Source organism: Candidatus Sulfotelmatobacter sp. (assembly GCA_036500765.1).
Taxonomy (GTDB): domain Bacteria; phylum Acidobacteriota; class Terriglobia; order Terriglobales; family Acidobacteriaceae; genus Sulfotelmatobacter.
The window spans coordinates 1,034,816-1,496,188 of record DASYBM010000004.1 but is presented as its reverse complement, the minus strand read 5'-3'; the positions used below and the strand labels follow the sequence as shown (position 1 = coordinate 1,496,188).

Sequence of the window (461,373 nt, the reverse complement as noted above, 5' to 3'; positions counted from 1 at the left end):
TCAATGGCGTCGTCACCGACAATCAGGTGCAGCATATGCCGTCGTTTGGTCGCGACGTCTTCCAGTTGATTCAGCTCGCACCCGGAGTTTTTGGAGACGGAGCGCAGGGCGCAGGAGGCGGCGCGGAACCCATTCCGGGGATGCAAGGCCCGGGACCTACCGGCGGCTCGCAAGGTATTTTCCAGACTGAGAACGGACCCGCGGCGGTCGCGGCCGGGCAGCAGTACGAAAACAACGGCATCAGCATTGACGGAATCAGCACGGCCAGCGCGGTGTGGGGCGGAACTACCATCATTACGCCTACCGAAGATTCCGTCGATAACATTAAAGTCGTCTCCAACGGCTATGACGCCGAGAATGGGCGTTTCAGCGGCGCCCAGATTCAGGTCACGTCCAAAAGCGGCACCAACCACTTCCACGGCAGCGCCTTCTTTACCGTGCACCGCCCCGGCCTGGATGCTTATCAGCCATATGCCGGCAACGATGTAAAGGCCTTGCGGGATAACAGCTTCTTCGATCAGTTCGGTGGCAGTATCAGCGGCCCCATTCTTAAGAACAAGGTCTTCGCTTTTTTCGCGTGGGAGACGGTTCGTAGTCCGCAAGCCCAAACGAACATCGGTAATCAATGGGGTGAGACCGCCGCGTTTGCCGCTTTAGCGCCGAGCGGCAGCATCGCTTCCACGTATTTGAACTTCCCCGGAAACGGCATTCTCAACCGAGGAATCAATACCGCCGCCACTTGCGCCGATTTCGGTCTGACTGAGGGAGTCAATTGCCGCACAGTCACGGGAGGCCTGAATCTCGGAACTCCCTTAACAACCGGCCTGGGCACAATGGACCCCGGCTGGACCAGCGCAACTAATCCCGGCACCGGCGGCGATGGCAGCGGCGGACCCGAAAATCTCGGCACCACTCCCGATATCGCGAATTACATTACGGCAAGCACCAGCACCTTTTCGAAGAACCAGTACAACGGCCGGCTCGATTGGAATGTTACCGGCAAAGATCGTATCGGTTTTGCCATCTACTGGGTTCCGCAAAATACCACTTTCAATAATGGCGCTCGCGGTTATGACATTTTCCATCACAACCAGATCAACGAGGCCTACTCCGCAATCTGGAACCATACTTTCTCGCCGACTCTGCTCAACGAGTTCCGTATGAACGCCGCCGGATGGCATTGGAACGAAATTTCCTCGAATCCGCAATCTCCAGTCGGTCTGCCCGTGGACAACATCGACACCATCGGGGGCGCCGGCGTCGCTCTCGAACAGTTTGGACCAAGCGTTGGCAGCATCCTTGACCAGTGGACCTACACCATGAAGGATATTGCGACGAAGATCGTGGGTCCCCACGCCATCAAGGTTGGCGGAGAGTGGACTCGGCTCTTTTACCTGCAAGATTGCACGTATTGCGGCGGCGTGCCCAGCTACAATTTCTTTAATCTTTGGGATTTCCTGAACGATGCGCCGCAGAAAGAAACTGGCAGCTTCAATCCAACCACAGGGAGTCTTACCACACAGCGCCAGGACGATCGCGAGGGTATTTGGGGAATTTTTGTGCAGGACGATTACAAGCTGCGCAAAAACTTGACCATCAATGCCGGACTTCGCTGGTCCTACTTCGGCCCGCTTCGCTCCAAGGAAAACAATCTCTTCGTGGCCCATCCGGGCGCAGGGGCGGCCTACCTGACCGGGCTCAACGTCACAAGACAGAGCAATGCGTGGAATGCCCAAAAAGATAACTTCGGGCCGCAAATTGGCTTTGCCTGGAGCCCAGGGATTCTGCATGACAGATTCGTTCTCCGCGGCGGCTACGGCTTGAACTACAACCAGGAGGAAATTTCGATTTCTTCGGGAGTCGTTAACAATCCGGGCCTGGTGATTTTTCCGACATTCACCATCCCAACGCCTGGGTCCCCGAATCCCGGGATCATTTATGCGGTGGGAACAGACGTCCACTCGCTCACCAGCTATCCGCCTAACAAAAATACCATCTCGCCGCTCGGTCCGAACGGACTACCCGTGCCCGGAACGCCAGGATGTCCGGTTTCATGCCCCGTGGGAGTGACGGTCTTCCCCGGCACTCTTCCGACCACGCGGGTCCACCACTACTCGACGGATGTGCAGTATGACCTCGGCCACAACTTTGTTGCCTCTGTGGGATATCAAGGCAGCATCTCGCACAACATTTTTTTCCACGAGAATACCAACGCGGCACCAGCGGCCGAGGGACTGACGCTCAATCCGCAGATCGGCGGCGGAGATTACTGGAGTCTTCTCGGGCACGCCAACTACAATGCCCTGCTGGCCGAATTGAAACACAACTTCTCGCGCCAGTTCATGGCAGATGCGCAGTTCACCTGGGCTAAGAGCCTCGACACGGCCTCTTCGCCCTTCGACGCCGGAGTGGCGCCGGGCAACTTGCCATTCTTTCCCTATAACCCCGACCTGAACTATGGGCGATCCGATTACAACGTCGGCAAGGCGTTCAAGCTCTTTGGCATGTGGCAGCCGGTCTTCTTCCACGGTGAACATGACTGGATCGAAAAGATCGCCGGCGGCTGGTCGCTCAGCGGCATTTTCAACATTCACTCAGGATTCCCCTGGACGCCCTACGTCAGTGTCAACGGCGGCAGCCTTTATTGCGGCACGTGCGGTTACGGCGCACTGCCCGCGGTCTATCTCGGCGGTGCAGGAAGCAACACCAGCAATGATGCTTTCAAGACGGTGGCTCATTCGAACTTTCCCAACGGCGCGGCCGCCTACTTTACCTCGCCAAGCTATACCGCCTATAGCGGCTCGGCTTTTGGAAATGCGCTTCCCCAAATCGGGCTGCGCCGCAATTCATTCAATGGTCCGGGATACAGGGATCTCGATTTAACCCTCACGAAAGGATTCGGTCTGCCCAACAATCGAATTCTGGGAGAAGGCGCGAGGTTTGAGATTCGTATGGACGCTTTCAATGTCTTCAACAACCTGAACTTCAACCCACTCGGCATCGTGAATAACATCAGCGCCGCAAACTTCGGCACGATTACGACCGCCAACAACCAGCAGAGCGGAGGTCTTGCCGGCCGGGTCGTCACCCTAGGCGCTCGATTCAGCTTCTAGCGCTGCCTAACGGACGAGTCGGGACGTGCGTGCTATATCTTTTGACGAACGTAAGCGCGAGCAGGATGTTGCGCCATTCGGCGGCGAAGCGCCTACTGCCACTGCGAACTGTGCCGCTGGAGCCACCAGCAGGGCTGGTTGCCGCTGTGGGAAAAAATAGAATGGTTGCATGTCTGTTGCACCGTTCCAGTCAAGTCGTATTCCGTCTTGCTGCCCTTGAGCGATGTCGCCAGGAATTGATGCACCTGCACGCTGCCGTATCCTGTCCCATGCGCAACCCGAATCCGCAACACGGCCCAGTCCCCGAGATAGAACAGTTCGGCCAGTATGGCGATGATGACTACGAACCGTAACACTCGGTAGAGATTCATTCCGCCGGTAATCTTTCTGCGACTCGTTTGTTCCTCATCGCGTGATCGCGGCTTTCGCATCGCCGCTTTCCAAACGGCCCTGGTCATCCCGAGCGGAGCCGTTTTTCAGGCGAAGAGAGGGATCTCCCGCTCAACCGCCGCGGCGCGTAAGCCGATCCCTACCCGCGACTCTACAACCTCAACCGTTACTGCTGAATCCTCGTCTCGCTCGCCGGCGGCCTCTCTGAAACCTGTGAAGGCCCCGGCAACTGCGAAGCATCCCAGCCGCCGCCCAAAGCTTGAATCAGCGCTACCGCAGAAGTCATCTGCTGCACGTGGAGATTATTCAGAGTCTGCAAGTCCCCTAGCAGCGTGGTTTGCGCAATCAGCACGTTAACATAAGGGTCGATGCCGGTTTCATATCGCGATTCTGCCAGCTTCAGGTATGTCTGGGCAGAATTCACCGCTTGCTGCTGCTGTGATATTTCTTTCGAAAGGATGCGCACCTCTGCCAGAGAATCTTCTACCTGCTGAAATGCCGTGAGAACAGTCTGGCGATAACCAGCGAGATTCGCATTGTAAGCAGCGACGTATTGCTGCACTGTAGCTCGCCGCAGACCCGCGTCGAAGATCGTTTCCGACAAGGACGCTCCCACCGACCAGAAGCGGCTCGGCCAGGAAAGCCAGTTGCCAATCGCCGAGCTTTCAAAGCCGCCCTCCGCGGTCAAACTCAACGTCGGGTAGTAGGCGGCATGGGCGATGCCGATCTGAGCGTTGGCCGCAGCCATAGTACGCTCCGCCGCCGCCACATCGGGTCTCCGTTGCAGCAATTCAGAGGGCACGCCAATCGGAATCGGTGGAGGGACAAAAGTAAGCGGCTTCACCGGAACTGAGAAGCCGGTCGCCGACTTTCCCACCAGCATGGCAATGGCATGTTCATATTGCGCTCGCGCGATGGCCACATTGGTCGCGCCCGCCTGTGCGCTTTGCAGCGCGCTTTCCGCCTGCACCACCGAAATCTCCGTGGTCATGCCGGTTTCATAAAGAGAACGGGTCAGATCCAACTCTTTCTGATCCGCCGCGACCGTAGCGTCGAAAAGCCTTTGCAGTTCGTCCTGGCCACGTATTTCGAAGAAGAACTCAGCCAGGGCGGCCTGTTCCGTGAGCCTCTCATTCTCCAGATCGGCAGCGCTGACCTGCGCCGTGTACTGCGCCTGCCGCACGGTGTTCCGAACTTTCCCCCATAGATCCGGAGCCCATGACGCCTCCAGCGGGAGCGTGTAAAGTGTGTTTCCCAATTGGGTTGTGGTTCCGCTGCCCGTAGAACCTCCCGTGGTGTTCACGGTTGTGAGCCCGTGAAGGTTCGCCGAGGTTTGAGAGTGGTTGACGGAAGGTGCGGCTGAAAGCGTGGGAAAGTATTGCGACCTCGCTTCGCGGACCACGGCGCGTGCTTCCATGAAGTTTTCGAAAAACTGTTTGATGTTCTGGTTGTCGATGTCCAATTGTTCTTCGAGCCCGTTGAGTTCGGCGTCGTTGAACAACTCCCACCACTTGCCATGCAACTTCGCGTCGGCGGGCTGCGCCACCGACCAGCCGCCACTATCCTGAAACTGAGTCGGCGATTCCTTGAACGACGCCGCGGGCGCTTGCGGCGCAGGCGCATGATACTTCGGCCCGACCACGCACGCGGACGAAAGCAGGCAAAGCACTGCAACACAAGAAGCAATTGCACGAACTTCGAGTTTGTTTCGGAAGGTCATACGCTTTTCGATCTCATCCACCCGTCGAATTGGTCTTGATTTCGCTCATCTCTTCAATCGCCTGCCGCCGGAAGCGCCCGCCCGCTTTCAGTTTTTTTCTGAAACCTGAGTCGCAGGCGATCCAGAAAGAGATACACCACCGGCGTGGTGTAGAGCGTCAGCATCTGGCTCACAATCAACCCGCCCACGATGGTGATGCCAAGAGGTCTTCGTAGCTCCGACCCTGTGCCGGTTCCGAAGGCCAGTGGCAATGCGCCAAACAGCGCCGCCATCGTGGTCATCAAGATCGGACGGAAGCGCAGCATGCAGGCTTCAAAGATGGCGTCGGTCGTGCTCTTGCCCTCCTGCCTCTCTGCCACCAACGCGAAATCGATCATCATGATGGCGTTCTTTTTCACGATGCCAATCAGCAATACGATGCCGATGATGGAGATCACGCTCAGGTCGATCTTAAACAGCATTAGGGCCAGCATGGCTCCTACGCTTGCGGAGGGCAGCGTCGAAATAATAGTGAGGGGATGCACCAGACTTTCATAGAGAACTCCCAGCACAATGTAAACGGCCAGCAGTGCCGTTGCCACCAGCATGGGCTCGGTGCCCAGCGATTGCTGGTAAGCCTCTGCCGTTCCGGCGAAAAATCCCCGGACGGTAGCCGGAGTTCCCAGTCTCTGCTCCATTTCCGTGATGCGCTGCGTGGCATCGCTCAAGGAAACTCCCGGCGCAAGGTTGAACGATACTGTGACCGAAGGGAACAAGCCGGTATGATTTACCGCCAGAGGCGTTGTGCCCGCCTGCGCAGCCGTGACGGCGCTGAGAGGAACAATCGCTTTGCCCGGTACATTGCCGCTATTTGACGTGCTCGAACTGGTTGCCGAGCTGCCGCTGGCAGCGCTTCGCAAATAGATATAGTTCATCCCCTGTGGAGTCTGCCAATATTCCGGAGCAACTTCCAGCACTACGTAATATTGATTAAGCTGAGTGTAGATAATGGAAACTTCCGATTGGCAAAACGCTGCGCACAGCGAGGAATCGAGCGCTTGCGCAGTCAGTCCAAGCCGCGCGGCGCTGGCCCGGTCATACGTAAGTAACTCTTCCAACCCGCCATCCTGCTGGTCTGAGTTCACATCCTGAAGTCCGGGAAGCTTCTTCATTTCCTCCAGAAGAATCGGACCCCACTTGGAAAGGTCCTGAACGTTATCCGACTGAATCGTGTACTGATAGAGCGCGTTGCTCGATCGCCCGCCGATACGCAAGTCCTGCGAAGCCTGCAGGAAGGCGGAGGCAACCGGCATGTGATTTAATTTGGGCCGTAAGCGATTGATGATCTCAGGCGCGCCCACCTTTCGTTCGTTCAACGGTTTAAGCGCGATGTAGATGAACCCTCGATTGGTGGAGCCGTTGCCTCCCGTATAGGCGTTTACGTTTGCCACCGCTGGATCGCTTTTGATCACTCCCACCAAACGCCGGACCGAATCATCCATCGCTGGAAATGAGGAATCCTGCGGGCCCTGCACGCCCCCTACAATGGCGCCGGTATCCTGTTGCGGAAAGAAACCTTTCGGAATTTTGTAGATCAGAATCACATTCAGTCCGATCGTGAACAGCAAGACCACCAGCATCAATGCCGAATTATCCAGCGCCCACAGCAGAGTGCGGCGATAGCTTTCCAGCATCCAGGAGAAGAACTTTTCGCTGGCGCGATACATCCTGCCGCGATCCGCCGGATTTTCATGTTTCAGCAGATGCGCGCACATGGTAGGCGTCGTGGTCAACGAAACCACCATCGAAACTACGATCGCCGTGGAGAGCGTAATGGCGAACTCTCGAAACAGTCGTCCCACGATCCCGCCCATCATCAGGATCGGAATGAAGACCGCAATCAGAGACACGCTGATGGAAAACACCGTGAATCCAATCTCGCGCGCTCCCAGCAAAGCGGCCTTGAAAGGTTCCATGCCCTGCTCGAGATGGCGGGAAATGTTCTCCATGACCACAATCGCATCGTCAACGACGAATCCCGTGGAAATCGTCAGCGCCATCAGCGAGAGATTGTCGATGCTGAAGCCGAACAGAAACATCACCGCAAACGTGCCGATTAGAGATACAGGAACGGCGATACTTGGAATAATCGTGGCGCGTCCATTCCGCAGAAAAACGAACACCACCAAAACCACCAGGCAGACTGAGATCACAAGCGTCCGCTCGACATCGCTCACCGAGGCCCGAATCGTCGTCGTGCGATCCAGAACGATGGTGGTGTCGATGCCCTGCGGAATCGAGGCCTTCAGAAACGGCAACTGGTTGCGGATGTTATTGACGGTCTGAATGATGTTCGCGCCGGGCTGGCGGAAAATGATCACCGTTACGGAAGGAATTCCGTTGAGGTATCCCGCCGAACGAACGTTTTGCACCGAGTCGGTAACCTTCGCCACATCCGCAAGTCGAACTGCCGTGCCATTGTGAGAGCCAACAATGATCGGCTTGTAGTCTTCTGCCTTCGAGATCTGATCGTTGGCGATAATGTCGGCGGTAACCCCGCCGTATGTGACTTGACCTTTCGCGATGTCCGCATTTTGCGTACTAAGAACGGATTGAAGATTCGAAAGAGACAAGCCGTAACTATTCAGTTGGCTGGGGTCGACATCGACACGAACCGATGGCAGCGAAGCGCCTCCCACCACTACCTGCCCCACGCCCTGAATCTGCGACAACTTCTGTTCCATGATCGTCGAAGCTTCGTCGTAAAGTTTGCCGGTATCGAACTTGGAAGAAGTCAGCCCGATGATCATGATGGGGGCGTCGGCCGGATTCACTTTGCGATAGGTCGGATTGGCCGGAAGATTGGCCGGCAAATAAGTCCGGGCGGCGGCGATGGCGGCCTCCACGTCGCGCGCCGCGCCATCGATATTGCGGCTCAGGTCAAACTGAATTGTGATCGACGTGCTTCCGAGCGAACTGGCGGAAGTCATTTCGGAGACGCCCGCAATGTGTCCGAACTGGCGCTCGAGCGGCGTCGCAACCGATGAGGCCATGATCTGTGCGCTGGCTCCTGGCAACGATGCCGACACCGAGATCGTCGGAAAATCAACCTGGGGCAGGGGTGAAACCGGTAACACAGTGAAGGCAATCGCGCCGGCAATGGCGATCGCGAGAGTTAACAGCGTCGTCGCCACGGGTCTCCGGATAAATAGTTCTGAAGGATTCATGGCTGTGCCGATGGTTCTCCCGCGCCGGATTGCGCCTCGCCACGCCGCGAGCGTGAAAAGCGATGGCCCAGATTGTCAAAGAAGATGTAAATCACCGGCGTCGTATAAAGTGTGAGCGCCTGGCTCAATAACAACCCGCCGACCATGGCAATCCCGAGCGGACGGCGAATTTCGGAGCCGATTCCAGTTCCCAAAGCCAGCGGCAGTCCTCCCAGCAGCGCCGCCATGGTCGTCATCATGATCGGACGAAAACGGAGCAAACTCGCTTCATAGATGGCGTCGGTCGAGTTCTTCCCATGCTCCCGTTCCGCCTCCAGCGCGAAGTCCACCATCATGATTCCGTTCTTCTTCACAATTCCGATCAGCAGGATGATGCCGATAATGGCTACAACACTCAGGTCTTGGCGGAACAGCATGAGTGCGAGCAAAGCGCCCACTCCCGCCGAAGGCAATGTCGACAGAATTGTCACCGGATGAATGAAGCTTTCATACAGCACTCCGAGAACGATATAGACCGTCACCAGAGCGGCCAGAATCAACAGCGCCTCATTCGACAAAGAATTCCTGAACGATGCCGCCGTGCCCTGGAAATCCGCCTGCAAACTAGCCGGCATGTGCATATCCTCCTGCACTTTATCGATGGCCGTGATCGCGCTTCCCAGAGCCGCATTCGGGGCAAGATTGAACGACACGGTAACCGCAGGAAACTGTCCTTGATGCGTGATCGAGAGCGGCTCTAACGCATGCTCGAATCGAGTAAACGCTCCCAGCGGAACCGCATTGCTCATCGCAGTCGTGACGCTGCTATTGGCGGATGAGCCCGTCCCCGATAGCGTCGCATTCGAACTGGCCGTGAGCGCATTGCTTGGCGGAGTGAGCACGCCCGCCGAGGGCGTATAGGTCAGCGAGGTGGTAGTAGCGTTCGATCCCGCGGCCGCCGATCCCGAAGATGAGAATGAGTTTGCCGCTCCCGGGCCCGATGTCCCCGACGAGGCGTTTGCCTGGATGTAAAGATTTGCGAGTGTGTTGGGGTTCTGCTGGAAGCTGGGCTCGGTTTCCAGTATCACGTGATATTGGTTGAGCTGCGTGTACATCGTATTGATCTGGCGCTGGCCGAAAGCGTCGTACAACGTATTGTCGATAGTGGATGGCGCGATGCCGAGCCGCGAAGCTGTCACCCGGTCGATGAGCAGTGAAACCGCAAGTCCCCCGGTTTGCTGATCCGTGGCGACATCCTCCAACTCCGGCAAACTTTGCAGCTTGGCCACAAAGCGATTCGCCCAATCGTTCAATTCGTTGGGGTCCGGATCTTCCAGCGTATATTGATATTGGGTGCGACTCACGCGATCGTCCACGGTGATGTTCTGCACCGGCTGCATATAAAGCGTGATGCCTTGCACGTTCTGCAACTCGCTTTGCAGTCGGCGCACCAAATCGGCCGCGCTGATGTGGCGATCCGACAGCGGTTTGAGATTGATCGACATCCGTCCGCTATTGAGCGTCGTATTCGTCCCGTCCGCTCCAATGAAAGAAGAAAGACTTTCCACCGCCGGATCGGCAAGGATCACCTTGGCGAGTTCCTGCTGCTGCTGCGCCATGGCCGCAAAAGAAATTGTCGCCGGCGCCTGCGAGATGCCCTGAATCACGCCCGTATCCTGCACGGGAAAGAAGCCCTTGGGAATCGCAACATAAAGAATGATGGTCAATACCAGCGTGCCGAGCGCCACGAGCAAAGTGATCGTCTGATAGCGCAGCACAAACTTCAGGGTTCTCCCATAGAAGCCAATCATTCTCTCGAACACGCGTTCGGACCATTGATAGACTCGTCCCTGTTTTTCCTTGCCCTCATGGCGCAAGATGCGCGCCGACATCATCGGTGTCAGAGTCAGGGAAACCACCGCCGAAATAACGATCGTGACCGCAAGCGTGACGGCAAATTCCCGGAACAACCGTCCCACCACGTCCCCCATGAATAACAGCGGAATGAGAACGGCGATCAGCGAGACGGTCAACGAGACAATCGTGAATCCAATCTGCTCGGCGCCCTTGAGCGCCGCTTCCATCGGCGGATCTCCCATCTCGATGAATCGCGAAATGTTTTCAATCATTACGATGGCGTCGTCCACCACAAATCCGGTGGAGATGGTCAAGGCCATCAGCGAGAGGTTGTCGAGGCTGAAGCCGAGCCCATACATAGCCGCGAAAGTTCCCACCAGCGAGAGCGGCACGGCTACGCTCGGGATGATGGTCGCATAGAGGCTGCGCAAGAATAAAAAGATGACCATCACCACCAGCCCGATCGTCAGCATCAATTCGAATTCCACGTCCGATACCGAGGCCTCGATCGCTGTCGTCAGGTCGGTCAGCGTGGTGACTCGAATCGAAGCCGGCAGATTCGTTTCGAGCTGGGGCAATAACTTCTTCACGCTCTTGACGACGCTGATCGTATTGGCGCCCGGCTGGCGCTGAATGTTGAGAATTACCGCCGGCGTCAGGTTCATCCACGCGGCTTGATTATTATTCTCCACGCCATCGACCACATCGGCGACGTCGGTCAGCATGACGGGCGCGCCATTCCGGTAGCTCACTACGATGCTGCGATAGTCGGCGCTGCTGACCAGTTGGTCGTTGGAATCGATCTGATAATCCTGGCGCGGCCCATCGAAATTGCCTTTAGCGGCATTCACGCTCGCCGCGGTCAGCGACGTACGCAAATCCTCCAGGTTCAAGCCGTACGAAGAAAGTGCGACCGGATTGGCGCGAATACGCACCGCCGGCTTCTGCCCGCCGCTGATGCTCACCAGGCCAACACCATTCAACTGCGACAGCTTCGGAGCCAGACGCGTGTCCACCAGATCTTCCACTTGCGACAGCGGAACCGAGTCTGACGTGATGGCGAGAGTCAGCACCGGAGCGTCGGCCGGATTCGTCTTGCTGTACACCGGCGGCGTCGGCAAATTCGAAGGCAGATAGCTTTGCGACGCATTGATCGCCGACTGTACTTCTTCTTCGGCGACATCGATATTCAGGCTCAAAGTAAATTGCAGCACGATCACCGACGTGCCGCCGGAACTGGTTGAGGTCATCTGACTCAAACCTTGCAGTTCTCCGAACTGCCTCTCCAGCGGAGCGGTCACCGTGGTTGCCATCACATAAGGGCCGGCTCCCGGGTAAAAGGTAAGCACCTGAATCGTCGGGTAATCGACCTCAGGCAGCGCTGAAACCGGCAGTTGCAGATAAGCGACAATGCCCGCCAAAAGGATGGCGGCCATCAGCAGCGACGTCGCTACCGGCCTCATGATGAATGGACGTGACGGACTCACGGGGCTTGGCTCTCGGTCGAAGTACCGGGCGCAGGCTGCTTCGAGACCACAATCTTCGAGTTGTTTTGCAGTTTGTCGAAACTGCTGTTGGCGACAACATCGCCGGGGTTGATGCCGGTCACCGCCGTATTGCCCGCGTCGGCCACTCCGGTCTGCACATTGCGGATCTGCGCGGTATCGTTCTGAATGACATAAACGAATGCGCTCTCGCCATTGTGCTGGATCGCCGACGACGGAATTAGGGTGACTCCCTGTTCGGTCGTTACCAACAGCCTGGTATTGACGAACTGATTGGGGAAAAGCGCGCCGTTCTTGTTGTCGAAAAGCGCGCGCATCTTGACCGTGCCGGTCGTGGTGTCGATCTGATTGTCGAACGTCAACAGTCGGCCCGTTGCCAGCTTGGTTTTCAGGGCTCGGTCGTAGGCGTCCACCGAAAGATGTTTTCCATGGCTGAGTTGCTGTTGCACCTGGCCCAGGCTGTCTTCCGCGACCGTAAAAATCACGGTGATCGGTTGCACCTGCGTGACCACCGCTAAGATCGTGCCGCCGCTCGATTGAACCACGTTTCCCGGGTCCACCAAACGAAGTCCCACGCGCCCCTCGATCGGCGACGTGATGTGACAGAAGGCGACCTGAACCTGGTCATACTGCACCACGCCCTGATCGTTTTTGACCGTGCCTTCATCCTGTAGCGTGATTTTTTCCTGATCGTCGAGCGTCTGCTTGGGAATCGAATTTTTGGCCCACGCCTGCTGGTATCGCTCCAGATCCATCTTGGCTTCGGCCAGCACATTCGTGTCGCGCTCCAGAGCGCCCTGCGCCTGTAAGAGTTGGGCCTCATAAGGCCGGGGATCGATGTCGATCAACGGCTGCCCCTTACGCACCGACTGACCTTCCTGATAGTGCACCTGCTTCACCAGTCCCATAACTTCGCTGGTAATCGACGCCGTGTAGACCGGCGTAACCGTGCCGATCGCCTCAAGGTACACGCCAATATTTCCCTTTTGCGCGGTGGCGACCACGGTCGGTACCGGCCCACTAACTCCTCTTCGTCCAGAGGGCGCGGCCGACTTGCTTTCGTCCTTATGGTGCACGATCAGAAAAAGAATCAAGCCCAGCGCGGCCAACACGACGATCCATACCAGAAGACGACGCCACTTGGGTTTTTCGGAGTGACTTGCAGGGGGCAACTGATGCTGCGGGTCAGTGATTGGGGCAGTAATGAGCGAACCAGTGATTGGGGCGGCAGACTTGTTTTCCATTCAGTTTTCTTCGTCGATCAATCTTGCTCATCTGAAAACATCCGGACGACGCCCGAAGCAACGGCCGGCTATTAAAAGCCGTCCGACGCGCTTGGTCTCAGATGCAGGGTTTGCCGTATCGGTTTGCGCATACTCTCGTACCTTTTTCCATGGAACCATAACCCGTATCTCCGTAAAGTAAAGAATTAGCGAGACTTGGTAAAATTTCGTAGTCGGGTGAGAGACGATGCCGCCGGCAGCGCCCGCTTTTCTGCGGCCGTGGGGGGACGTTCCGTCTGCCCGCACAAATGTTCCTGCAGGAACATAACGTCATCACGGAAGAGGGTGTACGCTGCTGTGATGACAGCCAGGCCTAAGAAAACAAAGCGACGGAAGGGAATGTCTTAAAGAATATTCGTATCCAGCGCGGCGACGAACTGAATGCCAGGAATGGCTGTGCCGACAAGATTTTTGTCGTTGGTTAAGAAAAGATCGGTGTTTGCCGAGGCAGCACACGCAAGGTGAATGGCGTCGGGCGAAGCGATTTTCATGCTGCCGCGAATTCTCGCGTAATGATCGGCGGTGTCGGCGGTAAAGGGTACGACTTCGGATAAGAGACCTAGCAACGCATTGCGGACCTCGTCTACCCGCGACGTTGGCCCCTTGCGATATACGCCGGCCAGAACCTCACCCACCGTGACAGCACTGGTAATGAGTTGATCCTTGCGATCGCTCATGCGAGCATGAATGGACGCAACCCGCTTGGCAAAATGCGGATTGTCATCCAGCCAGTAAATAAACAGCATGGAGTCCCAATAAATACGGCTCATTTGGGTTCATCCGCGTCGCGGAATGTGGCGCGTTCGGCGCGTAGATAAGCTTCGCCTCCGCCGTATTCAGCAAAAACGTCTTTCAATGCGCCACGGAGCTTCTCCCATGCGGCTTGTCGGGATTGCGGCGTGCTGCCACCGGGGCCAGCGGAAGTTTCTGACTTTCCTGAGTTCTCGCCATCGACGAACTCATAAGTATATGTAACAGTGGTGCTCATCCCTGAGGGGGGGCCACTCTCGGAGACGAAGCGCAATCCATTCGCCTGTAAGAATTTCTTGGACTTTAGAGCGCTGCAGACGAGAGAAACCCGATTGCGCAGCTTCGATTCCTTCTGCACTTCGCCCACATTGATAGAAAACCTGTCCATTCCCTGACGACGTGCGGCCTCCACATAGTTGCGGCTGGCTTGTTCCCGGACGTGGTCGGAAGTTGAACCCGTGCTGACTGGCATAAGACTGCCTCCTTCACTTGCTCGGAAATGATTATGGCACTGCCCGCATAGCACGTCAAGCATTCTTAAGCACGCAGGCAGGCATGCGTACTTAGTGGCCCGCGTATCCTGTCGGCAAAAGTGCGTCCATAGGTTGGGACGGAACATCTAAGGGGATTGACTTCCTCACCGGGGGAACCTAGTTTGGAAGTAGTTCTTTGAATCAGGCCAAACCCACCAGTGGGGGCGTCACGGCTTCGACGGAGATGCTTGCGGCCAAGAGGCATGCCGGGGTCCACACACCCGTAATCGCGTGGAAAATGATAATTGCCAATCAACAAATGGCATACGCAGCCTAACTAGTTTAGGCAGCCGTCCCAAGAGGCTTCGCCCGCGGGCCTCCGAAGGACGTCACACAGCGGGCCGCTCTTCTCGTCTACGTCTGGGGCGAGAGGCTAAGATCACAGGCTAGCGGATCGCGTTTCTTGTCGGTTCTGAGCGCGCGCCGCGAACGTCTCGGGGGAATCGCCAGCGATGGCGACAAACGCCTGGGGCATGAACACGACTAAGCATGTAGTTCTCTTGACCAGTAACATTTTCGGACGCGGGTTCGACTCCCGCCGCCTCCACCATGACAATGCCTGATCGTAGTGTAGTTATAGACAATAGGTACAACAATAAACGTACAATAGAGTCGGCAAAGGTGCTGATTCCATGTTCCCGGGTTACTCCCGCTATTTCCTGCCCTTCGGACGACATCAACTAGACGACATCAACTATAAGTAAGGTTCAAGCTGAGGGCCGCGTTCGGTGTTCCAGAATTTGGACCGCGCTGAATCAACCACTTAACCACCCTGGTTCGGTGGACACGAGATTTCCCCTAGACTGCTTGACCGCTTTCAGACGGGTGAGCGTTTGCCTATCCGGACCGTCGCAGTCGTGGCAGAATCTGCCAGGCCGGTGTCAATACCGAAAATACTGTATGGTTTGGATCGGTCACCTTCCTGCATGATTTATCGTCGGAGCTTGTGGCCGTTCGCGTCGATCCGCCGTTCGCGTCGATCCAAGGACGCGGAGGGAATAAATGTCTTCTGCCCCGAGGATACTGATGAACTCAGTCGCAGTCTTGGTCGGCGATGGCACGAGCGTTTCGGCGCACAGTTCGATCGTTTCTTGAATTTCAGCCCGGCAATGTGACCCGAGATCTACTTGCGATAATGCGAGGAGGGAAGATGGAAAATAGCGGTAGCTTAGGCAGCACAAAAGACCTGGCAAGCCAGAGCGAGCCCTGGTGCGGTCTTCTCAACAGCGCGGCACCGCGCGATCACATCGTACAACTCTATCAAGATCAGCAGTTTCTCAATCGGGCGGTCTGTCGCTTTGCGGCTGCGGCGATCGCAAATGGCGAGGGGGTAATACTAGTCCCGACGGTCGCTCACTGGGACGCTTTTCGTCCTCGCTTGGAGAGCGAGGGCGTCGATGTGAAAGCCGCGGAGAAACGGGGCCAACTGACCATCGTAGACGCGGACAATCTGCTGCCCACGTTCATGCGCGACGGAATGCCGGACTCACCGGTTTTCCTGGGTTTAGCCCAAAACGTTGTTTCCCAGGCCCGGGGAGACGGTCGCTATCCGAAGATCCGGTGGTGGGGCGAGATGGTTAACATTCTTTGGGAGCGAGGCGACGTCGCCGCCAGCATGCAACTCGAAGATCAATTCGACCAGCTCGCGCATGAGCAAGATATTGCGATTTTCTGCTCGTTCTTGATGGATAACTTCGACGGAGACGTGCACGCCCGTATGCTGCCAAGGCTCGGTGAGAATCACTCCCATCTTATTCCGGTGGAAGATTATTCTCGGCTTGAGCGAGCAGTATCGGAGGCACTTCAAGATGCCGTGGGTCCGGATGAGTACCGTGTGCTGGAAGGGGAACTGCTCTCGCGCTTTGCGGCGCCGTTACAAATGCCGCGTTCTCAGGCGTTGCTTTTGGCATTGCGACAGACCCTGCCAGTCGTAGCCGATGATGTGCTGCGACGGAGTCGAGCCCTGTATCGGGCTGCTGGTTAGAAAGGTAGAAAGTTTCGATGGCCAAGCACGACGAGTTTGCGGGAGACGGCACCGTATCAGGCGACGCTATTCTTGACGGAATAATCGGCAATGATATCGGCCTGCTCGAGGCTGTCGATCTTCCGATCATTGTAATCAGCCGCGATCGCAGCATTGTCCGCATCAACCGGGCGGCCATAACGGTGCTCGGTGTGAAGCTAACCGACATCGGGCGTAGCATCGACGATTCTCTGCGCAGCGTGGAGAATCTCGGCAGGCTCTGTGCGCGAGTGATCGCCGACGGAGCGCCACACCGGACCGAAGCCCGCGACGGCGATAGATGCTTTCTCCTTCGAGTAGCCCCCTACCGTGGAAGCGATCGCCAGATTCTGGGCGCGGTAGTCACACTCACGAATGTCACGGCTTTTCGTGCAAGCATCGACCAAGCCATTTACGAGCGGGAATACACCAAGGCGATTCTCAATGCCGTAATCGATCCGTTGGTTGTTCTGGACGACAAATTGCATGTACAGACCGCGAACCGCGCATTTCATATTTTGTTTGGCGTTTCGCGGGATAAGACTCAGGGTATTTCGATTCGCAAGCTTGGAGACCACGAGTGGGAAACGTCGGAAGCGTGGGCGTCCGTGGAGGCGTCTCTCGGCAGGCACACTCAATTTAAAACGATCGAAATCGAAGGTGAGCTCCCAGTAATCGGAAGAAGGATATTTGTACTCGACGCGCATGAGTTGGGGCGAGACCGAAATACGCTGATCGTTTTGACCTTCCATGACGTTACCGAGCGAAAACAGGCAGAACGGACAACTTCACTGCTTGCTGCCATTGTCGATTGCTCAGATGATGCGATCATCAGTAAGAAACTCGATGGCACGATAACCAGTTGGAACAACAGTGCAGAGCGATTGTTCGGATATAGCGCCGGCGAAGCCATCGGAGAGCTCATTACGCTCATCATCCCATGGGAACGACGTTCGGAAGAAGAAGATATTCTCAGGCGTTTGGCACAAGGAGAGGTCGTTGATCATTTCGAAACCGTGCGCAAGCGGAAGGACGGAACTACCTTAGATGTTTCACTCACGATTTCACCGATCCGCGATGCGGCAGGGCGGGTGATCGGAGCATCGAAGGTAGCCCGGGACATCACGGACCGCAAGCGAGCGGAGCGAGCGCTAGCGGAACAGGCTCGCCTGCTCGACCTGAGTAACGATGCTATCTTCGTTCGCGACGCGGCCGATCGCGTTACTTATTGGAACAGCGCTGCAACTGAGCTGTATGGCTTTACACGTGAGGAAGCGTTGGGCCAAGTATCCCACGATCTGTTGTGTACCCAATTCCCTGCGGCTCTGGAAGAGATCAAGGAACAACTGCATCGTGAGGAGCGCTGGAGCGGCGAATTAGTCCATGTGAGGAAAGACGGCACGGAAATCATAGTTGCCAGCCGGTGGGCGCTCGACCAGAGAGGCGGTGGAGATCGGCGGTGCGTTCTCGAAACCAACAACGACATCACGCAGCAAAAACGGACCGAGAAGGCATTACGCGAAAGCGAGGAGCGCTTTCGCGCGATTGTTGAAACGACGCCGGAGTGCGTGAAACTGCTCGCGGCAGACGGTACTCTGTTGCATATGAATTTGTCCGGGTTGCAAATGGTGGGCGCTCGTTCGGGAGACGAAGTTGCCGGCAGAAGCGTTTACGATCTGGTTGCGCCTGAGGATCGGGAGCGATACAAATCTTTCAATGAAAGCATCTGCCGAGGCGAACGGGGTTCATTGCAGTTCGCGATGGTTGGGCTCGATGGCAACCGGCGGTACATGGAAACCCATGCCGCGCCTTTGCGCAACTCGGACGAGACAATCATTCATCTTGCAGTCACCAGCGACATTTCCCAACGCAAGCAGGCGGAGCAGGCGTTGCGGGAAAGTGAACAGCGTTACCGGACCATCACTGAGGCTACGCCCATCATGGTATGGATGTCAGGCCTCGATAAAGCTTGCTTCTACTTCAACAAGGGCTGGTTGGACTTCGTCGGGCGCACGCTGGAACAAGAGGTCGGGAACGGTTGGGCAGAGGGTGTTCACCCGGATGATTTTGATCGTTGTCTGCAAATTTACGTAAGCTCTTTTGACGCTCGTCGTTCATTCGAGATGCACTATCGCTTGAGACATCGTACGGGGCAGTACCGGTGGATTCTGGACTGTGGGGTGCCACGTTACACGCCGGATGGCATCTTTGAGGGTTACGTAGGCGGATGTCTGGATATCCACGATCAAAAAGAGGCGGACGAGCTGCTGCGCCGGAGCGAAGAGAGATTCCGCGCACTCGTGAATGCCAGTTCCGATGTGGTGTATTACATGAGCCCAGACTGGAGCGAAATGCGCCAGCTCGACGGCAAAGGCTTCATCGCCGATACCGGCAAACCGAGGAGAGACTGGCTGGATGAATATATCGATGTCGCGGACCAGCCGCTGGTGTTGAAGAGCATTCGGGAGGCGCTGCGTACGAAAAGTATGTTCGAGCTTGAACACCGTATCCGACGAAAAGACGGGACGATGGGATGGACGTACTCGAGGGCGGTTCCGCTGCTTGACGCGAATGGTGCAATCATGGAATGGTTCGGTGCGGCCAGCGATGTCACCGTCCGAAAAGAAGCGGAGGAAAAATATCGCAAGCTGGTGCAGACGCTGGATGCAGAGGTGCGTGCCAGAACCCGGGAACTGGAGGAACAATCGAACCAGGTGCGGAAGCTCTCCTGGCGCTTGCTAAGAACCCAGGATGAAGAACGCCGGCACATCGCCCGCGAGTTGCACGACAGCGCTGGTCAGACGTTAACTGTGCTTGGCATCAACCTGGCGCAGCTTGCCCAGAAGGCCGGGCGCAATGCACCCGAACTTGCTATCGAGACAGAGCAGATTCAGGAAACAGTGCAGCAGTTGCACCGCGAGATAAGGACCACGTCTTATCTATTGCACCCGCCGCTATTGGACGAGAGCGGTTTGTATTCCGCAATCAGTTGGTATATACAAGGTCTTCAAGAACGCAGCGGCCTGGAAGTTCACCTTGATTGTTCAGAAAAGTTTGGGCGGCTTCCGCGTGAAGTGGAACTCGTGATCTTTCGGCTGGTGCAGGAGTGCTTGACGAACATTCACCGGCATTCCGGCAGTAAGACGGCTTCGATCAGACTTACCCAGGACGTGAACCAGATCACTCTGGAAATCCAGGACCAAGGCAAGGGTATGGCCGCCGAGCGTTTGGCTGAAGTTCAATCCGGACGCTCGGGTGTAGGAGTCACAGGCATGCGGGAACGCTTGCGTCAAGTCGAAGGCACATTGGATATCGAATCGGGCGAGCTGGGAACACGCGTTTTCGCGATGATCCCGGTTGCCAAGAGTGCCGCGACCGATGACCAGAAAAAAGATGAGCCTATGCAGGCGGCCGTCTGACACATTGCCGATAAAGTGTCATGAGAGTTGTCTAAGGCAACAACTTCCTGCACTCAGGATTCCGATGCTCAGTCACCGCAATCTCAGTGCAATCATTGTTGCCATCCTCCGCCAAGCGCTTGATAGACTTGGACGAGAGCGGCGAGTTCGTTGCCTTGCGCCTCAGCGAGTCCCAGTTCAGCCGTGAACGAATTAGTCTCGTTGGTCAACACTTCCAGGTAGTCGGTAGTCCCGGCCTTGAACCTGACCTGCGATAAGCGCGCGGCATCCTGGGCCGAGTCGAGCAGATGTTCCTGCTGAATTCTGAATTCGCGATCCTTTTGATACGCGACCAGCGCATTGGAAACATCGCGAAAGGCTCCTTGAATCGTCTGTTGATATTGCAAAAGCATCTGGTCGTGCTGCGCTTGAGCCAGCCTGACGTTGGACTTGAGACGGCCTCCCTCGAAGATCGGCTGAGTCAAAGAAGCCGCGAGATTCCACACGCCGGCTGGGCTGGTGAAGAGATTTGTAAGCGCAGGACTTTCATAACCGGCGCTGCCGGTAAGAGAGATCTGGGGGAAGTAGGCTGCTCGCGCGACGCCAATCTGGGCGTTAGCGGCGATTAGACTCGCCTCTGCTTCACGGATGTCCGGTCGCCGCTCCAGCAACGAAGATGGAAGTCCGGCGGGCACATCCGGAGAGTGCGGTTGCTCGGTCAGTCGGAGACCGCGAGCAACATCGCCAGGATTGTTTCCCAGAAGTATGCTGATAGCGTTTTCCTGTTGCGCAATCTGGCGTTCGAAATCCGGGACCTCGGTAGCGGCCGTGTAGACCAACTGCTCAGATTGCCGCACATCCAAGAGCGAATTGATTCCGTGCTGCTCAAGGGTTTGGGTCAACTTCAGGGAGTCGCCCCGTGAACCCAAAGTGCGCTTTGAGATCTCCAACTCAAGGTCGAGTTGGCGCAGCTCAAAATAGGAAGTCGCAAGGTTGGCCACCAGAGTGGCGATGACTTCTTTTTGAGCCCACTCATTGGCCAGCAGATTGGCCCGTGCGGCCTCAGTGGCGCGACGATACTTCCCCCAGAAGTCCAAGTTCCATCCTGCCGATGCGACGACTTCTCCCTGCGTGAGCTCATAAGCCGGAATTGGCCCGAGCTTGGGGCTCTGCTGACTGGTAATGTTGCCGCCCGCGCTCAGCGAGGGAAGCTGATCGGCGCGCGTGATTCCGAGTTGCGCCTGCGCCTGTAGAACCCGCGTGGCCGCAATACGAACGTCGTAGTTGTTCTTAAGGGCAGTGCGGATCAAACCTTGAAGTTCAGGATCCTGGAAGACCTGCCACCACTTCTCGTCACCGAGCGATGGCGCGGAAGATGCGCTCTCTGTCTGCTTTGGTTTCGCCGGCTCAGACTGCGTATCTTGATTCGTAGCTTGCGTTGAGTCAGTCGCTGCGGCCCGATAGGTGACGGGAACGTTGACGGTCGGCCGCTTGTAATTCGGTCCGACCGCGCAACCGATAAGCGCAGACATCGCGAGAACAAGAAGAATGCTGTAGAAGTGCTTCATAGTTCGACTCATAGTTCGACTCATGGGATTAATCTCCACTTCCTTCCTGTAGCGCGAAACCCGGGACCGCCACTGCGGCGGGCTGGCGGGTCGAGCGCAGAAAAGGCACTCGATCCAGCACCTTCTCCTGGAATTCTTCCAGATAAAGGTAGATAGCCGGACTCACGAACAGCGTGATAAATTGCGAAACGATCAGGCCGCCGACCACCACCAGGCCGAGCGGGCGGCGGGAAGAACCGTCGGCACCATACCCGAGTGCGATGGGCAGCGCGCCCAGCAGCGCTGCCGCAGTGGTCATCATGATCGGGCGGAAGCGCTCCATGCTGGCATCGTGGATCGCCTGGTTGGCGGCAATGCCCTGCCGAACCCGCTGTTCGGCAAAATCGACGATCATAATACCGTTCTTTTTCACGATGCCCATCAGCATGAACATGCCGATGTAGGCGTAGAGAGAAGCTTCCTCGTGAAACAGCCACAGTGTTAAAAGGCCACCGAGCAACGCTACCGGTAGCGACGACAGCACGGTGATGGGATGCAGGTAGCTCTCGTAGAGAATTGCCAGGATCACATACATCACGAATACCGCCACCAACATCAGGACGGCCAGATTGGAGACTGTGTTCTGGAAAATGAGAGCTTCGCCCTGAAGCGCTCCTTGAATGCCAGGAGGCAGAATCTGTTTTGCGGTCTGATCCACAAACTGAGTTGCGGGGCCAATCGCATAGCCGGGCTTCAGGTTGAAGAACATGGTCACACTAGTGAATTGATTGATATGGTTAACGGCCTGCGGCCCGATGACGGCATGCGAACTGGTGACGGCGCTGAGAGGAATCATTCTCTGGCCGTCGTCGCTTTTGATATAGAGCTTGCTTAAGTCCTCCGGGGCAGACCGTTGGTTATCGGCAACTTCCAGGATCACCTGGTACTGATCGGTGGCTTTCTTGATGAGGTAGCTGTAGTTCTGTGAATAAGCATCGTGCAGAAGAGTAAGAATTCGGGTTTCCGACACACCGTACAACTTCGCCTGATCGCGGAGAATGTCGACCTGCAAGTTCGGGGTGTGGTTGTAGAGATCGGAGTTGACGAATAGGAATCCAGGATACTCGTGCAGCTTCGCCATCAATTTGCCGGCGGTGGCATAGACTTCGTTCGGATCGATTCCGGAGAGAGCGTACGCAAATTGACCCTGCGCGTTGGCGGTGGCGCCGGTGCTGATTTCCAGAGCCGGATTCGGCTGGAGAAAAGCCACCACGCCCGGAATTGAGCCGCTGATTCCACCCATCAGCTGTCCTGCAACTTGAGCAATGGGGGCGCGCTGTGATGGATCTTTCAGAAATGCAATCAGGAAGGCCTGGTTTGATCCGAGGAACTGCGCGTTCCCGCTCATGGTGAAAGTGCTGCGCACCGCGGGATTCGCTTTCATAATCTTTTCAGCCTCGGTTTGGTAGGCGTGCATTTGTTCTGGCGAGGAACCTTCCTGCGCCACCAGCACGCCGCGGATGAACGAGCTGTCGCCTACAGGAAGGAAGGCCTTGGGCACGATGTAAAACAGGTAGGCCGTTCCCGCCAGACAGATGACCCAGGCAGCGGCTGAGATCCAGCGATTGCGCAGGAAGAACCAAAGGTAGCGTCCGTAGACATCCAACACGCGGTGTTCGAAGGCGCCGAAGACGCGCTCCATCCAGGTTTTCTTGGCATTCGCGCCGCGATTGCCGAGCAGCCGTGAGGTCATCAACGGGGTGAGCGTGAGGGAGACGATGCCGCTGGCCAGGATCGAGATCACGATGGTGATTGAGAACTCACGGAAGATGCGCCCCATCAGTCCGCTCATGAACACCAACGGAATAAAGACAGCAGCCAGAGAGAGGGTCATGGCCAAGATGGTGAAGCTGATCTCTTTGGCCGATTCGAGAGAAGCGTCGAAGGCGTTGCGGCCTTCTTCCATGAGGCGCACAGTGTTTTCGAGAAACACGATGGCGTCATCCACCAGGAAGCCGATGGCCAACGTTAACGCCATCAATGAAAGATTGTCGAGACTGTAACCAAGAACTTTCATCGCAACGAAGGTCAACAGCAGCGACAAAGGCAATGCGACGGCAGGAATCATCGTGTCGGTGGCGCGCCCGAGAAAGATAAAGATCACCATGACCACCAGCACGAAAGCGATGTAAAGCGTGGTCTGCACGTCTTTGATTCCGCCCACGATGGTTTGTGAACGGTCGTAAGCTGGAACAATCAGAACGGAACTGGGAAGTTGTGACTGAATGGTTGGAAGCAGACCGCGCACGGAGTTGGCGACCTCGACTGCATTTACGCCCGCGCGGCGAAACACGGCAACCACAACGGTCGCGCCCGGTTGGGGATATCCGCGCACCCAGAAGCGCATGTCGATGCGTTCATCCTGCAAGCCGTCCTTCGCGGCGGCTACGTCCTTCAGATAAACCGGCGCGCCATTGCTTTGTCCAACGATGAGTCCGTCGTATTGTTCGGCGGTAGTGAGTTGACCCTGGGGCTGTAACAGGAAGCTGCGCTGCGGTCCATCGAATTGTCCAGCGCCGGTATATGACGTGCCGTTCTTAACCGCGTTGGTCAGATCTTCGAGGGTGATGTTGCGCACCGCCATCTTCGAGGGATCGGCCTTGATTCTTACTGCCGACTGGGTGCCATAAACTGCGACCTGGCTTACACCGGGAAGAATGCTGATGCGCTCGCCGACTTGAGTGTTGGCGTAATCGTAGAGCTGGCCCTCGGTCGCGGTATCGCTGACCATCGCGATGTACATGATCGGCTGGTCATTGGGGTTGGTTTTGGTGAAAGTGGGAGGGGCGGGCAGATCGATGGGAAGCTGACCGGACGCTCGCGTGATGGCAGCTTGCACGTCGGTTGCCGCGCCGTCGAGGCTCTTATTCAAATCGAATTGCAGGACGAAGCTGGAGTGTCCCTGGATATTATTCGAGGTCACTAGTTCCAGGCCCGGAATCTGCATGAACTGGCGCTCGAGGGGCGTGGCGACGTTGTTGGCCATCGTCTCTGGCGTGGCGCCGGGATAATTCACCTGCACTTGGATGACGGGGTAGTCAATGGCCGGCAAATCGCTCACGGGCAAGCGAAAGTAAGCCGCCACGCCAAATAAGATCACCGAGACGGTCAAGGCAACCGTCATAACTGGACGACGAATGAAAACTTCTGAGAGATTCACGACTGGCCTCCCGGATTCTGGCTGGTCTTTCCGCTGGCGTTCGAAGCCGGCGCGGCAGCGCTGCCATCGACATGGACTTTACCGCCTGGCCGAATCAACATTTGCCCGGCGAGCACGACCCTTTCGTTTGCGGCGACGCCCTCGGTAACGACAACCTGGTCGCCCTGGCGCTGCCCTAACTTGACCGGCCTAAGCTCGGCTGTGTCATCGGACTTCACCACGTAGACGAATGGTCCGCGCTGGCTTATTTGTGTGGCCTGATTGGGAATCAACACGGCTGCCCGTTCTGTGGACAACACGAGCTTGACGTCGACGAATTGGCCCGGCCAAAAATGATGGTCGGAATTACTCAGAGTGGCGCGAAGATTAACGGTGCCACTGCCGTTCTGGACGGCGTTGTCGAGGAATTCGACCCGGCCGCTTCTAGCCGTGACTTCCACATCCGAAGGGAGCCGAATTGCCGCGTTCAAAGTCCCGCGCGACATCTGTTTCTGAACTGCCGGCAAATCTCCTTCGGTAATGGTGAAATTCGCGTAAATCGGATCGAGGCGTTGAATCGACAGAAGCGATGAGGCGTTCGCCTGCACTACGTTTCCTACATCGACCAGGCGAGCTCCCGCCCGGCCGTCGATCGGAGAGTGAATGTAGCAGTACTCAAAGTTAAGCTGGGCGGTTTCCAAAGCTGCCTGCGCAGCCTCCACCTGGGCTTGATCGACATCCACGGCATTCTTCTTGGTGTCGTAATCCTGTTTAGAAATCGCCCGCTCGCCGATGACCTCTTCGTCGCGCGCGAATTGGATCCGGGCAAGATCAAGCGCGGCCTTCGTCTGCGCAAGGGTCGCTTGCGCAGCATCGACCTGGGCCTTGTAGGGGCGAGGATCGATCACGAACAAGAGTTGCCCGCGCTTGAGATTGTCGCCGTCTTGAAAATGACGCTCGACGATGCGTCCGCCCACTTGCGGTGTGACGGTGACCGATTCGAAAGCGGCGTTCCTGCCAATCTCATCCAGGTAACGAGGGACGTCTTGCGCTGTCGCCTTCACTACCGTAACCAGAGGCGCCTGCATAGCGGGTGGCGCTGCCTGAACTTTGCCTCGGTCGCAGCCCGCCGTCGTCAACAGAGCCAGGATTGCCGGCGCCAGCGTCAGATACCAACCGCGAAAAATAACGTGAGCCTTCAGAATCGTTTTCATTTTCATCCTCGTTAGGTGCAAAGCCTTATGGTGAGAAAGTCTTGACGCTACGCCGAAGCGCCGAGTGGAATAGCGTCCGGTTGGGGTGCCGATTTGGCGCCGTCGTGCCGGGAATCCTCGTACGTCCTCGCCGACTCTTGACGAGCATTACCGTGGAGATCGGCGTGGACATCAGCCGACTCCTGGATTTGTTGCAAGGCCCTGGTCCTCGCCGCGGTCACATCGCCGCGGGTGCAGCCGAGCAGAAGTGAGCAATCCTGATCCGTGTAGTGTTCGAGCACGGACATGACGAACACAAAGCGCTCGCTCGCTGGAAGTGCAACGATGCGGGCGATTTCCGCAGGCGCGGCCAGCATTTCGCTGCCCCCGCTGCCAGCCGCGAGGGATGTATCGCCTGAGGCCGCTTGTTTGCCGGCCATTCCTGGGCGGATCGTTCCTGGCCGGACCATTCGAATCGCATTTAAGATGATGGCGCGCCGTGCCCAGGATTCTGCCCACTCTTTGAAAACTGGATTTCCCTCCTGAGCGATGTGCAGGCCACCGACGAAACATTGCTCAGCCATCGTGGCATCCGCCGTCAGCAACAACGACAATAGATACAAGCGGTTCATATCCTTCTGGAAAACCTGGCAAAAGTCTGCCCTGGTTGCATACGGCGACGGTTGTTGGTTTCTCATTTTGCTTGCGCCGAACATTTGCACCTCCATCATCTCGTCGTCTGGTAGATAGTCGCCGGAGCGTGGAAATCGATACCCTTGATGGTTCAAGGCGTGCACCCGCATCTTCGGGCCAACTGTCTCAACACATGTTTCGTAAGGACGTCCCGGCAGAAAAACTTGGCGCCATCTTCCATCAGCCGCAAGAGTGTGTTTTCCCCGTCCCGATCAATGAGCGTCACGTTCTTAAGGTCGATGGCCAGCTTCCGGCCCTCGAGCTCCGCCCCGGCACGTTTCCAGGCACTTTCAACCTCGGTGGTCCATGGACGGACAAGAGTCCCTTCCAGAACCAATGTCCGACGGCTTGGCGTGTCGACGATGGAAATCCTGAACATTGGCTGATTCGTCCTGCTCCAGGTAAATGCAAGGCGCGTGCCAAACGAGTTCAGTTCCGCGTTTCGCGTAAGTAGCAGAAAAAGATCGGAAAGAAAAAATGGGCGGGGTGGGAATGTCGAAAAGTGTCGACTCAGGTTTCGACAGTTGTCGAGCCCGGCGACAGTTGAGCAAGTCCGCCAGGAGTTTCGGGCGGCTCGAGAGCAGAGCTGACTTGGTTAGGAGATTCTGCGAGAGTCGATTCCGAGTTTCTTCATGCGGGAAATCAAGGTCGTCCGCTTGATGCCTATGCGAGCGGCGGCGCCCTGGGGACCGGCGACACGGCCGTTGGTGTCTTTGAGGATGCGTACAATTTCGTTGCGCTCGTCGGCGTCACGCGTGCCGGGCACAGCAGCGACTTTGCCATTGCCGCCTAGTTCGGCAATCGGTGCCTGAAGGGCAGGGCCGTGGGTCAGAATTACCGAACGCTCGATGAAGTTCTCCAGTTCGCGAATATTTCCCGGCCAGTGCCACGCGGCAAGCCTTTTCATCGCAGCGGCGGGAATAGACTCGATTTGCTTTTCCATACGTCGGGCATATTTCTGCGTGAAATAGCGCACCAGGAGCGGAATGTCGTCGGGCCGTTCCCGCAGGGGCGGGATGCGAATGGGAAAGACGTTTAGTCGATAAAAAAGGTCTTCACGAAACTCGCGGTTCGCGATCATCTTTTCCAGATCACGGTTGGTTGCCGCGACCAGCCGGACACTCACCTTCTTGGTATGAGTGCTGCCCAGTCGTTCGAACTCCTGCTCTTGTAGAGCGCGCAATAGTTTTGGCTGAATCTCAATCGGAATGTCTCCCACCTCGTCCAGAAATAAAGAACCACGATCAGCCAGTTCGAGGCGGCCGACCTTCTGCGATATCGCACCGGTGAACGCGCCTCGTTCATGTCCGAAGAGTTCGCTTTCCAGAAGTCCAGTGGGGATCGCAGCACAATTCAGCTTCACAAAGGTTCGATCTTTGCGTTTGCTGCGCTCGTGGATAGCCCGCGCGATCAGCTCTTTTCCCGTGCCAGTTTCGCCCAACAACAATACGGTGGAGTCGCTGGGAGCGACGGTTTCTACTAGATTCAACAGATGGCGAAGGGCTGAACTCTGGCCCACAATTCCTTCGAAGTCCATCTCACCGCGAATCTCGTCCTCGAGATATAACTTTTCCTGGGCGAGTTTTTCAGTCAGCTCGGCGATTTGTTTGTAATTGAGCGCGTTCTCCACGCCGATTGCTAATTGATTCGCTACCTGAAGCAGGAATGCGACTTCCTCGTCGTCAAACGCGTTCTCTTCGCGCTTTGCGACTGCCAGAACTCCGAGCAACCGACTCTTGCTGATCAATGGCAGGTCACAGAAGGAATTCAGGCCTTCCCCAGTCGCCTTGGCATACATCTCCGACGGCATCTCGGCTTGGTTCAAACGATTCACAACGATGGGCTTGCCGGTTTTGAACGAGTTCCCAGGCATGGTGCCCTCGATTGGGACCCGGTCGCCTTCCACAAATATCCCGCGGCTATCGGGATAGTCGAGCGCGTGCACACGCAAATGGGTACCGTCGGCATCCGCCAGCATCACGGCTGCGGCATCACAACCCATCACTCGACGCACGCTTGCGGAAGCACTCACAAGAAGATCGTGAAACTCCAGGCTGGAGACTACCTGATTGGTCAGATCGAGAATGAGTTTGAGGCGCTCCTCGGATCGCCGGGACAAGAAGGAATTCACAGCCGCGTCAATTGCCAAGCCGATCTGATCGCTAGCGAGGCCGAGGAAACGGACTTCTTCTTCGTCATAGGCATTCGGATAAAAGCGGCCGAAGCTGAGAGCTCCGAGCCGGCGTGATCCCCTGGTTAGTGGCAGCGTGCATGTGGATGCAATGCCTAATTTGGCGAGGAAAAGCCCGTAATTCCCAAATCGCGCTTCTCGGCCCCAGTCGTCGGTCACCAAAGTCTGGCCGGATATATGCGCCTGTTGTATAGGAGAGCCATCGAGAGAGGGGGCATCCGCTGAAGCCTCGTCGACTTGTCTGCCGTTTACCTCCAATACACTCCAGCAAGGAGAGTTCGTCTCCTTGTCAAACGCAACGAGGTGCAGGAAGTCAAACGGGGTGACCTCGTGCAGTTTCTTGGCCAGCGTGTCGGAGGCAGCGGTGCAGTCGCTGGAGGTGGCAATGGCATTCGCCGCACGCAACAGTGCCAGATACCGCTCTTCTTCCACCTTCGGAAAAATTGAGGGTGCTGTAACCATGAGCCTGACTATTCGAGAGTGGCTTGTACCGACATTCGCACTCTGTGCTGGCGACACCCATCGGCATACGTCGGGCACAGCTGACCTGATGCCCGATCTGATGCGGCGACTTTGGAGAAAGGTTCTCAAAATGTCGGAACATTCGACTTTCGTCGAAAATGCTGTCGAAGTAGTCGTCAATGATTTCGTTCTCTCCTATCGACATTCCTTTGAAGATGCGTCGCATCAAGCGGATGGGCGGGGTCAAGCGGTGTTTCGAATTTTTGGCAGATCCGGTGCATGAATCATCACGAATGCGGGAGCCTTTGGGGCACGATGCCGCGATTTGAAAGCCCCGCAAAATTCTTGAGGGAGAGTGCACATATGCGACGAACAGCCATCATGATTGCAGGCGTCGCGCTGCTGCTAGCGGGAGGAGCGGTGGCGCAGGAGTCTCGATCGGAAATCAGCTTGCAGGGAACGGGATTTTTCACCAAAGATACTGCCGGCGACGGCACAACGGAGCGGTCGACGAACACGGGCGGGTTCCTCGTCGGCTATCGCTATAACCTTAACCGCTGGCTCGCCGCCGAGGCGGTCTACGGTTATGACCGAAACACCCAGCACTATTTTGGCAGCGGCGGGTTTTCCAGGGTTCAGGCCAATGTTCACCAGGCGACTGGAGGATTTGTAGTTCGGCTGCCAACGTCCCGGAGATTCAGGTTCAACCCTTATGTACTGGCCGAGGGGGGAGCACTCGTCTTCGATCCCACTGGCAACGCTTTCGGGACGGTTGCCGGAGCACAGCGTCAGGCGACCGGCGTGTTCGCCTATGGCGCCGGCGCCGACTTTCCAATTCTTAGACACATCGCTCTACGTGCCGAGTACCGCGGTCTGGTGTACAGCGCTCCGGACTTCGGCTTGAGCACACTCACTACCAACACAGTGACTCATACAGCGGAACCGACGGCTGGAATCGTGTTCCGGTTCTGATCGTCGAACAGATCGGGCGGACAGGTCTTGCTGTCCGCCCGGCCGACTGTATTTGTGAATGCTTCTGATCCATCCTGCGTTCTTAATTCACTCTGTCCAGTCCAGTCAATTCGCACTGTCCAGTCCAATCGCAGGTTCCGAGTCAAATTGGCTGTGACAAGCGATGTTCCAGCTTCGCCTTTACTCGCGGCCACTCGTTATCGAGGATGCTGAAGTAAACCGTGTCCCGCACGCGGCCGGTCCAGGTCACCAGATGACGACGCAAGGTTCCTTCTTCCTTCGCGCCGATGCGCAGAATTGCGTTGCGCGATTTCTGATTCAGCGCATCGGTTTTGAGTTCCACGCGGAAACATTTCCACACTTCAAAGGCATGGCGGAGCATCAGATATTTCGCTTCGGTATTGACCGCGGTGCGCTGCCAGGGCGGCGCGATCCATGTTGAGCCGATCTCGACGCGGCGGTTCACGCGGTCGATATTCATGAAGCGCGTGCTGCCGATCGCACGGCCGGAACTCCGTTCGATGGTGGCGAAAACCACCGACTCGCCGCGGTCTTGCTCTTCAATCGCCTTGCCGATGAGCCACTGAAAGTCTTCGGGCGTTTTCACAGGGTAGGGAATCCAGCGGAAAACGTCTTCCAGGTCGGTGTGCGCGATCTCCCAGAAGGCTTGCGCGTGCTCGCGGCGCACCGGCTCCAGCCGTACTGTCGAGCCTTCCAGCATTATTGGCATTACAATATTCGGTAGATCGTCATTTATTGGATCGTCATTCATTGGATCGTCGGAACTGCTCTTTGTGATTTCGCATTATATGTTGCATCGCAGCTTCATTTCGGGCATCTACTACGACGCGACTGTGGTTGACTGGAAATGATCTCACAGGTCCAACAAGCGCCTATGCCACAAGTAAGACACCGATGTTGTCAGGAGAATTTCTAAGTGCAGGCGCACTGTCTTCCATTCACCGAAGTCCCGCACGCGACGCGCCTGTTTACAGACTTTCTGGCATATTCCGCACGAGTGCAACCGTTCTATCCGCGATCTCCGAATTTTTCTGAGTGGCTGAACGAGGAATCTGAAAAGGTCTCGTACGATCCCTCGCGGCGCGAGCGTGTGACCGCCATTCTTGAGCGGCAGAACAAGTCCTGGGACGCCTCGCCGAAAACGCTGGCCAATCTTACACGCTTCCGTCGCGGCGCGGCCGCGGTCGTGACTGGCCAGCAGGTTGGACTTTTCGGGGGACCGATGTTCGCGATTTATAAAGCGCTGACGGCCGTAAAACTTGCGGAGGAAGCGACCACCGCCGGAGTCGATACAGTTCCGGTTTTCTGGTTGGCGACCTACGATCACGATCTGGCCGAAGTGAACCACGTCTCCATCCCCGGCGCCGAAGGAGCGCTTCAGGTGCTTACCACGCCGAGCCATGACGTTGCCGGAGCGCCTGTGAGCGCCGTTCGCCTGAATGACGAGATTGGTGCTGTCGTCGATGAGGCCGGGCAACTGCTGGGTGATGGCGAAGCGGCGCAGCTTCTGCGCGAGACCTACCGTCCCGGCGAATCTCTGGGCACGGCTTTCGCGCGTTTCTATTCCCGGATATTTGCCGACTGTGGAGTGATTCTACTGGATGCCTCCGACGCGGAACTTGACGCTATCGCCGCCCCGATTTATTCGGCTGCGATCGAGCGAGCAGGCGAACTGGGGGCTGCACTATTAGGGCGTGGGGAAGCATTAGAAGCCGCAGGCTATCACCAGCAGGTGAAGGTCACGGCGTCATCGGTGTTGCTGTTCACCTTGCAGCACGGAGTGCGAACGGCAATCCATCGCCGGGGCGACGGGGCGAACGCAGAATTTGTTGTCGGCACCGAAGCCGGGGCAGAGAAGCTCTCGCAGGCGGATCTCATTGCCCGCATTCACGCAAGTCCCGCCCTGTTCAGTCCGAACGTTTTGTTACGACCCGCCGTGGAGGATTATCTGCTGCCCACGTTGGCGTACACCGGCGGCGCTGCTGAAACCGCTTACTTTGCGCAGGCGGGCGTGGTCTTTGAAGCTCTTCTGGGCCGCGTGACGCCGATCGTTCCGCGCTTCTCAGCGACCATTGTCGAGCCGAAGATTCAGCGCCTGCTCGAACGACACGGAATCACAGTGCTCGACGTTTTCAACGGTCCCGAGGCACTGCGGCGGCAACTGGCGGAGAAGGGACTTCCCGAAGACCTGCAAGCGGCTTTCGACGAGGCAAGAAAATCTCTCGATTCGCACCTGTCGGACATTAAAGAGAAGTTGACGAAGCTCGATCGTACTCTACTGGACGCCGCTGAGACCGCCCGCTCGAAGGTGGAATACCAACTGGAACGATTGCACGCGCAAGCGGCGCGCGCCGAAGCGCTCAAGAGCGAACTGGTGACCCGCCACGCCGAAATTCTGAGCTATATTCTCTATCCCGAGAAGGGGTTGCAGGAGCGCACCGTCGGCGGCATCTATTTCCTTGCGCGCTACGGCCGCGAGTTTCTGGCTCAGTTGCTGACCGTCATTCATCCCGATTGCCACGATCACCAAATTTTGGAGTTGTAAGTATTAAGTAGGGCCCGCCGTTACCGCCAGCTTCCTCGCCGGCTGTCGCGTGGGACATCCTCGGGCCCGCGCGTTGAGACCAACAGCTTAATTGGACTGACTCACCAGCGATCCGATCACGGTTCGTAGCTCTGCTATTCTTGCCTCGTTTACCGCACCGTGCATCTGCCGAATAATTTGGCCTTGCCGGTCCAGCACGATCAAATATGCGGCGTCATGCTCGTTGTAATTGACCAGTTTCTTCAGTTCGGCTTCACTCTGGACGAGAGGAACAAAATGATCGCGCGCATTTTCCGGCACGCCATTCTTCATGCTGGAAATCACCATTCCCCGAATCAATCGCGGAACATCTTCCAGTACGGGCAGTTGATAGAGCTCAACCGCATGTGAGACTGCGGTATCTTTCGAGATTGCAGCGGCCCACGCGCTCGTCTGATTCTTGGACGCCTTAGTGAATCCGAAGATCAGAATCGCGACTTTGCCTGCGCAAGCGTCGGGCAAGACGACTTGATGTCCAGCAAGACTCTGTCCTTTGATTCGCGGCAAGGGCTGAGAACTCTGCGCCCCGACCGCGGCAAGCAGCGCGACGCAGCAAAATGATCGAAGCAATTGTTTCTTGAATTCGAGCATGGAATGTGTTCCTCCGCCTCGGCTCAAGCGACAAAGCAATTCTACCGGCTGTCACTGGCCGCAAGATAAGATCCCAGCCCGATCATGATTGCGCCGGTAACGGTTCTTTGGGAGCGCCTGAATTTTGGCGAGGAGCGAATGCGCTCTCCCAGCGGGCCGGCAAGCGCGATCACGATCAAGTCTGCGGTCGTGTTAAGCGCGACTGAAATTGTGCCCAAGGCCACGAATTGGAGAAAGACGTCCCCCTCGGCGCGATTCACAAACTGCGGGATGAAGGAGAGAAAAAACAAAGCGGTCTTGGGATTGAGAACCTCGGTCGCCACGCCCTGCCATAGCGGGTTGCGTGCAGGCTTCAGATTCTGCGGCAACTCTGCGGCGTTGGCCTTTTCTTTCCAGGCGTCCCAGATCATTCGCACGCCGAGAAAGCACAGATACGCGGCGCCCGCATATTTGACGGTTGCAAAGGCGGCTGCCGATTTCGCCAGCACGATTGAGACTCCCAGCGCTGCGGCGAAGACATGCACCATGCCGCCGAGGAACGTTCCGAACGCCGAGAGCGCGCCCTCACGCTTTCCGCCCGCCAGGCTGCGCGCGAGCACATACAGCATTCCAGGGCCAGGCGCGATCGCCAGCAGCAGGGCTGCCGTCAGGAAGAGAACGAATCGAGTCGGATTGAACACAGTTGTGGCCGCTCCTTAATGTTTGAGCCAATCTTCAATGTTTGAGCCAATCTTCCAGTTCCACCAGCGATTCCACGCGCGGCAAGCCGCGATCCCGGTACGCGCCGGCTATGTCGAACAAAACGGCCCGCATTCCTGCCTGGGTCGCACCGAGGTAGTCCACCGAGTAAAGGTCGCCCACGTAGAGGCTCTCAGCCGCGTCGGCTCTCATCTCGCGCAGGGCGAAATCGAAGATTATCGGATGCGGTTTCTCGTACCCCACTTTTCCGGAGTCGGTGATGCTGGCAAAGCAGTCCACGATTCCGCAGCGCCGCAAAACCGCGTCAATTCTGCCATCGGCATTCGAAATCACTGCGGTCGCGTATTGCTGGCGAATGCGTTCCAGGGCTTCGCGCGTTCCGGGCAGAACTTGGTCCCAATTGGCGGAATTTTGCGTATTCTCGACGAGCGTGTCGCGAACGCTCCCGTCCTGGCCCTTTAATCCTTCCAGGAGATTAGTGTGGAACGTCCACCAGAATCCGTGATCCACTTTGCCCTGCATGAGACCTAAATCAAATTCATGCTTGGTCCGGCGCTCCAGGGCCTGCCAGGCTTCGAGCGTAGGATGCTGCTCCTCCGGCAGCGGCGCCAGCATGCGCGCCCGATTCGGAAACAGCAAGGTATTGCCTACGTCGAAGAAAATGGAGCGGAACTTAGGCATGATTCATGATAACTGCTGAAGGGCAGGGCGGGCGCCTCGTCCGCCCCGCGGGTTCCGAAAAAGATGTAATATCCACTGCATGCGCCGCCAGACTGCCGAGAGGCTTTCGGGGCCTGATTTCCGTCGATGCCGGTCACTTCCGCAGTCTCGTTCGTTGCCAGCGTCAGCCGCAGTACGCGGGCGGCTGTAGTCGCCTATGCGGCGGCCCGGACTTATGCTGCTGCGCTCGTCGGCGTGGCGGTGACGGTCTTCTATCGCGGATCGCGGCAGGACGTTTACAACATTCTCTGGGCGGTCGTGTTCGGGTTCGCGACGCTCAACATCATCAGCCTTGCAGCCCGGCGTCTTGAGCCCACGCGCCGGGGCCTGAGCTTTGGCGAGCTGATGGCGGTGATGGTTGTGCTGCTTTCGATTTTCTTGTTGGGATGGGAAATGCTGAATCTGTTTCACATCTTTCCGATTCGGCTAAGGCATTGAAGTACAAGCCGCCTCCCGACCTCGTGGCCGGGCCGGTTTTGCGGTATGATTCGCTCAATGGCCAAGAATCCCCCGAGTTTCGAAGTGACTTGTCCGTGCTGTAGCGCGGTGCTCAAGATCGATGTTGAGACCCGTGCCGTGATCGCGCACACCGCCGCCGTAAAGCCCAAAACCTTCAGCGACATGGAGGCTGCGGCCAAGGCGATGCGTGAGCAGGACAGCCGCCGGGAGTCAATTTTTCAGCAATCTGTGGAAGCGCAGAGGCACGCCGCCGATCTGCTGGAGAAAAAGTTTCAGGAGGCGGTGAAGAAAGCGAAAGAGAGCCCCGACACAGGCAAGCCGATTCGGGATTTCGATCTTGATTGATGCTGCCCGATTGCTTTCCCGACTGTGATGCAGTTGGGCTTACGCGCCCGAGCAGTTAAGCGAGAGATCCTTGGCTCCGCCTGAAGAACGGCTACGCTCAGCATGACAACGCCACCTGAAAACTAAGCTTCACGCAACCCAGCTTGATCTGTCCACTATGAGCCGTCCACTTCTACTGGGCCATCGCGGCGCCCGTGCGGTGCATTCGATTCCGGAAAATACCATCGCCTCTTTCGATCGCGCTCTGGCCGACGGCGCCGACGGTTTTGAATTCGATGTACGCCTGACTGCGGACGGCGAGGCCGTGGTCGCTCACGACGAAAAAGTCGCTGGGTACGACGTCGCCCGCTCCACGGCGAAGCAGGTCTCGCAACTTCCGCGACTACGCGATGTTCTCCAGCGCTATCGGGATTCGTTTCTTGACATCGAATTAAAGGTCAAGGGGTTGGAACGACTTACGCTGGATTTATTTCTGAGACATAAGCCTCGAAGGGAATTCGTCGTTTCATCGTTTATTCCGGGAGTGTTGAAATCCCTGCGAGCGGCAGACGCCACGATTCCACTTGGATTGATCTGCGAATCGAAGACCCAACTGCGCTTGTGGACCGAAACTCCGGTGGACTACGTAATTCCGCATCACGACCTGGCCGAACCAGAATTGATCCGCAAGATGAAGGGGGCGGGCAGGGAGGTCATCGTTTGGACGGTGAACGATCCGGCCGAGATGCAGCGTATAGCGGAATTCGGCGTTGACGGTATCATCTCCGACGACACGAACCTGCTGTACCGTACCCTGGGGGACTCATCAGGTTCGAAATGAAGTTTTCGAATTTTGGTTACGCCCTCAACGGGAAATCGCATACCTGGATTCTAGATCGACTTGCCACCGATGAAGATGAAAAGGTAACCAGGGCAGGCCTGCTCAGCTACATGCCGCGTTCGAGCAGTTTGCGCTCCAGCGCGCTGATTCGCTCTTCGAGGAGTCCGAGGCGGTCGTCGATGGCAGGTTACTGCTTGATCCGCATTTCGATTGGCCTGGCCCATCCGTAGAACGCCGATAGCAAACGGGTTTCGGTGTCGTGAATGCGCTCGTCGGTCTGGTCGAAGCGCTTGTCAATCCCGTCGAAGCGTTTGTCGATCCCGTCGAAGCGTTCGTCGATCCCGTCGAAGCGCTTGTCGATCCCGTCGAAGCGCTTGTCAATCCCGTTGAAGCGCTCGTCGATCCCATCGAAGCCCTTTTCGATGCGCTCCAGAGACTGCTTCAGATCGTCATCCATATTGTCGATTATATCCCGTCCCGGCGGGCTTTTGCCGCAAGAACCTTTGAAATGATGCCCCGAATATTGTCGGACAAATAAATTCTCCACCCTCCCAAATCCGATTCCACAGTACTTCCGTACTTCACCCAGAACGGTCCCAAACCTTCTGTGGAGGAAGCATGAAATTTTCAATCTACCGGCCAGCGCTGTTTTTGGCCGTCGCCGCAGTAGCCACTATCGCATCTGCACAATCCCAGCCAAATCAGACTCTGGGTTACGGCCAGGGCAAACTTCTCACGTTTACTTATACCCAGAACTTTGACTGCATCGACCAACCGGGAAGCGATCTCAATTTTAACGGCATTCTCGCGGAAAGCGATCCGGGGGAAATGCAAACGCCGATTTGCCAGGTTGGAACTCAGCCCACCATCAACCCGAATGGAGTGAAAGGGAATCCGGCGGTTACGAGCGAGCCGATTTTTGTGCTCGTGCCGATGTTTTCGGTGGACAACAATCAGAATCCGAACGACGCCATCTCCTGCGACAACGTGGTGACGGGCACAATCTGCGGATCCACTCTGGGCACAACGCTGATCTCGCTGTTTGGCGCAGTACCCGAAGCCTTCAAAGCCAGACCGCTCGTCTATACGCAGTGTCCGGAACCCGGCGCGGCTCCCGGCACCTGCACCATGCACGCCTCGCGGCTGGACCTGGGGCCGGCACTGCTCGCGCTCGGGTATGTGCAACCTCCTGAGGCCAACATATTCGTGCCCACGCCGAATCACAGCCACGTGCTGATCAACGCGGATATTAACCTGAAGCCGATCTGGTGGCAGGTCATTCCTGTGCTGGTGCTGAACCAGAGCGATTGGCCGACGAAAGATGGCAGCAGCGGCCTGACGTCGCTCGGCGCGATTCAGGCAGCACTGGCCGCGGGCAGCGCCATCGAAGCTCCGTCGAACTTCTTCCTATTCTTCAGCTCGTACGTGAATTCGCACGCGGGATCGCATATGGAACATCATCGGATGTAGAAGCGGCTTCCGGATTCCGGCGTCGGGCGTCAGACCTCAGACCTCAGACATTAACCGCTCTGCTCTTTTGTTTGTCCTCCCCCGAGCAACGCGAGGAATCTGGTTTGTGCTGGCTTCGAGCGAAACCCAGATCCCTCGCTTGCGCGCGGGATGACAATACGTTGGGTGCATCTGACGCGGAGCGATTTGAAAGAAGGCCTGCCGCCAGAAGCCGGAAGCCCGAAGCCCGACGTCATGTTTACCGCGCGCCGGCGGCGGTCGCGCTTCCGACGGAGATGGCGGCTTTCGCGTCTTTGATGCCGGCCTGGATGTGGGTATCCCAATCGAGATGCGGAATCGGAGATTTCTCCGCAGCCTGGTAAAGTGCGAGTGCGTCCTGCGGGCGATTCAGTTTCTTCAGACAAAGTCTGGCAGCGCTCAGCTGCGCAGTCAGGGCCTGCCGGTCGGTGGGATAACTTTGCGCGAGTTGCTCGTACTCGGATAGTGCGCGGTCAAACTCCTGGAGTTCTTCCGCTCCTTTGCAGAGGTCGAGCCAGGTGGCAGCCGGCATTTTCGTCCCGCCGGTGTCGATGAACTCCGCATAGTCCTGAAACGCCGCTTCGACTTCGTGCTGCCGCAGATGGATGGAGCAGGTTTTGACCGTCGCTTCGAGATAATCTTTGGTGTTAGCTTGCCGGGTGTGGAGTTGGCGCAACATGTTCCAGGCGTCGAGCGAGTTGGGCTTCACCGCGACGTAGTTCGTGAGGAGCGGCAAGGCTTCGGCGAGCTGGCCATGCTCCATCATGGAAGTCGCCTGTTCGAGCTCGGCATCATTCGTCCAGCCGATTTGTTCTTCGATGGCCTGGTTCGCTTTCTGCTCGAGTCCGGAATGCTGGATGGCCAGCGCCGCCAACGCTCCAAATAGAAATCCGCCCACATGCGCCCAGTGGGCCACGCCGCTGTTGTTGCCGAGCAGCGAGCCGTAGAAGATTTCAACGAAGAGCCACAGCGGCAACAGCCAATAAGCCGCGGCTTTGAAGCGATAGAGCTTGAAGATGAACAGCCATGCCATCTCGATCTTCATCTTGGGGAAGCGCACAAGAAATGCTCCCATTAAGGCCGCTACCGCCCCGGATGCGCCCAGCGTTGGCGTGGTACTGCCCGGGTTTGACCAGGCATAGAACTGAAGCGCGGCCGCTCCGGCCAGCAGATAGAAGACCGAGTAGAGCCAGCGTCCCCAGACATCTTCCAGAACAAATCCGGCGAGCCACAGGAACCACATGTTGCCGATGAGGTGCAGCCAGCCGCCATGCAGAAAATTCGCCGTCAAGTAACTCATGGCTGTCGGATGAGCCGGAACGAAAGCGTACTGCTCGGTGATCGATACTTTCGCAAGGCTCACAAGTTGCGTGTTGAGCGAGTCCATCTCAGCCTGAAGCTTCGACGTATCCTCCATCATTTTGATCTTGGCGTCGTAGGAGTCGATGATGTCGCGATAGGGGTTCTGCACGTGCTTCCACTGCTCGGGATGGCTTCGTTTGAAGCCATCGACCAGTTGCTCCGATTCGGCAGGCATTTTCAATTCAGGATGCGTAGCTGCGAGAATCAGAATGTGCGACTTGACCTCGCCCAGCTGCGGCGACTGATCGTCGATGGCGGACATGGTGAAAAGAAAAACCGCGGTATTGATGGCGATGAATGCGAGAGTAACGACGGGCCACCGCCGGGCCGCCATGTTTTCGTGCTTGATAGGAATCAACATCACTTACGTTCTTCGCAAACGCCGACACATCTGCGCAGTGTAGTTTCGGGCGAAGTTCATTTATAGATGACGGGCGGTCGTGGCCAATCTTTAGTAACCAGAGGCGGGCGTCGGACGTCAGACCTCGGACCTCAGACGTCGGACTTCAGCCATCCGATCCGGCTACAAACAATGTAAGCGTAGATCCAGATTCCTTACGACTGCTCGGAATAACAAGCAACCAGTTGCGGGTGAGCACTGAGGTCCGAGGTCTGAGGTCCGACGCCCGACGCCCGACGCCTGCCGCTGAGAGCCGGAAGCCGCATCGCTGCGCTATACTTCCCAAACCACCCAGCTTTACACCGAGGATTTTCCGCATGGCTGTTGGCGTTCGCACGCAGGATTTGCACAAGGTTTACAGCTCATCTCCACCGCTCGCCGCGGGCGGAGGCATTACGATGCGCTCCGATGCCAAGGGCTCGAAGCAGCCTAAGGCGCAGATTCCTGCGCTCGACGGGTTATCGCTTGAGGTCAAACCGGGAGAGATTTTTTGTCTACTTGGACCCAACGGCGCAGGCAAGTCGACCACGGTCGGAGTGCTGACCACGCGGGTGCGGCCAACTTCCGGCCAGGCCTGGATCGGCGAGCACGACGTTTGGCAGGAGCAGGCGAAAGTTAAGCGACTGATTGGCGTAGTGCCGCAGCGTCCGAACCTGGACTTTTCTTTGACCGCGCGCGAGATTCTGGTTTTTCACGGCGCCTACTTCGGACTGGGCTCCAAAGCAAGAAACGACCGCGCCGATGCGCTGCTCGAAAAATTTAAGCTGACCGAGCGCGGCAATCAGATGGTGCGCGGATTTTCCGGCGGCATGATGCAGCGGCTCTCGATTGCGCGGGCCATGATGCACGATCCGCAGGTTTTATTTCTCGATGAGCCCAGCGCCGGCCTCGATCCGCAAACTCGCATTCTGTTGTGGGAGATCATTCGCGAATATCACAGTGAAGGCAAGACGGTGCTGCTCACCACTCACAACATGGAGGAGGCAGATGCGCTCTGCCAGCGGCTGGCCATTGTCGACCACGGCCACGTGATTGCCCAGGGCACGCCATTGGAGTTGAAGGCGTCAATCCCTGGAGGATTTCTGTTGCGGCTGCGCTTCGGGAACCAGTCGGCGGAGTTGCTCGAGCGGCTGAAGTCATTAGCGGGAGTGCGCGAGGTGCGCTCCGCCGATGACACCGGCGTTGATATCTATGCCGACCGCGGCGGGTCGCTCATTTCCGAAATTGCGAATCTGGCGGCGAGCACGGGAGCGGAATTGTCCGACGTGCACATTTCCGAGCCCAGCCTGGAAAATCTTTTTCTGCACCATACCGGAAGGAGCCTGCGCGATTGAACTGGAAAACATTTTTTGCCATGCTCGGGCGCGACGCGCATGTGGCGCGGCGCAACGCCATTCAACTTTTCATGCAAACCTTCCTGCAACCGCTGTTGTTCGTTTTTATCTTTGGCAAAGTGATGGTGGGCAGCGGATACATGCCGGAAGCTTATAAAAGTCTGCTGCTGCCGGGTATTATCGCCATCAGCATGACCTTCACGGGAGTCTGGGCAGTGGCCATGCCGCTGATCGCCGAATTTCAATGGACGCGCGAAATCGAAGATCGCCTGCTCGCGCCCATCAGCAATGGTTGGATTGCCATCGAGAAAGTGATCGCCGGGATGTTGCAGGCGCTGGTGGCTGGGCTGGTCGTGATTCCGCTGGCGTGGCTGGTGCTGGGGCGGGGAGTCGAGATCAGCATGGGAACTCCGCTGACTTTTGCCGTGATCATCGCGCTGGTTGCTGCCTTTTCCGCCTGCGGTGGCTTGGCGCTGGGATGCAGCATGGACCAGCAGCACATCGGCCTGATGTTCAGCCTGGTCATGACGCCGATGATTTTCTTTGGCTGCACGTATTATCCGTGGAGCGCGCTGCAAAAATTCCCCATTCTGCAAAAGGCGGTGCTCATTAATCCACTGGTGTACGCCAGCGAGGGGATGCGCGCGACCCTGGCGCCGCAGTTCTCGCATTTGCCGGTTACGGCGGTGATCCTGGCGCTGGTTTTCTTTGACATTCTGTTGCTGATGGTGGGGCTGCGGCAGTTTGAGAAGAAGGCCGTGACGTAGCGCGTAACTCAAACTACCGGAGGCAAAATGCACTTACGAATCTCTGTGGTCGCGGCTGCAACCATGTTGTTGTCCGCGATGTTACTCGTCCCAGCGCACGCAAAGCAAAGTTACTGGGCATCGGCCGATGATCGGACCGCAAAATATATCATCGAGATGGAACGCAAGTGGGCGGAGGGCGTATGCGTCAATAACGGCGTAGTCGCAGGCCTGCTGGCCGACGATTTCCAAGGGACGTCAACTACCGGTGCGCGCTTCACAAAGGCGGATGAACTGAAAGACGAAAAGAGCAACCACACTGCGCACGATTGCGGACTTGATGAAGCCAAAGTGCATTTCTTCGGAGACAGTCTTGCCGTTGTCTATGGCCACGAACATGCCACAGGCAAAGACAAGTCAAAGCCGAACGCAAAGGTTTGCCAGGTGTGGACCGATACGTGGCTCAAACAGGGCGATACCTGGCGGATCATCGCCTCGCAAGACAATCGAGTGGAATGTCAGTAAGCACAGCATCGTTACTGCTGGGCGGATTTCTTCTCGCTGGATACGCGCTCGATCGTCATGCCAAACTCGCCATAAGGTCCGTGATTTTTCAATTGAATCGTATTGCCGCTGACCGTCCCCTCATGCTCGATCGAATTGCCGTTGACAGTTGTTTTGAACGAAATCTTGTCCGCGTTCACTTTACCGTCGCTGATTGACCGCGAGAACATGGGCGATTCCTCTGTTCCCGTCAGGACTTGCCCATTCGCCTTGAAAGTGTAGGTCACGGTGACGGACCCATTCGCCGTGTTCATTGTTCCTTGCCAGCGTCCGTCGATAGCGGCCTCTTGTGTTGCCGACATGGCGAAGACTGCCACAAAACAAACTATGGTAGCTACCATCAACCCGTGTCGAATCATTTTCACTCCTCCTTTTAAATGTTTGCTCTTGAACGGCCCAGCATTCACGCTTTGTGACCGGATAATCCATTGAGACACCGTCGACGGGAGAAATGTTTCCAACCATTCCTGCTGTTCCGGTCATCGTAAGTCTGCAAAGGAGATTGCTGTGTTTCTTTGCAAGTTGTTCGGCGTCTATCTGTTCCTCGGTTCCTGGTTCTTTGCCTTTGCCCAGACATCCAGCTCCAATGTGCCTCGGCAAGCTGGTTTCCTGTACGCCTCCAGCCAGCAACAGGGCAACATACCCGAGTTGGCGATTGAGCCACAAAGCGGCAAGCTGAAACTCCTCAGCTTCCAGGGAAACCAAGGCAGCATCTGGCCCAACATCGTCAACACGCCGAATGGCCGCTATCTTTACGGCGGGACTGCCCCGTTCCAGGGATATGTCGTGACCCGAAATATCGGCCACCTGATGGCCATCCCAAATATGCCGACCGTCACCGTCGATCAGCTTGCGGCGAATGCAACCGGCCGCTACCTGCTCGTAAGCGACACTTCCTCCAACTTGCTGAGCTATAGCATCGACCAGACCAGTGGCGCCCTGACGTTGGTAGACACGGTTGCGAATGGCTCCGCACCCAAAGCTCCCCTCATCACCGATTCGACTGGGAAGTTCGTCTACGTGGGCTTTGCGAACTCGATCGCAGCCTACGCTTTGGACCTCAGCAGCGGAAAATTGACTGCGATTCCCGGCTCGCCATTTCCTTCCGGAGCGAATTCGCTGTTTGCAGTCTCCCGTCAGCATCTTTATGCGATGAACTTCGACCAGACCATTTCCGGATTCACCGTGGACGAAACTACGGGGGCCCTGTCTGCCATAACCGGCTCTCCCTGGTCCAATCCCAATCAGCAGGGAATTGCCGCCGATCCGGTGCACAACCTGGTATTCACTACGAATACGGATTTCTTTCAGGGAGACACACAGAATGTGGTCACCCTCTTTGCTGTGAATTCGAAGGGATCGCTCAGTCTTGTCGGCAGCTTTGGGCAGGGATATATCTTTGATCCCTATGCGGTCCTGGCGGACCCTTCAGGCTCGTTCCTATATGTTTCGGACCTGAGCCAGAACAGTTGTGCTTTCGACGCCTGCGTGGGAGCGGTGGCATCTTTTCAGATCGACGTCACCACACACAGCCTCAATTTCGTTGGTAACGTTTGCGCCAGCTGCGATCCCTACGACAACACAGAAGGGCTTGCCCTGGGACGGTAGCCATCCTAGTCGGCCGCTAATTCCAGCGTGGCCGTGCCGCGCGAGGGCTTCTTCAGGAACGCGGTGCGCTCCATTTCAAACGATTCCAGATTTTCTCCCAGGGCGTGCTCGTTCCAGCCCAGCACGGCGCCGATGCGGGCGGCGGCCTCGCGGCTACAGGATTCCGACCAGCAAGCGCCCAGGGCGACCGGGGTTCGGCGCAGCAGAATGTCGCCCAGAGTTACGGCGAACTCATTGCGATACCCTTCCACCACTTCGGCGACGATGTGCGAGGTATGGGGACAGATGGGCGCTCGCAGTTCCGCGCTCACTAACGCCATGCGGGCAATGTCCATGGCGCGCGGGCCGTGCCACTCCATCAGGCCGCGGGCGGTTTCTTCGCTGACCGATCCGGCGCGAGCGATGTCGATGACTTCCTGATCGAGCATGGGATCGAGCGACGCGGCCGCTCCCATCGCAATCATTTTTGGTTCTGCGACGGAGAGCCCGATCTTGCGGGCGCACTCGCGGGCCAGAGATGCGGCCGTGGTCAGCTTGCCGCCAATTACTGAGATCAGCCGCGCAGCTCCATCCGGCGTGTGGTCGTGCAGGAAATGTCGTCTCGTCACCGCCGAAGCCGCGTTCCCCGGCGAGTTCGGCAGGGGCCGTACACCGGCGAAGGCATATTTGATGTCGTGTGCTGAAATTTTCGCTCGTGGAAAAAGCTTGGCGACCGTGCGAAACAGGTATTCGATTTCTTCGTTGGAGGGCGCGGCCTTCGACGGATCGCCGGTGTCGGCAACTTCTGTCGTGCCCACCAGCACCTGTTCATTCCACGGCAAAATAAAAATCGGACGGCGATCGGCCGCTTCGGCATAGAGCGCCGCGTTCGGAGCCCCGGGAAAGCGCGGAAGAACGATGTGCGATCCGCGCACGCCCCCCAGCATCGGCTTGCCGGTGCGCACCGCGGAGCGCTGGCAGACGCGGTCGGCCCACGGACCGCTGCAATTGATGATCCACCCGGCTTCGACGCGCTCGTCTTTACCGGAGATGCGATCGCGCAGCAGCACGCCGCGCGCCCGGCCGTGCGTCACATCGACCGCGACGGCTTCACAATGATTACGGACGACCGCCCCCGCCTCGGCAGCTTCCAACATCCACTCGGCGACCAGGCGCTCGGGGAACTCGCACTGCGCATCTTCGTAGTTATAGATCGTCCACTTGTGGCCGGCATCGAGGGCGCGCTCCACGCGCTTCAATTCCATTTCGCTCAGGCCGGTGGAGTTCTTTTTGGCAAGGCGCTGATAGAGCCACAGGCCGGCCCGTACTTTCATGGCGCTGCGCTGGCTCTGCTCATTGAGCAACAACAGAAAGTGCACCGGATGCACCAGGTGCGATCGCTCGCGCAGCAGGCGCTCGCGCTCACGCACCGACTCGCGCACCAGATCGATTTCGCCATGCTCCAGATAGCGCAGGCCGCCGTGAATGATGCGAGTCGATCGGCTGGTAACGCCCGAGGCAAAGTCATTCTGCTCGATTAGCAGGGTACGTTTGCCGGCGCGGGCGCATTCGCGGGCTACAGCCACGCCGTTGATGCCGCCGCCAATGACCACGGCGTGGAAGTTCTGGCCATCCAGAGTGGGTCGAGGTTTGATGGCTAAGCTCATGCATTTAAGCTAGATGCAGGCAACGGCGGCAGGAATAACTGCGGCGTCGCGAACACGTTAACGCACTTTCATTGTGCGCTCGCCAGTCAAGGATAGTGAAGGTAACGATAGGACAGTCGAAGTCCGGTGGGCGCCGGTAACAAAAGTAACAAGAATCGGGGATCAGCGGTCAGTGCTCAACCGGCTCAATATTGACGAAGACGCCACCAACCACTAATCACTGCCCACCAATCCCTGACCCTGATTGCACTATGCGGTCTTCCGCAGTGGTTCGGCCGACTCGGCGAAGAGGCGAATCATTTCGCGATTGAAGGCCGGGATGTCGTCCGGCTTGCGGCTGGTGACCAAGCCCGCATCGCTGACTACTTCCTTGTCCACCCAGGTCGCGCCCGCGTTCTTCAAATCCGTTTTGAGCGACGGCCACGAGGTGAGCGTGCGCCCGCGAACTGCCCCCGCTTCAACCAGAGTCCAGGGGCCGTGGCAGATCGCGGCCACGGGTTTGCCGGCGTCGGTGAACTGTTTCACAAACGCAACCGCCTTGGGATTCATCCGCAATTGGTCGGGATTCATCACGCCGCCGGGCAGCAGCAGAGCGTCGAACTCCTGTGCATTTGCCGAGTCCAGCGCGACATCGACATCTACTTCCTTTCCCCAATCTTTGTGATTCCATCCTTTGGCTTTTTTCCCTGCAGGCGAAACGACCTTGGTAGTCGCTCCGGCGTCGTCGAGAGCTTTCCTCGGTTCCAGCAACTCCGATTGCTCGAAACCGTCTGTCACTAGAATGGCCACTTTCTTTCCCTGAAGATTACCGGCTGTCATTCGTGTTCTCCTTTAAGTAAGTAATGGTGATGAATGTGACGCTTGCATGATGAGCAGAGAGACAAGGAGGCCAAGTTAGGATGCCGGTCGATCATGAGTGGTTGGCGTTGGCTTGTGTGGAGCGGGCATTCTGCTCGCCGTTTTTGATCATGATTTGGATTCGATCCTTGCAAGCCAAATCGAAGTCAAAAGGAGCGGGCAGGAGTGCCCGCTCCACGCGCCCCGCGCCTCCATGCATTGCCTCTGGCCTCGACCGTCATTTACATTGGTTTCCGCATGCCCACGACAGGAGAACGTTTCGAGCGGGCGGTCGCCATCATGGATCGTCTGCGCGCCCCCGGCGGTTGCCCGTGGGACCGCGAACAGACTTTCGATTCCATCAAGCCCTACACGCTCGAAGAAACTTACGAAGTGCTGGAAGCGATTGACAATCGTGACTGGCCCGAACTTGCCGGCGAACTCGGCGACCTGCTCTTGCAGGTCCTCTTCTACGCAGAGATGGCAAAAGAGCAGGGTTCGTTTTCGATTGATGACGTTCTCGAACGTTTGTCGACCAAACTTATTAACCGCCATCCTCATGTATTCGGGGATGTGAAGGCTGAGACTTCCGCCGACGTCAGGCGCAATTGGGAAACACTCAAGCTGGAAGAGAGGAAGGCGCGGCAAACGAATACAATGGAAGGAGATGTCGCGGCGGCAAAGGGTGCGAAAAACTCCATCCTCGCGGGCGTTTCTTCGGCGATGCCGGCGCTGCTTGAGGCCTCCAAACTCAATTCGCGGGCGGCGCAAGCAGGATTCGACTGGCCCAATGTCGAGGGCCTGTTCGATAAGCTGACTGAGGAGACGGACGAACTTCGCAACGAACTTAAAGCGTTTCCTGAGCCCGGACCGAGGCCGCAGGGTCGCGGTGTGGCGGGATCGGGTCGCGCGATTATTTCAGAGGCCCTGCAATCTCGGCTGGAAGAAGAAGTTGGCGACCTGTTCTTTGTGCTAGTGAATCTTGCGCGCTATCTCTCCGTCGATCCCGAATCCGCACTGCGGAAAACCAACCGAAAGTTCAAGCGCCGCTTTCAGTGGATGGAGGCGCAACTGCATGAATCTGGGCGCTCGGCCGAGCAGTCGTCGATGGACGAATTGGAGTCGCTGTGGCAGCGGGCCAAAGCGGTCGAAAAATCGGAGAAGCCGGAGTGACCTCCGAGTCAGTCGTAGTTCGGCGTTGCCATGGGATCGAGGAGTTCCACGCCTGCGTTGCGTTGCAAAGAGAAGTGTGGAATTTCACCGACGCGGAGCTGGTGCCGCTGCGCATGTTTGTAGTGGCCGATAAGGTTGGCGGCCAGGTGATGGGCGCGTTTGACGAAAACGTCGGCGGAGAGATGGTGGGCTTTGCGCTCTCCGTGCCGGGAACGCGCAGCGGACATGTATATCTGCATTCGCATATGCTGGCGGTGAGAAAAGATCATCGCAACGGAGGCCTGGGGCGGCGGTTGAAACTCTTGCAACGCGAGGACGCGCTAGGGCGCGGAATTGAGCTGATCGAGTGGACGTTCGATCCCCTGGAAATTAAGAATGCGTATCTGAATCTTGAGAAGCTGGGTGCGATCGCACGGCGCTATAACATCAACCAATACGGCATCACGTCGTCGCCCTTACAGGGAGGGCTGCCGAGCGACCGCCTGATCGCCGAATGGTGGCTGAAATCGAAGCGGGTCGAGACATTGCTGGCCACGGGAAAAAATCCTGCGGCCGCCGTGGAATCGAGCATCGCAGTGCCGGCGCAAATCTATGAATGGAAAGCCGCACCCGAGACCCGCGTGAACGCACAACAGGTACAGGAGCGCAACCGCGAACAGTTTCTTCGCGCGTTTGCCCAGCGACTCGCAGTGCTGGGTTACGAGCGCGATGCCGAGGGAAACGGCAAATTCTTGCTGGGACGGTGGGACGAGAAGTGGTCATACGCATCGGAAGGCTGAAAAGTAGCGCCGCCGTCCCGGCGGCTGTCGTGGCGGCGTCTCGCCGCCACTTGCGCGGGCGATACGACCTCGCAACAGCCGGCAAGATGCCGGCGCTACAAATCCAACTATGAAAATTGAAGCCATTACACTGCGCGAAATCCGCATGCCGCTTGTCCATTTTTTCGAGACAAGCTTTGGCCGCACCCATAGCCGCCGCATTTTGCTGGTCACGATCCATAGCGAGGGCGTCGACGGCTGGGGCGAGTGCGTGGTCGGCGAAGACCCCTTTTATAGCAGCGAATGGATCGAGAGCGCGTGGCCGACGCTAACGCGGTATCTGATTCCCGCGCTGCTGGGGCAGCGCATCGATTCTGCCCGCGAGTGCCCGGCACTATTTGCCAAAGTCCGCGCTCACCGCATGGCCAAGGCCGGGCTCGAAAATGCCATTTGGGATGCAGAAGCCGCGCAGAAGCAGTTGCCGCTCTGGAAGTTGCTGGGTGGCACGCGCCGCGAAATTCACTGCGGCGTCTCGATCGGCATTCAGGATTCCGTGGAACAACTGCTGGAAAAGATTCAGACGGAATTAGCCGCCGGCTACCGCCGCATCAAAATCAAAGTCAAGCCAGGATGGGACATCAATGTCCTGGAAAAGATCCGTTCGCGCTGGGCTGACATCACTTTGAGTTGCGACGCGAACTCCGCCTATACGCTCGACCAGGTCGAGCACCTGCGCAAGTTCGATCAGTTCAATCTTCTGATGATCGAGCAGCCGCTGTGGAATGACGACATCTACTACCACGCGCGGCTCCAGAAAGAATTGCGCACTTCCATTTGCCTGGACGAGTCGATTGTGAGTGTGCGCGGGGCCGCCTTTGCGGTCGAGACCAGCGCTTGTCGCATCATTAATGTTAAAGTCGGGCGAGTTGGCGGATTCTCTGAGGCGCTGAAGATTCACGACCTCTGTCAGGCGCACAATATTCCCATCTGGTGCGGCGGAATGCTCGAAACCGGCATTGGACGCTCGCAAAACATCGCGCTTTCCACCCTCGAGAACTTCAGCCTGCCTGGCGATGTTTCCGCGTCCAAACGCTATTGGAAAGAAGACATCATCGAACCGGAAGTTGAAGTCTCGCCGCAGGGGATGATCGCGATTACGGATAAGCCGGGAACCGGTTACTGCGTCAAGCCGGATTTGATCGAAAAGCTGACCGTCCGGAAGGAAACATTCTCATTCTCCTCTATGAGTAGCGAGTATTGAGCAGCGAGTACCGAGAACAATTCCAACGGATTAAAGTTCTCATGGATTCTCCCGCTGATGGGTACTCTTTTCTATCGCGGTATTTCTTTCGTTTCCCGCGCGCGCATTTTCGGTCCCGTCCAGGTTCTGCGCCAACTTCACCTTTTCGTTCTGCAATATTTCGACGCCGCGCGCAAACGGCACATCGTTCGGCAATCTTTGAAAGTCAGTGAAGACTTCGTCCGAGACGATACTCAGATTCTTGATCAGGAGAATCTTGCCGTTCAAATTCAAGCTCAGGTGGGTGATCTCCCAGAATCCGTCACCCACGTCGGCTTGCTGAACCCGGAAGTGTCCGCCCTGGTTGAGACGCCCGAAGATTCCCCAGCCGAAAGTTACATCTTCAAACAACGTTCCGTCGATGCTTGCCAGCCGCTTGGCTCTGGGATCAATCAGTACATACCCTTGCATGCCCGCCAGCACTTGTTCCACACGCGTAGGGGGAGTGTATGAAGGATTGGGGCTGAACTTGAGTCGTACCAATTGGTCGCCTATCTTTCCCAGTCCGTCCGTGCTGTTCTCGGTGCCGGCATATTCGTAGCGAAAGGCATCGGGCAAAGCTTTCACAATGCACAGAGTGTGTTGCGCTTCCTCTTTCTCGTGAGCCTCTTTTTTTTGAAGTTGTGAGGGACTGTTGGCCAGCGACGCGACGTGATCGAGTTCCGCACGTTCCCTCTCCGGCGAAAGCGGCCGATCATTCTGTCCGATCGCGATGGTGGCCAGAGCCTCGTTCGCTTCCACATAAATTCTGCTCTCTGTGCCTTTCGCGGTTCGCTTGCGCGACCGGAACATGAATTTGATGGCCGTACTGTTGGCTGCCGCTACTTCGTTCGCCACCACTGCGCGCACCAATTCGTTGGGAGGTATGTTCGGCGCTTGAGCCCAGAGGGGGATGCTGGCTGCAAGGATAGTTAGTACCGCGAATATGCTCCGCAAACCCCTGCTGTTGCAACCAGGGGTCTGCGACATAGATCCGGCGCGAATTGCCTCGAAAGGGCTCATTTGTAAGTTAGTTCGCATGCTGGCTACCGAAGGTTGCAGCGAAGCGACGCCTACAGCGGAGAAGGTTTGGGAATGGCTGTGTGTAGGGCTGAAGTCTAGGGGATTTGCTGCAGATGGCAGGGTTAGTTGGGGGCGGGGATGACCGGTCCGTCCCTCGCTGTGCCTTTACTGACGGCCGCCGGACGAATGCGTCCGGCGCTACGCGAGTGCTTCCAGCGCTATGCGAGTGCGCCGGGGAGTCGAAAGTTCATGCCTGCGGAAACTATTTCTCGGCCGTAATGGCTGAGCGTCAGGGCGTATGGTTGTCGCCCGCGCCCCTCTCGCGCGCCAGTTTTTCCTGCTCGGTTTTCAACATTTCCACGCCTTGAGCAAATGTCAGATTTTCCGGCATTTTCTGGAAGTCGCTCAAAACCTCATCCGAGACCATGCTGAGGGACTTAAATAACAGGAGTCGGCCGGTCACGTTCAGGCTGATCTCCTTGATGCCCCATTCGTCGTCGCCGAGGCCAAGGTTGCCCTGCTGCACGCGGAAGTGTCCGCCTTTATTGAGATGGCCGATAATCCCCCAGCCGAAGGTGACTTCGCGAAACAGCGTGCCGTCAATCAAGGCGATGCGCCCGGCGGATTTGTCGATCACCAGTTCGCCTTGCATTCCCTCCAGCACTTCCTCGACGCGGGAGGGCGGCCGGTACGCCGGATTGGGCGTGAACTTCACCTTCACCAACTGGCTGCCCGCCGCGCCCAGCCCAGCTTCGCCATTTTCGGTGCCGGCATATTGGTAGAGGAATGCGTCGGGCAGAGCTTTAACGATGCGCAGAGTGCGCTCTTCGTCTTCTTTTTCACGCGCCGCCTTCTTGCGCAGTTGTTCGGGATTTCCCTCCAGCCACGCCAGATGGTTGATCTCGCCCTGCCGTTGCTCCGCGGTGAGCGGTTGATCGTTAACGGCGATAAGCATCGCCGCCAGCGCGTCTTTGGTCTCTACATAGAGGCGAGTCTGTGAGCCTTTCGCATTCTTTCGATGCGAAAGAAACATGTGCAGGGCTTTAGGATGCGTGGTGGCCGCGACTTCATTCGCAACTGTGGCGCGAACCAGATCGGCGGGCGATTCCTCGACGCTCTTTTCTTTAGACTGCGAGTCTGGAGGATTTGTATTCGGAACCGTGGAGTCCTGGGCCAGGAACACGCTCCCGAACAGCAGGATCATTACGATCGTAGCCACTCTCGACCGATGCCTCCCGAATCGCCAATTTCCCGCGCCACGCATAGGTTTAGTGTAGCAAGCAGACGCGGGAGTTGGCAGGCTGCTACTCCGTGTCTTCCCCGGGGCGGAGCGAGGGACCTTGCATGCAGAAAGCATCGCAACGGGAGATACCCCGCGTTCTGAAACCCGTGCGCTTCGGGATGAAGGGAAGAATTTTCAGACTCAGCCAGATAGCATTCAAAGCGCAGCTTGCCCCGCGCTCTCTGACTTGGGTATAGTCGAAACAGCGACGCGGCCGTCTCGGCGGCTGCCTTCCCAGCAATCGATTGACTTACAGATCGTAAACATTAACATTGCAGATCCAGGCCGTTTCGTATCCCGCTTCCTTAAGGAGAACATCGATGAGTGCTCCGTTGTCGGCAGATTTGGCGCAGATTGGCAAGTCCGTAGTCATCAAAGGCGAATTGTCGGGCAGCGAAGACCTCTACGTTGATGGCCAGGTCGAAGGCAGCATCTCCCTGAAAGGCAACAGTCTGACCGTGGGACCCAACGGGGCGATCAAGGCCACGGTCGAAGCCAAGGGCGTGGTAGTGCAGGGCAAGCTCGAAGGCAACGTGCAAGCGAGCGATCGTGTCGATTTGCGGAAGTCCGCGGTGGTCACGGGCGACATCGCCACGCAGCGAATTTCTATTGAGGAAGGCGCCTACCTGAAGGGCAAGGTCGATATTCAGGGCAAAGCGGAGAAGGCGGCAGGAAAGTAACTTTCGCTAGTACGCGCCGTGAGTTAAAGTGTTGGTTTAGATATCGATTGGTTTGGGCTCGTGAGAATCGTTTTTGACAGGACGGCGCGTAAGGTCTGATGGCATCGGTCACCAATAATTTCATGAAGCTCTTTCGCGGCTCATCGGGCGGAACTGAGGCGGTAACTCCGCAGATCAGCCAAAAACTGACCCGCCGTTCCAGCGGCCTCGGAGAGCTCTCTCGTGTCTGGGATTCCGACGCGCCGCTATGCGTGCTCGATCTCGGCTCCACGTCGCCGTCGAATATCCGCTTCTTTACCGAACGCAGCCACAAGATTTACAGCGAAGATCTGCTGGTCGCATCCACCGATCCCAGCCTCATCACCAAAGATGAAACCGGGGCTGTGATCCTCGACAGCCGCAAATTTCTCGCCGACAATCTGACCTATCCCGCGGCGCATTTCGATGTCGTCCTGTGCTGGAATTTGCCGGACTACTTGGATGAGAGCCTGGTCCGTCCCGTGATGGGAAGGTTGTGGTCGGTGCTGAAACCCGGCGGCATGCTGCTGGCGTTTTTTCACACTAAAGACGCCGGACCCGATTCCCCCTGCTACCGCTTTCACATCGTAGGCAAAGATGTTCTCGAAATGCAGCGCATCGTGCTGAAGCGCGAGGCGCGCCGCGGCCCCACCGGCGCCGTCCACACTGCAATCAACGACGGCTTCCGCCTCCAGCGCGTCTTCAACAACCGCCACATCGAAACGCTGTTCCGCGACTTCGCCTCGATCAAGTTCTTCCTGGCGCGCGATAATGTCAGGGAAGTGCTGGTGGTGCGGTGAAGGGACATTGTTGATTGATGATTCTTGATTGTTGATTCACACCCCCACCGACCGCAGGCCTCGGTTTTCGATCAAAATCAATAATCATCCATCAATAATTGCCTTCCACGCAATCACTCCCATGCGAAACAGAAAGTGGCTGGAGATATCGACCTTTGCAGCCTGCGCGCTCGACGAAAGCATGCGCCCCATTTCTTCCGGAACATACGCTCTTCGCACCGACGCCACTCCATCGAAGCGCGAGACGTAGCTGCGCATCAGCGGGAACGCAGCATATACCAGCGCGACATGCAGGGGATGCCGGATTAGGTCGTTGATGAGCACGGCGTAGCGGCTCACGCGCAGCGCCTCCGCCACAAATTGCGTCAGCTCGGGGGGGGCCAGATGATGCGCGAACAGGCTGGAACTGACCAGATCGAAACTATTGTCCGGGAAGGGCAGTGCAAGTGCGTCGGCAACTACGGGGCAATGCGACTCTCGAGTTCCGTTCCCATTTTGCAGATGCGAGCGCACGCGATCGAGGCAAAGAACATCGAGAGTAATCCCTTTGCGGCGCACTTGATCGCTGGCGGCTTTTGGCACTTCGCCCAATCCTGAGGCTACTTCGAGTATCCGGAAATGTTTTCTTCCCGTGGTAGCGGCGACACGCTCGATCATCCTGCGCGTCGTGGTGACTCCACCGAACCACCGGTTGATGCGGCCCATGTCGCGCAGCGAAGCTTCGACTTCGCCGGGCGGACAGTCATCGCTATCGAGCATTTCGACGGTGTTGACGCGCTGCATCGCGAGGGTAGTATCTCCCCATTCAGGGCAAGTGTAGATGACCGGGGACTCAGCCTTGTCAAGAAAATGTCGCTGGAGACCTACTCGGTTGATTTTCTTTGCGCCTTTGCGGTTTTCTTCCTGGCCTCTGCGTTAAGAGCTTTCGCCGGGCGGCCACAGAAATCTTAGACTGCAAGGATCGCAAAGAGCGGGCCGCAAAGAACAGGGGGAGCGCCGGGAATTGAGTTTCTTCAGCCTCAAACTTCGGCCAGCTCTTCTTCCAGCAGTTGCTTGTTATACAGGTCGCTGTAGTAGCCGTTCAAGGCCAGCAGTTCGTCGTGGGTGCCAAGTTCGACGATGCGTCCGCCATCCAGCACGGCGATGCGGTCGGCATTGCGGACAGTGGAGACGCGGTGCGAAATAAAAATCGTGGTCCGGCCGCGCATCACGTCGCGCAGGTGGTTGAGAATCTTGTCTTCGGTGTGGGTGTCGACGCTGGAGAGCGCATCGTCGAGAATCAGAATCCGCGGATTGCGAATCAGGGCGCGGGCAATCGCGGTTCGCTGCTTCTGGCCTCCAGAGAGCGTGATGCCGCGCTCGCCCACCATCGTTTCGTAGCCTTCGGGGAAGCTCTCGATGTCGGCGGCGATGTTGGCCGCGTCGGCGGCGTTTTGAATCTGCTGATCGCTGGCCGAGTCGATGCCCAGCGCGATGTTCTCGCGGATGCGCTCGCTGAACAGAAAAGTTTCCTGGGGCACGAATCCGATATTGCGCCGCAGCGACGCCAGCGAATATTCGCGAATCGGCCGACCATCGATCATCACTGTACCTGCGTCAGCATCGTAGATGCGAGGAATCAGGCTGACCAGCGTGGTCTTGCCCGATCCCGTCGGGCCGACAATGGCCAGGCTGCTTCCGGCTGGGACCCGCAGGTTCACATTGTGCAGCACGCGCTTGCCGTCATAACTGAAGTTCAGTCCGCGGAACTCGATCTCGCCGGCGATCTCATGCTCTTCCTCTGACTTCGCCGCAGCACTCACCTCTGAACTGGCGACGCCCGGAGCATCTCTGATCTCCGGTTCCTCCAGCATGATCTCGTTCAGACGCACCAAAGACGCCGTGCCGCGCTGAAAAAGATTGATGACGTAGCCAAGTGCAATGATCGGCCAGGTCAATTGCAGCATGTACGCATTAAACGCGACAAACTGCCCGAAGTTGATGCGCCCGCTCAGCACTTCGCGTCCTCCGAGCCACAGCACGAGCACCACGGCGCAGCCCAGCATGAATTCCAGCGTGGGCCACAGCATGCCCATGAGCCTCACCAACTTCAGATTACGGCGGATGTATTCCTCGTTCTCCTTTTCGAAGGCGCGAATCTCGGCGTCTTCCTGCACGTAAGCGCGAATCAGCCGTGCGCCGGAAAAATTCTCCTGCGCCCGCGCCGAGATGTCAGAGAACATCGCCTGGATGCGCTCGAAGCGCTCATGAATGCGGCGTCCAAAATACTGGATCAGAATGCTGGCCGCGGGCAGCGGCAGAAAGGTATAAAGCGTGAGCCGCGGACTGATCGAAATCATGAAGGCCAGCGCCGCCGACATCAATACGACCGTGTTAGCCGTGTACATGATGGCGGGCCCAAGCAGATTGCGCACCGCGCTCAGGTCGTTGGTGGCGCGGGCCATGATGTCGCCGGTGCGATGGCGCTGGTAATACGAGTAGCTGAGGCTTTCGAGGCGCCTGAAAAGATCGTTGCGCAGGTCGAACTCAATATCGCGCGAGACGCCAATCACGATCCAGCGGGTGAGAAACTGAAAGATTCCCTTGGCCACCGCGATGGCCAGCAGCAGCGCGGCATAAAAAAATAACTTGTGACGAGTCACGCCCTTGAGCAGCGCCTCGGAAGCCAGGCCGAGCACTTTCGGTCCCATCACCTGAATGCCGTTGGTCAGAAAAACGCAGAGCATGCCGGCGGTGTATCCCCAGCGATAGCGTTTCAGGTAAGGCAGCAGCGGGCGCAAACTCTTCGGCAGCATGCAGATTGAGTAGATGAAATTCTAGCAGGCGCGCTTCAGGTTCTTGGAAAGCCGCGCGGGCTGGAAGCCGTCAGTCAGGAATCCTCCGATAAGAGCCTTTTGGTATAGGAGTCTTTCTACCCTATCGATATCACCAGGAAGTGCTATGGCCGGGTATTAAAACCCGACATAGAATTTGCACATCCCCTTCATCCCCTAAAGACCCTTCCCTCAAAAATCCAATTCAGAAACCTGAGGACATCCATGAAGTCTTACCTCTTTGTCTTGATGCTGGGCACCGCCTTATTCTCGACCGGTTGCGGCGGTGGCAGCGGCAGCGCCCCTGCAAATGTAGTCCCTCCAGTTACTTACACCGTCGGCGGCTCCATTTCCGGTCTGGCTGGGACGGGCCTGGTTCTGCAAAACAACAAGGCGAGCAGTGTGACCGTCAGCGCGAATGCGACGGCGTTTACCTTTCCGACCGCCGTTACCAGCGGCAGCGCTTACAACGTTTCGGTAATGACCCAGCCTTCCAGTCCCGCACAAAATTGCGTGGTAAGCGGCGGAAGCGGAATGACCAGCGCCAATGTCACCAGCGTCCTCGTCACATGCAGCACGACCCCCACCAATTACACCGTGGGCGGCACCATTTCGGGGCTCTCGGGATCGGGACTTGTCCTGCAAGACAACAACGGCGACAACCTGACGATCAATGCGAGCCAGGCGACGTTCACTTTCGCGACGGCCTTGACGAACGGCACCGCGTATAGCGTCTCGGTTCTGACCCAACCTTCGAATCCGATCCAAAACTGCACCGTCAACAGTGCATCTGGAACCTCCAGCGCGAATTTGACGACTGTGGCCGTAGCTTGCGCGAACCTCAATGAGTGGACCTGGGAGAACGGACCAAACGTTGTCGACCAGATCGGCGAATATGGAACTTTAGGCTTGGCCTCGAGCAGCAATCTTCCTGGAGCACGCTACTGGAGTGTCAGTTCGGGTGACCCCAGTGGAAACTTCTGGCTCTTCGGTGGTTATGGTTACGACTCGCTGGGAACCGTCGCTGACTTGAACGATTTGTGGGAGTACATGCCGAGCACGGGCCAGTGGGTTTCGATGGGCGGTGCGAAGGTGGCAGGCGTTGGTGGAACCTACGGGACTCTCGCTTCCGCCGGCCTCAGCAACATGCCGGGTGCGCGAGACTCGGCGGTCAGTTGGACCGACGCATCCGGGAATTTCTGGCTCTTTGGCGGCCATGGTTACGATTCCACCAGATCGCCCGGGAATCTGAACGATTTGTGGGAGTACAATCCCAGCGCGGGATGGACGTGGGTCAGCGGGGCGGACGTCGTCAATCAATCGGGAATCTACGGAACTCAGGGGATCGCCGATGCGGGCAACGTCCCGGGATCGCGATATTCGTCCATCAGTTGGGTCGATAAGAAAGGAAATTTCTGGCTCTTCGGCGGGTTGGGTTACGACTCCGCTTCCACGGTCGGCTACCTCAATGATTTGTGGAAGGGTAGTTACAACTCTGCGGGCCAGTGGACCTGGACCTGGGTGAGCGGGTCGAACGTGGCTGGCGTGAACGGGACTTACGGAACTCAGGCGTTGGCTTCCTCGTCCAACGCGCCCGGGGCGCGATTCCTCTCGGCGAGTTGGACCGACAAACAGGGGAATCTGTGGCTGTTCGGCGGATTCGGTCCCGACTCTGCCGGCAATACCGCAGTTCTTAGCGATCTGTGGAAATTCAACATCGGCTCGGGCCAATGGATCTGGGTCGGCGGATCGGAAATCGCTGCAGAGCCCGGAGTATACGGGACTTTGGGTGTTGGTGCATCTACCAACCTTCCGGGGTCACGAAAAGGACCCGTCGTGTGGACCGATTCTATTGGCAATTTCTGGCTTTTCGGTGGGATTGGAATCGACTCCGCCGGCATCGCTGGTGAACTCAACGACCTGTGGGAGTACAACCCCAGCACAGCGAAATGGACGTGGCAGAGCGGGTCGAACCTGGCCGGCGAAGCGGGAAATTACGGAACCTTGGGAATGGCTGCTGTCGGCAACGTCCCGGGAGCGCGCGGCGGCTCGCCGGCTTGGAGCGATGCGGAAGGAAATCTGTGGCTGTTTGGTGGGAACGGGCCAATCAGTGGCGTGAATGGTTCCTTCAGCGATTTGTGGAAATTTGTGCCGTAGGCCGAGGCTGAGTGCCGCTGTTCGAAAAAGTCAACAGCCCATCCTGATGCCGCAAGAAACGCGGAGCCCGCTGGGCTGTCTTTTCTTTTCTAAAACTGTTGAAGCGTCTGGCTAGCGGGCACGAGGGGCCGGGGTGCGTGTGGGACGCATGGGTTGGACTGAATTCAGATGGGCAGAGTTCCGATGTGCCGAATCCAGTTGTGCCGAATTCAAGTGCGCCTTTTGGGGCAACAGATCGCGGCCGAACGCCACCACGGTGAGGGCCACGAGCACAGCGATCCAAGCCGCGAAGAAGAGCCATCCAGCATTGAAGAGAAACGTGTCGGGGGTCATACGTTTTCCTTGGTCATGTTTTTCCTCGGTCAGAGCGAGGCGCTTGGCTTTGCGGGAAGAGAGTTGAAATCCCCACCCTTCGGCAAGTTCAGGCCAGGCTTTCTCGCATAGGACGCGAGAAATGGGGCTGCCGCGATTTCCCGGGGCGCCCCATTTGTCGACCGTCTTAACTACTCCTCCTGAGGAGCGGCTGGAGCATTCTGCATGTGCTGTTGCATGCGGGCCTGGCGGTTCGCTTCCATCTGCTTCAACTGGGACTGCTGATCCGGCGTGAGCAGTAGATACATCTGGTTGTGAACGCGCGTCTCCTCGACCGTGAGTTGGGAGTCAACCTGCGCCTTTTGTGTGGCCAGCGCCTGAACCTTAGCCTGATCGAAGGTCCCTTCCACGTACTGGCGAAGCTGCTGGTCGATCTGGCGTTCCTGCTCATGCAAGGGCTTCAGCGTGGGACGCTCTTTCTCCATGATGGCCTTCATCTGCGTTTTCTGGTCATCGGTGAGATTGAGAGCTCTGCCAAAAAATCCCATCATGCCGTCGCGTCCTCCGTCCCAATGGCCGCGCATGGGCGGAGATGAGGGAGCGTCGGCGGCGGTCTGCGACTTGGCGAACACGCCGCCCAGCAAAACGGCCAAGCCAGCCAGCATTAAGCGAAAACGAATCGATTTCATAGTGTGCTACTCCTGTTCCGGTGTGAGTCCGGAAATTCTCCGGGATGTCCCGGGACTGTGAGTACCGGGTTGTGCGTACAGAGATAGGAACACGGATGCCAGAGAAAAAGCGGTAAAAAGACGGTCAACTGAAGTAAAGTTTTGTAAAAGGGCTCCGGGGGCATTGGACGCCCTCGTCCGGGGTGGCCGCAGGCCATATGGTCGCCGGATGCGTGGCTCAGTTCCTTTTGAACCGCAACCGCCTGTGGGCATACCATGCACTCTTCGCGCGGGCGGACGAGGCTTCCGCGCCTGCACGGGTATTTGACAATTCTTTACTACGAAGCCTGCTGCACTGGCGCACAATGTTAACTGTATGGAACGAATTCTAGTTATTGATGACGATGTAGAACTCTGCCACCTTGTCCAGGAATATCTGCGCGCCGAGGGGTTTACGACCGAGTGTGTGCACGACGGGGAAAGCGGTCTCAGGAAGGCTACGGCCGGGGAATATCTGCTGGCGGTGCTCGATGTGATGCTGCCGGGTATTAACGGCTTCGAAGTGCTGCGCCGGATCCGCGCAACTTCGCGGCTGCCGGTGCTGTTGCTGACGGCACGCGGCGAAGATGTGGACCGCATCGTGGGGCTGGAAATAGGGGCTGACGACTATCTGCCGAAGCCGTTCAATCCGCGCGAACTGGTGGCGCGCATTCGAGCCGTGCTGCGGCGAACGCGCGCCGATGGCAGCGGAGCGGCTCCTGCGCCGGATGTGGTAAGCGTAGGCGATGTGGAACTGGATCCAGCGACGCGGATTGTGCGGCTCGAAGGTAAGCCGGTGGATCTCACTTCGGTCGAGTTCAATTTGCTCGAAGTGCTGTTGCGCGAGGCCGGGCGCGTGGTGCCGCGGGAACGGCTGGTGAACGCCGTGTTGAGCCGCAAGTTTTCGCCTTTCGACCGCAGCATCGATATGCACGTCAGCAAAGTGCGCAAGAAGTTAGGCGATTCCGACAGCGATGAGCACATCAAGACGGTGCGCGGCGTAGGATATATTTTTGCGCGCCCCCGGGAGAAGGCAAAGGCGTAATATCTGGTAGCGATGCAGTAAAGATGCGAGGTTAGTGATGCGGCTTTAGCCTTCAATTCGCATTGTCATCCCGCGCGGAGGCCGTTCTTCAGGCGAAGCGAGGGATCTCAGGCTCAACTTACCCGGCGCGCAAGCCAAAGGATCATTGCATCGCAAATATGAAGAGTCTCTTTCTACGAATCTTTCTATCGTTCTGGACGGCGCAGGCGTTGTTCGTAGTCCTCGCCATTCTGGTAACCATGGTGCTTCGTCCGCGGGGCGCGGCATGGGAGACGTTACGCACCACGGCATTGAACGACGCGGTCAGCGCTTACGAGGAGGGCGGCCCGCAAAAAGTTCGCGAGTATCTGGACGATCTGATGGCTACGCAGCATGTGCGGGCCTATCTTTTCAACGAGCAAGGCGAGGAAGTTTCGCAGCGCGGCGCGCCGGATTGGGCGGTGCGAATGCTGCGAAGCGGTTCGCCGTCACCGCACGATGGATTCGTGATTCCAGCCCCCAAGGTGCTGAAGGAATCGCGCGCGTCATCGGATGGGCAACGCCACTTCACGCTCGTGATGGGACTGCCCCCGGGGCCGCGCGTATTTTTGGGTCCGCGCGGAATGCCGATCCCCGGATTGATCATTGGTGTGATCACCTCCGGGCTCGTCTGCTATCTGCTGGCTTGGTATTTGACCAAGCCGATCGTACGGTTGCGCGCGGCCACACGGCAGTTGGCGGCCGGCGATTTAACGGCGCGCAGCGGCGCTCCAGCGAGCAAGCGAAGCGACGAAGTAGCTGGACTGGTGCGCGACTTTGACGCCATGGCGGAGCGTCTGGAGATGCTGGTGAAGGCGCAGTCTCGCCTGCTGAACGATATTTCCCATGAATTGCGTTCGCCTTTGGCCCGCCTCAACGTTGCGCTCGGCCTGGCGCGGCAGCGTGCTGGCGTCGAGAGCACCGACATGCTCGACCGCATCGAAATGGAAGCCAGCCGTTTGAACGAATTGATCGGCCGGATTCTTACTTTGGCTCGCCTGGAAGATGGCGAACAGAAAGTTCCGCAAACTCCGGTACGGCTGGGAGAAATGGTCGCGAACGTCGCCGAGGACGCCGAGTTCGAGGCGCAGGAGCGCCACTGCCACGTGCATACCCTAATTCCGGAAGGCGACTGGGAGGTGCGCGGAAACGATTCGCTGCTGCACAGCGCGGTGGAAAACGTGGTGCGCAACGCCATCCGCTACACGGCTGAGGGCAGTTCTGTCCAGATCGCGCTGACTAGCGAAGAACGAGCGGGCGGCCGCGAGGCGGTGCTGCGCGTGAGCGATTCCGGCCCGGGGGTTCCAGAGGATGCGCTGGAGAAAATGTTTCAACCTTTCTACCGCGTCGACGATGCTCGCGGGCGTCTTACCGGAGGCGTGGGCCTCGGCTTGGCCATCACCGAGCGTGCCGTTCGCTTCCATAGCGGTAAGGTCTCGGCCTTCAATCGTGCCGAAGGCGGATTGATCGTAGAGATTCGACTGCCGTTGATCGCGAAACTGGCGACCGCGGATCGGCCGCCGGCAGTGGCCAGTATTTAGTGGCCAGTAGTCAGAATACCGAGCACTCATCACTAGCCACTGATCGCTGGTCGCTGACGCCTGACGCCCGCCCCTAACTCCCGTATACTGACCAAGCGGGCAACTCCTGGACCTTTCCAGGGTTCCAATAGCGATTGTAGGGGTTTGCTCTTCCCGCGCTTTCCTGATACACACATGGGTTGAGATTTTCCCGCGTTTTGAAGAAGTGCACGATCGGCCGCGAGAATTACTGGCAGCCGCGCCGGGGAAGTGTGCACCGATAAACCTCACATATACATGGAGATCAAGCAGAGAATGTCGAAGCGACTGGGGTGGCTGCTCGGAGTTGTGGTGTTGGTTTCTATCGGACTGCTGGTAGCTTGCGGCACCACCTATAACTCATCGTCCGATGGGCTGATTCTGGTGGGCAGTCAGGGCTCGGGTCTGATCGAGACCTTCAGTTTCAATCTGGGCAGCGGCAGCGCTTCGGCGATCGGCAACACGCCGAACGACACCATAAGCCAGGTCTGCGTGCTGAACGGCGTTCCCTCGTCGTTAGTGATTAATCCGGCCGGAACGTATGCTTACGCCATCATCAACGCCAACAGTTCGTGCGGTAGCACGAGTGCGACTGGACTGTTGGTGCTGAAGGTAAATTCCGATGGCACGACGAGCGCAGCCGGAAGCCTGATTTCGTTCAGCAACGCCCTCGGCGTGCCCGTCGTTCCCAGCAAAATGGTGATAGACGCTGCGGGAAAGTTTTTGTTTGTGGCGGACCGCGCCACGACGAACACTGCAGGGCAGTACGTTCCGGGCGCGGTTTCGGTTTTCTCCATCGGCAGCGGGGGCACTGTCACTGAGGTCGCCGGATCGCCTTTCATTCCGTCGCCTTCTCCGATGACCCTCCCGCAAGCCGGACTCGACATCGTGGACGTGGCCGCAACGCCGACCGTATTCCCTGCCATCGGCATCAATGGCGTGCAGAATTCCGTCTGTTCCACGGCAGGCCTGCCCCCACCTACCTCGCAATACTTATATGCCGTCGACGGCTTGGGGAATCAGGTGTTTGCATTCACCGTAAACACAACGTCGGGAGTTTTGAGCCTAATCACATCGCTGACGAACCCCCAACCAACCGACGCGATTCCGGCTGGCGTTGCCGTCGATCCCTGCAACCGCTTCGTCTATGTGAGCGGCAGCAAGAACGATCGGGTCAGCGCCTACACGATTTGCAATGGCTCGGTGACACAATCGACCCAATGCCCGTTAACGCCGGACGGCACGTTGCAGCCAGTCGCGGGTTCGCCGTTTTCTCTGTCGGGCAGCCCCAACGGCCCAGGACCGCTGGTAGTCGATCCCTATGGAAATTACGTCTACGTTTTGTCGACTCTTTCCAACACAATCAGTCCGCTAAAGATCGCTGCGGTTTCGGGCGCGCTGACAGCCTTGAATCCGGCAACGGTGGCCACGGGCAGTGGCCCCAAGGCCATCGCAATTCGCGGCGACGACAACTGGCTCTTCGTCACAAATTTCAACTCCCCTTCGAGCCTGTCGGAATACGCAATCACGCCCGCGACCGGCGCGCTCGCCGCAGCGCAAACGATTGATACGGACAACTATCCGTGGGGCGTCGCAGTGAAGTAACCGGCGTCGGGCGCAGACCTCAGACAGATCGGCCGCGCTAGCGTCAAGTCCTTTCTTGTCATTCCGAGCAGCGCGAGGAATCTGGTTCTTGCCAGTAGAGAGAAGAAACTAGATCCCTCGCTTCGCGAAGGAAGACTATTTGAGTGGTTCTTGGCAGGGCCGGAGTCTTAGACCCGACGCCTGAGGTCCGACGCCTGACGCCTGCCTTTCTACGTTGGCACTTTCAAAATCAAATACCCGCCCACCAGCATAAAGATCAGGTCCGGCGACCACGCGGCCAGCGCTGCCGGCAGCAGACTCTGGTCGCCCATCGCCTCAAAGAATCGCGTCACGACGATGTAGAACGCAGCCATTCCCACCGCGACGGCCACTCCTGTGATCGCTCCTTTTTTTCCGGTGGACAACGAGAAGGGAACGGCGAGCACCGCCATGATCAAAGTGATGAGCGGATACGACAGTTTCTTGTTAAGTTGTACGCGCAGGCGTACGACGTCGAATCCGCTCTGTTGCAAGTCGCGAATATAGCCCCGCAGTTCTTCATAGTTCATCTCGCTGTACTGTTTTATCTCCTTCTTGAAATAAGCCGGGGTCTCGCTGAGTTCCGGGAATGTGGAGACATCGAAGGTATGGTAGCCGTTCTGCGCAATGGCGGAGCCGCGCAGCGAGCGGTCCCACCCTTGCTCGTAGACCCAGCGATTCAGATTGTCGGCCCAGTGGGCGCGATCGGCGTGGATGCGGCGGGTAATCGTAAAACTGGCGCGATCGAGTTTGAAGACGCTGATGTTGCCGAAAGTGTCGCGATCGGGATCGAAGAACTGGTAGTAGTAGATATCGCTATGCTGGCCGAAGATCCATTTGCGATCCGGCCGCAGATAAGTCTGCGGCGGCTTGCCTTTGATCTGGTTATGCAGCGCTTCCTGTCGCCTGTTGGTGTGGGGCAGATAAAGCTGGTCGGCGAAGAACAATCCCACAGCCAGCACTCCGGCCGTCACGATCACCGGAGTGACGATGCGGTAGATGCTGGTTCCCGTGGCCTTGATCGCCGTAATCTCGTTCGAGCGCTGCATGACGCCGAAAGTGACCAGCACCGCCAGCAGCATCACCAGCGGAGCCACGTTGTAGAGCAAATAGGGCGTGACATTGAGCAGGTATTCCGCAACCACGGTGGCGGGCACCTGGTTTTTCAGAATGTCTCCCAGCAACTCGAACAGGGTGAAGACGAGAACCAGTACCAGAAATGTCGAGAGAATCATCCCCAGATAGACGAAGAAATCGCCAAGCACGTAGTCGTCCAGCAAAGTAGGAAAGCCGGCGCTGAACATGCGGCGCCGGGTGGAGGCGCGCGCGAAGGCGTTTTCCCGGCTGCGAGCGCGCTGGGGTTGAAAGCCGGAAGCATCGCGCTTCCATAGCGCGCGGAGCGAGGCAAGTTCAAACGGCCGTTTCTCAACCCGCGACAGCAGAAAGATTGCGAGCACAAGAAACAGAATATCCGCCAACCACGCCCCAAACCACGGAGCGACTTTGCCCTGCCGCGCCAGCGAAACTCCCACCAGCGAGATTACGTAATACACGAACACGAGCACGATGGTGATCACAAATCCGCCCGACTTGCCGCTTTTCTTCGACGACAAGCCCAGCGGTATGCCTACCAGCGCGAGCACCAGGCACGCCGTCGGTAAGGCGAAGCGCTTGTGGAATGCGATCAGATACCAGCGGGCGGAGATGGGATCGACGCGTGCGGCCTTCTGCCAGAGTGCTCCGGTGTTCATTACGTCGGCCGGAAGCGACTCGTCAGCCTTGTTCTCGCTCGAGGGCAGATCGAGCGGGATGTCGGTCTCCTGGAAGGTGGAAATCTGATAGTGGTCTGCGTCTTTGGGATCGGTCTCGTGCTCGGAACCGTCGACCAGGTGCAGGTGCAAACGGTCCTGACCCTCGCCGACCACGATGGCTTCCTTGGCCAGTGTAATCTTCGGATTCGTCGCGTCTGTCAGGTCGGCCATGAACACGCCTTTCCACACGGCCGCGCCTTGCGCGCTCTTCACGTCCTGCACATAGAGAACTTTCTTGGGAAACCCTTCGTAGAAAACGCGGGGCTGGATTTCGAACGAAACCTGCGACCCTTTGAGGCGATCTTCGAGGCGGACGAGTGCAGCCTGAGCTCGAGGGGCGATATAAAGCCCATTGCCTAATGCCATGAGCCAGGCCACCATCACAAACAAGGAAAGCGCACGCAGAAAACTCGTCACGCCCATGCCGCTGGCGCGCATGGCAGTGATTTCGCTGTCGGCGGCCAGGCGGCTTAGGCCAATCAGAATTCCCACCAGCACGCTCATGGGCAGCGTGTAGGTGAGCGCGAGGGGCACGGTATAAAAGAAAATCTCGGCCACGCTGGGCAGCGGTGCGCTGGCACGGACCACCAGTTCCAGAATGCGCCCCAGATCGCGGGTGAACAGGACAAAAGTAAAGATGCCCACGCCGATCAGGGCGTGCGCCGCCACTTCGCGAAGAATGTAGCGAGTGAGAATCCGCATGAGGCATGAGGGATGACAGACGCGCTTATAGCGAGGATAGCATGGCGCTGTTGTGACGCGGTCCAGCGTGTTCTTTTTTCGTAACACCAGAGACGATTTCCACAGTCCGCAACCGTACCTACGCAAGGTCGACCAAGTTGATTTTTCAAGGAAGAAGAGGTTTACGTTACGAATTTCGTACAAGTGAACTTCTGTTGCGGCAGCGATCGCCATTCTCGCTATGCTGCACGTCCTCATTCCGGGATCGTCTTGCGCCGGCCCGGAAGAGGAAGTTCGAAGTTAAGCACGGAGGCACATTATGCGTATAGAGAAAGCAGTCTGCACGCTCCTCGCCGTAACATTTCTCTCAACCTTGTCGTTGGCTCAGGTTACCTACACCACCAGTTGCACCGGGACTTGCGAAGACGAAATGTGCAACTACACGAATTGGGCTTACACCGATTCCTCCAAAGTGAAACATACCTTCGTGGGCTCAGACTCTGAAACATTAGTGAGTTGCAAGTTTCTGCACTTCACAGACTTGGATACCTTCTCTACCGACAAAGAGTACTATCTCAAGGCCATCGGGCCTGAGGGCTCGGTGTCAGCGTCGGGGATTCTCTACCCTCTTTACAAGGTGGTTTCGATCATCTATGCCCCTCCGGGCAACTACAGCAACGATGGCTTCACCAACACCACCACCGACGGTACGACTACAGGAATCGGCAGCAGTTTTCAGGCAGGTTGGACCGACACCTTCACGACGGGCGACGATTTTCTGGGCACCGGCAGCACGATGAGTTGGTCGTTTGGACTTTCGTCGACGACGGGAAGCAATTCGACGGTTACGGACACGATAGCGCAAGCGACCGGTGTGGCCAATGCTTCGATTTCCTCGAATCCCAATGCCATCGACCACACCCAGGATTTGATTGTGGTGTGGGTCAATCCCTCGGTGACGCTGGTTTCCGCGGGATCGTCATCGGTCACTTATGGGGTGGGCACGCAATTCCAGCCGTCTGGCACTCCCGAAGCTGTAGATACGCTGGAGGTGACGGCAAAGACAATGCAAGCCAACTCCTCTGGAGCGACGACAGTCCCGGTGGCGATCCTGGGGCCGCAGTCCTATAACGGGCAAACACTGCCGGGACTGGCGACAATCTGCGCGAACCATCAGTACTATCCTAATTCGTGCACGCTGGCGAATCAGTGCGGCTGTGTCCCCAGCGATTTCGCGGGCATTCTGGCCGCGGATCCGGTGCTCAGCTACAGTTCTACTGAAAGCCCGCTGAACGCAGATACGTCCGGCGTTACGGCGTGCACAAATCCCACATCGACTGCCAAGTGCCGTTATGTGCCGATCATGACACAGACCGGAGGGAGCGTGCAGGTGACCGAACTGCTGGCCGGGCCCGAGTGCACGGGTTGCGACCGTCCGGTGAACAGCTTCACACAAACCGATTCCACACAAACCGCGGAGACCCTCAGTGAAAGCCAGTCGGAGACGGTTGGATATAGCTGGCAGGTGATGCTCGCCGGAAACGGTCTGAAAAGTGCCGATCAGTTCACGTGGACTCAGACGGAAAGTACTGGATCCATCAATGGGTCGAGCCATCAAATGGCAGTTTCCCTGTCGTCCGGCACGGTGGGCTGTTACGAGTACATTCCCATTTTCATGGATACCGTCTACCATACCTTCGTATTCTCGACGGAAGCCGGCAACAACAGCTGCCCATAAATACGGAGTACAGGACAATCTTGCGAAGTCTTCAGGCGGTGCGTATGCGCCGCCTTTTTCTTGTAGCTGGCAGTTCGAAATGCCCGCAAGCTCATGTGCCGGCCCCAGATGGCTCTACAATGTCGGAACCAGAGCGCGCTCCAGAGCGTACTACGGAACGTGTGGGTACGTGGAGAGCATGTTGACACTGACGAATCCGGAACATGAGGCCGGTCAGACTCACAGTTCACGGGGCGAAACGTTTGCGCTGCTCGGCATTGCTGCGGCTGTCGCGCTCCTCCACATCCTGACCAACGGCCGTTACGGCTTTCATCGCGACGAGTTGCAGGTTCTGAGCGATGCCCGCCACATGGATTGGGGCTTCGTTCCGTATCCGCCGCTCACGCCGTTCGTGGAGCGGGTCAGCATGTCGATCTTCGGGCTGTCGATGGTCGGCCTGCGCTTGGCATCGGTCATTGCGCAGGCGATTCTCGTTGTCGTTGCGGGTTTGACAGCGCGCGAACTCGGGGGAAGGCGTCTTGCGCAAGTGACGGCGTCACTCGCCGTCGCGCTTTCTACGCTGCCGCTCTTCGAAGGAACGGAGTTCCAATACACGACCTTCGATAATTTGTGGTGGGTGCTGATCGCGTATTTCGTGGTTCGGCTGCTGAAGTCGGAGAATCCGCGGTGGTGGCTGCCGATCGGCGCTACCGTCGGTGTCGGTTTCATGACCAAGTACACGATCGGGTTCTATCTCGCCGGAATCCTGGGCGGCGTCGTGCTGACGAGTGCGCGGCGGTATCTCTTCAGTTGGTGGTTCTGGGCCGGAATGGTGCTGGGGGCTTTGATTTGTCTGCCCAATTTCATCTGGCAGGCCCGGCATGGATTCATCTCGCTGCATTTTCTACAGCACATTCATGCTCGCGACGTCGACGAGGGGCGGGCGAATGGATTTCTCTGGGATCAATTCTGGATCTGTACGAATCTGGCAGCGGCGCCACTGTGGATTGCAGGCTTGATCGGCTACCTATGGGATCGGCGCTATCGCATGCTGGGCTGGATGTATCTGATCCCGTTGACGCTGTTCATGGTAGGAAAGGGACGCGGCTATTATCTGGGCGGGGCATACCCTATGCTGATGGCGATGGGCGCAGTGCTCGGCGAACGCTGGGTGGCGTCGTTGTCAAAGATTCCCCGCCGCACCGTGGAAGCCGTGTTCTTGGCGGGACTCGTAGGGTGGGGATTATTTATGGGCGCCATGATTGTTCCGGTGGCAGCCAGCGGTAAGCTGAAGAAGTTTGCGCTGGAAAACAATGGCGACCTGCGCGAAGAAATTGGCTGGGACGATTTGGTTAAGACGGTGGCGGGCATTCGCAATTCGTTGCCGCCCGATCAGCGGCAGAGTCTTGGTGTATTTGTCGGAAACTACGGCGAGCAGGGAGCGATCGAGATTTTGGGCCCCGCTTATCGTCTGCCCTTGCCGATCAGTCGGACGAACTCGGCCTGGCTGCGCGGCTATCCTGAACCCCCACCCCTGACGCTCATAGTTGTCGGATATTCGCGCGAAGATGCCGAAAAGATGTTCACGAACTGCCGCTTGGCGGGACGTAATGGAAATTCTTTGGGCGTTGAGAACGAAGAGAGCAAGTATCATCCGGACATCTTCGTTTGCGGTGGGCCGCAAAGACCCTGGCCGGAGTTCTGGCGGGATCATTTAGCATACGGGTAGCGCGCAGACGAAAACTTCCGCCGTACAACTTCTACTACTTCTCGCCCAAAAAAGCCGAGAGTGCGGCACCTCGAATCAACATCAACATCAATATCAAAGTCGAAACCAACGGTGGCGGACAGAGCCTGCCCTGAGCCTGTCGAAGGGAGTGTCCGCCGTACACACCTCGCTACGGCAAATGATTCAGGTAACAGGCGCCGCTCGTGATCTGTGCGGGAGGAGTCGGCGGCGTCATCCAGGGCGGAACGTTGAAGTTGAAGAATTCGGTCATGCTTTTTTGCGCGGCGTCGCGCTTGGTGAGCGCCTTCAGGCTGAAGCGGGTCTCGATAAGCTTCAGCATGGCGGTGTAATCCATGACCGTATGCGATACGTAATGCTTCCTCGCATACGGAGAGATTACGATCAAAGGCACGCGGTAGCCGGTGTAAGTGAAATTGCAATCGGGCCCCGTCGTCGAGGTGCAGATGTCGCCGGGGAGTAGATCCTTGGGCGCAATTCCATCAGGGCTCGCCGCGGGTTGCGGAGCGACGTGATCGTAGAAGCCTCCGAACTCGTCATAGGTCAAAATGAATGCGGAATCTTTCCACGACACGCTGGTCATCAGCGCGTTGATGAGCGAGGAAACATAGTTCGCGCCCAGTTGGATGTTCGTGGGATATTGGTCTGAAGTGGAGCCGTGCTCGTCGAGACCCGCCGGCCCCGCCGATTCAATCAGGGCGACTTGAGGCAGAGTCCCGTTCTGCACGTCGCTGAAATAATCTGTCATCGTCGCCAGGTTATTCGGGTAATCGGTCGGGATCGACTGTCCCCATTCGAAATTCTGGATGTAACTCAAGGTCAGCAAACATTGCGGTGTCGGATCGCTGGAGCATGACGTGTAATCGGTGTCCACGTAAATTTTCCAGGTGATGCCGGCATTTTGCAGTTCCTGGAAAACTGTGGTCGCGGTCAGTAGCGATTGGTCTTCGCTGTCGGTGCCGATGGGATATGCGTCTCCCTGGGAAGTGGCGGCGAACAGATACTCACGATTGGGACTGGTGCGTGTCATCGCCGGAGAAAACCACCGATCCGACGTGCCGAACTGAGAAGCCATGTAGTAGTAATAATTCAGATCCGCGTCGGTGTAATAGCCCATGGCGCGGATGCCGTCGGTGTCGTAAAACGGCGGGTCGTTCTCGCGAGCATCGTGAGCGGCGGTCCAGACGTAGCCGTCCAGAGTGGCCGTGGCGGAGAATGGATTGGTGAGATTCCAATCGTCATGGCTTTCGTTCCACGACGGGCTGGGATTTTCCACGCATTCCGTGAGCAGTTGGTACGAGGTGACCTGCGGACTGGAACTGTCTTCCACGCAATCATCGGGCGGCTGATAAGCAGGATCGCATCCGGGATTGGTCGGCGCGGGCCCGTAGAGCGGCGAGATCCCTGAAGTGGGATTGAATTGCGGCAGCCCGTCGAACGAGCGATCGGCGAATCCGTTGCTCTTCCAATAGGCGCGAAGATAGCCGAAGTAGTGGTCAAGACCGCGATTTTCCTGGGCCATGAAGATGATGTGATTGAGAACCTTCACGGTTTGATCGAGGTTGAAGGTCGCGGTGGCGGTTTCGTTGGTGGTCATCGACAGCGTGCAGTCGGCCGTGCCTTTGCACGCCCCGGACCACCCCGCGAAAAATGACCCCTTGGCCGAAGTAGCCACTAATTTCACGCTCGTACCAGAGGCGAATGAAGCGGTGCAGGTCGGGGAGCAACTAATTCCAGAGGGCGTGCTGGTCACCGTGCCGCCGCCCGTGCCCGCTAACTTGAGGGTCAGCTTATAGGTCGCGGAAGGCGCTGAGGCTGTATGCGGGGCGGCAAGGCCGGCAGCGGAGGAGAATGTCACGGTTAGGACTACGGCCAGAAACCGAGGGCAGATCAAAGATTGGCCTCCGAGGATTACTCAGGAAACGCCCGGTCTTGGATGGCGAACAGAGTGCGGCGGTTGTCCGGAAATTAGGGGATGGCTCAGCTTGCTTTAAAGAATAATGCCGCCAGCGGCGGCAGAGTCAAGCTCAGCGAGAATGGCCGGCCGTGCATGGGAGTTTCTTCGGCATTGACTCCGCCTAGATTTCCCAGGCCGCTGCCGGCGTATTCGCGGGCGTCGCTGTTGAGCATTTCGCGCCAGTAGCCGCCGTGCGGAACGCCCACGCGGTAAGCCATGCGGGGCACCGGGGTGAAGTTGCACACGACCAGGATTGTGTCCCGCGGCGACTCGCTTTTGCGCAGCAGCGAAATCGTGCTGGTGGCGTTATCGTTGGCATCCACCCACTCGAATCCCGCGGGATCGTTGTCGAGTTGGTGCATGGCCGGTTCGTTGCGATAAAAGCGGTTGAGTTGCTCCATCCAGGCCTGCACTCCGCGATGCACCGGATATTGCAGCACGTGCCATTCCAGACTCGAGTCGTGCGCCCACTCGCGCACCTGGCCAAACTCGCCGCCCATAAACATTAGCTTCTTGCCCGACTGCGCGTACATGTACGCATACAGCAAACGCAGGTTGGCAAACTTCTGCCATTCGTCGCCCGGCATCTTCCCGATCAGCGATCCTTTGCCGTGGACCACTTCGTCATGCGACAGCGGCAGCACGAAATTTTCCTGAAACGAATACAGCATACGAAATGTCAGCTGATTATGGTGGTACTTGCGGTGGACGGGATCCTGCTGGAAATACTTCAGCGTGTCGTGCATCCAGCCCATGTCCCATTTCATGCCGAAGCCCAGGCCACCGACATAAACCGGCTTTGACACCATCGGCCACGACGTGGATTCTTCAGCCGTGGTCTGAATCGCGGGATGTTCTTTGTAGGCTTCCTGATTGAAACGGCGCAGGAAGTCGATGGCCTCGAGATTTTCCCGTCCGCCGAATTTGTTGGGAATCCATTCGCCCTGCTTACGCGAGTAATCGAGATACAACATCGAAGCGACCGCATCGACGCGCAGGCCGTCGATGTGATATTTGTCGAGCCAGAACATGGCGCTCGACATCAGGAAACTGCGCACCTCGGCGCGGCCATAATTGAAAATGTACGTCTTCCAGTCAGGGTGGAATCCCTGGCGAGCGTCGGCGTGTTCATAAAGATGTGTGCCGTCGAAGTAAGAAAGGCCGTGCCCATCGGAAGGGAAGTGCGACGGCACCCAATCGAGAATCACGCCAATGCCGTGCTGGTGCAGGTAATCGATAAGATACATGAAATCCTGCGGCGTGCCGTAACGCGCGGTGGGAGCGAAGTAGCCGGTGGTCTGGTATCCCCATGAGCCGTAGAAGGGATGCTCCATCACCGGCAGAAACTCGACGTGCGTAAAGCCGAGTTGGTTGACATAGGCCGCGAGGCGCGGCGCAGTCTCGAGATAGGTCAGCGAACGGTTGCCGTCTTCGGGGACGCGCATCCATGACCCGAGATGCACCTCGTAAACCGATTGTGCCGCGCGCAGGGAATTGCGGCTCTCGCGCACCCGCATCCACTCGTGGTCGTTCCACTGATAATCCAGATCCCATACGACCGAAGCGGTCCGCGGAGGCTTCTCATGCAGCAGGCCGAGCGGATCGGCCTTATCGACGCGATATCCATGTTGTCGCGACTCAATATGAAATTTGTAGAGCGCGCCTTTTTCGACCCTCGGGATGAAGCCTTCCCATATCCCTGACGACCCGCGCGGGCTAAGGCGATGGGTTTTGGGATCCCATCCGTTAAAACTTCCGACGACTGAGACCGAACGCGCGTTCGGCGCCCACACGCTGAAAACGGCCCCCGCCTCGCCATCGTGCGTGATAAGGTGTGCGCCCATCTTGTCGTGCAGGCGATAGTTGCTGCCCTCGTTGAAGAGGTAGAGGTCCTGGTCGGTAAGAAACTGCGGGGCGTCAAGGTTGGGTTCGGGAGTCATGCGGATCGCGATTTCCGTGCCGCTTTAGTGTACCGGAAGTTGATGGTAAAGCGGATGCCCAGCCCAGGACGCACTTCAAAGAGGGCCGCATTTCACAGGAAGTCTTTTTTTCTCGACTGCACGAGGAAAGTTCCGCCCAGCAATAATGTTATGGTAGCGAATTCCGCCACCAGTGTGACCGTCGCCGCCGTGCTCCATTGGATTGTGGCGCCCCACATACCCTTGGCGATGCCGGGGATGTGGGCGACGAGATAGCCGATTAAGTTGACTGCCACGTTGCCTGCCATGATGGCGGCGACGGTCCAGCCCTGCGATTCGGTAATCAGCGCCGTGCCAAGAATGAGGCAAGTCGTCATCAGGATCTCCGTTGCCATAATGGCGGTATAGGGAATCAGCCCATACGTCTTCGGGTCGTAAAGAAGGAGAAAGAAGCTCCCAAGAACCATGGTCAGCCATGGGACGAGAAAGATGAGCAGGTTGCCCCAAATCTTGGACGCCGTGTATTCGCGGTAGGAGATGGGCAGGGTCATCACGAAGGGAAGCGTTTGCTCTTTGCGTTCCGTCACGATCGTGGCTGTGGCCATGTGCGCGCCTAGAGAGATGACGACCATGAGGAGCACGATGAGGCCGAGCAGGAAGGCGACCTTCGATCCAGTCGCGACGATGCCCAGACCCGCCAATGTCCCGGCGAGCGAGCCTATGATTGCCCAACGTTGCAAGTACCAGTCTTTCAAGATGAGGCGCTGCACCATGGCGTAATTCATACGGTCTGTTTTTCCCTTCTGCTGTGCACATTGGCGACAAAGATTTCTTCCAGCGTCATCGGGTCGACGGCTTGTACCGTGGCACCCGCATCGTTGCAGGCGGACACCATGGCAGGATCGAAATGGTCGGTTACCAGTACGGGAAGGCGGCCGCTTCCGCCCACCTCGATGACTCCCGGAAGTTTTGGCAAGGCCGCGTCCGGCGAAAGTTGTATCCGCAAACGGCGCCAGCGATCCAGGAAAATCTCTTTGTTGTCGGACGCGATGATTCGGCCGCGATCGATGAAGGTGATCTGATCGGAAATTTGTTCCACGTCGAGAGTGTTGTGCGACGAAAAAAGAATCGTGCGATCCTCATCCGCCAGCACCGCCATCAGTTCTCCGAGAACCTCTTGACGCGCCACCGGATCGAGGCCCGTTGTGGGTTCATCCAGCACCAGCAGCCGCGGACGCCGCGCCAGAACCAGCAATAATGCTGCCTTTACCCGCTGGCCATGGGACAGGCCTTTGATCTTCTGTTGAGGCTTAAGGTCGAAGCGCTGCACTAGCGTTTCGGCGTAGGCTTGATCCCATTGCGGGTAGATCGACCGGACAAACTGCATGTGCCAGGCCAGCGTGGCCGAGCCATACAGCCTCAGGTCTTCCGACACGAATCCGATATCCATTTTGGCCGATGCTTGTTCTTCAGGCATGGCTCGGCCCAGGACCTGCACCAAGCCCCGATCCTGATGGACCAGGCCCATCAGAATGCGAATTGTCGTGGACTTCCCGGCGCCATTCGCCCCAATCAGGCCCATGATGGTGCCCGTGGGCAGCTCCAGGGTAATGTCGTCGAGAGTGAAGTGAGGGTAGACCTTGCTCACTCCTTCGAAATGAACGGAGAGGTCATTCATGAGTACTCCTTCGTTAGCCGGTCCGCGGCTTCGCGTGTTGCTTTTTCCACTCTGGAAGCAAGTTCTTTGGGCGTGAGACCCAGCAGTTCTCCCAGTTGGGCAACTCGCTCGATATGTTTGGCTAATTCCTCGTCGTAAAGCTTCGTACCCAGCCTGGAATCGGGCGCCACGATCGACCCTTTTCCCTGTTGGGTCACGATAATGCCCTCGCGCTCCAACTCCAAGTAGGCTCGTTTCACCGTGATCACGCTAACTCTCAGTGTTACAGCCAGCTGCCGGATCGAGGGAATTTCTTGGCCTTGTGCCCAATCCCCGACGGCGATTCGTTGCCTGATCTGCTCCATAATTTGGAGATACATCGGCCGACCGTCAGACTGGGAAATGACAAGATCGCTGTGCATGTCTGTATACTGAGTATATACAGAGCAGAGGGGCTGTCAAGGAAAATCCTAGAAAAGTTTTTTTCACTTTGCATGAGCTTGGTCGCGTGTACATAAGTCTTGATTCCCTGTACATCACGTGATACTTTCAGAAGAACGAGAGGAAATCCAATGCCGACCGCAAGGAAGCGAACCCACAAGCATTTTCAATTGGACGCGGCAAAGATTAAACGCGCGAAAAGAGTTTTCAAGGCCAAGACGGAGACTGAGGCCATCGAACGGGCTCTCGATTTAGCAATCTCCGAATACGAAAAGGACCGCATTGTCGCTGAGGCCAACGAGCGATTCATGAGGAGCGGCGCCGAAATAAAAGATGTGTTCGGGAGGCTGAACGATTAGTGCGGCCCGCTCTCTTTGATTCCGCCATCTACATTTCCGCCTTACGCCACGGAGACGAGGGGGTGCTCTCGTCGCGGCGCTTAGCAGCCGATGCGCCACTGTGGCTCAGCGCGGTTGTTCTTGAAGAACTTTACGCTGGCGCAACTGACCGGTCCCGTCACCTGATTGAGCGCCTGGAGCGTGACTTCGATCGAACAAAGCGAATTCTAGTGCCTAACCTAAGTGATTGGACGCGGGCCGGTTCCGTGCTGGCGCTTCTGGCTACCAAGTATGGCTATGAGGAGGTCGGGCAGTCGCGCCTGGTCAATGATGCATTAATCGCGACGAGCGCGGGGAGACGCGGTATTCGGGTAATTACTGCTAACGAACGGGATTTCCGCAGACTGGCCGAATTCCGTTCCTTTCAATGGGAAGTAGCGACGGTGTAGCGCCTACTGCGCCTGAACTCCTCATGCTATTCTGACTCCTCGACATGCCCGCCCTCCGCGTCATTCTTCTGTGGCACCAGCACCAGCCTTTCTACAAGGATCTGGTTACCGGCGAATATCGCATGCCGTGGACGCGACTGCACGCGCTTAAAGACTATTACGGCATGGTCAAGTTGCTGCACGAGTTTCCCAACGTCCACCAGAATTTCAACCTCGTGCCGTCGCTCATGGTACAGATTCAGGACTACGCCGACGGCACGGCGCAAGACCCGTTTCTCAGGGTTGCGGCCAAGCCTGCCAAAGATTTGTCGCTTGAGGAGCGGCGCTTTGGGCTGCAATACCTGTTTCAGGCTAATCCGCAGAATGTGATTGGGCGATATCCGCGCTATCGGGAATTATTTGAGCGCTTTCATCAGCATGGTGACAATCCCGAGCGCGCCGAGCGCTATTTTGAGCCGCAGGATTTTACCGATCTGCAAGTCTTGTCGCAGATTGCCTGGTTCGACGAATTCTTTCTGGAAGAAAAAGACGTCGCGGCGCTGGTCGCGAAGGGACACGGCTACTCGCTTGACGACCAGAAATTTGTGATCGCCCGCGAGAGGGAATTGATCGGTCGCGTGCTTCCCGCGCACGCTGAGGCGGCGAAAAAAGGGTCGATCGAGCTCTCGGCCACGCCCTTCTATCATCCGATCCTGCCGCTTGTCTGCGATACCAGCGCGGGCGCGATTTCTTCGCCAGGGTTGCCGCTGCCGCAGAATCGCTATCGCCATCCTGAGGATGCACGCGAACAACTGACCCGCGGCCTCGATCTGCACCAGAAAGTTTTCGGGCTGCGTCCCAAGGGAGTATGGCCGTCGGAAGGCAGCGTCTCGGAAGAAGCCCTGGCCATCGCCCACAGCCTCGGCATTCAGTGGATGGCCACCGACGAGGGTGTGCTCGGGCGCAGCTCTGGCGCGTTCTTCGCGCGCGACGGCGCGGGCCGCTTGCCGGCGCATCTGGGCGAGAAACTCTACAACATCCATCGCTACGAAAATGGTTCGACCGCGATGCACCTGGTCTTTCGTGACCACACGATTTCCGATCTCATCGGGTTCGTATATTCCGGCATGCCCCCCGCGAACGCTGCACAGCATTTGATTGGCAACATCAAGGAAGCGGCTCGTCCGATTCTGGCCAAGGGGCGCGACGCGGTGGTGTCGATCATTCTCGACGGCGAAAATGCCTGGGAATATTATCCCCAATCCGGTCGGGAATTTCTGCGGCGCTTCTACGATTTGCTCCAACGCGAGCCGGATGTGGAAGCAGTCACGATTTCTGAAGCCATTGCTCGCCACAAAGATTTCGGCCAATTGAAATCGCTGGTCCCGGGATCCTGGATCAATGCCAACTTTAACGTCTGGATCGGCGCGCCCGAAGACAATCGCGCGTGGGATTACCTCTACCATGCGCGCGAGTTCTACGCGCAGAATGCGGCGCGTGCGACAGAAGAACAGCGCAAGCTGGCCTTCGAAGAAATTCTGATTGCCGAGGGCAGCGACTGGAACTGGTGGTACGGCCCGGAACACCACTCGGCAAACGATCGCGACTTTGACGAGCTCTACCGCAAGCACTTATCCAACGTCTATCAGGCCCTGGGCGCGGTTCCGCCCGATTATCTGGCGCAGCCGATCAATGGGGCAGAAGTGCGGCCGTCGTTCGTGCCCCAGACGGCCTACATTCATCCCCGGATCTCAGGCGACAAGGTGCGTTACTTCGAGTGGATGGGCGCCGCAATCTACACTGCCGATCATCGCGCCGGCGCCATGCACGGCAAACAGTTTCTGCTCGACTCGGTGTATGCAGGCATCGATTCCAGCTATTTATATGGACGCCTGGACTTCACCGATAAAATTCCCGAGGAAGACTTCGATCTGGTCGTGAACGTGGAATCGTGGGCCAGCGGGGAACAGCGGGCGCGGCGGGTTCTGCGCATTGAGGCCTGCGTCCACGACCGCAAGCTGAGTCAATGGAAGATCGAGAATGGCTCGGAAGAAAAAGTAAAAGCATCGTCCTCGCAGCCATCCCCACAAATGGGCGACCTCGTGAAACTGGCGCTGCTGCGCAACTTCGAATTCAAGCTGCCCCTGGCGTGGCTGCTCGCGACTCCGAGCGCCAGCCTTGCAGATCGCGCGACCGAGCGCAAAGTCGCCGTCGCGCCTACCAGCAAACTACGTCTGCGCTTCAGCCTGTGGCAAAACCGCCTGCCCGTCGATTCGTTGCCAGTCGAAGGATGGATCGAATTGCAGGTGGTCAGCGAGGGCGATTTGATTTTTGGGACGTAAGACTACATACTCGGTCCCGGTTTCAGCAAGAGCGACCCATCTGTTCTGCGCTGTAAAGCTCGATCGAAAGTCACGAGCCGCAAGCCGGAGACCTGTGCGAAGGCGGAGACATAGGAGTCGGCCCAATCTTTCGGGGACGATTGCCGGGATTCGAAAAGAGAGCGAAAGACGTGTTCGATCGACGGTGGCTCGTCGACGAAGGCGGCGCGTCCGTTGTTCAACCAATCTTCATAAACTTCCCACGCTTCCCATTGATTGAGAACCTTGTTCCCCATGACTGCCGGGGTCGTGAGCAGGCGAAGGAACCCAATCTGCGTCAGCCGGCAGAAGCACAGCTCAAAGTTTTCGGGAATAGAATCGAGCCAAGTCCTCGCTGGGGTGTAGTGAATGTGCCCTCGGTAAGTCAGCGCGAACCATACGTTGACATCAGGGAAAAGGAATGATCTCGTAGATCTTGGCATTATCTAAGTCAAGGCTGCCCGGCTCGTCGGATTCGATAACCGGAGGCCGCCTACGCCCCGCTCTCCTGGATTGTGCGCGCAATTCCAGTTTAACGCCCCATATTTATGGCTGATTGTCAACTAATGGCAGACCAAACGAAAAACCGGAGGCTTTTTGCCTCCGGTTGGTAAGTGAGCAAGTGTTTTTCTAACTACTGGCCGCCGCCGTTTGCCGCTGCCGGGGTTGTTGCGTTCATGATGAGCGGCCGATTCAATTCCAGTGTGAGTTGAGTGCCCGCCGGCAGCGTGGCCGATCGATGTTTGGCGAGCCAGTGCACGGTAGTTGAAGTCGCGCCCACGGCGCCGCCAATCAAAATGCCGGGGCCCCCGCCGATCAGCCCGCCAACGAGCATGCCGCCCGCCGTGCCGCCGCCGACCTCAAGCTGATCGTTCCGATCGTGCCCCGTTCCTTTGAACTGGCCTTCCTGATTCACATCGGTGCCCTGAATGTTCGTGTCGACCAGCGTGGCATCAAGGAAGTAGCGCTCGCCCGAGGGCATAATCACGGCCTCGGGTAGAATTCCGATGGTGGGCTTGCCCGAGATGCGCCGGGGCTCGCTGACCTTGGTGACGCGGCCTTCCACCGTCGCTCCCACCGGAATCAAGGTTGAGCCGTTGACTATGACCGCCTGCGTGACCTTACCCTGGAACGGATCACCCACGTGGTTGCTGAAGGTGGCGAGCGTAGTATCCAGCCGCACCGTCAGAGCTGTACCTGCGGGAACGGGCCCACTTGTCTGGGCGACCAAAATCGCTGATAGCAACAGGCAGGGCAGAAGCATTAACTTTTTCATGGGTACCTCTCGGATTCCGAAGCGCTCTCTTAACTTTAGTCCAAGCCGACCGACGACCACAACATGCCGCTGGACAGGGAACCAGCAGAGATAAGGGTGGCGGATCGTGGCCGAAGGGACCGGGCCTTCGTGTTCCTTCGCCATCCCACGGCGCCATCTTGAGTGTAGTTGTTTTCCAGAAGATACGAAGAACCTGTCTTGAGCAATTCGAATGGATCTCTCGGCCTCACTTGCGCAAGCCAAACTGTACCACCGAGACATCTACTGCTTTTTCACCGCGATCCCCAGCACCTCGTACCTTCCGCCGCGCACCAGTTGACTCGTTCCGATGAACGCCCGCGCCGGATAATCACCATGAAAGTAAGTTTTGTAAACCGAGTTGAACGTGTCATAAAGTTTGAGGTCGGTACAGAATATCTGTAGGGAGACCACGTCGTCCATGGTCATACCGGACATTTCAACCGTCTGTTTAACTCCATCCATGACCAGCCGAGCCTCGTCTTCGGCGCTGGCCGGCGGCATGCCGGTCTTTGGGTCGAGTCCAATGTGTCCCGCGATATAGAGCGTATTTCCCACCAGCACCCCGTCGCTGAAGGGCAAAGCTTTTGCGTCGCTCGGCTTCGGCTTCACGATGTATTTGCGGTCAGCCGCGCCCGCCGCGGCGCAGTACAATGCAATCAGAATTGCAGCAAAAATCGCAGATCGTTTCATTGGCTCTCCTGAAAATCGATTGAACTTCTGACTCACTTTCATCGAAAAGCGCCCAGCAACACTCCGGCGATCCCACCACCCAGCACCACCCACGCCGCATCCACTTTCCAGCGCAGCAAGATGGCGAACGATATTAGTGCAATCCCCCCCATCGCCCATCCCTGCAATGCATCCGCAGCCAACCGGAAAGTGACGCCGCCCATCAACGCCACGGCGCACACATTCACTGAATCCATAAAACCGCTCATCCACGCCGACTTTCTTAGCCGGAACAATACCGGCGCCAGCAGGGCGACGTAGAAAAACGACGGCAAAAAAATGCCCACCGTCGCGATTGCCGCTCCGGGCACCCCTCCCAAAATGTAGCCGATGAAAGTCGCCGTCGAGAGCACCGGCCCCGGCGTGAACTGACCGATGGCCACGGCGTCGAGCAATTGCTGACGTGTCAGCCACGCGTTCTGCCGCACCAATCCCTGCTCCAGAAACGCCAGCAGCACGTAGCCGCCGCCATAAAGCACGGCGCCGACCTTGAGAAAAAATAAACCGATTTGGTCAATCGACGGTCGAGTTGCCACGCCTGCGGCTGAAGCGACAACGGCAACTGTGAACCAGCGCAGGCGGTAAGACAACATCGCAGAAAATACCCGCGCCGGAAAAAATCGCCGCCCGCTCAACAGCGGAGCCAGCAGACCTTGATTTGGGCCGCTGCGAGAACTTGCAATCTGGCGCGCCAGCATCCCCAGCAATCCGCCGCCAATCAAAATCACAAGCGAATTCGCGCCGAGAAAAAATGCTGCCAGGGCCAATGCGCCCAGCACCCCCAATCCCACACCTTTCACCGCTGTTTGCACAAGACGCCAGATCGCAAGCGCAATCACCGCAACCACCGCAGCCTTTACTCCTCCCAGCAGCCACCCCGCCTGCGTCAGCGTTCCGAATCGCACGTAAGCCCACGCAAGTCCTCCGCTAATCAAAGCTGCCGGTAGAATGAAGCACGCCCCCGCCACGCACAGCCCCATCCTGCCTGCGCGCGCAAACCCAACATTGATCGCCATTTCTGTCGAGGTGGGCCCCGGGATCAGATTGCAAGCGCCCAACAGGTCGAGGAATTGTTGCTTGGTCAACCACTGCCGCTCGCGGACAACCATCTCCTCCATCAACGCCACGTGCGCTGCCGGTCCGCCAAAACTGATCGTGCCCAGCTTCAGGAAGAGTGTGGCAACTTCGCGCAGGCGAGTCGCGTTCGCTCTCGTGCGCGCTGGAAGTTCCGCGGCCGGCGTGGGCTCGTCGCTCACGCGGCCCTGTGCTCACCCTGACGGAAATTCTCAATCAGTCGCTCGGAAGTTCGCAGCGAGAACGCCAGAATGCTGATCGTCGTGGTCTTATCGGTGCAATTCAGAAACACGCTGGCGTCGCACACATACAGGTTTGGCACGTCGTGGGTCTGCCCAAAGCGATTGGTCACAAATTTCTTAGGATCATTTCCCATGCGGCAGGTGCCGGTTTCATGCAAACTCCAGCCGGGAATCTCCGGAGCCTCGCCCGATCCTTCGAGTTCTCCGCCGGCAGCGCGAAGGACTTCGGCACAGACTTGCTTCGAATGCTCCCACATCTTCAGCACATTTTCATCCCACTCGAAATGCATGCGCGCCACCGGAATCCCGTACGGATCCTTCACCTCAGGATCGAGATCCATATAATTCGTCTCTGAACGCAGCGACGGCGCTTGAATTCCAAAACTCACGGGAGAGGGATATCGGCGCTTGATTTCGCGTTTAAGCGACGATCCAAAGCCGTCCATGTCGGTGGCAAAGCCGGGAAACTCTTCGCAGCCGCCATCCGGATAAACCGAATATCCGCGAATAAATTTCTCTTCGTGCGGAGCTTTCAGATTTTGCCAGCGCGGCATCCATGCGATGGTGCTGTCGCCCACGTGATCCGGGAAACTGGGCTGCCCCAGCAATTGCGGCAGATATCCCCGCGCCGATTCTCCATAGAGATGATCGCAAAGGTTCCGTCCCAATTGCCCGCTGGAATTCGCAATCCCATGGGGCCACTGCCGCGACTTCGAATTCAGCATCACGCGCGCCGACTCGATACACGACGCTGCCACCACCACCGCTCGTCCGTACACTTCTACTTCCTGCTTCGTCTGCCGGTCGATATAGGCCACTCCGCTCGCCTGCCCGTTCTCGTCCACCAGAACATTCTTGGCCAGCGCATTCGTCCGCAACTCGAGGTTCTTTGTCGCTTCGGCCTTCGGCAGCAGAAAATAAGGCGTCGAAAAAAATGCGCCTATATCGCATCCGGTCGTGCACTCTCCGCAGAAATGACACGCCGGATGCCCTTCATGTGGCTGCGTCAACTGCGCGCAGCGATCCGGTAAATACGGCACGCCAACCTTGTTACATCCCGCTTGCAGAATGAAGTCCAGGCAACGAAACTTAAACGGTGGCAGATACGAACCATCCGGATTGCTGGGCCGATTCTGCACCGTGCTCGCCACGCCAATCATTTTCTCGACCCGCGTGTAAAAGGGATCGATCTCGTCATAACTGAGAGGCCAGTCCACGTCGTAGCCGTCGAGCGAGGCCGCGCGCAAATCGATGTCGCCAAAGCGCGCCGAACTGCGCCCCCAGAAATTGGTCTTGCCTCCTACCGCATTGCAGCGCGGCCACATCCACTTCGTGCCTGGCGCCACGGTAAAAGGAATCTCGTGGTCCCACGCCGCTTTCGTGTACTCGTTGTCCATGTATCCGAAGGATTCGCCTCGGCGTTTGGGATCGTCGAGGCCTCGAAACTTCATATCCCACGGCATGCGGTGATAACGAAAATCTTTTTCCGGATCGAGCCTGCGTCCGGCATTCAGCGCGCACACTTTCAGTCCCGCCTCGCACAGCGTCTTGATCGCCATGCCGCCGCCGGCGCCGGTTCCGATCACAATCACATCGTAGATTTTCTTGGCCATGTTCTTTTGCGGAACAATCTTTGCGTTGGTAGGAGACCGGCCCTTCTTAGCGCCCTTCGCAACCTTTCTTCGCGCACTTTGCGTTTAGATTTTATTGAACTCGCTGCGCTCCTCAGAAATTCAGACTCCGGCTTGCGGAAGATGCAGATGCTCCGGATCGCCCTTGTGCGGACACTCCGGCGACTCCGCATAAAACTTCAGCGCCGGATTATCCAGCGCCTTAAATCCAATCGCGCTGGTATAGAAACCCGTCACCGTGTACTCGCGCATCATGCGAAAGAATCCACGCCCCGTCTCCTCGCCCGGACGAGCCTTGTCTTTGAAACCCAGCGGCTCGAGCAGGGAAGTCTGCTGCTCGGGCGTCAGCTCTACAAACCGCTTGCCCGCGCGCTGTTCGCTGTGCGCCTCCAGCCATGTCAGTCCCATGCGGAATTCATATTGCGTCAGGGGATCGTTCGCCACCATGAAGTCAATAAACTCCGCGACCCCCGCTTCCTTCGCTCCCGGCGTGCCGTCATTCGGAATGATGATCTCCGTCAGCCGCTCCACCATCGCATATTCCGCCGCATTAAAAAATTGTGGACGATACACCGCGGGCTTGATTTGCAACGCCGCGTTCCCGATGTGGCCGCAAGCGAATCCCCACTTGCTGAATCCGGGAAACTGCGCCGCCGCAGCCGCCGTGCCCAAAATCCGCAACACTTCCCGCCGCCCAATCCCTTGTCCTGCCATGAATCGTCCGCCAAATCGAGAATTGTCATTCCGAGCGAAGCCAGGAATCTGCTGTCGCCGCCTACGAAAGGAACTTTACCGTTTGCTCCACCAATTCCGCTGTCGTCTTATACGGATCGCCCGGCCGGTCGAACTCAATCGAGCAATATCCCTTAAAGTCATGATTTTTCAAAATGCCAAACGTTCGGGGCAGGTCCACATGAGAGGCTTTGCCATTGTCGTCGACCTCGCCGTCTTTCACGTGGCAAATGCCGTATGCATGCGCGAACATCGCATCAATCGCCCGATATGCAAAGTCCTCGTCGTGTCCGACCAGCGAGTTGCCGAAATCAGGTAGCGCGCGCAGCCACGGACTGTTCACTTTCTCGATCACGTGCACCACAAAAAATGCATCTTCGCTCACCGGATTATCGTTCTCCAGATGGATCACGACATTCTTCTTGGCCCCGTAATCCGCGACGCGAGCCAGCGTGTCGGCGGCGCGCCCCACGTCTGGCTTCGAGTCCTTGGCGTCGTCAATGTGCGTGCGAATGCTGGGTGACCCGAGAGCGGCTCCGACGTCGACCCAATGATTGCTGGCTGTAACGGCCTTCTCTCGTACTGCGGCGTCGGTCGAGTATTGGCTGTAACCGCCGTCCACGGCGATATCGACGATCGCAGAGTGCGCTCTCTCCACTGCCGCCCGAAACTGCTCCAGATATTTCGGATCGGTCGAGGGGAAAATCGGGCTCCAAGGCTCGATGTTGTGAATGTTGAATTTCTCCGCCACATGCGCGGCGAAGTCTTTCAATTCAATCTGTTGGGCAGACGGGACTGTGCTGGCAGTCTTGCCGTCCCAGCCTTTCCAGCCCACAATAAATTCGCGAAAAGGATAGGCCGCCACCGCAACGCGATCGCGCGGCGCGGCAGGAAACTTCATTGAAGGACCAGAGCTGGCCCCGCGCGCAAGCTCAGGAAGGAGCCATGCTCCCGCCGCCGCGGCGGCGCAGTGTCCAAGAAACTGCCTTCGGTTGGTCAAGCTCATGCGCGCCAGTGTACCAGAGAAATTTCGAAACAACCGAAGGCGGAGTCATAAGTCAACCGAAGGCGAAGTCATAAGTAAAGATCAGGCGCCATTCTTTTCCGCGAGATGAGCGACTCCCTTAAGGTCGTCGATAAACATACGCATCTGCTTCTGCCGCGATTCGCCGTCCGGCGCTCGTAGAATCGAGGATGGATGAACAGTGGCTGTGACGAACGGCGCAAGCGGCGACTCGACAACTTGCCCGTGACGCCGAGTGACGCTGAAGTCTCTTCCCAGCAGTGCCTGCGCCGCGGTGGCTCCCAGGCAAACCAGTATCTGCGGTTTGACCACCTGAAGCTCTGCATCCAGCCACGGACGGCACGCATGAATTTCCGAATATCGAGGCTTCTTATGAATGCGTCGCTTGCCGCGCTCCGCGGGCGACCACTTGAAATGTTTCACGACATTAGTCACATACACCCGGGCGCGGTCGATGCCGGCTTCGGTCAACGCTTCATCGAGTAGCTTCCCAGCCGGACCCACAAAAGGACGACCGATTCGGTCCTCTCGATCTCCCGGTTGTTCTCCGACCAGCATAATCGATGCCTTCGAGCTTCCTTCTCCGAAAACCGTCTGCGTAGCATTTCTCCAAAGCTCGCAGGCGTGGCACGCGCGCGCGGATTGCCGTAACGCAGTGATGGAAGCCCTGGAGGGAATGAGCCGAGCGGCGGTGTTGTCAACCTTCTCCCGAGTCGCGGAGCTGTCAGCCGAATGCTGCATGACGTGAACCAGAGGGCAAGAGAGAAATATCGCCTTCCCTCCTGCCCTGACAGCCAAACTCCTATGCTGCTGTTCGTCGCCCCGTTTTCTGTGCTCCCCGAGTTTTCCCGGTGGACATTTCGCTGCCTTCTTTCCTGTCCTCCTCGCTGCTTCCTTCGTTGGCCTGCGAATTGATTTCTTTCGACAGCTCGGTCAACTTCTCGTCTGTCTCCTTCTCCTCCTGAAGAGTTTCGTTTAGCAAAGATGCCTGCTCCGATTGTCCAAGAAGTTCCGCAAACGCGGAGACCGTTCCGTAGGCAGCAATTTCATAGTGTTCGACCCGCTGGGCCGCTCCGATAAGTGCGGCATCCAATACCGCCTCTTCGAAGTCTTCGTTCAGAACATCTGAGCCTTCTTCAATGAGTCCTTGCATCCCTTTACATTTATTGCCTTTCGGTTTTTCGCCGAGCTCCTCGAAAATCTGCTCGAGACGCTGCACATGTCCTTTTGTCTGTTCCAGGTGCTCCTCGAAGCCTTGCCGAAGCTCGTCTGATGCTGCCCCCTCTGCCATCTTGGGCAGTGCTTTCACCAGTTGATTTTCTGCGCTGTACAAGTCTCGCAATTCGTCGATGTACAGTTCCTTGAGTCCATTGTTTTCCATGATTCCTCCAGTTGTAATTTGAGTTCTGCCCTTTCGATGCCATCCGTTGAGTACCCGTTGACGACATTTGTTTGATGAAAGTTTTATTCCGCTTCTTTGATTCGCGCGACGGCCTTGATCTCGTCGGTTATCTCCTCGTGACGCTTCTGGCGCAGCAGATGCTCCTCCCGCCCGTCCTCACTGGGATTGGATTCGTAGTCCTGGTTTTGCTCCTTCAACATCTTGAGTTCCTGAAGGAGAGTGATGACCCGCTCTGACGCTTCACTTGCCATTTTCGCCCTCCGAAAACCTGCTCTTGGATGGGCAGAACGCAAACAAGGTTTTCCGAAGTTCTTCTTTCAGGGTCGTGCCGCGAAATTTCAGGGTCGCGCCGCGAAACTCAGATGTCCGATGGGAAGGAATCAACCTTCCGCCCAATCTTCGCATCCACGTCTAACAGTGACCGAGGTTCCGCAACCGTATGAGCAAGAAGAACGGGCTGGCCAACCCAATCCGCCTCAAGCCTTTCGACGCAAGTGACAAGCGATTGCTTCGGGTCGTCATCGAGACCCCGAAGGGAAGCCGCAACAAGTTCGCCTTTGATCCCCAGGAGCACGTGTTTCAACTGAAGCGGGTCTTGCCCGCTGGGATGGAATTTCCTTATGACTTCGGCTTTGTTCCCTCAACCATGGCTGACGACGGCGATCCGGTAGATGTTCTGGTGCTGATGGATGAGCCCGCATTTCCCGGGTGCGTGCTAACGTGCCGAATCATCGGCGTGATCGAGGGCGAGCAGGTCGATCAAAAAAAGAAGAACCGAAACGATCGAATCGTCGCCGTGGAGCAGGGTGCGCACAGCTGGGCCGATATAAAGACGATGAGTGACCTGGGCAAGAAGTTCTGCGTTGAGCTCGAAGAATTCTTCGTGAACTACCACAGGCTTTCCGGCAAACAATTTCGGGTGCTTGGCGTTAGAGGCCCGGATCATGCCCGCAAACTGATCAAATCGGGGATGCGCCGGTGATCGAAATTGCGATTCGCTTTCTTATTGGCGGCATCGTCGTTTCCGGCTTCGCACTCATCGCCGATCTGCTCAAACCCAAAAGCTTCGCGGGATTGTTTGGCGCAGCTCCTTCGGTGGCGCTCGCAACTTTGGGACTGACCGTGGTCACCGATGGGCCTGCTTATGCCGGAAATGAAGCCCGCTCCATGATGGCCGGAGCAATCGCATTCTTTGTCTATGCCTCCAGCGTGAGTTGGATCATGATGCATTACAAGCCCAAGGCTCTCTGGGTCACCATAGGCTTCATGCCCCTCTGGGTTGGAGTTGCTTTAGGGATTTGGTATGTGGGATTGAAATAGCGATGCGAGTCAAGGTAGATGCGTCGTCCTTAAAGCAAACCAATTGGCGACAGTATGCGATACGCTTCGTTTTCGGTGGATTGATCACCGCGATCACCGGGATGATCGCTAAGAAATTTGGCGCCAGTATCGGCGGGCTGTTCTTAGCGTTCCCGGCGATATTTCCAGCCGGTGCGACCCTGATCGAGAAAACTGAAAAGGCCAAGAAAGAAAAGCACGGGCTTCATGGTACCGAACGCGGAAGAGAAGCAGCCAGTGTCGATGCCGCAGGTTCCGCGATGGGAAGCATCGGACTTCTAGTGTTTGCGCTGCTGGTGTGGCGCCTCATTCCGGACCACACATCGTGGCTGGTGCTTCCTGGCGCCACTTTGGCCTGGCTGACTGCCTCCGTCCTGATCTGGAAAATTCGAAAGGATGCCTAGTGTTCGGCGCTCCACTCGTTTTTGGTCCAGCCAGAGAAGATCCCGATGCAGAATAAGGGAATCCCTTAGCGTCACAGCGGCAGGTCCTGCACTGTTGGAAAGTGATGCTGCTCCCGCCCTATCTTGCCATCATATTTGGTCGTCATCTTGAACAGCTCCAACCGGCCATCGCCCGCGAGTGGACGGCATTGCTCCCGCAGGGCCTGCATGTCGGCCGCTGCCAACGATTTGAAATTCACCGCGACCTGAAGGTTTTGATCGAGCACCTGCATACTATCGACGCCGCTGATTGTGGTAGCTACCGGGAGACTCATGGCGTAGCGCAATCCTTGCTCCGGAGTCACTGCGCCATGACGAACCAGTTCGCCGCTTCCTCCCAGGCTCTTCATGCCCAGCGCGGCAATACCACGGCGGTTCGCTTCAGCTAACACCTGGGTCTCAAAGCTGCGAAACGTAGCGTCGCAACAATTAAGCGGCATCTGAACCGTATCGAACGGAAAATCGTGCGACAACATTTTCAGGTGGATCTCCGGATCCTTGTGTCCGGTAAAACCGACGAAGCGGACTTTTCCCTGTTGCTTGGCGGCTAGCAGAGCCTCCGCCGCTCCATCCGCGGCGAAAATCAGGTCCGGATCATTGTCGTAAACCACTTCGTGAATCTGCCAAAGATCGAGATGATCGGTTTGCAGGCGGCGAAGCGACTCTTCTAACATGCGCATCGCCAGTTTCTTATCGCGGCCGTGAGTACAGACTTTTGTCATGACAAAAGCCCGATCGCGCTTTCCCCGTAGCGCTTTTCCGACTCGTTCTTCGCTTAGCCCATCGTGATATTCCCACGCATTGTCGAAAAATGTGACGCCATAGTCCAACGCCTTCGCCACGATCTCAGCCGCGGCCTGATCGGTCTCGGCCGATCCCAGGTGATAGCCGCCCAGCCCCATCGCCGATACCTGAACTCCGGTGCGTCCAAGTGTCTTCATGGGAACCGTCCCAGGTGGAATGTCCGGTGATCGGTCTCGCCCTGCCTCCAGCGCCACGCCGTCTCCCGACAGGAGCGGCGCCGCCGCACCCAACATGGCCACGCCCCTCATAAATTTTCTGCGGTCCAACTCGTAATTCGCGGCCATTGTCTATGCTCCTCGTCCATGGTCCTATAATTGGCCTTCTAAAATTGCTTTTCCGGAAATGGGTGGCCTGTATTCTGCGGCGCTCCCAACATGTCCTTGACTTCGGATTGCTGGGTGTCGAGCGGAAAGCCGTGAGCCAGGCGGGATTCAGGATTATCGAACTTCAGCGAGAGCTTATACAGTTCATATCGGCCATCGGCGGCGTCCTGTTGGCAGCGCTCCCGCAGTGCATTCATTTCGGATTCCGCAAACTGCTTGAAATTCTGCGCGATCTGAAGGTTCTGGTGGAGCACTTCCAGGCTGTCGATACCGGTAATCGTCGTGGTCACCGGCAAGCTCATCGCATAACGTAAGGCTTCTTCTGCCGTGACTACCCCGTGTTTGATCGCGTCCCCGTGCCCGTTCAGCGGTTTCATTCCCAGCACTGCGATGCCGCGTTTATTCAGTTCCGGCAGCACTTGCTTTTCGAAGCTGCGAAAGTTCGCGTCGAAGGCATTGAGCGGCATCTGTACAGCATCAAACGGAAACCCCGTCTGCAACATCCCCAGATGGACTTTCGGATTCTGATGGCCGGTAAATCCAACGAATCGAACCTTGCCATCCTTCTTGGCTTTTTCCAAAGCCTCTGCCGCTCCGTTCTTGCGAATGAAGAGTTCGGGATCGTTATCGAAAGCCATGCCGTGCACCTGCCAGAGGTCGAGATGATCGGTCTGTAATCGCCGCAACGATTCTTCCAGCATTGCCAAAGCGAGGCTGGCATCCCGGCCATGCGGGCAAGTTTTTGTCATCAAAAATACTTTGTCGCGGCGGCCCTTCAAACCGGCGCCCATCCATAATTCGGTCTTGCCCCTGCGATACTCCCAGCAGTTGTCGTAGAAGGTGATTCCGCCATCCACCGCCTGGTGGATGATCTCGATGGCCGTCTTTTCGTCGGGGGCGTCCCCGAGGTGATGCCCCCCAAAACCGAGGATTGATATCTTGTCGTCAGAATGGCCGAAGTTGCGAAGGGGAATAGTTCCGCTGAACATTTTGGACATGCAGTTTCCTAACAAATCGAACTAGAGTGGCCCGTTCGTGCAGTGTTCGTACGGTCTTGTTTGTACGGTCTAAGGATGCGATGGGGTGAACCAGGGTTGGCGAAGGAGTCAATCTTAGGTACAGACTGAGGGGGCGCGGAAATGCCGAAAACACCCGATGGTTGTGGCCGAAACCTCCCCATAGCCTAGAGAAAAGAATTTGTAACAGAGGGAAATCCGATGACTAAATTGTTCTATCAAGCTTTAACATTCGTTGCGGTCGCGGGCGCGCTGACGCTCGCGGCGCAGGGTCAAACTAACTCAGGTCAAGACAACGCAATGGGCCCCGGCTCTTCCGAGGGACACATGGCGAAACTCAGTCCCGCCGACCAGAAGTTCGTCAAGGAAGCTGCCCAGGGTGGCCTTGCCGAAGTGGAATTAGGCCAGTTGGCGGTCCAGAAAGCGTCCAGCGATGCCGTAAAAAACTTCGGTCAGCGGATGGTCGACGATCATAGTAAGGCCAATGACAAGTTGAAGGAACTCGCCAGCGAAAAAGGCATCAACCTGCCCAAGTCGCCAAGTGTCATGCAGAAGGCGACCAAAGAGCGACTCTCGAAGTTGTCGGGTGACCAGTTCGACAAGGCTTACATGAGCGACATGCTGAAGGATCATAAGAAGGATGTCGCCGCTTTCCGGACCGAAAGCAGCACAGGACAGGATTCCGATGTGAAGAACTTCGCGACCCAAACTTTGCCTACTCTGCGCGAGCACCTCAAGGCAGCAGAAAGCATCGCCCCAAAGAGCACGCAGGCTGCGAATTCTTCTCTTAAACCGAGTCCATCACAGCCGTAGCGTATCGCATAACCGCAGAGGACGATTCGTGGGCAGCACCTGGAACAGGAAGAAGAAAGCCAGGAAGGCGGATGGAGCGAGTCTGAAAAAGTGGGTGGCTGGCGTAACCACTGACTCCACTCATCCGCCCAGCGGCTTGTTTACCAAGAGCGCTGCCACCATCGCGCGAGTCTTGGCCTCGAAAACAGCTTCACCGAAGGGGCCGGCCTCAGGCATGCGAATGCTTACCTATTTCATCAATCGAGCCGGTCGCGGACTTAGTCAGGACCGTAGAACTGAACTTCAAAGAGCAAAAGAGTTACTTTCACAACGAATCCATCGAGACGAAAGCTCTAATCCGCGCAAAGCGGCTTGAGGGATCGCTAGCGAATTATTGATCTTGTGGTGCAGGAGGGATAAAGATGCCGGAACGAGAAACTTTGGAACGGGCGCGTGAGGATGCGCGCGAGGGAAAATCGCCGTCCACGCAGGCGGGCGAATTTATTCGGGAAGAGATACATCATGTCCGCGAGGGGAAACACGGAGCTCGGTCTCCCCAGCAGGCGATTGCCATCGGCCTGTCCAAAGCGCGACGTGCGGGCGTCAAACTGGGTCCACCGAAGAAGGGCTCCGCGTCGATTCAAAAAAAGGCCGAGCAAGATACGCAGGCAGGAAAGCGAGCGCGGAGTTCGCAAGGCAAGCCGTCCGCTACGCGTTCACGCGCCGTTGAAGGAGCTCTGAAACGCGAACCGCACCGAACTGCAAGCCGCGAGGCCCTATCGCGTCAGACGAAGAGATCGGCTGCGCAACGCGGCAAGGCGAGCCGCCAACAGGCTGCCCGCACTCGCAAAGCTGCCTAAAGTCGTTGTTTAGTTTCGCGGTTCTGATCGCTCGTGAGGGGACGATGAAGAATGTTCCACATCGTCGCAGTGGCCGGCATCGGAACAAGGCAGCGATTTCTTTTGCACGCATCCATTCCGTCATTCTGCGCATCCCACTCGCACCTCGGCATGGCTGCGTAGAAGTCAAAGATGCGCAGTAATTTTCAATTGTGGAGAATTTCTATGAGTATATTCCGCATTTGGTCATCGCTTCTTTCGGTTCTGCTCATTGTTGCCGCGAGCGCAATGCCGCAGGACGTCAAAACAGATTACGATCACCACGCTGATTTCTCTCAGTACCATACTTACTATTGGGAAAAAATCAAGACCTCGGATCCTTTATGGCAGAGCCGTATTCAGGACGCCGTCGACCGCGATTTGCAAGCCAAAGGCTGGCAAAGGGTTGACAACGGCGGCGATGTTGCCATTGCTGCCGTAGGCAGCGCCAGAAATCAACAGGAATATCAGACCTTCTATAACGGAATGGGCGGATGGCGCTGGGGTGGTTTCGGCGAAACCACAACCCAGGTGGAAAACTATCCCGTCGGCACCCTGGTTCTGGATCTCTACGATGCCCATAATAAGCAACTGCTTTGGCGCGGCGTAGCCAACGATTCGCTTTCCGATAAACCCGAAAAAAACGAAAAGAAGCTGGATAAGGCTGTCGACAAAATGCTGGAGCATTTTCCACCGCATGAACGTGGATAATTTCTCAGCGAGGCCGGCCCGAATACTGGCTGCCGGGCCGGCAACTGCCTTCCAGGTCGACACTTGCGAAAGCGCCACTTCCTCACGACTCAGTCGAGGCCGCTCGGCTTGGGGAAGTTCGAAGCCGAGCGACTCACCAATTGTGGGCGGGATTACGCATAAGGCGATAACGCTGTTACTTGTTCGATTCAGCCCGTCACCGCACAAGCGAGTTTGAGGATTCTCTATGCGGTTGTCGGCTCTCGCGGCGCTCTTGCTCAGCAGCGCGGCGACCCTCGCGCAATTCGCTGCTCAGGCGCCGCAGGCGGCCTACGAAGGCCAAAACGTAAGCGGTATCTCGCTCATCGCCAATCCGCATCGCAATCTCGATCCGCTCTACCCCTTGGTCGAGCAAAAAATCGGCACGCCTTACTCGCAACAGAAAATCGAAGCTAGCATACCGGCGTTGCAAAGGGCGGGCAATTTCTCTCAAGTTCACGTCACCGTTGTGCCTGATGTAAAAGGCTTGCACATCAGCTTTCTTCTGGAACCGGCCTATTATCTCGGTGTGGTGGGATTTAGCAGCGCCAGCAGGGAATTCTCCTACACTCGCCTTCTCCAAGTCGCAGATCTTGCAGACGAAGACCCTTACGATCCATCCCGACTTCCGATCGCAGAATCTGCCCTAACGAAATTTCTACGCAGGAATGGATATTTCCAGGCCACGCTCCATTCCTCCGTGTCAATCGATGATGCGCACGGGTTGGTGAACATTACTTTCGCGGTGCAGATGGGCAAGCGCGCCCGCATCGCCTCAGTCAAGATTAACGGGCCATCGAATTCGGAAGCCGTGTCTCTGATCCATGCCGTGGAATCGCTGCGGGCACGCCTTTCCGGCGGCCTTCTCAAACCTGGAAAAATCTATACCGCTGAACGCATCAGTCGCGCCACCGCCCTGATGAAGAGCGCGCTTACGAAGCAACACCGGCTCGCGAGCAGCGTACATGAAAACCCACCGGAGTATGACGCGCGGACCAATCGTGTTCATCTTTCTTTTCGGGTGGAAGTCGGGCCTGCCGTCACGGTCGCCGTAACTGGAGCCAAACTTACCATCGTCCCTTATTTAAAGGGACGGATCATGCGGCAACTCATTCCGATTTATTCCGAAGGTGTCGTTGACCAGGAACTCGTCGCCGAAGGCGAACGAAATCTCAAAAATTACTTCCAAAACAAAGGTTATTACGATGTCATGGTGACGACGACTTATCAGACGCAAGCTGATCGCATTCTGGTTCGCTACGCGATTGATCGCGGCAAAAAGCACAAGGTCGACGGCATCGTTTTCCGCGGAAACTATGCAATCGCCGCGCCCGACCTGATGCATCAGCTCGTGGTGAAGAAATCGCACATCTGGACACATGGCAACATCAGCCAAAAATTGCTGAAGCAGAGTGCGGACAACATCGAGGCGCTGTACCGCGATCGCGGGTACGAAGATGTCAAAGTCACACCCCACGCCGTCGACCACGTTTCGACGGTTGAGGCTGTCTTCGAGATCGAGGAAGGCACTCCAACCGTGGTCGACAACCTGGTGGTCTCCGGAAACCGAAGCGTTCCAGACGCACAATTGACTGTGCCGGTGGGGTTTGAACTCAAGTCCGGCGCGCCATTTTCCCCTCGCAAGATGGCGGACGATCGCAATCGAATTTCGGCCACTTATCTCAATCGCGGATATCCCAACGTTGAAGTAAAAGCGACCGCGACGAAAGTTGAAAACAATCCGCACCGCGTAACCGTCGCTTACGCCATTACCGAGCATCAACAGGTCAGAGTTAGCGAAGCCGTCGTTCTGGGTCCGCAGCATACACGAACCTCGCTGATCACGAGTACGGCAAAAATTGCGACTGAGGCTCCCATGCGCCGACAACAATTACTGGAAGGCGAAAGCCGCCTATACGACTTGAACATCTTCGATTGGGCGAGCGTGGGTCCACGAAAGCCGATCCTCGATCAGACGGATGAGATGGCGCTGGTGAAAGTTCACGAGGCCAAGCGCAATGAACTGACTTATGGGATCGGGTTCGAAGTCTCACACCGAGGCGGCAATATTCCCACCGGGACCGTGGCGCTGCCGGGAGGCGGTGGCTCAATCGGATTAAATGGCTATCAAATCGCGCCCAGCCAGCAGACCTTCGCCAGCCCCCGCGGCCTGGTCGAATTCACCAGGCGCAACATGCGCGGCTTGGGAGAGACCATAGGCAGTTCACTACTTCTCTCTCGACTCGATCAAAAACTCCTGGCGACTTACGGCCAGCCTCATTTCCTGGGGGCTCAGTGGCAGTCGCTGACCAGCTTTTCTTTGGAGCGTACCAGCGAGAACCCGCTGTTTACAGCCAGTCTCGGCGATATCGCGTTTCAAGTGGAGAAGCTTCTGAGCCGCAAAAGCAATACACGGCTACAATTCCGTTACGACTTCAACAAGACCGTCTTGTCGCATGTGATCGTTTCGCAACTTGTGCTCCCTCAGGATCTGAACGTGCGCCTTTCGACTTTTTCGGCAACACTGATCCGCGACACCCGCGACAAGCCGCTCGACGCCCATCGCGGAATTTTCTCGACCGTGAATGTCGGCATCACGCCGACCGCTCTCGGCTCCAGCGCCAACTTTGCCAAGCTCTTTGCGCAGTACGCCTTCTACAAACCGCTTCGTTCCGTGGTTTTTGCCGACAGCATCCGCATCGGGCTCGCTTCTCCATTTGCCGGGAGCTTTGTTCCCACCAGCCAGCTCTATTTCTCGGGGGGCGGCACTTCGTTGCGCGGTTTTCCGATTGACGAGGCTGGTCCGCAGCGCCTGGTTCCTTTCTGCAACGTCCTACAGAACCAATCCGGTTGCGTGGATATTACCGTGCCGGTGGGCGGCAAGCAGCTTTTCATTCTGAACTCCGAGGCGCGCTTTCCCACCGGTATCATGAAAGCGCTCGGGGGCGTGGTCTTCTACGACGGTGGCAATGTTTACAGCGCGATTAACCTGCATAATTTCGCCGACAACTTTACCAATACGGTGGGCATCGGACTGCGATATGCCACTCCGATTGGCCCGATCCGGATTGACTTCGGGCGCAATCTGAATCCAGTGCCGGGTATTAATCCGACACAGTACTACATCACGGTTGGGCAAGCCTTTTAGAGCAGGCCTTTAGATCATGAAGTGGAAACGTATTATCGGCTGGCTGCTCGCAAGTCTACTTGGGCTTGTGATCGTGGCTGTAATCGCCGGATATTTCGTTCTTCGCAGCAGCCGTTTTCAGCAATACGCATTACAAACAATCGCGAATCAAGCCCGGCAGGCCACCGGCGCCAGAACTGAAATCGGAGGCCTTGATCTCAGTCTCTCAAAGTTGACGGCACACCTGTACAACATCACTGTGCACGGAACCGAAAAGGCAACGCAATCTCCGCTTTTGCATGTTGACAATCTCACGGTGAGCTTAAAAATAGTATCTGTGCTGCGCCATCAAATTGCTTTGCGGCAGCTTCTGATCGACCATCCAGTTGTCTATTTACAAGTCGGGAAGGATGGAAGAAATAACCTTCCGGCCGCTCCCCCCAGCACGAGCGGCAGCCATACCAGTGTTTTCGACCTCGCCGTCGCTCACGCGCAGCTCATGCATGGGGAGATCAACTACAACGATCGCAGCACGCCACTCGAAGCCGATCTACATGACCTGCGCGCTGACATTCGTTTCGCGGCTTTTGCCAAACGCTATGACGGCGAGCTTTCTTACACCGACGGCCATTTGCGCTATGCCCAGTACGCACCGCTTCCGCATAGTTTGAACCTGGCGTTCAGTGCGGACCCCGAGCGTCTCGACCTTAAGTCGACAACGCTGCGTATAGGCGCGTCTAACCTGACGCTTCAGGCAGAAGTAACCAACTACGCGAATCCCGTGGCCAAAGGCACCTATGCCATTCGGATTCACACGCCAGATTTTGCTGAAATGTCACCAGGGATTGAGCCAGCGGGGGACGTCGCATTTACTGGTTCCTTGCAGTATCAAGCGGTTGCAAATGCGCCGCTATTGCGTGAAGTGAAGTTGGATGGCCGGGTTGCCAGTGAGCAGCTTACTGCACTTGCGTCGCGGCGTCGCATCGAGTTGAAAAGGCTGCAAGGGTCCTACCAGTTAGTTGACGGCAACCTGCGACTCACGGACGTAAACGTGGAATCGCTCGGCGGACACATCATGGCCGCCGCAGAAATCGCGCATCTGGATGGGACGCCGGATGCGCATATTCGGACGTCGCTCCATGACATTTCGCTGAGGGCGCTTCAGCAAACTCTAGGAACACAACAGTTAAAGGGAGCCCTGCTTACGGGCACGATCAGCGGGCGAGGAGAGGCCCGGTGGAAGGGCGGCATCGGCAATCTTCGCTCGCGCTCGGATCTAACTATCCAGGCGCGAGCGGTCAGCACGGCCACTAGCCTTGGCGAAGAAGTTCCAGTGAATGGCTGGATTCACGCCTCATATGACGGTCCAAGCCAGACCGTCGAGTTGCGCGACACGACGCTAACCTTGCCTTCAATCACGCTGAAGGCGAACGGAAAGGTCGGCGACCGATCAAACTTGCTGATACAAATCGTCGGCGCCGATTTGCATCAGGCTGCCTCCCTCGCCTCCGCGTTCGCACCGCAAAATACGATTCCCGCTATTTCGGGCTCCGCCACGCTCACAGCGCTCATCCGCGGGTCCATGAAGGCGCCTGAGATCAGCGCGCAGCTGAAAGGCCAGAATATTCAAGTCGAGGGCAGCGAGTGGACAAATGTGCAGGCTGCGGTGTTCGCCGATCCCTCAAAACTGACCGTACAAAACGCGACGCTGATAAATGCGCATCGCGGACAGGCGACTTTCAACGCAAGCGTCGCACTGCGCGACTGGTCGTATGACCCGGCTGATTCGATCCACGGGAATCTCGACGTGCGGCAGATGCGGATTGCCGACCTGCTGCAACTGGCGAATCAGCATTATCCTTTGGCCGGCGATTTGTCTGCGAAGTTCAAGGTCGAGGGCTCGCAAATCAATCCAAGCGGCTCCGGCTCGGCACAAATTGCGAATGCGCAAGTCTATGGCGAACCGATCCAGAATCTATCCACGAAGTTTCAGGCGCAAAACGGCTCCATTGCTGCAACTCTTAACGTGACCGCCAACGCCGGAGCCATCGATGCGAATCTCTCTTACGCTCCGAAAACGAAAAATTATAACCTTCGTCTCAACGCACCGTCTGTGGTTTTGCAAAAGCTACAAACGGTGCAGGCGAAAAATCTTGGCCTTATCGGTACAGTGAGCGTCTCGGTAAACGGTCAGGGAACACTGGACGATCCACAACTCACCGCAACCGTGCAACTGCCGCAGCTTCAAATCAGGCGGAACTCCATCGGCAATTTGAAAACAGAACTTCAGATAGCGAAGCACTCCGCCGATCTCACGCTTGATTCCACCATCGTTCAGGCTTCCATTCACGCGCGAGGGCATGTGGCGCTCAACGGCAACTACGATACCGACGCCGCGATTGACACAGGCACCATTCCTTTGCAGGCCCTGCTGGCCACTTACGCCCCGAGCGCGCCGCAAGGTGTGCAAGGCCAGGCAGAGCTGCACGCAAATTTCAAAGGTCCATTGAAGGACCTGTCACGCGCTGAATCCCATGTTTCCATCCCGGTCTTCAACGCCAGCTATCAGTCTTTGCAGATTGGAATTGCTCAACCCATACGAATCGACTATAGCAACTCCGTCGTGACTCTACAGCCCGCCGAACTCAAAGGGACCGACACATCCCTGCGTATTCAAGGCCGGGTCCCGCTCGCCGGGAACAGCGCGCCCAGTCTAACCGCGCAGGGATCGGTCGATCTGCGTATTCTGCAAATTGTGGCTCCCGATGTGCAAAGCTCGGGGGCACTGGCGCTTGATCTGCATGCAACCGGGACCGGTACAAGTCCATCGATTCAGGGACAAATGCAACTCAAGGACGTCGCACTCGGCACCGCCGATGCGCCGGTCGGCGTCGCGAAGTTAAATGGCACAATCGACATCGGCAACGATCGTCTGCAATTTACGAAAATGACCGGGGACGTAGGCGGCGGTGAAGTGACGCTCGGCGGCTCTATCACTTATCGCCCCAGCGTGCAATTCAATCTGGCCATGCAAACAAGGTCGGTGCGTCTGCTCTATCCCGATGGCCTGAGATCTTCTCTCGAAGCCAACCTCGCTTATGGCGGCACCATGCAGGCATCAACCTTGAGCGGACATATTCTTCTCAAAGAGCTGTCTTTCACTCCAGACTTCGACTTGTCGAAAATCGCCGACCAGTTCAGCACGAGCAATGCTGTATCGCAACCCGGCTTTGCCGACAGCATAAAGCTTGCGATCGCCGTCCAGTCTCAGGATCTGAATGCCACCAGTTCTCAAATCAGCATTGCTGGAACCGCAGCGCTGCGAGTAGGTGGAACTGCCGCCAATCCGGTAATCACGGGGCGGACAACGTTGAGTTCCGGCGAATTGTTCTACCGCAATCTCCGTTATCAACTTCAGAACGGCGCCATCACTTTTGATAATCCGATTGAGACGCATCCCGTGCTGAACATGTCTGTCTCCACCACGGTCGAGCAATACAATCTCACCCTCGGCTTGCGCGGGCCGCTGGATAAACTTGCCACTTCGTACACGTCCGACCCGCCGCTGGCTACGGCTGACATTATCAACCTGATCGCCCGAGGCAAGACCACACAAGAGTCCGCCGCCCAAAGCACCAGCACAGATTCCATGATTGCGTCACAGGCTGCGAGCGAGGTGAGCGGCAGCCTGCAAAAACTCGCTGGAATTTCCAGTCTACAGATCGATCCCACCATCGGCGGGAACGGCCAGAGCCCGTCGACTCAGATCGCGATTCAACAGCGCGTTACCAAGAATCTGCTCTTCACGTTCTCCACCGATGTCTCCCAACCGGGCAGCGAAATTGTGCAAGGGGAGTACCAGCTAAATAAGCAGTGGTCGGTGAGCCTGGAGCGCGACCAGCTCGGCGGATTTTCCGCCGACGGCCGTTATCACAAGCGGTTTTGAGCTGTCGACCTGGCAATTGAACTCGATCGGCTAGGCCGCTTGGTCGACATCGGTTCTGGGAATGGGTTCGGCCTTGCTGGGTGCGGCTTTCGATTCTAACGATCCTTTTTTACTCTCCTTCGCCAGCTCAGCATTGAGTTCAGCGCCGACTAAGAGTACGAATGAAGTCCAGTACAGCCAGGTCATCATCGCGATGACTCCGCCAAGGGTTCCATATGTGCGGTTGTAATCGGCAAAGTGGCGGAAATAAAGTCCAAGAAGATAGGAAAGAGCGTTCCACACTGTTACAGCCAGAATAGCGCCCGGCAACGTGGCTAGAAATCGCTGCTTCACATTCGGGGCGAGAAAATAAACGACTTCAACCGCAAGAACCGTGAAGCCGATCGCAATTGTCCAATGCAGCGCTGGCCAAATCCCAGCGAAGGCATTCGAAATCCGGACTCGCGTGCCCAGCCAATCCCCGAAGCGCGGGCCGAGTACCGTGACTACAAGTGCAACCAGAAGCAAACCTCCGGTGATGGCCGCCAGTCCAACCGCGAGAAGTCGGGTCTTCCAGTACGCGCGGTCATCCTTTGCGTCGTAGGCGATGTCCAAGGCTTCGATCAGGGCGTCGAATCCAGATGAACTCATCCATATCGTGCCGATCATTCCCAGCGACAGCCATTGGGCTCGGTGCGACCCGAGCACGTCCGGTAATACCGTATACACGAGAGACATCGCCTCGGCCGGCAGCAGGCGCGCCATCAGAGTCAACACGTGATTGAACAACGCAGGGAGGGGAATGAAGCCCATCACCGCCGATAGCAAAATAAGCCCAGGGAAGGCAGATAAGATGAAGTAATACGAGAGGGCTGCTGAAACTTGAAGCGTGTGATGCCTATTTAAATCGTCATAGGCGCGCTTAAAGGACCGTTGAATTGCGCTCAGTCGCACTACTAAAAAATAGGCGAGTCGCAAGCCCCGGCGGAATACCTGAAAAACCCTATTCATCCCTCACGCAGCGCCGATCGCCACAACTGCGCTGCATAGCTTGTGGGTATTACGCGCTCTTCTTTCCGGCAACTTGGCGCCCTTTTTGCGCGCTTCGGAATAAGCCAAAGGGTGCTATAACCAACACTTCCGTTGCTGCTGAGCGAGGTGCCGAAATTAGAGATCCTTGATTGGAAAACGTTTCGTCGGCGTCATCTACTCAGTACCGCCTCCAATTGCAGTGCCCTCTCGATCTCCGCGAATTCCCCAGACTCGAGACGGAACGCAGCCGTCCCGATCACGCCCGAGACTTGCTTGGGATTGCGCACGCCAACGATGGCGCCAGTGACCGCCGGGTTGTGCAGCGTCCAGGCAATGGCCACTTCGCCAGGAGTCCGACCGTGGCGTTCTCCGATTTCGCGCAGCAATTCGACCAGGCGAAGATTCGCGGAGAGCAGCGGTTCCCGAAAGTTAGGATTCTGTAGGCGCCAATCCTCCGTCGGCAAGGAAGAAATGCGCAGGCGAGTCATGCCTCCGCTCAGCAATCCGGAATACATCGGAGAATAGACGATTACTCCGATATTGTTCTTCGCGGCAAAGGGTAGAATTGACTCCTCGACACCGCGAGCCAGCATCGAGTAAGGGGGCTGCAATGAAGTGATGGGTGCGATCGCGGCAGCACGCTTCATCTGCTTTACATTGAAGTTCGACACGCCGATATTCCGCACTTTGCCTTCTTCTCTCAGGCGGGCCATTTCGGTCCATCCTTCTTCGATGTCGGCGTCCGGCTCGGGCCAGTGAATCTGATAGAGATCGATTACATCTACGCCCAATCGGCTCAGACTCGCCTCACACTCTCTTCGAATGGACTCTGCCTTCAACGTGTTGCCAAGCTTCCCGTTCTCGTCCCAGGTGCGTTCGCATTTTGTAAAGACGTAGGGGCGTTGACTGCGGCCGCGAAGCGCTCGCCCAACCACCTCCTCGGAGTGTCCCAGACCGTAAACTGCCGCGGTATCAATCCAGTTGATGCCGTGGTCGAGTGCGGCATCGATGGCCGCCAGAGAATCGCTATCGTTCTGCGGTCCCCAACTCCACGTCCAGCCGCTGCCGCCCATGGCCCAGGCTCCGACCCCAATTGGGGTGATCCATAACTCGCTGTTGCCTAATCGCCTTGTTTCCATAATGACCTCCAACTTTCATAGAATTGTTGTGATCTTGCGTGCTTTCGCCTTGATCGGATGCATTCTTCACGCCATACCGCCCGAGAATCAAGCCTGCCGCAGATCGTTGAAGGTAAAGCTGTTGTTGAATCCAAGGAAGCTTTTGGATCATCTGGATTTTGTAGGCCAGGACTCGCTGAGTCCGGGTTTCGACAGCGTTCGACACAGGAATTGTCGAGCTAGTCGGTTGAGAGGCCGGGATGCTGGATATTGCAGACAAAGATCGTGCCGAAAAAGATCGCGCCGAAAAAGATATTGGCGACCAAAAAGATAACACCCTGTCGGGACGGTATCTCGCCCTGCTGGAGGTTTCCGCCGCGATTGCCGCCCACCGGACGCTGGAAGGGTTGTTCAACGATGTCGCGCTGCGGCTTCATCCAATTATCGACTTCAACTATCTCAGTGTGCTGCTCTATGACTCTGCCCGAGATGTAATGCGCGTGCACATTTTGCAATCCGATGGACCTGACACTGTGCATCCGGGTATGGAATTTTCCATGGAGGAGTCTCCCTCGGCCTGGGTATGGCAGCACCAGCAACCGTTGGTGCTGGACGATTTGGACCGTGAAACTCGATTCTCCCGCCCGGTTATGCTGATGAGGGAGTATGGTGTTCGGTCTTTTTGCAGCATCCCTCTGACGACTCCACGCCGCACTCTGGGCGCGTTCTGTCTCGGCCACACAGCGCCAAACGCATACGCTCTGGATCAACTGGATATTCAGAAACTTGCAGCCAGCCAAGTCGCGGTGGCGGTGGAAAATGCTTTGAATTATCAGGAAGCCTTGCATCTTCAGCACGAAGTCGCCCATGAGCGAGACCGGCTGAAGCTTCTGCTTGATGTAAATAATGCAGTCGTCTCGAACCTGTCTTTATCGGAACTGTTCAAGGTAATTCCGAACCGGCTGCGGTTGGCGATGCAGTGCGACGCGGCTTGCCTATCGTTGCCCGACCCCCAGAAACAGCGCCTGGAGATTCATGGCTTAAATTTTCCCGAAGGCCGAGGCTTCATGCAGGAGGAAATGCAGATTCCCATGGAGGGAACCAGTCCGGGCAAGGCCTTTCGCACGAGAGAGACGGTGCTCTATGAGACTGCGCCGCTGGGGCTGAACCACATTGCTCTGCAAATTAATTTCCACGAAGGCGTGCAGTCTGGCTGCTTCGTGCCTCTAATTCGCGCGGACCGGACGCTCGGCGTGCTGCACTTATTCGACCGGCACCCGCATCGTTTTTCGGTGGCGGATGCCGAGTTCCTGCAACAGGTTGCGAATCAGGTTGCGATTGCCCTCGACAACGCGATGCAATACCGCGAAGTGGATGAGTCGAGGGAACGCCTAGCCGATGCGACGAATTATTTGCGGACTGAGCTTCGGGCCGAGCGCGGCTTCGATGAAATTCTCGGAGAAACTCCAGGCATCCGCGAGGTGTTGCACCACATCAGCACCGTCGCCCCCACCAGTTCAACGGTTCTCATTCTCGGAGAAACTGGAACCGGAAAAGAGCTGGTAGCCAGAGCAATTCACAACCTCAGTTCCCGGCGAGAGAATCTGTTTGCGAAGCTGAACTGTGCCGCCATCCCCTCCGGCTTGCTGGAGAGCGAACTATTTGGCCATGAGAAGGGCGCATTTACCGGGGCGATCGCGAAGAAAGTTGGGCGCTTCGAGGTGGCGGACAAAGGAACTTTGTTTCTGGACGAAGTCGGCGATATCCCATCGGAATTGCAGCCCAAGCTGCTGCGGGTATTGCAGGAGCAGGAGTTCGAACGGTTGGGCAGCAGTCGCTCGATTCAGGTGGACGTTCGTCTGGTGGCCGCGACGAATCAAGATCTCGGCAAGATGGTGGAGGACCGGCAATTCCGCGCCGATCTTTACTATCGCCTCAACGTCTTTCCTATCCGGCTCCCGGCTCTGCGGGAGCGACGCGACGATATTCCGCTTCTGACCAAACACTTTGTGACGCACTACGGCAAGCAGATGAACAAACGCGTCGACGTCATTCCAGCGGAAACCATGGAAGCACTTATGCGTTACGAGTGGCCGGGGAACATCCGCGAGCTACAGAACTTTGTTGAGCGCGCGGTGATCCTCTCGCAGGCACACGTTCTTTGTGCGCCCATCACTGAGCTAAACCGGGAGTTGAGCCGGCTGCGCGGAAATCCTTCGTCTGCGCCGGTGACTTTGGAGGAAGCCGAGCGCGAACATATCCTTCAGGCTTTGCATGAGACCCAGTGGGTGCTGGGCGGCTCGGGCGGCGCGGCGAGCCGCCTCGGCATGCCGAGAACCACGCTCATCTATAAGATGCGAAGGCTGGGAATCTTACGGCAGCCCGACTGAGAAACAGGGCCGCTTTTTCAATGAGAATTGTCTCCTGGCGTCCCATTTACCCGGCTGATCAGCTTGCCGCAGCACTCGGGCCTTTGCGGCAGAGTCGAACTATCCCAGCCTCCACCCAGCGCGCGCACGAGTAAAACACTCGCTGTCATGCGGCGGCCGAGGATCTGCACTGCCGCTCTCTCGTCCGACAAAGCCAGAGCTTGCGCGGTGGTCACTTCCAGATATGTCGTCACCCCGCCCTTGTAGCGGTTGAGGGAAAGATTCAGGGAGCGCCGCGCGGCCGCTACCGCTGCCTGCTGGGTCTTGGCTTCCTCCTGCAGGATTCGAAGCGCGGCCAGATTATCTTCCGCATCCTGAAACGACGTGAGGACAGTCTCGCGGTAGTTGGCGACCGATTGATCGTACGCGGCTTGCGCCTGGTCGGAGACGGCGTGACGCCGGCCGGCATCGAAAACCGTTTCCATTGCCGACGCGCCCGCCAGCAGGAATCCGCTCGGTCCCGACAAAAGATTGGTAATGGTGTTGCTCTCAAATCCTCCCGACGCCGTCAGAGACAAGTTGGGAAAGTAGGCGGCTTTGGCGACACCGATGTTGGCATTGGCGGCGGCAACGCGGCGTTCCGCGGCCGCCACATCGGGCCTACGCTGAAGCAGTTCTGAGGGCATGCCCGCGGGAATTATCGGAGGAGTCAGGGTCAGCGGAGACGATGCCACGCTGAATGTGGAAGCCGGCTGGCCCACGAGGACAGCAATCGCGTGTTCGTCCTGTGCCCTCTGCACTCCAACATCGATGGCCTGCGCGCGCGTGGTTTCGAGCTGCGTTTGCGCCTGGGCCACGTCTACTTCCGACGCGACTCCGCCTTTAAAACGATTCTGTGTAAGGGCGAGCGCCTGTTCATAGGCCGAGACGGTTGAGACCAGCAGTTGCTCCTCGGCATCCAGTTCGCACAGTTGGAAGTAATCGGCTGCAAGTTCCGCGTGCAAGCTCAGGTTCACTGACTCCAGGTCTGCCGCAGTGGCCTGCGCCTCGGCGCGGCTGGCTTCGACAGTTCGCCGGACCCGGCCCCAGACGTCAGCTTCGTAAGATGCGGAAACCGGCAGGACAATGTCGGTATAGGTGCTGCTTGACTGACTAAATAGCGGCCGATTCTGCGACTGATGATCCCGGGTCGCCGAAAGTCCAGTCGTGACCGTCGGGAAGTAATCCGCTCGGTTCTGCCGGACCAAAGCCCGGGCTTGCACATATTGCGCCTGTGCGGCTTTCAGGTTTTGGTTCGATACGTTGATCTGTTCTTCGAGTTGATTCAGCTTTGAATCCTGAAATATTTCCCACCACTTGCCGCGGGCAACAGCGTCGCTGGGTTGTGCCGTCGTCCACTCGGGCGGCAACTCTTTGTACGCGGGAGGCGCGGGCACGTTGGGCCGGGCATAATGCGGACCGACTTCGCACCCTGCCAGCAAGAGCGGAAGCAGGCTTGCTAGAAACGCGAGTCGCAACCCCCGGTTTGCAAAGGCGTGGCCTGTCATCACTCTCATAAAGAATCTCCCGCAGCAGACTGCGCGATCCGCACCGGTTGCCCAGAGATGATGGAGTCCGGAGGATTGACGATGATCGATTCGTCTCCCTGGAGCCCTCCGACAATCTCGATCTGATCGCCGAAATCATGGCCGGGTGTCACTGGCCTCAACGCAGCCTTGCCATCTTTCACAATGGCGATGCGGAGTCCCTCTTTGCGGAACAACAAAGCGTTGACGGGCACAATATAGGAAGACGCTCCGCCGGGCAGCTTGAGATGAACTTCGGCGTAGGAGCCCGTGAGCAATACTCCGGTTGGATTCGCCACATCGATCTCTACAAGCAACGTGCGAGACCCTGGATCGATTGCTTCGGCAGTACGCACCAGTCGGCCTTCAAACAGCCGGCCGGGGAATTCGGCTAAACTCAAACTCGCCGTCAAGCCCGGCTTTGCGGCCTGCGAATAGGCCTCGGGCACATTGGCGTAAACGCGTAGCTTGTCGGCCTGGGCTATATCGAAAAGATCGGTCTTCGAACCTCCGCTGGCGCCCGCGTCGATCAAATCGCCTATGTCGGTCTTGCGCGCAGTGATGATGCCATTGAATGGAGCGTAGATTTTCTCGAAAGACTGCAACTGCTCAAGGCGGCTCACGTTCGCCTGGCTCGCCGCCACGGTCGCTTTGTCGGCTGCCAACGCTCCAACGGCATTGTCAGTCTCCTGCTGCGAAACCGAGTTCGTTTTGAGCAAGTCCTGATAGCGATCAGCCGTGATCCCCGCCAGATGAAGGTTGGCTTGTGAGGTCCCCAGATCGGCGCGGGCCTGTTGCAGTTGCTGATCGACTTCCGGGGTTTCAATCTCGGCGAGGAGTTGCCCCTGCTTCACATGGGCGCCGATGTCGACGTACCACTTCTTCAGATAGCCGTTCGTTCGGGCGTAAATCGGCGCGCTGACAAATGCCTGTACGTTCGCAGGAAGAACAACTTCGTTCGCCGGAGATGTATGTTCGGGATGGACGACCGCGACCGTCGGCAGCGCCATCTGCGCAGTTTCTCTTCGCAAAGTGTTGCGCGCCGTCACGCGCGGCAAAATCCCAAACGTCAAGGCGCCCAGGATCGCGAGCGAAACTACAATCGCTGCTACCCAGTTTCTCGGTCCGGGTTTACCCGACTTTACTAACTCTGCCTGAGCCGAAGCAGGCTGAACCGAAACCTGCGCTTCTGTATCCAAAGTTACCGGCATAAGTCCCCACCTTCTATTCAAGATTCCTGTACTGTCAGCTTAACGTGCTTCTCCGGCGCGCCGCCCCTGCGCAAACCGTGTAGCACACTGAATAACGTAGGCACGAACAACAGCGTCGCAACCGTCGCGAACAGCAATCCCCCGATGACCGCTCGGCCCAGGGGCGCATTCTGTTCGCCGCCTTCGCCCAGCCCCAGAGCCATCGGCACCATGCCGATGATCATCGCCAGCGCGGTCATCAGCACCGGACGAAATCTGGTCGCTCCCGCGGCCAGCGCCGCCGCGACCGCGTCCTTTCCTTCCTGCATTTGCTCAGTGGCAAAGCTCACTACCAGAATACTATTGGCCGTCGCCACTCCCATACACATAATCGTTCCAGTCAGCGCCGGCACGCTTACCGAGGTATGGCTCACAAAGAGAAACCATGCGATGCCCGCCAGCGCCGCCGGCAGCGCAGAAATAATGATAAAGGGATCGAGCCACGACTGAAAATTCACCACAATCAGCAGGTAGACCAGCAGAATGGAAAATGCCAGTCCCGCCAACAGCCCGATATACGAAGAACGCATGGTCTGCACCTGCCCGCGCACGATTACCTGCGAACCGCGGGGCAGCGACGACTGTGTTTGGGCGACGATCTGATTGATCTGCCCTGCCACCGCTCCCAGATCGCGCCCCTGCACCGAGCCGTAGATATCGATCACGGGACGAATGTCGTAGTGCGATACCACGGGCATGTGAACCCGCCGCGTAACCGATGCCAGACTGCCCATGATTTCCGGCGGAGCCGCTGGATTCGGTCCCGTCACCGGAATGTTCTCGAGATCTTGCAGCGATTGCACCCTATATTGCGGGGTCTGCGTTGCAATCGAGTAGCTCACATGATTGGCGGGATCCAGCCAGAAGGTCGGTGAGGTCTGGAAGCTGCCGCTGAGCGAGACCAGCAGGTTTTGCGCTACATCGTGTTGCGTGTAACCGATTTCATTGGCTTTGGTTCGGTCCACATTAATGTAGAGCTCCGGCTGATCGAAAGGCTGTTGAATGCGAAGGTCCGCGGTCCCCGGTACTTCGCGCACCATTCGCAGCACGTTGTCGGCGTAACGGCGATCTCCCGCCAGATCGTTGCCCGCGATCTGAATGTCGATCGGCGCAGGCAGACCGAAATTCAGAATCTGGCTCACGATGTCGGCCGGAAGAAATGAAAACGTAACGCCAGGAAACTGATCCGCCAGCCGGAGTCGCAGATCGTGAACATACTTCTCCGTCGGCTGATGTTTCGGCGACAGACTCACTAAAATGTCGGCGTCCGCCGGTCCGATTAACCCCGAATTGCTGTAGGACAAGTTGATGCCGCTATAGGGAATCCCGATGTTGTCGATGATGCTCGAAACTTCGTCGGGAGGAACCTGCTGCCGGATCGATTGTTCGACCAGATCGCAAAGACGAGCTGTTTCCTCGATGCGAGTTCCCGTCGGCGCGCGGAGGTGGAGTTTGAATTGACCGCTGTCCACGCTGGGAAAGAAATCCTGCCCGAGAAAGGGAATCAGTGCCGCTAACGAGACGATGGAGAAGGCCAGCACCCCCACCAGAAAGGCGCGGCGATGATGCAGGCAACGCTCCAGAATGCCCTGGTAACCTGCGCGAAGCCGCTCGAAACTTTCTTCAAAACGAACTTGCAGCCGGACCAGCGGATTACGGCTGGAACCGGACAGATGCTCGGCCTCGTGTTCATGTCCGCGCAAAAGATATTTCGCCATGGTTGGCACGAGGGTGCGCGACAGCAGATACGACGCCAGCATGGCGAAGACCACCGATTCCGCGAGCGGGACGAACAGGTAGCGCGCGACTCCGGTCAGGAAAAACATGGGAACGAACACAATGCAGATGCACAGCGTCGAAACGAAGGCAGGCACTGCGATCTGTTGTGCGCCATCGAGAATGGCCTGCTGAATTTCCTTCCCTTGCGCAATGTTGCGGTTAATGTTCTCGATCTCCACAGTGGCGTCGTCAACCAGAATTCCGACCGCCAATGCCAGCCCGCCCAGCGTCATGATGTTGATGGTTTCGCCCAGAGCGCTCAGTACGATGATCGACGTCAAGATCGACAGCGGAATCGAAACCGCAATGATCAGCGTGCTGCGCCAGCTTCCCAGGAAAATCAGAATCATCAATCCCGTCAGGCAGGCAGCAATCGTGGCTTCTTTGACCACGCCGTCGATCGACGCCCGAACGAATATCGACTGGTCGGCCAGGGGCTTGATATCGAGCTCCGGGGGCAAACCCGCTTTGATTTGCGGCAGAAGAGATTTAATTCCGGTAATTACGTTCAGGGTAGAGGCGTTTCCCGCCTTCTGAACGGTCAAGAGTACCGAGCGCTGACCGTCGACGCGCACGATGTTGGTTTGCGGTGGAAAGCCGTCCCGCACCCAGCCAACATCGTTGATATAGATGGTGCTGCTTCCGACCGTCTTGATGGGCAGGCGGTTAAGTTCCGCAATGCTGGTGGGACTGCCGTTAATGTCAACGTCGTATTCCTTGGAGCCAATTTTCGCCGTGCCCGAAGGCAGTATCAGATTCTGCGCGCTGACCGCGTTTACAACGTCCAGCGGCGACAGTCCTTTCGATTGCAGCGCGGCCGTGTTCAGGTCGATCTGTACCTGCCGTTGCTTTCCACCGTAAGGATACGGCACCGAGGCGCCTTCCACGGTGATCAAGCGAGTACGAATGAAGTTCAGCCCAAAGTCATTCAATTGCTGTTCCGAAAGCTTGCCACCCGAAAGAGCGAGCTGAAGAATCGGTACACTGGACGCGCTGTAGCTGATAACCAGCGGAGGGGTAGTTCCTTGCGGCAACTGGCGCAGTTGGGTTTGAGAAACCGCCGTGACTTGCGCAATCGCGCGCTCGATGTTTGCGCTGGGCTGGAAAAAAACCTTTACTACCGCGATTCCGTTCAACGACTGCGATTCGATGTGCTCAATGTTGTCGACCGTCGTGGTGAGTGAGCGCTCCGTCACCGAAACGATCCGGTCGCTCATGTCCTGGGCATTCAATCCGTTGTAAGACCAGATAATGCTAACGACCGGAATGTTGATGTTCGGAAATATGTCGGTTGGCGTCCGGAAGATGGAGAACGTCCCGACGATCAGAATCAGTATCGCCAGCACCACGAAGGTGTAAGGCCGCCGCAAAGCCAGTCGAACAATCCACATATATGCCTCCGCGAGCCTGCAAAACACCCTGCTGTCGACTCTGTTGGGATGGAACGAAATCCCTGCTCAAGACCAGTAAGGGCAACTCCCTTACCATCCCCAGGCCGGGGGACGGCATGCAACTATGTGATTGCGGTCCAACGAGTTAACGCTCGAGTGGCGGTTAGGGGTGAATTTCCAGGCGAAGGAATTAGTCGATCTATCGACAGCTTTCCGACGCCGACGCCGCGACCTGATGCCTTGACAATGAATTGAGATTCGAAAAGTTAGACCGAAATTGCGCAGCGCAATTGCGCAGACAGGTAAAGAGGGAATCAGAATTGTTCCAGCTTCGTTCAACTGATGCCGTAGATGTTCAAGAAACCCTGCGTGGTGTTAGTGGAAACCCCCGTCGTCCCCACATATAGCTTTCCGTTCGCCACGCTCGGAACTACGAACTTTACCGCGATTCCAGAAGGAACGTCCGTCGCCGGGGCTACGACTGTGCAGGCAGTCTTGGACGCTTGCTGGTTCGTCGTATACAGGCAGTTGAGCGTTGTGGCGTCAAAAGCCCAAAGGTTGGCGGGACCATTGCTGGTCGCTCTGCGGGAATCGACGAGCCAGACGATCGCCTGCGAAGATGTAGAACTCGGAGCCGAGACCGCGGGAGTTGGTCCCGGCCAGCCAAAGGTGAAGGCGGTTTGGGCGGTCGGCGTCGTGCAGAATCCAGCCACCGTGCCGCTATTGGTGCACGTGCTTCCATTGGGATAGAACTGAAACTGCATCAGCGGCATGTTCGTGCCGGCATAATAGGCGTATCCAGTCGAGCCCTGACTCGAAGTAGTCGACCACCACGCCCCAGTGCCTGTTACTCCGCATTCCACGGCGGTGTTGTAGCAGAGCATTTGCTTGAGCGCTTGCACGGTTGCATCCGAATTGCCGTTGCCCGTAAAGCCGCCTAAAGTTCCGACCGGCGAAGTCTGCGCCAGAAAAATTGTGCCTTCCTTGCCGGCCTGTACTAATAGGTTTTGCGGGTTTCCCCCAGACTGGGCGGGCAAGAGCATTATTCCACCGGAGCCGACGTCATAGTTGTCGGTATTGCGCGTGACCCAATCATAGGCGGTAAAGAAATCCAAGACAGCAAACGTCGAGCCCGACAACTGCATCTCCAGAATGGAATTCCCGTAATCGCAGGGCGAGGTCGAGCATGCGGTGGGAGCATCGTTGGGTGGGGTACTGGCCTTCACGCTGGAATCCCCATTTCCGGTGGCGATGAAAATGTGTCCGGTGCCATCGAGCGCCGGTCCGGAGCCGCCTCCCCAGATCCCACCTTGATATGTGTGTTTCGCCGGAACCGACGCCCAGATGGCGGTTTGCCCCAGCGCGCTTTGCGTGGAGTTCAACTGGTAGGCCATGACCCAGCCGTTGTAGGGGAAATTTACGTTGTCGCAGTTGCTGCCCCAGGCGATGACAATCTGCGGATTCTGCCCGGTGACCGGGACCGCAAGGAGCGCGCTTCGCTGATTTTGGGTCAACGCGTAAGGTGCTGCTCTTGCTATTTGGCCGGAATTGAACGTAATGCCGTTGAAAGTTCCCCCGATATCGATGGATGCGTATGGCAGGGTCGCGCTGACGCCATTTCCGCCGTTGATGATGCTCAACGCAAACAGAGTCTGCTTGTAGCGATAAGGAGTGGTCGTGCTCTTCAATTTTGCCACGGCATACAGGACTCCGCTGGTGATGGTTTGCCCGCCCTGGTTTCCACTGATGTCAATCACCGGCGTGCCCGTAATTCCGATATCGCCGGGGGCGGGCAGAAGGTTGGAGCACTTCAGGTCCGTACTGACCAGGTAAGTGAAGCCGCTGGGCGCGAGATTGGTGGACCACAGAATTTTTCCCGTGGAGCCATCAATGGCGTAGACCCAATCTTGCTCCGTCGCCACGTACACCACATCGGCATAAGTGGTCGTGCCGATCACTACGTTGGGAAGCACGAGCGGCTGGGCGTAGATCGCGCCGTTCACAGCCACCGAATACTGCTTATGAAACTTAGGGCTTGTGGTCGCTGTGATTGCCGCCTGGGTGAGCGCGGGTTCGCTCGAATTGAAGCCGAGGCGACTCGGCCCACCCTGATACGTGGTCAGGCAAACGCTATTGCCAGAAGTCGTCGGGCAACCGACTACCTGAGCTGACACTGGGCTCACGAGTAAGGTTAAACCGAGGCAAACCAGCGAGAGAAGAATGGCAATTTTCGGCGCGGACGGACTGTGTTGCAACTTTGCCTCCAAAGGGGGAAGGCACAAAAACTTTACATCGCTGGCAACGGCTGGTCAAGGAGGAAAAACCTCCTCGCGTTAGGCTGTTTTCTGCCACCCTGGGCCTGCCTGCATTGTCCAAAGATGTCACCGCGGTGGTGCATTCTTCACATACTGGTCAAACCATCGCAGCATCTCGTAGATCTCCTGTTCGTTCGACTCCAAAGCCGTATACCAGTGCGGCTCGTGCGGGAGCAGCACCAGTCGCGTGATGCCGCCGTTGCCGCGAATGGCTTCGAACAGCTTGCTCGATTGCAGCGGCGTGGTTCCCGGATTCGCGTCTTCCGCCCCGTGCATCAGCAGGATCGGAGTCTTGATTTTGTCGGCGGAGAAAAATGGCGACACTTTCAGATAGATATCCGGAGCCTCCCAAACCGAGCGGCGCTCGTTCTGGAATCCGAAAGGAGTAAGAGTTTTGTTGTACGAGCCGCTGGTGGCGACGCCCGCGCGGAAAAGATCGCAATGAGCCACTAGGTTTACGGTCATCAATGCGCCGTGACTGTGTCCAGTCACGCCGATGCGGTCGGGGTCGGCGACGCCGAGTTCCACGGCCTTATCCACGGCGGCCTTGGCGTCGGCGACAAGTTGATCGAGATACGTGTCGTAGGCTTTTTTCGGATCGCCGATGATTGGGAACGAAGCATCATCGATGATGGCGTAGCCGCCCAGCAGCAGTAGCCGGTATTGAAAGAGCGTGGTGAAGCTTTCCTGCGAGCCGGTGACTTGCCCGGCGGTCGAAGGGTCGGCGTAGTCGAGAGGATAGGCATAAAGAATCGTTGGGACCCGGGTGCCTTCCTTGTAGCCGGGCGGAGTGTAGAGAGTGAATGACAAGTCTAAGCCGTCTGCGCGCTTGTACTTGACCAAGCGCTTTTTGATGGCGCGCACTTCAGGCGTGGGGTCGGGAATGTGGGTCACCGCGACGCTCGTGGAACTGAGAATCGCTTCCCCGGCGGGCGCATCGACCGGCTGTCCGAATGTGCGTGCGAAGGCATTAGGCGGATCGGTAGGGGTTTGATGCCACGTAAGAAATGTGTGACTGTCGGTACCGGTAAAGGAAAGGAAGCGCTCGAGGCAAGTCTTGTCGCTGCGAAACAGGCGGTCGTATTTCAGCGTCGTAAGATTGAGCCGGTCGAGAAACGGGCGATCGCCGTCGGGCGAAGAGCCCACGCCCGAAAGATAGATCGAATCGCCGTCCTGGCGAATCACCCATGCGCCGTTTGCCAACTGGCGGACCACCGGACTGCCGGGGTCTTTGTAGCTTTCGTCGCTGGAAAGATCCCAAAGCAGGCGAGGTTTGGCTTGCGGATCGTCGACATTGCGGACGAAAGTCTTTATCCAATGGCGGTTGTTATCGTACTCGGTCAGGAGAGCTATGCTGGATTGTTCGCTCCAATTGAAGCCGGCATAGCGCTGCTCGGTGCGGGCGATTTCGACGGCAGATGCTGTGAACGGCGGCTTGATCAGCATCAGCTTGTCGCGCTGCGGGACATTCACATTCCAGTCCCCGCCATCAAGGGCTTCGGCCCATACCAGCGTCGCGGGATCGGTCGCACGCCAGGAAAAATTGCGCGGTCCGAGCGCAACGCCGTGGATGGGAACCCGATCGGCGAGGGGCAGTGACGCGATCGTATGAGTGGTCACGTAGGCGCGGTCGGAAGTGTCCCAAACTTCCACTTCTTTGGGGAAGCGATTATAGGTCGTGACGTAGGAGTACGGCTTATGAATCGCCGTAACTAGTATGTGGCGGCCATCGGGCGCAGGATCGAGATCTTCGTAATTTGCCGGCTTTCCAATGGCTGTGATCGCCGAGGTCGCAGCATCCACGAATGCGAGTTGCGTGGCGGCGTAGTAATCGAATAGATCTTCGTCGTGTTGATTGTTGAGGGTGTCGCGCGTTTCGTAGGTGCTGCTCTGTCCTTTTTGTCCCGTGGTTTCCTGGATACTGGGCCCAGTCGGCACGACAGGTTCGGGCGGCGGTTCTCCCATCCCTTTGGGGACAAGCTTGACGAGAAGCGTCTTCTGATCGGGCATCCACAGTGCCGCATCGTCGAACATCGGGTTAAGACGGACTCCGGACACGCGATGAACCGCCCCGGTCTTGGCGTCGCCGACCCACAGTTCAACCGATTCGGTGGCGATATTCACGAACGCGAAGTGCTTTCCGTCCGCGGCCCAGATGGGTTTGCCGGGGCATGCGCCGGCAGGAAGCGCGACATGAATGGGCGCAACATCGGTCGTGTTCGCGTTGGTGACGCGAACGAGATCGAAGCCGGTGGCGCAGCGCGTGATGCCGTAGCCGCCGGGAGTGTCGTGCCTGCTGTGATTCTTGGGCTCGACCCGCACGCCCGCCAGGCGCAAGAAGGGCATTGCCACACGCGAAATGGACGGATACCTCTGCCACGATACGAGCAGAATCGAGTCGTGGGTCGGGCTCACCATCGGTTCGGGAGGCGTGGGCGCGAGCATTACATCCAGAATGTTTTTCGGCGGCTGGTTGTAACCCGATATAGTCGCCGCCGGCGCGGGAGCGGTTGTGGACTGGGCTGCAAGCGACGCGGTCAGCGCATAGGCAAGCACTTCTGCGACTAAAAGGTAGTTCAGTGCATTCCGGATGGACATAGTTTCCCTCCGCTTCAATTTCCAGAAACTACAACCGATAGCTAACAAATCAGATACGGAAAAGGCGAAGCTTCGCCCGGCGCGTATTCTACAGCATTCATAGGCGTTGGCTGTTTGCGGGACGACCACTGCGGACCGTTGAGAATGGGGTGGGAAACGTTGGGTTCCGGAAGGAACCGGGGACGCCAAGCCGGGATCGGGATCGCGGTCTTCTCAAGAAGTACGGCCGCGCGGATAGCGCCGCGCGGCCGGTGAATTAGTTCATCACGGAGGACAGGTTGACTCCGCAGCTCGATCCACGGGATGGACAAACCAGTATCGGGCCTCCGTCTGCCGCGGGAACCGGCTCGACGCTGGCTGCGATAAACGTGCCGACCAGCCCTACCGTAAGAAACGCGATCCTGATTGCACATTTTGTATTCGTACGCAGCAGAATCTGTATCACAGTCAGCATCGGAATCGCGCTCCCCTTCGGTTGATGAACTTTTCTATCGGCCTACCCGCCGCCCCGGCCACGCTGCCCGGAACTGCCTGCACTCGGTGAGACAGCGACCCCAACCTACCGCGGTGGTATGGTCGTCTGGCAATTCGGCTGTCTCGGCGGGCACAGAATGAGTGGGCCACCGTCGGCGACGAGAACGGGTTGGACGGCTGCCGCCACGAATGTGCCTACTAGCCCCACCATCAGAATCGCAATCCTGACTACGTGCTTTGCATTTGTTTTCATGATCTTGTTCCTCTTGCTCCTGGGATTTTGTTGCCTTGCTCGGCCGTCCGACGCAAGTGTCTTGGTTAAAGCAAGCTGCGTGCCAAAGCTCAGGCATAGGGCGCCCCAGTCTGGATCACGTGTGCCTGCCCGTAAACACAGGGAAATCACGGGTTCGGGCTGCGGGGAAACCCGGCTCTACCATGAGCCGGACTTGAGTGACCAAACAAAGATGTTCGGCACCCTAACATTTATGTTAGGCGTGATCTTGGGTTTCGAGGCCAGACCACCCGGGATATACTCATTCCGTGATTAGCCATTCCAGTGACGAGGACATCGCCCTTGCGGGAGGGGCTCGTTTGGACGCTGTAAGCGGCCCTCTCAAAGGCACCGTTTTCCGGCTCACGAAGCGCGAGGTCTCGATCGGACGCGATCCCTCCAATGAAATCTCACTTCTGGACAGCCTGGTATCGCGACGCCACTGCGTGATCCGCAACGAGGACACAGAATTCCGGCTACAGGATCTGGAGAGCCGCAATAACACCTTCGTCAGCGGTGTGCCCGTGCGGGATCGCGTTCTGGCCCATGGCGACGAGATTCGTGTCGGCAACTCGATCTTCGTCTTTCAAGACAAGGAAAATCGGATTCCCACCGACAGCGCCCCATTGCAACTTGACGTGACCCCCACACCCGGCGAACCCACCGTCGTCCTGCGAAAAGAGGACATACGCTATCTCCAGCCGGCCCGGCCGAATGGCGTGCCAGCGACCTCGAGGGCGGTTCGCGACCTCAGCGTACTGCTCGATTTCAGTCGAGCCTTGAATTCAGTTCGCGGAGTCGCCGCAGTGCAACAAAAAGTTCTGGAAACGATCATGGAGGTTGCTCCCGCTGATCGCGCCGCCATCCTGCTGACGGAGCACGGGTTAACGGAACACGAAACCGAAGATGGGGTGGCGGCAATCTCTTCGATTATGGGCAGAGATCGCCGTCTGGGAATGAACCAGCCGGTTCATGCCAGCCAGACCATCCTGAGCCGTGTTCTGGAGGAGAACGTCGCCGTGCTGTCCAACGATATTCTTAGCGACGAGAGCTATCGCGAGGCCGAGAGCCTGGTCGCATCGCGGGTTGGATCGGTCCTGGCGGTGCCGCTGGCGGTGCAGGACAAATTGTTGGGGGTCATTTATCTCGATGCCAGTTCGCCCGGTGTGCGCTTCGACTCGGACCTGCTGCATCTGATTTCGGCGCTGGGGAACATCGCCGCACTCACGATTGAGAATGCCCGGCACCTGGAGTGGCTGGGAGGAGAAAACCGGCGGCTTCACGAGGAACTCAACATCCATCACAGCATGGTAGGGGAAAGCAAGCCCATGCACGAAGTCTACGACTTTGTTTCCCGGGTTGCGGGACGCGACTCGACCGTGCTGATTTCGGGGGAGAGCGGAACCGGGAAGGAGTTGGTTGCGCGCGCCGTGCACGAAAACAGCGCGCGGGCCAGCAAACCATTTGTCGCCATCAACTGTGCGGCCATCACGGAAACGCTGCTGGAAAGCGAGCTATTCGGACACGAAAAGGGAGCTTTTACCGGCGCCGTCTCCCAGAAAAAAGGAAAGCTGGAGATCGCCGAAGGCGGGTCGGTGTTTCTGGATGAGATTGGGGAACTGGCCGTTCCCATGCAAGCCAAACTGCTGCGCGTGTTGCAGGAGCGCGAGTTCGAGCGCGTCGGGGGCACGCGCCCGATCAGACTCGACATCCGCTTGATCGCCGCGACCAATCGCGACCTGAAAGAAGCGTCCCGCACGGGCGGGTTTCGGCCCGACCTTTACTACCGGCTCAATGTCGTCTCTCTGCACATGCCGGCGCTGCGCGAACGTCGCGAAGATATTCCACTGCTCGCCGCTTTTTTTGCCGCGAACTACAGTCAAAAGGTGAAACGCCGCGTGGTAGGGATTTCTCCCCAGGCCCGCGCCTGCCTCATGCGCTACGAATGGCCGGGCAACGTCCGCGAATTGGAAAATGCTATCGAGCGCGCCGTGGTCCTGGGCTCGACAGAATTGATTCTGCCGGAAGATTTGCCGGATTCGATTCTGGAAGAAACCGCAGCCGCCGGTGAACCTGTCAGCGCACTGCATGAAGGAATCCAGGAAGCCAAAAAGGCCCTGATCGAGCGTGCCATCGAGCGGGCGGATGGAAATTACACCGAGGCTGCCGGAATCCTGGGAGTGCATCCCAACCACTTATTTCGGCTGATTCGTACACTCAAGCTGAAGCCGAAGCGCGAGCGGCAAGCGTAAGACGGCCGCTCGGCTTCGCCATCGCGGGCCAGCCGAAGGCGGCGGCCATCGGCTCATGAGCCGTTCCCCGCTAGCGCGATCCTGCGTTGGCGCCTCGCGCCAATTGTCCCGTCTGCGAGGCTGGGATGGATGCGTTGGAAATGTTGACCGGCAACCGGCCGGGAATCGGAATTTCCCCAAACAACGCCCGCGCCGCACTGACCTCTGAAACCGTCACATTCGAGAATGTGCAAATGTAGTTCTGGATGGCAGGGAAGTCCTCGGTTAGATATGGCGTTCCCATAGCGAGAACTGCGCTCTTCGCGCTGGCGCGCGCGAGAATTTTGCCGAATAATTGCGCCGTCGAGTCCGGCAGAGACGCGGAATTCTTCTGGCCGCGGGCGACAGTCCTGCTTCGCGCGGCAGATGGCACCACATATATGGCGACAACGACTTGCTGCGCGCGATCCACGGACTTCAGCACTTCGCCAGATTTCGCCGCCGCTACCCGTGGATCCACGTAGACAACCCTGACATCGGGCGCTCGTTTGCGAATCTCACGCTCCAGAACGCGACCGTCCTCCGCGCGCACATTGTCGCAGAGAATTATCACCAGCATCCCCAGCTGAGCTTTGCCCTTTTGATACTTCACGCGCACGGTTTTTTCGACAACCCCCTTTTCTAGGGGAAGCAGTTTGCCATTGTCCCGTACCAGCGTGATGGCAGCATCGGAGATGCGTTGTCCGATTGCCATATTTTGAGGATTTCCCACCAGACTCGGGATCGCCGTTATATCGACCAGCCGATTTCTCTCAAGGCCCAACGCGGCTTTCGCCCGCAGGATTTTTAGCACGGAGGCGTCGAGTCGTTCTTGCGTAATCTCGCCCCTGCGAACGGCGTCCAGCATCGCGCGATAGCAGGCATCCAGGTCTGCCGGCATGGTGAGCACATCGTTTCCAGCTTTGAAAGCATCGACCGCAACGCGTCCCGGATTCTTCGGATACAGCGCTCCAAGGCCGGCCATGTCCAGAGCGTCGGTCACCACAATTCCCTTGAATCCAAGTTGATTCTTCAGCAGGCCCGTAACAATTGACGGTGAGGTGGTCGCCACGCGCTTCGGGTCGGCATCGAGCGCAAGAACTCGCACGTGCGCCGTCATTACGGCATCCACTCCCGCGGCGATCGCCTTTTCAAAGGGAGGAAGTTCGATAGTTCGCAGGCGCTCTAAATTGTCATCGACCAGGGCCACGGCCATGTGCGAATCGGTTGCGGTATTTCCGTGTCCGGGAAAGTGCTTGGCGGTGGTCAGCATTCCCTTGGCACGCGCCCCGCGGATATACGCCGCCACCAGCCCGCCGACCTGCTGCGGGTTTCCCCCGAATGCGCGGGTCCCGATGATGGGATTGGCGGGATTGGAATTTACATCGGCCACGGGGAACAGATTCCAGTGCACGCCCAGAGCCCGGCTCTCCTGCGCCGTGATGCGGCCGAACTCCTCGGCGTAATAAAGATTCCCGGCCGCTCCAAAAGCCATCGCGTGAGGAAATACGGTCGTTCCGAAAAGCCGTGCCGGCAGCACCCCACGTTCAAAATCGCCGGCAACCAGAAGCGGGAGCTTCGACTCCTGCTGAAGTTCGTTGAGCAGCGTCACCGTCTCCAAGCGGCGATTCACGTCGCGCGCCCGTCCTTGCGCAGGCACCGACATGGCCAGCGATCCAATGTGATACTTGCGAATGTTATTGCGCAGCGCGGAATACTGCGGGCTGCGGCCGTTCAGGAAGTCCACCCGCAGGCGGATCATGAACAACTGCCCGACCTTCTCGTCGAGCGAAAGTGCCTTTAAAGTTTTCTCCGCCCACTGATCGTCTCCTTGTTTAACAGCAGCAAGTGCAACGCTCGGAGCGGACGTCTGCTTATGCTGCGCCCGGGTGAGGGCGGTCGAGCTCGAAAGCAGAAACAGAACTAAAAACAGGGTAGGATTGCGAAGCATCGTCAAGGTACGAGCATACCGGATGCGAAAGAGGACGATCCCCAGATGAGATCCATTTAGCAATCGAAAGTACCGTATCGGAGGCACGAATCAGAGCAGAAAGGCCGACAAATTGCCGTGCTTGGGAAGCGGGCTGGACTATTTCAAACCTTTAACCAGGAAGAGATTCGCCAGATCGCGCTGGAAGGTCGATGCGCAAGCCTTGCCATCGGCCGATAGCGCCAGAGGGCCGAAGAAACTGGCTCCGGGTTCGGGGACCCTGAGTACGAGCCAAGGCTCCTTGTGATGGGTCGCGATCTCCAGTCGACTGATCTTGATGCTGGAGGGTTCGCGCTGCTGCAGGAAAAGATATCGTCCATCACCGCCCCAGCGCACAACACTTTCTGCCGGCTCCAGGTCCGCGATTGTCTTCGATTCACCGCTCTCCACCGACGTCAGCAACAGTTTGTGCGGGTCCGCGGTGATAAAAGACCGGCCATCGGGAGAAACCCGCGTGCCACGCGTGCCTTCGGGGGTGAGTGGAGTCGCTTTGTTGGCCGCGAGGTCATACATCCAGGTGCGGCTCGCGTGACCGGTCTCATTACCCGTAAATAAAATTCGCTGGTTATCGGGGAACCATTCCACGCCGTCGAAGTGCATGCCTTCGATCTTGGGAAATATCGATTCGCCGGCCCCGGTCGGAAGCAGCATCAAACCGGAGCTGTCGCCCTCATGATGAATGCACGCAACCCATTTTCCATTGGGTGAAAGCGAAGGCCGGTTTCCATAGCCCAGCCGCACCGCCGCAGAGCCATCGGTCTTCCTGAGATAGATGGCGGAGTTGCGTCCCTGGCCGTTCGAAAGCTCGACGAAAACCAGCGATTGGCCGTCATTCGAAAGTTCGTAGAGCAGGGAAGAATCGAGCCAGGCCAAATCGCGTTGCGCGGAACCGTTCGGCGGCAAATAAAAGATGCCGAGGCGGGAATTGACCGTGCTCAGCAGAACACGGCCATCGCGGGCTACGTCTTGCATCACGATCATCCCGCCCGTCTGAGACACCAGCCTTTGCGCGCCCGCCAGAGTAACGGCGTAGAGTGCCGGGTCGGTTCCTGGCTGGCCGCCGGAAAACCAGACCTCATGATTGTCCGGCGACCAATTCAAAGCGCCGATGGCACGCCATCCGCGCGAAAGAGCTTGCCGGGGATGATTCGGACCGACCACGCACAGGGCATAGTCTCCGACCTCGGCGTCAAAATCAAAGAACGCAACCAGTTTGCCGTCCGCCGATACGCGCGGCATCATCGGCGGCCGCCGATCGGTCTCATAAAGCACCGTCCCCACCGGATATTCCAGCCGAAATTTCCCCCCAACCGTGCGCACTACGGCAAGAGATTCGCCGTCCGGCCCCCAGTCTGCCCCGCTTACGCCTTCCAGGATTTCCCGCGGCGCGCCGCCGGCAAAGGGCACGCGGGCGAGCGTACCGATGTCTTCTCGGCCCAGGAGGATCGCCATCTCTCCGCGTTGGGAGATGGCGAGTACCCTCGCGCTGGGAAGCTCCAATGGCCGCGCCTCGCGATTGCCGGGCTGCGCTGAAAATAAGGTCGAAGGCGCGCCATCCCACTCGGCGCTATAGACGACGTTGCCCCCAGGAGCAAACTTCGCCGACGTCACGTCACCGCGGCGAAATGTCAAGCGCTGAAATGACGGCGGCTCGGAACGGAAAAATCTCTGCTCGTACGAAATCCCAACCGCCAGCCCCAGCGCAACTCCCAGCACAATTCCAGTCAGTAATCGCGCGATCGCCCAACCCTGCGTCCGAGGCTTGCCTGGTGCTCGCGGGACTGGACTCACCAGTCCGACCTTGCTGGAATCCATCTCCTCGCGCAACTCATCCAGCGCCACCTTCACATCGGCCATGGTTTGCCAACGGCGTTCGGGCTCTTTCTTGAGGCATCTCGCGATGATCCGATCCAGCTCCGGAGGGATATCGGGAACCGTCAGCGATGGCGGCTGAGGATCCTTGTAGAGCACAGCCGATAGCGATGAAAGCTTCGATCCGCCCGCAAACGCCCGTTGCCCGGTCGTCATCTCATAAAGCACGGAACCGAAGGAAAAAATATCCGAACGGCTATCGATCTTTTTGCCTTCCGCCTGCTCGGGAGACATGTAGGCCACGGTTCCAAGGATCGCGCCGTCCTCGGTAATTGGCGAACCCTCGCCATGCAGGGTCTCCGCATAGGCATCGGCATCGGTCGATTCGTTCCGTTTGGCTAATCCGAAATCGAGAATCTTGACCAGGCCCTGCGCGGTCACGATTACATTCGCCGGCTTAAGGTCGCGATGCACGATTCCGGCAGCATGCGCCGCGGCCAGCGCATCTGCGATCTGCGCCGCATATTTCAGGACATCGCGAATGCGCAGGCCCTTGCGCCCAATCAACTGATCGAGCGTGTCGCCCGCCACGTATTCCATGGCGATGTATTGAATGGGTTTTCCGTCGATCTCCTGCGTGTCAATGTCGTAGATCGTTACGATATTGGGATGATTCAGCGACGAGGCCGCTTTCGCCTCCTGCACGAAACGGCGCTCCCGATCGGCATTGCGAGCGGTCGTAGAAAGAATCTTGATGGCAGCGGTTCGGCCCAGTCGGGAATCCACCGCCTTGTAGACCACACCCATTCCGCCCGAGCCCAGCTTGGTTTCAATCCGGTACGAGCGTAGGGATTTGCCGATCATTTAGCTTTACACGAACGACAACAGCCCAATAATTCACGTAGGCACGAACGCTGCATGCTTCCGGTTTGCCAGCAATCCACTGCCGACGGCGAGATGGGCACCTATTCTACTACCAATCAGACATGCAAGGATGCTTCTGTGGTCCCACTGCCGCAGTGGCGTTCATGCCCTCGGAGGAACCATTCTGCGATTGAAACGCCGCGGACTGAAGATTTCTCCGATTACCCCTGTCGCTGGTTTGCGTTGGCCGGTAATTTTCCGGCCGGGCTACACTGCCGGGCTACACTGCCGGGCTACACTGAAAGAGGCAGCGTGCCGCAAGTTGCTCCTTCAAAATGATCTCTTTCTCAAACATCAATAAGCAGTACGGCAAGCAGTTGCTCTTCGTGGATGCTTCCTTTCAGTTGAATCCCGGCGAAAAAGTCGGACTGGTCGGTCCCAATGGGGCGGGCAAGACAACGCTCTTCCGGATGGTGGTCGGCGAGGAAACTCCCGACGAGGGCGCGGTCTCTGTCCCCAAGAAGTTGACGATCGGCTACTTTCGCCAGGACGTCGAGGAAATGCAGGGCCGTTCGGTTCTGGATGAAGCGATCGCCGGCAGCGGTCGCGTCGGCGATCTTCATCACGAACTCGAAGCCTTGCAGCGCGAAATGTCCGACCCCGACAAGGCTGATGACATGGACCGCATTCTTGATCGCTTCGGTCACGTTCAGGAGGAGTACGAGCATCTGGGCGGTTACGCGCTCGAATCGCAAGCCCGTGAAGTGCTCCACGGTCTGGGTTTTAAAGACGATCAGATTGACGGCGACGTAGGCGCTCTCTCGGGCGGATGGAAGATGCGCGTCGCTCTGGCGCGCGTCCTGCTCGGAATGCCAGACGTATTGCTGATGGACGAACCGACGAACCACCTCGACATCGAGTCCATCATCTGGCTCGAACAGTTCCTCAAGTCATTTCCCGGCGCGCTGCTAATGACTTCGCACGACCGCGAGTTCATGAATCGTCTGGTCTCAAAGATTGCGGAGATCGATGGCGGCGAAATCATCACCTACTCGGGTGACTACGACTTCTACGAGCGCGAACGGGCCGTGCGAGAGAGCAATCAGCAGGCAGCATTCGCCCGGCAGCAGTCCATGCTTGCCAAGGAGCAACGCTTCATCGATCGTTTCAGGACGCACGCTGCCAAAGCCGCCCAGGTGCAGAGCCGGATCAAGGCCCTGGACAAGATCGAGAAAATCGAACTGCCAAAGAAACGCCAGGTCGTGAAGTTTGAGTTTCGCGTCCCTCCGCGATCCGGCGAACAGGTGGCCGTCCTTGAGAATCTGCACAAGAGTTACGGCCCGCGTGTGATTTACGAAGGCTTCAATCTCACCATCCGCCGCGGAGAACGCTGGGCCGTCATGGGAAGAAACGGCGCAGGTAAGACGACGCTTCTGAAAATGATTGCCGGGGCCAGTGCTCCCGATGCCGGCAGCGTGCGGCTCGGCGCCAGCCTCTATATGGGCTACTTCGCGCAACAGGCTTTGGATTTGCTCAATCCCGATCTCACCGTCGACGAACAGCTGCAACAGGATTTTCCCCAGGACAGTATCGGATCGTTGCGGAACCTGGCGGGAGCATTCCAGTTCTCCGGCGACGACGTGGATAAGAAGATCCGCGCACTCTCCGGCGGCGAAAAGTCGCGGCTGGCCATGGCACGCCTGCTCTACAACCCGCCGAACTTCCTGGTGCTCGATGAGCCCACCAACCACTTGGATCTTGCGACCAAGGAGATGCTGGTGGACGCGCTGAAGGATTTTGAAGGCACCATGATTTTCGTGTCGCACGACCGTATGTTCCTTCGCGGTCTCGGCTCACGTGTGCTGGAACTGGGCGGTGAGAGCGGCACGGATCGCCATCCCACTGTTTATCCGGGGACATACGTTGAGTACGTGCAGAAGCTTGGACACGAGGCGCCGGGGATCTATTCGTAGGTTGAGCGGCCCATCCTGATTTTAAAGTGTTCCTGCGGGAACATAATGTCATGACGCATAGGAGATGACGATTGTGTCATGACACCTAAGCTCTTGAAAACATGGAAGGGAGGAAGCCGAACGGGCGCGTGGGATCTATTCGGCTTTGCAGGGCTTTTGTGAAACGGCTCAATACGCAGGGACGGGGCACCCTTTTCCAGATCGGAGAAAAAAGCAAATCGCACCTTTCATCGTCAGGTAAGTGAGTCGGGGTTCAGGAAACGCGAAATTCACACTTGACATGGATAGAAAATACACTACCATATGGTTGTGGATAGTCTCGGTACAACATTTGCGGCTTTGTCTGATCCAACCCGTCGGGCGATGATCAAACGGCTTTCACGTGGGCCTGCCTCTGTGCATGGATTGACGGAGCCGTTTGCACTCTCGCAGCAGATGATTTCAAAACATATTGCCTACCTGGTGCGGGCGCGGATTGTGATCAAGACCAAGCGCGGACGAGAGAGCGTTTGCAGGCTTAGGCCCGAGGCGATAAAGACGGTCAGCGACTGGGCGATTAGCTATCGCCAATTCTGGGAAGAGAGTTTCGACAAGCTGGATGCAGTTGTGAATCAAATGAAAAAAGCGGAGGTTGGACATGACAAAAAGCACGTTGAATGAGGTAGAGCGGATGGTGGTCACAAGAGTTTTTGATGCCCCACGCGAATTGGTTTGGAAGGCGTGGACAGACCCGAAATATGTGATGCAGTGGTGGGGGCCGAAGGGTTTTACTGCGCCGGTTTGCAAGATGGATTTTCGCGTGGGAGGAAAATTTCTCTACTGCATGAGAACGCCGGATGGACAGGAGTTCTGGAATGCGGGTGAATACCATGAGATTGTTCCGCACGAGAAGATCGTTTCCTCCATGTACTTTTCCGACTCGGAGGGAAACAAGGTTGAGGCTGCGCATTTAGGAATCGACCATGAGGCGATAGAAGGTGCGCACGACGTGATTCTGTTTGAGGATCTTGGAAACGGCCAGACGAAACTCACCTTCATTGGAAATGAAACCATGGAAAACGCAATCAAGACCGGTCAACTGGAGGGCATGAACCAGATACTCGATAAAGCTGCTGCAGTCATTGCGGGGCTGAAGCGGACGAAATAGAAAACCCGGTGACAGACCGGACGTTTCCTGCTCTTCTGGAGAAATGAATTGGGGTACGTCCCGTCTGTTTCCGTATCCCTAGTTTTTCAGTTTTCGCCGAAGGGATAGTGAACGTCCCTCTGTCCACCGTTTTGTCTGGACGGGAGGCTCAGGCTTTTGATCTCGTCGACACCACCAGAAAAAAGAGTGCCCCATCCGAGCGCGTCCCTTAGCGCTCGGGTGGGACATGATGCCGCCCGCAGCGCCGCTTTTGACCCTTGCCCGAAATCTGGCACGAGCAGCATCGTACCCGCCCTTGCAAAAGCAAGGACGGGGCACCCATAGCATAGCGTTGTTGCATACCGAATCATGAGGCTGGGCCACCCGCCATTCCATCCGAAAGTCAACAGGGCCACCCGCCGCTAGGGTGTGACTACCAAGCCATCTTCGCTATTCTGGTTACCGGGGCTGGGGTAAGGAGCGTTGGGGACTTCTGTCAGGCTGCCGGTGGTTTGGTTGACCTGATAGCCGGTCATGGCTCCGACTGCTGACTGCCCCACAAGCTGTTGGAAGCCCAGTCCGTAGACGAACTGGCCCGAGGGATCGGCGCGGATCGATTCGCCTGATTCGCCGAAGTAAAACGTTCCGTAGGGTGGAGGCGTTGTGGCCTGCTTGGTCAGCGCTCCTGTGGCTGCGTTGAACTGATAGGTGACGATGTCGTTTGCACCCGGAATCGTATTCATCACGATCACATGGGCGTTGGTCGCGTCCACGGTCAGGGAAGTAGGCGTGCCTCCGCTGCAGTATTCTGCGATTGGACAGCTGATTTCGTTATCGTCAAAAGGCGATCCGGAGACTGGCGTCAAGGCGCCAGTGCTGGCGTTGATGGCCTCCACATAGATAACGCCATTGGTGTAGCCGGGAGCGATCAGATACTTGCCGGTGTGATCGATCTTCATGTCGTTGAATTCGTCATAGCTGGTATTGCAGTAGGTGCATTGCGCGGGCGTGATCTGCAAGGGGGAGCCGGGCAGAGCCGTTAAGGCGCCGGTCGAGCGGTTGATGCTGTAGGCAAAGACATCCGGAGCGCCGTTGCTGGCATAGAGATATTGGCCGCCAGGATTGATGGCCAGTGCGAACAATGGCTGATCGACCATGTAAGGAGATCCGGGCACCGGGACCAACGAGCCGTTGCTCGCAACCGAAAAGCCGGAGATGGTATTGCTGCCAACGCCAGTGGAGTTGATTGTAGTGACGTAGACGAATGCGTTCGAGGGATGCACGACGATGTTGCTGCCCCAGCCACCGGTAGGGAAATTGGCTCCCGGAACTGCGGTGAGGTAGCCATTGTTGCGATTGATAAAGTAGGCCGAGACATCGGAGGATCCCTCATTGGCGACATAGAGGCGATAACCGCCGGAATCGGAGGCGATGCAACACGGCCCCCAGTGTGCCCAGACAGGGGGCTGTCCGGTGGAGCTGAGCTGCCCGTTTTGCGGGTTCACGAGATAGCCGCCGATCTGGCCGTTGGAGTGTTCGGTAAGGTAGACGAAGCGGGGCGCAGGCAGCGAGCCGGCAGCTACGGTGATGGTGACATCGGCGTCGCCGACGCCTCCGCAGTTATCCCAGGCTTGAACGACGGTGTGGTAGGTGCCGGCGGCGAGGCTGATATTCGTGTTGAGTTGGCTGGCGTCGACGGTGTAGACGCCGTCACCGGGTGCGGCATAAATCCTCATGGCGGCAATGCCGGAAGCGCAGTTCGGACTGCTGGCTGAGGCTACGAAATTGATGGGAGAACTGACCTGCGCGCCCGGCGCAGGGGAAGTCACGGTGACGACCGGGGTGGTGGCCAATGCTAAAGAAGTGAGTCCGAAAAAAATAGCTGGGAGGCTGAGACGAAAATACCGCATACAAAAAGACCTCTATGGCGGGCTTGCCGCTAGGGATTTACCGGGTGAGTATGGTATGGCCGAGCAGGGCCAGCCATCGGGATGAACCCGTAAATGCGCCGCCAGCATTCCGTAGCCAGGGAAACTGAGGAGAAGACCGGACATTCGCCAGTTTTTCAGTTTTCGCCGAAGGGATAGTGAACGTCCCTCTGTCCACCGTTTTGTCTGGACGGGAGGCTCAGGCTTTTGATCTCGTCGCCATCACCAGAAAGAAGGGTGCCCCATCCGAGCGCGTCCTTTGCGCTCGGATGGGACACGATACCGTCCGCAGCGCCGCTTTTGACCCCTTGCCCGAAATCTTATGGCACGAGCAGCATCGTACCCGCCCTTGCAAAAGCGCAAGGACGGGGCACCCATTTTTCGAAAATAGGGAAGGAAAAAAAGAAAATTGAAAGGATGAGCCATCCGCCCAAATCATCCATCTCATTCGCTGATATCGGGCCGAGCTCTCCGTCACCGCCGAGCGCGAACCGCCGACGTGGACGCGCGCTTGACGAGCGTATAGTCAAAAACGACATCCAGTGGCGACATCGCAGGCGTTCGCACCGAGTCCAACAGCAAAGAGACAGCGCGCTCGACCATCCTGTCGATGGGTTGTCGGATCACTGTCAGTGGTGGCCAGGACTTCAGCGCTGTTGGCGTGTCATCAAATCCGGCCACGGAGAGATCGCCGGGAAGCTCCAGCCTCCGCTGTTGCGCCACCCACACCACGCCTGACGCCATGTCGTCGTTGCTGGCCACGATCGCCGTCGGTCTATTTCGGAGATCGAGAATTTGTTGGGCAGCAACGCGCCCGGACTCGAAGTTGAAGTCCCCCTCTCTGGTGAGTTCGATCTGCACTGGAATCCCGGCTTTTCTCAACGCGTCCTGATAGCCGGCGCGCCGCTCCAGGCTGTCGGCGTGAGTGGGCGGACCGCTGATGAACCCGATTCGCCGATGCCCAAGGCGAATCAGGAACGTGGTCAGCTTTCGGGCGGCAGACCGATTATCGATTCGCACCGTGTGCATGCCCGGCAATGGACCTGCGGCCGCAATTGCTGTTGCTTTCATTTCGGAAAGCACCGCACTTCCGGCGAGCAGCTCGGCGTAAGGCGGAACCAGCAGCAGACCTTGAACACCACTGCGAGCAGCGTTCAGCACCAGCTTCTCGGTCGATCTCCTGGTTGGACTACTGCTCGAACGGACCAGCAACTGAGTCCCGTAGGCTGCGCTGGCATTGATCGCAGCCAGAAGGACTTGCGTCAGGAAAGGAGTCTGCCGATCGGAATAGAGCAGAGCGATTCGGCTGCAGCCTCCGCTCGCCAGCCTGCGGGCCTCATAGTTTGGAACATATCCGGTGTCGCGAATCGCCTGCCGCACCCTGGCGCGAGTCCGGTCACTGACCTTGCCGGTGCCATTGATGACGTTCGAGACCGTCATCATCGATACACCCGCCTGCTCAGCAACCGTCCGAATCGTTACAGCTGTGCTGCTACGACGTTGCCGTGTGCTGTTGAGTGTCATCATCTTGAGTGTCATCATCGACGACTCGGGGGGATGGAGTAAAGAGATCGGGCCCTGCAAAACTCTAAAAGATATAAACAAAGATATAAACATTGATGTACTTGAAGCGGCAATTCGGCATGGATTTGAGGCTTCGAATGAAAAGGTGAGCTGAAGAAATCATCAGCCAGCCGCCGCTTGGACATGAGGCGCCGGGGATCTATTCGTAGGCACCTGTGCAACGAGGTACGTCCCGTCTGTCCCCGTACTTTCCTGTCCCCGTACTTTCCCGGCTTGGGTGCCGGAACGGATCGCGTTTATGTTGCAGCTGGAACACATCGTCAGCACAGCTCTGTGCTCCCACTTTTGTGCTGACACCTAAGTGATTGAATCTACTGGGCGGGTTTTGGATCGTGAAAAAGTTTGTTCCGGTCGGAAGAGCGGATCTCAGGGTTGAGTGGTGTCGAAACTGGTGCTACTGCGTCCGTGGTACCCGCCCCTTCGGCAGGCTCAGGGCAGGCTCTTGCAATGTGCGCAAGGGCGGGGCACCCGGCCTTTGTGCAACGGGGTACGTCCCCTCGGTCACGGTATCTTCCCCGAAAGGCCGTAGAATAGACTGGCGTTTGCTCGCTCTTGTTTTTCGTGCGAATTTTGTGTGCCGTACGGTCGTAAAAGAAAATATTGTCACAACCAATCAGTTTAAGGAGAGCTTTTGAGGACTACGGCAAAGCAAGCCACGCTCAGTTTTGACGAGGCACCCCCCGGCTTACCAAGTGAATTGCTCTGCCCTGAGAAGGAAAAATCTTCTCAGCAAGCGGAACTTGAGCAGATAGCCTCAGCCGTAGAAGGTCTTGTCAATCCGAGGGCGTATACCGGACTGTATGGTTTTCATAAATATTGGGGAAAGAAGCCGATTGAGCCTCTGCGGTTTCTAGTTTCTGCTCTCACGGATGAAAGCGACCTCGTAGTTGACCCATTCGTCGGATCTGGTGCGATAGCCAGGGAATCTGTTCAGTTAGGCCGGCGCTTTTTAGGTGGCGATGTCAACCCGGCAGCCATTCGTCTGACCCGCTTTTTTGCAAATCCCTGCACCGCTGAAGAATACTCCGCGGCTCTCTATGAGCTAGAACAGACATTGCGGTCGTCGATTGACTCGACCTACCAAGTCGAGCCTTTCGGTGTGGCAAGTCATCTTCTTTGGCAGGGCGAACAGTTGCTTAGTGTGTGGGAGCGACAAAAGGGTAAACGAGTTCGCAAGGAACGCGAGCCAACGGTTGGCGATTGGGAATTGTCCACTTCTTTTGAATCATTTACTCCAAAGACTTTACGACCGTTGCGGCTTTTTCAGAATGGACGCATTAACTCCTTTGCAAATATCTCATGGCAAACGTTGTTTTCCGGGCGAGCCCTACAAAATATCGACTCGCTACTAACGAAGATAAGACAGTTTCCCAGTCCAACACGCCAAGCGCTTGAATTGACGCTTACCGCAGCCGTAGGACAAATGTCGAGGATGGTTTTCGCCATCACGTCGAGAGGTAAAACGATCGGTTCTGCGCCAGGACGAGTTGAGGTCGGAAGTTGGGTCATTGGCTATTGGCGGCCGGAGATGCATTTTGAAGTAAACGTTTGGAATTGTTTTGACTCAAAGGCCAGAAAAGTAAAAAAGGCCTTGAACGATGATATGCCGCTACGGACTCTTTCATCCTCGTTTGAATCCGTAGTTGGTGGACAGTCTCTACTCTCAGTCGAGAAGCAAGATGCTTTGGCGCTTCTAGAAGGATTGCCAGTATCGTCTGTAAAGCTCTTAATAACAGACCCACCTCACGGCGATCGGATTCCTTATCTCGAACTCAGCGAGATATGGAACGCGATTCTAGACGAGGAGTCGCGTTACGAAGATGAAATCGTCGTGTCTAACGCTAAAGGGCGGAACAAAACTCCGGAGAGATATTGTTCTTCATTAAACGAGTTTTTCTCCCTTGCTACCGACCGTCTACAAAGCGGCGGGTTCCTCGTTTTATTTTTTAACTCGCGTCGGGATGACGACTGGTCGTCCATTCGCGGTATAACCGACGACGCCGAAATGAATTTGCTGGGTTGTTTTCCGATGGAATATTCAGCTACCTCCGTGGTCCAGGATAACCGTGAAGGTGGTATGAAGAACGACTACATCTTGATTTACGCTAAAGGCTCCCCATCAGAAAGGGCATTGTCTGTCTTAAGAACAGTTCCAGGTTGGAAAATCGGCTGGCCTGAATAAAGGAGTTCGCTTAATGCCGCTGACGTTTGAAGCCGCCAACAATAAATATAAAGCAGATGCCATTGAGGAGTTGAGCCAGACGGAGGACGGTCGGCGCTTCTTGTTGATGCGCTCCCTGTCGAGAGCGGAGCACATGCAATCGCTAGCCGCCACATGCGGCATTGATGTGACCGCCTTAGGCAACCGTGACTTGTTTGCAGCGCTCTACAAATCCACTATTTCCATCGACCAGCTCAAAAATTCCGTAAAGACTATCTTTGACGCACAGCGTGCCGTTCGCGCTGCAAATGAGGCGACACTCGTAAATGAACTGTACAAGATGAAGGAATTTTATTGGGGTGGTCTACATCAAAATTCGCTGGAGAAGACGATTATCGACAACTATGTAAAAAGAATACAAAGTTATGATGACCTTAATGTGAAAATTGATAACGAACTTTTTGAAAGCATGAAGGGCTATGTTAGGTGCTCTTGGTATAACCACTGGACGTCAATAATCATTGAAGATATTTTCAAAGAACACAAAAATGTGCTGCCTGCGGTAGGGCTGGTAAAGAAGATCGACTTCTTTGTCCATGACGTTCCCTTCGATTTGAAGGTTACCTATCTGCCGGAAGGGTACGTTAAAGACCGGAGAAGGCAGAAAGGTCTTCGGCCTGAATTGACGCTCTTGAAGCAGGCAGCACGAGCACGCGGCCTGGCAATTGATGCTGATCTGAGCGACGCCGACCTGCTAGAGCATCTGTGGAACGTAATTGCTGACCAGCCTGACGCTGAGGCTCGAAAATTAATCGCTGGCCTAAAGGAAACAAGGCTGGAGATGGTCGCAGACATACAAAATGACGCGTCGCTGTTGATTGTATGGTTATACGAGAACCAAGGTGAGAGGCGATTTGATGCGTCCAACCGCCTGTTTTTAGTGCTAGTGAATGAAGACAGTTTTTTTCAGTCATGGCAACTGAAGCGAAATCGTACCCTCCTGGTCAAAGAAATTGGGGCCTACCTCGATAAAGTTCCCTCTGCCGCAGGTAAACCAGTTAGCTTTACGTGGGAGGGGAGCACGTACAGTACGACCGCCGATGTAATTGTAGTGAGACACGCCCCGGCAAAGGGCTAATCACAGGCAATCTAAGGCTGGGAAAACTGGGAAACAGAACGGAACCTTCCCCGTGTGCCTCGCTAACCTTTGTCAGGTGGATTAGCGTCGGCGAGGAAGTCCCTTTGCCGAGGCCTCTCATCCAGCTGGTTCCCGGAACGGTTCCACAGAGATGCGCTCGTCACACACTTCCGGGGGATGGAGTAACGATATCCGGCCCTAAGGCAGAGCATAGGCAATGATGCCGCCGCCGTTCTTTACCTTGGGATTCTTACCGCCGCCGGATGACACCGCAAAATACTGCTTGCCGTTCACGGCATACGTCGAGGGCGTGGCAACGCTCGAGGTTGGCATCGTGTCTTCCCACAGGAGCTTGCCCGTCAGCTTGTCGAAGGCGCGGACCTTGTTGTCGTAGACCGTTGCGGCGATGAAAAAGATGCCGCCTTTGGTGACGATTCCCCCGCCATAGTTCTCACTGCCGGTGGTGGGGTCGTTCAACTCGGGATACTCACCGAACGGGATCTGCCAGATATATCGACCCGTGTTGAGATTCAACGCATTCAGCGTGCCCCACGGCGTGCTGACCGCAGGGTAGCCATCCGGGTCCAGGAACTTTGTATAGCCCTGGAACACATAGTCGACGTTCGCGTTGGCGACGTTCGCGCTCGCGTTGTCCGGTGTAGCGTTGTTAGGTGTAGGCGCCGGCTTCGAGTTGTCATCACTGATGTAAGCCACCAGGCCGTCAATCTGAGTTTTGCTCAGGCTGCCTTCAAATCCGGGCATCCTCCCAGATCCATGGGCGATCATTTGTGCGATCTGCGGGCTCGCCATCCGCTTGGTCAGTCCAAGCAATGCGGGGAACGACGGCGGGTTGCCCTTGCGGTCGACGCCGTGGCAACCGGCGCAGGAGGCGCTGTAGATCTCGGCAGCAGAGGCCTCGCCGCCGGTCTTCTTAACCTGCGCCCGCAACTTCAGGATGTAGGCTTGTTCGTTGGAGTTGATATAGAGAATGCCGGTTTCGGGGTCCCAGGCAGCGCCGCCATATTCGCCCCCACCATCCAGTCCCGGGAAGATGACTGTGCCCTCGAGCGAGGGTGGATCAAAGCGGCCACGGTTGCTCATCGTCGCCAGATGCGCCCGCACTGCCGCGTTGGCGGCGGGCGTACGCTGGGTCAAGGTCTCCTCCGTGAGTCGCTGACGAGCGAACGGTTCAGGCGCCGCAGGCAAGGTCTGGCTGGTTGCGGGCTTTTCGCCCGGAATGGTGCTAGGAAAGACGGGCACCTCCTGCACCGGAAACAGATTTTCGCCCGTGACCCTGTCGAACACCCAGACGAAACCGTACTTCGTAATCTGGGCTACAGCAGGAATGTCCCGGCCGTCACGGCGAACGGTGACCAGCGTCGGTGGCGTCGGTGGATCACGATCCCACAAGTCGTGTTTCACGAGTTGGTGGTGCCACAGACGCTTGCCGGTATTGGCGTCAAGCGCCACCACCGAGGTGCCAAAGAGCGTATCGCCTTCGCGATCGGCGCCGTAGAAATCCTTAAATCCCATGCCCGTCGACGCCAGCGGAAGGTAGACAATGCCGCGCTCAGGATCGAGGCTCAGACCGGACCATGCGTTGCCACCATTCGCAGTCTTCCATGCATCCTTGGGCCACGTGTCGTAACCAAATTCGCCGGGCTGCGGGATCGTGTGGAAGATCCACGTCAGCTTTCCGGTGCGCACGTCATAGGCGCGAATATGACCGGGCGTCGCGCCAGTGCTACCGAGGATAATGAGGTCTTTATAGATCACGCCGGGCGAATTGACGTTCACCGATACCGAGTGTGGATCTCGCCCAAGATCTTGAGTCAGGTCGACCTTGCCGGCGTCGCCGAAACTTTCAACCGGTTTTCCGGTTTTGGCATCTACCGCCATCAGTCGATTCCGCCAGGTGAACAAAATCCGCTCATCTCCAGTAGTTCCGTCGGTCCAATAGCAAACGCCGCGCAATCGCCCATTGCCGGTAACCGGTGCGCCCTCAGCGGGATCGTAGACCCAGTTCTGCGCGCCAGTGCCCGCATTGAGACTGAAAATGCGCCCCTTCGGAGAGGCGAAATACATGCGTCCTTTGACCACGATGGTGTCCCCTTCCATGTCGTTGGTCGGGGCGCCATCCCCGGTGTCAAACGTCCACGCGACTTTCAGGCGTTGGACGTTCTTGGTATTGATTTGATCGAGCAGCGAATAGTGTGTTCCGTGCGGATTGCCGTGATAAACGGCCCAGTCCGCGTTGGCAGCCTGAGAAGAAGCCTGCGAGGAAGCCTGGGAAGAAGCCTGCGAGGAAGCCTGGGAAGACGCCTGCGGGGAAACCTGAGAAGATGCCTGCGGGGAAACCTGAGAAGATGCCTGCAGGGAAACCTGAGACGAGGTCTGCGAGGAAGCCTCGGCGCCTGTGGCGGAGGAATGGGCCTGAACGTTCGGCCCGTGCACATGGCTGGAGGCGAGTAATGCACACGCCGCTGCAATTACGATTCGTTTCATTGGCTCATCCTTCGTAGCAGGCTTGGTTGTAGCGAGCTTGTTCGCATTCGCGTCACGCGCTCTTATCAATCGTTTTTGCGCCGCTCACTTGGCAGCTGCAGGAATGGACTTCTTCGCTGGGGCAGCCCAGGGAATTCATGACGCAGCGCCGACCGATGCAGCGCTGACCCATAAAGTATAGAGGTTTAGCGTTAAACGCAACGCGGACTTTTGCGGAGCCTCAGTCGGGTTGACGCGCCCGGCCTGAAATGGTCCCGTCTGCCCCTATATTTTGGCCAAGAAAACAACATTACTGACGCGGAAAAGATGGTAGTCTGATCGATACGCTAATGAGCCCCAAGCCCAAGATCATTGATCTTTTCTGTGGTGCCGGCGGCTTTACGTTAGCCAGTTGGCAGGCTGGATTTGAGTGCGTTGCTGGTTTTGATGCAAGCGAAGTGCTGTCGAGCCGATTTTCAGAAAACTTCCCCAAATCAACATTCATAAAGTGTGATCTGCGATCCGCAGAGGTCAGCGAAGTCTTACGAGCCGCTGGACTGAAGGCGCGCGAGATAGACGGGATAGTCGGCGGGCCGCCGTGTCAAGGTTTTAGCTGGATCGGAAGACGAAAATCCGACGATCCCAGAAACGCTCTAATACACCATTTTTTCCGTCTCGTTAACGGCATAAAGCCAAGGTTTTTCGTAATGGAGAATGTGCCGGGTCTCCTACACGAACCTTTTTCAGTTCGCCTCAAACGTGAGCTTGCTCGGCTGTCCGATCACTATTCCATGTTGGGTCCATTGTTGCTGGATTCGGCAGATTTTGGCGCAGCGACTCGTAGGCAGCGGATATTGATAGTCGGGATTGATTCACGACACGTCGATCCGATTGCCAAGGACGACCTCGTCCAGCGTTTCGTTCCAATAAAATCTACCGTTAGAGACGCCATACACGATCTACCGGACCCTGTGTTAGTGAGCGAAAAGAACAGCGATGGATGGGCTGGATACAGTCGTGATCCGTTTTGCGATGAAAAGGGATTGTTTGCACGCAAAGCGCGTGCCGCTCCGCCAGCGCATTTGGGATCACCATTGGGGCGTGAATTTTTGGCGAAAGGTTTGGTGTCGGGTTTTCAATACACGGAACACACGCAGGAAGTTGTGAATCGCTTTGACTCCGTCCCAGCGGGAGGCACAGACTCGATCAGTAGGTTTCCTCGCCTTGATTGGGATGAACAGTGTCCAACGCTGCGTGCAGGAACGGGTCCTGAAAATGGATCGTTTCAGTCCGTTCGACCGATTCATCCGACGTGCAATCGAGTTATCACGGTTCGTGAAGCGGCCCGATTACAAGGCTTCCCCGATTGGTTCCAATTTCATCCGACGAAATGGCATAGCTTCCGCATGATCGGCAACAGTGTAAATCCTCAAATGGCGAATGAAGTCCTTAGCGCCATTCGGATGCGTCTCTAAGCGGTTCTACGGATGGAACTCACCGTACATGGGATAGTCTTGGTAAAACATCCTGTAAGCTTCGATCTCGCTAGGCTTGAGTTCAAAAGGCAAGTCTTCGGGTTTGGGAGCGACAGCGCACGGCATTCGCTTGTCCAGTTCTAATTTCTCTTTGAAGGTCAATTGCGGAACCTGAATTTCAAACTGTTCGTGATGTGCGAAGAATTCAAAGGAAGACTGAAGGGAAAGCCCCTTCACTATTCTCTCGTCGTTAGTATCGACAATCATTCCCCCATACGTCACCATTTTTGACCCGTCAGAATAGGCAAAGTTGAACAAGGGAAAGAAGTCCAAGCCTGTCGCGGTGTTCAACACGCTGCTTTTCATGAAATTAAACATTATCTCGCCCAGCAATGCGGGAAACTGGTTCTTGCTTAACCGTTTCTCGGCATCCGTAGGAATATAGGTGGCGTTAACCAGTCCTTTGAGAACCGTCATCGGGTCAACGATCTCATCGTTTTCCGTGATACTTAGTTGGGCTGCTTCCGCGTTCACGGACAACATCACCACGTTGCCCGTCGTGCTTTTGACGATGATCTCGTTCAGGTCATCGAACATATACGGCCTGAGCACATCGTCGTAATCCAGCCATGCAATCGTCCTGTTATCCCAAGACAACTCCCTGAGCACAGATGTACTCATCCCAATCTTGACTTCAACACACGAATACGGCGCATTGAACGAGACTCGTTTCGCTCTGCTGTGCTCTTTCTCGATTGTGACGAGTTCGTTGATACCGATGCTTTTGTGCATCATTATGAAGTCGACAAACCACATCGAGCCAAGTCCCAAATATCGATAGTCGCGCCAATCGAAGCGAGCGTTCTTCCCGATCGTGTTCAGAATTCGAGCGATCAGTTTGCGCTCGACATTCTTGTTTGGACGCAAAGAATAGTTGATGGCTTCAAATGATCGCATCCAGACTCCTTATTCAACTTCTTTTTCTTTGACGTAGTCGAACGTTCGGATGCCTACTGCTCGGGGCGACGCACTGCGCATACCCAGTGCCCTCGCGACTGCTTCAACGTCAGCGGTCGGCTTGTTATAGCAAATCCGAGTCATTCCGCCTGTTGCAATGGTCGGAAGTTTCATCGTTTCTCGACGCGCAACCTGGAGGACGGATTTTGTGGGAGCTGCTCTCTCGATTTCGCGGGCTTTCTTAAGTTCGACTTTCCTCTTGTTCGTATATTCGATGAATTTGGCTGATGCTTCCTTCATCATGAGAAATGCAGCTTTATAAACGGTGCTGCTCGGGTCAACATCTCGCTTGGTTGTTTTCCAAGGAAGCAAGTCGGGATTGTGGGAGTCGAATCTAGCGACGCCTAAGAAACCGTAGTATTGGGGATGCCAGATACCGACGCCGGGAGTTCCCCAACCGGACAGGGCCGTCTTGTCAGCCGTAACAACAACGCGATCATTGCAGACAACGTACCAGCCGTAGACATCCATGTCGGTGAGTGTGGCGTCGGAAGAATCATCCTCTGGCGGGGGCGTCGCTAACCCCGCACTAATCTCTATGCTCACATCACCAATCTTCTTCGTGATCTTCATTGGCGCGATCTGTTCACTCTCACGAAACGAAGGCATGATTGGTTTTGCCTTCTTATCGTTCACTCGAATGTCCAAGCCTTGCTGAAGAATGAAGGCGTAGTCGCGCTCGACGGTATGGTTCATGTCAATGGCGAATGCAGGTGTTTCAAAATCGCGTTTGATGCCGGGATAGAGTCTGTGGATTTTGATAGTGGTTCCGGCAGGTACTTCCGTTCCCGACCGCTTGACATCGGTTAGGTCAAAGTCCCAATCCGTTTCCGGTTCACGATCACGCCACTTGTCCACGTCGATGTCCAACGAAAAAGACTCTTGCCCAGTAGAAGTAACAAGATTGATGTCTTTACCCATTTTGAACATGGCACGTTTCATCCCGATGCCATAGAGACCAATCGACTGACCAGAATCTTCAATTACATCGTCGGGTCGTCCAAAACGGAAGGCATATTCCTGGGCGATCTTGATCGGAATCCCACCGCAGTTGTCAGAGATGGAAAACGACCGCTCACCAAACTGAATCTTTACGTCGAAGCCGCTGTAGCGTGGGGCATTGCCATCGGAAGCACCGTGCTTGAGACGGTTGATTCCGTCTACGCTGTTGTCAAGCAGGTCCAACATGCAGTCGGTGAGAGAAATATCCCTCGTAATCATCCTGATAAAAAATCCCTTGGAGGGATTCCCAGCAGCCTTGAGTTTTGCTGGCATAATTGACCTTGTGCTTCAGCGAGGATGAAATGGCCCGCGTAAAGTAATACAGGGACGGACGGCGTAATTCAAGTGGGAGAGGATATGACCGACTACCTGACCCCCGAACAACGAAGCATGGCGATGTCACGAGTGAAGAGCAAAGACACGAGTTTGGAACGACTCGTAAGGTCGGAACTTCACAAGCGGGGTTACCGTTTCAGAAAGAATGTACCGACTCTCCCGGGCAAGCCCGACATCGTTTTTGTCAGCGCACGGCTTGCTGTTTTCGTCGATGGCGACTTTTGGCACGGCTACCACTTTCAGCGTTGGGGATTCAAGCTAAAACCATATTGGCGGCAAAAGATAGAAACGAACAAATCGCGGGACTTGAAGAACTTCTGCAAGCTGCGTAGGCGCGGGTGGAGAGTTCTCCGCGTCTGGGGTCACGAGATAAAAAAAGACGTACACGCTGTCGTCCAAAAGATCGCTAGGCTTGTTGAGGCAAATATTCTCTGATCCTGTGAAACGCGGTGGAACAGACGGAACCTTCCCCCGTGCCACCCGCCTCGCCATCAGATGCGCAATGCCGATGAAGGTTACAGTGATGGGCTGTGGCACTTGGTCTTTGGTCTGAGGGCGCAGATATTAATCACTCGCACGCTGTAACCTTCTCCCTGTTGAATCCTCAAACTCTTGCGCACAGTAACGACGCAACTTCGGACGTTGCCTCTTCGGACGACGCCGGGAGGGCGTTTGCGTAAATGGGACCATTCCCCAGAGGAGTCAATGCAATGATGAAGTCAGTTCCCGGCCTTTTGGCCATCGCGCTCGTTATCGGAGCTTTCACCACCAACGTGTATGCAGCCGATGCCAAAAAGGGTGTTGGCAACTCAATCTTCGTGATGACGAATAACAACACGCAGAACGAGGTTTTAACCTACCAACTTAATCGAAACGGACAGTTCGTCCTCACTTCAAGCGTCGCGACGGGTGGTCGCGGAAGCGGTGGTGAAAATGATCCGCTTCAGTCGCAAGGCTCTCTCACACTCAGTGGCGATCACACTCTGCTCTTTGCTGTGAATGCTGCCAGTGGAACGGTCTCGAGTTTCCGCGTCCTCAACAACGGCCTGCCTGTCCTTGCCGACCAGGAATCTTCGGGCGGTGCTTTTCCGATTGCGGTAGCGGAACATAACGGCGTTGTCTACGTGCTCAATGCGGGTGGAAACGGCGCTGTGGTCCCATTCAGAGCGGATGGGCATGGACGGCTTCACGAGATACAGAACTCGTCGGCCTTTCTCACCGGCCTGAATTCAGGTGCTTCCTCGATCTCGGTAAGCCCCAACGGTCAGTGGCTTATCGTGATTGAGAAGGTTTCGAACCACATAGACGTCTTTCCAGTTCATCCCGATGGAACTCTTGGTACGGTGGTCGCTAACACCAGCGTCACGGCGGGTGTCTTTGCGACTGTGTTTACACCCAACGGACAGCTGATTGTTTCCGAGAACCAGCCCAGCAACGGGACGGACACGTCGACCATCTCTTCCTATACGATCAACCCAAACGGTACGATCACTGCAATCAGCCAAAGCATCCCCACCGATGGGAATGGCAACTGCTGGAATGCCATCACCCCGAATGGTGAGTGGGTGTATGTCGATAATGCCGGCACGTTCACCGTTGCAGGATTCTCGATTGCCGCGAGCGGAGCTTTGACTCCAATTGCCGGCACAATCCTCATCACTCTGCCTGACGGTTCCACCAACCTTGACATGGCGACCAGTGGGGATGGCAAATATTTGTTCAATCTCCTGTCTGGCTCCGGCGCCCTCGGGGTGTACACCATCAATTCCGACGGAACCCTCACTCAACTCGGAGATATTGAGGGACTTCCGCAGGCTGCCGGCTTCAACGGCATTGCAGCCTTGTAACCTGCAGCCTTGTAACATGCAGCCTTGTAACATGCAGCCTTGTAACATGAAAAGACGGTTTGCCCGCGTGGACACCTCCTGCAGTCCACGCGGGCGCCGACAAATCTCTCTGCGTGACGGTAGTTCGGTCAGTTGAGCTTCGGCGCGAATTTCGCTACAGATCAGACTCAAAATCACCCCTGTAACAATTCGAGGTGCCGTACATCAGATATGTACTGTTCGGCTGGGAGGTAGTCCGATGCGTCTTTATCCCGTGCTTGCCCTTTCCCTCGTGCTTCTGCATCCGTATTTTGCCGTGCCCCAGAATACCGGTGAAGGAAGTCCAGCATCCGTAGCGATCGTGGAGCTGTTTACTTCGGAAGCATGTTCCAGTTGCCCTCCGGCCGATGCGCTGCTGCGCCAAATCAATCTGAAGCGAACAAGCGCTGGACAACTGATTGTTGGCGTCAGCGAGCACGTCACCTATTGGAACAGCGCCGCGTGGAAGGATCCGTTTTCTTCGCGGGCATTTACCGACAGGCAGAGTGCCTATGCCTCGCGCCTCTCTCCGGATGGATCCTACACACCTCAGATGGTTCTGAATGGGCGTGAACAGTTCATCGGCAGCGATGCCGGCGCACTTGAGCAGGCTCTTAGAGACGATGCTCGGCGCCCTCACTTGGTCCTGAGCATCCTCGCCTCCACACCCTCCCCCTTGGGAGTGGATGTAAAGTTCTCTCTCGCGGGAGAGATATCAAGGCCACTCGATATCTTCGCAGTACTGACAGACGACGCGGATCAATCCAGCGTGCAGGGGGGAGAAAATGGTGGGAGGCTCCTGCAGCACGTGTCGGTTGCGCGCTCGCTGACCCGTGTAGCAATGCTCCGGGGTGATCGGGAACAATCCGTGCACATCGTGCTGCCTGAGGGATTCCAACCTGGTAGTGGTTCTGGTCATCACCTGATTTTGCTGGCCCAGGAGCAACATCTAGGCGCAATTGTCGGAGCCGCTACAATACCGCTCTAAGTTTTACGGGGATCTGCATTAGGCGGGTGGCCCACCTTTGATCTCGCCTGCAGAACCAAGAAACTGGGTGCCCCATCCTCGCGTTCTTTGCGAGGGTGGGTGACGATGCTCCCCGCAGCGCCGATTTTGAGCCCGCCGAAAATCTCATGGTACAAGCAGCATCGTACCCGCCCTTGCAAAAAACGCAAGGACGGGGCACCCATGTCTTGGTCGTGCCAAAGTCAAAAAGCCGGGCCACCCGCCCTGTAACTTTTTCCCGAGTTCTGTGTCACATAATGTATTCCACTTTAGGAGTGTGTTGGCATGCGCGTGTTTGGCTTCACCTTCCACAGAGACTCCATGCTCGCCAGAGTTCAGATCAACAAAACAGTGCTGTTTGTCCTCTTCGCCATTGGGGTTTTGACGATCGGAGCACCCGCATTCGCTAAGACGCCGGCAGAAGGGGCTCAAGCACCCGATTTCACGCTTTCAACGCCCCTCGGGTAAAGCGGTTCGGATGTCAGGGATGCACCAAGGACATGACCTCGTTCTGGTGGTGTTGCGGGGATTCCCCGGTTATCAATGCCCTTACTGCACGAAGCAGGTACATGACTTTATCGAGCATGCCTCTGGCTTTGCGGCAAAAAACACGACGGTCCTCCTTGTCTACCCAGGACCTCCGGCCGACCTCGACCAGCACGCTAACGAATTCCTGGCCAAGCAGCCGGAGTTGCCGTCCAACGTCGTACTGGTCACGGATCCGGATTATGCGATGACCAATCTCTACGGGCTGCGCTGGGATGCGCCAAACGAGACGGCATATCCATCGACCTTCATCCTCGACACGAAGGGGACGATCGTTTTCGAGAAGATTAGCCACACTCACGGCGACCGGATGTCGGCTCAGGATGCGCTCGATCACCTCTCGGCAAATTAGTTACCTATGACGCTGCGTCTGGGAGTCACTCCGTCTTCTGGGAAACGCGGGACACAGAAACGCGGGGACGGACGAAACCTGCTCCCGTGTCGCCTCGCCAACCTTCGCCAGCCGGATTACCCTCTGCGAGGAAGTCCCTTTGCCGCGGCCTCGGATCCAGCTGGTTCACGGAACGGTTCCACAGCGATGCGCTCGTAACATACATTCAAGACGGTGAGGTTTTCTGTACCACCCGGCAGTTGAAGGACTACGCTGTCACCCGCTGCCGACTTCATCAATGCGCGCCCCAGCGGTGACACCCAACTGATGTGGTTGCGGTCGAGATCGATCTCGTCAGTGCCTACGATGCTCACCACTCGCTCCACTCCCGCGGCATTGGCATAGCGCACGGTTGCTCCGAAGAAGGCCTTCGTCGCCGCTTGGCCAGATCTCGGAGCTTCCGGGTCCACCACTTCCGCGGCTTCGATTCGCTTGGTGAGAAAGCGAATCCGCCCATCGATCTGCCGCAGCCGCCGCTTGCCGTACCGATAGTCGGCGTTGTCGCTGCGATCGCCATTGCTGGCAGCCCACGCCACCACTTCCGTCACGGCGGGGCGTTCCCTGGTGAGCAGAAACCGGTGCTCATCTTTGAGGCGCTCGAGCCCACTCGGCGTTATGTAGTTCTTGACTGGCGTCGCGGGCTCGTCCGCTTGTGGTTTTCTTGTAAAACCTTTGCGCATCTCGTAATCCTTCCGGGGCGAATCCAGCGGGGCTGAAGCCGGCTTGTGCGAATCAATTCCAGAAACTCCTGGATCACGGGCAAGCTGGGAAGTACCCCCCAAAAGAAGGGTTGTCGGCTAGTCGGCAGTTGGTTCGCGTGCCAATAAATAAGGGGAACTGTATGGCAGTTCCCCTTATTTGGACAGTTTTTGGACAGTCGTTACAAGTGCCCAATTGCCCGTAACCTTATGATTGCGTTGGTTGCGGGGGGTGGATTTGAACCACCGACCTTTGGGTTATGAGCCCAACGAGCTACCAGACTGCTCCACCCCGCATTTCGATCATAGCAACGGTGGCCAGTGCCGTCAAACTGCCTTCTGCGCCGGTCCCTTATGGCTTGCGGATCTCGTAACCGAAGATTCATCCGCGTACTTTCTCGAATCCGGGCAAATTATCGTCTTACCCGCTTGCAAGCTCTGGTGGTTGGATGGTGGCGCCCCAAACTTGCAAAAAACTGAAGCATCCTGTTAACGTTCGTGGCATCCAAGCGGTGTTGCCTGGAGCGCCGATGGAACCGGCGTTCCCAGCAAGCGCAGCACCAGTCGCGAAAAATCAGGAGGGTCCGCTATGGCGAAGAAAGAAGTCCCCGCCGGCCGTAACACTACCATTACCGCACAGCCCCGGATTCACCAGCATGCCGCTGAAATTCAAGCGTACGGGACGGTCTCCCATGCGCTGCCGCTCGAGTTAGAAGAGCCGGTGCGTCTGGAAATGACCGAGCAACTGAATCTGTTGCTCGCCGACAGCATCACCTTACGCGATCTTTACAAGAAGTCGCACTGGCAGGTCGCGGGACCAACGTTCTATCAACTGCATCTGCTCTTCGACAAGCACTTCGGCGAGCAAGTGGAGATTGTTGACGAGATTGCCGAGCGCATTCAGTTGCTCGGTGGAGTCTCTCTCGCCATGGCCGCCGATATCGCGGAGACCACGCGCATTGAACGTCCGCCGCGCGGCAGGGAAGAAGTGCCAGTGCAGATCTCGCGGCTGTTGGACGCGCATCAGATCATTATCGGCCACTGCCGGGAACTCGCCAGACGCGCGGATGACCTGGGCGATGACGGCACGAACGATCTCGTGATTAGCGACGTTCTCCGTCCCAACGAATTGCAGGCGTGGTTCCTGAGCGAGCACCTGGTCGATATGCCGCTGGTTCATGCGGTCGAGCCCGATGCGCGCAAGGTGGGATAGGCAAAGCTTCAACGACGAACAGGTAGACTGCGGGCTCATGGCTCATGCCGGAGCCCGCATGGATTCGTAGGGTTAGCTACACTTTCATGTTGTCGTGATCGTAGTATTCGTATCCCGACATCGGTTTCTCGCCGCCCTTTTTCCAGATGCGCGAGTCTTCCGGCAATTTGTTCAGCACCCGCGCCATCTCGCGAATGTGCATGGCCACGGTTCCGCAGCATGCGCCGATGTAGTTGATTCCCAGGTCGCGCGCCTGTAGGGCGTACTCGGCCATATCTTTCCGCGTGAGTTGCAGAGGATCCAACGCATACGGAAATTGCGGCAGACTGGTAAAGTCGGGTTGGTCTTTCGGCGTGCGATAAGCGACCGGTTGGCACGCAAGATATCCTGAAACGGCTTTACGCATTTGCTCCATCGGTCCAAGAATATGCTGCGGCGGGCGCAGGCAATTCATGCCGACAATGTCCGCTCCTGCGTCGAACAAAGTCTTCGCGGCGTCGGCGGCATTGGTGCCTTCGGCGGTCTCACCTTTATTTTCAAAACAGATCGTGACCATTGCGGGTAAGCCCGTCCGCTTTGCGCGCTCCACCGCGATCAGAGCTTCGCCCAGCCAGGAAAATGTCTCTCCAATAATGAAGTCGACGCCCTCGTCGACCTGAACGGCGAGTTGTTCATCGAACGTCTGCCTCACCCGATCGGCCGCTGAAGCGCTGCCAGGCTCGTACATCCATGTCAGGCTGATGTTGCCCGCGACCAGGCATTGATCGCCCGCAGCCTCACGGGCCACTCGGACCGCCGAGCGATTCAGCTCTTCCAACCGGTTCTCCAAACCGACGGTAGCCAGTTTGTCGCGGCTCGCATAAAAAGTAAGCGCCTGCAAAACCTCAGCGCCGGCTTCGCGAAACTCAATGTGCAACTCGCGCAGAGCCGCCGGATACGTCAGCGCCACCTCCGGCGTGAACGGACCCGCGCGTACCCATCCGCGCTTTTCCAGTTCCAGTAGGTAGCCGCCGTCGCCCAATACGGGGCCGTCTTTCAAGCGATCGAGAATGCCTTTCTTTTTCATGTTCATGCTTGCTCCTGAGTGGTAAGCAGATGTCACGCCGCCGCTTCCTGCAATCGTCCCTTCTTCCAATCGCGCAGAGCCTGATGCGCCGCATTCCGACCTGGCGCACCAGTAACGCCGCCACCGGGATGAGCCCCCGCTCCACACAAGTAAAGACCGTCAATGGGAGTTCGATACTGCGACCAGCCCGGTACGGGCCGCATAAAGAAAAGTTGTTCCAGCCGCAGATCACCATGAAAAATATTGCCTTCGGTCAAGCCGTAGGTGCGCTCCAGATCGAGCGGAGTCAGCACCTGCCGCGCCACGATCGCGCCGGGAACATTGGGTGCGTACTCGGCGATTTTTTTGACTACGCGATCGCCCAGCAGTTCGCGCTTCTCGTCCCAGTGGCCTTCCCGCAAGTGGTAGGGAACGTACTGCACAAAGCAAGTAAGAATGTGCTTGCCCGGAGGCGCCAGCGAATCATCTGCGTTCGACGACACGACGCAGTCAATCCACAGTTCTTCAGGGATCTCACCAAACTTCGCAATGTCGTAGCAGCGCTCGGCGAACGCAAGCGAAGGAACCAGCGTATAGAACGTACGCTCCAGAGCGGTCGCGGTTGGAGAGGTCCCGGTGAACCTCGGCTCTTCTGCCAGCACCATATTTACTTTTGCGCACGGCCCCTGCATCTTGATGCCGCGAACGGAAAAAAGAAAATCTTCGGGCAGTTCTTTCGAGTCGATCAGTCCGAGGAAAGTTCGCTTCGGATCGGCGTTCGAGAGAACCATGCGGGCGCGGAGTTCAGTGCCGTCTGCCAATATCACGCTGCGCGCGCGGCCATCGCGCACCTCGATGCGTGCCACCACCGCCGACGTCCGAATCTCCACTCCCAGCTTTTTCCCAGACGCAGCCAGCGCCTGTGTAATCGACCCCATTCCTCCCATTACATGTCCGTAAAAGCCTTGCTGTTGGTGCTCTCCGCCGCTCAGTAGATGAAAAAGCAGCCCAATGGCCGTTCCCGGCTGATACGGTCCGCCATGTTTGCCGTATACGTTATTGGCCAAAAACATGGTCTTCATTTTCTCGGATTCGTAGTTGTGATCGAGAAATTCGCCAAGGCTGCCGGTGAGGAAAGAGACGAGCTGCGAAATCTCCGCGCCCGATATTCCGCGAAAGCGTCTGCCGACTCGGAATAAGTCCGTCCATCCCCTCATCGTTGACGTGTCGATCTCCGGCGGAGGCTGCATAAAAAATGGCTGCAAGTAGCGTGCCAGCTTTTTCAGTTGATCGTCGACTTGCACAAAGCGTGCTGCATCTTTTGCGGAAATCTTTGAGAATTCCTCCCGCGCCCGCTCGCGGTCAACCCACCACGGCACAACATGACCGTCTGGAAAAGGAACCTGAATCGCCGGATCGCAGGGAACCATGCGCAGTCCATAATTGGCCAACTGCAATTCTGAAATCACCTCGGGCCGCAGCATGCTGGCAACATAGGAAGTGGTGGAGACGCGGCATCCGGGCGCGATTTCCTCAGTCACACAACATCCGCCAACAATTTCGCGCCGCTCCAGCACGAGCGTTGTGAGTCCGGCTCGCGCCAGGTACGCCGCCGCAGTAAGTCCGTTGTGCCCTCCGCCGACGACGATGGCGTCGTAAATCGTCCTGTTTCTAGTTTGACTTAAAGTCACGAAGTGAATCCAGAACCGAACTACACTATCGTAGATGGCGCTGAAAATGAAGTTGAAATCGCGATCGCCGTCCGGTATGCTTTCGTGACTTGTAGTCATTAAATATTTATGCCGGGAATCGCCAGCAATCGCGCCACGCCGCCGCTCTACCAACGCCAGGCCCCAACGCGCCCGCGCTCGGAGGCCAAGCGCAGCCGCATCATCGACGCCGCTACCCAACATTTTGCCGAACACGGTTATCACGCCGCCCGCGTCGGCGACATCGCCATCGCCCTCGGCATCGCTAAAGGCTCGATTTTTCAGCATTTCGGCAGCAAAGACGGGCTTTTCTTCGAAGTCTATAAACGCTCTGTCCGTTCTTTCGCCAAATATCTGGACGCCCCCGCTGAAATTCGCGAGGCTGGTTTCTTCGAAGTACTGCGCTATTGGCTGGTGCGCACCGAACATTTGGTGCACGAGGATTGGATTCCATATCGGATTTCGCTGCTCGGAAATTACGGCACCGATCTCGTTCTGAAGCGCGAAATCAACCACTTCCTCATCAGTGAAGATCCTTATGGCACGGTAAGTTTTGTCCGCTTCGGCCTGGAGCGCCGCGAACTGCGCAAGGACATGGACATCGAGATGATCGTTTCGATCGTCGATTGGATGATGGAACGCTTCCAGGACGCGTTGCTGACGGCGGAACTCGATCCCGGCTTATTCCGCCGCCAGGGTGAACGGGCCGAAAAGAAGGAAGCCAGAATCCAGCAGTTTCTGGATGTGCTGAAGCGGGCGATTGGCGAGCCAGAACCCGCATCCGCCGCTCGTCCGCAAATACGCCGCGATCGTCGCCGCTAGATTGGCAATCGCTCGCAGAATTATATTGTTCGCAATTTGTTGTAGATTAAAAGTGAAGTTCGCTATCCCTCCGAGACCATAAACATGCAAACCTCCGTCGAGCAGATTCTTTCCAGCTACAACGATCGAGCCCCACTCTCGGAGGCTTCGACCATCCCGGCTCCCTGGTATGTCGATCCGCGCATCGCCGAACTCGAGCGGCTGAATGTCTTCAGTAAGACCTGGCAACTCGTTGCCCGCACCGATCAGTTGGAAGACTCGGGGGACTTCGTCGCCACGCGTCTCGCAGGAGAGCCCATCATGATCGTGCGCGGCAGTGACGGAACGCTTCGTGCCTTCTATAACGTCTGCCGGCACCACGCCGCTGCGGTCGTGACTCAGCCCTGCGGCCGAGCGGAGATTCTGCAATGTCCTTACCACGGCTGGAAGTATGGTCTCGATGGCTCACTCAAAGGCATGCCTGAATTCGATGGCGTGCAGAACTTTGACCGCGCGGAGAATGGCCTGGTTCCGATCCGTGTCGAAATCTGGGAATGCTTTGTCTTCGTAAATCTCGATCCTCACGCAACTTCCTTGGAAGAATTCCTTGGTGGCCTGGTGAAGCGCGTCGCGCCACTCGGCATCGGCAAGCTGCATTACTTCGACCGCAGAAGCTACGACATTCATTGCAACTGGAAAGTGTACGTCGACAACTATCTCGACGGCGGATACCACGTGCCCCATCTGCATAAGGGCTTAAGCTCCGTGCTCGACTATAAGCAATACACCATCGAGAACGAAGACCGCTACTGTCTGCAATCGAGCCCCATGGTTGCCTCTGACGAAGACGCCGCGACTGGCGCCACGCGTAAAGGCGATCGCGCCCGTTATTTCTGGCAATATCCAAATCTCATGATCAATTGTTACGAGGGATACATGGATACTAACTATGTGATCCCCGTGGATGCCGACCACTGCACCGTGATCTTCGATTTTTATTTCGGCGACGTGAGCGAAGCGCGGCGGGCGTACAACACCGAGTCGGTAAACGTGGGCAACCGAGTGCAGGACGAAGACTTGGGCATTTGCGAAGACGTGCAGCGCGGCCTGAAGTCGAGGGCTTACGGCGCCGGCCGGCTCTCAGTGCGCCGCGAAGCCGGAGAGCAGTTGTTCCATCAGTTGCTCGCAGCGGATCTAAAGGGAACGCCGACGCCGTCGGTTACGCCGACCGATCAAGCAGTCGCGATTTAAGGCCTGTTTACCACGGAGACACCGAGCCACAGAGAAGACTGGAAATAAAGAGACAGGGCTTTTCTCCGTGTCTCCGTGGTGAATGATGGCCGCCCACTCACTGGTGATCCCGCGGAATCGTTTCCTGCCATGTTTTCGATTTCATCATCTGCCCGTCTTTCAGCAACTCCCGCGTGTATTTGTAGTAAAAGTTCTTTTGGTCGGTGGTGACCAGAAGATGTCCCCGCCACACCAGCGTGCGCCCCTTCAGTGAGAAGGTGCTCTCCGCTTCGCCCCGCACCGAGCAGGTTTCCGGGTGTGCGTCGTCGCCCTCATAGGTGAGATTCTCTAAGTCACTTTGCGTCCCCCACGGATACTCATATCCATCTTTGCCTTTCCAGTACACGGTCGTCTTCTGGCGAGCCTCATCGCGCTCCACGGTCCATTCGCCGGGCCAGGGGAAGCCCTCGCTTTTCATGTCGGTCCGCTCTTCGGATGGCTGAGGCGGAGAGAATTCGGGCGCCGCCGCGCCTCGCAGCGGAACGACCGGAAGCACAAGGCGAGATCCATCGACGCCGCCCAGTTCGAGTGAAGTCGTCATCGCGTACGGCGTCGGCAGCACCATCGGCCACAATGCATTCGAAATAGCAACTCGGATGCGATGTCCTTTCGCAAACACCCAGGAAGTCAGGTGCATTTCGATGTCCAGCGGATAAACCTTGCCCGGCTCGAGATCGCGCGGATCGGTCCTTGATTCGCGTTGTGCTCCACTCAATCCAGCGCCAGTGATCTGCGTGACCGTGCCATCGGGAGCTACATCAGAAAGCCGCGCAAACCAGTTTGCCAGCGGCGCGCTTGCCGACGCGCGCAGCAGCGCGTGCGGTCGCCCAAGAATCGCCACATCATGATCGAGCGTAGCGGAATCGTAGACGAGGCTGAACGCGTCTACCGGCCGCGGATCACTCAACAACTCTCCCCACCAGAATCCGGCCTCAACACCAACGGTTGGAATGTATTTCAACTGATGCGACGCTTGAACGCCGGCAGAAATATCGAGCGTATGATTCCCCTGCAAGAAAAACGCAGTGTCCTTTGCATCTTTCGGCGGCCACACATCCTCACGACGCCACTCTCCCGGCACTTCCGGCAAGTTCGGATCCGGCGGATGCCAGTGCTGCATGTAAATTACCAGGCGCGGATCATCCCGCACCCCCGTGTCGCGTCCTTTAAGCCAATAATCGAACCAGCGTACCGCCTGATCGCGCCATTCGACTCTTGGCCCGAAATCCGCATCGTTGGGAAAGGAATGATTCCATGGGCCGACGATCGCTTTGATCGGAGCCTTCGACTTCATCAGCATGTCGGGAATATTGTCGCGATAGCCGTCTTGCAGGCCGCCGATCAGAAAACTCGGCGTCGTGATCTCGTTGAGCGGGCGCACGCGGTCGCGCCAGAACGCACCATCACGCTGATGTTTCAAGTAAAGCAGAGACCAGGGCGGCGAGTCGAAACGCGGTCCCAGAACTTTTTCGTCGAGCGAATAATCCGGAGCGCCCACCCAGCCCTCGGCCATGTCCATGTTCAATTCAAACTCGTCCACGTGTGCCATTCCGTCGACGTAGTGGACATCATCATGAAACAACTCCGCTGTCGCATGCACGGCAACAATCGCTTTCAACGCCGGAGGATGTCGCATGGCCATTTGCATCGCCGTAAACCCTCCCCAGGAAATGCCGAACATGCCGACGTTGCCGTTCGACCACGAATGCCGCGCGAGCCAGGCAATCACCTGCGCGCCGTCAGTTTGTTCTTGCTCGGAATATTCGCGCTCGGGTGGAACGCCTTCGCTGGCGCCAAAGCCGCGAATGTCCACGCGCACGCTCACATACCCGCGCCGCGCGAAGTACGCATGTTTGGGATAGTCGCCTGCCGCCGTGCCATCGTCCTTGCGATACGGCAAGTATTCCAGCAGGGCAGGGAACTTTTCTCCCGGCTTCGCGCCATCCGGCATGTACAGTGTCGCAGCCAGGCGAACTCCATCTGGCATCGGAATCCATGCCTGCTCCATGCGCACTCCGTAAACCGGAGGTGACGGCGGTTCGGTTGCAAAAACTTGAAGAGAAAAAAGAAGAAAAAAGAAAAGTATCTTGGACGCTTTCGCCAAAGGGTCTCCGAATCGCCAGTGAGCGCTGACCTCGAGTCACTCCTGCGGACCCTGTTCGCGCCGCATGGCGCGCAGATCGATGCCCAGTTGCTCCGCTTTCTTATACAGGTGACTGCGCTCCAGGCCAAGCGTTTTCGCCGCCAGACTCACATTCTGATGGCTGTGCTTCAGTTCCGCCACAATCACTTCCCGCTCAAACAACTCCACGCGATCCGCCAGGGCGCCGGAACCAACAGAGGCGGACACTGCCCCCGCGGTCTTCGGCAAGGCCATCTGCACCGTTGCCAAATCCACGGCGCTGTCCGTGGCCAGCAGCATGAGCCTCTCGACCATATTGCGCAATTCGCGCACATTCCCGGGCCATGTGTGCGACTGTAGGGCTTCCATCGCATCTGTCGTGAAGGCAACCGGCTTCCACCCATTCTGTGCGCACACCTGCTCGGCGAAATGTCCCACAAGCGCCGGAATATCGTCACGCCGTTCGCGCAAGGGCGGCAGCAGCAGCGGAAAAACATGAATCCGGTGAAACAAATCCTGCCGGAATTTTTCTTCGCGCACCCGCGCCTCCAGATCGCGGTGCGTCGCCACCAGCACCCGCACGTTTACCGTAACCGGTTTGTCGCCGCCGATCCGCTCCACCTCACCTTCTTCCAGCACGCGCAGCAGCTTGGCCTGCATATTCAGCGGCATGTCGCCGATTTCGTCGAGAAAAATTGTTCCCTGGTCGGCCTGCTCAAATTTGCCGATGTGCCGCCCGGACGCGCCGGTGAACGATCCCTTCTCATGCCCGAACAATTCCGACTCGATCAGCTCCGCCGGAACCGCCGCACAATTCAGCGTAACGAAAGGCCCCGCCGACCGTGGACTCTTTTCGTGGATCGTCCGCGCCACTAGTTCCTTGCCCGTGCCCGTCTCGCCGAAGATGCATACCCGCGATTCGCTGGCCGCCACGCGTTCCAGTTGCGCCATCATGCGTCGCATGGCCTCGCCCTTCCATACGATTTCGTGCTTCCCAAGGCGCTGGCGAAGTTGCCGATTCTCTTTCTCCAGGCGCTGCAACTTGAGCGCGTTCTCGACCGTGAGCATAAGTTTGTCGGAGGAGACTGGCTTCTCCAGGAAATCGAGCGCGCCCAGTCGCGTAGCTCGGACCGCCATTTCAATGTGCGCCTGTCCCGACATCATGACCACGGGAGCGCTCACTCCCTGCTGTTTTAATTCTTCGAGCAGCGTCAGGCCGTCTTTGCCGGGCATGACCACGTCAGAAAGAATGAGATCGTAATTCTGCGCCTTGGCCAGTTCCAGAGCCTTCGCCGCGTTATCGCAAACCGTGGCCTCGTGTCCTGCTAATCGGAACGCCCGCGATATCGAGGCCAGCGTGTTGGCTTCGTCATCGACAATCAAAAGATGCGCTTTGAGCGGCAACCATCCTCCTCGTCATTTCCGCCGGAAACCTCCCGGTAGTCTATCCCGCGCTCTGGGTCACGGGAATTGTCTCCAGCGCTTCAATATTCACCGGCAGCTCGATCACAAACGTCGTGCCTCGTCCCGGCTCGCTCCGCACGCTGATTCTCCCACCGTGATCGCTCACCACCGATTGCACAATCGCCAGGCCCAGTCCCGTTCCATGCTGCTTGCTGGTGTAGTAAGGAGTGAAGATGCGCTCGCACTCCTCGGGCGTCAGTCCAGAGCCGGTGTCGGCGATTTCAATGATTACTCTGCCATCGTCGCTTCGACTGCGCAGGGTAAGAATTCCGCCTCCCGGCATCGCGTCCATCGCATTGAGTACCAGATTCGACAATGCGCGGTGCATCAACTCTGGATCCGCCGCTATTGTCCCCACGCGATCGTCCAGTTCGAGCTTGCAGGCAATCGCCGCATGCCCAGGCGCTTGCAATTGGGCCTGAAATAGCCGAACCACTCCCCGCAGAATTTCATTCACCTGCACCGCCTGCAGCTGAGGATGTGGCATCTTCGAAAATTCGCTGAAGCGCCCAATAATGGTTTTGAGGTTTGAAATCTCGGCCAGCAGAGTGCTGGAACTCTCCTCAAATATTTCGTCGAACAGTTCGGGACTTTGGCTGCGGGCCCGCATCAAATTTTCAACCGTGAGCTGCAACGGGAACAGCGGATTCTTCAACTCATGCGCCAACCGCCTCGCCAGTTCGCGCCACGCCGCAACTCGCTCAGTCTGCACCAGGCGTTCTTTCTGCGCGAGTAATTCGGCGGTCATGCGATTGAAGGACTCGGCGAGTTGTCCGACTTCGTCGTTGCTCGCCACTTCCACCCGCGTGTCCCAATGGCCGGCGGCAACCTCCTGCGCCGCCCGCCCCAATTGCACCACCGGACGCGTTACGCGCGCCGCCACCCAACTGCTCAGCAGGATCGCCAGGATGATGCCGCCACCGCCAACCATCAACGCCAGCGCCCCGATGCGGCGTTTCAGTTCGACATAAGATCGCCGCGAATTTCCCACCAACAGAATTCCCAGCAGTGGCCGGTCCTTGCCTGCGCCTCGCAACGGAATCGCATGAAACACCTCATCGTCGGCTTGATCGGAAGACCAGTGCACAACGCCGGTGATTTCCTCGTTGAACCGCCGCACTGCATCGATGAGCGAAGTGAACTTCTCGGCCGGACGGGCCGCGTCGGCGCCGGCCGGATCCAGAAGCAAATCAGCTGAGACCGGAGTTGCCGAGAGGCGATCGCTGCGATTTTGATACAGCAGCACGCGCGTCTCCGCCGGCAAGTCGAGCGCGGTCAGAAAATTCTTATCGAGCCTCCTTCCCCCGACCACGTACACCGGATGCTCGCTGATGCGAGTCGCCCGCATTGCGAAGAGTCCCAACGCCGTCGAGTCCGGCAATTCTTCGCGCTTCAGAAAAGCAGCCTGCTCACTCGAAGCCGCCGGCATCTCAAATCCGGCGTCGGGATAGCCGAACTTCGCCGGCCACTGCGCCGAAGAAATAATGGTCCCGTGTGCGTCCAGAAATTCCAGAAAATCGAGCTGATACCCTTCGGCCATTTGCCTGGCCAAATCGAAGTATTCCGCCGAATCTGCTGATGTGCCGTTCAGCCCAGTCGCCATCCGGCTGACTGGTTCCGAAGCGGCGATGCGCTCCACTCGCCGCGTTATGTCCTCTCCTCGAAGGTTAAACTCCCGCTGAAACTGTGTGACCATCGCGGCCGTTCGCTGGTCCTCGGTCTTCTCGTACGCGCTGCGCGTTACTCCCAGCACCAGCAGCGCCACGGTTGCCACCGACAGAAATACGGTGACAGCGAATACGCTTAACAGTTTGCGGCGAAAAGTCATAAATTATAAATCTTGAAAAATCGCGACTCACCAATCATGAATTACTGCACCTGTTTCCCGGGTCCGAGCCACGCTTCGGAGAGATTCCAGCTTCCATCGGCCCGCAGCGACCAGTTTTTCAAATTCGCAGAGCCTGCATACGAAACCGGCAAATGAAAAAGAGGAATCAAACGCTGCGTCGCCAGGAGCGCAACTTCCGACCGATAGAGATCTTCGACCGAGCCGCTTTCTTTGCCGGCAGCGCCTATAAGTCCGGATACACTCGCTAATGAGATCCATGGATTGGGCGAAACCAGTGGAATCTCCACCAGCCTCAGATCTGCGTTTGCGGCCGTCCTGGGTTGCAACCAGAGGCCCGCATCCTTCGCGTTGAGCGCGAGGCGCTCCGCCAGCAGGCGAGCCCCGGCATCAGTGCCATCGTATCCCAGTGTCCACATCGGAATCGTGTGAACCTGTTCGCGCGCGTGCCGCGCTCGCGGCAAGTCGGCTTCAGTGGGAAAAACGAATTCGTATCCGCTCATCCAGTTGGGCAGAACGCTGCCGGCGGGTTCTCCCGCCCCTTGGAGCAAGACATTGCGAATGGACGCGCGCTCCACGCTGAGAGCCAGAGCCTCGCGCAAAAGTTTATCTTCCTGCGATGCCGCATCGCGATTGAACAACAGCGCCAGCAGGCCAATGGGCGCTGAACTCTCAACGCGCCGTCCCTCCTCGTGGGAAACGCCTGAATTGAGCAGGCGCGACTGCTCCGGCGCCACCTCCACCAGGTCTACTTTGCCCAATTCCAGCTCGGTCATCTGCTCGCGAAGACTTTTGCCCATCTCCACTTCGATCGCGTCGATAAACGGCCGCCCGTTCCAGCAGTTCTCTTCGGCCGCCAGCGACAACTTTTTTCCCGGCTGCCAATCGACAACGTGAAACGCTCCGCTGCCGATGGGCAGATTGTCGGAATTCCTCTTCACAATCGCATTTCGCGGCAAGGCCAGCTCCGCCGGCAATTCCGGAGCATCGTCAGCCTCAATCACAACCGAGTCGGCATCCGCGCTTACTCTCCATGCTGGATTTGCGGCACGAAGCGCGCCCGCCGCGATCTCGGCACTGAGCGGCGTTCCGTCGTGAAACTTCACGCCAGGCCGAATGCGAAACTGCCAATGCTGGCTCCCTCGCTGGTTTCCCGCCGACTCCTGCCATGATGCCGCCAGCGAAGGTTGCAAACCAGAATTCTCGTCGTAGGTCACCAGCGTATCGAACATCAGTAAAGTAATACTGCGTCGAGTAAAGGAGTCCGATTGCGAGTCCGCCGGATCCAGCGACGTGGGAGCCGCGCGCATGGCAATGCGTAGCACGCCACCATACTGCGGACGCGTTTCCGCATGCGCCGCCAGCGCAGCAATGAATATGGCGCTAACCGCGCTACGGATTACAAGCCACCGCCAGTCGAAACGCTTCATAGTTCCCTGTCTCTCGATTTCTCAAAACGGCGACCGCGGTCTCGCCATTCGGTTCGGTCCACAGCGCCGTGATCAGGCCCCAGCCGGAAAAATCCACGGCGGCGCTTACCGCGACCGGATCGCGATCCGGAAATTCGTATGCGCGCAGAGAATCTCCCGTTTCCTCATCATAGGTTGAAGCCAAAACCTGCCAACCCGCGCCGCACGCGGTTTTTACGCTGGCGATGTCGCTCCCCCAATTCGCTGTCATGGGCTGGTCGCTCATCCCGTCGATCAAATGAATGCGACCATCCGTGGCCGCGAACATCCACAATAGATATTTCTCGCGCGGCAGCACCGCCGCTGAATAGAACTTCGCCACGGTCTTGAACCTGCCCACTCCTGGACTTAAAACGCCGGTAAAGAAATTGCGCGTCGGCGCATAGAAAGCTCCCATCGCCGGCGTTCCGCTCAGCCCTGCCGAAACCAGCGGCCACGGATCGTCGTTCTCGCGACAGTTCAACGTCAGCGGTACTCCCGTGCTTGCGCGGCAAGTCTCGCCGGGAAGATAGACATCCAGCAAGTGATCTTTTGCCACCATCAGCCTCCCCCGCAAATCCCGCGGCCACGGCCTCGCATGGACAATTCCCAGCGTCTGTTCCGCCTGCCACTTTCCCGCCTGCCAGCGATACAGCCCGACTTTATTCGCGTCGAGTACCGCAATGCGCGTGGGCGTCCCGTTCTCCTCCAGCACGGCAACGTCAAGAATCGGATCGTCCTGACTCCATAGAAAAGTCTTGCGCAAACTGAGCGGCACAGATTCATGCGGAGTCACCGCCCCCTCGGGACGCGGCAAAGCAACCATCACCACCGCATTCTCGCCGGCACCCTGATGAATCTCAGCGACCCAAACGTAAGACGTGGAGTTTTCCGACAGCGAAATGGCAACCGTTGCCGCAGCCTGATCCGTTCCTACGAAGCGAACGCCGAGCCCTTCGAGCGCGCTGCGCAACCCGTTTTGAACCGCTTCGCTGTCGCGCCTCGCCAGGGACGATCGATTTTGCACCGTAAGAGCCACCGCGCCGGGTCCGGTTACCGTCACCACCTTGCGCGCCAGTTGCTGCTCCGCCACGTTCCAATCCGCCGCGTGCGCCGCGATTGTCCAGACCAAAATCCACGCCAAAACCAAAAGCGAGATTTTCGCTGCAACGGGCCGCCTGGGCGCAACGCGTGAGATGCAACTTGGAGAGCTCGGAATGAAGTCTGGGATGGTCAAATTATAAACCGCCGCGCACCAGCGCTCTTCTTTCTCAGTACTCTCCCTCTGTACTGTTTAGACACCGCGCACAGCCAGGAAATAGCGCGACTGCGTGCCCAGTACCAGCAGCGACTGACGCTGCCCACCCTATTCTTTGCGGCTGGGATGGGATTCCGCAGGCGTAAGCCCAAGACTATCTCGGTTGTTCTTCCGTTTCGGTCTGCGGGCTGCCCGCGTTCGCCACATTCATGTTGCGCAAAACATCGTTCATGAAGAACTTTCCATCCGACGGAACCATCATGATCTGCAACTTGTCCGACAGCCGTTCGGCCACGATCTTGTTGATCAGCAGCGGATTCTGTTTCAAAATTGCTGCTTCACTCGACAACCGCTCCGCATCTGCTGCCGCCGTCAGGCGAATCCGATTGGCCTCCGCTTTCGCCAGCAGATCTCTTCTCTCGGTCTCAGCCTTGCTGTCAATCACCTTGGCCTGCGCCGCAGCCTCCGCATTCTGAATCGTCGCCTCCTTGCGCGCTTCGGCTTCCAACTTGCTTTGCTGAATCTGTTTTTCCTTCAGCGGCAGCGTGTACTGCATCGCGTCCGATTCACCTTTCGCCTGCAAAACGTGCACCTGTGCCTCGCCCTCTGCCTGCTTGATCTGCTGCACCTTCGTCGCTTCTGCTTCCAGTTCTGCGATGCGCACTTGTTTTTGCCTCAACTCCGTTTCCACGCTCATGCGATCGTTTTCCTGCTCTTTGAGCAGCAGCGTTTCCAATCCCTTCGCATATTCTTCTGGCAACTGAATATCCCGCAGCATCACCTCCTTGACGACGATTCCGTCCGCCGCCAGCTTCTGCGTGATCATGCCGGCCGCGCGCTGCCGCACTTCTTCCCGCTTGGCGGAGAAAACATCGCGCACCGTGTAGTTCGGAATCACTTCCCGCCACACGCTGGCCACAGTCGGGGGAACAATTTCCTTTTCCACCGGTCGCGGCAGATTTCCCTGAATGTAATCCAGCCGCCTCGGATCGAGCCGGTATCTCACCGTAATCGCCAGCCCCAGCGTGAGCCCTTCTTTGGCTTGCACATCGAGCAGTTGCGATTTGTTCGATACATTCGCCGCGGCATTCTTTCCATCCTCCGATACTCCGGTGGTGAAGACTTGATCGCGCGTGTCGAACAGCGCGACATCCTCGATGAGCGGCAGCACAAAATGCACGCCCGGATAAAGCGTGCCCGGCTCCGTTCCGCTCGTCTGGCTGACTCGAACGCCGGCCATGCCGCTCGGCACCACTACAATGCTGAATGCCAGCAGAATCGGTCCCCAGGCCAGCAGGGCCAGCGCCACCGACGTGCGCCAGCGCCATTGTGGAAGCGGCGGCAACGAACTCGCGCCGGGTACGGCCAGCGCCCGCCGATACATCAGCTCACGATACAGGTCATAGCCCAAAATGCTTACAGCCACGAGGATCATCCCGAGGCCACCGGCAATCAGCAAATACCTCAACGCCAGCATTGTTATTCTCCTTTTCGCCTTCTAAAATTCCGATCGCACCGCCAGGCACAGATTTTCTTCACGACCTTTGTGGCCTTTCGTAGCGCACTTCGCGGATCAAGGTGCTGGCTTTTTCTGACGCGAGTTGGCACGAGTGCCGCCGTGCCTCAGCCCTTCCGCTCTGCTTTTACCGTCACCGCTTGCCCGGCCAGCTTTCCCGCAGAAAAAAACAGCCGGAACACTTGCCCGAAGATCAACTCTTCTGCCAGCAATGCCACCGCCAGCGAAAAGACCATTCCTGCCACTACCGCCATGAACGTGATTGCCATTTGCATAATGTTGTCCTCCTGAGATTTCACTATTGCCGAAGAACTTGCTTCTACTCTTTTTATTGCCCGGTTCTTAATTGCTCCGGGGTTACTTGACCAGCATCCTGCGCAGGATCTTCCGCCTCCGCCACGGTTGTGTCGTCCGCGACGCCGCCAAATATGCGCGCAACCTGTTCGTCGCGCCTGCCCCGAATCTGCACTACGTCGCCGGTCCGCAGCATGCTGAACAACTGCTCCATCTCGCGATTGCGCAGCCGGATGCATCCGTGCGAAGCGGCATGTCCCACCGACCGCGGTGCGTTTGTTCCGTGAATCCCATAACCCTTCTGGCTCAGTCCCACCCAGCGTGTTCCCACCGGATTGTCTTTGCCGCTGGGAATCACCGTGCCGGGGCGGTAGTAGGTGGGATTGGCGACGCGGCTTACAATGTGAAAATCGCCCGTCGGACTTGGACTCGCCGCCGCGCCGACCGCGACTGAAAACGTCGCGATGATGTTGCCATTGTCAATCACGGCCAGCTTGCGATCCGGAATGCTGACCAGCACGACCCGATTGCGGTGCTCGCTTTCCACTGGTTTCGGAGTCCGCAGGGCGGTCTGCGTGAAGCCGGGGACCGCCAGCGCTAGCGCCAGGGCCAGAGCCAGAACAACAATGCCTCGCTGCACTCGCTGCGTATTCGCCCTGAAGATCGCGCGTTCCATCCCTGCCTCCCGTGATTTCGGTCGTGCGCAGGATCTAGAAAGCAGGAAGTGAGCCAAAGTGTATCTGCCTCAAAATGAAGCAGTTGACCAATTTTGCCAAAGCGACGGCAGCGGACAGAGAAACACAGTGTGGCCTGAGGCACACAATGGAGGGGAGGACGCAGCTTGCCCTGAGCAAAGTCGAAGGGTCCGCCCCGCGGCGCGCATGCGACGCGCGACCGTATATGTCGAATCGAAACCCACCCATTCAGCCCGCGTCCGCGTGCAGCCTCGACGAGACGTCCGCCACGTTGACTTCCGCTTCGCCCCCCACTATCGTTAGCCCGCGATGAACGTCGTCAAAGCGACCCACCAATTCGAAAAGTGGCTGGGCCAACGAACGGGTCTGGTTACGAAGGACCTTCACGTCAAGCACCTCAACATGAAGGCCGATGTTTTCCCATTTCTGCGAGCTACGTACTATCGCTGGGCCCAGCTCTGGCCCAAAGTCTGTCCTGATCTCGCCAAGGCCCCGCAGGTGCTGGCGGTCGGCGACTTGCATATCGAAAATTTCGGCACCTGGCGCGACATCGAAGGCCGTCTCATCTGGGGCGTCAACGACTTCGACGAAGCTCACCCCATGGCCTATGCTAACGATCTGGTCCGTCTCGCTGTGAGCGCTCACCTGGCATCCGAGGCCGGACACTTGCCGCTCACGCAGAAGGATATTTGCGGTTCCATTCTCGAAGGTTATCGCGACGGCATGCGCGATGGTGGACTCCCATTCGTCCTGGGCGAGAACCACGAATGGCTGCGCCAGATCGCCGAGAGTGAACTGCGCGATCCGGTTCATTTCTGGGCGAAAATGGATGCCCTGCCAACAGTAAAAGGAAATGTGCCGCTCAGCGCGATCGACGCCATCGAGCACCTCATGCCTGCCCCCGGCTTGCGTTACCGCCTGGCCAGCCGCGTTGCCGGTCTGGGAAGTCTGGGCCACGCCCGTTATGTGGCTATTGCCGACTGGCACGGGGGCCGCATCGCCCGCGAAGCCAAAGCCCTGGTTGCCTCCGCCTGTTACTGGGCGAAGGCCACGGATAAAAATCATCAGGGCCCATCGGAGATTCTGTATCAGGCGATCATTACCCGGGCCATCCGCTGTCTTGATCCATTCGTTCAGCTGCGGGGGCGCTGGATTGTGCGTCGCCTGAGTCCGCACTGTTCCCGCATCGAACTGGCCGCGCTGCGGGCGCCCGGCAAGGAGTTACGCCTGCTTCGAGCCATGGGATGGGAGACGGCAAATATCCATCTCGGCAGTAAGACCGCCCGCAAATCCATCCTTCAACACCTCCAAAAGCAGAAAGCCCGATGGCTGCACAAGGCCACCGAGCAAATGTTGAAGGTGGTCCGCGAAGACTGGAAGATCTGGAGGAAAGACGGTTAAGCCTGGAATGGGTCGGTTCCGATAGTGGCGGCGGGCGCCGTTCCTGGGTAGACGCGTTTGTTCTCCGCTGATTTTGGGTGGCGCAGCGCTTTCAGCGCTGCGGTTAGCGGCGTGTGGCCGCACTGGGCTTTAGCCCCTCTGTGATACGGCTGGCACCGCAAAGGCCCGTTGCTGCGCCACTCCACTCCGCCCAACCCCCGCCGCGGCCGCGGACACACTCTCCGCTGGCCGCCGCAAGGGAACTAAGACCACTCGGCTGGCCCGCTCATAGACCAAAGTCCATACTCCCGCGCAGTCATCGCACAGCCAGTAATGCTCCACCCGCCGTTGTTCCCGTCGGCCCCGAACCAATGGTGGCGCTATCGATTCTCCCGCTTGGCTCGTGCGTTCAGTTTCCACTAGAAATAGTTTGCCCTCTCTCAGCTTCAGAAAAGGCTTACCGCACTTCGAGTTGGCACAACGGCTTAGCATTGTTCCCGCTACCTCAGGACAGTCTTGGCGGCTCGTTTCAGTAATCCAGAGCACGCAACTTGCCACGGGGTTTCCCCGGTGCTTCTAGGGCTTTTCACACTTGATTAGTTACTAAATGCCTGCCCCGAAAGCAATTCCAGTTATTTGCGTCCTGGCGCCGGTTCGTTTTCTGACGACCATTCGGCAGGAATGCCGAGCCGCCGTCACCCTTTCCTTGCCTGGTTTCCATGCCGCCAGCTACCATTCATCCCTATGCTCAGGGCGCTCCTGTACCAATCCAATTATTTCCATGTTGCTGCTTCAAAAAACGATCAAAAGAATCATCAGAAAGAGCTTCATAGCTTAGGACAATCCACGCGATGACGGGCCTCACTCTGGTGGCGCGCATCCCTCGTCTACGAGCGCTCGCCTGGTCCGCCGGTCATCTCTATGCCTCCCGCGGATACCACATGGTGCGCATTCGAATCGAAGATATTTCCACCACCGAACTATGGCGCCCGGTAGCCGCCTACCGTCCACCGCTGCGCCGTCGACTCTCGGTGATGAGTGTCCTCATGGCGCGCCTGTTCCGCGACGGCTTCCACGCGCTCGCGGTGTTGCCGTCAGGCGCGCTTGTCGCCGCAGTCCCCGGCGCGATCGTCACGCTCCATGCCGGCGACACAGAATTTCATTCCACCCATACCATCGTTCGCGGCACACGTCCTCTTCACATCACCGCTGTTCCATCTGGCGCAATTTATTGGGGAGAATATTTCGACAACCCGTCGCGCGAAGCAGTCCACGTCTATGCCTCCACCGATGACGGCGCGACCTGGAGTGTCGCCTACACATTTTCTGAAGGCGCCATCCGTCACGTCCACAACATCGTTCATGATCCCTGGGGAGATTGCCTTTGGGTTTTCACCGGAGACTACGGCGACGAATGCCGCATCCTGCGCGCCACTTGCAACTTCAGCCACGTCGAACCCGTGCTTCAGGGCCAGCAGCAGGCGCGCGCCGTTGCCGCCGTTCCCACCGAAGACGGCCTCTACTTCGCCTCCGACACTCCCCTTGAACACAACTACATTTACTACCTTGATCGCCAAGGATCTTTGTCCCAACTCGCTCCCATCAGCAGTTCGTCCATCTACGGATGCCGGGTGGGCAACCGCCTCTTCTTTTCCACCATGGTAGAACCGAGCGCCGTAAATCATGATCGGCACGTCCGCCTCTACGGAGGCCGCACCGGCGGCGGCGACGCAGCCGACTGGCACCTGCTACTGGCATGGAAAAAAGACGTCTGGCCCATGGACCTATTTCAGTATGGCAATGCCCTCATGCCCGACGGCGCTAATCCCTCTTCATTTCTAGCCTTGACCACAGTAGCAGTCCGATCCGACGACATGGTCACCTCGCTCTACGCCGTGAATCCGTAAGTCGGACTTCAAACCTCAACTACCAGACCTCAGCCGTCAGACCTGAGACCCCAGACCTCAGGCCATTAGGCTTCGGAGCGTAAGCTTGCACTAAAATTTGTCATTTCGAGCGCAGTCGAGAAACCTGCTTTTCTAGTGGGGCCCTAATCGATTTCTCTAAATCCGACGACCAACGACCAACGACCGACGACCAACGACCGACGACCGACGACCGACGACCAACGACCAACGACCAACGACCAGCGACCAGCGACCTCCGATACCGCTCCTACCGTAATATGAATCTGAGTCCCATACGCCCTTGCCGAGCCTAAGCTACTATCGCCGTATCTTCAGCGCCTACGCTCTCGGCGGCAAGAGCCATCTCACCTTCTGGCACGAAACTCCCGCGGAAAATCCCAACGCGCCGGTCAACGAACTCGGCGAGTACTATATGCTCTTCGCCGAGAAGTCCGACTACAACGGCGCCTACGATTCTTCCGGCGTCCCGCAACTCGACTATCACGGCCACATCGGACCGCAGTACAACCCTATCGCCATCGCACAATACGGCCTGGGCAACTACAACCTTTACCGCCGCACCACCGATCCCGTGCGCCGCATGAAATTTCTGCTGGCCGCCGACTGGCTCTGCTCGCACCTCGAGCAAAACCCGCAAGGCCTCGCCGTCTGGAACCATCACTTCGATTGGGAATATCGCGACACGCTCCGCGCCCCCTGGTACTCGGCGCTGGCACAAGGACAGGGAATTTCCGTGCTGGTGCGCGCCCACAAAGAAACGCTGATTTCAGGCCGGGGTTCAGAGTATGACTCGCGCTACATCGACGCCGCGCAGCGAGCGCTGGTTGCCTTCTTCCAGCCCATCGACGCCGGCGGCGTCGCCTTCACCGACGAGTCTGGCGACCTGTGGTTCGAGGAATACATCGTGAAGCCGCCCACCCACATTCTGAACGGATTCATCTGGGCCGCATGGGGCGTTTACGATTACTTTCTCGCCACCAAACATCCCGCCGCCCACGGACTTTTCCAGCAGGCCGTCCGCACCATGCTGCACAATCTCGACCGCTACGATTTAGGATTCTGGTCGCTCTACGAGCAATCCGGCACCCGCCTGCCCATGGTAGCCAGCAATTTCTATCATCGGCTCCACATCGTGCAGTTGCGCGTAATGCATCGCCTGACCGGCGAAGAAAAATTCGCCCAGGTCGCCGACCGCTGGGAGGGCTACACCCGTAGCCGCATCAACCGCGCCCGCGCGCTGGGCTACAAGGCAGCGTTCAAGCTCTGCTACTACTAAACGCACGGCTTCGATACTTCTGAACCCAATACAGCGGACGCTCGCGCGAACGCAATACAGGGGAAGCTCGCGTGAACGTCTTCGTGGAAGAGCGGCCCTTCAGGGCCGCGTAAAGGGAGATGAACGAACGAGGGCTTTAGCCCGGGTGGTCGTGTTGCTCTCCCCCGCCGATCCACGCCCGAGGTGACTCTCGTACCTTGGCAGAAACTTCTCCCGCCCTGTGTAATAAGCTGGGGTCTAAACAGAAAGCCTGGATAGAAGTAATGAGCACAAACCTCGCGCTACCCTTCTGCAACAATGCCAGGAATTCTCCCGACCGCCTCGCGCTCTCGGTGAACCAGCGCGAGTTCACTTACGGGGAACTCGCCGAACTTGTGGAGCGTATCGCCGCCTGGTTGCAATCACGGTCCTCAGGCGAAGTGAAGCTGGTAGGAATTCTGGCCTCCCGCAGTTGGCCAGCTTATGCCGGACTCCTCGGTACTTGCTGGGCAGGCGCGGCCTATGTCCCGCTCAACCCCGATTGGCCCGAACAAAGGCTGCTCAACATTTTGCAAACTACGAATCTCGACGCGCTGGTCGTCGACGATCGCGGCTTGAAGCTTCTCACGTCTGAAGTCCTACAGCACGCGCCGAAAAGTATCCTGGCTCCAGCAAGCTCAGAGTCGTTTTCGCTCTTAACGCCGCCGACAACAGTCGCCGGTTTCGACGCCCTGCCCGCGCCCGATCTCGGTCATCTCGCGAAGTCAATGACCGCCGACGACCTCGCTTACGTCATGTTCACCTCCGGCACCACCGGATCACCCAAAGGCGTGATGGTCTCCACCGGAAATGTGGCTTCGTTCCTCGCCGCCATGCGCTACGTCGACCCCGAATTCAGCGCCGCCGACCGCGTTTCGCAGACTTACGATCTCACCTTCGACCCCTCGGTCATGGACATGTTCATGACCTGGTCGGCCGGCGCCTCGCTGCACGTAGTCCCCGCCGGCCAGTTGATGGGCCCGTCGCGCTTCATCCGTGACCATCAACTGACTTGCTGGTTTTCGGTGCCCTCCACCATAGCCTTCATGCGCAACCTGAAGATGCTCACCCCCGGGGCCTTCCCCTCGATTCGCTATTCGATTTTTTGCGGCGAGCCGCTGCCCGCCAGCGCCGCCGAACTTTGGCAGATCGCTGCGCCCAACAGCGCGATCGACAATCTTTATGGCCCAACCGAAGCGACGGTGGTCTGCATCGGTCAGCGCTGCACGAACCCCATGACTGTGACCGAAGGCCGCGGAACCGTCGCTACAGGTAAGCCCTTCACCGGCATGAGCGCAGCCATCGTCGACGCCTCGCTGAATTTTCTCGCTCCCGGCGAAAAAGGCGAGCTCGCTCTTTGTGGCCCGCAGGTCGCCAAAGGATATTTCAAAGATCCACAAAAAACGGCTGCCCGTTTTCCCGTGATCGATCGGCGAACGTGGTATCTGACCGGCGATCTCGCTTCCCAAGACAGCGCTGGAATATTCCATCATCTCGGGCGAATAGACAATCAGGTCAAAGTCCTGGGCAATCGTGTAGAAATCGAGGACGTCGAAGCGCACCTGCGCGAAGCCTGCGGCGTCGATTCCGTATCAGCCATCGCATGGCCGATCACGAATGGCTCCGCCGGAGGAATCGTTGCGTTCGTCGCCGGCAGCAGCGTGGCCGCCGCCGAAATCCGCGAACGCATGCAGCGCAGCGTCCCCAAATATATGGTGCCATCCGAAATACGTTTTGTGCCGCACCTCCCCGTGAGCGCCGCCGGAAAGACCGACCGAAAAACTCTGACAGCGATGCTCGCAGAAGGCGCGAAATGATCGAGCAAGAAGGATCGACCAGGGAAATGATCGGCCAGGAAACGATCGACCAGGAAAGGATCGACCAGAAAACGATCGACCAGGATAGGATCGAGCAGCAAACGATCGACCAGCAAACGACCGCCGCCGATCCCGTCGTAGCCCCACCGGTCGCGTCCGACGTCCCGCCTGCGCCCGTTTACCGGCCCTTCGGCTGGCTCCTCAGATTTCGCCTCATTCCCAAACTTGAGGCTTATCCGCGGGTAGTAGCATTCGCCCAATCCATCGCCGGCAAAATCACTCTCCTCGCTCTCTTCGGACTCGGCCTCTACTGCGCAACCTGGCTGCACTACCTGCGCAATCCGCGCTGGAAGGCGCAAATCTGTTTTCTGATTGTGATTACTGCCCTTCCCAAATATCGCCGCGTTGTGCTCACCGTCGCCACGCTCCTCTGGGCGTTCGGCATCTGGTGGCAATGGGCCGAGCATCCGCAGATCATTCAGGCGGGGATTTCCATCGTCGTGGCAGGAGCGATCTTTTGGCTCGCCTCCCGCTTCCACGATTCTCCCGGGCTTGGAGGCTGGTTCGGACGCCGCCTCGTCGCAACCCTACTGACCGCTTTCGCACTCACCGTTTTGCTGGCCAGCTATCTTCCGTCCGGAGGATCGCTGCGCTCCTCATCCTTCAGTTTCCTGAGCGTGTTCGCGGCCTACATCTGGTTCCTCGCCTATTCGCTCATGGATCTCAACTCCAAGAGTCGCGATCCCTACGCTCTACAGGTCGGCGGCTACCATCCCATTTGGGGATCATCGAGCACCCCCTTTCCTAAAGGATCCTCCTATCTGCGCCGCATCGAGGCGAAGAATGCAGAACAGCTTGCCGTGGCGCAACTGAAAGGCCTCAAGCTGCTCGCATGGTCCATCGTTCTCGATCTCTTTCTAACCTTCGTTTACATGCCCTTCGTCCACGGCTACCTCATGGTTCCGTTCTACGAATTCGTATGGCACCTCAGCGTAACCCGCGCGCACTTTTCCTGGTACATGGGCTGGGGCAGCCTGATTTCCGAATTCCTCGAAAGGATGATCGAGTTCGCCATCTTCGGACATCGCATCATCGCCGTCTGCCGCATGGCCGGCTTCATGGCGCTGCGCAACACCTATCGCCCCCTGTCTTCGCGCACCCTCGCCGAATTCTGGAATCGCTATTACTATTACTTCAAAGAGTTGCTGGCCGACTGTTTCTTCTATCCCGCATTCCTGAAATATTTTAAGCAGCTCGGCCGCTGGCGTCTGTTCGCCGCGACCTTCGCCGCCGCCGGCTTCGGCAACGCCTTCTTCCATTTCTTCCGCGACGTGGGCTACATCGAAGATCTCGGTTTCTGGCGCGCGCTCGTGGGTTTTCAAAGTTATATTTTCTACACGATCGTGCTCTCGGTAGGCATCGGCATCTCGCAAATGAGGCAGCCTAGGAAAGAAAAGCTAGGCTGGATTCGCGGCCGCCTCATTCCCACCCTGTGCGTCAGCAGCTTCTTCTGCATCCTGAGAGTTTTTGATTACACCTACAAACGCTATCCCATCCAGGAAAGTTTTCGCTTCCTGGCCCATCTTTTGAACCTGGTATCGTGAGGAGCGAAGTAACGAAATGGACCGCAAACCGGAAATTCGGAAATTTCTTCGTAAGCTGCTCGACCGCAAGAGCGATACCCAACCTTTCTCCGACGACACCTCACTGCTCTTGAGCGGCCGCCTTCAGTCCATCGACGCCGTCGGCCTCGCGGTTTTCCTCGAAGAAAAATTCGGCATCGACTTCGCCGATATCGGCTTCGATCAGGAACGAATGGACACCGTCAATGCCATCTCCGCTCTCGTCGAAGAATCCTGCAACGCCGGCCGCTAGATTCTTCAAGCCCGGATGCCCAATCGGCGCTGTCCGCTACCACGAACCCCATTTATGCGATAGCCTCTAGGGTCGCGTGAAGATCCTCTACGTCTCACAATATTTTCCACCGGAGATGGGCGCCCCGGCCGCTCGCGCCTCGGAACTAGCCCGCCATTGGGCGCAGGCCGGCCATAAAGTTTCCGTGCTCACCGGATTTCCCAACCATCCCACCGGCGTTGTTCCCGCCGAATGGCGCGCTCGCCTGCGACGCCTGACTTTTCGGGAGAGCTCAAGCGGCGTCGACGTCTTCCGCACCTGGCTCTGGCCCCTCCCCAACCGCAAAGCCCACGAGCGTATGCGCAACTACGCGTCTTTCTGCATCTCCGCCGGTCTCCGCGGCATGGTGCTGCCACGTCCGGATGTCGTCATTGCCTCCTCGCCCCAACTCCTCGTCGGCCTCTCCGGTTGGTGGATCGCGCATTGCCGGCAAATCCCCTTCGTTTTCGAAGTGCGCGACCTCTGGCCTGAGTCTTTGGCGGCCGTGGGAGTGGGCGACGAGAATTCGCTGCTCCACCGCGCGCTGGCCGCGGTCGCGAAATTTCTCTATCTGCGGTCCGATTTGATCGTCGTCGTCACTCCCGCTTTCAAAGAGTATCTCGTACAGCACCGCCGGATTCCCGCCGAAAAAATTGCCGTTATACAAAATGGCGTCGAGACTAGCCTGTTTACCTCCGCCCCCCACGATTCCAACCAGGCCCTCCGCCAGGATTTCGCCGTGAAAGACAAGTTTCTGCTCTGCTACATCGGCACGATGGGGATGGCTCATGGCCTCGAAACCCTGCTCGATGCCGCCGCCGAACTACAACGCCAGAATTCTAATGCGCATTTTCTCCTGGTCGGCGAAGGAGCGGAAAAAGCGCGTATCAAGAATCTTGCCCTATCCCGCGGCCTGGCCAACGTCACCTTTCTTGACCAGCAGCCCCGCGAAAAAATCCCCGCCTTCATCTCCGCTTCCGACGCCTGCCTCGTGCTCTTGAAAAAGACCGAGATTTTTAAAACCGTGATCCCCACCAAAATGCTTGAGTTCATGTCTTGTGCCCGCCCCGTCATTCTTGGCGTCGAAGGTCAGGCGCGCCAAATTATCGAAGACGCCGACGCCGGCATCGTCATCGAGCCAGAAAATGTAGATGCTCTGGTCGCCGCCGTCCACCGTCTCTCCGGCAATCGCGAACTCGGTTTGGCCCTGGGACAAAAGGGAAGAGAATACATCCTGCAAAACTTCGCGCGCGCCACAACCGCCAAAAAATATATCGAAGTATTACGCGGACTGTTGCCCACGCCGCAATCGGGCTAATGCAAAGGGTGGCCGCCAGTAGCGGAAAAAGGGTCGGAACGATTTGTCAAAAAGCGCGCGGTAAGTCGTTGCGTTCTTTGCGGCAGTTTCTTGGCTACACTTTGCGGTTCAAGATTTTTGTTTCTCGCAATTTAGAAACTATCGACGAGCTTGTCTACGGACGCACCGAATAAATCGTAACCGCAGCCGCGATGCCGACGGCCGCATCCAGCGACTTTCCAGCCGCCACCTTGGCTCCGCTGACCGGAATGAAAAGAATATCGTCCGCCTGTAGCGTCACGTCCGGCGTCTTGGCCTCCAGCATCTTCTTGATTTGCAGCTTGGTCTCGGTCATCCCCGTCGGACCTTTGTGAATGATGCGGCTCGCGCCCAATTTCGCCGTGCGGTTCGTTCCCCCCGCCAGCGCCAGCGCTTGCAGCACCGTTAACGTTCCATTGTCCACCAGCAAGCCGCACGGCCGGTTTACGTCTCCGACTACGTAAATAACCGGCGCCCGTGGAACGTTAATCGTGTCCCCCGGCTGGATGTCGATATTACCGCTGAGGTCGTCCGTCAGATTCCGCGGCAGGTCGATACGAATCGGTTCCGTTTGGCCATGCCGGATGATAGCGAGCTTTCGCGACGCCGATGCCGTGAACCCCCCAGCCTCCGAGATCACCTCGTACAGTTTGTGATCCGCCACATCTGGATAAATGCCGGGCTTGGTCACTTCTCCCAAAATGGTCACGCCCTGGGACGTGGCTTCATCCACGAAAATGGTGACGTGCGGGCTGCGCACGAATCCCCCGTCCGCAAGCCGCTTCTCGATCACTGTTTGCGCTTCTTCCTGCGTTAAGCCGTCGAGATGAACGTAGTCAATCAGGGGGAGATATACATCGCCGGCGTTGCTCACTCGCACTTTGCTCGTCAATTCCGGCACATTGTATACGTTCACTTCCAGTAGATCGCCGGGGCCGAGTCGCATCACCGCGCTCTGGTCGCCAGAATCCTTCGCCGGATCCTGAGCCTTTGCTGGCAAGCCGGGATCAGAGGCACTCACCGCTGCCTGTGGTATTGGCTGAATCGATGGAAGCTCCCCGGGAGCGGTTCCTTGGCCGGATTGCGCCGCCGCCGGTTGTTGCCCCGCCGCACTGCTGGCGATTACAAAACTTGCCCCAAAAAAACTTGCCGCGTAAACCAGCAACCAAATTCCGCTACAAGCGAAACGCGAAGAACCCAACTCCATCGGAGGACCCCTGAAACGATCGGTGACTGTTTGAACACGAAGTTTAGCACGACCCAGAAGCCTCCTGTGCAGCTATACGTGATCCGATATTTTCCAGATATGGACCCTTGTGCTAAGTTTTCCACAGGTTTTTCCCGCCGAATGATTGAAAGTCCCGTTCTGCTACTGCTAGAGTCGTGGGCACTTCCAGCCACGTCAGGTATATGTTCCTTGAGCGATTACCGAACTACGTCGTTGCGTTACACAAAACTGTAGAGCAGGCGTGCTCTCCTGGCACGTCTCGCTTGCCGAAGGTGACATAGTTGACGGGCCTCTTCCTCGCCACATTTGTCTTAGCGCTGCTCTCAGCCTTTGTTCTCACGCGCTACGTTCGCGATTTCGCTACCATCCACGGATGGGTCGCGGTTCCCACGCAAGAGCGTCATCTTCACTCGAGCCCACTGCCTCGTCTGGGCGGGGTCGCCATCTTCATCTCCTTCTCTTTCTGCATGGGCCTGGCGGCGATGTGGGCTTGGCGCACTCCTCGCATGCATGCGGCCTTTTCCTTGCGAACGTTGTTGACCATCCTCGGACCCGCGTCCCTCATTTTTCTTCTGGGCGTCTACGACGACATCCGCGGCGTCGGCCCCTACTTCAAGTTTTCGGTGCAAGGCGTCGCCGCCACGTTCCTCTTCATGGGCGGACTCCGCATCGTCAATATCCCAGTATTATTTGGTGATCATAAGCTGCCTTGGATTGTGGGCTGGGCCTTCACTGTTCTCTGGGTCCTGGCCATCACTAACGCATTCAACCTGATCGACGGCCTTGACGGTCTGGCTGCCGGATCGGCCCTGTTCTCGACTCTGGTAGTTTTCGTCAGCGCTCTTCTGAATGGAACTTCGCTCGTCACCGTGATGACCATCGCCCTGGCCGGCGCGATTCTCGGCTTCCTGCGCTTCAACTTCAATCCCGCGACCATTTTCCTCGGCGACTCCGGCAGCCTCTTCATCGGATTCGTGCTGAGCGCCCTGGCGCTCAAGGGCGCTCAAAAGGCCCCTACGATTGTCGCCGTCGCCATCCCCATTGTCTCGTTTGGTCTTCCCATTCTTGAGACCGCGCTCTCCATCGTCCGCCGCCTCATCAGTGGGCGTCCTATCTTTACCGCCGACCGCGACCACATTCACCACAAACTGTTGCAGCATGGTCTGACGCACCGCCAGGTCGTGATTGTGCTCTACGGCGTCTCCGCCATCTTCGCCATGCTGAGCTTGTTCCTGCTATGGCCGACCGGAAGCTCTCTGGGACTGGTCCTCGCGGTCCTGGGCATCGGAATCTGGATTGGCGTCCAGCACCTTGGCTACCTCGAATTTGGAGAACTGGCGCGCGTCGCCCACCGCACTTTCGACCAGCCGCAAATCTTCATCAATAATCTGGCCATCCGCCGCGCTATCGAGGAACTCAAGGTCGCCCGCGATTACGATCAGGTGCGCCGCGTGCTTACCGCTGCCTTCGGCAGCAACGATTTTGACAGCTTCGAACTGAAGGTTGAACTGCACCCCGGAGAACTGGTTTCCTTCGACCCCCCCGATCCCGTTTCGCGGCGCGCGGTCAATACCTTCCGCTGGAGCAAACCCGGCGTCCCGAAAATCCTCGACGCCTCCTCCTCCTCGTGGACCATAGCTCTCGCGCTGCTCAGTTCCGCCAATCGCCGCTGCGGCACCCTCTTCGTGCATCGCCTCTATTCGACTCGCGACCTCCAGCTCGACATCAATCTCCTGACATCTTCATTTCCCACCGCTCTCGCCGATGCACTCGACCGCACCCTCGCTCACTCGGCCCATGTCGTCCTACTGCCCGAGGATGCCGCGCTGATTACCGCCCAGGCCGGTTAAGCGGAACCTTCACGCCCACTGTTGCCACGCCGAATTACACTCAAGCCCAGACGAATCAGCGAAGGCCTACGCCGAAGCTTGTCATTTCGAGCGAAGCACAGTGGCGCAGCGCGACATTGGGCGCAGTCGAGAAACCTGCTTTTCTCCGCCGGAGAAAAGCACTCACTCGATTGTCGAACAGTTTTATTTGGGAAGGCCGGACAGGCAGGAGCGCCACATCGCAGATACGTGCAGACCAGCCGCTCACGTAGGCAATTACGCGCGCGTCAGCCTCTATAACTCAGCCTCTATAACAAAGAGGAATTCGGGGGAGAGCGTTTCAGTTACAGTTTTGCGCTGGCGTAAGAGTTGATTTCGCAGTTCAGGCAAACTTCTTCAAAAGCTGGTGCTGTCCATTGCATGATTAAATCCCCCATTCAAATCGTCGTTGCACGGGTGAACCGCCAACGTGCTGTTAGGATAGTCGACCCGCAGGCTGAAAATCAATACCTGCAGAAAAAATAAAGTTCACAATCCGCTTCCTACGAGGCCTTTGATGAGATTGCCCCCCCCAGCAGGTTGCAAGTTTCTGCATACTAATCTCATCCTTACCAACTCCTCAATGCGTAATCGCCACCGCCTGGATATCACCGACCTCCGTGTCGGTCATCTGGAAGAACGAGTTAGGCACCAGTGTCATGCTTCCCGTGTTCGGATCAACCTGATAAGCATCAACGCCGACTTCGCAGCTAAAGCAAGGTTGCACAGTAGTGACAATCCAAACAAAAGCCGATGCCGGATCGAACGCCGACCAGCCGTCGTTCGGAGCTTCCGGATCTTTGAAGAGGAATGTCAGCGCGCCCGTACCGGCGTCGATCTGATACATCCCGCAGCCCGCCATAAACATAAACTTTCCGCTCGCCGGCGAAGTCAAATCGCCTCCGCCGCATCCCGGCGCAAACGGGGAACCGGAAATCTGCGTCAGCGTTCCCGTATTCGCGTCGATGCTATACCCATAGACTCCCGGCGGCGTCGACGAACTGCTTTGAATCGTTTCGTAAAGAAAACCGGACGATGGCGCCGCCAGCGCGAAGCCCGGTCCGGCGCTCGCTCCAAAAGGCGAGCCGTTCACCATGGTTAATGCCCCGGTCGTGGCGTCGATCGAGTACGCCATAATCCCCCCGACGGTCGCCACATAAAGATATTTGTCATCTTGCGAGACGGCCGTTCGATTGCCCGCGACTGCAAACTGCTCGCCCGATGCCTGTGAAGCGAATGGCGAACCGGCAATCGGAGTGAGTTGTCCGGTCCCCGATTGAATTGTGTACCCGTAAACGTTGCCCGAGTCGTCGTAGGCATAAACGAACTTGCCGGTTTGGTCGACCGCAACTGCATCGAAATTCACCGTGTCATCGTAAGGAGAAGTAGACATCTCGTTGAGATTCCCGGTTGAACGGTCGATGGTAAACGTCCAAAGGCCTGGCCGCGCCGCCTGATACAAAAAAGATCCCGAGGGATCGATCGCCGCAGTCATGGCCATCGGATTGAAAACGCTGTAAGCAGGAAGCGTAACCTTCGCTTGGGTGAGCGTCCCGTTGGAATTGATCATGGTTGGGAACGGAGTGACGCCCGGAACCTGAATCGCAACCAGATAATGAGCTGAACCAGTCTGCGCGGCCCCGCCGATGCCCGCGGCATATCCACCCAGGTTGCTCGATCCTCCGCCAGAACCGGTTCCACCCGATGTGGAACTGGATGAGTTGCCACAGGAGATGACGAAGGCTGCAACCGCAACCGTCGCAAACATTGCGGAATACTTGAAACAGACCCGGAGAGACATCACTGCACCCTCGGATTTCGACTAAATAAGGAATCCCACGAACCCGAACTTCGATGAACTGAATTTCGATGAGGTTGCTGAAAACCAGCGTGGGGTGCGGCATCTCAGGCTATTCTTTTCCATTGCTCCAGCGAAAACCGTAGCGAGAAGATTGCGTCAAGTCGTTCTCCTGCTCGCTGATTGGTTCCTCCTCGTTTTCCACACGGGGAACCACTTCCGCCACTTTCTCACTCGTTCCTCCCTATTTACCTTGATCAGCACTCATTCGAAGCGAGGATTTCGCAATCATGTTTCGTAAGTCCCTGTATGGCGACACTTTCAGAGACGTCAGTTTCGTGCCGTTGCAGTCCGCCACCTTCTGTGTGCAGTGTGAGCTGATCAGCGCCAACAGCAAGCCCTACTGCCTGGCCTGCGGCAGTCACGCTCTGCTTGGCCTCTCGCGGGTGCTCGGCGGATCCATGCGCAATCAGAAGAACGCGCACCTCATCCTCGATGCCGAACTCAACAATCTCGTGCGCGATCTGCTGCGCACCGTCCCCGATCCAGAACTTTGGCGGGATGATCTCACCCTCGCCGATCACAATCGCATGCCCGCCCTCGCGCAGCGCAGCCAGTTGCGCGTCGCCAACGCCGCGCATCCTATATCCGGATTCCACGCGGTGTCAGTGAATGCCGAAGCCGAAGCCGAAATTCATCCCGCCGAACTCGATCTTGAACCCGCCATCAGCGCCATCACCGAGCGCGCTCAACACTTAACCGGAGCCACCGGAGCCGCCATCGCGCTGCGCGCCGGCGACGAAATTGTCTGCCGCGCCCGCGCTGGCCGCACTGCTCCCGACCTTGGCGTCCGCCTCCAAACCGACGCCGGCATCTCCGCTGAAGCCGTCCGCTCCGGCGAGATCATGCTGTGCCACGATGCCGAACGCAATCCGCGCGTCGATCTCGCCAGTTGCCGCCGCCTCGGCGTGCGCTCGATTCTGGTCTCGCCTCTGCGCCACTATCGCCGCACGCTCGGCGTTTTTGAAGTTCTCTCTTCCTCCCCCGGAGCTTTCGACGAGAGCGACGTCGCCACCATGCAACTGCTTTCCGGCATGATGGTCGCCGCCATCTCCCGCATCTCCAGCCTGCACAACGCACACCTCACCCGACGAGCCGGCTGACCTTAGTTTCTTGGTTTTGCTTGCGAGAGAGCGTCGACAACGAAGCTGCTAGGCGCAATCCAAAGTTCGCAATCCAAAGTTAATATCTTGAATCGTCGCTGTATTTCTTCGCGTACTTTGCGGATTTTTTCTTTGCGTTCTTTGCGGTCAGGCTTTTGCTCTTAGCAAAGAGCAAGAGTTGAAGATCACTTATTCTAGTAAGCCCAGTACGGCCCCACGCCTCCAGGCGTACTTGTTCCCTCAATTGCCGTAAACACATTGCGCCCAAAGAAAAACGGCAAGCCCCAATCAAAATTGTTCTGCCCAGGACCGCCCAGGTCGCCGAATACGAAATCGCTCTGATTCGCGAACAGAGTCTCGGCATTCCCCACACTGAAATTCACCTTCCCACTAGTGCCGTTCGCTCCTTGATTGGTCGCCGACAGGTTCTGGGTGCTCGTCGGACAATAAAAGCCCGTAGCCGTCGTGCAATCCGGAAGGCCGGTCGCAGTGCTGCTCAGAAAGAAATATCCATTCGATCCGCTATCGAGAAAGCTGCTGGAGTAGGCCTGTCCCTGGTACGTAGTGGTGAAATTTCCGAAATCGTCGACGGTGTAAACCGAGGCTCCGTTCAATGCATTGTTCGACTGCGTGCCAATCCCAAAGACCAGCGAGCCACTCACCGTAGTCGCGCCTCCGCTCACCGCCGGTAATTCAACGATCACTCCATTGTTGTCGCTGGCAAACATGGCCACTGGATTTTGCACCTGGGCGCTCACCGCCTCCGCCGTAACCTGGCATCCCGACGATGGACATGCGTAGTAAAGTCCGGGGTTCGACCCCGCCTGCGCGCATGCCCCGCCGCAATCCTGCGCGAACATTCCCACCCCCAGCAGTCCGTTGGCCCCCAAAGTCTGCAACGTACCCATCGATTGCAAACCCATATTGGAGCAGCCACTTGGAACCGCAAACGTCCCGCCGATCACTTGAATCGGCACCGCGCTCGCGCTTTCCCCCGCAATCTTAATGTCGGCACTCTGCACTGGTCCCCATGTGTATCCACCCAGGAACGGCAGACATTCCGCGATCGGATCCCCGCTCGCTCCATTTTGCTGCGTCAGCGAAACCGTCAGAGCCGACGATAGAATCCTCAAGCCGGTAGAACCCGTGTCCACCAGCACATCTGGGATCGTTTGACAATTCGAGCTTCCCGGAACACAAACCGTTACACTCACGAAAGCTCCATTGCCATAGTTCCCCGTAGGTCCGCCATTCACCGAAATGGCCGCGACATTCGATCCAGTCGATGTCACGACCTGACTTGCATTCGAGTGACTGCTGCTGCCTCCACAGCCCACCGACAGCAGCGAAAGCGCCCAGAGAGCCACGATTCCAAAGTCGAACAAACGAAAGTTGCGTCCACGAATCATCGCACGTCCTCGGCCTTCATTCCCTGCGGCAAGTTTTCCGGAATGTATGCTTGCCCCGTAAACGAGCGCGGATGTCCACTCAGATTTACAACCAGCCCGGGAATTTCGATGTGAACCGGCCTGCGCCCGGCGCGCCCCGCATTCCGTGCCTGCATCGCCTGCACATACGGCTCGAAATAAGTCCCCAGCAGTTGGTGCAGGTCAGGCAGCCAAGGGCCCTGCCATGCCACACCGAATACAGCGCCCGCCGATGAAACATATTCTCGAACCACAACTCCGCTCGACGAATGAAGCTCGTGCAAGGTATAAGCTCCGCCCTGAGTAGTGGCCGCTTGACTCGTGCGAAGACTGGCTTGCATGTGAACCGAATCCGCCTGCACCGACGCCGCATCCCCTCCCAGTGCCGCAAACACGGGGCAGGGCAAGGTCAGCGCCGCAAACCCGATTGCCAGTCCGCAACGCCGCAATCGCCAAGCTAGCCACCTCGTCAAATTTCTTTCCTTCATTGTGAAGAGCCTCGAATGTATGAGAAAAGCCTGAAATGTATGAATCGAGTTAAGGCCCCTCGGGTTGCTGCAAGATCGCTCAGGTGTTTACCTGACTCAATCCTGCGAAGCCTGCCCCACGGCCGAGGGCCCCGAACTCTGCCCGGCAGAACCCCGCCAGCATGTACTTCCCATTTCTTTCTGCTTTTCTTTCCGTCGCCTACGACTTCTTGCTTACTTTTCTACCGTCCCGCGCTAATATGGAGCAGTAATTCTGCGCCCCTCCCCATGGCTGCCATAACTTCGGCTTCGCATCCGTTCCCGTCCAACCGTCGCCGGCGCGTGCGACACAAGATTCAGACCCCTGCATACGCCACCTTCGCTGCCGAATCCAAGGGCTCGATGCTCGATCTGCACGAAATCGTCGATATCAGCGAAGAAGGCGTGGCCATTCAATGCCATTCGCCTCTTGAATTACGCAAGCGCGTGAATCTCTGCCTCGACCTCGCCGATTGCGCGGAAAACATTTACACCACCGGTCAGGTAGTTTGGTCGAACCCCTCCGGACGCGCCGGCCTTCATTTTTCTGAGCTCACTCCCGCGTCGCTATCGCGATTGCGCGAGTGGTTGTTCATCAACGTCATGGCCGGCGTCGCCAACGGCGAAGCCGAAATTGGCGCTTTGCAGAAGGACACGAGCAACGTACAGACTATAGGGACGACAACTGTCGCGACGGGCGCATTCGCCCGTCCCGGGGAGCAAAGCTCTGCCGGGAAAAGCGAGGCTGCAGCTCCTCTACTGCGTCCCAACTATACCGACACCCTCGCGGCTGTCACCGCGGTTCAACGCCAGGTGGAAGCGCATGGTTCCGATCTTTCTGCCGCTCTGCAACTGATTGCGGAGCGTGCCCAGACGCTGGTCCGTGCTTCCGGCGCTGCCATTGCGCTCGCCGAAGCCGATCCTGATTTCATGACCTGTCGCGCCAGCTCCGGCCCCGACGCCCCGCCCATCGGCGCGCGCCTGCAAGTCGGCTCCGGCTTTTCCGGCGAGTGCGTCAAGGCCGGTCAGCCTCTGCGCTGCGACGACACCGAGCTCGACGATCGTGTAGATCGCGAGAGCTGCCGCGCCCTCGGCCTTCGCTCGCTTCTCGCCGCGCCAATTCGCGTCGATACCAACTCGATCGGCATCGTGGAAGTTTTCTCCTCTGCCCCCAACACATTTTCTGACTCCGATACTGAGGTGCTCGAGCGACTTGCCGAAAGTGTTCTGGCTGCCGTCAACCGTGCCGCCGACGCCGAGGATCTTCCCCAACTTGGCGCGGCGCCCGTCTCCACGCCGTTCACGCCTATGCCTGGCAGCGTGCTGTTCGCGTCCGCAGAAAAACACGATCAGGATAAGTTGGAAAGCACGGAAGAGAAGCTCTCCGGCATCAGCCTGCCGCGCTCGCATCTGTACCTTATGATCGGCGCGGCCATCCTCATCGCAACGATTCTCGGTTTCTATTCGGCACCGCTAATCCAGGCCAAGCTTCAGCAGCGGCATGCCAGTTCCATGCAGACCGTGCTGGCCTCGTCGAGCGCACCGGCCTTGGAAAATCCCTCGCCGGCAACCCCTTCCGCTCCGTCCGTCGCTACCGCATCGCCCGACGAACTTCGTCAGATGGCCGATCACAACGATGCCGCCGCCGAGAATGCCCTGGGCCTGCGCTATTTTCAGGGTGACGAAAAAAGCGGAATCGTGCGTGACGAGAAGCAAGCTTTCGAATGGTTCCGCCGCGCCGCCGATCACGGCAGCCTTCCTGCTCAAGCCAAGCTCGGAGCCCTCTACTGGGGCGGACGCGGCGTCCCTGTGGACGTGAGTCAGGCCTATTTCTGGGCTGTGCTCGCGCGCGCGCGCGGAGATAAAGCCAGCAAAGACTTGGCCCCGTTGTGGGCTTCGCGCTTGACTCCTACCCAGTGCACGGCCATCGAACAGCAAGCCGACTCCTGGCTCCAGCAGCACCTCCCAAACTGGAAGCCCTCCGCCGCCCACTGATCTACGACTAGTTTGCCGTTTAACTAAAGGCGCGATGTCATCCCGAGCGGAGCCGTTCTTCAGGCGAAGAGAGAGCCTGCCCTGAGCGGAGTCGAAGGGGATCTCCCGCTTGTCCGGCCCCAGCGCATAAGCCAACCGGGTCGAACTCGAAGCCGTCCCCGCGCTAAAATATCCACAGAGCCTCCCGTGTCCACACTCCGTGAAATCCTCGACCAAAAAGTTCGCGAGGCCGATTCCTCTCTCTACGAAAAGCTCGACCACAATCGCGTCCGCTGTTTTTCCTGCGGCCATTGCTGTCCCATCCCCGAAGGCCAGCCCGGCGTCTGCAAAGTCCGCTTCAACCGCGGCGGCACGCTCTACGTTCCCTGGGGATACACCGCCGGCATGCAGTGCGATCCCATCGAAAAGAAGCCATTCTTCCACGCCCATCCCGGTGCTCTCGCCTACAGTTTCGGAATGCTGGGCTGCGATCTGCACTGCGGATACTGTCAGAACTGGGTCACATCGCAGGCCCTCCGCGATCCCGACGCCATCTCGCCGCCGCTCGCAGCTTCTCCCGAAGATTTGGTTCGCGATGCCCTCGACCAGGGCGCGCGCGTCCTGGTCAGCACCTACAACGAACCGCTCATCACCAGCGAATGGGCTGTCGCCGTGTTCAAAGAGGCCAAAGCTGCGGGCCTGCTCACCGGATTCGTCTCCAACGGAAACGGCACGCCGCAAGTTCTCGACTACATCCGCCCGTGGATCGATCTCTACAAAGTCGATCTCAAGAGCTTCGACGATCGCCACTACCATGAACTCGGCGGACGCATCGGTCCCATTCTCGACAGCATCCGCCGCATTCACCAGATGGGATTGTGGCTCGAAATCGTGACCCTGCTCATCCCCGGCTTCAACGACTCCAACGACGAACTGCGCCGCCTCACCGAATTCCTCGCCGGAATTTCGCTGGATATTCCCTGGCACGTCACCGCCTTCCACGGCGATTACAAAATGCAAGGAGACGCGCAGCGCGATACGACGCCGGAAGACCTGCTGCGCGCCGCCGAAATCGGCCGCACGGCGGGCCTGCGTTACATCTACGCCGGCAATCTTCCCGGCATGGTCGGACCCTGGGAAGATACGCGCTGTCCGCAGTGCAGCGAAATCCTGATCCGCCGCTACGGCTATCACATCGAAGACTACCGCCTCACCCCCGACGGCCGCTGCCCAAATTGTTCCCACCAAATTCCCGGCCGCTGGGCCGCCCAATTCGACGGCCAAATCACCTCCCATCCTTTCCGCCCGCACAAATATTCGACAACCAAGCGCCCCCGTTTATTTACAATCACAAGTCATCGCAGTTGATTGTGTGAACTTTTGACTATGTGGAGATGGAAGATTGTGTGGGGACGGGCGCATTCGCCCGTCCGCCGGGCGTAGCCGGCATGGGCAGCGCCAAATTCATGCGGAAGAAATCAACTTTCTCACTGATGGCCATCCTCTTCCTCGCCTCCTGCTCCCCCCGCGACTTCCTCACCCGCCGCCTCGCCACCGATCTCATCGCCGCCTCCGACGCTTTCAAAACGCCGCAGTTGTTCTCGCTCCAGACCGGAATCGTCTCCAATAAAAACTATGTCTCCCCGGAATATCTTGTCCTGCAACAACACGGTTGGATCTCCGCAACCGCCGCCCCCTGCTCTGCGAACCTCGCCCCGCCGCCGTGCTGGGACGTGCTCCTCACGCCCTCCGGCGTCGACGCGGTGCGCGCCCTGCTCCCCGCGGACCAAGCCGACAAGCCGCTGCTCTTAATCCCCGTGGCCAAAAGAGAATTCCTGAGCATCACCGGCATCAGTAAGCAGGGCGCTTTAGCCGATGTCGACTTCACCTGGAGATGGGTTCCGCTGAACGAGGTCGGCGCCGCACTCTACTCCAGCGATCTGCGCTACAACTCGACGGTCGGCTTTCGCGACTACGACGACGGCTGGCGATTACTTCAGAGCGCTCAGAGTGCGCCCCGCCTGGGCCAGACCATGGACGACGCCCTAAAAAATGCCGAGCCCACCCAGTGATGAGCAAGGTGGCACTAACCCCAAACATGCAACTTTTTCCCCAATTCGCCGCACCGCAGCCTTGGCTCGCGAGCGTCGCAGCCCTGTTGACCCCACGCCGCCTCCGCGCCCATGCGACGTTGTTGGCCGTCTGCCTGTGGGGAATCTGCATCATCGACTTCTCGACGCCGGGCCAGTTTGACCGCGCCGGCAATATCAAATTCCAGGACTTTCTTCCCACCTACATCTCCGCCCGCCTGATCGCAGAAGGCCGTTCCAGCGAACTTTACAACCAGCAAGTCATTGCGAACGAACTGAAAAGAGTAATCCCGCAAGGGCAGCCCCACCAACCCACACACCTCACCCTGCCCAACCTGTACGGACCGCAGTTCGGACTCCTCTTCGTTCCACTCTCCCGCTTCTCATTTTCAATGGCTGCGCGAATCTGGGTCGCCACCAGCCTCCTGCTCTACTTCGCCTGCATCTATCTGATCTGGAAATCTTGCCCAACTCTTCTCCCGCATCGCGGACTCGTCTCTATCGCCGCCCTCGCTTTCCCTCCGCTCTTTCATTTCTTCGTCCGCGGACAAAACTCTGTATTGGTGCTGGCGTTCTTCACCGCGGCATTCCTGGCCTTCCGCGCCGATCGCAATTGGCTGGCCGGCATTGCCCTCGGATTTCTCATCTTCAAGCCGCAGTTCATAGTCGCCATTCCGCTGGTCCTGCTCCTCGCGCATTCATGGCGCGCATTCGCCGGACTCGTCCTCTCGGCAGCCGCACAGTTGGCGCTCACCAGAATCTACTTCGGCCCCGCAGTGATGCGCTCCTACTTCGACATGCTCGTGCACATCCAGCGCCTCATCGACGCCGCCGAACTCAGTCATGCCCCCATCCAGATGCACTCCCTCCGCTCCTTCTGGTCGTTGCTGGTTCCGGCGCCCGAAGCCGCTCTCGCGCTCTACGTCTTAAGTTCAATCGTTATCGTCGCCATCGCCGCGGCCGCCTGGAGATCTTCCGCGCCGCTCGCCCTCCGCTTTTCCGCTCTGACTCTCGCCGCCGTCCTGGTCAACCCGCATCTTTTCGTGTACGACCTGCTCGTCCTCGCTCCCGCGCTGCTGCTCATCCTCGACTGGACTCTAACTTTTCCGCAGCATCGCTCCACCCCTGCACTTCGCCTGCTCGCATACCTCGCTTTCCTCCTGCCCCTGTTCGGCCCGCTCTCGCACTGGACCCACCTCCAACTCTCCGTTCTAGTTTTCACCGCGCTCCTGTGGGCGCTATGGCGCGATTTCGCCACCCCAAGTCACAAACTTGCCTCGAATGAATCCGCCGTTGTATAACCCTTCTTCCACCGGGGCCCTATGCGAATCCGAAAATGTCCTCTGCTGGTCTTGATCGTCTTCAGTTCTGCACTGACCGCCGCCACTCAAACCAAACCCAGGCTCACGCTCGACGAATTCTTCAACTCCGTCGACATCAAATCGGTTGAGATGTCGCCCGACGGCAACTCCGTCATCGTCTGCACCGGGCGTGCCGATTGGGACCAGCAAATCTTCCGCACCGACCTCTGGCTCTATCACGACGATGGCCACGCCGGCTCTCCGGCTCTGATTCAACTCACGCAATCCGGACACGACTCCGAACCCAAGTGGTCGCCCGACGGCCGCTGGATTGCCTTCCTCTCCGAGCGCAAGGCATCATCGGAAAAAGATGGAGATTCCGACCCCGATTCCGACTCGAAAGACGAACCCGCCCAGATCTATCTCATTTCTCCCACCGGCGGCGAAGCCTTCGCCATCACCCAGGGAGAAGAAGACGTTCACTCCTTCGCCTGGTCGGCCGATTCGCAGACAATTTATTTCGCCACCCGCCAGCCCTGGACCAAATCGCAGAAAGACGAGTACAAGCAAGCGTGGAAGGATGTCGTGCAGTACCGCACCGCCGAACGCGGCGACACTATTTTTAGTTTCGACTTGCGCGAAGCCCTGGCCCACCAGGCTGCTGCGCCAATGAAAGCTGAGAAAAAGGAAGGGAAGCCGGAAGAAGCTCCCGACGTCACGCCCGGCACCAGCGAAGTTGCCACCGTTCCCCTGCGCGTCGATGCCATCATCGCTTCGCCGCAGGGCAACAAACTCGCCTTCCTCACCAGCGCCATCAATCAGCGCCAGGAAAAAATCGACGACGTGGAACTTTACACTCTCGACTTAGAAAGTGTGGGGCGGACACTCCCTTCGACAAGCTCAGGGCAGGCTTTGTCCGCCACTGCCGACAGCTCACCCAATGCCGGCGCTCAACTTAAGCCCGTCCGCCTCACTCATAACCAAGCCGCTGAAACCCAGGCGCATTGGGCCAACGATGGCCGTCACATTTTCTTCACCGTCGAAATCGGAGACGTCGCCGGCCCCTACCGCGACCTCCAGCCGCACCTTTATTCGGTCGATGCTCAATCCGGCGCCGTCGAGCAATGGGCCAAAAATTTCGTCGGCCCCGTCGATCACTATGCCGTCGTGGGGGCAGACGCAGCCAGCTCTGAGCCCAGTCGAAGGGTCCGCCCCGCGAGCGAAGCCAGCGCCTCCACCCCGAATTCAAGCGACTCCAGCATCCTCGCCTCCGCTCGCATCGGCACCGAAGTTCAAATCTATTCCGCCGCCAAGCCCTCCGATTCTCTGCACCGCATCAGCGGATGGCCCGGCACTTACTCTCGCATATCCGTCGCTGCTCACTCATCGCGCGTCGCCTTCGTCTACTCGTCACTCAACAAGCCCGAAGAAATCTATCTAGCCGACAGCGCCGCCACGCTCGATCAAGCCAAGCCGATCACAAGTTTCAATAAGCTTTTCGCCGAACGCGATCTCCCTCAAGGCAAGCCCTATCACTGGAAGGCCGACGATGGCACCACGGTAGAAGGCATGCTGATTTACCCTCCCGGGAAGTTCGAATCCAAGCACCTGCCCATGCTGACCTTCATTCACGGCGGCCCCGCCGACGCCGACGGCAACCACTTCGAGGCCGACTGGTACCAGTGGTCCGCCCTCGCCGCCACCAACGGATGGCTAGTCTTCGAGCCCAACTACCGCGGTTCCACCGGCTACGGCGACAAGTTCCTCATGCAGATTGTCCCCGTCATGGTCAGCCGCCCCGGCAAGGACATTCTCGAAGGTGTCGACGCCCTTGTCAAAGACGGCATCGCCGACCCCGACCACCTCACCATCGGCGGCTACAGCTACGGCGGATACATGACCAACTGGCTCATCACCCAAACCACCCGCTTCACAGCGGCGGTAACCGGCGCCGGAGCAGTAGAAAACGTCGGCAACTGGGGCAACGACGACACCACCTTCGACGACGCCTACTTCCTCGGCGGACGCCCCTGGGAAGCCCCCCAGCGCTACCACGACGAAGCCGCCATCTTCCAAATCGACAAAGTAAAAACCCCCACGCACATGGTAGCCGGCGCCGACGACATCCGAGTCGCGGTGCTGGAAGACTACTTACTAGAACACGCCCTCTACTCGCTAGGCATCCCAAATAAATTGCTAGTTTTCCCAGGCGAAGGCCACAGCCTCGCCAAAAATCCCTGGCACGGCAAAATCAAAGTAAGAGAAGAATTAAAGTGGCTGGAAAAATACGGCGGCGTCCCGACCGGGAATTGATGCTCCGATCCCAAACGAAGCCCGAGGGTGGCCCATCCTAGTCGCGCACTTTGCGACTAGGGTGGGGATTTTGATTTAGATCGAGCGTTGGGATCAATCCTGTCATCCCGACCGAAGTCTCCCATTCCGAAGGAATGGGAGACGCAGTGGGGGGAGCCGCTGTTCTGCCGCGACCCACCCCACTCCAGCTCCGAAGGGCGACATATGTGTGCCGGACGCAAGTCCGGGGTCAGCCCTGAAAAACCGAACCAAGTCCTGTCAGCGGCGACAGAGAAACACTGTTCCGGCGACTCGCCTAGATAGTTACATTACGCGCAATGCCCCCACCTTTCTAAAATCACTACAGGATGGAGCAGCGTTCGGATATATAAATGGATCTGGAGTTAGGAGAACGCTCGTGCAATCACTTATTTCCCTTACCTTCGACGATCGACTGAGGTGCCAACTCGAGCGCGCCGTCCCCATTCTCGACCAGCTTGGGCTTCCAGCTACGTTTTTCTTGGTCGCCAACACCGACCAGATTCACACCGACGGACTCTCTCATCCTGATTGGCGCAAAATCAACTGGTGTGAGGGGGACATCCAGTTCCTCAAAGGCATGATTCAGCGAGGGCGTGAAGTGGGGCGCACAGCGTAACGCATCGGCGCCCGGAGCTAGACAATGATCCGATAGGCGAAGCTGAGAATTCGAAGCGATGGATTGCAGATCGGCTGAAGGTGGACGTTCCGTCCTATTGCTTTGCTATCCATTTTGCCATGTGACGGATCCCATCAAGAGTGCCGTAATCGCGCGCTACGAGCAAGCGCGATGGGGATCGAACAGGGTTTATGGTCCAGCGCAAGGACGGGTGGATTTCTATCAAGTGGATTGTCGCCACGTGGGCAGGGATGGGGCCGAAAATGTCGCTGGTTGGTTACAGCCTGACTGGTACGTCTTGATGTTTCATGGCATTGGAACGATCGAAGACGGATGGTGGCCCATTTCCGAGGCCGAGTTCGCTAGGCAAATGGGAGAATTGGCGAGATTTCGAGATGAATGCAGGGCGGAGGTCGTCACCTTCAGAGAGGGGACGGAACGTCTCAGAGGATGTTGACACATAACCCGTGTCCACATATACTGTGTTCATGAACGTTACTCTCTCCATCGACGATCAACTAGTAGCCCGTGCCCGCAAGAAAGCGGAAGCCCTCGGCAAGAGCCTCAACCAGCTCGTCCGCGACTACTTGCAAACGGTGGTCGGAGGAGACGATCCCGAGCGCAGCATCGAAGAGTTCAAAAAACTCTCTGGCAAGGGTCACTCCCGTGGCTGGCGCTTCAACCGGGACGAAATTCACGAGCGGAAATCAACTACCAAATAATGCCCTCCCGCAGCTTCTTCGATACCAACGTCCTCATCTACGCTGACGACGAAGCTGACCCATCGAAACAGAAACGGGCCATCAATCTCGTCGCAGAGCATCGGCGCGCCCGAACCGGCGTTGTATCGTTACAGGTACTCCAAGAGTATTTCGTCACCGCCACGCGTAAGCTGAACATCGACCCGCGGATCGCCCGCCGCAAAGTTGAACTCATCGCCGAGTTCGACGTCGCCTCTCCTGAAGTCACGGACGTCCTCGCCGCCATAGACCTGCATCGCCTTCACGGTTTTTCTTTCTGGGACGCCTTGGTTATTCGCACGGCAAAGCAGACCGGCTGCAGCGTACTCTACACCGAAGACATGCAAGACACGCGCGAGATCGACGGACTGCAGATCATCAATCCATTTTAGTAACAATCGAAAACAGCCCGGTACATGGTAAGATTGTCTTACCATGCAAACCAAGGTTTCCACCAAGGGCCAGGTCGTTCTCCCCGGCGCTCTCCGCCGGCGGTTGGATATTCGGGCGGGCGATCCCCTGGACGCCAACATTGAGAATGGACGGATTGTCCTGACCCCGCGCAAGAAAAGATCGTCTCGAGTTAAATTCGTTATCGACCCTGTCACCGGATTACCCGCTCTCAGCGCGGGCACCAACGCGCCGGCGTTAAGCAGCAAGGAAGTGGATGAGATTCTCACAAACTTCCCGTGACGCACCTGCCATGATCTACCTGCTCGATGTGAATGCCCTCGTAGCTCTTGGATTCATCAATCACGAATTCCACGATCGCGTCGCCGCCTGGATACAATCTCTAGACTCACCCGCATTGGCGACCTGCTCGATTACCGAGCTTGGATTCGTACGCGTGCTGGCACAAGCTCCGGCATACGGATTCACGGTGACGCAGGCCAGAAGCCTCCTGCTGCGTCTGAAAGGGGCGCGCGCCGTTCGTTTCACATTTCTTGCCGACGAACACGACATCGCTCACCTGCCAGACTGGGTCCGCGCGCCCAAGCAGATTACCGATGGTCATCTGAAAGAACTTGCGAACGCGAATGGCGCGACGCTCGCGACTCTGGATGAGAGCGTCCGCGGCTCCCATCTCATTCCGAGGTAGGTTCCGCAACCTGTATACTCGGCACCGAACTTTTCCACAGTCTTCCACAAAAATAATCCCACTTTTTGTGACGAACAACCTTTACTGAGAATTCAGGAAAGCTCAGACTCGACCTATGCGCGAAGGGCGTTCCGTCGGCATCGCAGGTCGTAGAGAGGCCGAACGGCACAGCTAAGTCCTTATTCCGGAAGATTTTAGTTAGCAAGTCCTTGCGGCTCAAGATTTTGCCGACAAGAATCGCCTCGACGGTCGGCAAGTGCCTAGAAACAAAGATTTTACCGATTTAGGGGGAGGGGGGAGGGGTATCACTTCTAAAAAACAAAACGAACCCAACTCCATCGAGTGAGAAGAGCGCCGAGAACGGCGTTTTTCCTACCGGAACGAAAAAGGTCGAGGAACGCGAAACCGACGACCGAGGACTGACGACCGACGACTGACGACTGACGACTGACGACCGACGACTGACGACCGACGACCTCCCACTATTTCGAAGCCACTTTCACACTGCGGGAAGTCGCAGCATACCGCGCGATGCCTCGATACAACGCCTCCGCGATTTGCTCGCGGTAGCCATCGCTGCGGAGTTTCTGCTCGTCGGTGGGACTACTGACGAAGCTGACTTCGGCGAGAATTCCCGGCATCGCGCTTTCGGTGAGGACGACGAAGCCGGCTTCTTTGATGCCGCGATCCCGCAATCCCGGATTCTGCACCGAGAGGGTTCCGTATAACGACCGCTGGACGCTGGCCGCGAGCCGCCGCGATTGTTCGATGCGTTCATGTAAGTCGGCGGGAGAAAGTGTAGGCGTCAGCAGATTCTTGGCGCTGGTCGTAGTGGCCGCTGAGGTCGAAAGCCTCGGGCTGGAACTATTCAAACCCAATTCTTTCGGCCCAGCTTCCTTAGAACCTGGCGCAGAAAAGAAATTCGTATAGTAAGTCTCCACCCCGCGCGCCGAAGGCAGGTCGCTGTAGTTGGCGTGGACGGAGATGAACAAGTCCGCCTGCGCCTGGTTGGCGATGTTAGCGCGCTCGTCGAGAGGAATGTAGGTGTCATCCTGCCGCGTGTAGATCACTTCAAAGCCAAGGCGGCTTTCGAGCAGCTTGCCCAGGCGCTGCGCAATTTCAAGCACCAGATCTTTTTCGAGCAGGCCGCGACGGCCGACGGTGCCGAGATCCCAGCCGCCGTGTCCAGCGTCGACCACGATGCGCAGCTTGGGCACGCGAGCGCGTAGTTGCAGATCTTCTTTTGTCGGCGGAGGAACGACGATCGCGAGCGCGCTCTTCGAAGCGCTATCCGCGTTGGGGAAAAGATTCACTGCGCCTTTCGGCGTTGCCCCGATCTTGCGGACTTCAACCACGAGCCGATACGGATTCGGCTCCAGGCTGACGGAGAAAGTGGAATTCGGCTTGGTCTCGAGCACGATGCGCGTCATGCCCATGACGGGCTGCGCCATGCGAATGCGGCTCACAAACGTGTCGCCGACGTCGATTGACTTGCCGACCAGATCGGCGGCAAGTTGCGTGTCGCGCAGGTCGAAGTAGATGCGATCGGGACCGGTGATGCGATGGGCTTCGTATTGCACCTGATCTTCAAGGTCGAGCACCACGGTACTCGAATCCGCCGACGACCAGTGCCGAATACCAGTGATGCGCGGGAACTTCGAGAGCTCTTGTACGCTGGCAGGCGAACGTTCCGGCTCGTTCTCATCAGAAATGGATTCCGGTGCCGCGTTGCCGTCGTTGAGCTTCGTTGGCGCAGATTCGGTGGACGGTGCTGGTTGGGCAGCGTCCGTGGGAGCCGGCTTGACCGGCATTGTCTCAGTACGAATCATCGCGCCGCCCAACTGCGACGTCTTCAGCTTCCACCAGACGCCTGCGGCCAGCGCCGTGCCGACGATGATGCACACCAGCAGAATCAGCATGAACGGTCGGTGCGCGGGCTCTGTGGGCTCTTCCGCGCTTGCAGACGGTCCAGGAGTTGCGATTTCAGACGCAGATTGTGGAACGGATTCCGCCGGCTTGTCGAGAATCGCCGCTCGCGGTGCGGAGCCAGGAGTTGCTGCTACATCTGGCTTCGCTTGGAGAACGCTGGCGGGTACGACCGGCACAGGCGTCGGCGCAATTGTGACAGCAACCGGCGCAGGCGCAACCGGTGTAGCAGCCGCCGGTGCAGGCGCAGCCGCTTTAGTTGGAACGGTGATCGGCTTCGGCTGCGCGGCCGGTGAAGTTGGAACATATTTCGGCGTCTCAATTTTCGTCGAAGAGGCGGCTGCGGGCTTCGGCGCGGGCCGCGGAGCAGGCTCCAGCTTGGTCGCGGCGGCTCGGGCCGATTCGGCGAAGCGATCTTCATCTTCCGGCTTCAGCGCGCCCAGCACCAGTTCGGCCAGCAGACTCAAGTTGCGGACGTCGCTCTCGTTGAAAGCAAACGGCCATTCGGAAAAGGCTTCGAGTACGCCGATCACGCGCCGGTGGCCGCACAAGGGCACTGCAACCATGGAACGGGCGCCGAGTTTGCGGCAGGCTTCGAGGTTTACGCGAGAGTCGGTTTCCGTGTCGTCGCAGGTAACGACCTGCGCGGTACGGAAGCAGGCTCCGGAGAAAGCGGAGTCGCGCTCGATGCGCGCACCCACGTCGGGACGCACCGTGCCGGCCGCGGCGCGCAAGACAATCTCTTTATTTTCCGCGAGAGCAATGGCCAGGCCATCGGCGCCGGTAATCGCGACGGCGCGCTCGGCCACCAGTTGCAGCACTTCATCCAGCACGAATAGTTCTTCCGGTTCGAATTCGGAGCGTTGCGCTGCGAGCGGAGTGCTGGCGTCAAAACTGTGACTCTGCGCTGCCAGAGATTTTCTGCGGCGAACCTGATCGTGCAGAGCGGAGAACGCCAGCAGCGCCTGCAGTGCATCGCGCTGCGTTGGCTTGGTGAGATCGGAAGCGGACGATGACGACGAGCCCACTTCGCACGAGTTCTCCACTCGCGTCCAGGCAGACGCGCGAGTTCCCTGGAGCGAAGTAGTCGCTTCCAAATCTGGTTTGGTGATGGTGGTCGCCATTCGAGACGGTTCACTTGTAAGTTATCGGTCTTTTGGTCGAGTTGCAATTACTAGGGCATGACCCTTCGGGCATGTACTTTAGTAAGCCGTCTAGCGGTCCAACGACAGACGCCAGAAGCATGACTGGTCGAGCGGGGCGGCGAATCCTTTTTCGTGGTGCTGCTCCGCGCGTCCTGCGAACCACATTGGTTACTAAGAGGGCGTCTGAGCGCAGGCATAAGATTTGAAAGATAAGGATCTGACCGACCCGATTCTTTCCGGCGGTGTGAGTATGGAGGCAGAAGTATATCCCGCGCGGCCAGCGCGGGCCAAGCATCGGCATGAACTCCGCACGCTGACCTACGTAACGCTCGATCAGGCCAATGGCGGCATCGTTCGCAATCTGAATGATGAAGGAATCGCCGTGCAGGCGGTGGCGGCGGTGCATCCGCATCGGCAAATGCGGGTGCGCTTCGAGCTGCGCGATCCGCGGCTGCGCCTGGAGGCGCGGGGTGAAGTTGCGTGGGCCACGTCGTCGGGACAATGCGGCATCCGCTTTGTGGATTTGTCTCCGCGGATGATCCGTCAGATCAATGAATGGATTTTTGGAAACCTGCTGGAGGACGCCGCGCTCCACACCGAACGGTCGCAATCCATTTTTGCCGGCTCCGCCTCCCAGCAAGGCGATGGCCTGATGGTGTCGGCGTCCCCGCTGAAAGTCATCGAGTTGCCCACACGCGAATCGCCGCCGCCGACTACGCACTTCAAACCGGACGCCAGTGAACAGGCTCAAGTTCTGCCGGAGGAACTGGATTGGCTTTCGCAGCCGCTCTCCGGCCGCAGCCTGATCTGGACGGTAAACACACTGGTGGTGCTGGCGGCCCTGTTGCTATTCGCGCTGGTTTTTCTCACGGTCACCAGCGAGTTTCCACCTTGGCCGCTGGCGATGGCGGCCGGAGCCGTCGTATTTGTGGCCGGGTTTTATTGGGGATTCTTCACCTTGTTCGGAGGATCGAGCCCCGGCAAACGATTGGCGCGGTTGGTGACCGCCTCAGAAGATGAAAAAGGAAACGGTGCGCGGTTTCGTTAAGCTGGTTTCGTGATGAGCGGGGACAGATGACGGCCAAGAACCCACAGCCGCTAGTTCGCAAAATATTGCTGCGCCAGCCACAACTGCAACGTGCGCTGTTGTTGCGGCGCCAGTTTGACGAAGCGGATGCCCATGTTGCCGCGCTTGTCCTGCCACGCGACCTCTGCTTTGGCTTTCAATCCGGCGCGGGCGCCCGGCAGATCAAACGAGACGTGGAGAGCCTTCGCGGCCTCGACGCGATCGTCGGTATGAATCTGCATTCCGCCCTGACTCAGATTGACCAGAGAGGCGTCCACCGGCTTCTGGCCTTTAAAATTCAGCGACACTGGGACCTCGAGTCCGGCGCGATGATAGCGTAAGCGGCCATCGACGATCATGCTGCGTGCGGCGGAAAGCGTGCGCACGGCCTGCTCCACCGAAATTGGTTTCTCGAAGGCAAACAGCGCGCCGCTCGAGTCCAGGTTCCGATTGCAGCGCGCGCCGCCCATGATGACGAGCGGCACAGTCTTCAGAGTCTCCGCACTTTGCAGTTCGTGTAGAAATTGGGAGCTTCCATTCAGATCGCAATCGACGATGAGCGCGTCGATCTTCGATTTGGCGAGTCGGGCCAGAGCCTGCTGCGGTTCGTTTTCGACAGCGACGTCCATCTGTAGGCCGCCGAGGATGCATTCCAGAACACTGACTTCCTGCCAGTCGCGCGAAACCACCATCGAGGAAAGTGTCATGCCCTCACTGTAGCGATGCGAGTAGTAGGGACGTAGATAACCAACGTAATGCGGGGCGCAAGGCCCTTCGGTTTGCGACGGATACGTCAATTAAAGAAAAGCCGCCTCGTGAAAGGCGGCTTTTTATTTCCCTTGGAATGTGTTCATTTCTTCAAGGTAAATTCCCGGCGCTCGCCGAGCGCTAGTCCCCGGTGCCCGTGAGGCTTACTGTCTGCGGGCTATTGTCAGCGCTGTCGTTCACGCTCAGGGTACCGGTTGCGATGCCGGTTGTCGTCGGCGAGAAGGTCACGCTGATTGTGCAGCTTGCTTTGGTCGCCAGCGTCGTGCCACAGGTCGAAGTGGAGACAGCGAATGGTGCCGCTGCCGAATACGAAATCCCCGTCAACGTTGTGGGCAGGTTGTTTTTTAACGTCACGTTCTTGGCCGCGCTGGTCGTGCCGACTTTTTGCTTTGCAAATGTCAGGCTGCTGGGCGTCAGAGTCGTCTGCACGATGCCGGTGCCAGAAAGCGGCACTGTCTGAGGACTACCTGGAGCGTTGTCGGAAACGCTGAACGCGCCATTTACGGCTCCCAAAGCCGTGGGTGTGAATGTGATGCTGACCTTGCAACTCTTACCTCCCGAACCCAACGTAGCGCCGCAGTTGTTGGCTGAAATCGCGAATGGCGGGTTGACCGCGAAATTGGTGAAATCAAGAACAACGTCGCCGGTAGCGGTGTTTTTGATCGTCACTGACTTCGCCGCAGAGGTGGTGTCGACCGCTTGACTTCCGAAGCTCAGTGAAGCCGGCGTAAACGTGGGCGCCACGGCAACGTTGGGCGACCAGTTGAAAACTATGCCACAGCCTTGCGCAGGGCAGTTAGTCCCCCCCCCAATACGTTGTCCCATAAAATGAGCCGTCGCTGGCTTGCACGATGCCCACCGGCTCATTGCCGTCCGTGCAGGCGCTCTGCGTGCAAAAATGGAAAAGCGTGCTCAACACACCGCCGGGCGTGAGTTGGAACAATGTTCCGCAGCCGTCAGGACAATAGTTTCTCGTTAGGGCTCCGCCCGTCTGGGTCGTTCCATAGAAGTTGCCATCGCGGCCCTGTATCAGATAAGAACCATAGCCGTTACCGTCGGCGCAGTTGGCACTAGAACAGAAATTGTGGAGCGTCTTAAGAGTGCCGGATGGCGTGAGCTGAAAGACCGTACCGCGATTCTGGGTACCGCCCGAGTTCGTTGTGCCGTACAGGTTGCCGTTCGTCGCCTGTATCAACCCCGCGGGATATTGGCCATCGACGCAGTTAGCAAGAGAGCAGAACCTATAAAGAGTGGTTAGGGTGCCTGAGGGCGTGATTTGGAAAACTGTACCATCGGAATTTGTGGCGCCTTGGCCGGTCGCACCGTAGAAGTTTCCGTCGCTGCCCTCCACCAACGTAAGTGGGCCACTGCCGTCAGCACAGTTAGTAAGAGAGCAGAAGTTGTAAATCGTGGTCAGGACGCCTGAGGGCGTGATTTGGAAGACAGTGCCCGAGGAGTGCTGGCCGGTGCCTCCTGCTGCGGTCACCCCATAGAAGTTGCCGTTGCTGCCCTGCAGCACCACTCCTGGGCCGGAGCCGTCGGCGCAGTTAGCCAGAGAGCAGAAGTTATAAAGGACGCTCACGACACCTGCGGACGTGATTTCGAAGAACGTTCCACCGTTTGAGTCCCCGCCTCCTGGGTCCGTGCCATAGACGTTCCCATCGCTGCCTACGATCACGAACCCGTCGTGTTCGCAATTGGGCGGCCCCTGAATGCAGAAATCGGCGAGCGTCGTAAGGGTACCGGATGGCGTAAGCTTAAACACCGTGCCATAATCGTTGGTTCCGCCCCAATACGTCGTGCCGTATAGGGTACCGTCTGGTGCCAGTGATGGCGGGAGATAGGGGTGATAGCCCCCGGAACTGTTGAATGAAACCACAGTTTGCAGCGTTTGAGCAGGCAAGGCAGCTGCTATGGCCAGGGAAAAAGCAAGCAGCATCCCCGCAGTCCGAACTAGACCTAGCCTTTTCATAACTCATGCTCCTCCGTCGACCGTGAGTCAACGAATGCACAATGTTACGCCGAGAGCGACTACTCCTGCATTACGACTATGTGAACATTCTATGAACGAGAGTTGCCGGCTAGCGGAATCTTGCCTCGTACTATTTCTATTCTGGCGGCTCTAATCTCTTCGCCGATACCACTCCACTGTACGCCGCAGGCCTTCTTCGAAATCTACTTTGGGTTTGTAGCCGAGAGCGGCTTCGGCTTTGGAGATGTCAGCCAGCGAGTGTTTGATGTCGCCGCCGCGCTCGGGACCGTACAGGGGCTGTCCGGAATACGAGGTCAGAGGCTGCAAGAGCTTGAAGGTTTCATTGAGCGTGCAGCGGCGGCCGGTGGCGACGTTGAAGACTTGTCCGGCGGCTTGCGCTGCGGGTGCTTTGCAGGCCAGCAGATTTGCTTCGACGGCGTTGTCAATGTAAGTGAAGTCGCGGCTTTGCTCGCCGTCACCGAAAATCATGGGTTGCTCGCCGCGCAGCATTACGGCGATGAATTTCGCCAACACGCCGGAATAGGGCGACGAGGGATCCTGCCGCGGGCCGAAGATGTTGAAGTAGCGCAGGGCGACGGTCTCGAGGCCATAACATCGGTAAAAAGAAATCAGGTAGTGTTCGCTGGCCAGCTTGGCCACGGCGTAGGGAGAAATCGGATCGGGCTTCATTGCTTCATGCTTGGGAAGCGTTGGAGTATCGCCATAGGCCGAGGATGACGCGGCATAGATCACGCGCTTGACCTTGGCATCGCGCGCAGCGATGAGCACGTTGACGGTGCCATCGACGTTGGCCTGGTTGCTGCCGAGCGGATCGAGAACCGATTTGGGTACCGAAGGGATCGCGGCCTGGTGCAGCACGAAGTCCACGCCGGCGCAGGCGGCATGCATGGCGTTCAAGTCGGTGATATCGGCTTCGCGGAAGTCGATGCGATCCAGAATGTCAGTGAGATTGTCCCGCTTGCCCGTAGAAAAATTATCGACGCCGCGCACTAGTTCGCCGCGCGAAAGGAGCTCGCGCGCCAGAGACGATCCGATGAAGCCGCCGATGCCAGTGATGAGGTAGAGAGCCATGGAGCTCATGATAAATGCACAAACTTTGCGAGAAACGGACGGGATTTCAACAGGCGGTCCTACTCTGACTTGCGCCTCAAGATGACAAATCGGCAGGAGTCAACCGGCGAAAGTGGCAGGATAGGCAACAAGTGCCTTACGGCTTCAGGGCCGGACCCCGGCTGGTACGCAGGATTTTAAGGAAATCGTCGCGCATCAACAGCTGGCGGTTTTCGAAGAACTCGATGAGCGCGCGCAACGCGGCTTTAGGATCGTGAACTTCGGGCAAAGCGCCGATTGCGCCGCCAGCGGGCGGTGAAGAAGCGATTCCGGGGCCTATCGGTCCGGTAGGACGAGTTATGCCGCCGAGCATCTCCTTCAGTCGTTGACGCGTTTCTTCCGAGGGATCGATGAATGCGATCCCCATTCCAAGACACGGATAACTCACCCTCACCATTCCTTTGCTTTCGACGCGCACGCCGTTCGCTTCCAGCCGCAAGTAAAGCACTGCGCCAACAGGATAGGTGGACTGCGCTTCGATGTAATATCCGTGCAGACTGATGTCGGTGAAACGGGCCCAAGTTTGCACATCGGCGCCCTCCTCGCGCACTCCCGCGCCGCCCTCGCACTTGTAGCGCACGCTGCGGCGTTTCTCCGTGCCTGGGAACCGTCGCGGCGTCACCTTGGTCTCGGAAGTGCGTTCCCGGGCCGGCGCAGCCCCGGTCGCTTCGCCGGAGCCGGAGGATTGTTTCAGAGCTTTGAGATACGAAACGCTTCCATCGATTTCTTCAGCCATAAAAAATAGCGCTCCGATGCGGAGGCGTGGACTGCGCGATGCTTGAAAGTCATCCCCAGATGGGCCGCGGACTGAAAAAGCCTGCCGGGAAGTCTGCTGCATCTATCGGGAAAAGGCGCTGCAAAGATTAGGGCTACGATTCGACGCAGGAGCATTTGTTGGTTGAGACTTTTCTAACGTGGTGGGGTGTCAGCACGACGCTTCCGTAGCCGCTAACTGCTGGGCGACCTGCCGAATCTGTTTCCAAAGTTCGTCGCGTCCGGCGCCGGTCTTGGCGGAGTAGGGAAGCGGGCGGGCTGCGGGATATTCCTGGGTTAACGTGCGTAGGGCATTGCGCAGTTGATTATTCGAGAGGCGGTCGCTCTTGGTGGCCACGATCAGAAATTCGCGATTGGAGGCGGAGAGGAAATCCAGTAGTTGGCGATCGCTTTGCTGGGGAGGAATGTTGGCATCCACCAGCACGATGCACAGGCTGAGCGTAGGCCGATCGTTAAGATAGGGCTCTATAAACTTCGGCCACTCCTGAGAAATTTCGCGGGAAATCTTGGCGTAGCCGTAACCGGGGAGATCGGCGAAGATCAGTTCAGGATGTGGCTTTCCGGGCCAGCGAATCTCAAAAAAATTAATGCTGCGCGTGCGCCCCGGAGTGGAACTGGTGCGGGCCAGCTTAGCGCCGACGAGCGAATTGATGACACTGGACTTGCCGACGTTGGAACGGCCGAGGAAAGCGACTTCCGGCAGGGTGGGAGCAGGGAAGTGCGCGGCATCGGTGGCCGCCGCCAGGAAGCGGGAGAGAATCCTCATGCTCAAGTTTGCAATACGGGGAGAGAAATTGGCAAGGGCGCAAACGGCCGGGCTTCGCCCGGGGGCGGACGAGGCGTCCGCCCGCCTCCATCATCAGCCTTCTATAGCATAGTTCGGGCGGTTCAGATTTGACCGAGGCCTCCGTCGACGTTGATCTCGACGCCGGTGATGTACGACGCGTCCTGGGATGCCAGGAACGCCACAGCGCCTGCCACTTCCTCGGGCTGTCCAAAGCGTTTCATGGGAACCTTGGCAATCATGTCCTTGGCGAATGCTTCGATCGCTTCTTTCGGAAGGCCGGTTTTGTCGAAGATGGGCGTGACGATCGGCCCGGGAGCCACGGCATTGACGCGAATGCCACGTCCGGCCAGCTCGGCCGCCGCCGTCCGCGCCAGAGAGCGCAGTGCCGCCTTGGTGGCCGCATAGGCGCTCGCACCCTCGGTGCCTTTTTGATCGGCCACGCTGGTATTGAGAATGATGGACGCGCCATCATTCAGCAGAGGCAGCGCTTTCTGAATGGTGAAGTACGCTCCCTTGATGTTGATGTCGAACTGCTCGTCGTATGTGCCTTCAGAAGTTTCGGCAAAAGGAGCGAACTTTGCCACTCCCGCGTTCACAAATAACACGTCAATTCTGCCGAGCTTTTGCGAAACCTCGGCGAAGAGGGTCTGCACGTCGGCCAGGTTGGAGACATCTGCCTGCACCGCGAGCACGCCGTTTCCGATTGTTTTCACCGCTTCATCCAGAGTTTTGCGGCTTCGGCCAGAGATGGCTACCCTGGCGCCTTCTTCCTGAAGACGCTTGGCCGTTGCCAGTCCGATGCCGCTGTTTCCGCCCGTCACTACCGCTACCTTGCCCGTAAGTCTGGCCATGTCCGGCCTCCTTATTCGATGAATTTAACTGCCTGTGTCCCGGCAATTAGACAGTTAGATGACCATCGAAATAATAAGTCGCAAGCTTTTCAGGAGTTCTTTTGCACAGGAGTAATGCGTTGCTGGCGACAGGGCTGAGGGTTCGTTACGTTAAACTAGTCATAGGTAATCATGGACCGTTCGGACGTTGAGAAAATATCGAAGGCCTTGTCCGATGCGACGCGGCTCAGGATACTGGAGGCCATTTCCGCGTCCCCAGAGATGACTTGCGGCCAGATCGTCTCGATGCACGGGGTAACTCCGGCAACGGTTTCGCATCACCTGAAGATTCTGAGCGAAGCCCAGTTGATTTCCTGCCGCCGGAGCGGGCAGTTCGTCTATAGCGAGGCTATCCCGGAAACGATCGCGGAGTATACGCTTGCCGTCTTGAAGATTGGTCATGGGAAGATCGGGCGTGGGAAGATCGGACTTGATAAGAAGAAAGCACTCCGCCGCTGAATCCTGAGTTGCGAAAGTGCCCGTCCTAACGGCGGAATTGTTTGCTTAGCGTGAGCGCCTGCTGTTGATACGACGATCCGATATTCGTGCCATAGATTTTGTCTGGCCGTTTCAGCAGGGGCATGTAGTTCAGCCGTCCGACCAGCTGGCCATGCTCCATGAGGAAGGGAACTTCGTGAGCCCGAACCTCAAGCACAGCGCGGGTTCCCTTGATGTCACTGGAACCGTAGCCGAAGCCGGGATCGAAGAATCCGGCATAGTGAATGCGAAATTCGCCATCGGACGGATCGAAGGGAACCATCTCGGCCGCGAATTCCGGCGGAACTCGTACTCTTTCGCGGGAAGCGAGAATGTAGAAGTCGCCGGGCTCGAGAATCAGATTTTTGCTGCTGTTCTGATGTCGCACTTCCCAAAACTCTTCCGTCGAATAGTGGTTAATGCGGTCCAGTTCAATCACGGGAGCATACCGCTTCGCCTTGTAGGCAATGATTTCGCCAGCTTCTGCGGCTTCCAGATTGACCGTGATTCTCAGGCCGCGGTGCAGCCGCACTTTGGCCGGATTTTCTTCATTCATGTAGACCAGCGGTTCTTCGTGGTCCAGTTCTCTGATGGTACGGTCGCCGGCGACCGGACTGCCTTTCACAAATCGCAACTGGCTCAGTCGCATCCCGGCTCGAACCGCAACGGTGAATGTGCGCGACACCACTTCGGCGTACAGCTTTCCTTTATATCCCGGCGGCACGGAGTCAAATTCAGTGCCGTAGTCGGTGATGAGGCGCGTGAAAATGTCGAGGCGGCCGGTGGTGCTCTTGGGATTGGCCTTGCCCGAAATGTTTTCAGGCAGATTCAGCTCTTCGACGAGAGGAACGATATAAACGCAATCCTTTTCGAAAACCGGCGCGCCTGTGAGGTCAACTCGCGTCATGCGCAGTTCTTTGATCTTGGCCTCGACCGTGCTATTCGGTCCGGGAAGAAAGCTCGCGCGGACGCGGTGCGCCATGTTTCCGAGCCGCAAATCCAGACTTGCCGGCTGGACGTGCTCCGGGTTGATTGCCGGAGTGGCGATCACGTTACCCGCAGCGATCAGGCCGCTGATTTCCTGCGAAGGAAGGATCCCTGTGGTCCGGGCTTGGCCCGATTCCGTGGGCAGTTCGGGGCCATTTTCAAACGTAATCTGACTTTGATTGGGGCTGGACATCTTAAGAATTCCCTGTGCTTTCGCGTGCTCAGAATGTTAGCAAAGTTCCGCGAATCGTGGGCAAATTGTAATAAATCGTGGTGACATCCTGAGCGAAGCCGTACTTCAGGCGGTGCGAAGAGCCTGCCCTGAGCGAAGTCGAAGGGATCTCCCGCTCAACCGGCCCGGCGCGAAAGCCAAACCCTACCACTACCAGATATTGGCTCACTGATGCGCCGCGGGGCTCTCAACAGTTTCGGTAGTCAAAGGAGCAATAGGCTGCGTGGTGTCCTCGTCCAGTTTCGGCAACGGAGATTCCAGAGCAATCTGGAGCACCTGGTCCATGGTGTCGACGAAATGCAGCTTCATAGCGGTACGAAGATTTTCCGGGACCTCGGCTACATCTTTCTCGTTGTCCTTGGGAAGGATGACTTCGAATAATCCGGCGCGGTGAGCGGCGAGTAGTTTTTCTTTAAGGCCGCCGATGGGCAGGACTTTGCCGCGCAGCGTAATTTCCCCGGTCATAGCCAAGTCGCGGCGTACGGGAATTTTGCTGAGCGCGCTCGAAATTGCGGTTGCGATGGTGATGCCTGCCGATGGCCCGTCTTTGGGAATCGCGCCTTCGGGGACGTGTACGTGCAGATCGAGGTTTCGGTAGAAGTCGCGGTTCAGCCCGAGCCGCTGGGCGCGCGAACGGACGTACGACATCGCGGCCTGCGCCGATTCCTGCATCACGTCGCCCAGTTTTCCGGTCAGCGTGAGTTTGCCTTTGCCGTCGACCACGCTGGCCTCGGTGCTGAGAATCGAGCCGCCGACTTCGGTCCAGGCCAGCCCGGTGACCAGGCCGATTTCGGATTTTTCGTGAGCCAGCGTGTCGCGGAATTTGATTACGCCCAGGAAGTCATTGACGTTTTCGCCGGTGATGACGATGGTGTAGTCCTCGCCCTCTTTGACCACTTTACGCGCGACCTTGCGGCAGACGTTGCCGATTTCGCGCTCCAGATTGCGTACGCCCGCTTCGCGCGTGTAAGACCGGATGAGTCCGGTGATGGCTTCGTCGGTGAACTTGATGTTCTTCTCCGATAGTCCGGCGGCGAGCATTTGTTTCTTGACCAGGAACTGCTTGGCGATCTCAACTTTTTCCTGTTCGGTGTAGCCATGCAGGCGCAGAACTTCCATGCGGTCCTGTAAGGCGGGGGGAATGGTATGCATCACGTTGGCGGTGGCCACGAAGAAGACCTGCGACAGATCGTATTCCACGTCGAGGTAGTGATCGACGAACATGAAATTCTGTTCCGGGTCGAGCACTTCGAGCAGCGCCGCGGATGGATCGCCGCGGAAGTCCATCGACATCTTGTCTACTTCATCGAGCATGAAGACCGGGTTCTTGGTGCCGGCCTTCTTCATCATCTGAATGATCTGGCCGGGCAGAGCGCCGATGTAGGTGCGGCGATGGCCACGAATTTCGGCTTCGTCACGCACGCCGCCCAGCGACATGCGGACGAACTTGCGGCCGGTGGCCTTGGCAATCGACATTCCCAGAGAAGTTTTTCCGACGCCCGGAGGTCCGACGAAACAAAGGATAGACCCCTTGGGATTTTTCACCAACTGCCGCACGGCGAGAAATTCCAGGATGCGCTCTTTAATCTTTTCGAGGCCGTAATGATCTTCGTTGAGGACTTTTTCCGCACGGGAAATGTTGCGGATTTCTTTGGAGCGCTTCTTCCACGGCACGGCCAGCAGCCAGTCAAGATAGTTTCGTGACACCGTCGACTCCGCCGACATGGGCGGCATGGCTTCCAGCTTTTTTAGTTCTTGAAGAGCCTTGTCTTTGACATCTTTCGGCATGCCTGCGGCTTCGATCTTCTTCTTCAGTTCGTCGAACTCGCTCTTTTCGCCGCGGCCGAGTTCTTTCTGGATGGCCTTGATTTTCTCGTTGAGGTAGTACTCTTTTTGCGCCTTCTCCATCTGGCGCTTCACGCGCGACTGGATGGTGCGGTCGACGTTGAGCTTTTCGATTTCGATGTCGAGCACATCGGCGATGCGGGTGAGGCGCTCGCCCGGATCGAAAATCTCGAGCAGTTCCTGCTTTTCTTCAATCGACAGTTGCAGGTTGGCGGAGATGACGTCGGTGAGCTTGGCCGGATCTTCCATGCGCACGGCGGAAATCATGGTCTCGTAGTTCAGCGCCTGGCATAACTTCACGTATTGCTCGAACAGCGAAGTCACGCGCTGCATGCTGGCTTCGAGCGTGGGGTTGGCCTCGGTGGCGTAGCGCGCCACGCGCACCGTCGCCTGCATGAAGCCTTCGTTATCAACCACTTGCAAAATCTTGCCGCGCTCCACGCCCTCGACCAGAACTTTAATGTTGCCGTCGGGCAGCTTCAGGCTCTGCACGATGTTGACGATGGTGCCAACCTGGTAAATCTCAGTGGCCTTGGGTTCGTCGATGGAGGCGTCATGCTGGGTGGCGAGGAAAATTTTCTTGTCGGCGGCCAGCGCCTCTTCCAGGGCTCGTACGCTCGATTCGCGGCCCACCACGAACGGCGTCATCATAAAGGGAAAGATGACCACGTCCCGGATGGGCATCATGGGCAGCTTTCTGGATTCGAACTTTTCCTTGGATGTGGTCACTGAGTCTCCCTGGGTGAAAGAGAACTGCTAAATGCTAAAAGAGCGATGCAAGCCTACATGCCCGATTCTACGCCGGAATCGGGTCGTTCGTCGCTAGTCGTTTTCCTTAGGCCGTTCGGCCTCTATCATCGGCCATGGAATCGGGAGGGCCAATGACCAATGACGAACGACCACCGACGGTTCCTACCCTGCCTTTTCCATTACCGGAGTGAAGGAAGCACTGCGCTTTTCCACCATTTCCCGCGTGACTTCAAATTCCTTTAACTTCTTCTGGCTAGGCAGGTTAAACATCAGGTCGAGCATGAGTTCTTCGAGAATCATGCGCAGCCCCCGCGCTCCTACCTTGCGCGCCATCGCCTGGCGGGCGATCGCCCGCAGGGCTTCGTCGTTAAATTTCAGGCGGACGTTCTCGAACTCGAACAGCCGCTGATATTGCTTCACGATGGCATTCTTCGGCCGGGTCAGGATTTCGATCAGCGCGAATTCGTCGAGATCTTCCAGCATGCCGACGACGGGCAGGCGGCCGACAAATTCAGGAATCAGGCCGAACTTGATCAGGTCTTCGGGCTGAATCTCAGTCAGCAGTTCTTGGGTACGCTTTTTCGAGTTGATCGAATCGTCTTTGTCGGCATCTTCGCCACTGCGGAAGCCGAGCGATTTCTTGCCGATTCTGCGGGAAATGATCTTGTCGAGGCCGACGAAGGCTCCGCCGCAGATGAAAAGAATGTTCGTAGTATCGACAGGCGTGAATTCCTGGTGCGGATGCTTACGTCCGCCCTGCGGCGGAACGTTAGCGATCGTGCCTTCCAGAATCTTCAACAAAGCCTGCTGGACGCCCTCGCCGGAAACGTCGCGGGTGATGGAGGGATTCTCGTCCTTGCGGCCGATCTTGTCGACTTCATCGATGTAGATGATGCCGGTCTGGGTGCGGCTGACGTCGCCGTCGGCGGCTTGGAGCAGCTTCAAAATAATATTTTCGACGTCTTCGCCCACGTAACCAGCCTCGGTGAGCGTAGTGGCGTCGACGATGGCAAAGGGCACATCGAGCATGCGAGCCAAAGTCTGCGCCAGCAAAGTCTTACCGGTGCCGGTCGGGCCGATCAGCATGATGTTCGACTTCGAAAGTTCGATGCCGTCGCCGGTCTTCTGGCGGTTCATGAAGATGCGCTTGTAGTGGTTGTAAACCGCGACCGCCAGTTTTTTCTTCGTCTGCTCCTGCCCGATGACATATTCGTCGAGGAAGGTCTTCACTTCCTGCGGTTTGGGCAACTGGTTGGGCGTGCTGCTGGCGGGAGTGGCAGTGCGATCGTCTTCCAGAATGGAATTGCAGACCGCAACGCACTCATCGCAAATATAGGCGCGGGGATAATCGCTGGGCGACGAGATTAGTTTGGCAACGGCGTCCTGCGACTTGTGGCAGAACGAACAGCGAAGAATCTCGTCGGAGCCCGACTTGGTTTTCACTCGGCTCTACTCCTTGGTCGTCCGTCCGGTACCATCCATCGGCGGTTTGACCGGGTATGTCCGGACCCAACTCTGTTACTTTTGGTCCGTCCCGCCTTCCCGCTTTTTTCGCTGCCGACCACTGAGCAGCTAGGGTCAGGCGCGAAGGCAGATCATACAGCTTTTACTGTCTTGTAGATGATATCGTCTATGATTCCATATTCCTTAGCCTGCTGCGCGTTCATGATGAAGTCGCGCTCGACATCCTTTTCCACCTTGTCCAGTTTTTGCCCGCTGTGCTTGGAGAGTAACTGGTTCGTTATCTCGCGCATACGCAGGATTTCCCGGGCGTGGATGTCAATGTCGGTGGCTTGTCCCGACAAACCTCCCATCGAGGGCTGATGTATTAATATCCTCGAATTCGGCAGCGCCAGCCTTTTTTTCGCTTCCCCTGATGCCAAAAGTAACGCCGCCATCGAGGCCGCCTGCCCCACACACAGCGTCATCACGTCGTTCTTTACGTATTGCATGGTGTCATAAATCGCCATGCCGGCCGTAATGGAGCCGCCCGGAGAGTTGATGTAAAGCTGGATGTCTTTCTCCGGATCCTCCTGAGCCAGAAACAACATTTGAGCGATCACCAGGTTGGCGATGTTGTCGTCAATCGGCGTGCCGATGAAGATAATGTTGTCGCGCAGCAGCCGGGAATAAATATCGTAGGCGCGTTCGCCCCGCCCAGTCTGCTCGATGACCATCGGTACCAGCATCATGTGTGGATCGTTTGGCTTCATATTCCCCTTGTTACGCTCATCCTGCCACACTCCGCCCCAACCTAACGCCTGTCTCGCATGGGGAGGATCGAAAGTGGTCCGCGTCTTTTTCTGGTGTTACGCGGACTGGCGATATAGAAAATCGAGGGTCTTTTCGCTGCGGATTCTGTTTCGGATTCTATCGAGGCCACCCTCTTGTGTCAAACGAGCGCGAACCGCTTCCGGAGTCTGTTTCGACTGCTGCGCGAGAGCTTGAATTTCGCGATTCACTTCGTCCTCGCCGACTTCGATTTTTTCCAGATCCGCGACCCGTTCCAGCAACAACGACGACTTCACATCCTGCACCGCCTGATCGCGCTGGCCTACACGCAGGCGCGGCAGGTCCATCTTTTTCAAGTCCTCCATCTTCATCCCTTGCGCCGCCAGGGCGCGCAGGCCGCGCTCTAGGCGAAGATCGATCTGCCGGTCGACCAGCGACTCCGGCACTTCGAAATCGTTGCGCTTCACCAGTTCGGCAACCAGCTTGTCTTTGGCTTCGCGCTCGGCGTCGTGCTGGCGTTCGTGCTGCATGTTCTGGCGAATCTGTTCGCGCACCTGATCGAGGCTGGTAAATTCTCCCAGCTCTTTGGCGAAGTCGTCGTTGAGTCCGGGCAAGTTCTTCTGCTTGATGGCCTGAATCTTTACCGTGTAGACGAAAGTCTTGCCCGCGAGGCGCTTATCGCTGACATCTTCGGCATAGACGACTTCGAATTGACGTTCATCTCCGGCATTGGCACCGCGCAGATTTTCTGTGAACTCCGGCACGGTGTTCTTGCCGCCGATTTCGATCAGGACTTCGTCCATGTGTACGGGGTTAGCGTCGCCGGGCTGGGGACTGCCAACATCCAACTTCGGCTTGCCATCCATCGACGCCTGCGCGAAGTCGCCGTCGGCCAGCGGACGGCCTTCGATGGAAGTGAAAGTCGCGTGCTGCTCGCGCACGTTGTTCAGCGCCGCTTCGACTTCTTCGTCGGTTACGACAATCTCAGGATGGTCGGCCCGCAGTTCTTTGTAGCCTTCGACCGGGATCTCCGGCAGGATTTCGAATTTCGCCTTGAAGCGCAGCGGTTCCCCGTCATGAATGTGCAAGTCGGTGACCTGCGGCTGCGAGACGGGAATCAAGCCCTGCTTCTCGGCCTCTCTACGGAAATATTTCGGGACCAGCGCCTCGACCACATCGCTGTTCAGGTCTTCCTTGAAGCGCTGTTTGATGATCGACGCGGGCACGTGCCCAGCCCGAAACCCCGGCAGCCGCGCCACTTTCTGATACTTCTGGATAATCACTCCAAGTTCGCGAGCGACTTCGTCGGCCGGGATTTCAACCGAAATCTCGCGCTTGACGCCGTCTTGCTTGGCATCTTGGGGGGCCTCTTTCTTGGCCTCGTTCTTGGGGTCGCTCTTCACTCGGTCCTTGGCCTCGTCCTTCGCGTCGTCTTTCCTGGATTCGTCGGATTTTCCTGCTTTTTTCACGGCGGCTTCATTCACACCTGATTCATTCGCGGCGTCTTTCTTCGCGCCGACTGTTTCTGTGGGACTCACGTTTTCCCTTTCGACGTTCCGGTGCTCTGGCTGGAACCTGTCCGCGCTCCTCGAACAAGAGAGAACGGACCGTTTTCACACAACGTTAATGCTGAGTGTAAAGACTCAGGGAGAGCAGCGTCAAACGGGGAAATCGTGGTTGGCCGTTAGTCGTCGCTCATCGGCCCATTAAAGGAATCCGCAGAGACGTAGCAAGCTACGTCTCTGCGGATCTTTAATAGATTGCTTCAGGTCGGGCGCCGGAGCGCCCCGCTGCTGATCTACGGAGTCAACTCAAACACGACTCCGGAACCAGTCAGGTTGCCGCCGCCCGCTGTCGTTCCGAGCAGGTCGCCCGAGGCGTCAAAAATCACCGGGGCCCAGGGGCCGAGGCCATGGGCAACATCAGCATCGAACGTATGCACGATAGTTTCGTGCCAGGCGCCGCTGGAGTCGGGTGCGAGTTTGAACACCACCCCGTGAGACCACCGCCCGCCGGCATAAGTCGTGCCATAAAGATCGCCGCCGTGCAGAGCGCCGTGCAAAGCCCCATGCAAAATAAGACCAGCAACGGGATTCGCTCCGGCAGCGCCGCCGTTACCGCTGGCGCCGGGCGGGAAGGTGATGAGCACAGTTTCCGTCCATCCGCCCGAGGAGTTCGGGGACAGCCGGTAGACCACACCGCAGCCCCAACTTCCGCAGCCGGTCAAGTCGCCACCGCGCTGAGTCGTGCCGTAGAGATTGCCCGCCGCGTCAAAAAGCAGAGCGCCAACGGGGAAGGCCCCATCTGTCTGGTTGAAGGTGTGAAGAATAATCTCCGTCCATTCGCCGGAAGCGGTTGGCGAGAGCTCGTACACGGCGCTTCCCCCGGCGCCATATAAATTGCCCGCAGCATCCAGAATTAGGCCGCCGAGGGAACCGCCGTCGCTGGGGCCAGTGAAGCTGTATAGCACGGTGAAGGTCCAACCGCCGCCCGGGGCGGGCGAGAGCCGGAAGACGTTCCCATATCCGTACGCTCCGAAGTTAGGAGTTGTACCGTAGAGATTTCCGGCGGCATCCAGCGTCACCTTGCCGTATGGTTCTCCGCCGTCCGCCTGATTCTGGAAGGCATAGATCACCGTTTCTTTCCATTCACTAGTGGCCGTGGGGCTCACCTCGAACACGGTACCGGCACCCGAGCCGCCAGCAGACGTGGTACCGAAAAGATTCCCAGCTCCATCAATGGCGAGTCCATCTTGCGGTTGGCCGCCGTCGCTTCCGTCGGTGAAGCGGTGGAGGACCGTTTCCTGCCAGGCGCCGGTCGAAGTTTTAGAAAGCTTAAACACCGTGCCGCATCCGGTACGATAATCACAAAAACTATTCGTGCCGCCCGCCATGGTTACTCCGTACAAGTTGCCTGATGAGTCGATCACCATGTTGCCGACCGGCGTGGATCCATCAGCGACCCCGAATTGGTGAACCACTTCGTAGGCACGTTGCGAAAAGGCTGCGGGTCCGACCAGAAGAAAAATCAGACTGAGCGCATACCGGATAATTCTGGCGGGAATGGCTCTGGTGGCGATAGCAGGTTGGCTTGGCTGAAAGGAACCGCTGGCGTTTTTCATCCGAAAATCTCCACTGACGGGAATATCCTTTCGGTCACGATTGAAAATTCCACGATCGAACATTCAAAGACGACTGGCGAAGGGGATTCGCAGGAGCCGACCGAGAGATTCTGGATTTTGCTTCTGGGGAGCCGAGGCTGTCAAGATGCAAGAACTTGCGGCGTCTAATTCTTGCTATGAAATTTCGGCGTCCCCGCCACATACCCCGGCGGCAGGCCCTGGGTGATGAAAGGGAAGTCGTCTGGATTCTGAACCTGCACTTGGCCGTCCCAGGTCAGGACGTAGGGATGTCCGTCGGGATCGACGGGGACGCCGGGGATGTGTTCGGACGCGGCCAGTTCTGCCATGCTGAAGGGAACCACGCCGGTGCGCTGCGTGTAGCGCGTCACGGCGGCTTGCAGGTTGGTGACGTCTTCGTCCACCTTGATGGCGCGCAGATGTTCGACGGCATTTTGCTTGATGTTGGCTTCGCTGCTGGATTCGTAGGTCGCGGTCCACAGCATGCGGGCGGTGGAGAAATCGCCGGCGTGCGTAGCCATCTGCGCGGCCATGATCTTCATGAAGGGATGCGCGTTGGGAACCTTCGAGCCGCGCTCGAAGGTCGCGGCGGCCTTGGCGTAGTCCTGAAGTTCGGTGTAGTAGACGAAGCCGAGATCGTAGTAGAGCCGCCAGTTGTCGGGATTGTGCTCGATGCCATATTCCATTAACTGAATGGCGCGCGCCGGTTCGCCCGCGCCGTCGGGAGGCCGGGGCGCCAGAAAACTCGCGCCAAACTCGTAGGCCGGAATCAGGTGCGGATCGAGCGTGGTGGTGATCTCGAGCAGGGGCGCAAGCTGGTTATAACTTTTCGCGCGTGTGAAGTGGCGGTGCCCGAAGTATTGCACGGTGCGCGTCCAGTAGATGCAAGCCATCAGGCCGTCGAAGCCCAGGCTGGCGTGTTTGATCATCTTGGGCGAGTCGATATAGAGCGTGTCCTCTAAGGTGGCTTGCGGTCGGATGCGGTCGATGTTGTGGAGCAGCAGAACGCTGGCGCTCATCGACACGGCCAGGCAGGTGGCCGCGATCACAGTGGTGCGCCCCGCAGAAGTCATTTCAAATTCCTGCGCTCGAAGATCAGCACTGCGCCGCTCAGAGCCATCCCCGCATAGAACAGGGCATAGAGCGAGTTCTGCAATATGAGTTGTCCGCTCACCGATTCTTGGTGCGCCACGGTGCTGATCACATTGAGCGCCGAAAAATTCGGCACCAGATAAGCCGCGCCCGTGGCGATCCAACGCGTCATGCCGTGGGTGAGCGCGGCGAATCCGCGCAGGTCGTCGGCAAAGCAGCCAATCACGAACAAGGAAAATGCGAACACCGCCGAGAGCAGTGGCGACGAGAACGACGAAAACAGCAAGGCCAGCGAACAGATAATCAGAAATTCCAGCACGATGAAATAGAGCGCCACCAGGATCAGGGCGTCCGGTCTGGAAAATTTGTGCGCCACATAAAGCAGCGCGCCGAATACTCCGACGGCCATGAAGAATGTGTTCACTACCAACGTTCCGGCCAGGCCCAGGAACTTGCCGACAATGAATTCCCAGCGGCGAACTGGGCGCGAGAGCACGGTGTAAAGCGTGCGCTTCTCGATCTCTTTTGATACCAGCCCAATCCCAATGAAGATGGCGATGACCACGCCAAAAAGCGAGACCGCTGTAAGGCCGAGATTGACCACGACCAGCCGTTCGATCTCGATGGAAATCTGCCCGACAAAAATCGCGGCTCCCGAAAGCAGTAACGCAAACGCAATCAAGTTGTAGAGCACGCGATCGCGGACGGCTTCGCGGAAAGTGTTCGACGCAATGTAGCCGAGGCGCGAGATCATACGGCGGTCCCCTGCGTCTTCTCCGCGCTGGTCTTATCGACGTCAGTGTTCTCCATGTTCTCCCGCGAGGCCTGCAACTTCTCCACGAAGTAGGCTTCGAGAGAGGTGCGCAGCGGCGTAATCGCGATCAGACGGATACGCTCACGGCGCAGGCTGTCGATGGCGGCATCCTGCTGCGACTCGGGCAGAACGGCGCGGACAGTGTCACCCGTAACGTGGCAGTCTGCGCCCAGAGCTTTGAGCGAAGCCGGAATCTGCGTGCCCTGCCAAATGACCTCCACTTTGCCCTGCACGGTCCGGGTGAGGTCTTCGATGGCGCCCACGCCGCGCAATTCGCCTTTATGAATGATGGCCACGCGATCGCAGAGGGCCTCTGCATCCGACAGAATGTGCGTCGAAAAAAATACGGTCTTGCCTTCCTGCTTGAGCTGTTCCATCAGATCGCGGACTTCGCGGCGGCCCAGCGGATCCAGGCCCGACATCGGTTCATCGAAGAACACCAGCTTTGGATTGTGCAGAATGGCCTGCGCGATTCCCGCGCGCTGCAACATGCCTTTGGAAAATTTGCGCAACTGCACACCCTTCACGTCGGTCAGGCCGACGCGCAGCAGAACTTCGTCAACCCGCCGTTTGCGATCTTTTCCGGGAACGCCCGAAAGTTGTCCGTAGTAGTCGAGCAATTCATGGGCGGTCAGATAATCGTAGAAGTACGGCTGCTCGGGAAGGAAGCCGATTTGCGCCTTGATGGCGGGATCGGTCCATTCCTGGCCGAGAATGCGAGCTGTCCCGGCTGTCGGGAAGACCAGTCCCATCAGCATCTTCAGAGTGGTCGTCTTGCCCGCGCCGTTGGGCCCGAGGAAGCCGAAGATCTCGCCCGCTTCCACGGTGAGATGAAGCGGCTGCAAGGCCCGTTTCGGGCGCTTGCGCCAGAAGCCTATTTGGTAGGTCTTTTCCAGACCGAGGATTTCGATCGCGGACATATCGCCTGATGTGCCAGTTCTGCTGGTGCCAATAACAGAATCTGCCTGAAATTATTTTCCAAAATAATTATATGCAAGACAGGGCTGTAGAAAAGCACTTCCGCTGGTTACGACGGTCACGAAGCGTGACCGGCGTTATCGGCTAAGGGGTGACGTGAGACGCGGGCGAGTCTAAGGGCGGCAATTCATTCTCATCTTGATATGAGACCAAGATATGAGACCAGCCTACGAGGACAAGACTGCTACTGCGCTACCGGAAAGACATAGCAGGCTGCCTGCGTAGTCACCGGAACGTCGCCGGGGCTCGCGAGCTGGGAGCGAAGAACGCCATCGTTGGTGGAGCAGTAATCGTGGTCGCCGGTGGAATGGGCCAGAACCGGCGCCGCTCCCGCTACAAATGCTGAATTGTTGACTGAGCCGGCCGGCACAAGGCCGGTAGCCAGGAATACGTAGCCGCTCTTGCCGGCGCTGCCGGGAACCGCCGCAGACAAGATACTGTCCAGCAGGCATGCGGTCGTGGACGATGGCGTGCACGGCGGCGGGCCGCCCAGGGAAGCAATGTCGGGTGAAAACCCAACCGTAGGATACGCCGTCGTATAGGTAACTTCAGAGCTCTTGATGGCGGCAAGCGAACCGACTGCGGATGCCTCGTTGGCCGCCATCCGCGCTCGCATTAGGTTGGGGATCGCAATGGCGGCGATGATCAATATGATGGCCACTACGATCAGCAACTCGATGAGTGAAAATCCCTTGGTTGAACGCATCTGGTTTCCCTTTTGTCGTCACCAACCCTCGCGGGGAGGCAATCCACATCCGGTAAGTTGCAATCTCGTTACCACTCCGGCGCGTTCTTCGGTAACCTTAGTAAACTCATTGCCCCGATGAAATCAACAGCTTAGCCGGGTGATGCCTCGACGGTAATCGTCGGTCGGCAGATGGCGACCGCTTGTAACAGAAAGTGTCAACCTCGCCTGCCGAAAAATGATCCCCGAAAATGGAGCGTCAAACCAAAGGGGCAGAGAATGGTCGCTGCCCCTGGCTTGTATCCTGGTTTACTTCCGCGAACGAAACGCCTCGGTCGTCGTTATTGGTTCAGCGGGTTGAAGGCCAGCACACCCGCTTCGGTATTGGAACAAACGCCTGCCGGATCGACGCGAATCACCGCATCTTCCTCCGCGCAGAAGCCGCGAATGCCGGTCTGATTGATCGAGAGCGGCACGCCAACGGCAACATAGCCCACGTTTACGCCTCCGACGACGGTGCCGGTTCCAGTCGTGAACTTGTATCCGCTCTTGCCGCTGCCGGCTGGGTTTCCATCGTTCGACAGCACCGAGTCGATCAGGCAACCCGTGGTCGAACTCGGTACGCAGGCCGCATTCAGGGCGCCGCCCAGGTTGGTCAGCGCCGGAGCATAGCCTACTGTCGGATAAGCCGTCTGGTATGTGATTTCGCCCGTGGTGATGGTGCGAATCGACGCGACCGCCGAGGACTCATTGGCCGCCATGCGCGCGCGCAGAAGGTTCGGAATGGCGATCGCTGCGATGATCAGGATGATTGCCACCACGATCAGAAGCTCGATCAGTGAAAAGCCCTCTTGTTTCCGCATCTCGTTTGTTCCCCCGCGCTTCTTCAATTTATGTAGATCTAATTTATGTAGATCTCGTATGACCCCGTCGTGATGATATTACACCTTGTGTGGCCAAAGGCCGCGATTGACGCCAAGTTGGGGTCATTCGATGCAAGGCCTGGTTTGCACCACGGCACAAGAAGTTTCGGTCGATTCTATTCCTTTCGGAAGCGGCATGGTGACAAATGAGGGTACTGCTTTGACAATTCATGTCGCTGTAATAGAACGCAGCTATGCGCGCCGCTTGCGTCCCGTTTTTGGCTTTTGATCGCGGCAAGCAAATAAAAAGGGGCAGCGAGCTCAAGCTCGCTGCCCCTTTTTGGCTTATACCCTCCCCGGGCATTCGCCAGATCGAACGGCATTACTGGTTGAGCGGGTTGAAGGGCAGGATGCCCGCTTCGGTGTTGGAGCAAACGCCCGCCGGATCGACGCGAATCACTGCATCTTCCTCAGCGCAGAAGGCGCGAATGCCGGTCTGGTTGATCGACAGCGGCACGGCGACAACGGTGTAGCCTACGTTTACGCCACCCACAACGGTACCCGTACCAGTGGTGAACTTGTACCCGCTCTTGCCGCTGGCGGCCGGGTTTCCGTCGTTGGAGAGCACGGAGTCAATGAGGCAAGCCGTGGTCGAGCTCGGAGTGCAAGCCGCGTTCAAAGCGCCGCCCAGGTTCGTCAGAGCCGGAGCATATCCAACTGTCGGATAGGCGGTCTGATATGTAACTTCACCGGTGGTGACGGTACGAATCGAAGCGACAGCAGACGACTCATTCGCCGCCATGCGGGCGCGCAGTAAGTTCGGAATCGCGATCGCAGCGATGATCAGGATGATGGCCACCACGATCAGCAGCTCGATCAGTGAGAAACCCTTTTGTTTACGCATCTCTAATTTTCCTCTCGTTTCTGTTTTCTAATTTTTGAAGTCTGCTGGTTATGGATGACCCAGTCGTTACGATGATTGCATTCGCGATGCCAAAGTGAACCCTACCCTCGATCAACATCTCCAAGCGTGCCAAAGCCTTTGTTTGTCGCGATACTGGATAGATTTCGGCTGGCGGCGGCCTCGCCACCGGCTTCCTTGGTTGTCAATTTGTGGCTGTATTGGGCCTGCGTGACAAATATTGACAATTTCATCGTTCAACCTCCGATCATTCAATCTGGCCTTGTTCAACCTGGCCTTGTCCAACCTGGAATTGCAGCGTGGGATCGTTCATCCTTGGCCAGAACCTCCCGGATCAGACCCAAAAGCAAAAAGGCAGCGAGCCGAAGCTCGCTGCCCTCTCAGGCTTTATACCCTCCCCGGATATTCGCCAGATCGAACGCTATTACTGGTTGAGGGGGTTGAAGGCCAGGATGGCCGCTTCGGCGTTGGAGCAAACGCCAGCCGGGTCGACGCGAACCACTGCATCTTCCTCAGCGCAGAAAGCGCGAATGCCGGTCTGGTTGATCGAGAGCGGCACAGCAACTACGGTGTAACCGGAGTTGACGCCACCCACAACCGTGCCCGTACCGGTGGTGAACGAGTATCCGCTCTTACCGCTGGCCGCCGGGTTACCGTTGTTGGACAACACGGAGTCGATCAGGCAAGCGGTGGTCGAGCTCGGAGTGCAAGCCGCGTTCAAAGCGCCGCCCAGGTTGGTCAAAGCCGGAGCGTAGCCGACCGTCGGATAGGCGGTCTGGTACGTAACTTCACCGGTGGTGACGGTACGAATGGAAGCGACAGCAGACGACTCATTGGCCGCCATGCGGGCGCGCAGTAAGTTCGGAATCGCGATAGCTGCAATGATCAGGATGATGGCCACCACGATCAGCAGCTCGATCAGTGAGAAACCCTTTTGTTTCCGCATCTCTTTTATTTTCCTCTCGTTGGTCTTTTTTTAACTGCTGGTCACGGATGACGCAGTCGTTACGATATTTGCACTTGCTTCGCCAAATTCGCTAGTTACCTTCGTTCTAAGTCCCACTTCAACAAGGGCTTTAGTTTCAGTCGAGGGGTAACTATCGGCCCAGTTCAGGCTCGGCAATTTGCGTGCCTGCTGGCAAAATTCGGCAATTTGGCTGACATTTCGTGTCAATCCCGAAACGCCATTCGCCTTTTCCATATTTGGCACGCAGCCGCTGCTCCGCTTTGCACGGACTCCTTATTGGCCTCTACCAGCGGGCTTCGTAGCAGGCGACCGCGTAGAATTTATCGACGAAGGTCGACACATCAATCGGCACATCGATCGGCAAATCAAATGGATGTCTCGCGGAATGCAGGAAAACCGCGGAGTACGCCGAGGACGCACAGGAAAGGAGAAATCTACTTCGTACGAAGTTCGAAAACCGTGCCGCCCTTATCTTCGACCGTGTAGTACACGCCGCCCTGGATGCATGCGCCGTAGATGTTGCCCGCCGGAGTCAGAACCAATCCTCCCGCAGGAAACTTTCCGTCGGTTCCGTGGCCGAAGCTGTGCAGCACGTGCTGGCTCCAGGCGCCGTTGCTGGCGCTTAATTTAAATGCCGTACCCTCCTGGTAGCCGCCACCCAGGTTCGTCAGGCCGAAGATGTCGCCCGCAGCATCGATGACCAGTCCACCCCAGGGATCGGAACCATCGCTGCTACTCGCGCCGAAGCTATAGAGGACACTTTCAGTCCATGTTCCCGCTTGCGCGGGCTTCATCTCAAAGATGGTGCCAAGATTATGCGCGCCTCCCTGAGTCGTCGCGCCATACAGGTTGCCATTCGCCAAGACGAGTGGCGCAATCGGATCCGAGCCGTCGCCGGAGCTGGGATTGAAATTGTGCAGAATCGTTTCCTGCCACGCACCGCTGGGTTGCAGCGACAACTCAAACACCGTGCCCATGTTATAGGCTCCGCCCTGCGACGTCGTGCTGTACAGGTTGCCGGAGGAATCCATCGTCAAAGACGTGTAAGGATATTTCCCGTCGCTGGTCGCGGAACCGAAACTGTAAAGAATCCTCAAACTCCACTCGCCCTTTTTCGGACTGAGTTCGAAGACGGTGCCAGTGTCGTCGCCTCCACCGAAAACCGTCGTGCCATAGACATTGCCGGCAGAATCGAGAATGACGCCGCCCAGCGGATTGTCTCCGCGATATTGCTCCTCGAAGCGATAGAGCACCGACTCGGTCCATGCGCCACCTTTGACCGCGGGAGGACGCAATTGATAGACGATGCCGCATCCGCCCTGGCAACCCGTACTTCCGCCGCCATACTCGGTCGTGCCGTAAAGATTGCCGGCGGCGTCAAACACTAAGCCGCTGGCGGGGCCCGTGCCGTCTCCGGTTTGGCCAAAACTATGCAGGATGGTCTCGCTCCAGCTCCCGTTCGCTTGGGGCGAAAGCTCAAACACCGTGCCCGCGCCGTAAGTTCCGCCGTTGGCGTGCGCTCCGCCGTTGAAGGTAGTGCCGTAAAGATTGCCCGAGGCGTCGGAAGTCACGCCGCCGTAAAGAGTGTTTCCATCCGTGCCGCTGCCGAAGTTGTGCAACGTGCCTTCCGTTTGCGCAACAGCGAGTGGGCCGCCTGAGAGGAGGGCCGCAAGCAGAGCGACGCTTATTTTCCAAACAATGCAGAATTGGTGCCGTGACATATTGGTTTCCTTGCCGAATTGCTTGTCTGGCGGCCCAAGCCGCACAGAAGCAGCGAACATCCCATTCCAGCGAGAGCGTGTCAAGATGCAGGAATTTGCAGCCTGGCTGGAATTTGCGAATTGCGGATCAAACCGCCTTCAACAGCATGCAGGTCACGTCATCGTGCTGCGGCGTGTTGCCGACAAAAAGATCGACTTCAGCCATCAGCCGCTTCAGCATTTCAGCGGGATCGACCGAGGCCGAGGCTGCGATCGCGTTCAGCAGGCGGCCTTCTCCGTATTCGCTCTGGCTGGTGTTCTCGGCTTCGGGCAGGCCGTCAGTGAAAATGATCAGCCAATCGCCGGGAGCGAGCGTGACCGTCGCCGATTCGTAGGTCGCCGTCGGCAAAATCCCGAAGGGCAGGCCGCCCACATCCAGGCGTTCCACTTGTCCGCTGACGCGGCGCAGGATGGGATTGTTGTGGCCCGCGTTGATGTAATCGACTGTGCGGCGCACGGGATCGTATTCCGCGAGGAAGGCGGTCGTGAAACGCAACCCGCCCTGGCTGTTCGAGCAGGCATAGCGATTCATATTCACGGCCAGCTCCGGCAGCGCGACCTGCGCCGTGGAAAGCGTTTTGAGGCTGGCCTGAAATGTTGCCATCAGCATGGCCGCGGGAATACTCTTGCCGGCCACATCGGCGACGGCCAGCACCACGCGATTTTCTTCCAGGGTGCGGCCGGGCCGCGGAAACACATCGTAATAATCGCCGGCCACGGTGTTGGCGGGCCGGGTCGCGTAGGCGATGGTGAGTCCTGGAATCTGCGGCGGCACGCCTGGCAAGAGCCAGGTCTGAATCTCACGCGCGATCTGCAAATCGCGCTTCATCACCACCCGGTCGGCGATCTCCAGCATCAGCAGCAGCAGCAACACCAGGGCCGCCCAGAAGTGCAAATCGATTTCCACCGCGAAGCCCTTGCCGTCGTGCCCGCTGTAGTCGAGGCCGGCGTGCGGGATCACCAACAGAATCAGCGCCAGCAGCAGCAGCACGCGGCGCGCCGGCGAGAGCTTTTCAAACACTGCCCAGAAAAATTCCTTGACCACATGCACATGGCGGCCGCGAGTGGTAAGTCCTTCCGGAGTCTTGGCTTCGACATCTTTGGAGTACAACCGGTAGCTGGTGCGAGCCTCGCTCTCGAACTGCGACCAGAGTTGACTGACCTCCAGACCGTCGGTCACGCGTCGCCAGAAACGATGCAGCTTCTCCCCGAAAGTGGCGGGTTGAGTGGAGGGCGCTGCGGACGGGGAGGCGGTAGCCATGACGTTCAACCGAATTATAGAGGATCGAGGAATGCTGGGAATGATCGATCAAAAACGAAATCTTTAACCACAGAGGGCACGAAGAAACACAGAGAGTCGGGGATTCCTCTGTGTCTCTCTGTGTCCCCTGTGGTAATGATTTTGACTCTGCAGAAATCAAAACAAATTCAATTGCTCATCAAAGCCCTGCGCCGGCCACTTGGTCGCGAAAGCGCTGCGCTCAACACGATCACTGCGCGTGACCTTATATTTCTCGCGCAACCGCGCGACCAGTTGCGACAGCCGCTTGCCATATGCCGCCGGAAGAAACACGCGATCTTGATATCGTTGCCGGTAACTCTCCGCGAGATGCGGAAAATTCTGCTCCAGAAACGGAATAAATACCGCCGCCGAGCAGGGCTTCAGAAAAAGTGGATTCGCGAAAACATACTCGGCTCCAGCTTCGGCCGCGGCGCGAATTACGTTTTCCAAATCTTTCGACGCGTCGGTGATTCCCGGCACCACCGGAGAACAACTCACGCCCACGCGCACGCCTGCCTGGCTCAGAGCGCGCACTGCGTCGATGCGAAGATCAGGACGGGGAGCCCGAGGTTCGAGAATGCGCGCCAGCGCGGTATCGAGAGTTGTAATCGTCATGTGCACTGAAAGGCGATTCGTCTTTGCCACTTCTTGCAGAAGTTCCAGGTCGCGCACAATCAGGTTCGACTTGGTCACGATGCCGAGTTCATACCCGCGATGCCGGACGAACTCTTCCAGAATCCCGCGTGTGATTTCGTAGCGGCGTTCGGCAGGCTGGTAAGGATCGGTTGCCGTCCCAAGCGCGATCGATTCGCCGTCTTTCACCCGGCGCAGATCGTGCCGCAGCAACGCTGCGGCGTTCTGCTTCACGTAGATCTTTCGCTCGAACTCCATGCCGTCGCGCATCTCCATGAATTCGTGGGTGTAGCGGGCATAGCAGTAGCGGCATCCGAATTCGCAGCCGCGATAAGGATTGATGGTCCACGTGAATGGCATGGACCGATTGCTGACGCAGCGGTTCAGCAACGACTTCGAGGGCAGCGTGAAATACTCGACGTTGTGGCTTTCGCGCAGCGTTTCCCCCTCGGCGGCGAGCCGGGCAATGCCGATCAGGCGAGGTTTGTCGGGAAACGGCATCAGCGGCAGGGAGGGCATATCGTGTTCGCCTTTTATTCGCCTAAAATAGTCTTTCAGAAAGCTGGTGTCAAGACTGTAAGGCAAAAAGTTTGTCACGGCCTTTGGTATAGTGGTGGCCCAATCCCTTCTCGAAATGCTCAAAGTCCAGAACGCTCCAGGCCGGTCGTCTTCTTACCGTCGGCTCGAACATCTTCTCGCCGTGGTTACGCTGTTACTTGGTCTGCTTCACACCTGGACCGGACGTTATGCGATGAACCCCGACGGCATGTCCTATCTGGATGTCGGTAGCTCCTTCTTCCGGCACGATTGGGCGAATGCCATCAACGCCTGGTGGAGTCCTCTGTATGCGTGGACCATCGGCACGGTGCTGGGAATATTCAAGCCTTCGCCGGCGTGGGAGTTTCCGCTGGTTCATGCGGTCAATTTCGGAGTCTACGCAATCGCTCTGGCGACGTTTCGCTTTCTACTTCACGGCTTGATTGCACTGCGCGCCACCATCGCGAACTCGATCGAGAGCATTCCCGATTGGCCTCTGGTTTTGCTCGCCTACCCGCTGTTTTGGTGGGTTGCCCTACAGGTAGATCCCATTTACGAGATCACCCCCGACCTCGCCGTCGTCGCCTGTCTTCTCGCGATTGCCGGCAAGCTTGTCCGTCTCCAACGAGTCCGCTCACTGGGAAGAATCAACTCGCTCGGAAACTTCGCGCTTCTTGGTCTTATTCTCGGCATCGGATATTGGACGAAGGCGGTGCTGTTCCCGCTCGGTTTTGTGGCCCTGGCCCTTGCCTACTTCTGGAATCGCTCCGACGCGAATTGGCGAACCGGTGTGGTGGTGGCTGCCTTAGTATTTCTCGGTGTGTCTTCGCCACTGATATTCCTGCTCTCGAAGCAGAAGGGAAGATTTACTTTTGGCGATTCAGGACGAGTGAACTTCGCGTGGTACGTTTGCCCTACTCCGCGCCCGCCACACCGAAATTGGCAGGGGAGCCCCTACACCGGGACTCCGGCGCATACAACGCGACAACTTCTCGATCATCCCCCCGTTTTTGAGTTCGATGGTCCGGTGAGTGGCACCTACCCGCCGTGGACAGATCCTTCCTATTGGAATGAAGGAATACAAGGCCACTTCCGTGTGAAGCCGGAGCTCGACGTCCTTCGAATTACAATTCCGGGTGAATTCCGTCTTCTCACTCGCGACCAGCCCGCATTGGTCGTGGGGGTTCTTGTTTTTGCCCTGATCGGCGGTCTCGCATGGTGGGCGAACGTGGCGAGATTATGGCCCGTGCTCGCGCTCGCCTTCACCGGCATGGCAATCTATCTTCCGCTGGTCGATAACGATCGCTTCTTTGGTGGCTTCGTTCTGGTGATTTTCCTCTCGTTGTTCTGGGCCGGTCAATTCCTTGCCGAGCAAAAACGTACGGTAGTATGCCTATCGCTGGCCGTCTTCGTCACCATGTCGCTGAACACCATCGACTATACCCTGCGGGTGCTCACCCATCATTACGCGATTCCCGGGGTTGCCCCGAACTCCACATGGGAAGACGTAATTGCCGCCCAGCAACTCCAGCGCCTCGGCCTGCGCCCTGGAGATAAAGTCGCGGTCATCGGCGACGGAACTGGCGCTTACTGGGCTCGCCTGGCGAAGTTGAAGGTCGTCGCCGAGATCATGGCGATGAACCACGGTTCCGAGGAATTTTGGAACTCGCCGCCAGAGATAAAAGAGAATGCGTACAAGGCCTTCGCAAGCGCCCACGCCACGAAAGTAATTGCAGCCTGCCCAGGCAATCCGCCAGCGATCCCCGACAGTTGGCAAGGGATACCCGGAACCGCCTACTGCATTCGCTCTGTTCCTTGAGCAGACACTTCGGAAAGGGAACAAAGCGACGCGGGCGTGATAGCGGTCGGAAGTCGCCGAATTGTCTTGGCAAAAGCCGGCGCGGTCACAACAACTGTTTAGGAATATTTCCCATGCCGGCTTGAAAGGCCTTTCGGTTCGCGTCGTTCACGGGAAGAGTCGGTGGTTTCCCACCGATACCTCCCTGGGGATGCAGGGTGTCATTATTCAATCGGCTCACGTTGTGCATGGCCTCATGGGCCGCGAGCTTGGCATAGCCGATGGCTCGGAACTGCCCCCGGGAATTGCCCTTTTCATCGGTTGGAAATTTGTAAAACTCCGAGCCCGTCTTGTCCGACCTGGGGCGCGTCACGCCTCCGTCTACCGCACTAATCGGTGGACCGGGCATATTCGCGGCCACATAAGAATTGGCGATATTCTCCACGAAATGGAGAACCAGATTCTGGTCCTCGGCCTTGGGCGGCATGGTTATGGTTCGTATATTGACTACCCCCGACTCAGACGATGAAGAGAGGAGATCGTTGAAGATATCCGCCAGATGGTTCTGGATCAGAGGCATGAGATGCGGCGAATTGGTGTGATCCACCACCGTGACAGTAATCTGAGGCATGGAGGGTCTCCTAAATTCAAGAGAGGTTCAAGAAAAGTGAACGAGATTCTGCATTCCAGCGGCCCGATTCTTAACACCGGGCCGGCTCATCAAGAGCATAGTGACGGCCGACGGCTTCGCGTTTCCTTTTATTGTTTTTCGGCCGGTTTCTCCGCGGGCTTCTCGAAAATCTTCGCATCCAGCGTGGGATTCAGTTCGATCTTCTTGAACTCCGCGCTGCTCGTCTGCTCGCCATTCTGTTTATTCTCGTGTTTGTAGGGCATGGTCAGGCCGTCGACGGTACGCCAGTCGGCGAGTTCGGTCTCGCCGTCGAACGGTCCCGCCTGCCCCATCGCCTTATATTTTTCGCGGAGAATGTAGCCGCTCTTCGGATCGATGTACCAGCGCAGCCAGGGAATGGCGCCGCCGATATCGAGAATGGCAGCGTCCACATCGCCAATCTTTTCTGTGCCCGCTGCGGTGAACGTAAATGCCGGATCGTCGGCGTGCTGCGCCACATAAATCAAATCGTGATGCAGTTGCGAGAGCATTTCGTTGGTTTGCGCCGGAGGCATGCTGCGCGTGCCCATCCCGGCCATGCTCATGAACGCGCCCTCGGGCGCAGCGACAATCGTCAGCGCACCCTGCGGCGTCTGTACGTCGACGTGCATGCGATCGGGGAATTCGATCATCACATCGACCGGGCTGGGAGGGGCGCCATTGTCGCTCTCGGCGATGTCGACGTGTACGGTCTTAATCGACTTCAGTTTCGGCAGCCCTCCCATGGCGGCCACAACTTTTGCCGCCAGCGCCTTGCCTTCAGGATTCGAAGCTGCCGGCTTCGCGGTGTCGCCCTTTTCTGCCGGCGGCGGCGGAATCGTAATGTCGATGTTCTTCACCGAGCCGAGCGTCGACAGCGGCTTATCGAACTCCTTCGTGTTGCCGACGACGAGCACCGCCAATTGATCCTTGTGCATATACTTCGCGGCCACGCGGTTCACGTCGGCGGCAGTGACCTTCTTGATCTCCGCCTGATACTTGTCCAGCCAATCGGGCGGATATCCGTAATATTCGTACGTCATCCGCTCGCCGAGAATCTTGTCGGGTGAATCGAGACGGAAGATGAATGCGTTGAGGATGGCGTCTTTAGCGTGCTGAATCTCGTCGTCGGTGATGGGCTGCGTGGCGAGATCGGCGATGTCTTCCCTCGTGGCCTGAATCGCTTCGATCGTACTCTGGCTCTTGGTGCCGATCGAAACTTGCAGAATGCCGGGATGCCCAAAATTCGTTCCAATGCCTCCGCCCACGCCGTAAGCCAGCCCACGCCTGGTGCGAATGTCGTTGAACAGCCGCGACGAAAAACCGCCGCCAAAGGCTTCGTTAAAAACACTGATCGCGTAATAGTCAGGATTGTCGCGCGTGGTTCCCAGGCCAATCATGTGAATCGTGCTCTGGTTCACATCATCTTTTTCGACCAGGTAGTTTCCGGGGGCGGCGGGCGTGTACTTGAAGTTGTTCTTCGGCGCCACCGGTCCCTTGGGCCACGATTCGAACGCGGCCCGCAACCGGGCTTCCATCGCCGCTGAATCGAAGTCGCCGCTGATGCCTAGAATGATGTTGTTGGGATGAACATACTTGGCATGCCAGTCGATCAGGTCCTGCCGCGTGATGGCGGCGACGGTCGCGTACTCCGGCACGCGGGCATAAGGATTGTCGGGACCGTAAGCCAGCTTCACCGTTTCGCGCTGCGCGATTTCGCCAACCTGATCGTTGCGCCGCGAGATGCCGTCGTCCTCTTCCTTCTGCGCGATATCGATCTTGTCGGCGCGGAACTCCGGATTGCGCAGCACGTCCAGGAACGCCTTGAAAACGTCGTCGAGATCGCCCTTTAAGCATGAAAAACCGATGGTTGTCGAATCCGAACTGCCGCCAGTTTCCACTTTCGCGGCCCGCACTTCGAGAAAGTCGTCGAGTTGATCGCCGGTCTGCGTCTTGGTGCCGCCGGTGCGCCAGACCTCACCGTAAATGTCCATCAGTCCGCTTTTGCCGGCCGGCTCATTCACCGAACCGCCGCGAATGCGTGCCGTGCCGTCAATGAGCGGCAGTTCGTGATCTTCCTGGAGGAAGATCACCATGCCATTCGGCAGCTGAATGCGTTTCGGCTGCTGCGGCTTGAACGCGGGCAATGGCGGAATGGGGATTTGCTTCCAGTTGTCCGCCTGCGCCGCTGCATGCGGAATAGTGAAGAGCGCCGCGGCGATCAGCATGATCAGAAACGAAGTCCGGTTCATTGCGCACCTCCCTGGCTGCCGCTGCTCGCATCGCTCGCAGGCTCCGCGCCGCCCGGAGCACCACCCCCGCCAGTCTCGATCACGCCCACCGTCCGGTTGGTATCGACAAAAATCTCGTTCGCGATGCGCCGAATGTCCGCCTTGCTCACCTTGTCAATGCGATCCACCGATCGAAACAACTCGCGCCAATCGCCATAGCGCGTCTGGTAGGTCGCAAGTTGCGTGGCGAGGCCCTCGTTCTCGGCGAGTCCGCGAATCAGGTTGGCTTTGCTGCGCGTTTTAATCATCTTCAACTCGTCGTCGCTGATGTCTTCTTTTTTGAGCTTCTCGATCTCTTCATGGATCGCATCCGCAACTTCTTTGGTGGTGTGACCAGGGAGCGGGAACGCATAGAACGCAAACAGGTGCGGATACTTCGTGCCGGGCAAGCCCGTGAATCCCGCCGAGAACGATGCGATTTTCTTGTCCCGCACCAGCGAGCGATACAGCCGCGAGGTTCGCCCTTCCGACATCAAATCGGTGATGGCGTCAAACACCGCATCGTCTTTGCTGCGGTAGTCAGGCCGGTGATAACCCTCAAGATAAAGGGGTTGCGCGCGTTCTTTCAGGACAACTCTGCGTTCGGAGTTTTGCGGCGGCTCAGTGGTCGTGCGTTCGTCGGGTTGCGGACGCGCCGGCAAGCGGCCGAAATATTTTTCGAGGACCGGCATGGCGTCAGCCGCCTTCACATCTCCCGCAACCGCGACCACCATATTCGCGGGCACATAATATTTGTCGAAAAAATTCTTCGCATCGGTGGCGGAAAAAGTGTTCAGGTCTGACATCCATCCGATCGTCGGGCGATGATAGGGATTCGCCGCAAAAGCTTCCTCTGTGAACTGCTCAATCAGCCGCCCGATGGGATTGCTGTCAGTGCGCAGCCGGCGCTCCTCGATGACCACGTTGCGCTCTTTGTAGAACTCCCGCATCACCGGGTGCAGAAAGCGCTCGCTCTCCAGGTACGCCCACAACTCCAGCCGATTTTCCGGCAACGAATAGTGGTAGGCGGTTTCGTCATAGCTGGTGTTGGCGTTCATGTCCTCGCCGCCATTCTGCTCTACCAGCTTGCCGAAGGCGTTGCCGACTACAAATTTGTCCGCGGCGGCAATGGCATCTTTCCAGGCTTTTTCCAGCTCTTGCAATTTCGCTTCATCGCGGCCCACGGTCTTATCGCGCTCGCGAATGTAGGCCGCGTACGCTACCTCCACTTTCTCCAGGGCCGGTTTTTCAGCGGCATAATCCGTGGTGCCGATTTTGTCGGTGCCCTTGAATGCCATGTGCTCGAACATGTGCGCCAGCCCGGTCTCGCCCATCGGATCCTGCACCGATCCCACGTCGACCAGCGTGTCAAAAGCGAAAACCGGAGCCTCCGGGCGTTCGCAGATCACGAGTGTAAGTCCGTTGGGCAACTTCTTGACCGTGATGCGCTTCTCGAACGACGCCACATCCTGCGCGGCGCTGAACGCTGAGAAAACAAAGAAGAAAAGAACGATTGTTGTCGCACTGCGTTTCATCACAAAAGTTTTCGTCAGAAAAGATTTCATCGGGAAGTTTCTCATCGGACCTCCAACGCATTCACCAGCGTCTGCGCAATACACACGATTGGACGAACCAACAGGGCAGAAGTTTGAAAGTACGTGGCGGGCAGGGAAGTTGTCAAACCGCAAAGCCCATAGTAGTCGTTCAGTATCACCCAAGAACGAAGAGAATAGACCGGAGCACACGACGTAACAGGAAGGCTGCGAGTTTCCTGGTTTCCATCGTGGACCTTCGTTCCCTTCGTGGTTGTGGCTTTCGCAGACTGACCCACTACTCATCCGCGCCAGGAGCCTGCTGACGCAATCGCTGATCTTGTTGCACAATGGCAGTCGGAGATTTCACGTGACCGACTCCACCGTCGACATTCAAGGCAGACATCTCAAGCTCTCCAATCTCGAGAAAGTTCTCTACCCCGCCACGGGATTCACCAAGAAAGATGTCATCGATTATTACGCCCGCATCGCGCCCGCGATTATTCCGCACCTCGCCGGCCGCGCACTGACGCGCAAGCGCTATCCCGACGGCGTTGAAGGCGAACCTTTTTTCGAGAAGAACGCTCCGCAATATCGCCCCGAGTGGGTGAAGACCGCGCCGATCTGGAGCGGCCGCAATCGCCGCACCATTCATTACGTCGTGGCCGACGATCTTCCCACTCTGATCTGGTTGGCGAATCTGGCGGCGCTCGAACTTCATCCTTCACTCGCTCTGGCCAAAGATATTGAGTGTCCGACAGAGATGGTCTTCGACCTCGATCCTGGCCCTCCCGCCAACATCGTGCAGTGCTGCCAGGTCGCACTGTGGCTGCGCGAGATTTTCGAACACTTCGGCTTGCAGAGTTTTCCCAAAACTTCGGGCTCGAAGGGACTCCAGATTTATGTCCCGCTGAATACGCCCGTGACCTACGATGCCACCAAGACGTTTTCGCACGCTTTGGCGCAACTGCTCGCGCACGACCATCACGACTTGGTGCTCTCCGAGATGAGCAAGCAGGCTCGCACCGGCAAAGTCTTCGTCGACTGGAGCCAGAACGACGAACATAAAACAACGGTGGCAGTCTATTCGCTGCGTGCCCGCGAACATCCCACGGTGTCCACGCCGGTCACCTGGGACGAAGTGGAGAAGACGTTCAAGAAGAAGGATGCCAGTCTACTGGTGTTTGAAGCCCCCCAGACAGTTTCGCGCTTCGAGAAACGAGGCGACCTATTTGAGCCGGTTCTCGAACTGAAGCAGCGCCTGCCGGATTTGAAAGCAGCGATGGCAAAAGAACCTGAGAGCATCGAGATCGCGGCCCAGGCCGACGAAGATTATCCCAAACCAAGAAAGAATTCAGGAAAAAAGAAGCCCGCTGCAAAGAAAAAGTCCCGCAATGTATAGTCTTGTTTGGCAGGGCCGTGGGAATGCCTGTGTGGAGCGGGCACTCCCTTCGACATGCTGAGGGCAAGCTCTGCCCGCTAGGCAGCGCCACTGCGCCAACCATGAGCAACGCAATGCCACAACTCTTCGCCGGCACCTCCGGATGGGCTTACAAAACCTGGAAGCCCGATTTCTACCCCGCCAAACTCGCCCAGAAGAAATTCCTCACGCACTACTCCGCGCAACTCAACACCGTCGAAGTAAACTTCACCTTCCGTCAACTGGTGAAAGAAACTATCATCCAGAACTGGCTGCAAGAGACGCCGGCTCATTTTCGTTTCGGCGTAAAGGCGCATCAAGTGATTACACACATCAAGCGCCTTAAGGCAACGCAAGACTTTGTGCCGCGATTCCTCGCGACCATCGAGCCCTTGGCCGCCGCAGGCAAGCTGGGACCGGTCCTGTTTCAACTCCCACCGAATCTCAAGGCGGATCCCGCGTTGCTCAAAGATTTTCTTGCCATTCTGCCGCGCACCGTGCCCGCAGCCCTCGAATTTCGCCACGATTCCTGGTTCTCCGACGCAACCTGGGATGTGTTGAAGGCGAGCAACGTTGCGCTGTGCGTGGCAGAAACGGAAACTTTGACCACGCCGGACATCGCCACGGGCGCCTTCGTCTATTACCGATTCCGCAAACCCAGCTACACCGGCGACGAACGCTGCTCGATGGTCGAGCGCATTCAGGCGCACGTTGCCGCAGGCCGCGATGTCTTCGCCTATTTCAAGCACGAAGAAACGCCCGAAGGCGCGCTTTACGCCGTAGATCTTCTCCGCGAAGTAAGTGCCGGGAATCACTGACGATTCGCCGAAAACGTTGAGACTCATGTGGGGACAGCCGCCCTCGGCTGCCCGGTCGAGCGAAGCTCGACTGCTTTTTTGACGCACGAGACTAGATTACGAAGTGGTAAAATGCGGGCCTTCGGCCCGATGGACAGCCGAGCGCGGCTGTCCCCACATCATCACTTTCCCCCGCGTCCGATAACGTTCATACTGAATCTCTGCGTCATGCCTGCGCAATCCAAGTCGCGCGTCCTCTCCGGTTTTCTCGATTACCTCCGCATTGAGAAGGGACTCGCTCCGCTTTCTATCAGCGCCTACACTACCGACATCCTCCAGTTCGCCGAGTTCCTCGAAAAATCGAAGCGCCTGCTCCTCACCGCGCGCCGCAACGACGTCCGCGAATTTCTACAGCAGCTTTTTTCTCATCAAGTCGACGGCCGCAGCGTAGGTCGCAAGCTCTCCGCTCTGCGTCATCTCTACCGCTATCTGCTTCTCGATAAGAAAATCGATCACGATCCCACGCTAAATATCGAATCGCCCCGCCAGTGGAAAGTCCTGCCCAAATCGCTGGCCCGCGATGAAGTTGAAGCTACGCTGGCGTCGCCGCAGACGCTACTCGCGAGTGCGCATCGCAATAAGAAAGATGCGCCCGCCCTGGCCGCGCGCGATCGCGCCATGCTCGAACTTCTGTACGCGGGCGCTCTGCGCGTTTCGGAACTGGTCAATGCCACGCTGGAAGACTTGAAACTGGAGTCGGGATACATGCTGGTCCGCGGCAAAGGCGACAAAGAACGTATCGTGCCGCTAGGCAAGCCCGCGCAAGACGCACTCTCGGAGTATCTGACGCAAGCTCGTCCCGCACTCGCGGAGCCGAGAGCATCGAAACTATCCCACGCCTCGCAAAAGACGCGAGACATGGGGCACCCAAACAAGAATTCCGTGCGCGCGTTTGTAATCTCGACCAAGAATTTCTTATTCATCGCCCGCGGCGGCCGCAGATTAACCCGCCAACGCATCTGGCAGATGGTTGGCGCATCTTCCGCAGCCTCGGGACGCCACGCCTCGCCGCACATGCTGCGCCACTCCTGCGCCACGCACATGGTCGAAAACGGCGCCGACCTTCGCACGGTGCAAACCATCCTTGGCCATTCCGACATTTCGACCACGCAGGTGTACACGCATCTAGCTCTCGATCGTTTGCGCACGGTGTATCAGAAGCATCACCCGAGAGCGAAGGCGAGATGATTTGCCCGAGGCATGAGACACGGAGGAATTGAAACCACGATGCTATCTCTGGATGAGTTGGTCGCGCGTTTGAAGGGCGCTCCCGACCAAGGCTGCTACCCTGGGACCGCGCTGTGGATCAAATTTAGTGCACAAAGAACGCACAAGACAATCGAGTACCGAACCGCAAGTGGCAACGAAACAGTACATATCTATCTAGATGAGCATGAGGCACTGGTCGGCGTGGAGATATTCTCGTGAATCTGCCCGATGCCAGCGCTGGGAAGGGGCGATCGCTTCAGAATCGTACAACCGTCGCCCGCGCCGTCGCCGATTTCCTCCGCCACCTGCGCGAGCGCAACGCCTCGCCGCACACCATCAAGGCCTACAGCGGCGATCTGGCCAACTTCGCCGCCTACGCCGGATCGCGCGGATGGAAATCCCTCGACCACATCGCGATTCGCGGATTCCTCTCGCAGCTCTACGAAAAAGGATTGAGCAAAACTTCCGTCGCGCGTTCGCTGGCAGCGGTGCGCTCGTTATATCGATGGCTGGCCCGCGAGGGCATGGTCGAGCAGAACCCAGCCAAGCTCGTAGCCACGCCGAAGCTGCCCAAAAAGTTACCCCGCGTTCCCACCATCGAAGAGATGAACTCCGTTCTTGACGGCCAAATGCCCGAGGCCGCCGCCTTCCCCGAGCGCGACCTGCTCATGCTCGAACTGCTCTATGGCTGCGGCATCCGCAACTCAGAATTAACGGGAATCAACCTCGACGACATTCGCCTCAGCGCCGGAGCGATTCTCATTCGCGGCAAGGGCAAGAAAGAACGCTACGTTCCCTTCGGCGGCTCCGCGCTGATCGCGCTGCAAAAATATCTTCCCGCCCGCCACGCCATGCTGGCCGAAAAGCGCAAACACTCATCCGCGCTGCTCATCAACCAGCGCGGTGGCCGCCTCACCACCCGCAGCGTGGGCCGCATCATCAAGAAAATTGCCGTCGCCAAAGGTCTTTCGCCCGATGTGCATCCTCACACTCTGCGCCACGCCTTCGGCACTCACATGCTCGAAGAAGGCGCTGACCTGCGTGCTATTCAGGAATTGCTGGGTCATGAGCGCCTGGCCACGACGCAACGTTACACGCAGCTTTCGATGAAACACGTGTTGCACGTCTACGACCAGACTCATCCCCGCGCAAAATAACCCGCTCTACTCCGACCCGCGCAGTTCTTCCCACATCTCGACAATCCGAGCCTTCAAATCGGCCGTAAGTTTTTCATAAGCCGCTTCCGAAGCCTCCACTTCCGGCGGGGGCACGATCGCCTGTCCAAACACCATCTTCAGTGGCGTAAATCCGCGAAATTTCTGGTTGCGCGGCCATGCCTCGTAAAAACCTTCAATCGCCACCGGAACAATCGGCACTTGCAGGTGAATGGAAAGAATCGCCGCGCCCTTCTTGAAAATTCGGGGCGTGCCGTCAATCGACCGTTCGCCCTCAGGATAAAGAACGAGCGCCAGTCCCTGCCGCAAACCGAAGGCGCCCGCCCGCATCGCAGGAACCAGATTTGCATCGGGATCGAGCACAACCACTTTGAGCGAACGCGCCAGTTTGCGCATGAAGCCCTGGCCAAAAATGTCGCTGGTGCCCACGGCAAACGTTTGCATAAATATTTCCTGCGGCAGCACGCTCGCCAGAATCAGAGGATCGAGATAGCTCTGATGGTTCGACGAAATAATGTAAGGTCCGCGCGCGGGAAGATTCTCGAGGCCACTCACCTTCAGATCGAAACGGTCCAGCGCGATCATCTGTATCACGCGCGACACGACATACCAGAGCATGTCGCTGACTCGATTGGGATGCGCCAGCGCGCGGACGTCAGGATTATCCGGCTCCTCCGCCAAAATCGATTTCCAGCCCGCGAATGTAACCCGCGTTCCTGCGCCACCCGCCCCGCTGGCGGCGCTCGCCAGCACGGCATCGACCAGATCGCGCACCGAATAAATTTCAGTCAGCTGCGATTCTTCAAGGTCTCCGCCCAGTTCGTCTTCCAGGCGGCTCAATAGCTCCACGCGCTGCATCGAGTCGAGCCCGAGGTCTAGATCCAGGCTCAGTGTCGGCCGCAGGTTCGGGGAACCGGCGCGCGCCGCCTCGCGCACAATCTTCAGCCCGCGCTGTACCTCCGGCTTCTCCATCCATGCGGCCTCTTCCGCCGTGAGCGGCTTCTCCGCTGGAAGATTTTCGGAAGAATCGTCGGCAAGTTTTCTCGCCTGGTTCGCCTTTACCCGCTTTTCCACTTCGAAGCGCTTGATCTTCCGCGTGGTGGTCCGCGGCAGATCCTCCTGCCAGATTTCATAGCTCCCGATGCGTTTCGTCGTAGCGATCTGCGGCGACAGCCCTTCAATATCGAATCGGATCGCCTCCTTCGCATTCACGATCTTGCGCTGCCGCAGCACGTCGAAGTTCGGGACAATCACCGCGTGCAGCCGGTCGCCCTCGCCGCCTTTACCTTCCAGCCCCATCACCGCGATTTCTTTGATCAATGGCGACTTCAAATAGTGCGCTTCAATCTCTTCGGGATAAACATTCTTCCCATTGCTCAGCACAATCACTTCTTTTTTTCGCCCGGTCAGAAACAGGTTGCCGTGCGCGTCGAGGTATCCGAGATCGCCGGTGAGAAACCATCCATCCCGCATCACCGCCGCTGTCGCGTCAGGACGGTTCCAATATCCCTTCATCACCACGGCGCCACGCACCGCCAATTCGCCAACCGGTGGGCCTTCTTCCTGAGGCTGTGGATCGACAATTTTTCCCTCCACCCCTTTCATCGCCTTGCCGCACGACCCAATCACGTTGTCGTCGGGAGCGTTCACATAAATGGCGGCGGTCGTTTCGGTCAGTCCCAGAGCCTGTAACACATCGATGCCCAGATCGTAGAAACTCTGCGCGATTTCAGGATCGAAGCGCGATCCTCCCGTCGCCAGGTACCGCATCTTCGGGCCAAGCGTATCGTGCACTTTACGGAAGAAGACGCGCCCCGCGTTGATTCCGACTTTCCGCAGAATGTGATTGAAAGCAACCAGCCCCGCAAAGACTTTCTGCGTCAGCGCCCCGCGTTTCTTGATTTCCTGAAATATCCGTTCATGAATCAGGTAAAAAAACTGCGGCACCACGGCGAACGCTGTGATATTCCGCTCGCTCAAGGCGCGTAGCAATTCCGTGGTGTTCAGCGTCTCCAGATAGACAACGCGCGACCCTTTGACCAGCGGCAATAACAGATTCGCCATTTGCGCCAGCACATGAAACAGAGGCAGCACGCCCAGCAGTGCGTCCGTCGGCCCAAGGTCGATCCAGTTGAAAACCGCCTCCACTTCACCTAAAAAGTTTGCGTGCGTAAGCATCACGCCCTTCGGATCGGCGGTCGTACCGGAGGTGTAAAGCAGGGAAGCGAGGTCGTCGTTGTTTGCAACCGCGGGTTTGAACTTCCCCGGTCCAGCGTCGAAGATGGCCGGAAGATTCGCGAGCCACTCGTTTCTAATCGAGTGATTCGCCATACGGTCCGGGTCCATCAGAATCAAACCCAGCTTCAGTTCGGCAGCGCCGGGCCGTACCTCCGCAACATGTTTTATGTCGCAGAAAACCGCCGACGTGCCGCTGTCTTTCAGAAGCTTGGTGAGTTGCTCATTATGGAGTGCCGTGTCGAGCGGAACCGCCGCGCAACCCGACGCAATAATTCCCAAGTAAGCGGCCACCCATCGCGGATGGTTGTCCGCCAGAATAGCTAGTCTCGATCCCCGCGCGAATCCCCGCTCCGTTATCCATCGCCCCACCGATTCGGCCATGCGCCGCAATTCGGCGTAGGTGCAGCTTTCGATGTGGTCGTGCCGCTGCAATTCCAGCGCGACATTATCTGGCCAGCGCTCGGCGCATTCGACAAAGCGATCGTAGAAAGTGGGCATGGGTCGTGGCGAATATACACGAAAATGGTCGGTAGCCGCAGTGCTCAGTGTTCCGCCGCTGCGTCTTCGTAAACTAGGCACGCATCGAATGTGCTAGGCTTTTAATGTACTGTTGGGGCGTGTAGCCCTCTGAAGGATTCCCTGGTTTGATCAATCAACTGCTAGGCAAGGTTTTTGGGACGAAGAACGAGCGCGTCATCAAGGCGCTGATGCCGAACGTCCAGGCCATCAACGCTCTCGAGTCCGAGATCCAAAAGCTCAGCGACGATGAACTGCGCGCCAAGACCGAAGAATTCCGGCAGCGCATTCAGCAGCGTTTGAGCAAGGTCGCCCCGATTTCCAAAGTCGAATCGGCAGAGCCCATCGCCAATAACGAGCCCGATCACGATGAACGCAAGGAATTCGAAAAGCGTGAGTACGAGGCTTTGCAGGAAGTTCTCAACGACATTCTCGTCGAAGCCTTTGCCGTAGTCCGCGAAGCCGGACGCCGCGTCCTCAACATGCGCCACTTCGACGTCCAGTTAATCGGCGGCATGGTCCTGCACCAGGGCACTATCGCGGAAATGAAAACAGGCGAGGGCAAGACTCTCGTCGCGACGCTTCCGGTCTACCTCAACGCCCTCAGCGGACGCGGCGTTCACGTCGTCACCGTCAACGACTACCTCGCCAAACGCGACTCCGAGTGGATGGGACGCCTCTACCGCTTTCTCGGCCTCACTGTCGGCGTCATTGTTCACGACTTGGACGACGAGCAGCGCCGCGCCGCCTACGCCGCCGACGTCACTTACGGCACCAACAACGAGTTCGGCTTCGATTACCTGCGCGACAACATGAAGTTCGATATCAGGGATTGCGTGCAGCGCGGCCACAATTTCGCCATCGTCGACGAAGTCGATTCCATCCTCATCGACGAAGCCCGCACCCCGCTCATCATTTCCGGCGCCAGCGAAGAGTCGACCGACAAGTATTACAAAGTCAACCGCATCATCCCCAAGCTCGAAAAAGGCGAAGAGATCGATGTCGCTCCCGGCGAGCCCGCGCAGCTCACCGGCGATTTCGTTGTCGACGAAAAGCATCGCAACATTACTGTCACCGACGATGGCTGGGTCAAAGTCGAGGGCCTGCTCGGTATCGGCAACATCGCCGACCCCGAAAACTGGCCGCTCAAGCATCACGTCGAGACGGCGATCAAAGCGCACGCGCTCTATCGGAAAGATGTTGAATACGTCATCAAAGACGGCGAAGTCATTATCGTCGACGAATTCACCGGCCGCATGATGCCCGGCCGCCGCTGGTCTGACGGCCTGCATCAGGCCATTGAAGCCAAAGAAGGCGTGAAGATCGAGCGCGAGAACCAGACGCTTGCCACCATCACCTTCCAGAATTATTTCCGCATGTTCAAGAAGCTCGCCGGTATGACCGGTACCGCGGAAACGGAAGCCACCGAGTTCGACAAAATCTATAAGCTCGATGTCGTCGTGATTCCCACCAACAAGCAGATGCTGCGCCTGGAGCATCCCGACATCGTCTACCGCACCGAGAAAGAAAAATATTTTGCCGCCGCCGACGAAATCGCGCAACTCGCCGAAAAGGGCCAGCCCGTTCTGGTCGGCACCACCTCCGTCGAAAAATCCGAGCGCCTCTCCGATCTGCTCAAGAAAAAAGCCATCAAGCACGTCGTGCTCAACGCCAAGTTCCACGAGCGCGAAGCCGAAATCGTCGCTCAGGCTGGACGCAAAGGCCAGGTCACCATCGCCACCAACATGGCTGGCCGCGGCACCGACATTCTGCTCGGCGGCAATCCTGAATTCATGGCCAAGCAGGAACTGGTGAAGAAGGGAGTCGCTCAGCAACTGCGCGTGGCTCAGGGCAAAATCGAAGGCCCGCAGGAAGACGGCATCACTTCCATCTTTTATTACAACGGCAACGAGTTCACCCTCCCCACCGACAAGTGGACCGAGGCGCTTGCCCGCTACAAAGAGCACACCGATAAAGAGCATGACGAAGTCATCGCCGTTGGCGGCCTGCACATTCTCGGCACCGAGCGCCACGAATCCCGCCGCATCGACAACCAGCTTCGCGGACGCGCCGGCCGCCAGGGCGATCCCGGCTCCTCGCGCTTCTACCTCGCGCTCGAAGACGACCTGATGCGCATCTTCGCCAAAGAATGGATCTCAAATCTGCTCCAGAAGCTCGGAATGGAAGAAGGCGTTCCGATCGAATCGAAGATGATCACGCGCCGCATCGAGACCGCGCAAAAAGCGGTCGAAGGCCAGCACTTCGAATCGCGCAAACATCTTCTCGAATACGACGACGTGATGAACAAGCAGCGCGAAGCCGTCTATGGCCTGCGCCGCCGCCTGCTCGAAGGCACCGACCAGAAAGATCTGATTCTTGAAGATTACGTCTCGGCAATTCTCGGAGAGTTGCTGGAAGAATATTGCCCCGCCAAAGCCCACGCCGCAGATTGGAATATGAAAGGCCTGAAAGATGCAGTGTTCACGCGCTTCGGCGTCGACTTCATCGCCGAAGGCGTCAAGGCCGACGAGATGAACCGCCAGGAACTCGGCGACGCCATCTTCGAAAAACTCAAAGAACGCTACGACGCGAAAGAAAAATTAATCGGCCCCGACGCCATGCGCCACCACGAGCGCATGATCATGCTCAGCGTGATCGACCAGCAATGGAAAGATCACCTGCTCAGCATGGATCACCTGAAAGAAGGAATCGGCCTGCGCGGCTACGGCCAGCACGATCCGTTGGTCGAGTACAAAAAAGAATCCTTCGACATGTTCGAAGCGATGATGCAGCGCTTCCAGGAAGACACGGTCAAGTACTTGTACCTGATGCAGATCCTGGAGCGTCCGCCGGATCAAGGTGCAGGCGGCCCTCCTGCGGGCGGATCGCTAAGTCCATCGCAAGCTGGACCAGATGGCCGCAGCCCGCAACCCGGAGTTCCCTCTCAACGCGACGGCGACGGCAACGGACGCCGTCCACCGCGCATGGTCTCCACATCCGCCGACGAATTAGAAGAAGCCTTCATGCGCCGCAAGCGCCGCGAACTCGAACAAGCCCGCATGGCCGGCGGAGGCGAAGCCCAGCAAGTCCAGCAAGTCGTCCGTGGCCAGGAAAAAGTAGGCCGCAACGATCCCTGCCCCTGCGGCTCCGGCAAGAAATTCAAAAAATGCCACGGGGCGTAGATTTCTCCGAGCTTAATCCCCGATAAACCTTAGATATGTCTGAGGGTGGTCCCGGCAGTGGATCGCAAGTTCACGAAGCCGCTCAAAAAGCTCTCGGCCTCCCTCGCTGGAGATTCCCTTAGCGAGTCGATCCAGTTCTTCCAGCAGTGGATACATCTGCGGCCCGTTGAAGATCGTACTCCCGTAGGGGTCGATGTATCGAAGCAGGGGGAACTCCGGGTTCTCCAACGGGAGCAACCGATTCAGTAATCCCATCGTCGGTACAAGCTCTTTTATCTTTCTCCCCTGAATTGTCTGAAGTGCAACCGAAATCGGCATGTTAGTTTCGCCGGCCTCCCACAGCCCCAAACGTCATCTCCACCGCCGCGCTCTTCGTCGCATCTTTCCATTCCTTAAACAGCGTCGCATAATTCTTAGTAATGTAGTCCCCCGCGCTCACCCCTAACTTTTTCGCAGTCGCATCGATCCACCGCGGAGCCCCTTCAATCTCGCAAAAATTCCCAATCGGAGTCTCATCCACGACCACTGCACCTTTGCCATCACGCCACTCGGCCCGAAATTTCTCATAGCGAAATGACGGCGCATAACCCAGCGCGCGCAAAATCGCATCCATCGTTTTTCCGTCCGCCACGCCCGTCTCCAATTCAACTCGGCTGCTGTGACGCGCTCGTTTCCCGCCGCTCTTGTGCGTCAGCGTCCATTCGGTTCCATACTTCCGCAGCCGCAACAATTCTTTCCGCCTCCGCAACACTCCGCCCGGCAAGTCATACAGCGTGTTCATTTCATGGGTCCGCCGCGTGACCAGCCGGAATCCTGCTGCCAGTAAGGTCCTCCGCAGCCCTCGCAAATCTTTCACTTCAAATTTGATTTCGATTTCGCGCCGCATGAAGAAAAGTGTAATAGAGAAGGGAAGCCTTCACAGAAGCATAATAGAGAAGTCGATTACAGATGCGCCGCGCCCGCCGACTGCGCGGCAATGCCAAAACTGCGTGCTCCGATTTCCTTTTCCCAATTCACTGGCTCAATCGGCCCCACGGCAAACACCCACGCCAGCGCTCCAATCCACGCGAACACTGCCGCGATGAAAAATGGCCAGTAGAATTGCCCGGTCAGCCCCACCAGATATCCCGTCAGCATCGGCCCCATTCCACCGGCAAAGTTTCCAACGAAGTTCTGGACGCCGGCCCATCTCCCCGCGGCTCGCGGTCCACCCAAAGTTTGCGTCACCGTCCAGCAACTTCCGCTCGGTCCTCCACCCATGAAAATACCCGCCAATACCAGCACCCAAACAAATATAGGATCGGGCGTAACCGCAGCCACGGCCAAACAAATTCCTAATCCCACCGATCCTACGCCCAGCAGAGTCTTACGCACTCGTGTCGCTGAAGCTCCAGCCGCAATCCATCGGTCTGATATTTTTCCGGCGGTCATCGCCGATATCGCGTAGATCAAAAAAATCAGCCCGCCCACTTTCCCCATCCGCTCCATCGAAAAATGCCGCACCCGCAGCAAATACGATGGCAACCACGTCACCAAAAAATAGAGACAATAGTTTACCGAGAACTGCCCCAGCATCGTGCCCCACGCCGACCGCTGCCGCAGAATATCGAGAATCGTGATCGCGGCCTCCGATGTCGATGCAACCACCCTGGCTCGCCGCGGCATCCAGGCCAGCCAGGGTATCAGCCACAGCAGGCTCGCCAGCCCCAATGCCAGAAAGAACGGACGCCATCCAAAACGTCCGACCGCCGTTCCTCCCAGCAGCATTCCAAGCGCTGGCCCTAAGGCCAGTCCCGTAATGAGAGCCCCGTTCGCGCCGCCCCGCCGAGCCTCGTTGAAATGCGTTCCCAAAATCTTCGAATACGACGGAAACGCCACCGACTCCCCCAGCCCCAGAATCACGCGGATCACAATCAGAGCGGCAAATCCATGCATCAACCCCGTAGCAGCAGTCGCCGCCGACCACACAAAGAAGCCCACCCCGAACACCCACTTCACGTCGAAGTGGTCTGCCAGCCACCCGGCTGGAATCTGCATCAGCCCATACACCCAAAAAAACGCCGACAGCAGCGCGCCCAGTTGTAAATCCGTAATGTGCAGCTCGCCCTTGATCAACTCCGCCGCAATCGAGAGATTGCTTCGGTCGATGTAGTTGATCAGTACCGACACGCTTAACAGAAACAGCACGCCGTTCATCCGGTCGCGGCTGGGCTCTGCGTGGGCGGTCGAAGCAATCATCGTGGGAGCAGTCGTCGAGGCGGTCATTACATCGCAATCATGGCGACAAAGCGCGACAATCCTACCACCGCGCGCAAGGCCTCGGAAATTTATATCGTGCCCAACAGTTCGGGCTTGATCGGAAACATCCCCGGGCGCAGCCAGGTGCCCGTGGGACGATTGAAATGAACCCAGAGAATAGACGTTTCAGGACGGCGCACGAGAATACATCGTCCCTGCGTGGTCGTACTACTGCGTGCGTGTCAATCCGCTCAGCACCGCTTGCTGCTTGGCGATTAGCTGCTGGACGCCTTGTTTGGCGTAGGCGATCATCTTCGCCAGTTGCTGGTCGTCGAAGACTTGGTGCTCGGCCGTCGCCTGCACTTCGACCATCTTCTGGCCGGCGGTCATGACGAAGTTCATGTCTACGTCGGCGCGGGAGTCTTCTTCGTAAGCGAGGTCGAGCAGGATTTCTCCGTCGACAATTCCTACGCTTACGGCGGCGACGAAATCTTTCAGCGGGACTGATGGCAGCGTACCCGCGTCCACTAATTGTTCTAGAGCGAGGCCGAGCGCCACGAACGCTCCGGTAATGGATGCTGTGCGCGTGCCGCCGTCGGCCTGAATGACGTCGCAGTCGATCCAGATGGTGCGTTCGCCAAGGCGCGTGAGGTCGGTGACGGCGCGCAGAGACCGGCCGATCAGGCGCTGGATTTCGTGGGTGCGTCCGCTCTGGCGGCCTTTGGAAACCTCGCGCGGAGTGCGGGTCAGCGTGGCGCGCGGCAGCATGCTGTACTCACTCGAGATCCATCCCTTGCCGGAGTTGCGCATGAACGAAGGCACAGTCTCTTCAATGGAGGCGGTGCAGATGACGCGGGTATTCCCCACTTCAATCAGAATCGAACCTTCGGCGGTGCTGATGAAGTCGGGCGTGAGCGTGACGGGACGAAGTTGGTCGGGAGAGCGGTTGTCGGAGCGATAGAACATTCGGGGATTGTAAATCAGGGCTTCCGGCTCTCGGAAGCGTCGCGACGTGGGATGTTTAGGCTGTTGCCAGGACAAACTCTTTGAATGCAAAGTTCGCAAAGAAAAGGCCGCAGAGGACGCTAAGGAGATCGGTATGGATCTGATAAGAGAATTGCGTTCGAGCTAACGGCCGGGAACTGAAAGAGCCGAAAGCCAAGCGCCGGCCGCCGGCCTTATTGCAGTTGCGTGGCTAGCTGATTGACTGAGGTGACGTCGTAGAAGGGTGAGAGATCGGCGTGGCCGGCCAAAGTTTCGCGTTCTTTGCCGTCCACCAGGATTTTCACTTTCAGAATGCCGGGAGTGTTGGCCGAGACGGTATGGATTAAGGAGGCTAACGTCAACTCTTCGACGAGAACGCCGGAGCGGTGCGTGTCGGCGAAGGCTTCGTTCAGGTCGATGACGGCGACGCCGGGATCGACCAGGAATATGCTGCGGATTTCTGATCCTGGGCCGAGAACGTGGGGCGAGGATTTGTCGAGGTAGAGCGAGAGCAGGGCCCGCAGAAGCTCTTCGGCGCGCTGCTGGCGTCCAGAGGGCAGTGGAATCTGGGCGGATTCCGCGCGCAGGGTGCCGTCTTCATCGTGAGCGACGTAGAGCGTGACGCGCTCGGTGGGACCGGCCACTGGTGGCGTGAGGGCGCGCGTATCTGTCGTCGTGGCTGGGGGCGCGGTAGCAATTTTGCGCATGTGCCAGACGTATCCACTCAAGGCAAGGGCCGCCATGAGCAGCACGGCGATCGCGATGACGAAGTGACGGGGGATCATGGGGTGCACCCTGGGAGAAGGGCGTTGGGCGTTGGGCGTCGGGCGTCAGACCCTTCGACAAACTCAAGACAGGCTCTCGGACTTGGGATTTCGCACCTCATGGCTGTGTCCCTAGCTGATCTCTTGTGGCGGCGATGGCGGTGGCTACGGCGCTGGTGACAAGTTGCTGGTAGTCGGGGGCGGTGAGTTGCGATACGTCCGAACCCTGGGGGGCAACCTCGACGGCGATGGCGGCTCCGATGATGTTATTCAGCGGGCGCAGGGCGGCAGTGAGATTGCGAACCGGGATCTGGCGGCGCTGCAATTCGGCAGCGACCGAGGTGGCGGCGCTCTGGCTCAGCGGCAAGGAAGCGTGCTGGGCGTTGGTCCAGGAGCGAAACGGTCCGCGATCGTCGCCACCATAGGGAAGCATGGCGGTGTAGATGCGGACGCCGTGGCCGTTCGATGCGGCGTGAACAGCGATGTAGATAGCTGCGTGATCGGCATTGGTGGAGATGGCGCGTTGATCGAGGGATAAGTTGGCATCGGAGTCGCGCAGGACGAGAGTGGGAATGCCGCGGCTCTCCAGTTCCTGGCGCAAACTGCGGGCGAGGGCGACGGTGACGTCTTTTTCCAGGAGAGTGTTGCTGAGAGTTTCGCCGTGGTCGTCGCCGCCGTGGCTGGCATCGACAACGGCAAAATAACGGCGCGTGGATGGGACCGCGGCGGGCTGCGCGGTTGAGGCGGGGGCCGCGGCGGCCTGGGTTGCGGGCGTGCTTCCGGGAGCGGGCGAAGTCGCATTTTGCGCCGCCGGCGCGGAGGGGGAAGAAATCGTAATTGTGCGTCCGTCGCCGCTGAAAGTGGCCATCACCGGAATGGTGGCATTGACTGTGACCACCGCCGTGCCGCTGCTTTCGCTGTAAATGGCCGAGGGGATCACCTTGTTGCCGAAGGTGAGAGTCGGCGAGGCAGGCGACACTAACGGTTCCCGAGAGAAGGTCATGCGCAGCGCGCCCGGTTCGGCGGCTACGGTGGGGTTGACCGGGCTGCTGAAATGGAAGACGAGGCGGGGAGGATTGGCGGCGGAGAGAGTGGCCGTGAAATGAGTGGCCACGCTGCCGATGAACAGGCGATCAGAGTCCTCGTGCAATGTGACTGGACCACCCAGAAAGCGTGGCAGAAGGGAAGCGAGCGAACTCACGGGGACGAGTCCGCGATTATTTTCTACCAGAAATTTGGCGCCGAGATCGGCGTCGCGGCCTTGCACGCGAGCGCGGGACTTGCCCACCTGGAAGTCGCCCTCGACGTTGTTGTAATGGATGCGCCAGCGTGTCCCCTCTGACTTCGCGCTGACCGCGCCGAGAGGTTCGAGGAGTTCGAGCAGGCCGACGTATTCGCGGCTGTCTTTGTGCACCAGAGGAAGCGAATAGTTGGCGGCTACGGAATACACCGTCAGACGTTTTTCGGGAGGGGCGCCGGAGAGGGCGAGGGCGGACAGGAGGATCGCGCTGAGAGAGGTCAGCCTGAAAACGTTGAGAATCCGGAGAGGTTGGCGCAGCGGGCGGGACGCTTGCCGGACAGCAGGCGGGACGCCGGCGCTACGTAAGGCGGCGCTAGGGGAAGCGGTGCTGCGAACGACCGTGCTAGTCCAGCGCATAGGCGGTCAGCCCACTCAGGAGCTTGGGATAGAAGTCGGTGGATTTCTGCGGCATCACTTCGCCCGCGAAGGCCACATCGCGCACTTGGGGGACGGGGCAGGCATTCATCAGGAATACGATGTTGGCTGCGGAAGTATGCGATCGAACTTGCGCCAAGGCTTCTGCGGCGTCGCGCAGGTAGGAGATGTTCTCCTGGTTGCGGATGGATTCTTCGGACAGCTGAAGCACTCCTTCTAACAGGCATTTGTGAAGTTGCACGACATCGAGCGCGCGCTGACGATCGGACAGTTCGGAAAGAAATTTCGCTGCCGCGGCTTTCGGGGAATGCAAAAGGAATACGCGGCTGGCCGCGACTGCCAGCAATGCTGTGCCTGCACGGCCGCGCTCGGCAAGCAGAGAAGTGGCGTGAGTTGCGTCGATGGCGGGGTGAATCTCGTCGATCTGAAAAAAGGCGGCGCTGTCGTTTACGAACTTGTCGACTGAGAACGAAGCGAGGGAATGCACCATGCGGTGGGTGGGCAGCACGAGCAGTCCCGGGTCGTTCATGTTCACGAAAGTCATCATGACGAATTCGTAGGGAGCGTTAGCGTCTATCTTTCGTGCTGCTGCCGCTCGACTTTCATTGCGAAAATTGAGGGCGGTTTCGTAGCGGTGATGGCCGTCGGCGATGACCAGCTTTTTGTCGCGCATGCGCTGTTGAACAGAGGCAATGACCGCGGCGTCGGAGATCTGCCAGACGCGGTGTACGACCCCATATTCGTCGGTTACGTCGATTGTGGGAGTTGCGGGTGCGCCGGAAGCGATCGCGGATTCGATCTCTCCGGAATCTTCGTAGAGAAGAAACAACTGCTCGTAGTGCGCGCGGGTGGCGCGCAGCAGATCGAGGCGGTCGGCTTTGGGCTTCGACAGCGTTTGTTCGTGGCGGAAGACAACTTTTGCGGAATAGTCTTCGACGCGGCCGAGAGCAATGAATCCGCGGCGCTCGAATTTTGCTCCCGACGGTGCCGCGAAGGCTTGGGAGTAAGCGTAGATGGAGGGCGCGGAATCCGGGCGCAGGATGCCCTGCGCCCTCCACTGACGTCCAAAGCCGGCGGCGCGGGTGTAGACGTTGTTGTCAGGCAGGTCCGGCTCGCGCTGGCCGAGGATGATGCGGACCAGGTTAAAGGGGTTGGCAGCGTAGTAACGTTCCTGCATGGCGGGAGTAATCTTGTCGTAGGGCTGGGTGACGACCTGGGCAGCGGAGATTCGCTGCAAGTCATAGCGGAGGGCACGAAAGGGTCGGATGTCTGCCATGGAAACTGTTGATTGTAACAAGTTGGCGGAGGATAGGATTGCGGTTGGGCTTACTTGAAGGGCCGATTAAGCAGAAGATTCTCGCTTGGCTTGAAGCACGGCTCCGTTCGATGACAACCCGATCGAGCTAAACCACACTACTGCTACTTGGGAAACGCAGGCGCTGGGCAACCTCCCTTGGGAAAACTACAACCAAAAGTACAGTTTTGGGCCTTGTCTCCGATTTTTGACAAAAACCCTGCTCTGCGGGGCGAAAGCTGTGCTAACATCCGCCCCATTGAGGTATTTATGGCCCGCCTGCTGAGAGATGAAAGGCGCCGGTCATCTCACCCGATGGCCCTAGTTCGAAGTGGCTGTCTGGTTCTCCCCTGGGACCCGACTCAAGCGTGGCTGCGCGAAAATTTCGGCTCCTTTAACTTCTTGCGGATTCTTCTCGTCGTCTTGGTAGGGGTGCTGGCCGTCCTTAGCATCCCCGCGTCTGCGCAAACGGATGTGAATGATGTGCATATCACGCCACGGGAAGTGGAAAAGCCACCGGAACCTCCCAAACCCGCTCTGGTGGCGTCCACCACGGGCCTGAGCGCCCACATCCGTCCGCTAAAGGTTGATGTAGATCTGGTGCTGGTTCCGGTCACGATTACCGATCCCATGAACCGGCTGGTGACCGGGCTCGACAAGGAAAACTTCCAACTTTTCGAAGGCAATGCCAACCAGGAGATTCGAACATTTTCCAGCGAGGATGCTCCCGTGTCGCTGGGCGTGATCTTCGATTCCAGCGGCAGCATGAGCAGTAAGATGGATCGCGCGAAAGATGCGGTGATCGAGTTCTTCAAGACCGCCAATCCGCAGGACGAATTTTTCATGATCACCTTCTCCGATGAGCCGGAGACGGTCAGCGACTTCACCAGCTCTGTCGATGAAATTCAGAACAAGCTGGTATTCGCCGTGCCCCGGCATCGCACCGCGCTGCTCGACGCCATTTATATGGGGGTGAGCAAGATGCGGCAGGCGAAGTATGCGAAGAAGGCGCTGCTCATCATTTCCGACGGCGGCGACAATCACAGCCGCTACACCGAGGGCGAAATCAAGTCGCTGGTAAAGGAAGCTGACGTGATGATCTATGCGATCGGCATCTACGATCGTTATGCGTCGGCGATGGAAGAGCGATTGGGCCCGCAATTGTTGAGCGACATTACGGAGTTGACCGGGGGGCGAGCGTTTACCATCGATAATCCCAACGATCTGGGCGACGTCGCCACCAAGATCGGCGTCGAGCTGCGCAATCAATATGTCCTGGGTTACCGTCCCACCAAAGTCGTCCGTGACGGCAAATGGCGTAAGATAAAAGTGAAGCTGCTGCCACCGAAAGGATTGCCGCCTCTACGGGTGTATGCCAGGACGGGATATTACGCGCCTGCGGAATAGGGCCGCGAGGGTTTTGTTTCTCTTTACGCTCGTGATCTGGATCGGCCCGCCGATGGCGGCGCCGGCTTGGTCGCAGGATGCGTCATCCCAGACCGATTCCAAGGCTCCGGCGCCATCTGCTACCGCGCCCCCGAACCCTGCGCACACGCAAAACCAGAACGATCAAACTCAGAAAGATCAAACTCAGAAAGATCAATCTCAGAAGCCCGATCAGGACAAGAATCTCAACGACCAGGGCGTGTTCGTCTTCCGCAAGGATGTGGACGAAGTCATGCTGCATGCCTCAGTGATTGACGATAAGCAGCACATCGTTACCACGCTCGATCGCGGTGCGTTCACTGTCTACGAAGATGGAAAGCCGCAAAACATTATCTCGTTCCATCAACTGGACGTTCCCGTATCAATGGGCATCCTGATTGATAATTCCGGATCGATGCGGGAGAAGCGGGCCAAGGTCAACCAGGCGGTGCTCAACCTGGTGCGCGCCAGCAATCCCAAGGATGAAGTCTTCATCGTCAATTTTAACGACGAATACTATCTCGATCAGGATTTCACCAACGATCTGTTGAAACTGAAAGACGCGCTGGAAAAAATTGACGCTCGCGGAGGCACGGCCCTGTATGACGCCATTGTCGCCTCGGCCGAGCATTTGAAGCGCTTTGCGCGCCTGGAGAAAAAGGTCCTGTTCGTCGTGACCGACGGCGAGGATAACGCCAGCAACGAAACGTTGGAGCAGGCGGTGAAGCACTTGCAGGAAGAAAACGGGCCTTCCGTGTACGCGATTGGAATTCTCGGAGATGAAGAGCATCCTAAGCGTGCCCGGAAAGCGCTGGAGATTATCGCGCAGCATACGGGCGGCATTGCGTTCTTTCCCAAGACGCTCGACGAGGTCGACGAGATCAGCCGGACGGTGGCGCATGACATCCGGAATCAATATGCCATCGGCTACAAGCCGAGCAATCCCCGATCGAATGGCGGCTTTCGCCAGATTCGCGTCGAGGCCAAGGCCAAAGGCCACGGCAAGCTGATGGTGCGCACCAAGAGCGGCTACTATGCCGGGGCGCAGGCGGCGGCCGGCAGTAAGTAATTCATTGGCTGGCGGGCAAAGTAGCGCGTTGTAGCTCACGCGCGCGCAGTTCTTGAGAACCTCAAACCCGCTGAACGGCATCCATAGCGTCGATGAGAACGCCCTCCGAAGCCATGCACCCATCAGTCGCGGACGGCGGTCCCGCTAGAGCAGAAGCGAAATCATGGATCCTCGCAGCAACAATTCTAGGTTCCAGCATGGCGTTCATCGACGGTACAGTGGTCAATGTTGCGTTGCCCGCGCTGCAAGCGAACTTTCACACTTCTGTGGTGGGCGTGCAATGGGTGGTTGAGGCGTACGGGTTGATTCTCGGCGCCTTGATTCTGGTGGGTGGTTCGCTCGGCGACTTGTTTGGCCGTCGCCTGATCTTCGTGATAGGTGTAGCGATATTCGCGCTGGCTTCCGGGCTCTGTGGAATGGCATGGAATATTCCAGCGCTGATCGTCGCCCGCAGCATCCAGGGAACGGGCGCCGCCCTTCTGGTGCCTGGCAGTCTCGCCATCATCAGCACGTCCTTCGACGAGAAGAGCCGCGGTACGGCCATTGGAACCTGGTCCGGCTTTACCGCAATCACCACAGCCCTAGGGCCGGTTCTGGGCGGCTGGTTGGTCGAGCACGCTTCGTGGCGTTGGGTGTTTTTTATCAATCTCCCTCTTGCCGCGGCTGTAATCGCGATTTCGCTGTCGAAAATCCCCGAGAACCGAAGCGCCTCCGCGGGCCGCGTGGACTGGGTTGGCGCAATGCTGGTTACCCTTGGGCTGGGCGGCGCTGTCGCCGGGTTCCTGGAGTCTGTGAACCTGAGTTGGAGAAGCCCTTTGGTACTCGGATGTGTGATCGTTGGCTTCGCCTGTCTCACAGCATTCGTGGTGGTTGAAGACCGCATAACTTTTCCGATGGTCCCGCCTGGGCTGTTTAAGGCTTCGGGTTTCGCCGGCGCAAATCTGCTCACTTTGTTCTTATATGCGGCGATCGGCATCTTCTTTTTCCTGTTCCCGCTCAACCTCATTCAGGTCCAGGGATACAGCTCAACCGCAACCGGAGCTGCCATCCTCCCTCTCATCATGCTGATGTTTCTTCTGTCGCGCTGGTCCGGCGGACTGGTCGCGCGGTACGGTGCACGAGGTCCGTTGATCGTGGGCCCGGTCATTGTCGCGCTGGGTTTCATTTTGTTTGCTATGTCTTCCCTAGCCGTTAGTTACTGGACGGCATTTTTTCCCGCGATGATGGTACTTGGGTTTGGGATGGCGATTACCGTGGCGCCTCTCACCACAGTAGTGATGAATTCGGTGGACCAGGACCGAGTTGGCACGGCTTCTGGAATCAACAATGCCGTAAGCCGAGTCGCGAGTGTGTTGGCCATCGCAGTCCTGGGCATTGTGCTTGTCGCGGCCTTCCGCGCTCATTTGGAGCGCGCACTGGCGGACTTGTCGCTAGACCCGTCGATACTGCGAGAGGTACGGGCACAAGAGACTAGGGTTGCGGGCCTACAGGTACCGGCGGGGCTTGATCCAGTCACCGGTGCCGCCATCAAGAAATCGGTTGGGGAAGCTTTCATATTTGGATTTCGATTCGTCATGCTGATTTGCGCAGGTTTGTCGATGGCAAGTGCTGCGATCGCCGGACTGATGATTCCGAAGAATCGGCAGCGGATAGCGCCATAACTTCCTCCATTTCGTATCTTCATTTCTGGAAGCATGTGCTTGGCCTTTCGGTAATTGACGATTCTGCTCGCTCCCCCGTACCCTGTAATGTGACTTCGAAAATTTCTGAAATGTCCCGCCTGCGCGTTGCCGACGACATCACTCAACTGGTCGGCGAAACTCCCATGTTGCAGTTGAAGCGGCTGGTTCCGGCCGGGTCGGCGGATGTGTTTGCCAAGCTGGAATACCTGAATCCGGGGGGCAGCGTGAAGGACCGCGCCGCCATCGGCATCATTCGACGCGCCGAGGAGGAAGGGAGGCTTGCTCCCGGCGGGACGATTGTTGAAGCGACTGCCGGCAACACCGGCATCGGCCTCGCGCTGATCGGAGTGAACCGCGGTTACAGAGTGAGATTGTTTGTGCCCGAGCGTTTTTCCGAGGAGAAAGTGACGATCATGCGCGCGCTCGGCGCCGAAGTCTCCCGCACCCCCGACGCCGAAGGTATGCAGGGGGCGATTCGACAGGCGAAGCAACTGGTGGCTATCGACCCTACGGCTTTTATGGCCGGGCAATTCGAGAATCTCGCGAACCCGGATTATCACTACGAGACCACCGCGCAGGAAATCTTCGAACAAATGGATGGCAAAGTGGATGCGGTCGTGCTCGGCTGCGGAACTTGCGGAACGTTTTCGGGAGTCGCGCGGTATCTCAAGGAGAAGTCGCCGCGCGTATTGGCCTATGCCGTAGAGACCCAAGGGTCGACGCTGGGCGGCGGAAAGCCGGGTCCGCACAAGGTGGAAGGAATTGGAACCAGCTTTACGCCCGCAACGTTTGACCGGTCAGTGTGCGATGAAGTGATGATGGTGACGGATGAGGAAGCGTTTGGCATGGTGAAATCGCTGGCCGCGCAGGAAGGCGTGCTGGCCGGATCGAGCGGCGGGGCGGCGGTATTCGGCGCGCTGAAAGTTGCGAAGAAACTTGGTCCGGAGAAGAGAGTTGTGACCATCATCCCCGATTCGGCGGAGCGTTATTTGTCGAAGAAGATATTTGAGGGCGGGGTTTAGGGCTAGCGCTTAACTGGTCTTCCGGGCAGGAACAGCAGCTTTCTCGATTTCGCAACATGGCGCAAAACGCGCCACGTTGCTTCGCTCGAAATGACAGGTTTGCAGGGCAGGGCAGACTCGAAAAGTAATCATGAAGAAAACTAAAGAACCGGGTTTTGCCACGCGCGCCATTCATTCCGGGCAGGAGCCCGATCCTTTGACCGGCTCCGTCACGGTCCCCATCTATGCGACCTCGACTTATGTGCAGCAAGGCATTGGTGAACATAAAGGGTATGAATACTCGCGCGTCTCCAATCCTACGCGGGCACGCTTGGAACAGAATCTCGCTGCGCTCGAAGGTGGGATAGCGGCCCGTGTGTTTGGCAGCGGCATGGCAGCTATCCATGCGATCGTCAGCATGCTGAAAGCTGGGGATCATGTGGTGTGCGGCAACGATCTGTACGGGGGAACGCCGCGCCTGTTCAATCAGGTCATGACGAATTTCGGACTAGAGTTTTCTTACGTCGATACCTCCGATGGGCAGAACGTCGAGAGCGCGATCCAAAAGAATACGAGGATGGTCTACGTGGAAACCCCGACCAATCCGCTGATGCGATTGAGCGATCTGGCCGCCATCAGCCAGATTTGCCGTCGCAAGAAAGTTACCCTCGTCGTCGATAACACGTTCATGTCTCCGTATTTGCAGCAACCGCTTGCGCTCGGCGCCGACATGGTGGTGCACTCGACCACGAAGTTTTTGAACGGCCACAGCGACGGGCTGGGCGGAGTCGTCGTGTGCGCGAAACAGGAGGACGCCGACAAACTGGCCTTCCTGCAAAAGGCTTCGGGTGCGATTCTGTCTCCGTTTGAATGCTGGCTGGTGCTGCGCGGTGTAAAAACTCTGGCTGCCCGTATGGAGATACACGATCGCAGCGGCCGCATCGTGGCCGACTTTCTCTCTAAACATAAGAAGGTGAAGGCGGTGTTCTATCCTGGTTTGCCCGATCATCAGCAGCATGCGCTGGCGCGACGCCAGATGAGCGGCTTCGGAGCGATGATTACGTTCGAAACGGGATCGCTCAAGAACGCCAACAAAATGCTCAAGAAAGTGCGCGTGTGTTCATTAGGCGAATCGCTCGGCGGCGTCGAGACACTCATCTCTCATCCCGCGACGATGACGCACGCGGCGCTGGGCGTGAAAGGCCGCAAGGCCATCGGCATCACGGACGGGCTGGTTCGAATTTCGGTGGGCATTGAAGATGTGGACGACATTCTCGACGATCTGGATCAAGCCCTGAACGCGATTTGAAACCTTGGCCACGGATCGCCACGGATTCTCGGGGATAACGCCGGGGCCTATCAAAAGCTTGACTCATCAATCAGTGAGTGCACAATCTTTGATTGACCAATCACAATCTCGTTCTCGCGAATGGAATTCTGCCGTTTATCATCGGCTTTCTGCGCCGCAAGTGAGCTGGGGCAAGAAAGTTCTTTCGCGCTTGCGCCTCAGCGGGGGGGAGCGGGTGCTCGATGCCGGATGCGGAACCGGTCGCCTGACTGCCGATCTCCTCGAAGTTCTGCCCGACGGGCGCGTTGTAGCCGTTGATCTTTCACAAAATATGTTGCGCTCTGCACGAGAGCATCTTGCCTCATACATTCCGCGTGTGAGCTGTATAGCTTGCGATCTTTTGCAGTTGCCGTTCGAACACGCGTTCGATGCGATAGTCAGCACGGCCGCATTTCATTGGGTGCTCGACCACGATCAATTGTTTCGGAATCTGCGTCAGGCACTGGCTCCCGGCGGATGGCTCGAGGCGCAATGCGGAGGCGGTCCGAATCTGGTGGCGCTGCGTAACCGCGCGAACACACTGATGGCGGCCGAGAGATTTGCCCAGTTCTTTGGCGGCTTCCGCGAGCCCTGGCTCTTTCAGCATGCGGAAGGCGCGGCGGCGGCGATGCGACGGGCAGGATTCATTGAGATCGAGACTTCCGCTGAAGCCGCTCCCACCGTGCTTGATAATGCCGATCAGTATCGCGAGTTTGTGCGCAACATTATTCTGCGCCGCCATCTGGAAAATCTTCCCAACGAAGACCTTCGCGCGGAATTCATGGCCATCCTTACGGATCAGGCAGCGGCCGATGATCCCCCATTCTTTCTTGACTACTGGCGGTTGAATCTGCGTGCCCGCGCCCGCTAAGGCTATCTCCTTAAGGTGATTTCTGTAGCGAAATCGGTGAGTCTACGGTATCGCCGATGCCGAATTGTAAAGACTTGTGGCGAGGGCCGGTGTTTTAGTAATCGTGCGTCAATGCATCGGCACTTCGTCAATAATTTCGTAAACCCAAAGGAGATAAAGATGAGACGAAATATTGTTTGTGGGCTCCTTTTCGTGATGGCGTCGATGGTGGCGTTCGGCCAGGCGGCAAATTCTGGCGACGCGGGACAGAATGCCAAACAAGATCTGAAACAAGACATCAAACAGACTCAGCAAGATAAGCAGGAAGTCGCCGACCAGACGAAGAAAACCGAGCAGGCTCAAGCTGGTCTAAAGAACGACATAAAGAGCGGCGACAAGGCAGCGGCGTCGCAGGAAAGTAAAGATCTGCAGAAGGACAAGCAACAGCTAAGTAAAGAAACGGCAAAGGCCCACCAGAGCGAGATGCAAACGCGTCAGCAGATGCGCCAGATGAAAATGAATGCGCGGGCAGCCGGCCCCCGAGGCGGCGGACATCGGTAAAACTGAGTAATAAGCGGCACAGATACTCAATTGTTGGCGAAGCGATGGGGCGGCGGGACTTGTTCTCGCTGCCCCATCTTATATTTCACCGAGCTTATTTCCATCGAGCTTATTTCCTCGAGCTTATTTCATCGAACTTATTTCATCGAACTTATTTCATCGAGCTTATTTCAGCGAACTATGAATCCATTCCAAATACTCCGCGCTGCCGTCGTCGATGCTAATCGCGACGCACTCCGGCAGTTCGTAGGAGTGAAGTTGCCGCACCGCGTCACGGACGGCGGAAATCGTTCCGCCGTTGTCTTGATCAGCAGCAGCCATTCGCCGCTCGACTCGACCTTCCCTTGCCACCGGTAGACCGATTCAATGCGTGGGATGATGTTGACGCAGGCGGCGAGCCGGTGCTCGACGAGGTGCCGTGCGATCTTGCGGGCTTCGTCTTCGGATCCCGCAGTGGACAGGACGATTCGTTTGTCGGTCATATAAAATCAGCCCTCAGCTCTCAGCCCGAAGCTTTCAGTTTGGGTGCCGAGAGAGTAGCATTTTTGTGCGATGAACGAGGGCCGAAGTATGCTAACGCAAATCAAGTTTGGCACATCGGGATGGCGGGCGGTGATGGCCGAGGAGTTTACGTTCCTCAATGTGCGGCGCGCGGTAGTTGGGATTGCCCGCTATGTGGCGGCGCAGAAGCCCCGGGGCGCACGGGTGATCGTGGGCCGCGATCCGCGTTTTCTTGGCGAAACATTCTGCTCGACGGCGGCGGAGATCCTCGCGGCTCACGGCATCACGCCGCTGGTAGCCGCCGATCCCGCCCCGACTCCGGCTTTTGCCCATGCTGTGGTTCACAACCAGGCAGACGGCGTCATCAATTTCACCGCTTCACATAATCCCCCCGAATACAACGGCATCAAGTTTTCCACGCCCGATGGCTGCCCGGCCCTGCCGGAAGTCACAAAGAAAATCGAAGCTGAAATTGTTGCAGGAGACAACAGCTCGGCCAAAGCCGAAGCTTCTTCACCAGTCTCTATCACTCACGCCTCGCTCGATCCCAAGCCGGCATACTTGAAACGCCTGGGAGAGATCGTCGATCTGGAAGCGATTCGCAAGGCAAATCTGCGCGTGGCCTTCGATCCCATGTGGGGCGCGGCTCGCGGATACTCCGACGAATTGCTGCGCACGGCAGGCTTGCAGGTTGCGACCGTGCACGATTATCGCGACGTCCTGTTCGGCGGACACGCGCCGGAGCCGGACGATCATCTGCTGGAAGATCTGCGAAAAAAGATGCGCGAGACCAGCGCCCAGATCGGCATTGCCACTGACGGCGATGCCGACCGTTTCGGCATTGTCGACGCCGACGGGACCTTTCTTCAGCCCAACTACATCATCGCGCTGCTCTTCGATTATCTGGTCGAAAGCCGGGGCTGGAAAAACGGCGTCGCCAAGTCGGTGGCGACGACGAATCTCATCAACGCGCTGGCCGAGCGCCATAGCGTGGAATTGTACGAGACTCCGGTGGGCTTCAAGTACATCGGCGAACTCATCATGCAGGACAAGATTGCGATTGGCGGCGAAGAGAGCGCGGGCCTGTCGATCCGCCATCACGTTCCCGAGAAGGACGGCGTTCTGGCCGGCCTGTTGTGCTGCGAAGCCGTAGCGCGCCGCGGGCAGTCGCTGGGCGAACAGTTAAAGGCGATCAGTAACCAGGTTGGTTCCTATTATCCGGAACGGCAGAACTTCCGCTTGACGCCCGAGGTGAAAGCCAAGTTCACTGAGAAGTTGAAGTCCGATCCGCGGGATTTCTGCGGCCGCGAGGTCGGCGAGGTTGTGCGCACCGACGGATTGAAGCTGCTGTTCAGCGACGGGTCGTGGGTTTGTTACCGACTATCGGGAACTGAGCCGGTGGTGCGCGTTTACACCGAAGCGCGCAGCGAGAAGGGATTGGAGAAGTTGAGCACGGCGGCGAAGAATTGGATTTTCGAATAGGCGGATTTTGGTCGACGGATTTGGCTTACGCGTTGGCCAGTTAAGCTTGAGATCCCCGTCGAGTCCGTTCCGGACGTGCTCTCGTCCCGCCTGAAATGCGGCTACGCTCGGAATGACAATTACCTTTGAGCACTTGCAGATTTCTACGGGATGATTTTTTGGTCGATCTAGAGTGAAGCCATTTTCTAAAATCGCGAAGATGCCGGGACCCTTTGCTGGGGGGCAAGACGGTCTGCGGGCTATGGTGGACCGGGCTGTGGTAGACCGGGCTCCGCAGGCGGAGGCTTTGGCTGCTTCGTGGATTGAGCGCGTTCGCCCCTTGGCGGTCCACGTCTACGGGTTGCGACGCCGCCTCGCGACCATCGCGGTCGTCGTACTGGCTGCGTTTTTGTTTGTTCATGTGATGTTCGGCGCCAATGGGATGGTCGTCTATAAACAAAAGCGTTCGGAATACGAAGCTTTGCAGAAGCAAATCGTGCAGGCGCAGCAGGAGAATGACCGCTATACGCAGCAGATCCAGGGCCTGAAGAGCGACCAGAAGGCGATTGAAAAAGAGGCGCGCGAGCAGCTTGGCTATGCCAAGCCGGGAGAGTATGTGTACGTGCCGCCGACTCCGCCGAAACCTGCGCCGCCGGCCACTCACTCCGCGAAGAAATAGGCTGCGCAGTTTTCCCTTTCGTTCAACTTGTGGGTGGTAACGCGCGTTGGCGCGCTGACAAATCCGGCGTGCCCGTGTGGTATATTTCCACTGCCTCATTTCTCAATCGGTTGGGGATTGGCTGGTCCTGCTGAATACTTCGGAAAGGATGGCAGGGTCTGACATGCTTCGGGCTATTGCGGTTTGGGGTCGCAATCTGAAACTTCACAAAGGAGAAAACCCGCCATGAAAAAAGTTCTGCTAATTTTGCTTGCGGTATGTTTCGTATTTGCCTTGTCGGCTCTGGCGTTCGATGACATGGGCAAGAGCGCAACCGTCAACGGTTGGGTGAGCGATGCGAAATGCGGCGCCAAGGGCGCCAACGCGGGCGCCGAAGCCTGCACCAAGAAATGCGTGGCCGCGGGCGAAAAGATGGTCATCGTCACCGATGGCGATAACAAAGTGATCGCCGTCGACAATCAGGACGCGCTGAAGGGTCATGAAGGCCATCACGTCACCGTGAGCGGCACCATGGGAAAAGATTCCATGCATGTGGCCAGCGTTAAAATGATGTGATTTGTGCGCCGATGAATTTTAGGGCGGCGCGAGCCGCCCTTTTATTTTGTGAGGATTGAGTGATTGGGAAATTTGGTAATTGCGTAATCGAAACCGCATAGATTTTGAAAGGTCAATTTCCCAATTACAAAATTCCTCAATTACCAAATTTACCGCACCACTCCTTCCAGCGGCGAACTCGCCGTAGCGTATAACTTCCTCGGCATGCGGCCGGAAAGATAGGCTTGCCGCCCGGCGATCACCGCATGATGCATGGCGCCCGCCATCATCACTGGATCCTGAGCATTCGCTATGCCGGTGTTCATCAGCACGGCGTCAGCGCCAAGTTCCATCGCGATCGCCGCATCTGATGCCGTCCCGACTCCAGCATCGACAATCAGCGGGACGCCTGTGATCATCTCCCGCAAGATGCGGATGTGGGCCTGGTTCTGAATGCCCATGCCGCTGCCGATGGGCGCGCCCAGCGGCATGATGGTCGCAGCCCCGGCGTCGATCAGACGTTTGGCGAAAACGATATCGTCGGAAGTGTAAGGGAGTACCGTGAACCCTTCTTTTACCAGCACGCGCGTAGCTTCGAGAGTGGCCTGTACGTCGGGATAGAGCGTCGACTGATCGCCAATGACTTCCAGCTTCACCCAATCCGACAGTCCAACTTCGCGACCGAGGCGAGCCGCACGAATCGCCTCGTCGGCCGTGTAGCATCCGGCGGTGTTCGGCAGCAGAAAATATTTCTTGGCGTCGATGTAGTCGAGCAGCGATTCCTTGTTACGGTCCAGATTCACGCGGCGCACCGCGACGGTCACCATCTCCGCGCCGCTGGCGTCGAGCGCTCGCGCCGTTTCCTGAAACGATTTGTACTTTCCCGTGCCTACGATGAGACGGGAGCGGAAAGCGCGTCCGGCAATTATCAGTGAGTCCGACATGTGTATATTGTAGCGCCGGCAGCCTCTCGGCTATAGGGGAGCGTCTTCGCGCGCGACTTCGAAAGATATGCATACGCGTTGTTTCCAGAGACTAGCGGACGGCACTGGCCTCCGCCTCCGTATACATCTCGTCGATCTGCCGCTTGTAGCGCTCTTCGATTACCCGTCGTTTTAGTTTCATGGTGGGTGTCAGCACGCCGTTGTCAACGGTGAATTCGTCCGCCACCAACAGTACGCGCTTCAGCTTTTCGAAGCGCGCCAGATTCCCGTTAATGCTCTCGACGATGCCTTCGTAGAGCGCCTGCACCTGCGGCTTGGCAATCAGGTCGGGGCGTGACGTGAACGAAATATTATTTTCCCGCGCCCACTCTTCCAGCGCGGCGAAGTTAGGAGACACCATCACCGCGGGAAATTTTCGCCGGTCGCCGAGAATCGCCGCCACCCCCACCAGAGGATTCAGCTTCAGGGAATTCTCGATTGGCTGCGGCGCGATAAATTTTCCGCCGGAGGTTTTGATCAGGTCTTTCTTGCGATCGGTCACAGAAAGATATCCATCGGCATCGATGTTGCCGATGTCGCCGGTCTTGAACCAGCCATCATTTACTTGCCCATCGTTTACCTGGCCATCAACGAAAGCGGCTTTCGATTCTTCCGGACGATTCCAATAGCCTTTGAAAATCGACGGGCCACGCACCAGGATTTCGCCGTCCTCGGCGATACGCACTTCGAGATTCGGCATGGTTTTTCCCACGGTGCCGAGGCGGTGATGGGTTGGCGTGTTCAGCGCGATGACGGGTGAAGTCTCGGTAAGGCCGTAGCCTTCGTGAATGCGAATGCCGACGTTCGCATACCACTCAGCGAGTTCGCGGCCCAGCGGCGCGCCGCCGGAAATAAAAGTCTCGACGCGCCCGCCCATGCCTTCGCGAATTTTAGAAAACACAATCCGGTTGGCCAGTTTCCAACTGCGCGAGGCGGGAGTGCGTCCCTCGAGAATTTCGGGCTTGTGGTCTTTTCCGACGCCGAGCGCCCAGTCGTAGATCGCTCGCTTGGGCAGGCCTTTGGCTTTCAACTCCGCCTGCGCATAAATCTTTTCATACACTCGCGGCACGGCCACAAAAATCGTCGGCTGCACCTCAAGCAGGCTCGTCGCGAGTTGGTCCAGAAATGGGCAATAGGCCAGCGTGACCCCGTGCGAGATGAGCGCGAAATCCAGGTGGCGCGCGGTGATGTGGCAGAGCGGCAGAAACGAGATGCTCACGAGCCCCGGCCGCATGTCGAAGCCCAGCAGCGAGCATTGAATATTGGACGAGATGTTGCCGTGCGTCAGCATCGCGCCCTTCGATGCTCCCGTGGTTCCCGAGGTGTAAACAATCGTGGCCAAGTCATCGGGGGCGATCGACCGCGCTTTGGTCTCCATGGCGGAGTCGAGGTGCTCCGGCCCTTGTAGCATCATGTGGCCCATGGTGACGCACTTGCCGGCGAAGGGGGCGAGATCGCCGGCGAAGTCAACAGCATCCATGACTACTATTTTTTCGATTTGCGTTAGCGGCAGAATCGACAAGATCTTTTGCAGTTGCTGCACTGACGACAGAAAAATCGCGCGGCAGCCAGAATCGTTCAGCATGAAGGCCGTCTGCTCGGCGGTGAGGGTGGTGTAGAGCGGTACGGTTACGGCGCCGAGCAGCAGGCACGCCATGTCGGCCGTGGACCACTCCGGCCGATTCTCGCTGAGAATGGCGACGCGATCTTGTGCCTGAATGCCCCAGGAGTGCAGCGTGCGCGCGGTTCCGGCCACATTGCGGCTGAATTCGCGGGAGGAAATCGCAATCCACTTTCCTGCGTCGCGATACAGCATCATGCGGTCGAGATTGCGCCCGACCGCGGCAAAGAAGATGTCGTTCAGAGTGGAAATACTCATTCCGTCTTTCAAGGACCGGGCGTACGGTGCGGTTCTGATTTTGCCGCCACCGCCCTGAACAGAACTGTACTGTCTTGCCGGTGGTTTGGGCAATGCGCCAGATCGTAACATTTAGGTACTTCCCGGTTTACCAAGCAGGCCAGCACAATGTATGCTGGGCATTACCCTGCATATTCGGCCTAGCGAGAGGATTCAATGGCAAGTTCAATGCACAACAGACGCATGGGGGTTCTGGCAATAGGCTTGTTTCTGGTAATAGCCGCCGCAGCCCCAACGTTCGCGCAGACGCACAAGGAGGTTTCCAGCATGCCCAAAGTCGGCGACATGGCGCCGGATTTCACGCTGAAATATTTCGATGGCACCGACCGGAAAGACGTGAAGTTGAGCGATTACCGCGGCAAGAAAAATGTCGTAGTCGCGTTCTTCGTGTTCGCCTTCACCGGAGGTTGAACCGCACAAATGAAAGCTTTCCAGCAGAATCTGAAAACGCTGGAAGCGGCCGACACCCAGGTCCTGGGTGTGAGCATGGATAGCTGGTTCTCGAACAAAGCCTTCGCCGATTCCATTGGAGTGACGTTCCCCCTGCTGAGCGACTGGGGCGGAAAAGTGACCCGCGAGTACGGCATCTACAAAGACGAATATCAGGCCCCGCGCCGCGTGAACTTCCTGATCGGCAAAGATGGAAGGATTGTGGAAGAGCAGGTGGACAAGGACGCCATCGATCCTACGAAGATCGTCGATGCCTGCCAGCGGCCGAAGATGAAAAACTAGCGACATCGCCGCCGTAGAGACATAGCTCGGCTATGTCTCTGCTCGCGGCTCGCGGCATTACGAAATGATGCCCACAGAGACGTAGCAAGCAACGTTTCTACGACTTCCGTTTTTCCAACTCCTCCATTCCTAACGAGTTCCCTCCGCCAGGAAACTAAACAGTCTCTATTGAGTTTAATCACTTGTCGTTAAGATGACGATATACGAATTGAGTGACATACCAATTGAGTGACATATCAATTCGAGTTGCCCGGGGCGAAAAAATGAAATCACGCAAGTTGTGGTTCGGGATACTTCTGCTGGGGAGCTTTGGATTTCTTTTGCATGTTTCGACTCTAGTCAAAGCTCAAGATGCAGACGATCAAACTCAGGATCAGGATCAAAGTCCGGATCAGGATCCTCCCGGGCGTGTCGCTCGGCTGAACTTCATGCAGGGTTCCGTCTCTTTCCGACCCGCCGGCGAAGACGATTGGGTCACCGCCGTCGCGAATCGTCCGATGGTAACGGGCGACGACCTCTGGACCGATGAGGAGTCGCGCGCTGAAGTGCACGTGGGATCGGCCGCGATTCGCATGAGCGCGAAGACCGGAATCACTTTTCTCGCACTCGACGACCACGCCACCCAGATCCGTCTGGCGCAGGGGTCGATTATTCTGCGCGTGCGCCACGTCGATGACGACGACGCCTACGAGGTCGATACGCCGAATCTCGCGTTCAGCCTTTTGCAGCCCGGCGAGTATCGCGTGGATGTGAGTGAAGACGGCACTCAGACAGTTGCCGACGTCTGGCATGGCCGGGGCCGGGTCACGGGTGGCGGTTATACCTACACGGTGATCGCTGGACAGTCCGCGACTTTCACCGGCAATCAGGATCACGTCGACTACGATCTCAGCCAGATTCCTCGCAGCGACGATTTCGATGCGTGGGCATTCGATCGCGACGGTCACGAAGACGGCGCTGACTCGGCGAATTATGTTTCCCGCGAAATGACCGGCTACGAAGATCTCGATGACAACGGCGACTGGAGTTATGTCGCCGGCTACGGCCCCTGCTGGCGGCCCCGCGTTATGGCTGCGGGATGGGCCCCGTATCGCTTCGGCCATTGGGCTTACGTTGGGCCGTGGGGCTGGACGTGGGTGGAAGATGAGCGCTGGGGATTCGCGCCGTTCCACTATGGACGCTGGGCTTTCGTCAATAACGGATGGTTCTGGGTTCCGGGACCGGTTGTGGTGCGGCCAGTTTGGGCGCCGGCCCTGGTTGGGTTTGTGGGCGGCGGCGCGAGTTTCCGCTTCTCCGCCGGCGTCGGCGTGGGATGGTTCCCGCTAGCGCCGGGAGAAGTCTATCTTCCGGGCTACCGCGTCAGCCGCGCTTATGTGAATAACGTGAACTTGACCAACACGTCGGTGAATATCACCGAGGTCACGAAGATTTACAACACGGTGATCGTCAAGCACAGCACGACAATCAATAACGTCACGTACGTGAACCAACATGTGAACAACGGCGTGACCGTGGTTTCGCATGACACGTTCGTAAACGCGCGACCCGTGGCGGGGAATGTGATGCGAGTAGACGCGCATGAACTGGCCGTTGCGCCGGTAACGCACGTTGTGGCTGCCGAGCCGATCCGCAGCAGCGTGACTGGCGCGGGACACCCCGTTTCGGTGCGTCCTCCGGCGGCGGTAGTGACTCGAGCGGTGGTGGCGGTCCGTACACCGCCTCCGCCTCCATGGCCGATCGAGCAACGTCAGGCTCAAGCGGGCGGACATTTGAATGAGCACGAGAATCAGCGGGTCTTGGTTCGTCCGATAGGCGCGGCGCAACCCGCTGTCGCGAATCAAGTCGGATATCAGAACGGAAGCGCACAGCCGTCGAGTTCGGGGAACCAGCAGGGCTTCCGGCCGTTTACTCCGCAGAGCAGCTCCAACGGCAATTCGCAGGTACGGCAAATGCCGCAGACGCAGCCGCGGACCTACGAGATGCAGGGGAGTTCGCAGCCCGAAGAGAGAAATCCGCAGCCACGGGAGAATCGCGCTACGCAGCCGGCGAGCGGTTTCCATCCGCCGCAGTCGCAGCAAACACAGCCGCCGGTGCAATCGACGCATCCCCTGGTGCGGCCTGCTCCGCCCGTGCAGGAGCGCAATCCGCAACAGGAACAGCAGCAGGAGCAGAAGTTCAATCAATGGCACGAAGCGCGTCCAGCGCCCGCGCCCAGGCCTACGCCTGCGCCCAAGGCTTCCGAGGCGCCGAAGCCGGCGAAGAAAGGCCATTGACGCTGACGGCGGGCTCGCGGTGTGATAGGTTCGCATGAGATGCGCTTGCGATCCCCAGCTTAGGTAACGGCAACGCCGGGAGAGGAGAAACCTCTTCCGGCGTAGTCTTTTTTGCCACATCGCCGTCCGCCGCGGCAGAAAATCTAAAGGGCAATCAGCAAAAAGCACGAAGCGAAGAGCACGAAGCGAAATGACCGAAGCGAAATGACCGAAGCCAAATGGCCCTCGATGAACTGGATGGATGTCCTGTGGCTGATTTTCCTTGGGGGATTGGCGCTGCTGCCTCCAGTCCAGGAGATCCACAAACAGGAAATCCTGCTGTGCTTCGGCTTGCTCCAATTGGGCGAGGGCTGGCTGATTGCGCGTGTGCCCCGGCGTGGTCCGGTTTATCTCGTTCTGGCGAAAATAGCGCTGGCGACGCTGCTCATCGACCACACCGGCGAGATCACCATCAACAGCAGCTACTGGCCAATCTACTTCCTGCCGGTAGTGACGGCGGCTGAGTATTTCGGACCCTGGCTCACACTTTTCTGGACCGCGCTGGCCTCGGCCGCGTATTGCTCTTATCTGTATCTCGATCCTGCGGTGCGGGAATACGAGATTACAGAGGAATCTTTGGGCCTGCTGGCGATTCGTATTCTGTTTTTCTTTCTTCCGGCGATGCTGGTGAATCGCTTCGTGGTTGAAAATCGCCGTCAGACTTTGCGCTACCAGGAGTTGGCTGAGACTCTGGCCGAAACCAATCGCCGCCTCGAACAAGCGCAGGCCGAAGCGCGGCGTTCCGAGCGTTTGGCGGCGCTGGGCGCACTTTCTGCGGGGCTTGCGCACGAGATCCGCAATCCGCTCGGTGTGATCAAAGGCTCGGCGGAGATGCTGACGCAGAAGCTCGGCGAGTCGAATCCTCTGGCCACGGAACTTGCCGGTTACATTTCGACGGAAACGAATCGGCTGAGTGCGCTGGTCACCCGCTTTCTTGATTTCGCGCGTCCGCTGCACGCCGATCTCACGCCTCGCGATATTACCGCAGTGCTCGATCGCGCGCTGAACGATGTGGCACAGTTCTGGAAAGGATCGCCGGTTCGCGTGGAAAAAAATTATGCCGACAACCTGCCCCTGGTGCCGCTGGATGAGAGTTTGTGCGAGCAGGCTTTCGTGAATATCGTGCAGAATGCTTACGATGCCATGAGCGCCAGCGGAGGCGTGCTGCGCGTCGACGTGCGAAAAGCTTGGACGAATCGCGACGGCGGTAATATCGAGGGGGTCGAAATTCGCATTGCAGATACCGGTCCGGGCATTCCCGTCGAATTGCGAGAGCAGATTTTCAACCCGTTCGTGACGACCAAGAAAACCGGGGTCGGTCTGGGGCTCTCGATCGTCTCGAAGATTATCGATGGACATGGGGGCAGCATCCGGGTGGAAAGTGCAACGGAGCCTGGCGGTGACGGCGCGTCAAGCTCGAGCAGGTCAAACTCGAGCAAACCGCCCTTGGATGCGAGCGGTCCTGGCGCCCGCTTTGTGATATTTTTTCCCGTTGCCGCCGAGACTGCTGGGGTGGGCGAATCGGCTCACCTGGTGATCTCATGAAGCTGGCTGAATCGAAGACTGAATCGAGGACGAGGCGCTGATGCCGGCCATTCTGATCGTTGAAGACGAGGCGAAGATGCGCCGCCTGCTCGAGTTGAATCTGGGCGACGACGGCTTCACTACACTCTCGGCTGGCGACGCCGAAACCGGCCTCAAACTGCTCCGGGAAAATTCGGTCGATCTCGTTTTGACCGACCTGAAACTTCCCGGCATGAACGGCCTCGAGTTCCTGCAGACGATCAAGCACCAGAATGCCGCGCTGCCCGTCGTGGTCATGACTGCATTCGGCAGCGTTGAGACCGCCGTTGAGGCCATGAAGGCCGGCGCCAGCGACTACGTTCTGAAGCCATTTTCGCTGACCGAGATGCGGATGGTGATCCATAAGGAACTCGACGTCCGCAATTTGCGCGAAGAAAACCGGACGCTGCGCGAGGCGTTGGGCAAGCGTTACGCGCATCCGAACGTGGTCGCGCGCAGTGCGAAAATGCAGGAGGTGCTGGCCACGGTCGAGCGCGTTGCGCCGACAAATGCGACGGTGCTGCTCGGCGGCGAAAGCGGGGTGGGAAAAGATTTGATCGCGCGGGCCATTCACGAGAAATCGCGCCGTGCTTCCGGTCCGTTTCTAAAGATCAATAGCACCGCGATCCCAGAGAATCTGCTCGAAAGCGAATTGTTCGGCTACGAAAAGGGAGCGTTCACCGGAGCCGTCGCCAGCAAGCCGGGCAAGTTCGAACTAGCCGATAAAGGCACGCTATTTCTGGACGAAATCGGCGACGTGCCTGCTGTGACTCAGGTGAAACTGTTGCGCGTCTTGCAGGAGCGCGAGTTCGAGCGCCTGGGCGGCACGCGGACCGTGAAGGTCGATGTGCGTCTTATCGCAGCGACCAATAAAGATTTGCGCGAGGCGCTTGAGCAAGGCACGTTTCGCGAAGATCTTTACTACCGCCTGAATGTTGTTCCCATCGACATCGCGCCGCTGCGGGAACGCAAGGAAGATATCCCGGATCTGGCGAATCTTTTTATTTCCCGATTCACCGGAGAGTCCGGCAAGCCAATCGAAGGCATTACCCCGGAGGCGATGCAGATTCTGGTGAATTATCATTGGCCGGGAAATGTGCGCGAGTTGCAAAACATTGTCGAGCGCGCCTGCGCGCTCGCCAAGGGCAACGTGCTCGGCGCATCGGATATTCACATCGACGCGCGCCCCGCCAAAGCGGCGAGCGGTCGAGGTGGATTCCTTCCCGACGGCATGACCCTTGAGCAATGGGAAGATGAAATGGTGCAGGAAGCTCTGCGCCGCGCCAACGGCAATAAAAGCCAGGCCGCACGCCTGCTCGGCCTGTCGCGCAATGCGCTGCGATATCGCCTGTCTAAGATTGGGATCGCCGATGAAGGCGAGAAAGAAGCGTAGAGGAGCGACAGATGAGAACCAGACTCGCTGTGTTCGTGATTTGTATCGTGTCAATGCCGGCGCTTTTCGCGCAGGCGCCGAAGAGCGCCTCTTTCAAAACCTCGGATGGCGTCAGCATCCATTACCTCGAAGCGGGCAGCGGCCGCGCTATTGTCTTCATTCCAGGGTGGACGATGCCCGCGTGGATCTGGCAAAAGCAGATCGATGAGTTTTCGAAAAGTTATCACGTGGTCGCTGTAGACCCGCGTTCGCAGGGCGAAAGCGATCAGCCAACATTCGGCCATCTTCCCGAAACCCGCGCCCGCGACTATAAGGAACTCGTCGATCATCTCGCGCTGAAACAGCCGGTGCTGGTCGGCTGGTCGATGGCTTGCGGGGAGCTGGTGAAATACGCGGAAGAATTCGGCACCGAAAACGTCGCCGGCATTGTCCTGGTCGACGGCTATCTTAGCGATAAGCCATCGATGGAGATGTTCACCGGCATCTCCGGCTGGATGAACCAACTCCAGCAGGATCGCCAGAAGCAAGCCACTGGTTTCGTGCACAGCATGTACAAGAAACCGCAGCCTGAGGACTATTTGCAACGCGTGGTCGACGCGTCCATGCATACTCCCGCCGACACCGCGGTCACGCTCATCTACAACATGATTACCGTCACCGACTTCTCCGCGGGCCTGGCCAAGATGAATCGCCCTGTGCTGTTCGCCTACCAGCCCGAGTCGCAGCCCACGGCCGACTACCTGAAAATGCATCTCGGCGACAAGGTCCGGCTGGAACGATTCGACGGCGACGGGCACGCATTGTTTGTGGATGATCCGGAGAAGTTCAATAAGGTGCTGGAAGAGTTCATCAAATCGCTGGAGAAATAGCGCCGTGTTGTTCCGCGACAACATACAACAACCTTCGGCTGGATTTTGGCGGCTGTTCCATATCGGGGAGGGAATAAACGCGACACGTCCCCCCTTTCCCTCATGCTCCGCGCACCTGCGGACGCAATCGCGCAACTCCCACGTGACGCGGGTCAAAAGAGCCGCCTGCTCCCAGGCAACCAAAGGAAGCGCCCTTGCTTTAGCTCGCTTTCGCCTCTTCGTCGCGCCTTCGGGTGGCCGCTGCTTGAGGGTCGGTTAGTATATCGACCCACTTCGGGTTGGGCGTGGGCTCGGCATCGTAGTTGTCGTGCCAGTTCCACCACTTGTAGGGCGGGGTCTGGGGATAGCCCTCTGGAGAATCCTCCCAGGTCTCCTGGCGACCGAGCGGCGTAATGTCCAGGTAACTCCAGGTGGTGCCCATCGCTTCGTCCCCGCGGCTGTTGACGAAGTATGTGCGGAACACCCGCTCGCCGTCGCGGAAGAACACATTGTGGCCATGCCATTCATCGACGCCGAAGTCCTTGTCGAAATTATCCGTCATGGTGTACCAGGGCATCTCCCAGCCCATCCGCGCTTTCAGGCGGGCGATGTCCGCCTGTGGCGCGCGGGAGGCCCAGGCGAGAGTGGTATCGCGAGCGTTCAGATGCGCCAGGTGGGCGACCTGATCGGCGCCTAGGGAGCAGCCGCGGCAGGCGTGCTCGGGCCAACCAAAAACCCCGGGCTCGAAGAAGGCGCGATAGACGATCAACTGCCTGCGCCCCTCGAACAGATCGAGCAGGCTAACCTTACCGTTGGGCCCGTCGAACTCGTACTTTCTCTCCACCGCCATCCACGGCATGCGTCGACGCTCGGCGGCCAGCGCATCACGGGACCGGGTAAAGGCCTTCTCCTTCACAAGGAGCTGTTGCCGTGCAGCCTCCCACTCCTGCCCGGACACGATCGAAGGTGTCTTCATCGTCGAGTCTTCACGTGTTCCATTCTTGTGTGTCACATTCGGATTATCGACTGTGCGTTGCGACATTTTCATCGCTCCTTTGATTCGTATTTGGAGTTAGTGCATCGTGCGAGACATTTTGACCGCGCGCGCGCCGCGAGCCGGCACGGCGAGATCGTGTAGACAACGATCAGTCCCAGGTTTTATTAAAACCAGGTTTACTAAACAGAAATGGACACATCGTCCACCTCTAAGACGGCATTGCGATGATTGGGACGAAATGTGATACATCTTTCGGAATCAGGGTTGCCAGTTTCTTGCACGAAAATTCGGCTGTTCCTTTTAGCCGCTCAGTAACGGTCGTGACAGAAATCTTGGCACACGGATCGTTCCACCTCAACTGGCCAAAAACCACCACCCTTGGCTGAGGTCGGCCAACTTTTCCGAATCCGACTTTCTTCGAAGGTTGCTTTACCACGTTCCTTGCTGAAAACAAATGAGTTGTAACATACACCATTATTTCCGTTTTGGCATGGCACGTGCCCATCTTCTTCGGTGTATCTATCTTCCTCGGCGTGCGGTTTCTGATGGTTTGGCCCAGTCGAAGAGGGGTGGGTTATGAAGAACAGATTCATGGCAGGTTTAGCAATCATAATGCTCGCGTTATCGGGTGCGTTTTCAATTAGCACGCTCGCGCAGACCACCGAAGAAGGACCAAAGCCATCGGATCAGCCGAGCGCGCCCATGGAAATCGGGCAGCCGCAGATGGGTCAAGACAAACCCAGTGCAGGTCAGGCCGGTCCAGATCAGAATGGCCCTTATCAGGCCAATCAAGATCAAGCGAATCAAGATCAGGCCAATCCAGATGATAACCAACCAGGCCCGCAGGCGCCGCCCAGCGACATGCAGCCGAGTGATGCGCAGCCTACCGAGGCGCAGCCCGGTGGACCCTCCGGCGAAGCGCCCGCAAAGACCGATCAAGGCGTGGCTCGCGTTAGTTTGATTCATGGCGACGTTTCTACGCAACGTGGCGATTCCGGCGACTGGTCGGCAGCGGTCTTAAATCAGCCGGTCATGACCGGCGACAAAGTTTCAGTTGGCGACAACGCCCGCACCGAGTTGCAGCTCGACTTCGCCAACATTCTTCGCCTGGGTGCGAACTCCAAGGCCAACATCGCAAACCTGACCAGAAAAAACATTCAGATTCAGTTGGGCCAGGGCATTGCCAACTATTCGGTTTCGAAAGACAGTGAAGCCGAGCCTGAGATTGATACGCCGAACGTGGCGATCCATCCCGCGCATCACGATGGCGTCTTCCGGATTGAAGTACGGCCCGATGGCGATACGATTGTGATCGTGCGTCAGGGCGAAGCGCAGATCGCCACGCCGCAGGGCAGCACGGAAGTTCGCGCGGGAGATATGGCGACGATTCGGGGCGATGCCGACTCCGCACAGTACAAGATTTCACAGGCTCCCGATCGCGACGACTGGGACCGCTGGAACAGCGACCGCGATCACATGATCCGCAACGCCAACTCCTGGCGCCACACCAATCGCTACTACACGGGTTCGCAGGATCTCGATGCCTATGGCAGCTGGAGAAACGTTCCCGACTACGGTGACGTTTGGGTTCCGAACGAACCGGATGGCTGGGTTCCGTATCGCAATGGCAACTGGACCTACGAGCCTTATTATGGCTGGACGTGGGTTGGCTACGAGCCTTGGGGATGGGCGCCTTATCACTACGGCCGCTGGTTCCCCTATGGCGGAGCCTGGGCTTGGTGGCCGGGGCCAGTTTATGCCGGCTATAACCCGTTCTGGGCCCCTGCCTATGTCTCGTTCTGGGGATGGGGCGCCGGCTTCGGCTTCGGATTTGGCTGGGGCGGATGGGGAGGCTTCGGCTGGCTCCCGATCGGACCCTGTGATTGGTTTCATCCATGGTGGGGTGGATACCGGGGACGCTTCGGCTACGTCGGTTTCCACGGCGGCTTTAACCGCTTCGGTGGCTTTGCGCCGCTGCACGCGGGGAACCGCTTCTCCAACATCGCGAATATTCGCGACAACCACATTGGCCGCGCGCTCTCGACGGTCAACGCCGGGCACTTCGGCGCCGGGCGTGTGACGGCTATGGCGGCGACGCGTTCGCAGATCAGCGGGGCGCATATGATGGCGGGCAATCTGCCGGTGGTTCCGTCACGGGCGAGCCTTTCGGCCAGTGGACGCGCGGCAGCTCCGTCAACGGTGCGTAACAGTTCACAACGTTTCTTTGGCTCGCATAACAATGTGGCGCGTCCAGCGTCGTTCCAGCAACAGACGGCAAGTCTGCGGCAGACGATGGCGGCGAACCATGTCGGCGCAATTCCGGCGGGAGGTCGCAGCTTCAGTGGGCAGGGGGCACGCGAATCAGCTGGGGTCCGCGGGGCTACTGCCGGTAGCAACATGCAGCGGTCCAGTGCAGCCACAACCGCTAATCGGGATTCCAATCGCGGGATCGGCAACTCTGGATCGCGGAATGTCGAAGGGCAGAACGGCAGCCGCACCTTTACACCGCCGAGCAATCGTTCCCCGGCGATGGGCAGCTCGGGACGGACAAATGGGGAGTCCAATACGGGTTCCAGAAGCGTGGAATCAGAGCATGGAACGGCGCAGTCTTCTGCCGCCAGCCGCGACGGCTTCCGGCCGTTTACCCAGCAGTCGAACATTGCACGTTCCAACAATGAACGATCCAGCGAAGCTTCGCGCGGGGCAGCCGGCGAATCAGCGGCCCGTGGCAGCAGCGGCAGCTACTGGAACCGCACTGCTCCCAGCACGATGACGCAGCGCTCGATGCCTGGCGCGTCCAGGCCAGGAGCGGCGGAGTCGCGCGGTGGTTCGTATTCGGGCGGCTATGGCCGCGGACCTTCTGGATCGCGTCCGCAGTTAGATATGCATCAGCCGATCGTGCGCGCGCCGTCGTATGGCGGATATGGCCGTGGAGGCTACGGCGGGTACGGTGGCTATCACGGTGCTCCAAGCTATGGTGGGCCAGGCTATGGTGGACCGCACGGTGCTCCCAGCCATAGTGCTCCCAGCTTTGGTGGCGGTCATTCGAGTGCCCCGAGCGGCGGCCACTCGTCGGGCGGCGGTGGACACTCGAGCGGCGGAGGCGGACATTCTGGTGGTGGCGGCCACGGCGGCGGGCATCATTAACGGAGCGAGACGTTGGAAGCAAAGCCTTTCCGGCTCGAGCTAAACGAGGTAAAACGGGTTGCTGTAAATGAAGTGAAGAACAGAGGCGAGAAGGGCGTGCTCCAGGGCACGCCCTTTTTTCTTCGGCTGTTTAACGAGTTAAAACGCCTGTTTTCGACAGCTACGGAACCTTCCGTGTGCCACCAGACTTCTAGTGCTGCCAAGGCTAAACGCTAACGCCATCACCTCTGCGGAATTGCCCGCAGAATCGCGATAACGCTGAGTGACCCAGGACAGGAGGTTTTGAACGCCAAGGTCCCGTTAGACGATAGTCGAGCCCTACCTTTCGCGAGAAAAGCGCATCGTATACCCCGAAAATTCTGTGATTCCATCAAGGAGTCTCACGATGATCGCGACTCGATATGCGCTGGCCCGTGCATCTCGGATAGTTAATCGGAACCCAGTCCTCAGCCTGTGTTCAGCCTTAAGCATGCTGCTGCTAAGTCTCTGCGCGCTCGCTCAGGAGGGGACACTCACCAGCTTCGATCCTCCGGGTTCTCGCCAGACTGTTCCTCTTAGCATCAACGCTGGCCGCTCCGTGGCGGGATACTACTCTGATGGAAGCGCGATTCACGGCTTTTTGCGGTCATCTGATGGCAGCTTCACGGTCATCGACGCGCCGCGCTCGACGGCCACCTATGCCTGGAGCATCAACTCCGGAGGATCGATTGCAGGATACTTTTTTGCCGGACACATCTTTCATGGCTTCCTGCGTGCTCCCAACGGGCGCTTCATTGCGTTCGATCCGCCCGGTTCGATCTCGACCACGCCCCAAAGCGTAAATTCGGGCGATGCGGTTACAGGTTATTACAGCGATGTGAATCACGTGTCTCACGGTTTCCTGCGCGCTCCCGATGGGACCATAACCAGTTTCGATCCTGTGGGTTCGACTTCCACCCGCCCCGTCAGCATCAACTCAGCAGGGGAGATCACAGGTTTTTACCTCGGCTCCGATCAGTTGGATCACGGCTTTGTGCGTTCCCCGGGCGGCACTCTGACCACATTCGACGTGGAGGCTGGTCAGGACACTCAACCCGCCAGCATCAACTCCTCAGGCGAGATCACCGGGCAGTACGGTCCCTTCAACGAGCCCACCGGATTCCTGCGCGCCGCTGACGGCACGATCACCAAATTCGAGCCGGTAAAGAACAATGACGGTGTTGTTCCAGGCAGCATCAACGATGCGGGATACATCACGGGCTTCTACGTTGACCTGCGTGGGGTCGGTCACGGTTTCGTCCGACGTCCCGACGGCAGCTTTGCAGACTTCGGTTCGCCCGCCGTGAACTTCGTTTTCCCTTTCAGCATCAACTTAGAGGGAGCGATTACGGGCTACTATCAAGCCAGTGTCTACACTACCGCCCACGGCTTCCTGCTCAGCCCATAGTTCCAAGCAGTCTTAAGCTCGTTGCCGATGCTGCGCGATAGATCGCCGTTACACCCATAAAGCGACGGTGGTGAGTCCCTTTCCTGTAGCGGCACTTCTCTACGCGAGTGCGAAGCTGCCTCGGCTACCGGACCTGTTTTGTAGGCGCGATCCCGGCGTGATGGCGCATTTCCTTGCGGCGCTGCATTTCTCTGGGGTGACGGGCCCAGTTCACAGAGCGCTCCTCAGACGCGCCGAATAGTTCGGGATGCAGATAGTAGCCGCGTTCGATTGGCGGCTTGGCGACCTCGGGCTGGATGCGGTGGGCGTTGGCCCAGGCATCCTGGCGGATGCCTGTGACTTGCCAGGATACCTTTGCGCCGGGCGCTCCACCGGCGATCTTGAACTGGTTGTTGACGAGTTCTTCGGCGACGTAGAGATTGGGCCCGGGAGCGCCGATGGAGGTCAACTGGTAGCGGAAGTCGCCGTTGAGCGTGCCGAAATACTCCGGCAGGGCGACCGTGGCTTCTCCCCTGTCATTCAGCCGGACGACCCCGTCATAGATGTTCTTCATGTCAGGGGACTCGACGGAGGAGTGGTAGAGGTACTTGCTGGCAGGGTCCAGCGGGTGGTCGATCTTGAAGGCGCTGGAGCTGCTGTTGTTGGTTCCTTCCGTCTGTATGTCACCCAGGAAATTGCCGGCGAGACCGGTCCCGCCGCCGCAGCAGTCATTACCCGGAGCCGCCAGGATGCCGTCGCCGGATACCGTGAGCGAGTCATCGTTATCGCCGCCGTTGGCGACGACGCCAAATCCCGGCGAGATGAAGTTAAGGTTTTGTCCCCCTGTGAAAACTCCTCCGGCACCGCTCGTGGGGCCGAGATTTCCGCCGGTACCTACCACGGCATCGCTTGTGCTCGGCACGTAATTCGGGTAAAGTTCACCGGCCGTAACGGTGAGGACCGGCGTTCCAGTGGTTCCTGAACCGGTGTTGAGGGTGAGAACGCGCGTTCCGCCGGATGCCTCAGCATGCAGGATGTCCCCGCCGGTCGGGCTCATGTTCTCAAAATCGCCGCCTACGCCCGTCGCGCTGTTCGTCACGCCCTGCACCCCGATGTTCGCGGCACTCGGGGACTGGGCGAGTCCTAACACTCCCACCACTCCTTTGGTCGACCCTTGCGCGAGGCCGCGAACGGCCCACTTGGATGTGGACACGGAGTCTAACTGGGCCTGCGGGCTGGTAGTGTTGACCCCCACGAACTTGCCGACAGATTGAAACAGGACCGAGTTCCCGAGAGTTGAGCTGCTGGTCCAGAGAGGCACAAAGTTCGTGGTCCCACTGCCGCCGAGCGCTGGAAGATTCGTCAGCACGCCGGAAGTGCTGCCCGGACGCGCAGCGTTGGTTCCAGTGATCGAACTGCTCACCGAGGTAGCGCCACTGGTCGACGGCGCCAGCATGAAGGCGGACGGTGGCAGGCCGCCGATGGTCTCCGCGTCACCAGCTTTCAACGCGTACGGCGCGCTCACCAACAGAAAGCGTGTTCGCTCGTTCTGCCCTGAAATTTGCACTCCGACCCATCGCGCCTGCTCAGAGGTGAAAAGTTCCGCGGGCAGGCCGTCGGGTTTGGCGGAACCGAGAAGCACGGAGTAGTGACCGTTGGCGTCGGCCTGCACATTCTGAGTTTCGAGCCACAGCGGAGCCCCGCCCGTCTGCTCGGCGTACAGCAAGAAGGTAATCCCCACCGCTCCGGTCATCGGGTTTCCATTGAGATCGCTGGCGGTTCCCGAGAACCTGACCAGCCGCGGCACGGTGTTTTGCGTAGCGCTTTGAGCCTGCGCCGTCAGGCTGAGGTTAGAGAGCAGAACGAGGGCCGAGAAGACCACGACGAGGGACCTGGCAGCAGCTAACGCTGTTTTCACGATGTTCTCCTGTACAGTCGGGATGGCCTACCCTGGGAATTGCTCGGGGGGAGACTTTGGTAGCAGAGCGCTGGAATTATCCGCCGGGCTGAATCGCCTGTCAATACGCCAGTTGGTTGGGTAGTGGTGCAGTTTGAAATTCAAACTGCACCACTACCGTTGGTTGGGAGTAGTTAGCGAAATTCCCCCGCTTCGAGATTACCTATCCATCCGTTCGACCCATTGAGCGCGCCATGCGGGGGCCTCGAAGGGATCAGCAAAGTATTGTGTTTCCCGCGCAACCTTGTCGTCCTTGAACTCCATGATGCTTACCGTGTAGGAGGGCTTGCCGTCATAGGTCAGGATGAATTCGGTGATCCAAAGATCACCGCCGCCAATGATTCGCCGGACAGCAAAGCGCTTTTTACTCGGTTGAGTAGCGCGCTGGATCTGTATATTGCGACGACCGCGGATTCGCTCGCCTGACTGCGGGTATTCCAGCACAGCGTCCTCGTGGTAGATTCGGTGCTCCGCTTCAAAATCGTCAGTATCGGACGCCGCCCAATGCTGATCTAGTGCCGCACGCATGTCTTGATCTTGCGCTTCGGAATATTGCCCCTTCTTTAGTGGATCGTTCATGTTGCCTCAATTTTGCTAGGAAGCTGAATGCTTTCGGAGAATCGGTGTATATGACAGTCTGCGTTCCCAGTGGTTAAGTGTCGATAAATCGCCATTATTGCAGTCATTGACGGGCTATTTGCATATCGAGACTCGAGGGCTGGGTTGCCGAGAATGCGGGACTTTTCCTACATAAGCGTGACCTCAGGGTCTCGCGTACGCGGGACTGTTCGGGTCCGGACGGTCGTAATCACGCCCGTATTTGTTTTTGTGGGCGAGCATACCGTCGGTCTCGGCCAAAGTGAAACTGCCGAGCGAGATGTCACCTGGCGCTACCGTAATCTCCCGGGTCATTGTGTGCAGAACCTCGGGCGCGACCGAAGAATGAAACACCTGAAGTTCATAGCGGCCCGGCGGGACATTGGGAATGCTGAGGTCTCCATGCACATCGGAGATCGCATAGTAGGGCGTGGCCAGGGCAATGACCACCGCGCTCATCTCGGCATGAATGTTGCAGAAGATGAACGACACGCCGGGCTTGTCGAACTGCACAAAGCGCGTCGTGCCGCTCTCATAGAGTCCAAGATCGAAGCGCTTGCCCTCGAACAGGGAAAACACATTGTGAAAGAACGGATCGTGATTGGGAAATTCCACTTTGCCTCCCGCCGGGATCACCAGCAGGGAGGGCTGAAAGCTCTTATTCTTCTGCACCAATTGCGGAATGTGCGCCGGGTCCTGCTGCGGCGGTTCGACTGTCTCACCCACCGGAGTGAGCCAGACTACTGCTTTCGAGGCGTTGGGCACATGGCGGCCGTTCCTGGTTAATACTACGTGCGCCTTCAACGGTTGTTGCTGACCGGATGCGCAGATTGTTGTCATTAGAAGCGCGATCAACAATTTTGCGATAAACAATGCGGTACGATGATTTGAGCAAATGTTCAAAACAAAATCCCTACGGATAGATTCAATTGATTGGTCGCGCTGGGGACGTCGTAGATCGGAAAAGTGTGCAAGCGCCGGAACTCGGCGGAAAGTATCAGATCGGATCGCGGACGAAAGACGACATTTCCCAGAGCGCCGCGATTCCGTCCTAGAATTTCCCCAAAATTATTCCGATCGGTAGCGAAGCCGCGGACGTCGCCGGCAAAGGCATCGTCTTCGGCGATGACGCCATTGAACTCCAGCTTCGGAGTCAACTGGAACTTCAATTGGCTCCATCCACCGGCGGTGTCAAGACCGCGAATCGGACTATAAGGCAAAGCTGGATTGCCACCCCATACGATCGAGGCCCCAATCGCGCCGCCGAGTCCGCCAATGCCGCGGCCGCGATAAAACTCGCCCGACAAACCCAGGCGTGGCAGAATTGGAATCTGCCAGTCGGCCATTGCGGAATAGGCATCGACGTAACGTCCCCAAGCCCAGTTCTGGCGGCCATAGTAGCCCGCCACACCGAAGGCTAAGGGATGTCCATTAACCGGACGCGACCATGCCGAGCGCAAGGCATAGGCGGGCTGGCCTGACATTTCGCCGGCCTGCGGCGTGCGATAAAAGGAATTGTAGGGCGGCTCCCAGTCAAGATTGTCCAGAACTCCCGCTTGCATGGTAAGGGTCTGCTGATCGGAGAGCGAGAAGCGATGTTCGACCCGCAGTTGCGGCGTCCAGCCCCACAGGTTTCCCGCAAAAGCGAACGCAGGCGTCGCCAGTGATGCGAACGACGTAGGCGAGAGCGGCGAGATGAACAACGCATCCTGTCCCGCAACCACAGAAGTGTTTTCCCAGTCGAGCCGCATGCTGGCAGTCTGCATCCGGACGATTCCGAAGTTGACGCCATTGCCGGTGGCGGGAAACCCTCCGGCGAAATCGAATTGGACATCGGCTGAGGTTCTGGCTCCGGCGATGTTAGGACCGAAAAGCTCGAAGCCGACTTCCGATTGGCGCAAGGTCGCGCCCAGAGTTGCTTGCGGTAAGCCCGCCGGAACTGATTCGGAATAGCTGGGAAAGTCCAGATTGTCGGAGCCGCCAACGTTGCGGAAGGCGTTCATCAGAACGATGCCATGCAAGCGGGCGCGATATTTCGAGGCGCTTTCTACTTTGGTCTGATATTGCTCATCGATTTTGGCGCCGAGCAGAGAACTAGAGTCTTCCAGTTTTTGAACCCGCGCTTCGAGCGGGGCCGCAGATTGTGCGACGGCTGCGCTGGCTGGGACTGCGGCGGCTGGCGTTCCGTCTGGGGACGAGACCGCGGCATTCTCACTCGCGCCGCCCGCGGGCATCGCGGAATGCTCCAGCAGCGCGCGCGTCGATTGCAGATCGCTGCGCAACTGGTGCATCTCGGCCCGGGACTCGGCGTTTTCGGCGCGCATTTCTTCCACCAGACCGCGCAGTTGACGAACCTGGTCTTGCAGTTCACGAAGGGCGCTGTCGGCCTCGCCGGGCTTTGGTGACGCAGCATCGGTCGCAACATCGCTCGCAATACCGGCCGGCGCCTGCGCGATTGCAGCAGCGCTGAATAGAAGCAATGCGGCGACCGCCAATGCGGCTCCGCTAACCGCACAACTCTTAATCTCAAAGTCGAAGCTCTTCACAGGGGTCCTCCTACACCGTCACCATCGCCATCCTGGGTCAGGCACGCGGCGAATGAGGGAATCGTGCCTTACGGGCCGGGATGAGAAATCGAATTCTGTTTGACATTCTCCCGCCCGGCGGGCACCAGTGCAGGCGCCCCCACAGCGGATTTGTTGGCGCTGCGGAAGGCATCTTGCAGGCGCCCGGGCAGCACGATTCGAAATACCGTGCGGCCTTGCAGCGTTCGTTCCACCACAATCTCGCCGCCGTGATCTTGAACTATTTTCTGTACTACCGCCAATCCTAATCCAGTGCCGTTTTCCTTGCCGTAGCTCACAAAGGGATGAAACAAACGCTCACGAATCGATTCGGCGATGCCGGGACCATTATCGGCCACCGAAATCGCGATTGCCCCGGCAATTTCCCCAGCCGTGACTTCCACCGTTCCCCCGGCCGGCGGAGCCGCTTCACAAGCGTTCAGCAATAAGTTATACAGCGCCCGTTCCAGCTTGCGCTGATCGAACCATCCGGAAACCTGCGCGCCGCACGACACGTCGATGGAGCGATTGTGGTGTCGGGGATGTAGCCGCACCGCCAGCACCGCGCGCTGAATCGTCTCCGAAACATTGGCATACGCAGGAGTCATGGATTCGCGAGTGCGCGCGAATTCCAGCAAGGAATCGATCAGGTCCGTCATCAGGTTCACGCCGCTGCGAACTTCCTGGTACAACTCCTCGCGCTGCACCGGCGTCAGGTGACTGTCGCATAGGAATTCGGAGTTGGCCACGATGGCGGCGAGAGAATGGCGCAGGTCGTGCGAAATCGAACTGGCCATGCGACCGATGGTGGCCAATTGTTCCGATTCCAGGAGATCGCGCTGGCTCTTGAGCAGGCTGGTGCGCATACGGTCGAAGGCGCGCGTGAGTTCGGCGACTTCGTCTCCGCCTCGGGAATCGAGAGGGTGATGAAAGTCTCCGCCTTCGAGCGCGCGGACGCCGCCCACAAGATTTCCCAGCGGGCGGGTAAACGTGTGCGAAATGACGAATACCAATCCGCTGCCGATGAGAATCGCGGCCAGTCCGAGCAGCAACAGATAACGATTGAGCTGATCGACAAACTTCGTCGCCTGATCGTAAGAGCCGAGAACGCTCAATCGCACTGGCGTCGCTTGTGAGCCGGACAACACCAGCGATGTCGCCAGAAATCTTTCACTTCCAATATCAATATCCCGTGGATCTTCGTGAGCCGAGCCGGCGATCAGATCCCGCATGCCGTCGCGATGGGCCTGCTCGGGAGGCAGGGTGGTGGCTATGATTTCATTTCCGCAGGAGAACGCGACCTGGCTGCCCGCTACTTTGCTGACTTCAGCTGCCAGGCGGTCATTGATCTCGTATCCGATGACGAGAAATCCGAGCAGAGTTCCATCTGTCCTGGATCCCCGGTAAATGGGCTCGACGAACGTCTGGTAGAGGCGATGATCCCCCAGCCACCAGTGGCTGGTTTCGCCGCGATCGTCCTCGACGGATTCCTGAAAATATTTTTCTGCCGCCTCTCTGGTGAATCCGGGGGTCTTGGTATGCAGCGCCACCACTTGACCACTGCGATCGACCATGACAAAAAGATCGCTGGCGGCAATTTGCGAGATGTGCTGCGAGGCGTCCTGAATCGTCACTGGATCGGGACCGGTCATAATCGCGCGGGTGATGGGAAGGTCGGCCAGTAGGGCCACGTCACTGGTCAGCATGGTTTCGCGCTCGTGGCGAAAATCCTGAAAGGCGGCGACTGAATTACGCAAATTGACTGCGATACTTTCCCGCGCATTGTTGCGAATGCTGCGCTGCACCAGCAGAAGGCTCGTGGTGGTGAGCGCCGCGGTGATCAACAGCATGGAAAGCAGAAATCGAGTACGCAGTCGCAGGCGGGGCAGGAGCACGCCCGATTCGGGCGGCAATTCGGCCGGGGTCGCTGAATCGGAAGGGGACACGGATTCGGGAGGGCGGTTCAAAGCGATTAGCGTACGAATTTATATCCCATACCGTGTACCGTACGAAAGTGCACCGGGCTCGACGGGTCTTTCTCCAGTTTCTGGCGCAACTTCAGAATGTGGTTGTCAACCGTGCGCGTGGACGGGTAATTCTGGTACCCCCAGACTTCGTTCAGCAGTTCATCGCGGCTGATGACGCGATCGGCGTTATGCACCAGAAACTGAAAGGTCTTGAATTCCTGCGCGGTTAATACCACCACCTGCCCATCGCGCTTGACTTCCATTTTCTTGAAGTCGGCCGATATGCCGTCGAAACTTACCACCTGAGCTTCGGGAGTGCGTGTGGTGTGGCGTAACGCCGCCCGGACTCGCGCCAGCAGTTCCCGGGGACTGAACGGCTTGGTAACGTAATCGTCAGCGCCTAATTCGAGCAGCAGGACTTTGTCGGAGACGTCGCTTGCAGCGCTGAGCACGACAATCGGCAGGGTCGGGGCCAGCGCTTTGATCTCTTTACAAACGTCACCGCCAGAGACTTTCGGCAGCCGCAGATCAAGAACTATCGCCGCCGGAGCCGAAGACTGAAAACTGTCGAGCGCGGACCGGCCATCGGATTGGGTTTCGACTGTATAGCCCTCGGTCTCGAAGAGGCGGCGTAGAGCTTTCTGGACCGCCGGATCGTCCTCGACGACAAGGATGCGGCCCGCAGGGCGCGATGAGGCCGATGGATTGACGACTCTCGCGGTACTGAGCGGCGTTGCAAGATTCCCCATAAAAGTAATTGTCCTGTGATCGGGCCGAGAACGTCCGGCCAATCAGTCGCATATCCGGAAGCGGCTCGACCTCTGAAGCTTACAACGGTTCGACGGCAAAGTCGGCCTGGTTACGGCCTTTTTGACATTTTTTTTACAAGTTCACAGCGGTGTCAAAAGACGTTTCGGAAGCTCTATTGCATAGCATCGGACTGCCATAGGTTGTGTTCTCGGGCGTTAGATCTACCGAAACGTGGCGTCTCAGAGGTTGTACCGATTGGATGAGTTCACCCCTGAATCGTTCTAATAGTTTTTTCGCGTCTGTCCTACGGAAATCCCTGTATGGACCGAGATCGGTTGTTTGCCCTACGCTTTGAAACGTTGTTGCTATAGTTTCGACACTCGATCCTTTTGGTGCAAGGAGTTCGCAATGCGCCTCTTCGGCAAGTTTCTCCTTCCTGCGTTTCTTCTGTCGTGTCTGGCGTTTCCTGGTATTAGTTTTGCCTCTAGTGACACAGACTTTAGCAACAGCGGGGGTACGCTCTCAGGAACCAGCGCGGGATTATCTCTCACGGGTTCGACTTTGGCTGCGGTCCTAGGATACGGCGGCGGAGGGCTTGTTACCGGCGATCTCGGCACTGTAGGTTTCACTACTGGCGCTTTGACCAGTGGATCGCTGCAAATGGGAGGAACCTTCGCGAGTGGAGGAACCTTCACGATTGACGGCAACGGTACGGGCGGACTTCCAGACGGCGTGCTCTTTTCGGGAACCTTTTCCGGTTCCGTGACCTGGACGCTCACCACGCTCGCCAATGGCACCCATAACTACACGCTTACAGGGGTCGTAAGCGGGACGATGGGTGGCGCAAATGTGAACGGCGTGAGTGTGCAACTCACGATCAATACCGGCAAGGGTTTCTTCAACGGCTCGACCACCATCGCCGGTGGTGACACCACGGTAGGGACCGGTGTCCCAGAATCCTCAACTCTCGTCTTGTTCGGCACTGGGGCATTCGTAATGGCTGGTGCTGTGCGCCGAAAGCTGCTGGGCGTACACGCATAGGAAGCTCGGAAAAACCAGTTGGGATTTCGTGGGTGATTTGCGGGACCGGAAATCGGCCCTGCCTTCCTCCCGCCCCGCTACCTGTCGTAAAATTGACCGCTTGCCTCCTTCAGAAACCGATTCGGCCTTGGATCGTCTGGTGGTCGTGCTGGTACGGCCGCGCAATCCTTTGAATATCGGCGCCGCTGCGCGCGCCATGAGCAACTTCGGCGCACACCGGTTGCGTCTGGTGAATCCCTTTGCCGAGGGATTTCGCGAGGCGCGCTCCGCCGTCGGCGCTTCAGATCTGCTGCACAGTGCGGAAGAATGTAAGACCGTAGCCGAGGCTGTTGCCGATTGCTCTCTGGTCATCGGGACCACGGCAGTGCGGCAGCGGGTGTTGCAGCAACCGGTGCGCCGTCTCAATGATGCTGCGGGCGCCGCTATTCGCCAGCAACTCGAGACCGAGCCGGTGGCGCTGCTGTTTGGGTCGGAGAAGATCGGCCTCACCAACAAAGACTTCAGCCACTGTCACTGGCTGCTGAACATTCCGACCCGGCGGAAGAATATTTCCATGAACCTGGGGCAGGCAGTCGCAGTCTGTTTGTATGAATTGGCGCGCAGCGCGCCGCCGACGGCGGCGTTGACCGAGGCAGCGAAACCGGCAACCGCGGGTGCAACCGAGCTGATTGTGGAATGCCTGCTCGAATCGTTGCGCATTAGCGGCTACGTGAAACCGGGAACCGACGCCATGTTCGAGAAAAAAGCGCGCGGCCTGGTCTTACGTTTTAAATTGGAAGAATACGACGCGAAACTTCTTCTCGGCATGGTGCGGCAGATCGTGTGGAAGTTGCGGCAAGGAGACGAAACAAGAAAGTAGCGCCGCCGTCCCGCCGGCTGTCCGGCGGGCGTCCTCGCCCGCACAGCTGTTGCGCTGGCGACGCTTAAATGTTTTGAGGATCTACTTGCTCCGAGCCCGGCTGGCGGGGACGCCCGCCGGACAGCCGGCGGGACGCCGGCGCTACAAACTTACCGCACCATGCGTTCCGGCACGGCTTGCGTCGAACTTCGCGTGTAGCGAAACTGAATCGCCCACGCGCTCGGCGCTGGTTTCCCGTCAGCTTCCGGTGGAGAGAATTCCCACTTCTCCGCCGCCTTCAGTGCCAGTCCAGCGAAATATCTGCTGGGGCCCGGGGAAGTGAGTTTTGCCGTCGTCACCTTGCCCGACGCATCCACTTCCACGCGCACGCCGACTTTGACCGTGCCGGTGATTGTATTGCGCGCGCTTCTTGACGGTTCGGGCAGGACTTTTCGCACAACATCGCCTTTGGAGGTCACGGCGCTTTTAGTCGGCGCGACCGGATTGTGCGCCGCAGTTGTCGGTGGGTTGGCAGGCCCAGGAGCGGGTTGAGCCACCGCGGCCGGAGGCTGAGCCGTCGCTGCTCCCGGGGATTGGGCCTGAGGTTGTGAGGCCCCCGTCGGTTCGGTCAGGGTAGGGGCCGGTTCTTGCCCGCTCCGGCCGCGAGCGATAAATACGATCAATCCAATCACGAGCGCGGCCGCCACGACTGCTGCAATTACCGGAGCGCGATTCGTTGTCTGCGGAGCGGCTACTGTCACTTCCGTTTCCGCCGGTACCGAGCGGGCCGCAGGCTGGAGCCGCGCCTGAATCTCGGCGAGCGAACAGCGCCGCTTAGGATCGAGATGCAGGCATTCGCGCGCAATGCCGCGAAACGGCGGCGGCACGGTTTCCGGCGGATCGGGATCGACGGGTGAAGGCTTGCTCTCAGAAGACGGGCGATCAAAAGACACATTCTGAGTAAGCGCGGCAACCAGCGTGACTCCGACGGACCAAATGTCGCCCGCAGTTGAGATGATTCCCGCCGCGGTCTCAGGCGCGTCATAAACATCACGCCGCCGGGTGGCTGGATTCGGTTCCGCAAACGAGACGATCTGATCGGCTGATAGTTTCAACTGCTCGTCGATCGCGTGGACATTCGACGGCTTGATACGCCCGTGCACGTATCCCTTGCCGTGCAGATAGGAAAGGCAATCGAGCAGCGCCGGCAGCATATCGGTGACTTCGGCCGTCGCCAGTGGACGCTGCGGAAGAATCTGCGAAAGATCCTCCTCCGCATATTCCATCACCAGATAAAGCAACGGCGTGCCGTCGAGTCGGCAACGTCCGGCTTCGTAAATTCGCATCAGGTGGGGATGAGTAAGCTGGGCCGCCGACCGCCAGCGTGCAAGTTGAGCGTCGGCGTCCGGGCCCGCCGAGATCAGTTTGATGACGACCTTCTGCGACTGCCCCGGCCTCTCGGTAAGAAAGACGGCGCTATGATCGGACCCGCCGAGCCATTGCCGCAGCGGAAATTTCGTATCGACGCGCCCTTCCCACTTTTTCCACGCCTCAGGATTGCTCATGACTTGCGCTCGCGAACAGCCATTCTATGCCATCGGCGAAAACCGCGTAAATGCAGCGTTTTTCGCCGAGTGCGACTTTGAAACAGGATTCTTTAAAGAGATTTGTATCAGGGCACCGCTTCAGCGATGCGGCACGCCTGAAGGCGTGCCCTGATACGGACCTTCGTCATGACTCGAGGCTCCTCGCGGAAAACAACTTCGTTTAGTTCACCTGCTCTTATAGCTGAAAGTCACCTTCGTCTCCTCGTCCAGAACCAGCGGACGGACAAAGCTGAACGAGGTGCCCGCCCGTGGCACATCGATCGCTACCGGCAGCACTCCCGCAACCCGACGCTGCAAGTTTATGACGTTGGCCGAGGCTCCGGTTTGGTTAGAAGCCCCCGGAGCAGGCGCTATTAATTGGGTAAAGTTGTGCCCCCTCAAGCCGACGTTGGAAATCTCTTGTTCTGTGATCGCGCCACCGATCGCCGTGGCCTTGGTTTGCAACTGAGCCGCTTCGCCCAAAACTTCAACCGTTTCCGCCGTGTTAGCCACGCTTAGCGGAAAGTTATAGTCCGAGGGGAGGCCGGCATCGTAATTCAAATTAAACTGGCTCGTGCGGAATCCCGGCATGCCCGCTTTGGCTGTGTACGTTCCTGAGGGCAGGTCATTGATCACCCATCGCCCCTGGGGATCGGTGAATGCTGTAACAGTGCCTCCCGTGCCTACGCGAGTAATGGTGACGCGTGCATTGGGAACAACCGCGCCCGTCGAATCCACCACATGGCCTCCCATTTGCCCGGGCGAGGCTTGCGCTCTCTGGTTGGCGTAGCTCGCTTCGCCCGCACCAGTCTGGCGAAGAACCGCAGTTTCTTCACGGAACGGTTGCGGTACCAGATTCGATGCGATTACATCTCCGCCAAAGTCTTTTACTTTGTATTGCTCGGGCAGAAAGACCTCCCAGGTCAGCAAGCTGATCGGAATATCCATGCTTGGCAAGCTGAGGTCGGCTCCGCCTTTTTTGGCGAAGGGCGCGCCAGAGTGCATGAACACGAACGAAACGGTATAAGAATCGGTGGGACGAAATCCCGCTCGCAAGAGCGGCACGCGGCTGCCATCCGGCCCCTGCACCGGCTTGACCCTCTCGCCTCCAACGTCCGCGGAAAGAATGCTCGCGCCCGCGGGCAACGCGACTTTCAAAAATGGCTGCGCCTGATTCTTGAGTGTCAGTTTCACTTCGGTGAGCGACTTGCCCTCCGAGGTAACGAGCGTTGTGACCTCAGCGCTCTCGGCCACGGCCGCGAGCACGCCGCCATCCGGAAACCGCACCCACTGCAGAGCCAGCGTCGGAGTCTCGTTGGCTTGCTTGTGATAGCGGAATGCCGCCTGCGCCGGAAAATGCGCCAGCGACCGCAAGTAAGGATTCGCTTCTTTCACATCCATGCGCTTGAGCCCTCCCCCTTCGGTCGCGGTGAGTTCGATCGTGCCTGCGCCTTCGATCAGCACTTCGCCGGTTTCACGCTGCGCTTTTACGAAGGCAATAAAAGGAGCATCCGCCTTGGCGCCATTGATCGCCCGCTCCATCGAAATCAGAAACTGGTGATTGCGTTGGCTGGGAGCATTTACTCTCAGAGTCAAGACGTCCGAATTGGTTTCACTGGATTCGAGCGTCGCGCCGGTCACGCCGGTCACCTCGAATCCGGCTGGCAACTCCACCTGGAATTGCGAAGGCTCGCCCTGCACTATAGTGATGTCAGCCAGCACGGCGACCCGCATTTCGGCCTCGCTCACCGAGATCAGAGTTTTTGCGTCGGCGAGAAAGCGCACTTCGCGGGGCGCGGCTTGCACGACCGTTTCCCGCGTGGCCCACCAGACGTTAGCGGGCTGTCCCGGGACCAGTGTGGCCTCAATCGCGGTATGACCATTTTCCGATTTCCGGCTCGTGATGATACCGGGGTTGATGTTCGCGAACGTGTGATCGCCCGGAATTACGAGCGCCAGTTGCACGCTACCCGCCATGGGCACCGGCAGACTGAATGAAGCGCGACCCGCCTCGATTCGCAACGGCAGCCCGGCCTCGAGCGCGATCGAAAACTCTCCCGGCCCATTCAGCAGCGCCGCGTGCGTGCCATTGTCCTGCTGCAATGGAACTCCCTGGCCGTTCTGATGCGCATCGAAAATCGTCATGCCGGTCGTCAGCGGAACTTTGCTCACGCCCTTGTGAAACACTTCGCCTTCGAGTTCCACTGTGCCCCGAACACCGTCGTTCTCGACGTGCAATTTCACGTCAGCGTGTTTCATAGAGAAGGGAAGCGGAGCGGCATCCGATTTCTTAGGCGGCTTGGCCGCCAGTTCCACCAGCCGGTTGTACTCGTCCAGCGTCAGCGTGACATTGCCAGGATCGGGCAAGGGCAGCGTGGTTTTGTCGTCCATCGCATAGGCCGCGCACAAACAGCAGAAACACATTACGCAGAACAGCCCGATCTTCCTCGCATTATTTGTTACGGTTTTGCAATTCATCGCACACCTCCCTTTTTGTCGCGCTGAAAATTGAATTCTGCTGCGGGGAACTGATTCTCGCTGGTGAGTTCGGAAACCAGGAAGATCGACGGCCCGAATGCAGGGAATGAAACATTGATCGGCAGAATGCCAGTCACTTTTCCCGCGTTCGACTTCGCGCGAAATGAATCGAGCAGAGCCTGGGTCGCATCTTTGTGGTCGCCGAGCCCATGGAAATTGCCGTTTGAGTCTGCGCTTTGCACTCTGCCAAGAATTTCCAGACGATCGAGTTCCTTTGGCATCGCAGCCGGCGGGCTATTCACGCTTACCCCTCCTCCGATAGCAGGGTTCGGTGGCATGAGCGCAGCCGACATCGGATTCACATACTCCTGCGTGCGAAACGTTCCCGGCTCCGCCGTAACGTGAAACAGCGGTGGATAGTAGAGCAGTAGCCCCGTGCGCGAAATGGGAAGATCCAGCGCGGGTAGCGTGACTCTCTCCCGGCCCTTCTCGTCCCACTTCGCGGCCTTGGTCAGATACAGAATCTCCACCGCGAATGCGGGCGCTTCTTCGCCGCGCGATTTTTCCAGAGGCAACAGCAGGCTGCCGTCGGGCGATTGCCCGGGACGAACCGGCTTCCCACCCAGCGCAACGCTCCACACCGTTGCGCCCGCGGGCAGCGTAACCTTCACGAAGTTTCTCTGATTGTTGCGCACCGCGTAGCGCGCCTGCACTAGTTCCTTGCCATCGGTACTCATCAGAACTTGATAGCGTGCCTCTTCAATGTTCGCCATCAAGACTGCCTGCTGGTCATAGCGCGCGATGTTCACGCTCAACGATCGTGTCTTACCCGCCACGCCTGGCCGCGCGCGAAATGCGACCAGCGCCGGCGACTGCCGGCTCGCCACCGTATCGCCCAAGTCAGTGGCATCGGCCTCCTCCAGCCCTTCCGATTTCTGGCCTTTAATTTCTCCCGCACCCAGCACCTCGACGGCTACGCCGCCTTCGTCACGCTCTGTATTCAGCAGGCGCAGCAAAGGAATGTCGATGATGCCATCGCGGGGCAGCCGGCTTTCACCGCTGATCACGAAGCGCGCGCTGTGTTCGACCGGCTCCAGAAAAGTCACGGCTAGTTCGCCGTTCTTCATCTCCCAATCGGCCACCACGGCGCCCGCCACCTGATTGATGGTGATTTGTTCCGGCAGTTGAATGTGCACCTCGCGGGCCGCACCCTGCACGATGTCAAACTTCGCCTCGGCATAAATCGAGGTGGAATCCTCCGCCAGGCTGGTCAGTTGAGTGAGCGATCCCCGCAGCCGCAACGGCATCTCGACGTGGTGATCTTCCGTTTTCTTGCGCCAGGTGAAAGTCAGCGCTTCATTGCCGCGTGCGTAGGCGAGCCACTTGGTCTCGCTGGCGGTTTCTGATTTTTCCGAAAGCAGTCCGCCGCCGATTCGCAAGTCGACTCCTTGCCGCGGCAGCAGCACCGCAGCGCGCGTCACGCCCGACTCAGAAGATGGCAGCGACAAGCTTTCGTCCCCCGCAGAAGAGGTGACCGGCACATCCACATCGAGCAGCAACTGGAAACGTCCGGCGTGCGAAAGCAACGCGCAAAGATGAGTTCCTCCCTTGCCAGGCGCACCCGCCACCAGCGATACCGGCTTACCGTCGAGCCTCGCCTCGCGCACCAGCAAGCCCGTGGGCACAGGCACGCGCACCCATCCATCTCTCAAAACGTCGACGGTAAGGCTGGCTCGCCCGGCAGCCAGATCGCCGACAATGTGCAGCTCGTAGTCCACGCGGGTCAACGTGGCGTCAAGTGGCGGCGGTTCAGGATCGTGCTCGACCGGGTAGGCTTTCGCTCGCAACACTCGATACTCATCGACGGGAATCACGACCCATCCCGCGTTGTGCAACGACTCGGAGGATTTTTCTTGCGCTTGCGATATAGCCCCCCAACAGAGGGAAGCGACTACGACAACGATGCAGGAAGAAAGCTGTCTCAGAGTGAATCGTCTGAGTTGCGGAAAATCGGCGAGCTTCGAATTCGTCATAGTTCCAGCCTCACTGTTCCAGAACACTACTGCTGATGTTCAAGCTTTACTCCAATAGATGGGGGATGCGCCTCTTACGCGGGGGGATGTTTGAGTGGCGCTGGGCATCAGAAGAAGAACGTTTAAGCGTGGAGAAAATTGCGCTGAATTTCGAGGCGAGAGTAATAGTTACCTTCAGGCACCGAGTCTCCGAGAACGCTTACGGTCGGCGCTCGACACCGCTTCGCTGAGGTAGGATAGCTAGCGCTGTTTGCTTCCAGGATGCGAGAGCGAAGGAGCCTCTTCGGCAAGCTCAGGCAAGTTCTCGGGATAGCCGGCGGAGACGCCAGCGCGACGGTGCGGAGGTTCGATGACGTTCAGCACGGAAAAATCTCGGCAGCTTTACGATCGCACGGTCGGCGTGCTGATCGAAGCCAGTAGTTCGTCGTCGCGCGGCCCGGCCAATTTCGGCAAGTATCCCATCTTTATGCAGCGCGGCCGCGGGTCGCGAATCTTCGACGTTGACGGCAACGAATACGTCGACTGGATGATGGCCTTCGGCGCACTGCCCCTCGGGCACGCGCATCCCGAAGTGGTGGAGGCTATCACCGAAGCCGCAACCAGCGGCGCGCACTTCGCAACCGCAACTGCCATCGAACTCGAAGTGGCCGACATGCTGCAAGGCATGGTGCGCAACGCCGAACGGGTGCGTTTCGCCAATACCGGAACCGAAGCCATGATGGCCGCGATTCGCCTGGCGCGAGGCGTCACCGGGCGACCAAAACTCTTGAAGTTCGAGGGTCACTATCACGGCTGGCACGACGATCTGCTGGTCAGCTCCAATGCTTTGCCCCCGACAGCTCTGGGATTGCGCAGCGACCCGATCAAGATTCCGGACAGCTCGGGTCTGAATCGCCACGCGCTCGAAGACACGGTTGTCGCGCCTTGGAATGATCTGGCTGCGCTTGAACGCGTGATTGAAAATCATCCCGGCCAGATTGCGGCGATCGTCACCGAAGGCGTGATGGCCAACATGGGCGTGATCCCGCCGGCGGAAGGATACTTGCCGAGCCTGCAAAAGTTGGCCAAGGCGAACGGAATTTTATTCATCCTCGACGAAACCGTCACCGGATTCCGCATCGCCCCCGGCGGCTGCCAGGAATATTACAGATTGACTCCCGACCTGGTGACCTTCGGCAAAGCCCTGGGCTGCGGCTTGCCGGTGGCCGCCCTGGCCGGCCGCGCCGAAGTGATGGACGCGCTCCAGTGGGGCGGCGTGCTGCACTATGGCACGCACAACGGCTCGCGCATCGGAATGTATGCCGCGCGCGCCAACCTGCGCGTGCTCACGCGCGATGACAACGCCGCCTTTCGCCACACATGGAAGATTGCCGAGAAGCTGTGCTCTGGCTATCGCGAATTGTTCCGCACGCGAGGCCGCGCCGTGGCCGTGCAGAATGTCGGCCCAATGTTTCAGATCATGTTCACCGATCAGCCCGCGATCCGCGACTATCGCGACTTCTGCCAGCACGTTGACCGGGCGGCCTTTCAGAAGTTTGTGCTCTCGCTATTTCCGTGCGGAGTTTATGCATCACCGTCGGCGTCGCTGCATTCGATCGTCACGCTGGCGCACACCGAGCAGGATGTCGAGTTCACGCTGGAGGCCGCGGCCAAGGCGCTCGATTCCGTGGATGGAGCATCGTGAGGAAAGCGCGCGCGAACACGATTCGTCCGAAGCAGACTCGTCAGGAGAAGGATTCAGAGAAACCTCCGGCGAAAAGCGTGGAAGCCCGCGCCGCTCAACTGCTCTCCCTCGAAGGCAAGGTAGCGATCGTCACTGGCGCCGCCTCCGGCATCGGCCGCGGCATCGCTATCCGTCTGGCCGGGATGGGAGCCTTCGTCGCCCTGCTCGACATTGACGACTTGAAAGGCCGCGGCAGCCTCGCCGATATCGAAGCCCAAAAAGGCGAAGCGCGTTTTCTGAACTGCGACGTGCGCAGCGCCGCCGAATGCCGTCGCGCCGTCGCTACCGTTGTAAAGAAGACGGGAAAGATCGACATTCTCTGCAACTGCGCCGGCGTCGCCATTCGCAAAGACATTGTGGAACTTACCGAAGAGGAGTGGGACTTCGCCCTCGATGTAACGCTGAAGGGAATTTATATTCTGTCGCGCGAAGTCGTGCCCCATATGATTCGCGACCGCGGTGGCAGCATCATCAACATCGGTTCCGGATGATCGCTGAAAGGCGGCCCGCGCGCCGCGTCCTACTGCGCCGCCAAAGGAGGTGCCGTGAACCTGACCCGCGCCATGGCCATCGATCACGGCCAGCACAATATTCGCGTGAACTGCGTGTGTCCCGGCGACGTGGAGACTCCCATGCTGCGCAGCGAATGCGCCCAGCTTGGCGAAGACATGGGGACGTTTATGCGCGAAGCCGCGAATCGTCCCCTGGCCCGCATCGGCACTCCCGGCGACATCGCCAATGCCGTCCTTTTTCTGGCGAGTCCGATGTCGAGTTGGATCACCGGCGCAGCGCTAGTCGTCGACGGCGGCGGATTAGCATGACATTCACGCGCTCCTGCAACATTCTCTTCGCCGCCGCTGTATGCAAATTCTTTCATTATTCCTAAGATTCGGGATAAGTGCTAGAGTTCCGGCTCTCAATCTTCGCTGCTGACTTCCTCCCCGTTCCCCCGCGGGCAAATCAGCCATAGCGTTTTCGCGTTGACCGCCATTTCGCCTGAAAGGTGTCTTCAAAAGGAGGATTCATGGGAACCCAGAATTTCGAAAACTCAGTCGTGCCCACGCAAAGACGGCGAACTCCAAAAGTTCGATTACTCGCAACCTGCGTTTGCGGAGTGATTCTCGCTCTGATGTTGGTGGTCGCCGCCAGCGGGCAAGTCACCGGCCAATATATTTCGTTCGACGCACCGAACGCCGGCACCGGAATAAATCAGGGCACGTACCCAAATGCAATTAATGGGCACGGTTGGATCGGCGGCACGGTCGTTTACAGCACTGGCGCTTCCCACGGTTTTCTGCGCCAGCAGAGCGGATCGTTCATCGCGGTGGATGCACCGGGCGCCGCCCAAACCTGGGTGAGCGCCATCAACGCCTCCAATGAATCAGTCGGATACTATTTCGGCGCCACCTGTACGTGCGGATTCTTTCGCGATGCCGCAGGAACTTATACCGAATTCTCATATACCGGCGCCGACACCACTTCCCCCTCGGGCGTTAACAGCAACGGCCTGGTTTCCGGATATGAGCACGATGGTACCGGCTACCACGGTTTCTTGTGGAGTGCGTCGCGCGGATTCACCGTTTTTGATGTGCCTGGGTCGGTGCCCGGCTCCACGCTCGTATTTGCCATTAACGACGCGGGCGCTGTAACCGGCACGTACGTCGACAGCAGCTATTACTCCCATGTATACATCCGCAGCGCGAACGGACACTTCACCACCTTCGAGCCGGTCTACGGCGGAACCCACTCGAACGCGGCCGCGATCAATACGAGTGGCGAGATCACCGGCTGGGGCGACGACGGCATGGGCGACACCTACGGGTTCATTGCAAATGCACATCGCGCGGACGAAGTCTTCGCAGTGGCGGGATCGCCGGGAACCGACGGCACCGCCATCAACGACAGTGGAGTCGTCGTCGGCTACGGCTTCTCGGATGCGGGCGGCAATTTTTCGTTCGAGCGCGAGACCGATGGCACCATCAACGTTCTGTCGCTGCCGTTTTCGAACACGGCCAACCAGCCGACCGGTATCAACCGTTTAGGCGATGTCGTTGGCTACTACACCGATTCCGCGGGCGCAAACCATGGCTGGGTTGGAGTTCCGTAAACATCGGGGCGTTCCCGGCGCCTTATTCGTGGCGCAACGCCTCAATCGGATCGAGCCGCGACGCGCGAAACGCCGGAATCATCCCGCTGATCAGTCCCACCGCGCCTAGAATCAGCGTTGAGGCGATCAGTGTTCCCGGCGCGATGATCAGCCGGATATCGCCGGCTTCCGCGTTCTTGGCGAACGCGCTGTACAGCGTGAGTCGTCCGACTGAAAGAGCAACAGCGTAAGCCAGCAGCACTCCCAGTACGCCGCCGATAAATGTAATCGTCAGAGCTTCGGCCAGAAACTGCGCCAGAATATACCGCCGCGGCGCGCCCAGCGCTTTTTGCACGCCAATCTCACGCGTGCGCTGCGTCACCGATACCAGCATGATGTTCATCAGCCCGACGCCGCCAATGCCCAGCGTCAAGGTGCCGATAAAGCCCATCAGAATCTTCAATCCCATCGTAATAATCTCGAACTGGTGCACCTGCATCATTATGTTAAAAACGAATACGGCCTGGCGATCGCTCTGATTGAATTTGTGCTCGGTCGCTAGAATGCCACGCACCGTCTGCTCCAGCGTTTCGTACTCCGGCGTCTGATAGGTAAACCAAATCGTGTCGAGATAATGCGTCGACTTCAAATCGCTCATGGTCGTGAAGGGAACATAGATCACGCGGTTGATGTCGTCGTTCCCCTCTTGCATCTTGCCGGCCAGAATGCCGATCACTTCAAAGCTGAGGCCGTCCAGCCGGATGTGTTCTCCAATCGCATTGCGTCCGGAAAATAGTTTCTCCTTCGCTTCCGAACCAATCACGGCGACGCGCGCACGCTGCACCTGATCTTCCATGTTGTAGAAGCGCCCATGCCCCATCTTCAGCGAGCGGATGGCGAGCACATCCGGATTATTTCCGCTCACCGGAAACGTGAAAACCCGTGTGTCGTACTGCACGCTGGCTTGCTTGATCACTTCCGGGGTGATGTGCGTGATCTGCGGAAGATTCGTAGTGAGCGTGTCGATGTCATCCTCGGTAAATCGAACGAGCGAACCCGCTTTCTGCCCACCCGCCTGCATCGACGTGCGGTTCGGTATTACGATGACCATCTTCGTGCCAAAATTGGCAAAGATGTTGGTGCAGGCCTTGCCAAAGCCGTCGCCATAAGCCAGCAGCATAACGACCGTAGCGATGCCCCAGGCCATGCCCAGCATGGTAAGCGCAGTCCGGCGCCGGTTGTGCTGCATAGCGCCGTAAGCTTCCTGAAGCAGATCACGAAACATACTGACTCGATCCAAAAACGCTTTACCCAAAAGTTCGAGGTCCGAGGTCTGACGCCAGACGCCAGTTTCCTACTCCTGCCTAAGGGCTTCCACCGGCGGCAGCATCGCCGCCTTGCGCGCAGGATACAGCCCTGCCACAACTCCGGCCAAAGTCAGGCTGCCGATCGCCAGCATGGCCGACATCGGCACCAGCTTTGGCGGATCGAATCCGCCCGGCCCCTGCACCGTCCCCATCATCGCCATCAAGCCCGCCGCAAACGCCATCCCAATCATGCCGCTGCCCAGCGTGAGCAGCAAGCCTTCCAGAAAAAATTGCGACAGGATACTGCGGTTGGTCGCGCCTAATGCCTTGCGCAATCCGATTTCCCGCGTTCGCTCGCTGACCGCGACCAGCATAATGTTGATCACTCCAATCGCCCCCAGCGCCAGCGTCACCATGCCCACCGCTCCGAGAAACTCGCTCATCACGTCGAAGATCGTTCCCACCATTTGCGATTCTTTAATCGTGTCCCAGCCCTCGAAGGCGTTTTCATCGCTCACATCGAAGCCATGATTGCGAGCGACGATCTTATGTACGTCCGCCTCCGCCAGCGTGTGTTCGGCGGTTGTGGTTGGCTGATATTCCACCCAGGAAATCGAATTCTGGTGGTTCTCACCCTTGATGGGAAACTCCGTGGCCATCACCGGGAACGGAATGTATCCCCGCGTATTGAGCCAGGTGTTGTCGCCGCGCCCCAGGTGCGGCATGGTACCCACGACTTCAAAACGCAACCCATTGATCAGGACGAACGCGCCCAGCGCCGGGCGGCCCGGAAACAAAGTCTTCATCAACTGGTTCCCGAGCACGATTACATGCCGGCGCTGCGTTCCATCCAGTTCATTCAGCCAGCGCCCATCCAGGATCGGAAGATAACTGATCTCATTGAGCTGCGGCTCGACGCCGAGAATCTCGATGCCCGCGCTGGCGAACTCGCTGACCTGCTTCAAATCTTCGCGTGAAATCAAAGGGCAGGCATTGCGCACATGTGGCGCCTGCGTGCGGATGTCCACATAATCCTGGTACGTGAGCAGATAAGGCCGCGAAGAATTCATGCTGCCCTTCACCGCCGGCGCGCGCCCGGGAAAGATAAACATGATGTCTTTGCCGAACTCGGCCAACTCGCGCTTATTCCCCGAACGAAATCCTTCGCCCACGCCGACCAGCAGCAGCAGCGATCCCACGCCCCACGCGATCCCAAACATGGTAAGAAACGAGCGCAGCTTATGCGCCCAAAGATTGCGGAAAATCTGCGCGAAGATGTCGAGCACGGTCCGCATAGGTGACATAATTGTACCTTTTCTGGGATGCGGAGTTCTTGGATTAGAGCTGTATCGCCATCACCGGGTTGTTAAGTGTTATGCCGACGTTACGTCAGGCACTGCTCTTCGGTATCATACGGGCGTGCTAGAGCGCCTTTTCAAGAGAGCCAAACCGGAACCGATCGGGGTTAGCATTCTGCTGCTCCAAAAGCGGCTCAACAGGTTTTCTACCGAAACGTTGAATTCCGCAATGCAACGTGGCTGGAGGCGGACCTATGACAGCCAGAAGTTCTTCGCCTCATCAATTTTCGATGGAGAGGGCGCGGTCCTGAAGGTTGGAACGTTTTATGTTACGATGCGTCACTTCGACCGAAGGCTTGAGGCGAAAGAACTTGGGAATCTGGAGTTGCCTAACTGGGCCGTCCATTCCGGCTACTCCAGCATTGAGTACAAGTGTCCCGAAGGTGTGCCAGAAGGCGAGACGCGAGAGAAGATGTATGGATTTCTTGCGCTCGTGTGCGCGGAATTGCTGACCGGCAATAGCTCTGGCATTTTGTTTCTCGAAGAGCGGGTTGCGATTCCCAATGACTCCCAACTCCAGGACAGACTGCGCTCGGGTCAGCCCCTGAATCCCTATGTGTTAGCTCACGAGCTCGGAGCATAAGCGTTGCGACTAGAACGCACCATCGCCGCGTCCCTTCTAAGTCGACTCCTGACCTCACTGCCCGCGCCGCTGCCGCGCCGCCTCGTACAGCACGATACTTCCCGCGACGCCCGCGTTCAACGATTCCACCTGCGGCTGGTGAGGGATCGCGACCAGTTCATCGGCCTGCGCGAGCACGGTGCGCGGCAGTCCCGAGCCCTCACTCCCCACGAAAACCGCCGATGGCAGCGTGAGGTTTGCCTGATCGAGCGGTGTGCCCTTATGGGACGACGTCGCGATGAGCCGCAAGCCCTGTGCCCTCAGCTTCGCCGAAATGGCTTCCATCCCGCCCGCGGCTTTCGCAATAACGACCGGCAAACGGAAAATCGATCCCGCCGACGCGCGAATCACTTTCGAATTCAACGGACTCACCGTGCCCTCGCCTAGCACCGCCCCCGCGCTGCCGAAAGCCTCGGCCGAGCGCAGAATAGTTCCCAGATTCCCCGGATCCTGCAAGCCCGCGAGCACGATCAGCGGCCCCACCTGCAAGCGCTCCAACGCATCGTCCAACGAGAATTCTTTCAGCCGGACCAGCGCCGCCACGCCCTGCGGAGTCTCGCTCGGGACCGCGTCGTCAAAGAGCTTGTCCGGCAGCAACAGCGTGTCGACGTTGGACCCAATCTGCGGCAACAGTCGCTCCGCCAGATTCTGCGCCGACTCTTTGAAGAACAGCGCACGAAAGCGGAGACCGCTGCGTGTTGCCTCTTCTACAATGCGCAGCCCTTCGATGGCGCAATTGCCATCGTCAGTGCGTTCCGCCCGAGCGAACGCCTGCCGCAGGTCTTTCACCAGCGCGTTGTGCCGCCCCTCGACCCGGCGAAGGCGATCGGCGCGAGACGCAGATTCTGAAGGGCGAGGCAATTTCATTGTGAGAGAAAAGATTCGTATCAGTTGCTCCGCAGCAGACCGTTAACGCAGTCGCCTCCAGCCGCCCGCGGACCTCGGCGGCTAAAGCCGAATCCGCGACGGCATGCTTGCGGCATCGCTGAACCGAAGCCCTGATACGAACCGCACTGCCGGAGTCATCATACGCCGCTCCTCATCTTGATACGCCGCTCCTCATCTTGCGGCGTTTTGCCGTATTATGATAGGTTTCGCGATCAAACGAGATCGCACCTGATTAATAGCCTACAGCCAATCGAGAAGGGAAAGCCGTGCGCGCCGAAATTCTGAAGATTAGTAGCGATACCCCTGAATCCTCTCTGGTGAAATACGCCGCCGATCAGATTCGCTCCGGCGAAGTACTGGGCATGCCCACCGATACGTTCTATGGACTGGCCGCCGATCCCTTCAACCTGCGCGCAGTCGATAGGGTGTACGATATCAAAACGCGCTCGCGCCATAAACCTCTGTCGCTGCTCATCGAGAGTACCGATCAGGCCGAAGAACTGGCCAAGCCGCTGCCCGAAGAGTTCTACGCGTTGGCCCGCAAGTTCTGGCCGGGTCCGCTGACCATCATCGTGAAGGCTGGATCGCGCCTGCCGCTGAAAGTCACCGCCAACACTGGCAATGTCGCTCTGCGCGTGCCCAATGCGAAGATTCCGCTGGCCGTGGTGACGGCTGCGGCCATTCCGATCACCGCGACTTCGGCCAACCTGAGCGGAGCGTCGGAGTGCACCAGCGCCGAGCAGGTCCGCGAACAACTCGAGGGCCGCATCAATATCATTGTCGACGGCGGCTCTTCACCGCGTGATATTGCATCGACCATCGTCGATCTGAGTGATGAAGAAGCGCGCTGGCGCATCATTCGCGAGGGCGCCATCCCCAGCGACGAAATCTCAAAGTTCTTTGCGGGTTGAAGGCCAAGTACAAACGACCGACGACTAACGACCGACGACTAATTCTAGATGGGCCGTCCCAAGGATGAAACCCTACGAATGACGGACGAACCCGCCAACCAGCATCCCCTCGGCCGCTGGTGGTTTCGCCTGTCGATCGTGTTCGTATTAACCGTGCTTTCTTTCGTGGCTGTCACCTCCGTGCAGGTCGTACGCACGGCTTCTCTCGAAGAAATTCATTCTGCGGATGCAATTGTAGTTTTCGGCGCGGCCGAGTACTCGGGCCGTCCATCGCCCGTGCTGCGCGCACGGCTCGACCATGCTCTGGAAGTTTTTCATCGCGGAGTCGCGCCGGTCGTGATCACGACCGGGGGAGCGGCGTCCGATCCCACGTTCAGCGAAGGCGGCGTGGGCCGCGATTACCTGATGCGCCACGGCGTCCCTGAGCGCAGTCTGATTGCCGAAACCCAGGGCCGCGATACCGCGGAATCCGCCGTGCGCGTGGCCGTTATTATGCGCGCCAATGGCCTGCACAATTGCATTGCCGTGAGTGACGCTTACCATGTCTTCCGTATCCGCAAACTTCTCGAGCACGAAGGCATCGCCCCCGTTTACGTTGCCCCGCGTCCCGACTCGCGCCCCCACAGCTTATGGCAGCGCCAACTCGCCGTCCTGCGCGAGGCGACGAGCTATTTGTTGTGGCGCATGGGAATTACTTAAGACGGGCGAGAGCAAGTAATGGGCACGAGCGTGTCCCAATCGCGCCTATCGGCCGCGCCAACCTGTATTGGATATAATCCGGGAAAGAGCCGGAATCTTTCAGTATTCTTCACTCTGTATTCATTCACTGTGCAGCGGGCTCCTTCCACGATCGGTTTACTTCTCATCGCGCTATTCCTCGGCCCAGAGGCGCTCCCGCTAGGCGACGCATCGGCGCAGACCGCGGCGAACCCTCCTTCTACTAAATCGCCCACTGCAAAATCTGCCGAACAGTTGGCCGTGCAGCGGGGACAAGAGGCGCTCAAAGGCGGGGATATTGCGCGGGCGCGGGTGGAATTTGAAAAAGCGGTGCGGTTGGCTCCAAATGATGCGGATGCGCAGGCGGCGCTGGGATGGATTCTGGCGCAGCAGGGAGAAGGCGATGGAGCAGTAGCGCATCTGCGAGCCGCGATTAAGGGCAGGCCCCAATCCGTTGAAACGCGACTGACCTTGGCGGGAGTGCTCTCGCGGGCGGGAAAATCGGCAGAGGCAGAGACGGAGGGGCGCACGGCCATCAAGATTGCGCCCGAGAATGCGGAAGCGCATCGCATGCTGGCTAAGATTGTAAGCCAGCAGCCGGGGGATGAAGCGGTGTCGGAGATGCGGCGCGCGGTTGAACTGTCTCCGGAGCGGGCCGATCTGCGGGATGAACTGGGAACGATCCTGGCACAGCGGAATCAGTTTGCCGACGCCGAGGCCTCATATAAAGAGGCGCTGCGGTTGCAGCCGAGCTTTGAGCCCTCACTCTTTCATCTGGGGGCGGTGCATTTGCAGGAACAGAAACTCGACGACGCCGCCCGAGAATTAGGCAAGGCGGTGGAGTTGTCGCCGCAGGATGCCACGGCGCATTACTATCTGGCGAAGACTTTCGCGGCGCAATCGAAAACCGTTGAGGCGCTTGCAGAATTGCGCAAGGCCGCGACGTTGCGGCCGGAGCGGTTCGAATTGCAGATTGAGTTAGGGCTGGCCTGCCAGCATGCGGGCGACAGCGATGGAGCAGTGGCGGCGTTTGGCGAGGCGGTCAAATTGAAGCCGCAAGATGCGGAAGCTTACAACGATCTGGGGCTGGCACTGGTGCAAAAAGGGGACGCGGCGGGATCGATCCCAAAGTTCAAGATGGCGGCGCAATTGCGTCCCGAGGACGGGACGTTTCGTGGAAATTTGGCGATCGCCTATCTACAGCGTGCAGACTTCGACGCGGCAATCACCGAGCTGGACGCGGCTCTGAAACTCGCACCCGAGAATGCATCCCTGCACTACAACTTGGGTCTTGCATACAAGTTGAAAGATCAGTTGGACAAAGCGGTCGTTGAATTTCAGAACGCGATCTCGTTACAGCCCGACTTGGCGGATGCGCATTACACCTTGGGAGTTTTGTTCTGGCAACGGGGAGAGTTCGACAAGGCTACAGAGGAGCTGAAAAAGGCAATTCAGTCCAAGCCCGGTTATGCGGAAGCGCACTACACGCAGGGCACGATTCTGAAGCAGCAAGGGAAATTTCCGGAGGCCGCGGCGGCGTTGCGGGAGGCGATCCGGTTGCAGCCGGATTTTGCCGGAGCGCATACGACGCTCGCGGCGGTGTTGCGGCAGTTAGGCGATGCGGACGGTGCGGCGACGGAAGCGAAAGAGGGAGCGAGGATCGCGGCCTCGACGAACAACCTTCAGGCGGCAACGTTTTCGACGAACTCCGGGAAGAGATTGCTGGGTGCGGGGGATGTGGACGGCGCGATTGCGCAGTTTCGTTCGGCGATTACTTCGGAGCCGAACTATGCGGCCGCACATTATCAACTTGGGCTGGCGCTGCGTCAGAAGGGACTGATGGGCGAGGCCAGGAAAGAATTTCAGAGGGCGGCGGAGCTGGATCCGCGGTTGACGGCGCCGTAGGAGAATTCGGAGGGAGGGTCGAGGAACAGCAGGTCCCTCCACTGCGCTCGCGTTCGCTCGCTTCGGTCGGGATAACAGAAATTTGCGAAATTTTCCAGGTTAAGTTTTCCACCCGGCAATTCTTCAGTAATTTTACAGATCAATGGCTGCGGTCGCGGACCGAGACGAGGTCTGTCGTCACGGGAACTCCGTGGACGATTTTTACGTGGAGAAGGGCTTCGAACGGCTTGAGTTCGGCGGGCTTCGAGACGTTCAGACGATTCAGCAACTCCCGGACTGAATCTTCGCGGCAAACATACTCCACGGCCGCCTGAGTGCCAAACGTTGTATCGCCGGCCAGGATAAGGATGGACCGCGACGGATCCAGTCCCGGGAGTAGGGCCACGACCGCGTAGTCTTCCGTAGTCGGCTGGTTGGCGGGAGTTCCTAGAAATATTTGCGGTTCACCGGGCCGTGCGTGCATGTTGTGAACGGCGAGGTCGCCTTTGCGGGGGCCGGAATCGAGACGGCTGAAGACGAATTCCTGGGTGCCGGGAATATCGAGCAGCGTTAGATTTTCCGAAGGCGAGCCGACGAAGATCAGGTCATTATTCTTGGCGTCGTCGAGCGAGAACAAGGCTCCGCGCTTAACTCGGATGGGCCGATTGAGCAGATCGAATACGCGATCAAGCTGGTGAATGGCCAGAACCTCCCCCACGCCCGTGTAGTGGTCCAAAATAAATGAACGGGCGTCAGAGGATGGGTTGAAGTAGCGCATCCCGGTCTCCGGACGTCCGACAAAACTTCCGTTGCTGAAGATCACCCAGGGTTGCTGGGGGCCGGTCAGGAAACGATTCCAGAAAATCTGATAGGCGGCAGGAACGGTCTGGCTGACTGCGGCTGGCGTGCGCATCCGCTGAGAAAGCAGATAGGCGGTAGTAGAAAAAGTTGCCGCCAGCAGAACGGAGAGGACTACAACGGCGATCGCCCATCCCCGGGGGGAGGCAACAATGACCTCTCTCTTGATCGCGGGTTCTAGAATCAGCGTCGCCGGCAATGGCGCGCCCGGCTTAGGCGGGCGGAGATGGAACGTTAGAGCGTAAGAGCCCTTGGGCACTTCAACCAGAATGGGATCATCGGAACCCTCATTAGCGTAATACTCGGCGAGCTTTACCCGCAGGCGGCCCGCCTGCACGCGCACTGTGGAATCGCTTTGAGGATCGAAACCCGCAGGGCGTCCCAGGACCTCGGTGGCAATCTGGTACTCCTTGAGGGCGATTCCGGGGTGATCGAGCGAATGTTCGGCGAGGTAGCGAAGCAGCTTGCACAGCGATTCGGAACTGTGGAGGCTATGACTTTTAATAAGTTTATCTATTTGCTGGAAGCATTGCTCCCGACCGAGGGCGACCGTGTGCGTGACAGCCATATTACAGAACGTAACAGGACAACCTATCTTTGTGCAGCGTCAGGAGTTTACACCAGTAACGGTATCAAACGTAGTGAAACTTAATCCAGATAATTGTTTTGTATTAGGACTGCACGACCTGTCATCAAGGACACACCTGCATTTCTGGGGCACATTCGCTTTCCAAAAGTTCTAGGGAGGAAGTTCATGAAAAGATCAGTGGCGATCTGGGTGGCTTTGCTCGGTCTGGTGTGCAGTCTGTGGGTGTCGAGCGCTTTGGGTCAAGCAGTGTACGGCAGCATTCTCGGTACAGTGACAGACCCGTCCGGGGCGGCGGTGAATGGCGCCAAAGTTACCGTTACCAGCCAGACTAAGAACGTGTCCACCGACGTCACGACCAACGAGAGCGGCAACTACTCAGCCACGCACTTAATCCCGGACGTTTACATGATCCGGATCGCGGGCACCGGGTTTAAGACTCTTGAGTATAAGGACATTCAGGTGTCGGCCGATACAGCGGCGCACATCGACGGCCAGTTCCAGGTTGGATCGGCGAGCGAGCAGGTGGAAGTGACCGCCGAAGCGCCGCAATTGAAGACGGACCGCGCCGATGTTTCGATCGAGTTCAGCGCAAAGATGGTGGAAGACGCTCCCATTCTGAACCGAAACTTTACTTCTTTTGAATTGTTGTCCCCCGGCACCCAGAAGTTGGTGGGATGGAGCCACGCGGCGACCGAGAATCCGCAGGGCGGGCAACAAATTTTTGTGAACGGGCAGCACTTCAGCGGAACGGCCTTTGAGTTGGACGGAACCGATAACCAAGACCCGATCCTTGGGATTATTGTAGTTAACCCGAACCTGGATGCGGTGCAAGAGGCCAAGGTTACGCTGGGCAACTACGACGCCGAGTTCGGCAAGGCCGTGGCGGGTGTGGTAACGGTGCAGACGAAGTCGGGAAGCAATGATTTTCACGGCAGCGGATTCTGGTTCCGGCGTACGGATGCGCTAGCGGCCCGCGATCCTTTCACGCAATATCAGCCCGATGCGGTGACAGGCAGATTGATTCCGTCTTCAAGGTGGCAGCAATTTGGAGCCACGATCGGCGGACCGATCATCAAGAACAAACTATTTTTCTTCGGAGACTTCCAGGCGACGAGGCAGAAGAACGGGATCAGCAATCAAGAGACGATTCCGACACTGACCGCGGAGCAGTCGTGTAATCCGGCGACCAATGGCTCGAGTTCAACGCCGGGGTTTTGCAATCTGGTCGACTATGGCCAGATTATGACGAACAATGGGGCGCCATTTATCTTCGTTCCGACTGGGGACTCCGCGGGTGCGAGAAGCAATGTATTTTGCGGGTCGTTGGGTATTGTTGCTCAAGGAGGCTGCAGCGGCACAACGGCTGGAGTTTCCAACCAGTTCCTGATTCCGATCGGCATGTTGTCGACTGCTGCAACGAACATGTTGGCAGCCTTTCCGAATCCAACGTCTTCAGGGACTTGCCAAATCGGCGCTGCGAATTCATCCGGGTGTGAGAATAACTTTGTGGGAGCGGGCGCCGGACCGTATAACCAGAACAGCTTTGATACTCGCATTGACTATGCCGCGAGCCAGAGCGTGAGCGTATTCGGGCGCTTCAGCTTCAATCATTTCAGTTTGTCGGGGGCTCCGAGCTTGGGCGCGGTGGGCGGCATCGGGTTCGGGCCCGGCGGATTAGCGGGTAGTTCCATCGTCCACAATTACAGCTTGGCGACCGGCGTCACCAAGACCTTCAGCTCGACCCTCTTGGGTGACTTCCGCTTTGGATATTTCCAATACAACCCCCTGACTAATAAGCCCGATGCGGGGACGGCGGCGATGACGAATTTCGGCATCCCGAACGCGAACATGGGTGACAACTTTACTTCCGGTCTAGGTGAATTCGACATGGTCAATGGGAGTGGAAACAACACTTCGACCAATTTGTCGAATTTCGGCGATGGGCTGGGCGTGGCGCGCTGTAACTGCCCTTTGATCGAACGCGAGCGGCAGTACCAGTTCGTCGGCAACATTACCAAGATCATGGGCAATCACCAGTTTAAGTTCGGCGCCGATGTCCGGTTTGCCACCAACCTGCGCGTACCCAGCGATTCCAATCGGACGGGCGTGTATCAATTCAGCAGCGGCGATACGGCGAACTCCGGCAGCGGCGGGTTGGATTTGGCAACCTTCCTGCTGGGTGACGTGACCCAGTTAAGCCGCTACGTGAGCACGAGTGTCAACGCGGCCGAAAGGCAGCATCGGATGTTCTATTACGGCCAGGACACCTGGCGCGTAACTCCTAAGCTTACCGTGAACTACGGCCTACGTTGGGAGGTTTATTTTCCGGAGTACGTGAACGGCAAGGATAATGGCGGGTTCGCCAATATCGTCCAAGGCGTGGACCGGGTCGCGGGCGAAGCTGGAATCGGACTCAATGGGAACATCGACAACAAGTGGAGTTACTTCGCACCGCGGCTTGGATTTGCCTATCAGGTGAACCAGAAAACCGTGGTCCGCATGGGATACGGTCGTAGCTACGACATGGGGGTGTTCGGCTCGAATTTCGGACACGCAGTTACGCAAAATCTGCCGGTGCTGGCCAGCCAGTTGGTGCAACCGGCGACGGCCTTCCGCGAGTCGCCGTTCACGTTAGACCAGGGCCCTCCGATTTTCACGTTCCCAGCGATTCCGTCAAACGGATTGTTCCCCGTGGCCGGGCCGCAGTGTTACCAGTCCTCGACTCTTCCCGCATCGTCTGGCGGAGGGCCCTCGGGGCAGAGTTGCACGCAGCCTCACATTCGTCCGACGTACCAGCGTCTGCCAACTCTCGATGCCTGGAACGTTACACTGCAACGTCAGTTGGACAGGTCCACGTCAATCGAAGTGGCGTATGTCGGCAACAAGGGAACTAACACGTTCATGGGCGACGGGCCGACCTACAACGTCAACCCGGTGGCAATCGGACCAGGCACGGCCAAGGTCGCGTTTGATCCAGTGGTCTGCAATGGGATCGTCAACACGGGGTGTACCACGCCATCGTTCTCGGCGAATGTGCCGCAAGTGCAGCGGCGACCGTTGTACAACGCATTTACATACACGGGCTATCCGGACCCGACGAACGTAGCCATCGCCGGAGTTCCCAGCATCGTGCCCGGTACCTTGCAGTGCTGTTCGACGGATCAAGGCAACTACCTGGGAAACAATGCAGACAGCATCTACAACGCGTTACAAATCAAAGTGGACCGCCGGCTTTCGCAAGGGCTGCAATTGCTGTCGCACTACACGTTTGCCCACGCCATGGCCTATAACAACGGCTACTACGCCGACAATCACGCCTATGCTTACGGTCCTGATGATGAGGTGCGTAATCATGTGTGGGTGACGAGCCTGGTATACGAATTGCCATTCGGGAAAGGCAAGTCGTTCATGGGAGACTCCGGTCGACTAGCCGATCTGTTCATCGGAGGATGGCAGATCTCGGGGACGACGAACTGGAGCGGCGGGCTACCCTGGACGCCGAGCTTTTCAAATTGCAACCAAGTCAACGACGTCGGAACTTGCGAGCCGGTAAAGAACGGTTCGTTCCATTTGGGCGCGGGCTCGTTCCAGCACCCGGCTGGGCAGCATCCGTTCGTTACCTTCTTCACGCCGATCCCGACGCTGTCGTATCCGGACCCAACAACCTTAGGGCCTAACGTGGATACCTGCACTCTCACCCGGCCCTCCGGGCAGGGATGGGCAATGCCAGCTTGCGGAGCATTGGGAAATGCGGGGCTGTTTAGCTTACGCGGACCTAGGGCGTTCTTTGCGGATTCCGCAGCGTTCAAGAACTTCTCCATTACCGAACGTGTGAAGGCACAGTTCCGCATGGATGTCTTCAACTTGTTCAACCATCCGGTTCTGGGCTTCAGCGGCAACCAGGGCGGTACGGGGCAGTGCATCGATTGCTCCGGCAATGGCCAGATTACCGACATCGAAGCCGACGCTTCGCCGGGTTCGACTACCGGTATGCGTCAGATCGAGTTTGCGCTCAAGTTCTCGTTCTAGGAAGATCATGGAGTACTCACAGAGGGATTCCTTCGGGGATCCCTCTTTTTACAGGCACGCGACGTAAACGTTTTCGCCACGAAGCCTTCAGGTGATTCGTCATGAAGAAGAAAGTCGTAGGCCTCGGCGAAGTTCTCTGGGATCTGTTGCCGGAGCGGACTTGTCTGGGCGGAGCGCCGGCGAACTTTGCCTACATCACGACGCTGATGGGCGATCAGGGGATTGTGGCGAGCCGCGTGGGCGAGGATTCGCGCGGACTCGAAGCGCTACGGCGACTGGAGGAACTGGGACTCGACATCGATCACGTGCAGACCGACCCTTTACATCCCACCGGCACCGTGAAAGTGGAACTTGACGCCAAGGGAGTCGCGCGCTTTGAGATTGCGGATCCGGTGGCCTGGGATTTTTTAGACTGGACGCCGGATTGGCGACTTCTGGCCGAAAGCGCAGACGCAATTTGTTTTGGATCGCTGGCGCAACGGTCGGAAGAGAGCCGGGCAACGATTAGGCATTTTCTCGGCGCCACCTCGCCCGGTGCGGTGAAAGTTTTCGACGTCAACCTGCGCCAGTGTTATCACTCGCAGGAAGTTCTGGCGGAATCGATGCGGCTGGCAGACATCGTGAAGCTGAATGACGAGGAACTGCCGAAGATCATGAGCCTGGAAAAAGTTCCGCACAAAGAGGCGTTGACATCGGCGCAGTGGTTGATCGGCGAGTATGATCTGAAAATGGTCTGCATCACCCGGGGCTCGCGCGGCAGTTTGCTGGTGCGCGGCGGGGATTGGGCCGAGCATGCGGGGTTCCGCGTGCGCGTGGCGGATACCGTGGGATCGGGAGACGCGTTCACGGCGGGCTTAGTACACGAGTATTTGCATGGTGCGTCGCTGGACTTGATGAACGAAGTGGCGAATCTCGTGGGAGCCTGGGTAGCGAGTGAAGTGGGCGCAATGCCTACGCCCAAGCGCGGAGCGCTCGAACACTCGCTGGCCGAGATTCGGTAGCGCTCATTTGCTCCCCACCGCCCGAGACACGGGAGCCTCGCCATTGCCCCTCCTCGAGCAAAAAGACCAGAGTTCAGCGGTTGCTGATATAGTTACGAAAGATTGTGTTTGCTTTCGTTCCACGTCGGCCTGAAAGGGAACCATGAAGCGCAACGGGCGGGGCAGCTTTCCTCAATCGTATTCTTCCATTCTTGTACTGATGCTGGCCGGGTTTGCCGGGCTCATGCTCAGCTGCACGAAGGTGTCGGTGCAGCCGAAAGCGCCGCCGTCGCGCCCTTCCTACATTAATGTCGAAGTGCGCGATGGAGGGCCAGTCGTGATAACCACGAGCGCGGCCGAGTTTCAGATTTTGCCTTCCGGTTTCTTGCAGGCCAGTCTTTTGAAAGATGGTAAACACCTGACGCTCGACGAGCCGAATGTGGGATCGACGGGGGGCAGCGACTCGATCATCCTCGCGGGCAAGGAACTGGATTTCGTTCCGGACTTTTCTGCGGCGAAGGTTCTCGAAAGCAACGGCAAGCTGGGACGTGGAAAGCGTGTGGAAATTCCGGCGCACCCTCTCGCGCCATCCGGAGTAGCCATCGATCGCATGCTCGTCGTGGAAGCATATGACGACTTTCCGAATATCGCCCTGGTGAGCAGTACGTACAAGAATGTAGGAACAACCGATATACCGATCGAACAGGTATGGATGCAGCAGCATCGCCTAAATGCCAGGCAGGTCGATTCCAAAGCGGAGCCCTACGACATGTGGTCGTTTCAGGGATCGAGTTACGAGTGGGGCAAAGATGACGTTGTGAAGCTGACGCGGACTTCGTCGCAGCCGAATGCGATGGGTGAGATGGTGAAAGGCGGCTACGGGGGCGGGATTCCGGTGGTCGCGTTCTGGACGGCGCAAGTGGGTGAGGCGATTGGGCACGTTGAGACGCTGCCGTGGACATTGTCGATGCCGGTGAAAGCTGAGAAGGACGGTCGCATTTCGGCGAGTGTTGAGATTCCGGTGAATGCGACGCTGAAGCCGGGAGAGAGTTATTCGTCACCGCGCAGTTTCGTTTCTGTATATGCGGGAGACTACTACGAGCCGCTGCGAATTTGGTCGAGCGTGCTGCAAAAAGAAGGATGGGAAATTCCCAAGCCGTCGAGCGAAGCTTATAACGTGAGCTGGTGCGGATGGGGCTACGAGTTCAACGTGACGCCGGCGCAGATGCTGGGCACGGTGCCGAAGTTGAAGGAACTCGGCATCAAGTGGGCGACCCTCGACGATCGTTGGTTCGATACGTATGGCGACTGGAATCCGCGGGCCGATACGTTTCCCGGAGATTCGATCAAGAAGATGGTCGATGATTTTCATAAACAAGGCATACTCGCGCAGTTGTGGTGGCTGCCGATTGCGGTAGAGGATGGCCAGGGGAAATATGAATCGCACAAGTATGCTATGTCGCAGGTGGTCAAGGAACATCCGGAGTGGTTGATTCTCGATAAGAATGGAAAGCATGCGCGGATCACACGCGATCTCGCGGCGCTCGATCCGTCGCTGCCGGAGGTGCAGGCTTACTATAAGCAGCTCACGGAGAAATTTATTCGCGACTGGGGATTTGACGGATCGAAGCTCGACAACATTTACAGCGTGCCGGCGTGCTATAACCCGGCGCATCATCACAAGTCGCCGCAGGAGTCGGTGAACGCGATGGGCGAAGTGTACAAGACGATTTTTGAGACGACGCGGGCGATCAAGCCGGAGAGCGTGACCCAGGCGTGTCCGTGCGGGACGCCGCCGTCGCTGGCCTGGCTGCCGTTTATCGATCAGGCGGTGACGGCCGATCCGGTGGGCGCGGCGCAGGTACGGCGGCGCATCAAGATGTATAAGGCGCTGCTGGGGCCGGAGTCGGCGGTGTATGGCGATCATGTGGAGCTTTCGTCCATGACTCCCACGGGCGGAGGGAATTGGAGTGAACACGGAGAAGACTTCGCGTCGACGCTGGGAACGGGCGGCGTGCCCGGTACGAAATTTGTGTGGCCCGATCCGGGCGCGAAGTTCAAGCCGGTCGCGCTGACAGCCGAGAAAGAGGAGCGCTGGAAAAAATGGATTGGCCTCTACAACGAGAAGATGCTCTCGAAGGGCGAGTTCCGCGATCTGTATGTCTACGGGTATGACGTGCCTGAGGGATATGCGATTGAGAAAGACGGCAAGATGTATTACGCGTTCTTCACGGGCGAGGGCGCGGCGTTCAATGGCGAGGTGGAACTGCGCGGGTTGAAGGCGGGTTCGTATCACGTCGTAGATTATGCGGATGGAAAAGACCTGGGTGCGGTGCAGGCCGACGCGGGAGGCGTGGCAAAGTTGAAGACGGAGTTCAAGGAGCATTTGCTGCTCGAGGTGAGTGGGAAGTAGCGGATCGAGCTAGAGGTTTTGAGTGTAAATGGTGTTTACGACATTCGCCCGATACTGCTACGATTGCCGGGTTCCATCGCAGCCTGTTCATTACCGCAATGCACCGTTTATTTCCGCGATTCCGAGCAGTAGCAGCCCTTCTCATTGCTTCCTTCGCGCATAGTCAGACTACTGATTCAGTCTTCCTCCGAGGCCAACTAAAGATAAATGGCGACACCGCCAGCCTGACGGTTGATTCGGATCACTCCAAACTCGGAATCACTAACCCTGAAGTGGTTCGATCGGGAAAAGAATCGAGAAGTTGTATTGCATGCCATCTCAACGAAAGACGGGATTCGTGTCATTTCGTCCGCGTCGATTGACGATCAAAACAAACCTGACGATTTTTCGTTTGCGGCCATCGTCGCTGAGCGTAAGGACGCTGCGATGGTCGAGCGCCTTCTACAACTTGGAGCAAACCCCAATGCAAAGACTCAGGAGGGAATCCCGGCCCTTGTTGCGGCGATGCACATGGGGGACCAAACTCTGATGCCGGTTACGGGGTTTGATCCCAGCGTCGAGATCACTACTCTTTTGCTCAATCACGGTGCGAGCGCGGACGCACTGAACAAGAACTGGCAAACCCCTTTGATGGCGGCGGCATGCTTTGGAGATGAAAAGCTAGTCAAACTTCTGATAGACCACAAAGCAAACGTGAACATAGGAAATCGATTTGGCATGACCGCTCTCATGTACGCTAGGAGCTTTGCTAAAGTCAGAATGCTCATTGCTGCTGGGGCCTCCGTCAACGACAAGAACATCACGGGAGAAACGGCCCTCTATTACTCTACACAGCGTGCCGATCCAGATGCGGTGAAGGCATTGATTGAAGCAGGAGCCAACGTAAATGCGAAAAACGATAAGAACATGTCTGCGCTGCATCTGGCTCGGCTCGAACTAGCCGCGGACAGGTCTTCGTCGAGGCAGAGCCGTGGTCCGGAACATGAAAAACAGGTTGAAAATGTAATTGACCTTTTGGTTGCGGCTGGGGCCTTGCCCGATCCCCAATAATTTCGCTGTTGCCTTTGGCTGTGCGAAATCTCGCCATTACGCCCATTTGAGTCGGCGCAACTATGCGCCGCGCTCGGCGAGGAATTTCTTGCGGTGTTCTGCGTCGCGGAAGGCTTCGGTGCCGCCGGGGCGGGTGGTCGAGAAGGCTCCGGCTAGATTTCCACTTTTCAGGCATGTAGGCAGGTCTGCGCCACGGACATATTCATGCAGGAAGCCGGCATCGAAGCTGTCGCCGGCACCGACGGTGTCTACCGGCACGACTGGCTCCGACGGGACGGTGATGCGTTCTGCGCCGCGCTGAGCCAGGGCTCCCTTCGGACCTAGCTTTACTACTACCAGCGGCACCAGCTTCGAAAGTTTCTTGATCGCAACTTCCAAGTCTTCGGTTCCGGCCGCTTTGCAGGCTTCGCGTTCGTTGGGAAGGAAGACGTCGACGTGGCGCAGGACTTCTTGCAGGCCGCCTTCCCCTTTGGCTTCCCATTTATCTTCGGGATCATCGTTGGTGTCGAGAGAAATCATTAGGCCTTTCGATTTCAGATGTTGAAATAGTTCGGTGACGTGCGGGCGTAGGGCGCGCTGCAAATAGTACGACGATAGATGGAAGTGGCGCGAGTCGGCGAGGTAGTCGAGGTCGAGATGCTGCCAGGACGTTTCCGCGATCGTTCCCGCGTAAGTGAGAATGTTGCGCCACTGCTCGTGATGGAGGATCACGGTTAGTCCCGTGGTGGTTGAGCCGGGGACGCGGCGGACTTGCGATACGTCGACGCCGCTTTGTTGCAGGCGATCGAGAGCGATTTGTCCGAGGGGATCGTCGCCGATTAAGGATTGAAATCCGACGCGGCTGCCGAGTGCGGCCAGGTTATGCGCGACGATCGCCGAGGAGGAGCCGAGGGTGAGCATCATGTGGCTAGCGAGCAGTTCGCGCTCGGGCGGGAGTTGCTCGGGAAGGCCGTAGAGAATCAGGTCGAGGTTGAGTTCGCCGGCGATGGTGACGTCGAAACGAGGCATGGGTACTTGGTGCGTGTAAGAATGCCTTGCAACAGCAACGGAACGGCGGAGTTGCAGGGGTCCTTCGACTGCGCTCGTCGGTTCGCTTCGCTCACCGACGCGCTCGCTCAGGATGAAAAACTATTTGTAATTTAACCCAAACTGACGAATGAGCTTTCTCACACCAGCGTGACTTCGATTCCGGCTTGTTTCAGGGCGCGGACGGCGGACCTGGGAGCGCCGCGGTCGGTGATCACTTCGTGCAGCGCCGAAGGCGGAGCGATCAGGCTCAGGCTGCGGCGGCCAAATTTGCTGGCATCGCAGACGGCCACGGTTTTCCTGGCGACTTCGACCATCACGCGATTCACTTTCGCTTCCAGAAGGTTGGGCGTGCTTAATCCGTAGTGGACGTCGAAGCCATCTACGCCCAGAAATAAAAGATCGGCGCTGAGGCGGCGCAGGGTTTCCTCGGCGATGGGGCCGACGAGCGAAAAAGAATTCTTGCGCAGCGTGCCGCCGGTCAGAATCACTTCGACTGCTGTGCCAGCGAGTTCCGCGGCGATGTTGACGGCATTCGTAATGATGGTGAGGTTCTTGAAATTGCGCAGGGCGCGGGCGATCGCGGTGGTCGTGGTGCCGGAGTCGAGAATCAGCACCTGACCTTCTTTTACTTTTTCAGCGGCGCTGTCCGCGATACGCATTTTTTCCTGGTGGTGCAGCTTTTCTTTTTCGCGCAGCGTGGGGTCTTCGAGCGCTCCGTCGCGGGAAGGGAGTGCGCCACCATGAGTGCGGTGCACCAGGCCGTGAGCGTGCAGGATTTCGAGATCCTTCCGAATCGTAACCTGCGAGGTTTCGAATTGGCGGGCAAGTTCGGTGACGAGAACCCGGCCCTGATGGGTGAGTTGATCGAGAATGGCGCGGCGACGTTCTTCGTTTAGCACGGGAATATAGCTTGCGGCGAATCATACCGCATCGGACGACGCCGCGAGGCTGGCTTTCTTTTTATAGCGTTTCGTTTCGTTTGTCCACTGGAAACAGCTGTCAGCTCTCAGCCGTCAGCTTTCAGCTGGACTTTCAGATTATCAGCCTCGGAACGAGCGCAAAAAGTCAGAGGGGTTTTATGGGGTTGATTTGGCCGACAGCGGACAGCTGACTGATTTCTCTTCTCGGGATTGCTAGAGTTTCTTGCGAAGAAATTCGAAAGCGAAATAGCCGAGTAGCGCCGCTATCGCGGCGATTTCGAAGTTGGACAGAGTCAGCACATCGCGGAGTGCCCAAGCCCAACCTTTTTTCTGTCCCATCCCAGACCGTTCGAACTCTCCCATCAGGAGATTGGAATAAAACAGGAAAACGATGAATGCCACTTCGACGACAGCTCTCCAGACATTCTTTTTCACGTACAGAAGCTCCTGTTCCATCCAGATTCCAGCGCGGTCCGTGACTGCCACTACAACGCTGCCGGCAGGGCAGCGGGCAGGCTGGCAGTCTGCCGCAGCGGCTCCGCCAGGGAGCGCATAACCTTGCCGAAACCGGCGAAGTCGAGCGACTGCGGACCATCGGAGAGAGCGCGCTCCGGGCAGGGATGAACTTCAATGATCAATCCATCCGCGCCGACAGCAACCGCCGCACGGGATACAGCTGCGATCAAACTTTGCTTGCCGGTGCCGTGCGAAGGATCCGCAATTACGGGCAGGTGCGAAAGATCGCGGGCCAACGCGACCGCCGCGAGGTCGATGGTATTGCGCATCTCAGTTTCAAAGGTCTTAATTCCGCGCTCGCACAAGACAACTTGCTGATTGCCGCCCGAGAGCAGGTACTCGGCGGCAAGCAGCCATTCTTTCACCGTGGCAGACGGCCCACGCTTCAGCAGGATCGGCTTGCTGACCGTGGCGAGACGGCGCAGCAGAGCGAAATTCTGCATGTTGCGCGCACCCACTTGCAGCATGTCCACATGTTCGCAAATTATGTCGATATCTTCGGTGCTCATCACTTCGGTGACCACGGGCAGTCCGGTTTCTTCGCGAGCGGCACGCAGAATTTTCAGCGCCTCGAGGCCGAGGCCCTGAAAATCGTACGGTGAAGTGCGTGGTTTGTACGCACCGCCACGCAGCATCGCGGCTCCGGCTCGTTTTACGGCGTGGGCCGTGTCGAACAACTGCGCGCGCGATTCAACCGAACACGGGCCGGCGATGACGACGACTTCAGGACCACCGATGGCAACGCCATTGATGTTTACGACGGTGCGTTCGGGCCTGACCTGGCGGCTGACCAGTTTGAAGGGTTGAGCGATCGCGACCACGTTGTCCACGCCGGGAGCAACTTGCAGCGCTTCGATCTCGTGCCTGCGTCCGCTACCGACGGCGGCGACAATGGTGCGCTCGGTGCCGCGTGTGACGTGGGGCTGGTAGCCAGCTTCGCGGATTCGTTCAATGACATGATTGATTTCCTGCTCGGTGGCTTTCTCTGACATGTTGACGATCATGGCTGGCTCTCCTTGGTGGACTCGTTGGCGTAAAACAAAAGCCGCGATCTCTCGATCGCGGCTGCGGTGGAAGCTTGTCGTTCAGGTAGCCGTTAGTGGCTTATCCTCACTCCAAGCTGCTCCGCAGCCGCTGCTTCCGTAAACCGGAAGTAAGCGGTATACGCGGCGCCGGGAGTAAATCGTGTCATAGAGAATCTCGGTCTAGCACAAATTCGATGGAACAGAATGGCGCCAGTTATTGGAGAGAGCTGGCAACGCTTGAGAATGCATTATTGGCGTTCGATCCGATCAAGCGGACCGTTCCCACCACCAGAACTAGGATGACCGCCAACATTACTGCGTACTCGGCGATGTCTTGTCCCGCATCTTCCGACCAAAGCTGATGCATCAATTTAGACATTTGATTTCCTCCAGGCCGCTGTCTGTTCCTCGAGAGGGAAGGACATGAGCTGAAACGTGTGCACACATGATGCATGCGGGTGCAGCCTCTTGTCAATCCGGGACGCACGATTTTTCGCGGAAAAATCAGCGCCCTGAAACGCGCGCTGGGGGCGGGTTTTGCCTGGCCTGTGCGGAGTCAGCGGGCAATTGCGGAGGACGCAACTCCTGCGCGGACTGTTGCGCGTATTGCAGGACCTGATTGGGCAGGATGCCAAGATAAAGCGTGGCCAGAATGGTGATCGCGAGCGCGAGGCCGAGTCCAAAAGGAACCGGACCGACTAGGACGGGCTTACGTGATTCCCGCATGTACATCGCGACCACAACGCGGAGATAGTAGTAAGCGCCGATGGCGCTGTTTACCACGCCGATGAGGGTGAGCCAAATCAAGTTCGATTTCACCGCCGCGCTGAAAACGTAGAACTTGGCGAAAAAGCCTCCCGTCATCGGGATGCCGATCAGCGAGAGCAGAAAAATTGTGAGTGTAACTGCCAGCAGTGGAGAGGTACGGCCCAAACCTTCATAGTCTTCGAGGGTCACGTAGCGCTCGCCGGCGTTGGCGAAGTGGCTGACCACCGCGAACGCGCCCACGTTCATGGCGGCGTAGGAAGCGGTGTAAAACATGGCCGCGGAAATTCCGGCAGCGGAGTTGTCCGAGGCGGTCATCGCGAACGCCACCAGAACATATCCGGCATGGGCAATTGAAGAGTAAGCCAGCAGACGCTTAATATTCGTCTGCACGAGCGCGCCTATATTGCCCAGCGTCATGGAGAAAGCCGCCGCCACCCAGATGGGCCAATAGCGGCCAGGGGCATTGATGGTGAATACAACGCGCAGCAGAACGGCGAAAGCTGCCGCTTTGGGTGCGGTCGACATGAAGCCGACGACGGGAGCGGGCGCACCTTCGTAAACGTCGGGCGTCCAGATATGGAATGGCGCAGCAGCCACTTTGAATCCAAGGCCGACGAACATTAGTGCCATAGCCACATAGACGAGCACTTCGACAGGACCGGCTTGCAGCTTCTGGCTGATGAGGGCAATGTTCGTGGATCCCGTGGCGCCGAACATGAGCGCCACGCCATAAAGGAAAAAAGCGGTCGCGAAAGAGCCGAGAAGAAAATACTTGAGCGACGATTCCGCGCTCGAGGCCTCGCTGCGACGGAATCCTGCGAGGATGTAAGTGGAAATTGAAGAGATTTCCAGACCGATAAAAATTAAAACCAGTTCAATGGCCGAGGACATCAGAGCCATGCCGACCGTGCCGAAAAGAACGAGTGCGTAATACTCGCCCGCGCGAATCTTTTGCACCGCCATGTACTCGAACGAACTGAGGATCACGACGGCAGCGATCGCAATGATCAGAAAATGGAAGAATACGCTGAAGGAATCGACCTTCACCATGTTGGAAAATGCGAGGCCGGGAAAATGCGCCATATAGTACGTCGCGAGAAGCGCGGCGACCGCGCCGCCGAGCCCCAGAAAACCCAGCAACTTCTGGCTCTTTTCTTCGTCAACCAGAGGATCGAGAAGCATGACCAAGATGCCGAAGGCGGAGAGAATCAGTTCGGGCAGAACGCGGATATAATCGACGCCTTGCGGAATCGTCTGCGGAACCGACGGAGGGATTGGCAATGTCGTTTGGAGTAAGGCGAGTGCCGTCATTGGCCCACCACCTTGCTGACTACCTGCGTGAACGGAGTGAGCGCGGCCTGCACGGCAGGATCGATGGCGCCCAGCCACAAAATCGGAGCCACGCCCATCGCCAGCGCGGCTGCTGCGCAAGGCCATACGGCCGCCTTCTCGAAGCCGATCATGTCGCCCATGGAATTATTGATGGGATTCGTCACCTTGCCATAGAACACGCGCTGGTACATCCACAGCAGATAGGCCGCGCTCCAGACGATGCCGGTTGCGCCGAGAATTCCGTAGATAGCTTTGTCCTGAAATGCCCCGCTCAGCACCAGGAATTCGCCGATAAAGCCGTTGAGCAATGGAAGTCCGACCGAAGCCAGAACGATGAACAGATACGAGGCTGCGTAAATCGGCGTGATGGAAGCGAGGCCGCCGAATTCCGAAATTTCATAAGTGTGGCGCCGTTCGTGGAGAATGCCGGCCAGCATGAAAAGCCCGCCGGTCGAAACTCCGTGAGCCAGCATGACGAACATGGCGCCATTCAGTCCAGTTTGCGTGAAGCTGAAGATGCCGAGCACCACGAAGCCCAGATGGCTGACGGAAGAGTACGCGATCAGCTTCTTCATGTTGGGCTGCACCATCGCTACCAGTGCGCCATAAATGATCCCGATAAGGGCAAGGATCATGATCCATGAAGCGTTGTGGCGGGCTTGCTCGGGAAACAGGCCGAGGTTGAAGCGCAGCATGCCGTAGGTGCCCATCTTGAGCAGAACGCCGGCCAACAGCACCGATCCCGCGGTCGGGGCTTCGACGTGCGCATCCGGCAGCCAGGTGTGGAATGGGAAGAGCGGAACCTTCACCGCGAATGCCAGGAAAAAACCAAGGAACAACCACTGTGCCGCGGCCGGGAAATTCGGTACTGCGCCGCGCGCAATCTGATCGCGGATCGTGACGAAGTCGAAGCTGCCGGTATGAGCGTACAGCCACAGAATCGCTGCCAGCATGAAAACAGACGCGATCATCGTGTACATGAAGAATTTCACGGCTGCATAGACCTTGCGCTCGTGGCCGAACACGCCGATCAGCAGGGCCATCGGAATCAGCGTGGCTTCCCAGAAGAAATAAAAGAGGAAAAGATCGAGCGAGGTAAAAACACCGATCAGCGCCGTTTCCATGATCAGCAGAAGAATGAAGAATTCCTTTACCCGGTCGTGCACAGATTTCCAGGAGATCAGCACGCACAGTGGAGTGAGGAACGTGGTGAGCACAACGAGCCACACGGAGATACCGTCGATGCCCATGTGGTAGTGAATGTTGGGAGTGGAAATCCAGGGACGATCGATCTCGTACTGAAACCCCGCCTGGGAGCGATGCAGATAGACCGGAAGGTGAAGCGAAAGCACGAAAGTTAGTAAAGAGACGACGAGCGAGAATATTCGAATATCGCGGTCACGACGCGGCAGCAGCACGAGCAGCACCGCGCCTGCGAGCGGCGCGAAAGTCACCAGCGTGAGAATTATCGAATCGAGGCTGGGGCCGTTCATCTGCCCACCTTCATCGTCCGACCGATCATTGTCCTACCCCCATCCAGATCATGAAGGCAATCATTACGGCGGCGCCGGCGGCAACCCAGCCCGCATAGGAGCGCAAATTGCCCGACTGCATGTGGCGAACTTCATCGGAGACGTGCCGCGCACCCTCGGCCGCATTGTTGACCGAGTCGTCGATCACTTTGCGGTCGACGCCCTGCCACAGAATGGCGGTCGATCCGTCGATCAACGGCTTAACGAAGAGCTTGGCGTAAAGTTCGTCAACGTAATATTTATTCAGGACCGCGGCGTAAAAGCCATTGAGCCCGTCGGCGATCTTCTGCGGAAGATACGGTTTGCTCACGTAAAGCACGTAAGCCAGAATCGCGCCCGCCAACGCGAAAAGCACGGAAAAAGCCATCAACAAGAGTTCGGTCCTCCCCGAGCCTTCGGTCATGGCGCGGGGAAATTCATGGCCAAATACCGGATCGAGGAAATGCTCGAAACCATTGCGAATTCCGACCAGACCTCCGACTGTCGATAGGATCGCGAGAATCATCAGCGGCCCGAGCATTACCCAGGGGCTTTCATGCGGCTCGCCATGGCCGTGATCGCCCTGCGCGTGGAAGGCGTGTCCATGTTCATCCACGTGCGCGCCCTGATAATCGCCCCAAAAAGTCATGAACAAGAGACGGAACATGTAGAACGATGTCATGAATGCGGTGATGACACCAATCACCCAGTAAATCGGATTGGACTGATACGCCTTCCAGAGGATTTCGTCTTTGCTCCAGAAGCCCGCAAATGGCGGAATTCCTGCGATGGCCAGCGTCGCGATGCCCATGGTCATGAAGGTCCACGGAATGTAGGAGCGCAGGCCGCCCATCTTGCGCATGTCCTGCTCGCCGGCCACGGCGTGGATCACCGAACCGGCGCCCAGGAATAGCAGGCCCTTGAAGAAGGCGTGCGTCATGAGGTGAAAAATTCCGGCGGAAAATGCGCCCACGCCGCACGCCATGAACATGTAGCCCAGCTGCGAGACGGTGGAGTAAGCGAGAACTTTCTTGATGTCGGTTTGCGCAATGCCGATGGTTGCGGCGAAAAATGCTGTTAGCGTTCCAATGATCGCGACTACCATCAGAGCCATTGGCGCGCGCTCGAAAATCATGTGCGAGCGCGAGACCATATAGACTCCCGCTGTCACCATGGTCGCAGCATGAATCAGCGCAGAAACTGGTGTGGGCCCCTCCATGGCATCGGGAAGCCATACGTAGAGGGGGATCTGCGCGGACTTTCCGCAAGCGCCGACCATCAGCAAAATTCCCATCGCGGTGAGAAAACCAGCGCCGGCAGTCTCCGGTGCCAACGGCTGAACTTTGGCGAATACTTCGGTGAAGGTCAGCGAGCCGAAATGCTGGATGATTAGAAAAATGCCGATAAGAAATCCGAAGTCGCCAATGCGGTTGACGATGAAAGCCTTTTTGCCGGCCGATGCCGCGGAATCTTTGGTGAACCAGAATCCGATCAGTAGATATGACGCGAGGCCCACGCCTTCCCATCCAATGAACATCATCAGATAGTTGTTGGCCAGCACCAGCGTCAACATGAAGAACATGAATAGGTTGAGATAAGTGAAGAAGCGGTAGTAGCCAGGGTCGTCCCACATGTAGCCGACGGAATAAATATGGATAAGAAATCCGACGCCAGTGACGACCAGCAGCATGATCAGCGAAAGCTGATCGAGGTAGAAGGCGAAATCAACCATAAAACTGCCGGAGCGGATCCAGTGCGCGAAGAATTCCTGATACGGAAGAGACTCGGCCGAAACGCGCAGCGCAACCGACAGCGCCCAGGCGAAGGCAGCGCCAGAAAAAAATAGCGCAATCACGCTCACCGCGGTGCGCGACGACTTCTTTCCGAGAAAGCCGTTGATCGCGGCGCCCGCCAGCGGGAGCACGGGGATCAGCCACAGATTGAGAGACGAAGTCATATTTTTAAGGTCATAGCTTGAGCAGGTTCACCTGATCCACATTCAAAGTTTCGCGCGTGCGATAAACGGCGATGATAATCGCCAGGCCGACCGCCGCTTCCGCCGCGGCCACGACCATCACGAAGAAGACGAAAACCTGCCCCGCCAGTGAATGCCAATGCGCCGCGAACGCGACGAACGAAAGATTCACGCCGTTCAGCATCAGTTCAATCGACATGAAGATGGTGATGATGTTGCGCTTGATGAGGAATCCGGTCACGCCGCAGGCGAACAGAATTCCGCTCAGCACGAGGTAATAAGAAAGAGGCACCATCAGTCCTCCACCTTGCCCACCGCCGAAGTCGCCGGTTTGCTGGCCAGCACAACAGCGCCCATGATGGCGATCAGAATCAGGACGGAAGTAATTTCAAAGGGAAGCAGGAAATCGTGAAACAGCAATCCGCCGATGGTGTTGGGATCGCCCGGCAGAGCGCCCGCTGCCACGGCTTCGGTGCCGGAATGCCGCAGAAAGACCCAGGCCAGCAGAACACTGCCCAGCAGCATTCCCGGGACGCCAAATAAAATGGCGACACGGCTGCCCTGGGTACGCTCTTCGACCCCGGCATTCAAGAGCATGATAGTGAAAACGAAGAGCACCATGATGGCGCCGGCGTAAACGATCACCTGCACCGCTGCGACGAACTCCGCACCTAATAGGAGATATTCGCCCGCCAGTGCGGCCATCACAGCAATCAGCGACAACGCGCTATTAATCGGATGTGTCTGCGCCAACAGGTTAATTGCCCCCGCCACGCAAACGGCCCCGAAAGCCAGGAACAGGATTAGGTGAATGCTCATGAATCAGGTCTCAGTTCCCAGTTCTCAGTTCTCAGTAAAGCCCGCCGGAGCGGCCACTCAGTTTGCGGCTTGTGCGCGCTGACTGAGAACCGAGGACCGAGAACTGAGAACTTCTTTACCACGCTACTGCAATCGCAGTTGCGATCAGATTTGCCAGCGACAGCGGAAGCAGAAACTTCCAGCCAAACGCCATCAACTGGTCATAACGGAAGCGCGGCAACGTGCCCCGCACCCAGATATATAAAAAGAGAAATGCGAAAACCTTCGCCGCAAACCAGAATACTGGCAGGACGGTCTGAAGAATCCTGGGGCCGAAAAGCGGGCCGTTCCATCCTCCGAAAAATAACAGCGTAGCCAGCGAGCCCACCGTGATCATGTTGGCGTACTCGGCCATGAAGAACATGGCAAATTTCATCGCGCTGTATTCCGTGTGATAGCCCGCGACCAGTTCGGTCTCGGCCTCAGGGAGATCGAATGGGATGCGGTTCGTTTCCGCGTAGGCGGCCATAAGATAACAGAAGAAGCCGATGAACTGGCCAGTGAAAATATTCCAGCGCGGAATGAATCCCCAGAAGTGTCCCTGCTGCGATTGCACAATTACGCGCAGGCTCAGGCTGCCCGACATGATCAGCACGCCCACCAAGGACAGGCCGAGAGAAATCTCGTAGCTCACCATCTGCGCGCTCGCGCGCAGGCCGCCAAGCAGAGAATACTTATTATTCGACGACCATCCGGCGAGCGCGACACCGTACACGCCGATCGAGGTGACGCCGAGAATCAGGAGCAGGCCCGTGTTCACATCGGTGATTTGCAACGGAATGCTGTAGCCGCCGATGGTGACCGAATTGCCAAACGGAATGACCGCGATGGATGTCAGCGCAAAGATGACGGCGATCAGCGGCGCCGCCAGGAACAACGGCTTGTAGACGTGAGGCGGCGTCAGGTCTTCTTTAAACAAAAACTTGATTCCGTCGGCGGCGGGTTGCAGCAGGCCGAATGGGCCGACCCGCGTGGGGCCCCAGCGATTCTGCATGTGGCCCACCACCTTGCGCTCCAGCCACACGGTGTAGGCCACGGCGGTGAGCAGCACGAACAGCACCAACCCGGACTTGATCACCGACGCAAGTATGTAGAGCCAGATGGGTAACGTCAAGCCTTGCTTCCTCTCTTACTCGTAGCTCTTACTGTCAGTTGGACAACTTGGGCAAAGACAACTTGTACTGGCGATACTAATCCGCAGCGACTTCCGCGGGCTTCACATCGTGACTCTCCATCACGGACTTCAACGTTCGTGAGTAGCGTCCCAGCGTACCCGACGTAAACAATCCGTCGTTGGCGGGAGAAATCGACTCCGGGTGATGTGCCACGCCCGGACCGCTCTTGCTAAACGAAGTGTGCTCGACGTTGCCAGCCAGCAGATTCACACGCGAGATGTCATAGCCGGGAACTAGGCGCTGAATCTCGTCGAAAATCGCCATGGGGTCGAGCGGGCTCAACTTCGGCTCCAGTCCCTGCATCTCAAGCCACACGGCGTGCCGGTCGGCCTCGCCGGACTGCGCTCCGCGGGACTGTCCCATGTCAGCGCGCACGCTGCCGCCGAAGGGAACCAACTTGCGAATGTCGAAGCCCATCGCATCGGCGATGCGGACGGTCATTTCAAAATCGGACTTGGTGCCGGAGATTTCGCCGGCCTTTTTCACGAGTTGCACATCGCCGGAAGTGTTGGTCATGGTGCCGGATTTTTCGTACGCATTGGCGGCGGGCAGCACCACGTCCGCCATGACTGCGGTTTCGGTGAGGAACATATCTTGCACGACCACAAAGCTCTTCGAGAAGGCGAACGGATCAATATTCAGGCGGCCAACGGGATTAGATCCGACGACGTAAAGAGCTTTGATCTGGCCTTTCTTTCCAGCATCGACCATGCCAGGAAGATCGAGCCCAGCGGTTTGCGGGATGGTCCACTCCTGATGGAACGCGCTGTTGCCCGCCGTGGGATGATAGCCAGGAAGCAGATCGGGATACAGTCCCATGTCAGTCGCGCCGCGCGAGTTAGCGTAGTCGGCGAGACAGATGAACTTCGCGCCGGGAATGCTGGAACCAAAGTTGATGAGACTGGCAACATCGTTGCCGCGAATTTCCGATCCGAAGATGATGATGAGATTCTGCTCAGCGCGCAGCTTGTCGCGGAGGCAGATCCACGCGTCTTTATTATTCGATGTGTCGACCAGAGAATCCGCGGCCGTGTCCTCACCAGCCAGGAACGCAGCAACCTTGCCTTCCGATCCTGCTGGAATCTGCGTGAAGCTCGCCGCCTGCCGCCGCAGCTTGATCGATTGCGAATTGATCACGTAAAGCTTCGCGCGGTGCAGACGAACGTTGTTGCGAACCTGCCAGGCCAGCAGTGGATGCTGTTCCGTAGGATCGTTGCCGATCAATAGAATTGCGGGGGCGGTGAATACGTCCGCCATACTGGCAGTCGCATCGACCTTGCCGCGCAGCGCCGCCGAAAGGGCAGGGAAGTCGGCCGTGCGGTGATGATCGACGTTGTTGGTCTTGAGCACGACGCGCGCAAATTTGGAGAGCAAATATGCCTCTTCATTGGTCGTGCGCGTCGAACCGATCACCCCGATCGCCGCGCCGCCGTCTTTGTCGCGCACTTCGGCAAATTTCTTTCCCACCAACTCGAATGCCTCTTCCCATGTAGCGGGAGTCAGCTTGCCATCCCTGCGGATGAGTGGCTGCGCCAGGCGCTCTTCATGATTGGCGAAATCAAACGCATATCGGCCCTTGATGCACAGGAAGTCGCCGTTGGTGCCGCTCTTGTCGCGGTTATCGCCGCGGACGATTTCCATTCCAGTATCAGACCGCCGCACACCCAGCGTAGTCTTGCAGCCGTCGCCGCAGTGGGTGCACACGGTGCCCACGTGCTTCATCTCCCAGGGACGCGTCTTATAGCGATACGCGCCCGAAGTGAGCGCGCCGACCGGGCAAATGTCGATGCACATTCCGCACTCTTCGCACTCCAGATGATCTTCCTTATTCGGAGCGATGAGTGAACCCACGCCGCGGTTCTGCACGCCCAGAGCCCACACGTCCATACCTTCGCCGCAAATCCGCACACAGCGGTAGCAGAGAATGCAGCGCGGCCGGTCGAAGAACACCACCGGACTCCACTGCTGCTCGTCCTTGTGGTTCTTCGCCTCCATGAATTTCGATTCGGCGGCGCCATAGGAAAACGTCATGTCCTGCAGTTCGCACTCGCCACCGGCATCGCACACCGGGCAATCCAGAGGATGGTTGCCAAGTAGCATCTCCAGCATCGACTTGCGCGCCTGCTTGATCTCCTCGCTCTCCGTGGTGACGATCATGCCCTCGCTGATGACCGTGGTACACGCGGTTTGCAGCTTCGGCATTTTCTCGACCTTCACCAGGCACATGCGGCACGCGCCCTGGAGAGAGAGGTTGGGGTAATAACAGAAAGAAGGCACCTCGATGCCCACAGTCTTGCAGGCTTCAATGAGGAGCGTGCCCGCGGGAGCCGTGAGCTTCTTGCCGTCGACAGTGAGATTCACATCTGGCATTGGGTAATTGGGAAATTTAGTAATTGAGTAATTGAAAACTTATCACGCCGACCTTCTTGCTGTTTGTTGCGAGGCGGTGAGTATCGCCGCCAATTCCTTCGCTTCCTTCAATAGTTCTGTCGTCAGTTCCGGCTTGATCATTCCTGATTCAGTTAACAATTCAAGCCAGAGTACAGCTTCATCAGCTTCCTCTGCTACGATGCCGATCCGCGCAACGAATTCCGCCTTCGATCGCGCTCTGCACACGGCTCTGTAGTTCGCCGCCACCGAAGTTCCGCATCGCAAGAGTTGCTTGCCTAAGACCTGCGTATCGGTCTTATACGGCAACGAGCGAAAGAGGCGGATAATCCGAAGAGCGAACGCCTTTGTCCGATCGCGAAGCTCCTCAGGCCGCGAACCCAAACCGTCACCTCAAATTACACAATTACTAAATTTCCCAATTACTCAATTTCTTCAACGCGCTACGCGTGCACGAGTTCCATCGCGCCCGCCTTTTCGTACGGGCACGCCTTGCCGTCCAAGTGATCCTCGAATTCTTTGCGGAACTTTTTTACGAACGCGATGGTCGGCATCGCGGCCGCATCGCCCAGCGGACAAAAAGTTCTGCCCAGCATGTTCTCGGACAGGTATTGCATGTTGTCGATGTCTTTCTTCATGCCGCCGCCGCGATGAAAGCGCGTGAGCGTCTTCTCCAGCCAATCCGTGCCTTCACGGCAGGGTATGCACCATCCGCAGCTTTCATGCTTGTAGAACTTCATAGTGCGCAGCGCGAATTTCACGATGCACTGCTGGTCATCCACTATGACCACCCCGCCCGAACCCAGCATGGACCCGGCCTTCGCCACCGAATCGAAGTCCATGGCGACATCGATCTCGTCGGCGGTAAGGCACGGGCAAGACGATCCGCCAGGCACGACTGCCTTCAGCTTTCGCCCATGGGGAATGCCGCCACCCACTTCATAAATCATTTTCTTTAAGTTATAGCCCATCGGCAGTTCGTAGACGCCGGGCTTGGCGATATTGCCGCTTAGGCAGAACAGGCGCGTGCCGCCATTTTTCGGCGTGCCGAGTTTGGCGAACCAATCGGATCCGCCCAGAATAATGTGCGGCACGTTGGCCAGCGTCTCGGCATTATTAATGACCGTCGGTCCGCCCCAAAGACCGACCACTGCGGGAAAGGGCGGACGGATGCGTGGAATGCCGCGCTTGCCTTCGAGCGATTCCATCAGCGCCGATTCTTCCCCGACTTCGTAAGCGCCCGCGCCGCCGTGCCAATAAATGTCGAGATCGCGGCCGCTGCCAAAAATGTTCTTGCCGACGAATCCCTTCGCGTAAGCATCGCGGATCGCCTTCTGCATGATGATCGAAAGGTATCGATATTCGCCGCGAATGTAGATGTAGCCGCTCTTTGCGCCGACCGCCAGCGCGCCGATCATCACGCCCTCGATCACCGCATGCGGATCGTGTTCAAAGATCAAACGGTCTTTGCAGGTGCCGGGCTCGCTCTCGTCGCCGTTGCAGAGCACATATTTTGGCTTGGCCGATTGCTTAGGAACGAACGACCACTTCATCCCGGTCGAGAATCCAGCGCCACCGCGGCCGCGCAGGCCGGAATTCTTGACCTCATTAATGATGGCATCCGGCTCCATGGCGAGCGCCTTCTGCACGGCCTTGTAGCCGTCCAGTTCAAGATAGCGATCGATATCGGTCGCACCTTGGCCGAAGCGCTTCGAGACCACTTTTACTTCGTCGGGATGGGAGACCAGGGACGCCATTTGGAAATTGTGTAATTTAGTAATTTTGTAATTGAAGAACCTCTACCGCGGGGCTGGTTTTTCAATTACACAATTTCTCAATTACCTAATTGCTCAATTTGTTTACTGCGTTGCCTTCTTCTTGTAGTCGTCCAGAATCCGGTCCATCTTCTCCGCCGTCAGATTCTCATGAAAATCGTAATTCACCTGCGCCGCCGGAGCCCAGCTGCAGGCGCCGATGCACTCCACTTCTTCCAGCGTAAACATACCGTCCGCCGTCGTTTGCTTATGGCCGACGCCTAGCTTCGTCGCGCAGTGATGCAGGATCTCTTCGCCCCCGCGCACCATACAGCTGATATTCGTGCAGACCTGCACGTTGAATTTCCCGCGCGGCTTGGTGGTCAGCATCGAGTAATAGCTGATTACGTTGCGCACTTCGAGTTCAGTCAGATCGAGCCGCGAGGCCAGTTCGGCGATCACCTCGTCGCTCAAATATCCGACTTCGTCCTGCGCGTAAAGCAGCGTAGGGACGAGCGCCGAGCGCTTGGTCGGATAGTGCGGAACCATCTCGGCGAAGCGGCTTTCAAATTCGTCGGAGAATTTCACCGGTCGATTTCTCCCAGCACAATATCAATGCTCCCAATCGCCGCCACCACATCCGCGAGCAGCCTGCCCTCGCATATCTTCGGCAGCGTCTGCAAATTCGCCAAGCACGCCGCGCGCATGTGCACGCGGTAGGGCTTGGCCGTGCCGTCGCTCACAATGTAGTAGCCCATCTCGCCGCGCGGCGATTCGACTGCCTGATACACCTCGCCCGCCGGAACCGCAAATCCTTCGGTGATGATCTTGAAATGGTAGATAAGCGATTCCATCTGCGTCTTCATTTTTTCGCGATCAGGCAATACCACGCCCGGCGCGTCGGCCTTGATCGGCCCTTCCGGCATGCCGTCCAGAGCCTGGCGGACGATGTTGGTCGATTCCCGCAGTTCCTGCACTCGGCACATGTAGCGGGCGAACACGTCGCCGGCTTGCGATACCGGCACTTTGAACTGAAACTTTTCGTAGCTCGAATAAGGCATGTCCCGGCGCAAGTCAAAGTCGACGCCGCTACCACGCAGAGTTGGGCCTGAGGCGCCAAGAGCGATCGCGTCCTCCGCCGTCATCCGCGCGACGCCTTTCGTTCGCATCCCCCAGATTGGATTGCCGGTGAGCAGATTTTCGTATTCGTCAACCTTCTCGGGGAAATATCCCGCGAAGTCGCGCACACGGTCGAAAAATCCAAGCGGCGGCTCCAGCGCAATTCCGCCCACGCGGAAGTACGATGTCATCATGCGCTGTCCGCTGACCATCTCGAATATCTTTAAGATTTCTTCGCGCTCGCGGAAGCAATACAAAAACACCGTCATCGCGCCGATATCCAACGCGTGCGTGCCGAGCCATACGAGATGCGAGTTGATGCGCGTCAATTCATTCAACAGAACCCGCAGCCATTGCGCCTTTGGCGGGATCTCCAGCCCCAGCAATTTCTCCACGGCCAGCACGTAGCACAGATTATTGGTCAACGGGCAAAGGTAGTCGATGCGGTCGGTGAGCGGCACCACCTGCTGATAGAACTTGGCCTCGCAGGTCTTCTCGATTCCGGTATGCAGGAAGCCGATGTCGGGCATCATGCGCACGATGGTCTCGCCATCAATCTCGAGCAGCACGCGCAGCACGCCGTGGGTCGAGGGATGTTGCGGGCCCATGTTCAGGATCATGGTGCGATCCTGGCCGGGCTCCAGCACGGGCGTGGGATTCAGGTGGGCCATTGCGCTTTAGCGATAGCCCTCCACGGGATAATCTTTGCGCAGCGGATGGCCTTCCCAGTCTTCGGGCATCAGAATGCGTCGCAAATAAGGGTGCCCGGTAAAGCGCACGCCAAAGAGATCGAAAACTTCACGTTCGAAATAATTGGCGCCGGGCCAGGTCGAAGTCAGCGACTCGACCGCCGGACTGGCGCTATCGAGTCGAACTTTCAGCCGGATACGCTCCTTATTCGGAATCGACAGCAGGTGATACACGACCTCAAACCGCGGCTCGGCGGGATACCAGTCGACGCAGGTTATGTCTGAGAGAAAATTAAAAGGACAACCTGGGTCATCTTTCAGCACAACGCTCGCCTCGCGGATATAGGCTCGATCAACGAAAATCGTCATTTCATCGCGATCGAACTTCACGCCGGTCACCGCCTCGGCGTTCCAACTCAAAAGTCGAGCGATCGCCGGATGGTTTTTCAGTTGCTCCAGATCGGTGATGGCGGGGGCCAAGGGCATTCAGGAGTCTCCCCGCTTCGGAGAAGTTTCGCCCCAGTCGAGCACACCCTTTTTCCAAATGTAGAAGAAGCCAACCAGGAAAATGCCGATATAGAGCAACATCTCGAACAGCCCGAAATGCCCCTGGCCCTCGGCCTTGAGCTGGCGCAAGCTGATGGCCCACGGGTAAATAAAAACCGCTTCAACATCGAACAGAATGAACAGCATAGCGACCAGGTAGAACTTGACCGAGAAGCGCTGCCGGGAGTCGCCCACCGGGGTCATACCACATTCGTAAGGCGACAGTTTGGCCCGCGTGGGTTTACGCTGGCCAATGAGCCAGGAAAGAGTGACAATCGCAGCCGCAATCCCGCCCGCCATCAGCATATGGATCAAAAAGGGGAGGTAGCGTGCGAAGTAATTGTCGGGCATAGGACGAGGTATATATAATTCGCGCCAAGCGTTACCTTAAACATTCTAGGTTATGGGCTGACACTCAGAGTGTCAAGCGATGGAGAGAGAATTGAGAAATTGTGTAATCGGGTAATTGGGAAATCGAAAAAAGAGCGGCAACGGAGACGGCGCTGTTCCTGTTCCTGAATTTTTTTCGATTAACAATTACTCAATTGCTCAATTCCCCAATTACAAAATTCCTATGATTTTCGGCTTCAATACCGACGTGAAGCACGGCGACACCATCTATCACGTGCAGAGCGAGGCGCGTGAAAACGAACTCCTGCTGCAAACGCAGGTCTTCGTCCGCGGGCGCTGCGTGGGCAAGAAGGCAACTTCTTACAACAAAACCAGCGAAGGGCAAATCGGCGACGCCCAAAAAGAGCAGATGCTGCGCGAGCAGCACCGATTAGTTCTCGACGCAATCCGCGAAGGCAAGCTGGACGCTGTTCTCGACCGTCCCGAACCGGAAGTGCTGGCCGCCGTCAAAGAATTGGACGTGCACTGGACCAACGCCGAGTCGATCCACTCCGATCGCAATCTGACCATGCGACTGCGCGTTACCGATGGGGGGGCGGCGGCGCCCAGCGCGCGCCTCACATTCCGCTTTGCCCGGCCCGGCGCGGCTCCGTTCTATACCCAGGCCGTCGCCGACAACGGCGGCGCGGCCGAGATCAAGATTGAAGCGGCCGAAGCCGACTTGCCGGATTCGTCGCTGCTGGTTCAAGCCAATTTTGAAGGCCGCACCGCCACGAGGAAATTCGTTCTGCGCAAAGCAGAGTAGGCCTGCATATCTACTTCGCCAGGTCAAACGCTCTGATGTGAAACTTTGCGGGCTCGAAAATCGCGTTTGACACTTCGGGGGCCGAGGAACATAATTTTTTGTCCTCTCTTTCCTCCCCAGTCAGCGCTTGAGCGGATTTCCTCCCCAGAAGGCCATTGCATGCGATGCCCCAGAATAATTTCAGCACTGCCGGCGGCTGTGTGTTCCTCTTTCGTTTCGGCCACGCCCCGCAGGCGGATGGGAGATCCGCGCGCGACTATCGTCAAGGCACAAGTTCTTAAGTCCTGGATGCTTGTGCCGATTCTCGGTGCATTGGTTTCCGTCCTGTCGTGTAGTGGAGGCTCCGCCGGCAACACTACGATCATTCCCCCCACATACACGATCGGAGGTACGATCTCGGGGCTGGCGGGTACGGGACTGGTGCTACAGAACAATGCCGGCAATAACCTCACCGTAATCGCGGACGAGACGTCGTTTACGTTCACCATCTCCGTGGCCAGTAGCGGCGCGTACGATGTTACGGTCCTCACGCAGCCGTCCAATCCCGCGCAGAACTGCGTGGTCACGGATGGCAGTGGTGCCGCGAAGGCGAATGTGAACAATGTTGTGGTTGCCTGCAGCACGACCAGTTCCAACATTGGCGGTACGGTCTCGGGTCTGGCCGGTACAGGACTAGTGCTCCAGGATAACGGCGGAGACAACCTCGCGATCACCACAAACGGATCCTTTCAGTTTGGCACGGCGATCTCTGACGGCAGTGCGTACAGTGTCACTGTTCTTACTGAACCCTTGAATCCAGCACAGACCTGTGACGTTACAGCCGGCAGCGGAATGGCCAATGCAAATGTCACGAATATTCAGGTCGACTGCGTTTATAGCTCTGCCAGCAGCAATGAGTGGACTTGGGAGGGCGGCCCTGACATCACCTATCAGCAAGGAGTCTACGGAACTCAGGGAGTTGGGGCTCCAGGCAACGTGCCCAGCGCGCGGTACTGGAGCGTCAATTGGATCGACACCGCCGGGGATTTCTGGCTCTTCGGCGGATATGAAAACACGGAGGGGCAACAAGCTCGCTCCGGCGATATGAACGATCTCTGGAAGTACAACGCGGGCGAATGGACGTGGATGAGCGGTTCGACTATTCCCGATCAAGTCGGAACGTATGGAACTCAGGGAACTTCTGCACCGGACAATGTTCCAGGAGCGCGACACTCGGCCGTCAGTTGGACCGATGCAGTCGGGAATTTCTGGCTTTTCGGGGGATACGGCTACGACTCAGTGGGGACCTACGGCCCTCTTGATGATCTGTGGAAGTATAGCGCCGGGCAATGGACATGGATGAGCGGTTCGAATGTGGCCAACCAATCAGGCACTTACGGAACTTTGGGCACGGCGGCGCCCAGCAATATGCCGGGAGCGCGGGCTTATGCTGTTAGTTTCGTTGACCCCGCCGGGGATATGTGGCTTTTCGGGGGATACGGCTACGACTCGGTGGGCACCTATGCGTATCTTAACGATCTGTGGAAGTACAGCGCGGGCCAATGGACCTGGGTGAGCGGGTCGAACCTTGCGGATCAATTCGGGGTGTACGGGACCTTGGGGATCTCAGCGTCAGGTAACGTTCCCGGATCGAGATACACGGCAGTCGGTTGGAGCGACGCCTCCGGAAATTTGTGGTTGTTCGGCGGAGCTGGTTTCGCCTCATCGGGAGCAGGAGGAGGAGGAGGACTTCTCAACGATCTCTGGAGGTACCGCGCAGGGGAGTGGACCTGGATAAGCGGCTCGAACGAGTTCAATCAGGCGGGTACTTATGGAACTCAAGGCACGCCCGGAGCCGGCAATACCCCTGGATCACGTCAATGGCCGATTACGTGGAGCGATGCGGCAGGCAACTTATGGCTGTTTGGCGGGTCCGGCCTCGACTTCGATGGGACGAACGCCCCATTGAACGATCTGTGGAGATATAGCGCGGGCGAATGGACTTGGATAGGAGGGTCGAAGCTTGCGAACCAAGCGGGAACCTACGGCACTTTAGGCGTCGCTTCTCCCGGCAACATCGCAGGATCGCGCGGCGGCGCGGCGGCTTGGATTGACGCTTCGGGAAATTTTTGGCTGTTTGGCGGGAATAGCAAGGGGGGAGATTTTAACGATCTGTGGAGGTACGAGCCTTAAGTGACGGGCCGTCTGATTGGCCGAATACCAAATCGTTTGCAGTTCTGGCTGGAGTTCGGCGTACTGATACACTGCCTTCGATGAAACTTCAAATCAATGGCGAAGAGCGTGATTTCACCGGCTCGCCCGCTCCGTCTACACTCACGGCTCTGCTGGAAATCCTCGGCATGAAGTCCGACCGTGTCGCCGTCGAACTCAACCGCGACATCGTGCCGCGCGACCGCTGGGCGCAGACTCCACTGCGCGACGGCGACCGCCTGGAAATTGTCCATTTCGTCGGCGGTGGTCTGGAACTCTGACGTTGCCGGGAGCGGACGAGGCGTCCGCCCCTGTACTGCCCCGGAACTCTCCTAGTCACTCTTTTTTCACAGACTCTTTGCTTGACTCTTATCAAGCTGCGCCTAGAATGTTTGAAACATTCAGGCTTGCTTCTGTTTCAAACAGATTTGAGGATTCATGCAAGACACATTTACATCGCACGACGTGGTAGCTCTAACCGGCATCACGGCTCGCCAGTTGCAGTGGTGGGACGAGCGCGGCGTGGTCAAACCGCAACGGGAAGGGCATCGCCGGCTGTACTCGATGGATCAGTTGACGGAGATGGCCGTGATCTCCGAGTTGCGCCGCAAGGGATTCTCTCTGCAAGGGGTACGAAAGGTCATGCGGTTTCTCAAGCGCGAACTGGGCAAAGGACTCGCCGAAATCGTCAGCCGCAATTCTGATTGCCATCTGCTGACTGACGGAAAGCATCTTTATCTGGAGACTTCGGAGCGGCAGATTGTGGATATCCTGAAAAATTCCGACCAACCCATTTTGGGCATTTGCCTGAGTGACGCGGTGCGCCAGGTGCGGGCGGGGGTCATCTCCGGGAAGGCGAATACTTCGGTAACTTCGCTGGAGCATCGCCGGCGTGCTAAAAAAGTTTCGTAGGTTAACGTTTGTTTATCGCAGCGCGAATGTAGACGATTCAAGAAACAGCATCAGGACTCGGCAGGACTGGCACACTAGGGAGGAAGACATGGTCGGTGAACTGGACCTTCTCAATGAGTGGATTCCCGAACAGATGCAGCCGGGTACCGTCTTCGTGCTGGAAAATGCCGGACAGATCGGCGAAAAGGAAGATCCCTATTGGGCTGTCCTTGCCTGCCCGTCCTGCGGCATGCTAGGCCTGATCACCCGCAAACAGATCAACGGCTTCCTGCCCGTGATCTGCGGCTCCGACAACTGTTCCGCGCAATTCTTCATCCGCGATGCAGAAGTCGTGGTGCGGAAACCGTTCTAATTTTCGGGCCGCGCTCTGCGGCCCTTGATCGCAACGGGACAAGTTGCGCCTCCAGCGTAGTGGGCTATCGGCCGATTGTCTTGCTGCCTTGCAACTCCACCGGAACCTGCTCCACAATTTCAATCCCGAATCCTTCCAGCGCCGCCACTCTCTTCGGACGATTCGTCAGCAGCCGAATTCTGTGCAGGTTCAGATCCGAAAGAATCTGCGCCCCGATGCCGACTTCACGCTGCGTCTGTCTTTCACTGTCCAGCAGCGAAGGCAGCTTGCGGCCATGATGAAAGCTGAGCGCGGTGCGGTCGCCGACGCGCTCCACCGAGAATCCTTTCGAAGTCTGGTGCAGATAGATCAACGCGCCGCAGCCTTCGTGGGAAATTCGCCGCAAAGCGCCCTCCAGCGTGGCGTGGCATTCGCAGCCCGTCGCACCAAAGACGTCGCCCATCAGGCAATGCGCATGCATGCGCACCAGCACAGGCTCTTTGCTATTCGCAATGTCTCCGCGAACTAAAGCCACGTGCGACTCGCCGCCGTCCACTTCGCTTTCATAAGCGATCAGGCGGAATTCGCCGAAGCGCGTATCGACCAGAGCCTCGCCCACGCGATGCACATAACGCTCGTGCGCCATCCGGTGACGGATCAGTTCCGCAACGGTCAGCATCTTCATCCCGTGTTCGCGGCAGAACTCGATCAGGTCTGGCACGCGCGCCATGCTGCCATCGTCTTTCATGATTTCGCAGATGATTCCCGCCGGGACCATGCCTGCGAGTCGCGCCAGGTCAACCGAGGCTTCGGTCTGTCCAGCTCGTACCAGCACTCCGCCCTTGCGCGCTCGCAGCGGGAACATGTGGCCGGGCCGCGCCAGATCGGAAGGTTTCGTCGCCGGATCAATCGCTACCTGAATCGTGCGGGCGCGATCGTGAGCGGAAATTCCTGTAGTCACTCCGGTCCGCGCGTCGATCGCCTCGCAAAACGCGGTGCCAAACTGCGAAGTGTTTTCCGACGTCATGGGCCCGATGTTCAGGTGCTCCAGCCGTTCCTCGGTCATGGCCAGGCAAACCAGGCCGCGGCCATATTTCGCCATGAAGTTGATGGCTTCCGGCGTAACTTTCTCGGCTGCCAGGGTGAGGTCGCCTTCGTTCTCGCGATCTTCATCGTCGACCACAACGATCATGCGGCCGGCGCGGATTTCCTCAATCGCATCCGGAACACTCGTGAATGGAACTTGAGGGCTCATCCTGAAGCCATTGTAACAAAATAGGTTACAAGCTTCTAGTTGGCATCACGCAGGGGTGGTCGTCGTCCCAAGCGATTTTTCAGGCGAAGCCAAGAGCCGCCCGTCACCGGCGTCGAACGAATCTCCGCGCGCGTCGGGCTGCGCCTCCGGTGATGGCTCGCGGCTAATGCAATGCGGAGCGCTTGCCGATATCACGCCCAGAGGAAAGGCTCTGACATGGGTTGGTTTCGAAATCTGAATATTGGCAAGAAACTGGCGGTCGCGTTCGGAAGTTTCGGGCTTCTGATGGTCGGCCTAGGCATCTTCGATCTGTGGGAATTGTCAAGAGTGAATGGCACCACAGTACAGGTGGTTTCCCGCCAAATGCCCTCGGTCACATTCCTGGGTGCGATCAAGTACAACGCTTCCGCCACGCGACGTTCCGAATTAAGCCATTTGCTCGCCTATGAGCACAAAGAAAAGTGGGACCCGCCCCTGAAGCAAGCCCTGATCGACCTGGAAGAGAATGAAAAGCAGTATGAAACACTCATGACCTCCGATGAACAGCGCACCCTCGACCAGGAGTTTCGCACCGCCTGGGCAAAATATCTGGCCGTGCACGAACAGGTCGTGGCACTGGCCCATGAGAATGAGTATCAGGCGAATCTGCTGGCGCAATCCGCGGGGAGCGATGCCTTCGATGCCGCCATGAAGATTCTGCGAGATGAAGTCGAACTGGATGACAAGGCCGCCTCAGCCTTCGCTCAAAAAAGCGACGAAGTGTATTCGTCTGCCCGGTATCTCGTGATCGCCTTCCTGGTTTGCGTGGTCATCATCGGCTTTGCCATGGCCACCACCATCGGGCGCATGCAGTCGGTAGCCTCGGGCAGAATGCTGGCTCTCATGCAGGAGATTGCGGCGAAGAATTTGGAGATCGATGACGTCGAGGTCGATTCCGATGACGAGATGGGCCGCACCTGCCTGGCCATGAACACCATGAAAAACGGCCTCGGCGAAGTTATTCAGTTGATTGCCGACACGGCCATGCGCGTGGCTGGCGCCAGCGATGAACTCTCTGCCGCCCGCGAGCAGATTACCAAGAATTCGGAAGAGACTTCGGCCCAGGCGAATATCGTTTCCGAGGCCGTGGCCCGCGCCAGCCAGAACCTTCAAACCGTTCTCACTGGCGCTGAAGAGATGGCGATCAGTATCCAGGACATCGCGACCCATGCGCATCTCGCGGCTGGCGCCGCCAACGGTGCGGTGCAGTCTGCGCAGGTCGCCAGCACCGCGGTCGCGAAGCTGGGAAATTCCAGCGTCGAGATCGGCGAGGTCATCAAAGTGATCAGCACCATCGCGCAGCAAACTAATCTTCTCGCCCTGAACGCCACCATTGAGGCTGCTCGCGCCGGTGAGGCCGGAAAAGGTTTCGCGGTGGTCGCCAACGAGGTCAAAGAACTGGCCAAACAGACCGCTACCTCCACCGGAGACATCAGCCGTAAAATTGCCGCCATTCAGGCCGATACCAAGGGCGCAGTCGAGGCCATCGGAACCATCGCCGGCGTCATCCACCAGATCAACGATATTTCGGGAACCATTGCCGCGGCCGTCGAGCAGCAGAGCGCCACGACGAACGAGATGAAGCGCAACGTCGCCGAAGCAGCTTCGGGAGCCAGCGAGATCTCCTCCAGCATCGCCGGAGTGGCGCGCGTGGCCGATGGGACTTCCTTCCGCGCCCAGGAGTCGCAAAAATCCGCTCTGGAGTTAGCTGAGGTCGCGAAACTGTTGAGCAGTCTCATGGCCCAGTTCAAGATCAAACGCCGTGATTTGCGCGTAGAGATGGCTCTGCCGGTTCTGCTGATCACTACCGACCATAGGGGTCGCCGGGTCGACCAGAAGGCAACTACCATCGATGTCAGCCGCTATGGCGCGCTTTTGAGGGCTTCTGCCGGATCGATTCGCAGGGGAACGACAGTCTCCCTCTCCCGCTTGAACCGCAAAGAGGACTTTCGCGTAGCCTGGCTGGGATTGAAGGGTTCGCCCGAAGAAGGTCAGATCGGACTGTCCGCCCTCGATCCCCCCACGTCATTTTGGGATGACGTTCTCATCTCCCGCGAACGATCGGCCGAGCAACCCATGACCATGGCCACCCACGCGGGCTAGATTTTCGTAGCGCCGCCGTCCCGGCGGCTGTCGCGGGGGCGTCCCGCCCGCGCGTCCTTCGTCTCTTAAATTCACCCTATTTTTTCCGATGCTATCCCGCCAGTTCCTGCTCCGCCCCACGAAATAACGCGCGCAGCGCCCGAATCACAATCCGCGCCAGCAGCACGATAATAACGACAAAAATCGCGGCCAGCACTCCCGCCGCATAAGGATGTTTCGTCGCCAGCCAGGTTAGCCCGATCGCCAGAAGGTCTTCGCCCAAGCTCAGAGCAATGTTCGAAAACGGCTCGGGAGATGGCGTCACCGCCGCCCGCGCTGCTGTCTTGCCTCCGTGAGCAATCAGAGCCGCTGCCGCTCCCAGTAACGTCGCCAGCAATTGATGCTCCGGCGTAAGCTGGCTCGTCGCGTTGTAGGCCAGCAGTCCCGCAACCGGCACGCGGATGAAAGTGTGCAGCGCGTTCCAGATCAGGTCGAACGCAGGGATTTTATCGGCGAAGAATTCGATCGCGAAAAGCACAATGCTGACGGCAATCACTGGCCATGAATCCAGCAATTGCAGACCTGGGGGCAGCGGCAGATGCCCGAAATGCGCCAGCAGTCCAAGCACGGCCACAGTCGCGTACAGATTCAGCCCTGCGGCAAATCCAATCGCCGTCAGAAGCGCCAGCAGTTCACCGGAAGGAATTCTCAGGACGTCCAGCATGGTGTCGGTCGTCGGTCTTCGGTCGTCAGTCTTCGGCTTTCAGTCTCAGATTCTCGGATGGAGCTTCGGAACGCGTAGGCTGAGAACCGCTTACTACTTTCCCTTCAGATCGCAGCTTACGCCTTTAGCTGACGTAGAGTCTCTCTGCCCAACGCCTAACCTCGAAGGCCGACGACCGAGGACCGACGACCCAAGGCCTCGCCCAAAACAAAAGGCCGCTCCGTAGAGCGACCCAAAATTTCCTTTCTACTCGCTGTTACAGCGTGGACTCAATCTCAAAGCCCCAGGCTTCCAGAAGAGGCTCGGGAATATACTTCGAGTTCTTATTCCGGCGCGCCCATTCGCGCAGCCGCGTCGACCGCAGATACTGGTCCGGGGAGAGCTTGTATTCACGTACAACCTGTTCAAATTCAGTGATGGTGGGGGTAATCGGCCCGATCGGCTCAGGCTTGCCCCAGTTCGGATTTCCGCGTCGCTTGGCCATGAACAATGCCTTTCCACTTAGGGGGATAAGAACCAAAACTGCTTTAACTGTACTTCTCTAACTATATGATTCTCCGCGCTGTCCTCAGGATTCAGCAACCGGATGCGGCGGTTTGCAATGGGGATCTGCAACTAATATCCAGCCCCAATCCAAACCTGGAAAAAACACCTAGGCCCTGAACTAATCCGGACGCAAAGCTAATCGGAGACTCAACATCTTACAGTCAATTTTCTTTCAAAGTCAACGAAAATCTCCTCCAAAGGTTGTCATCAGATCCCGCATAAACACATGCAAATGCACAGTTTAAGACGGGTCTACGTATGATCGTCGAGCATCTTGCTGAGTTAAGTCTTACTCATGAACGTGCAACCCGCCCAAATTTGCCTTTTTTTTTGCATCCTGATTCCGCCGCGCATCTTGCCCGCAGATTACGCCCGTAACCCATTGCCTCCGCAGATACATTGCTCACACCCGCCGACAGACTTACAGTGGGAGCCAGGGGAGTCTGAAGCGCATTGCCAGGAGTGGTTGGCCCCGACTTGAAAACGTCGACTCGCATTCGGGTTCCAGGAGTTGGCCGGGCATGAATCTGAAATCGTTGCTGCTGTGTTCGGACGAAAAAATTGTACGCGTCCTGCGGCGAGTGCTGGGCGATCTAGAGATCGAAGTGGATCTCTGTGCCGACGCCGACAGCGCCCTGCGCAAGCTCACCCGCCAGCGCTTCGAAGCAATTATCGTCGACATTACCGACAACGGAGCCTGCGATGTTCTGCGCAGCGCCCGCATCGCTCCCTGTAACAAGCAAGCGGTCGCCGTCGCCATCGTGGAGCCGGTCATCGGACTGAAGGCTGTTTTTGAAACTGGAGCGCATTTCGTGCTCTACAAGCCCGTTTCCAGCGAACGCGCTAAATCGAGTTTTCGGGCTGCCCGGGCTCTCATGAAGAGTGAGCGCCGGCGCAACGCGCGGGTTTCGGTGCAAATTCCTGTAGTTCTGCGCAGCCCCGAGTTGGGCAGCAACATGAAGGTGACAACCGTCGACTTGAGCGAGGGAGGCGTCGCAGTCGACATACCCAGGCGGCGTCGTCCCACCGGCCGCTGGCAGATCGCCTTCACCCTGCCTGGAACCTCCGCCACTCTTGAAATTCCGGCAGAGTTTGCCTGGGAGGGAGCGGAGGCGCAAGCCGGCCTTCGTTTCCACGACATCTCGCCCGAAGCCACTCGCCAGCTCCAGGAATGGCTCAAACAAAATTCTCCCGACGCTGAACAGGATGACCCTCCGATCCGCTGCCAGCTCACCGACCTCAGTCTCGGCGGATGTTATCTCGATATCTCATCGCCCTTTCCCGCGTCGACTCGCGTTACTCTGTCGATGCGGGCTGGCACCGCCGAAGTCCGCGCCCAGGGCGTAGTGCGCATCATGCATCCCGAGAAAGGCATGGGCGTGGAGTTCATTCAAACTACTCCGGAGCATCGCGCGGCGGTCGAAAAATTCTTGGCCGTGCTCACCGGGAATCGCACGCTGATGCCCGAGCTCTGGGTAGAGCCGCAAGGGCTTGAGCCGAAGCCCAGCACGACCCCACCCCCCGCCGATCCGGATGATCCGCTGCTGCAATTGTTCTACGGCGATGCCCTGACCGCCGACCAATTCCACGACGCCCTGCACAAACAACGCGCCACCCCACCTGCCAGCCCGGACAGCGCCTCCGCCGCCCACGCATAAATCGCCAGTCGAATTCGTCCTCACAACCGCATAGGGCCACCTGGCGTATTTCTATGACACAATGTGAATCCGTGCAAAAGAGCGAAGGTAACTCATTGCTCAAGGAGGAACTTTATGATCGACGGAATTGGCGGTGTTTTTCTTTTTTCCAACGATGCCAAGCGATTGGCTGCCTGGTATCGCGATTCTCTCGGAATAATTCCGGAGGGCGAAGACACGGAGTGCAATTCAATCTTTGCGACCTTTGACTCCAGGGATTTGGAAAACCCGGAGATCAAGAGAACGACTGCGTGGGCAATTATGCCCACCGATCAGGACATCAAGGATAAGCCGCGGACCGGCCAGATTAATTATCGCGTGAAGAACATGGCCGACATCCTCAGCCATCTCAAAAGCAAGGGCGTGGCCATCGAAAAGACCGCGGAATATCCCGACTACGGAAACTTTGCGTGGCTTAAAGATCCAGACGGCAATAAGATCGAGCTTTGGGAACCATCCAGGAGCGAATAGAAATGAGCGAATAGAAATCCCTGATTTGTGAAGGCTAGTGGATGAGCTGGTCGTTCCCTGAATGCTGGATTGGGTTATGGCGTCTCGAACCGTCAGACATCGGTAGTTTCTACAATTTCGCCAGAATCCACAAGACGCTGAGGATCACTCCGAGCATGGCGGCTGGCTTGAGCGATCATGTTTGGAGTCTGGAAGAAATCGCGTTGATGGCGGACAACTACATGCCCCGCCCGCCAAGCGTGGACCTTACAAATCGCGGGCTAATAACGCATAAAGACCCATCTTTACAGAACTATTACGTACGCTAGAGTACAAAATGGCATACTCTCGTGTAGTCAACCACACATCTCTCCGCCGTGCCCACTTGGGCGTCGGTCTCTTGTGAAACCTGATTGGTTCGCCGGGGGGCCGTTATGTCTTCAGAGTCTACGCACATCTGCATCGTTTGCCACGAACCGATAGACCTTAGAGCAAGTAAGATCACTCACGACGGCAAACCCATTCACGAGGATTGCTATTTGTCTATCATGGCCGGACGAGCGGCCAACACATCTCCGAAACCCCGTCCTCAAGTTTAAGAATTGAAAACAATTTTAAACTGAGGCACTACCCGGCATTCGTTTCGCTTGACGGTGCGATGCAGTCGCCGGGCGGAACGACGGAGGATCCTACCGGCGGGTTCAACCACGGCGGATGGCTGCCGCCCGTTGGCGACGAAGTTATCGGCAAGACGATCGGCGACCTGTTCAGTCGTTCCTTCGACCTGCTGCTGGGGCAGCGGACCTACGACATCTTCGCCGCCAAGTGAAGCGGAAATCGCACGTCAAAAGGCGATGGCCGATGGCACTTGGTGAGCCTCACACCGCTCGCCTCGCGATTCCGCCGCACACCGAGTCATCCCGAAGGCCCGCGTTTTCACCAGCGGGCCGAGGGATCTCCCACAGCACAATGCCGATGAGCAAGCCCCGCTCGTCGAAGAGGCGGGGTACGTCCCGTCTCTGGTTTCCCTGGTTTTTCACGGTTTCGGTTTTCCGGTTTCGGTTTAGTGGCACTGGGCCGTGAATGAACTGCCTGGGATCGCGCCGGTAACGTAGCCGGCGTCGTTGATGCCGTTCAAAGTTGTCGCCTCACCATTCGGTCCCAAAACATCCTCGAACGTGCCGTTCACGAAAAGGAAGCCGCCAGTTGCGCCGGTGGTGGTGTTGGTCCACGAGCCGGCGATGACTCCGGCGGAGTTGACGTCATTCAAGAAAGTGCGGTCGGCCCCAGGATAGTCAAGCGTCTTATAAGCGCCGGATACGGTGAGCACGAATCCGCGATCGGGATAGGGAGGCTGGGACTGGTCAGGCACATAGTATCCCACGACAAGCCCGGTATCGCTGATCGCGCCGGGGGTCGTCTGCATGGCTCCGGGAGCGGAGATGATGAGAGTCGAGCCATTCGCCCAGCTTTCGAATCCATCATACGGCTGGCTGAAGTCGCCGCCCCAATAACCGATGATCGTGTTCTGTTTGTTAATGCCCGTGAGAATGGTCTCGCCTCCGCCGGGATAATCCCAGGTTGCAAAGCTGGATCCTGAAAAAAGCAGGCCGTGAGCGGACTGGTTCGCATCGCGGTACCATCCCACGGTCACGCCACCGGCGTTGATCTTGTTGAAGTATGTCCAATCGGTGGGCGGAGCGGCGTGTGGGTCAACATACTTCCGGGTTTCACCATCGGAGTAGCGGATGTAACCGGCAATGCTGCCATCGCTCTGCTGGCCTGAGCCGACAACCGTATTCGAAACGTTAATTCCCGAAGGCGTGAAGGTAGTGAAGAACTGCCAGTCCGTGCAGGTGGCCGTGGTAGTGGTTTGAGCAAGACAAAAAATCGACGAGAATACCAGGAAGAACAGGAAGACAATGATCAGGCAGACGTTGGTACGGCGCATCAGCACCTCCGAGGCGATAAAGATGCTGCCGTGAGGTGATTCGGTTGCTGTCCCAAATCGCTAAAGAGCAAGTCGGTTGATAATTGCCATCAGGCGATCCACGGTGAACCGGCCCAGGTCGGCATCGCGGATGCGGGAAAAATCGAGTTGTAACCAAATAAGGGCTCGAGAATCAGATAACCGCTTGCCGATTTCCCTGGCTTAAGCCGAGGCGCCTCGGCAAACCATTCAACAGACAGGCTGCATCAGTCTACGTACCCTTTTGAGCCGGAAACAATTCTCAAGTGAGACAAAAAGATCGCAGTACGAGTTCCGTAGACCGAAATGAAAGGGCGGATGCTATGAAGTTGAAATTCGCGTGGAATTCTATCAAGCGCGGTCGCGCCAGTTTGGTCTTGGCCCTGGCGCTGACCGCAATGCTCACGGCGACCCCGGCAGCCCAGGCGCAAACCTTCACAGTAATTCACACCTTCACCGGTGGAAACGACGGAATCGATCCCTTGGACGCCTTGCTGCTGGCGCCGGACGGCATTTACGGCAACACCTACGACGGGGGCGGCAACTCTTCCATCGGTACGGTATTCAGGATAGACAAAATGGGTGAGTATACCGTGCTGTATAGATTCCCTGGATGTTGTGACGTTTATCCCAGAGGCGCAGACCCAATCGGAGGACTGATCCGGGATGCAGCCGGAAACCTCTACGGCACCACCTATCTCGGCGGCGCTTACCGGCAAGGCTCCATATTCAAACTGGATAAGACCGGCAGAGAGACGGTCCTGCACAGTTTCGGCGGCGCGGACGGGTCCGGTCCTTGGGCGACCATGATAATGGACTCTGCCGGCAATCTCTATGGCAGCACCGCATACGGAGGCGACATCACAAACTGCGACATTCCGGTTGGTTGCGGAACCGTTTTCAAACTGGACCCTGCTGGTAACCTGACGACCCTCTATGCTTTCCAGGGAACTTTTGACGGAACCATGCCAATCGGCAACCTGGTACGGGATGCGCAAGGCAATCTTTACGGCACTGCGGGCCAGGGGGGCAGTTCCTCCTGCGTAGGAACCGGTTGCGGGACGCTGTTCAAACTGGATATGAGCGGGGCCATAACTATATTGCACGTTTTCGTTAACTCCGATGCCTACGGGTGTTTTCCTTTTGGCGGTTTAATCGGGGACCGGGCTGGGAACCTTTATGGAACCGCCAATGCTTGCGCTGCGGGAGACAACGGAACCATCTTTAGGCTCGACCCGCAGGGCGTAATAACTGTACTTTACAACTTCAAGGGTGGCAGGGATGGGAGGGATTCAGCCGCGCCATTGCTCCGGGACGCGGCCGGCAACTTATACGGAACCACCGAATTCGGGGGCGATCTCTCCTGCAACTTGTTGGGTGAACAACTCGGGTGCGGAACGGTTTTCAAGCTCGATACGACGGGCCAGGAAACGGTGTTGTACAGATTTACAGGGAAGAAAGATGGCGGCTTCCCCACGGCCGGTTTGGTCATGGATGCAGCGGGCAAACTTTACGGCACCGCCCCGGACGCCGGTGATTTCGGCTGTGAACAGTTTATTGGTTGCGGCGTAGTCTTCGCGGTCACGCCATAGCCGGCTCACGACCTGCAAATCGACAGGCTTCGATCGCCCCGCGAACAACGTGGGTCCATGGCCCATCAGCCTGGGTTGCCGGTGCCCATCCGTTCGTCTCTTTGCTTTCTTAGTCTTAGCTGTCATCACATGATCGTATATCCTCCCCCGTCATGACGTTATGTTCCCGCAGGAACATTGTGGCCGGGTCACCGGCTCATGCCGCATTGCTACCGCCCACTGTTCCGGGCAATCCTGTCCTATGATAGAAAGGCAGTCAGACAGCCGCGCGCGGGCGTGGCGGAATGGCATACGCAGCGGACTTAAGGAAAACTTGAGTGCTCGCCGGGAAATCGGCGATGCAGAACTGCTCAAATTCGGGGGAACCTTCACTGGCAATCCCGAGCCAAGCCCGGAGAGAAATCAACCGGGAAGGTGTAGAGACTAGACGGGCAGCACCTAAGCTCCGGAATTTCCGGAGGAGGGTGAAGGGATAGTCCAGACCGCAAACTTGACGTGAGCCTGAAAAAGCTCCACGTCCGGGCGGCGAAAGCCGTAGACGGCATGAAAATCCGCAGGGCTTAAACGGCCCATGAGGGTTCAAGTCCCTCCGCCCGCACCACGCTTTTATTCCCCCTCGGCACCCTTTCACCAAAGTCCCCGATCCACGCGTAAGAACCGGAGGATTCGTAGACTCAAGTGGCCTTTACGGCCCTTCTGCTTGCCAGCGCGAACGGCGCTAAAATAATTTCGCGCATTTTGGTTCTCCCTATGCTGCCGTTCTTCTTATATTTCGTTACCGGCCTGGTGACCGGGATTCACGTTTACCTGCTCCTCGCCTTCACTGTGTATGGAGCGCCGTTCAATCCGCTGGAACTGGTTTCGTTGTTGGGATCGATGTTGTTGTTGGTTGCCGCGTGCGTCAGCCTGTTTCGGCCACATGGGGCGGCGCGGCTGGCGCTGATTGCAGCGTTGGCAATGTGGTGTTTCTACGCTCCCGCGATTAAGAATCTGATGCGCACCCATGTGCTCAAGCCGGCACGAGTGTCGCGAGTGATTTCGCCTCCCCTCATGCACTCTGCCGCCATGCAGGGCTCTAAACGATGCCTGACCTGATGTTCCATTATGACCGGATGATCCTTCCTTCTCTAGCCACGTTCCTTCTGGTTCTAGTCACCGTGTACGCCGCGGTTGTCAGTTTTCGTCCAAGGCCTGAAGCGGGGGCTGGCAGTTGGCTGTTTCCCGATCGCGCGACCCGTCCGGTGCGAATCGTCGCCGGAGTTCTTATGCTCGCATTCATGTTCATTCTGGGCGCGTGGATCGGCATCGGTCAACGAAACTCGACTCCGCGTTCGTTTCGATTCTTACTTCCCAACGGCTATACCGGCTGGGTGCGAGTCGAGTTCGAGATTCCCGGAGCGCCACCGCTAAAATCGGAAAATGGGCGGACTGTGCTCGAAATTCCGCCCGATGGATCGTTGCGAACGTCGTCGCCAGAACAATACGGACGGACGAAAGACGCGTACTTTTTTGACTCCCCCAGCGGTCTGCGGCCAATCCCCGATTCCGGTCCCGGCCGCCTGATCTGGGGCAAGGTCGACGGGGAAAAGATCGACGGGGAAAAGATCAACGGAGAGAAATCAGGCGTATCGGGCACGCGGAAGTACGAAGAATTCTTCGTTGGAACCGAGCAGCAGTATCGCGACCAGATCAAAGGAACCGGCAACCCCTGATTGACCCCGCCAGATTCTCCGCTTGCGTTCAGCGCATGCGAACCCAAACAGCTCCCAAAAAAAACGCGAAAGAAAAAGGGTGGCAAGCTGCGCCACCCTTCCTTCCTTTGAATCGATCGGTTGAAATCGATTTCCGTTGGACCCCTACGCACCCGCGCGCGCCGCTTGCACCATCACCTGCGGGCGTGTTTCCGTCATGCCTGCCACCATTCCACTAAAGTACAACTTGTAAGAGCGGTGGATTACGTACATCACCGGGAAGACTGAGAGCGCCAGTCCCCAGCCCATGTGCGAACTGACGGTCTGGACCATGGTTGTTACTCCCGCGCTGACTACGTAGTAAGGGAACGACAGATGCGCCAGGCTCCACCAGATCTGTCCTGCCGCTTTGCCTTCGCTGACGGCTACGATGGCAGCGACCGGAGCGGTCTGCCCTAGAAACAGCGTGGCCGTCGCCAGCGCGAGTCCAAGACCAGTGGAACCGCCATGCAGTCCAGACCAACTGGCGTGAAATATCAGGCTCGCCAGGCAACTGGCGAACGCCATCATGCTCAGGTTGAACGCCATCTGTTGCAGGTTGACCTTCGCGCCCTTTCGCGGCCAACACTGCACCACCGTCGACGCGAACGTAATCGCCGCCGCTTCGGCAGCGCTCAGGCTGATGACGGCTGTCAGCAGAAAGGGCAGGTTTACCGACATGTTGCCGTTAATTCCCGGGAGCTTCACTTTCATCCGCGACGTAACCGCCGCCAGCATCAGGAGCGCCAGCGCAAAGTAACTGTGCAGGGCGTGGCTGGTGAAGGTTGCGTAGCCTGCCGTAATGACTGCGGCCAGCATCATGGCTCCGATGAACGTTTGAATTCGCCGTGTGTTATTCATGATTAGTCTCCTTTCGTAGGTTCACACGGCTCACTATTGTTCGTCGTCTCCCGCGTCGGTAAACGCGGCGTCGGAGTTGTCCACCGAAGCGCCCCAGACCACACTGGTGGCCGAAGCTGTACCCGTGCTCGATCCCCAAACCACGCTGAATGCACTGAGGGCATTACTGTTCCAGGGCACTGAAGCTCCCCAAACCACCGAGGTGCCGCTCACCGTCGAAGCTCCCCACACCACCGACGTACCCCAGACCACCGACGATCCCCAGACCACGGAGTTCGAGGCGACGCTCGAGTTTCCGTAGACCAGAGAGATCGTCCCATTCTGCGAGTTATAGACCACGGTCGGCGACAATGCGGCTCCAACGTTGGACGGAGCCAGATCTGTATTGGTCGTTGCAGCCTGGACGTTTACCAAGCCCGATCCCACCGAGAACAGATCGTAGTAATCGACGAAGCTCTGCAACAGATGCGGAACATACGCCGACGTCGAGAATATTCCCATTTTGTTCGCGGTTTTCATCAGCCGCGCCTTCACCTGGTCGGGTGTGAGGGTGGGCTGTTCCTGCAACATTAAAGCCACCGCGCCCGCGACCGCGGGGGTCGCCATGCTGGTGCCGCTCAGCGTGAAATAATCGTTCTTGTTATCGGTTCCGGTCACCAGTTCCTCCGGATAGCCCGCCTCCAGCGTGGCTCCCGGGGCCGACAGAGAAACAATGTCGTTGCCCGGCGCCATGATGTCAGGCTTCACGATGTGATCGTAGGTCGTGGGCCCTTTCGAACTGAAGCTGGCCTTGGTTTCAGCAGATACCGACGTCGAACCGTTGCTCTTGGTCGCACCCACGGTCAGCACAAACGGATCGTTGCCCGGCGCCGTGATGGTGCCGAAGCCGTTGCTTCCGTTCACGCTCAAGCGGCCATAGTTGCCGGCAGCCACAACCACAACGATGCCACTCTTCCAGGCTGCTTCTACCGCCTGACAGAGAGGATCCTGCGTGTAGCTGACGCCAATTCCGCGACCCAGCGACAAATTGATGACGCGGATGTTATAGGTCTTCTGCAAAGCAATCGCCTGCTGAATCGCCGCGATCACCGTGCTGTCGTTGCCCGCGCCGTTCTGGTCCAGGGCGCGCAGGTCGATCAGGCTGACCCCAGGAGCTACGCCTTCATACTGCCCGCCAGAACGGTAACCGTTGCCGCCGATGATGCCCGCCACATGTGTGCCGTGGCCATACAGGTCATATTTGCCTCCGGCCAGGTTCGTGGCCGGAGTTCCCGTGAAGTCCTGGCGATAGACCACGCGCGAGGCGGTCTCGCTTGAATTCCACAGGTCGGGATGGCTGTCGTTGATGCCGCTATCAATCACGGCGACTCCAACGCCGGCGCCCGTGAACCCGGAATTCCAGGCCGAGCTTGCGCCAATTGCGCCGTCAGTGAGCTCGTCCGCTACCTGCGTCGCATGATCAATGCTCACCGCCACGATTTCAGGATCCGATTCAAGAGCAGCCAACGCGCTTACGGGAATCGTAAAGGCCGCACCCTTAATCATGTGCAGCTTCGAGTGCAACAGTCCGCCGCGGCCTTGCATCGTCGCATAATGGGTCGGCGTGGGGACTTGTTTGTATTGCACGATGACGCGCACGGTCTGGCCCTTGGCCGTTCCCTGATGGGCTTTCGCCAACTGTCCAGAAAGTTCAGGAGAAATCCGTCCCGACCATCTGGGCGCGCCGGTCGTGAGATTGTTCCAGCGCTGACCGAACGCCATCCCCGTGGCCAGCACCAGCATCAGCACCAGGCTCAGGCGCTTACCCCAGGCGGCGCTGTGTCGTTCTCCGCGCTGCGCAGGTTTCGGTGATTTCTTCTTGTACTTCATAAAGTGTCACCCTTCTTTCGTGGTGGGGGAAAAGATCGAGTTCGTTCCCACTCCCCCTGTTGCACGGCGTCAGCCAATTGAACGCTTGTAAGTGATTGTTTCTGCTGGAGATTTCCGAATCGACAGAGCATCTGTCTGGGTCACACTGTCCCGCCCCGGCGGGCATGGGACAGTGTGTCCCACTGGCCTTTCGTACCGCGAGCGCTGGTTACTCACCCGACGTAGTTAAGGGAAGCCGACGTTACGAGATGTTTGTGGGAACTATTTCAAAAAAAGGAAGGGAAAATACGGGGACGAAAATACGGGGACAGACGGGTGGAGTGCACCCTGGAGTGCACCTGGGATGCACTCCACCCGTCTGTCCCCGGTTTTCTCCAAATCAGGCCAATACACTCAAAATGTCCCGACGTTCTGAGTAGAATAATCTAAAGATTGTTACGCCAATGACCATGTGCAGTCTGCAAATTCTTTCATCTTGACCCTGTTAGCTCCGGTATGTTCAATCTTGCGTACAGGCCCCGTAGTTGTCTTCAGCTCCCCAGCAGTTAGGCTCAGGTCCCACGACAATTCGAATCGCCGTTTTGAAACAAGGGAGAAAAAATGAAGTCGATGCGCTTTTCCCTCTCGCTGCTCGCAGCGTTAGCCCTTCCATACAGCCTGGCGGTGTGCGCCCAAGCCCAGATCTTTTCTGAAGGTGGCCCCACCGATGTTAGGCAACTGCCGGAACTCACAGCGTCCACCAGCGGCGGACCTGGGGATGTGTCGACGACCAATGTCCGTGTCAACTGGACGGAGTTCCTCTTACCAGACATGATGCGCTGGAACCCTTACGAAAGCATTCTTAATGTGAACAATGTAGGGAGCCTCCAGGAGCTGTGGAGCTACACCACTGGCAGTTACGTATATTCCTCTGCTGCGGTAGTAAATGGGGTGGTTTATTTCGGCTCGGAGGATAATAAGATTTATGCGTTGAATGCCCATACCGGCGCGAAGCTGTGGACCTATACCACCGGTGGTCAGGTGTTTTCCTCGCCCGCGGTCGCGAACGGGGTAGTTTATATCGGCTCCGACGACTTTTACCTGTATGCGCTGGACGCGATGACCGGCACTCTGCTTTGGAGATATAACACCGACGGAAACTACGTATCTTCCTCACCCGTGGTTGCCAACGGGGTAGTCTATGTAGGATCCCAAAGCGGTTTTTTTTACGCGCTGAGCGCCATGAGCGGTACCCTGTTGTGGAAGTATACGAGCGGGCAGGAGTTTTCCTCACCTGCGATAGCGTACGGGTTGGTCTACTTCGGTTCAGCGAACCACAACGTCTATGCGCTGAACGCCCGTACGGGCAACAAACGATGGAATTACACCGCCGGGGACGCCGTACTCTCATCAGCCGCAGTCGCGAATGGGATGGTCTACATCGGCTCGGACGACAATAACCTGTACGCGTTGAACGCGAAGACGGGTGCTCTGCGTTGGAGCTACACAACGGGAGGCCAGGTGGGCTCCGCTCCCGCAGTCGCAAATGGAGTGCTCTACTTCGGCTCGGGTGATGGTAACCTGTACGCGCTGAACTCCACGACGGGCACCGAGCTTTGGGCTTACGCCACCGGCGCCGGAGTGTATAGCGCGCCTGCCCTAGCCAATGGTGTGGTTTATGTCGGCTCGGAAGACGGTAACGTGTACGCGCTGAACGCGAGCACTGGCGTGAAATTGTGGAGCTACCAGACCGGGTACTATGTGTTCTCCTCGCCGACGGTGGTAAACGGAGTAGTTTACGCCGGGTCGTATGACGACCGTATGTACGCCTTCGGCCTACCAGGGGATCTGGACGAACCGTAAGAAGATTCTGTTTAAGCGTTATGCGATATTTCGCCAACCATCGGTCTGAAGACCACGGACCTCAAAGTTTTACCTTTGGTTTTTCTCGAAACTAGATCGCGGCCGCAGCCGCCGCCTTGGTCGACGCGACTCGATGCGGCATTTTCGGCATCGCCGCCATCAGGCGCCGCGTATATTCGTGGCGAGGATTGGTCAGGACCTGCTCGGTCGTGCCAGTCTCGACGATCTGGCCTCCGTGCAGGATGGCAATTCGGTCGCAGATGCCCGCCACCGACGGCAGATCGTGTGAGATATAGAGGATCGCCATCCCGGTGCTGCGGTTCAGTTCGCGAAACAGCGCGAGGATCTCGGATTGCGTGATTACATCGAGCGCGCTCGTGGCCTCATCGGCAATCAGCAGTGCAGGGCGATGCATCACCGCCATCGCGATCAGCACGCGCTGCGCCTGCCCCACGCTCATCTGGGCCGAATATTTTTGTAGGAACTCATCGCTGGATGGCAGACTTACGCTATCGAGGGCCGCCCGGATCGCAAGATCGCAATCGGCGCTCGAGCCTGAAGCATGCGCCCGCCACGCTTCCTTTAACTGCGTCCGAATCTTCAGCGCCGGGTTCAGCGACGACAGCGGACTCTGCAACACCAGCGCAACTTTTCTTCCGCGCAGCCCGCGTAACTCCCGATCGCGTAGCTGGAGCAGATCGCAGCCGTCGAGATCGATGGCACCTTCGGTCTTCACCCGCTTGCGATCGAGCAATCCCAGAATCGCCATAGCCAGCGTGCTCTTGCCCGATCCGCTCTGTCCGACCAGCCCAAGAACCTCGCCCCGCCGAATCTCGAACTGCACATCACGCAGCACCGCAGGCTTCTCCCCATACCGCACCGAGACGCGTGCCGTGAGAAGAGCGTCGCCCTGATAACTGGAGTCCATCAAAAATTCAGAATTCAGATCCGTGAGAATCCGCGAAAATCCGTGGCCAAGAATTTGAATTACTCTGTGATTCTCAGCGCCCTCTGTGGTTAAGGATTTGGTGTTCCTACTTCACCGCCAGCCGCTCCGCATTCCAATAAGTCTGCGGCACCAGGATCACTGGACTAGCTCCGTGTACCGTCGCAGCCACGGCCGACAAAGCATTCCGATTCACCAGAAAAATAAACGGCGCCTGCTCGACCGCAATTTCCTGCACGCGGTCGAAACTTTCCTTGCGCTTCTTGGCATCCGCCGACGAAGCCTGCGCCCGCATCAGCCGGTCGATCTCGGCCTCCCACGCGGTTTCCGGAACCTTCTCCGACGGATTCCACTGATGATTCTCCGACGAACTCAACCACACGTTCATCTGCTCGCTCGGGTCGAGTCCGACATTGGTGAGGCCCAGTAAGATTGCTTCATAATCGAACGTCTGCGTCATGCGCTCGATCAGGGAAGGGAAGTCGAGCGTTACGACGTTGACTTGAATCCCGATTTTTTGGAGGTCCTCCTGAATCATCGTGGCCATGCGCTCGCGATATTTGTTGCCTGCATTGGTGATGATGGAAAATACGACGGCATTTCCAGCTTTATCTTTTAAAGTTCCGTTCTCCAGCCGAAATCCGTCGCCCTGCAAGGCTTTCAGCGCGGCGTCCGGCGAATAAACATCGGGCTTCAGGTTGGCGTTGAACCAGAGCTTGTTGGCCGGAGACACCGGGCCCACCGCGGCCTGCGCGTGCCCGCGAAATACCACCCGCGCCAGGTCCGCTCGATTGATCGCCTCGGAGATCGCACGCCGGAAAGTCGGCGAGCGGAACCAGCTCTTCTTGAATTCCGGCAGCGGAGACTTCGCCACTTCGTTAAACCACATCTGCTCGCTGTCGAGTGAAGCGCCGGCATCGTGTACCACCTGCGGATTGGTCGCCGCCAGTTTGTCGAAGTACTCGCTGTCCAGCGAATTGATCAGGTCGATCTCTCCGCGCTTGAAGCGCAGCATTTCCACATCGCGATTGGGCTGAATGTCCAGCTTGATGGAATCGAGGTATGGCAGCCTCCGCCCCTGCGCATCCGTCTTCCAGTAATTCGGATTGCGCTTCAGCAGCACAGTCGCGCCCGGCTTATAATCGGCGACCATGAACGGCCCCAGCACCGCCATTTCTTTTCTTGACGAATGCTCGGAGAGAATCGCGACCTGATCGAATTGGCGGTCGAGTCCGGCCACGGGCGCTGGAAACGTAATCGAAATCTGCGTCGGCGAAATGATCTTCGTCTCCACATCGCCCTGCCCGGAACGGAATGCGTCGCCAGTTGGCGAGTGCAGCGCCGGATCCATCAACTGCTTCACCGTGTAGGCCACATCTTCGGCAGAAAAAGGTGTGCCATCGGAGAACGAAATTCCACTGCGTAGTTTGAACGTGATCTGCTTGCCGTCCTTCGAAATCTTCCAGGATTCCGCCAGCCCCGGCTCCAGAGCCTGCGTCTGCCGGTTCATCCGCACCAGCACTCCGCCGGTCAAGTACCGGATCGCCACCGACGCATCGTCTTCGACCTTCAACGGATCGAACGTCTTCGGCTCCGACCGCAAACAAAACCGCAGTTCGCCTTGCGCGATGGCCGAGCCAGCGAGCGCGCCGATCACGACGATAAGGGATGCTACGAATGTCTTCCAGCTCGGGTAAACTCGGTTCTTCATGCGGCTACCTCTTCCTGCTTTGAAAGCACCAACTGAAACGACGTCACCACCACCACCAGCAAAATCAACGGCACAAACTTCCACGGCTCTTCGCCCACCGAGACCATTCCTTCCAACTCCTTCAACAAACTTCCCCAAGAAGGCATGGGCTCGGCCACACCCAAGCCTAAAATTCCCAGATTCGCTTCGCTCAAAATGAAGGCTGGAATTGAAATCCAGAACTGCGCCAGCAATACTGGTTTCAAATTCGGCAGCACGTGTACCCAGAACAACCGCGACCCGCGAATGCCGGAAGCGCGCGCCTGTCGCAGGAAATCCGAATCCCGCAGCGATCCCGCCGACGAGCACAAAACCCGCGCGGCGCTTGTCCAGCCCAATAAGCCCAACATCAGAAACGTCACCAGCACCGAAACCAGCGGCGATACATTGAGCGGCATCACCGCGCGAACTGTGATCAACAAAAACAGCCACGGCAGCGAGAGAAATAAATCTGTCACCGCCATCGCAGCGCGTGCCCATGCCCCGCCCAGATATCCGGCGAGTCCACCGACCAGCGCCGCCATCAAAGTCGAGAGCAATGCCGCCGCCGGCGCCAGCAGCAGCGAAATCCGCGTTCCATACAATACGCGCGCGAAGCGGTCGCGCCCAATTTCATCGGTCCCGAGCCAGTGCTCATGCGATGGAGGGGCGCCTGCGGCCTCGCGATACTGCTTCGCATATCCCGCCGGAGCCAGCCAGTTCGCCGCCAGCGATACGCCCACCACCAGCAGAAGAACGGTGCACGCGAGCTTGCGCCACAGGTTCGTACTCGCGGGCGTCATACTCTGAACGTCATAGTCTGACCCCATGCTATGAACCTCATGCTTCCTGACCGCGAAGCATCGTTCCGATTACATCTGCGCCCGAGTTGGCCAGCAAGGTTACCAGCGTAACCAGGATCGTCAGATTCGTAAGCAGCGGCAGATCGCGCGCCAATGCCGCCTGCCAGGCCAACTGTCCAACTCCCGCTAAGCCGCATAAAGCTTCAACCGGAATCGCCGCCCCGACTGCGATGCTTACGGAAACTCCTGCCACCGCCAGCAACTGCGGCCCGGCCACCGGAACGACGTGCCAGAACAGAATCCGCAACTCGCTCACTCCTTTCGCCCGCGCCGTAATAATGTGTGGCAGGGCATAAGCCTTGCCCAGCAGATTGCGCGCGTAGCGATAAACGCGCGGAAACACGATCAACGCAATCGCCAGCGCTCCCGGAACATTCCAAAGCACCGACAACAGCGCCAGCGCCGCGGCAGGAATACACAGGAATGTCCCGCTGATCGTTGTCGTCAATGCGTCGTACGCCGACACGCGCAACCATGCCGCGCTCAGCGCCATCGCCATCGCGACCGCCCAACTCAGTAACAGCCCGAGCCCAACGAGGCGTAGTGTAAGCGGCGTACGCTCCCGCAGCAGCACACTTACCGGCTGCCCCAGCGAAAGCGAAGTACCCAGATCGCCGTGAGCGGCACGTTCCAGGGAATGAAAATAAAAGCGGAAGATGTTGTGCTGTTCCAGCCTGGCCTGGCGCAAAGCGCGAATGCTTTCGGCATTCAGATGCGGATCCAGTTGTTCTTCATCCACATCGAAGCCGGGCGCCAGCCGCACCAGCGCCGTCGAGAGCAAGCCGCCGAGCAAAACCGTGGCGACGATGGCAAGTCCATGCCGCGCAATTTTCCGCCCCAACATGGTGAGAGATCCTCCTATTGGCCGGCAGCCCCGCGGGAAGCCAAGCGAGTCCTGGTGTCGTCTTTGCGTGTAGCCGCTTCGGCATGGTGCTGCTGCTTCATGGAATACATGCGTCGATCAGCCTCAGCCAGCAAGCGCTCTACGTCGAAGCCGTCGTCCGGACACGATGCCATCCCCACGCTCAGCGTGATCACATCGCGCCCGCAGATATGCCGTCCTGACTCGATGGCCGCCTGATTTAACAATTCCGCTTTTTCCACGGCGGCCTCTTTTGTCAGTCCGGGAGCCGTAATTACGAATTCGTCTCCGCCCATGCGCGCCACATAGTCATAGCCGCGACAAACTTCCTTGAGACGCGCCGTAAATTCGCGCAGCAGTTTGTCGCCCTCCAGATGTCCGAAGGAATCGTTGATCGCCTTGAATCCATCGATATCGCAGACCAGCACCGCCAGCGACGTTTTCATGCGACGGCAGCGCGCCACTTCCTGCGCCAGATGCACAAACAGCGAGCGCGCATTGGGCAGCCCGGTCAGGTAGTCGGTGGTGGCCGAACTCTCCGCCTGCTGATACTTCAATGCGTTCTCCACCGACAGCGCGACCTTCGAGGCCACGGCCAGCAGAATTCTCAAATGATCGGGCGTGAACGCATCCCGGGTCGAGTGATACATGGCCAACACGCCTACCACGCCGTTCAGCCCCTCTAGAGGCACGACCAGCGCCGATTGCAACGTCGTATGCTTGTCGGGATCGACCACATATCCCTCTTCCACCTGCGGATTGCCGTTCACGATCGGCTTGCAGTTCTCCGCCACCCATCCGCATAATCCCTCGCCGACCCTGACCTTCAACGCAGACAGCATGCGAAAATTTTCACCGCTCACCAGTTCCGGCAGCAGCCAGCCATTGCGGTTTACAAATACAGCTATCGAATCGTAAGGAATCATGCGGCGTAAGCGCATCGAAAGCACCGACAGCGTCTCGCTCAGGCTCAGCGACACGCCCAGATCCTGGCTCAGTTCGAACATGGTCTGCGCCTCTTGCCGCGCCGACGCAATCGACGTCAAAAAATCCGCGCTGTCGGTCGAGCCCTGCGCGGATTCGCTTCGTTCGAATCCGGCTGCCGGCGCCAGGCCGCGCTCCACACGTACCATCTTCGAAAGCCCGTGCGAGACCAGCGTCTCTTCCGACATTTGCGCGACGCGCTCCAACTCGATATAGCGGTTCTCCAGAATTTCGACGACCCGAGGATCGAACCACGTCCCTGCCTTCTCCTTGACCTTGGCCATGGCCTCGACCAGCGGCAGCGCCGGACGGTATTGCCGATGCGAAGCCAGGGCGTCCAGGCAATCGACCGCGCCCAGAATGCGCGCGCCGATTGGAATGTCTTGCCCGCTCAATCCCTCCGGATATCCCGTTCCATCCCAGCGTTCATGATGCGACTTAACAATCGGCGCGACGGGATAAGGAAACGCCACCCGCTCCAGAATCTCAGCGCCCACGATCGGATGCACCTTCATCTTTTCGAACTCTTCCGGCGTAAGCTTTCCCGGCTTGTTGATGATCTGTTCCGGCACTGCCAGCTTGCCGATGTCGTGCAACAGAGCGGCCGCCCGCAACGCCTCCACCTCGCTCTCCCGGAGATTCAATTCCTGCGCCACTGCGACGGCATAGGTTCGTACTCGTTGCAAGTGGGTGTGCGTCGTGTGGTCTTTGGCTTCGATGGCAAGCGCGAGCGCCTCAATGGTCCGCATGTTCAGCGAGGCGATCTGCTCCACATGCCGTTTTTCTACTTCGACTCGTTCCTTTTCCGCTTCCAACCGGCCGAGGTAAAGGCGATAGGATCGGTACACCCAATAAATAAGAGGCAGCACCAGCAGCGAGGTTTGCCATCCCGCCGAGCGGTTCACAATTCCCACCAGGCCCACCGCGGCCGCGCCGACCAGGTAATAAGGGAACGACCAGAAGTAGCACTCCGACCAAACTTTGCGGCTCGATTTGCCTTCGGTCAGCGCAATCACAACCGAAATCGGCAAGGTGTTGGCGAAGAAAAATACCAGAGCGGCTATCATCAGCAGAATCGGCTTATTCGATCCCGATCGCGCCGCCATCCAGTGATAGCCGATGTAGGTCAGGGCGCTGGCATTGGCCATCATGCCGGCCACATTGAACACCACTTTCACCGGATCGAGCCGTTTGCGCGTCTGCCACACGCTCTGCACCAGGCTCGCCGTGCAGCCGATCACAAGAGTTTCCGGAAGGCTCAGTTCCAACACTCCGAGCAGGATGAACAGGAAGTTCACCGACATCGTGCCGTCGATGCCCGGCAGTTGTACTTTCAACCCCGATGCCAGCACCGCTACCGCCAGGTAGCAGAAGAAACGCATCAGGTCTTGCGATTGCCAATGCAGCAGGGCACAGCACAGCACTACCACGCCAATCAACGCGGTGATGCCGACGAATGCCTTCGTCTGGAGCGTTAGCTCGTCCTTCTTCAGTTCGTCCTTCTCTGCTTGCATCGACAAACCTGACTACTGCGGCCTTACCGGCCTCGAAGCGCGCGCTATACCGATGATGACGCCTCCGGCATCCTCCGCGAACACACGAAAATCTAGTGCGCCGGCTCCCTTAGCCCGCGCTCAGGCCCTCGGGGAAGACATCTCTCCCCGGTTCGAGCCTGCCCGCATCGTAGTGGAATGATTAGGCGTTCTAAAGCTTACCGAGGTAACCAGCGGAAGCGTTATCTGCACGGAGGCGACACGGGGGGGGTAGTAGTGAGTGGTCAGGAGTCAGTGGAGTCAGGATCAGTGGTCAGTGGTTTGACCGAACCACTGGGCTTCATTACCTTCGTTACGCTGCCAGTAACACGCTTCTCTGCGAACTGCTCGCCTTGTGTCACCATGATCCCAAACGCGCCCTATGCCGACTCCATCCCGCAGTTCGAACCACGAGCCGTTTGCCAGCACCTCGATCGCACGAGCTTCGATCGCAGGAGCTTCGATTGCAGGAGCTTCGAATGCCGGGGCCTTGATCGCCAGAGCTTCGATGGCCACCACTTCGACTGGCCGCGACGAATTCCCGGCGTCGCAACTGCCGCAAATGGCCGTTTTCTCCGCCGATCCTCAAGGCGAATTCAGCGCGTGTAACGCAGCCTTCGTGAGACTTTTTGGCTATTCGGTACCGGAACTTCTCGGGCGCGACTTCTCCACACTCTTTGTGCACGAAACGGCAAAGCACGAAATGGTAAAGCCCGAAGCGGAAAAGCCCGAAACCGCAAACGGCAATCGCAGTAACCAATTACGTCGGGAGATTCTATCCGCCACCTCTACGCCCGCGGGATATCACGCCCGACTGATCGCCCGACCGAAGACCGGCGGCAATTTCCCCGTGCAGTTTTCGGCCACGACGCTTAGCTCCACGCCGCCAGCTCTAATCGCGATCGTCGTGCCACTCGCAGAAAACAACGCCGCCGCCGCTCCTGAGAGCGCTCTCATTCCCGGAGTGATTTCGCGCGAGATCGACGGCACCGTGTTCATTCTTGCCAGCCCCGTCATGCATCAGTTCATGACCCTGGTCGACCGTGTCGCCGGCCAAACCGAAACCGTCTTGGTTACCGGCGAGACCGGCACCGGTAAGGAACTGATTGCCCGCACCATTCACGAATCTTCTCCGCGCCGCAGCCGTCCGTGGATCGACATCAACTGCGCCGCGCTTCCCGAAAATCTGGTCGAGAGCGAACTCTTCGGCTACGAAAAGGGCGCTTTCAGCGGCGCCGACGCCTCCAAGCCCGGCCTGTTTGAATTGGCCGACAAAGGCACGCTGTTCCTCGATGAAATCGGCGAACTGCAATTGCAGACGCAAGTGAAATTACTGCGCGTGCTCGATGGCCAGCCTTTCTACCGGCTTGGCGGCCATCGCAAAATTAAAGTAGACGTTCGCATCGTCGCCGCCACCAATCAGGATCTCGAAGCCGCGGTGCGGGAAGGCCGTTTCCGCCAGGATCTGTTTCATCGTCTTAGTCAATTCCGGCTCAGCGTTCCTCCGCTGCGCGAGCGCCCCGAAGATATCGTAGCCCTCGCCGAACACTTCCTGCGCCTGAAAGCTGCCGGCAAGAATTTTTCATCGCAGGCGATTTCAGCTCTGCTTTCTCATTCCTGGCCCGGCAACATCCGCGAACTGCGGAACCTGGTCGCCAAAATGGCGATGGAATCCAGCGGCCGCGACATCGATTTCTCACGGCTCAGCGCCGCGCTCACCGGAGAGCCCACGGCTCTCCGTCAAACCGCTTCCATGCCCGTCAGCAATCTTGACAGCATGGAAGAGCAGATGATCATTAAGGCTCTGGAGCGCACCGGCGGACAACGCACCCTGGCGGCTGAGCAACTCGGCATTTCGCGCCGCACCCTCAGCCGCAAGCTCAAGGAATACAACATTAACTTCGCCCCCGGCGAAACCACGGCGTCGCTGGGCTTCATCAGCAACGAGCAGCAGAAATTCTTCCGCGCCCGCGTGCAGATTCCGGTTATGGTCAAAAGCGCGCAAAGCGAAGAAATTCAAGTGAACGGCGTCAATCTCAGCACTGGCGGCATGGGACTTGACGGCCTAAAGGAGCCGCTGCGCCTCGCAGGATTGTTCGATGTAAGCTTCGTACTGCCCGATACTCAAGTCCGGTTCCAGGCCAAAGCCCGCCTGATGTGGGTCGGCGACGAAGGCCGCGTCGGCATCCGCTTCGCCGTTATCGAGCCTGCCTTATTCGAAGAACTCCAGCACTGGAGCAATCGCAAGATGAAAGAAGAAGGATGGGATTTTCCCGCCTGATTCCCCCCGCCTGATCGTCCGCGGCAATCGTCCCAGGCTGATCGTCCCAGGCTGATCGTCCTAGGCTCATCGTCCCAGGCTGATCAGTCCTAGGCTGATCGTCCTCGCCCTGATTGTTCTCCCTTAGGGGCCTTCTTCTCCCGGTAGGCCGAGTGTGCAGGAACTTTCATCCTTGACGCGCCGACCGGCCGACTCCACAATGGCTCAATCTCCCCTATGTTCTCGTGTTTCCGGGATGCTCCCGCGATACACGTCGAACGACTCCCAAGCTTGTGAAAATCTGGCCGAAGGGCGTCAGTGTCTATAGCGCTTTTCCGAACGGTAGCAAGCCGCTTCGTCCCGGCTCCCCCATTTAGGCCTTGCACGGATCACTACGTTTCCGACGAGAGGATTTAAGAGGATTATGAAACTACAGACGCGTCGCCTTCTGACCCAAGCTGCCATTTCCATTCTTCTGACTTTGTCCGCGACTGTTGCGGCTGTCGCTCAGGATCTCTCTTCTTCTCCTACCTCTCTCTCCTTCGGAAGCGTCTATATCGGCAAGCCTTCCGGCAGCAAGGCGTTGACCATTACCAATCTCACCGGTCATGGCCTGACTATTACCAACATCGGATTTGACTGCGACGCCTTCGAACTGGCCTCCGGGGTAGCCCCATTCTCCTTCGGCCTGACGCAGAATATTACGCACTATTCGATGTTCTTTAATCCAACCGCAGCACAGAGCTACAACTGCAACTTCATCATCAGCATTAATGACGGCACGCAACTGCTGGTTCCGCTGACCGGCACCGGCTTGGTGAGCACCGGAACTTCAAGTCTGAATGAATCTGCGTTCAACTTCCCGAATCAGAAAGTCGGAACGACCAGTGCCGGCCAGACGGTCACCATCACCAACAATGGTTCCGGCGCCGTCACTCTGACCGGCATTACCCTGACGCCTCCCAGCTTCACCACCAATGCAATCACGCTGCCCGTCAGCATCCACTCCCACACCAGTTTGCCGATCACGGTGTATTACTCTCCAACCGCCGCGGAGTCGGAAACCGGCGCCCTCGACCTGACCTACGACGAGGTTGTCGACAACGGGATCACTCTGACCGGCAACGGAATTGCGCCGACTTCTCTCGTCATATCGAGTCCCGCCACGATCCCTCAGGGGACGCAAAATGCTCTCTACGAAACCAATCTGACGGCTGCCGGCGGCACCGGAGCTTATAGCTGGGCGCTCGCCTCAGGATCGACCTTGCCCACGGGCTTGACGCTCTCCAGCAGCGGCGCCATCACGGGCACGATCGCTTCGACTGTCGCCACGGGCAATTACACCTTCACTGTTACGGTGACCGACACCAGTTCGCATGCCACCGCCAGCCTGCCACTGACGATCAGCATCTATCCGAATCTGGCCGACAACTGCAACGACATTTCCTACGACGTCCCCAACACCACGACGCCGATGACGGCCTTGACCGATCTCGGCACTGGAACCTATCAGGGCTCTGAAGGCGGACTCTATCCCAGCGGCAGCAACGTGCGCCCCGCCTCTCACGACGCCGACGGCGTCACCTTGGCCAAAGAGATCGTTCCTCTCGATTCCAATGGCAACTACAGCCCCACCGGAAAATATGTGCTCATGGCCATCGGCGAATCGACAGCGCAGAACGAATTCGATCGCTTCCTGCCCATCGCCGACGCCGATCCCGCCAAGAATCCCAATCTCGTCATCGTCAACGGCGCTCAGGGCGGCGCCACCCCGTTCAACTTTGAAGACACGAACTCCGTCTACTGGTCCACGGTGCTGAACAATTACCTGCCGCAGAACGGCGTCACCGCAAACCAGGTCGTCGTCATCTGGATGGAAGACACTGACGGTATCAACACCGGAACCTTCCCCACCGACATCGCTGAGCTTCAGACCGAGTACGAGAACATGATGCAGACCATGCACACCCTGTTCCCGAACCTGAAGATGGTCTACTTCTCCTCGCGTGTCTATGGCGGGTATTCCAACGGAGTCGGAACCCCGGACAATCCCGAACCTTACGCCTACGAAGTCGGCTTTGCCGTGAAATGGGCCATTCAGGATCAGCTGAACGGCAATGCCAATTTGAACTACAACCCGGCCCTGGGACCGGTCGTCGCACCCTGGATGTCATGGGGACCGTACTACTGGTCAAATGGCATGCTTGGTCGCAATGACGGCCTGGTCTGGACTTGTGCCGACTTCTCCGCGGATGGAACTCACCCTTCGACGCAGTACGGTCAGTTGAAGGTCGCCACCGAGTTGATGGACTTCCTCAAGACCGACGACACCACGACGCCGTGGTATCTGGTCCAAGGCACCGCCCTGACTCCGACTGGCGGTAACAATCAGACCGGAAACGTGGGCACGGTTCTGCCTACGGCTTTAACAGTGTTGGCATCGAACGGCGGCACCGCAGTCTCCGGCGTGAGCGTCACCTTCAGCGACGGCAGCTCAGGCGGCACCTTCAACCCAAAGACTGCGACCACCAACAGCAGCGGCATCGCCACCACCAGTTACACGCTTCCGCCCACGGCTGGAACTTATGCCATCACCGCCACCGCCACCGGCTATGCCTCGGCAGCCTTCACCGAGACGGCTACGAGTTCCAAGGTTCTCGCCGTATCTTCCGGCAACAATCAAACCGGTTCGACGGGCGTTCCCTTGCCGAACCCGCTGGTTGTGTTGGCCACAAATAACGGAGCCAATGTTTCTGGCCTGAGCGTCACCTTCACCGACAACGGTGCAAATGGAAGTTTCAATCCACCCACCGCGATCACCAACAGCAGCGGCCTGGCCTCCACCACCTACACGCCCGGCGCTGGAAACGCCACCATCACCGCCAGCGCCACGGGATACACCTCGGCCACGTTCACCGAATTTGTATCCGGCTCGAACGTTCTGACGGTTGGCGGCGGCAATCATCAAACCGGTATCGAGGGGACGAAGTTGCCGACGCTGCTCAGCGTCAGCGCCACCATTGGCGGCGTCAAACAGTCCGGCGTCAGCGTCATGTTCGACGACGGCGGCGCGGGCGGCAGTTTTAGTCCCAACCCGGTGAACACCAACAGCAATGGAGTCGCTTCTACCTCCTACACCCTGTCGACCACCCCGGGAACTTACACCGTCACCGCTTCCGCAACCAGCTACACCTCGGCGAGTTTCACCGAAACATCGACCACCTCTGGCAAGGCTCTCATCGTAAACGCGGGCAATAACCAGACGGGCGCAACCGGCACGGTGTTGCCGACGGCCCTTGCTGTCGAAGCCACCAATGGCGGCGTCGCGCAGTCCGGAGTCAGTGTGACCTTCAGCGATGGCGGGGCGGGCGGCAGCTTCAGTCCGGCAACCGCAACCACCAACAGCAGCGGCATCGCCTCCACCAGCTACACGCTCGGTGCGGCCGGGACCATCACCGTAACCGCGGCCAGCACCGGCTACACATCCGCGACCTTCACCGAAACCTCCACCTCCGGCGCTAAGACCCTTGCCGTTAACGGCGGCAATAACCAGACAGGGGTCAGCGGCACCGTATTGCCGACGGCTCTGACTGTCTTGGCCACCAGCGGGGGTACAGCCCAATCCGGCGTGAGTGTAACCTTCAGCGATGGCGGCGCAGGGGGCAGCTTCAGTCCAGCCACGGCAACCACTAACAGCAGCGGCATCGCCTCTACCAGCTACACTCTGGGCGCGGCCGGAACCATTACGGTGACCGCATCCAGCACCGGCTATGCTTCCGCGACGTTCACCGAAACTTCTACATCCGCCACCAAGACTCTCGCCGTAAATGGCGGTAACAACCAGACCGGCGCAGCCGGCACTGTCCTGCCGACAGCCCTGTCGGTGCTGGCCACCGTTGGCAGCACGGCCCAATCCGGCGTCAGCGTTACCTTCAACGATGGCGGCGCGGGTGGAAGCTTCAACCCAGCCACCGCAACCACCAACAGCAGCGGCATTGCCTCGACCAGTTACACCCTGCCTTCTACCGCAAAAACCATCACCGTCACCGCAGCGGCTACCGGTTACTCATCCGCAGCGTTCACCGAAACCTCGACGAGCTCAGGGACCAAGACCCTCACCGTTACCGACGGCAATAACCAAACCGGTATCGCGGGTAAACTGTTGCCCACTGCTCTGATGGTGGAAGCGACCAGCGGCGGCACTGCCGTTTCCGGTGTGAGCGTGACCTTCAGCGATGGCGGCGCCGGTGGAAAGTTCAGCCCAGCCACTGTGATCACCAACAGCAGCGGCGTGGCGTCGACCACCTACACCCTGCCGAGCACCGATGGGACAATAACCATTACGAGCACCGCCACTGGCTATACGCCAGCGACGTTTACGGAAACCGCCGCAACTGGCGCCGAGAAGCTTGCCGTAAATTCCGGCAACAAACAGACAGGCACCGTGGGTGTTCCCCTGCCTAAACCGTTGATCGTGCTCTCCTACGATAACGGGAAATTGACTCCTGGCGTCAGCATTACGTTCAACGACAACGGTGCGGGCGGAAGCTTCAACCCCACCACAGTGGTGTCCAACAGCAAGGGTAGCGCCTCCACCATCTATACCCCGGCCACAGCCGGAACCCTTACCGTCACTGCGACCGCCTCCGGCTATACCTCGGTAGCGTATACCGAGACGATTACGGGCTCCACCAAGACCCTGGCCGTCTGCGGCGGAAATAACCAGACCGGTGTAACCGGCACCGTCTTGCCTACCGCGCTCTGTGTTGAGGCTACGAACAACGGCACCGCGGTTGCGGGCGTCAGCGTGACGTTCAGCGACGGCGGCGCGGGGGGCAGCTTCAACCCGGCCACGGCCACCACCAATAGCAGCGGCATGGCATCCACTTCCTACACGCTGGGTGCGGCGGGAACCATCACGGTCACGGCCGCCGCTTCCGGGTATACGTCCGCAACCTTTACAGAGACATCCACAGCCCCCGTCAAGACTCTGACCGTCACCGGAGGAAATAACCAAACCGGTGTAGCCGGCACCGTGCTGCCCACTGCTCTGACGGTGGAAGCCACCAGCAACGGCACCGCGCAGTCCGGCGTAAGTGTCACCTTCAATGACAATGGCGCGGGCGGAATCTTCAACCCGACCACGGCCACCACCAACAGCAGCGGCATCGCCTCCACTTCCTACACCCTGGGCGCGGCCGGGACTATCACCGTAAGCGCCTCCGCGACAGGCTATACCTCCGCCACTTTCACCGAGACTTCTACCGCCGCCTCCAAGCTGATCACCGTCACGGGTGGCAACAATCAGTCCGGCACCGTAGGCACCGCGCTGCCAGTTGCGCTCGCGATTGTGGCCACCAACAACGGCACCGACGTTTCCGGCTTGACCATTACTTTCACCGATAAGGGAGCAGGCGGCAGCTTCAACCCCGCCACCGCCACCACGAACAGTAGCGGTGTGGCGTCCAGCATCTACACATTGCCGTCCACCGCGGGCACCGTCACCGCCTATGCCGGAGCCTCGGGATATACGAGCGCAACCTTCACCGAGACTGCCAACGCCGCAGCCAATACTCTGACCGCAACCGGCGGCAACAACCAGACCGGAGCGGCGGGCACGACCTTGCCCACCGCACTGACTGTGACCGCCACCAATGGCGGTACCCTACAGTCTGGCGTACTCGTCACCTTCAGCGACGGCGGCGCAGGTGGAAGCTTTAATCCCGTCAACGTCACTACCAACAGTAGCGGCCTGGCTTCGAGCGCCTATACGCTGCCCTCCACCGCGAAGACGGTCACCGCTACCGCCAGCGCGGGCGGTTACACCTCGGCTACCTTCACCGAGACTTCCACCTCCAACTCCAAGACCCTGACCGCGACCGCAGGGAATAATCAGACGGGCACCGTCAGCACGGCCCTGCCAACAGCCCTTGCCGTCACCGCCACCAGCGGCGGCACCGCACAATCAGGCGTGAGCGTTACCTTCAGCGACGGCGGCGTCGGCGGATCGTTCAACCCAGCCACCGCGACCACCAACAGCAGCGGCGTGGCCTCGAGCATCTACACTCTGCCGTCCACGGCTCAGACCGTCACCGTGTCCGCCAGCGCTACGGGCTACACCTCGGCGACATTTACCGAGACTGCAACCAGTTCGACCGCAGTTACGAAGCTGCAACTGGTTTCCGGCGGAAAACAGACTGGGACAGTGGGAACGGCGTTGCCGCAGCCGCTTGTCATTAAAGCCACGAGCTCGACAGGAGCGATCGTGGTGGGCGCTTCCGTTAGCTTCAGCGACGGGGTCGGCGGAACCTTCTCGCCGAATCCAGCCATCACCGATGCGAGCGGCGACGCGACGGCAACTTACACGCTTCCCACGGTGGCCCAGAATCTGGTCGCTACCGCATCGGTTGGAAGCGTGACCGTCACAGCCAGCGAGAAATCGGTGCCCGCCGCGGCCTCGAAAATCTCAATCGTCTCCGGCAATAACCAGTCGGCCAATCCGAACACCCAGCTGCCCAGCATGCTCGTCGTGCTGGTGACCGATCAATACAACAACCCGGTTTCGGGCTACACCGTAACCTTTGCCGACAACGGCGCCGGCGGTACCTTCTCGACAACAGCGCCGATCACCAACTCATTCGGCGAGGCCTCGGTCAGCTACACCACCGGATCGAAAGCGGGAACCGTCACCATCTCTGCCGGAACCACCCAGGTGGGCACAGTCAACTTCACCGAAACCGTCAACTGACGGGTTATTCAGATCTTTTTCGGTAGAACGATTCGAGCCCGGCGCGTAGAATGCGCCGGGTTTTTCTCAGCGTAAAACATCCATCGCGTATCAATGTCGAATCAACGCACGCCCGTTGTCATCCCGACCGGAGCCGTTCTTCAGGCGAAGGGAGGGATCTCGGTCTCTACGGCTTCGAAAGATGAGCACAGATTCGTGCCCGAAGGGCACCCGAAAATAGCCCGGCGCTTCCAGCGCCGGGAAGCATCGCACATTGAGGAAAAGCGTCCCGGAGGGACGCCTGAAATGACCAACTCGCTCCGTCGCCTTCTCAACCTAACCGTGCTGACTCTCGCATTCCCGGTGGCGGCGCTCGCCCAGAACAACCCGATTCCGCAAGTCGTGGGCCCGGTGCATCCGATGGCGGTGGCTCCTGGCAGCGGTGCATTCACACTGAGCGTATACGGGGCGAATTTCGTTCCGGGCGCAGTCGTGAGCTGGAATTATCAGCCGCGAACGACGACGTTCGTCTCGGCCCACGAAGTGCAATCGCAGATTCTTGCCAGCGATGTGGCGAAGGCTACCGCAGGATTTATCTCCGTCACCAATCCGGTACCCGGCGGTGGGGATTCAAGCGCGAGTTGGGCGCAATTAGAAGTACACGCGCCCATCAGTACGATTGTGGTCAGTCCGCCTGCTTACTACTACTTCGGTTACTGGGCGATGTTGGCTGCCGATTTTAACCACGACGGAGTCCTCGACTTGGCCGGAGAGTATAACGGTCTATCACTAGACATCGGAAAAGGAGACGGAACTTTCCGCCTCAGGTCCGATGTGAGCCGAAAGTACCTCGACACTACACAGTTTGTCTATGGAGACTTCAATGGCGACGGCAACCTCGACTTGGCTTTCGACGACGGGAATGTGAACACCAACCAAGTCACGCACATGAGTGTAATGCTGGGAGATGGGAAAGGGAGATTCAGTGTCGGCCCAACGATCACGGCGTACGGGGGGCTGGGCCGAGTCGTTGTGGGCGACTTCAACCAGGACGGTAAGCTGGATCTGCTCACCGCTGGCGAACACAGCGTATCCGAATTTCTGGGCAACGGGGACGGAAGCTTTCAGCATGTGGCCAACTATCCTTATAGCCTCTTGGCAAACGACATGAAGGTCGGAGACTTCAACGGCGACGGTAAGCTCGATCTGATCCTCATGCAAATTAGCGGTAGCGGCATTACTCTCTGGTTTCTACAGGGCAATGGTGACGGCACCTTCAAGCCACCACAGGAGATCGCATCCTTTCCCGGTGCGGACGGATGTGGAGTAGGTGCTCCTCAGGGCGGGGGCGTGCAACTGAGCGATTTCAACGGTGACGGAAAGCTCGATCTGGCTTTCTGCACGAAGAGCCAAGTTGGAATTCTTATGGGCAATGGCGACGGAACTTTTCAGCCTCCGGTTTACTATACGGCTGACTCGACTGGACAGGGGCTGTTTACGTACGTTCTGGGTGATCTCAATTCCGACGGCAACCCAGATTTGGTTGCATCGGAGTATTCCAACTTCAACAGCCTACTTGTGGTATTCCTGGGGAATGGGGACGGAACTTTTCAGCCAGGACAAACAATAAGCTCGGCAGTGCCGTCGGGCGAGCTAGGCATAACCTTGGGCGATTTCAATTCGGACGGCATGTTAGACGTTATTTTTCAAAACGGAGTCGGCATGAATGTATTTCTTCAGCAATAAGCGTGTTGTAGAGCGTAAGGCTTTTGACTTCCCGTTCGTTACCCAACAAAGGCTGCCCCACTCTTTCGCGTTCGTTGCGAAAGGGTGGGTACTCCACAGCTCGCCGCCAAAAGCGTTTTCCACACCCTTCCACAGCCAGAAACCCAAATCCTGTGACGAACAACCTTTACTGAGAAAAGTAGAAGGCGCAATCTATCCAGATGCGCGAAAACTATTTCAACCGGTTCGGCTGGCCAGCCTCATCCGACCGTTCGAATCTTCCATCTAACTCCATATTCCGCAATATTTTGCGGCTAACTCTTTGCGGCTCAAGATTTTGCCCATATCCGAGGCATATCAAAACACGGCAAGTTATTTTGAATCAGTATTTTACGGAAAACATTTTTCAATTTTTTTCAGATATGTATCCCACTCAACTTCCACCCAACTCCCGCAGTCGCGCAGCGGCAATCTCCGGCGTGATGTCGCGCTGCGGAGTGCCCAGCATTTCAAAGCCGACCATGAACTTGCGAATCGTTGCCGACCGCAACAACGGCGGATAGTAATGTGCATGAAAATGCCACTCAGGATGTTGGGCATCATCGGTCGGCAACTGATGAAAGCCCATCGAGTAAGGAAAGGGAACGCCGAAAACTTTGTCGTACGTGGAAGAAACGCGTTGCAGAATCTGGCTCAGCGAACGCGCCTCATCGTCCGTGAGCTCGTTCATGCTGCCAAAATGTCGCCGGCTGCATACGAGAATTTCGAACGGCCACACCGCCCAGAACGGCACCAGCACAATGAAGCCGTCATTCGCGCAAACCAGGCGCACCCGCTGCGCCGCTTCCAGCGCGACGTAGTCGCAGAGCAGGCATCGCTGGTGGGCATCGAAATATTTTCGTTGCGCAATCAATTCTTTTGCAGGCTGTTCGGGGATGGAAGCCGTCGCCCAGATCTGGCAGTGCGGATGCGGATTGCTCGCCCCCATCATCGCCCCGCGATTCTCGAAAATCTGCACATGATTGATCTCGGCCCGTCCGCCCAACTCGCGGAATTGCCCCATCCACGTGCGCACGACTTGTTCAATCTCCGCGAGTCCCATGGTCGCGAGAGTCAGATCGTGGCGCGGCGAGAAGCAGATCACGCGGCAGACTCCCGGCTCGGACTCGGCCACCAACAATCCCTTCGCATCGACGTCGAGACGCGCCGCCGCCACGTTCGGCTTCAAAGCCGCGAAGTCGTTCTCAAAAACAAAAGTCGTCGCATACGCCGGATTTTGAATTCCTCCCGCGCGCGTGTTGCCCGGACAAAGATAACAACTGGGATCGTAAGCCGGCTCCGAAGCCGAGGGCACGGCGGCCACTTCTCCCTGCCAAGGCCGCGTCGCGCGATGCGGAGAGACCAGCACCCACTCGTTGGTCAGGGCATTCAGTCGCCGGTGCGGATCTTCGTTGAGTTTCAAGTGGCAGCCTCGCAGCATTCTACGACGACCGATACAACTCATGTAGCGGCGGCAGCGGCCGTCCCGCCAAAGCGCAGCGAGGCGGAATCTTCACAGACGCTAAGGCCCCCAAAACAACCTGCCGAATTCTGCCCGCCGCATGGCATAATCATCGGCAAACCTCTTCCCATCAGGTGCCAACCGATGCGTTCATTCCTGACTGCCGTTCTAGCCCTGTGCTTCAGTATTTGTGCGGCAAGTCTGCCGTGCGCCGCCGCATCCAGCCCGAAGCCGCTCCAGATTTATTTCGTCGACGTCGAAGGTGGCCAGGCCACGCTGCTGGTTAGCCCGTCTGGCCAATCGCTGCTCATCGACACGGGATGGCCGGGATACGAAGGCCGTGACGCCGACCGCATCGTCGCCGCCGCACATGCGGCCGGCATCCAGCAGATCGATTATGTATTGATCACCCACTATCACCGCGATCACGTCGGCGGCGTGCCGCAGCTGGTCGAGGGCTTCAAGGTGGGCACGTTCGTCGATCATGGTCCGAATCTGGAAGACTCGGAAGTCACGCGTACCGACTATGCCGCTTACGAAAAGGCAGTCGCCGGCCATGCCCATGTCGTCGTCAAGCCGGGATGGGGACTGCCGATCAAAGGCCTCGAAGTTCAGGTGTTGTCGGCGGCAGGCGATGTCATCACAAAGCCCTTGCCCGGAGCGGGAGAAGCTAATTCCTATTGCAAGGGCGCAACCGCCGAGGCAGATGACGCGACTGAGAATGCCCGGTCCATTGGGACTTTAATCACCTACGGAAAATTTCGCTTCCTCGATCTCGGCGATCTCACCAAGAAAAAAGAGATGGAGCTGGCCTGCCCCAACAACCTGCTCGGAACCGTCGATCTTTTTCTGGTGACGCATCACGGCTTTGACTTGTCGAATCCGAAGGCGCTGGTGTGGGCGTTGCATCCGCGCGTGGCGGTGATCGACAATGGCCCGCGCAAAGGGTCGAGTCCCGCGGCGTGGCAGATTGTGCACGACTCTCCCGGCCTCGAAGATTTGTGGCAACTGCACTATGCCGAAGAATCCGACAAAGATCACAACGTCGCCGACGAGCGTATCGCCAACGTCAAAGAGAACTGCGAAGGGAAATATCTCAAAGTCGTCGCGCAAAGCGATGGCACGTTCACGGTAACCAACAGCCGTACCGGCGCAGAGAAAGCGTACAAGAAGTAGAAACTAGTAGCGCCGGCGTCCCGCCGGCTGTTGCGTGGGCGTCCCGCCCGCGCCCTGGCCAGCTCAACGAATGCAAAGAGTTTCGAAGCGCAGACTACAATCCCACCATGATCGTGATCGTGATGGGAGTGACCGGGGCCGGCAAAACGACCATCGGGCGCATGCTGGCCGAGCAACTGGGTTGGCAGTTCGCGGACGCCGACGACTTTCATCCGCCCGAGAACGTCGAGAAGATGCGGCGTGGCATTCCGCTCGACGACGAAGATCGCGGGCCCTGGCTGCATCGCCTGCGTGCGATGATCGGCGCCTGGATCGCCGAAGGGAAGAATGTAGTGCTGGCGTGTTCCGCTCTTAAACGCAGCTACCGGAACGAACTCGATGCGGGGCCAGAGGTTCGGTTTGTCTACTTGAAGGGAAGCGCCGAGTTGATTGCAGATCGACTGCGCTCGCGCCACGGGCACTTCGCCGGTGAGCAGATTCTCGCCGGCCAGTTCGCCGACCTTGAAGAACCGGAATGCGCCGTCACTGTTTCGATCGCTCCGGAACCGATGCAGATTGTTGGTGAAATTCGGCAGAAGCTCGGCTTGGCGTAGAATCCTTCCACCTTGGAAACGGCTCCCGAGCGTCTTGAATCCGCGGTTGTCTCCCGAGTGATGTGGCGGCTGATGCCGTTTCTGTTTCTGCTCTACATTGTTGCCTACCTCGACCGCATCAACGTTGGCTTTGGCATATTGCAGATGCGCGGGCAGCTTGGTTTGAGCGACCGCGTCTATGGGCGCGCGGCGGGTATGTTTTTCGCGGGCTATTTTTTCTTTCAGCTGCCCAGCAATCTGGTGCTGGAAAAGTTCGGCGTGCGGCGCTGGATTTCGGGACTCATGATCACGTGGGGAGTGATTTCGTGTCTGATGATTTTCATCCGCGGGCCGATCAGTTTTTATGCGATGCGCTTTCTGCTAGGAGCCGCCGAGGCGGGATTTTTTCCGGGCATGATCCTTTACATGAAGCGCTGGTTCCCGGCAAATGCACGGGCGCGCGCCGTGGCGTGGTTCATGATGGCGAATCCGATTGCGGGAATTGTGGGCAGTCCTATCTCTGGAGCTTTGCTTGGATTAAGCGGCAAGGGGCTTTCGGGTTGGCAATGGATGTTTCTCATGGAGGGAATACCGGCGATTCTGCTTGGATTTACGGTCTATTGGGTTTTGGCGGATAACCCGAAAGAAGCAAGCTGGTTGAAGGGTGAGGAGCGGGCGTGGTTGCTGGATCGGTTGTCGCGTGAACAACAAGCGGAGTCAGTGGCCAGCAGTAGCAGCTTCTGGGAAGTTCTCATCAGTCCAAAAATCTGGGCGCTGTCGCTGGTTTATTTCGGAGTCTCGACCACGATGTATGGAGTTACGCTGTGGCTGCCGAGCGTGATCCAGTCGCTGTCAGGGCTCAGTAATTTTGCGACCGGGATGGTTGCGGTGCTTCCATTTCTGGTGACGGCGGTTGCGATGGTGCTGGTCGGGATGCGCTCCGATCGCACTGGAGAGCGGCGCTGGCACACGGCGATTCCGGCGTTTGTAGGAGCGGTGGCGTTGGTGGCGGCGGGCTATGGGAGATCGACGGTCGTAGTCGTGGCTGGCGTGGGACTGGGACTGGTTGGAGCGGAGTCGATGGTGGGGCCATTCTGGGCGATGGCAACTTCGCGGATGAGCGGGCTCTCGGCGGCGGCGGGAATCGCGGTGATCAACTCATTGGCGAACTTGGGAGGATATTATGGGCCGGATATTATTGGATTCTTCCGCAAGCTGAACGGCGGCTTTCGCGGAGGGCTGCTGGCGATTGGGGCAACGCTGGCGCTGAGCGGTGGAATTGCGCTGGTGGTGGGGCGGCAATCGACCGCGAGGAAGTAGCGGCGGCATCCCTGCCGGCTGTCCAGCGGGCGACTCGCCCGCTGCGCTGGAGGCCAAGAGGTTCCTTGACATGTTCCGTTATTTGTTAGTCTTCGGCGCCGAGGGCGAGACGCCCCTTCGACAAGCTCAGGGCAGGCTCTCAGGACAGCCGCCGGGACGGCAGCGCTACGAAGACGCCGCTTCGTTCTATTGCTTCGATTGTTTACAATAGAAACTTCGCCTAATTGCGCTGGCTCAGGCTCTAGAGTCAGCTTGTAGAGGGAACTAATAGCAAATTTGGAATCGAACAACCACAACTCCAATGCGGCCCCAACCGTCTACTGGCGGGTAGAGGGCAGTCTGCTTGACCTGACTGTGGTCGAGCCGGTGGCGTTCTTTACCTGGAATGCGCAGACGTTTACCGAGCGCTTCCGGCGGCGCGGGCTGATCTTCCTGATGGCGGCGTTGCGTCCGTTTTTATATTCCACGAACCGCAAATTTGCCACGCGGGTGGTGCACGCCGTGCTGCGCGGAGTGACGCGGGATCGCATGGATCTGCTCGGCGAAGAATTCTTTTTATACAAGCTGAAGCCGCGGCTGAAAGAGCGCGGCGTGAGAAAGGTGCAGGAACTAGTGCAGTCCGGGGCCGACGTTGTCCTGGTCAGCCAGGGACTTGAACATGTGATGCGGCCGCTGGCGCAGCATTTGGGCGTGAAGCGGATTGTGGCGAACCGGTTGGATTTTCGCGATGGCGTGGCGACTGGAAGGTTGCTGAAGCCGGTGATCCGGCCGCGGGGAGCGTTTGCAAAGTTCCGGGAAGAAAATCCCGATGGACGACGGGCTCCGAAAACTCTGGCGCGGCAACTCGATATTTCGGTAGATGACTTGCGCTCAGCTGCGATTCCCGCGGAGCGGCAACCGGTGGCGCCGACGCGGCCGATCGTTCACTTTGACGGCCAGCGGCAGGCGCAAGGTTTTTCCGTGCGCCGGGCGTTCGCAGGAAAGCACGTCATGCTGATTGGGGTCACTGGTTTTATTGGCAAGGTGTGGCTGGCGAATACGCTGATGGATTTGCCGGAGGTGAAGCGGATTTATTTGCTGATCCGCCGGCAGAAGTCGAATCCGGCGGAACGGCGTTTCGAGAAGATGGTGGAAGATTCGCCGGTGTTCGATCCGCTGTTTGAACGGCATGGCGACAAGTTCCTCGGCTTTCTGCGGGAGAAAATCGAAGTTGTCGAGGGCGATGTCACGCAGCCGGGGCTCGGGCTCGGCCCCGAGGCTTCGCGGCGCTTGCAAAAGAGTCTGGATCTGATCATCAACAGCTCGGGGCTAACGGATTTCAATCCCGATCTGCGCGACGCGCTTACGACCAATACGGATGCGGCCCTCAACATTCTCGAGTTTGTGCGCGCGTCGGATCATGCGGGATTGCTCCATCTCTCGACTTGTTACGTCGCCGGCGAGCAGGACGGGCGAGTCGCGGAGAGGCTGACTCCGAACTACAATCCGCGCGGGCTGGCAGATTTCGACGCCGAGCAGGAATGGCGCTCGCTGCACGAGTTCGTGAAGCAGGCCGAAGCGCAGGCCGAGAGCGAGCAGGTCACCTCGGGCTTGCGGATGCAGGCGCGATCGAAGGAACATGCGGCGAAAGACTTGCAGGGCGCGGCGCTGGAAAATCAGATTCGTAAGAATCGCGTGCGGTGGCTGAAGACGTATCTCACGGAGGCGGGCACGCGGCGCGCGAAAGAGTTAGGCTGGCCGAATACTTATACGCTGACGAAAAGCCTGGCCGAATCGCTGATCGTGAAACATGGCGCGGGGCTGCCGGTTGCCGTGGTGCGTCCGGCGATTGTCGAGACTTCCGTCGCCAAGCCTTTTCTCGGATGGAATGAGGGCATCAACACGTCGGCATCGCTGTCGTATCTGTTAGGGACCTACTTCCGGCAGTTGCCGTCGAATAAAAGCAAGCGGCTGGATATTGTTCCTGTGGATGCGGTTTGCGCCGGCATGACGTTGATTTCTGCGGCTGTGATGGAGCGCAGGCACGATCCGCTGTATCAGTTGGCGACTTCGGTGACCAATCCTTGCGACATGGGGCGGTCGATCGAGTTGACGTCGCTGGCGCATCGGAAACACTATCGCGCGCAGGAAGGCCTGGAGTCATGGCTGCGGCTGCGCTTCGATGCGATTCCGGTTTCGAAGACGCGGTACAACCGGATGTCGGCTCCGGCGCAGAAGGCGATTGTGAAGTCGATTCAGCGCATTATGTCGCCGCTGCCATTGAAAAAAGCGCCGCTGGTGAAGACAGAGAGAAGTTTAGAGCGCCTGGAAAAATTGATTGAGTTGTTCGAGCCTTTTATTTTGCTGAACGAGCACGATTTCGCTGCGGAAAATATTGAGAAGTTGTCGTATGCACTGGTGCCGGAAGAGCAGGAAACTTTCGCTTACGACACGCGCTCGCTCGATTGGTGGGAGTACTGGATCAACATTCACATCCCGGCGCTGCGTTACTGGACATACCCGCTGATTGAAGGCAGGCCACTGGAAGCGCGGCCTCCGCGCACTTTTCAACTTGCGCCCGCGAGCGGCGTTGCCGTGAAGACTGGGACCGATGGAGCCACGTGGCGATATTCCTGACCGGGTCGACCGGATACATCGGCGCGCATGTTGCTGCCAATCTGCTGGATACACATGGCGCGGCCTTGAACGTGCTGGTGCGCGCGCGTGATCCGCAGGAAGCGCAGTTGCGGTTGTGGCGCGCGTTGCAATTGCATCTGGACTTCCCGCGATTCTATGAATTCATGCAGACCAAGGTGCGCGTGTTTGTTGGGGATCTGACGTCTTCCGGCTTCGGCTTGAATCGCGATGAATACGATCGCCTGGTACACACGACCGATTCGGTGATTCACTGCGCGGCGTCGCTGAATCGAAAGTCGGAGAAGAGTTGCTTGAACGTGAACCTGCGTGGCACGCTTGAAGTGCTGACGCTGGCGCGCCATGCGGAGCATTATCACGGGCTGCGGCGTTTCAGCGAAGTGAGCACGGTGGCGGTGGCGGGCAAGCGGCAAAATGAAGTGGTGAGCGAGGACCGGGCGATCGAGTGGGACCGGTCGGATTACGATCCTTACGCGCGTACGAAAAAGTTTTGTGAACACATGGCGCGTGTGTTACTGCCGGATACTCCGAAAACAATTTTCCGGCCCAGTATTGTGCTGGGCGACAGCCGGCAGGCGGAGACGACGCAATTCGATATGGTCCGGGCGTTCGTGTTCCTGGCGGGCTTGCCGGCGTTGCCGTTTCGGGCCTCGGACAAGATTGATATTGTGAATGTGGATTTTGTGGCCGATGCGATTGCTGCGCTGCACCAGAAAGACCAGCCGAAGTTTGATACGTATCATCTATCGTCGGGGACGGGGTCGCAGACGTTCCGCGAGTTGACGACCGCACTGGCCGCGGCGCAGCAGAAGCGCGGACCGGTGTTTCTTCCGTTTGCGGAGAAGCCGTTTGCCGGTTCGGTCAACTTTCTCTCGAATCGCAAGGGAGCGGTGGCGAAAGGGGCTTCGTTGCTGAAAGTGTTCATGCCCTATCTGGTGTGGAACACAGTGTTCGACAATACGCGGGTGACTTCTGAGTTGGGGCGGAGGCCGGTTCCGTTTTCGCAGTACAGTTTCTCGTTGTTGAAGTTCAGCCGCGAAAATAATTTTGAGTATCCTTACAAGCCCTGGCCCGCCGCCGCGGGAGGGAATGCCGCATGATGGATTTATTTTTAGAAGCGTGGGTGAGCGGCAACATCGAGCGGGCGAAGGTGCGATGGATGCTAGGCGGAAACAAGCCCTGGCAGCCCGGGGAAAAACTGAAGCTATTGTTCGCCGGATATAACGGCACGCGCAACATGGGATCGGATGTGCGAGTCGACGAAATGCTGCGGCAGATTCGGCACATTCTGGGAGCAGAGCGGGTGGAACTCAGCGTGATGAGCCAGAACTTCGAATTCTCGAAGGGATATTTCGACGGCACGAAGCAGGTGCATCTGCCGGATATTTTTCCGCCGTTCTTGTCGGACGAGGTTCCACGGCATCACGGGGTGGTGGCGTGCGAAGGCTCGATGTTCAAGAGCAAGTTCGCGAATGCGCTGACTGCGATGATGATTGGATCGCTTGGAATCGCGGCCGTCGAGAACAAACTTTCCGTGGGGTATGGCGCGGAAGCCGGGCAGATGGATCCGCTGCTGGCCAAGATGTGTGGACGCTACTGCAAGAATTCGCTGGTGATTACACGCAATGAAGAGTCGCGCACACTGTTGCGCGAATTGGGCGTGCCGACGGAACTGGGGACGGATACGGCGTGGACGTTCGAGCCGCGGCCCGCGAATTATGGCCAGGGTATTTTGCGGCAGGTCGGGTGGGACGGGCGCACACCGGTGCTGGTCGTGTGTCCGATCAATCCGTTTGAGTGGCCGGTGAAAGCGTCGGTGGCGAAAGCCGCGCTGCACAGCCTGACCGGGGCGTACAAAAAAAGCCATTATCGCGGACCATACTTTCATAACTCGGGACCGGACGCCGATCGGGCGCTGGAGCATTACCTGAATTCGATTGCGAACGCCGTTGATACGTTTCGCAAAAAGCGGAATGTTTTTGTGATTCTGGCGGCGACGGAGCGCCTGGACGCGCGCCCAGCCAATTCTATCTCCGAGAAACTTGGCGGCGTGCCCGTGCTGACTTCCGATCAGTACAACATGTATGAACTGGTGAGCATTCTGCGGGCGTGCCACATGATGGCGTCGTCGCGCTATCACGGAATTGTGACGTCGATGCCTGCGCTGGTGCCTTCGGCAGGTATCACTATGGATGAGCGCATTCGCAATCTGATGCGCGAGCGTGGGCATCCTGAATTGCTGATGACGGTGGATGATCCCGATCTCGAACAGAAGTTGCTGGCGGCACTGGAAACATTGGCGACCGAGGGTGAGCGCGTTGCAAATGGCATCGCCCGCACCGTCGTGAAGAATCTGAAAGTGATGGCGCGCATGGGAGTTTTGTTTGAAGAAGAAGTGCAGCGGCGATATCCCGAGTTCACCACGCGCCACGGCGACTGGAGTTGGGAGGATTATCTGCCGCCGATGAACGATTCGCTGCGGCAGTTGGTGGCGGCGTATAGCTGATTCGCGGGCGCGTCTCTGTGTCATTGCAATTTCATGCCATTTATCGGCGAAATCTTTTCGCAACTGAAGACAGCCGCGGATAGTCCCGTGCTGCGGGAAATTCGCAACGGAGAATTCGTTGGTGTCACCGGCGGCGAAATGCTGGAGTTGATTCGCAAGGCACGGACGTTTCTCGCCGCGCGGGGTTTGAAGAATGGCGACCGGCTTGGTCTGCTGGCGGCGAACAGCGTGCGCTGGATTGCGCTCGATTTGGCGGCGATGGCCGAGGGACTAATCGTTGTTCCGCTCTATTTCCGTCAGGCTCCGGCAGAGCTGGTCGCGATCATAAAAGACAGCACGCCGTCGCTGGTCTGCTGTGGCGATGCAGGACTGCGCGATGGAATCCGGCAGAGCTGGGCGGGTCCGAACTGGAACGAGGCGCCTCCGCATGTTCTGGTAGACGAAGTTTTTGCGGGGGGCGACGGAGTTGCGCTCGATCGCCCGCAAGTGCGCGATGACGACGCGGTCACCATTATTTATACGTCGGGCACGTCGGGCGAGGCGAAGGGCGTGGTGCTTACGGCAGCGAATGTTGGATTCATGCTGGGCTGCACATCGGCGAGGCTGGATTTATTGATGGGCGGCCGAATCGGCCAGGACAGCGTTTTTCATTATTTGCCGTTGAGCTTTTGCGCCTCGTGGATTGCGGTGCTTACCTTCCTGTTGCGCGGTAGTCTGATTACGTTGAACACTGATCTGACGAAGATTGCCGGGGATATTATCGCAACGGCTCCACACTATTTTCTGAATGTGCCGCAGTTGCTGGAGCGCATGCGGCGCGGCGTGGACGAACAGATTGCGCAAAAGGGCGGAGTGGCGCAGGCAATTTATTCGCGAGCCAAGGCGGCGCGAACCCGGCGTAAAGAAAATCGGGCTCAAGCTGGCGATGCCATCTGGCTGTGGTTAGCTCACGTGATAGTCTTTCCCGCGATTCGCAAAAAGATGGTTGGCGCGAATCTAAAAGCCCTGATCTGCGGATCTGCGCCGCTTGCGCCAGAGACGCAAGATTATTTCAGCATGCTTGGCATTCCCGTGCTTCAGGTCTACGGACTGACCGAGACGACCGGCATCTGTACCATGGACGATCCTAACTATGTTGTGCCGGGGCGCGTCGGGCCTGCGGTTGACGGCATGGAGATGAGTTTGGGCGAAAATGAAGAAATTGTCGTGCGCGGGCCGAACGTGTTTCCTGGATACTGGAACCGTCCGCAACAGACGGCGGAGGCGCTGCGCGATGGATGGTTTCACACCGGCGATCAGGGCGAGAAGGACGTTTCCGGAAACTGGCGCATCGTAGGGCGACTGAAGAATCTGATCGTTCTCGGGTCTGGGCACAAGATCGCGCCGGAAACTATTGAGGACGAACTTTTGCGGCACCTTCCCGGCGCTCAACACGTGGTTGTTGTGGGCAACGGCCGCGGATATCTTGCGGCGATCGTCACAGGGAGCGTCTCGAGCGAACAGGTGCAAGCCGCGCTCGACGCGGCGAGCGCGGCACTTCCGCATTATAAGCAAGTACGGGCCTTTTGCCTGCGCCCAGAGCCGTTTTCGATTGAGAATGGGATGCTCACGGCGAACGGGAAGGTTAAGCGAGATTTGATTTCGTCGCTTATGAAGAATGAGATCGAAGATATGTACCGGGTGAAACAGGCGGTTTAGATAGAAGATTTGGGGGAATCGACTCGATTGAGCGACGCACATTTTGTCGGGCAGGCGCTGTCGTGGAGTCTGACGAACGGCGTCATTGAGCTGGGGCTGCATCGTGCGCCGCTCAACGAAATCGGGTCGCTGTCGCTGGGAGAACTGGAGAGATTCGTAGAGGCGCTGAATGACTTGGAGAAGGGCGCGCATGCGCTGATTCTCCACAGCGAGTTGAAAGCGGGTTTCTGTGCCGGCGCCGACCTGCGAGAACTTTATGAGCGGTCGCTGGGGATGGAGAAGGATCGGGCCGTCGATGGCGTGCGCGATTTTCTGGAACGCATTCACCGCGCCTTGAATCGGATCGACTCGGCGTCGCTGACTACCATTGCCGCCGTTCACGGAGTGACTTTTGGCGGAGGATTCGAGCTCGCCCTGGTGTGTGATTTGATCGTCGCTGACAAAATGGCTCGCTTTTGTTTTCCTGAGTTGCGCTTGGGATTGATTCCTGGTTTCGGCGGAGTCCCACGGCTGAAGCGGGATTTAGGGAATGCGGTGGTTCGTGACCTGCTGCTGACGGGGCGCAGTTTCAACGCTACTAAGGCGCAGCAAATCGGACTGGTCAGTCAGGTGGTTGCGGAGGGCGAGGCATTGCATGCAGCGCGAGCCATGGCCGCGCAGATAAGCAAGTTCGACCGCGAGACCGCGGCCCGGGCCAAGCAGTTCATCAAGCCAATTCCGCGCGACGAATTGCGCCGGGAGATCGACATTTTCTGTGAGCTATTTCCGCGGCCGGTGGTGCAGGCCGGGTTGAAGAAGTTTGTAGAAAGCAGCGACGCGCAGCCCTATCTGCCGTAAAGCAAGGTGAATTAGAATAACTGCTTATGGAAACCGCTGAAAAAACGCTGGACGAGATACTCACGCTAGCTGCGGCCCACTTCAACGTGCCGCGCCATAAGTTGTCTCCTGACGATGACTTCTTCAAGGCGCTCGGGATCGACAGCCTGCAGACGCTGGATCTGCTCACCAAGCTGGAACATCACTTCCACGTCGAGTTGCCGGATTACGAACTGCAGGGAGTGAGCGATTTCCGCACGCTGGCCGCGAAGATTCAGGCCCGGCTGTGACCTTCATTCTTTATTTTTAATTTTCGATTGTCGATGGCAAAGGCACATCGCAGGATGCTTCATATTCTGGTGCGCAACCTATGCTTGATCTCCGCCAATACACATGTCTAGGCGCAGCGTTGCGCGAGGCACTGGATCGATTCTCGTCTGAGGTCTGCCTGATTGAGGCGGACCGCGATCGTGAAAAAGTACGCCTGACGTATTCGGATTTCAAAGAGATCTCGCTTCCTTTGGCGCGCGCGCTGGAGGATGCAGACTTCGACGCCGGAGACCGCGCCGCCATCATCATGACGAATCAGTCGAAATGGCTGATCTCGGCGTATGCGGTTTTTTATTGTGGCGGAGTGCTGGTGCCGCTGGACTACAAGCTCACAGCGGCCGAGCACCTGCAACTGCTGGCTCACTCCAAGGCCAAGGTGCTGGTCATTGAGTACCATTTGTGGCGCGCGATCATGGAGTCAGCCGAGTTCCAGAAAATTGCCACCAGTATTGTGCTCGTGACCGAGGCTCCACTGGGCGTGGATCTGGCGGGCGCGTTTCGGTGGGAAGATTTCAAGCGCAGGGGCGCCCCTGACTTCGTCATGCGCCAGAAGGATGATGTCGCATGCATCGTTTATTCGTCGGGAACGGGCGGGCGACCGAAAGGCTGCGTGCTGACTCACGAAAATTATCTGGAGCAGTGCCGGGCGCTGACCGCGTGGTATCCGTTTTGGCCGGGAGTGCGGTACTTGAGTATTCTGCCGACCAATCATGCCATCGATTTTATGGTGGGCTTCATCGGTCCGTTTGTGTGCGGAGCTTGCGTGGTGCACTTGCGCACGCTGCGTCCGGAGTTTGTGCGCGATGCTTTTGTGCGCTATCGCATCGCCTATGTGTCGCTGGTGCCCATGATCGTGAAGAATCTGGAACGCGGACTGCGCGCTAAGTTCGACGAGTTGCCAGCGTGGAAGCGGGCATTTCTGAATGCGATGATCGCGACTAACCGGGCGCTGACGCACCGCCGGCCGAATGTGAAGCTGAGCCGCATGCTGCTTTCGAATGTGCATCGCGGTTTTGGCGGTGAAGTGCTGGCGCTGATCACAGGCGGCGCTTTCATGGAGCCTTCGACCATGCAGTTCTTTTACGATCTCGGCATTCCAGTAGTGAATGGTTACGGGCTTACGGAGGCGGGAACTGCGCTGACGCTCAACGATCTTAAACCATTTCGCGCCGATACTGTCGGCAAGCCCCTGCCGGGAGTTGAGCTGCGGATTCTGAATCCGGATGCGGAGGGCGTCGGGGAAGTGGCGGCGCGCAGCAAGACGGTGATGTCGCACTACCTCGACGATCCCGAGCTTACGCTGGAGACGATCGTCGATGGCTGGCTGCTGACGGGCGATCTGGGCCGGTTTGACGGCAGTGGACATCTGCAACTGCTGGGGCGCAAGAAAAATATGATCGTCACCGAGGGCGGGAAGAATATTTATCCCGAAGATATAGAAAACGCTTTCGAGGGAATGCCGGTCAAAGAATATGCGGTGTTTGCGGCAAACTATATCTGGCCGAAGAAGGAACTCGGGGGGGAGAGCCTGGTCTTCATCTTGCGGCTGGAGCAGAATCAGAAGTTCGACAATCAGTTGCTGGAAGATATAGTAATGCGAAATCGGCGACTGCCTGACTTCAAGCGGGTGGGGGGATATTTGATCTGGGAGAAGGACTTTCCGCGGACCGCCTCGATGAAAATCAAGCGACAAGGGCTGGCGGAGGAGATTGGAAGGTCGGCGGAGCGGACGGCCGTGGTGCAACTGTAACGTGGGGACCACTTATCTTGCGATTGTGAATCCGGCGGCGGGTGGTGGGCGCAGCCGTAAACTGCTCGGCCCCGCGCTGGAGCGGTTACGAGCAGGCGGCATTGAAGTCATATTGAGCGAGACCAGCAGGCCGGGGCAGGCAACGGAGATGGCTCGCGATGCGTATCGAAGAGGCGTCCGGAAGTTTATAGCGGTCGGCGGAGATGGCACTTCGTATGAAATCGTGAACGGGTTGTATCCGCAGGCGCTGGGCGGGATACCGGGCGTAGAGCGGGGAGAAGAGCGTCCGATGCTGGCGTTTCTGCCTCTGGGCACGGGAAATTCTTTTCTGCGCGACTTCAGTCATCGCGGCGTGGAACACGGCATCGAGTCTCTGCTGGCTGGCAAGTCGCGGGACTGCGACGTGATGCGTTTGCGGCATCGCGACGGCGTAATTTATTTCATCAATTTGTTGAGTATGGGTTTTGCGGCAGATGTGGCCACGCTGCGGGCGCGGCGTTTCAGCGATTGGGGCGAGTTGGGATATCTGACATCGATTTTTCTGACTTTGTCGCGTTTTCATCGCCGGCCGTTTCCGGTTCGCGTCGAGGGTAAAGAGGGTTTCGATGAGCGGCGCTGCCTCTTCCTTAGTTTTAACAACAGCAAGTTCACGGGTGGGACGATGATGATTGCGCCCAACGCCGAGATTAACGATGGTTTGGTTGAATACGTTCGCTGGGGGCCCATTGGTCGACTGGGGCTGATCCGCAATTTGCCGCGGTTGTATGACGGGACGCATATTCAACATCCGCTGGCCGAGCGCAAGAGCGCGTCGCACATTGAATTCAATCTCGAGGCGCCGGTCGACGTAATGGTCGACGGCGAGGTGCTGACGCTGCATTGCGAAGAACTGGACGTGTTGCCGGGAGCGTTGAAGGTTGTGGCTTGATCGTTCTGTCCAAAATCGGCTCGTTTAAAATCGGGGTCGAACGCGCATGATATAAGGAAGAATCATGTCTGAAGAAAGGCGAAAGCGGCAAGGCGAGCGTGACGCCGAGGCCAGCGGCGATAAGAAGAAGATTCGCAACTACGCCATTATCTTGATTCTGTTGGCCGCAGCATTCTTAGGAGGCCGCTACTACCGGCGCTATCAAAATCATAAATACGATGCTTTCGCACAATGTCTGGCGGCAAAGCATGCAAAAATGTATGGACTTTACTACTGTCCGCATTGTCTGGACCAGAAAGCGATGTTTGGCGACGCGTTCCACTACGTGCCGTATGTAGAGTGCGCGGTGAAGGGTACCTCGGAAGAGACGGCGGAATGCAAGGCCGCGGGTCTGAAGCTCTTTCCCAGTTGGCAGTTCGGGACCGATCCCCCGCATGAGGGAGTTTTGTCACTGGAGGCGCTGAGCGATAAGACCGGCTGTAGCCTGCCATGACCGTGTCGGCTTCGCGCAATCGCATGCTCTTCGCAGTCATCGCCGTCTTGTCGGTCGCTGGTGTCGTCGTGTCGGCCGTATCGCTGGAGCGGCACTACGCTAAGTCTGCAACTGCGTATTGCGAGTTTGGCCAAAAATTCAGCTGCGACATCGTCAACCGGAGCGAGTACTCAACGATTGAAGGGATTCCGGTGGCGGGGATCGGCGTCGCGGGCTACGGCGTGCTGTTCATGCTGGCTACCTTCTGGAACTCTCGCGCGGAGACGCCAAACCGGCTGCTGGGAACGGCGATTGCAGGACTGGCCTTTGCGCTTTATCTGACGTACATCGAAGCGTATGAGTTGATGACGTGGTGCGTTCTGTGCCTGACCTCGCTACTCCTGATTGTTCTGATCTGCCTTCTCGCTATCGCATTGAAGGTGCGGAGTGAGTTTCCGAGAGCCTGAAGTAGAGCCGCGCCGTTGTATTCTGATAAGGCATTTTTCCGGATGGAAGAAATCGAGCAATCTGAAAGTTATGGCTCGCCAGCGCCTGGCGAGGTGATCCGCGCACAGTCGGCGACGGGAGATTTGCGGCTGCATGAATTTCGCAGCCAGGTTTTTCGGAATACCCGATTCCTGCGGGTATGGCTGCCTCCGGGCTATGACGAGGCTGAGAGTTCCGGACGCCATTATCCGGCGCTCTACCTGAATGACGGTCAGAATCTCTTCGAGTCGTCGTCGTCTTTTAACGGCGTGGAATGGCAGGTGGATGAAACCGCCGACCGGTTGATTCGCGAAGGCGCGGTTCCTCCCATGATCATTGTGGGCATGGATAACAGCGGCCGGGAACGCATTCGCGAGTACATGCCGCATCGTTCGCTGCATCCCAGCATGTGGCGGGCACAGGGCACGCGCTATCCGAGTTTTCTGTTTAAGGAAGTCATGCCCTTCATCAATCGCTACTACCGAGTGGCCCAGGGGCCGGAGAATACCGGACTGGGCGGGTCGTCGTTGGGGGCTCTGATCGCGCTTTACACGGCGACGGTACGTCCGGGAGTGATTGGGCGACTGTTGTTGGAGAGTCCTTCGCTGTGGGCATCGAACCGGCAGTTGATTCGGCAGAGTCGGGGCGTGAAGCGATGGCCGGAACGAGTCTTCCTTGCGACCGGAAGCGCCGAAGCCGGGCGCAGGGATAAAGATCAGAGCATGGTGGATGACGTGCGCGAGTTGGCAGCGATCCTGGGGCGCGGAGGATTGGACGATTCGCGACTGAAGTTGGTGATCGAGGAGGCTGCAACGCACCACGAATCCGCATGGGCCCGGCGGTTTCCGGAAGCGCTAAAATTTCTATATGGCACGCACGAATAATCGTCCGGCCCGCTTCATACGCTCGAGGCTACAGCTTCAACTCGGAGGGAAATCTTCCAGATTGAATACAGCGCAGCCGTCATCGCGATGACCGAAAGCTGAACATGCGTCCAGCGCGTGAACGGTCCGATCAGCGGAAGAATGTAAATGAAGTACAAAATCGTTGCCAGGCGTCGTTTGGGTGGCGTGAGCGGCAGAGTCAAGATCGAGTCGGCCAGCAGGAGAAAGGCTGGGGCGAGAATCACCAGATCGTAAACCGTGAGATGCGGCGCGACCAGCACGCTGGCCAGGAGCAGCGCCGAATATTTCAGATGCAGCGGCACAAGAGGGCGTCGTTTCCAACATGCGATGGTCAGGGCGAGTACCCCGGCCGCGCTCAACAGATAAAGGCCGAGAGCAACTTCCGGCCAGGGTACGAGGCCTTTCAGGAGCATCGACCAGAAAGTACGCAGGCAATGTGTCTGGTAGAGCTTGGGTTCGAGCAGAGGCCACAGGGTTCGCACATTTCGAAGCGTGCGCAACCATTGCCGGAGTGGTTCGCTCCCGTAATAGAGAACTCCTGCGAAGATCTGTGCTGCGGCGGAGACAGCGGCTCCAACGACTACTTTCCACACTCCAGTGGTTACGAAAACGACGGCCGCGGCTACGCCCAGTTGCGGCTTGAAGATCAGGCAACCGAGAACGATGCCTGCAAGGAAATCACGCCGGGCGCGCAGCAGAAAAAACATCAGCGTGAAGCAGGCGAGGGCGATCGCCGACGTCTGCCCCCACGCGATCAAGTGAAAGAAGGCGGGAAATGCCGAGGCGAGAAGAAGAATAATGCCGCCAAAATCGTGCAGCCGCGGACAGGCTTTCCACACGGCATAGCAGCAGGCGCCATAGAGTGCCACGCTACAAATCCACCACAAAGCCAACGCCCATCCATAGGAAAGACGCGCCAGCGGCGCGAAGAAGATGGATACCTGCGGTGGATACGAAGGTAAATACTGGATGCCTTCGCTTTCCGGTATGCGTTCTGCCGCGAGAGTTGCCTGGGCGTTCATATTGTATAAGTCAGCCCCGCGGTGTGTGATCGCAAGCGTGCCCAGCGTGTAGAAGTGAAGAAAATCTGTTCCCTTCAGATTGCTATTGCGGTCGCGCAGGCTTGGAGTGGCAATATTCCATGCGTAGAAGGACCACAGGCACAGGGCCAGAATCGCGCCATGAGCACGCAGGCGCTTCGACGTCAGCCACGAGGCAGACCTGGTTGTGGTTGTCAGCGTCATGTCTGCGCCGCATTAGTGTCCACGGAATTCCGGGCGAGTCCGCTACCGAGCAAAATCAGAATTGCGGCCGTCGCTAGCGGAAGCGCAAAGCTCGACAAGAGTGGAGCAGACCATAGCACTGAGTACAAGGGGTTTCGAAGATCGGGCCGCGCCAATGCCACGATCGGCGCCAGCAGCCAGGGAAGAAGTGCAAGTCCGGTAACTGCGTAGAGAGTGAGGTGGCGCAGGCGACTGCCTCGCAGAAGTTCTCGCCGGTGTTGGAACGCCAGCAAAAACGCGGGCAGCAGCAGGACTTGATTGAAGGATGCATTTACGGTCGGGACCACTGTGACCGTGAGTAACAGCACGAATGCGAGGACGATTGCGAACCAGACGGAATCCGCCGGTTCGCGCCGCACCTTCCAGCCGAGCCAGCCAACCGCCAACAAGGCAACGATTGCAATCACCCAGGACCAGTTTGCCGAGAAGATCGTGCCGAGGAACGACTTCGAGTTGGTGTATTCGGAATAAGCTGTAAGCGATTTGGGATATCGGATCATCCACGCTGGCAGCAGAAGCTCGGAGGCCAGAATCAGTGCGGCAAGTGTCGCGCCGAAACCGAATAATAGAAGTCTTCGCGGTCTCCATGCGCCGGCGGTCCACAAGAGGAACCACGCAATCGGGAGTACCGCCATCTGCGGCTTGATGGTTGCGACGGCCATTAGCATTCCCGCCAGGAAGAGTTGTCCGCTGGCGGCGCACGCGGCCGCACCAGCTATTAGGGCGGCGACCAGCAGACCCAACTGCAAGAAACTCAAGCCCTGCATCACCGGTATGCTGCTAAGAGCCAAGATGAGAATTGCCACTAGGTCAATGATGGAAAGGTGAAAACGCAGAAATCGAAGCCAGAACCAAAGGCTGGCGGCCGTCACGGCGGCCAGAAACCACCACACGACGATTCGCACCGTCGCGAACTCCAGAGGCACGATAGGAAGCAAGAGAAACACAACATAAAGCGGATAAGCGAATCGCTCCTGGTCAAGCCGGTCGGTTTGCACCCACGGATTGAGCGCGCGGCCATAGTAGGCGATTTGAATCTCGCGGCTCACCTCGGCTCCGTAGGGGTCGCGATGATGGAGCAGCAGTTCCCGAGAGCCGTACCAGCGTGGATAGAGGTCGGTCAATGCATTCGCCTGCGGCAATCCCGTGCGGATATTCGCCGCATGCAGTGCGGCTGGCGCGCGATTCCAATACGTCCACATGCCAGCCGAGCAAATCAGCAGCAAGATCAGCAAAGGAGGTCGAAGGAGCGGTGGCTGACTTGCTGGCATGAGGGTCGGGAGAAAGCCGTAATCCGTTTAGAGCATGGCCGAGAGGTTCAATCGGGGTAGGGCAGCGGCTGCGGACTTGGGCTGTCGCCGTCGACCATCCATACCTTCCGATCGCGAAAGTATTCGAGCAATTCCTGGTTATCGTTCCTGCCCATGTCGCGCGCCCAGATCACTTTGGCGGTGTCGATATTGGCTTCGTTGTATACCCATTCCTTGTCCAGGTCATGATGCGGACCGTAACGGACGATTACGAGTTGAGACTCCGGACGCAGTTGGAGTTGGTGCAGGATCGCGGCGCGTTCCAGGTTTCCGCGAGGCCACGCCGGTTCGATGCGGGCGTGCACACCGGCAGCGGATACCCGCAGCAGAATCATAGCGCATGCCACCACAACGATTGCGCGGACTATTTCCCGGCCCAGCGGACGCCACCAGTGCCACAGATGGCGGAGGCACTGGACCAGCAAGAGATATAGGATGCAAGTGACCGGCGAAAAATAGTGCGGGAGAGTCCATGTCTGGACGGCAAACGCGGCCGCGACCGCGACGCAGATCACGAGCGGCAAGAACATCTTGCGCCGGCGCACGACCCATGGGAGCGCCAGCAGCGGCAAGGTCAACAGCGGTCCCAGATAAAATTGCCACCAGGATTTTAGTTTCCATCCCAGCCCTGGAAAAAAACCAGAGAGGGTGCGGTATTTTTCGAACTCAGCGAGCTCCCTTTCATACACTTGGCGCATGATCTCGTGATGATACTCGGGCTCGGGTCGAGGCGTTTGCCAGATGAAGTAAGGAGCCATCGCATAAGTTTCGCGATTCACTTGATAGGCCATGCGTAAAGGATCGCCCGTGACGCGATAGTAGTAATAGCCTGTGGCTATGGTCCCCAGCGCGAGCGTCAACAGGATCGGAACAATTATGCGAGACAGAGTTACGTGAAGAACTGGACGATCAGGAAGATCATGACAACCACGTCCAGCCATCCATAAGAGCATGGCGGCCGCGATCGGAATGGAAAAAACAAGTCCTTCGTAAGGCCGGGTATTGGCCAGAATGATCAAGCCGAGCGCCATAAAGATCGATACCCGCATCGATGGATGGCGTCGCAACCGCGGCCAGGCTCCAAGAACGAGCGCTCCTCCCAGCGCGGCCAGCGATGCACACCAGTACGAATTCATCCAGTAGCTGAGAATGCCGAGTCGCAAGGCGGCCAGGATTGAGCCCAATAACGCCCAACGCGCGGGCAACCAGGCTTGCAGCATCCAGCACAGCGCCGAGCACATGGCCCCGGTGACCAGCAGTTGTCCGATCCATTCTCCGAGATAATCATCTCCGAGATAAGGCTGCCCGAGCGCTTGTCCCGCGGCCAGCACCAGGCCTTGCCCCGGGGGATACATCGACATGTAGGTTGGATGTTCGATGATGTGGAAGCTCTCAAAGTGAATCCACATGGGATGAGTAGGATTGGTGATTCTGCCGTGGGCAAACGTGTCGGCGGCGAGAAGATAGCTGAACTCATCATTCCAGCGCGGCTGCGGTATTCCGAGGATGGGAATCAGCGCGGCGCGGAGTACTATCACAGCAAATCCCACAGCCAACGCCGCAAGTCCGCGATTAGCCGCAATGCGGGTGAAGGTACATTCGAGACGTCGAAAGGAAAGCCGTCGCGAGGAATACTGCGAGAAGGTCTGCGCTCGCCGATAGGAAAAGAGAATCAGCGCCGCCGCGGCAAACAGCAAAACCAATTCGATAATCGCAACCAGGGAAGGCGCGAGCTGGACGTAAAGATTCTGCATCGCTGTTCAGGGGGATCTGGTGAGGCAAGCCCCGTCCAACTCCACGCCAGTAATGTACGCCTGCGAAAGCACCGTCGGCTGGCCTTTACGCGCTACTTGCTTGCAGCTTCCTTCACGCTGGTCTCTTCGAAGAGGCCGTCAACGATCTGAATCATTTCGTTGTCGACGACACGGTTCTTAGCGATGGCCTCCTTCAGGGGAATGGAGACAATCTTGTTGGAGCGGAGCGCGGCCATGCGGCCAAACTCGCCGCGATGCACCATATCGATCGCGCCCAGGCCGTAGCGGGTGGCGAGCACGCGGTCAAAAGCGCTGGGCGAACCGCCGCGCTGAATGTGGCCCAGGACAACCGCGCGGGTTTCAAAACCGGTACGCTTTTCGATTTCGCGGGACAGAATGTTGGCGATGCCGCCGAGTTTGGCATGGCCAAATTCGTCTTTGCCCATATCCTGTAAGACCGGCGCGCCGGCATCGGAGGAAAACTTCGCACCCTCGGCGACCACGACAATCGAGAAATAACGGCCGCGCTCGTGGCGCTGGCGAATCGATTCGGCGACCTTGGCGATGTCGAAGGGGCGTTCGGGGATCAGGATCACGTCGGCGCCGCCGGCGACTCCGCTGTAGAGAGCGATCCAGCCTGCGTCGCGTCCCATGACTTCGACCACCATGACGCGGTTATGGGCTTCCGCCGTGGTGTGGATGCGGTCGATGGCTTCGCAGACTACATTACATGCCGTATCAAAGCCGAAGGTATAATCTGTTCCGCTAAGGTCGTTGTCGATAGTCTTGGGCACGCCGACCACTTTGATTCCAGTCTCGTGAAGTTTTTGCGCGACCGATAGAGTGTCGTCGCCGCCAATGGCTACCAGTGCGTCAATTTTGTGCTTGGCAATGGTAGCGGTGCAGCGGTCAATTCCGTCTGGGCGTTTCGACGGATTGGTGCGTGAGGTGCGTAGGATGGTTCCTCCGCGGGGCAGAATGCCGCCCACCGCGTCCAGGTTGAGCACCATGCTCTTGTCTTCGATCAAGCCGCGCCAGCCTTCCATAAAGCCCAGGAATTCATCGTGATAGTGAAAGACGCCTTTGCGCACCACCGCGCGGATGACGGCATTCAGCCCCGGACAATCGCCCCCGCCGGTTAACATACCGATTTTCATGTTCGCTCCTGTTGAATCTCGCTGCTGTCGGTTATAAGTGCGGATGAAATCCTCTGGATGCACTCCGAGTGTCGGGGCGACGAAGTGGCCCAAAACGCAAGGGGAAGGCATCTTTCGGAAGCAATAGAGTAACACTAAATGAGCACTGGCCAAAGCCGGAGACCCTATACAAAATCGTTCATGCAGACGCCGGGATCGGTGGTTGGCGCAGACGTTGGATATTGCGCTTGCGTGCAAGATTCGACACAATGCTCGACGGACATTAGCTCGATCGACATGAGTGCGGCGGATACGAACTGGCGAAGCACATGAACAAGACATTCTCGATGCTGGGGTGGGTAGCGGTAAGCGCGGTCGGGACGGCGGCGGTTGGAGTGGTTGCGGTTCGTCGCGGCGAGGCGATCAATGCCATGTGGCTGGTGGTGGCCGCGACGTGCTGCTATGCGCTGGGATACCGCTTTTATAGCAAGTTCATCGCGGCGAAAATTCTGGCGCTCGATGGGCTGCGGGCCACGCCCGCGGAGCGCCTGGAAAACGGCCGCGATTTTCTGGTCACCAATAAGTGGGTTGTGTTCGGGCATCATTTCGCCGCCATCGCGGGCCCGGGGCCGCTTGTTGGTCCAGTGCTGGCTGTGCAATTTGGATATCTTCCCGGAACTTTGTGGGTGCTGGCCGGCGCTGTTTTTGGGGGATGTGTGCAGGATTTCGTAATTCTGCTTTTCTCGGTACGCCGCGATGGCAAGTCGCTTACCGAAATGGCGAAAGAAGAGATCGGGCGCGTCGGCGGTTTTGTGGCCTATACGGCGGTGATTGCGATTCTGGTGATACTGCTTGGCGTGGCCGCGCTCATTGTCGTCAATGCGCTGAAAGACAGTCCCTGGGGCACGTTCACGATTGCAATGACGATTCCGATTGCGCTGCTGATGGGGCTTTACCTGCGGAGGATTCGTCCCGGTAAAGTGCTGGAAGTCTCGATGCTCGGATTTATTCTGGTGCTGCTGGCGATCCGGGGCGGGCAATGGGCTTCGCAGAATCCTACGATGGCAGCCGCGTTCACGTTGCAGGGAGCCACGCTCGCGAAACTGATCATCGTTTACGGATTTGCTGCGTCCGCTCTGCCGGTGTGGCTGCTGCTGGCTCCGCGCGATTATCTCAGCACGTTTGTGAAGCTGGGGACGATTGCGCTGCTGGGCATTGGCATTGTGGTGTTACATCCCACGCTGCACATGCCCGCATTCACTCGCTTTGTGGATGGATCGGGGCCGGTGTTTGCAGGGAAGATTTTTCCGTTTGCGTTCATTACCATCGCGTGCGGCGCGATCAGCGGCTTCCATTCTTTGATTTCGAGCGGGACGACGCCCAAGCTCATCGCGCGCGAGACCCAGACTCGCATGGTGGGCTACGGCGCCATGATGGCGGAATCGGCCGTCGCGGTCATGGCGATCATTGCGGCCTGCGTATTGCAACCCGGCGTGTACTTTGCCATTAACAGTCCCGCAGGCCTGGTTGGGCAGAACGCGATCGCCGCGACCGCTACGATTTCATCCTGGGGATTTCCCGTGACCGCCGCCGACATGCAGGCTTTGGCGCTCGCCGTGGGCGAGCAGACATTGTTCAATCGCACCGGAGGAGCGCCGGCATTCGCTATGGGCATGGCGCATATCTTCTCGCAGAGCCTGGGCGGGGCTGGCGTGATGGCGCTCTGGTATCACTTCGCCGTGATGTTCGAGGCGCTGTTCATCCTGACCGTCCTGGATGCCGGCACTCGCGTCGCACGCTTCATGATTCAGGATGCGCTCGGGCATATTTACAAACCGCTAGGGAGAACGAGTTGGTACCCGTCGATTCTGGCGACCAGTGCGCTGGTCGTGGGCGCGTGGGGATATTTTCTGTGGCAAGGCGTGAAAGATCCACTGGGCGGGATCAATTCGCTGTGGCCGTTGTTTGGAATTGCCAATCAGTTGCTCGCGACGGTGGCGCTGTGCGTGGCCACGACGATCATTATCAAAGTGAACAGGATCAAGACGCACCGGACTCGCTATGCCGCGGTCACGCTGGTGCCGCTGGCGTGGCTGGTGGCCGTCACCTTTACGGCGTCGTGGCACAAGATTTTCGATCCGAATCCGCGAGTTGGATTTCTGGCACAGGCGCGGGTCTTGGCGGCGGGGCCGCCGAGCAGCGCAACGGCGCGTCTGATCTTCAATAACCGGCTCGATGCCGTCGTGACGGCCGTTCTAGTTGCGATGGTGGCGCTGGTGCTGGTTGAGTCCGTGCGGCAATGGATCGGCGTTCTGAGCGGAAGGGAAGAGGCCCGGGTGAAGGAGACTCCGTTTGTGATGACGCGCCTTGCGGAGGAGCGCGGATGAGCGCCCTCTTCACGATAGCCCGAATCCTGCTGGCGACTCTGCGCGAGATTTTCGACGAAGCGCCGTATGCTCGCTTTCTCCGGCGAACCCAGATGGCGTCGTCCCCTCAGGCTTATGCAGACTTCTGCCGCGAGCGGGAATCGGGGCAGGGGCGGCGTCCGCGATGCTGCTAGGAATGCCCATGCAATTGAGAATGAGAATGTTACTTTCAAACAAGGCATTGAACTGCCGTAGCGTCCATCGTGCTGGCCATTGCTGTTGTTTCCTGTGTCACTGCCAGGAAACCGGGCGCCCGCTGGCCGGACCATGCGCCCGGTGATTCGAGGACGCCGCTCTGCCGGAAGCATAACGCTGCCTACTAGGACTGCCAGGATTTCCGCGATACACTGCATTCACATGCGTGTCCTGGGAATTGATTGCGGTGGGGAATACACCGGCTACGGCGTCGTGGAAATGCATTCGGCAGGAAGGCTATGCTGCTTGACCTGCGGCGCAATCAAGCTGTCTCCGCGCGAAGCGCTGCCGCGGCGTTTGTCGCGCATCTTTACACAACTCGGCGAAATTATTGTTGAGCATCAACCGGACGAGGTTGCAATCGAAGATGTCTTTTACGCGCTCAACGTAAAGTCGGCGCTGAAATTGGGGCAGGTGCGCGGAGTTGCAATGCTGGCCGCCGCAGTTGCGCGGCTGGAAGTGGCTGAGTATTCGCCGCTGACGATCAAGTCGTCGGTCGTCGGCTATGGACGCGCCGAGAAGCAGCAGGTTCAGCACATGGTCATGCGGTTGCTGGAACTCTCCGTCGCGCCGGAGCCTATGGACGCTTCCGACGCACTGGCCATCGCCATCTGCCATTTGCATACGGCGGGAACGCTTAACCGGCAGCGGGTGAGGGCGCGGTAGGAGTTTCATCGGTTCTCGCTTCTGGCATAATTTCTTTTTGCGTTCTGTGATGGGTCCATGGCAGAGCATGGATCTGCTGTGGATGATGGGAGCGACGATCGGAATCCGGGAGCCAAGTTCGTATCGTGACGCAGGGGGGGAGCGATTACGCCGGGTGCCGCTCATTCTTCTCATTCAAGGCATATTCGCCGGATGGATATTGCTGCTCTTGCCGGCTTTTGGCGCCGAGTCGGCTACCGTCACTTTCTCGCTGGATTTCCCGAACTCCGATCCCGATCACTACTCCATTGTGGTCACTTCCGACGGGACCGGTCGCTATGAGTGCTCTGCGAGGATCTCGACGGAGTCCGAGGATCGTGAGACCTATCAGGCGGAATTCAGATTCTCGGACGCCACTCGCGTGCGCATCTTCGATCTGGCGGCACAAGCTCATTATTTTTCCGGGAAGGTCGACTCCGGCAATCGCAAGCTGGCTTTCACGGGAGCCAAGAAGCTGATCTACAAAGACGGGCAACGCGAGAGTTCCGCGGGTTACAACTATTCCTTGGTGCCTGCGGTGCAGCAGTTGACGGCTCTGTTTCAAAGCGTCGCCGCCACGCTCGAATTTGGCCGCCGACTTTCCCACGAACACCGCTACCAGAAGCTTGCCCTCGACGAGGAGTTAAAGCGCCTGGAAGATGAGGCTCGGCGAGGAGAGGCGAGTGAGATCCAGGTGGTGAAGCCGGTGCTTCAAGAGATTTATAACGACAGCTCGGTCATGAATGTGGTTCGAGCGCGGGCGGAGCGGATTATGAAGATAGGCAACGCCACGCCAGCACACTAACCGGCTCTCAGCTTCGGGCTCTCGGCTTCCGGAAATCGAGGCCCGAATGCCGGGAGCCGGAAACCGCAGAAGGCAAGGAGAAAATTGTGGAGAGGCGAACGTTGTTGAAGGGTGCGATTGCGGTGGGAGCGTCGCTGGCGTTCGCTCGCAAAGGCGTTCTCGCCGCGGCGGCCGACTCTCGCATTGAGCTGCTTCTGGGCGAGCCGATCGGAACCATCTCTCCCGCAGTCTACGGACACTTCACCGAGATGCTCGGAGCCGTCGTCTACGATGGCATCTGGGTCGGCGAGAATTCTTCCATTCCAAATACCGGCGGGCTGCGCAAATCCGTTATCGAAAAGATGCGGCAGATTAAAGCGCCCATGGTTCGTTGGCCAGGGGGCTGCTTTGCCGACAGCTACGACTGGACCGACGGAATTGGACAGCCCGCAAAGCGACCGGAGCGCGGAGCGTTCTGGCGAGGCGAACCCAACACATTTGGCACCCCTGAGTTCATGCGTTTCTGCCGCGCCATTGGCGCCGAGCCTTATTTTGCGGCCAACGTTCGCAGCTTATCTCCGCTGGCCTTTGATCGCTGGATCGAGTACTGCAACGCCCCTGCCGACAAGAGTTCGCTCGGTCGAATGCGTGCCGACGATGGCTCGCGCGATCCCTACAATGTGAAGTACTGGGGCATTGGGAACGAGGCCTGGGGGTGTGGGGGCAACCTGAAACCGGCCGAGTACAGCGAGGAATTCCGCAAGTTTACCGCCTGGACGCCGGGCTACCAAGGGGCGCTGAACTTGGTCGCAGTTGGTCCGAACAGCAATGATCTGGACTGGACCGAGCAATTCTGCCGGGCCACGTTCGGCGGGAAAGAAGGAGTAAATCCCAAGAGCATTTATGGATGGTCGATTCACCACTACACCTGGAACTTATCCCGCGGGAAGACAGATAACTGGGATGCGGCGAAAGGCGACGCGCTCCAGTTCGATTTGCAGGACTGGTATGAGGTATTCCGCGAAGGCGGCAAGATCGAAGACATTATGGTTTCGAACTGGGACGTAATCGGCCAGTACGATCCCCAGCACCATATCAAGCTGGTGGTTGATGAGTATGGCGCGTGGTACAAGCCCGGGAGCGAAGTCGATTCCTCTGACGCCCTGGGACAGCAAATCACTATGCGTGACGCGCTGCTGACCGCTCAAACACTCGACATCTTCAATCGGCATGCCGAAAAAATGGGTATTGGCGCCTGCGCGCAGCTCATCAATTGCCTCAACTCTCTGTTTCTGTCACACGAAGATAAGTTCATCGTGACCCCGAACTTTTTCGTGTTCGACATGTATCAGTCGCATCAGGGAGCAACCGCCGTCCGCGCTGAATTCAGCGCGCCACAAGTCAGCTACCGGCGCGATAACCACCCCGCCAATTTCTGGGGACTCAAAGGCTCGGCGTCGATCAAAGATAAGACTCTAACCTTGACGGTGGTGAATCCGCACGCGACCGAGCCCCGCGAGACGGAGATTGCCGTGCGTGGCGGATCGGCTGCGTCGGTGGAGGCTACGGTCCTGGCCAACTCCGATATTCACGCCCACAACACGTTCGATCATCCAGATACTATTGGCGTGACATCGCAGAAAGTGCAGGGATCGGGAGCGGCGTTCCGCTATGTGTTCGCTCCGGCATCGGTGACCCGGTTGTCGATGAATCTAAGCTGACGCGGTTTCAGAGTCAGCCATAGCAATTTGGAGCATAAGCGCCCAGATTTAAAGTGACCCAACTTTTACAACTCGCTCCGCGAAACCGTGTTCTAATAGGCCTAACAGGATTCAGGCCTGACCAGATCTCGGGAGGTTGCTATGTCCAAGCTCTCTCTTTCCGGCTTCAATTCCAGATTCAGCTCTATGGCGTTCGCCGCCGCGGCCTGCGCGCTTTTCGCGCTACCTGCTTTGGCGGATTCGCAGGCTCGTATTGTTCGTCTCAGCGACGTGCAGGGTTCGGTTCAGATCGACAAGAACACGGGGATGGGATTTGAGAGCGCCTTCCTCAACCTGCCCATTACGCAGGGAGCGCAAGTCGTCACGCACGATCGCGGACGCGCAGAAATCGAATTTGAAGACGGCAGCACGCTGCGCCTGACTCCCAACACTACGGTGGAGTTCAGCACGCTCGGCTTGAGTGACGCTGGCCAGCGCATCTCGGTGGTCAATCTTGTCGAGGGTATGGCCTACGTCAACTGGCTTGGTAAGGACGAGATAACTCTAAATTTCTCCCGCGAGAAAGTCACGCTCGCTCATGCCGCGCACTTCCGCATCGACAGTTCTACGGTAGCTGTGAATCTGGCAGTGTTTAAAGGCGATGTGGGGGTGGAAGGACCTGCTGGCAAGGTCACGGTAGAGAGGAAAAAAACCGCTAACTTTGACCCGGCCAGCGACGATAAATTTACGCTTGCCAACAACATTGAAGAGGAACCGCTCGATTCCTGGGATAAAGACGCCACCTCGTACCACGATCAATACGCGAAGAACAATGTGCAATCGCCTTACGGCTATGGCCTCAGCGACATGAATTACTACGGCGCATACAGCAACGTCGCCGGTTACGGGATGATGTGGCAGCCGTTCTTTACCGGCGTTGGCTGGAATCCTTTCATGAACGGGGCCTGGTCGTGGTATCCCGGCTACGGTTATATGTTTGCGTCGGCCTATCCCTGGGGATGGATGCCGTACCACTACGGAAACTGGATGTTCGTTCCAGCGATGGGATGGATGTGGCAGCCTGGCGGATATAACACCTGGACGGCGGCGCCGCGTTACACTGGCGCTTTGCCGGCCAATTTCCATCCACTCGTAGCGCCGGTCGGAGGAACGGTAAAGACGTTGGTCGTAGGAAGAGAAGCGCCGGCCTCAACCTTGGCGACGCGTGTCGTCGTGAATGCGGGCTCGGGAGGCTTGGGGATTCCCCGGGGTTCGGTCTCCGGACTCGGCCACCTGAACCATGCGGTCGCGAAAAATGGATTCGCGGAAGTGCGGATGGGACCGCCAGTCAGTATGGGTTCGGCTTGGTCGGTGCCTGGCTCCAGTGCGCGTAGTTCGCTGTCAACTTCGTCAGCACCATCATCAATGGGCCACAGCACATCGTCGGGACATTCCGGCGGCGGGCACCATTAGAAACTCTATTCCGTAAATTTCACCTGAGCGCAGTCGAAGGATCTCTATCGGCAAAATCGCGGCATAAGAGTGCCAGTTCCTGCGCGAACTTTGTTCTGCGAAGTATTCAGGGTAATCGCAGCGAATTTACCAGAGTCGTACACAGCATTTCGGCGTCGGCGAAGTGTTCTTGCGGCGCGGCGCAGCCCAGCAGGAATCGAGCAATCTTGTCGCCGGAAAGAACCCGACCCTCGATCAGAACTCTTTCTCCGATCCACCACTTCTGGTCTCGCTGGAAGCGAAAGCGCGTCATCACAGCGGTTCTTCCTTCAATGGTCATATCTTGTTTGCTGACACTGTCCGGCTTCTCGCGCGCTGAAGCGTTCCCGCTGCCCAGATCGCGCATGCGAATGTAGTCGGGGTCGGTCAGGCTGCGGTAAGGAGCGTTCACATCTGCCGGTCCGGCGTAGAGCATGACCGGTTCATCGTCAATGGCTGCCTTGAAAATGTGCTGTCCGTTGACGCGTGATACAACCTCAGCATGTTCGGGGATGACAATCAAGGCCTCGGCACAGTGCTGAGGATTCTGGCAATAGGGCATTACGAAAGACTGGAAGCCCGCGGGCGTCGTCGTATTTCCTTGCGCAACCTGGAGCGTGGTATGAGCGCTTGGAAGCGTGGCCTGCCGGGTCTCCCGTGCTAAGTTGGCGAGAGACGAAGGTTGCGAATTCGCGTCGGTAGGCGCGCTATCCTGTGCGCGCGTCGCTGCGGTATTGGCGGGCCCGGCGGACGGATGATCGACGGAGGTCGTCGGACGGGCCTTGCTGTTCCTTTCCGCTAGCTGAGCGCGAGTTTGGCGAGCCACATCACCCAGGGAGTTCGTGCTCTCGGCATCCTGCGCAATCGAGCTTCCGCTCAAGCAAAGCGTGCTTGCCAAGGCTGCAACCACCGCTCGCACTAGACACAAAGTTTTCATCACGGTCGGTGTGCCAAGGCTAAGATAGCGCGCGCACGCCGAGGAGCCCCCCACCCCATGACTGATATCGACTCATCGATAGATCCCATCCGAAAAGGTCTCTGCTAGGGTAGTCGGGCTGGCGAGCAGGACAAAGTTACCGACGTACTGAGATTGGTTTGACCAGTGCGGATTGTTTCCGCCTCGCTTCGCTTTGGCGGGACGGCCGAGGTGGCCATCGCCCCCAAAGATCTGCCGACTGGCGGCGGCGTTATCGCACTACGATTCCCGCATAGCCTACCACCGTCTCTCGGTCGCCAGAGATGTCGCCCGAGGTGGCATACTTCACCAGTTCCGCCGACTTCGCTCCCAAATGGCGGCCTGCGGTCAACATCGCTATGGCGGGGCCTAAGCCGCACATACTGATGTTCTGCTGCGTGACCACCTCGAACAGGCCACGCGGATCAAGCGTAAGAATCCGTTCGATCGCGCGCTGATCCTTGATCCGCGTGACGACGTCGGACTCATAATGATTCATGTCACTCGAAGCGACGATCAGGATGGAATCGTTGGGCGTCGAATCGCGCTGCGCCGTAATTACATCCGCTAACGCCATGCCCAGCTGTTCCAGAACTTCGAATTGCCGCGTGCCCAGAGCGATGGGAACAAACTGCAATCGCGGCTGTCGCAACAATAAGAACGGAAGCTGCACTTCGGCCGCGTGCTCGGCGCGGTGAGCCGCGGAATCTTCCTCGAGGGCGGGAAATCGTTCTTTTAAGGTGGTGGCGAGCGCACGATCGACGGGAACCTCGCCCAGCGGCGTTTGCCATGCGCCTTCGCTCATGATGGCGAGCGCGCGGCCCATCCCGGTATGGTTCGGACAGAGCACGATGCAGCGCCGCGGAATTTCCAGGCGCGAGAACACCGCGCCTGCTACATGCCCGGAATATATGTATCCCGCGTGGGGCGCGATGCAGCCCAAGGCGCGCAGCGGAGCCAGCGACCCATTTGATTGCGAGAGGTAATTCCTCACTTCGGAGCGCAGGTCGTCGGGATCGTCAGGATAGAAGCGGCCCGCAACGGCGGGGTGACGCAGGATAGGACTAGCCACGGCCCCTCCTCGCCTTTCAGAACCAAATCGTTAAATTGTTAAGCTCGAAATTGCCTAACCTCTTAAATTGCTAACCCTCAAGTTGCTGAGCCTTGATTGCGAAATCTTGATTGCGAAACCTTCAACAGACTGCCAAGTTCTTCTTTGCGATCTTAGCGGCCGTTCCTTCGCGATCTTTGCGCTTCAGGCTTTTGAATTCCGCGACCGAACAGAATCCGCATTCATTTAGCCGTCCCGCGCAAGGCGCGATAGATTGCCGCGCTTTCTTCCAGGCTCAGAGTCTCGGCGCGGGCCGTGGCCTTCACGTCCGCCTCAGCTAGAGCTCGCTTTAACTCGTCGCTTTCATACTTGGCCTTCAGATTGTTCCAGAGTGTTTTGCGTTTCTGCCCAAACGACAGGCGCAGAAAATCGATGAAGCCATCGCCGGCGACGCCTAGTTTTGCCTGTTGCGGATCAATGGTCAACCGCAGCACGGTCGAATGAACCTTCGGTGGAGGCACAAATGCTCCCGGCGGCAGCGTGAACAGCTTCTCCACGCGGCCGTACAACTGCGCCGTGGCGGAGAGCATGCCGTAATCGCGGCCGCCGGGCTCGGCCGCGATGCGGTCGGCAACTTCGCGCTGCACCATGATTACGATGCTGTCAAAGTATTTCGAAAACTCGAACAACCGCAGCAGAATGTCGGAGGTAATGTAATACGGAAGATTGCCCACGACTTTCACCGGTTCGAGTTTAAGATCAACGCCGGGGCGGCTCAGTCCAGGCTTCGGTCCGAAGAGGGAATCGAAGTCGATGGCCAGAACGTCTGCCTCGATGACTTCCACATTGCGCGCCATGCCGAACTTCAGTCTCAGCTGCGCCGCCAGCACACGATCGAGTTCCACGGCGATCAGTCGCCGCGCCCGCTTCGCCAACAGTGACGTCAGAATGCCGCGTCCGGGGCCGATTTCGAGCACCGTGCTCTGCGACACGTCGCCTAGGGTCTCGACCACGCGCGCTGCCAGGTCTTCGCTGGCCAGGAAATGCTGCCCCAATTTAGGCTTGGTTTGCGGACGGCGCGTGGAAGCGACCTTTGGCACGTTGACCCTCACTCACTCGGGAAGTAGACTTTGAAGTCGGTCCTGGCATCTTAACGCCGGACCCGGCTGGTCCCGAGACAAATTCATATTCATCATAGCTTGTCTCGGGAAAAGCTTGTCTCGGGAAAAGCCTGTGCCGGGAAAGCCCTGCCGGGAAAAGCAGCGCGTCTCTGGGGGTTCGTAGGAGGTTCGTACTCATGAATATCGTATTCGCCGCTTCAGAAGGGGTGCCATTTTCGAAGACGGGCGGCCTGGCCGACGTAGTAGGCGCATTGCCCCGGGCGCTGGCCTCCCTCGGACATCACATCAGTGTTTACCTGCCGCGCTATCGCCAGACCAAGCTCACCGATCCCGCGACGGTGGTTCGCAGCGTCACCGTTCCCTTCGACGATGAATATCGCTTTGCTTCGGTGGTGAGCGGAGGCAGTCAAAATGGAGTGCGCTTTTATTTCGTAGAGTATCCGCCGTATTTTGATCGCGAGGCCTTATACGGCACTCCTGCCGGGGATTATCCCGACAATGCCGAGCGCTTTGCATTATTTTCCCGCACCGTACTCGAGGCAGCGAAAATCCTGGGCGTGCCGGATATTTTTCACTGCCATGACTGGCAGTCGGCACTGGTTCCAGTTCTGCTACGGACCATCTATGCCGAAGATCCGGCCTTCCGAGATACAGGCACAGTCTTCACCATCCACAACATGGGTTACCAGGGATTGTTTCCCCCCGACACGCTTCCCTTGCTGATGCTGCCCTGGGATCTCTTTACCATCGCGAAGATGGAATTTTTCGGCCAGGTGAATTTTCTGAAAGGGGCACTGACATATTCCGATTTCGTGACCACGGTGAGCCGCAAATACAGCCAGGAGATTCAGACTGCCGAATACGGCTTTGGACTGGAAGGCGTGCTGCGCGACCGCGCGTCCACCGTGACTGGAATTCTGAACGGAGTCGACTACGAGGAGTGGAGTCCGCAGACCGACAAGTTCGCGGCCGCGAAATTTTCGCCGCAGGATCTATCCGGTAAGGCGAAATGCAAACAGGACTTGCTGGCGGCGTTCGGAATGCCCGGCGCCGACACAAAACTGCCGGTGATCGGCATCGTCTCCCGCTTTGCTGCCCAGAAAGGCTTCGATCTCATCTCGCAGATCGCCGACCGCCTGGTGCGCGAAGAGATGATCATCGTCGCACTGGGCGCCGGCGATAAGGCGTACGAAGAGATGTTTCGGCGTCTCAACAAGCAGTTCCCCAACAAAATTGCAGTCAAAGTAGCCTACGACAACGCGATCGCGCACAAAATCGAAGCCGGCGCCGACATGTTCCTGATGCCGTCACGCTATGAACCTTGCGGCCTGAACCAGATTTACAGTCTGAAATATGGAACGGTGCCCATCGTCCGCGCGACCGGAGGACTTGACGACACGATCGAACCCTGGGATGCCCGCACCGGGAAGGGAACTGGTTTCAAGTTTACCGAATATAACGGCGAATCGCTGCTGCTCACCATCAAGCAGGCGCTGACCGCCTTCCGCGACCAGACCTCGTGGCAGGCTCTGATGCGCAACGGCATGAACAAAGATTTCTCCTGGAACGCCTCCGCCCGCGAATATGGCAAAGTCTACGAGAAGGTGCGGCAGATGCGGGGCGTTCCGGCGGCGGAGAAGGTTTTAGTTTGAATTCGCCCAAACCTGAGATGCCGACTTGTTGTCAATCCGATCACTCAACGTCGAATGTCACCCTCATCGGCGGTCCCGGTAGATGCTGATCGGACAATTGTCCGGCGAGAGCACCAGCGTCGCTCAGCACATCGGACCGCCGGCCCAGCCATTGTGGCTGGTACGCCGACCAGACTCCCAGTGCGAAGATGGCCAGCAAAGCCATGAGTTCGACTGGAACCCACATGGGTCCGGTGACCGTAAGGACGTTGGTAGCGAGGAAGAAGACCGGCACGATCGCCGTCTCTCGGTTTAGCCTGGGAAATAGTTTTCCCGATGTTGCGGGCGCACTGAACTCGGCCGTTTTCCGGAAAGTTCGCCAGGCGATCAGCAGCATAGGAATCGAGAAGGCGGCAAGGTCGTATCGCATAATCCGAGGGTAGAACAAGAGCGTACCGACCATCGCGACTGGAATCCATTCTTCTTGTGTCATCTGGCCGAGACGGACGCGCCGCCTCAGTATTAGCAGGACGACGCCAACCACCAGCGAAGAAACCAAATAGGCGACGATCGATGCGGAAGAATAAGGCCGTCCTGCGCGCCACAAGCCTCGACCTATGCTTCCGCCGGGGCCAAAGCCGAAGTCATGGACAATGTCGAACATCAGCCGGATGGCAACCAGGTACTCGCGAAACTGCTCCGGCCAGATCTTTGCCTGCACGGCAAAAAGCGCCAATCCAGCAGCCGCCGTTCCGCCGGCGGGAAGCCACTGCCGCTTCCCCACCAGAATCGGGAACGCAAGCAGGTTCAGGAGAGGCGCCTTCACGATCGATGCCGCCAATACGGCGACGTAATACCAGAACCAGCGGCCACGTTTCCACCCGGAGACTGCCGTGGCCAGAATCACCCCGTAGAGGACGTAACCGATATTTCCGCTCAGAATTGTGTCATCAGTGACCAGCCCCGGAAAAAATGCTACTGCGGGCAGCATGAGTGCAAGCCATGGGCGCTCTCGCTTCTCCGCCATCTGAAAACCGGCCCACAATTGCAGAAGGAATCCCGCAGAGACCGCCAAGCCATAAAGCAAGCCCAATAGCCATCCCGGTACGGATGTGAGCGCGCTCAGCAGCGGCAGCGTCATGGGGGAATAAACGTAGGTAAATGGCACATGTTCGACGGGGCTGGAGACTGGTCGGTTGCGGAAAGCTATCTGTGCGGCAATCCCCACCGCATAGGGATCCTCGGCGTGGCGCAGGTTTTGTAGGGCTCGCCAATAAATCTGTGCGTCCCATCCCGCCGGGCCGGTGTACGCCATCGTAGCCGCCGCTATGATTGCCGCCGCCCAAAGCAGGACAACGAGTCTCCCATGCGACAACCAACGAAAATAATCCTGAGCCACAGAATCTCCTGCCATCGAACTCACGGCTTTTTTCGCGACTGCAACTAATGCTTACGAGACTTCGAGTATTTGGGCGGGCTATTTCTACTGGTCGATGCGTTTGGATCGATGCAGAGTTGTCTGAAGCGAAAGATGGTACCACTTTTTACGCTCCGGGAGTACATTTGGCGGTCGCTGCATGCTTTGCGACGGGGCCCGTACAGCCGTCGACGCCCGCGTTCGACAGATTCTACAGCCGGGCCGCGACTGCTAGAATTCGTTCCATTATGGCTGTCGCCCACCAGCCCGATTTCACTCGCACTATCTTCCATGTCGACATGGACGCCTTTTTCGTTTCGGTGGAGGAGTTGTTCGATCCCTCGCTGAAAGGCAAAGCGGTAGTGGTCGGCGGGCAGCGCGACGAACGCGGCGTTGTTTCGGCCGCTTCGTACGAAGCCCGAAAATTCGGTGTCCACTCGGCCATGCCCTTGCGCGCCGCGGCCAAGCATTGCCCGCACGCGATTTTCGTCAATGGCCATTTCGAGCGATACCGCGAGTGCTCGGAAAAAGTCCATCGCGTTCTCGGCACGTTTTCTCCCCAGGTAGAAATGGCGTCGATCGACGAAGCCTACCTGGATATGACCGGCACCGAGCGTCTGCACGGTCCTCCACTGAAAGCCGCTCACGCGCTGCATGTGCGCATGAAGGCCGAAACCGGCTTGAACTGCTCGGTCGGAATTGGGACTTCGCGCCTCATCGCTAAGGTTTCTTCCGCGCAGGCGAAGCCGAACGGAGTGCTATGGATCGTTGCCGGGCAGGAATCAAAGTTTCTGGCTCCGCTCGGCGTACGCGAAATTCCCGGCGTCGGAAAAGTCATGGAGCAGCACCTGCACGCGCTCGGCATCATGAAAGTTGGAGACCTGGCGCGCCTCGACGAAGCGGAACTTGGTGAACGCTTCGGCAAGTGGGGGCTAGCACTCGCCGGCAAGGCTCGCGGAGAAGATGCCGGCGGCTGGTTCGACCGAGAAGTGCCCGATACCGAGGCCGGCGCCGACGTCGGCGCCAAGTCCATCAGCCACGAACACACTTACAACGACGACACGGCTGACACTAGCCAACTCGAAGCCACGCTGATGCGGCTTTCGGAGATGGTTGCGCGGCGGCTCCGCGGATCGCAATATCATGCGCGCACGATTCAACTCAAGCTTCGCTACAAAGACTTCACCACGCTCACCCGCGCCCACACTCTGCCATCTCCCACGCAGCTCGATACCGAAATCTTCGAGCAGGTTCGCGCGCTCTTCCGCAAGAACTGGAAAAAAGGCGTTCCGATTCGACTGCTGGGCGTGCAGGCGTCTCACTTCACGACCGCGCAGCCCGACCAGATCAATCTTTTGGAAGGCCACCGCCAGCAGCGCTGGAAGGATGCCATGGCCGCGGCCGATCGACTGCGTGACAAATTCGGCGAATCGAAGGTTGGACTCGCCGCAGGCATGCGCGGAAATTTCCGCGAACGGATTCACGAGAATCCAGCCAGCCTGCCGGGAAAGAATAAGCCTCGCGATTCCTAAGCGAGCCCTAGTGCTGCGCCGACGCCAGCAGAGATGCCATTCCTGGCTTATACCCGTAGAAATCACCGACCAACTGAAGATGCTCGATGATCTCCTGGTCATAGCGCTGCTTGAGGGCCGGAGTCAAAATACTGTGCAAGGCGTTCGGATCGGCGATGAGGTCGAACAGATAACTCTGCGCCGGCGAATCATACGTCGTGTACAAATATCGTTCGTCAGCACTGAGGATTCCATATACGGCGCGCACATCGGATGCAAGAAGCAGATCCTTGTGCGGATAGCGCTCGAGTTCCGCTTTCGTCTCGGCGAATAGGGGCCGGCCGTAGAGCGGACTTTGCAAGATCGGCCGGTGTCCCAGCAGGTAATACAGAGTCGGCGCAATGTCGGTCAAGGTCGAGATGCGAGTGTCGTCATAGACGAGCCTTTCGCGCATTTTAGGTGGCAGATGAATGAGCAGGGGAACGTGCATTACTTCCGGCCAGATCAATGTCGAATGGCTCAGGCGTCCGAATTCCCCCGTGGCATCGCCGTGATCGCTGGTGACGATGATGATGCTGTTGTCGTACATTCCCCGTTGCTTGAGGTAGTCGAAAAATTCGCCCAGGCACTTGTCGACCCAGTGCACTTCGTACGAGATGCGGATGTTCATTCCATCCGGCGCCTGCCAGTGCTGTGAAGTCGGCGAAGGCACGCGGTTGCGGGCGAATTGATGAACGTTTTTGGGCTGTGTATAAAGAAATACAGGCTGGTCGTTGCGCCGAGCGTTCAGGACACTACGTGCCTGCTGCAAGGTTGCTCCCACTTCCAGTTCATTCCACAACTTCATTCCAGGGTCGAGATTGGTGATGTCGTCATCGGCGGGAAGCAGATAGGTCAAGACTTCGTCTACGCTGGCTAAGGTACGATAACCGTCCGAATGCACCATACGGTCGAGGCTGTTGAGCCGCGAGAATGGTTGAGGATAATGCGCGTGCAGCATCATGGCTCCCGACCAGATCGCCGGCTCCGAGAGCGACGTGCCGGCATACTGCGTATACGCGTGGTGCAGCACTACACTGTCACGCGCGAAATCGTCGAGGTTTGGGGTGAAATTCACTCGCGGATTGTAAGCACCCAGATAATCCGGCCGCATGGAGTCGATCACGAATATAAATATGTTCGGGCGCGCATTCGGCGAAGGCGTCAGCTTGTCGACCAACTGTATATCCACCCGCGCTTCGGCGTTGCGAATATTCGTGTATTCGCGCAGGATGTGGCAAAGATCACCGCAGACTTCGCCCCGCCGGTCGCCGACGATGTGATGCGCGAGTTGAAACGAGATGTCCTGTTCGCCGTAGGCTTGCAGGGCCAGCGAAATCTCGTCGTCGGTGGCGCCCAGCGGCTTGCTCCATAAAATTTCGGTGGCTTGAAAAGTTTTGTAGACCACGCCGCAACCTGCGAGGACCAGCAGCACCACGAACGCGGAGTACCGTGCGCGCACCGGACGCAACCGGGCGAGGCTGATAAAAACCGCAATCCAGACGGAGAGAGCGACTGTGCCTTCGAGTAGTCCGCTCCAGTCAGCGCCATGCACAAGATACGGGAATGCCACAGCCAGCATGATGGAAGCGGCCAGCACGACCCACGCAATCATCCGGTGCGAGAAGCGTCCGTCCGAAGGTGACTGAGAGGCTCGCGCTCCCGCCGCGTCAAGAAATGGCCGGACGATGGAGAATCCCCACAGCGTAAGCGTCAACGCCAGAGCGCCGGAATAAACTCGCGCCTGCCATCCCGCAAAGCTCAAGGCATTATCCAGGAAGCGCGCAAGTGTAATCCAAAGCGAGACGAACACGAGTGTGTTCACTCCCGCCCGCCGAAACCATGGCGGCCGTGGAGTACGATCGGCCAGCAAGAAAATCAGATTGAGGATGGATACGACGACAACGGCGACGAGGAGATGGGAAAGCAGGCTCCACAGAGTAAGCTCAACGTCGGCCCAATGAAAACTAATCGTCCGGGTCTCGCTGTAGAGATGAAGCCTTGATCCGGTCGCATAGACAATGCACACGACAACAGCACTGATCGCACCGGCGGAATATCCCAGGATGCCTTTATCCGCGCCGGTATTGTCCGGCTCCGATTCGTCGGCTGCACTCTTGTCGACGGGCGCCCAGAGTACGAGGGCAATCAGGAATAGCAGCGCCGCAAGACTCCAGCTATAGGCCTTGCTGTTGTCCCCGAGAGTCGCGAGGAATGGGTGGAACGTCAGATAGACTCCCGCGCCCGCCAAGAAAATGCCACCCACCGCAAATCTGCGGCGAGCGCAGTTCCAGGCCTCTGGCAAGCGCCAGTTCGCCGCCATTGCCGCTCCTGCCGCAACGCAGTACAGGACCGCCTGGTGGCGAACAAACCAGGGCATCCACGCATAAGGCGGTGCTTTAATCAGGAAGAAGAATGTGTAGGGCAAAAACGCGAGCAGGCAATAGATCGAAGTGAGAACGAAGTAGGCCCCCGAAATCATCCGCAGCAGCGTATTTAGAAACAGCCTCAAAATGATCGCCCTCTGAAATCCCCACCGATCCCGGGGTGCCTGGATTCATCGATTCTCATAGCTTTCTTGGGCATCCGCAAGTTACCGGCGAACCGAGGGGTTATGGCTAAACGCACGGACGCCGGCGTCGCGACAAACGACAAACGACCGACGACCCGCTCTGAAAAGAACGAAGGCCGGGTATCCCGGAAGGATATTCCGGATTCCCAGCCCACGTCTTGCTTCAACTTGGAGTAAGGCTTTGCCTGTTAGTTGCCTGTGTTCGAAGCAGCGGCAGCAGTGGTCGGCGCCGCAGGTGTAGTAGTAGCGTTGGCGCCGAACCGAGCCAGACGCGGGAAGAAGGGCGTAACTTCAAACGGCATTTTGTCGCGCGCCGAAGTGATGGCGACCGGAGCCGTCTTCACCATTTCCGCCTTGTCGTCCCACGGATTGATCTTCACGCGGCCACCCAAGGGCAGAGCTGCGATCTGATCGAGTTTGTTGTTGTCGAGTGCCGGGCCTTGCGAGGCCAGCGCCGAGAGGCGGTTCACCGTCCCGCCTTCCGCCAGGGGGTTGCCCAGGTGCGTGGTTAGCAGAGCGCCCAGTTGCGGAGCCTTGGCTTGCAGCTCTTTCAGGAACAAGCCCACGGTGTCGAGCTTCTGCGCGTAGGGCGAGTTCTTCAGAAGTTCAATCGCCTTCTTGTCAGCGGCCTGCTCTTCTTCCGGAATGTGCTTGAAGCCCAGGTTCTGGTAAGTGGAATCGTCGCCGAACAGCATGCGGTCGTTGAAGGCATACTTACTGCCCAGGTTGTGGCCGAGCACAATGTGCGCCAGTTCATGCGAGAGCACTGCAGCCAGGCTGGCTTCGTCGGGAAGCACGTCGACCAAACCGCGGCTGATCACGATGGTGTTGCCCACGCTGAAAGTTTCCAGCGGAGCGGTGAGGAGCACGCGCGTTCGTACAGGGCGCGGCAGATCGATGTTATTGGTGACTTCCAGATTGTTAACGACCGTCTGAAGAATGCGGTCAACGTCGCCCTCGGGTGCAAGCAAGCCCGCGCTGGTAAGGCGCTCGACAACGTTGTCTTCCGCCTGCTGCTGCCAGACGCGCTCAGCTTGCAGCGGAGAGGCATCCTGGGCGGCGGTGCTTTCGTCGGTCACGCTGTCGACGCGAATCTGTGTCAACTCGTCGTCTTTGCCGCCCTTTTTCAAGTCATAACCCCAGATGCGGGTCTGCGCTTTGAAGGCCATCTTATTGTTGACGCCGGCGCTGAAATCGCCTTCTTCGCTGTAAATGAAAGATGGCACCCAGTACCCGGGGATGAGGTTCAGCCGCCAGCTGTCCATGTGGAAGAAATAAGTGTTGTGCGCAGGCGCGTTGTAGGTTCCGTTCAGGCGCACGATGTTGAAGCCCTGATCTTCAACCCAGATGCGGCCCAGGAAGCGCCCCCGGCCCGATTTCGGTTTCGGAGTGACGTCAAACACCAGGCAGCGCACATCGCCCAGAAATTCGCGGCGGGCATAGTGAAAATCATAGTGCTCGCGATCGAAGTCGCTGCGGTCGGCATAAACCATCCAGGAGAAACCCATGGGCTGGTACTGGACCTTGTAGAGCTTCTGAAATCCGCCCAGAAGCTTGGCCTGCATGCTGAAACCCTTCTGATCGTCCTTCAGATAGTCCTTGCGATCGATATTTTCGCCCATGTCTAAGCGGCCAAGAAAGTAGTGGTCGCCGCTTGGCACCGGGCCGAGTTGCGGATCGGCGGTCAGATTCTGGAGGTAGGTCTCAACCACCGGAGTGCGGGTCGAGAGCACCTTGATCAGCCCATGTTCGCGCTGAATGAAGAGGTTCACAACCTGATCCATGGTGGTCGGTGCCGGCGCAGCCTCGGGCAGCGGAATGGCCGTGGCCGGCGCCGCAGCCGGCTGCGCAGCCTGCGAACCGGCGGGCTGTGTCGTTGCCGGGGCAGCCTGCTGAGAAGGTTGCGCTTGCGCAGTTTGCGTGGCATCGGCCGCAGGCGGAGCGGACGGCTGTGACCCGGTCGCTTGCTGCGCGGCCGCGCTCAAACTTGCCAGCAGAACCGCAGTGAAAATCGCTTTCGAAGTGCGCATAACTCTTTTCTCCATATTTTCTGAACCGGTTTCATGAATCCTGTTGCCCTGAACCCTATTTCTTCAAATCTTTTTCGACCAGATCGCTTCGTAACACTTTTAGTACGCCAACTGGAACGTCACGTGAACCACCGCCGTCGAATCCATCGGTTGCCCACTCCGCATTGCCGGCTTGAACTTGATCTTGTTCGCGGCGGCTATGGCGGCTTCGTCAAGCCCATGACCCAAACCGCGGACCACGCGATTCACATGCAGAGTGCCGTTCGCCGAAAAGCTGACTTCGAGAAGCACTTCGCCTTCCAGCTTCAGGCCGCGCGCTTCGTCGGTGTAAACCGGATTGGGCTTGAAGGTGATCTCGATCGGCGTCGTCGCCGGACCGGAATCCGCTTGCGCAATCTTCGGACCGCCGTGCACCACCTGCTCCGATCCGAATCCACCGGTAGCAACCCCCTGGCCGTTGCTGCGGCCGTCGCCCTTGCCGCCGGTGGCAACGCCGTTACCAAAGTCTGCGCTGGCGACCGTGCCCTTAATTCCCTTGGCCCCCCCCGATCCGTTGCCTTGTCCAGCGCCGACGGGCATGTCAAAACCACCCGCTTGCGCGGCGTAGAGCTTCGCGTTCGGCTTGCCTTCACCTTTCAAGCCGTTGGGATCGCCAAAGCCCCCGGTCTGAACTTTCTCTACAGCGGCGTTCACCGTGGGCTTTTGCGAGCTGCCGCCGAAATCTCCGGTGTGAATCAATTGCGGCCTGGCTCCTCCGGCAGTTACTTTTAATTCCGGGGCCTTGAACTCATTCACGACGACCTTCGGCGCCTCGACTGGTTGCGGCGCTTCGCGTCGAACTTCCCGCGGCACCACCAGCTTGGGAGTCTCAAATACCGGAAGCTTCACGGCAGGCAGCAGTTTGGGATGAATCTCTGGCTTAACAGCCACCGGCGCCGGTTCCGGCCGCAGCGACGGCATAGGAATAAGTTCAGTCACCTTATATTGCTGGAGCTGCAATTTCTCCGGCAGGATCAGCCCCAGATTGATGAGGATGAGCACGGCCACCGCCAACAAGGTGTAACTGGTGGCCAGCGCCCGTTTGTTAATCTTGCGTTCGGGCAGTAATCCGAGTTGAAATCCGCCGTAAGGTGTTGCCATTCAATTTCTCTCCATAGGGTTCCCGGATTGGGGAGAGCTACCGGGACTTGGAGTTTCAAAAATACGGGAGATAGGACAGGGGGTAAACGTGTCAACGGCTCTAGACCTTAGGTAACCAAGGAGATGTCCTGCTGAGGGATCGGCCCAGAATGGGTGCGGGACAAGGCTTTTCGCGAATCAGATCGGCAGGACTTTCGATGAAACCGGTAAGAAACAAGCAGCTATCGGCACAGTACACGGTGCATCTTTAGATAAGAACTTCTGCGCCTGATTTCGTCTGTGGTCCCCTGTGATCCTGTGGTTAAGAACTGTGTTCCTTCCAGAGTCCGCGTCTACGCCGCAGAGAAGAAAAATAAGCAAAGACAGGAATGCCGGCGAGAATAACCAGCAAGCCATATGCCGAATTGGGCCAGTCGTTCCTGAATGTGTAAACCAACAGAGCGGCGGCCACCGCCACGAACAGGGCCGGCACGAAGGGATAGCCCCACATGCGATAAGGCCGCACCGCCTGCGGTTCGCGGCGTCGGAATACAAAGACGGTGCTGCCCGCGATCATGTAGAAAAGCCATTCCGCAAAAATTGCCAGAGAAAACAGCTGGCGGAAGTTGCCCCCGAGCAGGAGAAGCAGAATCGCGAGCACGGCCTGCGCCGCAATCGCAACCGAGGGCGTATGAAATCGAGGATGCACTTCCGCCAATGCTTTAAAAAAATATCCATCGCGCGACACGGCGAACGGCACGCGCGCTCCGCTCATAATAGTTCCGTTCAGCGTGACCAACATCGATAAGGCCATGCCGGCGGACACGATGCCCGCGCCCATGCGTCCCATGATGAGCGCCACCGCGTCGGAGGCGGGACGCGGCGAAGCCGCAATGGCATTCGCGGGCAGAACGTATTGCACTCCGGCGTTCAGCAGAATGTAGAGCAGCCCTACAATCGCCACGCCGGCGATCAATGCAATCGGAATGTTGCGCTCGGGATTCTTCACCTCGCCGCCCACCATGTTGAGATCATTCCAACCGTCGTAAGCCCACAATGCGGCGACCAACGCGGCCATGAATCCGGCGACGCCGCCCTTGGCGCCAGCGAAGGTGCCGGCGAAGTTGCTCCATCCGCGCCCGGGAACGTTCCCAAATCCGCTGAAGCAGACGGCCACAATGCCCAGAATGATCGCGACTTTCAACATAGTAAACACGAGCTGAAACTCGCCGGCCTTCTTCACTCCGAGATAGTTCAGCAATGAGATGAGGACAGCGGCGCCGATCGCGAACACTTGCCCCCAGGTCACGGCAAAGGGTGCGTTGATGATGTTAATCGGGAAGAACGAGAACAAGGGAAAGGTTCCGAGAATTCGTACCAGTCCGACGGCCACGGTTGCGATCGAAGCCGGTTTCGCGATCACGAACCAGGTCCAGGCATAAAGAAATCCCGCCATCGGTCCGTAGCCATCGCGGACGTAGACATATTCGCCGCCCGCCTGCGGCTTCATCGCACCAAGCTCGGCGTAAGTGAGCGCGCCGAAAAACGAGAGCAGGCCCCCGACGATCCATGCCAGATACACAAGCTTCGCAGAACCCACAGCCTGTATCATTTCGGCGGGCACAAGAAAAATTCCGCTGCCGATGATGGTGCCCACCACCACCGCGGAGGCGTGGCTTACCCCGAGATCGCGCGAAAGTTCAGCCCGCGCAGGCGCGAGATTGGCGACATCAGCCACGTTGGAGTTGGAGTATACGCGAAGGGAAAACACCTTTGACCGCAAAGTTCGCAAAGAAAAATCCGCAAAGTGCGCGAAGAAGGTCCAATAAGATTTTCTTAGCGCTCTTTGCGGCCTTTCCTTCGCGATCTTAGCGGTAGGGCTTTTGCTCTTCCAGCACAATACTTTCGGCGGACTCGTCCTGATAGTTGTTCACCATCCTCTTGATTCCATCTTTTAGCAGAACGACGTTGAAGTTGATAAGCAATCCGATCTGAAGGTCGAGCAACCGCAAATGGGAGAGCAGTTGTGCTTGATCCACGGGATGAAGTGTCTCTTTACTTTTAACCTCAACCACCACGTTGCCCACGATCAAGTCCGCACGGAAGCCGCAGTCGAGCTTGACTCCGTCATAGACCAGCGGGACCGGTTTCTGGCGCTGCACGCGGAGTCCAATCTGTTCCAGTTCGTACGCCAGGCAGGCCTCGTATGCCGACTCCAGGAGCCCAGGGCCGAGCCGGCGATGCACCTTGATGGCAGCTCCGATGATTTGAGGAGTGATATCGCTGTACATCATCTTTTCGCTCAGACACACTTTAGGTCATAACTGGCCAACTGATGCACAGAATGAGATAGATTTCGTCGGCCTTTCCCGAAACGAACCCGATAGCGGTCTGGACTAGGCTTGAAGATTGAACACTTAAACCGCAAAGATCGCAAAGGAAAGGCCGCAAAGGTCGCTAAGAAGGGCCCGAAAGGGTTTCTTCGCGAACTTTGCGGCCTTTCCTTTGCGGCCTTTGCGGTAAAGGCTGTTGCCCTTATTTCTTGGCCACAGACTCGGCTGAAAGCGGAAGCGGCACTTCCAGAGTTCCCATGCGATCGTTCATTCGGTCGCGTACGCCCACGCGTAAAGATTTGGCGCTTACCGGCACGACGAGTGTCTGCCGCATGCGGAATAATCCAGCTTTGTTATCGGAGGCTTGACTGGTGGCATCCTGCATACCGTCGTTGACAATCCCATTCAGCACTTTGCCGTCTTCATCGAATGCCGCGACGGCGAATTCGAGCGTGCGTGGCTTGCCATTTAATACCGGCTCCGGATCGAGCACGCGGTAGTCGATGGTGTAAGTCTGAATCTTCACCGGAGGCAGCGGCTTGAGCGGACGGTTCCTGCTTTGCGTTCGATAGAAGGCCGCCTGCGTCTCCAGTTGCGCCATCTGCGCGGAAGTAGCCAGCGCTGGCCGGTCCGTATACATGTGAGCGGAAAACACAAGGTCATGCAACATGGGGGCGCCGGGGCGAATGTTACCCTGAAGCAGATCACCGGCCTGGAGCGGGACGGCGAGTGCCGGAGCACCGGCAGGATTCGAGTTCGCGCCGTCTTCGTCCACATTGGCGGCGGAGACCAATGGGGCCCGGCAGTATTGCTGCCGGTACGAAAGCTGATCATGCTGCTGGTCGAGCTTCACCGAGATTTTGTGGCACTTTCCGTCATCCTCTTGATCGGAAGGAGAATAAGTGAGCGTGTAGTAATTGCCACCATCTTCGGTGGCCTCAACCAGGGCGCTACTCACTTCATTGGTGCTATAGAACGCGCGGCCTCCGGTCATGGCGGCAATTGCGTCCTCGCTCCGATAGTCATTATTAAACGCGGCTGAGATATCCAGTTGCACGCCACTGACGTCCACCGGGTAGACCGCAACCTGGGCCTGCGCCAGAGCGTTAATCGCGGCGATCACAGCGTCCCGCAACTCGGAATCGTCGGCCTCCCGTGCGAACAAGTTCAGAGCAAATCCTCCAGAAAGCCAGAGCAGATTCTTACGGCCGGGAATTCCATCCAGATATTCACCAACGTGAGTCAGCATATCCACGGCCGTATAAGGATTGCCGCGCCCATAGTTCCCGCCGTATAAAAACATTCTGGGAACGTGCGCCCGAGGATGCTTGCCATCCAGTGTGGCCGTGAGCAGGCCTCTGTCGTCGGTAAAGCCCTGCACCAGGCGAAGCTGGTCGGAGGTTACGAAGATGGCGAACCTGGTGCCCGCAGGTTTGCTGTTGATGAATTTCAGCAGCTGTTGACGACTCGTTATCTCGTCCGCCGTGTCCATGTTCACCATGTCGAACAGGATCACATAAAGCGGGCCCCGCTCGGGAGCGGCCGGGATATTCTCGAACACATTCGGGGGCAGCGGAGCTGCATTGGGCCCGCGCGAAATTGAAGGCTTGTTGAGGTCGTAGACATCGAATGAAAGCAGGTGCTGCGGCTGCTTATCTTCGGTGATAGAAAAGTCGTTGGCCGAAAGTCCGTGCACGGGCTTGCCATTGGCATCCCGCACCGTCACATCGACGATGACCCGTCGAACCGTCTGCCGAATGGTTACAGACGGTTCCTGCGCGTCGCCGCCGGAGACAGGCGCAGGCGTTGGAGCTGAGATAGTCGCAGCCGGAGCTTGGTCCGGAACCGGAGATGCATCTTGTTTTGACGCCAAGCGTGACTGCGCAGCCGCGGTCAATGTCGCCGAAGAAAGCCAGGACAATACAAGTATCGCCAGGAAGAATCGCGAGAGGGTTCGAGACACAGTGGCTCCGGAATCGTCAGACTTCTCCAAGCTTATTCTTAAACCCGGTGCAGCCATTTTATCTCGGCCGCAAGCAGAAATATTTTAAAATCTCCCCCGCAATCAACCAGGAATCCTCTCGATTTGAGGTTCCGACGTGCCAAAGAAGACGCTCACGACCCATCCGATCGCAAAAGCAATCGTTGTCCCGATCAGTACCCACCACGTCCAAGGCACGCGCGTGCCCAGCCATAAGTAAAGTTCCACCGCGAGTCCGCATGCCATACCGGCCATTGCCCCGCGCTGGTTGGCCCGTCGCGTCAGCACCCCGAGCAGAAACACCCCGAGCAGCGCGCCGTAAGCGACCGACGCGATTTGCAGACCTACGACGACCACGCGCCCGACTTTGTGCAACGCGATTACAGCCAGCCCAAACAGCACAAGCGCCCAGGCGATCGTCGCCAGGCGTGAGAGCCGCATCTTCGTTTTCTCGTCGGACTGCGGACGGAGCCGGGCGTAAAAATCCATAATCGCGCTCGAGGAAAGAGAATTGAGCGCTGCGCTCAAATTCGACATCGCCGCTGCCAGAATCGCCGCAACCAGAAGGCCCGAGATCCCGTGCGGCATCCGCGTGACGATAAACGTCGGATAGATCCGATCCGACGTGCCGAACGTCCCCGACGGCACGCGATAGTAGGCCCACAACATGATGCCCACCAGCAGAAACAGAGCAAACTGAAACAGTACGGCAATCCCGCTCGACAGCAACGCGATTACCGATTGCTTTTGTCCGCGCGCCGCCAGCAGCCGCTGCACGATGAGTTGATCCGTGCCATGGCTCGCCGTAGTCAGAAAGGCGCCTCCAATCACGCCGGACCAGAAGGTGTAGTCGATCCACGGACTCGTGCTGAAATCAAAAATCCGTAGCTTGCCCGCAGCGGAAGCGGCGCTGTGGATCGCGCTCCATCCCCCAGGCACGAGATGGAGAATCGTGAACAGCCCGACCAGCGTTCCGCCCACGTAGATCGCCGTCTGCACCACATCGGTCCAGATCACCGCGGCGAGACCGCCCTCGAACGTATAGATAACCGTCAATGCAGTAATAATGGCGATCGACGCCACTTCGCCGGTGCCCAGCGCAATCGCGACGACAATCGAGACTGCATACACCCGTACGCCTTCCGCAGCGGCGCGAGTCAGCAAAAACAATCCTGCCGTCAGAGAGCGCAGGCTGCGCCCGAAACGGCGCTCGATGAGTTCGTACGCTGTATAAAGATCGCCGCGGAAATAGTGCGGCAGTAGCACAACGCTGATGATGACTCGGCCGACCACGTATCCCATCACCACCTGGAGAAACGTCAGATTCGTGTCGTAAGCCAGTCCGGGTATGCTGATGATGGTGAGCGTGCTGGTTTCGGCGGCGACAATCGACAGCGCAATCGCCCACCACGGAATGTCCCGCCCGGCGAGAAAGTAGTCGCGCAGCGAGCGCTGCTTCCTCCGAAAGCGCAGACCAAACAGAGTGATCCCCGCCAGATAGAGCGTAATGATCGCCAGATCGAGATGGCTCAGTCCCATATTATCGTCCAGTCGGCAGAAAGCTTTTCATCGCAAAGATCGCAAAGTAAACGCCGCAAAGATCGCAGAGAACAAAAACCAAAGAACAAAGATCAAAGAAGAAGCGGGCAAAAGAGAATTTTGCAAAGAGCAACGAGAATCCAGCTCTTGTCGTTGCCTTTCTTCGCGTCCTTTGCGGCTCTTCCTTAGCGAACTTTGCGGTCCGGGCCTTTTCTTTAAGAACCTAACACCACTCTGCGACTCACACTCTCCGCCGGATCATACGTTTCCGACGAAATTGCAACCAGCCACAAATCAACAGCGCCGTCATTCCGGACGGCATGCGAAGCCCCTGGCGACACCAGCATCAGCACAGCCCCACTGCCATCGAACTCACGATGCTGCGGCGTCGATCCCTGCTCCTCATCCCAATGAAACGACCATCTTGTACCGGGAAGCACGACGATCGCCTCGCGGCGTCGCAGATGATAGTGATTCCCGCGCACCGCGCCAGGTTTGGTCGAAGCCAGATGCACGTCGGCCATGCGGCCCACAAAGACGACCGCCTCAGGCGGAGCAGTAAAGCTGAATCCGCGGGCGTCGCCACTATTGCCGAGTTCGATGATCTGAATCTTCTTCGTCATGTGGTTCTCCATGAAAGTTGTGGCTGGGCCAAAGGCCCAGTTCATTATCGAAGCGATCGCGCGTTTCCGCGAGTGAGACTATGTAGTCCTCTCGTCGAAACAATCAAGATCTGGCAACCGGCAACGGTTCAACTGCCGTGTGTTAGAAATAACCCGTGCCCTATTACCTCGGCATCGACGGAGGCGGTACCAAAACTACCTGCGCAGTAGGGGATGAGTCGCGCCTACTGGCGACGGCCACCGCGGGGCCGAGCAATATTGTTCGCGTCGGGGAAGCGCAGGCTCGTGAGTCGCTACAGCAGTCAGTGCGTCAGGCCTGCGCGGCGGCCGGCGTCACGCTGGAGCAGATATCGCGTACTTGCGTCGGCGGATCTGGCGCAGCTCGGCCGGAACTGGCGGCCATCGTCCACACTTTTCTGGCGGAGATTCTTGCTTCTCCTATCGACGTGGTCGGCGACATGCAGATTGCCCTCGAAGCCGCTTTCGACACCGGCCCGGGCGTCATCGTCATCGCGGGTACGGGGTCGATCGCCTACGGCCGCGACCGGCAAGGCAATACCGCCCGCGCCGGAGGCTGGGGATTCGCCATCGGCGACGAAGGCTCCGCGCATTGGATCGGGCGCGCCGCCGTCAGCGCCGTGCTGCGCGCTTCCGATCGAAATTACGGAACGGCGGAAAATATTCTTCACACGACTTTTGCCACGGATCTATGTAAAACCTGGGGTGTGATGTCGCTCGAGGATCTGGCGCGGGCCGCGAATGCAATTTCCCCTCCCGATTTCGCCAGGCTATTTCCTGCTGTGACGGCCAGTAAAGACCTTCTCGCTTTGCAAGTTATGTCTCGTGCGGGCAGGGAACTGGCCGAAGTGGCCGCGGTCGTGATTAACCGACTGTTTCCGAAAGAGCAGACCGAACCTGTCCCGGTAGCCACGATAGGAGGCGTCTTTCGTTATGCAGCGCCGGTGCGCGAGGCTTTTTACAATGAACTGCGTGCGCTGGATTCGCGAGTGGAAGTAAATCCTCAGGTCGTCGAGCCGGTTGAAGGAGCGCTCCGCAGGGCACGGCGAGGCGCACGCAACTCGTTATGAATTCGGAGACACAGAATCCGGGTGAGCCATCCATTCCGCCGGAATCTTCTTTCGCGGAAGCGAACTCTGACCTCGCCCCTGCCAATACCGCGCCCGCCTCCACTGCAGACCTGGTTCTCGCACTGATTAAAGATCGCGAGTTATCTGGCGACACCATCGAACAGATCAGCCGAAACCCCGCAGCGATGAAATCGCGCAAGGTGCGGATTGCGCTGGCCGCGCATCCCCGCGCCCCGCGCCGCATGGCGCTGCGTCTGATTCGCGAACTCTACACCTTCGATCTGATGCAATTCTCGCTGCTGCCCGCAGTGGCGGCCGACCTGAAGCGCCTAGCCGATGAATTATTGGTGGCGCGCCTGGCTTCGATCACTCTCGGAGAACGCATTGCACTGGCCCGGCGCTCGTCGGCCCTGGTCGCGGCCGCTTTGCTGCTCGACAAAGAATCGCGCGTGTGGCAAACGGCGCTGGAAAATCCTCGGTTGAGCGAGTCTTCCATCGTGAAGGCGCTGCTGCGTCCGGTCACGCCGCCGGCTTTCGTCAAAGCCCTTTGCCATCACTCGAAGTGGTCGCTGCGTCCGGAGATCCGGATGGCTTTGTTGCGCAACGAATACACGCCTCTGGCTCGCGCGCTGGAATTCTCCCTCCGGCTGCCGCCCGCACAATTGCGCGACATCCTGCACGCCTCGCGCCTGCCGGAGAAGACGAAGGCTTACCTGCGGAAAGATGTGGAACGCAGAAGAGCGGGCAGTTGAGCTCTCAGTTCTCAGTATTCCTTCCCCACGAGCCGCACGAAGGGTGTCAATTGGGAAGTGCTATAAACTGTTCTCACGCTTTGCGCAGATTATGAAAGTCCGGCAATACATTACCGCGATCGTTCTACTGCTGCTGGTGACTGCGGCCATCGCCGGACTGCTGTGGACGCGCGCGCGGCCCACTCCGAACGAGAACGAGGAAGAGGCGGCAACGTCCGCTAGAAAAACTGGAGTAAAAACGCTGGCCGCCGCGCGCGCATTGGTGGACCAGCGCCCGCTCCAGACCGCGAAGCGCATGTCCGCGATTGCGGCCACGCGAGAAGAACAGGTGTTGGCCCATCAGGCGGAGACACTCGGGGATCACGAGGTCGACCTCTCCTTCCTTGATGCGCTGCGCACCGCGGAAGAAAATCCACCGCCGCTGTCGCCGGAAGCCAGGCAAATCTTGCAGCGCAAAAGCAAGGCCGAAGAGGGGGTGAAGGAAGATCAGGAGGGCATAACGCAGCTCACGCGGAAACTGGCGGCTGCGCCCGAGTCGCAAAAGGATAACCTGCAAGACCAGATCGACGTCGCCAAGGCGCAGACGGATCTGGATCAGGACGAATTGGACGATGCGGCAGAACAACTGGAGCAGGCCGGCGGCGATCCGCAATCGAAGATCAAACGTCTGCAAGCCGAACACGAGGCGGGCGAGCATAATACGCAAGTCGCAACCGGTTCGGCGGTGAATCCGCACGAGCAGGACTACCAGGCGCATACGGTGCTGAGCGTGTTCCGGGCCTGGCGCGCGCTGCGCGAGAAGCAGAATCAGTTACAACAGGCGCTGGACGAGAGCCATGCTAAGCAACTCCGCCTGAGCCAGCGCCACCAAGCGCTGACCGCGCAAGTCGAAAAAGACAAAGAAAATCGCGAGGCCGCCCGCCAGCAGGCCAAAGGATTTGCGAAAAGCAGCAACGCGACCAGCCGCGACCAATCGAAGGCATCCGCGACGGCCGCTCTCGGTTCGCTCAAGCAATACACCCGCGACCAGAAAAATCTCGCCGATCTCGGTAAGCGGCTGCAAGATGAGCAGCAGTTGACCGACGTCTACGCCAACTGGATCGCCTTGGTCGAGGCCCGCGAGCGGGCGGCGTTGCACAACCTGGTCGAATCGATTCTGTGGATTCTGCTGGTTTTGCTCATGGTTTATGTAGCCGACCGCTTCATTGAGCGCTTGTTCACTGGTGTGTCCGCCGAAAACAAGCGCGTCGACACCTTGCGCGCGGTGGTGAAATTTGCGGCGCAAGCCGTGGGCGCGATCGCAATAATTTTTATCGTCTTCGGCATGCCCACGCAGACCACAACCGTGCTCGGCCTGGCCGGCGCCGGCCTCACCGTTGCCATGAAAGATTTCATCGTGGCCTTTTTCGGTTGGTTCGTGCTGATGGGCCGTAACGGCATTCGCGTCGGCGACTGGGTGGAAATCAACGGCGTGGGCGGCGAAGTAATTGAAGTGGGCCTGTTGAAGACGGTGCTGCTCGAAACCGGCAGTTGGACCGATGCCGGACATCCCACGGGCCGCCGCGTTTCGTTCGTCAACAGTTTTGCCATCGAAGGTCACTTCTTCAACTTCACCACTTCCGGCCAGTGGATGTGGGATGAACTGCAAGTGCTGATTCCTCCCGGCCAGGATCCTTATCCGATCATCGACGGCATTCAGCACTTGGTCGAGAAAGAGACCGAAGCGAACGCCGGCAAAGCGGAAGCCGAGTGGAAAGAGGCGACTACGCGCTATCGGGTGCAGGCGATTTCGGCGGTGCCGGGCATTAACGTGCAACCGACGGCGGCGGGAATAGAAGTGCACGTCCGCTACATCACGCGCGCTAACGAACGCCACGAGTCGCGCAAGCGCCTGTATGAGGCGGTCGTGGAAATGATGCACGGGCGGCGGGAGGCGGCGAAGGTGTAGTGGCTTCTGGCTTTTCTTGGCTTCTTGCCTCCAGGCTTCAAACTTGGCCCCTTGCTTCCAGGCTCTAATCTGATGGCCCACAAATCCGAACTCGGCGCTCTGATCGTGACGGGGGCCAGCCGTGGGATTGGCGCGGCGGTTGCCAGACTCGGCGCGCAGCGCGGGTTTGCGGTTGCGGTCAACTTCTCGTCCGGCGAAGCTGCCGCGAAGAAAGTAGTGGATGAAATCGTCGCCGCCGGGGGACGCGCTGTCCCGATACAGGCCAATGTAGCTTATGAAGCGGACATCGTGCGCATGTTCGAGATGGCGAAGCGCGAATTCGGTCCGATCAAGGCACTGGTGAACAATGCCGGCGTAACCGGTGGCTTCGCTCGCGTAGAAAACGTAACCGCGGCGGCTGTGGATGAGGTTTTTGCCGTGAATGTGCGCGGAGCGATCCTGTGCTCACGCGAGGCCGTGCGCCGCATGTCGACTCGTCGCGGTGGTGCGGGCGGCGCGATCGTCAACATCTCCTCGATCGCGGCGCGCACCGGTGCGGCGGGCGAATGGGTGCACTACGCCGCATCGAAGGGCGCCATAAACAGCTTCACTGTTGGTTTGGCGCGCGAAGTGGCGACGGAAGGAATCCGCGTGAACGCGGTTGCTCCCGGCTTGGTCGATACAGAACTGCACGCCGCAAACGGCGATCCTGACCGTTTGCAACGATTGATGGGAACCATCCCGATGGGAAGACCGGGCCAGCCCCACGAAATTGCGGAGGGAGTAGTTTGGCTCTTGTCGCCGGAGGCTTCGTTCACGACGGGCGCGAATTTGGAAATTGGCGGCGGCAGGTAGGGGAATTAACAAGAAATATCTTTCCTAAGCGACGACAGGGGCTATTGCCGGCCCATCTGCGGAACCGATTCCACACACATCGGTAATCTGCACCGGAGCGTGGAATTCGGTCAAATATCGCGAACAATTGCTCAGGGATTTGGGCTGGTCTCAGCCTTTCAATAAGTTACGAGCCGAATTGTAGAAATCGTCTATCCCGAGCAGAATCAGCGTGAGTGCCGAGCTTCTTGCGACCGAAGTATAGCTATGAGCAATATACCGCAATGGCGCCATTGTAAGACGATTTGGCGGATGTTTGACTATAGATGCACTTCGGGTCGGTCAAAAGTCACATCGGCGTTCCTGCCGCATCCTGGGCTATCTGGTGAGGGTTTTATGAAGGGTGCCGATGGCCCAAATCTGCCCGGAAAATGAAAGCAATCGTACTCAGCCTGCCGACTAAGTCTTTTGAAATCATCAGTCGCAAATCGCCGTCTTTAGAATCAACTATTTCCGAAAGTGATTCTTGATCGCCTCAGCCTGCGTCCTGGTGACGACGGCGGAAAGTGCTGCCGTGTCAGCCTGCTTTACGGATTGCAAGCTGCCAAAGTGTTCCAGCAATCGCCGTGTTGTGCCGGCGCCGACGCCGGGAATTTCCAACAGTTCGGTGGAGCGGTCGCGCATCTGGCGACGCTTGCGATGGAAGGTCACGGCGAATCGGTGCGCCTCATCGCGAATCAGTTGAATCAGGTGCAGCATGGGCGAGTGATGATCGAGAGCGATCGGATCTTTTTCCTGTCCGTAGACATAGAGAATTTCTTCACGCTTGGCGATGGCGGCCAGCGGCTGGTTGATGATCTCCAGCGAGTCGAGGGCTTCGGCCGCGGCGTGCAGTTGGCCGAGCCCGCCGTCGATCAACACAAGACTCGGCATGGGCTTGTTTTCGTCAACCATCCGTTTGTAGCGGCGGGTCACGACCTCGCGCATCGAGGCGAAATCGTCGACGCCTTCGACCGTCCGAATGATGAATTTGCGGTAGTCCGACTTTTTCATCTTGCCCTCTTCCCACACCACCATGGACGCGACGGTCTCCGCGCCCTGAATGTGCGAGATGTCGAAGCACTCGATGCGCTTCGGCAGGTCGGGCAGGCTGAGCGCTTCCTGCAGTTCTTCCTGAATCTTACGCGCGTTGGGTTTGAGCACACGAAAGCGCTGATCGTACGACTGCTTGGCATTGTTGCCCGCCAGATCGATCAGCGAGCGCTTGTCGCCGCGCTGCGGAACCAGAATGTGGACTCGCGTGGGTCGGACACTCTTGTCCGACTGCTGGTCGGAGAGCAGGTCCTCGAGTTCTTGGCGATCTTCAAAATCGACGGGCACGTAGAGATGGCGCGGGACGTAGGGCTGACCGATGTACAGCTGCTTGAGTAGGGCGGAGAAGAATTCTCCCGGCGAGAATGATTGTTGGGATGGCGCCGGCTCATGTGGGAATGGAGAGGTCTCATGTGGGGAGGTTTCACGTGGGGACGGACGCATTCGTCCGTCCGTGCCGAGCGAAGCTAGGCTGGGGTTTCCTTCCAGCGTATCGGCGGTGTCGGCCAAATGCGCTGGCGAGCCTGGCTCGCCCGGACGGACGAATGCGTCCGTCCCCACATGGTCATCTGTCTCCGCATGGTCTGTGTTACTGTCCAGATCCGTCGGAGCCGCGAACTCCGGCAGTTCTTCCCAGAAGAATTCGCGGCGGTCGACCATTTTGCCGGCGCGCATGTGGAACAGGTTCACCGCCAGCATTCCGTTTTCGTAGTGATAGCCGAAGACGTCGGCGTCGTCGCCCTCGGCGGCGGCCATGCGTTGGCGCTCCTGCAATTGCTCGACCGTCGAAATGAGATCGCGATATCTTGCGGCGCGCTCATACTCCTGCGCGGCGGCTGCTTGCTCCATGCGCGCGTGCAACGAGCGGCTCAGATCCGTCGGACGACCTTCGAGAAACAATTTCACGTCGCGTACCGCTTCCTGGTAGGCCTCCGGCGTGGTTAACTCCTTCACACACGGACCGAGGCAGCGCTTGATGTAGTACTGCAAGCACGGTCGGGGATGGAAGCGCGTCAAGTCGACCTTGCACGAAGGAATCAGAAAATTGCGATGAATCAGGTCGACAATGCGGTACGCGAGATTTCCAGGAAAATATGGTCCGTAGTAGCAACTGCCGTCTTTGCGCAGGCGGCGCGTTACGTAGACGCGCGGGAAGCGTTCGCCTAACGTGAGTTTCACGTAGGGATAAGTTTTGTCATCGCGCAGCAGAATGTTGAAGCGCGGCTTGCGCTGTTTGATCAGATTATTTTCGAGCGCCAGCGCCTCTTTGTTGTTGGCGACGACGATGTAGTCGACGTCGATGGCTTCGCGCACCAGGGTGCCAGTCTTGGCGTCTTCCCATCGTGCTTCATGAAAGTAGCTGGCAACGCGGCTGCGCAGGTTCTTCGCCTTGCCGACGTAGATGACGTCGCCCTCGGCGTTTTTATAGAGGTATACGCCGGGCTCGGTGGGAATGGTGCGGATTTTCGCCTGCAAGTCCATGGCGCGCGTGTTAGGCAGGAATGCAGTCTGGCTTGCGCGACGCGCCGGTTAGGAAGGAGATCCCTTCGACTCCGCTCAGGGCAGGCTCCTCACTTCGCCTGAAAAACGGCTCCGTTCGGGACGACAACCCTGGTGATGACAACCGTGGTCTGGCTGAACTGCATCACTACCATTTGTATTCTAATTGGATGGGATAGCCCGCTCTTGTGTTACAAAAAGGTGCTGATGAGTCTTGGTCGCGTTGTAGGGATGGTATTCCTCAGGAGGGTTCTGGCCGCGTCTTTCGCTCTGATTGCCTTCTCGTCCGCCGGTTCGACGCCGGCGCTTACCCAAAGCATTACTCCCGCTCCGCCGGCGCAGTCGTCGCAACCCCAACTGACAAAGTCTCCGGAGGGCAAAGCGGAAGAAGCGGCGCGGGCAGCGGCGCGGGCCAAGGCGCATCATTTCGATCGCGTTCTGATCATTGTTCTCGAAAACGTGGACTATGAAGTTGCCAGCAAAGATAAGAGCTTCATGGATCTGGCCGCGGGTGGGGCCAGCTTCACGAATTTTCATGCCCTGTTTCACCCGTCGTATCCCAATTATCTGGCGATGGTCGCGGGCACCGATTTTGGAATTCATGGCCGCGGGCGCATGTTCGCGGACAACCAGGTGAACCTGCCTGCGGATGCCGCGCACCGAACCATTGCCGATCGTCTCGTCGCTGCCGGCCTCGACTTCAAGCAGTATGCGGAGGAACTGCCGGAAGGCACGTGCCCCTGGAACCTCTCCACGCAGCGCGTGTCGGGAAAACGCGGCAATTACGTGCGACGGCATGTGCCGTTTCTGAGTTTCCGGGAGGTGCAGGAAAAGTGGTGCGATCACGTGATTCACGTCGATTCCAGCAAGTCCGACAACTTCTTTGTGCAGGATGCGAAAAAGGGTTTGGTCGCTTATTCTTTTTATACCCCCAACATGAATCATGACGGCCACGACACCAATGCCAAGACGGCAGGAGCGTGGGTAAAGAAGTTCCTCGACGACACGTTTCCAGAAAAGCTGCGCCAGGGCACGCTGGTGGTGGTGACGTTCGACGAGTCCGGCGGCAACGCCGACAACCGCATCCTGACGCTATTTCTGGGCGATATGGTGAAACCCGCGAATCAGCAGGATCCCAAGGCGCTCGACAAGCGCTATACGCATTACAGCGTGCTGCGAACGATCGAAGACAACTTCGGCCTGGAGCCGCTGACGGCCAACGATCGCGCGGCGGCGCCGATTGTGGATATCTGGAAGTGAAGCGAATCGCGAGACGTGCCGAAATATGTCGTATCGTCTTGTGTATGAAAAATGCGATTACGGTTCGTCTGCCCGACGAAATCTTCTCGTGGCTTAAGACAACCTCGCGGGTGACGGGTATCCCGATGAGTCGACTTGTCCGCGACCATCTTGAGGCCCGCGCAATCCGCGGAGGGAAAGCAGCGATTCATGCGCCACGTCGGCAAACTTCGCGGGCCCGCCGACCTATCCTCTCGGAAGGGGTTCTCCCGCGGATAGCCGAGTGGGACCTGGGCGCCGGAATTTGAGTCGCACCGTATAAAATTTCCATTCGCTATGTGGGTTTGTGCGGCTTTTCTGAAGTCGCTGTTCGAACGGCGTGCGTGCAATTCACTCCCAAAGTCTTGAATAATATATACTTAATGGATGAGTTTCCGGTTCGGGAAACTGGCATCTGCCGTGCACAAGTAAGGCTCGTATTGGCGCTGAATCATTTCCCAGGATTAGCAGGGATACAAGTTTTAGTTGGCACCCTCGGGCGCCCGCAGGATTTAAGATATTAGAGAGACATCAAGGAGCCTCACCCTATGAATCGCACTTCGTTAACGATTTGTCTGGCAATCAGCATGGCGGCCACTGTCGGTTGCGCCAGCAAGAACTATGTGAAGCAGCAGACTACGCCGCTGATCAACAAAACCAACGAACTCGACGATCTGACGGCGAAGAATACCAAGGACATCAAGGATGTTGACGCGCGCGCCCAAGCCGGCATTCAGGCCGTGAACACCAAAACTGCCGACGTGGAGCAGAAGGCGCAGGCCGCCGGGCAGACCGCAACGTCCGCGCAGCAGATGGCGGATGCCGCGAATGGCCGCGTGGGCGTGCTGACCAATACGGTCGCTAATCTCGACAACTATCACGCCGTAGCCGAGACTTCGGTGAAGTTTGGCTTCAACAAAGACAATCTGACCGACAAATCCAAGCAAGTGCTCGATCAGTTGGCGGCCAGTATTGCTTCGACCAAGGGCTACATCATCGCGCTCGAAGGCGGAACGGATTCCGTCGGCTCGGCGGATTACAACTACGATCTCAGCCAGCGCCGCGCTAATTCGGTGATCCAATATCTTGCTACCAAGTACAACGTTCCCGCGCACAAGATTTACGTGATCGGACTCGGCAAGGATAAACCGGTGGAGTCGAACAAGACCTCTAATGGCCGGGCCGACAACCGTCGCGTGGATGTGCGCCTGATGACGAACACCGTGGGCGATACGACGCAGCCGGCGCCGACCACAGGGCAGAATAATCCGTCATCGATGTGATGTAAGGATGGGGGCTAACCGCGCGGATTATTGCGTCGCCGAAAACGCGACGCGTCGCGCAGCCCGCCCAGATCCTTCGGCCCGCAAAGAACGCGGCCCTTAGGATGACAATAAGTTTACCCTCCTCCCCGGAGGACTTCGCCAACCAGGCCGCTCGAGCCTCCCCCTGAGCGGCCTGCTTTTTTTGCCCAGGAAGTCTTAAGCATTGGTCCGGCAGGATGATTGGACGGTGAGCGTAATGGGGATTTATCGCCAACTGACCTAGCCCTATTCGTCAAGAAAGGATGCCCCGTACTTCTTAATCACGTACTCACGCGGCGGAGAGCCAATTTCGGTGACGTGCTCTGGCCCAAAGGTGATGTTATCGCCTTCTCGCAAGTGAAGATTCTCAGCAGTGCCGGGATTGCTGTCTAAGACACCAATATAGCCGCTCTCGGTGCGACCCTTAACGATTACCCACATTCGGTCAACCCCTCGATCCACGACTCGTCCCTCTTCGCGTGTTTCGATATCAAACAGCAGCTTTGCTGCGTCGCCCGGTGCGAGACTTTCTCGTTTTTCTCGTGTTGGAATTTGGAATGTGTCTCTGTGAGCCGCGTTGCGATCCTCGGCTGAAATCAATTCCCACTCGTCGTTGTCCAGTTTGAAGTTCACGGCAGCCACTATATGCTGAATGGCGAAAACAGGCCATAGCACAAGCTTGCGCCATCTATTCGCCTTTTTAAGTACAAAGACGGTAATCGCGAATTTGCGGCAGTTATTCGCCAGCCCCGCCCACCTTTCGGATTCATTGACTTGCCTTGCGTCCCCTACGAACGTCTTCTCGACATTAAAAAGCCGCCTCACCAATGAGGCGGCTTTCCTGTCGATTAAGAAAAACGGTTTACGGGTAAGCGTAAAAGTCTTGGAACTGGGAGCCGTCCCGGATTTCGTTATGACCGTGAATGGGCCTCTTGGCATTGGGAAAATTTCCTCAGCTACTGCTTCAGAAATAAGAAACAAGTTGTTCCCAAAAAAATATTCGAGATGCTCACTCGGGGAAAGCCAGGCGACGCAGTAACTCTTGAAATCGCGGGTCAGTGCGCAGCCCATCGTAGTTAGGGTCAACCTTCAGGGTGGTGACGACATTGGAATGCTCGGCGTAGGCCTTTTGCAGCAGGCCAATGGCTAGATCGTTTTGGCCGGTACCGACATAGGCGAGCAACAGGGTGGGCGTCGCGAGCTGGGGTTGACGGCGAACCAGGTGTTCGAGTTTCGCCAGGCCGCGTCGAGCGTCGGCGGTTCGCCCCGACCGTCCGTAGAGGTTCACTCTTTGCGCCCAGTACCATGGGCTGTCGTTAGGCGCGAAGCGGTCGACTTCACCCTCGGCCTCCGCCGCCCTGCCAGCTTGCTCATAGGCATCGATCAAGCCGCCGTGAGCACGGGAGAAGTTTGGATCCATGTCAAGCACGGCACGAAATTGTGCGATGGCTCGGTCGTACTGCCGGGCGCAGTAAAAAATTGCTCCGTGGTCGGTAGCAATAATCAGCGACAGCGGATCCAGTTGACGGGCGCGCTCGCTTTCCGCCAACGCCTCATTCACTCGTCCCTGCCAGGAAAGATATTCGGCGTACCACTGGTGAGCGGTGGCGTAGTCGGGATCCAGCTGGATCGCACGTCGAAACTCTTTCTCCGCGGTCTGCCAGTCATAGTCATAATTCTCGGCGATCAAGGCCAGCGACGCGTGGGCCTCGGCCAGGGTTTCATCCAGTGCGAGCGCCTTGAGCGCCGCGGTGCGCGCTCGGGGCATGAATTCATTCTGCGGAACAGCGTTCCATGTACTCATGAGCGCAAATGTATCCGCGATTCCAGCGTAGGCGCGGGCGTAGTTCGGGTCTTTCGCGATGGCCTGCTGAAAATAATCAGCCGCCTGCTGAAAGCCTTGCGGCGTCCGTCTGTTCCAGAAATAGCGGCCCTTCAGATAAAGGTCGTAGGCTTCAGAGGACGTGGTAGAAGCGGCAATGTTATGGACTCCTGCGTTGGGCGCACGCGGCTCTCCCAGAGCGAGCTCAACTTCATCGGCGATTTCCTGGGTGATTTCCTGTTGCAGGGCCAAGACATCGCCGGCTGGGCGATCGTAATTGCGCGCCCAGAGATGGGTCTGGTCCTTCACTTGAATCAGCTGGGCAGTTACGCGGACGCGGCTGGGGTCGCGGCGGACGCTGCCTTCGAGAACATACTGCACGCCCAGGTCGCGTCCTATCTGATCTAAAGGCTTGGGATTTTGCTTGTAGAACATGACGGAGGTGCGAGCGATCACTCCCAGGTGTTCATGGTTGAGACGTCCCAACTCGGTGATCATTTCCTCGGTCAGGCCGTCGCTGACGTACTCCTGGGCGGGGTCTCCGGTGAGATTTTCAAAGGGGAGAACGGCCAGCATCAGTTTTCCATGAGATGAGGAGGGCTGAGCTGACGGGCGCAGCCACAAGCGGTAGGCCGCAGCTGCTGCGACAAGTACAACTATGAGCGTCAGGCTGAGAGAGATCGCCGCCTGCCACCCGCGGATGGCGAACCGCTTAACCTCAACCGGCGGAGGCAAAGCCTCGGGGGTCACGCTGGCTTGTGGGTTTACCTGATCGTGCGACGACACCAGCGCAATGAAGCGATAGCCTTTCCCGGTTACGGTTTGTATGAATTGGGGTTGTTCCGGGTCATCTCTGAGGGCCTGGCGGATCTTGCGGATCGCGCCGTTGATGCTATTGTCGGTATCGAGAAAAACGTTTTTACCCCAGATTCTTTCGACAATCTGCTCGCGGGTGACAAGTTCGCCGGGCTGCTCAACCAGAAGCAGAAGGACCTCCATCGGCAGACGCTCCAACTTGAGCGCACGACCGGAGCGGCGTAATTTGTAGGCGCCGAAATCGAGTTCGAAATCCTCTCCGAGGCGAACTGAAGTCTGAACTTTTGGTGGCTGCAACGACATAACAATACTCCGACCGGGGGGAGCATATTCTAACGCAGTTTTTGTGACAGCCATCTCCTTTTCTTTCCATAGGTTAGCGGGACATGAAAATTAAGGCGCGCAACAGAGGGCCCCTATTGCCTGTTGAGTGGAATGGAGGCAGGATTCGCGGGCAGATTTTTCGTGGGTAGGAACACAGCCCCGCAAAACCAGGAGAATCGACAAGTTATGGCAAACACATCTCGCCGCTATTCTTTCGTCCGTCAGATACGCCAACGGCTCTATGTTTTTGGAAAGGGCCGGCTCCGCAAGCGAGTCGTGATCGGCATGGTGATTCTGGTGGTCGTGGCTGCGGGCTCAGCCATCGCTGATGTTTATCTTCCGAATCTTTTTCCGTTTATCGATCTAACCGGCTTCTCGGGGACATATAGCAACACTGGCAGTGTTGACCTGAGTGGTCCATTCTTTCAGAGTCTGGGAACGAACGGCAGAAGTTGTGGAACTTGCCACGAGCCCACCGACGCTTTCGGCCTGAGTGCGATCGATGCCCAGTTCCGATATGCGATTACGAGGGGTAAAGATCCATTATTTGCGCAGGTCGATGGCTCTACGTGTCCGACGGGCCCGATCAACAATAGCCTTGTCGTAAACGATGGACTGATTCGCATCGGACTGATCGTTCCACCCAACACCACGGATTTATCGCCTCCGCAATACACCATTACGGCGGTTCAGGACCCATATGGTTGCGCCCTTACCACCGATGCTGAGGGGGAACAAACCGTTTCGGTCTATCGGCGACCTTTGCCTACTACAAATCTGGGCTTCCTGAGCGCGGTGATGTTCGATGGACGCGAGAGTCTTGTCTACCCTCTGAACGATGAGTCAACCTTTGCAGCAAATCTGAATACCGACCTGACCCAGCAGGCGACAGACGCAACCCTGATTCATGCCCAGGCCACGCAGCCTCCCACAGCCGCCCAACTGAGCGAGATCGTGGGCTTCGAACTGGCACTGAACTCCGCTCAGTTGACGGATTTTGGCGCCGGTAGTTTGTCGAAGAAAGGGGCACAGGGCGGGGCGAAATTTCTGGCGACGCAACCGTATTATCCGGGGATCAACGATTCTTTGGGCGGAGATCCGGACGGCAATCCATTCAACCCAAACGTGTTCACGATCTATACCTCTTTTCAGAACTCGCACAATCCCCAGCAGGCTTCGATTGCCCGAGGCGAAACGATCTTTAACACCCAACCTCTGACCATCACCAATGTGCCGGGGCTAACCACGGGCACTACGCCGATCGTGGGAACTTGCACCACCTGCCATGACACGTTTAACGTCGGGAACCATTCATTCCCGCTGCCGCTGGACATTGGCACGGCTCATTCGCTCACTTACGAAACCGACCCGAACATTATTGCGGGACTCAACCAACTGAATGCTCCGACGCTGCCGGTGTTCGAGTTAGTCTGCACGCAAGGATCGCTGGCGGGCACGACCTACTACACTTCCGACCCTGGCAAAGCCCTGATCACCGGCCAATGCAGCGATATCGGCAGAGGCAAAGGCCTTATTCTGCGTGGGTTGGCAGCACGCGCTCCCTACTTTCATAACGGAGTTGCAGCCAATCTAACGCAACTGGTTAATTTTTATAACCAACGCTTCCAGATTAATCTCACCCAGCAACAGATGACGGACTTGATCAACTTTCTCCAGACGCTGTAGGGCAATGAGCTGAAGTCCCAACAGATCTCCTGGAAGAACCTTTCGCAAAAGATGCCGAGCTGCCGCCCGATCTTCGGGCGGCTTTGTTTGCATGGGGCCGATGCCAAAAGTTTTCATTTGCCTCATGGGCGTAATATTGCAGCATGTCCTACCCTAACTTTTCCCGGCGGTCATTTCTCGCTGCGTCAGCGGTGTTGCCTTGGGCTTTGCGTGGAATCGCGTCCTCGGCTGCGTCCAGCTCGATTCCGGTAGGCCTTGAACTCTATTCCGTGCGTGAGGCGCTCAAGCAGGATTCGGAGGGGACCGTGCGAGCGGTCGCCAAGATGGGATATCAGGTGGTGGAGTTCTATGGTCCATATTTCGAATGGACCGAGGCGCAGGCGAAGCAGATGCGGAAAGTCATGGACGAAGTAGGTATCCGCTGCAACTCGACGCACAACGATGCCGACAATTTCCTGCCGACTAACATCAATAAGGCTCGCGATCTGAACCTGATCCTTGGCAGCAAGTATGTCGTGCTGGCGTGGACCGATCCGAAGACAGGTACCGATGGCTGGAAACAAGTGGCGGACAAGCTGAATTCGGCGGCCGACGCGCTCGCGCCTGCCGGCCTGAAGCCGGGATATCACAATCATCAGGCGGAGTGGGCGGCGGTCGCCGGAGAGCGGCCCATGGACATTCTGGCGAAGAATACGAAGCCTTCGGTGATGCTGCAACTGGATGTCGGCACTTGCCTGGAGGCGGGCGCGGACCCGGTGGCCTGGATCCGAGCCAACCCGGGGCGCATTCGGTCCATCCACTGTAAAGACTGGTCGCCGGATCCGAACGTTGGCTATAAGACTTTGTTCGGAGAGGGCAAGGCGGATTGGAAAGGAATTTTTCAGGCCGCGCAGAATGGGGGCGGAGTCGAATACTACCTGGTCGAGCAGGAGGGAAGTCGGTACTCGGAGTTGGAGACCGCGCAGAAGTGCTTGGAGGCGTTGCGCGCTCCGCGATGGTGGCCTAGACCAAGAATAAGAGGATAAAATTTGCGTATGCGCAGTTGGCTATTAGCCGGGTGGTTGGCAATGAGTATTGCAGCGTGGGGACAGAATTCCGTTCCATCAACTCCCGGGTCATCGACCCCTGCGCCCTCGAGTCCTGTTCCATCGGATTCCCAGGAGCGGGATTACTCGGCGACGCCCGGGTCAAAGCCCATCACACCGCATAATCCGACGCTGGCGCCTCCGCGTTCCGATCGCGTCAATGCGGATGATCTGGACAACCGACCGGGCGAGAGTTCGAGTAAAGACAGTCCGATCGACTTGAGCCCTCCGGCGGATGATGCGAAGGCGCATCCCGAGAGCTCAGACATTCTGATGGACGCGGAGAGTGCTCCAGGCAACGGCAATGTCGGGGAGTTTCATCCCTGGAATCCGCACAAAGCGGCGAAAGACATTGAAGTGGGAGATTTTTATTTCAAGCGCAAGAACTATCGCGCCGCCGAAGATCGCTATCGCGAGGCGTTGCTATACAAAGAAAATGACGCGGTCGCAACCATCCGCCTGGCGGTATGTCTGGAAAAATTGGATCAGAATGACGAAGCTCGTAAGCTCTACGAGAGCTATTTGAAAATCCTGCCGCACGGGCCGCAGTCGGAAGAGGCCCAGAAGGCGCTGCGACGACTGAAGGGCAATCCCGCTAGCGCTGCCGCTACCGATAAGATGCTCCAGTAGGGTTCCGGAGGAGACGTTAGCGGTCGGTAGGATCGTGCCTGCGCCAACTCGCAGGCTCGGCATGGGTCATCTGCGTTTCCTGATTTTCGATTTGTTTTTCCGCTTGGCTGTTTCCTGGCCGTTTCCCACTCTGCTGTGCTTCCCCTCGCCCAGGATGAGATGCGGTGGCCACTTCGGACCCGAATGAAGAAAGCTTTTTGATCGCGCTGCCGAATCCAGGATGCCCTCGAGTGCGTCCAGGCAGGCGTGAATGGTCTGGATGCGCAGCGCATTCTCAAAACCGCCGCGAATGATCAGCATGGCGGTTCCGTGCATCAGCGACCAGACGCCGAGCATGAGGCGGGTATGCCGTCGCGGTTGTCCTCCCAGGCGTTTGGCCACGCGTTCGCGCATGAGGTTGAAGGATGGCCAGGGCTCGTGCAGGGAAGGGGGCTTGGCAACTCCGTCGAAAAGCATTTCGTAGGCATGACCGTGTTCGAGGGCAAACTCCAGATAGGACTGGCAGGCCTCGCGCAGAGTGCGGGTTTGACTGAGCGCGGCGAAAAGGTTGCGGCGGGTTTCCAGGCGCAGTGAGCGGAGAATGTCGTCGCGGTCGCGGTAACGTTCATACACCGTGGGCGTGGTGGTGCCGGCCGCTTTGGCTACGGCCCGCATGGTGAGCGCTTTCTCGCCACCGCGGGCCCACAGCCGCGAGGCGGCGGCGAGAATGTTTTGTTCCAGATCAGGATCGGGATGCCGGGGCACTGCGCCTCCAGGAAACTCCAAATATAATTACTTGCACGGCGTTTTGTTAACGCTGTATACTTTATTTACAGCTAGAACTGATGACCTCGCAGGGTGGGTCCCGCCGGAACCGCGAAAGCGGCAGTTCTCCCAACCCGGTTCCCGGGGCCCGCCTGCGTTACCCTTAACAGAATTGAGGAGAAGTAAATGGTTTCAGGAGTAAGAAAACAGATTGATATAGCCCGCCTCAAATCCGACCTGGCATCGGCCAGCGTCGAGTTGTTGAGCGCGCACTGCGCCGCCGATCGCGTTCGTCTCCAGTACTCTCCGAAAGACATTATCGAGTATGCCGAACCGCGCACGCTGCAACGGGCCATTGGCTCGGCCGAGGCCGTGTACAAGTTTTTTTCCCAAATCGCAGCCCAGATGAATCAATCCCCGATGAACCCAGCCCGGATGAACCAGGAAGACGCGAACCGGTAAGAATTTCGCCGCCGCGTTTGGCGACGCTCCGCTGGGCGACTCGGAAGGCCGGGTCTACTTCTCCACCCGGATGAATTCGCCCGTGGAGGCGTTTACCGATACGGTCAATGCAGCTCCTTCCCGGCGGGAGCCATAGATGACGTGCCACGTCAGCTCGCTGGTGTTATGGTTCCAGTCCAAAATATAGATGACGGGCGTAGTGGGAGCCTTTTCAAGAATCTTTTCCCCGCCATGTTTCTGGGCCGTGGCGAATGCCTGATCCGAGTCGATCTTCAGGAAAGATATGTCGAAGACCTGCGTCGATGAATTGGTCGGGCTGTAGCTGTCTTCAGCACTGGGATTCACCCCGCGCGACGGGGAACCATCCGCCGCGCTGCCAGACCAGGTGAAGGTTTTCGCCGAGCGCTGGGCCGCCGAGGCGAAGCTGCATCGCCAGATCGCCCATTTCCCATCCTGCCCGTTACCTTCGCTGGTCGGAACGGACTCCAAACGATAAGGCTTGGCATCCGCCTGCCATCCGCGCGCCGCGATATAGAGCTTCTGGAAGGCGGAACGCGCGGTCAGAAGTTCCGGACCTTTTGCTTCGGGTTTGGTTTCTGCGGGCGGGTTTGAATCGGAGCAGGCGGTCAGCAGCGCAAGCAGCATCATGACGAATAAGACGGTTGCACGCGAGCGCGGGGACGACCTGCCGCGGCGACCATTCCGCTCTCCTTGTTTCTTTCCGCTCAACGCTGCGTTTGAGAACAGTGCCGCGAGGCTGGCTGTCTTCATGACATCCTTCCTGTGATAACTTTGATGGGTTTTTTATTCGGGCAATATTCTAACCGAAAGAGCGAAAAAGGTAAGTAACGGTCGTGGACCCTCGCCTTCAAAGATTGCAGGAAGAGATTGCAACGGCAATCGCCGGACTATCGGCCGAACAGTTATGCGCGCACCGGCCGGGGAAGTGGTGTACCGCAGAAATCCTGGAGCATTTGTATTTGAGCTACGCCGGCACCGTGAAGGGATTTGCGCGCGTGGCTGAAGCTGGGAAGTCGGCAGCCACGACGCCAACCTGGGGGCAACGCGTCCAGACGCTTGTGGTGGTGGGATTCGGCTACATGCCTTCCGGTCGGGAAGCCCCGCGGACGGCATTTCCCCGCGGAATTTCACCAGAAAAAGTGTTGACCGAAATGGGCCCAGGATCGCCGAGATGGATGCCATGATTGCACGCTGCGAGAAACAACAGGGGCGGAGCCGCAAGTTGCTGGATCATCCGATCCTGGGGCCGCTTACCGGGAATCAATGGAGGAAGTTTCACCTGGTGCACGGTTTGCATCATGTGAAGCAGATCCGCCGTTTGCGGCAGGCCTGAACAAGCGGTCGGAAAAGAACAGCGCGCATCAAGTAGAACGCCGGAGCCACGGCTCCGGCGTTCGGTGGTTTCTCGATTATCTTCTCTTACGGTTCGCGTACTGACGAAGGGACGCCGGCTTTGCGCGCGTCTTCCTGCATGTCCTCCATCTTTTGCTTGGCGTCGTCGAGTGCTTTCTGTTTGTCGGCGATGTCCTGCTTGTACTTGGCGTCCTGCTTGTCCCAATCGGTGGAGTTGCGCATGCGGTTGCCGGCATCGGCGTACATGGCGGCGGCGCGAATCTGATATTCGCGCTGCAGCACGTCGAGTTCGCGAGTCAGCAGATCGATCTGGTCTTTCTGGGCCGCCAGCTTGTCAGCCCATTGTTTGTCGCCAGCCTGCTTAGTGGCGTCGTCCGCTGAAGCGGCGGAGCCTGCGGCAGGAGAAACCTTTTCTCCTGTACCGGCGGTGCCGTCGGGCATTTTAACGGCCGGCGCGGCCTTGGCCTCTGTGGCCGAAGCGTCCGATTGTACAGGGATCTCAGTAGTGGACGGAGTCTGTCCTATGACGGAGAGCTTGTCTTCCCTCGGCAGATTGTCGTTGTCGAACACCTTGGGCTTCGAGGCAGCGGCGGGATCTTTGCGGACCTGCCGCGCGTAATCGCCGAGCGACGCACCTGACGGAGAGTTGGCAGCCGCGGGAGCCTGGTTTTGAGCGCCGGACCGAAGTCCGGTCAAGCTGAGAAGGAGCACGAGTCCGATTCCATTGCATGCGATATGTTTCATGATTCCCACCTTTTCCCGTACGCTGAGTCTGTCTGGCAGAGCCACCGACTTCGCTGCCTCACAGTTTGTCCTAACCGATAATTTTTTATTTTCTTATTTCTCATTTCTTATTTCTTATTTCGGGGAACCGCCGGCTGCGGCAACCTGCGCGCTGCGGGCTGTCAAGAATCCTCCAATGCGTCGATCGAGTTGCGCGGCCTCGTGCGCTATATCGCCGGCGAGTTGAATCGACAGATCGGAGTCGCGGCTGTTTGCAAGTTGCTGCGCGTAGCCTGAAATCGTGGCCAGAGAGGTGCGCAGTTGCAGCGCCATCTCCGCAGATATTTCGCCGTGGAGTTCCTGTTGGTTGCGAATCTGTTGCAGTTCGGTGAGGTTGTTGATCAGGCAGGCGACGCCGAGCAGGCTTCCATCGACGGCCGGGACCGGCGAAACAGTGACCTCGATAAAGCGCTTTTCTCCCGCGGGAGTCTCATACTCGGCTTCGACCCTGCGGCGCTTGCTGTCCTGGCGAAGAACCGATTGCACTTCGTCCGCGACACACACCTGTTCATTGCTTGCGCCCTCGGAAGTTCCATCTGCGAATACGCCCGGCACGGCGGGCCTTCCCGTGCTCACGACTGCGCCCCGAAAAATGTCCTCCACGCCCATGCCGGTAGTGGAAGCAAAACCGAGAATCGACTTCGCCGACGGATTTGAAGTTCTGATCAATCCATTGCTGCCGAAAACCAGCACGCCGCAGGAAAGATTCGAGAGCACGGCCTGGCTAAAATTGTCGCTGGTGCGCGCCCGATGCTGTTCCGTCTGCGATTGCACCAGCAGTTCGTGCTTCTGCTGTTTGAGTTGCTGGATCACCGTGTTGTAGAGGTGGAGCGGTAGAGTCTCCAAAGACGGCGTGGGAGTGGCTGAAAAATTACGCTCCTCGATGATGCTTTTCTTCAGCATGCGCATGAAGAGCAGCCCGAGCAGGAAACTGAATGTGGCGAGGAACAGAACGACCGCCGCTCGTAGGAAGACGGGATTGGCTAATACCCTCACCAGAGCCCTCCGTACCAGTGCAGGAAGCGATTGCCGAAGAAGAAGGCGACCATCGCCATGCTGCCCAGAAAGACTCCAAAAGGCATTTGATAATTGCGCAAGACCAGTTGCGCAGACTGCCATCCTCGGCGTCGTGCAGCCTGCGCGTTCGCCAGGCGATTCATGAAACGATGCGTGCGCTTCAGCCATACGACGAAAACGGTGGTCAGGCCGAAGAACGATCCGGCGATTGATGCGGTAAAAATAGTGAAGATGGTCAGCTTCATCCCCAGAAACGCACCCACCATGGCCATCAGCTTGACGTCGCCAAAACCCATGCCTTCCGTGCCGCGCCAGCGCAAATAAATTGCGCCCGCGCCGTAAATGAAGGAAGCGCCTACGGCGGCGCCCAGCAGGGAATCGAGCAGCGAAACGATCCGCATGGAAACGTCGCCGCTAAACGGAAAGCTCACCACGCCCGACAGGAACTGCGCTGCCAGATCGTTCACCGGGACCAGCAGGCTGAAGGCGATGCCGAGCGCCAGTCCCGGCAGCGTCAGCTTGTCCGGCAGAAGCTTGGTTTCGGCGTCGGTGAAAATCAGGCCCAGCAGCAGAAATGCGAAGACGCAATATTTCAGCGTGAAAAGCGTCCAGCCGAAATACCAGTAGCACGCCAGAAACAGCAGGCCGGTCAGCAACTCAATCAGAAGATAACGAGGCGAAATCTTAGTTTTGCAGTGGCGGCAACGGCCTTGCAAGATCAGCCAGCTCAATACCGGAAGATTATCGTAGAAGGCGATCGGCTGCTTGCATCCGGGGCAGGCCGAACGTGGCGCCACCACCGAAAGTCCCAGCGGCAGGCGATAGATGCACACGTTCAGAAAGCTGCCAAAGCACAGCCCGAACAGAAAAATCGACGATGCCAGGAATGGATCCACGTGTGTCTCTATTGGTCTCTACGCCGCTCCCGCCGGGCAGCAGTCGCGCCGGGGCGAGTCTCTCTTGATAGAACGCCGTATTTCTGAGTTCTTGGTTGGATTATAAGTCGATCACGCACGCGGAACTAAGGTACTGAAGTCACTGTCCGAATGGCCGAGGGCCGAGTAAGAGATTGACCAATGGGCGGTTACGGAAAAGTAAAGCGCAACAACTCGCCTTCCAGTGCCAACGCTTCAGGGTCGCGGACCGGGAAATTTTGATTCCACAATTTCCAGGTTAAGGGTACAAGGCGGGTCTGTGCCGCAGGGATTTCCAGCCAGCCTTGGGGCGTCTCCTCCCGCAGAAACACGGAAAATGCGGAAGCCCCCGGAGTCTGAGCATGACACCGTTCCGATTTCCATTCAAAGAGGCTCGCGGCCAGCTTTTCGCTCATGGATTCGCGGGGATCGAGACACAAAATCCATCCGTGAGACAGCGAGCGAAGATATTCTTGCGGCAGAGCTCCGCCCCTGGCGCCGACAACTCTTGCGCCATACTCGCGAGCCAGTTGCACGGTGGTGTCGCGTGAATCGTGGTCGACGATCAGAATGTTGTCGCACGCGTAAAGCGTCTCCAGGGCGCGGCCCAGCCGCAGAGCGTCATTTTCGGTGTGCAGCACTGCCGTGATGGAGAGCATTAGGGAAGCGTTCGCGACAACGAGTGTACGCGAACGGGGCAGGAGGTGTGGAATGACTACGTGGGCGATCTTCGAGTTCAAATTCAAGAGCCTCACCTCTCGGGCAGAGCGCGCCAGAAAGCGATCATCAGTAGCAGAGTCGAAGGCGGCGGACAGGAGTCTCCGCCCTACACGGGAATCTTTCTTCGTACTTGTGGGGCGCGGAAGGCGTGACTCAGAGTAAGGAGACGAACCTAGAAAACCTACCAGGATCCAGTGTTCGCGAGGAGGATGGGAATTCGTGCAACCTATTTCTTGTTTACGGTGCAGGCGGGAAATTGAGGCGGGGGATAAGTCAGTCGCGGTTTATATGTTTGCGCAGACCGTGGGAGTGAAGCCGCGGCAGAAGTCGGGGGCGCAGCGGATATGTTTTTGTCCGCAGTGCGCGGTGTCGCTGGCGATGGGGATGCCGCCGGAGGGCGCGTTGAATATGGCGGCCTGGGACATGATCCGGGATTTGGTGAGCGCGGAGCCGTCCCTGAATATGGCGGCGTGGGAGGGTATGCGCGGGATGGCGCTGCTGGGATCGGGAGATGAGGCGGCCGATGCGAGGGGCCGATACCGCAGGGCGGGATAGAGGCGCTGGCCCGCGGTGTTCGTCGATGTGCCGGGCTTTGCAGTCGTCCCAGTTCTCTTCGTGTTTCGACGCAGGTTTCTGAGAATTACTCTTCGTGGTCGAGTGGTTTGCCGTCGGGGCCGACTTGGATTTCTGACTTCTTGCCCCCGGTTTGAACTTTGGCTTCGTAGGCGACGAGTTTCTCGTGTTTGGTGAGGGATTCGACTTTGACGATTTTACCTTTCCCAGCTTTGGCCTGGAGTCCTTTCTTGACTGCGGCTGGGAGGGAGTCGAGGGCGACTTGCTCTTCGACTTCGACGACCGCGCCGGTGGAGTCCATTTCAACGTCTTTGCTGTGGCCATTCACCGTCATTTCGGCTTCGTAGTATGTCTGGCCTTTTTCTTTCTCCTCTGAGAAGCCTTTGATCGTGGCTCCCTGGCTTTGAGTGGCAAGGGTCTTTTCGACCGCGGGCGGGAGGTCGGCGCGCTGGATTTTCTTTTCCTGGGCCAAGATGAGTGTGGACAGAGCCAATGCTGCGATCACGATGAAGGACTTGATTTTCATGTAGGTCTCCTAAATGAACGGCATTCTGAAGTGGGGTGCGGCTGATATTATTTCAGCGACTATTTGAATTACAGCAGAATAGCCTGAAGATTTAGTGAAAGCCCGGCGGCGGGGCGCGATTTAGTGCACATTCGCAAGCGAGAGAAGCAGGTTTCTCGGCTTCGCAAAATGGCGCGGGAACGCTCCATCGTAATTCGCTCGAAATGACAATTTATTTCGAGGAATAAACATTCAGGAATAAAACATTCAGGAATAAACATCATGGATAAGAAGTTTCGCGTATTTGCCACTTGCGATATTGGAGAAGCGATTGAGGTGTTGCGGCGGCGCGGGTATGAGGTCGAAGTGTATCCGCAGCCGGAGGCGCCGGCGAAGAGTTTGATTGTCGAGAGGGTGAGGTCAGGGGTGGACGGATTGATCACTACGCTGCGCGACCCGATTGATGCTGAAGTGTTTGAGGCTGGCAAGGGCCGGTTGAAGGTTGTGGCGCAGATTGCGGTAGGGTTTGACAACATCAATCGCGCCGACGCCAACCGATATAAAGTTCCGTTCACGCATACAGCGGACGTGCTGACTGAGGCGACGGCGGAGTTTGCCTTTTTCATGATGGGAACGCTGGCGCGGAAGATGTGGGCGGCAGAGCATTTGACGCGCGAAAATCGGTGGGGGTACTGGCATCCGTACTTGCCTTTTCTGGGGGATGAGGTTACCGGCAAGACCGTGGCCGTGATCGGGACCGGCCGGATCGGCCTGGCGTTTATCAAGAAATGCGTTGGCTTCGATATGAATGTCCTGTGTTATGACCCGGCGTATGAGAATCACGAGTTCGTGAAGACGATTCAGGAGATCAATGATCTGCGGCATGCGCGCGGGCTGACTAGAGAGAAGGCGTGGATCAAGTATGTGGCGTTTGAAGAGGCCTTGAGCGGGGCGGATTTTGTGAGCGTGCATGTGCCGCTGCTGCGCGTGGGGGAGAGCGCGACGCCGACCTATCATCTGTTCAATGAGCAGACGTTGCGGCTGATGAGGCCGACGGCTTATCTGGTGAATACTTCGCGGGGGCCGGTGGTGGACGAGGGAGCACTGGCGCGGGCGTTGCGGGAGAATTGGATCGCGGGGGCGGCGTTGGATGTTTATGAGAAAGAGCCACTGCCGGCGGATTCTCCGCTGCGTGATCCAGCGATTGCGGATCGCTGCCGATTGATGCCGCACTTTGCCTCGGCGGCGCGGATCACGCGACTGTCGACCGATCCGGATAAGGGGATGGCTGGGCGGTGTGCGCAGGGGCTGATCGACGTGCTCGAGGAGAACTACAACGGGGACATCACAAAAATGCCTTATGTTGTTAATAAAGAAGCATTTGCGAAATAATTGCTGGTTTTAAGAGAAATCTGGGTTGCTACGGGGTTTAATTCAGGAGGAACTCAAAGGTTTCATTGCCAGTTTGTTGCGAAGTTGGGTCGAGTTGCGCGTAGAATAGTTGCCTTACGATTGTTGATTCAAGGATCTGGATGAATAAGCGACGATTGCTGGTTGTGGTTGGGCTGCTGTTTAGCGTTGCGGCGGTCCGTCCGATGTTCGGTGCTGCACTGTCGACGATGGATTCCGACGGTGGGGCGCAACTGAAACTGGAGCCTGCACCGAAAGAGGTGCAGCTGAGGGACGGCGGATTCAAGGTCGGACCGAAGACCAAGATTCTGGTTCTGCTGGGGCATCAGTCGGAAGATCGCATTGCCGCCGAAACCCTGGCCGAACAGGTGGCGGACCAGTCGGGATTGAAGCTGGACATTTTAGGGATGAAGGCGGCGGGCAAGGCGGCGGACGGCGCCATTGTGCTGGCGCGGCTACAGGATAAACAAGTGCGGAGATTTCTGGCGCGTAAAGGGCTCAAAGCCGATGAAACGGTGGGGGAGGATGGATACATTCTGTTCTCCAGCAAGTCGCACTTGATTGTGGCGGCGAAGAGCGGGCAGGGATTGTTCTACGGAGTGCAGACTTTGCGGCAGTTGCTGCGCCCGGCGGGGAAGGGATTGATGTGTCCCGCAGTGGGGATTCGGGATTGGCCGAATCTGGAGAAGACTGGTCTGCGAGATGATAATTTGAGCCGTGGGACTGTGCCGGTGATGTTGCAGTTTCGCGGGCCGGGCGAGTAACGCCGCGATTCGCGGTTCGATTTCACGCGTCCCCATGGGATGCAGTTCAATTCTCTTGTGGCTTTACCCGGCGTTGAAAACGCCGGGCTATTTTCGGGAGCGCCTTCGGCGCTCTTTCTCATTTCATCCGTAATATCTTCTTTTTCCCTCCCCCTCGCATAGAATCCAGTTCATGTTCTTGAAGCCGGCATTTTCTGATCGCACTAGCTGGAAACTGGGACTGAACCGGTTTACGCAGGCGGTGGAAGAGGTGCGGTCGAGCGGGACGAAAATTTTCGATTTGACGGTTTCGAATCCGACCCGGGTGGGGTTGGAGTATGACTCGGCCGCGATTTTGCAGGCGCTCGCATCTCCGCGGGCGCTCGATTACGATCCGCAGGCGAAGGGGGTGCTGCCGGCTCGCGAGGCTGTGGCCGCGTATTACCGGGATGAGCATGTGGTTCGCGACCTGGATCCGGAGCGGATCATTTTGACTATCAGCACCAGCGAAGGGTATTCGTTTGTGTTTCGGTTACTGTGCAATGCGGGGGATGAGTTGCTGGTGCCGAAGCCGAGTTATCCGCTGTTTGAGTTTCTAGCGGATTTGCAGGATGTGCGGCTGGTGCCGTATCCGCTGATTTACGACCATGGGTGGCAGATGGATTTTCCGTCGTTGGAAAAGGCCGTTACGGAGCGCACGCGGGGCGTGGTGGTGGTGCATCCCAATAATCCGACGGGGTCGTATGTGTCGGCGGGAGAGCGCGCGGCTTTGAATGGATTTTGCCGGGAGCGAGGGCTGGCCGTGGTGGTGGATGAGGTGTTCTTGGATTATGGGTTAGATGCCGCGAGAGGAGAGACTCGCGTGGGGACGGACGCATTCGTCCGTCCGGTCGAGCGAAGCTCGACGGTGGTGGAGGCGCAAACGAAAAGCAGGTCCCTCCGCGATAATGCCGATCGGCATTCGCCGATCCACATTCTCGGCCGGGATGACAAGAGGCGGGGAAGTTTTGCGGGAAATGACGAAGTTCTGACGTTTACGTTGAGCGGGCTGTCGAAGATTGCGGCGCTGCCCCAGATGAAGGTGGCTTGGGTGGTGATGAGCGGGCCGGAGGAAATCGTGTCACCGGCGATGGGGCGACTGGAGGTGATTGCCGATACTTATCTGTCGATGAATGCGCCGGTGCAGTGGGCGCTGCCGGTGTTGCTGGAGCAGAGGAAGAGTATTCAGCGGCAGTTGATGGCGCGAGTCGAGAGAAATCTCGCAGAACTGGATCGGCAGTCGGCGGGGCAGAAGGCTTGTGAGCGGCTGCGTGTGGATGGGGGATGGTACGCGGTGCTCCGGGTTCCGGTGACGCGCTCGGATGAGCAGTTGGCCATTGAGTTGGTGCGGGAGAAGGCGGTAGTGGTGCATCCGGGGCATTTTTATGATTTTCCAAGGGATGGATATTTGGTGTTGAGCTTGATTACAGAAGAGGGGGAGTTTGCGGAGGGGATTGGGAGAGTGCTGGAGAAGTTGAATCCTCATTAAGCAAAAAGTTCTCTTTAAGTAAGAAATATCTTAATCGCTTTAGTGAGGCAGCCTTTGGGCGCCGATCGCGTGGCGGATTTTCATGGCTTCGCCGACGGTGGCCAATATGGGCGTGGGTGATGACGGACTGCTTCACGGCCGCCAACCTTAACCTTCCAAAAGACATCTCAGTTGGCCGCTATTGGAGGAAAAAACAGAATGTATCGTGGAAACAAGTATTTGGCGGCACTGTTTGTGTCGGCGGCACTGATGGCACCGTTGGGCGCGAGCGCCTTTGCGCCACAGGACGATCATGAGCGGCATGAACAGGAAGAACGCGAGCATCGCGTGTACGATCCGTATCATAAGGACTATCACAACTGGGATCGCCGTGAGGATGAGGTCTATCGGCACTGGCTGGAAGGGCGTCACGAAGCTTATGTCGATTATGAACACCTGAAGCACAAAGAGCAGCGCGAGTACTGGAACTGGCGGCATGAGCACGAAGAACATGAGCACATGGATCATCAGTAATTGAAACAGAGAATGCCGCTCGATTTGTCGATTACGTAACGGCGGAGGACAAGCCCTCCGCCGTTTGCTTTCGCGGAACTCGTTAGCGCCTACCCTCGTTTCGCTTAATCAGGAAAGGGTTGGTCTCGCGCTCTTCTCCAATCGTCGTCAGCTCGCCGTGGCCGGGGACTACTACCGTTTCGTCCGGCAGGGCCAGGACCGTGGTGTGCAGGGAGTGGAGGATTTTCTGCATGTTGCCGCCGGGCAAGTCGGTGCGGCCGATGGAGCCGGCGAAGAGGGTGTCGCCGGCGATTAGCTTTTTTTCGGCGGGGAAATACAGGCAGATGCTGCCTTCGGTGTGGCCGGGGGTGTGGAGGATTTGCGCGGTATGCTGGCCGGCGGCGACGGTTTCTCCGGTGGTGACGCTGCGGTCGATTTCTACTTTTCCCGGAGGAGCAACGCCGATCCACTGCGCCTGCGCGTCTAACATTTGCAGCAGTGCGTAATCGTTCTGGTTGAGCAGGATGGGTGCGCCGGTGGCGGCGCGGAGCTTCATGGCTCCGCCGACGTGGTCGATGTGGGCGTGGGTGATTGCGATCTGTTTGACTTGCAGATGGTGTTTGGCGATTACGGCCTGGATGTCGGCGATGTCGTCGCCGGGATCGATGACCATGGCTTCGCGGGTGGTCTCGTCGCCGATGACGGAGCAGTTGCATCGCAGGGGGCCGACGGGGAGGATGGCGTGAATCATGAGGTCATTGTAGGGTGTTTCCCGTGCGACGGTAATGGTGGCGCAGGCAAACAATAGCTCCATCAACTGCACTCGCGATGATTCTCTGATGAGAATAGCTCGGAGCGAGGGCGAGGACGCCCTCGCGACAGCCGGCGGGACGACGGCGCTACGACTACACGACTTGCGCCCGCGGCAGCTAAGGTAGACAATACGGGCCGCGTGGGTGGGAGGGAATTGGTGGCGAAATATCGGCAGCATGGATATCAGGATCGGGATCGTGAAGAGCGGAAGGGATCGGGCGAGAGGTCTGGCTCAACGTGGTCTGGTTCACAGTCTGGTTCTCCGGCGCCGAAGAAGGATCTTACGTTTGGGCCCCGGCCGGTGAATTTGCCGGGAACGCGGGCAGTGTCGCGCTGCACGCAGTGCGGGACCGTGTTGTCGGGCGTCACCCCGACCGGGCCGTGTCCGAAGTGTGGGTTTGAGTTGCATTCGTGCAAGCAGTGTACTTACTTCGATCCGGGAAGCCGGTTTGAGTGCATGCAGCCTGTCGTGGTGCGGATCGCGAAGAAGGATGAGCGGAACGAGTGTCCTTTGTATGAAATGCGAGTGACGCGGGAAAAGGAGACCTCGACTCCGGCGAGTTTGAAGCCGACGAGCGCGCGGGCGGCGTTCGATAATTTATTTAAGAAGTAAGAGCGGGTGTCAGAGGTCGGGCGTCAGCTTTGCGGTTTTTCGGCTGTTTCCGCAGCCTTGTGTGCCAGGGCGCACGACTATTTTTGTTGTACGTCCCGCTCTTTCACTTCGCCCATGCCCACGATTTTGGAGGAGGCGCCGAATTTTTTATAGTCGCGATACTCCTGGTCGCCTTCGATGTTGTAGCCCTTGAGTAAGGCCACGCGCGCGTCCAGCTTAAATGTCAAATGGCGGGGCAGCCACACTTCGTCATTCACCCGTGTCTGCTCTAATGTCACGCGCGCGCCTTTGTGGATGCGCGCCAATACCCATCCCAGCGAGACCGTGTCGATGGCTTCAACGTCCATTTTGGCCAGTTGCAGATCGCTCTTGTCGATCCAGACGCGGCCGTGAAACTTGGAGAGAAACTTCGACTCCTTCATGTGCGGTTCAAAGCCGGGGCGCGGTTCGCCATCAATCACCCAGGAGTCGCGTCCGTCCACTTTTTCCGTGCCGATCAGTTTAAAGTCGTAGGCGTCAGCCACCTCGCGCACGAACTTTCGGCCGTCGTCCCGTTCTTTTTCTTCTTTTTCTTCCCGCTTTCTGCGATCCTCGTGCGATTCGTTTTTGCGCTTGTCGATGATCTTTTGGATCTTTTCTTCTTGCTTGGCCGACTCTTTGGCGTCGAGGGGCTTATCGTCTTTTTCGATGAGCCGCTGCACGTGGGTTCCGTAGATTTCCAGAACCTCGTAAGTATTCACTTCCGTGGACTTGGTATTGCCCTTGCCGTCGAGGGTGTGCTGGACCTCGCGATCGATGTAAGTGTAGTCGCGCTGGCGCTTGTCGTTTTCGAGGTCTTTGTCGGCAACCACCCGAAACAACTGACGCATTTGTTCCTGCGAGAGCTTGCCGTTTGCGTCTGGGGTTAGATCGGGCAGGGACGGTGCTTTGGAAGCGGAGTTAGAGACAGATTCATTTTCAGCAGCAGTCGCAGCGGAGGCGGATGGGATTGACGGGGACGAATCCGGCCGATCTTGACCGAGCGCGAACCCGCAGAAAAGAGGGATCGAACAAGCGAGAATAAATCTACCCAGACAGAATCTCATACTTCACCTTAACGCATTAGATCACGAGATGTTTCGGAGCGGAGTTAATTGCAACTTCAACAGCAGGTCCCTCCACTACACTCGCATTTGCTCGCTGCGGTCGGGATGACAGGGCTGTGTCTGAGGATGACCCGAGTGTTGCGGCGAGTGGCGTTATGTGGCCTAGTTAATGAGACGTGGACTCGGACGCGGACTGTTCCACCGCCAGCTGTCTACAGGTGCGGCCGATGATGTCGTGCGCGGAGGTGGCTTCCACGAACTGGAAGCCGTAGCGGAAGGCGTTTCTTTGGCGAACCATGGCTAGAAGTTCGACCTCGCCCAGGGGCAGAATGAACTCCAGGCGAACCATTTCTGCGAGGGGAACTTCCTCGCGCAGCATGGCGGAGATGCCGGATTCGCTGATATCGACAGTGTCCCCCCGAACCACCGGACAACCCCGCGGGTAGACACGGATGGCTACTTGCAGCTTGAAGCGGCGATGGCGGCGGGCGTCCAAGAGTTCGTAGGTCGGGCTATTTCCGAGATTATTAGGCGATTGCAAGTCGAGCGCTCCTGGATCATGGGCGGTGCCGGGCGCAAAGATCCTAACTGCGTATCGGCGGAATGTCCTCGAAACTTTAGGGCCGCGCCCGCCTTAATCCCTTCTCTTGTAGGCTTTCCCCATACACTCGGCTTGAAAGAGTCGCTCGTCTATCCGATGCAGCCGCTTTTCTTGTGCCTTGGTCAGGAGCGCGTAGTGCTTGATGTCAAAGAGATGATAGACGATGAACCACACGGGTTCGTCCGTGGTCATCCAGTTCTGGCGGTCGAATCGTTTCAGATTGACCGGACCTGAGTAGCGCCGCAGCGTGCGCTCGCGCCGCAGATTGAAATAAGCGTTGAAATAGCTGAGCGCCAGTTCGCGCAGCGTACGATAGACCGGTTCGCGCCAGCGGCAACCGGAATAGTTCGACTTGGCGATCGCTCCCCAGCAGTCATCTTCGCGATAAATGGCGATCACGTGGTCGGTGTCGTGTTCGGCTTCGAAATCGAGCAGCAGCGGGGGATATCCATTGGCCCGCAGGGCGGCAGCGGCAAAGATTGCGCCTTCCAGGCAGTGCGAGGATTCCTCCGCTAGTACTTTGCGCGGAGACCACGCCGTGTCTTCCAGATGATAGGGCATGTCGTCCAGGAATTTCTGAATGCCGTAAGGATTTTTCATGCTGCGCAGCTTGCGCAGTTCTTTTCCGGTGAAGCCGGGAGCCGGGCCAGAGTGGTTAGCGGTCATAATTCATAATTGATGAGGTGAATACTCCTTAGGGCCTTTGCGTCATGTCTTTGCGACCTTGGCGTCAAAGGCTTTCAGCTTGGCGAGAACAGGACGCCAATTTCCTGCGGCTGATCGACGAGCACGTCAGGCGGTTCGCTCCCTAAGGTGTGGGGCGCGAAGCCATAGGTTACTCCAATCGTCCACAGTCCGGCATTGCGGCCGGTACGCACGTCCACGTGAGAATCGCCCACAATTGCAGCCTGCTCCGGGCGGACGCCACTCTCCTCCAGCAATTTTAGCGCGCCTTCAGGGTCTGGCTTTTTGGTGGCGAAGCTGTTGCCGCCGTAGATCTGCGAGAAGAATCGTCCCAGGCCCAGGGCTTCTACGATGGCCCGCGAAGGGTTAACCGGCTTGTTCGATAGCACGGCCAGTTTGCGCGGACTGCCGTTCCCCGATTTATAAATTGACGATTGTTGAAGGGAAGCCTGTTGAATTGCGGCCAACGCCTCGGCGATTCCGGGATAAACGGTAGTGTGGTCGAGTTTGTGCTCGCGGTAGTAAGAAAGAAAGAATTCCAGGCCTTTGCGGACCAGTGCCTCATCGACGACTTCGCCGCCCAGCGCGCGTTGAATCAGGATGGGGGCGCCATCGCCCACATAGCTGGCGATAACGTCATCGGGTAATTCCGGGCGTTCGATGTGGCGGAGCGCCGCATTTACGGAATGGACGAGGTCGAGGCGCGAGTCGATCAGCGTGCCGTCGAGGTCGAAGATTACAAGCTTGATGGAGTGCGGTTCGAAGGCGCGACGTGTATGAATCATCTGCCTTCAGCATAAAGCACTCCGTAGTCAGCCGTCAGCAGTCAACCGGTGCGTGTCCCGATCGACCGATGGGTGTGACTGGAGTCTTTGACCCAGATCGGATTGGCCTAGTGTAAATAAGCGTGCTTGACATGATCTATATTTCCGGTAATATGGAAATATGCCGTTGCTTACGACCATCAAATCTGCCGAACGAGTGGCCAGGTACGCGGACATGTTCTCGGCCATGGGAACCGAGTCACGGCTGCGCATCATGCAGTTGCTGCTTACGGCGCATCCTGAGGGACTAGTCGTAGGCGACATTCAGTCAGAGCTGGAAATTCCCAACTCGACCCTCTCGCATCATCTGGACAAGCTGCGAACCGAAGGCTTGGTCGAAGTGCATCGCGAAGGAACGTTTCTGCGCTACACGGCCAATTGCGAGGCTCTCCAGGAATTGTTGCAGTTCCTTTATGCGGAGTGTTGCACCCGGAATAAGGCGCTGAGGCTGCAAGACATCGTACAAATCTGCAAGTAGTGAGTAGGAGGAATTCATGAGCACCGCTGACGTGACCGACATCAAGGAAATTGTGAAGCAGAAATACGGGGAAGCCGCATTGCGCGTGAAGTCTGGAGGAAGTTCCTGTTGCGGCGCGACTGCGAGCACCGGGTGCTGCGATCCGATTATCACGAACCTCTATGACGCGGCGCAGGCCGGACAGATTCCCGAAGAGGCTTTGTTGGCCTCGCTCGGCTGCGGCAATCCGACGGCGCTCGCCCAGTTGAATCCGGGCGAGGTCGTGCTCGATCTCGGCTCCGGCGGTGGCATCGATGTGCTGCTTTCGGCTCGACGCGTTGGTCCCACTGGCAAGGCCTATGGTCTCGACATGACCGACGAGATGCTGGCGCTGGCCAACGAAAACAAAGGCAAGGCGGGAATTGAAAATGTGGAGTTTCTCAAGGGCGAGATCGAGAACATTCCGCTGCCTGATAATTCTGTCGATGTAATCATCTCGAACTGCGTGATCAATCTCTCGGCCGATAAAGACAAAGTTTTGCGCGAGGCTTTTCGCGTGCTGAAGCCGGGCGGGCGATTTGCTGTCTCCGATGTGGTGACTCGCGGAGAGATTCTGCCTGAGATTCGGCGGAGTGTGCTGGCGTGGGTGGGGTGCATTGCGGGCGCGCTCGATGAAAACGACTATCGCGGCAAGTTGAGCGCCGCCGGGTTCGAGCAGATTGAAATCGAGCCGACGCGGATTTATCGAGCTGAAGATGCGCGCGAATTTCTTGCGGGGCAGGGAATCGATGTTGACGTCATCGCTCCGCAAGTAGATGGAAAGTTTCTGAGCGCTTTTCTTCGAGCAGTAAAACCGCGCGCCGTGAAACCATCTCGCGCACCGGAGGCATGTTGTGGTCCGACGTGTTGCAACTGAGGCGCTGGGCACGACCTTTCTGCTGATGGCGGTAGTTGGCTCCGGCATCATGGGCGAGCGCTTAGCCAGCGGCAATATGGCGATAGCGCTGCTCGCCAACTCGGTGGCGACGGGAGCGGCGTTGGTGGCGCTGATCCTGGCGCTGGGGCCGATTTCGGGTGCGCACTTCAACCCCGTGGTCACATTGGCCGATGCCATGCAAGGCGGCATGGCATGGCGCGAAGTGCCTGGATATTTGACTGCGCAGATCCTCGGCGCTTTCGGCGGAGTCGCTGCGGCGAATGCCATGTTTGGCCTGCCGCTGTTTTTCCTCTCTCATCACACGCGGAGCGGATGGCCTCTTTGGTGGAGTGAATTCATTGCCACGTTTGGTCTGCTCGCGGTGATCTGGGGATGCGCCCGCGCCCACTCCACCGCTGTGTCGTTTGCTGTCGGCGCCTACATTACCTCGGCCTATTGGTTTACGTCCTCCACTTCGTTTGCGAATCCGGCGGTAACTCTGGCGCGTCTGGCCAGCGACACGTTTGCCGGGATTCGACCTGCCGACGTTCCTGCTTTCATCGTTGCCCAATTGGCCGGTGGACTGGCCGCGACGTTGGCTTTTCGTTGGATGGCGCGTCCTGAAATTACGGCAGTCGACAAACCGGACATATTATGAAGAAACAGTCAGTCTTAATCCTCTGTACTGGCAACTCGGCTCGCAGCCAGATGGCCGAGGGTTTGCTGCGCCACGACGCGGGAGATCGCTTTGAAGTCTTTAGCGCAGGCGTGAACCCGAGCAAAGTCCGGCCCGAGGCTATTGCTGTGATGCGCGAACTGGACATCGACATTACGGGGCAGCGCTCGAAGCACGAGAGCGAATTCGCGGGCCAGAACTTCGACTATGTGCTCACGGTCTGCGATAACGCGCGCGAAGTTTGCCCGATCTTTCCCGTCGAAACAAGGACCATTCATCATAGTTTCGTGGATCCTGCCGATCACAAAGGCTCCGAGGAAGAGCGGTTGGCGGTGTTTCGGGCGGTGCGGGACCAGCTTCGGGAGTATCTGAAAACGTTTCCGGCCCGCGAATAGTGATGGGTCGTATGGTCTGACCGGAGGCGTTTCACGATTGAAAAAATCATCGCTTTCCAACCCCTGATTACCATTTACAATCCAACAGGTTCCGAAGGTCGCATAGAATCCTGGGACGCGGATCGGAATCTAAGAGAAGTAGCCACATAGGAAACAGGGGACCCAAGAAGCGGATGGCCACGACGAAGATCGACCCTAAGCTGGCCCTGACGGGCAATGGTGGCACGAAGAAGGGCAAGCTGTACGAGGGACTCACCCGCGATCAGCTCATCCAGGCTTACCGGCTGATTTACACTTCTCGACGCATCGACGACCGGGAAATCCTGCTGAAACGGCAGCAGAAAATTTTCTTTCAAATGTCGGGCGCCGGGCATGAGGCCATTGGCGTAGCGGCCGGGCTGGCGCTGAAGCCCGGGTACGACTGGTTCTATCCTTACTATCGGGATCGGGCGCTGTGCCTGGCGCTTGGCGTTGCGCCTTACGAGATGTTTCTTCAAGGCGTGGGCGCGGCCGATGATCCCAGCTCCGGCGGGCGGCAGATGCCTTCGCACTGGAGCTATCCGCGGCTGAACGTCGTGACGCAGTCGTCGCCGACGGGATCGCAGATTTTGCAGGCGATTGGGTGCGCGGAAGCCGGGCGTTATTTAGCGCGCCATCCTAAGGCCGCCGAAATTCCGGCCTCCGATTTCGTCGATTACCGGCAGTTTAAGAATGTCAGCTTTCAGGGGGACGAAGTCACGTACGTTTCTCTCGGCGACGGCACCTCGAGTGAAGGCGAGTTTTGGGAGGCGATGAATGCTGCCGCCCTGGGAAAGTTGCCGGTGATTTTCTGCGTCGAAGACAACGGCTACGCGATCTCGGTGCCGGTAGAAGTGCAGACTGCCGGGGGAAGCATATCGCGCCTGGTCTCTGGATTTCCGAATTTCCATTTCGAAGAAGTCGACGGGACCGATCCGATCGCGAGCTATGCGGCATTCGTACGGGCGACGCGTTATTGCCGCGAGGGGCATGGGCCGTCTTTCGTTCATGCTCACGTGATTCGCCCGTATTCGCACTCATTGTCGGACGACGAACGGCTCTATCGGCCTGACACCGAGCGCGAGCGCGACGCGCAGCGCGATCCGGTGACGCGCACCCAGATGTTTCTGTTGCGCGAAGACATCCTCGACGAAAAGGGCATCAATCAACTCGAAAAAGAAGTTGAAGCCCAGTTGCAGGCCGCGGTTGACCGGGCGCTCGAAGCGCTGCCGCCCGCTCCGGAATCGATTACGAAATTCGTTTATTCTCCCGATCTCGATCCCGCGTCGTCGGTTTTCGATACTCAGGCTGTAGCGGCAGAACTTCCTGCTGACGGTAAAAAGCCGGCTGGCAAGACGATGGCCGATCTCATCACGGCGACGCTACGCGACGAAATGAAGCGCGATGAGCGCATCGTGATCTTTGGCGAAGATGTCGCCGATTGCAGCCGCGAAGAATATTTGAAGCGGAAGCTGGTGAAGGGCAAGGGCGGGGTCTTTAAGCTGACTTTTGGCCTGCAATGCGAGTTCGGCAATGATCGCGTGTTCAATACTCCGCTGGCCGAGGCTTCGATCATTGGACGCGCCACCGGAATGGCCACGCGCGGGCTGAAGCCGGTTGTCGAAATTCAATTCTTCGACTACATCTGGCCCGCGATGATGCAGCTTCGCGACGAATTGCCGACGATCCGCTGGCGCTCGAACAACGGATTCTCCTGTCCCGTCGTGGTTCGCGTCGCCATCGGCGGATATCTCACTGGCGGCGCCATTTATCACTCACAGTGTGGGGAGAGCGTGTTCACGCACATTCCCGGGCTGCGTGTTGTGTTTCCCTCGAACTCTCAGGACGCTGCCGGGCTCTTGCGGACGGCGATCCGCTGCGACGATCCGGTGCTGTTTCTCGAACACAAGCGGCTGTATCGGGAATCGTTTGGGCGCGCTGCATATCCCGGGCCGGATTACATGATTCCGTTCGGCAAGGCGAAGATTGTTCAGCCTGGTACCGACTTAACCGTGATTACCTATGGAGCGGTCGTGCCGCGGGCTCTACAGGCAGCGCAGAAATTGGAGCGCGAGCAGGGCGTAAAAATTGAATTAATCGACTTGCGGTGCCTGAATCCGTTCGACTGGGAGACAATTGCCGCGTCGGTTGCCAAGACCAATCGCGCTCTCGTCGCCTACGAAGACACGTTGAGCTGGGGCTATGGGGCCGAGATTGCGGCCCGCATCGCGGATCAGCTTTTCGATAAACTCGACGCGCCCGTGCGTCGCGTGGCTGCGAAAGATGTGTTCGTGGCTTATCAGCCGATCTTGGAAGACGCGATTCTGCCGCAGCCGAACGATTTGTTTCTGGCCATGAAGGAACTGGCGGCCTACTGAAGGACAGATACCTTTGGCCACGGATCTACACGGATTTCCACGGATATCCCGCTAAGTTTCTTGAAGTATCCGTGTTGATCCGTTCCAATCCGTGGCCTTTTTTCTTATCGCCGATCCGCTCCGAGTGGGTGCGGTTACGAACGCTTTCGCCGCAAGCCGAATCCCCATTGTCCGTTCTGGCGGGGAATGCTAGGCTCGGGGGCAGTGGGTTCTGCGTACGCCAATCCGTTGAAATCAGAGCCGTCTGTGCCTAGCCGTTTCGCGCAGTGGCTGCAATCGGCTTCGGCGGAAGTCTGGGTGAAGTTTCTGCTCGCCCTCGTGGGTCTGGGCGTGGCCTTCGCCGCGGCACTTTTTTCCACCGTATCGCGCGACGCCGGCAACTTCTGGACCACTCTGATTCTGGCTTCGACTTCGCTGATCGTCGCCACCATGGTGGGGCTGGTGACCGTGCCGTATCTGGCGCGCCGCGTGGCCGTCGAGCGCCTGCGGGAGTCTTTCGACTATGAAGTGACTCGAGCCGGCATCGTGTATGTGCTGGTCACGATCATCATCGGCATTGCCGCGCTGAACACCGGAAACAATCTTCTGTACATCGTCGTGGCAGCCATGTTGGCGGCGATACTCGTGTCGGGGATTGTTTCTGCGTGGGTGCTGCGATATCTGGAACTGGATGTGCGCCTGCCGGAGCACGTCTTCGCGGGACGTCCGGTGGCGGGACGCATCGTGCTGCGGAACCCCCGAAGATTTCTTCCGTCGTTTTCCATTCAGGTGATTTCCACGCGCAAGAAGAAAAAGAAGGCAACCAAGCAGTGGCAGTGGGAGCCGACTACGTTCGCCTTTCCCTTTAACCGTCCGATGGAGCAGCAGTGGCTGCGGCTGCCGGACCGGCGCCTGCGCCGCGTGACCGTGCTTCCTCCGCCTCCTGGAATCTTTCAGGGAATGGCTTATTTTCCGTTTGTTCCGCCTCAGGCTGATGTTTCCGCCGATCTGGAGTTGAGATTTGATCAGCGCGGTCGCTATCGTGAAGACAACTTCGGCCTGGCTACACGCTTTCCTTTCGCCTTTCTTACCAAGACCCGACATGTGTCGTTACCTCGGGAAGTGCTGGTCTATCCTCGCATCGACGTCATCCAAGAGGCGTTCGATGTTCTGCCGCTGGTGCGCGGCGGGTGGGAAAGCTTTGTCCGCGGCCGGGGCTCGGAACTTTACCGCATTCGCGAATATATGCCGGAGGATTCCGCCCGGCACGTGGACTGGAAGGCCACGGCGAAGTCCGGCTCGCTGAAAGTCCGCGAGTTTGCCCGCGAAGACGAGCGCAAGCTGTGCATCGCTTTGGATAATCCTGAATCTGGCCGGATTTCCGAACGCGCCTATGAGCGGGCCGTCGATCTCACGGCAACTCTGGCCTGGCAATTCTCTACCACCCAGGACGCGGAGTTATCTTTCGTCGTCCCCGGACGCCCACGCACGCGCGATCTGCACGAGTTTCTGTCGTGGCTGGCGGTGATCGAGCCAGGGCGGTCCGAGCCGAGGGTTCCAGCCGTGGATGCCCTTTGTGAGATGAATCTGAGTAGTTCCGATGAATACAATATCGTGGTCACGGCGCGCCCGCGCGGAACCGTTCCGGCAGCTTTGTGGAACTCTTCGTACTTCATCTTCGCGGAAGAGTGCCTCAGTCGAGGTCAGGATCAAAGTCAGAGGTAAGATCGAATCAAAGGCAAGGGCAAAGGCAAGTTCAAAATCAAAGGCAGCGGACAGGAGTTGTCCGCTGTACATGGACGTTGTTTCTTCTCGCCAACCTTTTTCGCTTTCCATACATCTGCTTTTCGGCATATACTCGCGACCCGGTAGATGCTTTTGGACAACTCGGAATGCTGTACCGGGGAGGTGTCAAAATGCGTATCTGCGACCTGATTAAGGCTCAGGACACATATCATGCGGAATTGGGCTACACCGTGCTCCAAACGGTGCGCGTCATGGTCGAGCGCAACATTGGAGCCGTGCCTGTTGTCCACAACGGCAAACTGGTCGGAATTTTTTCAGAACGCGACCTGATGAAGCGCGTGGTCGCGGAAAGCCGCGATCCGCGCAGCACCTGTATGGCGGAGGTGATGACCGATGATCCGCTCACCGTCAGCATGAACGAGAATTTGGAAAACTGCATGACGCTGATGCGCCGCCACGGCTTCCGCCATCTTCCGGTCTGCCATGACGGTCAGTTGATCGGCATTGTGTCCTTGCGCGACATCCTGTTGCATGATCTGGATGAAAAGGATGATGAAGTGCGCATGATGCGTGCGTACATCCACTCCATGCCCGACGCTTAGTCGGCGCCAGGGTTGACCATTCGGAGCCCACGAACCATCTGGGTAGGGTTCAGACCTGTTTCCGGATCCCCGAAGAAACGTTGCCCGCTCCCAATAGCACGAAGGTAACCTTGCGTTGCAGTTCCCATAACGGTAACGTTACTTGCGGTTACTTCGGTCCATTGAACGGGAGGGGGAGAACCGGTACCGTTGTCTTTGCCGAATCACCTCCCAGTGTCTGGCAGCGTGCGAAGGCGACCAGGGCAACCGAGGGCGAGCAAGACGCATGAGCGAGAAGATTAAGATTCTTTACTACACGCTCTGGATCGCGCATCCCGTACTTCTGACGGGAATTGGCGCTCTAATGTTGCGGGCCGGACTTCAGCGCAAATTCAAATTCTTCTTTGCGTATATCGCGGTTCAACTGGCCACGTTTGTCGTCGTCTTCACCGCATCGCTGCACAGCTATTCCGCCATGTTTTACCTGTACTGGGGGTTCGATGCTCTCAGCGTGGCATTCGGCTTCGCCGTGATTCACGAGATATTCGTCGACGTGTTCCGCGCCTTCCACACTCTCCGCGATCTAGGCACGGTGCTGTTCAAGTGGGCTGGACTGGTGATGCTGCTGGTCGCCGGAGTGGTTTCAGTTTCCACGAACTCGTCTGCGTTCGCACCCTGGATGCAAGCCATCATCACCGCGCAACGATGTGTACGCATCATTCAGGTGGGAACGGTGCTTTTCCTACTTTTCTTTGCGCACTATGTGGGGGTAAGCCGGCGGCAGCACAGCTTCGGCATTGCCTTAGGTTTCGGCTCTTTCGCGGTGATCGAACTGGCTCTGATTTCGTCCTGGGTTGGAAATCATCTGGGCGGTACCTGGATGAGTATTCTCAACATGGGAGCTTACAACAGCACCTTGCTGGTATGGTTCGGCTACGTTGTGTTGAAGAGTCCCGCGCGCGATTTGTCGCTATCCCTTCTCCAACCGCAGCGCTGGGAGCAGAGTCTTTCTGACATTCATTATCCGCTTCCTCCCGATTCTCTGATCCCGATGTTCGAAGGCATGGTGGATCGGGCACTGTCGCGCACGCACGCGCCAGAAGTGGCAGTCGGTCAAGCGAACCGGGCTGGCGCAAACGGGTCTGCACGGAGCGCAGCTGTGGGATCTGGCGGCTTCAATCTGCCGGTAGCGCAAGACTCCAAGCCTTAATTCCCTGTCGTTTCCCTTCCTGTCCGGAAACTGTAAACAAATTGCGCAGGTACACGTCCGCCTCGGGCACTCGCCGGAATGCAACCGATACTTCGTCTGAAACTATTTAAGTTACTGATAGATAAAGGCCAAATAGCCTATCGAATGGAGTGTGGGTATAGTACGCTAGCGGGCTTAGTGCATAAGATGAAAATTGTTGCACATGAGACTTGACGCGTGGCCTATAATGCGGCACCGCGAAAAAGCTTCCTCCGGGGAAGCCCTACGCGGAGATAGGAGAAAACCCATGAAACGCGCAATCAGGATTTCTATCCTGATGATAGGACTAGTGGGCACATTCATTGCAGCAGCCGTCCAACAGGTTCCCGCCGCGGACGGTGGCCCACTGATTCTGTGCCCACCCAGACAACCGAACTGTCAAACCACAATACCACCGCAGTAGACCCGTTGTTGGGATAGAGTGCAAGGTCACCAAAGTAACCTGCCGTAATTGCAATTTGGGCCGAAAACCAGGGCTAGCAATTTTTGGGCTGACGGGACTTATCACCGGCAGCCCCTATTTTTTGGCCCGGCCGTTCGGCGCTAATTTTTCTGGACGGCTGCTTCCAAGGGCCCGTTTGAGTTCCTCGGAGTCGAAGATTGGCGGTTGGCAGGAAGATCCTGAGCATAGAACGGCAAAAGATTTGCCTGAGCCCAGTGCCGGAAGGTTGGGGATGGTCTCTGCCAGCGCGGGAGGAAGGTTTTGCGCAACCGCCTGATTGACCGCGAATTGTAAGGCTGTTTTGGTGCAGGCGAACGGCGCAACTGCCGCCGCGAGCAGCTTCGCCGCCATGTCTTCGTCTTTATCCTCGCGAATCACTACTACCTGCACCGGACTTGCCAGCCAATGCACAACTGCCGTGCCATAGGTTGCGGCGAAGATTCCAAACGGTTCGGCTACTCCTGCGAAAGCTTCCAACGTGGACTCGGCCTTCTCGCGATAACCCGTCTCGCCGGTGTAGTGACGTAGCCGCGTCAGCGCAATGGCGGCCATCGGATTGCCAGCTGGTGTAGGTGAATCTTGCAGAGGCTTGCGGCGCGTTGCCAACACGCCCAGACTTTCGCCTTCGTTGGCAGGCTCGCAGTCGAAGAAGCCGCCGGAAGTTGAGTCGTAAAAACGACTAATCATCGCATCGGCAATTGCCTGCGCAAACTTGAAGTAGCTTAGGTCGGCCGTCGCTTCATAAGCATCCAGGCAAGCCAGCGCCGTGCAGGCGTAGTCGTCGAGCATGCCCGGAACCTCGCGATGCGCTGCCGCCGGATCCGAGTAAGAGACCACGTGCAGCAGAATCGACTGTGCGGAATCGGCTTGTGTGGTGGCGGCCGCCTCGGCCGCGCGCTTTTGATGTTGCGCTTTCCAGGCCTCTCCCAGCACGCGATCCAGCGATCGCAACGCAAATCGCCGCGCCTCCGCCAAATCGAGCACTTTCGCCGCCTCCAGATACGCCGAAATGCACAAACTGTTCCAGCCGACATAAACGGTCTTGTCGACATACGGAGTCGGACGCAAGAGCCGCGCCGCATACATTTTCTTTTTGGCCGATGCCAGCAACTCCTGCACTCGTTCGGCCGGCAGATTCATCCGGCGGCCAATCTCCTCGACCGACGCGCGCACATACAACACGTTCTTTGCGGGATTGTGATGCATCTCGCCGACTTCATTGATGTCATAGTGCAGCGCCGCGACCTGCGCCTCGTCTTCAGTCAACACGGCGCGCGTTTCGTCGAGCGTCCATGTGAAATAGTCACCGTCATCGTCCATGGAGATGTCGGCGTCCTGCGAGGCATAAAAACCGCCGCGCTCGCGATCGCTGAGCCACTCATCCATCCAGCGAATGATGTCGCGGGCAATGTCGGCAAAGAACTCGATCCCCGTGGCCTGATACGCATGAACGTAATTCTTTAATAATTCGGAATTGTCGTAGCACATCTTCTCGAAATGGGGCACGACCCAGCGCTCGTCGACCGAGTAACGATGAAAGCCGCCCGCAAGTTGGTCATAAACGCCGCCGCGAGCCATGTGCTCCAGCGTGGTGACGATGAGGTCGCGAAGGGGGTGGTCTTGTGTGGGGACAGCCGCCCCCGGCTGTCCGGCGGAGCGAGGCTCCGCTGCCTCCACGTGGGGACGGACGCATTCGTCCGTCCCGCGGAGCGCGGCGACGCGCGCATACTGATCAATCAACAAATCCAGTGCCGAAGGATGCGAAAATTTCGGCGCTTGTCCGAACCCGCCGTGCTGCGGATCGAACATGCGAAACGCGGAAGTTTCAATCGCCTTGATGATCGCCGGCGAAATCCGACCATCTTTTCCCGCAAACGATTCCGACCGCACAATCGCCGACTCCACCATCTTTGCCTGCTCGACCACGTCGCCATGTTTTTCCGCATAAGCATTGGCAATGCTCAGCAGCACGCGGCGAAAGCTGGGACGCCCGTATCCGTCGGTCGGCGGAAAATAAGTGCCGCCATAAAACGGCTTGCCGTCGGGGGTGAGAAACGCGGTCAATGGCCATCCGCCCTGTCCGCTCACCGCCTGCACCGCGACCTGATATCGGCTGTCAATGTCGGGACGCTCGTCCCGATCGACCTTCACGGCAATGAAATGCTGATTCACGATCGCCGCAATCTCGGGATCGTCATACGACTCGCGATCCATCACATGGCACCAGTGGCACCACACCGCCCCAATGTCGAGCAGCATGGGCTTGTTCTCACGCTGCGCAGCGGCAAACGCCTCGGTGCCCCATTCATGCCACTGAATGGGCTGATGCATGGCGGAGCGCAAGTAAGCGGAAGAGGCGCGGGATAAGGAATTGAGGGTAGTGCCGGTCATGATTTCTTCCGTCTGATCCTGGCGGTTGTTCGCACGCTGCTAGGTTGTGCGATCTTGTTCGCGAGCGTTTTCTGCCCGGCGATTTCGAACTTGTAGCTGCGCAGCGTAAGCTTGCCTTCGCGGTGGCTCTTTATTGCAGCTACACCCCCGATCAACTCGGAAAAGATGTCCCTGTTTGCCATCTCCTCATCTTACTTCAAGGCGGCGGGTGCATTTGGGACATCCTCTGCCTTGCCGACAGCATCTCTCGAACATACAATCGTCAGCGGTCTCGGTAGCCAGAGGAAAAACCTTCAATGATTGCGAAAGCGGCGACCCTTGTCTTTGGAGTAGCACTCATTCTTCTGTTCACCGCCCATCCATCGCGCGCACAGGATGCGGCTGCGACTCTCAGCGGCACTGTCACCGACGCTTCCGGAAAAGGAGTGGCGAATGCCAAAGTTTCTCTCAAGAATGTCGCCACCGGCGAGGCGATTGAGACGACAACCGATCCGACCGGCATCTACACGTTTCCGAAGCTGGTTGCCGGAGATTATGAAGTCTCCGCCTCTCTGGAGGGTGTCGGCGCGGGAGCGGGCAAAGTGACTTTGGCCGCCGGCAGCCGGCAGAACCTCAGCGTTGGACTGACCGCGTACTCGTCGAATCCGCGAAATCCGTCCGAGAGTCTGCCGAACGCGCCCTCTGCGAGCCAGACGCAGCCGTCGCTTGGAGATTTGGGATTTACGCCGGCGGAGACGGAAGCCAATGCCAAAATGCAGGCGCTGCTCGACAAGCGCACGCACATGCTGAAAATCCATCAGCGCATGGGATTGATCACGACGATACCGTTAATTACGACCGTGCTTCTCGGCCCCGGCGCCGGCGGCAAGAGTGAAGGCACTGCGGCCCGCGATCTACATGTGGCGCTGGGCGCGCTCACCGGAGACCTTTATGGCATCACCGCCTGGTACGCGATCCGCGCGCCCAGAGTCAAAGGTACTCCGAAGCGCGGCCCGATCCGTTTTCACGAAGCCATGGCATGGATTCACGGCCCAGGTATGATTCTGACCCCCATCATGGGAGCGATGGCCTTCAGCCAGAAGAACAATGGGGAAAAAGTTCACGGCTTTGCCGCCGCGCACGGCCCGGTGGCCATCGTGACCGCGGCCGCCTTCGGTGCGGCGCTAGTCTCGGTGTCGTTTAAATTCTGATGATCTGATCAATCACGACCTTGCAATTAATCACAACTAAGCTCATGAACAAGAAAATTCTCGCTCTATTTTTCTTCGTCGCGCTGCCGAATCTCTTCGCCGCGGACCACGCGTGGATTCTGAAGCAGGGCACGCTAACTTATCATGTTTCGCATCCGCTGCATCAGACCGATGGCATCAGCCACGCTGCCCGCGGCAAAGGCCTTTGCCACGAAGGGCAGTGCGATTTCCTGATCGCCGTCCCGGTCAAGACGTTCGATTCCGGCGACAGCAATCGCGATCTGCACATGATTCAGGTCACGCGCGGGGCGGAATTTCCCATGGTTTCGGTCCGCACTCGCGTGCCGGAAGCGGCGTCGACCGCCGCCTCTATCAGACTCGATATCGAAGTCCAGTTTGCCGGACAGACCGCTCAGTACAAGCAGGTCCCGTTTGAAGTGACGACGCAAGGGAACGAAAAGCACATCGTCGGAACAATTCCGGCGACACTCTCCGATTTCAAGATCGATCCGCCGTCGTTGTTGACGCTTCCCGTCAAGAATGAAATTCCTGTGCGCGTCGATATGACGTGGACCCCGCAATAATCTGTTTACGCTGGCGAGAGCGAACTGCTAGGGACTATTCTCTCCGCATTTTCAACAAGGCTCTACGGCAATTTTGCCAATTCCGCTGCGAATCGGGCGGTCACTGCTTCGAATCCTTTTTGTGTCGGGTGCAGTTCATTGGCCCACCAATCTTTGTAGTCCGGCAATTTGTTCGAAAGTGTGCCGCGCAAGTCGACATATACCACGTGTTCCAGACCGGGTTGCGATGGCAGGGCCTTCACCATGTTGTTGAACTTCGACATGATGTCTTGCATCATCTGAATGCGCTTTTTCAGTTCTTCGTCATTGTCTTTTGGGAAATTCTTTTCGCGGAATCCGGGATCGAGCCAGGGTCCGGGAAATGGCCAGCCTCCCAGGAATCCGCGCCCGTCGGGCACCGGATAGTCATAGCCATGCACCAGAATCGGCACTTTTTTCTGGAACGCTTCCTGGCAAAAAGCCGTGATGCTGCCGAGCAGGTAAGTAAAGGCCGTACGTATTCGTTGGTTGAGTACGCCGTCCACTACGTCGTCATCCGATCCCGCAATCGGAGAAAACGCATTGTTCAGCAGCATGCCGAATTCGGCGCCGGCAACGTCATCGCCCCCGCCGGAAACCAGCGCCGCTTTGGGCACAACTCCTCGGGCCTTGATCTTTTCCAACTTGCGGGCGAAGTCTTCCATCTGTCCGCCGGCGTATGCGATCCTTTCAATCGGATCTCCTTTGTGGGCGCTCGATTCCACGTTGTATCCGTAGTTGTCATCGAGAATTTTAAGAACGTCGTGGAAGGGATAATCGAACCAGGAGTCGCCAGCCGCCGCCAGAAACCCGGCGGTTTGAAACTCGACGGCAGGCGCGGCGGCCCCGGGCGTAGCAGCTTGAATTCGCAACGCCATTTTCTTCTGATTACTCTGTAGCGCCTGCGTCCGTCGCGCGCGAGCCGCTCTTCGAATGGCCAAAATGTCTTCCGCTTTCTGGAGTCCCGATTGCAGCGCAGCAGCGAGGTTTTCCTCGAATGTCATGCCGACCTCCTTGTGGATCTGTGATTCGGTTTCCGCACTTGAGCTAATCTCATCGCGGAATGGCCACGAAGTATACGCCCGTTTGCCCGGTTCGTGACGGCCGTTGGACAGATGTTCGGAAAGTGTAAAAAGATCGCTTTTGCCGATGGGAGGACAATCTCTTAAAGGATGGATTCGACGACCTCGGGCCCGGCCATTCTTTATTCTGAGAATCTGGCCTCACGCCAGCATTACGTGGCAATCCAATTAATAAACTCCTTGTCGACCTGTCCGCCGCATGCAGAAAAATCGTGTCCCAGAAAGAAAAGTTGTACCCCGCTTCCTTTTCGAGCGCCAATAAGACTGAAGTGTTGACGACAACCTTCCCTCAGTAGTCCTGAATCAATTGGCGGATGTCGGCGACGTCAAGTGTGGTTTCAACGCAGCGGCGTGCATGACCCACAGTTCGACTTTCCTCAGGAAGGCTTTGGCGCTCTTCACGATAAAAGTTGCTTCGCGATCTGGCAGTACAAATCGATCGCATCGGCCAACTGTTTCTTCTCGATGTACTCGCCGTCCGTATGCGCCACGTGAATCGATCCTGGGCCGAGCAGCAAGGCCTCACCCCAATTCGTGAGCTTCGGGATGTCGGTCGTGAATGATGCGATCATGGTGGGCAGCCCATCGACCGTTCGAAGCCGCATGAAAGGAAGCTCCAGCGGAAATGTCACTTGCACGCGCTGGCCTGCGGTCGCCGCAATTTGCTGCCGCAAATCGGCCGATGAACCCACCAAACGGTACAGCAAATCTGCATGCGCGTAGTCGGGAATCACGTTGGGCGCTCGTCCACCCTCGATCAGACCAATGTTCAACGTGCACGGGCCAATCTCCGGATCGGAAGGCAGTTCCATCGCGCGCAAGCGAGTGAGGGCCGGGATCAGCTTATCGATCGCCGAGTCGCCCAGTTCCGGATACGCCGAATGCGCCATGCGCCCCGTGGCCGTCACCTCGACCCGCAGCGTTCCTTTCGAGGCGAGTGCAATGTGGTTTTCTGTCGGCTCGCCGTTCACTAGAAATCGACGTCGCGAACCGGGACTGCCGGAGGCAGATCCGTTCGCTGCGGACTCATTGGCTGCATATTCGTTAGCCACCTGGGCGCCCAGGCTGTCGCGTTCTTCTCCCACAACAAAGAGCAGCCCGACGTAAATCGCGTGTCGCCGCAAGCGTTCCGCAGCAGCGATCTGGGCCGCGATAATGCCTTTGGCATCGCATGATCCTCGCCCGTAAATTCGTCCGGCATCTTCCGAGGATGCGATGAACGGAGGAACGGTGTCCATGTGCGTGGAAAACACGGCCGCGGGATTCGGATCTTCCGCCATTGTTGCATAGACATTGAAGCGATCGCCCTCGACCGGCATTTTCTTCGTCTGATATCCCAGCCGGCAAAGCTCTCCGTAGAGATAGCTTCCCACCGCGGCTTCGTTGCCGCTGATTGACTCAATGTCCACCAGTTGGCGCGTAAGAGTGACGGCATCCATGGAGGAGAGAATAGCAGCAATGCGGGCGTCAGGCGCCGGGGGTGAGAATTCAGAGGTCGGACTTCAGACTTCAGATCTCAGACTTCGAACATAACCTCCGAAGACCTCAATCCAGAAGTCAAACCGAAGACCGAAGGCCAAGACCGTTCCTGCGATAATCTGGAATGTGACTTCTCCGAGTTCGTCCATCCGTTCGCTGTTCGTCGACGGTCCTGCCGGACGACTGGAAGCGCTGCTCAACGCTGGGGCCGAGAATGCGACGCATGCCGCAGTGGTTTCCCATCCGCATCCGCTATTTGGCGGGACGCTGCACAATAAAGTTGTCTTCCACACCATGAAGGCGCTGAATAGCTTTGGCTTCCCGGTGTTGCGCTTCAACTTTCGGGGTACCGGTTTGAGCCAGGGCGAACATGACCAGGGCGAAGGCGAAGTCGAGGATGTTCGCGCGGCGCTCGACTGGCTTGACGCGGAATATCACCTGCCGCTGGTCTTCGCCGGATTCTCTTTCGGCGCGGCGGTCGGCCTGCGTGCGGCTTGCGCGGATGCGCGCGTGCAAGGGATCATCGGCGTGGGAACGCCGGTGAATCCCGTGGCCGAGGGCAGCGAGATACCACGCACTTATACGTTTGAGTTCCTGCAATCTTGCGCTAAACCGAAGCTGCTGGTCAGCGGCGGGCGCGATCAGTTCGGTCCGCGGGGCAAGCTGGAAGCTCTGGCTGCATCGATGCCGCAGCCGAAGAAGCTGGTGATCGTCGAGGGTGCCGACCATTTTTTCGAGGGACGCCTGCGCGAGTTGCGCGAGGCGATTGAAACGTGGGTCGAGGAGGTGGTAAGACGATGAAGAACATGCAGAGCGCTAGAACTTTGATTGTTTTGTCTTGCTGGTTGTTGATGGCAACGGCCCTCGCGCGCAGCCAGCAGAATTCGGCCGATGCGACCGGTGGCGAATCGATTTCGCTTGTAACGCTTTCCATGACGTGGGGTCGAGGCGGCTTGCATTATGGGCCGAACTTCATTTGGCTTGCGGCACCGTGCCAAAAGTCCTTCTCGGTCCCGTGCGAATGCGCTATGAACTTCAAAGTGATCCGCTCACAAGAGTTCGCGGAATACATCTCTTCGTTTGGCAGCGCTCCGGT

367 protein-coding genes, 1 tRNA gene, 1 other RNA gene and 4 pseudogenes (2 of these 373 only partly in view) are annotated in these 461,373 nt (G+C 57.8%); 179 read left to right on the top strand and 194 right to left on the bottom strand.

The annotated features are described in order from the left end of the window. Positions 1-3,113, top strand: the 3' portion of a protein-coding gene (locus tag VGM18_09295; GenBank protein HEY3973186.1) for a TonB-dependent receptor. Its footprint begins 400 nt before the window's first position; only the last 3,113 of its 3,513 coding nucleotides appear in the window; the start codon falls outside the window, past its left edge; it ends in the stop codon at positions 3,111-3,113. 92 nt (positions 3,114-3,205) lie between these two features. Here the strand turns inward: VGM18_09295 and VGM18_09290 are convergent, their stop codons facing one another. From VGM18_09290 to VGM18_09260, 7 genes are all read right to left on the bottom strand, one after another. After that, positions 3,206-3,544, bottom strand: a complete 339-nt coding sequence (locus VGM18_09290) for a hypothetical protein (protein ID HEY3973185.1) — start codon at positions 3,542-3,544, stop codon at positions 3,206-3,208. A gap of 125 nt (positions 3,545-3,669) precedes the next feature. After that, positions 3,670-5,223 (bottom strand): efflux transporter outer membrane subunit, encoded by a 1,554-nt coding sequence (locus VGM18_09285; protein HEY3973184.1) that lies wholly within the window; start codon positions 5,221-5,223, stop codon positions 3,670-3,672. A 53-nt stretch (positions 5,224-5,276) separates the two neighbouring features. Next, positions 5,277-8,429, bottom strand: a complete 3,153-nt coding sequence (locus tag VGM18_09280; protein ID HEY3973183.1) for an efflux RND transporter permease subunit — start codon at positions 8,427-8,429, stop codon at positions 5,277-5,279. Further along, complete coding sequence (locus tag VGM18_09275) at positions 8,426-11,752, bottom strand: efflux RND transporter permease subunit (GenBank protein ID HEY3973182.1); 3,327 nt, start codon at positions 11,750-11,752, stop codon at positions 8,426-8,428. The genes VGM18_09280 and VGM18_09275 overlap by 4 nt, the downstream gene beginning before the upstream one ends. Further along, positions 11,749-13,014, bottom strand: coding sequence for an efflux RND transporter periplasmic adaptor subunit (locus VGM18_09270; GenBank protein ID HEY3973181.1), 1,266 nt, complete (start codon positions 13,012-13,014; stop codon positions 11,749-11,751). Before VGM18_09270 ends, VGM18_09275 begins: the two co-directional genes overlap by 4 nt. A gap of 383 nt (positions 13,015-13,397) precedes the next feature. Continuing rightward, positions 13,398-13,823, bottom strand: coding sequence for a PIN domain-containing protein (locus VGM18_09265; GenBank protein HEY3973180.1), 426 nt, complete (start codon positions 13,821-13,823; stop codon positions 13,398-13,400). Further along, entirely contained in the window at positions 13,820-14,275 is a 456-nt protein-coding gene (locus VGM18_09260) for a hypothetical protein (protein ID HEY3973179.1), read from the bottom strand. Before VGM18_09260 ends, VGM18_09265 begins: the two co-directional genes overlap by 4 nt. A gap of 221 nt (positions 14,276-14,496) precedes the next feature. Between VGM18_09260 and ssrA the strand changes: the two genes are divergently transcribed. The 3 genes from ssrA to VGM18_09245 all read left to right on the top strand — a co-directional run bounded on the left by ssrA (position 14,497) and on the right by VGM18_09245 (position 19,757). Next, positions 14,497-14,886: a transfer-messenger RNA gene (gene ssrA / locus VGM18_09255) on the top strand. 600 nt (positions 14,887-15,486) lie between these two features. Continuing rightward, positions 15,487-16,320 (top strand): MEDS domain-containing protein, encoded by an 834-nt coding sequence (locus VGM18_09250; protein ID HEY3973178.1) that lies wholly within the window; start codon positions 15,487-15,489, stop codon positions 16,318-16,320. A 17-nt stretch (positions 16,321-16,337) separates the two neighbouring features. Then, on the top strand, positions 16,338-19,757 hold the full coding sequence (locus VGM18_09245) for a PAS domain S-box protein (protein ID HEY3973177.1): 3,420 nt from the start codon (positions 16,338-16,340) through the stop codon (positions 19,755-19,757). 92 nt (positions 19,758-19,849) lie between these two features. Here VGM18_09245 and VGM18_09240 read toward each other — a convergent pair whose 3' ends face one another. The 5 genes from VGM18_09240 to VGM18_09220 form a co-directional block, all read right to left on the bottom strand. Continuing rightward, a complete protein-coding gene (locus VGM18_09240; protein ID HEY3973176.1) occupies positions 19,850-21,316 on the bottom strand; it encodes an efflux transporter outer membrane subunit in 1,467 nt (488 codons plus the stop codon). Between the two features lie 16 nt (positions 21,317-21,332). After that, the gene (locus VGM18_09235) at positions 21,333-24,503 is read right to left on the bottom strand and encodes an efflux RND transporter permease subunit (GenBank protein HEY3973175.1); all 3,171 of its coding nucleotides are present in this window, start codon (positions 24,501-24,503) and stop codon (positions 21,333-21,335) included. Next, entirely contained in the window at positions 24,500-25,696 is a 1,197-nt protein-coding gene (locus VGM18_09230; GenBank protein HEY3973174.1) for an efflux RND transporter periplasmic adaptor subunit, read from the bottom strand. The genes VGM18_09235 and VGM18_09230 overlap by 4 nt, the downstream gene beginning before the upstream one ends. A gap of 47 nt (positions 25,697-25,743) precedes the next feature. Then, positions 25,744-26,307: a hypothetical protein gene (locus VGM18_09225; protein HEY3973173.1), complete on the bottom strand. Its 564-nt coding sequence runs from the start codon at positions 26,305-26,307 to the stop codon at positions 25,744-25,746. 656 nt (positions 26,308-26,963) lie between these two features. Further along, entirely contained in the window at positions 26,964-29,021 is a 2,058-nt protein-coding gene (locus VGM18_09220) for a sigma 54-interacting transcriptional regulator (protein HEY3973172.1), read from the bottom strand. On the opposite strand from VGM18_09220, the gene VGM18_09215 reads away from it, so the two are divergent. Further along, positions 29,020-29,304: a hypothetical protein gene (locus VGM18_09215; GenBank protein ID HEY3973171.1), complete on the top strand. Its 285-nt coding sequence runs from the start codon at positions 29,020-29,022 to the stop codon at positions 29,302-29,304. The genes VGM18_09220 and VGM18_09215 overlap by 2 nt on opposite strands. 80 nt (positions 29,305-29,384) lie before the next feature. Next, complete coding sequence (locus VGM18_09210; protein ID HEY3973170.1) at positions 29,385-29,993, top strand: outer membrane beta-barrel protein; 609 nt, start codon at positions 29,385-29,387, stop codon at positions 29,991-29,993. A gap of 142 nt (positions 29,994-30,135) precedes the next feature. Here the strand turns inward: VGM18_09210 and VGM18_09205 are convergent, their stop codons facing one another. After that, positions 30,136-30,723, bottom strand: coding sequence for a GNAT family protein (locus VGM18_09205; GenBank protein ID HEY3973169.1), 588 nt, complete (start codon positions 30,721-30,723; stop codon positions 30,136-30,138). A 207-nt stretch (positions 30,724-30,930) separates the two neighbouring features. Between VGM18_09205 and bshC the strand changes: the two genes are divergently transcribed. After that, complete coding sequence (gene bshC, locus VGM18_09200) at positions 30,931-32,559, top strand: bacillithiol biosynthesis cysteine-adding enzyme BshC (protein HEY3973168.1); 1,629 nt, start codon at positions 30,931-30,933, stop codon at positions 32,557-32,559. 87 nt (positions 32,560-32,646) lie between these two features. Here the strand turns inward: bshC and VGM18_09195 are convergent, their stop codons facing one another. From VGM18_09195 to VGM18_09185, 3 genes are read right to left on the bottom strand one after another with little or no spacing between them, the layout of a single operon-like run. After that, the gene (locus VGM18_09195) at positions 32,647-33,189 is read right to left on the bottom strand and encodes a hypothetical protein (GenBank protein ID HEY3973167.1); all 543 of its coding nucleotides are present in this window, start codon (positions 33,187-33,189) and stop codon (positions 32,647-32,649) included. A gap of 41 nt (positions 33,190-33,230) precedes the next feature. Further along, complete coding sequence (locus VGM18_09190; protein HEY3973166.1) at positions 33,231-33,869, bottom strand: LysE family translocator; 639 nt, start codon at positions 33,867-33,869, stop codon at positions 33,231-33,233. A 34-nt stretch (positions 33,870-33,903) separates the two neighbouring features. Further along, positions 33,904-34,569: an HAD family hydrolase gene (locus VGM18_09185; protein HEY3973165.1), complete on the bottom strand. Its 666-nt coding sequence runs from the start codon at positions 34,567-34,569 to the stop codon at positions 33,904-33,906. A 126-nt stretch (positions 34,570-34,695) separates the two neighbouring features. Here VGM18_09185 and VGM18_09180 point away from each other — a divergent pair, with 126 nt between their 5' ends. From VGM18_09180 to VGM18_09170, 3 genes are all read left to right on the top strand, one after another. Continuing rightward, the gene (locus tag VGM18_09180; GenBank protein HEY3973164.1) at positions 34,696-35,046 is read left to right on the top strand and encodes a hypothetical protein; all 351 of its coding nucleotides are present in this window, start codon (positions 34,696-34,698) and stop codon (positions 35,044-35,046) included. 57 nt (positions 35,047-35,103) lie between these two features. Next, entirely contained in the window at positions 35,104-35,412 is a 309-nt protein-coding gene (locus tag VGM18_09175; protein ID HEY3973163.1) for a hypothetical protein, read from the top strand. 157 nt (positions 35,413-35,569) lie between these two features. Beyond that, positions 35,570-36,232 (top strand): glycerophosphodiester phosphodiesterase, encoded by a 663-nt coding sequence (locus VGM18_09170; GenBank protein HEY3973162.1) that lies wholly within the window; start codon positions 35,570-35,572, stop codon positions 36,230-36,232. Between the two features lie 187 nt (positions 36,233-36,419). On the opposite strand, the gene VGM18_09165 is transcribed toward VGM18_09170, so the two are convergent. Then, positions 36,420-36,689 (bottom strand): hypothetical protein, encoded by a 270-nt coding sequence (locus VGM18_09165; GenBank protein HEY3973161.1) that lies wholly within the window; start codon positions 36,687-36,689, stop codon positions 36,420-36,422. Between the two features lie 161 nt (positions 36,690-36,850). Between VGM18_09165 and VGM18_09160 the strand changes: the two genes are divergently transcribed. Then, positions 36,851-37,702 carry a hypothetical protein gene (locus tag VGM18_09160; protein ID HEY3973160.1) on the top strand — a complete coding sequence of 284 codons (852 nt, stop codon included), beginning with the start codon at positions 36,851-36,853 and terminating at the stop codon, positions 37,700-37,702. Positions 37,703-37,940: 238 nt separating this feature from the next. Here the strand turns inward: VGM18_09160 and VGM18_09155 are convergent, their stop codons facing one another. Then, positions 37,941-39,443, bottom strand: a complete 1,503-nt coding sequence (locus tag VGM18_09155) for a rhomboid family intramembrane serine protease (GenBank protein ID HEY3973159.1) — start codon at positions 39,441-39,443, stop codon at positions 37,941-37,943. A 356-nt stretch (positions 39,444-39,799) separates the two neighbouring features. On the opposite strand from VGM18_09155, the gene VGM18_09150 reads away from it, so the two are divergent. Genes VGM18_09150 through VGM18_09140 form a run of 3 tightly spaced genes read left to right on the top strand, consistent with a single transcriptional unit; the run spans position 39,800 to position 42,087 of the window. Continuing rightward, positions 39,800-40,816: an ATP-binding cassette domain-containing protein gene (locus tag VGM18_09150; GenBank protein HEY3973158.1), complete on the top strand. Its 1,017-nt coding sequence runs from the start codon at positions 39,800-39,802 to the stop codon at positions 40,814-40,816. Continuing rightward, positions 40,813-41,583, top strand: coding sequence for an ABC transporter permease (locus VGM18_09145; GenBank protein ID HEY3973157.1), 771 nt, complete (start codon positions 40,813-40,815; stop codon positions 41,581-41,583). Before VGM18_09150 ends, VGM18_09145 begins: the two co-directional genes overlap by 4 nt. Positions 41,584-41,610: 27 nt before the next feature. Further along, the gene (locus VGM18_09140; GenBank protein ID HEY3973156.1) at positions 41,611-42,087 is read left to right on the top strand and encodes a nuclear transport factor 2 family protein; all 477 of its coding nucleotides are present in this window, start codon (positions 41,611-41,613) and stop codon (positions 42,085-42,087) included. An 11-nt stretch (positions 42,088-42,098) separates the two neighbouring features. Here the strand turns inward: VGM18_09140 and VGM18_09135 are convergent, their stop codons facing one another. After that, complete coding sequence (locus VGM18_09135) at positions 42,099-42,485, bottom strand: hypothetical protein (GenBank protein HEY3973155.1); 387 nt, start codon at positions 42,483-42,485, stop codon at positions 42,099-42,101. 148 nt (positions 42,486-42,633) lie between these two features. Between VGM18_09135 and VGM18_09130 the strand changes: the two genes are divergently transcribed. Next, positions 42,634-43,734, top strand: coding sequence for a beta-propeller fold lactonase family protein (locus tag VGM18_09130; protein ID HEY3973154.1), 1,101 nt, complete (start codon positions 42,634-42,636; stop codon positions 43,732-43,734). Between the two features lie 5 nt (positions 43,735-43,739). Here the strand turns inward: VGM18_09130 and VGM18_09125 are convergent, their stop codons facing one another. Together VGM18_09125 and VGM18_09120 are read right to left on the bottom strand one after the other, a co-directional pair. Further along, positions 43,740-45,380, bottom strand: coding sequence for a glycerol-3-phosphate dehydrogenase/oxidase (locus tag VGM18_09125; GenBank protein HEY3973153.1), 1,641 nt, complete (start codon positions 45,378-45,380; stop codon positions 43,740-43,742). A 249-nt stretch (positions 45,381-45,629) separates the two neighbouring features. After that, positions 45,630-46,199 (bottom strand): type 1 glutamine amidotransferase domain-containing protein, encoded by a 570-nt coding sequence (locus tag VGM18_09120; protein ID HEY3973152.1) that lies wholly within the window; start codon positions 46,197-46,199, stop codon positions 45,630-45,632. 204 nt (positions 46,200-46,403) lie between these two features. Between VGM18_09120 and mazG the strand changes: the two genes are divergently transcribed. The 3 genes from mazG (at position 46,404) to menC (ending at position 49,409) form a co-directional block, all read left to right on the top strand. Next, positions 46,404-47,390 carry a nucleoside triphosphate pyrophosphohydrolase gene (mazG, locus tag VGM18_09115; GenBank protein HEY3973151.1) on the top strand — a complete coding sequence of 329 codons (987 nt, stop codon included), beginning with the start codon at positions 46,404-46,406 and terminating at the stop codon, positions 47,388-47,390. Continuing rightward, positions 47,387-48,169, top strand: a complete 783-nt coding sequence (locus tag VGM18_09110; GenBank protein ID HEY3973150.1) for a GNAT family N-acetyltransferase — start codon at positions 47,387-47,389, stop codon at positions 48,167-48,169. Before mazG ends, VGM18_09110 begins: the two co-directional genes overlap by 4 nt. Positions 48,170-48,278: 109 nt before the next feature. Next, on the top strand, positions 48,279-49,409 hold the full coding sequence (menC, locus tag VGM18_09105) for an o-succinylbenzoate synthase (GenBank protein ID HEY3973149.1): 1,131 nt from the start codon (positions 48,279-48,281) through the stop codon (positions 49,407-49,409). A 39-nt stretch (positions 49,410-49,448) separates the two neighbouring features. On the opposite strand, the gene VGM18_09100 is transcribed toward menC, so the two are convergent. Together VGM18_09100 and VGM18_09095 are read right to left on the bottom strand one after the other, a co-directional pair. Then, positions 49,449-50,285 carry a hypothetical protein gene (locus VGM18_09100; protein HEY3973148.1) on the bottom strand — a complete coding sequence of 279 codons (837 nt, stop codon included), beginning with the start codon at positions 50,283-50,285 and terminating at the stop codon, positions 49,449-49,451. A gap of 454 nt (positions 50,286-50,739) precedes the next feature. Then, positions 50,740-51,669, bottom strand: a complete 930-nt coding sequence (locus tag VGM18_09095) for a hypothetical protein (GenBank protein ID HEY3973147.1) — start codon at positions 51,667-51,669, stop codon at positions 50,740-50,742. A gap of 383 nt (positions 51,670-52,052) precedes the next feature. Here VGM18_09095 and VGM18_09090 point away from each other — a divergent pair, with 383 nt between their 5' ends. Together VGM18_09090 and VGM18_09085 are read left to right on the top strand one after the other, a co-directional pair. Beyond that, complete coding sequence (locus VGM18_09090) at positions 52,053-52,412, top strand: polymer-forming cytoskeletal protein (protein HEY3973146.1); 360 nt, start codon at positions 52,053-52,055, stop codon at positions 52,410-52,412. Between the two features lie 122 nt (positions 52,413-52,534). Then, complete coding sequence (locus tag VGM18_09085; protein ID HEY3973145.1) at positions 52,535-53,230, top strand: class I SAM-dependent methyltransferase; 696 nt, start codon at positions 52,535-52,537, stop codon at positions 53,228-53,230. An 84-nt stretch (positions 53,231-53,314) separates the two neighbouring features. On the opposite strand, the gene VGM18_09080 is transcribed toward VGM18_09085, so the two are convergent. Together VGM18_09080 and VGM18_09075 are read right to left on the bottom strand one after the other, a co-directional pair. Then, entirely contained in the window at positions 53,315-54,013 is a 699-nt protein-coding gene (locus tag VGM18_09080) for a methyltransferase domain-containing protein (GenBank protein ID HEY3973144.1), read from the bottom strand. A gap of 236 nt (positions 54,014-54,249) precedes the next feature. Further along, positions 54,250-56,025 carry an ABC transporter ATP-binding protein gene (locus VGM18_09075; protein ID HEY3973143.1) on the bottom strand — a complete coding sequence of 592 codons (1,776 nt, stop codon included), beginning with the start codon at positions 56,023-56,025 and terminating at the stop codon, positions 54,250-54,252. 243 nt (positions 56,026-56,268) lie between these two features. On the opposite strand from VGM18_09075, the gene VGM18_09070 reads away from it, so the two are divergent. After that, the gene (locus VGM18_09070) at positions 56,269-58,200 is read left to right on the top strand and encodes a kelch repeat-containing protein (protein HEY3973142.1); all 1,932 of its coding nucleotides are present in this window, start codon (positions 56,269-56,271) and stop codon (positions 58,198-58,200) included. 111 nt (positions 58,201-58,311) lie between these two features. On the opposite strand, the gene VGM18_09065 is transcribed toward VGM18_09070, so the two are convergent. Next, entirely contained in the window at positions 58,312-58,533 is a 222-nt protein-coding gene (locus VGM18_09065) for a hypothetical protein (GenBank protein ID HEY3973141.1), read from the bottom strand. Between the two features lie 170 nt (positions 58,534-58,703). Further along, positions 58,704-59,201 (bottom strand): Spy/CpxP family protein refolding chaperone, encoded by a 498-nt coding sequence (locus VGM18_09060; protein HEY3973140.1) that lies wholly within the window; start codon positions 59,199-59,201, stop codon positions 58,704-58,706. A 355-nt stretch (positions 59,202-59,556) separates the two neighbouring features. Between VGM18_09060 and VGM18_09055 the strand changes: the two genes are divergently transcribed. The 3 genes from VGM18_09055 to VGM18_09045 all read left to right on the top strand — a co-directional run bounded on the left by VGM18_09055 (position 59,557) and on the right by VGM18_09045 (position 63,446). Continuing rightward, positions 59,557-60,264: a response regulator transcription factor gene (locus tag VGM18_09055; GenBank protein ID HEY3973139.1), complete on the top strand. Its 708-nt coding sequence runs from the start codon at positions 59,557-59,559 to the stop codon at positions 60,262-60,264. A gap of 158 nt (positions 60,265-60,422) precedes the next feature. Further along, positions 60,423-61,823 (top strand): ATP-binding protein, encoded by a 1,401-nt coding sequence (locus VGM18_09050; protein ID HEY3973138.1) that lies wholly within the window; start codon positions 60,423-60,425, stop codon positions 61,821-61,823. A gap of 294 nt (positions 61,824-62,117) precedes the next feature. Further along, positions 62,118-63,446, top strand: a complete 1,329-nt coding sequence (locus VGM18_09045) for a beta-propeller fold lactonase family protein (GenBank protein ID HEY3973137.1) — start codon at positions 62,118-62,120, stop codon at positions 63,444-63,446. 209 nt (positions 63,447-63,655) lie between these two features. Here the strand turns inward: VGM18_09045 and lptF are convergent, their stop codons facing one another. Then, positions 63,656-65,977: an LPS export ABC transporter permease LptF gene (gene lptF / locus VGM18_09040; GenBank protein HEY3973136.1), complete on the bottom strand. Its 2,322-nt coding sequence runs from the start codon at positions 65,975-65,977 to the stop codon at positions 63,656-63,658. Positions 65,978-66,275: 298 nt separating this feature from the next. Between lptF and VGM18_09035 the strand changes: the two genes are divergently transcribed. Continuing rightward, positions 66,276-67,694 (top strand): hypothetical protein, encoded by a 1,419-nt coding sequence (locus VGM18_09035; protein HEY3973135.1) that lies wholly within the window; start codon positions 66,276-66,278, stop codon positions 67,692-67,694. Between the two features lie 178 nt (positions 67,695-67,872). Beyond that, positions 67,873-69,402 carry a glycosyltransferase family 39 protein gene (locus VGM18_09030; protein ID HEY3973134.1) on the top strand — a complete coding sequence of 510 codons (1,530 nt, stop codon included), beginning with the start codon at positions 67,873-67,875 and terminating at the stop codon, positions 69,400-69,402. 169 nt (positions 69,403-69,571) lie between these two features. Here VGM18_09030 and VGM18_09025 read toward each other — a convergent pair whose 3' ends face one another. The 5 genes from VGM18_09025 to VGM18_09005 all read right to left on the bottom strand — a co-directional run bounded on the left by VGM18_09025 (position 69,572) and on the right by VGM18_09005 (position 75,318). Beyond that, positions 69,572-71,314 carry an alkaline phosphatase family protein gene (locus VGM18_09025; GenBank protein ID HEY3973133.1) on the bottom strand — a complete coding sequence of 581 codons (1,743 nt, stop codon included), beginning with the start codon at positions 71,312-71,314 and terminating at the stop codon, positions 69,572-69,574. Between the two features lie 86 nt (positions 71,315-71,400). Next, positions 71,401-73,317, bottom strand: a complete 1,917-nt coding sequence (glgB, locus tag VGM18_09020; protein ID HEY3973132.1) for a 1,4-alpha-glucan branching protein GlgB — start codon at positions 73,315-73,317, stop codon at positions 71,401-71,403. Between the two features lie 92 nt (positions 73,318-73,409). Next, entirely contained in the window at positions 73,410-74,081 is a 672-nt protein-coding gene (locus VGM18_09015; protein HEY3973131.1) for an ABC-2 transporter permease, read from the bottom strand. Further along, positions 74,078-74,974: an ABC transporter ATP-binding protein gene (locus VGM18_09010; protein HEY3973130.1), complete on the bottom strand. Its 897-nt coding sequence runs from the start codon at positions 74,972-74,974 to the stop codon at positions 74,078-74,080. Before VGM18_09010 ends, VGM18_09015 begins: the two co-directional genes overlap by 4 nt. Next, complete coding sequence (locus VGM18_09005; protein ID HEY3973129.1) at positions 74,971-75,318, bottom strand: GntR family transcriptional regulator; 348 nt, start codon at positions 75,316-75,318, stop codon at positions 74,971-74,973. Before VGM18_09005 ends, VGM18_09010 begins: the two co-directional genes overlap by 4 nt. A gap of 207 nt (positions 75,319-75,525) precedes the next feature. Between VGM18_09005 and VGM18_09000 the strand changes: the two genes are divergently transcribed. The 3 genes from VGM18_09000 to VGM18_08990 are packed head-to-tail and all read left to right on the top strand — an operon-like array spanning position 75,526 to position 78,502. Beyond that, positions 75,526-75,753, top strand: a complete 228-nt coding sequence (locus VGM18_09000) for a hypothetical protein (protein ID HEY3973128.1) — start codon at positions 75,526-75,528, stop codon at positions 75,751-75,753. Beyond that, positions 75,753-76,181, top strand: a complete 429-nt coding sequence (locus VGM18_08995) for a type II toxin-antitoxin system VapC family toxin (protein ID HEY3973127.1) — start codon at positions 75,753-75,755, stop codon at positions 76,179-76,181. The genes VGM18_09000 and VGM18_08995 overlap by 1 nt, the downstream gene beginning before the upstream one ends. A gap of 44 nt (positions 76,182-76,225) precedes the next feature. Next, positions 76,226-78,502, top strand: coding sequence for a glycoside hydrolase family 57 protein (locus tag VGM18_08990; protein ID HEY3973126.1), 2,277 nt, complete (start codon positions 76,226-76,228; stop codon positions 78,500-78,502). Positions 78,503-79,154: 652 nt separating this feature from the next. Here the strand turns inward: VGM18_08990 and VGM18_08985 are convergent. The 9 genes from VGM18_08985 to VGM18_08945 all read right to left on the bottom strand — a co-directional run bounded on the left by VGM18_08985 (position 79,155) and on the right by VGM18_08945 (position 86,902). Continuing rightward, complete coding sequence (locus VGM18_08985) at positions 79,155-79,796, bottom strand: hypothetical protein (GenBank protein HEY3973125.1); 642 nt, start codon at positions 79,794-79,796, stop codon at positions 79,155-79,157. 261 nt (positions 79,797-80,057) lie between these two features. Beyond that, positions 80,058-80,507 (bottom strand): Rid family hydrolase, encoded by a 450-nt coding sequence (locus tag VGM18_08980; GenBank protein HEY3973124.1) that lies wholly within the window; start codon positions 80,505-80,507, stop codon positions 80,058-80,060. A 38-nt stretch (positions 80,508-80,545) separates the two neighbouring features. After that, complete coding sequence (chrA, locus tag VGM18_08975) at positions 80,546-81,802, bottom strand: chromate efflux transporter (protein ID HEY3973123.1); 1,257 nt, start codon at positions 81,800-81,802, stop codon at positions 80,546-80,548. Further along, entirely contained in the window at positions 81,799-83,475 is a 1,677-nt protein-coding gene (locus VGM18_08970; GenBank protein ID HEY3973122.1) for a GMC family oxidoreductase, read from the bottom strand. The genes chrA and VGM18_08970 overlap by 4 nt, the downstream gene beginning before the upstream one ends. Positions 83,476-83,595: 120 nt before the next feature. Continuing rightward, the gene (locus tag VGM18_08965; protein HEY3973121.1) at positions 83,596-84,207 is read right to left on the bottom strand and encodes a gluconate 2-dehydrogenase subunit 3 family protein; all 612 of its coding nucleotides are present in this window, start codon (positions 84,205-84,207) and stop codon (positions 83,596-83,598) included. A gap of 61 nt (positions 84,208-84,268) precedes the next feature. Next, positions 84,269-85,126 carry a sugar phosphate isomerase/epimerase family protein gene (locus tag VGM18_08960; GenBank protein ID HEY3973120.1) on the bottom strand — a complete coding sequence of 286 codons (858 nt, stop codon included), beginning with the start codon at positions 85,124-85,126 and terminating at the stop codon, positions 84,269-84,271. A gap of 186 nt (positions 85,127-85,312) precedes the next feature. Then, on the bottom strand, positions 85,313-85,990 hold the full coding sequence (locus VGM18_08955) for a UdgX family uracil-DNA binding protein (protein HEY3973119.1): 678 nt from the start codon (positions 85,988-85,990) through the stop codon (positions 85,313-85,315). Between the two features lie 61 nt (positions 85,991-86,051). Then, positions 86,052-86,630: a ferritin-like domain-containing protein gene (locus VGM18_08950; protein HEY3973118.1), complete on the bottom strand. Its 579-nt coding sequence runs from the start codon at positions 86,628-86,630 to the stop codon at positions 86,052-86,054. Positions 86,631-86,713: 83 nt separating this feature from the next. Further along, positions 86,714-86,902: a hypothetical protein gene (locus VGM18_08945; protein HEY3973117.1), complete on the bottom strand. Its 189-nt coding sequence runs from the start codon at positions 86,900-86,902 to the stop codon at positions 86,714-86,716. 188 nt (positions 86,903-87,090) lie between these two features. Here VGM18_08945 and VGM18_08940 point away from each other — a divergent pair, with 188 nt between their 5' ends. Genes VGM18_08940 through VGM18_08930 form a run of 3 tightly spaced genes read left to right on the top strand, consistent with a single transcriptional unit; the run spans position 87,091 to position 88,393 of the window. Beyond that, positions 87,091-87,633 carry an inorganic diphosphatase gene (locus tag VGM18_08940; protein HEY3973116.1) on the top strand — a complete coding sequence of 181 codons (543 nt, stop codon included), beginning with the start codon at positions 87,091-87,093 and terminating at the stop codon, positions 87,631-87,633. Next, positions 87,630-87,971 (top strand): hypothetical protein, encoded by a 342-nt coding sequence (locus VGM18_08935; protein HEY3973115.1) that lies wholly within the window; start codon positions 87,630-87,632, stop codon positions 87,969-87,971. The genes VGM18_08940 and VGM18_08935 overlap by 4 nt, the downstream gene beginning before the upstream one ends. A 2-nt stretch (positions 87,972-87,973) precedes the next feature. Then, positions 87,974-88,393: a DUF3147 family protein gene (locus tag VGM18_08930; GenBank protein HEY3973114.1), complete on the top strand. Its 420-nt coding sequence runs from the start codon at positions 87,974-87,976 to the stop codon at positions 88,391-88,393. Positions 88,394-88,464: 71 nt separating this feature from the next. Here VGM18_08930 and VGM18_08925 read toward each other — a convergent pair whose 3' ends face one another. Then, the gene (locus tag VGM18_08925; GenBank protein HEY3973113.1) at positions 88,465-89,520 is read right to left on the bottom strand and encodes an aldo/keto reductase; all 1,056 of its coding nucleotides are present in this window, start codon (positions 89,518-89,520) and stop codon (positions 88,465-88,467) included. Between the two features lie 38 nt (positions 89,521-89,558). Next, positions 89,559-90,557: an aldo/keto reductase gene (locus VGM18_08920; GenBank protein ID HEY3973112.1), complete on the bottom strand. Its 999-nt coding sequence runs from the start codon at positions 90,555-90,557 to the stop codon at positions 89,559-89,561. Between the two features lie 219 nt (positions 90,558-90,776). Here VGM18_08920 and VGM18_08915 point away from each other — a divergent pair, with 219 nt between their 5' ends. The 6 genes from VGM18_08915 (at position 90,777) to VGM18_08890 (ending at position 100,047) form a co-directional block, all read left to right on the top strand. Further along, positions 90,777-91,388: a DUF4142 domain-containing protein gene (locus VGM18_08915; GenBank protein HEY3973111.1), complete on the top strand. Its 612-nt coding sequence runs from the start codon at positions 90,777-90,779 to the stop codon at positions 91,386-91,388. Positions 91,389-91,602: 214 nt separating this feature from the next. After that, complete coding sequence (locus tag VGM18_08910; GenBank protein HEY3973110.1) at positions 91,603-91,743, top strand: DUF3175 domain-containing protein; 141 nt, start codon at positions 91,603-91,605, stop codon at positions 91,741-91,743. Positions 91,744-91,789: 46 nt separating this feature from the next. After that, positions 91,790-92,227: a DUF6496 domain-containing protein gene (locus tag VGM18_08905; GenBank protein HEY3973109.1), complete on the top strand. Its 438-nt coding sequence runs from the start codon at positions 91,790-91,792 to the stop codon at positions 92,225-92,227. Positions 92,228-92,431: 204 nt separating this feature from the next. After that, positions 92,432-92,956, top strand: a complete 525-nt coding sequence (locus VGM18_08900; protein ID HEY3973108.1) for a DUF4136 domain-containing protein — start codon at positions 92,432-92,434, stop codon at positions 92,954-92,956. A 226-nt stretch (positions 92,957-93,182) separates the two neighbouring features. Then, positions 93,183-96,122, top strand: a complete 2,940-nt coding sequence (locus tag VGM18_08895) for a POTRA domain-containing protein (protein HEY3973107.1) — start codon at positions 93,183-93,185, stop codon at positions 96,120-96,122. A 16-nt stretch (positions 96,123-96,138) separates the two neighbouring features. Then, positions 96,139-100,047, top strand: a complete 3,909-nt coding sequence (locus VGM18_08890) for a translocation/assembly module TamB domain-containing protein (protein HEY3973106.1) — start codon at positions 96,139-96,141, stop codon at positions 100,045-100,047. 30 nt (positions 100,048-100,077) lie between these two features. On the opposite strand, the gene VGM18_08885 is transcribed toward VGM18_08890, so the two are convergent. Further along, positions 100,078-101,037, bottom strand: coding sequence for a YihY/virulence factor BrkB family protein (locus VGM18_08885; protein ID HEY3973105.1), 960 nt, complete (start codon positions 101,035-101,037; stop codon positions 100,078-100,080). Between the two features lie 191 nt (positions 101,038-101,228). Further along, a complete protein-coding gene (locus tag VGM18_08880) occupies positions 101,229-102,197 on the bottom strand; it encodes an aldo/keto reductase (protein HEY3973104.1) in 969 nt (322 codons plus the stop codon). A 239-nt stretch (positions 102,198-102,436) separates the two neighbouring features. Here VGM18_08880 and VGM18_08875 point away from each other — a divergent pair, with 239 nt between their 5' ends. Then, positions 102,437-104,566 (top strand): sigma 54-interacting transcriptional regulator, encoded by a 2,130-nt coding sequence (locus VGM18_08875; protein ID HEY3973103.1) that lies wholly within the window; start codon positions 102,437-102,439, stop codon positions 104,564-104,566. Between the two features lie 17 nt (positions 104,567-104,583). Here the strand turns inward: VGM18_08875 and VGM18_08870 are convergent, their stop codons facing one another. The 7 genes from VGM18_08870 to VGM18_08840 all read right to left on the bottom strand — a co-directional run bounded on the left by VGM18_08870 (position 104,584) and on the right by VGM18_08840 (position 116,170). Beyond that, a complete protein-coding gene (locus tag VGM18_08870; GenBank protein HEY3973102.1) occupies positions 104,584-106,101 on the bottom strand; it encodes an efflux transporter outer membrane subunit in 1,518 nt (505 codons plus the stop codon). Beyond that, positions 106,098-107,321: an efflux RND transporter periplasmic adaptor subunit gene (locus tag VGM18_08865; GenBank protein HEY3973101.1), complete on the bottom strand. Its 1,224-nt coding sequence runs from the start codon at positions 107,319-107,321 to the stop codon at positions 106,098-106,100. Before VGM18_08865 ends, VGM18_08870 begins: the two co-directional genes overlap by 4 nt. A gap of 17 nt (positions 107,322-107,338) precedes the next feature. Next, complete coding sequence (locus VGM18_08860) at positions 107,339-110,530, bottom strand: efflux RND transporter permease subunit (protein HEY3973100.1); 3,192 nt, start codon at positions 110,528-110,530, stop codon at positions 107,339-107,341. A gap of 335 nt (positions 110,531-110,865) precedes the next feature. Further along, the gene (locus tag VGM18_08855; protein ID HEY3973099.1) at positions 110,866-112,713 is read right to left on the bottom strand and encodes a hypothetical protein; all 1,848 of its coding nucleotides are present in this window, start codon (positions 112,711-112,713) and stop codon (positions 110,866-110,868) included. 198 nt (positions 112,714-112,911) lie between these two features. Beyond that, the gene (locus VGM18_08850) at positions 112,912-115,443 is read right to left on the bottom strand and encodes a prolyl oligopeptidase family serine peptidase (GenBank protein HEY3973098.1); all 2,532 of its coding nucleotides are present in this window, start codon (positions 115,441-115,443) and stop codon (positions 112,912-112,914) included. A 256-nt stretch (positions 115,444-115,699) separates the two neighbouring features. Then, a complete protein-coding gene (locus VGM18_08845; GenBank protein HEY3973097.1) occupies positions 115,700-115,897 on the bottom strand; it encodes a hypothetical protein in 198 nt (65 codons plus the stop codon). Between the two features lie 105 nt (positions 115,898-116,002). Beyond that, on the bottom strand, positions 116,003-116,170 hold the full coding sequence (locus VGM18_08840) for a hypothetical protein (protein HEY3973096.1): 168 nt from the start codon (positions 116,168-116,170) through the stop codon (positions 116,003-116,005). Positions 116,171-116,508: 338 nt separating this feature from the next. On the opposite strand from VGM18_08840, the gene VGM18_08835 reads away from it, so the two are divergent. Next, entirely contained in the window at positions 116,509-118,440 is a 1,932-nt protein-coding gene (locus VGM18_08835; GenBank protein HEY3973095.1) for a sigma 54-interacting transcriptional regulator, read from the top strand. Positions 118,441-118,510: 70 nt separating this feature from the next. On the opposite strand, the gene VGM18_08830 is transcribed toward VGM18_08835, so the two are convergent. Together VGM18_08830 and VGM18_08825 are read right to left on the bottom strand one after the other, a co-directional pair. Next, complete coding sequence (locus tag VGM18_08830; protein ID HEY3973094.1) at positions 118,511-120,409, bottom strand: glycoside hydrolase family 3 N-terminal domain-containing protein; 1,899 nt, start codon at positions 120,407-120,409, stop codon at positions 118,511-118,513. Positions 120,410-120,547: 138 nt separating this feature from the next. Beyond that, a complete protein-coding gene (locus VGM18_08825; GenBank protein ID HEY3973093.1) occupies positions 120,548-123,124 on the bottom strand; it encodes a protein kinase in 2,577 nt (858 codons plus the stop codon). A gap of 335 nt (positions 123,125-123,459) precedes the next feature. Here VGM18_08825 and VGM18_08820 point away from each other — a divergent pair, with 335 nt between their 5' ends. The 3 genes from VGM18_08820 (at position 123,460) to VGM18_08810 (ending at position 126,244) form a co-directional block, all read left to right on the top strand. Then, positions 123,460-125,097 (top strand): ABC-F family ATP-binding cassette domain-containing protein, encoded by a 1,638-nt coding sequence (locus VGM18_08820; protein HEY3973092.1) that lies wholly within the window; start codon positions 123,460-123,462, stop codon positions 125,095-125,097. Between the two features lie 303 nt (positions 125,098-125,400). Further along, positions 125,401-125,757 carry a metalloregulator ArsR/SmtB family transcription factor gene (locus VGM18_08815; protein HEY3973091.1) on the top strand — a complete coding sequence of 119 codons (357 nt, stop codon included), beginning with the start codon at positions 125,401-125,403 and terminating at the stop codon, positions 125,755-125,757. Continuing rightward, entirely contained in the window at positions 125,735-126,244 is a 510-nt protein-coding gene (locus tag VGM18_08810; GenBank protein ID HEY3973090.1) for an SRPBCC domain-containing protein, read from the top strand. Before VGM18_08815 ends, VGM18_08810 begins: the two co-directional genes overlap by 23 nt. Positions 126,245-126,645: 401 nt before the next feature. Here VGM18_08810 and VGM18_08805 read toward each other — a convergent pair whose 3' ends face one another. Then, complete coding sequence (locus tag VGM18_08805; GenBank protein HEY3973089.1) at positions 126,646-128,076, bottom strand: beta-propeller fold lactonase family protein; 1,431 nt, start codon at positions 128,074-128,076, stop codon at positions 126,646-126,648. Positions 128,077-128,625: 549 nt separating this feature from the next. After that, complete coding sequence (locus VGM18_08800) at positions 128,626-129,693, bottom strand: LacI family DNA-binding transcriptional regulator (GenBank protein HEY3973088.1); 1,068 nt, start codon at positions 129,691-129,693, stop codon at positions 128,626-128,628. A 673-nt stretch (positions 129,694-130,366) separates the two neighbouring features. Between VGM18_08800 and VGM18_08795 the strand changes: the two genes are divergently transcribed. Beyond that, positions 130,367-131,917, top strand: a complete 1,551-nt coding sequence (locus VGM18_08795) for a DNA methyltransferase (protein ID HEY3973087.1) — start codon at positions 130,367-130,369, stop codon at positions 131,915-131,917. A 13-nt stretch (positions 131,918-131,930) separates the two neighbouring features. After that, the gene (locus VGM18_08790; protein ID HEY3973086.1) at positions 131,931-133,034 is read left to right on the top strand and encodes a hypothetical protein; all 1,104 of its coding nucleotides are present in this window, start codon (positions 131,931-131,933) and stop codon (positions 133,032-133,034) included. Between the two features lie 198 nt (positions 133,035-133,232). On the opposite strand, the gene VGM18_08785 is transcribed toward VGM18_08790, so the two are convergent. Next, a complete protein-coding gene (locus tag VGM18_08785; protein HEY3973085.1) occupies positions 133,233-135,539 on the bottom strand; it encodes a PQQ-binding-like beta-propeller repeat protein in 2,307 nt (768 codons plus the stop codon). 329 nt (positions 135,540-135,868) lie between these two features. Here VGM18_08785 and VGM18_08780 point away from each other — a divergent pair, with 329 nt between their 5' ends. Continuing rightward, positions 135,869-136,993, top strand: coding sequence for a DNA cytosine methyltransferase (locus VGM18_08780; protein ID HEY3973084.1), 1,125 nt, complete (start codon positions 135,869-135,871; stop codon positions 136,991-136,993). Positions 136,994-136,999: 6 nt separating this feature from the next. Here the strand turns inward: VGM18_08780 and VGM18_08775 are convergent, their stop codons facing one another. Further along, positions 137,000-137,950, bottom strand: coding sequence for an O-methyltransferase (locus VGM18_08775; protein HEY3973083.1), 951 nt, complete (start codon positions 137,948-137,950; stop codon positions 137,000-137,002). 9 nt (positions 137,951-137,959) lie between these two features. Next, entirely contained in the window at positions 137,960-139,285 is a 1,326-nt protein-coding gene (locus VGM18_08770) for an ATP-binding protein (protein ID HEY3973082.1), read from the bottom strand. 773 nt (positions 139,286-140,058) lie between these two features. Between VGM18_08770 and VGM18_08765 the strand changes: the two genes are divergently transcribed. The 3 genes from VGM18_08765 to VGM18_08755 all read left to right on the top strand — a co-directional run bounded on the left by VGM18_08765 (position 140,059) and on the right by VGM18_08755 (position 143,117). Next, positions 140,059-141,195, top strand: a complete 1,137-nt coding sequence (locus VGM18_08765) for a beta-propeller fold lactonase family protein (protein ID HEY3973081.1) — start codon at positions 140,059-140,061, stop codon at positions 141,193-141,195. Positions 141,196-141,433: 238 nt separating this feature from the next. Then, positions 141,434-142,201, top strand: coding sequence for a DUF1223 domain-containing protein (locus tag VGM18_08760; protein ID HEY3973080.1), 768 nt, complete (start codon positions 141,434-141,436; stop codon positions 142,199-142,201). Between the two features lie 505 nt (positions 142,202-142,706). Continuing rightward, the gene (locus VGM18_08755) at positions 142,707-143,117 is read left to right on the top strand and encodes a redoxin domain-containing protein (protein HEY3973079.1); all 411 of its coding nucleotides are present in this window, start codon (positions 142,707-142,709) and stop codon (positions 143,115-143,117) included. A 116-nt stretch (positions 143,118-143,233) separates the two neighbouring features. Here VGM18_08755 and greB read toward each other — a convergent pair whose 3' ends face one another. Both greB and VGM18_08745 read right to left on the bottom strand, forming a co-directional pair. Continuing rightward, a complete protein-coding gene (gene greB / locus VGM18_08750) occupies positions 143,234-143,836 on the bottom strand; it encodes a transcription elongation factor GreB (protein HEY3973078.1) in 603 nt (200 codons plus the stop codon). Positions 143,837-144,074: 238 nt separating this feature from the next. Then, a tRNA-Met gene (locus tag VGM18_08745) sits at positions 144,075-144,151 on the bottom strand. 292 nt (positions 144,152-144,443) lie between these two features. On the opposite strand from VGM18_08745, the gene VGM18_08740 reads away from it, so the two are divergent. Further along, a complete protein-coding gene (locus VGM18_08740; GenBank protein ID HEY3973077.1) occupies positions 144,444-145,067 on the top strand; it encodes a DNA starvation/stationary phase protection protein in 624 nt (207 codons plus the stop codon). A 76-nt stretch (positions 145,068-145,143) separates the two neighbouring features. On the opposite strand, the gene VGM18_08735 is transcribed toward VGM18_08740, so the two are convergent. Then, on the bottom strand, positions 145,144-146,133 hold the full coding sequence (locus VGM18_08735; protein ID HEY3973076.1) for a homocysteine S-methyltransferase family protein: 990 nt from the start codon (positions 146,131-146,133) through the stop codon (positions 145,144-145,146). 32 nt (positions 146,134-146,165) lie between these two features. Continuing rightward, positions 146,166-147,902 (bottom strand): NAD(P)/FAD-dependent oxidoreductase, encoded by a 1,737-nt coding sequence (locus VGM18_08730; protein HEY3973075.1) that lies wholly within the window; start codon positions 147,900-147,902, stop codon positions 146,166-146,168. A 9-nt stretch (positions 147,903-147,911) separates the two neighbouring features. Here VGM18_08730 and VGM18_08725 point away from each other — a divergent pair, with 9 nt between their 5' ends. Together VGM18_08725 and VGM18_08720 are read left to right on the top strand one after the other, a co-directional pair. Then, positions 147,912-148,643 carry a TetR/AcrR family transcriptional regulator gene (locus tag VGM18_08725; protein HEY3973074.1) on the top strand — a complete coding sequence of 244 codons (732 nt, stop codon included), beginning with the start codon at positions 147,912-147,914 and terminating at the stop codon, positions 148,641-148,643. Between the two features lie 84 nt (positions 148,644-148,727). Further along, positions 148,728-149,873: an aromatic ring-hydroxylating dioxygenase subunit alpha gene (locus VGM18_08720; GenBank protein HEY3973073.1), complete on the top strand. Its 1,146-nt coding sequence runs from the start codon at positions 148,728-148,730 to the stop codon at positions 149,871-149,873. 97 nt (positions 149,874-149,970) lie between these two features. Here the strand turns inward: VGM18_08720 and VGM18_08715 are convergent, their stop codons facing one another. The 8 genes from VGM18_08715 to VGM18_08680 form a co-directional block, all read right to left on the bottom strand. Next, complete coding sequence (locus VGM18_08715; GenBank protein HEY3973072.1) at positions 149,971-152,016, bottom strand: CocE/NonD family hydrolase; 2,046 nt, start codon at positions 152,014-152,016, stop codon at positions 149,971-149,973. A gap of 36 nt (positions 152,017-152,052) precedes the next feature. After that, complete coding sequence (locus VGM18_08710; protein ID HEY3973071.1) at positions 152,053-153,438, bottom strand: sigma-54 dependent transcriptional regulator; 1,386 nt, start codon at positions 153,436-153,438, stop codon at positions 152,053-152,055. Positions 153,439-153,478: 40 nt separating this feature from the next. Continuing rightward, positions 153,479-155,326, bottom strand: coding sequence for an ATP-binding protein (locus VGM18_08705; protein ID HEY3973070.1), 1,848 nt, complete (start codon positions 155,324-155,326; stop codon positions 153,479-153,481). Positions 155,327-155,367: 41 nt separating this feature from the next. Then, the gene (locus VGM18_08700) at positions 155,368-156,774 is read right to left on the bottom strand and encodes an ABC transporter substrate-binding protein (protein ID HEY3973069.1); all 1,407 of its coding nucleotides are present in this window, start codon (positions 156,772-156,774) and stop codon (positions 155,368-155,370) included. Continuing rightward, complete coding sequence (locus VGM18_08695; GenBank protein HEY3973068.1) at positions 156,737-157,936, bottom strand: hypothetical protein; 1,200 nt, start codon at positions 157,934-157,936, stop codon at positions 156,737-156,739. The genes VGM18_08700 and VGM18_08695 overlap by 38 nt, the downstream gene beginning before the upstream one ends. Before the next feature lie 268 nt (positions 157,937-158,204). Continuing rightward, positions 158,205-159,527: an SPFH domain-containing protein gene (locus VGM18_08690; GenBank protein ID HEY3973067.1), complete on the bottom strand. Its 1,323-nt coding sequence runs from the start codon at positions 159,525-159,527 to the stop codon at positions 158,205-158,207. Positions 159,528-159,673: 146 nt separating this feature from the next. Continuing rightward, positions 159,674-159,841 carry a hypothetical protein gene (locus tag VGM18_08685; GenBank protein HEY3973066.1) on the bottom strand — a complete coding sequence of 56 codons (168 nt, stop codon included), beginning with the start codon at positions 159,839-159,841 and terminating at the stop codon, positions 159,674-159,676. Positions 159,842-159,894: 53 nt separating this feature from the next. Beyond that, positions 159,895-160,536 carry a L,D-transpeptidase gene (locus tag VGM18_08680; protein HEY3973065.1) on the bottom strand — a complete coding sequence of 214 codons (642 nt, stop codon included), beginning with the start codon at positions 160,534-160,536 and terminating at the stop codon, positions 159,895-159,897. Between the two features lie 328 nt (positions 160,537-160,864). Between VGM18_08680 and VGM18_08675 the strand changes: the two genes are divergently transcribed. The 7 genes from VGM18_08675 to VGM18_08645 all read left to right on the top strand — a co-directional run bounded on the left by VGM18_08675 (position 160,865) and on the right by VGM18_08645 (position 170,185). Next, positions 160,865-161,956 (top strand): DUF2252 family protein, encoded by a 1,092-nt coding sequence (locus VGM18_08675; protein ID HEY3973064.1) that lies wholly within the window; start codon positions 160,865-160,867, stop codon positions 161,954-161,956. 830 nt (positions 161,957-162,786) lie between these two features. Continuing rightward, complete coding sequence (locus VGM18_08670) at positions 162,787-163,842, top strand: hypothetical protein (protein HEY3973063.1); 1,056 nt, start codon at positions 162,787-162,789, stop codon at positions 163,840-163,842. A 301-nt stretch (positions 163,843-164,143) separates the two neighbouring features. Further along, on the top strand, positions 164,144-165,139 hold the full coding sequence (locus VGM18_08665) for a D-glucuronyl C5-epimerase family protein (protein HEY3973062.1): 996 nt from the start codon (positions 164,144-164,146) through the stop codon (positions 165,137-165,139). Positions 165,140-165,402: 263 nt separating this feature from the next. After that, complete coding sequence (locus VGM18_08660; GenBank protein HEY3973061.1) at positions 165,403-166,974, top strand: amino acid adenylation domain-containing protein; 1,572 nt, start codon at positions 165,403-165,405, stop codon at positions 166,972-166,974. Beyond that, the gene (locus VGM18_08655; protein ID HEY3973060.1) at positions 166,971-168,578 is read left to right on the top strand and encodes a hypothetical protein; all 1,608 of its coding nucleotides are present in this window, start codon (positions 166,971-166,973) and stop codon (positions 168,576-168,578) included. Before VGM18_08660 ends, VGM18_08655 begins: the two co-directional genes overlap by 4 nt. A gap of 16 nt (positions 168,579-168,594) precedes the next feature. Further along, entirely contained in the window at positions 168,595-168,849 is a 255-nt protein-coding gene (locus VGM18_08650; protein ID HEY3973059.1) for an acyl carrier protein, read from the top strand. Between the two features lie 76 nt (positions 168,850-168,925). Next, positions 168,926-170,185 carry a glycosyltransferase family 4 protein gene (locus VGM18_08645; protein HEY3973058.1) on the top strand — a complete coding sequence of 420 codons (1,260 nt, stop codon included), beginning with the start codon at positions 168,926-168,928 and terminating at the stop codon, positions 170,183-170,185. A gap of 154 nt (positions 170,186-170,339) precedes the next feature. On the opposite strand, the gene VGM18_08640 is transcribed toward VGM18_08645, so the two are convergent. After that, positions 170,340-171,368 (bottom strand): polysaccharide biosynthesis/export family protein, encoded by a 1,029-nt coding sequence (locus VGM18_08640; GenBank protein HEY3973057.1) that lies wholly within the window; start codon positions 171,366-171,368, stop codon positions 170,340-170,342. A gap of 344 nt (positions 171,369-171,712) precedes the next feature. Between VGM18_08640 and VGM18_08635 the strand changes: the two genes are divergently transcribed. Next, complete coding sequence (locus VGM18_08635; GenBank protein HEY3973056.1) at positions 171,713-173,281, top strand: MraY family glycosyltransferase; 1,569 nt, start codon at positions 171,713-171,715, stop codon at positions 173,279-173,281. A 598-nt stretch (positions 173,282-173,879) separates the two neighbouring features. Here the strand turns inward: VGM18_08635 and VGM18_08630 are convergent. Next, a complete protein-coding gene (locus tag VGM18_08630; GenBank protein ID HEY3973055.1) occupies positions 173,880-175,100 on the bottom strand; it encodes a beta-propeller fold lactonase family protein in 1,221 nt (406 codons plus the stop codon). Positions 175,101-175,387: 287 nt separating this feature from the next. On the opposite strand from VGM18_08630, the gene VGM18_08625 reads away from it, so the two are divergent. Beyond that, entirely contained in the window at positions 175,388-176,260 is an 873-nt protein-coding gene (locus VGM18_08625; protein HEY3973054.1) for a GAF domain-containing protein, read from the top strand. Positions 176,261-176,454: 194 nt separating this feature from the next. On the opposite strand, the gene VGM18_08620 is transcribed toward VGM18_08625, so the two are convergent. Together VGM18_08620 and VGM18_08615 are read right to left on the bottom strand one after the other, a co-directional pair. Then, positions 176,455-177,669, bottom strand: a complete 1,215-nt coding sequence (locus tag VGM18_08620; protein HEY3973053.1) for a DUF3443 domain-containing protein — start codon at positions 177,667-177,669, stop codon at positions 176,455-176,457. Beyond that, positions 177,666-178,160 carry a DUF2844 domain-containing protein gene (locus VGM18_08615; GenBank protein ID HEY3973052.1) on the bottom strand — a complete coding sequence of 165 codons (495 nt, stop codon included), beginning with the start codon at positions 178,158-178,160 and terminating at the stop codon, positions 177,666-177,668. Before VGM18_08615 ends, VGM18_08620 begins: the two co-directional genes overlap by 4 nt. 282 nt (positions 178,161-178,442) lie before the next feature. On the opposite strand from VGM18_08615, the gene VGM18_08610 reads away from it, so the two are divergent. The 10 genes from VGM18_08610 to VGM18_08565 all read left to right on the top strand — a co-directional run bounded on the left by VGM18_08610 (position 178,443) and on the right by VGM18_08565 (position 188,347). Continuing rightward, positions 178,443-180,188, top strand: a complete 1,746-nt coding sequence (locus VGM18_08610; protein HEY3973051.1) for a GAF domain-containing protein — start codon at positions 178,443-178,445, stop codon at positions 180,186-180,188. Positions 180,189-180,374: 186 nt separating this feature from the next. After that, positions 180,375-181,535: an AmmeMemoRadiSam system radical SAM enzyme gene (gene amrS, locus VGM18_08605; protein HEY3973050.1), complete on the top strand. Its 1,161-nt coding sequence runs from the start codon at positions 180,375-180,377 to the stop codon at positions 181,533-181,535. 125 nt (positions 181,536-181,660) lie between these two features. Beyond that, positions 181,661-182,239 (top strand): hypothetical protein, encoded by a 579-nt coding sequence (locus VGM18_08600; protein HEY3973049.1) that lies wholly within the window; start codon positions 181,661-181,663, stop codon positions 182,237-182,239. Positions 182,240-182,265: 26 nt separating this feature from the next. Then, on the top strand, positions 182,266-183,558 hold the full coding sequence (locus VGM18_08595) for a glycosyltransferase family 87 protein (protein ID HEY3973048.1): 1,293 nt from the start codon (positions 182,266-182,268) through the stop codon (positions 183,556-183,558). A gap of 21 nt (positions 183,559-183,579) precedes the next feature. Further along, positions 183,580-185,871, top strand: a complete 2,292-nt coding sequence (locus VGM18_08590; protein ID HEY3973047.1) for a prolyl oligopeptidase family serine peptidase — start codon at positions 183,580-183,582, stop codon at positions 185,869-185,871. Positions 185,872-186,268: 397 nt separating this feature from the next. After that, positions 186,269-186,508, top strand: coding sequence for a polysaccharide deacetylase family protein (locus VGM18_08585; GenBank protein ID HEY3973046.1), 240 nt, complete (start codon positions 186,269-186,271; stop codon positions 186,506-186,508). Positions 186,509-186,975: 467 nt separating this feature from the next. After that, the gene (locus VGM18_08580; GenBank protein ID HEY3973045.1) at positions 186,976-187,230 is read left to right on the top strand and encodes a DUF6364 family protein; all 255 of its coding nucleotides are present in this window, start codon (positions 186,976-186,978) and stop codon (positions 187,228-187,230) included. Beyond that, complete coding sequence (locus VGM18_08575) at positions 187,230-187,640, top strand: PIN domain-containing protein (protein ID HEY3973044.1); 411 nt, start codon at positions 187,230-187,232, stop codon at positions 187,638-187,640. The genes VGM18_08580 and VGM18_08575 overlap by 1 nt, the downstream gene beginning before the upstream one ends. 43 nt (positions 187,641-187,683) lie before the next feature. Further along, positions 187,684-187,941 carry an AbrB/MazE/SpoVT family DNA-binding domain-containing protein gene (locus VGM18_08570; protein HEY3973043.1) on the top strand — a complete coding sequence of 86 codons (258 nt, stop codon included), beginning with the start codon at positions 187,684-187,686 and terminating at the stop codon, positions 187,939-187,941. A 10-nt stretch (positions 187,942-187,951) separates the two neighbouring features. Beyond that, a complete protein-coding gene (locus VGM18_08565) occupies positions 187,952-188,347 on the top strand; it encodes a PIN domain-containing protein (GenBank protein HEY3973042.1) in 396 nt (131 codons plus the stop codon). Positions 188,348-188,829: 482 nt separating this feature from the next. On the opposite strand, the gene VGM18_08560 is transcribed toward VGM18_08565, so the two are convergent. Continuing rightward, complete coding sequence (locus VGM18_08560; GenBank protein HEY3973041.1) at positions 188,830-191,397, bottom strand: N-acetylmuramoyl-L-alanine amidase; 2,568 nt, start codon at positions 191,395-191,397, stop codon at positions 188,830-188,832. A gap of 223 nt (positions 191,398-191,620) precedes the next feature. Between VGM18_08560 and VGM18_08555 the strand changes: the two genes are divergently transcribed. Next, positions 191,621-192,466, top strand: a complete 846-nt coding sequence (locus VGM18_08555; protein HEY3973040.1) for a PilZ domain-containing protein — start codon at positions 191,621-191,623, stop codon at positions 192,464-192,466. A 50-nt stretch (positions 192,467-192,516) separates the two neighbouring features. On the opposite strand, the gene VGM18_08550 is transcribed toward VGM18_08555, so the two are convergent. The 7 genes from VGM18_08550 to VGM18_08520 all read right to left on the bottom strand — a co-directional run bounded on the left by VGM18_08550 (position 192,517) and on the right by VGM18_08520 (position 198,767). Beyond that, positions 192,517-193,191 carry a PilZ domain-containing protein gene (locus VGM18_08550; GenBank protein ID HEY3973039.1) on the bottom strand — a complete coding sequence of 225 codons (675 nt, stop codon included), beginning with the start codon at positions 193,189-193,191 and terminating at the stop codon, positions 192,517-192,519. 181 nt (positions 193,192-193,372) lie between these two features. Further along, the gene (locus tag VGM18_08545) at positions 193,373-193,996 is read right to left on the bottom strand and encodes a choice-of-anchor D domain-containing protein (protein HEY3973038.1); all 624 of its coding nucleotides are present in this window, start codon (positions 193,994-193,996) and stop codon (positions 193,373-193,375) included. A gap of 52 nt (positions 193,997-194,048) precedes the next feature. Further along, positions 194,049-195,224, bottom strand: a complete 1,176-nt coding sequence (locus VGM18_08540) for a choice-of-anchor tandem repeat GloVer-containing protein (GenBank protein HEY3973037.1) — start codon at positions 195,222-195,224, stop codon at positions 194,049-194,051. A 150-nt stretch (positions 195,225-195,374) separates the two neighbouring features. Beyond that, the gene (locus tag VGM18_08535; protein ID HEY3973036.1) at positions 195,375-196,325 is read right to left on the bottom strand and encodes an SDR family oxidoreductase; all 951 of its coding nucleotides are present in this window, start codon (positions 196,323-196,325) and stop codon (positions 195,375-195,377) included. 127 nt (positions 196,326-196,452) lie between these two features. After that, positions 196,453-197,091, bottom strand: coding sequence for a PilZ domain-containing protein (locus VGM18_08530; protein HEY3973035.1), 639 nt, complete (start codon positions 197,089-197,091; stop codon positions 196,453-196,455). Positions 197,092-197,280: 189 nt separating this feature from the next. After that, complete coding sequence (yihA, locus tag VGM18_08525) at positions 197,281-197,895, bottom strand: ribosome biogenesis GTP-binding protein YihA/YsxC (protein HEY3973034.1); 615 nt, start codon at positions 197,893-197,895, stop codon at positions 197,281-197,283. 122 nt (positions 197,896-198,017) lie between these two features. Beyond that, a complete protein-coding gene (locus VGM18_08520; GenBank protein HEY3973033.1) occupies positions 198,018-198,767 on the bottom strand; it encodes an SDR family oxidoreductase in 750 nt (249 codons plus the stop codon). Between the two features lie 171 nt (positions 198,768-198,938). Between VGM18_08520 and VGM18_08515 the strand changes: the two genes are divergently transcribed. Further along, complete coding sequence (locus VGM18_08515) at positions 198,939-199,265, top strand: metalloregulator ArsR/SmtB family transcription factor (GenBank protein ID HEY3973032.1); 327 nt, start codon at positions 198,939-198,941, stop codon at positions 199,263-199,265. Positions 199,266-199,290: 25 nt separating this feature from the next. Here VGM18_08515 and VGM18_08510 read toward each other — a convergent pair whose 3' ends face one another. The 18 genes from VGM18_08510 to VGM18_08425 all read right to left on the bottom strand — a co-directional run bounded on the left by VGM18_08510 (position 199,291) and on the right by VGM18_08425 (position 218,983). After that, entirely contained in the window at positions 199,291-200,463 is a 1,173-nt protein-coding gene (locus tag VGM18_08510; protein ID HEY3973031.1) for a 2'-deoxycytidine 5'-triphosphate deaminase, read from the bottom strand. A gap of 28 nt (positions 200,464-200,491) precedes the next feature. Then, complete coding sequence (locus VGM18_08505; GenBank protein ID HEY3973030.1) at positions 200,492-200,671, bottom strand: hypothetical protein; 180 nt, start codon at positions 200,669-200,671, stop codon at positions 200,492-200,494. Next, on the bottom strand, positions 200,668-203,034 hold the full coding sequence (gene lon / locus VGM18_08500; protein ID HEY3973029.1) for an endopeptidase La: 2,367 nt from the start codon (positions 203,032-203,034) through the stop codon (positions 200,668-200,670). Before lon ends, VGM18_08505 begins: the two co-directional genes overlap by 4 nt. Positions 203,035-203,259: 225 nt before the next feature. Then, positions 203,260-204,540, bottom strand: coding sequence for an ATP-dependent Clp protease ATP-binding subunit ClpX (gene clpX, locus VGM18_08495; protein HEY3973028.1), 1,281 nt, complete (start codon positions 204,538-204,540; stop codon positions 203,260-203,262). Between the two features lie 152 nt (positions 204,541-204,692). Then, a complete protein-coding gene (locus tag VGM18_08490) occupies positions 204,693-205,289 on the bottom strand; it encodes an ATP-dependent Clp protease proteolytic subunit (GenBank protein HEY3973027.1) in 597 nt (198 codons plus the stop codon). Positions 205,290-205,406: 117 nt separating this feature from the next. Continuing rightward, a complete protein-coding gene (gene tig / locus VGM18_08485) occupies positions 205,407-206,867 on the bottom strand; it encodes a trigger factor (protein ID HEY3973026.1) in 1,461 nt (486 codons plus the stop codon). Between the two features lie 260 nt (positions 206,868-207,127). Continuing rightward, positions 207,128-208,450, bottom strand: coding sequence for a choice-of-anchor tandem repeat GloVer-containing protein (locus VGM18_08480; GenBank protein ID HEY3973025.1), 1,323 nt, complete (start codon positions 208,448-208,450; stop codon positions 207,128-207,130). 164 nt (positions 208,451-208,614) lie between these two features. Further along, the gene (locus VGM18_08475; GenBank protein HEY3973024.1) at positions 208,615-209,541 is read right to left on the bottom strand and encodes a tetratricopeptide repeat protein; all 927 of its coding nucleotides are present in this window, start codon (positions 209,539-209,541) and stop codon (positions 208,615-208,617) included. After that, positions 209,538-210,314 (bottom strand): ABC transporter permease, encoded by a 777-nt coding sequence (locus tag VGM18_08470; protein HEY3973023.1) that lies wholly within the window; start codon positions 210,312-210,314, stop codon positions 209,538-209,540. The genes VGM18_08475 and VGM18_08470 overlap by 4 nt, the downstream gene beginning before the upstream one ends. After that, a complete protein-coding gene (locus VGM18_08465) occupies positions 210,311-211,294 on the bottom strand; it encodes an ABC transporter ATP-binding protein (protein ID HEY3973022.1) in 984 nt (327 codons plus the stop codon). Before VGM18_08465 ends, VGM18_08470 begins: the two co-directional genes overlap by 4 nt. A 242-nt stretch (positions 211,295-211,536) precedes the next feature. Further along, entirely contained in the window at positions 211,537-212,058 is a 522-nt protein-coding gene (locus tag VGM18_08460) for a prepilin-type N-terminal cleavage/methylation domain-containing protein (GenBank protein HEY3973021.1), read from the bottom strand. Between the two features lie 320 nt (positions 212,059-212,378). Then, the gene (locus VGM18_08455) at positions 212,379-212,900 is read right to left on the bottom strand and encodes a prepilin-type N-terminal cleavage/methylation domain-containing protein (protein ID HEY3973020.1); all 522 of its coding nucleotides are present in this window, start codon (positions 212,898-212,900) and stop codon (positions 212,379-212,381) included. A gap of 382 nt (positions 212,901-213,282) precedes the next feature. Then, on the bottom strand, positions 213,283-213,804 hold the full coding sequence (locus VGM18_08450) for a prepilin-type N-terminal cleavage/methylation domain-containing protein (GenBank protein HEY3973019.1): 522 nt from the start codon (positions 213,802-213,804) through the stop codon (positions 213,283-213,285). Between the two features lie 101 nt (positions 213,805-213,905). Further along, entirely contained in the window at positions 213,906-214,055 is a 150-nt protein-coding gene (locus VGM18_08445; GenBank protein HEY3973018.1) for a hypothetical protein, read from the bottom strand. Positions 214,056-214,246: 191 nt separating this feature from the next. Continuing rightward, positions 214,247-214,768 carry a prepilin-type N-terminal cleavage/methylation domain-containing protein gene (locus VGM18_08440; protein HEY3973017.1) on the bottom strand — a complete coding sequence of 174 codons (522 nt, stop codon included), beginning with the start codon at positions 214,766-214,768 and terminating at the stop codon, positions 214,247-214,249. Between the two features lie 455 nt (positions 214,769-215,223). Then, complete coding sequence (locus tag VGM18_08435) at positions 215,224-216,510, bottom strand: choice-of-anchor tandem repeat GloVer-containing protein (protein HEY3973016.1); 1,287 nt, start codon at positions 216,508-216,510, stop codon at positions 215,224-215,226. Between the two features lie 127 nt (positions 216,511-216,637). Next, positions 216,638-217,810: a PP2C family protein-serine/threonine phosphatase gene (locus tag VGM18_08430; GenBank protein ID HEY3973015.1), complete on the bottom strand. Its 1,173-nt coding sequence runs from the start codon at positions 217,808-217,810 to the stop codon at positions 216,638-216,640. A gap of 156 nt (positions 217,811-217,966) precedes the next feature. Further along, entirely contained in the window at positions 217,967-218,983 is a 1,017-nt protein-coding gene (locus tag VGM18_08425) for a radical SAM protein (protein HEY3973014.1), read from the bottom strand. Between the two features lie 94 nt (positions 218,984-219,077). Between VGM18_08425 and VGM18_08420 the strand changes: the two genes are divergently transcribed. Continuing rightward, complete coding sequence (locus VGM18_08420) at positions 219,078-220,820, top strand: hypothetical protein (protein ID HEY3973013.1); 1,743 nt, start codon at positions 219,078-219,080, stop codon at positions 220,818-220,820. Between the two features lie 85 nt (positions 220,821-220,905). Here VGM18_08420 and VGM18_08415 read toward each other — a convergent pair whose 3' ends face one another. From VGM18_08415 to VGM18_08405, 3 genes are all read right to left on the bottom strand, one after another. Beyond that, entirely contained in the window at positions 220,906-221,430 is a 525-nt protein-coding gene (locus tag VGM18_08415) for a hypothetical protein (protein ID HEY3973012.1), read from the bottom strand. Between the two features lie 128 nt (positions 221,431-221,558). Then, entirely contained in the window at positions 221,559-223,700 is a 2,142-nt protein-coding gene (locus VGM18_08410; GenBank protein ID HEY3973011.1) for a pitrilysin family protein, read from the bottom strand. After that, complete coding sequence (locus VGM18_08405) at positions 223,697-225,283, bottom strand: pitrilysin family protein (protein HEY3973010.1); 1,587 nt, start codon at positions 225,281-225,283, stop codon at positions 223,697-223,699. The genes VGM18_08410 and VGM18_08405 overlap by 4 nt, the downstream gene beginning before the upstream one ends. A gap of 337 nt (positions 225,284-225,620) precedes the next feature. Between VGM18_08405 and ligD the strand changes: the two genes are divergently transcribed. The 4 genes from ligD to VGM18_08385 all read left to right on the top strand — a co-directional run bounded on the left by ligD (position 225,621) and on the right by VGM18_08385 (position 229,893). Then, entirely contained in the window at positions 225,621-226,652 is a 1,032-nt protein-coding gene (ligD, locus tag VGM18_08400; protein HEY3973009.1) for a non-homologous end-joining DNA ligase, read from the top strand. Between the two features lie 101 nt (positions 226,653-226,753). Further along, on the top strand, positions 226,754-227,488 hold the full coding sequence (locus VGM18_08395) for a DUF72 domain-containing protein (GenBank protein ID HEY3973008.1): 735 nt from the start codon (positions 226,754-226,756) through the stop codon (positions 227,486-227,488). 207 nt (positions 227,489-227,695) lie between these two features. Further along, on the top strand, positions 227,696-228,715 hold the full coding sequence (locus tag VGM18_08390) for a tyrosine recombinase (GenBank protein ID HEY3973007.1): 1,020 nt from the start codon (positions 227,696-227,698) through the stop codon (positions 228,713-228,715). 236 nt (positions 228,716-228,951) lie between these two features. After that, positions 228,952-229,893 (top strand): tyrosine recombinase XerC, encoded by a 942-nt coding sequence (locus VGM18_08385; GenBank protein HEY3973006.1) that lies wholly within the window; start codon positions 228,952-228,954, stop codon positions 229,891-229,893. 6 nt (positions 229,894-229,899) lie between these two features. On the opposite strand, the gene VGM18_08380 is transcribed toward VGM18_08385, so the two are convergent. Further along, positions 229,900-232,647 carry an AMP-binding protein gene (locus VGM18_08380; GenBank protein ID HEY3973005.1) on the bottom strand — a complete coding sequence of 916 codons (2,748 nt, stop codon included), beginning with the start codon at positions 232,645-232,647 and terminating at the stop codon, positions 229,900-229,902. Positions 232,648-232,793: 146 nt separating this feature from the next. Here VGM18_08380 and secA point away from each other — a divergent pair, with 146 nt between their 5' ends. Next, positions 232,794-235,847, top strand: coding sequence for a preprotein translocase subunit SecA (gene secA, locus VGM18_08375; protein HEY3973004.1), 3,054 nt, complete (start codon positions 232,794-232,796; stop codon positions 235,845-235,847). A 12-nt stretch (positions 235,848-235,859) separates the two neighbouring features. Here the strand turns inward: secA and VGM18_08370 are convergent, their stop codons facing one another. The 3 genes from VGM18_08370 to VGM18_08360 are packed head-to-tail and all read right to left on the bottom strand — an operon-like array spanning position 235,860 to position 238,112. Beyond that, positions 235,860-236,165, bottom strand: a complete 306-nt coding sequence (locus VGM18_08370; GenBank protein HEY3973003.1) for a hypothetical protein — start codon at positions 236,163-236,165, stop codon at positions 235,860-235,862. Position 236,166: 1 nt separating this feature from the next. Continuing rightward, on the bottom strand, positions 236,167-236,733 hold the full coding sequence (locus VGM18_08365; protein ID HEY3973002.1) for a class IV adenylate cyclase: 567 nt from the start codon (positions 236,731-236,733) through the stop codon (positions 236,167-236,169). A gap of 56 nt (positions 236,734-236,789) precedes the next feature. Further along, positions 236,790-238,112, bottom strand: coding sequence for an MFS transporter (locus VGM18_08360; protein HEY3973001.1), 1,323 nt, complete (start codon positions 238,110-238,112; stop codon positions 236,790-236,792). Between the two features lie 12 nt (positions 238,113-238,124). Here VGM18_08360 and VGM18_08355 point away from each other — a divergent pair, with 12 nt between their 5' ends. Then, on the top strand, positions 238,125-238,253 hold the full coding sequence (locus tag VGM18_08355) for a hypothetical protein (GenBank protein ID HEY3973000.1): 129 nt from the start codon (positions 238,125-238,127) through the stop codon (positions 238,251-238,253). 60 nt (positions 238,254-238,313) lie between these two features. On the opposite strand, the gene rph is transcribed toward VGM18_08355, so the two are convergent. From rph to VGM18_08335, 4 genes are all read right to left on the bottom strand, one after another. After that, entirely contained in the window at positions 238,314-239,051 is a 738-nt protein-coding gene (gene rph / locus VGM18_08350) for a ribonuclease PH (GenBank protein ID HEY3972999.1), read from the bottom strand. Positions 239,052-239,263: 212 nt separating this feature from the next. Next, on the bottom strand, positions 239,264-239,854 hold the full coding sequence (locus VGM18_08345; protein ID HEY3972998.1) for a GerMN domain-containing protein: 591 nt from the start codon (positions 239,852-239,854) through the stop codon (positions 239,264-239,266). 97 nt (positions 239,855-239,951) lie between these two features. Next, positions 239,952-241,490 carry an N-acetylmuramoyl-L-alanine amidase gene (locus VGM18_08340; protein HEY3972997.1) on the bottom strand — a complete coding sequence of 513 codons (1,539 nt, stop codon included), beginning with the start codon at positions 241,488-241,490 and terminating at the stop codon, positions 239,952-239,954. After that, complete coding sequence (locus tag VGM18_08335; GenBank protein ID HEY3972996.1) at positions 241,477-242,784, bottom strand: DUF1015 domain-containing protein; 1,308 nt, start codon at positions 242,782-242,784, stop codon at positions 241,477-241,479. Before VGM18_08335 ends, VGM18_08340 begins: the two co-directional genes overlap by 14 nt. A 420-nt stretch (positions 242,785-243,204) precedes the next feature. On the opposite strand from VGM18_08335, the gene VGM18_08330 reads away from it, so the two are divergent. The 7 genes from VGM18_08330 to VGM18_08300 all read left to right on the top strand — a co-directional run bounded on the left by VGM18_08330 (position 243,205) and on the right by VGM18_08300 (position 250,717). Next, a complete protein-coding gene (locus tag VGM18_08330; protein HEY3972995.1) occupies positions 243,205-244,209 on the top strand; it encodes a VWA domain-containing protein in 1,005 nt (334 codons plus the stop codon). A gap of 13 nt (positions 244,210-244,222) precedes the next feature. Continuing rightward, positions 244,223-245,296: a VWA domain-containing protein gene (locus tag VGM18_08325; GenBank protein HEY3972994.1), complete on the top strand. Its 1,074-nt coding sequence runs from the start codon at positions 244,223-244,225 to the stop codon at positions 245,294-245,296. A 92-nt stretch (positions 245,297-245,388) separates the two neighbouring features. Then, positions 245,389-246,957: an MFS transporter gene (locus tag VGM18_08320; GenBank protein HEY3972993.1), complete on the top strand. Its 1,569-nt coding sequence runs from the start codon at positions 245,389-245,391 to the stop codon at positions 246,955-246,957. 110 nt (positions 246,958-247,067) lie between these two features. Next, the gene (gene cysK, locus VGM18_08315; protein ID HEY3972992.1) at positions 247,068-248,000 is read left to right on the top strand and encodes a cysteine synthase A; all 933 of its coding nucleotides are present in this window, start codon (positions 247,068-247,070) and stop codon (positions 247,998-248,000) included. A 130-nt stretch (positions 248,001-248,130) separates the two neighbouring features. Beyond that, entirely contained in the window at positions 248,131-249,288 is a 1,158-nt protein-coding gene (locus tag VGM18_08310) for a PLP-dependent aspartate aminotransferase family protein (protein HEY3972991.1), read from the top strand. A 73-nt stretch (positions 249,289-249,361) separates the two neighbouring features. Continuing rightward, positions 249,362-250,177: a methyltransferase domain-containing protein gene (locus VGM18_08305; protein HEY3972990.1), complete on the top strand. Its 816-nt coding sequence runs from the start codon at positions 249,362-249,364 to the stop codon at positions 250,175-250,177. A gap of 111 nt (positions 250,178-250,288) precedes the next feature. Further along, positions 250,289-250,717 carry a hypothetical protein gene (locus tag VGM18_08300; protein HEY3972989.1) on the top strand — a complete coding sequence of 143 codons (429 nt, stop codon included), beginning with the start codon at positions 250,289-250,291 and terminating at the stop codon, positions 250,715-250,717. 165 nt (positions 250,718-250,882) lie between these two features. Here VGM18_08300 and cutA read toward each other — a convergent pair. Next, positions 250,883-251,199, bottom strand: a pseudogene (gene cutA / locus VGM18_08295) (divalent-cation tolerance protein CutA). An 88-nt stretch (positions 251,200-251,287) separates the two neighbouring features. Here cutA and VGM18_08290 point away from each other — a divergent pair. The 3 genes from VGM18_08290 (at position 251,288) to VGM18_08280 (ending at position 253,913) form a co-directional block, all read left to right on the top strand. Then, positions 251,288-252,700 carry a phosphoglucomutase/phosphomannomutase family protein gene (locus tag VGM18_08290; protein ID HEY3972988.1) on the top strand — a complete coding sequence of 471 codons (1,413 nt, stop codon included), beginning with the start codon at positions 251,288-251,290 and terminating at the stop codon, positions 252,698-252,700. Positions 252,701-252,899: 199 nt separating this feature from the next. Continuing rightward, on the top strand, positions 252,900-253,358 hold the full coding sequence (locus VGM18_08285; protein HEY3972987.1) for a septum formation initiator family protein: 459 nt from the start codon (positions 252,900-252,902) through the stop codon (positions 253,356-253,358). Between the two features lie 225 nt (positions 253,359-253,583). Beyond that, complete coding sequence (locus tag VGM18_08280) at positions 253,584-253,913, top strand: hypothetical protein (protein ID HEY3972986.1); 330 nt, start codon at positions 253,584-253,586, stop codon at positions 253,911-253,913. A 149-nt stretch (positions 253,914-254,062) separates the two neighbouring features. Here VGM18_08280 and VGM18_08275 read toward each other — a convergent pair whose 3' ends face one another. Together VGM18_08275 and VGM18_08270 are read right to left on the bottom strand one after the other, a co-directional pair. Further along, positions 254,063-254,836, bottom strand: coding sequence for a thiazole synthase (locus VGM18_08275; GenBank protein ID HEY3972985.1), 774 nt, complete (start codon positions 254,834-254,836; stop codon positions 254,063-254,065). Positions 254,837-254,927: 91 nt separating this feature from the next. Then, positions 254,928-256,754, bottom strand: coding sequence for a long-chain fatty acid--CoA ligase (locus VGM18_08270; protein HEY3972984.1), 1,827 nt, complete (start codon positions 256,752-256,754; stop codon positions 254,928-254,930). 315 nt (positions 256,755-257,069) lie between these two features. Here VGM18_08270 and VGM18_08265 point away from each other — a divergent pair. The 5 genes and pseudogenes from VGM18_08265 to VGM18_08245 all read left to right on the top strand — a co-directional run bounded on the left by VGM18_08265 (position 257,070) and on the right by VGM18_08245 (position 263,662). After that, a pseudogene (locus VGM18_08265) lies at positions 257,070-257,525 on the top strand (redoxin domain-containing protein). 263 nt (positions 257,526-257,788) lie between these two features. Continuing rightward, the gene (locus VGM18_08260) at positions 257,789-259,798 is read left to right on the top strand and encodes a DUF6600 domain-containing protein (GenBank protein ID HEY3972983.1); all 2,010 of its coding nucleotides are present in this window, start codon (positions 257,789-257,791) and stop codon (positions 259,796-259,798) included. A 204-nt stretch (positions 259,799-260,002) separates the two neighbouring features. Further along, a complete protein-coding gene (locus VGM18_08255; GenBank protein ID HEY3972982.1) occupies positions 260,003-261,382 on the top strand; it encodes an ATP-binding protein in 1,380 nt (459 codons plus the stop codon). 40 nt (positions 261,383-261,422) lie between these two features. Continuing rightward, positions 261,423-262,793 carry a sigma-54 dependent transcriptional regulator gene (locus tag VGM18_08250; protein HEY3972981.1) on the top strand — a complete coding sequence of 457 codons (1,371 nt, stop codon included), beginning with the start codon at positions 261,423-261,425 and terminating at the stop codon, positions 262,791-262,793. A gap of 11 nt (positions 262,794-262,804) precedes the next feature. Then, a complete protein-coding gene (locus VGM18_08245) occupies positions 262,805-263,662 on the top strand; it encodes an alpha/beta hydrolase (GenBank protein HEY3972980.1) in 858 nt (285 codons plus the stop codon). Between the two features lie 199 nt (positions 263,663-263,861). Here VGM18_08245 and VGM18_08240 read toward each other — a convergent pair whose 3' ends face one another. Beyond that, positions 263,862-264,683 (bottom strand): DUF899 domain-containing protein, encoded by an 822-nt coding sequence (locus tag VGM18_08240; protein ID HEY3972979.1) that lies wholly within the window; start codon positions 264,681-264,683, stop codon positions 263,862-263,864. Between the two features lie 546 nt (positions 264,684-265,229). On the opposite strand from VGM18_08240, the gene VGM18_08235 reads away from it, so the two are divergent. After that, positions 265,230-267,785, top strand: coding sequence for a DUF6600 domain-containing protein (locus tag VGM18_08235; GenBank protein ID HEY3972978.1), 2,556 nt, complete (start codon positions 265,230-265,232; stop codon positions 267,783-267,785). A 469-nt stretch (positions 267,786-268,254) separates the two neighbouring features. Continuing rightward, entirely contained in the window at positions 268,255-269,211 is a 957-nt protein-coding gene (locus tag VGM18_08230) for a hypothetical protein (GenBank protein HEY3972977.1), read from the top strand. A 124-nt stretch (positions 269,212-269,335) separates the two neighbouring features. Here the strand turns inward: VGM18_08230 and VGM18_08225 are convergent, their stop codons facing one another. From VGM18_08225 to VGM18_08200, 6 genes are all read right to left on the bottom strand, one after another. Then, positions 269,336-271,108: a hypothetical protein gene (locus VGM18_08225; protein ID HEY3972976.1), complete on the bottom strand. Its 1,773-nt coding sequence runs from the start codon at positions 271,106-271,108 to the stop codon at positions 269,336-269,338. A gap of 198 nt (positions 271,109-271,306) precedes the next feature. Beyond that, positions 271,307-271,726, bottom strand: a complete 420-nt coding sequence (locus VGM18_08220) for a nuclear transport factor 2 family protein (GenBank protein HEY3972975.1) — start codon at positions 271,724-271,726, stop codon at positions 271,307-271,309. A gap of 183 nt (positions 271,727-271,909) precedes the next feature. Beyond that, complete coding sequence (locus VGM18_08215; protein HEY3972974.1) at positions 271,910-272,584, bottom strand: carboxypeptidase regulatory-like domain-containing protein; 675 nt, start codon at positions 272,582-272,584, stop codon at positions 271,910-271,912. Positions 272,585-272,643: 59 nt separating this feature from the next. Further along, complete coding sequence (locus VGM18_08210) at positions 272,644-274,290, bottom strand: bZIP transcription factor (GenBank protein HEY3972973.1); 1,647 nt, start codon at positions 274,288-274,290, stop codon at positions 272,644-272,646. A 68-nt stretch (positions 274,291-274,358) separates the two neighbouring features. Next, positions 274,359-276,254 carry a HAMP domain-containing sensor histidine kinase gene (locus tag VGM18_08205; GenBank protein HEY3972972.1) on the bottom strand — a complete coding sequence of 632 codons (1,896 nt, stop codon included), beginning with the start codon at positions 276,252-276,254 and terminating at the stop codon, positions 274,359-274,361. A gap of 26 nt (positions 276,255-276,280) precedes the next feature. Then, positions 276,281-277,024, bottom strand: a complete 744-nt coding sequence (locus VGM18_08200) for a response regulator transcription factor (protein HEY3972971.1) — start codon at positions 277,022-277,024, stop codon at positions 276,281-276,283. Positions 277,025-277,586: 562 nt separating this feature from the next. Here VGM18_08200 and VGM18_08195 point away from each other — a divergent pair. Next, the gene (locus VGM18_08195; protein HEY3972970.1) at positions 277,587-278,066 is read left to right on the top strand and encodes a PEP-CTERM sorting domain-containing protein; all 480 of its coding nucleotides are present in this window, start codon (positions 277,587-277,589) and stop codon (positions 278,064-278,066) included. Positions 278,067-278,166: 100 nt separating this feature from the next. Further along, a complete protein-coding gene (locus tag VGM18_08190; protein HEY3972969.1) occupies positions 278,167-278,925 on the top strand; it encodes a TrmH family RNA methyltransferase in 759 nt (252 codons plus the stop codon). Positions 278,926-279,074: 149 nt separating this feature from the next. On the opposite strand, the gene VGM18_08185 is transcribed toward VGM18_08190, so the two are convergent. From VGM18_08185 to VGM18_08175, 3 genes are all read right to left on the bottom strand, one after another. Beyond that, positions 279,075-280,469 carry a TonB family protein gene (locus VGM18_08185; GenBank protein ID HEY3972968.1) on the bottom strand — a complete coding sequence of 465 codons (1,395 nt, stop codon included), beginning with the start codon at positions 280,467-280,469 and terminating at the stop codon, positions 279,075-279,077. 207 nt (positions 280,470-280,676) lie between these two features. After that, on the bottom strand, positions 280,677-282,968 hold the full coding sequence (locus VGM18_08180; GenBank protein HEY3972967.1) for a carboxypeptidase-like regulatory domain-containing protein: 2,292 nt from the start codon (positions 282,966-282,968) through the stop codon (positions 280,677-280,679). Next, positions 282,965-285,001: a hypothetical protein gene (locus VGM18_08175; protein ID HEY3972966.1), complete on the bottom strand. Its 2,037-nt coding sequence runs from the start codon at positions 284,999-285,001 to the stop codon at positions 282,965-282,967. The genes VGM18_08180 and VGM18_08175 overlap by 4 nt, the downstream gene beginning before the upstream one ends. Positions 285,002-285,350: 349 nt before the next feature. On the opposite strand from VGM18_08175, the gene VGM18_08170 reads away from it, so the two are divergent. From VGM18_08170 to VGM18_08160, 3 genes and pseudogenes are all read left to right on the top strand, one after another. Next, positions 285,351-286,685: an aspartate aminotransferase family protein gene (locus tag VGM18_08170; protein HEY3972965.1), complete on the top strand. Its 1,335-nt coding sequence runs from the start codon at positions 285,351-285,353 to the stop codon at positions 286,683-286,685. Continuing rightward, a pseudogene (locus VGM18_08165) lies at positions 286,682-287,545 on the top strand (SDR family oxidoreductase). Before VGM18_08170 ends, VGM18_08165 begins: the two are co-directional and overlap by 4 nt. 203 nt (positions 287,546-287,748) lie before the next feature. Beyond that, positions 287,749-288,831, top strand: a complete 1,083-nt coding sequence (locus tag VGM18_08160; GenBank protein HEY3972964.1) for a hypothetical protein — start codon at positions 287,749-287,751, stop codon at positions 288,829-288,831. A 22-nt stretch (positions 288,832-288,853) separates the two neighbouring features. Here the strand turns inward: VGM18_08160 and VGM18_08155 are convergent, their stop codons facing one another. Together VGM18_08155 and VGM18_08150 are read right to left on the bottom strand one after the other, a co-directional pair. Beyond that, complete coding sequence (locus VGM18_08155) at positions 288,854-290,095, bottom strand: ABC transporter permease (protein ID HEY3972963.1); 1,242 nt, start codon at positions 290,093-290,095, stop codon at positions 288,854-288,856. A gap of 69 nt (positions 290,096-290,164) precedes the next feature. Beyond that, positions 290,165-291,421 (bottom strand): ABC transporter permease, encoded by a 1,257-nt coding sequence (locus VGM18_08150; protein HEY3972962.1) that lies wholly within the window; start codon positions 291,419-291,421, stop codon positions 290,165-290,167. A 223-nt stretch (positions 291,422-291,644) separates the two neighbouring features. Here VGM18_08150 and VGM18_08145 point away from each other — a divergent pair, with 223 nt between their 5' ends. Then, positions 291,645-292,058, top strand: a complete 414-nt coding sequence (locus tag VGM18_08145; GenBank protein HEY3972961.1) for a hypothetical protein — start codon at positions 291,645-291,647, stop codon at positions 292,056-292,058. 54 nt (positions 292,059-292,112) lie between these two features. On the opposite strand, the gene VGM18_08140 is transcribed toward VGM18_08145, so the two are convergent. Then, positions 292,113-292,964: an RNA methyltransferase gene (locus tag VGM18_08140; protein ID HEY3972960.1), complete on the bottom strand. Its 852-nt coding sequence runs from the start codon at positions 292,962-292,964 to the stop codon at positions 292,113-292,115. A 287-nt stretch (positions 292,965-293,251) separates the two neighbouring features. Here VGM18_08140 and VGM18_08135 point away from each other — a divergent pair, with 287 nt between their 5' ends. The 3 genes from VGM18_08135 to VGM18_08125 all read left to right on the top strand — a co-directional run bounded on the left by VGM18_08135 (position 293,252) and on the right by VGM18_08125 (position 296,518). Next, complete coding sequence (locus tag VGM18_08135) at positions 293,252-293,896, top strand: L-threonylcarbamoyladenylate synthase (protein ID HEY3972959.1); 645 nt, start codon at positions 293,252-293,254, stop codon at positions 293,894-293,896. Positions 293,897-293,974: 78 nt separating this feature from the next. Further along, a complete protein-coding gene (locus VGM18_08130) occupies positions 293,975-294,595 on the top strand; it encodes a YdcF family protein (protein ID HEY3972958.1) in 621 nt (206 codons plus the stop codon). 30 nt (positions 294,596-294,625) lie between these two features. Then, the gene (locus tag VGM18_08125; GenBank protein ID HEY3972957.1) at positions 294,626-296,518 is read left to right on the top strand and encodes a tetratricopeptide repeat protein; all 1,893 of its coding nucleotides are present in this window, start codon (positions 294,626-294,628) and stop codon (positions 296,516-296,518) included. 139 nt (positions 296,519-296,657) lie between these two features. Here VGM18_08125 and VGM18_08120 read toward each other — a convergent pair whose 3' ends face one another. Beyond that, positions 296,658-297,923, bottom strand: coding sequence for a hypothetical protein (locus VGM18_08120; protein HEY3972956.1), 1,266 nt, complete (start codon positions 297,921-297,923; stop codon positions 296,658-296,660). A gap of 186 nt (positions 297,924-298,109) precedes the next feature. Here VGM18_08120 and VGM18_08115 point away from each other — a divergent pair, with 186 nt between their 5' ends. From VGM18_08115 to VGM18_08100, 4 genes are all read left to right on the top strand, one after another. Next, complete coding sequence (locus VGM18_08115; protein HEY3972955.1) at positions 298,110-301,973, top strand: TonB-dependent receptor; 3,864 nt, start codon at positions 298,110-298,112, stop codon at positions 301,971-301,973. A gap of 101 nt (positions 301,974-302,074) precedes the next feature. Further along, positions 302,075-302,974: a carbohydrate kinase gene (locus VGM18_08110; protein HEY3972954.1), complete on the top strand. Its 900-nt coding sequence runs from the start codon at positions 302,075-302,077 to the stop codon at positions 302,972-302,974. Positions 302,975-303,116: 142 nt separating this feature from the next. Continuing rightward, entirely contained in the window at positions 303,117-305,366 is a 2,250-nt protein-coding gene (locus VGM18_08105) for an alpha-galactosidase (protein HEY3972953.1), read from the top strand. A gap of 306 nt (positions 305,367-305,672) precedes the next feature. Continuing rightward, positions 305,673-306,416, top strand: coding sequence for an ankyrin repeat domain-containing protein (locus tag VGM18_08100; GenBank protein HEY3972952.1), 744 nt, complete (start codon positions 305,673-305,675; stop codon positions 306,414-306,416). Between the two features lie 60 nt (positions 306,417-306,476). Here VGM18_08100 and VGM18_08095 read toward each other — a convergent pair whose 3' ends face one another. The 18 genes from VGM18_08095 to ndhC all read right to left on the bottom strand — a co-directional run bounded on the left by VGM18_08095 (position 306,477) and on the right by ndhC (position 324,372). Further along, complete coding sequence (locus VGM18_08095; protein HEY3972951.1) at positions 306,477-307,424, bottom strand: sugar kinase; 948 nt, start codon at positions 307,422-307,424, stop codon at positions 306,477-306,479. A 158-nt stretch (positions 307,425-307,582) separates the two neighbouring features. Then, positions 307,583-308,344 (bottom strand): transcriptional repressor AgaR, encoded by a 762-nt coding sequence (gene agaR / locus VGM18_08090; protein ID HEY3972950.1) that lies wholly within the window; start codon positions 308,342-308,344, stop codon positions 307,583-307,585. A gap of 234 nt (positions 308,345-308,578) precedes the next feature. Then, positions 308,579-308,851, bottom strand: a complete 273-nt coding sequence (locus VGM18_08085) for a hypothetical protein (protein ID HEY3972949.1) — start codon at positions 308,849-308,851, stop codon at positions 308,579-308,581. Then, positions 308,851-309,885 carry a 3-deoxy-7-phosphoheptulonate synthase gene (aroF, locus tag VGM18_08080; protein ID HEY3972948.1) on the bottom strand — a complete coding sequence of 345 codons (1,035 nt, stop codon included), beginning with the start codon at positions 309,883-309,885 and terminating at the stop codon, positions 308,851-308,853. Before aroF ends, VGM18_08085 begins: the two co-directional genes overlap by 1 nt. 235 nt (positions 309,886-310,120) lie before the next feature. After that, positions 310,121-310,285 (bottom strand): hypothetical protein, encoded by a 165-nt coding sequence (locus VGM18_08075; GenBank protein ID HEY3972947.1) that lies wholly within the window; start codon positions 310,283-310,285, stop codon positions 310,121-310,123. Between the two features lie 125 nt (positions 310,286-310,410). Next, the gene (locus VGM18_08070; protein ID HEY3972946.1) at positions 310,411-311,985 is read right to left on the bottom strand and encodes an NADH-quinone oxidoreductase subunit N; all 1,575 of its coding nucleotides are present in this window, start codon (positions 311,983-311,985) and stop codon (positions 310,411-310,413) included. Further along, positions 311,982-313,499: an NADH-quinone oxidoreductase subunit M gene (locus tag VGM18_08065; GenBank protein HEY3972945.1), complete on the bottom strand. Its 1,518-nt coding sequence runs from the start codon at positions 313,497-313,499 to the stop codon at positions 311,982-311,984. The genes VGM18_08070 and VGM18_08065 overlap by 4 nt, the downstream gene beginning before the upstream one ends. 25 nt (positions 313,500-313,524) lie before the next feature. Continuing rightward, entirely contained in the window at positions 313,525-315,474 is a 1,950-nt protein-coding gene (gene nuoL, locus VGM18_08060) for an NADH-quinone oxidoreductase subunit L (GenBank protein HEY3972944.1), read from the bottom strand. A gap of 10 nt (positions 315,475-315,484) precedes the next feature. Further along, positions 315,485-315,787, bottom strand: coding sequence for an NADH-quinone oxidoreductase subunit NuoK (gene nuoK, locus VGM18_08055; GenBank protein ID HEY3972943.1), 303 nt, complete (start codon positions 315,785-315,787; stop codon positions 315,485-315,487). Further along, complete coding sequence (locus VGM18_08050) at positions 315,787-316,311, bottom strand: NADH-quinone oxidoreductase subunit J (GenBank protein HEY3972942.1); 525 nt, start codon at positions 316,309-316,311, stop codon at positions 315,787-315,789. The genes nuoK and VGM18_08050 overlap by 1 nt, the downstream gene beginning before the upstream one ends. A 115-nt stretch (positions 316,312-316,426) precedes the next feature. Continuing rightward, on the bottom strand, positions 316,427-317,464 hold the full coding sequence (nuoH, locus tag VGM18_08045; protein ID HEY3972941.1) for an NADH-quinone oxidoreductase subunit NuoH: 1,038 nt from the start codon (positions 317,462-317,464) through the stop codon (positions 316,427-316,429). A gap of 76 nt (positions 317,465-317,540) precedes the next feature. Further along, positions 317,541-319,895 (bottom strand): NADH-quinone oxidoreductase subunit NuoG, encoded by a 2,355-nt coding sequence (gene nuoG / locus VGM18_08040; protein HEY3972940.1) that lies wholly within the window; start codon positions 319,893-319,895, stop codon positions 317,541-317,543. Between the two features lie 42 nt (positions 319,896-319,937). Next, positions 319,938-320,297, bottom strand: a complete 360-nt coding sequence (locus VGM18_08035) for a four helix bundle protein (protein HEY3972939.1) — start codon at positions 320,295-320,297, stop codon at positions 319,938-319,940. A gap of 59 nt (positions 320,298-320,356) precedes the next feature. Next, positions 320,357-321,670: an NADH-quinone oxidoreductase subunit NuoF gene (gene nuoF / locus VGM18_08030; GenBank protein HEY3972938.1), complete on the bottom strand. Its 1,314-nt coding sequence runs from the start codon at positions 321,668-321,670 to the stop codon at positions 320,357-320,359. Positions 321,671-321,772: 102 nt separating this feature from the next. Beyond that, positions 321,773-322,216: an NAD(P)H-dependent oxidoreductase subunit E gene (locus VGM18_08025; protein ID HEY3972937.1), complete on the bottom strand. Its 444-nt coding sequence runs from the start codon at positions 322,214-322,216 to the stop codon at positions 321,773-321,775. A 35-nt stretch (positions 322,217-322,251) separates the two neighbouring features. Then, positions 322,252-323,457 carry an NADH dehydrogenase (quinone) subunit D gene (gene nuoD / locus VGM18_08020; protein ID HEY3972936.1) on the bottom strand — a complete coding sequence of 402 codons (1,206 nt, stop codon included), beginning with the start codon at positions 323,455-323,457 and terminating at the stop codon, positions 322,252-322,254. A gap of 6 nt (positions 323,458-323,463) precedes the next feature. Further along, positions 323,464-323,961: an NADH-quinone oxidoreductase subunit C gene (locus VGM18_08015; protein HEY3972935.1), complete on the bottom strand. Its 498-nt coding sequence runs from the start codon at positions 323,959-323,961 to the stop codon at positions 323,464-323,466. Beyond that, positions 323,962-324,372, bottom strand: a complete 411-nt coding sequence (ndhC, locus tag VGM18_08010) for an NADH-quinone oxidoreductase subunit A (protein HEY3972934.1) — start codon at positions 324,370-324,372, stop codon at positions 323,962-323,964. It lies immediately after the preceding gene. A 223-nt stretch (positions 324,373-324,595) separates the two neighbouring features. Between ndhC and VGM18_08005 the strand changes: the two genes are divergently transcribed. From VGM18_08005 to VGM18_07985, 5 genes are all read left to right on the top strand, one after another. Continuing rightward, positions 324,596-325,177 carry a hypothetical protein gene (locus VGM18_08005; GenBank protein HEY3972933.1) on the top strand — a complete coding sequence of 194 codons (582 nt, stop codon included), beginning with the start codon at positions 324,596-324,598 and terminating at the stop codon, positions 325,175-325,177. A 294-nt stretch (positions 325,178-325,471) separates the two neighbouring features. After that, on the top strand, positions 325,472-327,349 hold the full coding sequence (locus VGM18_08000; GenBank protein ID HEY3972932.1) for a kelch repeat-containing protein: 1,878 nt from the start codon (positions 325,472-325,474) through the stop codon (positions 327,347-327,349). Positions 327,350-327,429: 80 nt separating this feature from the next. Then, positions 327,430-327,648, top strand: a complete 219-nt coding sequence (thiS, locus tag VGM18_07995) for a sulfur carrier protein ThiS (GenBank protein ID HEY3972931.1) — start codon at positions 327,430-327,432, stop codon at positions 327,646-327,648. A gap of 157 nt (positions 327,649-327,805) precedes the next feature. Then, positions 327,806-328,279 carry a MerR family transcriptional regulator gene (locus VGM18_07990; protein HEY3972930.1) on the top strand — a complete coding sequence of 158 codons (474 nt, stop codon included), beginning with the start codon at positions 327,806-327,808 and terminating at the stop codon, positions 328,277-328,279. Between the two features lie 88 nt (positions 328,280-328,367). Beyond that, positions 328,368-328,631: a hypothetical protein gene (locus VGM18_07985; protein ID HEY3972929.1), complete on the top strand. Its 264-nt coding sequence runs from the start codon at positions 328,368-328,370 to the stop codon at positions 328,629-328,631. 64 nt (positions 328,632-328,695) lie between these two features. On the opposite strand, the gene ribB is transcribed toward VGM18_07985, so the two are convergent. After that, positions 328,696-329,865 carry a 3,4-dihydroxy-2-butanone-4-phosphate synthase gene (gene ribB / locus VGM18_07980; protein ID HEY3972928.1) on the bottom strand — a complete coding sequence of 390 codons (1,170 nt, stop codon included), beginning with the start codon at positions 329,863-329,865 and terminating at the stop codon, positions 328,696-328,698. Between the two features lie 216 nt (positions 329,866-330,081). Between ribB and VGM18_07975 the strand changes: the two genes are divergently transcribed. After that, the gene (locus VGM18_07975) at positions 330,082-332,007 is read left to right on the top strand and encodes a methyl-accepting chemotaxis protein (GenBank protein ID HEY3972927.1); all 1,926 of its coding nucleotides are present in this window, start codon (positions 330,082-330,084) and stop codon (positions 332,005-332,007) included. 91 nt (positions 332,008-332,098) lie between these two features. On the opposite strand, the gene VGM18_07970 is transcribed toward VGM18_07975, so the two are convergent. Together VGM18_07970 and VGM18_07965 are read right to left on the bottom strand one after the other, a co-directional pair. Next, positions 332,099-332,710: a DUF4126 domain-containing protein gene (locus VGM18_07970; GenBank protein ID HEY3972926.1), complete on the bottom strand. Its 612-nt coding sequence runs from the start codon at positions 332,708-332,710 to the stop codon at positions 332,099-332,101. A 256-nt stretch (positions 332,711-332,966) separates the two neighbouring features. Next, positions 332,967-333,194, bottom strand: a complete 228-nt coding sequence (locus VGM18_07965) for a hypothetical protein (protein HEY3972925.1) — start codon at positions 333,192-333,194, stop codon at positions 332,967-332,969. A 583-nt stretch (positions 333,195-333,777) separates the two neighbouring features. Between VGM18_07965 and VGM18_07960 the strand changes: the two genes are divergently transcribed. The 4 genes and pseudogenes from VGM18_07960 (at position 333,778) to VGM18_07945 (ending at position 336,232) form a co-directional block, all read left to right on the top strand. After that, a complete protein-coding gene (locus VGM18_07960; GenBank protein ID HEY3972924.1) occupies positions 333,778-334,914 on the top strand; it encodes a PilZ domain-containing protein in 1,137 nt (378 codons plus the stop codon). 114 nt (positions 334,915-335,028) lie between these two features. After that, on the top strand, positions 335,029-335,424 hold the full coding sequence (locus VGM18_07955) for a VOC family protein (GenBank protein ID HEY3972923.1): 396 nt from the start codon (positions 335,029-335,031) through the stop codon (positions 335,422-335,424). Between the two features lie 107 nt (positions 335,425-335,531). Beyond that, positions 335,532-335,624: pseudogene (locus VGM18_07950) on the top strand (IS1 family transposase). 437 nt (positions 335,625-336,061) lie between these two features. Then, positions 336,062-336,232, top strand: coding sequence for a hypothetical protein (locus tag VGM18_07945; GenBank protein ID HEY3972922.1), 171 nt, complete (start codon positions 336,062-336,064; stop codon positions 336,230-336,232). A 234-nt stretch (positions 336,233-336,466) separates the two neighbouring features. Here VGM18_07945 and VGM18_07940 read toward each other — a convergent pair whose 3' ends face one another. Then, a complete protein-coding gene (locus tag VGM18_07940) occupies positions 336,467-337,354 on the bottom strand; it encodes a hypothetical protein (GenBank protein ID HEY3972921.1) in 888 nt (295 codons plus the stop codon). A gap of 341 nt (positions 337,355-337,695) precedes the next feature. Between VGM18_07940 and VGM18_07935 the strand changes: the two genes are divergently transcribed. From VGM18_07935 to VGM18_07925, 3 genes are all read left to right on the top strand, one after another. Continuing rightward, complete coding sequence (locus VGM18_07935; GenBank protein HEY3972920.1) at positions 337,696-338,964, top strand: choice-of-anchor tandem repeat GloVer-containing protein; 1,269 nt, start codon at positions 337,696-337,698, stop codon at positions 338,962-338,964. A gap of 750 nt (positions 338,965-339,714) precedes the next feature. Next, positions 339,715-340,059, top strand: coding sequence for a hypothetical protein (locus VGM18_07930; protein HEY3972919.1), 345 nt, complete (start codon positions 339,715-339,717; stop codon positions 340,057-340,059). After that, on the top strand, positions 340,047-340,676 hold the full coding sequence (locus VGM18_07925; protein HEY3972918.1) for a hypothetical protein: 630 nt from the start codon (positions 340,047-340,049) through the stop codon (positions 340,674-340,676). Before VGM18_07930 ends, VGM18_07925 begins: the two co-directional genes overlap by 13 nt. A gap of 144 nt (positions 340,677-340,820) precedes the next feature. Here the strand turns inward: VGM18_07925 and VGM18_07920 are convergent, their stop codons facing one another. Next, positions 340,821-341,555: a hypothetical protein gene (locus VGM18_07920; GenBank protein HEY3972917.1), complete on the bottom strand. Its 735-nt coding sequence runs from the start codon at positions 341,553-341,555 to the stop codon at positions 340,821-340,823. A 33-nt stretch (positions 341,556-341,588) separates the two neighbouring features. Beyond that, positions 341,589-343,424, bottom strand: coding sequence for a S8 family peptidase (locus tag VGM18_07915; GenBank protein ID HEY3972916.1), 1,836 nt, complete (start codon positions 343,422-343,424; stop codon positions 341,589-341,591). A gap of 600 nt (positions 343,425-344,024) precedes the next feature. Between VGM18_07915 and VGM18_07910 the strand changes: the two genes are divergently transcribed. Continuing rightward, positions 344,025-345,266: a PQQ-binding-like beta-propeller repeat protein gene (locus tag VGM18_07910; GenBank protein HEY3972915.1), complete on the top strand. Its 1,242-nt coding sequence runs from the start codon at positions 344,025-344,027 to the stop codon at positions 345,264-345,266. 91 nt (positions 345,267-345,357) lie between these two features. Here the strand turns inward: VGM18_07910 and VGM18_07905 are convergent, their stop codons facing one another. The 5 genes from VGM18_07905 to VGM18_07885 all read right to left on the bottom strand — a co-directional run bounded on the left by VGM18_07905 (position 345,358) and on the right by VGM18_07885 (position 352,164). Next, the gene (locus VGM18_07905; GenBank protein ID HEY3972914.1) at positions 345,358-346,194 is read right to left on the bottom strand and encodes an ABC transporter ATP-binding protein; all 837 of its coding nucleotides are present in this window, start codon (positions 346,192-346,194) and stop codon (positions 345,358-345,360) included. A gap of 106 nt (positions 346,195-346,300) precedes the next feature. Next, positions 346,301-347,923: an ABC transporter substrate-binding protein gene (locus tag VGM18_07900; GenBank protein ID HEY3972913.1), complete on the bottom strand. Its 1,623-nt coding sequence runs from the start codon at positions 347,921-347,923 to the stop codon at positions 346,301-346,303. Next, positions 347,920-348,771: an ABC transporter permease gene (locus VGM18_07895; GenBank protein HEY3972912.1), complete on the bottom strand. Its 852-nt coding sequence runs from the start codon at positions 348,769-348,771 to the stop codon at positions 347,920-347,922. The genes VGM18_07900 and VGM18_07895 overlap by 4 nt, the downstream gene beginning before the upstream one ends. Before the next feature lie 10 nt (positions 348,772-348,781). Next, positions 348,782-349,648: an ABC transporter permease gene (locus VGM18_07890; GenBank protein HEY3972911.1), complete on the bottom strand. Its 867-nt coding sequence runs from the start codon at positions 349,646-349,648 to the stop codon at positions 348,782-348,784. 14 nt (positions 349,649-349,662) lie between these two features. Next, positions 349,663-352,164, bottom strand: a complete 2,502-nt coding sequence (locus VGM18_07885; GenBank protein HEY3972910.1) for an HD domain-containing phosphohydrolase — start codon at positions 352,162-352,164, stop codon at positions 349,663-349,665. Positions 352,165-352,564: 400 nt separating this feature from the next. On the opposite strand from VGM18_07885, the gene VGM18_07880 reads away from it, so the two are divergent. The 3 genes from VGM18_07880 (at position 352,565) to VGM18_07870 (ending at position 362,915) form a co-directional block, all read left to right on the top strand. Continuing rightward, positions 352,565-354,463, top strand: a complete 1,899-nt coding sequence (locus tag VGM18_07880) for a sigma 54-interacting transcriptional regulator (GenBank protein ID HEY3972909.1) — start codon at positions 352,565-352,567, stop codon at positions 354,461-354,463. Positions 354,464-354,866: 403 nt separating this feature from the next. Then, the gene (locus VGM18_07875) at positions 354,867-361,190 is read left to right on the top strand and encodes an Ig-like domain-containing protein (protein ID HEY3972908.1); all 6,324 of its coding nucleotides are present in this window, start codon (positions 354,867-354,869) and stop codon (positions 361,188-361,190) included. A 285-nt stretch (positions 361,191-361,475) separates the two neighbouring features. Continuing rightward, entirely contained in the window at positions 361,476-362,915 is a 1,440-nt protein-coding gene (locus tag VGM18_07870) for a VCBS repeat-containing protein (GenBank protein HEY3972907.1), read from the top strand. Between the two features lie 412 nt (positions 362,916-363,327). Here VGM18_07870 and VGM18_07865 read toward each other — a convergent pair whose 3' ends face one another. Continuing rightward, on the bottom strand, positions 363,328-364,356 hold the full coding sequence (locus VGM18_07865) for a UDP-glucose--hexose-1-phosphate uridylyltransferase (GenBank protein ID HEY3972906.1): 1,029 nt from the start codon (positions 364,354-364,356) through the stop codon (positions 363,328-363,330). Between the two features lie 183 nt (positions 364,357-364,539). Between VGM18_07865 and VGM18_07860 the strand changes: the two genes are divergently transcribed. The 14 genes from VGM18_07860 (at position 364,540) to VGM18_07795 (ending at position 379,967) form a co-directional block, all read left to right on the top strand. After that, on the top strand, positions 364,540-365,571 hold the full coding sequence (locus VGM18_07860; GenBank protein HEY3972905.1) for an MBL fold metallo-hydrolase: 1,032 nt from the start codon (positions 364,540-364,542) through the stop codon (positions 365,569-365,571). Between the two features lie 107 nt (positions 365,572-365,678). Next, on the top strand, positions 365,679-366,164 hold the full coding sequence (locus VGM18_07855) for a gluconokinase (protein ID HEY3972904.1): 486 nt from the start codon (positions 365,679-365,681) through the stop codon (positions 366,162-366,164). A gap of 12 nt (positions 366,165-366,176) precedes the next feature. After that, positions 366,177-367,463 carry an MFS transporter gene (locus tag VGM18_07850; GenBank protein ID HEY3972903.1) on the top strand — a complete coding sequence of 429 codons (1,287 nt, stop codon included), beginning with the start codon at positions 366,177-366,179 and terminating at the stop codon, positions 367,461-367,463. Between the two features lie 276 nt (positions 367,464-367,739). Next, positions 367,740-370,079, top strand: coding sequence for an SDR family oxidoreductase (locus tag VGM18_07845; protein ID HEY3972902.1), 2,340 nt, complete (start codon positions 367,740-367,742; stop codon positions 370,077-370,079). Further along, positions 370,064-371,197 carry an SDR family oxidoreductase gene (locus VGM18_07840; protein ID HEY3972901.1) on the top strand — a complete coding sequence of 378 codons (1,134 nt, stop codon included), beginning with the start codon at positions 370,064-370,066 and terminating at the stop codon, positions 371,195-371,197. The genes VGM18_07845 and VGM18_07840 overlap by 16 nt, the downstream gene beginning before the upstream one ends. Beyond that, positions 371,194-372,603 carry a polysaccharide pyruvyl transferase family protein gene (locus tag VGM18_07835; protein HEY3972900.1) on the top strand — a complete coding sequence of 470 codons (1,410 nt, stop codon included), beginning with the start codon at positions 371,194-371,196 and terminating at the stop codon, positions 372,601-372,603. Before VGM18_07840 ends, VGM18_07835 begins: the two co-directional genes overlap by 4 nt. A gap of 33 nt (positions 372,604-372,636) precedes the next feature. Further along, positions 372,637-374,301 carry an AMP-binding protein gene (locus VGM18_07830; protein HEY3972899.1) on the top strand — a complete coding sequence of 555 codons (1,665 nt, stop codon included), beginning with the start codon at positions 372,637-372,639 and terminating at the stop codon, positions 374,299-374,301. 27 nt (positions 374,302-374,328) lie between these two features. Further along, positions 374,329-375,138, top strand: coding sequence for an enoyl-CoA hydratase/isomerase family protein (locus tag VGM18_07825; protein ID HEY3972898.1), 810 nt, complete (start codon positions 374,329-374,331; stop codon positions 375,136-375,138). Between the two features lie 26 nt (positions 375,139-375,164). After that, positions 375,165-375,407 carry an acyl carrier protein gene (locus VGM18_07820; GenBank protein ID HEY3972897.1) on the top strand — a complete coding sequence of 81 codons (243 nt, stop codon included), beginning with the start codon at positions 375,165-375,167 and terminating at the stop codon, positions 375,405-375,407. An 80-nt stretch (positions 375,408-375,487) separates the two neighbouring features. After that, positions 375,488-377,197 (top strand): AMP-binding protein, encoded by a 1,710-nt coding sequence (locus VGM18_07815; protein ID HEY3972896.1) that lies wholly within the window; start codon positions 375,488-375,490, stop codon positions 377,195-377,197. 1 nt (position 377,198) lies between these two features. Further along, entirely contained in the window at positions 377,199-378,125 is a 927-nt protein-coding gene (locus VGM18_07810; GenBank protein ID HEY3972895.1) for a diacylglycerol kinase family protein, read from the top strand. A gap of 64 nt (positions 378,126-378,189) precedes the next feature. Continuing rightward, a complete protein-coding gene (locus VGM18_07805) occupies positions 378,190-378,618 on the top strand; it encodes a hypothetical protein (protein HEY3972894.1) in 429 nt (142 codons plus the stop codon). Next, positions 378,615-379,064 carry a vitamin K epoxide reductase family protein gene (locus tag VGM18_07800; protein ID HEY3972893.1) on the top strand — a complete coding sequence of 150 codons (450 nt, stop codon included), beginning with the start codon at positions 378,615-378,617 and terminating at the stop codon, positions 379,062-379,064. The genes VGM18_07805 and VGM18_07800 overlap by 4 nt, the downstream gene beginning before the upstream one ends. A gap of 15 nt (positions 379,065-379,079) precedes the next feature. Beyond that, complete coding sequence (locus VGM18_07795) at positions 379,080-379,967, top strand: alpha/beta hydrolase-fold protein (GenBank protein ID HEY3972892.1); 888 nt, start codon at positions 379,080-379,082, stop codon at positions 379,965-379,967. 14 nt (positions 379,968-379,981) lie between these two features. Here the strand turns inward: VGM18_07795 and VGM18_07790 are convergent, their stop codons facing one another. From VGM18_07790 to VGM18_07775, 4 genes are all read right to left on the bottom strand, one after another. Then, positions 379,982-381,232: a glycosyltransferase family 87 protein gene (locus tag VGM18_07790; protein HEY3972891.1), complete on the bottom strand. Its 1,251-nt coding sequence runs from the start codon at positions 381,230-381,232 to the stop codon at positions 379,982-379,984. Continuing rightward, positions 381,229-382,506 carry a glycosyltransferase family 87 protein gene (locus VGM18_07785; GenBank protein HEY3972890.1) on the bottom strand — a complete coding sequence of 426 codons (1,278 nt, stop codon included), beginning with the start codon at positions 382,504-382,506 and terminating at the stop codon, positions 381,229-381,231. Before VGM18_07785 ends, VGM18_07790 begins: the two co-directional genes overlap by 4 nt. A gap of 83 nt (positions 382,507-382,589) precedes the next feature. Then, a complete protein-coding gene (locus VGM18_07780; protein HEY3972889.1) occupies positions 382,590-384,335 on the bottom strand; it encodes a hypothetical protein in 1,746 nt (581 codons plus the stop codon). A 92-nt stretch (positions 384,336-384,427) separates the two neighbouring features. Next, on the bottom strand, positions 384,428-385,492 hold the full coding sequence (locus tag VGM18_07775) for an ATP-dependent 6-phosphofructokinase (GenBank protein HEY3972888.1): 1,065 nt from the start codon (positions 385,490-385,492) through the stop codon (positions 384,428-384,430). A gap of 308 nt (positions 385,493-385,800) precedes the next feature. Here VGM18_07775 and VGM18_07770 point away from each other — a divergent pair, with 308 nt between their 5' ends. From VGM18_07770 to VGM18_07745, 6 genes are all read left to right on the top strand, one after another. Continuing rightward, entirely contained in the window at positions 385,801-387,858 is a 2,058-nt protein-coding gene (locus VGM18_07770; GenBank protein ID HEY3972887.1) for a carbon starvation CstA family protein, read from the top strand. Then, positions 387,855-388,031, top strand: coding sequence for a hypothetical protein (locus VGM18_07765; protein ID HEY3972886.1), 177 nt, complete (start codon positions 387,855-387,857; stop codon positions 388,029-388,031). The genes VGM18_07770 and VGM18_07765 overlap by 4 nt, the downstream gene beginning before the upstream one ends. A gap of 223 nt (positions 388,032-388,254) precedes the next feature. Next, positions 388,255-388,758: a crossover junction endodeoxyribonuclease RuvC gene (gene ruvC / locus VGM18_07760; GenBank protein HEY3972885.1), complete on the top strand. Its 504-nt coding sequence runs from the start codon at positions 388,255-388,257 to the stop codon at positions 388,756-388,758. Between the two features lie 37 nt (positions 388,759-388,795). Further along, complete coding sequence (locus VGM18_07755; GenBank protein ID HEY3972884.1) at positions 388,796-389,581, top strand: hypothetical protein; 786 nt, start codon at positions 388,796-388,798, stop codon at positions 389,579-389,581. A gap of 86 nt (positions 389,582-389,667) precedes the next feature. After that, positions 389,668-391,281 carry an alpha-L-arabinofuranosidase C-terminal domain-containing protein gene (locus VGM18_07750; protein ID HEY3972883.1) on the top strand — a complete coding sequence of 538 codons (1,614 nt, stop codon included), beginning with the start codon at positions 389,668-389,670 and terminating at the stop codon, positions 391,279-391,281. Between the two features lie 141 nt (positions 391,282-391,422). Continuing rightward, positions 391,423-392,733, top strand: coding sequence for a FecR family protein (locus tag VGM18_07745; protein HEY3972882.1), 1,311 nt, complete (start codon positions 391,423-391,425; stop codon positions 392,731-392,733). Positions 392,734-392,839: 106 nt separating this feature from the next. Here VGM18_07745 and VGM18_07740 read toward each other — a convergent pair whose 3' ends face one another. From VGM18_07740 to rsmA, 3 genes are all read right to left on the bottom strand, one after another. Next, a complete protein-coding gene (locus VGM18_07740) occupies positions 392,840-393,688 on the bottom strand; it encodes a hypothetical protein (GenBank protein HEY3972881.1) in 849 nt (282 codons plus the stop codon). A gap of 250 nt (positions 393,689-393,938) precedes the next feature. Then, positions 393,939-394,778, bottom strand: coding sequence for an AmmeMemoRadiSam system protein B (amrB, locus tag VGM18_07735; protein ID HEY3972880.1), 840 nt, complete (start codon positions 394,776-394,778; stop codon positions 393,939-393,941). A gap of 221 nt (positions 394,779-394,999) precedes the next feature. Continuing rightward, positions 395,000-395,857 (bottom strand): 16S rRNA (adenine(1518)-N(6)/adenine(1519)-N(6))-dimethyltransferase RsmA, encoded by an 858-nt coding sequence (gene rsmA, locus VGM18_07730; GenBank protein HEY3972879.1) that lies wholly within the window; start codon positions 395,855-395,857, stop codon positions 395,000-395,002. A 197-nt stretch (positions 395,858-396,054) separates the two neighbouring features. Between rsmA and glgA the strand changes: the two genes are divergently transcribed. Continuing rightward, complete coding sequence (glgA, locus tag VGM18_07725) at positions 396,055-397,530, top strand: glycogen synthase GlgA (GenBank protein HEY3972878.1); 1,476 nt, start codon at positions 396,055-396,057, stop codon at positions 397,528-397,530. Between the two features lie 40 nt (positions 397,531-397,570). On the opposite strand, the gene VGM18_07720 is transcribed toward glgA, so the two are convergent. Continuing rightward, positions 397,571-398,923 carry a hypothetical protein gene (locus VGM18_07720; protein ID HEY3972877.1) on the bottom strand — a complete coding sequence of 451 codons (1,353 nt, stop codon included), beginning with the start codon at positions 398,921-398,923 and terminating at the stop codon, positions 397,571-397,573. Positions 398,924-399,174: 251 nt separating this feature from the next. Between VGM18_07720 and dinB the strand changes: the two genes are divergently transcribed. After that, complete coding sequence (gene dinB, locus VGM18_07715) at positions 399,175-400,458, top strand: DNA polymerase IV (protein HEY3972876.1); 1,284 nt, start codon at positions 399,175-399,177, stop codon at positions 400,456-400,458. Between the two features lie 7 nt (positions 400,459-400,465). Here the strand turns inward: dinB and VGM18_07710 are convergent, their stop codons facing one another. The 8 genes from VGM18_07710 to VGM18_07675 all read right to left on the bottom strand — a co-directional run bounded on the left by VGM18_07710 (position 400,466) and on the right by VGM18_07675 (position 412,673). Next, positions 400,466-402,988 (bottom strand): sulfatase-like hydrolase/transferase, encoded by a 2,523-nt coding sequence (locus VGM18_07710; protein HEY3972875.1) that lies wholly within the window; start codon positions 402,986-402,988, stop codon positions 400,466-400,468. A 248-nt stretch (positions 402,989-403,236) separates the two neighbouring features. After that, positions 403,237-405,078, bottom strand: coding sequence for a M48 family metalloprotease (locus tag VGM18_07705; protein ID HEY3972874.1), 1,842 nt, complete (start codon positions 405,076-405,078; stop codon positions 403,237-403,239). A 99-nt stretch (positions 405,079-405,177) separates the two neighbouring features. After that, positions 405,178-406,218 carry an energy transducer TonB gene (locus tag VGM18_07700; GenBank protein HEY3972873.1) on the bottom strand — a complete coding sequence of 347 codons (1,041 nt, stop codon included), beginning with the start codon at positions 406,216-406,218 and terminating at the stop codon, positions 405,178-405,180. Between the two features lie 301 nt (positions 406,219-406,519). Beyond that, on the bottom strand, positions 406,520-407,935 hold the full coding sequence (locus VGM18_07695) for an amino acid permease (protein HEY3972872.1): 1,416 nt from the start codon (positions 407,933-407,935) through the stop codon (positions 406,520-406,522). A gap of 130 nt (positions 407,936-408,065) precedes the next feature. After that, positions 408,066-408,509, bottom strand: a complete 444-nt coding sequence (locus VGM18_07690; GenBank protein ID HEY3972871.1) for a GxxExxY protein — start codon at positions 408,507-408,509, stop codon at positions 408,066-408,068. A 223-nt stretch (positions 408,510-408,732) separates the two neighbouring features. Further along, on the bottom strand, positions 408,733-410,493 hold the full coding sequence (locus VGM18_07685) for a VWA domain-containing protein (protein ID HEY3972870.1): 1,761 nt from the start codon (positions 410,491-410,493) through the stop codon (positions 408,733-408,735). Between the two features lie 102 nt (positions 410,494-410,595). Further along, entirely contained in the window at positions 410,596-412,050 is a 1,455-nt protein-coding gene (locus tag VGM18_07680) for a sodium:solute symporter (protein HEY3972869.1), read from the bottom strand. A gap of 215 nt (positions 412,051-412,265) precedes the next feature. After that, positions 412,266-412,673: a hypothetical protein gene (locus VGM18_07675; GenBank protein ID HEY3972868.1), complete on the bottom strand. Its 408-nt coding sequence runs from the start codon at positions 412,671-412,673 to the stop codon at positions 412,266-412,268. A 155-nt stretch (positions 412,674-412,828) separates the two neighbouring features. Between VGM18_07675 and VGM18_07670 the strand changes: the two genes are divergently transcribed. From VGM18_07670 to VGM18_07655, 4 genes are all read left to right on the top strand, one after another. After that, entirely contained in the window at positions 412,829-413,761 is a 933-nt protein-coding gene (locus VGM18_07670; GenBank protein HEY3972867.1) for a BadF/BadG/BcrA/BcrD ATPase family protein, read from the top strand. After that, positions 413,758-414,513: a hypothetical protein gene (locus VGM18_07665; GenBank protein ID HEY3972866.1), complete on the top strand. Its 756-nt coding sequence runs from the start codon at positions 413,758-413,760 to the stop codon at positions 414,511-414,513. The genes VGM18_07670 and VGM18_07665 overlap by 4 nt, the downstream gene beginning before the upstream one ends. Before the next feature lie 91 nt (positions 414,514-414,604). Further along, the gene (locus tag VGM18_07660; GenBank protein HEY3972865.1) at positions 414,605-416,461 is read left to right on the top strand and encodes a mechanosensitive ion channel domain-containing protein; all 1,857 of its coding nucleotides are present in this window, start codon (positions 414,605-414,607) and stop codon (positions 416,459-416,461) included. A gap of 72 nt (positions 416,462-416,533) precedes the next feature. Beyond that, positions 416,534-417,295 carry an SDR family oxidoreductase gene (locus VGM18_07655; protein HEY3972864.1) on the top strand — a complete coding sequence of 254 codons (762 nt, stop codon included), beginning with the start codon at positions 416,534-416,536 and terminating at the stop codon, positions 417,293-417,295. 486 nt (positions 417,296-417,781) lie between these two features. On the opposite strand, the gene uvrC is transcribed toward VGM18_07655, so the two are convergent. Continuing rightward, positions 417,782-419,848, bottom strand: a complete 2,067-nt coding sequence (gene uvrC, locus VGM18_07650) for an excinuclease ABC subunit UvrC (protein HEY3972863.1) — start codon at positions 419,846-419,848, stop codon at positions 417,782-417,784. Between the two features lie 225 nt (positions 419,849-420,073). Between uvrC and VGM18_07645 the strand changes: the two genes are divergently transcribed. Then, positions 420,074-421,126, top strand: a complete 1,053-nt coding sequence (locus VGM18_07645) for an alkaline phosphatase family protein (GenBank protein ID HEY3972862.1) — start codon at positions 420,074-420,076, stop codon at positions 421,124-421,126. Positions 421,127-421,692: 566 nt separating this feature from the next. Then, the gene (locus VGM18_07640) at positions 421,693-422,427 is read left to right on the top strand and encodes an OmpA family protein (protein ID HEY3972861.1); all 735 of its coding nucleotides are present in this window, start codon (positions 421,693-421,695) and stop codon (positions 422,425-422,427) included. 267 nt (positions 422,428-422,694) lie between these two features. On the opposite strand, the gene VGM18_07635 is transcribed toward VGM18_07640, so the two are convergent. Next, positions 422,695-423,519, bottom strand: a complete 825-nt coding sequence (locus tag VGM18_07635; protein ID HEY3972860.1) for a hypothetical protein — start codon at positions 423,517-423,519, stop codon at positions 422,695-422,697. Then, complete coding sequence (locus tag VGM18_07630; protein HEY3972859.1) at positions 423,458-425,389, bottom strand: winged helix-turn-helix domain-containing protein; 1,932 nt, start codon at positions 425,387-425,389, stop codon at positions 423,458-423,460. The genes VGM18_07635 and VGM18_07630 overlap by 62 nt, the downstream gene beginning before the upstream one ends. A 207-nt stretch (positions 425,390-425,596) precedes the next feature. On the opposite strand from VGM18_07630, the gene VGM18_07625 reads away from it, so the two are divergent. The 3 genes from VGM18_07625 (at position 425,597) to VGM18_07615 (ending at position 428,811) form a co-directional block, all read left to right on the top strand. Beyond that, positions 425,597-427,096, top strand: a complete 1,500-nt coding sequence (locus VGM18_07625) for a hypothetical protein (protein ID HEY3972858.1) — start codon at positions 425,597-425,599, stop codon at positions 427,094-427,096. A gap of 143 nt (positions 427,097-427,239) precedes the next feature. After that, on the top strand, positions 427,240-428,121 hold the full coding sequence (locus VGM18_07620; protein ID HEY3972857.1) for a sugar phosphate isomerase/epimerase: 882 nt from the start codon (positions 427,240-427,242) through the stop codon (positions 428,119-428,121). 42 nt (positions 428,122-428,163) lie between these two features. Beyond that, entirely contained in the window at positions 428,164-428,811 is a 648-nt protein-coding gene (locus VGM18_07615) for a tetratricopeptide repeat protein (GenBank protein ID HEY3972856.1), read from the top strand. A gap of 66 nt (positions 428,812-428,877) precedes the next feature. On the opposite strand, the gene VGM18_07610 is transcribed toward VGM18_07615, so the two are convergent. Continuing rightward, a complete protein-coding gene (locus tag VGM18_07610; GenBank protein HEY3972855.1) occupies positions 428,878-429,555 on the bottom strand; it encodes a TetR/AcrR family transcriptional regulator in 678 nt (225 codons plus the stop codon). A 186-nt stretch (positions 429,556-429,741) separates the two neighbouring features. Here VGM18_07610 and VGM18_07605 point away from each other — a divergent pair, with 186 nt between their 5' ends. Next, entirely contained in the window at positions 429,742-430,017 is a 276-nt protein-coding gene (locus VGM18_07605; protein HEY3972854.1) for a hypothetical protein, read from the top strand. A 54-nt stretch (positions 430,018-430,071) separates the two neighbouring features. On the opposite strand, the gene VGM18_07600 is transcribed toward VGM18_07605, so the two are convergent. Continuing rightward, positions 430,072-430,788, bottom strand: a complete 717-nt coding sequence (locus tag VGM18_07600) for a hypothetical protein (GenBank protein HEY3972853.1) — start codon at positions 430,786-430,788, stop codon at positions 430,072-430,074. Positions 430,789-430,871: 83 nt separating this feature from the next. On the opposite strand from VGM18_07600, the gene VGM18_07595 reads away from it, so the two are divergent. Together VGM18_07595 and VGM18_07590 are read left to right on the top strand one after the other, a co-directional pair. Continuing rightward, a complete protein-coding gene (locus VGM18_07595) occupies positions 430,872-431,222 on the top strand; it encodes a DUF1569 domain-containing protein (protein ID HEY3972852.1) in 351 nt (116 codons plus the stop codon). Further along, complete coding sequence (locus tag VGM18_07590; protein ID HEY3972851.1) at positions 431,219-431,371, top strand: DUF1569 domain-containing protein; 153 nt, start codon at positions 431,219-431,221, stop codon at positions 431,369-431,371. Before VGM18_07595 ends, VGM18_07590 begins: the two co-directional genes overlap by 4 nt. An 86-nt stretch (positions 431,372-431,457) precedes the next feature. Here the strand turns inward: VGM18_07590 and VGM18_07585 are convergent, their stop codons facing one another. The 4 genes from VGM18_07585 to VGM18_07570 all read right to left on the bottom strand — a co-directional run bounded on the left by VGM18_07585 (position 431,458) and on the right by VGM18_07570 (position 434,851). Next, positions 431,458-432,135 carry a hypothetical protein gene (locus tag VGM18_07585; protein ID HEY3972850.1) on the bottom strand — a complete coding sequence of 226 codons (678 nt, stop codon included), beginning with the start codon at positions 432,133-432,135 and terminating at the stop codon, positions 431,458-431,460. A gap of 114 nt (positions 432,136-432,249) precedes the next feature. Next, positions 432,250-433,170, bottom strand: coding sequence for a hypothetical protein (locus VGM18_07580; GenBank protein ID HEY3972849.1), 921 nt, complete (start codon positions 433,168-433,170; stop codon positions 432,250-432,252). After that, entirely contained in the window at positions 433,167-434,087 is a 921-nt protein-coding gene (locus VGM18_07575; protein HEY3972848.1) for a prepilin peptidase, read from the bottom strand. The genes VGM18_07580 and VGM18_07575 overlap by 4 nt, the downstream gene beginning before the upstream one ends. A gap of 188 nt (positions 434,088-434,275) precedes the next feature. Further along, positions 434,276-434,851 carry a hypothetical protein gene (locus VGM18_07570; protein HEY3972847.1) on the bottom strand — a complete coding sequence of 192 codons (576 nt, stop codon included), beginning with the start codon at positions 434,849-434,851 and terminating at the stop codon, positions 434,276-434,278. 193 nt (positions 434,852-435,044) lie between these two features. Here VGM18_07570 and VGM18_07565 point away from each other — a divergent pair, with 193 nt between their 5' ends. After that, positions 435,045-435,380 (top strand): hypothetical protein, encoded by a 336-nt coding sequence (locus VGM18_07565; GenBank protein HEY3972846.1) that lies wholly within the window; start codon positions 435,045-435,047, stop codon positions 435,378-435,380. 85 nt (positions 435,381-435,465) lie between these two features. Here VGM18_07565 and VGM18_07560 read toward each other — a convergent pair whose 3' ends face one another. After that, positions 435,466-435,924 (bottom strand): hypothetical protein, encoded by a 459-nt coding sequence (locus tag VGM18_07560; protein ID HEY3972845.1) that lies wholly within the window; start codon positions 435,922-435,924, stop codon positions 435,466-435,468. 261 nt (positions 435,925-436,185) lie between these two features. Between VGM18_07560 and VGM18_07555 the strand changes: the two genes are divergently transcribed. The 4 genes from VGM18_07555 to VGM18_07540 all read left to right on the top strand — a co-directional run bounded on the left by VGM18_07555 (position 436,186) and on the right by VGM18_07540 (position 440,097). After that, the gene (locus tag VGM18_07555; GenBank protein HEY3972844.1) at positions 436,186-437,295 is read left to right on the top strand and encodes a D-glycerate dehydrogenase; all 1,110 of its coding nucleotides are present in this window, start codon (positions 436,186-436,188) and stop codon (positions 437,293-437,295) included. A gap of 140 nt (positions 437,296-437,435) precedes the next feature. Next, positions 437,436-438,077 carry a glycoside hydrolase family 20 zincin-like fold domain-containing protein gene (locus VGM18_07550; GenBank protein ID HEY3972843.1) on the top strand — a complete coding sequence of 214 codons (642 nt, stop codon included), beginning with the start codon at positions 437,436-437,438 and terminating at the stop codon, positions 438,075-438,077. A gap of 172 nt (positions 438,078-438,249) precedes the next feature. Further along, a complete protein-coding gene (locus VGM18_07545) occupies positions 438,250-439,584 on the top strand; it encodes a pyridoxal phosphate-dependent aminotransferase (protein ID HEY3972842.1) in 1,335 nt (444 codons plus the stop codon). Positions 439,585-439,782: 198 nt separating this feature from the next. Further along, on the top strand, positions 439,783-440,097 hold the full coding sequence (locus VGM18_07540; GenBank protein ID HEY3972841.1) for a hypothetical protein: 315 nt from the start codon (positions 439,783-439,785) through the stop codon (positions 440,095-440,097). An 82-nt stretch (positions 440,098-440,179) separates the two neighbouring features. On the opposite strand, the gene VGM18_07535 is transcribed toward VGM18_07540, so the two are convergent. Continuing rightward, complete coding sequence (locus VGM18_07535; GenBank protein HEY3972840.1) at positions 440,180-440,890, bottom strand: MBL fold metallo-hydrolase; 711 nt, start codon at positions 440,888-440,890, stop codon at positions 440,180-440,182. Positions 440,891-441,046: 156 nt separating this feature from the next. Here VGM18_07535 and VGM18_07530 point away from each other — a divergent pair, with 156 nt between their 5' ends. Further along, the gene (locus tag VGM18_07530) at positions 441,047-441,502 is read left to right on the top strand and encodes a hypothetical protein (GenBank protein HEY3972839.1); all 456 of its coding nucleotides are present in this window, start codon (positions 441,047-441,049) and stop codon (positions 441,500-441,502) included. Between the two features lie 77 nt (positions 441,503-441,579). Here the strand turns inward: VGM18_07530 and VGM18_07525 are convergent, their stop codons facing one another. The 4 genes from VGM18_07525 to VGM18_07510 form a co-directional block, all read right to left on the bottom strand. Then, positions 441,580-442,371 carry a hypothetical protein gene (locus VGM18_07525; protein ID HEY3972838.1) on the bottom strand — a complete coding sequence of 264 codons (792 nt, stop codon included), beginning with the start codon at positions 442,369-442,371 and terminating at the stop codon, positions 441,580-441,582. A gap of 382 nt (positions 442,372-442,753) precedes the next feature. Beyond that, on the bottom strand, positions 442,754-443,128 hold the full coding sequence (locus VGM18_07520) for a PilZ domain-containing protein (GenBank protein ID HEY3972837.1): 375 nt from the start codon (positions 443,126-443,128) through the stop codon (positions 442,754-442,756). A 93-nt stretch (positions 443,129-443,221) separates the two neighbouring features. Next, positions 443,222-443,854 (bottom strand): hypothetical protein, encoded by a 633-nt coding sequence (locus VGM18_07515; GenBank protein ID HEY3972836.1) that lies wholly within the window; start codon positions 443,852-443,854, stop codon positions 443,222-443,224. Positions 443,855-443,928: 74 nt separating this feature from the next. Then, positions 443,929-444,657, bottom strand: a complete 729-nt coding sequence (locus VGM18_07510; protein ID HEY3972835.1) for an HAD-IA family hydrolase — start codon at positions 444,655-444,657, stop codon at positions 443,929-443,931. 160 nt (positions 444,658-444,817) lie between these two features. Between VGM18_07510 and VGM18_07505 the strand changes: the two genes are divergently transcribed. From VGM18_07505 to VGM18_07470, 8 genes are all read left to right on the top strand, one after another. After that, a complete protein-coding gene (locus VGM18_07505; protein ID HEY3972834.1) occupies positions 444,818-445,174 on the top strand; it encodes a metalloregulator ArsR/SmtB family transcription factor in 357 nt (118 codons plus the stop codon). Positions 445,175-445,190: 16 nt separating this feature from the next. Then, the gene (locus VGM18_07500; protein ID HEY3972833.1) at positions 445,191-446,069 is read left to right on the top strand and encodes an arsenite methyltransferase; all 879 of its coding nucleotides are present in this window, start codon (positions 445,191-445,193) and stop codon (positions 446,067-446,069) included. Then, positions 446,047-446,727, top strand: coding sequence for an MIP/aquaporin family protein (locus VGM18_07495; GenBank protein HEY3972832.1), 681 nt, complete (start codon positions 446,047-446,049; stop codon positions 446,725-446,727). Before VGM18_07500 ends, VGM18_07495 begins: the two co-directional genes overlap by 23 nt. Beyond that, positions 446,724-447,140 carry an arsenate reductase ArsC gene (locus VGM18_07490; protein ID HEY3972831.1) on the top strand — a complete coding sequence of 139 codons (417 nt, stop codon included), beginning with the start codon at positions 446,724-446,726 and terminating at the stop codon, positions 447,138-447,140. Before VGM18_07495 ends, VGM18_07490 begins: the two co-directional genes overlap by 4 nt. Before the next feature lie 173 nt (positions 447,141-447,313). Beyond that, positions 447,314-449,536, top strand: coding sequence for a dehydrogenase E1 component subunit alpha/beta (locus VGM18_07485; protein ID HEY3972830.1), 2,223 nt, complete (start codon positions 447,314-447,316; stop codon positions 449,534-449,536). 246 nt (positions 449,537-449,782) lie between these two features. After that, positions 449,783-451,240, top strand: a complete 1,458-nt coding sequence (locus VGM18_07480) for a DUF58 domain-containing protein (protein ID HEY3972829.1) — start codon at positions 449,783-449,785, stop codon at positions 451,238-451,240. Between the two features lie 191 nt (positions 451,241-451,431). Continuing rightward, complete coding sequence (locus tag VGM18_07475; protein HEY3972828.1) at positions 451,432-451,863, top strand: CBS domain-containing protein; 432 nt, start codon at positions 451,432-451,434, stop codon at positions 451,861-451,863. Positions 451,864-452,128: 265 nt separating this feature from the next. Then, positions 452,129-453,052 carry a hypothetical protein gene (locus VGM18_07470; GenBank protein ID HEY3972827.1) on the top strand — a complete coding sequence of 308 codons (924 nt, stop codon included), beginning with the start codon at positions 452,129-452,131 and terminating at the stop codon, positions 453,050-453,052. Between the two features lie 556 nt (positions 453,053-453,608). Here the strand turns inward: VGM18_07470 and VGM18_07465 are convergent. Beyond that, positions 453,609-455,924 (bottom strand): thioredoxin domain-containing protein, encoded by a 2,316-nt coding sequence (locus VGM18_07465; protein ID HEY3972826.1) that lies wholly within the window; start codon positions 455,922-455,924, stop codon positions 453,609-453,611. A gap of 296 nt (positions 455,925-456,220) precedes the next feature. Here VGM18_07465 and VGM18_07460 point away from each other — a divergent pair, with 296 nt between their 5' ends. Further along, positions 456,221-457,114, top strand: a complete 894-nt coding sequence (locus VGM18_07460) for a carboxypeptidase-like regulatory domain-containing protein (protein ID HEY3972825.1) — start codon at positions 456,221-456,223, stop codon at positions 457,112-457,114. 44 nt (positions 457,115-457,158) lie between these two features. Beyond that, the gene (locus tag VGM18_07455) at positions 457,159-457,698 is read left to right on the top strand and encodes a hypothetical protein (GenBank protein HEY3972824.1); all 540 of its coding nucleotides are present in this window, start codon (positions 457,159-457,161) and stop codon (positions 457,696-457,698) included. A 62-nt stretch (positions 457,699-457,760) separates the two neighbouring features. On the opposite strand, the gene VGM18_07450 is transcribed toward VGM18_07455, so the two are convergent. Both VGM18_07450 and VGM18_07445 read right to left on the bottom strand, forming a co-directional pair. Beyond that, the gene (locus VGM18_07450) at positions 457,761-458,720 is read right to left on the bottom strand and encodes a hypothetical protein (GenBank protein ID HEY3972823.1); all 960 of its coding nucleotides are present in this window, start codon (positions 458,718-458,720) and stop codon (positions 457,761-457,763) included. 476 nt (positions 458,721-459,196) lie between these two features. Beyond that, positions 459,197-460,237, bottom strand: a complete 1,041-nt coding sequence (locus tag VGM18_07445; protein HEY3972822.1) for a M20/M25/M40 family metallo-hydrolase — start codon at positions 460,235-460,237, stop codon at positions 459,197-459,199. Between the two features lie 166 nt (positions 460,238-460,403). On the opposite strand from VGM18_07445, the gene VGM18_07440 reads away from it, so the two are divergent. Then, the gene (locus VGM18_07440) at positions 460,404-461,078 is read left to right on the top strand and encodes an alpha/beta fold hydrolase (GenBank protein HEY3972821.1); all 675 of its coding nucleotides are present in this window, start codon (positions 460,404-460,406) and stop codon (positions 461,076-461,078) included. Beyond that, positions 461,075-461,373, top strand: partial view of a hypothetical protein gene (locus VGM18_07435; protein HEY3972820.1) — the 5' portion only. The gene runs 205 nt beyond the window's last position; only the first 299 of its 504 coding nucleotides appear in the window; the start codon lies at positions 461,075-461,077; its stop codon lies off the right edge, out of view. The genes VGM18_07440 and VGM18_07435 overlap by 4 nt, the downstream gene beginning before the upstream one ends.

Bases quoted from the DNA above. Each gene is read 5' to 3' on its own strand.
- VGM18_09290 (HEY3973185.1), bottom strand. From the start codon at position 3,544: ATGCGAAAGCCGCGATCACGCGATGAGGAACAAACGAGTCGCAGAAAG.
- VGM18_09285 (HEY3973184.1), bottom strand. From the start codon at position 5,223: ATGACCTTCCGAAACAAACTCGAAGTTCGTGCAATTGCTTCTTGTGTT.
- VGM18_09280 (HEY3973183.1), bottom strand. From the start codon at position 8,429: ATGAATCCTTCAGAACTATTTATCCGGAGACCCGTGGCGACGACGCTG.
- VGM18_09270 (HEY3973181.1), bottom strand. From the start codon at position 13,014: ATGGAAAACAAGTCTGCCGCCCCAATCACTGGTTCGCTCATTACTGCC.
- VGM18_09265 (HEY3973180.1), bottom strand. From the start codon at position 13,823: ATGAGCCGTATTTATTGGGACTCCATGCTGTTTATTTACTGGCTGGAT.
- VGM18_09260 (HEY3973179.1), bottom strand. From the start codon at position 14,275: ATGCCAGTCAGCACGGGTTCAACTTCCGACCACGTCCGGGAACAAGCC.
- VGM18_09250 (HEY3973178.1), top strand. From the start codon at position 15,487: ATGGAAAATAGCGGTAGCTTAGGCAGCACAAAAGACCTGGCAAGCCAG.
- VGM18_09245 (HEY3973177.1), top strand. From the start codon at position 16,338: ATGGCCAAGCACGACGAGTTTGCGGGAGACGGCACCGTATCAGGCGAC.
- VGM18_09240 (HEY3973176.1), bottom strand. From the start codon at position 21,316: ATGAGTCGAACTATGAAGCACTTCTACAGCATTCTTCTTGTTCTCGCG.
- VGM18_09230 (HEY3973174.1), bottom strand. From the start codon at position 25,696: ATGAAAACGATTCTGAAGGCTCACGTTATTTTTCGCGGTTGGTATCTG.
- VGM18_09225 (HEY3973173.1), bottom strand. From the start codon at position 26,307: ATGAACCGCTTGTATCTATTGTCGTTGTTGCTGACGGCGGATGCCACG.
- VGM18_09215 (HEY3973171.1), top strand. From the start codon at position 29,020: ATGAGCCTGACTATTCGAGAGTGGCTTGTACCGACATTCGCACTCTGT.
- VGM18_09220 (HEY3973172.1), bottom strand. From the start codon at position 29,021: ATGGTTACAGCACCCTCAATTTTTCCGAAGGTGGAAGAAGAGCGGTAT.
- VGM18_09210 (HEY3973170.1), top strand. From the start codon at position 29,385: ATGCGACGAACAGCCATCATGATTGCAGGCGTCGCGCTGCTGCTAGCG.
- VGM18_09205 (HEY3973169.1), bottom strand. From the start codon at position 30,723: ATGCCAATAATGCTGGAAGGCTCGACAGTACGGCTGGAGCCGGTGCGC.
- VGM18_09195 (HEY3973167.1), bottom strand. From the start codon at position 33,189: ATGCTCGAATTCAAGAAACAATTGCTTCGATCATTTTGCTGCGTCGCG.
- VGM18_09185 (HEY3973165.1), bottom strand. From the start codon at position 34,569: ATGCCTAAGTTCCGCTCCATTTTCTTCGACGTAGGCAATACCTTGCTG.
- VGM18_09180 (HEY3973164.1), top strand. From the start codon at position 34,696: ATGCCGGTCACTTCCGCAGTCTCGTTCGTTGCCAGCGTCAGCCGCAGT.
- VGM18_09175 (HEY3973163.1), top strand. From the start codon at position 35,104: ATGGCCAAGAATCCCCCGAGTTTCGAAGTGACTTGTCCGTGCTGTAGC.
- VGM18_09170 (HEY3973162.1), top strand. From the start codon at position 35,570: ATGAGCCGTCCACTTCTACTGGGCCATCGCGGCGCCCGTGCGGTGCAT.
- VGM18_09165 (HEY3973161.1), bottom strand. From the start codon at position 36,689: ATGGATGACGATCTGAAGCAGTCTCTGGAGCGCATCGAAAAGGGCTTC.
- VGM18_09160 (HEY3973160.1), top strand. From the start codon at position 36,851: ATGAAATTTTCAATCTACCGGCCAGCGCTGTTTTTGGCCGTCGCCGCA.
- VGM18_09155 (HEY3973159.1), bottom strand. From the start codon at position 39,443: ATGTTGATTCCTATCAAGCACGAAAACATGGCGGCCCGGCGGTGGCCC.
- VGM18_09150 (HEY3973158.1), top strand. From the start codon at position 39,800: ATGGCTGTTGGCGTTCGCACGCAGGATTTGCACAAGGTTTACAGCTCA.
- VGM18_09140 (HEY3973156.1), top strand. From the start codon at position 41,611: ATGCACTTACGAATCTCTGTGGTCGCGGCTGCAACCATGTTGTTGTCC.
- VGM18_09135 (HEY3973155.1), bottom strand. From the start codon at position 42,485: ATGATTCGACACGGGTTGATGGTAGCTACCATAGTTTGTTTTGTGGCA.
- VGM18_09125 (HEY3973153.1), bottom strand. From the start codon at position 45,380: ATGAGCTTAGCCATCAAACCTCGACCCACTCTGGATGGCCAGAACTTC.
- VGM18_09120 (HEY3973152.1), bottom strand. From the start codon at position 46,199: ATGACAGCCGGTAATCTTCAGGGAAAGAAAGTGGCCATTCTAGTGACA.
- menC (HEY3973149.1), top strand. From the start codon at position 48,279: ATGAAAATTGAAGCCATTACACTGCGCGAAATCCGCATGCCGCTTGTC.
- VGM18_09090 (HEY3973146.1), top strand. From the start codon at position 52,053: ATGAGTGCTCCGTTGTCGGCAGATTTGGCGCAGATTGGCAAGTCCGTA.
- VGM18_09085 (HEY3973145.1), top strand. From the start codon at position 52,535: ATGAAGCTCTTTCGCGGCTCATCGGGCGGAACTGAGGCGGTAACTCCG.
- VGM18_09080 (HEY3973144.1), bottom strand. From the start codon at position 54,013: ATGCAGCGCGTCAACACCGTCGAAATGCTCGATAGCGATGACTGTCCG.
- VGM18_09075 (HEY3973143.1), bottom strand. From the start codon at position 56,025: ATGCTGCCGAAGAGTTTGCGCCCGCTGCTGCCTTACCTGAAACGCTAT.
- VGM18_09070 (HEY3973142.1), top strand. From the start codon at position 56,269: ATGAAGTCTTACCTCTTTGTCTTGATGCTGGGCACCGCCTTATTCTCG.
- VGM18_09065 (HEY3973141.1), bottom strand. From the start codon at position 58,533: ATGACCCCCGACACGTTTCTCTTCAATGCTGGATGGCTCTTCTTCGCG.
- VGM18_09060 (HEY3973140.1), bottom strand. From the start codon at position 59,201: ATGAAATCGATTCGTTTTCGCTTAATGCTGGCTGGCTTGGCCGTTTTG.
- VGM18_09055 (HEY3973139.1), top strand. From the start codon at position 59,557: ATGGAACGAATTCTAGTTATTGATGACGATGTAGAACTCTGCCACCTT.
- VGM18_09050 (HEY3973138.1), top strand. From the start codon at position 60,423: ATGAAGAGTCTCTTTCTACGAATCTTTCTATCGTTCTGGACGGCGCAG.
- VGM18_09045 (HEY3973137.1), top strand. From the start codon at position 62,118: ATGTCGAAGCGACTGGGGTGGCTGCTCGGAGTTGTGGTGTTGGTTTCT.
- lptF (HEY3973136.1), bottom strand. From the start codon at position 65,977: ATGCGGATTCTCACTCGCTACATTCTTCGCGAAGTGGCGGCGCACGCC.
- VGM18_09035 (HEY3973135.1), top strand. From the start codon at position 66,276: ATGCGTATAGAGAAAGCAGTCTGCACGCTCCTCGCCGTAACATTTCTC.
- VGM18_09030 (HEY3973134.1), top strand. From the start codon at position 67,873: ATGTTGACACTGACGAATCCGGAACATGAGGCCGGTCAGACTCACAGT.
- glgB (HEY3973132.1), bottom strand. From the start codon at position 73,317: ATGACTCCCGAACCCAACCTTGACGCCCCGCAGTTTCTTACCGACCAG.
- VGM18_09015 (HEY3973131.1), bottom strand. From the start codon at position 74,081: ATGAATTACGCCATGGTGCAGCGCCTCATCTTGAAAGACTGGTACTTG.
- VGM18_09010 (HEY3973130.1), bottom strand. From the start codon at position 74,974: ATGAATGACCTCTCCGTTCATTTCGAAGGAGTGAGCAAGGTCTACCCT.
- VGM18_09005 (HEY3973129.1), bottom strand. From the start codon at position 75,318: ATGGAGCAGATCAGGCAACGAATCGCCGTCGGGGATTGGGCACAAGGC.
- VGM18_09000 (HEY3973128.1), top strand. From the start codon at position 75,526: ATGCCGACCGCAAGGAAGCGAACCCACAAGCATTTTCAATTGGACGCG.
- VGM18_08990 (HEY3973126.1), top strand. From the start codon at position 76,226: ATGCCCGCCCTCCGCGTCATTCTTCTGTGGCACCAGCACCAGCCTTTC.
- VGM18_08985 (HEY3973125.1), bottom strand. From the start codon at position 79,796: ATGAAAAAGTTAATGCTTCTGCCCTGCCTGTTGCTATCAGCGATTTTG.
- VGM18_08980 (HEY3973124.1), bottom strand. From the start codon at position 80,507: ATGAAACGATCTGCGATTTTTGCTGCAATTCTGATTGCATTGTACTGC.
- VGM18_08970 (HEY3973122.1), bottom strand. From the start codon at position 83,475: ATGGCCAAGAAAATCTACGATGTGATTGTGATCGGAACCGGCGCCGGC.
- VGM18_08965 (HEY3973121.1), bottom strand. From the start codon at position 84,207: ATGGCAGGACAAGGGATTGGGCGGCGGGAAGTGTTGCGGATTTTGGGC.
- VGM18_08960 (HEY3973120.1), bottom strand. From the start codon at position 85,126: ATGAAGTTTCCTGCCGCGCCGCGCGATCGCGTTGCGGTGGCGGCCTAT.
- VGM18_08955 (HEY3973119.1), bottom strand. From the start codon at position 85,990: ATGCAGCATTCGGCTGACAGCTCCGCGACTCGGGAGAAGGTTGACAAC.
- VGM18_08950 (HEY3973118.1), bottom strand. From the start codon at position 86,630: ATGGAAAACAATGGACTCAAGGAACTGTACATCGACGAATTGCGAGAC.
- VGM18_08945 (HEY3973117.1), bottom strand. From the start codon at position 86,902: ATGGCAAGTGAAGCGTCAGAGCGGGTCATCACTCTCCTTCAGGAACTC.
- VGM18_08940 (HEY3973116.1), top strand. From the start codon at position 87,091: ATGAGCAAGAAGAACGGGCTGGCCAACCCAATCCGCCTCAAGCCTTTC.
- VGM18_08930 (HEY3973114.1), top strand. From the start codon at position 87,974: ATGCGAGTCAAGGTAGATGCGTCGTCCTTAAAGCAAACCAATTGGCGA.
- VGM18_08925 (HEY3973113.1), bottom strand. From the start codon at position 89,520: ATGGCCGCGAATTACGAGTTGGACCGCAGAAAATTTATGAGGGGCGTG.
- VGM18_08920 (HEY3973112.1), bottom strand. From the start codon at position 90,557: ATGTCCAAAATGTTCAGCGGAACTATTCCCCTTCGCAACTTCGGCCAT.
- VGM18_08915 (HEY3973111.1), top strand. From the start codon at position 90,777: ATGACTAAATTGTTCTATCAAGCTTTAACATTCGTTGCGGTCGCGGGC.
- VGM18_08910 (HEY3973110.1), top strand. From the start codon at position 91,603: ATGCGAATGCTTACCTATTTCATCAATCGAGCCGGTCGCGGACTTAGT.
- VGM18_08905 (HEY3973109.1), top strand. From the start codon at position 91,790: ATGCCGGAACGAGAAACTTTGGAACGGGCGCGTGAGGATGCGCGCGAG.
- VGM18_08900 (HEY3973108.1), top strand. From the start codon at position 92,432: ATGAGTATATTCCGCATTTGGTCATCGCTTCTTTCGGTTCTGCTCATT.
- VGM18_08895 (HEY3973107.1), top strand. From the start codon at position 93,183: ATGCGGTTGTCGGCTCTCGCGGCGCTCTTGCTCAGCAGCGCGGCGACC.
- VGM18_08890 (HEY3973106.1), top strand. From the start codon at position 96,139: ATGAAGTGGAAACGTATTATCGGCTGGCTGCTCGCAAGTCTACTTGGG.
- VGM18_08885 (HEY3973105.1), bottom strand. From the start codon at position 101,037: ATGAATAGGGTTTTTCAGGTATTCCGCCGGGGCTTGCGACTCGCCTAT.
- VGM18_08880 (HEY3973104.1), bottom strand. From the start codon at position 102,197: ATGGAAACAAGGCGATTAGGCAACAGCGAGTTATGGATCACCCCAATT.
- VGM18_08875 (HEY3973103.1), top strand. From the start codon at position 102,437: ATGCTGGATATTGCAGACAAAGATCGTGCCGAAAAAGATCGCGCCGAA.
- VGM18_08870 (HEY3973102.1), bottom strand. From the start codon at position 106,101: ATGAGAGTGATGACAGGCCACGCCTTTGCAAACCGGGGGTTGCGACTC.
- VGM18_08865 (HEY3973101.1), bottom strand. From the start codon at position 107,321: ATGCCGGTAACTTTGGATACAGAAGCGCAGGTTTCGGTTCAGCCTGCT.
- VGM18_08860 (HEY3973100.1), bottom strand. From the start codon at position 110,530: ATGTGGATTGTTCGACTGGCTTTGCGGCGGCCTTACACCTTCGTGGTG.
- VGM18_08850 (HEY3973098.1), bottom strand. From the start codon at position 115,443: ATGTCCATCCGGAATGCACTGAACTACCTTTTAGTCGCAGAAGTGCTT.
- VGM18_08845 (HEY3973097.1), bottom strand. From the start codon at position 115,897: ATGCTGACTGTGATACAGATTCTGCTGCGTACGAATACAAAATGTGCA.
- VGM18_08840 (HEY3973096.1), bottom strand. From the start codon at position 116,170: ATGAAAACAAATGCAAAGCACGTAGTCAGGATTGCGATTCTGATGGTG.
- VGM18_08830 (HEY3973094.1), bottom strand. From the start codon at position 120,409: ATGCTTCGCAATCCTACCCTGTTTTTAGTTCTGTTTCTGCTTTCGAGC.
- VGM18_08825 (HEY3973093.1), bottom strand. From the start codon at position 123,124: ATGATCGGCAAATCCCTACGCTCGTACCGGATTGAAACCAAGCTGGGC.
- VGM18_08820 (HEY3973092.1), top strand. From the start codon at position 123,460: ATGATCTCTTTCTCAAACATCAATAAGCAGTACGGCAAGCAGTTGCTC.
- VGM18_08815 (HEY3973091.1), top strand. From the start codon at position 125,401: ATGGTTGTGGATAGTCTCGGTACAACATTTGCGGCTTTGTCTGATCCA.
- VGM18_08810 (HEY3973090.1), top strand. From the start codon at position 125,735: ATGACAAAAAGCACGTTGAATGAGGTAGAGCGGATGGTGGTCACAAGA.
- VGM18_08800 (HEY3973088.1), bottom strand. From the start codon at position 129,693: ATGATGACACTCAAGATGATGACACTCAACAGCACACGGCAACGTCGT.
- VGM18_08790 (HEY3973086.1), top strand. From the start codon at position 131,931: ATGCCGCTGACGTTTGAAGCCGCCAACAATAAATATAAAGCAGATGCC.
- VGM18_08785 (HEY3973085.1), bottom strand. From the start codon at position 135,539: ATGAAACGAATCGTAATTGCAGCGGCGTGTGCATTACTCGCCTCCAGC.
- VGM18_08780 (HEY3973084.1), top strand. From the start codon at position 135,869: ATGAGCCCCAAGCCCAAGATCATTGATCTTTTCTGTGGTGCCGGCGGC.
- VGM18_08775 (HEY3973083.1), bottom strand. From the start codon at position 137,950: ATGCGATCATTTGAAGCCATCAACTATTCTTTGCGTCCAAACAAGAAT.
- VGM18_08770 (HEY3973082.1), bottom strand. From the start codon at position 139,285: ATGCCAGCAAAACTCAAGGCTGCTGGGAATCCCTCCAAGGGATTTTTT.
- VGM18_08765 (HEY3973081.1), top strand. From the start codon at position 140,059: ATGATGAAGTCAGTTCCCGGCCTTTTGGCCATCGCGCTCGTTATCGGA.
- VGM18_08760 (HEY3973080.1), top strand. From the start codon at position 141,434: ATGCGTCTTTATCCCGTGCTTGCCCTTTCCCTCGTGCTTCTGCATCCG.
- VGM18_08755 (HEY3973079.1), top strand. From the start codon at position 142,707: ATGCACCAAGGACATGACCTCGTTCTGGTGGTGTTGCGGGGATTCCCC.
- greB (HEY3973078.1), bottom strand. From the start codon at position 143,836: ATGCGCAAAGGTTTTACAAGAAAACCACAAGCGGACGAGCCCGCGACG.
- VGM18_08740 (HEY3973077.1), top strand. From the start codon at position 144,444: ATGGCGAAGAAAGAAGTCCCCGCCGGCCGTAACACTACCATTACCGCA.
- VGM18_08735 (HEY3973076.1), bottom strand. From the start codon at position 146,133: ATGAAAAAGAAAGGCATTCTCGATCGCTTGAAAGACGGCCCCGTATTG.
- VGM18_08730 (HEY3973075.1), bottom strand. From the start codon at position 147,902: ATGACTACAAGTCACGAAAGCATACCGGACGGCGATCGCGATTTCAAC.
- VGM18_08725 (HEY3973074.1), top strand. From the start codon at position 147,912: ATGCCGGGAATCGCCAGCAATCGCGCCACGCCGCCGCTCTACCAACGC.
- VGM18_08720 (HEY3973073.1), top strand. From the start codon at position 148,728: ATGCAAACCTCCGTCGAGCAGATTCTTTCCAGCTACAACGATCGAGCC.
- VGM18_08705 (HEY3973070.1), bottom strand. From the start codon at position 155,326: ATGACTTTTCGCCGCAAACTGTTAAGCGTATTCGCTGTCACCGTATTT.
- VGM18_08700 (HEY3973069.1), bottom strand. From the start codon at position 156,774: ATGAAGCGTTTCGACTGGCGGTGGCTTGTAATCCGTAGCGCGGTTAGC.
- VGM18_08690 (HEY3973067.1), bottom strand. From the start codon at position 159,527: ATGCTGGCGTTGAGGTATTTGCTGATTGCCGGTGGCCTCGGGATGATC.
- VGM18_08685 (HEY3973066.1), bottom strand. From the start codon at position 159,841: ATGCAAATGGCAATCACGTTCATGGCGGTAGTGGCAGGAATGGTCTTT.
- VGM18_08680 (HEY3973065.1), bottom strand. From the start codon at position 160,536: ATGGAACGCGCGATCTTCAGGGCGAATACGCAGCGAGTGCAGCGAGGC.
- VGM18_08675 (HEY3973064.1), top strand. From the start codon at position 160,865: ATGAACGTCGTCAAAGCGACCCACCAATTCGAAAAGTGGCTGGGCCAA.
- VGM18_08670 (HEY3973063.1), top strand. From the start codon at position 162,787: ATGACGGGCCTCACTCTGGTGGCGCGCATCCCTCGTCTACGAGCGCTC.
- VGM18_08660 (HEY3973061.1), top strand. From the start codon at position 165,403: ATGAGCACAAACCTCGCGCTACCCTTCTGCAACAATGCCAGGAATTCT.
- VGM18_08655 (HEY3973060.1), top strand. From the start codon at position 166,971: ATGATCGAGCAAGAAGGATCGACCAGGGAAATGATCGGCCAGGAAACG.
- VGM18_08650 (HEY3973059.1), top strand. From the start codon at position 168,595: ATGGACCGCAAACCGGAAATTCGGAAATTTCTTCGTAAGCTGCTCGAC.
- VGM18_08630 (HEY3973055.1), bottom strand. From the start codon at position 175,100: ATGTCTCTCCGGGTCTGTTTCAAGTATTCCGCAATGTTTGCGACGGTT.
- VGM18_08625 (HEY3973054.1), top strand. From the start codon at position 175,388: ATGTTTCGTAAGTCCCTGTATGGCGACACTTTCAGAGACGTCAGTTTC.
- VGM18_08620 (HEY3973053.1), bottom strand. From the start codon at position 177,669: ATGATTCGTGGACGCAACTTTCGTTTGTTCGACTTTGGAATCGTGGCT.
- VGM18_08610 (HEY3973051.1), top strand. From the start codon at position 178,443: ATGGCTGCCATAACTTCGGCTTCGCATCCGTTCCCGTCCAACCGTCGC.
- VGM18_08600 (HEY3973049.1), top strand. From the start codon at position 181,661: ATGGCCATCCTCTTCCTCGCCTCCTGCTCCCCCCGCGACTTCCTCACC.
- VGM18_08595 (HEY3973048.1), top strand. From the start codon at position 182,266: ATGCAACTTTTTCCCCAATTCGCCGCACCGCAGCCTTGGCTCGCGAGC.
- VGM18_08590 (HEY3973047.1), top strand. From the start codon at position 183,580: ATGCGAATCCGAAAATGTCCTCTGCTGGTCTTGATCGTCTTCAGTTCT.
- VGM18_08575 (HEY3973044.1), top strand. From the start codon at position 187,230: ATGCCCTCCCGCAGCTTCTTCGATACCAACGTCCTCATCTACGCTGAC.
- VGM18_08570 (HEY3973043.1), top strand. From the start codon at position 187,684: ATGCAAACCAAGGTTTCCACCAAGGGCCAGGTCGTTCTCCCCGGCGCT.
- VGM18_08565 (HEY3973042.1), top strand. From the start codon at position 187,952: ATGATCTACCTGCTCGATGTGAATGCCCTCGTAGCTCTTGGATTCATC.
- VGM18_08560 (HEY3973041.1), bottom strand. From the start codon at position 191,397: ATGGCGACCACCATCACCAAACCAGATTTGGAAGCGACTACTTCGCTC.
- VGM18_08550 (HEY3973039.1), bottom strand. From the start codon at position 193,191: ATGACACTTTCCTCGATGGTGGTTTCGCGCGACTGGCAGGAAGTCAGT.
- VGM18_08540 (HEY3973037.1), bottom strand. From the start codon at position 195,224: ATGAAAAGGCTAGGTCTAGTTCGGACTGCGGGGATGCTGCTTGCTTTT.
- VGM18_08535 (HEY3973036.1), bottom strand. From the start codon at position 196,325: ATGAGCTCCATGGCTCTCTACCTCATCACTGGCATCGGCGGCTTCATC.
- VGM18_08530 (HEY3973035.1), bottom strand. From the start codon at position 197,091: ATGGCTGAAGAAATCGATGGAAGCGTTTCGTATCTCAAAGCTCTGAAA.
- yihA (HEY3973034.1), bottom strand. From the start codon at position 197,895: ATGAGGATTCTCTCCCGCTTCCTGGCGGCGGCCACCGATGCCGCGCAC.
- VGM18_08520 (HEY3973033.1), bottom strand. From the start codon at position 198,767: ATGGCCAGACTTACGGGCAAGGTAGCGGTAGTGACGGGCGGAAACAGC.
- VGM18_08515 (HEY3973032.1), top strand. From the start codon at position 198,939: ATGGACCGTTCGGACGTTGAGAAAATATCGAAGGCCTTGTCCGATGCG.
- VGM18_08510 (HEY3973031.1), bottom strand. From the start codon at position 200,463: ATGTCCAGCCCCAATCAAAGTCAGATTACGTTTGAAAATGGCCCCGAA.
- lon (HEY3973029.1), bottom strand. From the start codon at position 203,034: ATGATGCCCATCCGGGACGTGGTCATCTTTCCCTTTATGATGACGCCG.
- VGM18_08490 (HEY3973027.1), bottom strand. From the start codon at position 205,289: ATGATGCTGGTACCGATGGTCATCGAGCAGACTGGGCGGGGCGAACGC.
- VGM18_08480 (HEY3973025.1), bottom strand. From the start codon at position 208,450: ATGAAAAACGCCAGCGGTTCCTTTCAGCCAAGCCAACCTGCTATCGCC.
- VGM18_08475 (HEY3973024.1), bottom strand. From the start codon at position 209,541: ATGACTTCTGCGGGGCGCACCACTGTGATCGCGGCCACCTGCCTGGCC.
- VGM18_08470 (HEY3973023.1), bottom strand. From the start codon at position 210,314: ATGATCTCGCGCCTCGGCTACATTGCGTCGAACACTTTCCGCGAAGCC.
- VGM18_08465 (HEY3973022.1), bottom strand. From the start codon at position 211,294: ATGTCCGCGATCGAAATCCTCGGTCTGGAAAAGACCTACCAAATAGGC.
- VGM18_08460 (HEY3973021.1), bottom strand. From the start codon at position 212,058: ATGCGTTCAACCAAGGGATTTTCACTCATCGAGTTGCTGATCGTAGTG.
- VGM18_08455 (HEY3973020.1), bottom strand. From the start codon at position 212,900: ATGCGGAAACAAGAGGGCTTTTCACTGATCGAGCTTCTGATCGTGGTG.
- VGM18_08450 (HEY3973019.1), bottom strand. From the start codon at position 213,804: ATGCGTAAACAAAAGGGTTTCTCACTGATCGAGCTGCTGATCGTGGTG.
- VGM18_08445 (HEY3973018.1), bottom strand. From the start codon at position 214,055: ATGAAATTGTCAATATTTGTCACGCAGGCCCAATACAGCCACAAATTG.
- VGM18_08440 (HEY3973017.1), bottom strand. From the start codon at position 214,768: ATGCGGAAACAAAAGGGTTTCTCACTGATCGAGCTGCTGATCGTGGTG.
- VGM18_08435 (HEY3973016.1), bottom strand. From the start codon at position 216,510: ATGTCACGGCACCAATTCTGCATTGTTTGGAAAATAAGCGTCGCTCTG.
- VGM18_08430 (HEY3973015.1), bottom strand. From the start codon at position 217,810: ATGGCTACCGCCTCCCCGTCCGCAGCGCCCTCCACTCAACCCGCCACT.
- VGM18_08425 (HEY3973014.1), bottom strand. From the start codon at position 218,983: ATGCCCTCCCTGCCGCTGATGCCGTTTCCCGACAAACCTCGCCTGATC.
- VGM18_08415 (HEY3973012.1), bottom strand. From the start codon at position 221,430: ATGCCTCAGATTACTGTCACGGTGGTGGATCACACCAATTCGCCGCAT.
- VGM18_08410 (HEY3973011.1), bottom strand. From the start codon at position 223,700: ATGAACCGGACTTCGTTTCTGATCATGCTGATCGCCGCGGCGCTCTTC.
- VGM18_08405 (HEY3973010.1), bottom strand. From the start codon at position 225,283: ATGAAATCTTTTCTGACGAAAACTTTTGTGATGAAACGCAGTGCGACA.
- VGM18_08395 (HEY3973008.1), top strand. From the start codon at position 226,754: ATGAGCAACGCAATGCCACAACTCTTCGCCGGCACCTCCGGATGGGCT.
- VGM18_08390 (HEY3973007.1), top strand. From the start codon at position 227,696: ATGCCTGCGCAATCCAAGTCGCGCGTCCTCTCCGGTTTTCTCGATTAC.
- VGM18_08380 (HEY3973005.1), bottom strand. From the start codon at position 232,647: ATGCCCACTTTCTACGATCGCTTTGTCGAATGCGCCGAGCGCTGGCCA.
- VGM18_08370 (HEY3973003.1), bottom strand. From the start codon at position 236,165: ATGCCGATTTCGGTTGCACTTCAGACAATTCAGGGGAGAAAGATAAAA.
- VGM18_08365 (HEY3973002.1), bottom strand. From the start codon at position 236,733: ATGCGGCGCGAAATCGAAATCAAATTTGAAGTGAAAGATTTGCGAGGG.
- VGM18_08360 (HEY3973001.1), bottom strand. From the start codon at position 238,112: ATGACCGCCTCGACGACTGCTCCCACGATGATTGCTTCGACCGCCCAC.
- VGM18_08355 (HEY3973000.1), top strand. From the start codon at position 238,125: ATGGCGACAAAGCGCGACAATCCTACCACCGCGCGCAAGGCCTCGGAA.
- rph (HEY3972999.1), bottom strand. From the start codon at position 239,051: ATGTTCTATCGCTCCGACAACCGCTCTCCCGACCAACTTCGTCCCGTC.
- VGM18_08345 (HEY3972998.1), bottom strand. From the start codon at position 239,854: ATGATCCCCCGTCACTTCGTCATCGCGATCGCCGTGCTGCTCATGGCG.
- VGM18_08340 (HEY3972997.1), bottom strand. From the start codon at position 241,490: ATGCGCTGGACTAGCACGGTCGTTCGCAGCACCGCTTCCCCTAGCGCC.
- VGM18_08335 (HEY3972996.1), bottom strand. From the start codon at position 242,784: ATGGCAGACATCCGACCCTTTCGTGCCCTCCGCTATGACTTGCAGCGA.
- VGM18_08320 (HEY3972993.1), top strand. From the start codon at position 245,389: ATGAGAACGCCCTCCGAAGCCATGCACCCATCAGTCGCGGACGGCGGT.
- cysK (HEY3972992.1), top strand. From the start codon at position 247,068: ATGTCCCGCCTGCGCGTTGCCGACGACATCACTCAACTGGTCGGCGAA.
- VGM18_08310 (HEY3972991.1), top strand. From the start codon at position 248,131: ATGAAGAAAACTAAAGAACCGGGTTTTGCCACGCGCGCCATTCATTCC.
- VGM18_08300 (HEY3972989.1), top strand. From the start codon at position 250,289: ATGCATCGGCACTTCGTCAATAATTTCGTAAACCCAAAGGAGATAAAG.
- VGM18_08290 (HEY3972988.1), top strand. From the start codon at position 251,288: ATGCTAACGCAAATCAAGTTTGGCACATCGGGATGGCGGGCGGTGATG.
- VGM18_08285 (HEY3972987.1), top strand. From the start codon at position 252,900: ATGCCGGGACCCTTTGCTGGGGGGCAAGACGGTCTGCGGGCTATGGTG.
- VGM18_08280 (HEY3972986.1), top strand. From the start codon at position 253,584: ATGAAAAAAGTTCTGCTAATTTTGCTTGCGGTATGTTTCGTATTTGCC.
- VGM18_08275 (HEY3972985.1), bottom strand. From the start codon at position 254,836: ATGTCGGACTCACTGATAATTGCCGGACGCGCTTTCCGCTCCCGTCTC.
- VGM18_08270 (HEY3972984.1), bottom strand. From the start codon at position 256,754: ATGAGTATTTCCACTCTGAACGACATCTTCTTTGCCGCGGTCGGGCGC.
- VGM18_08260 (HEY3972983.1), top strand. From the start codon at position 257,789: ATGAAATCACGCAAGTTGTGGTTCGGGATACTTCTGCTGGGGAGCTTT.
- VGM18_08255 (HEY3972982.1), top strand. From the start codon at position 260,003: ATGACCGAAGCCAAATGGCCCTCGATGAACTGGATGGATGTCCTGTGG.
- VGM18_08250 (HEY3972981.1), top strand. From the start codon at position 261,423: ATGCCGGCCATTCTGATCGTTGAAGACGAGGCGAAGATGCGCCGCCTG.
- VGM18_08245 (HEY3972980.1), top strand. From the start codon at position 262,805: ATGAGAACCAGACTCGCTGTGTTCGTGATTTGTATCGTGTCAATGCCG.
- VGM18_08240 (HEY3972979.1), bottom strand. From the start codon at position 264,683: ATGTCGCAACGCACAGTCGATAATCCGAATGTGACACACAAGAATGGA.
- VGM18_08235 (HEY3972978.1), top strand. From the start codon at position 265,230: ATGGCAGGTTTAGCAATCATAATGCTCGCGTTATCGGGTGCGTTTTCA.
- VGM18_08230 (HEY3972977.1), top strand. From the start codon at position 268,255: ATGCTGCTGCTAAGTCTCTGCGCGCTCGCTCAGGAGGGGACACTCACC.
- VGM18_08220 (HEY3972975.1), bottom strand. From the start codon at position 271,726: ATGAACGATCCACTAAAGAAGGGGCAATATTCCGAAGCGCAAGATCAA.
- VGM18_08215 (HEY3972974.1), bottom strand. From the start codon at position 272,584: ATGACAACAATCTGCGCATCCGGTCAGCAACAACCGTTGAAGGCGCAC.
- VGM18_08200 (HEY3972971.1), bottom strand. From the start codon at position 277,024: ATGGGGAATCTTGCAACGCCGCTCAGTACCGCGAGAGTCGTCAATCCA.
- VGM18_08185 (HEY3972968.1), bottom strand. From the start codon at position 280,469: ATGAGCAATCCTGAGGCGTGGAAAAAGTGGGAAGGGCGCGTCGATACG.
- VGM18_08180 (HEY3972967.1), bottom strand. From the start codon at position 282,968: ATGAATTGCAAAACCGTAACAAATAATGCGAGGAAGATCGGGCTGTTC.
- VGM18_08175 (HEY3972966.1), bottom strand. From the start codon at position 285,001: ATGACGAATTCGAAGCTCGCCGATTTTCCGCAACTCAGACGATTCACT.
- VGM18_08170 (HEY3972965.1), top strand. From the start codon at position 285,351: ATGACGTTCAGCACGGAAAAATCTCGGCAGCTTTACGATCGCACGGTC.
- VGM18_08160 (HEY3972964.1), top strand. From the start codon at position 287,749: ATGGGAACCCAGAATTTCGAAAACTCAGTCGTGCCCACGCAAAGACGG.
- VGM18_08155 (HEY3972963.1), bottom strand. From the start codon at position 290,095: ATGTTTCGTGATCTGCTTCAGGAAGCTTACGGCGCTATGCAGCACAAC.
- VGM18_08150 (HEY3972962.1), bottom strand. From the start codon at position 291,421: ATGTCACCTATGCGGACCGTGCTCGACATCTTCGCGCAGATTTTCCGC.
- VGM18_08145 (HEY3972961.1), top strand. From the start codon at position 291,645: ATGCAACGTGGCTGGAGGCGGACCTATGACAGCCAGAAGTTCTTCGCC.
- VGM18_08140 (HEY3972960.1), bottom strand. From the start codon at position 292,964: ATGAAATTGCCTCGCCCTTCAGAATCTGCGTCTCGCGCCGATCGCCTT.
- VGM18_08130 (HEY3972958.1), top strand. From the start codon at position 293,975: ATGACGGACGAACCCGCCAACCAGCATCCCCTCGGCCGCTGGTGGTTT.
- VGM18_08120 (HEY3972956.1), bottom strand. From the start codon at position 297,923: ATGGCTGTCACGCACACGGTCGCCCTCGGTCGGGAGCAATGCTTCCAG.
- VGM18_08115 (HEY3972955.1), top strand. From the start codon at position 298,110: ATGAAAAGATCAGTGGCGATCTGGGTGGCTTTGCTCGGTCTGGTGTGC.
- VGM18_08110 (HEY3972954.1), top strand. From the start codon at position 302,075: ATGAAGAAGAAAGTCGTAGGCCTCGGCGAAGTTCTCTGGGATCTGTTG.
- VGM18_08105 (HEY3972953.1), top strand. From the start codon at position 303,117: ATGAAGCGCAACGGGCGGGGCAGCTTTCCTCAATCGTATTCTTCCATT.
- VGM18_08095 (HEY3972951.1), bottom strand. From the start codon at position 307,424: ATGCCTCGTTTCGACGTCACCATCGCCGGCGAACTCAACCTCGACCTG.
- aroF (HEY3972948.1), bottom strand. From the start codon at position 309,885: ATGATCGTCAACATGTCAGAGAAAGCCACCGAGCAGGAAATCAATCAT.
- VGM18_08075 (HEY3972947.1), bottom strand. From the start codon at position 310,285: ATGTCTAAATTGATGCATCAGCTTTGGTCGGAAGATGCGGGACAAGAC.
- VGM18_08070 (HEY3972946.1), bottom strand. From the start codon at position 311,985: ATGACGGCACTCGCCTTACTCCAAACGACATTGCCAATCCCTCCGTCG.
- VGM18_08065 (HEY3972945.1), bottom strand. From the start codon at position 313,499: ATGAACGGCCCCAGCCTCGATTCGATAATTCTCACGCTGGTGACTTTC.
- nuoL (HEY3972944.1), bottom strand. From the start codon at position 315,474: ATGACTTCGTCTCTCAATCTGTGGCTGATCCCCGTGCTCCCGCTGGCG.
- nuoK (HEY3972943.1), bottom strand. From the start codon at position 315,787: ATGGTGCCTCTTTCTTATTACCTCGTGCTGAGCGGAATTCTGTTCGCC.
- VGM18_08050 (HEY3972942.1), bottom strand. From the start codon at position 316,311: ATGAGCATTCACCTAATCCTGTTCCTGGCTTTCGGGGCCGTTTGCGTG.
- nuoG (HEY3972940.1), bottom strand. From the start codon at position 319,895: ATGCCAGATGTGAATCTCACTGTCGACGGCAAGAAGCTCACGGCTCCC.
- nuoF (HEY3972938.1), bottom strand. From the start codon at position 321,670: ATGGCGTCCCTGGTCTCCCATCCCGACGAAGTAAAAGTGGTCTCGAAG.
- VGM18_08025 (HEY3972937.1), bottom strand. From the start codon at position 322,216: ATGGTTCCGCACTATCCGACCAAGCGCTCGGCGCTCGTCCCTACGCTG.
- nuoD (HEY3972936.1), bottom strand. From the start codon at position 323,457: ATGGCCCACCTGAATCCCACGCCCGTGCTGGAGCCCGGCCAGGATCGC.
- VGM18_08015 (HEY3972935.1), bottom strand. From the start codon at position 323,961: ATGCCCTTGGCCCCCGCCATCACCGATCTGGAGCAACTGAAAAACCAT.
- ndhC (HEY3972934.1), bottom strand. From the start codon at position 324,372: ATGCCCGACAATTACTTCGCACGCTACCTCCCCTTTTTGATCCATATG.
- VGM18_08005 (HEY3972933.1), top strand. From the start codon at position 324,596: ATGATTTTCGGCTTCAATACCGACGTGAAGCACGGCGACACCATCTAT.
- thiS (HEY3972931.1), top strand. From the start codon at position 327,430: ATGAAACTTCAAATCAATGGCGAAGAGCGTGATTTCACCGGCTCGCCC.
- VGM18_07990 (HEY3972930.1), top strand. From the start codon at position 327,806: ATGCAAGACACATTTACATCGCACGACGTGGTAGCTCTAACCGGCATC.
- VGM18_07985 (HEY3972929.1), top strand. From the start codon at position 328,368: ATGGTCGGTGAACTGGACCTTCTCAATGAGTGGATTCCCGAACAGATG.
- ribB (HEY3972928.1), bottom strand. From the start codon at position 329,865: ATGAGCCCTCAAGTTCCATTCACGAGTGTTCCGGATGCGATTGAGGAA.
- VGM18_07975 (HEY3972927.1), top strand. From the start codon at position 330,082: ATGGGTTGGTTTCGAAATCTGAATATTGGCAAGAAACTGGCGGTCGCG.
- VGM18_07970 (HEY3972926.1), bottom strand. From the start codon at position 332,710: ATGCTGGACGTCCTGAGAATTCCTTCCGGTGAACTGCTGGCGCTTCTG.
- VGM18_07965 (HEY3972925.1), bottom strand. From the start codon at position 333,194: ATGGCCAAGCGACGCGGAAATCCGAACTGGGGCAAGCCTGAGCCGATC.
- VGM18_07960 (HEY3972924.1), top strand. From the start codon at position 333,778: ATGAATCTGAAATCGTTGCTGCTGTGTTCGGACGAAAAAATTGTACGC.
- VGM18_07955 (HEY3972923.1), top strand. From the start codon at position 335,029: ATGATCGACGGAATTGGCGGTGTTTTTCTTTTTTCCAACGATGCCAAG.
- VGM18_07945 (HEY3972922.1), top strand. From the start codon at position 336,062: ATGCAGTCGCCGGGCGGAACGACGGAGGATCCTACCGGCGGGTTCAAC.
- VGM18_07940 (HEY3972921.1), bottom strand. From the start codon at position 337,354: ATGCGCCGTACCAACGTCTGCCTGATCATTGTCTTCCTGTTCTTCCTG.
- VGM18_07935 (HEY3972920.1), top strand. From the start codon at position 337,696: ATGAAGTTGAAATTCGCGTGGAATTCTATCAAGCGCGGTCGCGCCAGT.
- VGM18_07930 (HEY3972919.1), top strand. From the start codon at position 339,715: ATGCTGCCGTTCTTCTTATATTTCGTTACCGGCCTGGTGACCGGGATT.
- VGM18_07925 (HEY3972918.1), top strand. From the start codon at position 340,047: ATGCCTGACCTGATGTTCCATTATGACCGGATGATCCTTCCTTCTCTA.
- VGM18_07920 (HEY3972917.1), bottom strand. From the start codon at position 341,555: ATGAATAACACACGGCGAATTCAAACGTTCATCGGAGCCATGATGCTG.
- VGM18_07915 (HEY3972916.1), bottom strand. From the start codon at position 343,424: ATGAAGTACAAGAAGAAATCACCGAAACCTGCGCAGCGCGGAGAACGA.
- VGM18_07910 (HEY3972915.1), top strand. From the start codon at position 344,025: ATGAAGTCGATGCGCTTTTCCCTCTCGCTGCTCGCAGCGTTAGCCCTT.
- VGM18_07905 (HEY3972914.1), bottom strand. From the start codon at position 346,194: ATGGACTCCAGTTATCAGGGCGACGCTCTTCTCACGGCACGCGTCTCG.
- VGM18_07900 (HEY3972913.1), bottom strand. From the start codon at position 347,923: ATGAAGAACCGAGTTTACCCGAGCTGGAAGACATTCGTAGCATCCCTT.
- VGM18_07895 (HEY3972912.1), bottom strand. From the start codon at position 348,771: ATGGGGTCAGACTATGACGTTCAGAGTATGACGCCCGCGAGTACGAAC.
- VGM18_07890 (HEY3972911.1), bottom strand. From the start codon at position 349,648: ATGTTGGGGCGGAAAATTGCGCGGCATGGACTTGCCATCGTCGCCACG.
- VGM18_07885 (HEY3972910.1), bottom strand. From the start codon at position 352,164: ATGCAAGCAGAGAAGGACGAACTGAAGAAGGACGAGCTAACGCTCCAG.
- VGM18_07880 (HEY3972909.1), top strand. From the start codon at position 352,565: ATGCCGACTCCATCCCGCAGTTCGAACCACGAGCCGTTTGCCAGCACC.
- VGM18_07875 (HEY3972908.1), top strand. From the start codon at position 354,867: ATGAAACTACAGACGCGTCGCCTTCTGACCCAAGCTGCCATTTCCATT.
- VGM18_07870 (HEY3972907.1), top strand. From the start codon at position 361,476: ATGACCAACTCGCTCCGTCGCCTTCTCAACCTAACCGTGCTGACTCTC.
- VGM18_07860 (HEY3972905.1), top strand. From the start codon at position 364,540: ATGCGTTCATTCCTGACTGCCGTTCTAGCCCTGTGCTTCAGTATTTGT.
- VGM18_07855 (HEY3972904.1), top strand. From the start codon at position 365,679: ATGATCGTGATCGTGATGGGAGTGACCGGGGCCGGCAAAACGACCATC.
- VGM18_07835 (HEY3972900.1), top strand. From the start codon at position 371,194: ATGATGGATTTATTTTTAGAAGCGTGGGTGAGCGGCAACATCGAGCGG.
- VGM18_07830 (HEY3972899.1), top strand. From the start codon at position 372,637: ATGCCATTTATCGGCGAAATCTTTTCGCAACTGAAGACAGCCGCGGAT.
- VGM18_07820 (HEY3972897.1), top strand. From the start codon at position 375,165: ATGGAAACCGCTGAAAAAACGCTGGACGAGATACTCACGCTAGCTGCG.
- VGM18_07815 (HEY3972896.1), top strand. From the start codon at position 375,488: ATGCTTGATCTCCGCCAATACACATGTCTAGGCGCAGCGTTGCGCGAG.
- VGM18_07805 (HEY3972894.1), top strand. From the start codon at position 378,190: ATGTCTGAAGAAAGGCGAAAGCGGCAAGGCGAGCGTGACGCCGAGGCC.
- VGM18_07800 (HEY3972893.1), top strand. From the start codon at position 378,615: ATGACCGTGTCGGCTTCGCGCAATCGCATGCTCTTCGCAGTCATCGCC.
- VGM18_07790 (HEY3972891.1), bottom strand. From the start codon at position 381,232: ATGACGCTGACAACCACAACCAGGTCTGCCTCGTGGCTGACGTCGAAG.
- VGM18_07780 (HEY3972889.1), bottom strand. From the start codon at position 384,335: ATGCAGAATCTTTACGTCCAGCTCGCGCCTTCCCTGGTTGCGATTATC.
- VGM18_07775 (HEY3972888.1), bottom strand. From the start codon at position 385,492: ATGAAAATCGGTATGTTAACCGGCGGGGGCGATTGTCCGGGGCTGAAT.
- VGM18_07770 (HEY3972887.1), top strand. From the start codon at position 385,801: ATGAACAAGACATTCTCGATGCTGGGGTGGGTAGCGGTAAGCGCGGTC.
- VGM18_07765 (HEY3972886.1), top strand. From the start codon at position 387,855: ATGAGCGCCCTCTTCACGATAGCCCGAATCCTGCTGGCGACTCTGCGC.
- ruvC (HEY3972885.1), top strand. From the start codon at position 388,255: ATGCGTGTCCTGGGAATTGATTGCGGTGGGGAATACACCGGCTACGGC.
- VGM18_07745 (HEY3972882.1), top strand. From the start codon at position 391,423: ATGTCCAAGCTCTCTCTTTCCGGCTTCAATTCCAGATTCAGCTCTATG.
- VGM18_07740 (HEY3972881.1), bottom strand. From the start codon at position 393,688: ATGAAAACTTTGTGTCTAGTGCGAGCGGTGGTTGCAGCCTTGGCAAGC.
- glgA (HEY3972878.1), top strand. From the start codon at position 396,055: ATGAATATCGTATTCGCCGCTTCAGAAGGGGTGCCATTTTCGAAGACG.
- VGM18_07720 (HEY3972877.1), bottom strand. From the start codon at position 398,923: ATGGCAGGAGATTCTGTGGCTCAGGATTATTTTCGTTGGTTGTCGCAT.
- dinB (HEY3972876.1), top strand. From the start codon at position 399,175: ATGGCTGTCGCCCACCAGCCCGATTTCACTCGCACTATCTTCCATGTC.
- VGM18_07705 (HEY3972874.1), bottom strand. From the start codon at position 405,078: ATGCGCACTTCGAAAGCGATTTTCACTGCGGTTCTGCTGGCAAGTTTG.
- VGM18_07700 (HEY3972873.1), bottom strand. From the start codon at position 406,218: ATGGCAACACCTTACGGCGGATTTCAACTCGGATTACTGCCCGAACGC.
- VGM18_07680 (HEY3972869.1), bottom strand. From the start codon at position 412,050: ATGGGACTGAGCCATCTCGATCTGGCGATCATTACGCTCTATCTGGCG.
- VGM18_07675 (HEY3972868.1), bottom strand. From the start codon at position 412,673: ATGACGAAGAAGATTCAGATCATCGAACTCGGCAATAGTGGCGACGCC.
- VGM18_07665 (HEY3972866.1), top strand. From the start codon at position 413,758: ATGAATTCGGAGACACAGAATCCGGGTGAGCCATCCATTCCGCCGGAA.
- VGM18_07660 (HEY3972865.1), top strand. From the start codon at position 414,605: ATGAAAGTCCGGCAATACATTACCGCGATCGTTCTACTGCTGCTGGTG.
- VGM18_07655 (HEY3972864.1), top strand. From the start codon at position 416,534: ATGGCCCACAAATCCGAACTCGGCGCTCTGATCGTGACGGGGGCCAGC.
- uvrC (HEY3972863.1), bottom strand. From the start codon at position 419,848: ATGGACTTGCAGGCGAAAATCCGCACCATTCCCACCGAGCCCGGCGTA.
- VGM18_07645 (HEY3972862.1), top strand. From the start codon at position 420,074: ATGAGTCTTGGTCGCGTTGTAGGGATGGTATTCCTCAGGAGGGTTCTG.
- VGM18_07640 (HEY3972861.1), top strand. From the start codon at position 421,693: ATGAATCGCACTTCGTTAACGATTTGTCTGGCAATCAGCATGGCGGCC.
- VGM18_07635 (HEY3972860.1), bottom strand. From the start codon at position 423,519: ATGGGCTGCGCACTGACCCGCGATTTCAAGAGTTACTGCGTCGCCTGG.
- VGM18_07630 (HEY3972859.1), bottom strand. From the start codon at position 425,389: ATGTCGTTGCAGCCACCAAAAGTTCAGACTTCAGTTCGCCTCGGAGAG.
- VGM18_07625 (HEY3972858.1), top strand. From the start codon at position 425,597: ATGGCAAACACATCTCGCCGCTATTCTTTCGTCCGTCAGATACGCCAA.
- VGM18_07620 (HEY3972857.1), top strand. From the start codon at position 427,240: ATGTCCTACCCTAACTTTTCCCGGCGGTCATTTCTCGCTGCGTCAGCG.
- VGM18_07615 (HEY3972856.1), top strand. From the start codon at position 428,164: ATGAGTATTGCAGCGTGGGGACAGAATTCCGTTCCATCAACTCCCGGG.
- VGM18_07605 (HEY3972854.1), top strand. From the start codon at position 429,742: ATGGTTTCAGGAGTAAGAAAACAGATTGATATAGCCCGCCTCAAATCC.
- VGM18_07600 (HEY3972853.1), bottom strand. From the start codon at position 430,788: ATGAAGACAGCCAGCCTCGCGGCACTGTTCTCAAACGCAGCGTTGAGC.
- VGM18_07590 (HEY3972851.1), top strand. From the start codon at position 431,219: ATGATTGCACGCTGCGAGAAACAACAGGGGCGGAGCCGCAAGTTGCTG.
- VGM18_07585 (HEY3972850.1), bottom strand. From the start codon at position 432,135: ATGAAACATATCGCATGCAATGGAATCGGACTCGTGCTCCTTCTCAGC.
- VGM18_07560 (HEY3972845.1), bottom strand. From the start codon at position 435,924: ATGAAAATCAAGTCCTTCATCGTGATCGCAGCATTGGCTCTGTCCACA.
- VGM18_07555 (HEY3972844.1), top strand. From the start codon at position 436,186: ATGGATAAGAAGTTTCGCGTATTTGCCACTTGCGATATTGGAGAAGCG.
- VGM18_07550 (HEY3972843.1), top strand. From the start codon at position 437,436: ATGAATAAGCGACGATTGCTGGTTGTGGTTGGGCTGCTGTTTAGCGTT.
- VGM18_07545 (HEY3972842.1), top strand. From the start codon at position 438,250: ATGTTCTTGAAGCCGGCATTTTCTGATCGCACTAGCTGGAAACTGGGA.
- VGM18_07540 (HEY3972841.1), top strand. From the start codon at position 439,783: ATGTATCGTGGAAACAAGTATTTGGCGGCACTGTTTGTGTCGGCGGCA.
- VGM18_07535 (HEY3972840.1), bottom strand. From the start codon at position 440,890: ATGGAGCTATTGTTTGCCTGCGCCACCATTACCGTCGCACGGGAAACA.
- VGM18_07525 (HEY3972838.1), bottom strand. From the start codon at position 442,371: ATGCGTCAGTTGTTTCGGGTGGTTGCCGACAAAGACCTCGAAAACGAC.
- VGM18_07515 (HEY3972836.1), bottom strand. From the start codon at position 443,854: ATGACCGCTAACCACTCTGGCCCGGCTCCCGGCTTCACCGGAAAAGAA.
- VGM18_07510 (HEY3972835.1), bottom strand. From the start codon at position 444,657: ATGATTCATACACGTCGCGCCTTCGAACCGCACTCCATCAAGCTTGTA.
- VGM18_07505 (HEY3972834.1), top strand. From the start codon at position 444,818: ATGCCGTTGCTTACGACCATCAAATCTGCCGAACGAGTGGCCAGGTAC.
- VGM18_07500 (HEY3972833.1), top strand. From the start codon at position 445,191: ATGAGCACCGCTGACGTGACCGACATCAAGGAAATTGTGAAGCAGAAA.
- VGM18_07490 (HEY3972831.1), top strand. From the start codon at position 446,724: ATGAAGAAACAGTCAGTCTTAATCCTCTGTACTGGCAACTCGGCTCGC.
- VGM18_07485 (HEY3972830.1), top strand. From the start codon at position 447,314: ATGGCCACGACGAAGATCGACCCTAAGCTGGCCCTGACGGGCAATGGT.
- VGM18_07475 (HEY3972828.1), top strand. From the start codon at position 451,432: ATGCGTATCTGCGACCTGATTAAGGCTCAGGACACATATCATGCGGAA.
- VGM18_07470 (HEY3972827.1), top strand. From the start codon at position 452,129: ATGAGCGAGAAGATTAAGATTCTTTACTACACGCTCTGGATCGCGCAT.
- VGM18_07465 (HEY3972826.1), bottom strand. From the start codon at position 455,924: ATGACCGGCACTACCCTCAATTCCTTATCCCGCGCCTCTTCCGCTTAC.
- VGM18_07460 (HEY3972825.1), top strand. From the start codon at position 456,221: ATGATTGCGAAAGCGGCGACCCTTGTCTTTGGAGTAGCACTCATTCTT.
- VGM18_07455 (HEY3972824.1), top strand. From the start codon at position 457,159: ATGAACAAGAAAATTCTCGCTCTATTTTTCTTCGTCGCGCTGCCGAAT.
- VGM18_07450 (HEY3972823.1), bottom strand. From the start codon at position 458,720: ATGACATTCGAGGAAAACCTCGCTGCTGCGCTGCAATCGGGACTCCAG.
- VGM18_07445 (HEY3972822.1), bottom strand. From the start codon at position 460,237: ATGGATGCCGTCACTCTTACGCGCCAACTGGTGGACATTGAGTCAATC.